Origin of the sequence: Algibacter sp. Ld11 (assembly GCF_045066735.1) — a bacterium.
Classification (GTDB): Bacteria; Bacteroidota; Bacteroidia; order Flavobacteriales; family Flavobacteriaceae; genus Algibacter.
The window spans coordinates 1-358,500 of the sequence record NZ_JBISHH010000022.1 but is presented as its reverse complement, the minus strand read 5'-3'; the positions used below and the strand labels follow the sequence as shown (position 1 = coordinate 358,500).

256 protein-coding genes, 1 rRNA gene, 1 other RNA gene and 1 riboswitch are annotated in these 358,500 nt (G+C 32.9%); of the genes, 117 read left to right on the top strand and 141 right to left on the bottom strand.

The genetic code is table 11. The features are described 5' to 3' along the window. Positions 1-205: 205 nt before the first annotated feature. Positions 206-640 carry a hypothetical protein gene (locus tag ACJJV4_RS09435; protein ID WP_405293758.1) on the top strand — a complete coding sequence of 145 codons (435 nt, stop codon included), beginning with the start codon at positions 206-208 and terminating at the stop codon, positions 638-640. Between the two features lie 16 nt (positions 641-656). Here ACJJV4_RS09435 and ACJJV4_RS09430 read toward each other — a convergent pair whose 3' ends face one another. From ACJJV4_RS09430 to ACJJV4_RS09405, 6 genes are all read right to left on the bottom strand, one after another. Then, positions 657-1,358: a WG repeat-containing protein gene (locus ACJJV4_RS09430; protein WP_405293756.1), complete on the bottom strand. Its 702-nt coding sequence runs from the start codon at positions 1,356-1,358 to the stop codon at positions 657-659. Further along, positions 1,358-2,323: a methyltransferase gene (locus ACJJV4_RS09425; RefSeq protein WP_405293754.1), complete on the bottom strand. Its 966-nt coding sequence runs from the start codon at positions 2,321-2,323 to the stop codon at positions 1,358-1,360. The genes ACJJV4_RS09430 and ACJJV4_RS09425 overlap by 1 nt, the downstream gene beginning before the upstream one ends. Further along, on the bottom strand, positions 2,316-3,737 hold the full coding sequence (locus ACJJV4_RS09420) for a tyrosine-protein phosphatase (RefSeq protein ID WP_405293752.1): 1,422 nt from the start codon (positions 3,735-3,737) through the stop codon (positions 2,316-2,318). The genes ACJJV4_RS09425 and ACJJV4_RS09420 overlap by 8 nt, the downstream gene beginning before the upstream one ends. Then, entirely contained in the window at positions 3,737-6,037 is a 2,301-nt protein-coding gene (locus tag ACJJV4_RS09415) for a glycosyltransferase (RefSeq protein WP_405293750.1), read from the bottom strand. Before ACJJV4_RS09415 ends, ACJJV4_RS09420 begins: the two co-directional genes overlap by 1 nt. Positions 6,038-6,139: 102 nt before the next feature. Then, positions 6,140-6,430: a hypothetical protein gene (locus ACJJV4_RS09410; RefSeq protein ID WP_405293748.1), complete on the bottom strand. Its 291-nt coding sequence runs from the start codon at positions 6,428-6,430 to the stop codon at positions 6,140-6,142. Between the two features lie 59 nt (positions 6,431-6,489). Further along, positions 6,490-6,633 (bottom strand): hypothetical protein, encoded by a 144-nt coding sequence (locus tag ACJJV4_RS09405; RefSeq protein WP_405293746.1) that lies wholly within the window; start codon positions 6,631-6,633, stop codon positions 6,490-6,492. 105 nt (positions 6,634-6,738) lie between these two features. On the opposite strand from ACJJV4_RS09405, the gene ACJJV4_RS09400 reads away from it, so the two are divergent. Then, entirely contained in the window at positions 6,739-7,698 is a 960-nt protein-coding gene (locus ACJJV4_RS09400; protein ID WP_405293744.1) for a sigma 54-interacting transcriptional regulator, read from the top strand. Positions 7,699-7,704: 6 nt separating this feature from the next. Here the strand turns inward: ACJJV4_RS09400 and ACJJV4_RS09395 are convergent, their stop codons facing one another. The 15 genes from ACJJV4_RS09395 to ACJJV4_RS09325 all read right to left on the bottom strand — a co-directional run bounded on the left by ACJJV4_RS09395 (position 7,705) and on the right by ACJJV4_RS09325 (position 27,147). Beyond that, the gene (locus ACJJV4_RS09395) at positions 7,705-8,949 is read right to left on the bottom strand and encodes an McrC family protein (RefSeq protein ID WP_405293742.1); all 1,245 of its coding nucleotides are present in this window, start codon (positions 8,947-8,949) and stop codon (positions 7,705-7,707) included. A gap of 4 nt (positions 8,950-8,953) precedes the next feature. Continuing rightward, positions 8,954-11,578 (bottom strand): AAA family ATPase, encoded by a 2,625-nt coding sequence (locus tag ACJJV4_RS09390; protein ID WP_405293740.1) that lies wholly within the window; start codon positions 11,576-11,578, stop codon positions 8,954-8,956. A 2-nt stretch (positions 11,579-11,580) separates the two neighbouring features. Then, positions 11,581-14,010, bottom strand: coding sequence for a UvrD-helicase domain-containing protein (locus tag ACJJV4_RS09385; RefSeq protein ID WP_405293738.1), 2,430 nt, complete (start codon positions 14,008-14,010; stop codon positions 11,581-11,583). A gap of 115 nt (positions 14,011-14,125) precedes the next feature. Continuing rightward, positions 14,126-15,103, bottom strand: a complete 978-nt coding sequence (locus ACJJV4_RS09380; RefSeq protein ID WP_405293736.1) for a phospholipase D family protein — start codon at positions 15,101-15,103, stop codon at positions 14,126-14,128. Between the two features lie 37 nt (positions 15,104-15,140). Next, positions 15,141-18,011, bottom strand: a complete 2,871-nt coding sequence (locus ACJJV4_RS09375; protein WP_405293734.1) for a type I restriction endonuclease subunit R — start codon at positions 18,009-18,011, stop codon at positions 15,141-15,143. An 11-nt stretch (positions 18,012-18,022) separates the two neighbouring features. Beyond that, the gene (locus tag ACJJV4_RS09370) at positions 18,023-19,258 is read right to left on the bottom strand and encodes a PD-(D/E)XK nuclease family protein (protein WP_405293732.1); all 1,236 of its coding nucleotides are present in this window, start codon (positions 19,256-19,258) and stop codon (positions 18,023-18,025) included. Between the two features lie 209 nt (positions 19,259-19,467). After that, positions 19,468-20,661, bottom strand: a complete 1,194-nt coding sequence (locus ACJJV4_RS09365) for a restriction endonuclease subunit S (RefSeq protein ID WP_405293730.1) — start codon at positions 20,659-20,661, stop codon at positions 19,468-19,470. Continuing rightward, entirely contained in the window at positions 20,661-22,232 is a 1,572-nt protein-coding gene (locus ACJJV4_RS09360; RefSeq protein WP_405293728.1) for a type I restriction-modification system subunit M, read from the bottom strand. The genes ACJJV4_RS09365 and ACJJV4_RS09360 overlap by 1 nt, the downstream gene beginning before the upstream one ends. A 457-nt stretch (positions 22,233-22,689) precedes the next feature. Next, positions 22,690-23,067 carry a PH domain-containing protein gene (locus tag ACJJV4_RS09355; RefSeq protein WP_405293726.1) on the bottom strand — a complete coding sequence of 126 codons (378 nt, stop codon included), beginning with the start codon at positions 23,065-23,067 and terminating at the stop codon, positions 22,690-22,692. A gap of 10 nt (positions 23,068-23,077) precedes the next feature. Beyond that, complete coding sequence (locus tag ACJJV4_RS09350) at positions 23,078-23,443, bottom strand: hypothetical protein (RefSeq protein WP_405293724.1); 366 nt, start codon at positions 23,441-23,443, stop codon at positions 23,078-23,080. 15 nt (positions 23,444-23,458) lie between these two features. Next, positions 23,459-23,986, bottom strand: a complete 528-nt coding sequence (locus ACJJV4_RS09345) for a thermonuclease family protein (RefSeq protein WP_405293722.1) — start codon at positions 23,984-23,986, stop codon at positions 23,459-23,461. Positions 23,987-24,040: 54 nt separating this feature from the next. Next, positions 24,041-24,946: a hypothetical protein gene (locus ACJJV4_RS09340; RefSeq protein WP_405293720.1), complete on the bottom strand. Its 906-nt coding sequence runs from the start codon at positions 24,944-24,946 to the stop codon at positions 24,041-24,043. 4 nt (positions 24,947-24,950) lie between these two features. Beyond that, a complete protein-coding gene (locus tag ACJJV4_RS09335) occupies positions 24,951-26,213 on the bottom strand; it encodes an ABC transporter permease (protein WP_405293718.1) in 1,263 nt (420 codons plus the stop codon). A 3-nt stretch (positions 26,214-26,216) separates the two neighbouring features. Further along, positions 26,217-26,609 carry a hypothetical protein gene (locus tag ACJJV4_RS09330; protein WP_405293716.1) on the bottom strand — a complete coding sequence of 131 codons (393 nt, stop codon included), beginning with the start codon at positions 26,607-26,609 and terminating at the stop codon, positions 26,217-26,219. A gap of 373 nt (positions 26,610-26,982) precedes the next feature. Beyond that, on the bottom strand, positions 26,983-27,147 hold the full coding sequence (locus ACJJV4_RS09325; protein WP_405293714.1) for a hypothetical protein: 165 nt from the start codon (positions 27,145-27,147) through the stop codon (positions 26,983-26,985). Positions 27,148-27,508: 361 nt separating this feature from the next. Between ACJJV4_RS09325 and ACJJV4_RS09320 the strand changes: the two genes are divergently transcribed. Then, positions 27,509-28,228 carry a hypothetical protein gene (locus tag ACJJV4_RS09320; RefSeq protein ID WP_405293712.1) on the top strand — a complete coding sequence of 240 codons (720 nt, stop codon included), beginning with the start codon at positions 27,509-27,511 and terminating at the stop codon, positions 28,226-28,228. A 260-nt stretch (positions 28,229-28,488) separates the two neighbouring features. Here ACJJV4_RS09320 and ACJJV4_RS09315 read toward each other — a convergent pair whose 3' ends face one another. Both ACJJV4_RS09315 and ACJJV4_RS09310 read right to left on the bottom strand, forming a co-directional pair. Continuing rightward, positions 28,489-29,241, bottom strand: coding sequence for a hypothetical protein (locus tag ACJJV4_RS09315; protein ID WP_405293710.1), 753 nt, complete (start codon positions 29,239-29,241; stop codon positions 28,489-28,491). A gap of 225 nt (positions 29,242-29,466) precedes the next feature. Next, on the bottom strand, positions 29,467-30,192 hold the full coding sequence (locus ACJJV4_RS09310) for a hypothetical protein (protein WP_405293708.1): 726 nt from the start codon (positions 30,190-30,192) through the stop codon (positions 29,467-29,469). A gap of 1,277 nt (positions 30,193-31,469) precedes the next feature. On the opposite strand from ACJJV4_RS09310, the gene ACJJV4_RS09305 reads away from it, so the two are divergent. The 13 genes from ACJJV4_RS09305 (at position 31,470) to ACJJV4_RS09245 (ending at position 58,742) form a co-directional block, all read left to right on the top strand. Further along, entirely contained in the window at positions 31,470-35,627 is a 4,158-nt protein-coding gene (locus tag ACJJV4_RS09305; protein WP_405293706.1) for an ATP-binding protein, read from the top strand. 440 nt (positions 35,628-36,067) lie between these two features. Beyond that, positions 36,068-37,402: a T9SS type A sorting domain-containing protein gene (locus ACJJV4_RS09300; protein WP_405293704.1), complete on the top strand. Its 1,335-nt coding sequence runs from the start codon at positions 36,068-36,070 to the stop codon at positions 37,400-37,402. Positions 37,403-37,620: 218 nt separating this feature from the next. Continuing rightward, positions 37,621-40,449: a hypothetical protein gene (locus tag ACJJV4_RS09295; RefSeq protein WP_405293702.1), complete on the top strand. Its 2,829-nt coding sequence runs from the start codon at positions 37,621-37,623 to the stop codon at positions 40,447-40,449. A gap of 17 nt (positions 40,450-40,466) precedes the next feature. Continuing rightward, positions 40,467-41,930 (top strand): sulfatase, encoded by a 1,464-nt coding sequence (locus tag ACJJV4_RS09290; RefSeq protein ID WP_405293700.1) that lies wholly within the window; start codon positions 40,467-40,469, stop codon positions 41,928-41,930. Positions 41,931-42,062: 132 nt separating this feature from the next. Further along, positions 42,063-43,889: a right-handed parallel beta-helix repeat-containing protein gene (locus ACJJV4_RS09285; RefSeq protein ID WP_405293698.1), complete on the top strand. Its 1,827-nt coding sequence runs from the start codon at positions 42,063-42,065 to the stop codon at positions 43,887-43,889. Between the two features lie 11 nt (positions 43,890-43,900). Beyond that, positions 43,901-46,435 (top strand): T9SS type A sorting domain-containing protein, encoded by a 2,535-nt coding sequence (locus ACJJV4_RS09280; RefSeq protein ID WP_405293696.1) that lies wholly within the window; start codon positions 43,901-43,903, stop codon positions 46,433-46,435. Positions 46,436-46,513: 78 nt separating this feature from the next. Beyond that, the gene (locus ACJJV4_RS09275) at positions 46,514-47,896 is read left to right on the top strand and encodes a sialate O-acetylesterase (protein WP_405293694.1); all 1,383 of its coding nucleotides are present in this window, start codon (positions 46,514-46,516) and stop codon (positions 47,894-47,896) included. Between the two features lie 10 nt (positions 47,897-47,906). Continuing rightward, a complete protein-coding gene (locus tag ACJJV4_RS09270) occupies positions 47,907-48,782 on the top strand; it encodes a sialate O-acetylesterase (RefSeq protein ID WP_405293692.1) in 876 nt (291 codons plus the stop codon). A gap of 34 nt (positions 48,783-48,816) precedes the next feature. Then, positions 48,817-50,310 carry a sulfatase gene (locus ACJJV4_RS09265; RefSeq protein ID WP_405293690.1) on the top strand — a complete coding sequence of 498 codons (1,494 nt, stop codon included), beginning with the start codon at positions 48,817-48,819 and terminating at the stop codon, positions 50,308-50,310. A gap of 168 nt (positions 50,311-50,478) precedes the next feature. After that, on the top strand, positions 50,479-51,900 hold the full coding sequence (locus ACJJV4_RS09260) for a sulfatase (protein WP_405293688.1): 1,422 nt from the start codon (positions 50,479-50,481) through the stop codon (positions 51,898-51,900). 179 nt (positions 51,901-52,079) lie between these two features. After that, the gene (locus tag ACJJV4_RS09255; RefSeq protein ID WP_405293686.1) at positions 52,080-54,356 is read left to right on the top strand and encodes an alpha-amylase family protein; all 2,277 of its coding nucleotides are present in this window, start codon (positions 52,080-52,082) and stop codon (positions 54,354-54,356) included. A gap of 163 nt (positions 54,357-54,519) precedes the next feature. Next, on the top strand, positions 54,520-56,046 hold the full coding sequence (locus tag ACJJV4_RS09250) for a sulfatase (protein ID WP_405293684.1): 1,527 nt from the start codon (positions 54,520-54,522) through the stop codon (positions 56,044-56,046). A 53-nt stretch (positions 56,047-56,099) separates the two neighbouring features. Further along, positions 56,100-58,742 carry a hypothetical protein gene (locus ACJJV4_RS09245; protein ID WP_405293682.1) on the top strand — a complete coding sequence of 881 codons (2,643 nt, stop codon included), beginning with the start codon at positions 56,100-56,102 and terminating at the stop codon, positions 58,740-58,742. An 88-nt stretch (positions 58,743-58,830) separates the two neighbouring features. Here the strand turns inward: ACJJV4_RS09245 and ACJJV4_RS09240 are convergent, their stop codons facing one another. Both ACJJV4_RS09240 and ACJJV4_RS09235 read right to left on the bottom strand, forming a co-directional pair. Continuing rightward, positions 58,831-61,560: an outer membrane beta-barrel protein gene (locus ACJJV4_RS09240; protein ID WP_405293680.1), complete on the bottom strand. Its 2,730-nt coding sequence runs from the start codon at positions 61,558-61,560 to the stop codon at positions 58,831-58,833. Between the two features lie 297 nt (positions 61,561-61,857). After that, a complete protein-coding gene (locus ACJJV4_RS09235; protein ID WP_405293678.1) occupies positions 61,858-62,067 on the bottom strand; it encodes a hypothetical protein in 210 nt (69 codons plus the stop codon). A 389-nt stretch (positions 62,068-62,456) separates the two neighbouring features. Here ACJJV4_RS09235 and ACJJV4_RS09230 point away from each other — a divergent pair, with 389 nt between their 5' ends. From ACJJV4_RS09230 to ACJJV4_RS09165, 14 genes are all read left to right on the top strand, one after another. Continuing rightward, positions 62,457-65,702: a glycoside hydrolase family 2 TIM barrel-domain containing protein gene (locus tag ACJJV4_RS09230; protein ID WP_405293676.1), complete on the top strand. Its 3,246-nt coding sequence runs from the start codon at positions 62,457-62,459 to the stop codon at positions 65,700-65,702. A gap of 9 nt (positions 65,703-65,711) precedes the next feature. Continuing rightward, on the top strand, positions 65,712-67,817 hold the full coding sequence (locus tag ACJJV4_RS09225) for a glycoside hydrolase family 127 protein (protein ID WP_405293674.1): 2,106 nt from the start codon (positions 65,712-65,714) through the stop codon (positions 67,815-67,817). Positions 67,818-67,912: 95 nt separating this feature from the next. After that, positions 67,913-69,526, top strand: coding sequence for a T9SS type A sorting domain-containing protein (locus ACJJV4_RS09220; RefSeq protein WP_405293672.1), 1,614 nt, complete (start codon positions 67,913-67,915; stop codon positions 69,524-69,526). Between the two features lie 7 nt (positions 69,527-69,533). Continuing rightward, on the top strand, positions 69,534-70,937 hold the full coding sequence (locus tag ACJJV4_RS09215) for a sulfatase (RefSeq protein ID WP_405293670.1): 1,404 nt from the start codon (positions 69,534-69,536) through the stop codon (positions 70,935-70,937). Positions 70,938-71,231: 294 nt separating this feature from the next. Beyond that, a complete protein-coding gene (locus ACJJV4_RS09210) occupies positions 71,232-72,605 on the top strand; it encodes a sulfatase (protein ID WP_304404388.1) in 1,374 nt (457 codons plus the stop codon). 14 nt (positions 72,606-72,619) lie between these two features. After that, a complete protein-coding gene (locus ACJJV4_RS09205; RefSeq protein WP_405293667.1) occupies positions 72,620-74,044 on the top strand; it encodes an arylsulfatase in 1,425 nt (474 codons plus the stop codon). A gap of 9 nt (positions 74,045-74,053) precedes the next feature. Beyond that, on the top strand, positions 74,054-75,568 hold the full coding sequence (locus ACJJV4_RS09200; RefSeq protein ID WP_405293665.1) for a sulfatase: 1,515 nt from the start codon (positions 74,054-74,056) through the stop codon (positions 75,566-75,568). 1 nt (position 75,569) lies between these two features. After that, a complete protein-coding gene (locus ACJJV4_RS09195; RefSeq protein WP_405293663.1) occupies positions 75,570-77,906 on the top strand; it encodes a glycoside hydrolase family 2 TIM barrel-domain containing protein in 2,337 nt (778 codons plus the stop codon). 149 nt (positions 77,907-78,055) lie between these two features. Next, a complete protein-coding gene (locus ACJJV4_RS09190; protein WP_405293661.1) occupies positions 78,056-79,978 on the top strand; it encodes a right-handed parallel beta-helix repeat-containing protein in 1,923 nt (640 codons plus the stop codon). A 16-nt stretch (positions 79,979-79,994) separates the two neighbouring features. Further along, positions 79,995-83,105 carry a SusC/RagA family TonB-linked outer membrane protein gene (locus ACJJV4_RS09185; protein ID WP_405293659.1) on the top strand — a complete coding sequence of 1,037 codons (3,111 nt, stop codon included), beginning with the start codon at positions 79,995-79,997 and terminating at the stop codon, positions 83,103-83,105. A gap of 17 nt (positions 83,106-83,122) precedes the next feature. Further along, positions 83,123-84,868, top strand: a complete 1,746-nt coding sequence (locus ACJJV4_RS09180; RefSeq protein WP_405293654.1) for a RagB/SusD family nutrient uptake outer membrane protein — start codon at positions 83,123-83,125, stop codon at positions 84,866-84,868. 16 nt (positions 84,869-84,884) lie between these two features. Further along, positions 84,885-86,546, top strand: coding sequence for a hypothetical protein (locus ACJJV4_RS09175; RefSeq protein ID WP_405293652.1), 1,662 nt, complete (start codon positions 84,885-84,887; stop codon positions 86,544-86,546). A gap of 105 nt (positions 86,547-86,651) precedes the next feature. After that, a complete protein-coding gene (locus ACJJV4_RS09170; protein WP_405293650.1) occupies positions 86,652-88,217 on the top strand; it encodes an arylsulfatase in 1,566 nt (521 codons plus the stop codon). Between the two features lie 28 nt (positions 88,218-88,245). Then, a complete protein-coding gene (locus ACJJV4_RS09165; RefSeq protein WP_304404376.1) occupies positions 88,246-89,697 on the top strand; it encodes an arylsulfatase in 1,452 nt (483 codons plus the stop codon). A 336-nt stretch (positions 89,698-90,033) separates the two neighbouring features. Here ACJJV4_RS09165 and ACJJV4_RS09160 read toward each other — a convergent pair whose 3' ends face one another. The 12 genes from ACJJV4_RS09160 to ACJJV4_RS09105 form a co-directional block, all read right to left on the bottom strand. Next, a complete protein-coding gene (locus ACJJV4_RS09160; protein ID WP_405293648.1) occupies positions 90,034-93,012 on the bottom strand; it encodes a sulfatase-like hydrolase/transferase in 2,979 nt (992 codons plus the stop codon). Between the two features lie 192 nt (positions 93,013-93,204). Then, positions 93,205-94,683 (bottom strand): sulfatase-like hydrolase/transferase, encoded by a 1,479-nt coding sequence (locus ACJJV4_RS09155; protein WP_405293646.1) that lies wholly within the window; start codon positions 94,681-94,683, stop codon positions 93,205-93,207. A gap of 133 nt (positions 94,684-94,816) precedes the next feature. Continuing rightward, positions 94,817-95,974 (bottom strand): T9SS type A sorting domain-containing protein, encoded by a 1,158-nt coding sequence (locus ACJJV4_RS09150; RefSeq protein WP_304404372.1) that lies wholly within the window; start codon positions 95,972-95,974, stop codon positions 94,817-94,819. Between the two features lie 157 nt (positions 95,975-96,131). Further along, positions 96,132-97,268 carry a hypothetical protein gene (locus tag ACJJV4_RS09145; RefSeq protein ID WP_405293643.1) on the bottom strand — a complete coding sequence of 379 codons (1,137 nt, stop codon included), beginning with the start codon at positions 97,266-97,268 and terminating at the stop codon, positions 96,132-96,134. Positions 97,269-97,270: 2 nt separating this feature from the next. Next, entirely contained in the window at positions 97,271-99,193 is a 1,923-nt protein-coding gene (locus tag ACJJV4_RS09140) for an FAD-dependent oxidoreductase (protein WP_405293641.1), read from the bottom strand. 37 nt (positions 99,194-99,230) lie between these two features. Continuing rightward, positions 99,231-100,871: a sulfatase gene (locus ACJJV4_RS09135; RefSeq protein ID WP_405293639.1), complete on the bottom strand. Its 1,641-nt coding sequence runs from the start codon at positions 100,869-100,871 to the stop codon at positions 99,231-99,233. 63 nt (positions 100,872-100,934) lie between these two features. After that, the gene (locus ACJJV4_RS09130) at positions 100,935-103,298 is read right to left on the bottom strand and encodes a hypothetical protein (RefSeq protein WP_405293637.1); all 2,364 of its coding nucleotides are present in this window, start codon (positions 103,296-103,298) and stop codon (positions 100,935-100,937) included. Positions 103,299-103,373: 75 nt separating this feature from the next. After that, positions 103,374-104,801 (bottom strand): hypothetical protein, encoded by a 1,428-nt coding sequence (locus ACJJV4_RS09125; protein ID WP_405293635.1) that lies wholly within the window; start codon positions 104,799-104,801, stop codon positions 103,374-103,376. A gap of 52 nt (positions 104,802-104,853) precedes the next feature. After that, positions 104,854-106,470 carry a sulfatase gene (locus tag ACJJV4_RS09120; protein ID WP_405293633.1) on the bottom strand — a complete coding sequence of 539 codons (1,617 nt, stop codon included), beginning with the start codon at positions 106,468-106,470 and terminating at the stop codon, positions 104,854-104,856. A 289-nt stretch (positions 106,471-106,759) separates the two neighbouring features. After that, complete coding sequence (locus ACJJV4_RS09115) at positions 106,760-108,559, bottom strand: arylsulfatase (protein WP_405293631.1); 1,800 nt, start codon at positions 108,557-108,559, stop codon at positions 106,760-106,762. Between the two features lie 23 nt (positions 108,560-108,582). Next, positions 108,583-109,743 carry a mandelate racemase/muconate lactonizing enzyme family protein gene (locus ACJJV4_RS09110; protein WP_405293629.1) on the bottom strand — a complete coding sequence of 387 codons (1,161 nt, stop codon included), beginning with the start codon at positions 109,741-109,743 and terminating at the stop codon, positions 108,583-108,585. A gap of 10 nt (positions 109,744-109,753) precedes the next feature. Then, a complete protein-coding gene (locus ACJJV4_RS09105; RefSeq protein WP_405293627.1) occupies positions 109,754-111,085 on the bottom strand; it encodes an MFS transporter in 1,332 nt (443 codons plus the stop codon). A gap of 345 nt (positions 111,086-111,430) precedes the next feature. Between ACJJV4_RS09105 and ACJJV4_RS09100 the strand changes: the two genes are divergently transcribed. Continuing rightward, positions 111,431-112,393, top strand: a complete 963-nt coding sequence (locus tag ACJJV4_RS09100; protein ID WP_405293625.1) for an SMP-30/gluconolactonase/LRE family protein — start codon at positions 111,431-111,433, stop codon at positions 112,391-112,393. 66 nt (positions 112,394-112,459) lie between these two features. On the opposite strand, the gene ACJJV4_RS09095 is transcribed toward ACJJV4_RS09100, so the two are convergent. The 18 genes from ACJJV4_RS09095 to ACJJV4_RS09010 all read right to left on the bottom strand — a co-directional run bounded on the left by ACJJV4_RS09095 (position 112,460) and on the right by ACJJV4_RS09010 (position 140,393). Then, positions 112,460-114,751, bottom strand: a complete 2,292-nt coding sequence (locus ACJJV4_RS09095) for a beta-galactosidase (RefSeq protein ID WP_405293623.1) — start codon at positions 114,749-114,751, stop codon at positions 112,460-112,462. Positions 114,752-115,132: 381 nt separating this feature from the next. Further along, positions 115,133-115,879: an HpcH/HpaI aldolase/citrate lyase family protein gene (locus ACJJV4_RS09090; protein WP_405293621.1), complete on the bottom strand. Its 747-nt coding sequence runs from the start codon at positions 115,877-115,879 to the stop codon at positions 115,133-115,135. Between the two features lie 86 nt (positions 115,880-115,965). After that, complete coding sequence (locus tag ACJJV4_RS09085; protein ID WP_405293619.1) at positions 115,966-117,957, bottom strand: glycoside hydrolase family 127 protein; 1,992 nt, start codon at positions 117,955-117,957, stop codon at positions 115,966-115,968. Between the two features lie 56 nt (positions 117,958-118,013). Then, positions 118,014-119,498: a family 16 glycosylhydrolase gene (locus tag ACJJV4_RS09080; protein ID WP_405293617.1), complete on the bottom strand. Its 1,485-nt coding sequence runs from the start codon at positions 119,496-119,498 to the stop codon at positions 118,014-118,016. Between the two features lie 26 nt (positions 119,499-119,524). Further along, complete coding sequence (locus tag ACJJV4_RS09075; protein WP_405293615.1) at positions 119,525-121,090, bottom strand: MFS transporter; 1,566 nt, start codon at positions 121,088-121,090, stop codon at positions 119,525-119,527. Positions 121,091-121,204: 114 nt separating this feature from the next. Beyond that, positions 121,205-123,094: a CRTAC1 family protein gene (locus ACJJV4_RS09070; RefSeq protein WP_405293613.1), complete on the bottom strand. Its 1,890-nt coding sequence runs from the start codon at positions 123,092-123,094 to the stop codon at positions 121,205-121,207. A 14-nt stretch (positions 123,095-123,108) separates the two neighbouring features. Continuing rightward, positions 123,109-124,944: an alkaline phosphatase D family protein gene (locus ACJJV4_RS09065; RefSeq protein ID WP_405293611.1), complete on the bottom strand. Its 1,836-nt coding sequence runs from the start codon at positions 124,942-124,944 to the stop codon at positions 123,109-123,111. A gap of 100 nt (positions 124,945-125,044) precedes the next feature. Further along, a complete protein-coding gene (locus tag ACJJV4_RS09060; protein WP_405293609.1) occupies positions 125,045-126,499 on the bottom strand; it encodes an aldehyde dehydrogenase family protein in 1,455 nt (484 codons plus the stop codon). 5 nt (positions 126,500-126,504) lie between these two features. Next, the gene (locus ACJJV4_RS09055; protein WP_405293607.1) at positions 126,505-127,677 is read right to left on the bottom strand and encodes a mandelate racemase/muconate lactonizing enzyme family protein; all 1,173 of its coding nucleotides are present in this window, start codon (positions 127,675-127,677) and stop codon (positions 126,505-126,507) included. A 300-nt stretch (positions 127,678-127,977) separates the two neighbouring features. Next, entirely contained in the window at positions 127,978-129,732 is a 1,755-nt protein-coding gene (locus tag ACJJV4_RS09050; RefSeq protein ID WP_405293605.1) for a RagB/SusD family nutrient uptake outer membrane protein, read from the bottom strand. A 36-nt stretch (positions 129,733-129,768) separates the two neighbouring features. Beyond that, a complete protein-coding gene (locus ACJJV4_RS09045; protein ID WP_405293603.1) occupies positions 129,769-132,921 on the bottom strand; it encodes a SusC/RagA family TonB-linked outer membrane protein in 3,153 nt (1,050 codons plus the stop codon). Between the two features lie 570 nt (positions 132,922-133,491). Next, positions 133,492-133,842 carry a hypothetical protein gene (locus ACJJV4_RS09040; RefSeq protein ID WP_405293601.1) on the bottom strand — a complete coding sequence of 117 codons (351 nt, stop codon included), beginning with the start codon at positions 133,840-133,842 and terminating at the stop codon, positions 133,492-133,494. A 65-nt stretch (positions 133,843-133,907) separates the two neighbouring features. Beyond that, complete coding sequence (locus tag ACJJV4_RS09035; protein ID WP_405293599.1) at positions 133,908-134,915, bottom strand: family 16 glycosylhydrolase; 1,008 nt, start codon at positions 134,913-134,915, stop codon at positions 133,908-133,910. 28 nt (positions 134,916-134,943) lie between these two features. Then, positions 134,944-135,969 (bottom strand): family 16 glycosylhydrolase, encoded by a 1,026-nt coding sequence (locus tag ACJJV4_RS09030; protein WP_405293597.1) that lies wholly within the window; start codon positions 135,967-135,969, stop codon positions 134,944-134,946. Positions 135,970-135,983: 14 nt separating this feature from the next. Beyond that, positions 135,984-137,072, bottom strand: a complete 1,089-nt coding sequence (locus ACJJV4_RS09025; RefSeq protein WP_405293595.1) for a sugar kinase — start codon at positions 137,070-137,072, stop codon at positions 135,984-135,986. Positions 137,073-137,077: 5 nt separating this feature from the next. Further along, entirely contained in the window at positions 137,078-137,755 is a 678-nt protein-coding gene (locus ACJJV4_RS09020; protein WP_304404335.1) for a bifunctional 4-hydroxy-2-oxoglutarate aldolase/2-dehydro-3-deoxy-phosphogluconate aldolase, read from the bottom strand. A gap of 208 nt (positions 137,756-137,963) precedes the next feature. Next, positions 137,964-139,361: a sulfatase-like hydrolase/transferase gene (locus ACJJV4_RS09015; protein WP_405293592.1), complete on the bottom strand. Its 1,398-nt coding sequence runs from the start codon at positions 139,359-139,361 to the stop codon at positions 137,964-137,966. 174 nt (positions 139,362-139,535) lie between these two features. Beyond that, positions 139,536-140,393, bottom strand: coding sequence for an AraC family transcriptional regulator (locus tag ACJJV4_RS09010; RefSeq protein ID WP_405293590.1), 858 nt, complete (start codon positions 140,391-140,393; stop codon positions 139,536-139,538). 411 nt (positions 140,394-140,804) lie between these two features. Here ACJJV4_RS09010 and ACJJV4_RS09005 point away from each other — a divergent pair, with 411 nt between their 5' ends. Next, on the top strand, positions 140,805-141,824 hold the full coding sequence (locus tag ACJJV4_RS09005) for a T9SS type A sorting domain-containing protein (RefSeq protein WP_405293588.1): 1,020 nt from the start codon (positions 140,805-140,807) through the stop codon (positions 141,822-141,824). Between the two features lie 552 nt (positions 141,825-142,376). Here the strand turns inward: ACJJV4_RS09005 and ACJJV4_RS09000 are convergent. The 6 genes from ACJJV4_RS09000 to ACJJV4_RS08975 all read right to left on the bottom strand — a co-directional run bounded on the left by ACJJV4_RS09000 (position 142,377) and on the right by ACJJV4_RS08975 (position 154,288). Next, positions 142,377-142,787 (bottom strand): hypothetical protein, encoded by a 411-nt coding sequence (locus ACJJV4_RS09000; protein ID WP_405293586.1) that lies wholly within the window; start codon positions 142,785-142,787, stop codon positions 142,377-142,379. Positions 142,788-142,857: 70 nt separating this feature from the next. Beyond that, on the bottom strand, positions 142,858-144,585 hold the full coding sequence (locus tag ACJJV4_RS08995; RefSeq protein ID WP_405293584.1) for a hypothetical protein: 1,728 nt from the start codon (positions 144,583-144,585) through the stop codon (positions 142,858-142,860). 12 nt (positions 144,586-144,597) lie between these two features. Further along, positions 144,598-146,373 (bottom strand): RagB/SusD family nutrient uptake outer membrane protein, encoded by a 1,776-nt coding sequence (locus tag ACJJV4_RS08990; RefSeq protein ID WP_405293582.1) that lies wholly within the window; start codon positions 146,371-146,373, stop codon positions 144,598-144,600. A gap of 11 nt (positions 146,374-146,384) precedes the next feature. Then, a complete protein-coding gene (locus ACJJV4_RS08985) occupies positions 146,385-149,480 on the bottom strand; it encodes a SusC/RagA family TonB-linked outer membrane protein (RefSeq protein WP_405293580.1) in 3,096 nt (1,031 codons plus the stop codon). A 395-nt stretch (positions 149,481-149,875) separates the two neighbouring features. Beyond that, entirely contained in the window at positions 149,876-150,976 is a 1,101-nt protein-coding gene (locus ACJJV4_RS08980; RefSeq protein ID WP_405293762.1) for a tyrosine-type recombinase/integrase, read from the bottom strand. A gap of 294 nt (positions 150,977-151,270) precedes the next feature. Then, positions 151,271-154,288: a T9SS type A sorting domain-containing protein gene (locus ACJJV4_RS08975; protein ID WP_405293578.1), complete on the bottom strand. Its 3,018-nt coding sequence runs from the start codon at positions 154,286-154,288 to the stop codon at positions 151,271-151,273. 227 nt (positions 154,289-154,515) lie between these two features. On the opposite strand from ACJJV4_RS08975, the gene ACJJV4_RS08970 reads away from it, so the two are divergent. The 3 genes from ACJJV4_RS08970 (at position 154,516) to ACJJV4_RS08960 (ending at position 160,478) form a co-directional block, all read left to right on the top strand. Further along, on the top strand, positions 154,516-156,126 hold the full coding sequence (locus ACJJV4_RS08970; protein ID WP_405293576.1) for a tetratricopeptide repeat protein: 1,611 nt from the start codon (positions 154,516-154,518) through the stop codon (positions 156,124-156,126). Between the two features lie 593 nt (positions 156,127-156,719). After that, positions 156,720-157,958: an HYR domain-containing protein gene (locus ACJJV4_RS08965; RefSeq protein WP_405293574.1), complete on the top strand. Its 1,239-nt coding sequence runs from the start codon at positions 156,720-156,722 to the stop codon at positions 157,956-157,958. Positions 157,959-158,009: 51 nt separating this feature from the next. After that, positions 158,010-160,478, top strand: coding sequence for a glycoside hydrolase family 2 TIM barrel-domain containing protein (locus ACJJV4_RS08960; RefSeq protein WP_405293572.1), 2,469 nt, complete (start codon positions 158,010-158,012; stop codon positions 160,476-160,478). 66 nt (positions 160,479-160,544) lie between these two features. Here the strand turns inward: ACJJV4_RS08960 and ACJJV4_RS08955 are convergent, their stop codons facing one another. From ACJJV4_RS08955 to ACJJV4_RS08925, 7 genes are all read right to left on the bottom strand, one after another. After that, positions 160,545-160,817: a transposase gene (locus tag ACJJV4_RS08955; RefSeq protein WP_405293570.1), complete on the bottom strand. Its 273-nt coding sequence runs from the start codon at positions 160,815-160,817 to the stop codon at positions 160,545-160,547. Positions 160,818-161,136: 319 nt separating this feature from the next. Further along, a complete protein-coding gene (locus tag ACJJV4_RS08950; RefSeq protein ID WP_405293569.1) occupies positions 161,137-163,863 on the bottom strand; it encodes a right-handed parallel beta-helix repeat-containing protein in 2,727 nt (908 codons plus the stop codon). A gap of 114 nt (positions 163,864-163,977) precedes the next feature. Further along, positions 163,978-164,682 carry a fibronectin type III domain-containing protein gene (locus ACJJV4_RS08945; RefSeq protein WP_405293567.1) on the bottom strand — a complete coding sequence of 235 codons (705 nt, stop codon included), beginning with the start codon at positions 164,680-164,682 and terminating at the stop codon, positions 163,978-163,980. A gap of 449 nt (positions 164,683-165,131) precedes the next feature. After that, positions 165,132-165,434, bottom strand: coding sequence for a hypothetical protein (locus ACJJV4_RS08940; protein WP_405293565.1), 303 nt, complete (start codon positions 165,432-165,434; stop codon positions 165,132-165,134). 305 nt (positions 165,435-165,739) lie between these two features. Beyond that, complete coding sequence (locus ACJJV4_RS08935) at positions 165,740-166,960, bottom strand: right-handed parallel beta-helix repeat-containing protein (RefSeq protein ID WP_405293563.1); 1,221 nt, start codon at positions 166,958-166,960, stop codon at positions 165,740-165,742. 377 nt (positions 166,961-167,337) lie between these two features. After that, entirely contained in the window at positions 167,338-168,900 is a 1,563-nt protein-coding gene (locus ACJJV4_RS08930; RefSeq protein WP_405293561.1) for an alpha-L-fucosidase, read from the bottom strand. A 16-nt stretch (positions 168,901-168,916) separates the two neighbouring features. Then, entirely contained in the window at positions 168,917-170,200 is a 1,284-nt protein-coding gene (locus tag ACJJV4_RS08925) for a glycoside hydrolase family 117 protein (RefSeq protein WP_405293559.1), read from the bottom strand. Between the two features lie 403 nt (positions 170,201-170,603). Between ACJJV4_RS08925 and ACJJV4_RS08920 the strand changes: the two genes are divergently transcribed. From ACJJV4_RS08920 to ACJJV4_RS08890, 7 genes are all read left to right on the top strand, one after another. Beyond that, entirely contained in the window at positions 170,604-173,861 is a 3,258-nt protein-coding gene (locus ACJJV4_RS08920; RefSeq protein WP_405293557.1) for a glycoside hydrolase family 2 TIM barrel-domain containing protein, read from the top strand. 20 nt (positions 173,862-173,881) lie between these two features. Further along, the gene (locus ACJJV4_RS08915; protein ID WP_405293555.1) at positions 173,882-175,510 is read left to right on the top strand and encodes a glycoside hydrolase family 43 protein; all 1,629 of its coding nucleotides are present in this window, start codon (positions 173,882-173,884) and stop codon (positions 175,508-175,510) included. A gap of 30 nt (positions 175,511-175,540) precedes the next feature. Next, the gene (locus ACJJV4_RS08910; protein WP_405293553.1) at positions 175,541-178,144 is read left to right on the top strand and encodes a glycoside hydrolase family 3 C-terminal domain-containing protein; all 2,604 of its coding nucleotides are present in this window, start codon (positions 175,541-175,543) and stop codon (positions 178,142-178,144) included. Positions 178,145-178,251: 107 nt separating this feature from the next. Next, positions 178,252-180,348, top strand: coding sequence for a glycoside hydrolase family 97 protein (locus tag ACJJV4_RS08905; protein WP_405293551.1), 2,097 nt, complete (start codon positions 178,252-178,254; stop codon positions 180,346-180,348). Between the two features lie 127 nt (positions 180,349-180,475). After that, positions 180,476-180,838: a hypothetical protein gene (locus ACJJV4_RS08900; protein WP_405293549.1), complete on the top strand. Its 363-nt coding sequence runs from the start codon at positions 180,476-180,478 to the stop codon at positions 180,836-180,838. Between the two features lie 84 nt (positions 180,839-180,922). Further along, positions 180,923-181,816: a DUF1080 domain-containing protein gene (locus ACJJV4_RS08895; protein ID WP_405293547.1), complete on the top strand. Its 894-nt coding sequence runs from the start codon at positions 180,923-180,925 to the stop codon at positions 181,814-181,816. Positions 181,817-181,900: 84 nt separating this feature from the next. Next, complete coding sequence (locus tag ACJJV4_RS08890; RefSeq protein WP_405293545.1) at positions 181,901-182,440, top strand: VOC family protein; 540 nt, start codon at positions 181,901-181,903, stop codon at positions 182,438-182,440. Between the two features lie 408 nt (positions 182,441-182,848). On the opposite strand, the gene ACJJV4_RS08885 is transcribed toward ACJJV4_RS08890, so the two are convergent. The 7 genes from ACJJV4_RS08885 to ACJJV4_RS08855 form a co-directional block, all read right to left on the bottom strand. After that, the gene (locus ACJJV4_RS08885; RefSeq protein WP_405293543.1) at positions 182,849-183,973 is read right to left on the bottom strand and encodes a permease; all 1,125 of its coding nucleotides are present in this window, start codon (positions 183,971-183,973) and stop codon (positions 182,849-182,851) included. A gap of 3 nt (positions 183,974-183,976) precedes the next feature. Continuing rightward, positions 183,977-185,170 carry a pyridoxal phosphate-dependent aminotransferase gene (locus ACJJV4_RS08880; protein WP_405293541.1) on the bottom strand — a complete coding sequence of 398 codons (1,194 nt, stop codon included), beginning with the start codon at positions 185,168-185,170 and terminating at the stop codon, positions 183,977-183,979. Positions 185,171-185,640: 470 nt separating this feature from the next. Beyond that, complete coding sequence (locus tag ACJJV4_RS08875) at positions 185,641-185,787, bottom strand: hypothetical protein (RefSeq protein WP_405293539.1); 147 nt, start codon at positions 185,785-185,787, stop codon at positions 185,641-185,643. A gap of 331 nt (positions 185,788-186,118) precedes the next feature. After that, the gene (locus tag ACJJV4_RS08870; protein WP_405293537.1) at positions 186,119-186,997 is read right to left on the bottom strand and encodes an alpha/beta hydrolase; all 879 of its coding nucleotides are present in this window, start codon (positions 186,995-186,997) and stop codon (positions 186,119-186,121) included. Positions 186,998-187,281: 284 nt separating this feature from the next. After that, positions 187,282-188,610 carry an L-fucose:H+ symporter permease gene (gene fucP / locus ACJJV4_RS08865; RefSeq protein WP_405293535.1) on the bottom strand — a complete coding sequence of 443 codons (1,329 nt, stop codon included), beginning with the start codon at positions 188,608-188,610 and terminating at the stop codon, positions 187,282-187,284. 43 nt (positions 188,611-188,653) lie between these two features. Continuing rightward, positions 188,654-189,997 (bottom strand): DUF1552 domain-containing protein, encoded by a 1,344-nt coding sequence (locus ACJJV4_RS08860; RefSeq protein WP_405293533.1) that lies wholly within the window; start codon positions 189,995-189,997, stop codon positions 188,654-188,656. Beyond that, a complete protein-coding gene (locus tag ACJJV4_RS08855) occupies positions 189,994-193,629 on the bottom strand; it encodes a DUF1592 domain-containing protein (RefSeq protein ID WP_405293531.1) in 3,636 nt (1,211 codons plus the stop codon). The genes ACJJV4_RS08860 and ACJJV4_RS08855 overlap by 4 nt, the downstream gene beginning before the upstream one ends. A gap of 412 nt (positions 193,630-194,041) precedes the next feature. Between ACJJV4_RS08855 and ACJJV4_RS08850 the strand changes: the two genes are divergently transcribed. The 4 genes from ACJJV4_RS08850 to ACJJV4_RS08835 all read left to right on the top strand — a co-directional run bounded on the left by ACJJV4_RS08850 (position 194,042) and on the right by ACJJV4_RS08835 (position 197,889). After that, on the top strand, positions 194,042-194,503 hold the full coding sequence (locus ACJJV4_RS08850; RefSeq protein WP_405293529.1) for a hypothetical protein: 462 nt from the start codon (positions 194,042-194,044) through the stop codon (positions 194,501-194,503). 150 nt (positions 194,504-194,653) lie between these two features. Next, entirely contained in the window at positions 194,654-195,715 is a 1,062-nt protein-coding gene (locus tag ACJJV4_RS08845; protein ID WP_405293527.1) for a pyridoxal-phosphate dependent enzyme, read from the top strand. A gap of 42 nt (positions 195,716-195,757) precedes the next feature. After that, complete coding sequence (locus ACJJV4_RS08840; RefSeq protein WP_405293525.1) at positions 195,758-196,828, top strand: DUF1611 domain-containing protein; 1,071 nt, start codon at positions 195,758-195,760, stop codon at positions 196,826-196,828. Then, complete coding sequence (locus tag ACJJV4_RS08835; RefSeq protein WP_405293523.1) at positions 196,828-197,889, top strand: mandelate racemase/muconate lactonizing enzyme family protein; 1,062 nt, start codon at positions 196,828-196,830, stop codon at positions 197,887-197,889. The genes ACJJV4_RS08840 and ACJJV4_RS08835 overlap by 1 nt, the downstream gene beginning before the upstream one ends. Positions 197,890-197,953: 64 nt before the next feature. Here the strand turns inward: ACJJV4_RS08835 and ACJJV4_RS08830 are convergent, their stop codons facing one another. The 5 genes from ACJJV4_RS08830 to ACJJV4_RS08810 all read right to left on the bottom strand — a co-directional run bounded on the left by ACJJV4_RS08830 (position 197,954) and on the right by ACJJV4_RS08810 (position 206,458). Continuing rightward, positions 197,954-200,503 (bottom strand): adenosylcobalamin-dependent ribonucleoside-diphosphate reductase, encoded by a 2,550-nt coding sequence (locus tag ACJJV4_RS08830; protein ID WP_405293521.1) that lies wholly within the window; start codon positions 200,501-200,503, stop codon positions 197,954-197,956. Between the two features lie 207 nt (positions 200,504-200,710). Continuing rightward, complete coding sequence (locus tag ACJJV4_RS08825; RefSeq protein ID WP_405293519.1) at positions 200,711-202,963, bottom strand: tetratricopeptide repeat protein; 2,253 nt, start codon at positions 202,961-202,963, stop codon at positions 200,711-200,713. Positions 202,964-203,220: 257 nt separating this feature from the next. After that, positions 203,221-203,883, bottom strand: a complete 663-nt coding sequence (locus tag ACJJV4_RS08820) for a response regulator (RefSeq protein WP_405293517.1) — start codon at positions 203,881-203,883, stop codon at positions 203,221-203,223. 1 nt (position 203,884) lies between these two features. Further along, positions 203,885-205,513: a tetratricopeptide repeat protein gene (locus ACJJV4_RS08815; RefSeq protein ID WP_405293515.1), complete on the bottom strand. Its 1,629-nt coding sequence runs from the start codon at positions 205,511-205,513 to the stop codon at positions 203,885-203,887. A gap of 117 nt (positions 205,514-205,630) precedes the next feature. Next, on the bottom strand, positions 205,631-206,458 hold the full coding sequence (locus ACJJV4_RS08810) for a universal stress protein (RefSeq protein WP_405293513.1): 828 nt from the start codon (positions 206,456-206,458) through the stop codon (positions 205,631-205,633). Between the two features lie 579 nt (positions 206,459-207,037). Here ACJJV4_RS08810 and ACJJV4_RS08805 point away from each other — a divergent pair. From ACJJV4_RS08805 to trxA (ACJJV4_RS08785), 5 genes are all read left to right on the top strand, one after another. After that, on the top strand, positions 207,038-207,904 hold the full coding sequence (locus ACJJV4_RS08805) for a universal stress protein (RefSeq protein ID WP_405293511.1): 867 nt from the start codon (positions 207,038-207,040) through the stop codon (positions 207,902-207,904). Between the two features lie 316 nt (positions 207,905-208,220). Continuing rightward, on the top strand, positions 208,221-208,562 hold the full coding sequence (locus ACJJV4_RS08800) for a rhodanese-like domain-containing protein (protein ID WP_405293509.1): 342 nt from the start codon (positions 208,221-208,223) through the stop codon (positions 208,560-208,562). Positions 208,563-208,572: 10 nt separating this feature from the next. Further along, positions 208,573-208,842: a heavy-metal-associated domain-containing protein gene (locus ACJJV4_RS08795; protein ID WP_405293507.1), complete on the top strand. Its 270-nt coding sequence runs from the start codon at positions 208,573-208,575 to the stop codon at positions 208,840-208,842. A gap of 10 nt (positions 208,843-208,852) precedes the next feature. Continuing rightward, a complete protein-coding gene (locus tag ACJJV4_RS08790) occupies positions 208,853-209,875 on the top strand; it encodes a DUF3365 domain-containing protein (RefSeq protein ID WP_405293505.1) in 1,023 nt (340 codons plus the stop codon). Positions 209,876-209,888: 13 nt separating this feature from the next. Beyond that, complete coding sequence (gene trxA / locus ACJJV4_RS08785; RefSeq protein ID WP_405293503.1) at positions 209,889-210,185, top strand: thioredoxin; 297 nt, start codon at positions 209,889-209,891, stop codon at positions 210,183-210,185. A gap of 183 nt (positions 210,186-210,368) precedes the next feature. On the opposite strand, the gene ACJJV4_RS08780 is transcribed toward trxA (ACJJV4_RS08785), so the two are convergent. From ACJJV4_RS08780 to ACJJV4_RS08770, 3 genes are read right to left on the bottom strand one after another with little or no spacing between them, the layout of a single operon-like run. Continuing rightward, positions 210,369-210,929 (bottom strand): fused DSP-PTPase phosphatase/NAD kinase-like protein, encoded by a 561-nt coding sequence (locus ACJJV4_RS08780; RefSeq protein ID WP_405293501.1) that lies wholly within the window; start codon positions 210,927-210,929, stop codon positions 210,369-210,371. A 58-nt stretch (positions 210,930-210,987) separates the two neighbouring features. Beyond that, the gene (locus tag ACJJV4_RS08775) at positions 210,988-213,090 is read right to left on the bottom strand and encodes a TonB-dependent receptor domain-containing protein (RefSeq protein WP_405293499.1); all 2,103 of its coding nucleotides are present in this window, start codon (positions 213,088-213,090) and stop codon (positions 210,988-210,990) included. 45 nt (positions 213,091-213,135) lie between these two features. Continuing rightward, positions 213,136-213,534 carry a hypothetical protein gene (locus ACJJV4_RS08770; protein ID WP_405293497.1) on the bottom strand — a complete coding sequence of 133 codons (399 nt, stop codon included), beginning with the start codon at positions 213,532-213,534 and terminating at the stop codon, positions 213,136-213,138. 195 nt (positions 213,535-213,729) lie between these two features. Between ACJJV4_RS08770 and ACJJV4_RS08765 the strand changes: the two genes are divergently transcribed. The 7 genes from ACJJV4_RS08765 (at position 213,730) to ACJJV4_RS08735 (ending at position 218,613) form a co-directional block, all read left to right on the top strand. Further along, positions 213,730-214,455: a peroxiredoxin gene (locus ACJJV4_RS08765; protein WP_405293495.1), complete on the top strand. Its 726-nt coding sequence runs from the start codon at positions 213,730-213,732 to the stop codon at positions 214,453-214,455. Positions 214,456-214,631: 176 nt separating this feature from the next. Then, entirely contained in the window at positions 214,632-215,978 is a 1,347-nt protein-coding gene (locus tag ACJJV4_RS08760) for a rhodanese-like domain-containing protein (RefSeq protein WP_405293493.1), read from the top strand. Positions 215,979-215,983: 5 nt separating this feature from the next. Then, positions 215,984-216,439, top strand: coding sequence for a methyltransferase family protein (locus tag ACJJV4_RS08755; protein WP_405293491.1), 456 nt, complete (start codon positions 215,984-215,986; stop codon positions 216,437-216,439). Positions 216,440-216,448: 9 nt separating this feature from the next. Then, positions 216,449-217,054, top strand: a complete 606-nt coding sequence (locus ACJJV4_RS08750) for a class I SAM-dependent methyltransferase (protein WP_405293489.1) — start codon at positions 216,449-216,451, stop codon at positions 217,052-217,054. Between the two features lie 140 nt (positions 217,055-217,194). Beyond that, on the top strand, positions 217,195-217,491 hold the full coding sequence (locus ACJJV4_RS08745; RefSeq protein WP_405293487.1) for a hypothetical protein: 297 nt from the start codon (positions 217,195-217,197) through the stop codon (positions 217,489-217,491). 232 nt (positions 217,492-217,723) lie between these two features. Continuing rightward, complete coding sequence (gene trxA, locus ACJJV4_RS08740) at positions 217,724-218,020, top strand: thioredoxin (protein ID WP_405293485.1); 297 nt, start codon at positions 217,724-217,726, stop codon at positions 218,018-218,020. After that, complete coding sequence (locus tag ACJJV4_RS08735; RefSeq protein WP_405293483.1) at positions 218,020-218,613, top strand: methyltransferase domain-containing protein; 594 nt, start codon at positions 218,020-218,022, stop codon at positions 218,611-218,613. Before trxA (ACJJV4_RS08740) ends, ACJJV4_RS08735 begins: the two co-directional genes overlap by 1 nt. On the opposite strand, the gene pncA is transcribed toward ACJJV4_RS08735, so the two are convergent. After that, positions 218,606-219,211 carry a bifunctional nicotinamidase/pyrazinamidase gene (pncA, locus tag ACJJV4_RS08730; protein WP_405293481.1) on the bottom strand — a complete coding sequence of 202 codons (606 nt, stop codon included), beginning with the start codon at positions 219,209-219,211 and terminating at the stop codon, positions 218,606-218,608. The genes ACJJV4_RS08735 and pncA overlap by 8 nt on opposite strands. Before the next feature lie 4 nt (positions 219,212-219,215). Then, entirely contained in the window at positions 219,216-220,613 is a 1,398-nt protein-coding gene (locus tag ACJJV4_RS08725) for a nicotinate phosphoribosyltransferase (RefSeq protein ID WP_405293479.1), read from the bottom strand. Between the two features lie 296 nt (positions 220,614-220,909). Here ACJJV4_RS08725 and ACJJV4_RS08720 point away from each other — a divergent pair, with 296 nt between their 5' ends. After that, positions 220,910-222,367 carry an NAD(P)/FAD-dependent oxidoreductase gene (locus ACJJV4_RS08720; protein WP_405293477.1) on the top strand — a complete coding sequence of 486 codons (1,458 nt, stop codon included), beginning with the start codon at positions 220,910-220,912 and terminating at the stop codon, positions 222,365-222,367. Positions 222,368-222,680: 313 nt separating this feature from the next. Here ACJJV4_RS08720 and ACJJV4_RS08715 read toward each other — a convergent pair whose 3' ends face one another. Then, positions 222,681-223,679 carry a metal-dependent hydrolase gene (locus ACJJV4_RS08715; RefSeq protein ID WP_405293475.1) on the bottom strand — a complete coding sequence of 333 codons (999 nt, stop codon included), beginning with the start codon at positions 223,677-223,679 and terminating at the stop codon, positions 222,681-222,683. Positions 223,680-223,813: 134 nt separating this feature from the next. Between ACJJV4_RS08715 and ACJJV4_RS08710 the strand changes: the two genes are divergently transcribed. The 5 genes from ACJJV4_RS08710 (at position 223,814) to ACJJV4_RS08690 (ending at position 230,062) form a co-directional block, all read left to right on the top strand. Next, a complete protein-coding gene (locus ACJJV4_RS08710; RefSeq protein WP_405293473.1) occupies positions 223,814-225,121 on the top strand; it encodes a TolC family protein in 1,308 nt (435 codons plus the stop codon). Positions 225,122-225,129: 8 nt separating this feature from the next. Beyond that, entirely contained in the window at positions 225,130-226,206 is a 1,077-nt protein-coding gene (locus ACJJV4_RS08705; RefSeq protein ID WP_405293471.1) for an efflux RND transporter periplasmic adaptor subunit, read from the top strand. A gap of 110 nt (positions 226,207-226,316) precedes the next feature. Then, a complete protein-coding gene (locus ACJJV4_RS08700) occupies positions 226,317-229,511 on the top strand; it encodes an efflux RND transporter permease subunit (protein ID WP_405293469.1) in 3,195 nt (1,064 codons plus the stop codon). Between the two features lie 11 nt (positions 229,512-229,522). Beyond that, positions 229,523-229,828 carry a hypothetical protein gene (locus ACJJV4_RS08695; protein WP_405293467.1) on the top strand — a complete coding sequence of 102 codons (306 nt, stop codon included), beginning with the start codon at positions 229,523-229,525 and terminating at the stop codon, positions 229,826-229,828. Between the two features lie 18 nt (positions 229,829-229,846). Beyond that, positions 229,847-230,062, top strand: a complete 216-nt coding sequence (locus ACJJV4_RS08690; RefSeq protein ID WP_405293465.1) for a DUF2892 domain-containing protein — start codon at positions 229,847-229,849, stop codon at positions 230,060-230,062. Positions 230,063-230,215: 153 nt separating this feature from the next. On the opposite strand, the gene ACJJV4_RS08685 is transcribed toward ACJJV4_RS08690, so the two are convergent. Continuing rightward, positions 230,216-231,067 (bottom strand): DUF2911 domain-containing protein, encoded by an 852-nt coding sequence (locus ACJJV4_RS08685; RefSeq protein ID WP_405293463.1) that lies wholly within the window; start codon positions 231,065-231,067, stop codon positions 230,216-230,218. 325 nt (positions 231,068-231,392) lie between these two features. On the opposite strand from ACJJV4_RS08685, the gene ACJJV4_RS08680 reads away from it, so the two are divergent. Then, entirely contained in the window at positions 231,393-231,608 is a 216-nt protein-coding gene (locus tag ACJJV4_RS08680; RefSeq protein ID WP_042498369.1) for a hypothetical protein, read from the top strand. 123 nt (positions 231,609-231,731) lie between these two features. Here the strand turns inward: ACJJV4_RS08680 and ACJJV4_RS08675 are convergent, their stop codons facing one another. The 3 genes from ACJJV4_RS08675 to ACJJV4_RS08665 form a co-directional block, all read right to left on the bottom strand. Then, positions 231,732-232,733, bottom strand: coding sequence for a hypothetical protein (locus tag ACJJV4_RS08675; RefSeq protein ID WP_405293461.1), 1,002 nt, complete (start codon positions 232,731-232,733; stop codon positions 231,732-231,734). A 142-nt stretch (positions 232,734-232,875) separates the two neighbouring features. Then, positions 232,876-236,064, bottom strand: coding sequence for a cytochrome c biogenesis protein CcsA (gene ccsA / locus ACJJV4_RS08670; protein WP_405293459.1), 3,189 nt, complete (start codon positions 236,062-236,064; stop codon positions 232,876-232,878). 164 nt (positions 236,065-236,228) lie between these two features. Continuing rightward, positions 236,229-236,615 carry a group III truncated hemoglobin gene (locus tag ACJJV4_RS08665; protein ID WP_405293457.1) on the bottom strand — a complete coding sequence of 129 codons (387 nt, stop codon included), beginning with the start codon at positions 236,613-236,615 and terminating at the stop codon, positions 236,229-236,231. Positions 236,616-236,915: 300 nt separating this feature from the next. Here ACJJV4_RS08665 and ACJJV4_RS08660 point away from each other — a divergent pair, with 300 nt between their 5' ends. The 9 genes from ACJJV4_RS08660 to ACJJV4_RS08620 all read left to right on the top strand — a co-directional run bounded on the left by ACJJV4_RS08660 (position 236,916) and on the right by ACJJV4_RS08620 (position 247,042). Further along, the gene (locus ACJJV4_RS08660; protein ID WP_405293455.1) at positions 236,916-237,686 is read left to right on the top strand and encodes a Rossmann-like and DUF2520 domain-containing protein; all 771 of its coding nucleotides are present in this window, start codon (positions 236,916-236,918) and stop codon (positions 237,684-237,686) included. Further along, complete coding sequence (locus ACJJV4_RS08655; RefSeq protein WP_405293453.1) at positions 237,667-238,197, top strand: KdsC family phosphatase; 531 nt, start codon at positions 237,667-237,669, stop codon at positions 238,195-238,197. Before ACJJV4_RS08660 ends, ACJJV4_RS08655 begins: the two co-directional genes overlap by 20 nt. 65 nt (positions 238,198-238,262) lie before the next feature. Beyond that, the gene (locus ACJJV4_RS08650) at positions 238,263-239,180 is read left to right on the top strand and encodes a geranylgeranylglycerol-phosphate geranylgeranyltransferase (protein ID WP_405293451.1); all 918 of its coding nucleotides are present in this window, start codon (positions 238,263-238,265) and stop codon (positions 239,178-239,180) included. Positions 239,181-239,283: 103 nt separating this feature from the next. Further along, positions 239,284-239,880 carry a Maf-like protein gene (locus ACJJV4_RS08645; protein WP_405293449.1) on the top strand — a complete coding sequence of 199 codons (597 nt, stop codon included), beginning with the start codon at positions 239,284-239,286 and terminating at the stop codon, positions 239,878-239,880. A 68-nt stretch (positions 239,881-239,948) separates the two neighbouring features. Continuing rightward, the gene (locus tag ACJJV4_RS08640) at positions 239,949-240,494 is read left to right on the top strand and encodes a mechanosensitive ion channel domain-containing protein (RefSeq protein WP_405293447.1); all 546 of its coding nucleotides are present in this window, start codon (positions 239,949-239,951) and stop codon (positions 240,492-240,494) included. A 32-nt stretch (positions 240,495-240,526) separates the two neighbouring features. After that, on the top strand, positions 240,527-241,594 hold the full coding sequence (corA, locus tag ACJJV4_RS08635) for a magnesium/cobalt transporter CorA (protein ID WP_405293445.1): 1,068 nt from the start codon (positions 240,527-240,529) through the stop codon (positions 241,592-241,594). 129 nt (positions 241,595-241,723) lie between these two features. Beyond that, complete coding sequence (locus ACJJV4_RS08630) at positions 241,724-244,249, top strand: PIG-L family deacetylase (protein ID WP_405293443.1); 2,526 nt, start codon at positions 241,724-241,726, stop codon at positions 244,247-244,249. A gap of 116 nt (positions 244,250-244,365) precedes the next feature. Next, entirely contained in the window at positions 244,366-246,078 is a 1,713-nt protein-coding gene (locus ACJJV4_RS08625; RefSeq protein ID WP_405293441.1) for a sodium:solute symporter family transporter, read from the top strand. Continuing rightward, positions 246,056-247,042, top strand: a complete 987-nt coding sequence (locus ACJJV4_RS08620; RefSeq protein WP_405293439.1) for a Gfo/Idh/MocA family protein — start codon at positions 246,056-246,058, stop codon at positions 247,040-247,042. Before ACJJV4_RS08625 ends, ACJJV4_RS08620 begins: the two co-directional genes overlap by 23 nt. Before the next feature lie 95 nt (positions 247,043-247,137). Here the strand turns inward: ACJJV4_RS08620 and ACJJV4_RS08615 are convergent, their stop codons facing one another. The 3 genes from ACJJV4_RS08615 to pdxH all read right to left on the bottom strand — a co-directional run bounded on the left by ACJJV4_RS08615 (position 247,138) and on the right by pdxH (position 250,167). Continuing rightward, positions 247,138-248,367, bottom strand: coding sequence for a glycoside hydrolase family 88 protein (locus tag ACJJV4_RS08615; protein ID WP_405293437.1), 1,230 nt, complete (start codon positions 248,365-248,367; stop codon positions 247,138-247,140). A gap of 483 nt (positions 248,368-248,850) precedes the next feature. Then, positions 248,851-249,345: a CAP domain-containing protein gene (locus ACJJV4_RS08610; protein ID WP_405293435.1), complete on the bottom strand. Its 495-nt coding sequence runs from the start codon at positions 249,343-249,345 to the stop codon at positions 248,851-248,853. A 174-nt stretch (positions 249,346-249,519) separates the two neighbouring features. Continuing rightward, positions 249,520-250,167, bottom strand: a complete 648-nt coding sequence (gene pdxH / locus ACJJV4_RS08605; protein ID WP_405293433.1) for a pyridoxamine 5'-phosphate oxidase — start codon at positions 250,165-250,167, stop codon at positions 249,520-249,522. Between the two features lie 86 nt (positions 250,168-250,253). On the opposite strand from pdxH, the gene ACJJV4_RS08600 reads away from it, so the two are divergent. Beyond that, entirely contained in the window at positions 250,254-250,670 is a 417-nt protein-coding gene (locus tag ACJJV4_RS08600) for a hypothetical protein (protein WP_405293431.1), read from the top strand. Positions 250,671-250,688: 18 nt separating this feature from the next. Here the strand turns inward: ACJJV4_RS08600 and ACJJV4_RS08595 are convergent, their stop codons facing one another. From ACJJV4_RS08595 to ACJJV4_RS08565, 7 genes are all read right to left on the bottom strand, one after another. Continuing rightward, positions 250,689-251,597, bottom strand: coding sequence for a ribonuclease Z (locus ACJJV4_RS08595; protein ID WP_405293429.1), 909 nt, complete (start codon positions 251,595-251,597; stop codon positions 250,689-250,691). Between the two features lie 5 nt (positions 251,598-251,602). Next, entirely contained in the window at positions 251,603-252,073 is a 471-nt protein-coding gene (locus tag ACJJV4_RS08590) for a DUF3291 domain-containing protein (RefSeq protein WP_405293427.1), read from the bottom strand. Positions 252,074-252,075: 2 nt separating this feature from the next. Continuing rightward, entirely contained in the window at positions 252,076-252,408 is a 333-nt protein-coding gene (locus ACJJV4_RS08585) for a ribonuclease Z (protein ID WP_405293425.1), read from the bottom strand. Between the two features lie 2 nt (positions 252,409-252,410). Then, positions 252,411-253,340, bottom strand: a complete 930-nt coding sequence (locus ACJJV4_RS08580; protein ID WP_159021004.1) for an aspartate carbamoyltransferase catalytic subunit — start codon at positions 253,338-253,340, stop codon at positions 252,411-252,413. An 80-nt stretch (positions 253,341-253,420) separates the two neighbouring features. Next, the gene (gene pyrR / locus ACJJV4_RS08575) at positions 253,421-253,960 is read right to left on the bottom strand and encodes a bifunctional pyr operon transcriptional regulator/uracil phosphoribosyltransferase PyrR (protein ID WP_405293423.1); all 540 of its coding nucleotides are present in this window, start codon (positions 253,958-253,960) and stop codon (positions 253,421-253,423) included. Between the two features lie 242 nt (positions 253,961-254,202). After that, entirely contained in the window at positions 254,203-254,739 is a 537-nt protein-coding gene (locus ACJJV4_RS08570; protein WP_405293421.1) for a hypothetical protein, read from the bottom strand. A 156-nt stretch (positions 254,740-254,895) separates the two neighbouring features. Further along, positions 254,896-255,780, bottom strand: coding sequence for a chromosome partitioning protein ParA (locus ACJJV4_RS08565; RefSeq protein WP_405293419.1), 885 nt, complete (start codon positions 255,778-255,780; stop codon positions 254,896-254,898). Positions 255,781-255,935: 155 nt separating this feature from the next. On the opposite strand from ACJJV4_RS08565, the gene ACJJV4_RS08560 reads away from it, so the two are divergent. After that, the gene (locus tag ACJJV4_RS08560) at positions 255,936-256,400 is read left to right on the top strand and encodes a GNAT family N-acetyltransferase (RefSeq protein WP_405293417.1); all 465 of its coding nucleotides are present in this window, start codon (positions 255,936-255,938) and stop codon (positions 256,398-256,400) included. 54 nt (positions 256,401-256,454) lie between these two features. Further along, complete coding sequence (locus ACJJV4_RS08555) at positions 256,455-256,979, top strand: thioredoxin fold domain-containing protein (RefSeq protein WP_405293415.1); 525 nt, start codon at positions 256,455-256,457, stop codon at positions 256,977-256,979. Positions 256,980-257,061: 82 nt separating this feature from the next. Here ACJJV4_RS08555 and ACJJV4_RS08550 read toward each other — a convergent pair whose 3' ends face one another. Both ACJJV4_RS08550 and ACJJV4_RS08545 read right to left on the bottom strand, forming a co-directional pair. Continuing rightward, positions 257,062-257,439, bottom strand: coding sequence for a hypothetical protein (locus tag ACJJV4_RS08550; RefSeq protein WP_405293413.1), 378 nt, complete (start codon positions 257,437-257,439; stop codon positions 257,062-257,064). A gap of 335 nt (positions 257,440-257,774) precedes the next feature. After that, positions 257,775-259,670, bottom strand: a complete 1,896-nt coding sequence (locus ACJJV4_RS08545) for a peptidase M61 (protein ID WP_405293411.1) — start codon at positions 259,668-259,670, stop codon at positions 257,775-257,777. A 193-nt stretch (positions 259,671-259,863) separates the two neighbouring features. Between ACJJV4_RS08545 and ACJJV4_RS08540 the strand changes: the two genes are divergently transcribed. The 6 genes from ACJJV4_RS08540 to ACJJV4_RS08515 all read left to right on the top strand — a co-directional run bounded on the left by ACJJV4_RS08540 (position 259,864) and on the right by ACJJV4_RS08515 (position 266,111). Further along, positions 259,864-260,871 carry a glycosyltransferase gene (locus tag ACJJV4_RS08540; RefSeq protein WP_405293409.1) on the top strand — a complete coding sequence of 336 codons (1,008 nt, stop codon included), beginning with the start codon at positions 259,864-259,866 and terminating at the stop codon, positions 260,869-260,871. 91 nt (positions 260,872-260,962) lie between these two features. Next, on the top strand, positions 260,963-262,888 hold the full coding sequence (locus ACJJV4_RS08535) for a BatA domain-containing protein (protein ID WP_405293407.1): 1,926 nt from the start codon (positions 260,963-260,965) through the stop codon (positions 262,886-262,888). Then, positions 262,885-264,141: a dihydroorotase gene (locus ACJJV4_RS08530; RefSeq protein WP_405293405.1), complete on the top strand. Its 1,257-nt coding sequence runs from the start codon at positions 262,885-262,887 to the stop codon at positions 264,139-264,141. Before ACJJV4_RS08535 ends, ACJJV4_RS08530 begins: the two co-directional genes overlap by 4 nt. A gap of 5 nt (positions 264,142-264,146) precedes the next feature. Beyond that, positions 264,147-264,479, top strand: a complete 333-nt coding sequence (locus ACJJV4_RS08525; RefSeq protein WP_405293403.1) for a hypothetical protein — start codon at positions 264,147-264,149, stop codon at positions 264,477-264,479. A 38-nt stretch (positions 264,480-264,517) separates the two neighbouring features. Then, positions 264,518-265,171 carry an alpha/beta hydrolase gene (locus tag ACJJV4_RS08520; RefSeq protein ID WP_405293401.1) on the top strand — a complete coding sequence of 218 codons (654 nt, stop codon included), beginning with the start codon at positions 264,518-264,520 and terminating at the stop codon, positions 265,169-265,171. Between the two features lie 289 nt (positions 265,172-265,460). Beyond that, the gene (locus ACJJV4_RS08515; RefSeq protein WP_405293399.1) at positions 265,461-266,111 is read left to right on the top strand and encodes a hypothetical protein; all 651 of its coding nucleotides are present in this window, start codon (positions 265,461-265,463) and stop codon (positions 266,109-266,111) included. A 573-nt stretch (positions 266,112-266,684) separates the two neighbouring features. On the opposite strand, the gene ACJJV4_RS08510 is transcribed toward ACJJV4_RS08515, so the two are convergent. From ACJJV4_RS08510 to ACJJV4_RS08450, 13 genes are all read right to left on the bottom strand, one after another. After that, positions 266,685-267,389, bottom strand: coding sequence for a response regulator transcription factor (locus ACJJV4_RS08510; RefSeq protein WP_405293397.1), 705 nt, complete (start codon positions 267,387-267,389; stop codon positions 266,685-266,687). Between the two features lie 3 nt (positions 267,390-267,392). Beyond that, positions 267,393-268,958, bottom strand: coding sequence for a sensor histidine kinase (locus ACJJV4_RS08505; protein ID WP_405293395.1), 1,566 nt, complete (start codon positions 268,956-268,958; stop codon positions 267,393-267,395). Between the two features lie 70 nt (positions 268,959-269,028). Next, entirely contained in the window at positions 269,029-269,622 is a 594-nt protein-coding gene (gene coaE / locus ACJJV4_RS08500; RefSeq protein ID WP_405293393.1) for a dephospho-CoA kinase, read from the bottom strand. Further along, positions 269,619-270,575 carry a YbbR-like domain-containing protein gene (locus ACJJV4_RS08495; RefSeq protein WP_405293391.1) on the bottom strand — a complete coding sequence of 319 codons (957 nt, stop codon included), beginning with the start codon at positions 270,573-270,575 and terminating at the stop codon, positions 269,619-269,621. Before ACJJV4_RS08495 ends, coaE begins: the two co-directional genes overlap by 4 nt. Continuing rightward, positions 270,572-271,579, bottom strand: coding sequence for a glycosyltransferase (locus tag ACJJV4_RS08490; RefSeq protein WP_405293389.1), 1,008 nt, complete (start codon positions 271,577-271,579; stop codon positions 270,572-270,574). The genes ACJJV4_RS08495 and ACJJV4_RS08490 overlap by 4 nt, the downstream gene beginning before the upstream one ends. Positions 271,580-271,644: 65 nt before the next feature. Beyond that, positions 271,645-272,466, bottom strand: coding sequence for an enoyl-ACP reductase (locus ACJJV4_RS08485; RefSeq protein WP_405293387.1), 822 nt, complete (start codon positions 272,464-272,466; stop codon positions 271,645-271,647). A 168-nt stretch (positions 272,467-272,634) separates the two neighbouring features. After that, positions 272,635-274,287: a DNA repair protein RecN gene (gene recN / locus ACJJV4_RS08480; protein ID WP_405293385.1), complete on the bottom strand. Its 1,653-nt coding sequence runs from the start codon at positions 274,285-274,287 to the stop codon at positions 272,635-272,637. A 57-nt stretch (positions 274,288-274,344) separates the two neighbouring features. After that, positions 274,345-275,232 carry a DUF4835 family protein gene (locus tag ACJJV4_RS08475; RefSeq protein WP_405293383.1) on the bottom strand — a complete coding sequence of 296 codons (888 nt, stop codon included), beginning with the start codon at positions 275,230-275,232 and terminating at the stop codon, positions 274,345-274,347. Further along, on the bottom strand, positions 275,225-276,436 hold the full coding sequence (gene coaBC / locus ACJJV4_RS08470; protein WP_405293381.1) for a bifunctional phosphopantothenoylcysteine decarboxylase/phosphopantothenate--cysteine ligase CoaBC: 1,212 nt from the start codon (positions 276,434-276,436) through the stop codon (positions 275,225-275,227). Before coaBC ends, ACJJV4_RS08475 begins: the two co-directional genes overlap by 8 nt. Positions 276,437-276,541: 105 nt before the next feature. Further along, entirely contained in the window at positions 276,542-276,871 is a 330-nt protein-coding gene (locus tag ACJJV4_RS08465; RefSeq protein ID WP_042498299.1) for a DNA-directed RNA polymerase subunit omega, read from the bottom strand. 14 nt (positions 276,872-276,885) lie between these two features. Next, positions 276,886-277,686 carry an outer membrane protein assembly factor BamD gene (locus tag ACJJV4_RS08460; RefSeq protein WP_405293379.1) on the bottom strand — a complete coding sequence of 267 codons (801 nt, stop codon included), beginning with the start codon at positions 277,684-277,686 and terminating at the stop codon, positions 276,886-276,888. Between the two features lie 137 nt (positions 277,687-277,823). Beyond that, a complete protein-coding gene (gene dapA / locus ACJJV4_RS08455) occupies positions 277,824-278,702 on the bottom strand; it encodes a 4-hydroxy-tetrahydrodipicolinate synthase (protein WP_405293377.1) in 879 nt (292 codons plus the stop codon). Next, a complete protein-coding gene (locus ACJJV4_RS08450; RefSeq protein ID WP_405293375.1) occupies positions 278,695-279,222 on the bottom strand; it encodes a DUF6913 domain-containing protein in 528 nt (175 codons plus the stop codon). The genes dapA and ACJJV4_RS08450 overlap by 8 nt, the downstream gene beginning before the upstream one ends. Positions 279,223-279,280: 58 nt before the next feature. Here ACJJV4_RS08450 and ACJJV4_RS08445 point away from each other — a divergent pair, with 58 nt between their 5' ends. Genes ACJJV4_RS08445 through ACJJV4_RS08435 form a run of 3 tightly spaced genes read left to right on the top strand, consistent with a single transcriptional unit; the run spans position 279,281 to position 281,754 of the window. Then, complete coding sequence (locus ACJJV4_RS08445) at positions 279,281-280,039, top strand: 5'-nucleotidase C-terminal domain-containing protein (RefSeq protein ID WP_405293373.1); 759 nt, start codon at positions 279,281-279,283, stop codon at positions 280,037-280,039. Between the two features lies 1 nt (position 280,040). After that, positions 280,041-280,958: a bifunctional metallophosphatase/5'-nucleotidase gene (locus ACJJV4_RS08440; protein ID WP_405293371.1), complete on the top strand. Its 918-nt coding sequence runs from the start codon at positions 280,041-280,043 to the stop codon at positions 280,956-280,958. A 52-nt stretch (positions 280,959-281,010) separates the two neighbouring features. Next, the gene (locus ACJJV4_RS08435; protein ID WP_405293369.1) at positions 281,011-281,754 is read left to right on the top strand and encodes a YoaK family protein; all 744 of its coding nucleotides are present in this window, start codon (positions 281,011-281,013) and stop codon (positions 281,752-281,754) included. Here the strand turns inward: ACJJV4_RS08435 and ACJJV4_RS08430 are convergent. The 4 genes from ACJJV4_RS08430 to ACJJV4_RS08415 all read right to left on the bottom strand — a co-directional run bounded on the left by ACJJV4_RS08430 (position 281,747) and on the right by ACJJV4_RS08415 (position 286,117). After that, positions 281,747-282,487: a hypothetical protein gene (locus ACJJV4_RS08430; protein ID WP_405293367.1), complete on the bottom strand. Its 741-nt coding sequence runs from the start codon at positions 282,485-282,487 to the stop codon at positions 281,747-281,749. The genes ACJJV4_RS08435 and ACJJV4_RS08430 overlap by 8 nt on opposite strands. Before the next feature lie 77 nt (positions 282,488-282,564). Then, complete coding sequence (ligA, locus tag ACJJV4_RS08425) at positions 282,565-284,568, bottom strand: NAD-dependent DNA ligase LigA (RefSeq protein ID WP_405293365.1); 2,004 nt, start codon at positions 284,566-284,568, stop codon at positions 282,565-282,567. A gap of 124 nt (positions 284,569-284,692) precedes the next feature. Continuing rightward, positions 284,693-285,562 carry a peptide chain release factor N(5)-glutamine methyltransferase gene (prmC, locus tag ACJJV4_RS08420; RefSeq protein ID WP_405293363.1) on the bottom strand — a complete coding sequence of 290 codons (870 nt, stop codon included), beginning with the start codon at positions 285,560-285,562 and terminating at the stop codon, positions 284,693-284,695. A 63-nt stretch (positions 285,563-285,625) separates the two neighbouring features. Then, the gene (locus ACJJV4_RS08415) at positions 285,626-286,117 is read right to left on the bottom strand and encodes a GNAT family N-acetyltransferase (RefSeq protein ID WP_405293361.1); all 492 of its coding nucleotides are present in this window, start codon (positions 286,115-286,117) and stop codon (positions 285,626-285,628) included. Positions 286,118-286,171: 54 nt separating this feature from the next. On the opposite strand from ACJJV4_RS08415, the gene ACJJV4_RS08410 reads away from it, so the two are divergent. From ACJJV4_RS08410 to ACJJV4_RS08395, 4 genes are read left to right on the top strand one after another with little or no spacing between them, the layout of a single operon-like run. Further along, positions 286,172-286,627, top strand: a complete 456-nt coding sequence (locus ACJJV4_RS08410; RefSeq protein WP_405293359.1) for a hypothetical protein — start codon at positions 286,172-286,174, stop codon at positions 286,625-286,627. A gap of 2 nt (positions 286,628-286,629) precedes the next feature. Next, complete coding sequence (gene ribD, locus ACJJV4_RS08405) at positions 286,630-287,661, top strand: bifunctional diaminohydroxyphosphoribosylaminopyrimidine deaminase/5-amino-6-(5-phosphoribosylamino)uracil reductase RibD (protein ID WP_405293357.1); 1,032 nt, start codon at positions 286,630-286,632, stop codon at positions 287,659-287,661. Next, the gene (locus tag ACJJV4_RS08400) at positions 287,654-288,265 is read left to right on the top strand and encodes an HAD family hydrolase (RefSeq protein ID WP_405293355.1); all 612 of its coding nucleotides are present in this window, start codon (positions 287,654-287,656) and stop codon (positions 288,263-288,265) included. The genes ribD and ACJJV4_RS08400 overlap by 8 nt, the downstream gene beginning before the upstream one ends. 1 nt (position 288,266) lies before the next feature. Beyond that, complete coding sequence (locus ACJJV4_RS08395; protein WP_405293353.1) at positions 288,267-288,875, top strand: IMPACT family protein; 609 nt, start codon at positions 288,267-288,269, stop codon at positions 288,873-288,875. A 28-nt stretch (positions 288,876-288,903) separates the two neighbouring features. Here ACJJV4_RS08395 and ACJJV4_RS08390 read toward each other — a convergent pair whose 3' ends face one another. Next, positions 288,904-289,308, bottom strand: coding sequence for an acyl-CoA thioesterase (locus ACJJV4_RS08390; protein ID WP_405293351.1), 405 nt, complete (start codon positions 289,306-289,308; stop codon positions 288,904-288,906). A 181-nt stretch (positions 289,309-289,489) separates the two neighbouring features. On the opposite strand from ACJJV4_RS08390, the gene dnaA reads away from it, so the two are divergent. Genes dnaA through ACJJV4_RS08375 form a run of 3 tightly spaced genes read left to right on the top strand, consistent with a single transcriptional unit; the run spans position 289,490 to position 292,103 of the window. Continuing rightward, the gene (dnaA, locus tag ACJJV4_RS08385) at positions 289,490-290,917 is read left to right on the top strand and encodes a chromosomal replication initiator protein DnaA (RefSeq protein WP_159017702.1); all 1,428 of its coding nucleotides are present in this window, start codon (positions 289,490-289,492) and stop codon (positions 290,915-290,917) included. 12 nt (positions 290,918-290,929) lie between these two features. Beyond that, on the top strand, positions 290,930-291,385 hold the full coding sequence (locus tag ACJJV4_RS08380; RefSeq protein WP_405293349.1) for a low molecular weight protein-tyrosine-phosphatase: 456 nt from the start codon (positions 290,930-290,932) through the stop codon (positions 291,383-291,385). A gap of 1 nt (position 291,386) precedes the next feature. Beyond that, on the top strand, positions 291,387-292,103 hold the full coding sequence (locus ACJJV4_RS08375) for an SAM-dependent methyltransferase (RefSeq protein ID WP_405293347.1): 717 nt from the start codon (positions 291,387-291,389) through the stop codon (positions 292,101-292,103). A 14-nt stretch (positions 292,104-292,117) separates the two neighbouring features. Here the strand turns inward: ACJJV4_RS08375 and ACJJV4_RS08370 are convergent, their stop codons facing one another. The 5 genes from ACJJV4_RS08370 to dapF all read right to left on the bottom strand — a co-directional run bounded on the left by ACJJV4_RS08370 (position 292,118) and on the right by dapF (position 296,140). Further along, entirely contained in the window at positions 292,118-292,780 is a 663-nt protein-coding gene (locus ACJJV4_RS08370; protein WP_405293345.1) for a peptidoglycan-binding protein LysM, read from the bottom strand. Positions 292,781-292,890: 110 nt separating this feature from the next. Continuing rightward, positions 292,891-293,802, bottom strand: coding sequence for a DUF2279 domain-containing protein (locus ACJJV4_RS08365; protein WP_405293343.1), 912 nt, complete (start codon positions 293,800-293,802; stop codon positions 292,891-292,893). Continuing rightward, positions 293,802-294,845, bottom strand: coding sequence for an endolytic transglycosylase MltG (gene mltG / locus ACJJV4_RS08360; RefSeq protein ID WP_405293341.1), 1,044 nt, complete (start codon positions 294,843-294,845; stop codon positions 293,802-293,804). The genes ACJJV4_RS08365 and mltG overlap by 1 nt, the downstream gene beginning before the upstream one ends. Next, positions 294,846-295,370 carry a GNAT family N-acetyltransferase gene (locus ACJJV4_RS08355; RefSeq protein ID WP_405293339.1) on the bottom strand — a complete coding sequence of 175 codons (525 nt, stop codon included), beginning with the start codon at positions 295,368-295,370 and terminating at the stop codon, positions 294,846-294,848. It lies immediately after the preceding gene. After that, a complete protein-coding gene (dapF, locus tag ACJJV4_RS08350) occupies positions 295,367-296,140 on the bottom strand; it encodes a diaminopimelate epimerase (protein WP_405293337.1) in 774 nt (257 codons plus the stop codon). The genes ACJJV4_RS08355 and dapF overlap by 4 nt, the downstream gene beginning before the upstream one ends. Before the next feature lie 322 nt (positions 296,141-296,462). Here dapF and ACJJV4_RS08345 point away from each other — a divergent pair, with 322 nt between their 5' ends. From ACJJV4_RS08345 to ACJJV4_RS08310, 8 genes are all read left to right on the top strand, one after another. Further along, complete coding sequence (locus tag ACJJV4_RS08345; protein WP_405293335.1) at positions 296,463-297,872, top strand: trypsin-like peptidase domain-containing protein; 1,410 nt, start codon at positions 296,463-296,465, stop codon at positions 297,870-297,872. A 206-nt stretch (positions 297,873-298,078) separates the two neighbouring features. Further along, on the top strand, positions 298,079-299,527 hold the full coding sequence (locus tag ACJJV4_RS08340) for a glyceraldehyde-3-phosphate dehydrogenase (protein WP_405293333.1): 1,449 nt from the start codon (positions 298,079-298,081) through the stop codon (positions 299,525-299,527). 133 nt (positions 299,528-299,660) lie between these two features. Continuing rightward, positions 299,661-300,275 carry a tRNA (guanine-N1)-methyltransferase gene (locus ACJJV4_RS08335; RefSeq protein WP_405293331.1) on the top strand — a complete coding sequence of 205 codons (615 nt, stop codon included), beginning with the start codon at positions 299,661-299,663 and terminating at the stop codon, positions 300,273-300,275. Positions 300,276-300,412: 137 nt separating this feature from the next. Continuing rightward, positions 300,413-301,090: a tRNA (guanosine(37)-N1)-methyltransferase TrmD gene (gene trmD, locus ACJJV4_RS08330; RefSeq protein WP_405293329.1), complete on the top strand. Its 678-nt coding sequence runs from the start codon at positions 300,413-300,415 to the stop codon at positions 301,088-301,090. A 41-nt stretch (positions 301,091-301,131) separates the two neighbouring features. Next, entirely contained in the window at positions 301,132-301,551 is a 420-nt protein-coding gene (locus ACJJV4_RS08325; RefSeq protein WP_405293327.1) for an RDD family protein, read from the top strand. 107 nt (positions 301,552-301,658) lie between these two features. After that, positions 301,659-304,085, top strand: a complete 2,427-nt coding sequence (gene pheT / locus ACJJV4_RS08320; protein WP_405293325.1) for a phenylalanine--tRNA ligase subunit beta — start codon at positions 301,659-301,661, stop codon at positions 304,083-304,085. Positions 304,086-304,182: 97 nt separating this feature from the next. Continuing rightward, positions 304,183-304,419 carry a putative signal transducing protein gene (locus ACJJV4_RS08315; RefSeq protein WP_405293323.1) on the top strand — a complete coding sequence of 79 codons (237 nt, stop codon included), beginning with the start codon at positions 304,183-304,185 and terminating at the stop codon, positions 304,417-304,419. A gap of 112 nt (positions 304,420-304,531) precedes the next feature. Continuing rightward, positions 304,532-304,816: a DUF2007 domain-containing protein gene (locus ACJJV4_RS08310; protein ID WP_405293321.1), complete on the top strand. Its 285-nt coding sequence runs from the start codon at positions 304,532-304,534 to the stop codon at positions 304,814-304,816. Positions 304,817-305,090: 274 nt separating this feature from the next. Here ACJJV4_RS08310 and ACJJV4_RS08305 read toward each other — a convergent pair whose 3' ends face one another. Next, positions 305,091-306,716, bottom strand: a complete 1,626-nt coding sequence (locus tag ACJJV4_RS08305) for an ABC-F family ATP-binding cassette domain-containing protein (RefSeq protein WP_405293319.1) — start codon at positions 306,714-306,716, stop codon at positions 305,091-305,093. A gap of 193 nt (positions 306,717-306,909) precedes the next feature. On the opposite strand from ACJJV4_RS08305, the gene ACJJV4_RS08300 reads away from it, so the two are divergent. Beyond that, entirely contained in the window at positions 306,910-308,334 is a 1,425-nt protein-coding gene (locus tag ACJJV4_RS08300; RefSeq protein WP_405293317.1) for a TlpA family protein disulfide reductase, read from the top strand. A 4-nt stretch (positions 308,335-308,338) separates the two neighbouring features. On the opposite strand, the gene ACJJV4_RS08295 is transcribed toward ACJJV4_RS08300, so the two are convergent. Together ACJJV4_RS08295 and ffs are read right to left on the bottom strand one after the other, a co-directional pair. Continuing rightward, entirely contained in the window at positions 308,339-309,142 is an 804-nt protein-coding gene (locus ACJJV4_RS08295; RefSeq protein ID WP_405293315.1) for an SDR family oxidoreductase, read from the bottom strand. Between the two features lie 149 nt (positions 309,143-309,291). Then, positions 309,292-309,390, bottom strand: an RNA gene (gene ffs / locus ACJJV4_RS08290) — signal recognition particle sRNA small type. Positions 309,391-309,478: 88 nt separating this feature from the next. On the opposite strand from ffs, the gene ACJJV4_RS08285 reads away from it, so the two are divergent. Beyond that, the gene (locus ACJJV4_RS08285) at positions 309,479-310,513 is read left to right on the top strand and encodes a glutaminyl-peptide cyclotransferase (protein ID WP_405293313.1); all 1,035 of its coding nucleotides are present in this window, start codon (positions 309,479-309,481) and stop codon (positions 310,511-310,513) included. Between the two features lie 7 nt (positions 310,514-310,520). Here the strand turns inward: ACJJV4_RS08285 and ACJJV4_RS08280 are convergent, their stop codons facing one another. The 6 genes from ACJJV4_RS08280 to ACJJV4_RS08255 form a co-directional block, all read right to left on the bottom strand. Next, positions 310,521-311,666: an MFS transporter gene (locus tag ACJJV4_RS08280; RefSeq protein ID WP_405293311.1), complete on the bottom strand. Its 1,146-nt coding sequence runs from the start codon at positions 311,664-311,666 to the stop codon at positions 310,521-310,523. A 71-nt stretch (positions 311,667-311,737) separates the two neighbouring features. Further along, positions 311,738-312,712, bottom strand: coding sequence for a type IX secretion system membrane protein PorP/SprF (locus tag ACJJV4_RS08275; RefSeq protein WP_405293309.1), 975 nt, complete (start codon positions 312,710-312,712; stop codon positions 311,738-311,740). A 41-nt stretch (positions 312,713-312,753) separates the two neighbouring features. Then, positions 312,754-326,547, bottom strand: a complete 13,794-nt coding sequence (locus ACJJV4_RS08270) for a T9SS type B sorting domain-containing protein (RefSeq protein ID WP_405293307.1) — start codon at positions 326,545-326,547, stop codon at positions 312,754-312,756. A 69-nt stretch (positions 326,548-326,616) separates the two neighbouring features. After that, entirely contained in the window at positions 326,617-329,466 is a 2,850-nt protein-coding gene (locus ACJJV4_RS08265) for a PorP/SprF family type IX secretion system membrane protein (protein WP_405293305.1), read from the bottom strand. Continuing rightward, a complete protein-coding gene (locus tag ACJJV4_RS08260; protein WP_405293303.1) occupies positions 329,466-330,908 on the bottom strand; it encodes a gliding motility-associated C-terminal domain-containing protein in 1,443 nt (480 codons plus the stop codon). The genes ACJJV4_RS08265 and ACJJV4_RS08260 overlap by 1 nt, the downstream gene beginning before the upstream one ends. 153 nt (positions 330,909-331,061) lie before the next feature. Further along, positions 331,062-332,375 (bottom strand): hypothetical protein, encoded by a 1,314-nt coding sequence (locus tag ACJJV4_RS08255; RefSeq protein ID WP_405293301.1) that lies wholly within the window; start codon positions 332,373-332,375, stop codon positions 331,062-331,064. A 402-nt stretch (positions 332,376-332,777) separates the two neighbouring features. Between ACJJV4_RS08255 and ACJJV4_RS08250 the strand changes: the two genes are divergently transcribed. The 11 genes from ACJJV4_RS08250 to ACJJV4_RS08200 all read left to right on the top strand — a co-directional run bounded on the left by ACJJV4_RS08250 (position 332,778) and on the right by ACJJV4_RS08200 (position 345,643). Beyond that, on the top strand, positions 332,778-334,946 hold the full coding sequence (locus ACJJV4_RS08250; protein ID WP_405293299.1) for an endonuclease MutS2: 2,169 nt from the start codon (positions 332,778-332,780) through the stop codon (positions 334,944-334,946). Between the two features lie 497 nt (positions 334,947-335,443). Beyond that, positions 335,444-335,546: riboswitch (TPP riboswitch) on the top strand. Positions 335,547-335,632: 86 nt separating this feature from the next. Continuing rightward, positions 335,633-335,836, top strand: coding sequence for a sulfur carrier protein ThiS (gene thiS / locus ACJJV4_RS08245; RefSeq protein ID WP_405293297.1), 204 nt, complete (start codon positions 335,633-335,635; stop codon positions 335,834-335,836). Between the two features lie 77 nt (positions 335,837-335,913). Beyond that, a complete protein-coding gene (gene thiC / locus ACJJV4_RS08240; RefSeq protein ID WP_405293295.1) occupies positions 335,914-337,773 on the top strand; it encodes a phosphomethylpyrimidine synthase ThiC in 1,860 nt (619 codons plus the stop codon). Positions 337,774-337,888: 115 nt separating this feature from the next. Next, complete coding sequence (locus tag ACJJV4_RS08235) at positions 337,889-338,488, top strand: thiamine phosphate synthase (RefSeq protein WP_405293293.1); 600 nt, start codon at positions 337,889-337,891, stop codon at positions 338,486-338,488. Then, positions 338,485-339,228, top strand: a complete 744-nt coding sequence (locus tag ACJJV4_RS08230; RefSeq protein WP_405293291.1) for a hydroxymethylpyrimidine/phosphomethylpyrimidine kinase — start codon at positions 338,485-338,487, stop codon at positions 339,226-339,228. Before ACJJV4_RS08235 ends, ACJJV4_RS08230 begins: the two co-directional genes overlap by 4 nt. Positions 339,229-339,238: 10 nt before the next feature. Continuing rightward, positions 339,239-339,892 carry a thiamine phosphate synthase gene (thiE, locus tag ACJJV4_RS08225; RefSeq protein WP_405293289.1) on the top strand — a complete coding sequence of 218 codons (654 nt, stop codon included), beginning with the start codon at positions 339,239-339,241 and terminating at the stop codon, positions 339,890-339,892. A gap of 28 nt (positions 339,893-339,920) precedes the next feature. Further along, on the top strand, positions 339,921-340,694 hold the full coding sequence (locus tag ACJJV4_RS08220) for a thiazole synthase (RefSeq protein WP_405293287.1): 774 nt from the start codon (positions 339,921-339,923) through the stop codon (positions 340,692-340,694). Between the two features lie 6 nt (positions 340,695-340,700). Next, entirely contained in the window at positions 340,701-341,813 is a 1,113-nt protein-coding gene (thiH, locus tag ACJJV4_RS08215) for a 2-iminoacetate synthase ThiH (protein WP_405293285.1), read from the top strand. A 61-nt stretch (positions 341,814-341,874) separates the two neighbouring features. Beyond that, positions 341,875-342,294, top strand: a complete 420-nt coding sequence (locus ACJJV4_RS08210) for a thiol-disulfide oxidoreductase DCC family protein (RefSeq protein ID WP_405293283.1) — start codon at positions 341,875-341,877, stop codon at positions 342,292-342,294. A 305-nt stretch (positions 342,295-342,599) separates the two neighbouring features. Continuing rightward, a complete protein-coding gene (locus ACJJV4_RS08205) occupies positions 342,600-345,059 on the top strand; it encodes a helix-turn-helix domain-containing protein (protein WP_405293281.1) in 2,460 nt (819 codons plus the stop codon). A gap of 92 nt (positions 345,060-345,151) precedes the next feature. Further along, positions 345,152-345,643 (top strand): hypothetical protein, encoded by a 492-nt coding sequence (locus ACJJV4_RS08200; RefSeq protein WP_405293279.1) that lies wholly within the window; start codon positions 345,152-345,154, stop codon positions 345,641-345,643. 25 nt (positions 345,644-345,668) lie between these two features. Here the strand turns inward: ACJJV4_RS08200 and ACJJV4_RS08195 are convergent, their stop codons facing one another. The 5 genes from ACJJV4_RS08195 to ACJJV4_RS08175 all read right to left on the bottom strand — a co-directional run bounded on the left by ACJJV4_RS08195 (position 345,669) and on the right by ACJJV4_RS08175 (position 351,412). Next, the gene (locus tag ACJJV4_RS08195) at positions 345,669-345,902 is read right to left on the bottom strand and encodes a DUF6095 family protein (RefSeq protein WP_405293277.1); all 234 of its coding nucleotides are present in this window, start codon (positions 345,900-345,902) and stop codon (positions 345,669-345,671) included. Beyond that, positions 345,889-346,707, bottom strand: coding sequence for an N-acetylmuramic acid 6-phosphate etherase (gene murQ, locus ACJJV4_RS08190; protein ID WP_405293760.1), 819 nt, complete (start codon positions 346,705-346,707; stop codon positions 345,889-345,891). Before murQ ends, ACJJV4_RS08195 begins: the two co-directional genes overlap by 14 nt. 182 nt (positions 346,708-346,889) lie before the next feature. Next, positions 346,890-347,705 carry a DUF4249 domain-containing protein gene (locus tag ACJJV4_RS08185; RefSeq protein ID WP_405293275.1) on the bottom strand — a complete coding sequence of 272 codons (816 nt, stop codon included), beginning with the start codon at positions 347,703-347,705 and terminating at the stop codon, positions 346,890-346,892. A gap of 4 nt (positions 347,706-347,709) precedes the next feature. After that, positions 347,710-350,085, bottom strand: coding sequence for a TonB-dependent receptor (locus ACJJV4_RS08180; protein ID WP_405293273.1), 2,376 nt, complete (start codon positions 350,083-350,085; stop codon positions 347,710-347,712). Between the two features lie 58 nt (positions 350,086-350,143). Further along, a complete protein-coding gene (locus ACJJV4_RS08175; protein WP_405293271.1) occupies positions 350,144-351,412 on the bottom strand; it encodes a polysaccharide biosynthesis C-terminal domain-containing protein in 1,269 nt (422 codons plus the stop codon). A gap of 80 nt (positions 351,413-351,492) precedes the next feature. On the opposite strand from ACJJV4_RS08175, the gene ACJJV4_RS08170 reads away from it, so the two are divergent. Together ACJJV4_RS08170 and ACJJV4_RS08165 are read left to right on the top strand one after the other, a co-directional pair. Continuing rightward, positions 351,493-352,482 carry a helix-turn-helix transcriptional regulator gene (locus ACJJV4_RS08170; protein ID WP_405293269.1) on the top strand — a complete coding sequence of 330 codons (990 nt, stop codon included), beginning with the start codon at positions 351,493-351,495 and terminating at the stop codon, positions 352,480-352,482. Positions 352,483-352,584: 102 nt separating this feature from the next. Beyond that, on the top strand, positions 352,585-353,073 hold the full coding sequence (locus tag ACJJV4_RS08165; protein WP_405293267.1) for a hypothetical protein: 489 nt from the start codon (positions 352,585-352,587) through the stop codon (positions 353,071-353,073). A gap of 80 nt (positions 353,074-353,153) precedes the next feature. Here the strand turns inward: ACJJV4_RS08165 and ACJJV4_RS08160 are convergent, their stop codons facing one another. Then, complete coding sequence (locus ACJJV4_RS08160) at positions 353,154-355,364, bottom strand: NADP-dependent isocitrate dehydrogenase (protein ID WP_405293265.1); 2,211 nt, start codon at positions 355,362-355,364, stop codon at positions 353,154-353,156. A 692-nt stretch (positions 355,365-356,056) separates the two neighbouring features. Between ACJJV4_RS08160 and ACJJV4_RS08155 the strand changes: the two genes are divergently transcribed. Continuing rightward, the gene (locus ACJJV4_RS08155; RefSeq protein WP_405293263.1) at positions 356,057-357,652 is read left to right on the top strand and encodes a T9SS type A sorting domain-containing protein; all 1,596 of its coding nucleotides are present in this window, start codon (positions 356,057-356,059) and stop codon (positions 357,650-357,652) included. A gap of 758 nt (positions 357,653-358,410) precedes the next feature. On the opposite strand, the gene rrf is transcribed toward ACJJV4_RS08155, so the two are convergent. Continuing rightward, positions 358,411-358,500, bottom strand: a 5S ribosomal RNA gene (gene rrf / locus ACJJV4_RS08150); the annotation flags it as partial.

The following is a 358,500-nucleotide window of genomic DNA, read 5'->3' as shown; positions in this document are numbered from 1 at the left end:
TCTACCTGTTAGACAAAAAACTAAACCTACAAAAAAGCGAAAGCTAATAATTGATGATGATGAGATTGACAGGTTTTTATTAAGCTCGGTTTTTAGTGTTGATCTTTAACTTTATAAAATATTTGACTACAAAATTGGTCTAAAAATCACAAAAAACATTAATTTAGCGTCAAACGAACGTTCGTTTGACGCTAAATTAAGAAAAATGGAATTTTACACTTGTGAGTATTGCTATAAAGAATTTGACCCCAAACGTCGTCGTGTTCAAAAATATTGTAGCAATTCTTGTCGTTCGAAAGCACATCATGCACGAAATAAACCAGATAATAAACTTACTACAATCCCTGATACTAAAACTAAAATTGACGTTCTAACTGTTCCAACTCCTCCTGTAAAAAACAAAGTAGATTCTATGAGTTTAGCTGGAGCAGGAAATGCAGCTGCGGGTAGTTTGTTAGCAGATGGTTTAAAATCTATGCTGACTCCTATAGAAAATAAACCCGCTACTAAAGGTGATTTGGAAAACCTAAAAAAACAGCTTCTTAATCGTTATTATAAAATCAATAATTTAGCTCCTAGGCATGATGGTGCTCTACCCTATTTTGATATGGATACTGGTGATGTTGTTTATTTGTTTTAGTGTTGCAGCACTATATTTAGACTTCCAAAACAACTACACCCTTTTCATTAATAATTTGTTTTGTATTTATTAGAGTATCTACAACAGCAAATCCATTATAAAAAGGCTCAACCATATTATAGCGCTCACTATAAAGCTCATTACCTTCTTTATCGATATGAAACCACCCTCTTTTATCTTTTGCAGTTGCATAATTCTTATGGAAAACCCCTAAATCTAAAAACTCTTTATCGTTTAGAAAATTCCCATGCTTATCAATATGCTTATAAAAACCACTTAATTGCTTCACGCACGCATATCCATCTTTAAAATCTCCGACAAATTTATATTTTGCTTCATAGACAGTAACTCCATGTAAATCGATATGAAAATACTCTCCTTTAAAATTCCTAACTGAACACATACTTTCCTGATAATTACCTGTCCAAGCATAGTTATCATTATACAAAGGCTCTCCCCTTTCATCAATATGAAACCAAGAATTAGCTTGTACTACACTTGCTCGATTAAAATAAAAACCGAAAGTTCGATCATAACGAGCTTTGTACAATTCAAAACCTTTTACATCAATATGATACCAACCTGATTCATCTTTAACAGGTGCAATTCCTGGACTATGAAATTTTAAAACCTCATCATATTCTTTTTTGAAAAGTATTTCATCTTTATAAATAAATGAATTAGCCTTTTCAGAAACTTTTATATCCTTCCAGTCCATTATTTCTTGAATATTAGTATGGTTTGTAATTCATTTAGTTTTTTAGCTTCCATAAACCTAAATTTAGATTGATTTGCTAAAGCAATATACTCATAAGATGATCGCTCATAACTCTCACACATACATAGCATATTTAGAGATAATAGAGATAAATCTACATCTATCTTATCGGAACAATTTTCAATAATATATAAAGATCCATTTTCTGGAAGCGCTAGGTAAACATTATTTATTATTAGATCCGCTTTTTCATCATTCCAATCATGTAAAACCCTAGATAATATTATAGCCTCTGCTAGTTGTGGTATTTCCATAAAAAAATCACCTTTAACAGGTTTAACGTTATTCTCTAATTGACATTTATTTATAACCTTTTCGAGATCAAACAAGAAACACTCTAAATCGGGTAGCTCCTTTTTTATATTAGAAATTGCAGCCCCATAACCACCTCCAACATCCATTACACTTTTGTGGATATTAAAGTTAATTACTTCAGTTATATTTAGGTAATCATCTTTAGCATAAGCAAACATAGCCTTATGATAATCATCTAATTTTTCTTCATCTTGATTTAAATAATCAAAATACCCCATATCATATTTATTCTCAAAAGCACTTTTACTTGTTTTAACAGAAATATCTAAGTTTTTCCAAGCTTCTAAATGATCTCCTGACCAATTTAAACAAGCATACTTTAACGAATCAGGGTATTTTTCCGTTAGAAGAATAGATCTTTCATTTAATTTAAAGTGCCTTTCTACCTCATCTAAAAAGTTAATACTTGTTAAACCGTTAAGTAACAATTCCATATTTTCTTCTGGAATATCTAATAGCTTTGATATCTCTTTTTTTGTTTTTCCTGTTTCATCTAAAACATCGAACAAATTTAATTTACAAGCAGCATTTACTGTCATGTATTTCCAATGTTCTGTGAAGAAAGATTTTAAAAACGCTCTATTACTCATCTAACAACTTTCTTTTTAACGCCTCTATTTGCTTCTCTGTTAAACCGCAAGACATTAAATATTTCACAATATCACCTTCATTTTCTACAACATCAAGTGCTATTTTCAATTTATCTAATGACACATCCATTTCACTCGTTAAATAATCTGTATTTAAATTATCTAATGGTGAACCTAAGAGAAGATGTAATAAAGAAAAAATAATACCTGTTCTATCTTTACCTGCATGACAATGAATAGCAATAGCGCCTGTTTCTTCTTCCAAAATAGTTTCAAATATTTTCTTTATGGAGTCTTTACAACCCATAGCAAAAAAACGATATGCAATCTCATGATTAGAACCTTCGTTATGCTTTTCTTTAAACCATTTTGGTTGATCCCAAGGATCAAACTGCGCTTTAACATATTTGACTTGACCTAAGACTTCATCTGAATATGAAATTGTTTCAATTTCTCTATCCGCTCTTAAATCAATTATTGTCTTTATGTTGTTGTCACGTAGCAATACATTCAATTCTTCTGTGTTTTGAAATAAAGCTAATGCTGATGTTCTATAAACTAATTGATTTTTCATTTTAGTATTGAAAGCATTTGCATCTCTAAAATTCCAAAAGAAGTCACGCTCGTAAACCCATTCGCAAAACGCTTTTAGCTCATTATATTTATTAGTTGGAACTAGTTGTTCTATTGCGCTGTAAAAGAAATCTAATAAGGCTCTTTTTCTTTTATTCCCTTCTGGAAGAAAAGTTGCACCATTTAATTTAGAAAAACTAGCTTGAGCTTCTGCCGAAAGTTCACTTGTCATAAAGTTTTTTGGAAGAAAGTAATAAGCTGTTTTCCCTTTAGCTAAATAGTTTAATTGAATTGCAATATGAAAAGCGATATTATAAAAATAATAAAACTGATACCCATCACTCCTACTGTGCTTAGAAGAACAGCTCTCAAACTCATATAAAAACTTATCTATTAAGTTATTTATATCTGAAGTATTAATATCTTTTTTAGAGGCTATAAGTTGTTTTAAATATGATTCTATTTGGGTATGTGCTTTATCTTTTTCATACAATATTATATCCTTTAGGTCTATTATTTCTGACCCTAAAAAATCTCGATTAATAGCTTCTATACTATAACACAAACCAAATTCTAACTTTGGGAGTTCCTTGAAATAAATAACAACTTTATTTCTAAGTTTAATGTAGTGTACCTTTTTTATTGTTTCATCTAATTCATTTTTTATAATCGCTATAAAGTTCTGAATGTCAAAACTATCGTCAACAATAAGCTTTATATCTAAATCTGAATTACCTAAAGCTTCTTTCCTAGCATAAGAACCATATAGCAGTGCAACCTCTACATTTTCTATTTTAGGCAAAATAACCTTTATCTTTTCTATAGTATTTATATGTTTCATTAAGCTACAGGTTTACGCATGACACAAGTTTTACAAACATTTTTTGTTTTATAGTTACTCACCAAATCTTTATAAAGAGTACTATTAAAAACGTCCTGAATAGATTCTGTATTTATATTCCCAAAGTCACCTAAAGACTGTCTTAAATTATCTGGCGCACAACAAGGTGATATTTTACCAGTTGCAGATATCCATAGTTCTTGCTCTAAAAATGGGCATTCATAATCTTCTCGAACCTCTTTAGTGGCATGATCTTCTATTGGAATAATGTTTTCTAATAACACTTTTTCTCCATTTGGTTTTCTATAAGTATCAGCTGCAGCATGAGCTTGTTTTACATAAATATTCCATCGCTTTACACTTTCTGGAGTTGCTTTCATAGACAATGCTTTAATTTCATCAAAATGATCCCAAAGCTGATGTCCTTTAACTCTATCTACGCCTAGTTCAGCAGCTAGTTTGATAATATCCACCAATTCATGCATATTATTTTGCATAAATGTTAATTGTAATGTTACACGACAGAAATAACCATTTGTTTTAAAATACTCATCTCTATAAGCCACAAACTCTTCTACATTCGAAATTGCTTTTTCAAAATCTAAACCTTGCATCACTTCTTTTGAAGTTTCTGCCGTAGCACCGTTCCAGCTTATTTTAACATCTGTAGTGTTAGGCACAATTAACTTAGCCCAATCCAAAACACTCTTTTTAGGAAATGTACCGTTAGTGGTCAAATTAATTTTTATGTCATGTTGTTTCGCTAAGTCAAAAATCTTATCGAATTGCTTATACAATAATGGTTCTCCCATTGTAGAAGGTATAATCTCTTTTACTCCTAACACCGATGCTTGTTCGAAAATCTGTTGCACGGTTTTAAAATCCATACGTCTGCGCTTAACACCCGTTTCTTTATAAAGCGTATCTATAAAGTTACTATACGGACTATGCTCTTCGCACATGATACATTTCAAATTACAATCTTCTGGATTTGTATCGATTGTAACTCTCCAAAATTTACTAGTATGAGTATACTGCTTATATATATTTACTAATTCATTACAATGCTCAACGATATCGGGCACCCCTCCATCTTGCGAAAACAGATACCCTTTACTTCCATACGTTTTCATTTTGTCTGGATTAGATACTGCAAAATTTAGTTGTTCTGCTAAGGCATCCACATCTCTATGTTTAAATAATAGCCCATTTACTTGATGTTGCACATATTCTTTCATGCCTCCAAAATCGGCAGTAATCACAGGGATTTTACAAGCTTGTGCTTCATGAATAACTAAAGGTGAATTTTCTCCCCAAATAGAAGGCACCACAATACAATCTACGTGTGCAAAAACATCATTAGCCAAATTATGGTTTATGTATTCCCCCATAAACTCCACTTTATTTTCTGAAGTTTCTGCTAACGCTTTTAAAGCTGCTGTACTTTGCCCACTTTCTCTACCATAAATTTTTAAAACAGCATGTGTTTTTACATGTTTAAAAGCCTGTATTAATTGATCGATACCTTTTGCTGGAATATGGGTTCCTATATAACCAAACGTAAAGCATTCTTTTTCCTTAGCTTTTTCTGTTTGCGTTAAATAATGCGTTGGAAAACCATAATCTAAATAAGTAATTTTGGCTTTTGGTATATTAAAATCTGAAACAAATCGGTCTTCAAGATACTTAGAAGGCGCTATAAACAAATCTACTTTATCCATTATCGCTTTGGTTTCCTGCATTCGTCGGTTAACCCAATTGCTCCAATTATCAATATCTGTTTGTTCTTCTTCTTTCTTTCCACTAAAATAGACTTGATAACAGCTTGTAGCGCACTTTTTATCCTCTTGTCCAGAACAAAGCATCGTATTATTCTCGTTACCAATACTACGGGTTAGAAATTGTCCTCTTGGACACATTAACCAAAAATCATGTAATGTAAAAACAATAGGGATTTCTAATGCATTTAAAACATCTATTAAACCTGTAGACAAATGATTTAAGTGTCCAACATGGGCTATATCTGGTTTTAATTCTTCTACTAAAATTTTAAAATTGTTATCTATGGTTTGATGTATATAACCATCTTTACCGTTAGGGTTATTAACAAAATAAAGATTTAAACTTGAGCTTACTTGTTCGTGACGAATTTTAAAATCTGGAGCATAAGGGTTTTGCTCTCTTGTAAAAACGGAAACTTTGTTGTCTTTTGATAATTGATTACATATGGATTGACTATAGACTTCCGATCCTGCATTATAATGTGGTGGATAGCCATGAATTATTTTTAATATGTGCATTTACTTTGTATTCTTTTTAAAAGTTGAAAAATAGTATTATTTGTAGTTTTTTTTATGTAAAAACGAAATAAGTCATGTTCATTTTACTTATTTACAATTGTTCTAATTTGTGATACCTGTATCCCCAAATTTTGTAAAAACAGTTATTAATATATCTCCTTTAGCAACCACAGTAAAACTTGTTACCCAAAGAATATCTTTAGCTAACATATAACCTTGATCTATAGCCTGCATAATACCTTCTTTAGAAAGCGTGTATTCAACTTTAGATCTTCCCATAGGTTTCATAGCTCCTTTAACAAGGCACATAGAAACTAAAAAAGGATCTATTTGTCTCTGCATTAATCTTTCTTCAAAATGTTGCGTTAGCTTGTAATTCAGGATGTTTTTCATTTTATGAAGTTTTAAATTATAATCTCGCCTTTAACTAAAAGGCGAGATTTAATTAATAATTACTTTTTAAAGTTTTTCGCTACTGCACTTTGTGCTTTTGCAGCAAAACTTCCTTTTGCTACATTTCCTGAATTTGATGTTTTTGCAGTACTACTTTGAATTCTTGCTGCTGCTGTTCTTGTCATTGGTTTTGATTTACTCATAATTTTTATATTTTTTATTAATTATGATACAAATAACTTTAAAATAACAAATCGAATTTCATATACGCAATTAAAACAGTAAATTACGCAAATAAATACAATTTAATGAGTATAGAGAACTTAATTAAAAAGGAAAATACTAAAAGAAAGCCTTCTATCAAGAAGTTAAACTCCTACTTAACTAATCCTGGACGATTTTCAATTTTAGTTATAGGTCAAAGAGGTACAGGAAAAGCACACTGGTTAACGCAAATACAAATAAAGCATCAATCAGCTTCTAAAAACTTAGAAAACATCAACTTTGTTAATGCAAAAAAATCTAATGATTTTACAGATATACAATGGGAAAACACATTTAAAAAATCTAACAATGGGTTACTAGTTATTACGGATATTGAAGAACTAAATAAAGAAGCTCAAGCCTCTCTATTTGAAGGTATCTCTACTGGAAAAGGCGGAAAATTTGGGTTTAGAGAAAAAGTATTTGATATAAGAATAGCATTTACTACTACAAAAAGTATATCCTCACTTCGAGATAGCGAAACCTACTTAACTCATAAATTTTTTGATCGTATTTGTCAATTTGCCGTTAAGTTTCCCTCTTATCAACGTGGAGACCGAAATACGTGGAAAGATTTCAAAAAAACCTGGCATAAAATGTGTTTTGAAGAACATAATACGCTACCAGGAGAAGAATTAAAAGAATGGCTTGAAAACGGAAACATTATACTACACGGAAACTTTAGAGACCTTGACAAACTCGCTATAAACTGGCATAATTACAGACTTCAAGATGATATTCAAGAAGAAAATATATTAGAATTAGTTAAATCTGATTTTAACGATTTTTATAGATTCCCAGAACATAACGATAATTTAAAAAGGGAATTTGAAATCTCAGATGATATAACTTGGAACGACAACTTAGATAATTTTAAAGAAGCCTATACTAGATTTATAAAAGAAAAATATGGTTCATTAAAACAAGGAGCAAAAAAAGCAGGAATAAGTTACAGAACTATGGAACGATGGGCAAATGGAAAAGGCAAAAAAAAGGAAGAGTAGTTCGTTTTAATTATTCATCAATTTCAAAATAGCAGCACCAATCAACTCATCCAACTCCCCTTCCGCATCCAAAACAGAAACAAACCCCATTTTACATTGATGATTCATCTCATTATGAGTATTCTCCTGATCTAATGAATAGTCATCGGTTTCAAATTTTTTAAATCGATTTTCAGAATAATCACCAGGATATAAAAGCATGGCTTTTTCTGCATCCCAAAAACGACAATAGGTATACATCTGTCGCAAATCACCTACTGAAGCCGAACTTCTATTAGGTCGTTTCCATTTAGTATCTATAATTAGTGTCTTTTCTCCTTGTCGCAATACAATATCTGGACGCAAACTATTACTACCCCAAAAAGATTTCGATTCTTGCCCTGAAACTTTAATATCAATTCCTACACAAACCTTTTGCAATTGCTTTAAAATATAAGTTTCCCATAAGTCATTCATATCAAATAATAGGGATATCATTTTCTCTTTTCCACTAGAAATATCAGGCGAATAATTTAAAATAATTAATCGCGCCAACTCTAAGGCATACTTATAACCATTAGATTTACGATTTAATTCAATATTATTTAATTGCTTTGCTGTTATCGGTTTTACATCGACCTCAGGGAAATTTATTTGCACCCGATTACATAAATCTTGTAACCTAGAGCCACTTGTAAACTGACTAACAATGGATATAGCTTTTTGTATAACTTGATGTAAGAAATGGTTAACATCATACATTTGATGTTTGGTAAAGAACCGTTCTTTGTGGACCAAATTTTGCCGAATATGTCCAGTAAACTCCAACTTCCCTTTTAAGGCTTTAGTATTACTGGTTTGTTTGCGATATTGCTTTATTAACCCTTTCCTTACTAAACGTTCTACTTCCAATAAATAAAGCTCAAAGTACACTTCTAGTAAATTAAGATGTTTACGTTTTACATGTGCTGCTCCTGATGATTCTGCTTTAAGTTTACCACAAGCTTGCAGCATTTTAAGCAACACGCCTTTCCATTTATTATCATCGTCGTCTTTATCGGCTTTTGGGTTAATTTCAATGGTTAAACCATCTACTTGAATTACACCGACATATTGATTAAACTTTACACCTTTTGCTATGGGCTCGAAATAATTACCATCGTGATATTCATTAAGTTTTAAAAGTGCTTCTAAGTGATATTGCTTAAATCCCTGTTGTCCAAGACATAAACGTTGATGCTCGAAAACTGATATGGTATTACGTACAATCAAAAAATTAATTATTTTTAGTTTCTAACAATTGTTCTACTGCATTTATAATAGAACTTTTATCAATAGTTAATATTTTGTATGTTGGTGTAATAAATTGCTCTTTATCTTCGTATTCGAAGCTTGAAAACTTTATTTTCTTATTCTTTTTACGTTCTACAAAACCATTACCAAGCACCAAACCAATTTTACCATAATCACCAAAGAAGTACTCTTGTAGCAATGGTACTATCTTATTATAAAAAGCATTGGTTAATTTGTCTTCTGTATCTACACCTACAAAATATGAATGTCCAATGGTATGATCTCTATCGATTAACAGTTCTATACGTTTGTTTATGGTTTTTAATACTTCAGACAGTTTAGTGTTACCAACTTCTTCATTTTCTATCACAGTATAATCTGGCATCATTTCTTTAAACTCAAAACGACGACGTAAGGCAGTGTCTAACGCTTCTACAGAACGGTCTGCCGTATTCATCGTGCCATAAATATCTAAATTAGAAGGCACACTAAATTCTTTTTTTGAATATGGTAATGTAATAGTTAATTCATTTTTTGCTCCTTTGCGTTTATCCGTTTCAATAAGCGTGATTAATTCTCCAAAAATAGCTGACACATTACCTCTATTTATTTCATCTATAAAAATAGCATAACGGTTAGATGGATCTTTCTTCGCCTTTAAACATAGCTTTTTAAAAAGCCCGTCTTCAATAGCAAAGCCTAAATCTTTTGTTTCCTCACCTTCTTCTGGTAAAATTGGTTTTATACCTTCTATAAAATCTTCATAAGCGAAGGATTGATGAAAGGTTACAAATTCGTAGTTTTTAATTTCTTTTTCAGGACTTATCTTAAAGTCATTTACATCCTTTAAAACATCATATATATCAGGAATTTGCTCTTTTACCTCATCAGTTAATAACTTCCACAATTTATCTTTTGTCTTATCGAATATTAAAGGGTTTTGGCGTTGCTTATAAGCTACTGTTTCCGACTCCGCTATAGTATGCATTTGTAAAGTTCCCCAAATGGTAGCTCTAACATTTTTAGATTCTGATAATGCTGCTTTTTTTGATACCCATCTATTTTCTAAAATATCGTTTACTTTAGAAGTGCCTATCTCTATAAGCGCTAAGGTAATGACATGCCACCAAGTTAAATTCGCAACTGTTTCCTCAAAATACTTTTCTTTGGTGATTGCATTTTCTCTTAGTGTATATTTATCAAACAATTGGTCTTTTAAATAATACGTTTTCCCTGTTCCTGGAGGGCCGTATAATATTTGATTTATTGGCATTTTCTCAAGCATAATATATTGTACTTCTTCCTCTTCAACAGTTTTTGTTATTCGCTCTAATAAATTTGGATGTCTGTCGATAAATAATAAAAAATCTTGAGTTAACCAGTTTAAATCTAATTGCGATAATTCTGATTTATGCAATTCTTTACTAATAAATTCAGCAATCTCGTCATCCTCTAATAAAACATTGCATATTTCTTGCATTGGATTTTGCATTCCAATTACAAAATGAATAGTACTAGGCTTTAATTTTATTGAAAGTAAGTCCTTAATAATATTTGAAAAAGAGGTTCTGCTTGCTGGAAAAATCGAATTAGGGACTAAAACAGACATCCAACAAGACAAAATAGGAAAGCTCATATTACGATTAGAATAATCTATATTTTTTAGTTCTATACCATTATAAAAGTCTCTGAAAATTTTAATATCTTCAATTCCAATATATTTACTTAATCTTTCTCTAGCGCCTTGTTTAATAAATTGTACGCCTTTAGCATCAGTATAATTCTCATTCTGAGAAGCCAAACATAGTTCTAAAATTTCTTCATCTGTTTGTTCTTCAAAATTGACTCTTGTTGTTAACCAATTTGCCCATTCAAACTTGTACAGCTCAACATATAACCAATTATCATTTAATAAAGCACTTTTATATTTTTCTATTAAGCCATTTAGTTTTGTATTGCTACTATGTTTTTTTTTATCAATTAAATTCATTGTTCTCTCATATTCTTCAAGCGTAGTACCATCATTTAGTTTCCATTCATGCTTCCCATTGGCTGCTCTATTAAGTGCTATTACCGCTGCTGGCGATGGTTTATTGAAGGTTATACTCTTTTTAAGAACTACGTACTTGTCAAAGTTAGAATCTTCAAAATAATTCTCTTGTTCGTATTTAACTCTCATTTTATAATAAGAGTGAATTAAAAAACTTTTTTTCGGTTCCTTATAAATATAAGATCCTTTTAATAATTGATAACCACCTTTTACAATTTGCATTTTTGCATTTAGAAAATTACCACCCCAATCCTGATCAATTTTAGATATTTGAATTTGAAATATAGGGTTAGCTAGTTCCTTTTTTATAACAGCAAATCCATTTCGTTCAAAAGCTTTAAAACAATATGTATTTAAACCTCCTTTAAAGTATTTTTCAATCTCCTTGCCCTCTGCATGATAATTAGCATAAGCCATTATTGCTTTTGGCGGATAGGTTTTTCCGTTATAAACAACATCATAAGTAGATGAAGGCCCAAAACCTTCTGGATACCCTTTCTCTTCAAAATCTCGTATTCCTTGTAAAATATGGTCTTTTGTTACTTGATAAAACAGCATTATTATTTCTTGTTTTTTTCTAAATTCAACTCTATCAACCTCGATTTAATACCACCTAAACTTCTACCAAACAAAACACATAGATCGCTGTTACTAAATTGATCAAAACAATCACACAACAATTTATCTTCCGCAATGCTCCACGGCTCATAAGCTCTAGTATTTTTTAACCTAGCCTTAGTAACAATTTCATCTTTACCGTCAGGATATTTTAGAGGCAATGCTTTCACCTTTCGCCTAATCACATCAAACAACTTATCTTCCTCGTAGATTATAGGCTCTTTAACACTTATAGCACTTCCACACTCTGCACAAAACTTAAAATGATCTTCTACTTTAGAATTGCATTTCTTACATACTGTTAATTCAAATTCGGCAACAGAAGATTCATCTTCATTAATAAGCATCAGTTCATTCGGGATGTCCTTTATAAACTCAGACACATTACCCTTTTGTGACATTAAATAAAGATGTGTTTTAGCCCGAGTAAGCGCCACATAAAACAACCTCCTTTCTTCTTCTAGTAGGGTATTGTACTCTGTCTTTTTTATAACTTGATAAATTTTATCTTTCATCCACGGATCAGGAAAACCTCCACGAGCTGAGTTTAAACCTAAAACAAATACAACCTCTGCTTCTAGGCCTTTTGCTCCATGTATAGTTTTAAATTGCACATATACTCCGCTTTTTTTCAGCTTCTCCTCTACATTGGCTTTCATTGCAGTACGCCTGTATAGAATTAGTATTTTATCTGGACTAATACCTTCTGCTATATGTTGTTGAATTTTTCCATAAATAAAATTCTCAGTCTCCCCATCTACCTCAGCATAATTAACCTCTATTTTAGCACCTCCTTTTTTTACTGCTGAAATATCTTTTGCTATTTGAAACTTATTCTTTTTTATAATTTCGTTCGAAGCCTTAACAATACGGTCTGTACTTCTATAATTTAAGTTCAGTTTAATGAGTTCTGAATTATCAAAATGATCTTTAAAGTTTACAATATAATCTACTACTGAACCTCTAAAACCATAAATACTTTGCCAATCATCACCAACACAAAAAAGTTGAGAATTATCGTTTATTAAATATTTCAAAAACTCTACTTGTTTGTTATTTACATCTTGAAACTCATCAACCAAAATGTATTTATATTTCTTTTGATATCTATCTCTTGTTTTTGGGTGTTCTTTAAACAATTTTAAAGAGTATTCAACCAATCCATCAAAGCCTAAATAAGATCGGTTTGTACAATACATATCATAGTCTCTTATAATAGGCAACGCTACTTTATAAAAAAGGCGTACACGCTCATGTTCACTCTTTTTGGCTTCTAAACCAACGGTTTCAATAGTTTTATTTGCATTTTCAATAGCGCCTTTTACATCAAATACAGATCTATAAAACTTTTTAAGCTCTTTTTTAAATCCCGAAAACTCTTCATGGTAATGCAATACTGAAGCTGAATCTAAACTATCAGTCAATCGCCCTTTTATAACTGTATCTAAAACCTTATTAAATACTGCCGAGTTTTGCGTTGCCTTATCATAGGTTTTTATACAAGTTACACCCCCTTGCTTAAGTTCCATTTCTTTCCAAAATGTAGGATGACTTAAATTGCTAACATGCTCTAAATACACATTTGCGGATGGAATAAAAAAATCGGGATGAAAAGCCGTTTTAGAAATGCGCTCTTTACGTTCGTATTTGTAATCTACATTATTCCGAAAAAACCAATCGGCGATAAATTGCTCCGATTTAGATCGTACTTTTTCACCCTTTAGTGTTGTAAATAATTTGCCTTCGGGTCTAAACTCTGCACCACCTTCGTCTTCCCGAATATAATCTACATAATAATCAATAATATAGCGTTTTAAAGCAATTAAATAATTCTTATTTTCTGATAACTTTATAGCTACTTTTTGTATTATTTCCTGTTCCGTTTCAGTAGCACTTAATCCTCTAAATTCCGAAGAATCATCTATATATTTAGGCACCAATTTAAATTGATTATCAAATACATCCACACCATCTTCGCGCATAATTTGATAACATAAACTATGAAACGTTTTAATGGTAATCCTATTTAACCACGGGTGTTTTTCAAGCATATTTTTACGCTCAATCGCCAAATCTTTTTGGGTAACCCCTTTGGTTTCCATTACTTTTTTGTAAAAACCTGTTTTATCTGCCGATAAAATCATGCGATCTACCATTTCATTGGCAGCATTTTTGGTAAACGTTATCGCTAGAATACTATCAGAATCTGCTTGCTCATCGTTTATTAGATAGTCTATTTTATTAAGTAATGTTTTAGTTTTTCCTGAGCCAGCACCTGCTAGTACTAATATGCGTTTTTCAGCTGATAATACAGCTTTGCGCTGCTGATTGTTTAAACTGCTTAAATCTGTTCTTGTAGGTATTGTTTTCATTAGGGTTGGTTTAATATAAAAATTGTTTATAAATATTTGGGTAAATAAATTAAGCTTAACAGTGATAAACTCATAGTTGTTTAAGTACTTTTTTAAATAATACTCGTTAGTAACACTACCAAGCACTATTTTTCCCCCACTTATGCTCTAATATAGGGTTAGCCATACTAGTATCTCCATTAGATGGACGTCCTGTTTTATGACAAAAATTTTCTGGGTAATGATAGTTTTCATAAATAGCCCAAGTTTGATACGCACTGTAGCTATAAGGTTGATTAGGATTATAAGGAATTTCTTCCCCTGTTCGAATGCAATATCCTGTTTGATGATAACTTTTTTTACTTTTATAAGCCCATTTTTCTTTTTTTACTTCTGTTTTAATCTTTGGTTTGATTTCAGTTTTGATTTCAGTTTTATGCTCACGGACAGGTTTCTTATATTCATTTGAGTTTAAATCAATTTCTTCTGGAAAATCGCTAAGCCTTTTAACTGTTGATTTCTTATTTAAACTAAAACTATAAAAACGCTGAGTCTCATCTAACAAAATCTCTGATTTCACGTATGTTTTGTTCAATGTTACTATAAATTTATTACTCGTAAAAATTGGTCGTTTAATAAAAACAGGTGTATTTTCGTTTGCTATTTCCATACACGTATGAAAAGCATCATTTTCAATATTATTACTTCCCCTAAAATTAAATATATCAGATTTGGAGTGCTCGGTTAAAACCCCAAATTCAATATTTTCATTTGTAAAAGAGTAGTCATAAAGGTTTATTGAAGTAATTACACCTTTGTTTTCATTAGCATAATATTTAGCATGTAATTTTGGTGCATGAATTATACTAATATTGGAAAATTGTTTAAAAAACTCAAAATCTTGCTTACTTAAACTTTTACTTACTTTATTTTCATTCTTCCCAAATATTACAATTATTTTAAGAAAATCAAATCGCTTAGGGTTACTAAATAATTTTTTAAAATGTTCATCTAATTTAATGAATGGGGAAACTATCAAAAGAGTCTCTTTAGCCTCCCATATTATATCATCAATCTCACTTTCTAGGGTTTTTCCCGTTAAAAATGTACTCATAGTAGGTTAATATTTTATTTTATTCTAATTATCTTTTTTAGCCTGTCATTCCTTCAACAAACACCTGCACAAACGTTTTCATTTTATCTAAGATCCTCGCTCCTATTTCTCGTGCTTTTAAAATACTTGGTCTATTATCTAGACATTTAAAAATGTCATCACGCAATGGTTCTCTACCATAGTCTGTGTAGCTTTCTATTAAGGCTTTAAACTGTTTTTGGTCTAAGTGTTCTTCTTCACACATTTTGGCTAAAGCTAGTATCTTTTCTTCATGCCAAAAGCGTTCAAATTCATCTTGAATCGCATCTACATCACTAATATGTGGTAAGTTTTCTTCAATAAATTTTTCTATTAACTCGCGTTTACTACGCAACTCTACGTCTCCAGATAGCATATCTATAATGGCTTTTTTCTGTGCTTTTGCATCTGCAGATTTAGCGTCTTTTAATTTGGCTAAGAGTTGTAAAATGTAAGCGACATTAATTTGATCACGATGGATTAACTCTAATTCAAAATCGATATCATCAAGAATAGATGTTTTATGCTTTTGGCTATCGTTTTTAACCTTATCGTGTAAATCTAAATACTTGCTTTTATAATCTTCAAATGTTTGCTCGTCAATACCCAAATCGTCCCAAGCAAAATCTGTGTAAGATTCTAATACATTTTTTGCACGCAATAGACGCCTAAAAGCTTCAATAAATTGTAACTCTTCTATTTCACTTGGTAATGTGTCTACACTTTGAAATGTTGGCACAATCTCTAATAGATTTTTTAAAGCGTCATCAAATTTTTCTGCAATCGCTTCATAAGGTGGTAAAATAATGTCTTCAATAGCCTCTTTGTTTGAAAACAAGGTAATTGCTTCATCTGTTGCTTTTTTTAGGTTTCTAAAGCATAAAATATTTCCTTGCGATTTCTGCTCTCCTAAAATCCTGTTGGTTCTAGAATATGCCTGTATTAAACCATGATACTTTAAATTTTTATCTACGTATAATGTGTTTACTTTTTTAGCATCAAAACCTGTAAGCATCATATTTACTACAATAACAATATCTAAACGGTCTTTATCTTGAAAGGTTGTTTTTTCGCGTTCTTTTAAACGCTTACTTATGTCTTTAAAATAGTTTTCGAACTGCTGACTATCTTTAGTTGAAAAACTAGTATTATACATTTGGTTGTAATCGGCAATATATTTGTCTAGCTTTTCTCTGGTATGACTTGTTTTGTATTGTGCTTGTGGCTCAGCTGCTTGCTGTAATTGGTCTCCAGGAATATAATCCTGTGCATCTTCATCATCCTCATTGGTTCCGTAAGAAAATATAGTTGCAATACGTAAATCGTGTTCGCCTGCTTCTTTTTTTCGTTTGAAGATATCGTAATACTTAATTAAGGTTTCAATATTATTTACAGCAAATAAAGCCGAGTAATCCTTATTAAACGTTTTCTGATTATGATACGCAATCATATAATCTGCAATTTTCTCAAGGCGTTTTTCATCCGCAAAAACCTCAGCAGTATCTATTGCTTCTACCTCAATATCAATTAAAGTATTTCCTTTTTGTTTGTATTTACCAACATATTCAATACCAAAACGTAAAACATTTTGATCCTTAATAGCATCTGTAATAACGTATTTGTGTAAGCATTTACCAAACAAATCTTTAGTGGTACGTTTTCCTAAATCATTTTTAGACGCATTATCTTTAAAAATAGGTGTGCCTGTAAAACCAAACAGCTGACTACTTTTAAAGTATTCGGTAATTTTTTTGTGCGTATCTCCAAACTGACTGCGATGACACTCGTCAAAAATAAAGACCACTTTTTTATCTTGTAAATGCGTTAAGCTTTTCTCGTAATTAGCTTTAGAAATGGCATTGTTTAGTTTTTGTATGGTAGTTAACACCAATTTAGAGTCGTCTGTTAATTGTTTTACCAAAGACTGAGTATTATCTGTAACATCTACACTGTCTTTTTTAAAGCTATTAAACTCTAACATGGTTTGGTAATCTAAATCTTTACGGTCTACCACAAACACCACTTTGTGTACGTTTGGCAAGTCCATAATAATCTGACTCGCTTTAAAAGACGTCAACGTTTTACCAGAACCTGTAGTATGCCAAATGTAACCGTTGTCGTTACTTGTAGCAACTTGATTTACCAGTTTCTCTGTTGCATAAAACTGATAAGGACGTAACACCATTAATATTTTATGCGTTTCGTTATGCACCACATATTGCGCTATCATTTTACCCAAATGGTTTGGGTTTAAAAACGAACTCGCAAAGGCTGTTAAATCGGTAATGTTTTTATTATTTACATCTGCCCAAAAGAAGGTTTGTTTAACAGACTGCAACTTATTATTAGCTAAATATTTAGTGTTCACACCATTGCTAATTACAAATAATTGTACATACTGAAACAATCCATGATTAGACCAAAACGTATGACGCTGGTAACGATTTATTTGGTTAAACGCCTCCTTAATTTCTAGACCACGACGTTTTAACTCTATTTGTACTAATGGTAAACCGTTGACTAATAACGTAACATCGTAACGGTTTTTGTAAGTCCCTTCTTGGGTTATTTGGTTTGTGACTTGAAATAAATTACTTGTCCAGTCTTCGCTATTAAAAAAGCGTACATAAAAACTGTCTCCATTATCTCTGGTAATATTAAAACGATCTCGTAACGTTTTTGCTTTTTCAAACACATTACCTTTTGCCAAATGGTTTAAAATAGCATCGAACTCTTTAGTAGAAAATAAGGTGTTATTAAAAGCTTCAAGTTGTACTTTTAAATTAAACACCAAAGCATCACCATCTGTAATAGTTACTTTTTGGTAGCCTAAACCTACTAATTGTTTAATTAGGTTGTTTTCTAGTTGTAGTTCCGATTGTTTAGCCACGATATAATTTATTATGTTGTTTCTATTTGTTGGAAATTTCTAAGTGGCTGGTCGCAAAGTCTACAAAGCTCAATGATTCTCGTAGCAACCTGTTCTACTAGTTTTAACCGTTTTTCATCATTAAACAAATTAGCCCGTACTTCTATATCTCCAAAATTCATATCACTATTCCTATTATAGCAAACCCAATATTCATTGCTGTTCCATTCTCCCACAGCAAACTCTGTTTCGTTTAATGCGTCATAAATCGACTTTCTATTAAAACATTTCTTTTCAGCTATAAGTCCATATTGATTTTGAGAACTATGTATTTTACTATTACCTTGTAATTGCACTCTAATACCATTTGTCCACATTTTATTATAAATATTTAAGCCAGTCCAAGATGTAGTTAAGTTGTCAGCGACTTTAAAAGTCCATATCGATTCTGTTTTGTTTAATTTATTGATTACCATTTCCCCAATTTCGTCTAAATATAAACTTGCATGCTCTACTTCTACTTCCTCAATATTATCTGAAATTGTTTTAGCCGACTTATAGTTAGACTTGATAATATCTTTAATTTCTTTTTCCATTTTATCGTCTGAAAGCTGATTGGTTAGTTTTTTTAATAGAATAATATATTGTTTAATGCTCTCTCTTAATATAGGTTGATCTGCAGCTTCTTTTAAACATAGCTCTAACCATTCTATTATTGTTTTTCGGTATGAGATACAGTGATAATCTTCATTTATAGCTAAATCATCTTTACTCCAATCTGATGGTTCTTCTCCTGTTAAAGTAAGATAGTAAACTGTGTTATTTTCCTTATTATGGTTAGAATACCTTTTTATCTGAAGGTTCTGGTCTGTAGCATAAATTTTATTTTCTATACAAATGGTTTTATTTGTGGCATCTTTTATATAAATATCCACACGTCCACCAGTTTTAGCATCGTCGTTAATAAAACCTAATGAGTACTCTAATACTACTTCGGCAGAATTTAAATCTAATTCCTCATAGCCAAGTTGTTGCAAAAACAACCCAAGAAAAACAGTTTTAAAATTATGTGAGCCTTTAGGATTTAGCAACTCACCTAAAAACGCAGAGTGTGTTCCATTTTCTTTACTCTCCATTTTTAAAATAGAAAACACATTAAAATTCTCACCTTTAAGATTTTTAATCTCTTCTTGATTTTTTAATGTACGTTTTACATCTCTCAATAAATTTTTAGAGGTGTATAATATGTCTTCCTTTTGTTTAATCATTATTTATCTATTTTAAGATATGCTCGTTTTCCGAAACTAAAATATGACACTTATTATTTACTAATTTTTCAACCTCATCACGTAATACCGTTCTAAAAGCCGTTCTTATTTATTCTGTATATCTCTCAAAGTAAACATTGGTACGCTGAAATGCTCCACCAAAGGTGAATATCTAAATTTTGTTATTTAAAAAAGTATCTTTCATAATCTTAAACAAACATCTTCTGCAACAACCCTTTTTTAAACGCTTGCGTTTGCGTGATTTGCGTTTGTACAGCTTCTATTTTTTTATCTATAGCACTTAAATAATTGGCTATTTTTTGTTGTTCTTCGAAACAAGGTAAGTTTAACTTTAAAGACTTCAATTGTCCTCCTGTTATTAGTGGTTGACCAGAACCAAAAACAAGACGATTCAAATTATAAAAATCTAAAAAGAAATATGTAAATTTAATATCTGCATCATCATTACAGATTACTACTAAAGTATTATCCGAAACACCGAACTTATCATTTACAACATTTATTGTTCCTGCGTTTGCACCAACTCTAGCTATAAGAATAAAAAAACCATCATGTGAATAATCTTCACAATTCCCAATCACACCTGTAGAACCATAAAGAGGATAAGTTCCTCCTTCATTTGATTTACTTTTACCTGATTTAATACTCTCACAAACCTCTCCCAATCGCTTCTCTTCCCAATCTGGGAATTGCGATTCAATTGGTGAGATTGCTTCGTCCTGCGTACTCGCAATGACGGTTTCATTGGTGACGTCTGGTTTAAAACGCAATTGTTGGCTAAACAGTTGTTGCATAACGCCTTTTTTGTATTGGGCTAATGTTTCTTTTTTTGTGGTTAGTTGCTGTAGTTTGGTATCTACTGCTGTTAGAAAATTAGCTATTTTTTGTTGTTCTGGGAGGTTGGGAATTGAAACCTTTATTTTCTCAATTGTACTTTTTGATAAACTAGGAACACCAGATGCTTCATTATATAGTTTCCAATTAATCCTTTCAAATATTCCAAAAACAAATTTCGGTAATGACTTTTTGAAAGAATGAGTATAAAACAAAGTATCAACAGTCCAGAATTTTTCATTTAAATAAACAGGCTTATCAATAGTTCCTTTTCTACCAATACAAACACTTTCTCCTTCATATAAATATTTATCCACATAAGTCATTAATCCTCCTGTTCCATAAACAGGAATTTTACCTTCCTCTAAATGTTTATAGTCTTTTCCACTTCCTATTTTTAAAACCTCTCCTATTTTTATTTCTTCCCATTCACCTTCAAACTCTTTAAAGCGTAGTTTGGGTATAAGAGAAACAGATTGCTTCGTCGTTCCTCCTCGCAATGACGGTTGCGAAGTAATGACGTTTCCTTTGTTGTTTTGTGTTGCCATTAAAAAGGAGTATCAATATTTAACTGTTTACAAAAGTCGGCAATAGTCGCATCGGTTTTTGCTATGTCTTTATCTAATGCTTTTAAGTCTTTGGCTACTGTTGTTAAGTCTATGGGTTCTTCTTCTTCAAAGGTATCTACATAACGTGGTATGTTTAGGTTGTAATCGTTGTCTTTAACTTCGGCTAAAGTGGCAACGTAACTGTATTTGTCTTTAGTTTCTCGGTTTCTGTAGGTATCAACAATAGCTTCAATATGTGTGTCTTGTAATACGTTTTGGGTTTTTACTTTCTCAAAATGTTGGCTAGCGTCTATAAATAGAATGGTGTCTGCATCTGTACGCTTCTTTTTTAGTACTAAAATACAGGTTGGTATGCTTGTTCCATAAAAAATGTTGGCGGGCAAACCTATTACTGCGTCTAGGTAATTTTTATCTTCTATTAAAAACTTACGTATGTGTCCTTCAGCTGCGCCTCTAAATAAAACACCATGTGGTAATACACAAGCCATCGTACCATTATCGTCTAATTGGTGCACCATGTGTTGCACAAATGCAAAATCTGCTTTAGATTTTGGTGCTAATTTACCATATGCAGAGAACCTATCGTCAGACATAAACAAAGGACTTGCACTCCAGTTTGCCGAAAATGGTGGATTGGCAACTATGGCTTCAAAACGTTTGTCTATATGGTTTGGGCTTGGGTTTACTAAGGTGTCTTCGTTATAAATATCAAAACGTTTGTAGTGTACGTCGTGCATAATCATGTTCATTCTGCACAAGTTATAGGTGGTTGGGTTGCTTTCTTGTCCAAAAAACTCGCCTACGTCGTTTACTTCTTTTGCGACACGTAATAATAAGGATCCAGAGCCACAGGTTGGATCGTACACGCTTTTTAGTTTGGTTTTGCCTGTAGTTACCAATTGGGCTAGTATTTTAGAGACTTGCTGTGGTGTGTAAAACTCGCCTGCTTTTTTTCCTGCGCCACTTGCAAATTGCCCAATTAAATACTCGTAAGCATCACCAAGGATATCGCTATCTGAGTTTTCTAGGTCAAAATCTATAGTTTCTAAATGGGTTAGTACTTTTACAATGAGTTCGTTTTTTGCATCTTCAGTTTTTCCTAGTTTACTACTTGTTAAATCTAAGTCTTCAAATAGGTTGCCAAAATCGTCTTCGCTTTCGCTCCCCATAGTGCTTTGCTCTATGCTGGTTAGCACGTTTGCTAAATCGCCTAGAATAAAGTTGTTTTTACCTGCAGAGTTTCCGCGTTTTGCTAGCTCACTAAACAGTTCACTAGGTTTAAGAAAATAGCCTAGTTTGTCTAAAGCTTCAAATTTAATGGCTTCTAATAATGCTTCTGCTTCTTCGTGAGCTTCTACGGTTTCGTAATCTAAACCGTCTGGTTTTAAAATAACATTAGCGTAGAGTTCCATTTTTCGGCTTAAATATTTGTAAAAAATAAAGCCTAATATATAATCTCTAAAATCGTCTGCATCCATATTACCACGTAAGTCGTTGGCAATATTCCACAAGGTTTGTTTTAGTATTTGTTGTTTTTGTTCTTCGGACATTAAGTATTTATTAAGTAAAATATTACTTTGTGTTTTTAAACATTTTATGGTTCGTTTTGCTATTAACCGAATCTGTGAGGGAGGCTTTAAATATAGCTACTTTCTTACTAATACAGACACTATATGAGCAAAAAATAATTGTTTTTTATACGCTTAAATTACTTCTGCTGTTGGATAAAAAAACAATACACTAATTGTTAAAGGGTTAACTGAATATGGGGTGATTAAGATAGTCTTTGCAAAAATACCACCCAACACCTATCTATAAGATAATCTCTCATGAAAATGCCCTCCAAAAGAGAGAGATAACGTAGAAAATTTTGCAGTAATACTTTCTATCTTTTTATCCTTAACAGCCAATAACTTATAAAGTACTTCAAGCTCCTCCTTCGATAGTTTCTTTAAAAATGTATTAAGGTTTTTCATGATTATTCGTTTAGACTGCAATCAGCTTAATTTACATGACTTTATCAGCTAAATATTTTTGTACTTCGTACACATTAATACTTTTATTAAACTTTTTACTAACGGAAGGTATGTTTTCGCTTGAAATCCAAATTTTCAATTCCGCATCTAAATCAAAGGTTCCTGAAGTTTCTAAAGAAAATCTAGAAATATTCTTGTACGGTAAAGATTTGTATTCTACTTTACTTCCTGTAATACCTTGTACATCTATCAAAATTAGTCGTTTATCTGTAAACATAAACACATCTCTAAACAACTTAAAACCGAGTTCAATTTGTTCGGTATTTGTTAACAATCGCCCATATTTCTCGGTTAATTTTTCTACGGAAACCTCGCTTGCGTTTCCTAATATTTTATTCAATAATCCCATAATTATTTATTTAATGCTGGTAGCACCTACCATTAGAGTTTTTAGTAGTTCGTTTGCAACGTTTACCTGCCTGTGTTTTACCAGTGCATTGCTTTGCTGTAGTAGATCGTGACGAGGTGCTGGGTTTGTTGTTGTTGGTAAATCCGTTAGCGTTTGTTACCGCTGTATTACTCTTAGTTGGCTTACAAACCGAACACGCCGTAAAACCTAATTGCACTGCTTTGACTAATGTATATTCTTTTTTAGAATATTTCAAATATTTGCAACTCGATTTATGATATTTTTCACCCGTTTTGGTGGTGTAAACTGTTTGACTAAAAGTACTACTTACAAAAGTAAAAGTTAAACACAGTAAAAGAACTTTTAGAAGTTTCATCTATTCTTAATATTATTATTGGTTCTTCTCTTTGCTTAGTTTTTTAAGCCTAAAGGCTTCCTTTTTATTGGCTCTCCATTCCCAAGGTGCGATAGAGGTTGGGTCTTGCCAAAGACCTATTTTATTTTTTTTAGCAATATCTTCTAAACCTTGTAAATTATTATCGTTAGAATACTTCACATAATGCCATGCTAAACCATGCTTAACAAGCTCTTCACTTAGGTTCAAGGAATCGGCGTAAATTACATTCGCTATATAACGACCGTATCTATCGTTTTTTAAAACATATATATTTATAATGTCTCCAAAGATAGCCTCGGAAACAAATTGTTTGGCTTTTGCTGAAAATGGTTGTTTTCGCTCTGGGCAATCTACGTTCGCAAGTCTAACCCTAATTAAAATAGAGTCTTTGGTTAAAAGCTTAAATGTATCTCCATCTGTTATGGCGGTAACTTTGCCATTGATTACTTTGTTCCCTTTTGGTTTTTGAGCGTTTGCAGCTACACCTAAAACTAAAAACAGGCTTATAACTAATCTAATCATATTAAAAAATTAAACTTTTATTTTCGTAGGTGAATATAACAATTACTAATCATTTCAATTTAATATAAACTCCTTAACAATGTTGTCTAAATTAGAAGGCAAACCTGTTGTTTTTATTTGGTACCTACCTACTTTCATTGTGTCAAACCAATCGCTCCAATACTTAATAATAACTTCTTCTTCGTAAGGGTTTTTATTGTCTGGATTAATACCTAAAACAAGAACTTCTAATTTTGAAAGGTCAGTTGTTGCTGGTATAAAACCAAATTGCTCTTTATCCATTCTATCCTTCCAATCCTTATTATTTAATTTAAAACTTCTTATAACTTGAGGAGTAAGATATGTTGTTAAATTAGCTTCCTTAATTTTTGTATCCTTATGATAAATATAACCATCAGTCAAAACAATTAAAATATTTCTATGATCTTGCTCAATACAGTAATCTTTAACTTTCGTTTTAAAAAACCTCCAAGTATCAGAACCAACATATTTATTATCTGAAATTGCTAAATCATATATTTCGAGAGGATTTAAGGAATAACTCGATTTTAATTGATCGAGAGTTTCTAACGTCACGTTATGTCTATTTATATCATACCTCAGTTCCGTAGATATTTTATTTATGTTTTGGTTTTTAGGTTCGGGATCAAAATATAACTGAATCTTATCATCCATATATCTGACTTTTTTAGTAGCCATATGAGTAATAAAAGCCTCTGAAACTGTTTTTATATAGGCAACATCTCTGAGATAATATTCCATTGCTTCATTTGGATATTTTTTAGGATCTATTCTATCTGATAAATCTAAGAGAAAACTAATATTCAAATTTTCATTAGCACTTTCTCTTTTAGCCTGTTTGAGGTTCTCTGCAGCTTTTACTTCTTTCTTTTCTGAATTATTTTTACATGATAAAAAAACCAAAAGTAAAATCGTAATTATATATATCTTATTTTTCATAATTTTAATTTTTAGCAAATACTAAATGTTGAAAATCCATACCTTCTAAATTCAGTTCTTTTAAGTGACTTAAAGAAACTTCTTCACATCGATTTCTTAATTCATCCTTTGTTTTAGTAGGAAGAGCTAATACCTCATTTATGGATTGATACCATCCCTCTTTATATTGATAGTGGTAATGAAGGTATTCTTTTACTGGAAAAACAAATCCATCTATTTTTGCTTGAAGCTCTGATATTTTCCCGTTTATAGAAGTTACTTCGTGTTTTAAATCGTCTATTTTCAATAGTAAACTTGCTTTTTTACTTTGTAGATTTTTAATTTCCTCTTTCTTATTACTAATGAATCCCTTTATCTTATCAACATTTTCATGCTCTTTCATAACAAAATCAAACACTAAACCCCAAATAAGATAAACAACAAAACCAGCAAAAATGATTCCCCAAAAATTAACGCTTTCTAATGCAATTTCAGGAGAAAAACTTTCACCTAAAACTCTATCAAAGTCAAAAATCTTTTTTTCAATCAAGTAAGCTAATATCACATCAAACATAAATGTTAATATAAATAATGCCGCTAATTTCACATAAGAAAGAATATTCTTGGCTTTTTGAAACATGTGAACTAGATACCCTAATCCCATGAAAACAAATGGAATTGTACCAATGAAAATAGCTTCTAACAAACCGTCTGACAAAGCTTTACTTAAGGCGTTTGCATCAAAAATAGCAGCTGTTAAACTACCTGTTTCGAAATCTTTAAAAAACGCAGAATAGGATGCAGAAATATAGAAAACAAACAAGTAAATTGTAATAGGCAACAGTAACAATAACCCTATGTAAAACTGCGCTTTAGGGCTTTTATCCACATCTATACCATAAGTTTCTGGATTTTGTTTGACATCTATCATTTCAAACTTACGATCATCAATGTTTTTCATCAAATCATTTCTCTGTTCTTCGTAAATTGATAATGCAGTTTCTCTTTTTTTAAGTTCTGTTCTTTGTTTTTCCTGTTCCTCCTTATAAGGTTGTTTTAATCTTTCTTGCTCATTTAATTGTTTTCGACAAAGATCCTCAAAGCTATTATATAAATTTTTCAGTCCTACACCAAACGTAACTTCATTGCCCGATGCTCTAGTAGAAGCACCATATCCACTTTGGTAATATGTTATTCTAATTTGTTCTCGCGCTTCTTCTGTATTATCATATTTAGGACTAGAAACTTCACTATTTTTAAGTTTGAATATTTTTTTAATCGCTCCCATATTTTATGATTTTATATCTCTAATAATATCTTCCTTTTTCACACCTTTCTTAGCACAATCAAGCAAGTAATCTGATAATTCTGTTATATTTTCTTCCAAAAAATCAAACTTCTTACAATACTTTTTTAAAGTTATATATTCATCATCCGTCACTTTTTCGTCAGCCCAAATCATTACAGCCAAATCATACAAATATTCCACTCTCAATTCTAAAGATTCAGGAATTGATGAGTCATGCGAAGGATTTAATAAAAGATCATTTAGTTGGTCTTTAGATACCCCTCTTTCTTCTGCAAATTTATAGAGCATCTGCATCTCAAGTACATCAAAACTATCATCAGCAAAAGCCATTTGATATAATCTCAAGAAATGGCTTTTTAATTCGGTTGTTATCATATTTATTAATTTTAAGAATGTTAATTTTATTTGATGATTTAATAATGCTAAACTTTTAAAACCTTAATATTTTAAAGGCATCTTAATTCTTACATCCATTTTTATCAGAAGTGATTTGACCAATTGCATCAACCAATAATCTTTATGAATATATTATCTGTGCCGAAACCTGTGCTTAATTCCTTTTCTCCTTTATGGACTATTTCCGTTGGTTTGTGTTTTACTGCCGTTTTTAAAATTTTAAACTCTTCAAACTTAAAACTATTAATAAACAAACCTTTACGGGTTTCCGTAAAGGCTGTTAAAAATATCTTCCTACATTTACTCAAAATCAATATTTATAGAGATTTATAATAGAAAAATGAAATAATAATTAGTCCTCTGTTGGAGGTGGTGGTGGAATTGGGCTGTCGTCTCCGCAGCACTCTTCCTCATCTATTGAAACAGGAATGGAATCAGGAGTATTTGTTTGTGGAGTACAAGAAAAGATTGAGATACCTAAAACAGCTGTTAATAATATTATATTAATATTTTTCATTTTATAATTCTTTAAGATTGGACAATAGTTATGCTATCCGATATTTATCGGACTTTAGCAGGTTTAGCTAAAAAGCTATAATGAAGAGACGTCTCTCTATTTTGGGAAGTATGGAAGACTGAATTAGAGAAATAAAATTACTTCCCAGATGTTTTTACATCTCTAAATAGTCACTCCGTTTTAGAATCTAATCACAGTATTATAAATACTTGATTTGGATTGATTCTGAAGCAAATCACGGAATATTTGAAAGAATGTTTAGGAAATTTAACGGAAGGATTCAGGAAGCTATTAGGAAACATTTTTCCTGTCAATTTCCCAAAAATTAATTATTTTTATCGGACTCGTTATCAAAGATTAAATGCATAAAACACTAATTTTAAAAGCCTTCAATAAAGCTGAAGCTGAAAGAATACTATTAGGAGATAAAAAACCTTCCTTAACGAATAAAGCTGAAGACATAGCGGATTATGTCTCTCAAGAAACAGGTTTGGTTCTTGGAGAAAGAAGTTATCGAGATTATAGGAAAGATGCTGAAGCTTTAAAAATATCAGATGGAGATATTAATATAAAACAGCATAAAGTAGTTTGTGGACTATTGAAATATTTAGAATTTGATAATTATGAAGAGTTTAAGAAAGTAAATGAAGCTACAATTAATAACAATCCTAATTTAAAAGTTAAAAAGAAAACATCGTCTAAATTTGATGTAAAATATAAAATTACACTAGGGATTTTATGTTCTTTAATTATTATATTTTTATCATTTAAATACTTAAATACCCAGCGTTGGATGAGTTGGGATGGAAAGCAATACATAGAAACCAGCTTTGACGAAAAAAAACTTGAGAGAGGTGTATTAAGACTTTATAACCACGATAGACTTATTGGTTTTAAAAAAATAACACCAAACTGCAACACTAAATTTTACACAGAATCTGGAAACGCTAATTTATGGTATGGTAAAAATGAAAATGGAGTTTTAGAGTATTTTACAGCTATAGGCAAACATCCAAAAACTGGAAAAACATTAAAGGAAATTACTGATTATATGATAAAAAAGCATGTTTGTATAGATTAATAATCTATACAAACATGCTTTTTTTACTAGATATTCGATTGCTAAAAAACTAACCAAATACGTAGGGGATATACTTTGTTTTGATATATAATTTAATCGACATAGCAAAAAGCTAATTTTAAAATTTACTTATAAAAAATCTACTAAAGATTTTGGAGAAACAATCCATTTTGTACCTTTTACGCTATTTTATCAAATAGATCTCCTAAATACTGCACTTTACAAAGTATTTGAGTGTTTCTTTAGCTACAAATTAAATTTTAATTTTTATCCCAACTGCAAGTTATTCCATCTGATGTTGCATATGTAAATGTATTATTATGTTTGTTAAATGTCAAAGTATAATCTGAATTGTTTTTTCTAGTAAACGTTGTTTCAGATGAACGTAACCAGATAAACTGTTTTCCATTAGTTGTTTGTAATAAGTAATCTCCATCTTCTTCTGAATTTCCTGAATTGATGTTTATTTTCAGGTTACCACAACTTGAAATATAATCTCCATTTAACATTTTTGAACTGATCTTAAGATCAAACTCATCTATAGATTTTATACTTTTCAAATAAGTATTTGTAATTAATGGTTTGACACCCGATTTCACTTTAAAAGTAGTTTCTTGAGAAGACACATCTCCTTGCTTTAGTTCAAAAAGTAACGTATTACTAGTTGTAATTAAATCAGTTGCGTCTCCGATTAACGATTGCCCATCTCCGAATAAACCTGTTGAATTTCTTACTTTTATTTTTGTAAATGCTTTTTCTTCTGGAATTATTGGTAATGATAATTGCCCTTCGCTATCCTTCGTTAATTGAACTTCATAATATAAATCTTGATCACTTACGTTTTCATAATTAACAATTAAAATATATTTATCTTTCTTTTTACTTTCTTCTTCTAATATAATTTGATAAGATACATTAACACCATCTTTACTCGCAATTTGCTTTTCATCTTGACTAGAGACTTTCATAATTAGTAATAGACTCAGGATAATAGTTGTAGTGATTTTCTTCATTTTTTTTTAAAATTCAGGGTTTGTTAAAATTTATAAATATTTTCAATGTTAATAATAAACTTCTCTAACGATTTAAAAACAAAAACGGTTAGAATACCTTTTAGCTTAAAATTATCTGAAGGAAAACTAGATAAATTATATCTGTTATCAAAGGCAATTGCAAACAAATAAAATGTTACATTTTATGTAATATGTCATAGCCTTGATAATCAACATTATTAAAATTTAATTTTCATCGAAAAAGTATTCATGAATATCAATAACATCTCCTCTACCCATTTGAACAAGATCTTTAGTTTCTTTTAAAAACACACCTAATGAACGCTCATTATAAACTAACTTCATTTCAGAAGAATAATCGGTTACTACATACATATCACCTCCTAGTTTGAAAAATGGCACTACGAGTTTACTTTTCACTTTTATCCCTTTATTTACAACTTTACCAGAAACTAGAGTTTCTCTAAGTGAAGCTTCATTTTTTTCTTCCGATGACACTTTTACATAGGCAATCATCATTCGCATCCATTCATCTGCATCTATAAGATACCATTTCACTTTTTCAAAATCTATACCACCCTGATTAATCCATCCATGGCTTGTGAAACCAAAGAGGACTTGCTTTTTACCATCTAAAACAGGATCCATCGCTGGTTTAAACTCTTGTATTTTATAAGTAATAACAGATGTTGCAGACATATCTTTCATTTTCTTTCCGTTAAAAGAAAGAGTTTTTAAAGAAAAACTTTCGAACTCTGGGTTATTAGATAATAACCATTGAGTAGCATTTAACTCAGCTTGCTCTTTCATTTGTTCTACAGCTGCAATACCAGCTCCAATAGCAAGTAAACCTCCCGCAACGGCAGCAACTGCTGCTCCATCTTTTTGAGCGTTTACTTGTTTTGGAATTAGAAATGTAACAACAATGCTTAGTAATAATAGTTTTTTCATAATAAATTTGATTTCGCTAGAGAAAGTGATTGACAAAACTTAATCACATTCCTGATTTAACAATTTCTCAAACTTATAATTTTTGCTGAAAGAAACTTTACGGGAAACCGTAAAACAGGGAATAATTAGAAAATTTTGATAAAAAGCCGATCGTCACATTAACAAGAGGGAATAGCCTGCCTCAAAGATCTGGCAAATTTTAAACTGAATAAAAACACAAAAAACCTTGTCTATTTCAATCATAAAATATAATTTTATAATTCAAAATTATTACTAATAATAGTGAACACAAAACTGAACACGTTTTGGAACACGATTTAAAATATGGTAGTTTTTAAATAATTGATTATCAATTATTTAAAATTTTATGATTTTTTGTACGAAAATTCATAACTCGGAGGTCATGGGATCGTGCCCCATTCTCGCTACAAGTAAACAAAGGGAAAGCCAAGAATTTTATTCTTGGCTTTTTTTATTTTGCTAAAACATTTCGCATTGTTATACTCAAAAAGCATATAAAACATGCGCAAATCATAATAAATTTAATGAACTAATTAATAATAAAAAAGGTAGAGAATTTTTCTACATTCATTAATTAGGTTGTTATAGTTGAGCTAAGTTCCCAAAGAAATTATATAAATTTAATTACTATATTCATAGCGTTTTCCGCTTTTGTTTTTTTTAAACTTTTGATCCGCTTTCTTTTTATTGTTTTGTAAGATTTCATAAAATTCATTTTAGATTTACTTCCCATAGAGCCTCCGCTGTTACCTTCTTTTTGTTACTTAGTTTTTCGATATTGACCTTTGTTCAAGCATAGAAAAAGCGTAAGTTTCGGACCAGGTTGTGATGTGATTTAAAACTGAATGTTGCTATTTTACTGTCGAAAAAAAGGTATAGCAGTTGTATCTCAGGATGTGAATCTAAATTAGTTGTGAAATATTAAATCATAGAAAGTAGTACAAAATACAAATGCATCTATCTAGTTTAGCAGACTTGATTCTCTCTTTTTACTTAAAAATGAAGTATTTCTTTGCAGCGGGGCTGAAAGTATTAACGCAATAAAAAGTCTAAAATGAGGATTATATCCAAGACTTTTGAATGAGGCGCATTTCTCGAAATGGAGTTTTTACAGAATGTAAAAGAATGTACTGACTACCTAAAGAAATTATAAATTATTAAATAAAAAATGTATGTTAAATTGATTTACGTTTTTAGTAACAAACCCTATCTTTAAATACTATTTTTGTATTATATTCACACACTAATTCTTAAATTTGACTAAAAACCAATACATAGTATTATTAATAGTTTCTTCTTTTTGCAGCTTATTTGCTCAAGAAAAACAACTTGAATACTCTAAACATCTTTCTATTTACGAAGGATTGGCCCATAATGGAGTAACTTCTATTCTTGAGGATTCTAAAGGCTATATATGGTTTGGAACTTACGATGGCCTTAATAAGTATGATGGATACACATTAAAAACATTAAAAAATACCATCGATAAAAACATATTAGTAAGTAATAGAGTTCGATCTATTGCCGAAGATTTTGAAGGTAATCTATGGATTGGCACAGATGAAGGGATATCTATATATAATTACGAGACGGAACAGTTCAAAAATATATATTCTAATGGCTTTATAAAAAAAGAGGATACTGGGCCAATTATAAGAAAGATAATACCCGACAGTGAAAACGGCATCGTTATTTGCGCTTCAGAAGGTAATGGACTTTTACTTTTTAATAAAGATTATTCGTTCATTAAGAAATATTACCCAGATCCAAACTTAAAAGACATAACTATTTATAACGGAACTAAACTAGATAAAAATCACTACATTTTTTCGTCGTCTTCTGGCTTATTTATATTTAATCTTTTAACAAAAAAGTTCAAAAGCGTATTAGATAATCAATTTTTATTAAGTGAACCATCAAGTAGTATTATCCCAATTAAAAATAACAAATTACTCGTTACATTAAATTCTGGAATTGCCGTTATTGATTACAAAACTATTGGTGAAACCATAGAAGTTACTTTAAATGAAATAAAATTACCAAACCAAAGTTTTGAAACTTTAGCCGTAGACAATAATAATAGCTTGTGGTTGGGTTCTATTACTTCTGGAGTAATTAAAATAAATAGCCTCGACGCCTTTTTAAACAACAAGGTCTTTGAAAAGGAAATATTTCATCTTGAGTCTGGACTAACAAGAACAAGTTTTATAGTACCTTCCACATATGGTAGCTGCTGGGTAGCTACTTTTAATGAAGGGGTATTTCAATTTAATATTGATGAAAACCCATTTAAAAGCATTAATGCACAAATGCATATGCCTTACGGCATTAGCGCAAACCATGTAACTAGTATTTCTCCTTATATAAAAGACAAAGTGTTCGTTAGCGCTAACAATAGCGGTATTTCTCTTTTTAATTCTAAAACAGAAACATTTGAAACATTACCATTCAAAATCCCGTCACAACAATTAAAAAGAAGTACAAGTGTTTTTGTTGACTCTAAAAAAAATATATGGTTTAAAATAAATGGTTATGGGTTTTGTAGAGTAAAAGCTGGCCAAACTAATTATAATAAAATCGTTAAGATTGGAGACAATACATTCGATAATATGGTTCCGCGTTCATATACCGAAGATAAAAATGGAAATATCTGGATTGGCTGTGCCGATGATGTTTACAAAATTTCCATAGACAACAATGATAATGTAGTCAATATTGAATCTTTAAACGAAAAGCACCCTTTATTCCAAAACAATAAATTAAAATTAGCTAGAAAAGTTTATGCCGACCCCTTACATAATTATATTTGGTTAGGAGCAGATGCTAATGGGTTATTTAGAATTAAAATTGAGGAGCCTAATGAAGCCATTCAAAATTTAAAAATTGATCAATATTTACACGACAACAATAATGAAGAAAGTATTACCAGTAACTTTGTAACCTCAATGGTTAGGATGCCTAACGATGAGTTTTGGGTAGGCACAGAAGGTGGTGGCTTATGTAAAGTTTTAAACAGTAATTTAAAACCCTCTTTTATACCCCTTTCAGAAAAAAACGGTCTTTCTAATAACGTTATTAAAAATATTCTTTTCGATAAAGAACATAATTTATGGGTTACCACAAATATTGGATTAAATAAGATAGACACAAAAGATTTAAGCATAAGAAAATTTACTAAAGAAAATGGTTTGCCATATGAAGATTTTTGGTTTGCTGGAGATATTTTAGATAATAATGCCATAGTAATATCATCGTTGGATGGCTTTTGCTATTTCAACCCAGAAATGATATCGAATAAAGAATCTTTACCTAAGTTAGAATTTGAAGATTTAAAAGTTTTTAACAAATTTGTTTTACCTGGTGATACCATTTCAAATAGAGTTCTGCTTGATAAACGCTTAGCAGAAATGAATGAAATTACCTTAAAACATAATGAAAATATATTTTCTATTGGTATAACATCACTGCATTTTTCTAATCCAGACAACCATGGTTTAAGGTATAAATTATTACCTATCAATAACGAATGGATTGAAGTTCCTTCAAGCCAACATATCATTTCATATAATGGCCTTCAACCTGGGAATTACACATTAAGTGTTATGGCCTCTAACTCATTAAACAAATGGACAGCGCCCAAAAACTTAAAAATTAACATAACTCCACCTTTCTGGAAAACAACACAAGCCTATTTACTTTACTTTTTATTAGCTTCTCTTATAGCTTTTGTAATCGTAAAAATAATTTTACGCATACAAACTTTAAATCATAATTTAGAAATAGAGCATTTAGAAAAAGATAATGAGAAAAGGATAAATGATGAGAAACTTCGTTTTTTCTCAAATATATCCCATGAAATAAAAACTCCTTTAACATTAATCTCAGGCCCAATTTCTATTTTATTAGATCGTTTTAAAAACAATCAAGATGTTAAACAAAAACTAGATTTAGTAGAGCGCCAATCAAAAAAAATATCACGATTGGTAGACCAAGTGCATGACTTTCAAAAAGCAGAAGCAAAGGTTTTAGAAATGAATTACTCTCGTTTTTATTTTAACACTTTTATAAACGAACTAGTTGATGATTTTTACTTTTTTGCTCAAAATGAAAATAAAAATATTGAAATTAAGAATTGTAGCGAGAACATTATTGTATCCGCAGATAAAGATAAATTAGAAAAAGTTTTTAATAATATAATTAATAACGCTTTTAAATATACTGAGCCTAACGATTCAATAAAAATAGAGTTCTCTAGCAATGACAAAGATTTAACCATATCAATAAGTGATACAGGAAAAGGTATTGATGAAAAAGATTTATCGCATATTTTTGAACGTTTTTATCAATCTCACAAATACGAAAACATACACACTAGTGGTTCTGGTATTGGTTTAGCTTTTTCCAAATTGTTGGTTGAAATGCATTATGGATATATTAATGCCGAAAGTGAATTAGGTAAGGGATCTGTCTTTAATATTAAATTACCAATTGTAAAAAAACACACATCGGACGAGCAAAAAGAAATAGAACAAACTATTCTATCTGCCGAAAAAGATTTTGAAATTAGTACACAGCTAGCGGCAAAAAATAACCCTCATAATATTACGGTTGATAGTGACCTCGCTGAAACCCTGATTTTTTATGCCGAAGACAATTTAGACATGCGTATGTATGTAACCGATGCGCTTTCTAAGTTCTTCAGAATTAAATCTTTTAAAAATGGGCAAGAATGCTTGAATGCCATGGAAGACGAATGGCCAGACATTGTAATTAGCGATGTGCAAATGCCAGAATTAAACGGCTTAGACTTATGTAGAACCATTAAGGCAGATATTAAAACAAGCCATATCCCAATAATTTTATTAACCGCTCTTACCAATATTGAAGATACTATACGAGGTATTAGAGATGGAGCAGATGCCTATATAAATAAACCATTTAATGTACAGCATTTAATTACCAGAACAGAGTCCCTCCTAAACAACAGAAAACAACTACGCGAACGTTTTCAAATAGGGATACCCTTAACCAAAGAAAATAATTTAAATAATAGAAATGATAATGCGTTTTTAGAAAAACTATACAGCTTAATGGCCGATAATTTAGATAATTCCGAACTAGATCTCAATCTCTTTGCAAAAGAACTATATCTAAACAGAACACACTTTTACCAAAAAGTAAAAGCACTAACAGACCAATCGCCTTTTGAACTATTAAAATCGTATAGATTAAAAAAAGCGGCAGAGTATTTAAGTGTCAACAAATTAACTGTTAATGAAGTCTTTAGCATGACGGGCTTTAAGAGTCGTACGCACTTTAGCAAAAGTTTTAAAGAAAAGTACAATGTAACTCCTGGAAAATATGCGGCTCATAAAATCAAGAAATACTCCGAAGATAAAAATCAATTAGATTAAACTTTTAGAATATCAAAACCTATTTGTTGCATATGCCCCTTTTCCATGGTCAACCATAAACTGAATGATTTAGTAATCAAAAAACTAGCACCACTAATCTTAATATATTTTGCAACGCATTACTAAACAATAAAGTATCTTAAAAACTAACTCAAATCTTTACTCTAAAAAATCTTAGAGTCATTCAGAATTCCGCATTAAGATTATTTATTCGCCAAAAACAAGTGGTAATTACTTTATGTATTACCTTGAATTAAATCCAAAAACAGCTCTAAAATAGCCCACTATTTTTAGACGCTATTTTTGGATTTTTTTACGCTAAGGCACATTGTTTTTATTGTGAAGTACATAAAAATATAAGCACGACTCTAAATTGCATGCACTTAATCATGCTTAATATTTCTATTATCAGAAATTCACAAACAACTAAAACTAAAATTATGAAAACACGATTACACCAAAAATTTTTTACATTAATTGTTCTTATTACCTTAGGTAGCATGCAACTATCTGCACAAGTTGTAAATAACATCGAAACTTTTACTGGAGGCCTAAACGGTTGGGATGTAAGTTTTGGAACTAATGGCACAGTAACTCATGCAGCGACTGAAGGTTTAACAGGAGATGGCGCTTTACAGCTTAGCAGAGGCACTAACAATGCTAACTTCGGAATAAAACCGGTTACAGGAATTGATGCGAGCACAAAAAAAGCGATTAGAATTCGATATAAAAACGGAACTAATGGTGCACAGTTAAGAATTGGAGGAACAAATGGTGATGGGGTTGCTATTAAAAACAACACAGGTGGCAACCTTGATATAAGCAACTTTTTTACAACTGAATCAGACGAATATATTACTGCATATATAGATCTTAGTAGCTACACATTGTGGACTGGTACTTTAACCAACTTTTGGTTAATGGTTAGGCAAGGTGTTCCCGATACCAATGACTTTTTCTTTGATGAAATAGAATTTTTAGATGTAGTACCACCAACAACATATAGCGAATTTATACAAAACCCTAGTTTTGATGGACCAAGTGGAATTGCACATCTAACTGGTGCATCTACAGATGCTACAAGAGCCATAACATCTACAGAGTCTCATGATGGTACACAAAGTTTTAAATATAATTATACTGCGGATGCAACTGCACAATTTTGGGCATTTTCATCATACGAAAAAGTTTACCCTAGTATATATACTGCTGGTTCTATTGTACAGATTAAAATGTGGGTTAAAACAAACCGAACAACTCCAATAACTATGCAAACAAGGCTAAAATTAACCAATGGAGGAGTTGAAAACACAATCAAACCAATTGCCAATGTTACAACAACAAACGTAGCCATGGGTTGGGAAGAATTAACTTTTGACCTAGTAGCCCCAGAAGACTTTGATGGCGTTACACTTTGGTTTAATATATTTTATGCGGACGAAACTGAAGGCGCCGTTCCAGAAAATTTAAATGCAAGCGACATAGTATATGTAGATCAAATGTCTGCCACTATTACTCTAGGAACTTTAGGCCTAAAGAAGAACACGTTACAAGGCGTTGCTGTATATCCAAACCCTGTAAACGAAACTTTAAGCATTAATAGTCCTGCTGGCAGTAATATTCAAATATATAATGTTCTAGGTGCCACTATTAAAACTATTAACAAAGCGAATAAACTACAAACTGTATCTTTATCAGGTTTAAAAAGCGGATTGTATTTTATTAAGGTAACTAATGATGGAAAGGTATTTCAAGATAAAGTTATTAAAAGATAATATTTTAATTAAAAAACAAATATCAAAAAAGGGTTTCGTGATTTTAATCTCGGAACCTTTTTTTATTTTTAGTACTTTCATTAGTTAGGTAAATGCTAATAGTTTAACCATTCCCTCTGTTTATGTACCATTAGCTACACAAAATTAATGCACAAAGACAGCCATAATCGAAACTAGTTGTTATTTTATCGTATAAATAAAATTAAACACTTTTTTAAATGAAAAAATTAAAAGCAGTAATACTATTTTTTGTGTTGATAACATTCTACAATTGTAAAAGCTTTGCACAGTCGAATTCAACCAATCATAAAGGAATCACTAGTATAGATACAGGATTAACCATACATAAAGTTAGAACTGCTTTAAACAAAGGTAAATCATACATTATAGGAAGTAGTTTTGAAGGCACTATTCTTGCCGTTTCATACAAAGGTGATATACTTTGGAAAAACAAATTATCTGGTTTTATGAATCATGATGTTTGGTGTAGAGATATTAATAACGATGGCAAAGACGAAATATTAGTTGCCAATGCAAATGGCACAATTTATTGTTTAGATAGTAAAGGAAATCTATTATGGAATTTTAAAAAGAACGATGCGCCAATGTATGCGGTTACAGCAATAAAAAAAGGAAATGATGTAAATATTGTAGCTGGTGGGTTTGATAAAAGCATATATTATCTTTCATCAAAAGGAGAACTGGTTAAAGAAATAAAATCATCAACCTTTTCCATCGAAAAACCTTGGAGTAAATTTAAAACTGAAATACCAGACAGCAATGTATCTACTTCAAATTTTATTCGACCAGTTAAAAAAGCCGATGGTACCGAGATTTTAGTTGTTTTAGGAACCAACAATCACATGAATGTTGCTGGCACCCTATATTTTTTCCATACTTTAGAAGATCTCCCTTTTAAAAAAGTTAAGATTCAGGCGAATAAAGACCTTAAAAAGAAAATCAGAATAAGACCGTTAGGCGATTTTAAAACTGCAGATTTAAATAACGATGGTAATCAAGAAATCATTCTTGGTTCATCTTCACATGCCAATGATATTTTAGTATCCACATACGATTTTGCAAACGACAAATTCAGTTATAATAGAATTACTAAAGTAAAATTTGGTTACGACATAGCACATAATGTGATAATAAATGATAACAATAAAACCAAATATCTAACTCGTGTTGGTAGCCAAATATATTTATTCTCTCCACCAAATTCAAATGATAAAAATACTGAGCGATTATTGAGTAAATACGCTTATAACGATATGTGCAAAGATCCTGCTACAAACAACGTGATTTTAGCAAGTTCGCAAAGTGGAGGCAGTTGCATTCACATTATTGACACCGATAACAAAAACTGGAAAAATGCATTTAAAAAATTACAACCCACTGGTAAAATTGCTCAAATTATAGAAAACACCAAAAACATAAAAAATAATTTAGATAAGTTTAATAAACCATCTATTCAAAGTAAATCACAGCCTGTTTACTTAATGACAGAAAAGATTCCTGGTAATTTAGAAGGTTTAAAAAACGATATTTCTAACAACTATCAAACTCCAATATTTTTAAATTCAGGAAATATCGACAAAGAAAAATGGAACAGATCTTCAATTAAAAATGATAAATACCGAGAAAAAAGAGATGGACGCATGAAATATAGTCTAACTCAAAATCAAATTCTTGATAAAATTAAAAGTAAATACGAAAATCAAAAAGGATATGCCTATTGGGCAGGTCATGGTAACGACCCATACATGTACCAATTAGAAACCACAAAAAAAATATTAGATTTAGCTGATGGAAAAAAAACAGTATTGATTTATCCAGAACTAGAAGATCATTCTAAAGATTTAGAATATGTTTTAGACGATTTAATTTATCCTTTAGCCAAATACTCACAAAGCAAAAATGCTAATATCTTTTTACGCTCTAAAAATATATTTTGGTTGGGTTCTAACTATTTAAAACCTTGGTCTCGCTTAATGTCCGGTGAATTTGCAGATGTATTTGTACCCTCTATGGAAGAAACCACAGATAAATCTATGGAGTTAAGTTTAGCTGGCAGAATGGGTATTTGGGCAAGTGGCGCTGTAAACAGCTGGGGAACAAGAGCTGTACCAGACAATGCCTCTTTTGACAGATCTAGACAAATAGGTTACCAAAGATTACCAAATCATTTTTTACGTATGTTAGTATTCCACACAGCTAACGGAGCACAGTTTATCAATAACTTCTCAATAGATCAAGAGTATATGAGTGTGTATTGGGAGTTAATCGCTAAAGGTGCTTTGTACGTACCAAAACGTAACGAAATTTTAAGTATTTCCCCTGTACATGTAAGTATGAAAGATCCAGATCACCATTTCCTAAATGATGGATCCAATGTAAAATGGACTACCTTTTATGATGAAGCTTTCGAAAAGAATAATCCATTTGTAATGAGTAGATTAAATGGAACATGGCCTGGAGCTCCAGTAACCCTTTGGGACTTTTCTCGATATGCGGCAGGTGTAAAAGAAAGACGACTAAATTTTTTAGCACCCTATCCAAACGGAATGGTATTAATAACGCCTCCTCAAAAAGGTGTGTTTGCTCAAAAAAATGTGATAAGAAAGCGTTTAAAGGATAACTTACATCCCATTTATAAAAACATCATGAAAGAGTACATTACAGATGGACATAATTACTATTCGGCAGATGGTACTCAAACTTTTAGAGCAGATGAGTATTATCAAAAAATTGAAAAAGATCTTAGAGATAGTGCAAAAAAATTACCGATAACCGTTTCTGGCGATGTGGCTTGGGTTGTAGTTCAAACCTCTCCCACTCACCTACGCTTAACACTTATTGACAATGGCTACATCAATCCAAATAATAGAAAAGCTATAGTAACTTTTAATACCATTACCCCTATAAGTATCAAAGATATTTTGGATGGAACAATTTTTAAAACATCGAACACAAAATCGATTGAAGTAAATATACCATGTGGAGCTTTCCGATTTATAGATGTTGAATTATCGGAAAAATTATAATTTAAGAAATTAAAAAAATGAAAATAAATCTTTTCAGAACCATACTTGTTTTAGTAACGATAGTTTTTAGCTCTTGTACAGAAAAAATAAAAGAAGTCAGAAATAATAAAGTAGACAAACCAAACATCATCCTATTCGTTGCAGACGATCATGGTTTAGATGCTTTAGGTGCTTATGGAAATACCGTCATAAAAACGCCTAACTTAGATAAACTAGCGAAAGAAGGTGTTAAATTCACAAACGCCTATTGTACAAGTGCGAGCTGTGCTGCAAGTAGATCCGTAATTCTTTCGGGACAGTTTGGCCATGCTACAGGATCTTATGGACATGTACACGATTACCATCATTTTAGTACCTACGATAGTGTAAAATCACTACCTGTTTTATTAGAAAAAGCTGGTTATGAAACTGCACGAATTGGTAAATACCATGTTGCACCAGAAAAAGTATATCATTTTAATACTATTTTAGAAGCAGATCCTAGAAATACAGTAGAAATGGCAGAACAATGTGCCAATGTTTTAAAGTCTGATAAACCATTCTTCTTATATTTCTGTACAGACGATCCTCATAGAGGTCAACCTTTTACACCAGACCCTTGGGATGCTCCAAATACTTTTGGAAATAAAAAAGAAGGTTACAAAAATGTTAATGCTATTAACTACAACCCAGACGATGTTTTAGTTCCTGAGTTTTTGCCAGACACCAAACAAAGCCGCGAAGAAATTGCAGAATACTATCAAAGTATATCTCGTATTGATCAAGGTTTTGGAAAACTTATGAAAATGCTTCAAGATACAGGTAAAGCAAATAATACTATTGTGTTCTATATCTCTGATAATGGCATGGCATTTCCTGGCGCTAAAACAACTGTTCACGAGCCAGGAATTAAACTACCATGCATTATTAAAGACCCCAGAAATAAAACAAAAGGAACTACCAATAATGCAATGATTTCTTGGGTAGACCTCACTCCTACTATTTTGGATATGACTAAAGTAGATTATAAAGAAGAAGCATTTCATGGTAAATCGTTTAATACTATTATTGAAGAAGAAAACCCAAAAGGTTGGAACGAAATTTATGCCTCTCATACCTTTCACGAAATCACAATGTACTATCCAATGCGAGTTGTTAGACACGGAAATTATAAACTAATCTGGAACATTGCTTATCAATTAGAATATCCTTTTGCATCAGACCTATGGGCCTCTTCAACATGGCAAAGTGTGTATAGAAATCACGAAGAATATTATGGTCCCAAAAAAGTATCAGACTATTTATACAGACCCGAATTTGAACTTTACAATTTGTCTAAAGACCCAAACGAAATAAACAATTTAGCCGCCAATAACAACTTTGTTGAAATATTGAAAAACTTAAAAAATAAACTGAAAAATTTTCAAACTAAAACCCAAGACCCATGGATGATTATGTGGAGTCATGATGCATCACTGCAAGGCTCGGGAGTTAATTTGTAATTTCATTTTGGGTGATATTATTGCTTACTCCGCATGTATTTTACCCATAGGTACATCACATTAATTCACAAATACAAAACTCTTAGAGAATTTACCGAATTTCACTTTGAAATATAAAACACATTATTAATAATGATAAACAAATCACAAATCTTAAGTCTAATTGCTGTTTTAATATTGTTCTGTTCATGCAGTTCTACGGCTCAAGAAACTATAAACTTTAAACAAACAGATGGTGATTTCACATGGGAGGTTAGAAAAGCTATTGAAGGTGCCAAAACAAAAGATATAAAGTTAGTTTTTGAAAAAGGAACCTATACTTTTCATACAGATTATGCCATTGGTAAATATCTATATATTACCAATCATGGTAATGGTTTCAAAAAAATAATATTTGATTTTGAAGGCTTTAATTCAGTTGAAATAGAAGGAAACGATTCAGAGTTTATTTTTCGTGGTCAAGCCGCTCCTATGGTATTTGAAGGCTGTAATAAAATTGATGTTAAAAACCTAACCTTAGATTGGGATATTCCTTTTTCTTTCCAAGGTGATGTCATGGCTGTAAATAAAGAAGAACATTATTACGATTTAAAACCCTACACAAAAGGGTTCTCTTGGAACCTGAAAAGAGGTCAAATAGAATTTCCTGGCATCAATCATTTCAACTTCTCGTCTTTAGGGAGTTCTCTTTCTCATAATAAAGAAACTAAAGCCGTTGATTATGGCGCTATGGATCAAACATTAAAGCCAAACTACGTTGAAAAATTAAACAATGGAAATTTACGTTTTCATGATAAAAACATGAAAAACTTCCCAAGAGTAGGTTCTGTTTTACAATCAAAAGGTGATAAAAAAAATAATAGATATGCCCCTGCTTTTTTAGTTAGAAATTCACAAAACATTGTTTTTAATAACGTATTAATCCATCACGCTTTAGGAATGGGGTTCCTATTTGAACGCTCAGAAGATATTGACATTTTAAATAGTGGAATTTATATTCGCGAAGGATCTGACAGAGTCATTTCTATAATTGCAGATGCTACCCATTTCGCCAATTGCAAAGGTGATATTTTAATAGAAAACTGTCGCTTTGAAGGCATGTATGATGATGGAACAAATGTACATGGCACCTATGTTGAAGTCGACAAAATTTTAGACAGTAAAACCATTCGTTTTACTTTAAAGCACGATCAACAAATGGGCTTTGAGTTTGCAGGAGTTGGTGATGATGTTTGGTTTATAAAAAACCCAAATCCGCAACGTGCAGGTGAAAACCAAGTTACTTCCGTTAAAGTAATTAACGATTATTTCACAGAGTTAACTTTTAAAAATAACTTACCAAAAGATTTAAAAGCAGGTGATATTTTAGAGAATAAAACATGGAATCCCAATTTTACTATGCGGGGAAATACAATCCGAGATCACCGAGCTCGAAATATTATAATAAAAACACCTAAAAAAATTATTATAGAAGATAATGACCTATCATCAATGATGTCTTCAATAATGCTAAGAGGAGAATCATTGTATTGGTTTGAATCTGGAAATGTAGAAGATGTAATAATTCGCAACAACCGTTTTGAGTATTGCAATTATGGAGGAGCAACAGACCATGCTATCTTAAAAGTTTCCCCAAGGTTAGGAGAATCCTTCGATCAAACAATTTTCTATGACAGAAATATAATTTTTGAAAATAACAGCATAAAAACCTTTGATAATGGTATTGTTTGGGCAGACCGAGTTGATGGTTTAGTTATAAAGAATAATATCATTATTCAAACCGATAAAGAAAAGCCGCAATTTCCTCACAGAGCTACTTTTGAGCTATTTAAATGTACAAATGTAGAATTAATTGGTAATACATATAAAGGGACCGTTACAAACAATTTAAAAGCAGATGAAACATCGTTAAAAAACATGGTAATTAAAGAAAATAAGGGATTTAAAAACTTAAAATAATTTACACAATCATGATGTCTAGGTTTACTTTAATTGTATTCTTTCTATTGATTGGCATTTTTAGTAATGCTCAAACTTTAGAGCGACAAGCACGTACTAAAATTACAGAATTAAACACCTTAATTTCAAAAGCTGAAAATGAAGACATTAGTGTTATAAAAGAAAAAATGACGGTTAGAACCGCCGAAATATTTTTAGACTTCGCTAATTGGGACGAAGCCAACATGACAATGAATACAGATTTATTTGCACTTGTAAATAAGTATAAAAGCAATGCTTCAGAAATGGCTAACTTATTACCAGATTTCGAAAGAAATGATGTTATTAAAATGTTAGACGAAGCCATTCTATATACCACACTACTCATTCAAAAAGAAGTATTTAGAAAACCCGCACCTGTAGTTAATTGGGAAGAAGTTACTCATCAAAATGACCAACTTACTTTTAATGGAAAACCTGTTTTTTTATCGGATTACACATGGAAACCTAAAACATCATTTCTAACAGAATATCATGGCAATTTAGATGGTTTTTTTCTTACTCCTAGCATCGTTACCGACAAAAACGGCTCTATAAAAGCCAATACACTTAATGATTTAAACTCCAAACCAAACGCTTCAATGGGATTTATTTTTTTAAATCATAAAAATGTACCTAATTGGTCCTTAACTGAGTATGGAACTGATTTTGAAATGAGAACCGACACGTTTACTGGTTACGATATAGATCATCCTGGGGCAAGAGAATTATGGAGCTATTTATTTGCTGGTGTTGTGCCGAAAATGGCTGGTAAAAAATATTCTCAGTTGGGTTATATGCTTTGTAATGAGCCACATTTTTTCACACAAACAAATGGCAACAATTTGCCCTGGGCGTCTGGTTCTGTTTCAAATTTTACTATAGAAAAATTTAAAACATGGTTAGCAAATAAACACATAACGATTAGCAGATTGAATAGTTTATGGGGAACCAATTTTACAAGTTTTAATAACGTCACAATTTCTATTCCTATTGATATCAATAAAAAAGGAAATGCCATTTGGTATGATTGGGCCTTGTTTAATATGTATCGCGTAACAGAATGGTATAAGTTTTTAAAATCTGAAATAAAAACACATGATGCCAACGCAAAAGTTCACTTAAAAATAATGCCACACCTTTGGTCTGACAATGAAAAAATACATGGAATTGACTTAGAGGCTCTTACTGAAATAAGTGAAATTGTTGGTAATGATGCTAAAGCAGAAAACAACCATATGTGGGGCCCTGAAGAAGAATGGGAAGCTCATTATTCCTTTAAATGGAGAGAGTTATGTATGGGGTATGATTTTATGAAATCGGTTAGCCCAAATAAAATCAATTTTAATTCAGAAACTCATTTCTTAACTACGGCTAAAAGTCGCGATTTGTATTTAAATCCAGCTTATGCAAGAGCAACTTATTGGTTAGCTCACACTTATGGAATGACAGCAAATCAAACTTGGTTTTGGGCAAGAACAGAAGATGGATCGCCAAGAAACGGAATTAATGTAGGTAATGGATATGCAGGTTCAAATAATCATCAACCTAGAGTTATTAATGAGCTACAATCCACAATTTTAGATTTAAATTCATTTTCAGATGATATTATGGCCATGCAGCGTCAAAAAAAACCAATCCGTATTTTTTATTCAAAAACATCTGCAATAAATAAAGAAACACATTTAGATGATATTTTTGATTTGTATGAAACACTTCATTTTGAAGGAATTCCATTAGGCTTTGCCACAAAAAACATCATAAAAAAACAAGACAATAATTTATGGGATGTTATAGTTTTATACAAAACCCCCTTCATTACTCAAGAAGAATTTACTGCTTTACAAAGCTATTTGGATCAAGGTGGAACTGTAATAATAGATTCAGAAAGTGTTAAGAAAAATGAATATGGAGAATCACTTTCATCGTTAAATGCTAGTAATGGTAGTTTGATGCGTATTTCAACGCTTTCCTCAATAAAAACTAATGCACTAAGTATTGTTGATACTAAAAACCATTCACCAGAAATAGCGATTACAGAAACTAATGGAATTGGAGTAAAAGGTTGTGTCTGGAAAAATGTAAAAAACGAAAAAGGGAACAATGTTTTATCTGTAGTGAATTTAGGTAAAACAGATGCTACTTTAACAGTCAATTTAAAACAAGCCATAGGAAATACGATTACTACAGATTTATTAAAAGGGATTGAAGTAAGTAATACACCTACTTTAAAACCCTACGAACTCTATTTTGTAGAAGTAACAGATTCGAATAATTTATCTGTAGATGAGATTAAAGATGAAACGTTTAAATTATATCCAAACCCAACTAATTCATTTCTAAATATTCAATCTCCTATTGGAAGTGAGATTGTTGTGTATTCTATCACTGGCGCTGTTTTACAAGTTCTGAAAAGCGAAGAATTAATTACTAAAATTTCAACTCAAGGCTATGCAACTGGCGTCTATTTAGTAAAAATAAAATATGATAAAAAAACAAAAACAAAAAAAGTAATCGTTTCTAAATAATAGACTTATATTTTTTTATAGCTGTTAAGCTATAAAATACAGGGATGTAAAACTCTTAAAATTAATGAATTAAAAATCATGAAAAAATTAATAATAGTTTTTATCATTCTAGTATGTAATACAATAAGCGCCGAGGTAACTCCAAACTCATTATTTCAAAATAATATGGTGTTACAGCGCAATAAACCCATAGCTATTTTTGGTCATGCCACTTCTGAAGAAACAATTTCTGTTATTTTTAAAACTAAAACATATATAACAAAAGTAAAAAATGGTAAGTGGAGCGTTTTTTTAGATAAATCTGAAGCTGGCGGACCTTACACGCTAATTATACAAGGTGAAAACAAAGTCGTTTTGTCAAACATCTTGGTTGGTGAAGTTTGGTTGTGCTCTGGTCAATCAAACATGGAAATGCCTGTACATGGAAATAAAGGGCAACCCATAAACGGAAGTAATTTAGCAATTCTAAATAGTGAGAATTCACAAATCAGATTGTTTAAAGTTGGAAAAAAAATGGCTTCAGAACCGTTGAATTCTTGCGAAGGAGAATGGACTTTAGCAAAGCCCGAAACTGTTAAAGGTTTTAGTGCTACTGCTTATTTCTTCGGAAAAATGCTTCAAGAAACTTTAAATATTCCTATAGGTTTAATTAATAGTAGTTGGGGAGGAACTCCTGCAGAGGCTTGGACTCCAAAAGACATTATAGATTCTCAATTTAATGATTTTACCGGCTGGAATAAAGATGAATCAAAACCTCAAAAAAATCCATCAGTATTGTATAACGGAATGATTCATCCTTTAAAGCCGTATACCATTAAAGGTGCAATTTGGTATCAAGGAGAAGCCAATAAAAACTACTATCAAAATTACACGCACTTGTTTTCTTCTATGATTAAAAGTTGGAGAACAAATTGGAATCAAGGTGAATTTCCGTTCTATTTCGTACAAATTGCACCTCTTGGTTGGGGAGGCGATAATCAAGCTTTTTTAAGAGAGGCTCAATTAAAAACAATGCTAGCAGTTTCAAATACTGGAATGGCTGTAACCTTGGATATTGGCGAAAAAGAAAACATTCATCCTGCAGAAAAACAAAAAGTTGGAGAACGACTTGCGCTTTGGGCATTGGCAAAAGATTACGGATATAAGAATATACAATATAGTGGTCCCGTTTATAAGTCAATGTCTGTAACGGAAAACAAAGTTACTATTGAGTTTGACTACGCTACAAATGGGTTAGCAACTTTTGGTAAAGCTTTGGGTGATTTTAAAGTGGCAGGTAAAGACAAAATTTTTCACGTAGCGGACGCCATACTTCTAAAAGGGAAATTAATAATTTGGAGTGATAAAGTAGAACACCCCATTGCGGTTAGATATGGTTGGGAAGATTGGGTGGATGGTTGCTTATTTAACACAGCCGGATTACCTGCTTCTTCTTTTAGAACCGATAATTGGCAACATTAATTTAACTTAAATGAAAAACAAATTAACATACCTTGTCTTAATAGTATTCGCAGCTAATCTTATGGGCTGTTCAATACCTTCTAATGAGGTTCAGGTGATTTTATTAGCGGGTCAATCTAATATGGCTGGGGCAGGAAATTATGATGAATTAGATGACTCTATTAAAGCTCGAATTAAAAAAGTATCAAACAGAGTTTGGGTTAGTCAATCTAACACAGAACAAAAACCACTCAGTTATTATAACAATAAACCAAGTGAAAAATACAATTTCACTAAGCGTTTTGGTCCAGAATTATTTATAGGATTAACCTTAGCCGAAAAATATCCGAATCAAGAATTTCTATTGATTAAAGAAGCCAAAGGCGGAACGTCGCTCTATGGTGCTTGGAACCCTGAATGGTCTCTTGAAAAAGCTAAAGAAATTGAAAAAGGAGAAGCCAAACAAAGCTGGAACCTTTGTGAAATCCATATTGAAAGTATTAAAAAGAATTTAGCTCTTTTATCTGAAAAAGGAAAAAGTTATAAAATAATCGGAATGACTTGGATGCAAGGTGAAAATGATGCCATTTTAGAAAATTCGTCAAGAAATTATGCTCAAAATCTTAAAAAATTAATAACTAAATATCGTACTGAATTTGAAGTAAAAAATATGCCTTTTATAGAAGGTCAAATAAATTCTCATTACGGAATTAAAGGTGGTTCTGATTTGGTTAGAAAAGCATGTATAGATGTTGCAAAATCAGATCCATTTGTAAAGGTTATTGAAACGGTAAAAGATAGTCCTTATAACGATTATCCAAAACATTCAGACAACGTTCATTATAATACAGAAGGTCAAACACGTTTAGGAACAGCTTTTGCAAAACACCTTATAACCTTCCTTTAAAATTAAAAAACAACCAGTTATAACTATCAAACTTATGAAAACAAAATATCCCATTTTAATAGCAATCTCCTTTCTCTTTTTACAATCAAGCTGCAAAGTTCAAAAAGAAGAACAAAAAGAAGTTGTAAATAAAACAGAAAATGGAAAGAATAAGCCAAACCTAATCATCATTCATACCGATGAGCATAACTTCAGAACCTTAAGTTGTTATCAAAATTTATTATCGGAAGATCAGGCTTTTATCTGGGGAAAAGGTAATAATGTAAACACCCCAAACATCGATAAAATAGCAAATGAAGGCGCTATTTGCACCAGTTATTATGCTGCCTCCCCTGTTTGTACGCCTTCTCGAGCTTCATTAGTTTCTGGCTTATATCCGCAAGCTACTGGTGCTCCCAAAAACGGATTGCACATTAGTGAAGATATTCCAACATTTGCTACCATTTTGAGAGATCAAGGATATTCAACTTCTTATGTTGGTAAATGGCATTTAGCTGGCCATGAAAAATATACTTTCGGAATTAAATATAAAGCTGGATTTGCTGATAATAGATATATGATGCGCGGTGGTCATGCTCCCTATTTTCATATAAAAGACGGTAAAGTTCTTGATGGACTTGGAGATAAAGCGGCCGCTAAATTACCAAAAGAAGAAATAATTACCCAAACAGATTATTTTACAGATAAAACTCTTGAAATTTTAGAACGCGATAAAAACAAACCATTTGCTTTAATGTTGTCTATTCCAGATCCGCACACGCCAGATTATGCATGTCCTCCATACAGAACAATGTATGATGACATGGATCTTCAAGCTCCTAAAACCATGGTAGCAAAATATACAGCTATTAAACCATTGTGGGCAAAAGGAGGTCCAAAAGATAAAAATGAAGGGAAAGGATTTGATAAAGTAGCTTTAAAACAATACTTCGGACAGGTAAAACATATTGATGACAGCGTTGGACGTATTTTAACTTTTTTAGATGATAATAATTTAACCGATAATACAATTATAATCTTCACTTCAGATCATGGTGATATGTTTTTTGAACATAACAGAAGAAATAAAGGCGTACCTTATGAAGCCTCTTCAAGAATACCATTTGTAATTCGTTATCCTAATAAAATAAAGCAAGGTAAAATTATCAATACAGCTTACACCAATGTTGATTTTGCTCCAACTATTTTAACAATGATGGGAATGAAAAATGATGCTAAATTCCATGGATTAGATACGTCTAAGGATTTCTTGAATGATGAAAAAGAAATCACTAGTGACAGAATCACTTATTTTGCCAAATCTGGTGGATGGTGGGTTTCCGCAGTAAATAACAGATACAAATTAATTATTGACAAAAAAGAAAAACCATACTTATTCGACCTTGAAAAAGATCCGGATGAGTTAATTAATTTCTACAATGTCCCTGCATACAAAGAAATTGCTACTAAAATGCAAACCGAATTGTTTAAACAATTGGAAAAGTATGATGAACCTGGACTAAAAAATCAACCATATATTACAAAATAATGATGAAGCAAACATTCACATCAACCATTGTAATATTCTTATTAAGTATAATAGTTTTGTAAGCATTAGAAACAAAAAGCCTAGTTTAAAACTAAAATCTTTCTAATAGTTTATGGTAAATTGAAAAAGAAAATATTTATGTGGCAAAGAAAAAACAAAATAGCTTTGATGAAAAAAAATATTCTAATCATAATTTTATTATTTAGTACAATAATTGGTTCTAGTCAAGAAAAACCAAACATTGTATTTTTATTGGTCGATGATTTGGGTTATGGAGATTTTGGTTGTTATGATGCAGAATTTAATGAAACACCAAATATTAATAAATTAGCCAACGAAGGCATGCTATTCAATAATGCGTATGCAGCTGCTACCGTTTGCTCTCCTTCTAGAGGTGCTATTTTAACAGGGCAATATCCAGCGAGAACACATCTTACAGATTGGATTACAGGACATGAATTTCCTCACGCCAAATTATCTGTTCCAGATTGGAACACACGAATTGAGCATAAATTAACCACGTTACCAGAAGCTTTAAAAGAAGGAGGTTACGCAACAGCTTTTTTTGGAAAATGGCATTTAATGCCTTCTGGACAAAACGATTTTGAAGACCACTACCCTACCAATCATGGATTTGATATTAATGTTGGAGGAAGAGAATGGGGACAACCAAAAGGAAGTGGGAAATATTTTTCACCTTTTGAAATGCCAAATTTAGATGATGGAAAACCTGGCGATTTTTTAACAGATAAATTAACTGATGCTGCGCTTCAATTTATAGATAGCACAAATAAAAAGAAACCATTCCTACTATATTTCTCTTACTATACAGTTCATGGTCCTATTATGTGTCCGCCTAAGTTAGAAGAAAAATACAAGGAAAAAGCTAAGAATTTCACTAATACCAAAAATGAATATATCAATCCCAAAAGAGCAGGGATGGTTGAGGCACTAGATAATAGTGTTGGAAGAATCGTTGAAAAATTAGAAGAATTAGGGATTTCAGACAACACAATTATTGTACTAACAGGAGATAATGGAGGTAATTTTGATGAAACTACTGGAGGATTAAAAGGTTATAAAGGTTTTTCACATGAAGGTGGCGTTAGAGAACCTTTAATTGTAAAATGGCCAGAAAAAACAAAAGCAGGTTCTGTAAGTGATGAAGTTGTTATTGGGACAGATTTTTATCCAACATTCTTAGAAGTAGCGGGTTTACCGTTGCAACCAAACAATCATAAAGATGGAATTAGCATGGTTCCACTACTCAATGGAAGTTCAAATACATTAGATAGAAACTCCTTTTTTTGGCATTACCCGCATTATCATAGAACCAAACCTTATGGAGCCATTCGTAAAGAAAATTATAAATTGATTGAATTTTTTGAAGATAGAAATTTGGAGTTGTATGATTTATCAATTGATCCAAATGAAACTAATAATATTGCTTTAATTCAACCTAAAAAAGCAAAAGAATTGCTTGATAATCTAAAAGCATGGAGAGTTTCCGTAGGCGCACAAATGATGACTAAAAACCCTAATTATGATGCTAAAAAATCAGCACTTAAAAGAAAAAAGAAACGCATGTAATTCCAATAAATATACTCACAAAGACATAAGATATACTCTGAAAGATATTTTTAAATACATAAAACTTCATTTTTACATATTCAATTTTATAAAACCTAAAAAATGCAATGTAGATTTTTTTTAAACAAGATTAAAAGAAGCTATAGCAAAAGACCTTCTAACTTAATAATTACAAACAAATGAAATATATACTTTTTACCTTAATTCTAACCTTTAGTTTGTTTGTTAACGCACAATCATTAGAGCATGAAGCGAATCAAAAAATTGAAATCCTTGAAAAATTAATCAAGAAAGCCCAGAAAAAAGACATTGATGTTTTAAAAGAAAAAACAACCATTAGAACTGCAGAAGTATTTTTAAAATTCGCGAATTGGGATGAAAATAATGTAGAGGCAAATACAAAAGCATTTAAGTTAGTTCAGTCTTATAAAAAGGAAGCCCTGAAAATGGCCGAAGAGTTAGCAGATTTTGAAAGAAAGGATGTTAATTTAATGCTAGATGAATCTATAGAACATTTAAAATCACTTATTTCAAATAAAGCATTCAGAAAACCCAGTCCAAAAGTTGATTGGACCAAAGTAACAGTAGAGAACGACCAACTTACATTTAATAATCGTCCTGTTTTTTTAACAGATTATACATGGAAGCCAAAAATTAAAGAGTTAACAGAATTCCACGGCAATCAAGATGGTTTCTTTTTAACGCCAACATATGTTACCAAAGAAGATGGAACAATTAATAAACAAAAAATAGAAGATTTAAATTCTAAACCTGATGGCTCATTTGGGTTTATTTTTATGAACCATAAAAGTGTGCCAAAATGGTCTGAAGAAAAATTTGGACCAAATTTTAGTATGAGGGAAGACACCTATACTGCTTACGATATTGATAATCCAGGAGCAAGAATAATTCAAGAGAAATTAATAGGTGCTGTTGTACCTAAAATGGCAGGCAAAAAATATAGCCAGTTAGGATATATGCTGTGTAACGAGCCACATTTCTTTACATACACAGACTCTAAAAAGAAAAAATTACCTTGGGCTTCTGGAGGTGTTTCTCAATTTACCATAGAAAAGTTTAAAGTTTGGCTAGAAGACAAGCATAAATCAATTGAAAGCTTAAATAGCATATGGGAAACTAATTTTACTAGTTTTGATAATGTACAAATTGAAATACCTATTGATATCAGTTTAAAAGGAACACCTATTTGGTTTGATTGGACATCATTCAACATGGATAGAGTTACTGAATGGTATACCTTCTTAAAATCTGAAGTGACTAAATATGATCCCAAAGCAAAAGTACATCTAAAAATTATGCCGAATTTATGGACTGAAAATAAACGTGTACATGGTATAGATTTAGAAGCATTAACAGATTTAAGCGGAATTATTGGAAACGACTCTGGAGCAGACCACACCTATATTTGGGGAAAACCGCATGAGTGGCAAAAACACTATGCATTTGATTGGAGAGAATTGTGCATGGGATATGACTTCATGAAATCTGTAAGTCCTGATAAAATCAATTTTAATTCAGAGCTACATTATTTATCAACTGTTCGATCAAGAAATTTATATTTAGATCCAAACTATGCTAGAGCAACGTTTTGGTTGGCCCATTTATATGGAATGACTGCGAGCCAAATATGGTATTGGCCAAGAAATGCAGATGGTTCCATTTCTAAAAAAGCTCAAAATGATAAAGGGTATGCAGGTTCTAACAATCAGCAACCAAGAGTTACCAATGAAGTAGCTACAACACTAATCGATTTAAATTCGTTTTCAGAAGAAATTATGTCTATGCAAAGACAAAGAAAACCTTTAAGGCTGTTCTATTCCAAAACCTCTGCTATCAACAAAAAGGAACATATGGATAACCTTTTTGAGTTGTATGAATCCCTAACTTTTGAAGGTACTCCATTAGGGTTTGTAACCGAAAATATTATAAGTACAAAAGACAACAACAACTGGGATGTTGTATTAGTTTATGATACACCTTTTGTAACAATCGGTGAGCTTAATGCGCTTCAAAGCTATATAGATAAAGGAGGAATTGTAATTGTAGATAATAAAAGTTTACTGAATAATGAATATGGCCAATCTATTTCAAGTTTAAAAGAATCTAAAGGAACTATTATAAAGTTGAATTCTGTTTCTGAAATAAAGGAAAAAGCATTATCTATTTTAAAAGATAAAAACCTTTTATCTGAAGTTGTTGTTACCGAAACAAATTTAAATGGCACTAAGGGATGCATTTGGAAAGTGGTTAAAAATGAAGCTCAAAACTATGTGCTTTCTATTGTAAACGTTGGGAAGTCTGATGCTACAATAAAAATAACACTTAACGGAAACTCAAACATTATTTGTAAAGACCTAATAGATGGTATTTCTGTTAGCTCCTCTCCTATTTTAAAACCTCACGAAGTTTACTTTGTAGAAATCACAAAAAATTAATAACTTTTATAATTAATAATAAGGGTTGAAGTTTAAAACTTCAACCCTTATTACTTCATCAAAATTTCAATAATAACTATCGAATACATCCTTTTTACCATTAACTACAAAAAACTACACAATCAAGTTAACTTTGTTATAGTTATATAACTCATACCAAACTATGAAAACCTTTGTACCTAAGCTTATAATTTTAACTTTTATTTGTTGTGCCTTTTATTCCTGTGAAACAACATCTCAAGAAAAAAAACCCAACATACTTTGGATAGTAGCAGAAGATTTATCGCCTTTTATGGGCTGCTACGGAGATACTATAAACCAAGGACATACTCCTGTTATCGATAAATTAGCTTCCGATGGTGTATTATTTACAAGAGCTTATGCAACAGCTCCTGTTTGTTCTGCAAGTCGATCTGCTCTTATATCCGGAATTATGCAAACAACAACTGGAACTCACAATCATAGATCGAGTAGATTTACAAATGGTGAAGTTGTTCCAAAAGAATTACAAATTAGATTTCCTGAAGGTGTTAAAACTATTCCTCAATTAATGAAAGAAGCAGGATATTTCACATTCAATAGTGGAAAAGATGATTATAATTTTCATTACAACCGAAGAGCCATTTACGATGTAGGCACAGAAGAAAACTATAAAGCAGGGATGAATGGATGGCAAGGTAATTTTGCTGAAGACTACATGTCGGTAACCAACCATGTTTGGAGTTCTCGTCCAGACAAAAATCAACCTTGGTTTGGACAAGTACAAATTATGGGCGGAAAAAAAGATTCTAAATATGTTCGTGAAGAAGAAAAATTAAAAGAAAATGAAGTTCCATTACCCCCTTATTTTCCAAATATCTCATCACAACGTAAAGCTTGGACCGACCATTATAACGCCAATCGAGGATCTGATGTTACTTTAGAAAAAGTATTAAAACAATTAGAAGCCGATGGTGAATTAGAAAACACAATTATCTTTTTCTTTTCAGATCACGGGAGCAATACCTCGTTGCGCCATAAACAATTTTGTTATGAAGGCGGTATGTTAGTCCCTTTAATGATTAAAGGAAATCATCCTGCTTTAAAATCAGGAACTATTAGAAACGATTTAGTATCATTATTAGATGTTTCAGCCACAACATTAGCTTTAGGAAATGCAGTTTTACCTGATTATTTAGATGGTCAAGATTTATTCGGAACCAATTATAAAGAACCAAAATACGTAGTCGGAGCACGAGACAGATGTGATTATACCATTGATAGAATTAGAACCGTTGTTTCTGAAGATTTTAGATACATTCGTAACTTTTTTCCAGACAGACCAATGCTTCAAGCAGGTTACAGAGATAATAAACCAATTGTAAAAGATTTCAAAACACTTCATGAAGAAGGTAAACTAACGCCCTATCAAGAAGAACATTGGTTTGGAGTGCGTCCTAATGAAGAGTTATATGATTTAAAAGCAGATCCGCATCAGATGAACAATTTGGCATCAAACCCAGAATTTTATTTGATTCTTAAGGAACATAGAGATCATTTAGAAAAATGGATAAAAGATACAGACGATAAAGGTCAATACCCTGAAGATGCCGAGCAACTTAAAGCTACGTACAACATGTGGAAGGATCGCCCAATATTTAGAGATGCTAAAAAAAATCCAGAATACGATCAGTTTATAACTAAAGAATAGAAAACCCAATATTGGAATACTATTACAATTTATCATTTAAACGAAAACAACACATGATTAAATATTTTAGTTTCATACTTATTGCTTTAGTTTCATTTACTACCAAAGCACAAAATTTCTCTACAGTTGGAAATGGCATTAGAAACAGTATTACTGCAAATGTAAAAGGTAAAACGATTCTTTATTTATCTGAATTAGATGGAAGCGTTTCTGCCTATACAATGGATGGTGAAAAATTATGGAGAAATGAATCTATAACTAAAGCTGTCATGTTTGAAATAAATGCTGTAGATATAAATGGTGATAAAGATGATGATTTAATAGCAGCAAGTGCGGATGGAAATATTTATTGTTGGGATAGTTCAGGCAAATTATTATGGAAATTTAATCCAGATCATAAAGTTCGTTTTTCTGAAATTGCTATTGTGAACAATGGTAAAATTCAAATTTTTGCTGGTGGAAATGATTATAAATTATACGAGTTAAATGCTGAAGGACAATTAGTTTCAGAAACTGCCATTAAAGGAGTTGTTAGAAAAATTGAAGCTGGCAATTTTATTGATACTGATAAAGAATCACTCTTTTTAATGACGTATAACCATGATAAATTCCGTTGGGAGTTTATGGGTTTTCTAGATGCTGATAGCAAACAAGCAATTAAGGATGTGTCTATTAATGATAAAAGACTAAAAGAGTTAAGAAAAGCCATGGTTACTGATATTACTATTTCTGATATCAACAACGATAAAAAAGACGATATTTTATTTTTTGCTGATATTTCGTTTACGCCATTTATGACTGCTTTGGATTCCGACTTCAATGTATTAGCAAAATTTAAAGCGACAAAAAAAGAAGCACAACGCTATGGCCATTCACAAGGCTCCTATTTACCAAATAGAAATGAAATTATGTTGCAGCATGGTGGAATTTTATTTGTGTTAAATTCAGAAGGGAAATTGATTAATAAATCTGGAGAAAAATATGGAGACATGATTCATAGTGATTTTGTCTTTGATTCAAAATCCAATGAATTAATTGCAGCTGGTGAAGTCGATGGTGGAAACGCTATATATTTTTACGATGTTAGCAAAAACAATTGGTGGCAAACAACTCATAAAAAGCAAGGTAGAATGGTTGAAGTAGAGCAAAACCTGAATACACTTTATGAGCAGACCCTAAAATACACGCCACCTACATATCAAAAAAAATCCGATAATGATTGGGTTATGATTACCTCTAAAGTCATAGATTCAAAGGTTGAAAAATTAAATGAACAAAACATTAATTTCGTTATTCAAAAATCGCCAAAGGAAAGTACAGACCGCTCACATTTAGTTAAAATAATTGGAAAATCTGCTTTAAAGAAGGATAGACGTGGAAAATATCAAGACTCTAGAGAAAGTATAATTCAAATGGCTAAAGATTACGAAGCGCAAAGTCAACCCTTTACGTTTTGGGCGGGTCATGGTAACGATCCTTTTTACATTCAAATAGAAACTTTAGAACAAATATTAGAAGTGGCACCAAACACTTGTTACGGCTTTGTTTATGCCGAAATGGATAATATTGAAGATCCTAGGGTACAACATTTTGTTAAAGCATATTTACCACGATTAGCGAAAGCTATCAGGAAAAATAATAAAGCCAAATTATATTTTAGATATAAAAACATGTTTTGGGCGGCAACTTCTCATTTACCATTATGGAAAGAGATGTTTTTCTCTGGAAAATATAGTGATATTTTAGTTCCAGCGTCAGAAGATACAAGTAACCGAATTCAGGATTTAAATCTAGCAGGCCGAGTAGGAATGCAATCTGGTGGTTATGTAGATGATTTCGCCATGCGTTTAATTGATGATAATCCGACAAGTTGGAGACCTTTATCTCCCGGAGGACAAAATTCAATATCGCCTTATTTAAGACAAGGTGTAATTATGGCTGCTTATGGAGCGCGGTATGGAATTATTATTGATAATAATTTTACTAAAGGTCACGGACTTAACGCGTTGTTCGCTTTAATGAAATCAGGAGTTTTACCTATTGTAAAACCAAAAGATATTCAGTCGATTGGTTCATGGCATTTAATAGAAGATGTTGACGAACATTTAATTCATTCAGTTGATAACCATCATGATTTAAAGCAGTATAACAAGGATGATGACAATGCTGTATTTTCTGTAGGACAAATGCATTGGGCAGGAACTGATGTTCCTGAATACGACTATTCGAGTACCGCATTGGGTGTAAAATATCGTTGGTTAAACTACTTACCCGAAATGCCACACGGCATGGTTCCTATTGCTCCAATTGAATCAAAATCTATGGTTGAAAAGCAAGACAAACCATATTTTGTTTCTAACGCAAAATCAGGGATTAAAAACGGAGAGAAAACACAAGCTAATCAATTCGCTCAAACCATAAAAAATGCGGTTAACCAAGGTGAAAAAAAATTACCAATTGTAGTTAAAGGTGCGTCTTGGAGTGTTATTAAATTAGATGATAATCACTCAAGAATTATTTTGTTAGATCAAGGCTATTTAGATCCACAAAAAAGAGAAGCAACTATTCTTTTTCAGAACAAACAACCCAAATGGGCTAAAGATATTTTAAGCAACGAAGAACTTAAAATTATGGGGAAATCAATAAAATTATTAGTTCCAGCAGGTTCATTACGTTTTATAGATGTAGCTTACTAATTCTATTAAAAAATTTAAATCTATTTTAGATTATTAGTTACTATGGTACTAAAACAAAAAAGAAATACTCACGTACAACAGCATGTTGTTATGCTTTTTTCTTAGCACTATTCAATCTATAAGTGTAGCTTAAAATAGCATATCGCCCTAAGCTTTCAGAGATTGTTTCCTCAAAATAGTTAGCTGTACTTCGTTTATAAATATCAATGTTTTTATCAAGTAAATCAATGAACACCAATTTAACAATGTTGTTTTTTCGTTTGGAAAATGAATACGAAATGGCAACATTCCATAAAGGTAGTTTTTGATCAGATTCAAATTTATTATCAGTAAAAATAATATAATCAAACTGTGTATTGAAATTCAACTTATTAGACATATCATAATCAAAATTAGAAAAATACTGCTGTCTTATATATTCTCTATCTAGATCTTGTTCTATTGAGAACGAGGTGTTATTAAGTCCACAACTAGCCCCAACCTTTATATCAAACACATTTTTATTATAGTTTTCTACATCAAATTTCAAAAAATAATCTCTAGAAACAACCTCATTTACAAGTAGATTTATAATTGAATTAGAGGTCTTATAGTCATTCCTGTTCTTTATAGAATATCGCAAACCAAGACCTTTTATCTTTTTACTAAAGCTTAAAATAGAACTAAAACGCATTCTATTTCCACTGTTTTGAAAACTTCTTGTTTTAATATAATCCTCATCAATATCTATACTCTCTATAATAGCATCTTTAGCGCGTTCATATTGAATTTTTGAATAAATACTTACAGACGAGGCATAATTATAAATATTAGTATTTAAGGAAAGTATATCTAGTTTTTCTGTTTTTAAATCGGGATTACCTTTTCTAATAAAGTAAGGATTTAAATCATTAATAACTGTTGAACTTTGAGAAGAACTAGGACTTCTAATTGTTTTTTTATAGCTAAATCTATATTTACTTCCTTTTTTAGGTTTGTATAATATAGTCGATATTGGGTTTAAATAGGCTTGTCCTTTTACTAATGCAATCTCATCGACCACACCAAACGTTCTATTGAGATCTTGCAGCTCTAAACCATTATAAATATTAAACTTTTGGTTGCTAAAACTATGTCCAAATCGGGTTTGGTAACTGCGTTCTATATTTTTATAATTAAAGGCTAACAATTCCTCTTCATTATCATTTGTAATTGTCGTTTTTAACTGATGAATATCTTCTTTTCCTGTTTTATTATTTAGATAAGCATCTAATCTGAAATAATGACTTCCGCCTAATGGTTCTGTATATCTAAAGTTAAAATTTAGTTGAGCGTTATTAAACGTTTCATCTCTTAAAGTAAAAATTTCTCTGCTTGAAATTTTCCCTGAAATAAATCCTCTTGTTATAATTGTATTTTGTTCATTTTCTCGGGACGTACTAGAAAGATTCGTTTTTAAACCAGCATTAAAGCTTCTTCCTTCCTTTTGTAATTTATGATAATAATTAATATTAAAATTACCAGACTGCTTATCATTGGTGTTACTGTAAACTTGATTATTGGTTGTTGCAAGTTCGCCCATATCGTTTACATAACTTGCATCACGATCTGAATTGGACATTCTATTATCAGCAATTAACTGCCCTCTAATTCTAAGACTATAATTTTTATTAGAGAGATTCTCGTAATTAATATTTAAATTATGATTTTTTGTAGTGTTCGAATAGGTGTTTTCCGCTTCATAATCATAATTATTATTGTTAGAAAAACTAACTCTTTGAGATTTTGAAATACCATCATTATCCGATAAGTTATAAAAATAATCAGCATTAAGCGATTCCTTTTTTTTAAACTCATGACCTACATTTACTCCGCCAACTCCTGTTTTTAAATAGCCGCTTAAACTTTTTGTTTGTTTATTAGAAGAATCGTCATCATCAGACTCATCAGCTAAACCATCTGCATTTTCTAGAAACCCTTGAATATTAGATCCTGTAACATTAATGTTGTTAACCTTACCAATAACGGACAACTGCGTTTTAGACGAAAACTTGTTGTAATTTACATTAGAAAAATAACGACTATCCAAACCCATTCCACCAGAAAGTTTACCAAATCCATTATTCTTTTTTGTTTTCTTTAGTGTAAAATTTATAACAACCTCCTTATTGCCATCATCAACACCTGTTAACGCTGCTTCATCACTTTTTTTGTCTATCACTTCAATTTTAGAAATAGCATCAGCCGATAAGTTTTTTAATACTATAGATGGGTCGCCTCCAAAAAACTCTTTTCCATCAACAAAAATCTTTGTTACCTCATTACCTTGAGCGACAACTTTTCCATCCGAATCAACCTCCACTCCAGGCAATTTTTTCAATAATCCTTCTATATTATCATCTGGCTTAACTTTAAAAGAGCTTGCATTAAAGGCTATAGTATCTTTTTTTATTTGGATGGGGACCGCTACAGAAATTGTAACTTCATCTAGAGATGTAATATCCTCTTCTAAAACAATTGTTCTTAAGTCTATTGGCTGTTTTTTATAAGCTATATTTTTAAAATACGGTAAATAACCTACAGAAGACAACTGGACAATTAATGAATCTTTGCTGCCTTCAAATATTTTAAAATCACCCTTGATATCGGTAATACTATAATTTACAAAGGTTGAATCTTTTGGATTTAACAATGTTACCGAAACAAATTCTAAAGGTTCTTTTTGGAAGTTTACTACTTTCCCAATAATGGGCTCAATGTTTTGTCCAATTATTACATTGGAAAATAAAGAGCAAAAAACAGAAAGAATATTGAGGTAGTAGAAACGGTTAATTGTCATTTAAATTCTATAATTTCATTACATTAATTCTATCCAAATAAACGATTTAATGCAAATTGACGTGTATGTAAAGATAAATAGATTGTATGTCACAATCCAAAACATGAATAAAATAATAAAAAACCAAGGCATATTATTTACCTTGGTATACGCATATATAATGTTAAAACAGAAAATATTTTACTTATTCCTGACCTTTCCTCTTACCTTTTCCAATATTTTTTGGTTTAGCGAAAAACTCTAACACAGTTAATTTCTTATCTTCGTCAACTTCTTTACGCTTAAATATTTTTTCGATCATATCTCAAGTAAAAGACTTTCCTGCTTTAGTTTTTCACCTTTGAATTTAGTATTCATTTCGTCTAAATTAATAAAACCACCATTGTCTAAATCTGCTTTAGCTAATTGTTTTTTCTGTTTTACTTTGTCTACTTTGGTTTCTTGACCAAAAGAAAACGAAGCCGTTAATAAACCTAATGCTAAAACTGGTAATTTTATTGCTTTCAAATAAATGTGTTTAAAAATTTATAAGGCAAAGTGCTATATAAATAACACTCCTTTGTACCCGTGCTCTTATCTATTGTACACCTAGGTTTATTTTAAAAAAACTATATATTTTATTCTAAGAAACAAATGTTAAACCAATAAAGACAAGCTATTGGCTGTGTTTTGTAGCTTTAAAAGTAGAAATAATAAAGAGGCCTATGAAAAGGCAATGTAATGGATAAAAATGAATTAAAACAAGGTAAGTTTTTTATTATTACTAAAAAAAACCGAATTATCTTTATTTGTCTTCTAAGCAAGAAAGTTATTAAAACGAGTTTTTTATTCTTATTTTTAAAAACCTCATTTATAGATTATTACAAAAAAAAACTACAACTACAAAAACATAAACAATGACTTTAAAACAAATAGTTCCAGTTTTACTTTTCTTTATTAGTGTTCAATTTTGCTTTTCTCAAAATGATTGGGAAAATGAATTGATGTTCGAAAAAAACAAAATGGATGCCAGAGTACCTAGTTACTCATTTACTAATCATTCTGATGCCCTTAATGGAAACAGAGAAAACGCCAGAATAAAATCGCTTAATGGTATTTGGAAATTTAATTATGTTGAAAAATCTAGCGAAAGACCATCAAATTTTATTACAGAAACCTTTGAAGGAGGTAGCGATTGGCATAACATAGAAGTGCCTTCTAACTGGGAACTGCAAGGTTTTGGGCAACCTATATACTCTAATATAATTTATCCATTTACTCCAGATATTTTAACTGGTGGAACTAGAAACTTCAATTATATGGGCCCTCAGCCCCCACAATATCCCTTTATAGAAAAATACCGAGATAACCCTGTTGGTAGTTATTACAGGGATTTTGAAGTGCCAAAAAATTGGGGAAACCAATCTATTATTTTACATTTTGGAGGTGTATCTTCTGCTTTTTATGTATGGGTGAATGGAGAAAAAATTGGATATAGTCAAGGCAGTCGTTTAGCAGCCGAATTTGATATTACGGATTATGTTACAATAGGAAAAAACAGAGTTGCGGTACAAGTGTTTCGCTGGAGTGACGGAAGCTATTTAGAAGATCAAGACATGTGGCGCTTAAGCGGAATGCATAGAGAAGTTTTATTATTAGCACAACCAAAAATTGCTTTAAATGATTTCTTTATAAGAACAAAATTTGACAAAAATTTAAACGATGCTAAACTTGAAGTACGACCTAAACTTTGGGTAAAAGAAAAACAAGACAATCTTAAAGGTTGGGAAATAAAAGCGCAATTATATGATGCCGATAATAACAAAGTCTTAACCGAAAGCATGTCGGCTTCTATAGAAGATATTTTTTATGAACGTTGGCCGCAACGCGATATTACAAAATTTGCGTTTCTAGAAGCCACTATTAAAAGCCCGATAAAATGGTCGGCAGAACATCCTTATTTATATACATTAGTTTTGGATGTTACCAACCCAGAAGGAAAAACAATGGAGTCTAGAAGTCAAAAAATAGGCTTTAGAAACATTGAATTTAGCAAAGAGAACGAGTTACTAATTAATGGTAAATCGATTAAAATCAAGGGTGTTAACCGTCACGACCACAGCCCTACAAAAGGCAAAGCATTAACACGAGAAGACATGCGTAAGGATGTTGAATTACTAAAGCAATTCAATTTTAATGCCGTTAGAACCTCACACTATCCAAACGACCCTTATTTTTATGACTTATGTAACGAATATGGGTTGTACGTTATGGGTGAAGCAAATATTGAAACGCATCATTTAGGAAGCTACGCGCCTCAACAATCAAATTTAGCGATTCCAATCCTTCGAAGAATTACAAGAATGGTTGAGCGCGATAAAAATCATCCATCAATTATTTCATGGTCTATGGGCAACGAAGCCGGAACAGGACCTGCATTTGCAGCCGCCGCAGGATGGATAAAAGATTTCGACCCATCACGTTTTATACATTATGAAGGTGCACAAGGTGACCCAACAGACCCTAATTATAAAGAAGGAAAAGAAGGACAAGAAGTGTTTAGAGGCTCTGCACATGCCAACCCAGACGATCCAAATTATGTAGATGTAATAAGCAGAATGTATCCTGAAATTTACCAGTTAAAACATATGCTTAAAAGTGAACATATTAATAGACCAATAATTATGTGTGAGTACGCGCATGCTATGGGAAATTCTATTGGAAGTTTAAATGATTATTGGAAACTTATAAGAGAAAATAAAAATTTTATAGGTGGTTTTATTTGGGACATGATTGATCAAGGTTTAGAAAAAACTAACGATAACGGCGAAACTTTCTATGCCTACGGCGGTGATTTTGGCGATATACCAAACGATCAAAATTTCTGTATAAATGGTGTGTTTTCTCCAGATAGAAAACCAAATCCACATGCTTGGGAGTGTAAGTACATTTTTCAACCTTTTGCCTTTGAAGATGCCGATATTAAAAAAGGAGAAGTAAAAGTGACCAACCGTTTCAGCTTTTCAGACTTAAGCGATTATGATGTTAGATGGACTCTTTCTAAAAATGGAAAAGCGCTACAGTCTGGAACATTAAAACCTCAATCTATTCCAGCCGGAACTATAGGCACAATTAATATTCCTTATAAAAGCACAACCTTTAAAGAAGATTCCGAATACTGGTTACGTATAAGTGTGCATGAAAAAACAAATCGTTTATGGACTACAAAAGGCTACGAAGTAGCTAAAGATCAAATTCTTTTAAAACCAAGAAAGGTAACAAACAGTTATACTTCAACGTCTAAAGACGCTATACATATTGAAGACAAAGGTGATAACATACTCGTTAAATCAAATACTTTTTCTGCAACAATATCTAAAACAAATGGTGAACTTTTCTCTTATGTAATAAAAAACACAGAACAACTTTACTCTCCTTTACGTCCAAATTTTTATCGTCCACCAATTGATAACGATGTTAGAGGCACAAGTAGTAAATTGTTTAAAGCTTCAAAAAAAGTTTGGCAAAACATGCCTAATAAATTAGCCAAAAACACGGTGATTCAACATGCAATAAAAAACAACACTGCTAAAATTACTGTCAATCAAAAAGACAACAATCAAGTTTTACTAGAAACCATTTACATTTTTTTTAGTGATGGAACCATAGCGGTAAAAATTAATTTAGACGCAGACGAATCCCTACCTAATCTTATTCGTTTTGGAGTTACTCTAGGAGTTAATGATGAATTCAAAAACACTTCATTTTACGGCAGAGGTCCATGGGGAAATTACCTGGACAGAAAACTTGGAGCTGAAGTTGATGAATATGTTATGAAAACGGATGACCTATTTCACAACTACATCCAGCCACAAGAAAACGGAAATCATTGCGATGTAAGGTGGCTACAACTTACGTGTAATAACAATTCAGGAATACAAATATCTGGAAAGCCAGAATTTGGATTTTCAATTTGGCCGTATTCAGCAGAAAACATAGAGCAAGCACGACATCCATACGAACTAAAACCTCAAGGGTTTTACACATTGAACCTAGATTTAATACAAATGGGAATTGGTGGAACATTATCAGAAATGTTACCTCATTATCTAATTAACTCTGGGAAATACAATTTTGAATTTAAAATAAGTCCTTTAAAATAAAAGAACATAATGAAAAAAATATTTTTACTTATCACATTAGCAATTTTTGCTTTAGTTTCTTGTAAACAAAAAAACAAAGACCTTACTAAACCTGAGGTTTTAACAGCGAAACTAGAATTCGTTTCCAATGATATACTTCCAAAAAGTATTAATAATTTAAAAAATAAAGGTACTGGAAGTGTAGATTATTCTAATAGTAAACATGTAAAGTTTAAAAATATAAATATCGGCGATTGTGTATGGACCGATGGTTTTTGGGCAGATAAGTTTGAATTAGCTGAAAAAGTAATGATACCTAATATGGGGAAGATATTAACTGGTGATACAGGTTTTGCATTAAACAATTTTAAAATTGCAGCTGGTTTAAAAAAAGGAAAACACGAAGGCATGTTTTGGCACGATGGCGATTTTTACAAATGGATGGAAGCTTCATTATACATCTATGCTATAAATAAAGACGAAAAAATATTAAAAGAAATTGATAACTATATCGACATTATTGGGAAAGCACAATTAGAAAATGGGTATTTACAAACTCAAATAACAATTCCCGAAAAGCAACCTTTTTCTGAAGTAAAATACCACGAAATGTATAACAGTGGTCATTTATACATAAGCGCTTTAACGCATTATAGACTTACTGGCAAACGCAACTTTTTAGATATTGCAATAAAACATGCCAACAATTTGTATGATGTGTTTCAGCCTCAACCAAAAAAGCTTGCCCGATTTGGTTTTAATCAAGTACAAATTATGGGTTTAGTAGAACTGTATCGAACCACTAAAGACAACAGATATTTAGAACTTGCAGAAATTTTTATAAATATGCGTGGCAAATCTAAAGTACGCGTAGACCCTACAGTGAGCTATAGAAATATAGGTGATATGACGCAAGAAAGAATTCCGTTAAGAAAATCTAAAGAAGCCGTTGGTCATGCCGTTTTAGCCTTGTATTATTATGCTGGAGCAGCAGATGTATATGCTGAAACAGGAGAACAAGCGCTAATTGAAGCTTTAGATCGCATATGGGGGAATATTGTAAATCAGAAAATGTTTATAACTGGAGCTTGCGGACAAAAACACGATGGTGGCTCGTCTCATAGGGATTTTGTGCACGAAGCTTTTACAATAGATTACGAGATGCACAATGCAAATGCCTATAATGAAACATGTGCCAACCTATGCAACGCGATGTTTAACTATAGAATGATGAGCGTAAAAGGAGAATCTAAATATGCCGATGTTATCGAAACCGTTATGTACAACAGTGCTCTGGCTGGGATCGACCTTGGTGGTACTAACTTTTTCTATACAAATCCCTTAAGAAGAAGTTTTGATCATAAAATGGGAGGCACCGATTATCCAACAAGAGTCTCTTATATCCCATGTTTTTGTTGCCCTCCAAATTTAGTTAGAACCATTGCAAAACTATCAACATGGGCTTATAGCTTAACGAATAATGGGCTCGCTGTAAACCTATATGGAGGAAATAAACTGGAAACGCATTTATTAGATGGTTCGAAAATAAAATTGAAACAAAAAACAGATTATCCATGGGATGGAGCCGTTAGCTTTACAATTGAAGGATGTAAAAACGATGCTTTCGATATTTTATTAAGAATTCCAAAATGGGCTCAAAATAGTTCAATTTCAATAAACGGTAAAAAAGAAAACATTGAACTTAAAGGAGGTGAATACACTACTATTAATAGAAAATGGAGAGCCGGTGATATAATTTCTTTAAACATGCCTATGAAATATGAATTGGTTGTAGGACATAGAAAAATTGAAGAAATTAGAAATCAAGCCGCAATTAAAAGAGGGCCAGTTGTGTATTGTGTGGAAACTCCAGATTTACCAAAAAACACAAATGTATTGGATGTATACCTCCCTTCGGACATCACATTAACTTCACAAAAACTAGTCGGATTTTTAGGAGGACTTACAACTCTAAAAGGAAATGTTTTATTAACATCTGATAAAGACAACGACATGTATAGAACATTAAAAAAACAAACTTGGAAACCATTTGAAGCCACCTTTATACCCTACTACGCCTGGAGTAACAGAGGTGTTAGTGAAATGACTGTATTTATGCCAATTATATGGAAATAGACCATCTATTTACTATCAGAAACATTTATTAAACCTAAAAAGACAATTACCAAGTAATTGTCTTTTTAATTTGTAATACTCTGAAAATCCTTAATATGAAAACTAAATACGCTATATTAATATTTTTTATTTTAGGTTTAGTTTTACCTATTCAATCTCAAACACCTCCAGATAATTCGTTTTATAATCCCTCCATAGGTGCAGGAACGCAAACTATTAATCCATCTTTAGGAACCGGTGACGACTCTCAAATGTTTATAGATGCAATAAATGCTTTAAGCGCTTCTGGAGGCACATTAACTGTGCAAGCAGGAACGTATAAAATCCTTGAAGTTCCTTTAAAATCTAACGTGCATATAGAAGTGAATTCTGGAGTAACCATCATGCCATATAACCCTATTCAAGGTGTAAACAATGCCATATTTAATGCTGATAATAACACTGGAGTTACCAATTTTAGTATTATTGGTACAGGTGGAAAATTTAATTTCGACTTAACAGGTTTAGCATCAACACTTCGAGTTAGAGTTATAAATTTTAAATATTGTAGTAATTTTAAAATAGCTAATTTTCATATTACAGATAGCTATACCGAGTTTTCTTCTTTAGCTTTTGGAACTAATTATACAACTTCAAACAGTGTAATTAATTCGGTTAGAGGTGTGCCACAAAATGGTATCATTGAAAATGGTTCCATGGTTAATGGCCATTATGGTTATGGATTAGTACAAACACAAGCTGGAAAAAATATACTGTTTAGAGATTTATCTTGTGTTGGTGGTGTTGCTTTAAGGTTAGAAACTGGTTTTAACTTAATTCAATACACCCCTGAAGCTCTTTTTGAAGACCTTAAACTAGATAATATTTATGGACGAAATCTTGAGTGTACTAATGGTCAAAGTGCCTTACAACTTTCCCCACATACTTTAGACCAAGGATTTTTTGATATGAGAAATATTACAGCAACGAGCTGCGAAGGTGGTGTTGTCTGGTCAGCTGGCTTTGCAACAGACGATCAAGAAGCCGATGGATTAACGCCTGGCTCTTTTAATAGCGCTTCAATAGTTAGAAACGTAACTGCCAACTTTGGTCAAGATGCACAATTACATCCATCTAAAAGATTAAGATACATACCATGTCAATTACGTGTAAAACGCTCTAATGGTATTGGAATTTCTACAACTTTAAATATAGATGGCGAAAGTAGAAATGGACCAGCAATTGGTGCTGTTTTGTCAGAGCAAGACAAACCAGGGCATTACAATATCGATTTTCCAATCTCTGAAGTAACAGCAAACGGTTATAACATTGACACTTATTATATGCCAGCTAATGCCTTTTTTATAAATAGCTATGATGATTATGAGGCTTGTAACGAAACCATCGATGGTGTCAACTTTTGGGTTCCTGCCGATTATAGAAACACTCCAAACCCCAGAAATCCATTAGAAAATGGATCGCTATCCATTAAAGATTATAGTTTCAATAAAATTCTTATGTACCCTAATCCTACTCAGGGAGAACTAACACTTCTAACAAATAAAGAAATTGAAACGATTTCAATTTTTAACCTTTTTGGAAAAAAAGTTTTTAAAACAAAACTAAACACTTTAAATTCAATACACACAATCCAATTACATCAATTAAAAAAAGGTGTTTACTTTGTTAATTTCGAAAATCAATCTGTAAAAAAATTAATAATTAATTAAACCTATTATGTTCAAGACCAATTTACTTTTCCTTTGTTTATCATTTAGTACCGTGCTTAGTTTTTCTCAAGACAAACCTAACGTAATTTTAATTATGGTAGACGACATGAATGATTGGGTTGGTGCCTTTGGTGGAAACCGACAAGCCATTACTCCAAACATGGATGCCTTTGCAAAAAAAAGTATGGTTTTTAAAAATGCTTATTGCTCTGCCCCATTATGCAATCCATCAAGAACAAGTATATTAACTGGATACAACCCATCTACAACTGGTGTTTACGGAAACACGGAACATTTTAGAGATAAAAAAGGACTTGAAAACACCATTACACTACCACAATATTTTAACCAAAATGGTTATACCACCGCTGCCGCAGGTAAAATTTTTCATAGCCCTAGAGGACCTTCAAAAAAACCAAGACCAAAAAGTGACCCTGGTTCTTTTGAAATGGAACATAAAGGAGGTTTGGGCTCAACATATCCTAAAGATGAAGAGCGTTTCCAACACGGTTTAGATTTTAGTTTTTACAAAGACGGAAGCCATATGAAAAGATCCTTCGACTGGAAAGGCGTTGAAGTAGAAAATGAGGAAACGAGCGATTGGAAATCTGCCGATTATTGTGTTAAGTTTTTAGAAGAAGACCATAACAAACCTTTCTTTTTAGCTTGTGGAATTTTTAGACCACATTTACCTTGGTATGCACCGCAAAAATACTTTGATTTATATAATGTTGATAATATTACTCTTCCAGAAGTAATCGCTAATGATTTGGATGATGTTGGAAGCATCGCTAGCAATAGTGTACAGAAAAAACTCCATAAACAACTAGTCGAAAAGAAAAAATGGAAAGAAGCCGTTAGAGCTTATTTAGCTAACCTATCATATGCAGATGCTTGCGTAGGTCATTTAATTGATGCTTTTGAAAATAGTAAATATAAGCAAAACACCATTGTTGTACTCATGGGAGATCATGGTTGGCATTTGGGTGAAAAAGAACATTGGACAAAACAAACACTTTGGGAAGAAGCTGCTAAAACGCCCTTATTAATTTATAATCCCAATACAAGCGCTAAAGGTATAAGTACAAAAATTGTATCGTTAATTGATGTGTATCCAACCTTGTTAGATTTATGCGATTTACCTCAAAAAGAAGATTTAGATGGTAAAAGCATTGCCCAATTATTAGCAAATCCCGATACTAATTGGGATGAAATAGCTTTAACTTCTAAAGGAAATGGAACACATTCATTGAGAGACCAAAATTACAGATATACAATTTACCCTAACGGATTCGAAGAACTATACGACCATAGAATAGACCCAATGGAATGGAACAACATCGCTAATAGTATATCTCAAAAAGAAGTGCTAATAAAGTTTAGAAAAGAGCTTCAGCATATTCTGAAGTAGTTTCCAAACAGCCAAAATGCTATAAAATTTACTACAACAGACATTTTGTAAACTTGTGAGAACAAAAAAACAAAGTAATCACATGATATTTACAAGTAAATAAATCATAATAAAAAAGCACGTTCCAAAATCTGTTTAATTATCCAGATACAACTATAATATCTTTCTTGTTTTACAGCCACAGTTTGTTCAACAACTAAAGATAGAGTACCTAAATCCTGAAAAGGAATTATTTACAATTCAGGAAACCGTAAATTGTAATTACAAAATACAAATAGATATAACACTTATATAATGAGATTAAAAGGATTAAGATTAGTAGCAATTTGTTTTGCAATTTCATTTACATCTTGCAAAGGACAACCAAATAAAGAAACAAACAAACAGGTAAAATCTAAAAAACCAAACATCGTTTTATTGTTTGTAGACGATTGGGGTTGGGCAGATGTTGGTTTCAGAAATTCTCTTTTTGAGACACCAAACATAGATCAATTAAAAAAAGAAAGTCTAAACTTTAATAGAGCTTACATCCCTACTCCTACGTGTAGCCCAAGTAGAGCATCAATTTTAACAGGTAAAGAAGCCGTTCGAATGGAAATGGTTCGTCATATTTCTGGAAATCCAGATGAAGAAAAATATAGCTTATGGCCAAAAGATCCAGCACAAATGCCTTCTATTAACTATCTACCAGTCGAAGAGGTTACTTATGCCGAAAGATTAAAAGAATATGGATATTACAATGCATTTATAGGAAAATGGCATTTGGGTCACCCAAACAATTATCCTGACAAACAGGGTTTTGATGAAATGTATGGAACAACAAATGCGGGGCATCCAAAAAATTACTATTTCCCTTTCTTTAAGCAAGAAGAAGACCCAAAAGGATTTTTAAAATCGGGTTTAAAAAAAGGAGATTATTTAACCGAAGTTCTAACCAATCGCGCCACAAGCTTTATTGAAAATTACGACAAAAAAAAACCCTTTATGTTGTCCTTTTGGTACTACACGGTGCACGGTCCTTCTATTGGTAGAGAAGATTTAATAAAAAAATACGAAGCCAAAGGAATGAAAGGCAAATACGCACAGCACGGGGCTATGGTTGAAGTGTTAGACAATTCTATAGGACAGGTAAGAAAAGCTTTAAAAGACAAAGGAATTGCAGACAATACTATTATTATTTTAATTTCTGATCAGGGAGGTGCTTACTCAAATACACCTTTAAGTGGTGGTAAAAAAGGCGGAAACACTTTAGGTGAAGGCGGGTCTAGAGTTTTATTAACAATAGATTACCCTGGCATTACAAAACCCGGAACAGAAACATCCATACCTGTGCAATCGATAGATTTATATCCAACGCTACTTGAAATTGCTTCTGGAGAAACATGTAAAGACGACTGGATTCAAGGAAAAAGTTTAATGCCTATTATTAAAAATGAGAAATTTCAAGACCGTAAACTATTTTTCTTCCGAAGCTACGAAGATCAATATGCTGCAGTTATCGATGACGATTGGAAACTAGTAAAATACCATAGTGGCAAATTTCAATTGTTCAATGTTACAAATGATATTTCAGAACAAAACGATTTAATCAATAAGAACCTTGAAAAAGCAGAAGCTTTAAAAAAAGCAATTGCTGAATGGGAAAAAGAAGCCGTACCTCAATATTAAAAACCTTAAAATAGATGAAAACGTTTAAAATATTAACCCTTTCAATATTTACAGTCTTTATAATTATTGCATGTAAAAATGATACAAGCGAAATTATAAAAAATGAAACGCCTAAACCCATCAACCAAAACACAAAACCAAATATTGTTTTTCTATTAGCTGATGATATGGGATACGGCGAACTAGGTGCGTATGGTCAAAAAATAATAAAAACTCCTTTTTTAGATGATTTAGCTTCTAAAGGTATGCGTTTTACCGATTTTTATGCAGGAACCGCTGTTTGCTCACCATCGCGAGCAGTATTAATGACAGGAATGCATACAGGACATGTGAGCATTAGAGGAAATAAAGGTCAGTATGAAAATAAATATGATAGAGTTCCATTAAAAAAATCTGAAATTATTATTCCTGAGATGCTAAAAGAAGCAGGGTACCAATCCGCCATGATTGGCAAATGGCATCTTGGAGTTCCCGAAGATGTCTCGACATGGGCTAAAGGTAGAGGTTTTGATTATGCTGTACAAGAACAATGGGGCGAAGATAAAAATGGAATTGACATAGATGAACGTGTACATTGGGTAAATAACAATCAAGATTCCATATTCTATAATTACAATGATTACAGCTGTTTAGACGAATTCAGAACAAATTTTGCTATCGACTATTTAGATAAAAAAGAAAATAATAAACCCTTCTTTTTATACATGTCTTACAGAACACCACATGCACACGAGTACTTCTTAAGTAAAACAGATTTATACAGCGACAAGCAAGAAGAGTGGCCAGAAATTGAAAGGCGCCATGCTGCACGTATTACTATGTTAGATAGCCAAATTAAAAGGCTATTTGATAAACTAGAAGCAAGTGGCGAATTAGAAAACACCTTAATCATATTCTCAAGTGATAATGGCTCTACTACTGAAAATCATCACAATTATAAATTTTTTAATAGTTCTGGCAACTTAAAAGGCCACAAAAGAGACTTATATGAAGGTGGTATTCGTGAGCCCATGATAGCTTATTGGAAAGGAAAAATAAAGGCAGGACAAACAACAAATCATCCATCCACATTTTATGATGTTATGCCGACAATTGCTGAGTTAGCTGGTATTGAAGCGCCAAAACAGACAGATGGTATTTCATTTTTGCCAGAATTATTAAACAAGGAACAAAATAAGCACGACCATTTATATTGGGAAATTCAAGAAGGTGCTTCTGTAAAAGGCTTTAAACAAGCTGCTAGAATGGGACAATGGAAAGCGGTTAGAATTGCAAACTCTTATAAAACTGAATTATACAATTTAGAAAAAGATGTCAATGAAACTAATGATATTTCTGAGCAACATCCTGAGATCTTAGAGAAAATGAATAACATTCTAAAAAATGAAAGCCAAGTCATTGAACATTACCCATTTTCTGGTGGTGTATTTAAGAAATAATCTATAATTATGATAAAAACCATTTTTAAAATAACGTTCTCAGTACTCATAATTTCTAGCGTACTCGCTTGTAATTCTGAAAAGAAACAGGAAGTAAAAAAAGACATTAAACAACCAAATATCATCTGGATTATGGCAGAAGATATGAGTTTGGATTTAGAATGCTACGGCATGCCAGCAGTTAAAACACCTCATCTTAATAAAATGGCAAACGAGGGTATTCGTTTTGATAATGCTTTTGTTACAAACCCAATTTGTTCACCAAGTCGTTCTGCAATGATGATTGGTACACATCAAGTTAAAACAAATACTCACAACCATAGGAGCAATAGAAATGTACCATTAAACGAACAATTTAAACCATTTACATCATTACTTCGAGATGCAGGTTATACAACGATTTTAGGACATCATGGCGTGATGAAAAAGGGACGGAAAATTGATGTCAACTTTAAGCATGAGCCTCTAGGAGAATGGAACGGAAAAACCAAATTTGGACTATTTGATAAATACGATACGTTTGAAAAAGCAGATGAACCATTTTTTGCTCAAATTCAATTAGCAGCATCACATCGTGGTGATTGGTGGAACGAGGTTCGAGAACAATCAGAACATCCTGTAAATCCAGCCGATGTTGTATTACCAGAATATTATGCAAACCATCCTGCCATTCGTTTAGATTGGGCAAAATACCTCGATCAAATTGAGTATTTAGACAATGAAGTTGGTATGATATTCAAAGAACTAGAAAACAAAAATATGGTAGACAATACTGTTGTTATTTTTATTGGAGACAATGGTCGTTGTAACATTCGTGGTAAAGGCTATTTACACGATCCCGGTTTAAGAATCCCATTTATTATTTATTATCCTAAAGACCTAAAAGGTGGACAAATAAGAAAAGAGGTTGTTAGCGCAACAGATATTACCGCGTCTATTTTAGAATTTGCCAAAATAGAAATTCCAAAATACATGACGGGAAAACCCATTTTCAATAAAGACTTTAATCGTGATTATGTATATGCAGCTCGTGATTTATGGGATGAAATAGAAGAGAAGTCCAGAGCAATTACATCCGAAGAATGGAAATACATTAGAAATGACAAACCAGAAATTCCTTTTGATGCGCATCAAGCCTATTTAGAATTTTACAGACCTGCCGTTCATGTTATGAGAACACTTAACGAACAAGGGAAATTGAATGATGCACAGAAATTCTTCTTTGCAAATTCTAAACCAAAAGAAGAATTGTATAATTTAAAAAGCGATCCTCAAGAGTTAAATAACCTCTCTAACAACCCAGATTATGCATCAAAATTAACAGAAATGCGAAATAAAACTTTGGTTTTAGACGACACCATGAAACCCGTGAGTAATATTTATAACCCAACACACGCAGGAGCTGTTGATGTTTTTAAATATGTAAAAGCAGAAAAACCAGAGCTATACAAACAAATGCAAGACGGCGTAGAAATTGGATTTAAGAAAATGACCGATGAGTATAAAAAATCTAAAAAGAATTAAAATGAACTTTAAGACCATAATAGGATTAACTTTAATTGTATGTTTCAGTTTTTACTCTTGTAAAGAAGGAAATACTGGAAATATTAATATAAATCAAGACTGGAAATTCAAATTACTTGACGACACCAATGACTCGGAAGATAATTATCATTCCGAAGATTTCAATGATACCGATTGGGAGCCTACAAGTTTACCTCATACAGCTAATTTAGAACCACTAGTTGTAAATAATCAATGGCAAGGCATTTGTTGGTACAGAAAGAATTTTACAGTTCCATCAGAAGATTTAGATAAAAAAATAATTTTAGAATTAGAGGCAGCCATGAACCATTCCAAAATATGGATTAATGGTATTGAAGTTACTACGCATATTGGTGGTTATTTACCTGTTGTAGCCGATATTTCTAAATATATAAAATCAGGAAACAACACTGTTGCTATTCGTTTAAACAATAACGACAACCCCATTACAGGCCCAAAACCTTTAAAGATTTTAGACTTTAACACCTATGGTGGATTATACAGAAACGCATGGTTAAAAGTAAAAAACAAGGTACATATTTCGCATCCTGTTTTAGCCAATAAAGTTGCCGGTGGAGGGGTTTTTATTACTACCCCAAAAGTATCTAAAAAAGAATCGGAAGTACAAGTTAAAACACATATTATTAATGAGGAAAAAGATGCACAAGAAGTAAAAATTGTACACTCAATTTTTTATAATAAAGAATTGATTGAAGAACAATCTACCGAAGTGGTATTTATTGAAGCTGGAAAAGATTTAGAGTTTGTAGAAAAAATTTCAATTGAAAACTCAAAATTATGGTCACCAAAACATCCTAATCTATATCAATTAGAAACAACTGTTTATGTAGACGAAAAAGCTGTAGACACAAATTCTGAAAGATTTGGGATTAGAGAATTTACTTTCGATGAAAACCACCAATTATACATCAACGGAGAAAAAACCTTCTTACGTGGAGTAAATCGCCATCAAGAATATCCATTTGTTGGATATGCGCTTTCAGATAATGCACAATATAGAGATGCAAAAAAAATAAAGGAAGCCGGTTTTAATTATATTAGATTATCGCATTATCCGCAATCACCTGCTTTTATGGATGCCTGTGATGAATTAGGTTTAGTCGTTGTAGATGCCGTTTTGGGCTGGCAATATTATTTAGATAGCGATCAGTTTAGGGAGCAGATTTACAAATCTGCCAAAGAACTTATTTATAGAGACAGAAATCATGCTTCTGTTTTGGCTTGGGAAGTTTCACTCAACGAAACAAAAATGCCAGTTTTCTTTATGCAAGAACTGAATAAAATTGTGCATGAGCAATATCCTGGCGAACATGTATATTCTTGTGGTTGGATGGACGATGTTTACGATATCTATTTTCAAGCGCGTCAACACAGACTTTTACATCCACACGAACTAAAAAACAAGCCATACTCCGTTTCAGAATATGGCGATTGGGAATATTATTCAAATAATGCTGGTTTAAACCAAGATAAACTTTCAAAAACTAAGCGTTACGAAACGAGTAGCCGACAAAGACGAGAATATGGAGAAGCACGTTTATTGCAACAGGCTTTCAATCTACAAGAATCGCATAACGACAACATGAATACCTCGGCATATTCAGATAGCTATTGGGTGATGTATGACTACAACCGTGGATATCACCCCGATATTGAATTTTCTGGTATAATGGATATTTTTAGAATTCCAAAATTTGGATATTATTTCTATAAAAGTCAACGTGATACCGATGAAGAAAACGTATTAAAAATTGCTACATATTGGAATGAAGACTCACCATTAGATATCCATGTTTTCGGAAATTGCGATGAAGTGGCCTTGTATCTAAATAACGAATTAATTTCTAAACAAAAGCCAGATCAAAATGAAATATCTACAAATTTAAAACATCCACCATTTACTTTTAATATGAAATTATTTAAAAAAGGAACACTGAAAGCAGTTGGTTTCATTAGTGGAAAACAAGTGTCTGAAGATATTGTAAAATCACCAGAACAATCTGTGAGTTTAAAAATGTGGGTCGACGAAAGTAGTGTTGCACCCCAATCTGGAGTTAACGATTTGCTTTTTTTATATATCGCTGCAGTTGATAAAAACGGAACTATTCTACCAACTTTTTCAGATGAAATTAAACTTAAAATAGATGGAGATATTAAAGTTATGAATGTTGGTAATATAGAAGCCGAGGCAGGAATAGCAACAGCTTTAATTAAAGTTGGTAAAACAAAAGGTTTAACTAACATAAGCTCGACATCTGCTAACTTAAAAGGATATTTAGAATTAGAAATTAAATAAACCAAAATCAACGAGAAGTCACGCCATATAGAGATTTTCCCGTTATGCAAATTCCGCTTCTAAGTGTTAATTTACTGTTAAGTACATCTTATTTACCAATATGCACATATTAACTCTAGAATTATTCAAATTTTATAAAGCGAAATAAGATGCTCAATTCCATGGATATATTTTTTAAAAACAAAACTAGATTAACTAATTTTTTTACGACATTATTACTTCTTACAGCCATCTCGGTTTTAAGCTATAATAATCCTGAAAAAAAAGGTGAACAAGTTTTGTTTAAGACTGACATTGCTAAAGATGCTACGCCAACAGTTGTAGCAAGACTTCTTAATGCCAACGCAAACCCTATTTCAGAGATTAAATTTGAAAAAGGAACTTATCATTTTTATCCAGATAAAGGATTCGAAAAATACTGCTATATATCTAACCACGGCGATTTAATGGTCAAAACCCCCTTCCCTATTTTTAACATGAAGGATTTAACCATCGACGGACAAGGCTCTACCTTTATTTTTCATGGTATTATAATTCCATTTCTTGTTGATGAAAGTAAAAATATAACCGTAAAAAATCTTTCAATAGATTGGCATGAGCCATTCCATAGTGAAGGTTTAATTGTAGCAATTGATGAAAAGAACAAAACCTTTGATATGCAAATATCAGATGAGTATCCTTATGAAATTCGGAACAATCAAATCTATTTTATAAAAGAATATTACGAACATAACTTAGGCCAATCCATTCTGTTCGACCCCGTAAGAAAAGCCGTAACCTATAATACCCAAGCTTATACTAGTATATCTACCATGGAGCGTAATTCTATAAAAAATAACTTAGATAAAATTAAATATAAATATGAGCATGATAATCGTGCGCCTGAATTTAAAAATATAGGAACGGAAAACAGATTGATTATAGAGCAAGTAAAGCCAGGGCTAGTTCGTGTTTATAATCATAAAAAAGAAATGCCGCCTGTAGGAATGATTTTAACCATGAAAGGAGAACAAGGAATTAATAGAGTATCCCCTGCGTTTAGAGTAACCCATACCAATGGATTTAATGCTACAAATGTAAATATACACCACGCTGGTGGCATGGGGATAATTGCTGAAAATTCAGCCGATTTAATTTTAGATAATTTTAATATTACACCATCTCACGGACGTATGGTTTCAACCACTGCCGATGCTACTCATTTTGTAGGATGCAGAGGGAAAGTAGTATTAAAAAATTGCACGTTTAACAATCAATTAGACGATGCCATGAACGTACATGGTACCTACCAAAAAATCGTAGATATTTTAGACGATTACAGCATTGGCGTGCGCATGATGCATCATCAACAATTGGGATTTGTTATAGGACATGAAAATGATAACATCGGTTTTGTAAGATTACACAATTCATTTTTTCCTTACAATAAAGCAACTATTAAAAAAACAGAGTACTTAAACAATAGATATCAAATTATCACATTCAACGAAAAATTACCTACAGATTTAAAAACAGGCGATTTAATTGAAAATCTTGATGGCTACCCCGATTTATTGGTTCAAAACTGCAATATAGGCAATAATAGAGCTAGAGGTTTATTAATTTCGAATCCTTTAAATACAGTTATAGAAAATAATGTTTTTAATACAGAAATGGAAGCTATTCTTGTTCCTGTTGAAAGCGGATATTGGTTCGAATCTGGAAATGCCGCTAACTTAATTATTAGAAATAATGAGTTTAAAGATTGTCAATATGGAGGCCATGACAGAGGTGTTATTCGATTTGTAACCGACGATGACAATGAAAACATAGCTTTTAAAAACATAGAGATTTCAAATAACATCTTCAACCAATTTGATAATCTTATTCTTGAAATATCAAATACAGATGGTTTAAAGTTTACAGGAAATACCATTACAAATTCAGGAACATTTCCCATGCTACATCCCATAAACCCTGCATTAAAAATAAAACATTCTAAAAATATTCTATTTAAAAACAACACCTATAAAGGTAAAGCCAATACCGTTCTTGAAACTAAAGAAGGTATGAAAAAATTAAACTTTAATTAACTAAACTATTTAACAAATGAAACTAAACAAATCAAAGACTAAAAAAAAGTCGCGAAGTCGTTACGTACTAGCGCTGTTTTTTGCCATCTTTTGTATTACAATCACAATGCATGCACAAGACAACCAAGTTATCGGGGTTGTAACTGGTGCGGATGATGGTATGCCTATTCCTGGCGCAACAGTTTTAAAGGTAGGAACTAAGACCGGGGCTGTTACAAATTTTGACGGTGAATATTCTATTAATGCAAAAGTGGGAGACATTCTTACTTTTGGCTATTTAGGCATGGTAGCTCAAACAATAACGGTTACTCAAAGCGAATTAAATATCAAATTACAATCAGATCTTCAAGATTTAGATGAGGTTGTTGTCGTTGGATATGGTACTGTTAAGAAAAAAGAAATCACCGGAGCTGTAGCACAACTAAAAAACGACGATATAGAGCAGTTTATTACACCAGATTTGGCTTCTGCCATGCAAGGCCAAATTGCTGGTGTAAGTGTATCTGCAAGTTCCGGAGAACCTGGAGAGGCTTCAGATATTCAAATTAGAGGCATAACGTCCTTAAGTGGTTCAAACACACCTCTTTTTGTAGTTAATGGTATTCCTCAAATTGGTGATCCTCGTATAAGTTCTAATGAAATTAAAACTATTGATGTTTTAAAAGATGCCGCTTCTACTGCAGTTTATGGAGCACGAGGAGCTGCTGGTGTTATTTTGATAACTACAAAGCAAGGTAGTGCAGGCCAAATGAAAGTCGATTTTAATTACACTTACGGGCTCCAAACTTTAGGAGAAGGAACACCTTTAATGAATACTAGAGATAATTTATTTTATGAAACTAACAGAAATGAACATTCTAATGTATCCTTCACTCCTCTTCTGGAAAGATACCCAGAATGGATTAATAATGATAACACTTTTGATGATTACGTATTAAATAGAAATGCAGAAGCAAAAACATATAATTTAATTGTTTCGGGAGGCGCAGATAAACTTACATATAGTATTGTAGCCGGATTATTTGACCAGGACGGCTCCATAATTAATTCAAACTTTAAAAGATATAACGGTAGAGCTTCTACGACCTATAAAACAAATAATTGGAACATTGAAGGTAGTTTAGCTTTTACTCTAGAAAACAGAAAAAGATCTAGTCAAGGACTTATTGTTTTGGCTAGCAGGTACAAACCTTATTTTCCGCTAATCGATCCAAATGCCTCTCAAAGTGATATAATTGATAATGGAGCGGTAAGAACACCTTCTGTTGCATTGAATGAAGCCCTTAGAAGGCAAGATAACAGCAACAGCGATAGAATAAATGCAAGTTTGAAGTTAGACAGAAAATTATCAGAATCTTTAAACTTTGTAACTAGAGTAGGAACTTCAATTTCTAATGATCTTCGAAAATTATTCAGACCCGCTTTTGTGCTTTATGATGTAGAACAAGATATAACTGAAATTGATAACACAAAAAATGGTGTTGCTAATATAGCATCTAGAACTACCAAATTTAGTTGGGATGCCAGCTTAAATTTCAAAAAACAATTTGGAAATCATAATTTAGCAGCTACAGGTATTATTGCCTTAGAAGAGGACAGTTACGAAGCCTTTGATGCTTCTATCCAAGGTGTTACAAATAATAATATTTTTGTTTTAGATATTGGGTCAGTAAACCCAGCAGTTAACAGTGGATACAACCCAGAACTCCCATCTTACACTGATAACTACAATAAAAAAACAGTTGGTACATTAGCTAGACTACAATATAATTACAAAGGGAGGTATTTACTTTCAGGATTAGTTAGGTATGATGGATCTTCGAGGTTTGGTAGTGATTATCGTTGGGGAACGTTTCCTTCTTTGTCAGCTGCTTGGAATATTTCTGACGAGCCTTTCTGGAAACCATTAAAATCTACTGTAAACAACTTTAAATTAAGACTTAGCCATGGTACAGTGGGTAACGATAGTTTTAGTGATTATGAATTTTCTAGTACTATCTCTAATCAGTATAGTAATTATCTTTTTGACGAAAGTGATACCGCAGAATCTTTTGGAGCTGCAATAATATCTTATGCTAATAGCAATGTAAAATGGGAAACTTCTGTTTCAAACAACATAGGTGTAGATCTTTCTTTCTTAAAAAACAAATTTAGAGTTACTGCTGATTATTATATAACTAAAAAAAGAGATATGCTATTCCCTATAACATTACCAGGATCTGCAGGTGCCATTTATGATAATAATTTGACCCTAAATGTAGGAGATATGGAAAACAAGGGAGTTGAACTTGCTGTTAATTATCGTGCCAATATTGGTAAAAGCAAACTTAGTGTTGGTACTACGTTTACAACAAATGAGAATAAAATTACCAGAATACAAGACGGTGTAGGCTTTATTCCTAATCAAGGTAGATTGGTAAATGGTGATAATTATGTTACAGCCCTTGTGCAAGGTTACGAAGCTGGTGCTTTTTGGTTGTATGAAACCAATGGAGTTGTACAAACAGATGAACAATTGGCAGCATACACTGCACTAGAAAATAGAGAAACCGCACAAAAAGGAGACTTAATATATGTTGATACCAATGCTGATGGTAAAATTACAGACGCAGATAGAATTTATAAAGGCAGTGGTTTACCTGATTTTGAATATGGTTTAAATCTAAACTGGAATTTAGGAAGTTTCGATTTATCCATGAATTGGTTCGGTTCTGTCGGATCAGAAATTTTAAATGGAAATAAAGCAGACACTTATAATTACGAACGTCATCAAGATTTGGTTAATATGTGGACTCCTAATAATTCAACTTCACAAACCCCTTTATTTAGAGGTGCTGGAAACGATCATCCTAACTACTCAGGTACCACCGATTTTTGGTTGGAAAATGGGGACTACTTACGTCTAAAACAAATTACACTAGGTTATTCTTTACCAAAAGATACCATGGGTAAATTGGGTGTAAATAACTTTAGATTATTTCTATCTGCACAAAATGCCTTAACCTTTACTAAGTATTCTGGATACGATCCAGAAATTGGAGGGGGCAATGTTGCAAGACGAGGTATAGACTCTTCTCGATACCCTGTTGCTGCATTATATAGTTTAGGATTTAAAATCGATTTTTAAAATAAAACAAAATGGATATGAAAAAATATTTAATATTAACAACAGTATGCTTTGTAATGTTTGGAACATTACTCTCCTGCGACGATTATTTGGAGGAAACAAACCCCAACCAAATATCATCAGATATATATTGGTCAACCCTAGATGAATCTAACGCTAATCTAACCTCAGTCTACAATGGTATGCTTAATGAGTTTTTAATTAATGCTAGAGTAGAATCTTGGAGGTCTGACGAAGGCTATCCTGGGCAGCGCATAGGTAACGCAGGTATTCCAAACATAGAAACAGGAGCTTTAAATTGGTACAGCTTAAGAATTGATGAAAACACATTAGAAGTTGGCAAAAGATGGGATGCCTTGTACAATGTTATTTTTAGAGCAAATCAGGTTATAGAAGGATTAAACGGAATGACAGATGATTTAAAAAACCAAGAAAAATGGACAGAACAAATGGGACAAGCTCGATTTTTCAGAGGCTTAGCGCACTTTTATCTACATTCAACTTATAATCAAGGAAGAATTATAATTCGAGACAAAAACCCTGTTGCTGCCTCTGATTTTGCTAAAGCCGTTTCAGAGTCTGAAGATGTTATAGAATTCTTCAGAGCAGATTTAGAATATGCATACACTAACTTACCAGGCCAATTAGAACCAAAAACAAGAGTAGATGCAGGTACAGCCGGAACGATATTAGGAATGAGTTACCTTTACGAAAATGATTTCCAAACAGCAAAAACATATTTTAATGATATCATTTACAACGTAAATAAAGATTATGGATATCAACTAGAACAAGATGCAAGTATTATGTTTACCCAAGCTGGCGATTATAATTCCGAATCTATCTTCGAAATTAATTATAGCCTCCTAATACCTCAAAACAGCAACTGGTATGAATATGATTATATAACAAGAAGCGCAAGGTATTCTGCTCCAGGTTCAGCAGGAGGTTCTAGTACTTTAGAAGCCTTTACTCCCGCTACATGGTTAGTTCATGCCTATTCTACAGATGAATTGGACGAAACAGACCCAAGAAATACAGTTACAAATCACGTTGGAGTCCAAAGATTAAGAAAAGTTTCATTAAGAGCATCAGCAATGGTAGCAGTAGTAAACGATGAAGACACTCCATACTACGGAGCAATATCGGCACCAATATTACATAATTTCAATAATTTAGCACTGTATGGGTATTTCAAAAAATACACAAATCATGATATTACCAATAGTGAAGCTGCTATAGGCACAAGTAATTGGCAATCTCCGAAAAACGTGATAATAAACAGATTATCTGGCGTGTATTTAATGATGGCCGAATGCTTAAATGAAACTGGAGATGCCGAAGGTGCATTATTCCATATTAATAAAGTTCGTGATAGATGGGCATTAAAGGATTTATCAGCTACAGAATATGATTCTAAAGAAAAAATAAGAGAACGTTTACAGTTTTTTGAATACCCTATGGAATTATCTGTTGAGGGATTTTCAACACGAAATATAGATTTACGTAGATGGGGTATAGCCAAACAACGCTATACAGATTTGAGTACATCAGAATATTATGCTACAGATTATGATTTTACTGACGAAGAAGGTAACTCAGCAACAAGACCAGATTGCTTAGTACGAGCAGGTGTAAGCCCTAACCCTAGTGAAGACGTTCAAATAACTCCAGAGTTCTCTAGTGCTGCCCAAAACTATAAAGATGGATACTTACCAATACCGGTGAGCGAAGTCATTAATAACCCATTGGTATCCAATTAATTTTAAAAGAAAAAAGATGAAAAAAATATTAATACTAACAGGTATATTACTTACTTCTTTATTTAGTTGTAATCAAGATGATTATGAAGCTCCATATGGAGATTATTCTAGCTTTAATTGGTTAACAACAGAAAACTCTGAAGAAACTGATTATGTAATTTCAATTAATGATTTTATCGGTTTTTATAATCTTTCTAATAACCCACTAACTAGCTCATGGAACATACCAGAAGGCACTAGTTTTTTAAACAACGAATTTACAGATGGTAATGATGAATATTCAGAATTTGTAACAGCAAACGGCCCTACTAACTCAAACCAAAGTCAAGCTAATATTCTATTTACTACACCTGGAATTAAAGAGATTTCACTAAACAGTACCTTTAAAGATTCGGTTACAGATGGAGTCTTTTTAGATGATGTTTGGAAGGTTGAAAAAAAGTTTACAGTAGATGTTTTTGCAGATATAAATCCCGTTTTTAAAGTTTTAAAAGGAGATGTGGAAATTATTAGCATAACAGAAAATGATATGCCTTTAGATGCAAATTCTGCCTCTTGGACAACCATTTCTATTGAAGCAGGAGAAGAACTTACTTTTGTAGATTTAACAACTATTGGTCGTCCCGATAATAGAACATGGACGTTTAATGGAGGTAATATTGAAAGTACAAACTCAGAAACCGCTGTAGTAAGTTACTTTGCATTAGGAACATTTAAAGCAGGTAGCATAACAGCAAAAAGAAATAATTCGGAAACACAACCAGCAGGAGAAACGATAAAACTTATTCCTCTCAATATTCAAGTCGTTCCATCATCCCAACCATTTGTGCAAGTTGGTAAAATAAACGAAGATGTATCAGAAGTTATTTCTTTTAAAGTAAGTGGTCAAATAGAAACACTCACTGGTGAAGAAGGAAATTTTGTTGTTCACGTCACTAATACAGCTTCAGGGTTTGATAAAAACATTGATGTGAATTCAGCAACCATCAATAGTTCAGATTTAACACAAATAGATCTAACTTTGTCCGAGCCTATTTTTAATTCAGATATTGTTACTGTAGAATACATTAAAGGTAACATTGTTTCTGTAGATACAAGAGTACTAGAGAGCTTTGGCCCAATAAATGTAATCATGAATTTTGAAGGCGCTATGAATGTAGAGGGGTTTACCGGATATGAAGCCGAATGGAGCGGATCTGGAAATCAATTTAAAAAAGCCAATACAGAAGGATATTTTGCCCAGCATAATGCAAATAAAGAAGCAGGTCCATTATATTACTGGAGAGATACAGCCTTTAAAAAAGAAGGAAACAGTTCAATGAAATTTGAAACAACAGATGCAGGTATCCCTTCGCTTGCCAGATTACAAGGTGGTAGTTTTGGTTCATTGAGTCCTGTAAGTGCAGGATCTTATGTCCCAGCTGTTTGGGTATATTTAGACAGTGGAAATACAATGACTTCTTTTCAATTCAATTTTACCACAGATACAGCTTTTGTATTCGATATTTCAACCACACCAAGAAATGAGTGGGTAAGATTAAAACTTACCGAAGTAACACTGCCAGATATTAATACTGGAAGGCTTGACTTGAATATTAGTGATAGTGGTCAGGCTGATGCCATTGTTCAAAAACTTTGGTTAGATAGTTTTGATTTATTAATCGTTGAAAAAAGATGAGAATAGAATCAATATTTTAAAAATAAAAATGCTTCCCTTTCTGATTGAAATGGGAGCTTTTTTATTCAATACATGATCATAAAAAAAATTAACACGAAGCTCAACATGAAAACATTAAAACATTTATTTCTTATCACATTAATTTTATGTGCTGGTATAAGCTGTAAAGACAAACAAAAAGAAGAAACAACCCAAATTAAAACTATATCAAAAAAACCAAACATTATAGTAATATATCTAGATGATTTGGGCTACGGCGATTTAAGTTCTTATGGTGCGACTGAATTGCAGACTCCAAATATAGATGCTTTGGCAGATGGTGGAATTAAATTCACAAATGGATATGCCTCTTCTGCAACCTGCACACCAAGTCGTTATGCACTGCTTACAGGTATGTACCCTTGGAGAAATAAAAACGCAAAAATCCTTCCCGGAACTGCACCATTACTAATTAGTACAGACCAACAAACACTACCTAAAATGCTAAAAAAACAAGGTTATCAAACAGCCATTGTTGGTAAATGGCATTTAGGCTTAGGAACCGGTATTGTAGATTGGAATAAACGTGTATCACCAGGCCCAAACGAAGTAGGTTTTGATGAAGCCTATATACTCGCTGCTACACAAGATCGTGTTCCAACAGTTTATATTGATAATGGAAATGTTGTTGGTTTAGATCCAAACGATCCAATTTCTGTAGATTACAAAAATAATTTTGAAGGAGAACCTACTGCTATTAGCAATCCTGAATTAGTTAAAATGAAGTGGCACCATGGACATAATAATAGTATTGTAAATGGTATACCTAGAATTGGTTACATGAAAGGTGGAGAAAAAGCAAAGTGGACAGATACAGAAATGGCAGATCATTTCTTGATAAAAGCCCAAGATTACGTAAAAACACATAAAGAAGAACCATTCTTTTTATACTACGCCATGCAACAACCGCACGTACCAAGAACACCACATCCACGTTTTGCAGGTAAATCTGGTTTAGGCCCAAGAGGTGATGTAATTTTAGAAGCAGACTGGTGTATTGGTGAATTCATGAAAACTCTTGAAGAAGAAGGTATTCTAGAAAACACGTTAGTTGTATTCTCTAGTGATAATGGCCCGGTTTTAAATGATGGGTATTATGATGATGCAGTGGAAAAACTAGGTAATCATAAACCTACAGGTCCTTTAAGAGGTGGAAAATACAGCATATTTGAAGCCGGAACACGAGTACCATTTATAACGTATTGGAAAGGTAAAATTCAACCTAGTACTTCTGATGCCTTGGTATGCCAAATGGATCTAATGGCCTCTATAGCTAATTTATTAGGTACAGAAGAATCGTCTACCGATAGTCAAGAACTAATAGATGTATTATTAGGTAAAAGTGACAAAGGACGTGACAATCTCGTTTTAGAAGCTACTTCCAGAACCGCTTTACGAAGTGGAGATTGGTTAATGATTCCAGCATATAAAGGTGTTAATTTTAGAGAGAAAGTAGGTATTGAAGTCGGGAGTTTCCCGGAATTTCAGTTATATAATTTAAAAAATGATATTGGACAACAAAATAATTTAGCCAAATCTAATCCTGATAAACTTGCCGAAATGGTTGAAGAATTTGAAAATTTAAGAGGTAAAGATTATAGTCTGAATGTAAAAGACGTTAAATTTAGATAAGTTTAGAATCTTTTAAGTATTTGTAAATATGAAGATTAAGTTAATTATTCCAACTGTATTGCTTTCAATAGTATTGTCTGCATGTGGGCAAGAAAAAAAAGAATTTATATCAATAGAACAATCACCACCTAATATCATTTATATTTTAGCAGATGATATGGGCATTGGCGATTTAGGTGCCTATGGGCAGAAAATAATACAAACACCAAATCTGGATAAACTAGCGGCAAGAGGAATAAAGTTTACACAGCATTATAGTGGTTCTGCTGTGTGTGCTCCTTCTCGTTCTACTTTAATGACAGGTCAACATACAGGACATACTCCTATTAGAGGCAATAAAGAGGCAGGTCTTGGATTAGAAGGTCAAGTACCTATTCCTGATAATACATTAACCTTAGCTGAAATATTAAAAGAACGTGGTTATGCAACAGGTATGTTTGGAAAATGGGGACTTGGGTTTGGAACTGGCGACCCAAATAATCAAGGTTTTGATGAATTCTATGGTTATAATTGTCAAAAATTAGCGCATCGATATTATCCACCATACCTAAATCATAATCAAATTAGAGATTCGCTCGATGGTAACGATTGGACAAAAAAAGTAACTTATGCTCCTGATAAAATTCAGGAGCACAGACTTCAATTTTTAGAGAATAATAAGAATAAACCTTTCTTCGCTTATATACCTTTAGTATTACCACATGCAGAAATAATATCGCCAAACGATTCTATTTTTAAATTATATGATGGTAAGTTTAAGGAAACACCATATACTGAAGGTAATAATTACACTTCAGATTATGGTCCTAATATCGTACCTCATGAGTATGCTTCAGTCGAAAAGCCACTTGCTACATATGCATCAATGATTACTAGAATTGATACGTATGTAGGTCAAATTATCGATAAAGTAAACGAACTAGGACTTTCGGAAAACACCATTATTATGTTCTCAAGTGATAATGGTCCTTCCCCAGAAGGAGGAACAAACCCAGACTTTTTTGATAGTAATACAGAATTTAAAGGTTATAAGAGAGATTTATATGAAGGCGGCATTAGAGCTCCTTTCATTGTTGTTTGGCCAAATAAAGTAAAAGAAGGAACTGTTACAAATCATATTTCAACATTTTGGGATGTTTTACCAACTTTAACCGAAATAACTGGCGCTAAAACACCAGAAAATATTGATGGTATTTCATTTTTGCCTACATTATTAAACAAAAAAGATCAAAAACAACACGATCATTTATACTGGGAGTTTAATATTAGAGGAGGAAGAAAAGCTATTAGAAAAGGAGATTGGAAAGGTGTTTGGTATAATATGAATTCAAAAAAACAAGGCGATTTTGAACTTTACAACCTAGCTACAGATGTTTCCGAAACCAATAACGTTGCAAAAAATAAGCCTAAAATTGTTAAAGAATTAAAACAACTTTTGCTATATTCAAGCACAGCGTCTGATTTATTCCCTTTTGATTAAACAAAATAAATATGACTACGAATAGACTATTAAAATCTGTTTATGACTAACATCCTCAATATTTTGGTCAAATAAACAGCTAATATTTACCGCTAGCAATCCGAAAATTAGACTAAATAACTTTGGTGAAGAAAGCCCATAAGCCTGGTTCACAGACTCAAAGCATGCCAAATGAAATCTTAAAGCAGAATACGACCTGCGAATTAATTCGTGAATTCGTATCTATTAGTTTTTACTAAACTTAACTCCAATAAAAAAAGCCGTTTCAATGAGTTTTGAAACGGCTTCTATTATTTAATATAATAAATGTTTAAAGTTAATTTGTCGTGTTTAAAATTATATTTTAAGTACTTTTTCAACAGATACTTGGTTATCTGCTTTAACTCTTAAAATATACATGCCTTGAGCCAAATCAGCCACATTTATTTTTGGTTTATTAGTATTTGTACCTTGTACACTTTTTAAAATTATACCAGATAAAGACAACACTTCAATCTCTAATTTATTTATTGGTTTATTAAAATTGAAATTGAAATAGTCTGTTGTAGGATTTGGAAAAACACTTAACTCAGATTTCAAAATATCTCCAATACTTAAAGTGCCTACCGAACCAATATTTCCTAAAACATTAGCTATTGATTCATTGAAAGGCCATAAATTGTAATTATCATCTTCCGACGTTGCCCAATTGGCTCCATCATTAATATTTGCTCTTAATTGAGATAGCCCTCCATCTATCGGTCCTACGTATACACCATTATCTTGATCTTGATTAATTCCTCCATTAGTTGCGTCAATAGTAAAACCAACCAAAGCAGTAGGAATAGCAGAGAATGAATTTCCTCCACCTATACCCCAACCGGTAGCATTGGTATTTAAACCGGTGATCCAGCCTGAATCTGTTCCAGAAGTAAGTTCTCCAAAAGGATTGGGTGCTTGATATATTAAAACGGTATCCCCTGCTGGCGATAGGTCAAAATCAGTATCGTCATCCGTGCCACCATCATCTTTTCCCAAAACATTATGAATTGTTGAACCTACAATGACTTCATTGTCTCCTATTGCTCTTTTTACCTGTCCATCTGTGTCCAAATATAAAATAGTCCCGCTCAAAAGTGCCTCACCTGCAGTCCATGTCCAAACATCATCAATACTATAATTTCCAGTCCATCCATCTTGAGATCCCATCCAAGACCTATTAGAGAACGATATTTTAGTGGTAGCACTTATATCTTTCAACAGCATAAAAGCCACTGCTCCCTTGTTACCAGATTCAGCCTTAAAACCTAAAATAGCAATATCACCAGCCGTTAATATAGTAGAAACAATTTCATCAAAAATATTAATTTCTGCTGGCGTTTGATTAACAGATCCAAAATCTGCAGACTCCAATGTAATAATTACCGTCTCGCTTGTCTCTACCGAGGAATCAGTTGCGGCATCAATAATAATATCCGCCTTATTTGTGCCTTCATAAATAACAACTGACCCAGACAAGGCTGCAAAATCAAAACCTTCCGTGGCTTCTCCTCCAATTGTATAACTAACAGTTATGTTTTGGTCTGCCAAAACACCTTCAGGCAAACTTACCGTAAAAACCCCGTTAGTATCACCTTCTGTAGCATCAGTAATTCCAGTAATGCTAATTTCACTTAATTCACTATCCAATTTTAATTGCGGGCTTTCAAAAAGTCTGTCATAACCAGGTAGTGTACCATCATCCCACAAGAAACTATGCGGATGCCCTGCCCCACCGTTATCATTATCATACCAAGCAGGCTTCACATCTTTAAAATCACTCACCAATGCAACTGCCTGATTTAGTATGTCTTGAATAATTTGTTCTGCATTAGGTTCTGAGTCTCTTAAATCGGTAGTTTCTCCGGGGTCAGTCAAAACATTATATAAACGCCATTTACCATTTCCTGTTTTTACAATTTTCCATTGCCCCATTGCTAGCCCTCCATTATGGAAACCATTATAAGGCCTCATAACCAATAAAAACTCATCTTCTCTAGGATCTTGCCCTGCTATTAAATCGTCCATAATATCAACACCATCAACTAGTTTTCCATTAGGGATAATTCCTCCTGCAAGATTAACCAAAGTAGGATATAAATCTAGAGCGCTAACCTGATAATTATAAGTACTACTAGACGTAATTTTATTTGGCCAATGCACAAACATCGGTACTTTATGACCTCCATCGTTTACGCTACCTTTTAATGCTGTAAGCGGATAATTTACAGCGCCTTTACTGTAAGTATAACCACCGTTATCACTCAAAAAGATAATAACGGTGTTATTAAACACATTAATATCCTTCTTTAGTTCTGCAACAAGTCTTCCTATATTTGTATCCATATTGGTCACCATCGTGGCGTAAGTAACACGATCTTCAACAAATCCTTCAATAACCGCAGCTTGCTCTTCTTCCGGGTATTTGGTTACTTGCCTAGCTTCAGTTATGTATGCACTATTCCTAACTAAATCTTCGAAATTAGGATGCGCCGCTTTAAAGGCTGCAATTTCATCTGAAGGAGCTTGCAAAGGCGTATGCGGTGCATTATAAGACATGTAAATAAAAAATGGATCTGGTTTATAAGCATTTGCATTTATATATGTTATTGCATCATCAGTTAGAATATCTGTTAAATAATCTTCATCTTCGGCATTACTATATTCTGCTCTATCTACATAGCTTCTATTTCTCCATAATGGATCTTGATATTCGTTGGTAACAGGATTACCGTTTGCAATTCTATTGTAATACGAGTTTTCATAACCGCTTTCAAAATAACCTTTTCCACCTCCTAAAAGACCAAAAAAATAATCGAAACCTCTGTCTAATGGTTGGTGTTCTCCTTCAACAAAGCCCAAATGCCATTTACCAAAAGCAGCTGTATTATAGTCATTATCCTTAAGTATTTTAGGAAAAAATGTTTCTGTAAGAGGAAGCCCCAATATTGTAGTATTATCGTTAGGTAAGTTGTATTGTGCTCCTAATCTGTGTGGGTATACACCAGACATAATAGCTGCTCTACTTGGCCCACAAAACGGATGTGCTACATGCGCATTTTTTAAAATAACACCGCTGTTAGCTAAGGCATCTATGTTTGGGGTTGGTATAATTCCTAATTCTTCAGGAAAGCTCGAATCGCGATTAAACCCAACATCTCCATATCCTAAATCATCGGCTAAAATGATTATAATATTAGGCTTTGTACCTTGTGTTTGTGCCCATGTAAAAGACGCAAATAATAAACATGCAACGAGTAGATAATAAGACTTGTAATTGAGTAAAAATTTCATCATTAATTTAATTTAGTTTTAAGTTATTCTATAAAATTAAATGGAAATAAGGATTATTACTTCTTAAATATTACCTGTTACTTCCTATATCTTACCCTGTATAAGAGGCTGATTTACAGACGCATTAAAACATTTCAAAACAACAAAAAAGCCAACCATAATAATGGTTGGCCCTTTTTCAAATAATAATTAAATTTAATTAGAAATTTTAAAAGTATTTTTAAATTCTCCCATATCTTCTTCTTGCCACACTTTCTTTAAACTTTGTGGGTCAAACCATCTTGGTTCGGTGTGGGTTTTACTCCAAGCTTCAGCTTTTAATACCATGTCTTGAAGTAATTTAGGATATTTTGAACTCAAATCTTTTTCTTCACTTATATCATTATCGACATTATAGAGTTTCCAACTACCATTATAGGCTTTAGTTGCTTTCCACTCATCTTGCCTAACGCCTACATCCGAAAACCCAGAACGATGGCGCATTGCAAATATAGGTTCTCTAGAGTATGGTGCTTTTTTGTTAGATAAATCATTCCAAATATTTTTACCATCAAGTTCTTTTTCTTTTGATATTTCGGCATTAGCCAAGCTAGCAAAAGTGGGATAAAAATCGAGTGCAGAAACAGGATAATCAAAATGAACTCCAGCTGCTACTTTATTTGGCCAATGAAAGAACATAGGCACTCTAAAACCGCCTTCGTAAGTATCACCTTTTACTCCCCTGAGTGGTGTGTTATTTGCACCTTTATCTGTTCGGCCTCCATTATCACTTAAAAAAACGATTAAGGTATTTTCAAATTGATTTATTTCTTTAAGGGTCTTTACTATTTGCCCTACGCCTCTATCTACAGCATAAACCATTCCTGCATAAGTACGTCTATCTTTATCCTTTATACCATCGAAAACCTTCATATCTTCCTCCTTAGCTTGTAAAGGTGTGTGTGGAGCGTTGTATGCTAAATATAAAAAAAATGGTTTTTCTTTTTTTGATGCGTCTTTTACAAAACGAACCGCTTCTCTAGATAAAGCATCCGTAATATATTCGGTTTCATGGACCTCAACGCCATTATGGTCAAGAGGTTTTAAGTAATCCCATATATTATTGTTTCCAGCTGCAACTTGTTGATTATATTTTGCTTTATATATACTTGGGAAGTATTCATGTCCACCGCCAAGAAAACCATAAAAATCATCAAAGCCTCTTTTATTAGGATGAAATTCTTCCGATTCCCCTAAATGCCATTTTCCAATAGCGCCTGTATAATATCCAGAACTCTGCAATACTTTACTTATAAAAGTTTCATTTAAAGGGATACCCGAAACAGCACTTACATCACTATTTGCTGGAATATTAAATTGCGAACCATATGCATGAGGATAACGTCCCGTCATGATTCCAGCTCTACTTGGGCCGCAAAAAGGATGAGCTACATAGGCTGATGTAAATACAGTACCGTTACTTGCTAACTTATCCATTTCGGGAGTAATAATGTCTTTAGAACCATTAAATCCCACATCAGCATAACCTAGATCATCGCACAAAACGAAAAGAATATTTGGTTTAGAGTTACTAGTGGTATTCGTTTTTATTGATTGACTTTTTATACCTGTACACGACGCAAGTATCAATAGTAATGAAAACATTAAGCTATTGTGAATACTTTTATTTATCATAACTTTTTAATTAATTGTTGAATTATATTACCTAAATATTTCTAGAAACGAAATTAATTATTAATTGTATTTTTTATGATTCTATTCTTATCTTAAACTGAATAAAAATTACCTTTAAAACACATTTAACATTTTAGTTTATTAATATCTTTTTTGTTTTTATACTCTCACCTATTCTTACAGCTATAAAATAGAATCCAGGTGATAAATTAGAAACTTGCAAAACAAAAGGTTCTGATGTTTTATTAATTTTAAGCATCTCTACTCCCGAAATATTAAATAATGAAATTTCACTTGCATTGGGAGCAGATATTTTTAAATTATCTATTTTACTTCTATCGAATGGGGTTGGATATATTTTAAATGAGTGATCAACTTTGGAAAAATTAGTAATGCCAAGAGTCTCACTCTGCCATATTCTTATATACTCAATTTCATAATTAGCAGGTAAATCCTCAGCTTCTGGTAAGCCTAACCATGGAAAGGTTTCAGAATCGAACCATAATCTATATGGCACATCAGTCACCCAGCGATTATTATCTGTTCCATTATTAGTGATTTCTGATTTTAGTATAGAACCATTTGGGTGCAATACGCCATCAATATAAACCTTAATATAGTTTGGTGTCCATTCAAACCCATAAACATGAAACGCATCTGCCGTATTAAAGTTTGCTTGTATATTTCGGGTGTGTGCTGGTCCATTTCCATCAGGTAAATAATAAGGATTATTCGGGTTCCAACTAATCATATTAAACTTTAATCTTTTTGCCCAATTTGCATTGGCTTCTCCTGGTTGTGGATCTCCAAACATTTCAAACATATCTAACTCCGATTGATTACCTGTAGTCCAAAAAGAGCTTGTGATTTCTGCTTTAGCAGCTTTACTCATTATTTCCATATAGCCATACTGAAAAAGTGTTTTACTAATTACAGCTGCTGTGGTTATATTTTGGTAAACTTCACCATTAGCATTTGTCGTTGGGCTAAAATTATAATTGGGTTCCCAGCGTGTTTCTATTTTAAGTTTACCATTTTCTTGTTTGGCATTATCTGTTGAAAATTGTGAAGGTGCTCGCCCTCTAAAATTAGATTGATAAACCCCATTTCTACCTTGAATAAGCCACTTGTTTTCGTTGATAGTAGACGTTTCAAACTCATCACTAACATCTGGATTCAGCACCCAATTACCTGTATTTGTCGGATCTGAAAGCGGATAATTTTGAGCACCCATATATTGAGACATCACAACTAATGATAAACAACTAATTGAAAGTAAAATTTTATTCATAAAACACATTTTAGTAATGAGGTAAATTTAATTACTCTTTCACTGCCAGAGTTTTAGTTTTTTATCTACTAATAATTAAATATTACCCTTTAAGAAAAGTTTTACTAAAATTGAGAACTTGTTCACATTGCAAGTCTGGAATAGACAAATAATTAAGTTATAGCTGTTCTTTATGGTTTTTAGCAAAATAATTTACAATTTTTTGTTGAGTTTCGTTTAGTTGTTGGTGTTCCAAAAACCAATAAACCCGCCGTGCAATTACAATATTTTCATCAAGTAGGGGTAAAATATAGTTTGTGATTTTTAATGAATCTGGATTCTTTTCTAACATTAATTCTAAATAATAAGAAAGTACTTGAAACGATTCTATTTGTAATTTACTTTCAGAAAAACAATCTAAATAATCCCTAGAAATTGGGCTTTCTAAATTTTGAAGCGATTTAATGGCTGCTGTTTTTTGAGCAACTTCACCATAAATAAATAATTCTTTTATGCATTTAAAATAAACTTCTGAAGGTGCTGTTTCAAAATAATCTACCGTTGGTCTTATCAATTTATTTTCATTTTTAACACGGTTATGTATAATATCTAAGAACAACCTATCATATAAACCTCGATCTATTAAAGCCTCTAACCCCATAAAATAATACGTTAGATTTTCTTCTTCTAAAAATTCTAAAATTTGAGCATTGGAAGCTGATAGTGTTGATATTTTTTTTATTTGATTAATAATATCTTTATTATTTGCCCAATGCCATAATGTAAAACAAGTTAATGCTGCTCCAGGCACAGTATCTTTATCATCCAACACCAAGGCCGTTGCACCAGAAACAGCATCAACATTATCACTATTACTAGCATTAACAACAGTTAAAACGTCATTAAGCCGAACTTCACTATAAGGTGAATTGCTATTAGAAAGAATAGTTTGTAATTTTAAATAATCTTGTGGCTCAAATAAATCTGCTTCGTACTTCTCTAAAGTCTCCCTTGCTTTAAGTTCGTATTTTTTGTAAGCTCCAATATTATTCCAAAAAAGCCTAACAGGAATAACCTTGCAAACTGCTTCCAAGCATATTACTGATTCAACGTCCATATAGTATTGAATAGGAAGATTTTCTTCATTTTTAACTTCTACCAAGATTGCAGGAACAAGCCCCTTTTCTCCGGGATGATTTATAAAAACTTTATGTTCTATAATAATGAGATTTTCAGAAATAGAATAACCACCATTATGAAAAAACAGCCAAAATGGTAGAGTTAGAATAAAATATACTTGCGCTTTTAATAACATACTTATGCGTAACAACGCACTTCAAATAATTTAACATTTTTAGCTCCGTAAGTTTCTTTTAACTTAAGGCGTATTGCCGTAACTTTATTTTGTTTAAAATTGAGTTTAATTAACCGTGTTCTATTATTGGACAGATCACCTAAGTCTATCCAAATTCCATTAACACGACCTTCGACACTAATAGATTTCAACATTTCAGGAGGGATAGCATTGCCATAAAGGTCGTCATTTCTGCTATCTTTCCGCATCATAATGTTACGTTTTAAATTGGTATCGCATTTAATTTCTACTTTAGAAATTAATTGAGGTGCGTCCCATTCTAATTGGATTTCAGCAACTACCCCATCAGATTGCCAATGGTTAATGGCTCCATCTATATCTCTAGAGATTCCGTTTGTTAGATTTTTAGCATCACCGGAAGATGTGGTTGAACCAAAAATAACACTGGCTTTTTTAGCTAAATCATTCGGGGCGTTAGCTGGTCTTTTAGGAATAAAAGCATCATCGCGTAGAAGCATTTCTTGTAACTCATTTATATGTGTTTGTGCTACTTCTCGAGGTAATATTTTTTTCTTATTACAAATTGTTGCCGCTGTACCAACCGCTTGCCCCATTAAAGCGCAAGTTGCCATAATTCTTGAAGAAGACAATGCTATATGAGTTTGACTTACATTTCGGCCTGCAAACATTAAATTTGATACATTTTTCGAGTACAAAGCTCTAAAAGGAAACTGATAAATATTCTTAAAATGATAATGAAAATAACTAGGTGGCTCCGAAATGTTTTCGATACCTCCCGGGTTATGCTCATCTAAAGACCAACCACCGAACGCCACAGTATCTGCAAAGTTTTTATGCTCAGTCATATCTTTTTCGGAAACAAAATAATCACCAATAAAACGACGAGATTCTCGCCTGCACGGCAATGAGCCTACCCAATCTAAAGCCAAGTTTTCGGCCTCGGGAAAATTTCCTGAGTTTTTAATATAATCCCAAACACCATGTAAATACCCCATGAGCTTATGCCTATTCACTTCAAAATCGGCAATAATATCTCCATCACTGCCAACTTCTATCCACCAAATACCTTCATGATATCCAGCAAATTTCCGTCTTGGGTTTGCTCCTTCATGTGTGTATTTTATGGCGTAAGATGGTGGTGAATATTTCATTGGACGACCCATATCTTTAGAAGACATTAAAAGGGTTGCTCCCATTTGCCATCCATCTGGTTGATCTGGCGCATAAGTTTCGTTATACTCTGCCTTGCCTTCTCTACCTGTCCTATATTCAGCTCCCGCCGTTGCCGCCAAAAGTCCGTCTCCAGAGCAATCTATAAAAATTTCAGCATTAATAGTATAAAGGATTTCTGTAGTTGATTGCCAACACAAAGCCGATTTAATTTTACTGCCCTCCATTTCTGCTTCTACGGCTTGTGTATTCAGCATCAATGTTAAATTAGGTTCTCTAACCACAAAATCGTACATAACATGGTCGAAAATTGGAAATGATTCTTGCTCATTTTCAAATCGATTATGCAAAAGTATTTCTTCGATAATACCTGTTTCGCGCTCAGCATTCCCGCCAATATTATTAACTCCATTTAAGTGTACACGCATTTCGCTAGATGCATTACCTCCTAAAACTGGTCTATCTTGGATGAGTACTGTTTTAGATCCATTTCTAGCAGCAGCAACCGCAGCGCATATACCTGCAGCACCACCGCCAATAACGGCTACATCATAAACTCTCGTTTTTTTTCTGGATGGCATTCCTGTTTTGCCTGTACCTAAGTGATACCATTTATCTAGTTTTCTATTGTAAATTATATCTTGAGTTCCTGCACAGGAACTGGAAATTATTGGAATTACTCCGGCTGCGATGACAGCTTTTGTACCTTTTTTAAAAAAATCTCGTCTTTCCATATTTCAGATTGTTATATCGATATTAGTCTATTTCTTATTAATTTCCAGAAAGATTCCCCCTCCACCCCTTGTTGAATTGTATCATTAATTTAGCAACTAAATCTGGATTATGTTTAGCAATATTAACTGTTTCATGCGGGTCATTTCTATGGTCGTATAACTCGATATCGATGGCTTCTTTTTCAAGATGTGCCCTATCTTTCCATACTATAAAACGGTATTGTTCAGTGCGCATGGCATATCCCATTAATGTGTTTTCGAATAAATCTCTATTCCATTTATTTCCTTGTTGAGCAATTATTCGATCTTCAACCTCTTCAATTAATGGCCTAAAATAGGTTTCTCGCATTGCCGAACGCAGTGGAAACCCACCCCATTCTCGTAATGCAGGTGAAGGGAATTGGCTAAAAGCTGCATTTTTCCATGTTTGCTCTGGATTTTCGAGTAATAGTTTAAAGCTAGTACCTTCAACATGTCTTGGGATTTCAATACCTACCAAATCACTTAAAGTTGGATATATGTCTACCAATTCTACCAAGGCATCGGTTGTTTGTCCCCGGCTTGCTTTTGGCATATTAGGTGTCCAAATCATTAAAGGAACACGTGTTGCTATTTCGTAATTTGTGGCTTTTCCCCAAATACCCATATCACCTAAATGCCAGCCATGGTCGCTCCAAACAATTATTATAGTATTATCTCTAACCCCAGCATCTTCCAAAGCGTTGATCATTTTACCTATTTGTGCATCTACATAACTTACACATGCTAAGTACGCATGTTTCAGCGTTGCTGCTAACTCATCGTCAATAGGTCCTTTTTTAGGAATGCCACTTCGCACACGCAACTCAAAAGAAGGATGTAAACCCATAGTTACAGCATCATTCGGAGCTTCCGTTTTTGTGGCTAACTTAATATCTTCACGATTATATAGATCCCAATATTTTTTTGGTGCTACCCAATTAAGATGCGGTTTGTTAAAACCTAATCCTAAAAAGAAAGGTTTATCATTTTTTGCCAACATATCCTTCATTGTAGCAATAGCTAAGTCTGTATTATAACCATCTGAATAGGTGTTATCAGGCACATCTGCGGACTCGTAAGCAACGCCAGAAGCCAAACCGTATTTCGCTACATCGCCATATTTAGCAACCATTTCTTTTCGGGTTGCTGTACGTTCTTTGTTGTTTTTTTCTAAAGCAAAACCAACAGGTTTTTTCATACCTTTTGCTTCCAAACTATCTATAGAAGGCATTCTACTCCAAGACTTTTTATCATCCAAATCGCCATGATGGAAAATTTTTCCAGTGTACACCGTTTCATAACCATTTTGCATAAAATGTTGAGGCAAAGTCACTACATCTGGATTGACCTCTCTAAATTTTATATAATTATGAAAAACACCACTAGTTTCAGGACGAATACCTGTTAATACACTAGCTCTAGATGGACCACAAATAGCTTGTTGACAATAAGCATTATTAAACAACAATCCTTGACCTGCCAACTTATCTAAATTTGGACTAACTGCTATATAAGAGCCATAACACCCCAATTCTGGTCTTAAATCGTCAATAGCTATAAATAGAATATTCTTTTTTTTATCAGTTGATATAACTCTATTTTTTTCCTTGCACCCAAAAAGAATCAATAACAGACATATTAAATTAGCTAGTTTCATAATAATCTTGATATTAAGTTATTTGATCTCAAAAAAAGCTTGTATTTTATATTTACTTAGATATTAATTAGTGATTTCTAATAGTAGCACTTCTTCTGATGCTAAATCAAATTCAGAATCAACAGAATTGGATGTTATCAAATTTTTGATTGTCATTGAAACTCCTGATTTTAAAGACAATTTAATCTTTGCCTTATCATGACCTACATTAAGTAAATTAACCAAGTAAGAACCATTGTCTTGTTTCACAACTCTTGAAATAATAGTTTTAAATTCTTTACCATTATCCGATTCAACAATAACTTCTGGCATGTGGTCTTCAATTTCCGTTAACGCTATTTTTTTAATATTGGAAATATCTGTATTATTTAAAGCTATTAGGCTTCCATTACTTGAGGTTAATTGCTTATTTCGTTTTTGTCCATGTTCATTCATTGACAAACTTTCAGAAGAATCCAGAATTACGGTACCACCGTTATCCAAATAAAACTGCAGCGCGTTAAATTCAGCATCGGTAACATATTTTGTATTATAAACAACAACTGTATTCCAAGTACTGTTATCTTGTTTCTTAATAATATTTTCAGTAACGAAACCTAACGGCAATCCTTCAAAAAATAAAGATTTGTATAACTTTCCATTTTTCGTCATGTAGTTAGACATATTAATGGCAGACGTTTCCGAATAAAATAATCGTAATGGACGAGGTTGCTTGCGAAGTTCAATAATTTCTTCGGAAAAGGTATTTAAATCATACATTACCTGAGTTACTTCGTTAGCAATATGTGGTTGCATGTTGTTAGAACCTGCGTAAGCACCTCCTAATCCTGGGTCAAAGAAGTTAAGTTCTCCTTCTAACCTATCTTCAGGTGAACCATCAGGATCTCTTGCCCAAAACCATCCCATATTGGCGTCCATACCCATTAAGGTTGACAACCAATATACATTACGAACGTAGCTAGTACGCGCTTCCAGATCTCTCCACATACCAGAGGAAAGAAAATGAGATTCTGAATTTACATTTATTTTATTTGGACCAACAGACTCGAGAAAATCATGTAAAATAGCCATGCCGTCCCATTTATAGGCGTATTGCTCATTCCAATCTGAATTAATATGTGGTCTAATACTCGGGCTTCCTAAAGCCTTGGCATCATGACCAATCATGGTTGTTAATTCGGTTAGTGCTTCAAAATCCATTCCATGTGAACGTGAATCCTCGTAAAATGTTCTTGGAAATAATTTTATGTGCGTATCCGCTTCGGGGTTAACAGCATGTAAATTATCTTGGTTAAATTTGAACCATTCCGTTACTCTATCCATATTATATCGATTCCAATCAAACCATATTGGTTCCCCTTGTAATTTGGAATCTATTGGGATTTCTATATTCACATTATTAAAATTAGCAAACGACGATTTCCAATTTGAATTAAGAGCTTTGATATTACCATTGTACTTACTGTTTAACCAAGACCTAAAATTATTAAGCGTATATGATGATATTCCATTCATCTCTTTATAGTTATACGTCCAATGTTCTTTCTCTGAAAACCAGTGTGGTTCGTTAGCAAATATATAGCCTAGCTCCGTAACCTTTTTACCTTTAGTAAGCTCACCTGTTCGTCGTATAATTTTAGCCCATAAATCTCTAGCTACGGGGTTATCTATATCAAACCCTGTAAATAAAGAACGTCCTTTTCTAATTTCTGGTTCTTTTTCTTCAACCCATTCAGGAATCCCCATAGACCAATAAATTAAGAAGCCAATGTTTGTATCTGGAATGCTTGTTAATTCTTTCATTAATTCTTCATCAAAAGAACCATTTTCTTTTAGTAGAAAAGAATTAATTGCTCTATCGTGATCTACCGGGTATAGGTTTTCTCCTCCATGAAAAATAGCTCCGAGGTGATCATTGTAAACATCGGTATTGGTTAATGGTTGCCCAACTGTTTTTGAAAAATAATCATAAGGAAAAGATGGCTTACCGTTGCTCACAAACATATTATTTGCAGCTTTTGTATTTTGCCAATCTACTTTGTTTACAGGACGACGTTTAATCTCTCCCTGAAGTTCTTTTTTTAAGTCGTCTATACCTTTATTTAAAATCTGAATAACCTTTTTACGTTCAAAATCTGGTAAGTCCTCTGCCATTTGTTTTTTATTATCAGCATAATAACGTTCGTATCCAAATAACTTTTCAGTAGCCTCTTTATTAGATTCATCCCAATTAGCAAATTTTAAAAACTCTTTTGAAAACCAAAGTATTGTTTCTTCTCTTGTAACATCAATTGATTTGTTCTTAGCATCTTCCATTAAAGATTCTAGCGCGTTAACTTTGTCTAAAGCTTCAAGTTCTAGCGGATTTTTATCCTCACAAGATGTAAAAAATATGATGGTTATTATTAATAATGCCTTAAATTTCATGAATATTACGTTTTTATTTATTAGAATTATTTAGTTGGTCTATTTTAGACTTTCAATGTTTTACGGCTATTTTGCCTATTGTTTTATACAGTTATCGAGGTGGTGTATTTTACCGCTTTTGTCTTTAATTATAAGCTCTATTTTATTAATGTTTAAATCCCATTTAAATGGTATTTGAAAGGACAACGCTTTTAAGGGTGACACCTGTTCAATACTTATTTCTTTAATTAATTTGTCGGATGTATCTTTTAAATGAATTAAAACTTCTCCTTCAATAAAAACACCATATTCACCGCTTAACATCTTATTTTCTTCATCAAAAGAAATATTCTTAGTGATAACCCCAGTTTTATTGACTTCAAGAATTGGTAACGCCTTTATTTTTGCAGCAGCTTGTATTTCAAAATAATCGAAATGCTCATTTGGTTTTAGATGATAAATAGGTGTTTTAATTTCAGTTTCTAAATACCCTGTTTCCATACCACTATTATAGATTTCCGCGTTAACACCATATTCATAGTTTAAGTTTTTATTATAAGGTTCAAAAATCTTAACAAAAACAGCATTCTCAAGCTTGTTTACATAACAAATCCATGATTTTGAAGCTATCATCTGAAAGCCTGCCATTAAATTATAATCGTAATGCATTTCGAAAACACCCGGAGCCACCTCTCCTTTCCAATTGGTGCCCGTATTAAAATATTTTTTTAAATGTTCCTGGTTATTCTTGTCAATAGGAAATCTATTTTTATTAATAAAATTCCAGCGATTTTGTGGACTTGTTGTAATTTCAAACTGTTTACCATTAGGAAGTTTTAGGTTTTCAGAAAAAGGTAAATAAGCTAAAAAATTTTCACCGTCTTCTAAATTGAGATTGCTTCTCGTTGGATGCTGACTTGTGATTTTTAATCCACGTTCTACAGAGTAACTACCTTTATTTTTTAATGTATGCTTAATGTAAACCACGCTTTTATCTTCTTCGATATAAAGACTGCGATTATACTGCAATTGTTCCTCTATTATTTCTGGGTTATTAAATGTTTTTAACGAATAATTGTAAATCGGAACGGGCAAATTTTGAATACCCGAACTCACATGGATACTTTGTTGCCCTTTAGTATTTGTTGAAATATCGACAGCGTAAGGACTATCTCCAATAATTGCTGGAGGAGGCCAACGCCTAGTTTTTTCGCCGCTACTATTGATAGCGCAATCATCAACAGGAATAGGAACTAAACGATAACCTCCAAAATTACGCCATTCCTCTTTTTTAACATCGTCACTAGGCTCAAAAACTTTACCAAATAGCTTAGGGTTTACCCATAGCGCAGGAACATGAGCTAAATTAAATTCTAAAATACGACCTGCAGCATCGGGTACTACAGCTACACTTATAAATTTATTTTTAACAACGTGCACATTATTCCAACCCCAATTATTATAATTATTAATTATGGACACGTTTGGGTTTGATTGCGCACTTAAAAAACCTGGTATTAACATAGCTAAACCCAGTTTTTTTATTCTAAACTTTATCGAGTAAATCAAAACAATTTTAAATTTTAGCGAGATTACCTTTCCATCCTTTGTTAAATTGTATCATCAATTCTTTGACAACCTGAGGGTTTTGACCAGCAATGTTTTTAGTTTCAGCAGGATCATTTTCATGATCATATAATTCAATAAACAGTGGTTCCTTTTCTGAGGTTTTGTAATCTTTCCAAATAATCACTCGGTATTTATCTGTACGCATGGCATAGCCCATTACATTATTTTCAAACAAATCTCTATCCCATTTATCGCCTTGTTGTTTTATTATACGCGCTTCAACCTCTTCGATTAAAGGGCCAAAATAGGTTTCGCGCATCCCTTTTGATAACGGATTTGCTGCCCATTCTCTAAGTGCGGGATTAGGAAATTGACTAAATGCTGCCGATTTCCATTCTTTGTTTGGATTACTTAAAAGTGGCATAAAACTTTGCCCTTCTAAATGACTTGGTTTTTCAATCCCTGCCAATTCACACAGCGTAGGATATATATCAACCAATTCTACCAAAGCTTCCGTTTTTTTACCTCTTATTTTTTCTTCCATATCTGGTGTCCATATTATTAAAGGTACCCGTGTTGCTATTTCATAATTGGTAGCTTTACCCCAAATACCCATATCGCCCAAATGCCAGCCGTGATCACTCCAAACTACAATAATTGTATTATCTCTAACACCAGCTTCATCCAAAGCATCAATCATTTTACCAATTTGTGCATCTACATAACTCACACAAGCTAAATAAGCATGTTTTAACGTTCTAGCCATGTCATCATCAATAGGCCCTTTTTTAGGAATTCCATATCTAGCACGTAATTCAAAAGACGGATGTAACCCCATTGCAGCACCATCAACTGGACCTTCGGTATGTGCAGCTAATTCTATTTGTGAAGGGTCATACAAATCCCAATATTTTGATGGTGCTAGCCAGTCTAAATGTGGTTTTTTCATACCCATTCCTAAAAAGAAAGGTTTATCAGGATTCTTTTCAAGCATATCTTTTAATGTTGCAATGGCTAATTCTGCATTGTATCCATCCTCGTAAAAATAATCTGGTACATCTGCTTTTTCATAAGCAGGGCCTTTTCCTAAACCATTTCGTGGGGCATCTTCTCCGTACTTGGCAATCATGTCTGCCATGTTTTTCTTAAACATTTCTTGGTTTTCTGAAAGTGCAAACCCTCCTGGAGTTTGCCCTTTCTCCACAACCATTTTATCAAAAGCCGGTTTTCTACTCCATGATAGTTTTGCATCTCCAAATTTTTCATTGTGATAAATTTTTCCTGTACTTGCCGTTTCATAACCGTTAGCCCAAAAAAGTTGCGGTAAAGTTGAAATATCTGGATTAAGATCTCTGAAATATGTAAAATTCTCAATAACATTTATTGTTTCTGGCCGTGCTCCCGTCATTAAACTAGCTCTTGATGGACTGCATATAGGTTCTTGACAATAAGCATTATTAAATAGCAAGCCTTTACCAGCTAGTTTATCTAGGTTTGGTGTAATTGCAATTTTAGAACCGTAAGCACCAATTTCAGGTCGTAAATCGTCGATAGCAAGAAATAAAATGTTTGGTTTTTTCTTTGGTTCTTCCTTTTGTTCTGTTTTTGATTTACAGCTGACCATGAATGCCAGTAAAAAAATAATTTTTAATAATCTCATTTTTTCATGTATTAAATAGTTTAATTCGCTTGCTTTTAAGATTACAAAAAAACAAGACTTTTTGATTTTTACATACTCCCAAAGAAATGATAAAAAACAAACTCAATATATCCCATATTTATCCTAAAGCATAACTATATTAACCTATTTGAAATTCTAATTAAAAATGATAGCTACTGAGCTACTATAATTAACTTTGCAGAAAAACGCCAAATCACATCGATAGATAAATCAATATTAGCTTGATCAAATATTAATTAATTTTTACAACATCCACAAACAGTGGTCCAGCAGGCAATCTGTTTGTTTTGAAATAAGCATGAAAATTCCCGGTTCCAGATGGTATTTCAACTTTTTCAAAAATAACTTGCTTTTGATTTTTTTTAATTGGCATTGTTACATGGACATTATTATATTTTATATGTGCTACTCCATCCGATTCGATTTCAGGTAGATCTAAAGCAATTTGATAAAGGCCCTTTTGAGTCTTTACTTGCCAATACCCTAATTGATTATCTTCTACAACCAAAGGACCTCCATAATCAAAACGTGAAATTACACGTGGACCACCCCAATCAAAACGCGATAAAACAACATGAGATTGAGACTTAGAACCTAAATAAATACGTTGAATTCCTTTAGCACTGCGTTCTTCCGTTACTTCATCAAACCAATCTTCATATCGTCCTAACATGCTCTCAACAATTTCAGGGTTATCTTTAGCAATATTTATACGCTCGCTCGGATCGTTTTCAACATCATAAAGCTCCAAGTTTTTCAAAACATTTAATAACTCAAAATCTGTAGGTTGGTGCACAATACCATGTGGAAAATTATGTGGACTGACCAATTTATATTTAGGAGTTCTTAAAGTGAAGTGCATGTATTTAAATGGTGTTGGTCCATAATGCATTTGAATAAAGAAATCTCTATTTTTTAAACTATCAGATTCATTTTTTATCCAAAGAGGTAATAACGATTGTCCGTCAATATGAATATTTTTTGGCGGATTTATATTGGCAACATCTAATAAGGTTGGAAACAAATCAATGATGGCTCCCATATTAAATAATTCTTTCTGTTCCTTTATTTTACTTGGCCATTTAACATAAAAAGGTACTCGAATACCGGCATCATAAACACTTGTTTTTGTACCTCTTAAATTCGCTACCCACCTTCCTGGATAACTATCATTTTTTGTTCTTCGATGTCTTGGTCCATTATCTGACAAAAATATAACTAAGGTATTGTCTTCTATACCTAAAGCCTTTAACTTATCCAATACGCGTCCTACATTATAATCAATATTATCAATCATACCGTAAGTAAGGGCATTGTCTTCATGTAAACCCATTGTTCTGAAAGGCTCCGCTCTACTCTCCGGAACTTGAAGTGGAAAATGAGGTAAATTGGTCGCTAAATAGGTGAAAAACGGTTTTCCATCTCTTTTACTTATAAAATCTAAGGCCGCTTCAGTAAAAATATCATCGCAATAACCATCATACTTTTGAGAAACATTATTATGTTCTAAAACGGGATTAAAATAGGTGTTTCCTGCAGGACCGGCCGCCTGACCTATACCGCCACCTCTATGAACCAAAGCTTCTTGAAATCCCTGGTCTGTTGGACGCATTGGTATATTATCTCCCAAATGCCATTTTCCAAATATTCCTGTACGATATCCATTATCGCCCAAAATTTCGGCAATTGTAGTTTCATCTGTGTTCATAAAATGGTCTACTTGTGTTACTGCCGTTACTCCTGTTCTATAGGGATATCTACCTGTGAGTAATGCCGCTCTAGAGGCTGAGCAATTTGGATATGTAAAAAATTGCGTCATCTCAATGCCTTGCTCTCCAATAGATTCCATGTGAGGTGTTTTCAAATATGGGTTTCCATGAGCTCCAATATCTCCATAACCCTGATCATCAGTCATCATGATAATAATATTTGGTTTATTGTCCTGAGCGTTTATATGTTCAAATAATAACAGATGAACAGAAATAACTATAATGAGTTTTAATGGAAATCTTGAATAATTTTTTGAAAACATATTTATATTTTTTTATCTGAATATTACCAATTTGTGTAGGCCCCGTCATTACGTTTTAACCTTGGAGCTTCTACCATTTTAAAGCCTTCTTTTAATGCTAGTTCCTCGTTGAAATCTACTCCTAAACCGGGTTTATCTGTTAATTTATAACGTGTGCTGTCAATTTTTGGTTGAATGGGATAATAATTCCAATCATCTAAACCCGGGTTTTCAACATGGGTATTCATTTCTTCCAACCAACTAAAATTAGGACTTGCCGCCGCAACATGCAAAGTAGCTGCCGTGCAAATTGGTCCTAAAGGGTTATGAGGCATCAAATCTATATAATGAGCTTCTGCCATAGCAGCCACTTTCATGGCTTCTGTAATACCTCCCACATTACACACATCTATTCTTGCAAATTGCGTAATTCCGCGTTCTATATACGGTAAAAACTGCCATTTACTAGCAAACTCCTCGCCTATAGCGAATGGAACATTGGTCATTTTTCGCAATGTTTCATAAGCTTCGGGAGTTTCGTCTCGAATAGGCTCTTCAATAAAATCAATAGTTCCGACTGGCATACGCTGCAAAAACGAAATAGTTTCTGGTACGGTAAGCCTGTGATGATAATCAATGCCTATAACTGGAGTTGATCCAACTTCGATGCGCAAATCGGTTAGCCATTCAGCAATTATAGCTATAGATTCTCTAGGTTCGAAAACTGAAGCATATTTTTCTTCTTCGTATTCGGCTGGAGCCAAACGCAGCATTTTCCAACCTTTTTCGATTAAAATTTTTGCTCTCGAAATTAATTCTTCTTTACTACTAAATCTTAATGAAGCAAAACACTCCACATAATCACGCTGTTTACCTCCTAAAAGTTCATAGACCGGAACACCCAAGGCTTTGCCCTTAATGTCATACAATGCAATATCAATCGCAGAAATAGCCGCTGTTAAAACCCGTCCGCCTTCAAAATATTGACCTCGATATAAATCTTGCCAAATCGAACCTATTTGCCTAGGATTTTTCCCTATTAAAAGCGGTCTAAAATGATTTATAGCGCCAATCACAGCCATTTCACGTCCTGTTAAACCAGACGCTCCCCAACCATAAATACCCGCATTGGTTTCCACTTTAATGTTTAACTGGCTTCGTCCCGCAATGTTTACTGGAAATGTTTTAATAGCTGTAATTTTCATAAGTTCAGTTTTAATTATCGTTATTTTCTAAATCTATTTTTTCAAGGTTATTTGGTTTGTCCAGCTCAATTCTTTCAACTTTACCTACAACTAATAAAAAAGATAGAAAACCAATAGATGTAAGAATTCCTATGAAATAAAGTGCCGGGCTAAAATCACCTCCTTCAACTAAAATTCCAATTACAGAAGGCACTATGACTGCGGAAAGCCCACCAATTAAATTAAAAACACCGCCTACTAAACCAATAATACGTTTAGGTGCAATTAAAGACACAAACACCCACGTTATGGATGCTAATCCGTTGCCAAAAAAAGCAATGGTTAAAAACAGAATTATAAAAAATACGCTATCTGTAAAATTAGCACCAATTATAAATGTTGATAATAATAAACCAATAAGTACTGGTGTTTTTCTTGCAAATTCTGCTGTACGCCCTATTTTAATTAAATAATCTGAAGTAAACCCTGCTAAAAGCACACCTATAAAAGCTGCTAAAAACGGTATAGAAGCTAAAAAGCCAGACTTTATAAAATCGAGTCCACGATACTCTACTAAATACGTTGGAAACCAGGTTAAAAAGAAAATGGAAACAGAACCTAAACAAAATTGCCCCAAATAAATCCCCCAAAGTTTTCTGTGTTTGAATGCTTCATAAAAATCATTCCAATTAAATTTTACTTTTTTCCTTATTACTGTAGATTTATTAACAAAACCACCACCGTCTCTAATAAGTGTAAGTTCTTGCTCACTTACTGTTTTATGCTGGTCTGGATCACGATAAAAAGCATACCATACCACGGCCCATATAATACCAATAACTCCTGAAATAATAAGCAAACCTCTCCAACCTACTTTATCCTGAATTAAGGTTAAAACTGGAAACAAAAAAGCCAATCCAATAAACTGTCCTGAGGTATATATGGCTATAGCCGAAGCACGTTCGGTTTCAGGAAACCACTTAGTAACTATGGCATTGTTCGCAGGGTATGATGGAGCCTCGAACACACCAATACTTGCGCGTAAACCTAATAGGATTTTAAAAGAATTTACAAAACCTTGAAATAGGGTCGCCACAGACCATAAAAAAAGCATAAAAGCATATAAAAACCTTAATCGTACTTTGTCTACAATAATTCCACCAGGTATTTGTAATGCCGCGTAGGCAACACCAAATGATGAAAAAATAAGTCCCATTTGCACGGTACTTAACTCTAATGATTCTCTTATTGCCGAAGCAGCTACAGAAATATTTGTTCTATCCAGATAGTTGATAACAACTGTTCCAAAAATTAGAGCAAGTATGTTGTAGCGTTTTTTTGTTTTAGTCGTTGCTAATGCCAAGTTAGTTTAGTTATTAATTAGATAATTTACCCTATATAGAGATTTATTTATCAAAGTACCTGAATTTGTTACTTAAAGTATTATTGCATCTTACCCGAGCGTAATTGAATTTTACCCAAAACCACTGCTAAGTGCTATTTAAAATTTGTTTGAACCGTTTTTTAATAAAAATAATATGGTAAAACGCGACAAGTATGGGATAAAACTCAAAATATTAACATTAGTCTATTTTGTTAATTTGTAAAAAAGTTGCGTTTGAAGAATTCTTTAGCTGAAAAAATTTAAAAAAGATAAGAAGCAAACTCCTAAAATGATAATCTATAAAGCATAAAAACCAACGAACACATGGCATTTAAAAAACTAATAATCAACACCGTAATAACAACAATTATTTATCAAACTTCTTGTTTTTCATTCCAAATTAAAGATTCAACTCACTCCAAACAGGAAAATAATTATCCCGATAACATTATTTTTGAAGCACCAGGACAAAACCCAGAAGGCATTACATTTAATGCTATATCAAATATTTTTTACTTAAGTGCTATTAATCAAAACCCATCAATTATTACTGTAGATATTGATGGCAACACAACTACCTTTTCTAATGATAAAGAAGCAACCTCGAGATCTAGTTTTGGCTTAAAAGCGGATACAAAAAACAACCGCTTAATAGCTTGTACAAATGGCCCTAAAATTGGAAACATTAACATTTACAATCTTAACAACGGTATTTTAGAGCAGGTTGTCAATTTAGCATCTCTACTTCCAAAAAAAGAACACTATCAAATAAATGATTTAATTGTTGATAGCAATAACGTTATTTATATCACGGGCAGAATGGAAGATGCTATATATAAAATTGACACTAATTTAAATGCAAGTGTGTTTTTCCAAAAAGATGGGTACACTAAACCAAATGGAATTGTTTATCATCCGGATGGATTTTTATTAGTATCGTACAGCCATCAAAATTCTACTTTATTAAAAATCCCTATTAATAACCCTGAAGCTGCAGAAGCAGTGCTTATTAATAATTACGGTTTTAAAGGTTTTGATGGAATGCTTTTAAATGAAGTAGGGCGCCTTGTTGGTGTTACATTTGCCCCAGATGCCAATGGAAATCATGCCGTAATAGAATTAAAAAGTGATGATAATTGGAAAACTGCCAACATTACAAACTCAAAAAAAATAAAACAAAGCACCACAATTACACAAGTAAAACCCAATATTTATTATGTTATAAATCAGGACTGGAAAAATAGAAATGCAAAAAAATGGACTTTAGAAAAGGTTACGTTTAATTAATGTACATATCAAATTAAAAAAGCTATTTGAAATTTCAAGTAGCTTTTTAATAATTATGGATATTTATTAGTGTTTTTTTACTTCAATAAATAAAACGTCATAAGGTTTTAATGTAGGCTGAGAACTTATAGCTACGCCGTTTAGCAAATCAAAATAAACGGGGTTGTTTTTCGAGTTTTTAAGTTGAATATTTAAAGTGGCCTTTGTTTTTCCTAAATTAATAATAGAAAGCACGTTGTTCCCTTTTTCATTCTTAATACATTTCCATGTACAGCCTTTTATATCGGTTCCATTTTCTTCAATAATAGTAACTTCGGGACCATTATTTTTTTGTTCAACAATTTGTAAAGCTTTCGACGTCATGTTTTCTAATGAATCTACAACTATTAAAGTGCCTTTGCTGGTTTTTAAACTGGGTAATAACGCTCCATATTCATTAAATTTCAGACTCACTTTATCTACTATTATAATACCTCCTTTGTCCAAATATGTCTGAAGTTGTTCTAATTCACTTTGTGTTACGTGTTCCGTTTTTTGAACTAAAACTACATCCCAATTTAAAGGATCTTGCTTAGCAATAATATTTTTTGTTGCAAAGCCTAAAGGAATCCCTTCAAAATTTAAAGACTCATAAAGCTTAAATAAATCGTTCATATATTCACCTTTATTATGCGCTGAAGTTTTTGAATAATAAATTCGAATAGGTTTAGATTGATGTTGCATTGCGGTAACCTCTTCACTATATGAGTTTAAATCCATTATTGTTGAATGAAGTTCATTAGTAACTCTTGGCTGTTGATTATTTGACCCTGCATAGGCGTGTGTTAAATTTGATTTTAAAGAACCGTCAGCCTTACGAGGCCAATACCAAGTTTGCGAAGCATTCATACCTAAAGTGGTTGCTGCCCAATAAACAGCTCTTACATATTTTGGATTCATGTATAAATCTCGGGTGTGACTTGTACTTAACAAATGACTTTCGGAATTAAAGTTGATTTGATTGGGTTTCACAGATTTTAAGAAATCGTAGCCCAAAAACAATTCTCTCCAGCCGAAAGCATATTTATCTTCCCAACCCATTTTGCCTTTACGCGTATAGTTATAATGTGCTGCAATATCGTTTCCATTTATTTCACTCAACTCAGTAAGTGCTTCCAAATCAATACCTGTAGAAGCTGGATCATTATCTGTAAAAAAGGAAGGCATAATTTTTAATTGCGCTTTTGCCTTGGGATCGTATTTTCTTATTTCACTTTTCATCCAAGTAAACCACTCCAGTACACGCACATCATTAAATGTACTCCAATCATACCATTGTGGCATTCCTTGCAAAGAAACGTCTATAGGATTATCAATAGCTACTTCACTAAACGAAGCATAATCTGTATTCCAAATTTTATTTAAATTGGCTATTGAAACATGTTTTTCTTTTAACCAACGTTTAAATTTTTCAATGGTAAAACTGCTTACTTCACTATTATACCAAACCTTATTTTTACCATTTTTATAATTAACCCATCGTGGTTCATTACAAAGCATATACCCAAAATCTGTGTATTTATTTCCTGTCATTTTTGGAACGGTTTCTTTTAACAAAAAAGACATCATTTCCTTCGCTCTAGGATTATCAATATCATAATCAAAAAAAGGAGGCCCATTAAATTTGGTAAAGCCATCGCCATATTTATCGGTAGCCCATTTTGGAACACCTTTATTATTGATAAAAACAAAACCTGGAGTGACACTTGGTTTATTCTTAAGTTTATTCAAAACATTTCTATTTACTTTCCCTTCTGCATTTAAAATTTGTGCGGGAGAAATATAAAACCCATCTAAACTTCCGTAAAATTCTTCTAATCTTTTTGTTTCGGGTTTCCATGTATAATCGGCTAAAAATACCGGACGATTATTGAATGTAATTTGTCCTTTCTCTACATTAACTTTTTTCCAATCAACATTAGGGATTTCTTTTCTATTTACTTTGCCATCTTTTAAAAGTGTGATGTATTCAATGGCTTCATCTAACATATTAATGACATCAGTCCGCTCAAAATTGGGGAGTTCTATTGCTGTTTCAGCAGCTTTATCTTTATAATTACTAACTCGTTTAAATAACTCAGTATTCATTGAAACGTTTTTCTCATCCCAATTAGCGAACTCTAAAAAAACTTCGGCTGTGCGAACCGTCATTTTCTCTTTTAAAACATCTTTACCTTCTTTCTCGACTTTTGATATAAGTTTATTCAGGGTTTTTATTTTAGCTAAAGCCAATTTTTCTTGTGTTTGCGCATTAACAAAACCTACAAATAATAACGAAATCAGTATTAAAATACTTTTTGAATTTAAGCGTGTATTCATATGCTTTATTTTTTTAATAAGAATTTTATATTGCAAATTTATTAGCCTCATGTACGAAAATAGCATATGTTCCCTTTGACAAATTTGAATTTAAATCCCAAGCAAACATTTTTGAATAAAGTCTAGCAAAGTTAATTTGAGACGACTATTAGCTTCATCGCTAGGCTTACTTAAATAATATTTATTTGGCAGGTATCAAACTATATTGAATAGAAAATGAGTAGAGGTTTTAAAAAAGTTTAGTCCATAATATTTACACCTAGAATTCTAAGCATAAATATTATGATTTTATAACTTTCAATTTATCTAATTAAAAGTATAAGCTGTTATCAAAATTTATTGATTTTTATAAAAAAATAATACTATTAAAAATTTTAAACATTATGCATTCACTCTTTCTACAATCCCCTTGCAAGCATCATAAAAAATTCCAACATCTACTGCATAAGAAATATATTTAACACCAAGGTCTATCCATTGTTTAGCAGATTCGGGACTTTCAACAAATGTTCCGACTACTTTCCCTAGACGCGACGCCTTCTCTACTATTTCTTTCATCTGCGCAATCACTTTAGGATGATTAACCTGCCCTGGTACACCACATGATTGAGACATATCATAGGGCCCAATGAATATTATATCAATACCATCAACTTCTAAAATTTCGTTAATGTTTTTAAAGGCTATATTACCTTCAATATGAATAATTACACCTGTACTTTTGTTTGCACCTCCAAAATAATTCTCTTTTGGCATTGAGGCATAATCCGCAGCTCTTACATATCTACAAACACCTCTAGAACCTTCAGGGAAAAACTTAGCAGCTTTAACTACACGTTTTGCATCTGCTGCAGTTTCAATTTGAGGTACTTGAACGTAAGTCGCTCCTATATCTAATGCTTTAGAAATCATGTTTTCATTAATTTCTGGAACTCTAACTATTGGAACTATATTTTTAGCCTGCGCAGCCCTAATATGATTTTGAATAGTTTGTATAGAATTGGGGCCATGCTCTAAATCTATAATCACAAAATCGAAACCCGCAAATGCAGCCACTTCAACTAAAGCCGGATCACTTATTTTTATAAATGGTCCTACTACATATTTTTTATTATCGAATAAACCCATCTGGTTTTATTTTTTGCTAATTTAATAAGCACGTTAATTTCTTTAATGACATTGAATACATTTTTTTAAGAAGAATATTTTGTGATTTAAATTTCCCAAATTACTGGAATAAATACCGTCATTTCTGCTTGACCTCTATTACTCCATGCAAAATAAGGGACTAACTGCGTTTTAAAAGGTTCAAAATTTGGTTTAGTAACCGTTTGGTACATGTCTCCGTTTTTATCTTTTCTTAATAAGAGCTCCACATTAACAGTTGTAACACCTCCTAAAAATTCTGGTTTATGCAAAACTTCTAAAGGCGTATTTCCATTTAAATAGACATCTAAAATACTTGTGCCTTTTGGTAAATCTGGTGTTTCAATACAATATACTATAGGCCCTCTTTTAACCGCTACTTGATTGCGTACTTCTTCAATTCTGTTATGACCTTCAATTAAAGTGGCTTCCATGGGCATATCTAAAACAATCGTGTCACCGGCTTTCCAAATTCTATTGATTGTAGCAAAAGTCCCTGGCATCAAGTCAACTCCGGTAGCTTCGCCATTTACCTTTAAGGTACTTCCTACTGCCCATTTTGGAATTCTAACTTTAATGTCAAACGCTGAATCTTTACATGCATCAACCGTTATTTTTACCAAACCTTTCCAAGGATATTCTGTGTCTTGTGATAATTTTAATGTTGAACCATCTAACATGGTTGTATCTAAATTATTGGCACCAAATAATACTACCGCAACACCGTTTTCAGATAGATTATAAGCCCATCCTGAACTTTTACAAATAGTTCTAACTAAGTTTGGAGGACAACAAAAACACTCTAAATATGGTTGTCTTACCGGACTTTCAGTAACATCTGCATGAGAATCATAATTTCTAGAATTGTTTACCATTCTTAATGGGTTTGAATAGAAGTAATCTTCTCCATCAATGCCAATCCCTGATAATCCACTATTATACAGCACTAATTCAATAATGTCTGCATATCGAGACTCGGCATGAATCGACATCATTCTACTACTAAACATGGCATTACATAAGTTTGCACATGTTTCATTATAAGCCGTCATATTTGGCATCATATAAGCATCGATAAACCCTTCCTCTATCATATCTAAGCTAGTGGAAGCCCCATAATGCGCTTGTCCTACAGCTCCTGTAACATACATTTTTTTTCCTGTTACGTTCTCCCATAATTTATCTAAGGCATCAATTAATGCTTTTTCACCAGTTTCAGCATAAACATCGGCCGCACCAGCATAATAATACAAGGCTAAAACGGCATGACCTACGGCTTCTTCAGATTCTCTAAGAGGCGTTCTTTCTTGCACCATATCTCCGATAGGATAACCTATGGTTGTAGAATCGTGTTTTATTTCAAATGTTCCTCTTCTATTAATAAATTTCTCAGCAAGCTTTAAATACTTTTTATCACTTGTTGTTCTATATAGTTCAACCAGCCCCATTATTTGGGTTTGATTAAAACCAAAACGCTGATAATGTTTGGTGTCTGGCATAAAATACGCATGCAGTAAATTAGCCATTTTAACAGCAATATCTAAAAAATTACGCTGTCCTGTAATTCTAAAATGAACCGATGCTGAAATAAACAAATGCCCAAAATTGTACATTTCGTGATATTTTCTATTCTCAAATCTGTCAACACCGTCTGTTATTTGAACATGTGTATGGATATATCCATCTTCTTCTTGTGCCCTCCCAATAACAGCAATATATTCATCCAATTCTTTTAATAAAGACTCATTTTTAGTAAGCCCATAAATATACATTTTAGCTTCCATAAATTTATAGAAGTCACCATCATGCCAGTAAAACCCTTTATGCTCACCTTCTTTTTCTCCTGCGGCAATTTTAAAATTGTTTAATCCGTGACCAATATCGCCACACAACAAATCTCCCATATACGGAAGCATTTTATCTCCTGCAGATTTCACTTTTTCTGCCCAGAACCCTTTTGTCCATGAACAATCTCCAAAATTGATACTTTTCAATTTCACAAATGGACTTTGCGAATTATTGGTGATGGCGTTGCTATGCATGTTTGAAGTACTACTCATTAGATTTAATTTTTATTTAAGAAACGTACTGAGAGAATCTCGGTTCTTATTATGTTTTATTTTATTTTTTTAATTACAATATCGTCTATAAATAATTTTGCAGCCTTGGTATCAGGTAAATCCTCTTTACGAATTTCTAAAATTATACCATCATCTTTAGCTGATGCCTCTATTCTTGAAACAATAGATTCAATGGTTACCCATTCTTTTCTAGGAAGCTTTTTTAACCCTGAAAAAATTATATCTGTTTTAGGGTTCGTTAATGTCACATGAATAGAATCTGTAATTCTACCTTGATCTAACCAAACTTTCATAGACAAGTTGAAATCTCCATCTGGTAGGTTTAAAGCCCCTTCCGGGCTTATTGCCTGAACTTTTTCTACTTCAAGTTTTTCATTTTTTCCATATCCAAAAAACTGAAGCGCTTCAACGCCGCTTGCGTAATGCCCTTCGGTAATTTTTAAATATTTCGAAGAACCTTCATTAAATAACCAAAATTTTTGATAGTCGTTTGCATTAGAATCTTCAGGAACCATAGTCAAAGGTCTCGGGTTTTCTTCAAATAGTATTGGACCTTCAAACCCGAAAAAAGCCCTGTCTTTGACTAATAAATTATCTGATGCTTTTTGCCAAACACGCATGTATTCCACTTCAAAAGTTGCAGGTAACTCCTCTTTATGAGGAACACCTAACCACTTAAAAATCTCTGAATCTAACCATATCTCCATGGGATTATTTAGCACCCAATCAGTCCCTAATTCATCTTGATAAAATGATTTCACAAACTTACCATCTCTATAAATTTTTAAATAATCCTCGCCCCATTCTACACCATAAACATGAAAATCATCTGAAGTTGTAAAAGGCAACATATCATCGTAACCAAATGCTTTTGTTGGCCTTACAGCTGGTGGACTCCAATCATGCACAACCGTTCTTGTAGTATTATGTTTTATGGTTCCTTCAATCTTTGGCACAGCTAACTGCTCGTACATATCCAATTCTTGCTCATAACCAATAGCCCAAAATGCGGCAGTCATTGCTGCTTTTGGCGCTTTAGATTTGACCTCCATATAGCCATTTAAAAAACGCTTTTTCCCTACTATACCGGCGGTTGTTACAGGCATAGGGTTTCCTTCATGCAAACCGTAAGCATCTTTATTACTTCCATCGGCATAACTTTCACTAGCAAATTTAAAATTGGGTTCCCATTGTGTTTTAAGTTTCAAAATTCCATTTTCAACAATAACGTTATGTGGGACAAACTGCGATGGCGCTCTTCCTTTCCATATGTAATAATCGCCATTTTGGCCTTCTACAAACCATTTAGTTGTATCAATAGTAGTACCATCAAATTCGTCGCTAACCTCTTCATTTAATATCCATTCTCCCTTATTGGTTGGATCTGAAAAAGGGAGAACCATTGATTTATTAATTATTTTCTCAGCAATTTCCTCAGCCTTTTTATCTTTTTGGCAACTCACATTAAAAAATACAATTGCACTTATTACTGTGAAAATAAAAAATTTAATAGGTTTCATTTTAGATATATATATTGAGGTTAACACTATTTTTTCTCGAGTTTTAATTGAATTTCCTCTATGGTCAAATTTTTAGTTTCTGGCAGGTATTTATAAAGAATTATTAAACCTACAAAAACAATACCTCCGTAAAATAAAAATATAGTGCTCGCCCCCATGTTTGCAAGTTGCCATGGAAACAAAAACTGTGTTAAAGCGCTTATTGTACTAGAGAGAAGTGCAAAGAAAGGAATAGCAATACCTCTTACCGAAATTGGAAAAATCTCTGAAAGTAAGACCCACATAATTGGTCCGACAGAAAAATGAAAGGCTGCAATAAAACTTAAAATACCTATTAAAATTAAGGTTGCATTAAGCACTGCCGATTTTTGCAGAAATATACTAGAATTGTCTCTGGCAGAAATATCTCCCATAACACCTTTTATGGCTGCCTTAAATTCTATATCTGTAGCAAATGAGACTCCCACCAACGACGATAATTTATTTACATCTGGAATGTGTTGCATTTCTGCAATAGCTTTATCTGTAACTTCATATTTTGCAGAACCAAAACCATAAGCACAAATACCAAGACTTAAAATCACCCAAATTAATCCGGAAATCATCATAGGGCGCCTTCCTGCTTTATCTATCATAACCAACGATATTATGGTAAAAACAATACTTACCAAACCAATCCAAATAGCTTGTTGAAATGCTGCTTGTTCTCCTAAACCCAACTGCTCCATTACTGTTGGTGCATACGTTATAACAGCGTTGATACCCGTAGATTGTTGCACTATAGCCATTGTAAACGCTACAATTGTAACGATAGTCATCTTTTTACTAAAGATTTCTTTCATCTGACTTCCTACTGATCTATCTTGATTACTTTCTTCAACACTAAGTTTCATTTCTGCTACATGCACATCAATTTCATTTTCTGGAACAACTTTGGATAATGTGCTTTTAGCTTCGTCATAATTACCTTGATATATCAACCAAGCTGGACTACGAGGAACCAGATAGAGTAATCCAAACCAAATAAAAGCTGGCACAATTTCAATACCTAGCATCCATCTCCAAGTATATTGCTTTAATCCAATGGCGGTTACCCATTCCGCATTAGAGTTTGTATTTTGAAGTATCCAATAATTGATAAAATATGCTGCTGTAAGACCAATAACGATGTTAATTTGAGTCATAGACACTAACTTGCCTCGAAACTCGGCAGGTGCTATTTCTCCAATATACATGGCTGCTAAAGTAATTGAACTAAATGCTAAACCACCAAGAAGACGCGCCGCGAATAATGTAACAAAAGAAGGTGCAAAAGCTGAGCCTAACGCCGATATTAAATACAGCGCAGCAATAACTTTTAAAGTTGCTTTCCGTCCGTATTTATTACTGGCCCACGCTGCTAATGGCAAGGCTATTAAAACCCCTATTCCTGGTCCAAACCCTAGAGCACCAACTTGCCACTCATTTAAATTGAACTCTGCTGTAATGAATTTGAACGCTCCAGAAATTAAAGCAGCATCAAGCCCAAAAACAAAACCACCCATTGCCACAATGGTAGAGTATTTATAGGCGTTTTTTTTGAATGAACTCATAAGGTTGTTTATTTATTAGTTTGTTTGTTAGCATATCTTCTGATAGAATTAATTTTCTATTTAGCTATATTATTTTATCGCGAATGTACTTTACATGGTTCGTTAAAATGAAACTTACTTTCCAATTAAAACTTTTGAATTAAGTCTAGCAACTACTTTTTCAAGAGTTTCTCCATTGGTATAAGTTACTTTTACTTTAACGGCTTCCGTACATTTTCCTAATCCGAAATTCATAAAATTGTTAAACCCTTGTGAATATTGAGCTCCTGTAGAACCTACCCTTTGTATTTGTATATTATTACACGATTTCACTTCGACTTTAGCTCCTAAAGCCGTTACCTTTCCTGAATTAGTATTTCCTACTTCAATGGTAATAAAGTTATTATCTTTAGCTTCTTGTAATTCATTTTTAAATAAGTGCCACAGCCCTCTTTCGTTACCTAAAACCACATCTGTTTTACCATCTTGATTATAATCGATAGTTTCGACAGCCATTCCTATAGCTCCTAATTCTGTAGAAATAATTTGATGGTTACTTAGTTTTTCAAAACCAGACTTTCCTTTATTCAGAAAAATAACAGATTCATTCGTATGAATTAAATCTCCTCTTTTTGTAATTAAAATATCTGGAAAGCCATTATTGTCAAAATCTGCTATAGTGACACCTTCATTATTTGATGCCTCAAAAACATTTTTTTCTTTCGTAACATCGACAAGTTTTCGACCTTTATTTTCTAATAAAACATCGTTTAATGCTTCTGGATGAGTATACTTTGGATAGTTTTCTACGCCATGAACAATACCAGTTCCTGGTGCCCAAAGATATCCAGAAATTCTCCATTTTTTATTTCCTATATAACCAATGTACCAACCCGTTTTATCCTTGAAGTTAGTATTATCTGGAAATCCAAGTGCATTGCTATTAACCAAACTAATATTTTTACCAGAATGTGTTTCACCTTCTAACTTATAATCATAAGATGCCTCTCCGATGTAAAAAGTATCATTATTTGGCCATTGCGATTGAAAATTTTCTAATTGTAAAACATCTCCTATTGGCATTTCAAAATTAAATTCACCACGTTTTGTAAAAAAACCAAAGGTCTTTGTTTCTTTATCAAAAAATGCTTCTCCAATTTCAAAGGCATTTCCTCTTGTAAAATATAAATCTAAATCGCCATCGTTATCAAAATCAATTTCAGCTATTCCTGTTACATTTTTAATATCATAAGGAAGTACTTCTTTTGAAACGTCGGTAAAAGTTAAATCTCCATTACCTTTGAAAGCTTTTACGTTTCCAACGCCGTACATTACCAGATCGAAAATAGCGTCGTTATTAAAATCTGTAACTAATGTTTTTTGCCCATTTGATTTTATTACAGGTAGTGTAGAGTGAAGAATAAGTTCTCCATTACCATCATTTTTGTATACATAGTTTTCACTTGCACCTTTCTTTTCTGCCCCCGGAAACGCAAAATTTAGTAAATCTAAATCGCCATCATTATCACCATCAAAAAACTGTAAGGTTCTGCCTCTCATTAACTCTAATGGCACATTAAAATCAGGCAAAGCAATAAACTCTCTTTTTTTTGTCACTCTAAATGTTTTCGAGTTTCGTGCATTGCTACCAGAACCTCCTCCTCGAGACATTATAACTTCCAAGTTTCCATCAAAATCAAAATCACCAATAGAAACACCATGTAAATCTCCCATTATAAGGTCATATGGTTTTTCGAATTTACCGTTATTGTTCCAACATACTTGAACACCATAACCATGATCATTTATTAAGAGGTCTTGATATCCATCTTGATCTAAATCTGCAATCACGGGTGCGTCCCATTTTCTTAAATTCTTCTCTTGTCTTGGGAATTCTTCAAAAACTTCCGCAAATGCATTATTCGAAGGTGTAGTTTGTGCATTAATTGAAGTGCCAAAAAAAGTGCATGATACTAATACTGCTAATTTACAACAAGTGATATTTATTTTTTTTAATTGTTTCATTTTTATGATTTAGTCTAAAGCTTAACCTTCAGTTTTTTACGATTCGTTTTTTCTGCTTGTATATCAAAATATGTAATTGGTGTATCTCCTTCTCCAATTTCTATGGAATAAGAGCCAAGCTCCAATACTTTGGGTTGGTATGTTTTACCATTAATTCTTACTGAAAAAACAACTTCTTTTGTTGCACTATGTTTTACTGTAACGACTTGATCTTCTTTAGATAATTCTAATGTTGGTAATTGAAAAGATATTTTCGGATTAAAATTATCGAATTGTGAAATGGTTATAGGCCAACCTGAGTACTGTTCTTGGTTAGGATCCATAATATCCACATTTCTTGGCCAGCATTCAAAAGTGATAGTTCTATCTGGCTTATCATATCTTATAACACCAAACCCAGCAACTCTTGTAGATAATTTTCCGCCTTCTTCTTTTTGCGCTTCCGTTGGGTTTCCCACAGCCTCTACAGTAATTTTATTCTGATAGCCATCTAAAAATTCACCAGTATAATACGGTGCATCTTTAGCTTTATTCTTGCCTGGTTCTTTTGGATCCCACCAACGCATCCAATAATTAGCAATTGCAGGTGTTACAAAAGAGTAACCAGCATCTCCCCAATCATCAATACCATGTTTTACAAAAGTTGCTAGATGTTGGTCTCCGGCAATCATAGGCGAAAAACTTTTTCTAATAACAGCTAAAGCTTTATTTCGACCGGTTTGCGGCCAACCATTGGTATCAAAATCAGCAATAATTTCACGATCGTGTTTTCCTGTATAATTGTTTACCATAGCAAATACGGTTTGCGATAAAACCGTTTTTATTTCGGCATTTTCCCAATCGGTTGTCCAATCTTCTAAAAATTTTAATTGACGATCGCCTAGTAATTTTGCTCCAGGAATATCAAGTTTTCTAGTGTCAACATTAGGATCAAAAAGAGCATCTCTTGTGCCATCAGGAAAAATGTCTGGGGCGTATTTAGGTAAATCTAATAAACCTGATTTAAATTTTCTGTCCTCTAAAATAGCAAAACTAATCCCTCCCCATTTTAAATCGGTATAATATACACCTATGCCTTGTTCAATAGGGGTTGGGTCGTATGCATCTGGTAAATGACTCGTTTGCGCTCTTTCTACTTCTTTCACATACTCTACTGGCATATAGTAACCACCAGAAACACCGCTTCTCGTTTCTGTTTTTTTACCGCTAGCTCCCCAAATATTTCCTTGTCCAACATCATGATCGTCGGTGATACAAATTGTAGGTGTATTTCTTAACAACTCTTTAAAGTCCGTTCCAAATTTTAACCAGTATATGTAATGCTGACTGTGATCGTATACTTGATCGCCTGAGAAAAATATTAAATCGGGCTGTAATTTGGTTAAATTACTAACAATATCGTCTCTAGAAATATCGCCTCCATGTTGTGGATAAACAGAATTACAGGTTAGCGCGGCTAACGTAAAAGTATCTTTATGAATCGGATTTTTACGAATTATACCCTCATAAAAAGCTTTATTGTTATGTACAACCCTATAGTTAATCTCTTTGGTATCATCCCAGTTTTCTAACCTAAAAAGTGACGTATATCCGGGGTACCTAATAGGTGCCGTTGCTTTTTTAACCCATTTACCATTTTCCTCTATTTCTAAAGAAGCTTCAAAAGGCTCAAAATTAATAATAGGATAAAATTGTGCAGTAAGCTTTAAAGTATTTTCGTGAACTGTGTAAAGCGTAAATGCAATTCTATCTTCTTTTTTTATGTTTGTTGGTATAGAAATAAATTCCTGCCCTACTATTATAGTTGTAAAAAAAAACAACATTATAACAGCTGAAATTTGTTTATTCATAATTGCAATTTTTTAAATATTCAAATTGTTGAATATCTAATTTATGAGGTTAGTTTTTCAAAATCAATTTTACAACCTCATTCTAAACAGTTTTTAATAGTTAAAGTGCTATAGAAACTCGTTTTTTAACTAAATAATCTTCTAATGCTAAGTGAGAACAATCGTGCCCAATACCGCTATTCTTAAAGCCTCCATGAGGTAAATATATAGCATATTTAACACCGTTTATTTGAATTTCACCAAACTCTAAATCTTCAGTAAATCTTTCAATTCGATTATGGTTATTAGTAAAAATATAAGATGCTAAACCAAATTCTGTATCGTTTGCTAATTCTAAAACCTCATCATCCGTTTCAAAAGACATGATACCTGCTACTGGCCCAAAAGTTTCTTCTCTAAACAATTTCATATCTGTTGTAATACCAGAAACTACTGTTGGTTGCATCCAATAGCCACCTTTTGGTAAATCTTCAGGGATTTTAGCACCATATTCTAATGTTGCTCCTTTACTAACAGCATCTTCAACTAATTCGAACATTCTGTCTCTAGCCTGGCTACTTGCCAAAGGCCCCATGAAAACACCTTTATTTTCTTTAATACCAAAACCTATTTCTAATTCTGAAGCTCTTTTTACGTAGGCTTCTAAAAATTTATCGTATATATTTTTATGTACAAATATTCTATTGGCAGCCACACAAATTTGACCTGTATTATGAAATCTCAATATAATTGCTAAATTTAAAGCAGTTTCAAAATCTGCGTCTTCAAAAACAATAAAAGGAGCATTACCACCTAATTCCATTCCTAATTTTTTGATTGACGTTGTGCTATCTGCTATTACTTTTTGACCTGTTTGTGTAGATCCAATCATAGTTATTACTGCCGGAATTTTACTTGTTGTCATTGGTGTAGCGACCTCTCTACTAGAACCAGCTAAAATATTAACAACTCCTGCAGGGAAATTAATACTGTGTAAAATTTCGCCAACCATATAGCTAGATAATGGAGATAATGAAGATGGTTTAATAATTAGCGAACAACCAGAGGCCAACGCAGGTCCTATTTTGTATCCTACATTTAATAAAGGAAAGTTCCATGCTAAATAAGCAATAGCAACTCCCGCTGGTTTAGAAATCATTTTATGAGTATGTGTTCCCTCATAATCTGGAATTTGTTCTTCTCTTAAATTTTTCATGGCATTAGGATACCACTCTAACGCTTCGGTAAGTCTATCAATATCCTCTTGCGATCCTGCATAGGTTTTACCCATTTCATGCACCATTGCTGTTTTTAATTCATGCTCTTTTTCTAAAATAGCGGCACGTAATTTTAGCATCCAAGTTGTTCTTTCTTCTAAAGATAATTTAGACCAATATTTAAAACCTTTTTGAGATGATAATAATGCTTTTTCTGCATCTACTTTTCCAGCTTTAGCTACCTGAGCTATTACTTCTCCCGTTGCAGGACAAATAATATCTTCTCTTTCTCCACTTGCCGAATCAATTAATTGACCATCAATGTAAAGCTTTTTGTAACCAAAATTTTGAGTTTTCATTTTGTTTATTTTTTTAATATTTTTTCAATTATAGTTTTATCTGTAGAATTATTTGCACAATATTTACGTAGCACTTCTTCGTCAATATCAATACCTAATCCGGGTCTATTTGGTACTTCTAGCATACCGTCTTTCATTTCCAACTTTGGAAAAGATAAATTATCTCTAAGTCCATTTTCTGTTTGATCAAATTCTATTAAAAAATCTGGTTGATACATTCTACCCGGAATAGACTCGATATTAGAAATAAAATGTAATGCGACATGTAATCCTATAGATGTTCCCCATGTATGAGGAATTAAATCGATACCATTTGTACTTGCTAAAGCGGCTATTCTTTTCGCTTCTGTAAGCCCACCACTAGCACAAATATCTGGTTGAAGAATATCTACAGATTTGTTTTTTATTAATTCATTAAAACCAAATCTCAAATATTCACACTCACCTCCAGATATCGGTATGGTTGTTTTTTGTCTCAACTCGTTATATTGCCCGTAAAACTCAGGCGAAATTGGTTCTTCAAACCAACTAATATCATATTTCTCAATTTTTTTAGCAAGCTCGGTAGCTTCTCTTAACGTATACGCATGATTAGAATCCACCATTAACTGGATATCTGGCCCAATTATTTCTCGCATCATTTTTACATTCTTTACATCGGCTTTTATACCCAAGCCAACTTTCATTTTCATAGATTTAAAACCCTGAGAAATATATAACCTAGCTTCTGCTTCGAAATCTTTAGTTGGATTATCATGGTCGGTAAAATACAAACCTGTAGCGTAAGGTCTTATTTTCGTTCTGTGAGCACCACCTAATAAGGTAGAGATTGGCAATCCAAGTATTTTACCTTTTAGATCCCAAATAGCAATATCAATTGCACTAATAGAAGCCATTAAAACTCCTCTTCTGGCAAAATCTAGAGTTTTTCGATACATTTTATTCCAAATAACCTCGTTTTGCAACGGATCTTCACCCAAAACAATAGGTTCTAACAACTTAATTCCTGATTCTATTAATGTTGCTGGTCCATAACCTTCTCCCCATCCATAAGTCCCATCTGAAGCCGTAACTTTTACAACACAAATGCATCGTTCTGAATACTCCCATTGAGAAAAGAAGAAACTATTTGACAGTTTATCTTTTAATACAAATGCCTCTATTTTTTCAATTACCATGTCTTATAATTTATATTAAATCTTTTGGCTAATTAACAATAGTACATTTAGTTAATAATAAAAAAACGTACCATTAAATTTTATACTAAAATAAATCATCCATAGTTCTCGATACCCTTGCAATTTATCCCTTAGATAATCAATATTACCTTATTGTGTAATTTAGGAAACCATTAAAAATAATACATATTAACAAGTTTTGCATTATTTACATTGTATAAAATATTCGTATAAAGCAAAATACCGAAGGCATAACCTTCGGTATTTTAAAAATGACTAACTACTATATGTTAAAACAAATTAGTTGGTATAACCATCATTCTGAATTAAAGTAGGTACTATTTCTGAATCGCCTTCTGGTATAGGAAGATAGTATTGTCTATCAAACCATAATCTGCCTTGAGTGGAATCTTCGAAAAGTGAATACTCTTCAAAAGTTAGATCTCCATTGGTTTCTTTCGTCCATCTTAATCCTTTAATATCAAACCCTAAATGATCTTCATTTAACCAGCGTCTCTCATCAAAAAAGTTATGCCCTTCAAAACAAAGTTCAACACGTCTTTCTCTTTTTATAGCAGCTTTAAGAGCATCACCAGTTAAATTAATAGTTGGTTGTTTTCCTCGAACTGATACTCTACTAAGGTATGTGCTTGCCAAACCATCTTTACCCTGTTCAGCCAAAGCTTCTGCATAATTTAAATACATTTCAGCTACTCGATATAAGATATATGGCCGATTAGCAGAGATGCCATTAGTAGCACTTAAAGATTCATCTTGAAACTTTCTAATATTATAACCGGTTTTTGAAGAATGTAATACATTACCAAGTCCATTTGGAGAATCTAAACCATCAGGCGTCGAGGCATTAGGAGTTACAGCTAATGCATAATCCACAGGGCGCCCTCTAAATTCAGCACCTTGAAAATTAAGGTTGGCATAATATCTCATTTCTCTGTTATCGTTTGGACTAGCTGGCGTAATACCTCCTGTAGAAGTACCATCATCATAATTAAACTCAAGAGCAAAATTATGCGTTGGAGAACATAATCCCCAACCACCATAACCACTAGGAGATTGTGCTTGATCTGGAAGTGAGTTTGCAGCATTGAACCCACCTGTCCCGACTTCATAAAGACCAGCAGCATAAGGTCTTGCGAATATAATATTTTCATTTGGAGATAAGAACAGCTCTTGATATTCTTTAGCATCTGCTACTTGAATTAATGCATCTTCCCCTACTATATCAATTACGGCTTTTGCAGCATTTTCCGCATCTTCCCATTTACTTGTAACTGGGTAAGAATAAAGCTCTGTATTAGTTGTTTGCGGTAAAAGGTTAGGGTCATGTAAATCACTAGCTGCATATAATAATGTACGTGATTTTACTGCCAAAGCTGCTGTTTTTGTAGCTCTTCCAAATTCTGCCGCTGAACGTGTTGTTGGTAACACTGCTGCTGCTGCATCTAACTCCTCTACAATAAATTTAACACAGTCTTCGTAACTGTTTCTAGTATATTCAAAATTATCTGTAATTTTCGCTGGCTCTGTTATTATTGGCACACCTCCAAAGAATTTAATTAATTTAGTATACAAATTAGCTCTTAAAAATCGAACTTCAGCCTTTAAAACTTCTCCTTTTTCAGGATCTAAGGCCATAGCAGGACTCTCATCTATTTTGCTCAAAAACTCATTAGTTGATTGTACGTAAGACCAATAATTTTGCCATTTTCCAGCAAATGATCCTCCAACGTTAGATTTAGACCATCCACCAGCTCTTAATTGGTATATACTATTTAAATCTCTAAAATTAAATTTAGCTTCGAAAGAAGCACCTTCAATATTAATCCTTTGTCCCCAAAAGTCATTTCTTCTTATAGCCCAACCTTCTGTACTATTATACATTGGGTAAACTAAGGCTTCTACTTGCTCAATATCGGCGTAAACAGCTACTTCTGTAACCCTATCTTGAGGCTCTACATCTATTACATCTTCACAACCAAAGATTGTAAAAAAAGCAATTAGAAAAGTTATTGATGCAATTTTTATATTTTTCATTTGTTGTCTTTTTAAATTATCTACTATCATAACTAATTAAAAATTTATATTTAATCCGAGAGTATAACTCTTTAATGACGGGTATGTACTATTTCTAAAGTTGTTATAACCTGTTGCTTCTGGATCTAAACCTAAATCATATATATCAGAGAACATGGTAAGTACGTTAAACCCTCTTAGTGATATTTTAATATCAGCAAATTTTGTAACATCTTTTGTAAGTGTATAACCAATTTCAATTTCTTTCAACCTTAAAAAAGAAGCATCTTTTAAATACAAATCTGCACCTTCAAAACCACTATTAACCGCCGAAGCTGCTATTTGGTTTTGCACAGCACTATAGGTATCTCCTTGAGCAAATGCTCTTGGGTATGATGCATCACGGTTATTAGGTGTCCATCTATCATTAAACACAAAATCTGGTTTAGCTCCCGATTGATCAAAAAACACTAACACATCTGCTTTTGCCTGACCTTGAAAAAGAAAATTAAAATTCCAATTGCTATAATTTATCCCCCCATAAATACCATATTGTATTTCTGGAATAGCCGACGTATCAACTCTTATTCTATCATCAGCACTTATCACACCATCTTCGTTAGTATCAAGATAAATAGGCTCTCCTTCTACGGTACCATCTTTTTTTACTGCCGTAGCATCTACTTGCGCTTGATCTCTAAAAATACCAGCTGTAGGGAAAACTATATAAGAGTTTACAGATTTACCTTCTCTTTTTCTATAATCAGGAACATTATCTGATTCTCCAAGAGTTACTACCTCATTTTGAGCATTAGTAAAATTAAAACCAAGATTGTAATCTACTTCTCCTATTTGATCTCTCCAACCTAATTCAAATTCCCATCCAAAATTATTCACTTCACCTATATTTTCATCTGGTAAAGCACTTCCTGTTAACCCCGAAATATCTGGAACACCGCTACTTCCTACTAATATATCTGTTCTCTTTTGGTAGAAATAATTAAAATCTCCTGATAACCTGCTATCAAATAAAGAAAAACTCAATCCAACATTCATCATGTCTGCTGTTTCCCAAGTCACTTGTTCATTAGGAACTACACTTCTACCAAAACCACCTAAAGCTACTCCAGGCGTACCAAATACATAGCCATTAGGTTGATACCATCCATTACCCTGAGCATTTGTAGGATAACCTAGAGCATAACTATTTAAATATTGAAATTGGTCAATTCTATCATTACCCATTCTTGAAAAGGATGATCTTATTTTTAGAGCATTAATCCAGTCTACATTTTCCATGAATGATTCTTTATCTATTGCCCATGATAGTGCTACACCAGGGAAAGTACCAAATTTGTTTCCAGGAGCAAACCTACTAGAACCATCACGACGTACTGTTAAATCAATAAAATACTTTTTCTGAAAATCGTAGGATAATGAACCAAAATAACTAACAAATCCGAAATCTTGAGAAGTTCCCCCATTTGTTTGATTATCACCAGACCCAAGATCTAACTCTGCAATTGATTCTAAATTAAAACCAGTTCTTTGAGCAAAAAATGAACGGTTTTTAGTTGAAGAATTTTCATATCCAACAAAGGCGCTTAAATTATGATCTTCACCTAAGGTTTTTGAGTAATGAATAGTAGTGTTCAATAACGTTTGGTTACTTTTATTAAAAGTATCTTGTAGCACTCTATCTGGACTAACTTGATATCCTTGAGATTCTTCATATTCACCATTAACCAGTTGATAATATGACCATGGCTTATCCCAAGATCTATTTTCATAACTAACTTGACCAAGACCAGCAAAACCTCTTATACTTAATCCTTCAACATATTGATCTAATTTCCAATTATAAGAAATTCTAGCTCTATAATTATGAGTAATTCTATTAGTAAATCCAGATGCATTACTAGCCATTAGGTATGGGTTTTGTCCGTTTTCACCACCAAAACCAGGTAATCCATTAGGATATATTCCAACCTGTGTTGGTAAATTTGTATATATATGTTTATATATGTTTGCTCTATCAACACCAGGCTCATTTGTCTCACCTATTCTACCCGTTAAGTCAACACCTAATTTAAATCCTTCAAACAAATTAATATCTATATTAGAACGTAATTGGTATTGTTTAAAGTTTAAATCGCCAGATCTATAAATACCTTTTTGATTAAGTGCATCTCCACTTACAAAATAACTTACGTTTTCACTTCCTCCAGATATAGATAATGAATTTCTTGTTTCTGGCGAAGTACTAGCAAATGTTAAATCTGCCCAATCCGTATTAGGAAAATTTATAGGATCACTACCATTAGCAAATGTTTCAATATCTGTTTGTGAAAAAGGCAATGCTGATCCATTTCTATCTGCTATTTCGTTTTCATAAATGGCATACTGCTCTGATGACATTTGTGATGGAAAATTAGAAAATTGAGAAACTGAATATTGGGTTGAGAAATTAAATTTAGGCTTACCAGATTTACCTCTTTTAGTAGTAATTAAAATAACTCCATTTGCAGCCCTAGTACCATAAATAGCAGCGGCGCCATCTTTTAAAACAGATAAAGACTCAATATCTTGCGGTGCCAATTGTTGAAAAGAACCTGAAGGAATACCGTCTATTAATATTAACGGAGAATTGTTTCCTAATGTTGAAACACCACGAATTAGCAAGGTTAAATCTTCACTACTTGTAGAACCGGGATAACCACCTCTATCTGCAACAATAAGACCTGAAACTTTACCGGATAAAGATTTAGCAACATCCTTATTTGCTGAATTTTGAATCTCAGCGGCATTCACGGTACTTACAGAGCCTGTAATATCGCCTCTCTTTCTTGTTGTATAACCAACAACAACAATCTCATCCAGCTTTGCGGTATCTTGCTCCAGGACTATATTGATATTTTTATCACTCCCAACTTTAACTTCTTGAGTAACATATCCAATATAAGAAAATACAAGTACTGAATTTGTGTTTTCAATGGATACAGTAAATTGTCCGTCAAAATCTGTTTGAGATCCTACCGTAGTTCCTTTTACTATAATATTAACTCCGGGTAATGGTCCGTTAGCATCGGAAACCGTACCTGTTACCGTTATTTTTTGAGTAGATTCAATTTCTGGAGTTTCTATTTCTGTAAAAGTAGTTGCATTCATTTGAAAAAGAGAGCATAGCATAATACAAATTGAAAGTCTCATCTTTAAATCAAACTTTAATGAATAAAGGGAGCTCCCCTTTAAATTAAGGTGATTTTTCATATTTTTGTTTTGAGTTTAATGGTTTAATTTAGTTTTAATCATTTTAGCTAATCGGTAAATGTTCTAGCATTTGCCGATTCTTTTTTCTTTAAATGATTTTTGTTTAGTTAATTTTCCAGTTAAGTCTATGTCATATACATCTGTTTTTATACGTTAATTATAATTTGATAAAACCTTAATTAATAAGCAACATAATTTGCTCATCTAAATTAGTATATTCATATATGACACACCTATCAAAAATTACCCAAAACTATAGATTAATTACCTCATATATTGTTTATTAATAATTAAGCCCTGTTTTTATTAAGAAAAAAAATCCTCAAGAATTATTTCTTGAGGATTTCTTAAACTTTCGGTTTTTATTTTATTAAAGATTTTTTAATTCTTCGCGCATTCTTTTTAAAAATGGTTTTAATTATTTATCGGTATTTCCTGTAGTTTTAGTTAAAAACCAATTAAAAACCGGATATATAGTAACTACATACCCGGTTTATTTATAAAAATCAATTATTTTTTAAGTGCCTCTCGCATTTTATCTAAAAAAGGCTTTAGTTCTTTATAAGATTTACCAGTTAATTTTACCATAGTACTGTTAAAAGCTTTACTAGAATTACCTGTGATTTCATTTTTCTCTTCTTTAGTTATTTTTCCATCTTTAAAGTCTTTGTTAGAACTAATATAAGTTTTAACCATATCCATCCTAGATTCACGAAGTGTTTCTTGTTGATCTTCATCTAAATTATATTCAGTTGTTGCAGCTGCGACAAACTTATCGTTTTGACCTACATGCCACTTATTCTGTCCAAAAGTTGCAGAAACCGTCATAACTAATACTAGTACTAAAAGAATTTTTTTCATTATAATAAATTTAATGTTAATAATTAATGTTTGTATTTAATCTAATTATTCAATAATAGAACCATTTATTGTTTTTTCTGCCAAATGCGCACATATTCAATTTCAAAATCTACAACGCCATCATTTTTTTTACCTTCAGGGCTATTTAATTCTAAATCTTCCTTGCTATCTGGAACACCGTGCCATGGAAATGTTTCTTGGTCCAACCATATATGAATTGGACCATCCATAACCCACCCGTTATGTAAGTTTTTTTCTTTAGCATAAGCATCTACTTGCTCTTTAGTGGCTTGTGTAAATAGTTTGCCATCAACATAAAGTTTTAATCCATTTTCATCCCATTCTATACCATATACATGAAAATCATCAGCGACTCTAAAACCATAATCTAAACGCTCTGTATAAACTGTTTTACCTTTTCCTTCTGCACTCCAATCATGAATAGACCACCATAGTTCTCTGTCTTTCCATTCTTTTCCTTTTTGACGATGATCTCCAAACTGTTCAAATATATCAAGTTCTGTTTGACTTCCTGTTGCCCAAAACGCACTTGTAATTTCTGCATCAGCAGCTTTACTTTTTATTTCCATGTAGCCGTATTTAAAATTTTTACGACCAATGAAGCATGCTGTCGTTAAGTTTTCAAATTTTTCAACTTTTTTATCTGGGCCCCAAGTTTGTTTATTATCATCAGCGAAAGGAAAATCAGGTTCCCAACGAGTTTCAAGAATTAATTTTCCGTTTTCTAATCTGTAATTTCTTCCTGAAAACTGAGAAGGTGCACGCCCTTTCCAAACTCTTTTATTAGGGTAATCTGGATCTTTATAAACAGGTTTTCCGTTTTCAAATTTTCCAACAATATACCATCGATCTTCATCAATTGTTGAGGCTTCAAATTCATCACTAGCTTCTGTATTTAGCATCCAATTACCCGCATTACTCTGGTCTGAGAATGGATATACCTCGGAAACACTTTTATTATATTTTACAGTTTTTGATTGACCTCCACAACTTATAAACATTATGAAAATGAAAAGAAACCCTATTCTGAACATCGTTTTTATTTGTATCATTATTGATTGTATTAAAATTAAATAAGATTTAGCTCTTTTGCCAAACTCTAAGGTACTCAATCTCGAAATCCACAATACCATCGCTTTTTTTACTATCCGGACTATTTAATTCTAAATCTTCCTTACTGTTTGGTACGCCATGCCATGGAAATGTTTCCTGATCAAACCAAAGTTTTATAGGCTTAGTAACCACATAATTTTCGTTTACTCCATTACCACCGTTTTCATTAGCAACATCATTATAAGCGTTAATAGTTGCTTTAGGAACGTCTTTAAACAATACTCCATCTAAATAAATTTTGATTCCATCTGCACTCCACTCATAACCATAAACATGAAATGCTTCGGCTACTCTAAAGTCGAGTTGGTGATGCTCGGTATAGGTAGTTTTTCCTCGTCCTGCCGCTGACCAATCGTGGATAGACCACCACAACTCTTTATCCTTAATGAGTTTAGTAGCTTGTCTGTGATCCCCAAACATTTCAAAAAAATCCAGTTCTGTATTATTACCTGTTCCCCAAAAAGAACTTGTTATTTCTGCATCGGCAGCTTTACACTTAACTTCTAAATACCCGTAAACAAACTCTTGTTTTGTAATTACTGCCGCTGTTGTTACGTTTTCATATTTTGTACCATCGCTTGCAACGGTTGGAGAAAAATTATAGTCTGGTTTCCACCTCGTTTCTAATTTTAACTTACCATCCTCTAGACGTACATTATTTGTTGAAAATTGTGATGGCGCTCTACCTTTAAAGTTTGACTGAAACTCTCCATTTCTGCCTTGAATGAGCCATTTACTTTCATCTAATGTAACACCATCAAATTCATCACTTACTTCAGTATTTAAAATCCATAGTCCGACGTTAGATTGATCTGACAAAGGATAAGCACTATTCGGCTCATTATCAACAGGAGGAATTATCACTACCACCTCGTCCTCCTCTTCAGTCACCTCATCGGTTTCTAAATCACTACTAGAACAGCTAAATTGTAGAGTTAATAGAGCGATAAACCCTAAAACGAATATTCTATTGGGTTTTATTTCTAAAATCATGAACATATTAAATATTATCGTACAACCCTACCTGAACCAGAACCTCCCATAAGAGCCTCTACCTCCGAACGTGTAGAAAAGTTAAAATCGCCTTTTATTGAATGTTTTAAACAAGATGCTGCTACTGCATACTTAACAGCTGTTTGTGGCTCAGATAACTCTGGCGTTGTTAAAGCATATACTAAACCTCCTGCAAATGAATCTCCACCACCGACTCTATCAACAATGTTTTTAATTTGGTAAGATTGATAATTCCCCTCGATATCCAAAGGTGCAAAAACAGGGGTATCTGATTTAGCATCATAAAGCATGGCTCCCCAGTTATTATGAGATGCAGAATAGCTTTCACGTAATGTTATAGCCACTTTACTTACATTAGGAAATTGTTTAACTACTTGGCGAGCTACATCTGGATAGCGCGATGTATCTAATTTTCCGGCGTGCACATCTGTATCTCCTGCTTTAATACCTAAAACATCATGACAATCTTCTTCATTACCAACCACCACATCTACAAAAGGTAAAATTTTGCGCATGGTTTCTTGTGCTAATTCACGAGCAGATTTTGATTCATCCCAATTCCAAAGTTTTCCTCTAAAATTTAAATCAATAGAAACAGATGCTCCTGCAGCTTTAGCTTTTTGTGCAGCAACCAATGTGGCATTTGCTGCGTTTGCTGAAAGTGCCGGAGTAATTCCGCTTAAATGTAACCAACTAGCACCTTTAAAAATAGCATCCCAATCATATTGATCTGCAGGTGTAATTGCTATAGCAGAATCTGCCCTATCGTAAATAACATTACTTGGACGTTGATTTGCTCCTGTTTCAAGAAAATAAAGACCTAAACGTCCTTCGTTCGTTCTTAAAACATATTGCGTATCTACTCCTACTGCTCTTACTGCATCCATGGTTGCCTCTGCCAATGAATGTTTGGGTAACGCCGTAACATAACGTGCTTTACCTCCAAAATTACAAATTGAAGCAGCAACACTGCCTTCTGCCCCTGCATAGGTTACATCAAATTGACGAGTTTGTCTTAAGCGCAAATTATCTGGCGCTGCTATTCTTGCCATTATTTCCCCAAATGTTACTACTATATTCATACTTTTTATTTTTTAGATCTTATGTTTTTTATTAAATCTGTTATTTCTTGTGCATTATTAGTTATTGCCTCCCAATTTTCAGCATGAATGAGGTTACTTTTTGCAATCCAAGAACCTCCTATTGCAGTAATTAATGGCGACTCCAAATATGTTCGAGCATTATTAATATTTAAACCTCCTAATGGAATAAATTTTAATCCTAAATATTGATAAGGTGCTACCATATTTTTAAGGTTATCCATTCCGCCTGAAGTTTCTGCTGGAAAATATTTTAGAACACGGCATCCTTCTTCAATGGCCATTTCTATATCCGTAGGCGTCATAATTCCAGGAGCAAATGGTAGACCTAATTTAATGGCTTCGGCTATAACTTTAGGGTTGCACCCTGGAGCAACAGCAAAGTCTGCTCCTAGGTCTACAACAGCCTTAACTTGATCGGTAGTAAGCACTGTTCCAAAACCTAAAGTTATTTCAGGAACTTCATTTTTTATTAATTTTGCAGCATCGAGTGCTACAGGAGTTCGAAGGGTTAACTCTATAGAGTCTACACCGCCTTTTAATAATGCTTTGGCTAATGGGACAGCATGTTTTAACTCGTCTATAACCAAGACTGCTATAACTCCAGAGTCGTCAATTTTTTCAATAATTTCTGGCGTCATTGCCTTTTGAGTGATTGGTTGCATAACTACTTCTGTATTAAATTTTAGAATTATTTAAAGAATGAATTATAACTGTCTTTTTCAGACAAATTCATCTATACAAAAGAAGTAGAAATTATTTGTAAAAATTGAGCAGAACTTACCCCGTACTTAAAGTATTTTACCTTAAAATAAATATAATGAATATATCTCTATAATACTATTGTATTACTTTGCTTTCGAATAGGTTAAACTATTTAGATTTAAGCTTCCAATACTTGTCCATTCTATCGATATCGTATTTTTCATATTCTCTTTTCAATAACCATAATGGTCTTTCTAGAGTAAGCTCCCAATCAAATAGGTCTTTATACATTTTTTCTAATCGTTCAGGATATTTGTTAGCAAGATTATACTCTTCAGCAGTATCCGTAGCGATATCAAAAAGCATTGCAGGTCTATCAGGAAAACGAATTAACTTCCAATCTCCATCTCTATAAGCTGCTCTATTTTCTTTTTTCCAAAATAATGCTTGATGTGGTCTGTTTTCATTTTGACCTTGTATAAACGGTAATAAATTTACACCATCTACATCTTTTAAAACATCTGTGTTGCCACCTGCTGCTGCATAAAAAGTTGGTAATAAATCAAATGTACTAACGGGGTAATTATAGTTTGAATTTTTCTTTATATGTTTTGGCCAACTCATTACAAAAGGCACGCGTATTCCACCTTCCAAATAATTAGATTTTGTACCACTTAACGGCTTATTGATTGAAGCATTTTTATCAGAAGGTCCGCCGTTATCATTTGTAAATACGATAATGGTATTTTCATACAAATCCAATTCTTTTAATCTATCTATTACATTGCCACAAGCTCTATCCAAAGCTAGTGTCATGGCTGCTAATTCTTTTCTTTTCCCATTGATGTTGGGGAATTTATCTAGATCATCTTGCCTTGACTCTAAAGGGGTATGTACTGCATTAAATGACAACATTATGAAAAAAGGGTTTTCTGTATTTCTTTCTATAAAGTCAATAGCTTTATCAGCAAAAACATCTGTAGCATAAGCATTTGGCTCTTCAAAATTACCAAAGCCGTTTTCCATCATTTTATCTTTGTGATTCTCTGATAGCTTATCCTTATACGCATAGTAACTACGATCTCCACCTCTAAAACCATAAAACTCATCAAAGCCCCTTTTTAATGGGTGATATCGATCGGCGTCTCCTTGGTGCCATTTACCATACAAAGCCGTTTTATAACCTTGTTGTTTTAAATAATCTGCTATGGTAACTTGGTCTAATGGTAACCCCATATCTTCACCTTTTAAACCTGAGTTTTCACTCATAAAACCAACTACATTAATTTCCTCATAACCAAATCTTTGTTGGTACTTCCCGGTTAAAAGCCCTGCACGAGAAGGGCCACAAACGGCATCAGTAACGTAGCCTTGTTTAAATATTATCCCACTTTTTGCTAACTGATCTAAATTTGGAGTTCTTAAATCCTTACTGCCTTGAAATCCAAAATCTCCATATCCTGCATCATCGGAAAACAATAAAACAATATTTGGCTTTTTTTGAGCATTTACCTGCCATTGAATGGCTATAAAAAATAGAATAACATATTTAATTACTTGTATCATGTTTATTGATATTAATTAGAACTCAACGGATTTAACTCCAATATCCTGAAGCCACGATATCCAATTAAGTTGTATAACAAAAAAACAAGAATACAATTACATAGAAGTACTAAAAGTTACCCATTAAATACTATTTTTTACCCTAAACATACAGTTAGATTACAAAATGAATATTTACAAAGAATATCGATATTCTTTTGGAGTACAGTTTATTATAAGCTTAAATTGCTTGTTAAAATTAGGAATTGATTTATAACCTACGGCATAGCAAATTTCTGAAATAGGAAGGTTCTCTTGAACAAGCAACCGTGAAGCATTTCTAATTCTAACTTCATTTAAAAATTCTGTGAACGATTTATTTGTCATTTTTTTAAAGAATCTACAGAAAGAATTAGTCGTCATGCATGCAATATCAGCAATTTCAGTTAATGAAATCTCTCTGGCATAATTGTCTGATATATATCTAATAACATTATCTAATCGATCAGGCTTATCTAAGGTATATTGACGCATATCTGACGTAGATAAAAGCGTTTTATCTTCAACCTTTGCGAGTCTATATAAAACATCTAACAGTTTTATAGATTGCTCACCTGGAGATAAATGAGGTATTTCCATCAATTCATTGTGGAGTTTCTTACTAACGCTTCTACCAAAAGACACTCCAAATTTTGATATATCAAGCAAGTCGTTAATTTCTGAAAACGCAGAATTTTTAAAAGTATCTTCACCTATAAAGTTTTTTAAAAACTTTATAACTATAGTTTTCACTCTAAGCTCATTATTATCTTTATAATACTCGGGGTCATTACGCCAAAGGTGCGGTAAATAACCTCCAACCAAAACTAACTCGCCGGGATAAAAGGGTGCAACACTATCGCCAACAAAGCGGATCCCCGTGCTTTTTGTTACATACAATAATTCGAACTGGGAGTGGTAATGCCATGCAACATCCAAACAAGGAATGTCACGCTCGTCCGCGGTTAACCTCTTATTTATATAAGAATTTGAATCTTTTAAAACTAGTTTCATATCTATAATCTTACTTTTTATGCGTCGCCAATCACATTTATAATTATAATCACCAACTAAAGGCTTGTAGTTAGCAAATTACTGATGCGCAGAACGTGTTGTTTAGTTTAGTTGATTTTGTATGTAAGATAACAAATATCTACAAAACCACAATAAATTAAGTTGTTTTTAACCCCTAATGCGGTATTACAAAGATATATAGATAAGATTAGCGTAAATACATAGCCGCTATTACCTTTTAAAAAGCACTACTATATAAAATTTACACAACACTTTTCAAACTAAACAAATATTACAACAAGGTCGTTAAAAAAAACAAGGTAATTTTTATTAAGTGCATGGTAAAATCTATAAAATATAAAAGACTAATAAACAATAAATTGCAAGAACAATTACTAAATATAAAAAATAATGAAAAAAATTTACTCTACTATTTTATTTGTTTTTGCTTACGTTTCTATAACAAATGCACAAACTACTATTTATGACTCCGCTTTTGATGAGGCCAGCTATGACGATGCAGGCGTACAAGCAGACTTAAATACTCATCCTGATTGGGTAGCGGGACACTTTAATAATAACAGTACTTGGGGTGCCAACACTAACGACCAGCTACAAACAGGCTCTAATTTTGCTTATGCTATATTAGGCACACCAATTACGGGTTCTAATGGTGATGTTATTACGGTTACATCCATAATCATGCTTGGTTTTGATAATCAAGCTTTTGATGCCAATGATACTAATATGACATTGGTTGGACTTTCTCCCGAAGCTGCACCTAATGCATCATCTGTGCTTGGACAACAAAGAGAAGGTTTAGTCGTTCAGGCGCAAGCAAGTACTTCTAGCGTAGATATTAATAATGCTGGTGGCACAGGAAACCTTGCACCCTCTAATCCATCAATTAGCCAAGCTAATAAATCTGCTTATGAAATTATCATGGAATTTAGCATTGGTGTAGACGCGGCATCTTCTAGCAAAAAAGTAAGAATTAAAAATGTAGGCACTTCTCAAGAAACGTCTATAACAGCTACTGCTGGAGGAATAAGACAAGAAATATACAATGCTATTACTGGTTCGGGTGCTTATTATTTTAATTGGTCTTTAGGTTTTTTTCAGGGTGGTGATGAAATTAACAGAATTGTCCAAAATAGACTTATAATTACAAAAAACACACCTTTATTATCTACGAACACAGACAGTAATTTTAAATTTGATATGTACCCCAACCCTGTTAAAAATATATTACACATTAATACTATAGAAAAAGTTAATAAAGTTGAAGTATTTGATTTGTTAGGCAAAGCGGTTTTAACAGTAAATAATGCTAAAGAGAGCATTGATGTTTCTAGTTTAAATAATTCTCTATACGTTATTAAATTAACTTCTGAAAAAGGAGCATCAACAAGAAAATTTGTAAAAAAATAGTTTAGTTAGTTTAGTTAGTTTTAGTTAAAAACGTCTCTTCCATAAAGGGGCGTTTTTTTATGCAATAAACCGTTTAACTCTACGGCTATTAGGTTTAGTATTTCAAGCAACTTAATATTTTCACTAATTATAGCCTTTATAAAAATGAAAGATCTCCAAAGTAAGAATAACAACTATGTATTACCGACTCCCTTTTTTTGAACGTTAAATTATTAACCCTCCGGCTATTCGATTACAGACTTGATTTAAGCCTTTCAATAATAAATCTATTACATGCAAAGGCTTAAAATTTCATTTTTATGATTACTTTAAAACATCGATTATTTAAGTAGTAATTCTTATAAGTCATTGATATCGCACTTTAGAAAAGTATTCAAAGCCATAAAAAATAATTAATTTGTTTTTTTGTTGAAAAGAGACAATGATATAAAACAAAAGATAAATATTACCGAATTTTATAACTAGAAGTTTGCTATTATCAAGCAAAAAAAAAGGATAAAACATATACAATGCTTTATCCCTTTTTACTACTAACTAAACGTCACTTCGAAACTAATTATATACTTCTTTTTCAGAAATTTTAATTTGATATTCAATCTGTGTATCGGTTACAACGGTTAATGTACCTTCTCCTGTTGTTTTATCTGCTGAAATCCAATATCCTACAATATCATCACCTATTAACTTTGCTACAGAAATCTCATAACTGGTATCTGTAGATGTATCGGCATAACTGGCCGATGTAAAACTTGTAACATTTACATTGGTGGAATATTCAATAATTAAGTCTTTTTCTCTGTAAATATTTATTGCAAATGGGGCATTTACCCCAATAATATCCGTTAAAGCATACACAGGTGTTAACTCCACATTTGGTTCTATAAACGGTGACTCCTCATCGCAACTAAAAAATGTCACTAAGACTACCGATAATAGCCCTAATAATTTTATTATATTTTTCATATTATATTTTTTGATTTAAAATTCTCCTTGGGTTTTAACTATGAGAATTATTATTCTTATTTAAAAATACTTAAGGTCTTACTTCTACTTCTTTTAATGAAAAATCGTCTAAAAACATAGTTTGTCGTGTTGATCCAGCATTTGGATTATCAGCAGGGTTTATGTTTAAAGTAATTTTAAGTTTTGTCGTAATAGCGGGCACTGTAATTATATTTTGAACTTTAACCCATTCGCCTTTAATAGTATCCCCTCCTGAGTCTACAGGGAAGTTCCAAACTTGTGCAAATTCAGGAACAATATCTCCAAATGTTCTAAACATATCTAAATTATTGTCTGGCTCTAAATACACCATATAAGAAACCGCATAAGTTCCTGCAGGTATATTATCAATATTTCCTAATCCGTAAGAAAAAATTTGAAAAGGTTTGGATAAACCATCAACAGAAAATTTTAAACTAGAATCTCCATCGAAGGCTCTTTCATTACTCCACGACCAATTGGGGTCATCGACCGTGCCATTAGCACCAACCCAGTATAACCCATTAGGTGTTAAAAAAGCTCTATTTAAAGACCCTCCGCCTTGTGCGTAAGTGGCCCAACCTCCAGACTTTAATATGTTGTTTCCAATGTGCATAACTACCGGCTTTGCATCAAATGCTGCAAGCGCTCTTTCATCGGTAGACATAATTCCTCCACCTCCGCTGTAGGATACTGTTATAACATCAGAATTATATATTGGTTGAGATAAGTTCAATTCTATAAAAGTACCGTTATCACTTTTTACATGTGCATTTTGCACTGGAATAACTTGATCAAAACCAGTAGCCGCATTAGTTACATGTACTGTAAATTTATCTTCTTCTCCCGAAAAAGGATCTACTTCTCCGGTTACCCTAAACGATATTTTTTCACTTTCATCTTCTGTTAAAAGACCATCAAACACAAATGGTAAAGACGATTGAATTACTTTAATTTTTAATGGTACTAATTTAGTTTCAGAATCTGTTGGCAAAGGAGCAACACGCATGGATCTAAAACTTCCTGTGTAGGTGCCTAATCTAAAAAATTTAATGAAAGCCTCTTCCTGGTTTGTTTGACTTGGTACACCGTCGGCAAACAGCCATTGTCTACTATTAGGTCTATCATCTGTTGTTAAATCTACAAAAGTTAGTCCTGCTGCTGCCTCAACTTCAATCTCCGGCCACGTAGACATATCATCAATAGATGGCATATCTTCTTCAGTAATACTAAGTATTTCTACACCATCTTGCAATACTTTAAAAGCAGGTTTTAATTTGCCATATACATCAAATATAAATTTTGTATCGACAACATAGAGGCCATTTTCTTCGTATAAATTAGCTTCTATATTATCACTATTTAAATAATCTTCAGAAAAATTAAGCTTTACAGGATTTTCAAACTTATTTAATAAAGTTACTGTATTTAACCCTTTATTTCTAAAAAACACATGGGCCTTTTTCTCTGTAATTGACGCCCCTACATTTGTATTAATAAAAAGCGGTAAAGAGTCTGTACTCTTATAACCTTCCTTTAAATAATTATTTCCATCTTCAATTATCCACTCATGGCTCACTTCTCCGATAGACAAATCGAAAAATGACATAAACGTATCTATATTTACATTGTATGGATCATCTGCATTTTTACTTAGACTTAGAATCCATGATGCATCGGACAACTCATCTTGCGGCGTAAAGGGAGCGAATTCATTTTCTTCGCAACTTGCAATAAAAAGCGAACTAAAAAGAAGCATTATTATTCCTATTTTTTTCATAATATTTTTTTTTTAATTAAGGCCAGTATTCGTATTAATCTCCGACTGCGGTATTAGATAATACTCGTTCTTAGTTTCATCATAATTCTCTGCAGAAATATCAAATTCATAATCAATCACTTTAAAAAGTCCTGATGTTGGTTCCTCTGTTTCAATAGAAGGAAAATTAAATTTCCATTTAAGAGCACCTTCTGAATCGAGATATTGAAAATGAACGGCATAAAATGTTGTATTTGATAATTCGGTTAATCTTTCTTTTAGTCCATAACCTTCTGATTTTTTCCATCTTAAAAGATCTAAAAAACGAATATTATTTCCTTCTATAGATGTTTCAAGAGGTTTTTCAACGCGCATTAAATGTTGCATTAACGATTGTGCAGTATAAACCTCATCATCATAACTATGACCAAGATCTGAACCTGCTGAGCCTAATAATACAAGCCCCCATCGTTTTCTAATGTCATTTATTAAATCTAAAGCATCATCAACCTGTCCTGTTTTTATTTTACATTCAGCTTGCATTAAAATCACATCTGCTAATCTATTTATTGTAATATTTTTGCTCGAAAATGCTGTTCCATCAGGTAATAATGATTCTGAAGCATATATATCATGATTTGTATGATGTTTCCAATATCCAAAACCCCATGCGGTTCCATGAAATTTATTATATATGGTGGTTGGTTCTTCATAATATAATGTTTGATAATCATCTACAATAGCAATCATTGCAGAAGCTCTTAAAGGCACGTTTCTAAGTGCTTGAACACCTGTAATTGGATGTGGATAATAATTTCTTGAATCTAAAGGATCCATGGGCTCATTTTTATAAGCACTCACAGCCCAAGCAGGAGCAAACGCAGCGCCTTTGACACTATTGCTGGTAAGTTGATTTAACCAATTGGTTCCAGAAGCACCATCCCACGGAGCAAGAGATACATCAATATTATCAGATGTGAAATTTATTTCAAAAATAGATTCATTATTAAATTCTCCTGCTGTAGTGAAAAGTTTAGACATATCATATTCCAACTCATAACCATGATTATTAATAACATCGTCAAAATAGGTCATCGCTTTTGAGTAATTTAACTCTTGAAGGTAGCTAGACCCTAAAATTGTTCCAGCAGCACCAGACGTAACACGGCTTAAATCGCCATCTGGGTATTCACCTTTTTTATACAAATTGGCATAAGCATATTCTAAATCTTCTCTTACAAAAGCTAAAACATCTGCAGCTGGCGATAAACCTTTGGCAAATTCGTCTTTTGTTACAGGTACTTTATCGCGTAAAATTATACTACCGCCATTATACGTTGTGTATAAAAAATAATGAAATAAACCTCTAAAAAAACGAGCTTGTGCCATTTGCGATTTCCATTCTGCCTCATCATCTACTGTTCCCTCTAAATTTAATAAAGCTTTAATAACTTGATTTGCTCTAAAAATACCTAAATAATTAGTTCTCCATTTATCTGAAGTTTCATCTGAACTCTGTGTATAGGTATGAAGATGAAAATTTTCAACTCTATTTGGTATTGGTCGTCCATAACCAGGATATCCCATATCTGACCTCAAAATTTCTTGATTTTTAAGAAGGAGCGTATGGCCATGTAATGTTTTGTATGTAGCATTTAAGCCTGCGCCGGTATCTGATAAATCTTTCCAGAAATTGGCTTTTGATATTTCATTAGGGTTAATTTCTTGCAAAAATTGATTGTCATCGCAAGAGGTCATTAAACCTACTACAAAAATCAAAATGTAATATTTTAAATTTATTATTTTCATGACTACAATGTTTAAAAATTAAAATTCATTCCAAATAAATATTGAGCTGAAGTAGGACCAGTTCCTTTATCTAGTCCACGACCAGCAATACCTCCTCCTACTTCTGGGTTATATCCAGAGTACTTAGTTAAAGTTAAAGCGTTTTGAGCACTCACATATAGTCTTAATCTATTTATGCCTAACTTATCGCTAACCTTTTTAGGAAGACTATACCCTACTTGCACTTGTCTTAAACGTAAATACGAACCATCCTCTAACCATAAATCACTATACCCAATAAAGTTTCTATGATTTCTAATATCTTGACGATAAGTTGGTATTGGTGTCACAGGGTTTGCTTCAGACCATTGATATAACAAATCTTTATGTCTACCAAAACCATAAGACCAAGCATTAAAACCGTTCATAATTTCTTGCCCTAAAGCAGCATACCAGTTCATTGAAAAATCGAAACTTTTGTAATTTGCACTAAACGTATATCCTATTTCATATTTGGGTAATCCACTACCACTATATACACGATCGTTATCATCTAAAACACCATCAGGGTTATTATCATTGAACATAACATCTCCCATTCTAGCATTAGAATCTAATAATTGATAATTGGCTAGCTTTTCTTCAGTATCTGCAATTCCATTTGTTGTCCATAGATAAAATGCACCAGCCTCACGTCCTACAGCAAGGGCTGTAACTCTAGATTGATCTGAAGCACGACCAACCAAACCAAAATCGTTTGTAAATAAAAAGTCTGTATCTCCATCAATTTTTGTTATTTCGTTTTCATTTGTAGAAAACGTACCATTCATTCTCCAGTTTAACTTACCTGTTTTGCCACGGTATCCAACGGTTAGTTCTGCTCCTTTATTAGTCATATTACCAACATTTAGAGTTACTGATGCATTATCAGGTCCACCGGCAGAAAGTGGTAAAAAAACAGGAAATAACATATCTTTTTTATCTGCGTAATAATACTCTGCAGCCACAGTTAATTTATTTTTGAAGAATCCTAAATCTATACCAACGTTTGATGTTGTTGTAGTTTCCCATTTTAATAGTTCATTAGCAAAATTCACTTGAGAACTGCCTAAATTTAACGATTCGTTAGTACCATTAAATCCTACGTAATTAATATCTTGCTCTATACCAGGTGAAAAGGAATAAGATCTTATTCTATCATTACCAACAGATCCATTAGAAAGTCTTAATCTAAAATTATTTACAGTTTTCTTTAAAGATTTCCAAAATGGTTCATCTGAAATATTCCAAGCTGCAGATACAGATGGGAATGTTCCCCATTGATTATCTGCCCCAAACTTAGAAGATCCATCTCTACGAATACTTGAACTTAACAAATAGCGTCCTTTATAATTATATTGTACTCTACCAATAGTACCAATTCTAGTATCAGTATAATCAAAGCCCGAAGTTACACTCTCTGTACCTGTTGCCAAATCAAAAACATATCCTTCCGGATTTGTTACTCCCAATTTTTCTGCGGCAAAGGCCTCATTTTTATACCTTTCTGTAGTAGCAAACAATGTAAAGGTAAGCCCATGGTCATCAATTTGTTTTTGATAAGTTAAACCAGCATCTACACTCAACGAGGTTCTAAAAGCACTATTTCGTCTAATATAGCTTGAGTTTGGATTGTTTTGAGGATTTCCAGTTGAAGTAAATCTAGCTTGGAAAGGTTTAAAACCACTACCATATGTATTAGTAGAAGTAAGACCAGAATTAACAGACAATTTTAAATCATCTAATATATCGTAATCAATTCTAACTGATGCATTCGCTCTAACTGCTTTACTATCTTGTTTTATCTGTAAGCTTTCCACTACCCACCCTAAAGTGTTAACCTCAGGACCATTACCGGCATCCAAATCATCAAAATTATCAGCATCAAGACCATTTTGAGTTGGTTTATAAACAATAGCCTGTGACAGCAAATTACCTACAGGAATATCTCTTTTATCTATAGATAAGCCAAGACTAGTTTGAATTCTTAATTTATCTTTTTCATATACTGTATTGGCACGCGTGTTAAAACGCTCGTAAGCAGAATTTCGTTGAAGTCCCTCTTGATTAAAAAATCCAAAATTTACATTGTAAGTAATATCATTTGATCCTCCTGAAACGTTTAGGTTGTAATTTTCAGTTGGAGCATTATTATTAAAAACAAGTTCATTTAAATCTGTTTCATTTTGAAAGTTATAAGGCTGTAATGTTAAAGGTAAAGATGCACCAGCATCTTCATCAAAAGCGCCTTGAGTATTTCTAAGCGTAACAATATCAAAGTATGTTTGTTCAACCGAATTCATTAAAGGAACTGCAGCTCTTCTATTTTGAATGGCATAACTTGCATTTAATCTTACTTGTAAAGTACCTGGTTTACCTTGTTTTGTTGTAATAAGAATAACTCCAGTTGCTCCACGAGAACCATAAATAGCCGTTGAAGCGGCATCTTTTAATATATTAATACTTTCTACATCTGAAGGAGCAATTCTAGGATCTCCTTCTTGAATAATTCCATCTACTACATAAAGCGGTGTGTTATCTTCTAAGGTAGTAATTCCACGAATTAGAATTTCAGAATCGCCCCCTGGTGTAGAAGACGTAACCACATTTACACCTGCTGCCTGACCTTGTAATGCAGATGCTAAATCTGAAGTTACAATTTTTTCTAAATCTTCAGATTTCACACTAACTACAGCTCCTGTTAGTTCCTTTTTCTTAACGGAACCATATCCAATTACAACAACCTCGTTTAACTGGCTTAGTTCTTCTGATAAAGTAACATTTAATTGAGTGCTTGTAACAGTAACTGTTTTTGAAGCCATCCCTACATAACTAAATACAAGCTGATCTCCAATGGCAGCTTCAACAGCGTAGTTTCCATCAAAATCTGAAACAGCTCCAACTGGTTTACCTTCTTTTAATACAAGAACAGCAGCACCTGGTATAGGCATACCATCATCACCAGTAATAATACCTTTTACAGTTATACTGTCCGTTTGAGCGAACAGTCCAGAATGTAATACTAAAAACATTATGAGCAAATAACGACTCAACAAGTTTTTAGAATTAAATAAGTTTTTTAATTTCATTTGTTTTAGTTTAAAGTTTTAGTTCAATTTTATTTAAATAAACTATTTGGTGATAATTCAGGATGTGAATTAAAAAAATAAATATTTATAAAAATTATAAGATTTGGTAAATTTAATTCTAAACTACACATTGGAAATATCAATATTTACCTTTCCCATATTCAATTTTACCTTAAATTATAAATTATAACTTTTTGACATGTTTGAATAATGCTTAAGGCAATTTTATTAGAATTTGGCTAACAATGACTGAAGAAATAATTAATTATAAAATTTGAAGATATAGCGATTTGGTGCTTGATTTTAAAACTAGTATCTACTAAATTAAGGATAAGTAAGAGAATTTATAAATGTTAAAACTAATCAGTAAAACTTTTATAAAACATTATTATAGTTTAAAAGTCAATAACCATGTCAAGTGCCTTATCAGCATCTTTTCTCATAAAATTAGCTTGATAAAGCATAGTTGTAGTAACCGAAGAATGTCGATATAGTTTTTGAAGCATTTGAATAGGGATTTTATCACCCGAAATATTACCAAAACTATGGCGAGCAATATGCATCGACATTTTTTTATCTATACCTGCTTGCTCGGTAACAAGCTCTAACCTCCTGTTAAAGTTTCTTGTAGTTGTTTTTATTCTTGTTCTTACGCGCTTCTTATCATTTAAATTAACGCCTTCTAACTCTCTAAACAAATAAACAGAATCTTCTTCTCTTTCTAATTTACCGAGGATTTTAGTAACTTTATCAGGGATTTTTAAAGACACTAATTTGTTGTTCTTAGCCATACGATAATGTAAACGCTCGTCATAAAAATCTGCCCACTTTAATTGTAATACATCACTTATCCGAATTCCTGCAAAATAAAAACTAATTAACCATCCATTTAAAGCATACTCTTGAGCTTGAGTTAAACCTTTTAAATTCTCTAAAGTCTTTATTTCTTCTCTATTTAATCCTATCTTTTTTGTTTCGGGAAACTTAATTTGAAATTTCCCTTTTCCAAAAGGGTAAGACTCTTTCTTTATGATGCTTTTACTTATTCCCAAATTATAAATAGTCCGAAGCGTAATCATATAATTAGCCACAGTACGTGCAACCAAATTTCTTTTACTTAACAGAAAATGTTCAAATTGTTTTAGGAGTTCAATATTCAGGTCTTTAAAATCAAGTTGATCATTTTTTAGAAATTCTTTAAACACAGTTATACGACCAATTTCAATATCCAATTGATGAAACTGCTTTCGGTTTCTTATGTTTACCAAGTAACTCTCGGCTACTTTAAAAAAATCGTTATCATATTTCGATACAATCTGATTTTTTATCTTTTTTGAAGATAAATCCTGCGCTTCAATCTCTTCATTAATCAAACTTTTGTTGGCTAAAGATAGTTTTGAAAGTATAAGCTGATTAATTTCTAAATGATCTGGGTGCGATTTTTTTACCCTTCTATTTTTGGCATCCCACTGCTTCAATTTAAAGGACTGTCCAATATAAATATATCATGGCTTCCGATCCTTTATTATTCTTATAGTTATTGGATGTAGATTTTTTGAATTTGGTCGTTTAACTAAAAAATATCAAAAATGCGCAAATCGCAATAAATTTAATAAACTAATTAAGCATCAATCGCTTTGAGATTATTGTATGGTTGATTAGTTACAAACTAAAAACAGTATCTCACTCTTAGTAAAAGATGGGCATTGCCATGTATTATTCAAAAAAACCGAGCCAGTGATTTCTCACTTTGACTCGGTTTTTCCATAAGATCGATTATTACTTCTGTTCTATCGAATTATTATTTTTCGTTGGGTAGAAAAATTTTCGTTTTCAACACTAAGTACGTAAATACCAGGCGATATATTCGAGACATCCATTGTTACATGTTCAGACTGCGCATCTACTGTTGCGATAAGCTGACCGGTTATAGCGATAATGCTGATCTTTGAATTTACAAACCCAGGGCAGCTAATATTCAGAATATCTTCAGCTGGTGATGGGTATACATTAAAAGCATTATATTGTGGCTTATCAACACTTAAACTGCCATCGACTATATTAAACTTGTACACCTTTTTAGCGATATTGGTTTGCCAGTTACCGTTAACAGGGCGAATAGATAAAATAGCGCTATAACCATTAGCGACCTCTAAAGGAACTGCCAATTTTACCACTATCGTTGTTTCACCTTCACCCGCAGGCACTGTTATCTTTGCATTGGTAATGTATAATGGTTGAAGGTCTTTGAGCTCAATGTTAAGGTCCCGCTCCTGTGTTGCAGAATAACTGACCTTAAAGGATAATTCTAATAAATCCTTTGGAATTTCTACTGGGGCATCAATAAAATCAACTAAATCTTCATTAGGCAATAAAGGGCCATCAACCACATCAAACAAATGCTCCTTAGTCATAATACTTGCCTCTATGCCCTCACTTACAGGACAAAGCGCTGAAATCACCTTGTAGCCATCAGCAACAGCAAGAGCGGATGCCAAAGTAAAAATTACATTCGTTGACGACACTCCTCTTTCAACAGGTATTGTTTTGCTATCTATAGTCGTTCCATTAGGGTTTTGAAGATCTACTTTAAGATCTCTTTGCTCATTAGCTCCATAGCTTACGGTTATTGGAATCTCCAACGCAGCGTTTGATACTTTATCCGCAGGATTTACGAAACCCACTTTTTCTGTAATGTCAAAATCATTCTTGTCTACACACACCTCCAAAGCATACCATCGGCCACGAGCAGTAGCGGTACTGGTACCTTCTGGTACTTTTCCGTTTGTTACCTGATTCGAAGTCACTCTAATGATATCGCCTGGCTTGATTGGAGCCTTAGTGTCTATAATCAATTCCTCAATTTCATTTCTTAATTTCTCATCCTCTATGTCGTGTGTAGCTTCATAAGAAGAAGAAATCTGCTGTTCTCCTACTTTCGTCCCGTTCACATAAACGGCATAAGTGCATTCGCCATCGGGCTCTTGCATAGCATGTACCTTATATCGGGCATTACCTTGTGCAGTGCCATTATAAACCACCTCTGCAGCAATAGGACGATTAACACCATTGGTGCCGTTACATTTTATGACTTCTTTGGCAGCTCCTTCCCAGGTTTTACTAACTCTCCACTCTATTGTTGCTGGGTCATAGCCCTCAAGATCCAGATCTGTGAAGTCTTTAGCCACTATCGTTTCGCAGCCTTCTACAACAAGGTTTTCACAATTAGGATCAACGGTTCCTGTCTCCGACCAATACTTATTAGCTTGTGCCTCTGTTTTATTAGAAAAGTCTCCCAACTTAGCTGCAGTACTAGTGGCCATTACAATTTTGTCGATTTGATAGCCATGTGAGCGACCACAAATCTCCATGGTATAAGTTCCTGCTTGTTCTACTTTTATATTTACCCAGTTGTGTGCGTGGTTTTTTTCGCCAATACCGTGCAACCAAAAACCTGGATCACTACGTCCATAAAACTTAAACCAAGATGTTGTCTGTTCAGTACCCCAATAAGCAATACCATCAGAAAATTTCAACCATGCATCATTACTTAAATCAGTACCTTGTTGACCTTCTACTTTTCCTCGTTCTTCTTCATTTTGACGACCAAACCATTTTACGGTATATGTACCAGGTGTGTTTATCGTAAAACTATAAGATAAGATGTTATTAGCATTCTGATTTTGGTAATTGTTAGGTCCATCGTAATAGATGTATTTGCCTCCTGAAGCATATTCTTCATCTGTCCCAAGTTTCCAGTCTCCTTTTAGCGCTATTCTTTCAGCTTCAAATACGAGTAAACCACCTGTTTCATAAACATCAATCGCAGGACAGTAGCCTTCAGCTTCAGGAATGTTACCAGGTTTTACACCATTAATAAATTTAGTCTTTAATTTGCTCGGGTTGCCATATTCGTCGTTATTCAAAAGAAACCATACGATACCAGCGTCAGAAATATCAGGTTTGCTTTTCGAATCAATATTTAATCGATCCCATAGATACTTACAACTAGGATCAAAATGATCTCTCAAGAAATAGTAAGGCGTCCAATTCTTCACACCATCTACTGCAGACGAACTCCAACCATTATTCAAATTTGCAGACTGGTTTTGATCTATAATGCGTTTAAAGTTTGTCCCCTCAATTACTGGAAAATCCGTTAATATATGCTCTACTCTATGATGCTCTGCTCTACGTATATGATTATCATTATAATTGCTATGGGATATTATGTAAAGGTGATTTATAGCATCCTCTTTGCCATCAGCTTTTACTTTCACTAAGGCTTGGTATAAAAATTCGCTAGGTCCCATTTGTACAAAATACAAAGGATCACTTGCTGTTGATATCTTAATCTGCTCAGCCAAATGATTAATAGCTGCTGTATTATTAGCCGAAACATCGAAGAAAACAGAGGCATCAAACTCCGTAAAGAATTCTAAGGCGCCTTCCACACCTTCTTTCATAACATTCGTTTCGCTTGTATGTGCTGGTGATCCTATAAAGTTATTATACGAATAATGCACCAATTTAGCCTCTAGATTGGCATTGGCCAACATGGCTAAAGCGGCAGGTGTTGCACTCCAATCGTCCTCGTCTCCACGTTGCCAGGCCGAGTTATAGGTGAAAGTTTTGCCGGCATCAGCAGCAGGTGCATTTGCAGTCACTGAGCCACCCCAAGTGTTTGGGTCGGGCTGATTATTTCCGTCCGCAGAAATGGCTATACGTTGGTTGCTGTAGCCCCAGCCTTGTGAGAAAACCTGTGTTGCTAAAAAAAGCATGGTAATAAGTAATCCTATTCTTTTCATGGTAATAATAGTTTAGTTAATAGTTTAGTTTTAAGAAATGCACTATTGTGTGTTGGGTTATTATTTTGGTCAATACATGTTTTGATAGCTCCAAAAGTATCTGCAATACACCTAAAAACATAAAAAATTATATTTGTTTTATATTTACAATCGTTACAATTAATCTGTATATTATATTTACAATAAAATAATTTGTAGTTTTTTAAACATTGAAAACCAGTAATTTAATGAGAACAACTTATATATTTATATTAGTATATGCCTTAAGCTCCATATTAACTTTGAGTAATGCTTATGGTATGGATAGCATTACAGAGCATAACCATAATGATGTTTATCATGAGGCTAATAGGTTGTTAGATATTAATGCAGATAGTGCCTTGGTTTTATATAATAAACTAATTACTTATTATACTAAAAGTGTAAATACTGAAAAACTAATTCAATGTTATATTGGCTTGTCAGATGCTTACAAAACTAATGGACAATACAGCAAGGCTTACGAACACTTGTGGGATGCCCTTCTTTTGGGCGAAAAGGAAAATAATCCGCTTATAATAATTGATATTAATATAGACTTATCTGCGCTATACAGCATTTATCAACGTTATGACAAATGCCAACAGTACTTGAAAACTGCATTACAACTTTCAAAAGATAATAGCATAGAAAAAGGTTATCGTCAAGCTAATATTTACTATGGTTTGGCTATCGTAGAACGCAAATTGAAGAATTATGACAAAGCATTGGACTATCTCGACACTTGCCTAATGATTAGAAAGAAGGAACAACAAGGGCAATCCGAATTTAGTTATCTCGACTCGGAACGTGGCAACATATATTTGGAGATGGGCCAACTTGACAATGCTGAAAAATACCTACTTAGATCGCACAAGTATTTTATAAAAAACAACTTAAATTTTGCTATTAAATCTAGTCTAAGTCTGGGTGATCTTTATGCTAAAAAGAAGAATTGGTATCGAGCAAATGAGTATTACAAGGAAAGTCTATCACAATTGCAAAAGGTGCGTTCACATACTGATGTTCTTAGTGAATTACTTGCTAAACTAGCACAAACCAACAGAATTCTAGGTAATACTAGTATCGCTTATGATTTCTTGGAGGAAGCCAATGTGTTAAAAGATAGCTTGTTTAATGCTAGAACTTCAGTTAACAATGAATTGTTTCAAATAAAAAATAAACACGAAGAGACCATTCGTAAAAAAGATGAAGAAATTAAAACACACCTTTCAGAAATAGAGCGTAACAAATTAATCCAATCAAGGTTAAAACTATTAATTGTCTTTATACTGTTTGCACTAGTAGTTATTACTGTAGTGATACGGATGCGTTTGAAGCTTAGAAAGTCGGATATTGAAAAAGAAGCGATTGAATTACAAGCAAAGTTTGACCATGATAAAGCTGAAGCAATCATGGAAATGAAAAATAGAGAGCTTACTTCTAGCACCTTGCAGATGATTGAAAAAGATACGCTTATTGACAAGATGTTAGAAAAACTAAAAAGTGCAACCTTGACAGAGTATAAAAGCATGAAGCGGCTTATTGCACAAAGAAATAACGGAATGTGGGAGCAATTTAATAAACGCTTTACAGAAGTTAATCACGAATTTTATGAACGCTTAAGAAAGCAACACCCTGATTTAACACCTACGGAGCTTAAACACTGTGCGCTTATCAAACTGAATTTTAGCAGTAAAGAAATGTCTCGTTTGCTGAGTATCTCACTAAACAGCGTTAATATTTCAAGACACCGTATTCGAAAAAAGATGTCCCTAAAACGTGATGATAATTTAAGTAGTTATATTGCTGCGATATAATATTGAGCAGAAAGCGGCCGTACATATGCAAATAAAGAAATCAGAACTAAAGAGGGAAAGCCATTTACAAAAATGTATTCGTGCAATACATTTGTGAGACACTACTATATTTACATCCACGACAAGGAGTTGGAACTGTGCTACTTCAAAACATCTGGCTATTTGCCTTTTGTATGCGAGTTCTAAATGAACGCCCGTAACTATCTTAAACGGCAATTTGATATTTACGATGCTGATTATTCGATTCAAGACAATTCGTTTGTATAGGTTTCAGATACCACATTATTATAAAATTGTGTCATTAAAAAAAAACCACGGAAAAACTTCATAACTTAGCAAATAACCCACAACATTCTGATATTTTATACACATTATGAAATCAATAAAAAATTGAAATAGCCCAAGCAGGAGGCACTGGGAAACCTGAAGTTTACCACTACACCAATAACGCTTTCCCTAATGCTAAAAATTGAATATATTTATTTAAGTTCATTCAAGAAAGAAAGTAAAAAAACATACGTTCTAAACTTCAAATCATCTGTTTTACTAACGGTATTCTATTCATAATAAATTTGATGAAAATTAAAATTGTTATGATAAAAACATTTAAGCTTATTCCCCTTTTTCTATTTATTACCATTTTCGCTTGTAGTTGTTCTGGAGATAATGAACCAGCAGACACCATTAAACCTACAATTACTTGTCCAGCAGATATAAATGTTGCTATTTCTTCTACAGAATCTGAGGTAGAAGTTACCTATACTTTACCAACCGTTTCAGATAATATAGGAGCAACAATAATACAGATTGATGGTATTGCTTCTGGAGAAATGTTTCCAATAGGGACCACAACAAACACTTTTCAGGCAAAAGATGCAGCTGGTAATACTGCAAATTGTAGTTTTAACATAACAGTAACCAGTGATGAACCTTCTAGTAGTTTACCATACTTTATTGGTAATAATCCTACACCATCGAATAAAAAATGGGTAAAAGTTGCTGGGTTATCTGATGAGTTTAATGATAGTAAATTTGACACGAACAAATGGAACCCTACACCAGAATTCCTTTGGAATGGTAACGACAGAGGCTGGTACGGATCAAGTCGATCTCTTTTTGAAGCAGATAATGTAAGTACAGGAGATGGTTTTTTAAGAATAGAGGGCGAAAAATTTGATAGCCCAAGATATTCTCCTAAAGATAATACAAACAATCCAGCGGTGCGTAATTACGGCGGTGCTTATATTTATGGTAAAACTTTAGCAGAACCAGGATATTACATAGAAGCCAGAATGAAAGCAAGTGGTACAGCTATGTCTGCAGCATTTTGGTTAAAATCTGAAACCAAACCGTGCGCAAGCAACTTTAATAATGGCGAAGATTTTGAGATAGACATACAAGAGTGTGTTGGTGTTTTTACTGGCGAATTAGGTGATGCTTGGACTAATGATGATTGGGCAGTAAATTCTAAATGGGACAGGATATTTCATTACAACACCCATAGACATAACACTCCATGTAGCAATATAGGCAATAGACAAACTAGAGGAGGTAAAACAAATTTTGACAAAAAAAACTCCGAAGAGTTTCATGTTTACGCAGCTCATTGGTATGCTGATGGTAGTAAAGTAGATTTTTACATTGATGGAAAACTAGAAGAATCGGTTACTCCTGCAATCCCTTTCACAGGAGCTTTACGCTTAATAATGTCTAGTAATTTTTATGATTGGATTGAAGAAACTACTGCAGAAGAAATGGGTTTCAACAAACCTTTAGAAGATAGATACACAAAATTTGATTGGGTAAGAGTTTGGAAGCTTGAAGACTTATAAACCTTGCCATTAATCAAGCATAGTTTGTTTAATAAAAAACACAATAAGTTAATGAAAGCTATAAAACCAATATTAATTTTCTTCATAATTCTAACATTTCTATCATGCGATTCTCCAAAACCAATACCATTGGATGACCAAAATTTTAACAAAGATTGGCTATTTCAAAAAGGAGAAATAAAAAATGGCGAATCATTTGTTTTAAACGATTCTGAATGGAGACGATTAAATCTTCCTCATGATTGGGCAATAGAAGGTCCTTTTGATAAAAAACATAATGCTAGAACAGGCGGGTTACCAGTTCATGGCGAAGCTTGGTACAGAAAACATTTTACAATATCGAAAGATAACATTCACAAAACAATTTCTGTTGAGTTTGATGGCGCAATGAATAATGCAAAGGTTTGGTTAAATGGTACGTATATTGGCGAAAGACCTTATGGCTATATTGGTTTTGAGTTTGATTTGACCAAGCATATCAAATTTGGGGAAGACAATGTAATAGCTGTTCAGTTAGCGCCTCAAGATTTATCTGCCCGTTGGTACCCCGGAGCTGGAATTTACAGAAATGTAAGGCTAAAAATTAATGAACCAATCCATATACCACAATATGGAACATTTGTAACTACTCCAGAAGTTTCAAAAGAAAAGGCATTAGTTAATGTTGAAACTAAAATTGCAAATTTAAGTGGAACAGCTTTAGAAGTTGTTTTAAAAACTTCAATCAAAAATAATAAAGGAAAAGTTGTAGCAGAAGACACTTCAACTTTTAATTTGGATAAAGAAACTAAAGAAAATATTCAGATAACTATTAATAATCCTGATTTATGGGATATTACTAATCCTGTTCTATATTCAGCAACAAGTAGTGTGTTAGTCGGAGATATTCTTTTAGACGAATACAATACGGATTTTGGTATTAGAACTATTGATTTTGATAGAAATAAAGGATTTTTATTAAACGGAAATCAAGTAGAATTAAATGGTGTTTGTATGCATCATGACCAAGGCCCTTTAGGTACTGCAATTAATTACAGAGCAAAAGAACGGCAGATGCAAATTATGCAAAGTATGGGTGTTAATGCATTACGCACAAGTCATAACCCTCCCTCTCCAGAAATATTAAAGGTTTGTGATAAGTTAGGTATAGTTGTTATAGTTGAAGCTTTTGACGAATGGAAAATTGGAAAAGTTGAAAACGGATATAATAAATATTTCGACAAATGGCATGAATTAGATTTAAGAGATATGATTAAAAGAGACCGTAATCATCCTTCTGTAATTATGTGGAGTATTGGAAATGAAATATTAGAGCAAAGTCAAAAAGATGGTTGGAAAGTTGCAAAACTGCTGAATGATATTTGCCATGACGAAGACAATACAAGACCAACTACAGTTGGGTTTAATTATTTTCCAGCCCCTTTCGTGAACAAACTAGCGGATTATGTAGATGTCATTGGAATGAACTATTGGCCTGAAAATTATAATGAAATTTTAGAGAAAAACCCTAACTATATTGTTTATGGGTCTGAAACGTCTTCACAAACAAGTAGTCGAGGTGTTTATCATTTACCAATAGAGTTTAACGAAAAACATGAAACAAACCATGTGTCTAGTTATGACGTTATAGTTGGGCCGCCTTGGGCATATGCTCCAGATATTGAGTTCGATGCACAGGTAAAAGCTCCTAGGTCATTAGGTGAATTTATGTGGACAGGTTTCGATTATATTGGAGAACCAACTCCTTATGGAGGAAGCGACAACTCCACTCATGGTTATTGGAACTTAGATTGGCCTTCGCGCTCGTCTTATTTTGCACCTGTGGATTTGGCTGGCTTTCCAAAAGATAGATATTATTTATATCAAAGCCAATGGACAGAAGAACCAATGGTTCATGTATTGCCACATTGGAACTGGGAAGAAAAAGAAGGAGAAAGTATTCCCGTTTTCGCCTATACGAACGCTGAAGAAGTTGAATTGTTTGTAAACGGAAAATCGTTTGGTAAAAAAGTAAAAGGAAAAGACATTACTGAAATTCCATCAGAATATCATTTTTTCAAAAAAGGCATGTATAAATCAAAATATAGATTGTCTTGGAATGTCCCTTACCAAGCAGGAAGCATCAAAGTTGTAGCTTATAACGATGGGAAAGAAGTAGCAACTAAAGGAATAAAAACGGCTGATAAACCCCATAAAATTAACTTGGTGGCAGATAGAACAGAAATAACTTCAGATGGAACTGATTTGTCATTCATTACTGTAAAAATTGAAGATAAAGATGGAAATATTTGTCCTATGGCAGATAATATAGTCAAATTTAAAATTGAAGGAGAAGCCACTTTAGCAGCAGTTGGCAATGGAGACCCAACATCTTTAACATCATTTCAAGCTAACAATAAGGAAGCATTTAATGGATTGTGTTTGTTAGTTGTTAAATCCACTGAAAAAAGTGGTGAGATAAAAATCACAGCTACTTCTGACGGATTAGAGCCGCAGACTATTATATTAAATTCTATGTAAGTATAAAATTTCAGGGTTAAGCTATTTATAGCTTAATCCTGTTTTCAAATTTAACTAAAAAATGATTTAGTATATCCATCCAAACAATAAAGAAGGTGGCTTCCACAGGTCTTTCCTTAAAGCAATAACATCTCCAGTAATCTTATCTATAATCCTTGATATAATAGATGTAGAGATTTTAAAATCGTAGAGTTCTCGCATTTGTTCTTCAATATCGCTGTTACTCATCCCCTTGGTATAAAGGGATATAATAATGTTTTCTATATCTTCTGTGGTACTTTCTCTTTTCTTTACAATTAAAGGATTAAAAGAGCTGTTGCGGTCTCTTGATGCTTGCATTTCTGTCTCGCCTAAAGTTGACTTTAACTTCTTTATTGAATAGTTGCTCCAAAAAGGAGGTTAATTCTAATCCGGTCTTGAATTGCTTTAAAAAGTCTTCGTGCAATAAATCTTCTAGTTTCATAAATGTGTAAAATTTAAATTTGATAAATAAAAAATCTCAGATTAAAATTTAACCTGAGATTTTAAAACTTAAAAAGTTTATACGATAATGCAAAAAACTAGAGAAGTCTTTTCTGGAGTATTACCATTATCATCACCTCCATCACTACCTCCAAAAAAGGAAACAGCACAAACTATTCCTTAAATTTTAATTATATCATCGCTTAATTATTTTAGATTGGAAATTAACATTATTTGCAGTAACATTTACAAAGTACATACCAGAAGTAAGGGATTGAGCATCTACATCTAACTTTACACCAGGGTTAAATACATTTTTTTGAAACACCACCTGTCCAGTAATAGATATGATTTGATAATTTACTACTTGTTTTTGAGTATTTGGAAAAGCAATAGTAAATTTATTATCAACTAAAGTTGGACTAATCACTACCTGATCATAAACCACAATACTTTCCTTATACTGTCCTTGGCAATCTTTATTAGTAGTAACTTTTAAATTATTTTCACCAGAGTTTAAATCAAGGGTAACACTGCTTTGATCGGTAATTGTTAACACATCATTTAGCTCAACTCTATATAAAGAACTTCCCTGCAAATTAAGAGTAACACTTTGTTTTGTGTTATCTACTTTAGAAAATACAGATAAATCTTCAGGTTCCGTAATTGTTACATTAAAGCATTGTTTATAGTCTGCATCTGCTGTAGTTGTAATACAGATTGTATAATTATCTGCAGGTAAATTGTCAAATACAGTATTTGACGTAAATGTTTTTTCAGTACTTGCTTCTTCTATTTTTGCTATAAAAGTATAAGCAGTTTCTTTTGAAGTAATTGATACAGAACCATTATTGCTACTTGCGCATGTTTCACCAGTACTTAATACGGAGAAATTATCTGCGGCTAAAGAAAAGAATGGACAACCATCAGCATTAACAGAGGTACCAATTGGAGTATCTGGGCATAAGTCAAAGTCATCAGCTACACCATCTAAATCTTGATCATCTGCTGGTAAATTAACACATTCTTCTCCAGGTAAACCGTAGCATCCTAATAAGGCTGGTCCATAAAGTGGTTCCCAAGTTATTCCTGCAACCCAATTATCTCCACCATTTTCGTATGCACCAACATCAGGAGCATTACCAAAAAATCCATCTGTAATGTTAGAGATTTCTTTTCCTTGATTAATAGGACTTGAACCTGTTTTTAGATTAAAATTACCGTTAGCTTCATCCACAAATACACTAGCATCAACAACTAGATTATTCTGTTTATCAGATTGTGGTTCCCACTCCCCTTTACTACCTAGGTTATTCCAAACTTTAACATTGGTAAAAGATGTACCCTCTTTATGCCACGCTCCCATTTCTCTTTCACCATTCCATAACGTATTATTATATATTTCTATGTCTGTTCCATTCCAGTTTATCTGAATATTAGACCATTCGGTATTCCAAACCACGTTATGGTGAACTTTAAAACTAGCTGCATCATTATCTAGGTAAATTCCTGCTGCTTTTTTTAGACTTCCTCTAGACTCTGCATCGTGAAACCAGTTATGATGGATCTCTGTATTTTCCTGCCTTCCAACAGTGTAAAAAAGACCACAATCGTCTGCTATTAAGTTACTTCTGGAGACATCATTGTATGCCAGCTCATTATTTTTTCCACTAAAGTTTATAGCGTCTCGACCTCCTTTTCTAACCGTATTATTAATGAATTTAGAGTTGTTCATCCCCCTTAAAACCACAGGAGCATCGTAAGATCCTAAGGTGTTAAAATCATGAATTAAATTGTCTTTTATCATATGATTTTCTCCTCTCGCATTAATTCCTGTTGCGGATCCAAAAGCGATTTCACATTTTTCTATGGTGTTATTAGAACCTTGTAGTTTAATTGCAGCAGCTCCAGCACTAAAGCTAGTTGTAATACCCTGAGTATATGAACCGTAAAATGAAGAAATACCATATAAAACATTATTAGTGGTATTGCTATTTGTTTGCCATGTAGTAGAATCTTCTAAATTTATACCACCACCAAAAACAGCTAAATTTCTAACTTCAATATATTTTTTGTTTTTTAAATTAATAGTTTCTTTTCTTCTTCTCATTTTAACCGAACCATCTGCAGGGGCTGCTCCACCTGGTAATTGCACGAAAAGCTCTTGAGTAGCTGAATTATAATACCATTCATTTTGATAATCTAAAGCTCCTTTTACACCTTCTAAATAAAAATCACCAAGATCTGCCGGCGCATGAAAAGTACGAATCCATTCTGGGTCTTTATTTAAGTCAAAATTCACTCTTCCTGCAGAACTACTTGTAATTTGTGATTTCCAAGCAATCCAACCAGAACCAGACTTATCACCGTAAAACCATACCGCACCTCCGGTCCAATCAATACCTGGTATAGAGGTTTCTGTTAAAAAAGCCCCTGTACTTACATCAGAACTGCTACCGCCAGTATTTCTAATAGAGCCAAGAGCAAATGGGTCTTCTTCAGTTTTATTTGGCCACCTTGCTAAATCTAAAGCAGTTTCATTATACATAACAAAGTTTTCTTGGCCCAAAGAAGCGAAAGGCACGGTTATTTTATATATGGCACCACTATCTTGGGTCCAACCAGATAAAGCTTCCATTGCAGTTATTATTACGCGTTCTCCTGGATAAGATTGAAATATTATTGGACTACCTGCTGTACCAGAATTTAAAGGCGCTAGGGTTTCTTCGTAAGTTCCTTCTCTTATATATACAGTATCACCTGCAACTGCTACTTCGGCTGCCTTTGTAATTGTTAGATAAGGATTTTCTATAGTGCCATCATTTGAATCGTCTCCTTCTTTCGATACATATATATCTGTAGCGAAAGAGTTTAAGACTAATAGTAAAAATGGTAGTAAAATGATTTTTTTAGATAATTTCATAGCATATGCTTTTTTTAGCTTTTCTGGGTGTTTTTGAAGCCATATTATTAATTTCAAATTATTCTGAACTTAAATCGTATAATTGAAATGATTGCTATCCGCTTCATAATAGTATTATTGCGTTCTAAACTCGAAAACAGGAGATTCAGAGTTGTTTCCATGTGTGTCTGTAGTAACCACTTTCCAATAGTAAACAGTATTTGCCGTTAGCCCACTTGCGCTACTACTTGTACTTGATATTGATTCTAGCAAAGTAGTAGGTGAATTACTGGTACCTAAGTACACATCGTAACTCTCAATATCATTATCGATGTCACTACCATTCCATTCTAAAGTAGTAGTGGTACTGGTTAATCCTCCCATGTTAGGAGCTACAAGTTCAGCAGGGAATGGGGCATAGTTCTCAACACCCAATCCTGCATTGTAAAATTTCCAAGTATCACTTGTTGCTGTAGTGGTATTTGAATTGGATTTAGAGATAACGCTCCACGAGTAAGGAACTCCTCTTAAGAGATTTTCTGACTGACTTGTATTAGTAGTATTAATATTTCTAGTCGTATTATCAACAAGATTTTTTAGCACTATTGTATATTTATTTGTATTCGCTGAAGCGTTCCATTCAAAAGTTACTTTAGTTTGTGTCTCAGAGATAATATCCCCTTCATTACATTCAGAATTATTTAATGGAAAAACAAGAGTAGCCTTTTCAGGAGCTTTACCACCATCATCGTCACCTCCACCGTCACCTCCGCTACATCCGTAAAAGGAAACCGTACAAACTATTATTAAAATTTTAATTATGAATTTAACTTTTATCATTGTTTAATTATTTTAGATTGGAAATTAACATTAATTGTAGTAATAAATTATAGACAGATTCTGTAATCGTTAAACATATTATTCCCTTATGATATTTAACTTGAACAAAATTAATTGAAGACTAACTTGGTTGATTGAACATATGTTTAAAATTGTGTAACGAATGTGTTTTCTTGTGTATTTAATTTTTAAAAGATATATATTACAACCATGTTGCTGGTATAGCAAAATTGTATATTCTATCAAACCTCATTTATTTAATCACATGTTTCTTTATAAACTTTAAAAGTGAAGATGTAGGCTTCCAAAAGAAGGGAAGCCTAAATGCTCTGCGTATTTACCGCATAATAATAAAAATTTTGAGAGTTGGATTGTTGAAGATGTTATTGAAAATATTGATAACGAGAGTAAAGAATCTGATTTATTTATTTATTTATTTATTTATTTATTTATTTATTTATTTCAGGATTATCTATGGGAGGATATGGCGCCTTAAGAATAGAAGTAAAACAACCAAATTGAGCTATTTTTTTGATACCACAGCACCAGCTTTTTTTACTAAAAGTAACATTGCCAACCACAGTATCTTTCTCCATTTTTTCACCTATAACATGAAGAAAACCATCGCTTATCGATACCTGTGATGGCATAAATAAACCTCGCGGTCTACCTTTCGAAGTTGGATGATGGTCTAGCCATTTCGATTTATCTAATTCCGTACCATTAAATTCATCTGAAAAATCAGGATTCATAACCCAACATTTACCCATTAGAAGTTCAGGTGGTCTAGACTGTGCGCTAAACGCACATCCCAATTAAAAAAATCAATACTACTGCCAACAATTTTTTTACCAACATATTTTAAATTTAAATTAGCATGAGTTCAATTAAGAATTGTTTGGTCCTTCCCCTTTGGGTCGGGATTTCCATTCCAAGTCCTCGCACCTCTTTCGTCGAGCTGTGGTCTTTACGATACAATCCCTAACAAGGGTGTATCTGCCATCATTAGTACTTCAAAAAAAACTAAAGTTCCAATACGCAAAAATGCTATTTATTTCTAGTTCACTAAACGAAATCCACCACCTTCAATCTTTTCAATTTTCGGCTTCACATAAGCATTATCCTTAATAATAGACGATTCGTTTCCACCACGATCACTAACACCTTCTTTACTCGAACTGTGATACATAGCATTACTTGAAATCACACTACCCTTAAGATTTTTGGCAATAATCCCATAAAACGGATAAGGAAATTCAAACTTATGCTCTTTACGATTGTACCAACCCCAAATACTATTGCCTGTTACAGATACACCATTTACATTCTCCAACCAAATCTGTGAACAAGCATCATCTTGAGAGTCTACACCGTTACTTCTAAATAAATTACCAGAAATAGTATGAGCGGTTCCGTTGGTGATTTTTATACCGGGACCAAAATTATGATCAACAGCACATCCCGTAATTTGCATTGAGTTAGATTTGTTTAAATAAATACCTCCTTTTTTATTCCACTCAATACGGTTAGCCGTTACCATGACTGATGCCCCTCCAAAAAACTTCAAATCCTTTATTTCTTCGTCCGTTTTATCCGGATGCGGTTCGCCTCTTGCAAAAAGCCCAAAGCCTCCATTAGCCGTAAACTGATTATCAATCATCCAACCATCATAACCTCCAGTTACATCCACACCATGTTCTTGATTGAACATTAGTAAGCAACGACGAACTCCAAAAACCCATGAGCGTTCTAAACGAATACCTGAACCACTAAAATGCTGTATCCTACAATCTTCTATGTTATTATTTTGTTCACAGCCCGAATGTCGTGCATAAATACCATGCATACGTTTTCCCAGTTTCTTCCCATCTAGCGTTAATCCTATAATTCGTATACCACGATTATTATCCAAATCCAGTAAGGCACGACCATTACCAGAATTTGCCGTTAAAATGGTTTTTCCAATATAATCTTTATCGGCTTTATCTTTATTTGCATAAGCCCAAGCTGAATAACCTAACAATGTAATGTGGCTTGGCACTTTAACGGGATGAATTAAATAATTTCCATGTGGAAAATATACTGTTCCTTCAGTTTGGGTTGCCGCTTCCATAGCTTTTAAAAGTGCCGGAGTATCATCCGTTTTACCATCACCCTTCGCTCCAAATGATTTAATATTGAGAAATGTATTATCTGGATTTTGAGAATATATAGATGTATTAACCAATACCACAACAAATATTATGAGCACATTGACCAAGTTCTTTTTTGAATTCATGATTTACATTTATTAAGTCTTTATAAATTAGTTTGAATCACATATATAAAATGAATTGATGGATTTAAATTATACATCAATACACGAAGTATTTTTCTTCACCAACTTCAATAGCATAATCACCCTGTCATAATCGCGCCACGTATTGGTCTTCTAAGTGGACTTACATCAAAGTCCGTAAAGCCAACTGACATTTTATAAAACGAATCAATATTTGGTGTTTTAAGCCGCGAGGTTCCGTTAAAACCCAAATCACCCATGCCTTGATCATCAGCTAAAATTAAAAAAAGACATTAGGTGGTTTTTGATTTTTTTCTTGTGAATAGCAGGTTGTTATTAATTGCCTTTGTCCAATAATTGTTTTGATTGCGATTATTTTAATCTACATGTGCATCAACTCCTCCACCAATATTATTTTCAGTGTACCCTTCTAAAACTATTCTATAAGCATGAGCATAATCAGTTGGAAATGTTTGCGGTGTTTGAATAACAAGTCCTCTTTCATTTCTCTCCCATTTCGTGTCCTCTTTACTTCCTAGAAGTTCAATCTTTAATATTTTAGAATTTAAAACCCCGAGTTGTGTACTTAAAGATTTAATAATAATCTCATTTTCTGGTGTATCCATTACAATAGCAAAGAATTCTTTATCTGATTTTTTAGTAAATCTGATATCTGTATTCTTATATTCTATCTTTATTTTTTCTTCAACTTTATGTCCGCCCTCTGGTAATCGCGTTGGGCCTTCACCAAAAATTGTCCAAGGTCTAGTACCATAAATAGCATCACCATTAACCTCTAACCATGCCCCCATATCAATTAACAAATCGGCCATAACTTTTGGTATTGAGCCATCAGGATTTGGTGGAACATTCAATAACATCACACCATTTTTTGCTACAATATCAATTAAAACATCAATTAGCTCATTAGGTGTTTTAAACACTGCTCCAGGTCGATAAAACCAAGCACCAGGAGACGTATCGGTTAACCAAATATTTTCCTTAGGTTGATTTGGACGACCACGTTCGTAATCTTTTATTGCAGTTGCTTCTGTAAATGTTGCTTCTTTATAACATACAGCCACCTCTTTGTTCCATTCTAAACCCTTATTGTAGTAATATGATAAGAATTCTAAACGAGACTCTTCAGTCATATTCTCAAGCCACCAATCAAACCAAATTAAATCTGGTTGATAGACATCAATAAATTCTTTTAATTTAGCCCACCAATCTTCATAAAATTGTGCATCTGGCACATCTGAATCTAATGTATGTGGGTTTGTATATAAATCGTAATCCTTTGGATCAATTCCACCATGTGCATGTGCAGGTGCAAAATATTTCCAAGTAAAAGCATGATGAAAAGACCCCATAAACTTCATACCTTTAGCTTCAATTTCTTTTTTAAGAGCTGCGGATGGATCAATCCCTCCATAATTCATGGAATTCCATCGCGTTGTTTTACTGTCCCACATAGCAAAATTATCATGATGCATAGCCACAGGACCTGCAAATTTTGCTCCTGACTTCGCGAACAAATCAGCCCATTCTTTAGCATTGAAACCAGAAGCATCAAACTGCTCTATAATATAATTGTATCCGTACTTTTTAGGATTTCCATACTTTTTTTTATGGTGAATATAATTGTTGGAAGGCTTTCCGTTTTTGGTTTTAACCTTTTTACCATCTTCATACATTTTCATGCCATGCCAACCGGCATACCAAGTATCAGGGTCACTCCCTTCAAATGCAGAAGAAACCGGTCCCCAATGTGCATAAATACCCAGTTTAGCATCTTTAAACCAACCTGGTGCGGGATTTACTTTTTCAATAGATTTCCAGTCTTCTTTATAAGTTTCTTTACTCTGACTATTAATGTTATTTACAATACAAAACACAAGAGTGAATAAGAGAAAAGAGGATAATTTAATCGTTCTCATTTGTTTGGTTTAAAGTTTATTTATTTAACTTTTTATTTTCAGCAGCTATTCTTTCTTTTTGTGTTTTACTTAAACCTTGTTTATAATAATGTTCAGGTCCATAATAAATATGATTTCTCTTCATTTCAGAGTCATTCACATCCTGACTTAAATCACAATCAAAACGTGCTAATACAGCATGGTTCGTTGTCCATCCATTTACTGCTGTAAAGTGTGAAATTCCCCAAGTAATACCTCTACCATCTTTTGTGTCTGTAAAAGCATCTGGAATAAATGGTCCACCTGCATTTGGTAACAAGTTACTAATTGCAGCTATTTCAAAATTGACACCATCTTCTGCAAATTGTATGGTATTGTGTTCATTTCCATCACGAATAACTAAAGCAGCTATTCCGTTTTTAAATGGAAACATGGTGGTTTCATGACCAGAATTCATTATTGGGTTTAAAGGATGCTTTGTAAAAGGTCCTAGAGGATTATCAGCTGTTGCTAAACCTTGCATTCTTATTAAGTTTGGTTGCCCGTTAAAATCAGACTTATAGTATAAATAAATTTTCCCTTTATAAACTAGAGGATATGGATCATGGATTGAAAACTGATCCCAATCTCCTTCACCTCCATTAGGAATTACAATTTTATTGTAAGGCGTCCATGGTCCATCAGGTGAATCAGCATAAGAAACAGCTACCGGACAATCATCTCCTCGCAACCCACTTACTTCCATAAAGCCTTGGTAGTATAAATAATATTTTCCTTTCCATTCTAAAATATCAGTAGTTGTTACAGAACGCCACCCAACATTAGGTTTTGGTGGTCTTGGCACAGCAACACCTTGCTCTTCCCACGTAAATCCATCTTCTGAAGTGGCGTACCAAATTTCAGATAAATCCCAATCTGCAGAAGGAATTTCATCTGTAGCCTTAGCTGCATTTTTTAATCCTAATGGAGCTGTTTTTGTATTCCTATATGTGTACCATACGTAATATTTACCTTTATAAAAAATCACTTTTGAAGGATCTCTTCTGGAAATTGTACCGTCATGATTGTTATAATCAAACCCTTTTAACTCGGTATATTTAAACTGCGAATATAGTTCGTTATCTTGTGGTGTTGGGCCCATGTAAGCATCATAATTTCTTTCTAATGCTTTACTTAAAGGCATGTTAGGTTTTGTTTCTGGTAGTTTAAATGGAAAGGCCTGATGTTGTTGCGTTTCATTTACAACTTCAACTTCCTTTTTACATGATGTAAGTAATAAGCCATTTAATAGCAATAAAAATAATAATTTTTTAAAATTCATTTTTAGTAGTTTAATTACGGTGTTATTTATCTAATAAAGAGATATAAAACTACTTTAAAAACTATTCCTTAAGAGACAATTATGGTTTTAAATCAATAACAAATCGTTATTTTATAATCTATAATACAGTAAGCATTTAGTTTATAAAGATTTATTTTTTTTATCAATTATTTTATTATACCAGTTTATAAAATTTTTCTTTAAACAAAACATATGTTTTATATAAACGTCCATTTGTTTTAAGGTTTATAATACAAAAGTTTCACATTTGTATGCATTAAAAATCTTATTCTGAAAAAAATCATCTTTTTTCTATAGAAACATAAAATCCACAAGTGAAACCTCTTTTTATGGCTCAAGAGGAGAAAAAGGAGTCATTAAAATAACTACAAATTAAAAAATTATGAAATTTATTTTTTCTCTCCTCTTAACATGTTTAACAATTGCTGCAACAGCCCAACAAAAAAACGATTGGGAAAATCCTAATGTCAATCAAATTAACAGGCTACCAGCTACGGCTACTTTTTATAATTTTGAAAATGAAGCTCAGGCTATATCAGGAGAAAGGGAAGCTTCAAAATTTTACAAATCACTAAATGGCGATTGGAAATTTAATTGGGTAGCAAAACCAGCTGAGGCCTCTAAAACGCTTCAAGAAGCTAGTTTTGACACTTCAGGTTGGGACACTATAGATGTTCCTTCAAATTGGGAAATGAGAGGATATGGAACACCAATTTATACAAATGCTACCTATCCGTTTTTTAGCGATTTCCCTAATATAAATCATCACGATAATCCAGTTGGACATTATATTAAATCTTTTGAAGTTGATGCTTCTTGGAGTGATAAAGATGTAATTCTTCATTTTGGAGGAGTTTCTTCAGCCTATTACGTTTGGGTTAATGGTAAATTTGTTGGTTATAGCGAGGATACGCGCTTACCTGCGGAGTTTGATATTACAAAACATTTAGTTAACGGAGAAAACAAAGTTGCTGTAAAAGTATACCGATGGAGCGATGGTAGTTATTTAGAAGCGCAAGACCATTGGAGATTAAGTGGTATTGAAAGAGAAGTGTACTTAAAGGCAGTTCCTAAAGTTAGATTGTCTAACTTTTTTGTAAGAACAGATTTTGATGATAATTATGAGAATGCAAAACTTCAAATTAGACCAGAATTTATTGCAAATATTGCGAATAAGTATGTTGAAAAAGTGGGGCATTTTGGAACAGCACCTTTAAAAACTACAGTAGATAATTGGACATTAACATCTAAACTTGTTGATGCTAATGGAAGCGTTGTCGGTGAAAAAAATATAATGAAATTAGGTAAGTATTTTGGTGAAATATATCCTCAAAGAGACAATGTCTATTTCGGAATGATTGAAACTGAAGTAAAAACTCCAAAACAATGGTCTTCAGACGATCCTTATTTATACACACTTTTACTTGAAGTGAAAGATGATAAAGGAAATCCAGTGCAGTTTTCAAGTACAAAAGTTGGTTTTAGAGAAGTTAAAATTGATGATAGAGGTCGCTTTTTAGTAAATGGAAACCCAGTTAAAATGATTGGTGTGAATCGTCACGATCATCATATGACTAACGGTAAATCACTATCAAGAGCAGATATGGAAGAAGACGTTAAATTAATGAAACAATTTAATTTTAACGCAGTTAGAACTTCTCATTATCCAAACGATCCTTATTTCTACGATTTATGTGATACATATGGAATTTATGTAATGGATGAAGCAAATTTAGAGTCGCACGGTGTTCGTGGGCAATTGTCTAATGTTTCAGAATGGAGTAACACCTATTTAGAGCGTGCAGTTAGAATGGTTGAGCGCGATAAAAATCACCCAAGTATTGTTATGTGGAGTTTAGGAAACGAGTCTGGAATGGGACCAAATCACGCGGCAATGGCAACGTGGATTAAAGTTTTTGACCCTACAAGATATGTGCATTATGAAGGTGCGCAAGGAGTACCAACACATCCAGATTACAAACAAAAGTTTTATACGCAAGATCACGGAAATCCAACGGATCCGTTTTGGGTAGATATGTTGAGTAGAATGTATCCTCAACCTTGGGAATTACAAGATTTAATAGACGATACAAGTGCGATTGATAATAGACCAGTTGTAATGTGTGAGTACGCACATTCAATGGGGAATTCAACAGGGAATATGAAAAAATATTGGGATGTTATTTATAAAAACGACAGAGCTTTAGGTGGTTATATTTGGGATTGGATTGATCAAGGAATATTGAAAAAAGACAAGAACGGAAAAGAATATTTAGCATATGGTGGAGATTTTGGAGATACTCCAAACGATGGAACATTTTGTATTAACGGAGTTATAGCATCAGATAGAACGCCAAAACCAGCAACGTATGAATGTAAAAAAGTAAATCAGCCAGTTGTAATTTCAGCAGTAAATGCATTAAATGGTGAATTTGAGATTTTGAATCGTCATCACGCTGCAGATTTATCTAGGTACAATTTGTATTGGAATATTACTGAAAACGGAAAAATTATTCAACAAGGAAATATATTACCATTAAACACAAAACCTTTTGAAACGAGTACGTTAAAAATAACGTTTAAAAAACCTAAATTAAAAGCCGAGGCAGAATACTTTATAAATATTCAAGGAAAACTAAAAGAAAATGAGCTTTGGGAAAATAAGGGCTATATAGTTTTTGAAGAACAATTTAAATTAAATTATTCAGTAAAAAAAGCGGCAAATTTAAAAAGTAACTCAAGTTTAACGGTAATTGAAAACACAAAAGAAGTTATCGTAAAAAACAAAACTGTTGTATTAAAGGTTAATAAAAATTCAGGTTATGTAACGTCATACAAATCCAAAGGAATTAACGTAGTTTCTTCACCTTTAAAACTGAATTTCTGGAGAGCCGAAACTGAAAATGATAAAGCATATAGAAGGGCCTTAAAAAAACAAAATGAACTTGATTGGATGAATGCTGGAGATAATTTTAAAGCAACAAATGTTTCTGTAAATGCTGAAGAAAACGGGAAAGTTGTTGTTAATGTTGCTGGTGAAATTTCAAACCCAAGTACAAAGGTAAATTTAGTGTATACCATTTTAGGAAGTGGAGAAGTAAAAGTAGATTATAAGGTAGAAATAGCAAAAGATGCTCCAAATGCACCAAGAGTTGGAATGCAGTTTGATGTTGCAGACACATATGGAAAGCTAACGTATTTAGGTAAAGGTCCACATCCAAATTATGTTGATAGAAATTATGGTTCGCATATAGGTTTGTATTCAGGAAATGTAAAAACCATGAGTTATGAATATGTATATCCTGAAGAATTTGGAAATCATACTGAAACTAGCTGGTTTAAATTGGAAAATTTAAAAGACAGTGGAGTTTTAGTAAAAGGTGAAGATAAATTAAGTTTTAGCGTTGTGCCTTATAGTACTAAAAATTTACAAGAAGCGAATCATACAAACGAGTTAATAGCTAGAGATGTTTTAACTGTAAATGTAGATTTAAAACAAACAGGAGTTGGTGGAGATGATACTTGGTCGCCTAGTGCAGAACCACATAAAGCGTATTTAATTACACCAGGAACGTATAACTATTCATTTTATATAGTGCCCATTATCTCTAATGTGAACGAAGAAATAATTAAATTTTAATTGATTTGAAAATGAAATTAATGATAATTAAGTTTTTCTTTTTTGCATTTATTTGTTTTAATGTTTCAGGACAAAAAGCTCCAGACAATTTTAAAAATCCAATCTTGTCTGGTTTTTATCCAGATCCATCTATTTGTCGTGTAGGAGATACATACTATATGGTAAATTCTAGCTTCGAGTGGTTTCCAGGACTGCCAATTCATAAAAGTAAAGATTTAGTTAATTGGAAATTAATTGGATATGGATTATCTAAATCAACACAGATTAATTATCCTGATGGATTAGGTAATTCTCAAGGTATCTTCGCTCCTACCATTCGACATCACAATGGAACATTTTATATTATCTGCACAATGGTTGGAGGCAATGGGAATTTTATAATCACAACAAAAGACCCTTACAGTTCTTGGTCAGACCCAATATGGATAGAAGATGCTCCTGGAATAGACCCTTCTCTGTTTTGGGATGATAATGGTAAATGTTATTATACTGGAGCTGGAATTGTTGACAACTCACAAAACAAATGGCCAGGAAAAAATGGTGTTTGGATGCAAGAAATAAATCCAGATAAAGGCGAGCTAATTGGTGAGAAAAAACAACTTACCTATGGACATGCATCTAATGCACGTTGGGCAGAAGGACCGCATATATATAAAATCAATGGAGAATATCTATTACTTATAGGAGAAGGTGGGACTGGAGAGTATCATGCTGTAACTGCGTTTAATAGTAATAATATTTGGGGACCTTACATTCCTAATCATGCGAATCCAGTAATGACGCATCGTCATTTGGGAAAAGAATATCCTATACAACAAACAGGACATGCAGATTTAGTACAAACTCAAAATGGAGACTGGTGGAGTGTAATGCTTGCCAAAAGACAAGTAGATGGATTTATCACATTAGCTCGTGAAACATTTTTAGCAAAAGTTGAAATGACGAATCAGGAATCTGGTGTAACTCCTATTTTTAATCCGAGAAAGGGTTTATTACAATTTGAACAAAAACGACCCGAATTACCTTGGAGCCCAGTACATAAAACCAACGATTTGGATGAGTTTGAAGGTGAAGTATTGGGGCTTGAATGGAACTTCTTACGATCGCCCAAAGAAACTTGGTACGAGCAAAAAGGCGGACAAATACAGATTCAGTTACGACCAGAATCGGTTGCTGAATTTGTTAACCCATCCTTTATTGCCCAACGTACCCGACACCTAAATTATGAAGCCAGCACATCGCTTTCGTTTAAAACTAAAAAAGAAAATGAAAAAGCTGGGTTGGTGATTTATCGTCGTCACGGGAATCACTATCAACTGTTGAAAACGAAGAACAAACTTGTACTTTTAAAAACATTGCAAAAAGGAAATAAGGGTGAGTTTAAACCGCAAGTCATAGTAAGTATTCCTTATAAAAAAGAAAGTGTTGTTTTTAGTGTAGCAGTTGATGGCATTAATGCTCAATTCTATTATGGTGAAAATAAGTTTGAACTGAAACCCATAGGCACAGCACAAGATTATACGATTGTTTCTGACGAGGTTGCACAAAAATTTAATGGTGTATACGTGGGCATGTATGTTACGTCATCAGGAAAAGAAAGTAAGAAAATAGCATTTTTTGATTGGTTTAAGTATCAAGGTGCAGAATAAGTTTTAATTAAAAGAAAATCAACAGAAATTATGAAAGTAGTAAAAAACATTTCACTATTCCTTTTACTCTTATGCGTTTGGGGAGTGAAAGCCCAAACTTGGAAAGAACCTGACGCACCCATTGAAGAGCGCGTTGAAGATTTGCTGTCGAAAATGACACTAGAAGAAAAAATTAGTTATTGTGGATCAAGAATTCCAGCAATTGAACGATTAGATATTCCTAGTTATGAATGGTATGGAGAAGCTCTTCATGGGTTAAAAGCCTGGAATTGCACTCAGTTTCCTCAAAACATAGCTATGGGAGCAACTTGGAATCCAGACCTAATGTTTGATGTAGCAACCGCTATTTCTAATGAAGCTAGAGCACTTAAAAATACAGGTCAAAAGGAAGTAATGATGTTTGCTCCAACCGTAAATATGGCACGTGACCCACGTTGGGGACGCAATGAAGAATGCTACAGCGAAGATCCACATTTAATGTCCGAGATAGCGCGTATGTATGTTCGTGGAATGCAAGGGAATGATTCAAAACACCTTAAAACTGTAACAACAGTAAAGCATTATGTAGCCAACAATGTTGACTTTCGTAGAGAATTCAGCCATTCACTAGTAAGGCAAGAGGACTTATATGAATATTACTTTCCGGCCTATAAAACCTGTATAATAGATGAGGAAGCCACCGGAATCATGACTGGTCTCAATGGTGTAAACGGTACACCATGTTCTGCTCACGATTGGTTGGTAAACGGCGTGTTACGCAACGAATGGGGCTTTAAAGGCTATGTAATTGCCGATTGGGCTGCAGTTCAAGGTCTAGAAAAACGCATGCGCTATGCAAAAACTCAGGAAGAAGCTGCTGCAATGGCCATTAAAGCGGGTGTTGATCAAGAGTGTTTCAGACACAAAACTAAATCAGCGCCTTTTGTACAAGCGCTAAAATCAGCTATTGAACAAGGTTTATTAACAGAAGAGGAACTAAATGTTTCGGTAAGAAGATTATTGAGACTGAGATTTATGACGGGTGATTTCGACGATCAGTCACTGAATCCATATTCAAAGATACCTAAAAGTGTACTTGAATGCGAAACGCACAAGCAACTAGCATTAAAAGCTGCTGAGCAATCGATTGTACTTCTTAAAAACGATAATATATTACCACTTAAAGATAATGATGATAAGGTAGCTGTAATAGGACCGTTCGCTGATTACTGTTGGTTGGGAATATACTCAGGTAATCCAAAGAGTAAGATATCAAATCTCGAAGGAATACAAAAAAGAGCAAAAGGAGAAGTGAGTTTTGCCGAAGGGTGTTCAGTTACAGGGGCAGACGATGATCAGCAAAAAATAGACGAAGCAGTAGCACTAGCCAAAAATGTTGAAACGGTAATCCTAATTGTTGGTAACGACGAATCAACAGCGACTGAAACCTTGGATAGACTTTCATTAAATCTACCAGGGAATCAGCATAAGCTTATTAAAGCCGTTCAGGCAGTTAATAAAAACATTGTTTTAGTTCTTGTGCCAAGTGGATCGACGTCTGTAGGTTGGGAACAAGAAAACATTCCGGGTATTGTATGTGCATGGCCCAACGGTCAGGAACAAGGAACGGCATTGGCAAAAATGCTATTTGGGGATATAAATCCAGGAGGTAAGTTAAGTACAAGTTGGGTTAAATCAGAAAAAGACCTTCCCCATTTTCACGATTACAATGTTAAAACATGGAAAGATGATTATGGTCCTGTAGTAAGTCGCACATACATGTACGCTGAGCCAGAGCCATTGTATCCTTTTGGTTTCGGACTAAGCTATACTCAGTTTGATATTAAAGACCTTAAACTCGATAAAAAAGGTTTAAAATCGATGGAAGATTTAGTCGTATCAGTTAGTGTAGCCAATGTAGGCAGTATGGATGGTGATGAAATCGTACAAGTGTATGTGCGCGATGTTGAAACAAATCGTGTTGTTCCGATTAAAGCCTTAAAAGGTTTTGAACGCGTTCATGTTCCAGCAGGTAAAAGCAAAACAGTTTCGATCAAGCTACCTTACGAAGCATTTTCTCACTACAACTTAACGGCGAACGAATTTCAGGTTGAAGAAGGTGAGTTTGAAATTATGATTGGCCAGTCGAGTGACAAAATGGTAGCCTCAAAAATCATTAAGGTAGCTGGAGGGTCAATCCCAAAAATCAGTGTGGGACAAAAAAGTGGCTACTTTGATGCCAACGATGAGAACCGCACAAAGAAATGGGATTATTTGTATGAAGATGGTGTGCTGGACTCTAACAACACCAAAAAGAACGATGAAGATAAGTTTGATTGGGTGGAATACGAAATTGTATTTATTGACCCAGGCGTTTATGTTAGTACCTGGGATGCAGAATTGAACTTTTCAGATGCGAGCAAAGAGGCAATAGTTGTTGCTTCTATGGAAGGCGTAGATATTGGTTCGTATACCCTTTTAAATAATCAGCGTAAGGTTCAAATCAAAATTCCAATTCCACCGGAATACGGAAAACCGGTTCGTCTAAGAATAAAAACCGTTAATGGTGAAGTTAAGCACGAATCAATTAAAATTATGCCTCCTGGGGATAAAGAGCCTTTTGTTATTTCAAAAATTGTTTCGAGCTCTAAATAATTTTACAAGTCTATTTTCCAACAGGCAAGGAAGTCTAATAATAAGCATTGCCTGTTATTACGACCTTTAAAATCTTACACCATTAATTACTATTAAAATTTGAAACAATGAAACATATTTTACTACTTCTATTGCCATTCTTTATGGCAAGTTGTGACCAAAATAATATTGTTAAGGAAGTTGCCTCTCCTGATTCAAAGAATAAAATTGTTTTTGAATTGAATGATGTGGGACAATTATTTTATAGTATAAGCTCTAATAACTTAGAGTTCTTACAACTTTCAGCTTTAGGTTTTGAATTAAAAAATCAATCTTTAAAAAATGGTTTTGAAATTATTTCTTCTGAAGAAACTACTGAAAACTCTCAATGGAAAACAGTTTGGGGACAACGAGAAGAAATTACCAATAATTTTAATGAGTTAACACTTCATTTAAAACAAAAAGAATCTGATGTTTTAATTGATGTTGTTGCACGTTCTTATAACGATGGTGTTGCATTTAGATATGTTTTTCCAATGCAAGAAAATTTGAAAGATTTTGTAATTACCGATGAATTAACAGAGTTTAATTTTAATGGAGATTACAAAGCTTGGTGGAATTTTGCCGATTATGATAATTACGAAAAAATATATTACAATTCACCCATTAGTAAAATAGGAGATTCTATAAATTTTGCACGAAGACAAGGTAAAGAAGAGCGTGCAAATATGGCAAATACACCAACAACTATTGAGGTTAATGATAATTTGGTGGTAAGTATTCACGAAGCAGATTTAACAGATTATGCAGGCATGAATTTGCTAAACACCTTAGATGGTTCAAAACTAAAAGCCCATTTAACACCTTGGTTAAATGGAGATTTGGTGAGAGCTTCAACACCATTTCAATCGCCTTGGAGAACTATTCAAATTGGTGAAACAGCTGGAGATTTAGTAGAGTCTGATTTAATCTTGAATTTAAATCCACCTTGCGCATATGAAGATACAAGTTGGATTGAAACCTATAAATACATCGGTATTTGGTGGGAATTACATATTGGAAAATCAGCTTGGGCAGAAAAAACTCAATTTGGAAAACCTATAACTAGACCACACGGTGCAAATACAAAAAACGCAAAATATCATATAGATTTTGCCGCAAAACACGGTATTCCTGATGTGTTAATTGAAGGCTGGGATAAAGGTTGGGATGATATGGAAGGTTCTTGGACTGGTTACAATATTTTCGACTGGAAAACTTCAACCGATGATTTTGATATTAAAGAAGTTTGCAGATACGGAAAAGAAAAAGGTGTTAGAATGATGATGTATCACGAAACAATTTCAGATATAGATCATTATGAGCCAGCAATGGATGAATTGTATAAGATGTGTGCCGATTTAGGTATAAAAACGGTGAAGGTTGGTTATACCGGTGATGTAAATTATGATTACGATAAAAAAACATATCGTCAACATCATCACGGTCAATATATGGTTCGCCATTATAAAAAAATGGTACAAGCGGCTGCAAAACATAAATTATTAATTGTAAACCATGAACCTATAAAATTTACGGGCGAACAACGTACATATCCTAATTTAATGGCTCGTGAAGGAGCTCGCGGACAAGAATACAATGCTTGGAGTGAAGGAAATTCGCCAGAACACGGTGTTGTATTGCCATTTACAAGAATTTTAGGCGGCCCAATAGATTACACACCTGGTATTTTTGATGTGTTTTTACCAGATAAACCTTGGAGAAAAGAAAGTTTTAGAGTTCGCTCAACAATTTGTAAACAATTGGCTTATTATTTAACTATGTACAGTCCCATACAAATGGCTGCTGATTTACCAGAAAATTATGAAGGAAATGCGGCATTTCAATTTATAAAAGATGTTCCAACCAATTGGTCTGACAGTAAAGTGTTAAATAGTAAAATTGGCGATTTTTATACAATTGCTAGAAAAGAAAGAGGGACAGAAAATTGGTATTTAGGAAGTATTACTGACGAAAATTCAAGAAGTTTTAAAATAGATTTATCTTTCCTTTCTAAAGGAAAAAATTACGAAGCAACTATTTATGCAGATTCAAAAGATGCAGATTGGGAAACAAATCCAGAAGCATTTGAGATTTCTAAAAGAGAAGTTTCTTCTATAGATGTATTAGAAATTATTTTAGCTTCTGGCGGTGGACAGGCTATAGAATTTAAAGTAGTTGAATAATTTTTTGTTAATGATAACATAAACACTAGACATTCTTCCTATGGTTAATAATTATTGATTTAAAAATCATATAAGATAGTTTTTTACCTATTCATTGCTTTCTAACTTTAATTACTTAAATACTTTTATGACCGGGAAATGGCACGCCATGGGAAAAAATATTAAAGAGATTTTTGACCAAACCGGGAGCATACAGCCCGGGCAATTAAAAACATACAATTCACCAGCTGGTCATATTACCGATATTACTGCAAACGAAGCTATTAATTTGATTAAAAACTATAACAACGAAAAACCATTTTTTGCCGATGTTTCCTTTAATGCACCTCATGTACAAACAAAAACTACTAAAAATCATTACGATTTATATCCTGGAAAAAATATAATATTACCCACAAGTGCTTTAGACAATGGTGCTGTTTTTCAACCCTTGTTATATGCAATAATGCAGAAATTTAACCGAAAAAACAGAAATATTATTTACAAGTAATAGGCTTAAAACCATTTCTTCTTCAAAATTTTAGTTTTGGATTTAAGAGCTATCTTTAAAATATTTAAATAAAAATTAATAAATATGCGCATTAGCCTTTTTCTGTTAATATCGACACTGATACTTTCATGTTCAAATGATATTCATAAGTACGCTTCAAGCCAAGAACACAATCCTTGGGAAGAATTAATAGATTTTAATCTATCCAAATGGGATTCTTACTTAAGTTTCAAACATAAAAACGCGTACAACGGCAAACCACCAATAGATGAAAAAAAAGAACTCATAAAACCAATTGGGTTAAATAATGATCCGTACAATGTATTCTCAATTTTTCAGGAAGCAGACGATACCATAGTAAGGATTAGTGGAGAATACTATGGTTGTTTAATAACAAAAAACGACTATCAAAATTACCATTTACAATTAAAATATAAATGGGGAAACATAAAATGGCAACCCAGAAAAGACAAGCTCATGGATTCGGGTATTCTGTACCATTCGATTGGACCATTGGGAGCTGAATTCTTTCGTTCGTGGATGCTGTCGCAGGAATTCCAAATAATGGAAGGTTATACTGGTGATTACTGGAGCCAAGCAACATCGGGAATTGACATTAAGGCTTATAAACCTGAATCAAACCTCAACCCTTTAGCTCATGAATCCCAAGATTATTTACCTATAAGCATGAAAAGTAAATACAAAAATTATTGTATGCGTAAAAGTAATCATGAAAATTCTAAGGGTGAATGGAATACTTTAGATTTATACTGTTTTGAAGGCAAAAGCCTTCATGTTGTAAACGGAGAGGTTGTTATGATTCTTAAAAACTCGAGATATACAGATGAAAACGGAAATATAGTACCATTGACAAAAGGAAAAATTCAAATTCAAAGTGAAGCAGCTGAGGTTTTCTTTAAAGATATAAGGATTAGAAGTATATCAACTCTAAGCAAAGAACAGTTAAATCTTTTCTAGATTAATATACTTACAAAACAGCAAAGGTCAATGAGAAGTACTATAAATATAAACATGTAACAGTAAAAACACAAAATGATTATTATGAATACAAATTTCAAAATTAGTAACAATGAAGCGTATTTAAAATCGCGTAAAACAATATCTTTCTTAACAGTTTTTATTTTTCTAGGTATAATTTCCTTATCAGCGCAGACAACACAGGAAAAAGTAAAAAATACAGAAGTAAAGTCAGAAGCAAGGGTAATAGGATTAAAAAACATTTGTGTACATGTTCTTGAATTAGAAAAAACATTAAAGCTGTACCGTGAAATTCTTGGCTTTGAATTATCCGGCTCAGAGGTATATAAGGGCGCAGGAATTGAGGGTATGTTGGTAATGAAGCTAAAGGCCGATGATTTAGAAATACACCTATCTCTTACTGCTCCTGAATATAAGCACACCATTGGCCCTGTTGGGAATACTAACCACAATCACTTTATGCTAAGGGTAAATGATATAAAAACAATAGGTGATAAACTAATAGAAGCAGGCTATGAACTAGAAAATGAAAATTATGCTAAAGATAAGTATACGTTCTTTACAGGCCCGAATGGGGAGATTATAGGTCTTTCTGTATGGTAGATAGCAAAGATTAATTATTGAATGATTGATTTTAATAAATAGAGACTTCTTTGAATACTGCATGCTATTGAAGGCTCATTAATATGCGAGGTTAGCCGTTTACTCGACTACCTTGCGTTTTTATCCTCACTCAAGTTATAAATTTTATTTTCAATATATTCGGCAATAAGGAAATTGCTGGTAACAGTTAATATGAGGCTAATGTCGCTAATTTCACAAGTTGCGTTATATTATAGTTCGTTCTAAAATTACTTGAATTGCACGAATATAGAACGTGCTGTTTTAAATTCACAAATACCGAATGTGGTAGATTAATAAACATTTATTATTGATGGATTCCGATCCTTTATAATTCTTATAGTTATTAGATGTAGATTTTTTGAATTTGGTCGTTTAACTAAAAAGGTATTACTGATTTGCATTTTGCCCTAAAACCCCTTCCTTCTCAAGGTTAAACGAACTTTTTCTAAGCTTTAAAATAACAGGATAAATTATACCCATAAAAAATAAAACTAAACTTAGCAATAATAAGTTAGGTGCCGAAACAAACACTGTATTAGCAGTAAGAATTCCTAAAATAAGTAAAACAGATATAGGCAAGGACAAGGCCAGTATCGATATTGCAAAATTAGTATTGAAAGTTTTATCCTGGTCTGCACGATTTTTTTCTTTAAAATCTATACCAGAAATATGAGCGTAAGGCCAAAAACTACAAGCACTTAAAGAAAATGCAATGAGAACGAGTATATCGTTTTTAACAACTAAATTAAAAGCATAAACGAAAGCAGAAATAAGTAAAAGTGTAAATGCTGCTCTAAGAATAAGTAATGAGAATATTTCGAAAAATTGCTTCTTTTTAAATTTCACTGCTAAACCAATAAAAATTAAAACTAACGGCGTCATTATCGCGCTTAATCGAGATAATGTACTACCCAAAAAGTTAGGAAGACTATCTAATGAGACATTAAATGAAACTAAAATAAGAGCCGCAACAATAAAGAGATTAACGGGCTCGTAAAGTAATGTGAGTAAAAGCGATTTTAACCTCGATTTTAAAGGCATTTTTTGTGTGTCTGCCTTTTTGTAATGCCATTTAACAGCCAATAAATATAAAAGAAAAAGAACAAAGAATTTGTTACCTAAATCAGCCATGGCTGCATTTGCTAAAGCCCCATCACCCAAAAATTCTAAAATGAACGGAAAACAAGATAGTCCTGGAGCCAAAGAAGGAATTAAAAGTTTAGCACTTCTGCCAGATGGCGAGTTTTCATCTATGCCAATAATAATTAGTAATAATGGAGATATAGCTAAAAGCAATAAATTTAGTCCAAGAGCTAATGCCGGAAAAAGAATAAGGTTACTATCTATATTAATCTTTAAAAGCGCAATAAATATAGTTGCAGGTAAAACTATGGAAAGAATTAAACTTTTCAATCCATTGGTTTCATCGCCTGCCGATATTTTCTTTCTTAAAAGCAGCCCTATAACTACAAAAAGAAGAAACGAAATAGGTTTATCTAAAAAATTCTCCATGTATTAGGCAAAAACTTCAGTAATAGCATTAGTAAAAGCTTTCATTTCATCTAAAGTTCCAATACTTACTCTACACCAATTTTTATCCCAAAATTTAAACGCTCTAACAGCAACCTTTTTACTATACATTTGTTCTAAGAATTTTTCACCATCCATAGAGATTTCAAAAATGATAAAGTTAGTTTCAGAAGGTAGATACGAGAAGTTCTTTGATTTTAAATACGCCATGGTATAATCTCTAGCTTCCGTAATTTTTGCTTTACAATCTATTAGAAAGGCATCATTATCAAGACTTTTAGAAGCAGCTGCAATAGTTGGCCCTGTAATTCCCATTCCTCCACGAGTAATTTCACTAATGCGCTCTAATGTTTCTTTTTTACCTATTACATAACCGATACGTAAACCTGCCATACCATGGATTTTAGAAAATGTACGAGCAACAATAACGTTTTCACCTTCTGCAACCAAGGAATTCATAGAATCTTTTATCCCATTTTTCGAAAGTTCTATATAAGCTTCATCAACAAAAACAGGCACTTTTTTTGAGACTCTACGGCAAAATTCTTTTAATTTTTTTGCATCGGTAATTGAACCCGTTGGGTTATTGGGATTACAGATATAAACCAGTTTTGTATTCTCATCTACTCCTGCTTCCATAGCATCTAAATCATGTTGAGAATCTTCTAATAATTTGTATGACTTCCATTCGCCTCCAACAGATTTTGCGACTACAATAAGCGACATGTAACTAGGATCGGCACTAACCACATTACCACCTTCGCTAAAAAATACCATGGCCACTTTTTCTAATAAATCTGAAGAACCAGGTCCCATTAAAATTTGATCTGGAGTTACGCCTTCATTCTTTACAATTTTAGCTTCAAGCTCTTTTAAGCTTTTCCAGGCATATCTATTTCCATTAAATACTTCTTCCTGAAATGCCTTAGCTGCTTCTGGAGGCGGGCCATAAGGATTTTCGTTTGCTCTTAAAATCACTAAAGAATCTTCAACTTCATTTAGTATTGGTGGCGTAAATTCATTAAAAGTATTCTTAGAACTATATAAAAAAGGACTGTTGCTTTTTTGAGCTTCGATAACATTAGCACTCCAAATATCATTTGGCATTAATGCTAAAGTAAGTAAAGAAAGTCCTCCTTTTTTTAACAAATCTCTTCTACTAAATTCCGTTGATTTCATGGTTTTATTTTATAATTAGATGAATCCAAAAGTTAAGAAACTTTAATAAAATAATTAGAGTAGAAAATATAAAAAGTAATACCCTAAATTTTTTATAATAAAAAAATAGAGTTGTTTTTTTATGGCTTTAATAAAAAAGTAGGTTTTGGATAAAAAATGAAGATTTGAAATAAGTTGAAAAACTATCAACCCTTTATATAATTCGAAAAGGCATAAATATGCTTTTCAATATTATGCCCACCAAAAAAAAATGATGAGTATCAATAACTCTCCCTTTTGAAAAATGTATAAAATAAAGATTTTGCACAAAACTGCCGTTACAAAAGCAACATACCTGCTTTGTAGGTTTAATTGAAGAAAAATTATACTGATTTACTAAAGGTATAGTCCATCTCAAAAAGACAGAAATGGAAGCATATAATAGCTAGCCGAATGCTCAGCCCTTTTGCATAATTGAATAAGGTTATTATTTAGATAAACATAAACAAATCGTCCTCATCTCTAATTGCTTTATTAATTAGAGCTAACGTTTTAGTGTTTTTAACCTCTTGATTGTTTTGAGGTTGTCCCAATCTAATTTTTCTAAGTCTGTTTTTTAATTGTTTTAATAGTTTCATAGCTCATAATTTTTTCTTTATTCTAAATATACGATGAGTATACCATATTTGGCTTACGAGAAATGTAAAAAAAACATTAAAAATAAAAAATTAGCACTGTATTAACAATTAGGTATAATTAAATTAATTTTAGAATAATTTAAGCCAAAACAAGTAGTTTTTGAAGTAAAAAAATATGTTACAAAACAGATGGCCATATAATCACTTAACACCTCAAAATAAAAAAATTATCAGTTTATTAAAGCCATAAAAAATAATCAAAAAAACTCCAATCCCTTTATAGCTTAACTAAGTAAACTTTTATGTTGCAATGCATTATACCGTAATACTGCTAATTAACCAGTTTTACTATGGTTGGCCTTCCTGCAATGTATCCTAATTTTTCTAAAAACACATCAGAATCATACATGGTTAGGTTAAAATATTGATCGTCACTTCCTTTTCTAAAAAAACTTCCGTTAAAAAAACCATGACCAACACCATTTATTGCAACCAGATTACAATCATTTCCAGCAGCGTTCATTAAGCTATTAAATCGTTCCGCATTTTCAAAAGGGACCGTTGTATCTTCTTTTCCATGAAAAAACAACATTGGAGGTAGTCCTTTTTTAACATGATGACAAGGTGATATTTCCGTTTCTCTATTCTCTACTTTTTTGGCCCCGTAGCCTTTATTTGTGGTATCTAATACAGGGTTGTATGCCAATACAGCATTTGGCACCGAACTAATTGAGGCATTTTCATTTGGGTTGTCCAATCCTTCTATCAAAGCGGTACACAATGCAATATGTCCTCCAGCAGAACCACCTGCAGCAACTATTTTATCCGGATCGATGTTTAATTCTTTTGCATGCTCTCGTACCCAGCGAATTGCAGATTTACCATCTTCAACACAATCAAAAGGTGTTGTGCCATGTATGTTTTTAATTCTATACTCAGCAGATATAGCAACTATACCTCTAGAAGCAAAATACGCGCTTTGCTGATAAAACTGTTTAGGATCCCCAACTGTCCAACCACCTCCAAAAAAGAAAACAATTACAGCTGCTGGTTTGTTTATATAAGCTGGCTCGAAAATATGAAGACAAAGACTATCTCCCTCTATTTCCTTATAGGCAACTGTTTTATTTGGAGAAATATTTTGAGATTCCATTGCAAAACCTGAACCTATTAAAATTAATAATGTACATGCTACTTTTTTTAATTTCATTACTGTTCTATTATTTAAATATTACTTCTTTTAATTAATCTTAAATATTATCTAAAGCCTACAAAAACAAATATTTTCTTGATTTGATTCTGAAATTATGATGACTTGAAAAATTCACATATTAAATTTATTATAATTAAATATAATTTAGATTTTAATATCTATGATGAAATAAATAAGACACTAATATGCTTTATTTAAAAGCAATTCTAGAGATATACAAATTGGCCTAGTCTCAATATAAATTAATGAAATATAAGTGTTTTTTAATATTCAAATTCATATTACGAATTCCTTACCAATGTTTTTATACTAGAATAACCGTAATAACCTACAAATGCTAATGACAGTGCAGGTAAAATGAATGATAAATTAACCTCTGGTATATAACCTAAAAAATTAATATCAGCCAAACCATCACCACCTAAGTCTAAAATAGCCGCTTGAACGATAGGCATAAGCGCACCACCAACAATAGCCATAACCAATCCAGCAGAGCCTATTTTAGCCTCGTCTCCCATATCTTTTAAAGCAATACCATAAATAGTTGGAAACATAATAGACATAAAAATAGAAATAGCAACTAAAGAAATTAATCCAATTATTCCAGGTAATAAAATAGCACCAACACTTGCCAAAGCACCACCAATACCAAATAACATGAGTACTTTTGGCGGGTTTACTTTTTTCATTAATGCTGTACCAATCCATCTACCTGATAAAAATAAAATCATGGCAGCCACATTGTAATTAGTTGCCGTAATATTACTTCCAGTAGTTTCATTTAGATTATCAACATAATGAAAAATATAAGTCCAACACATTATTTGCGAACCAACACATGCTGCCTGAGCCAAAACACCTTTTAAATAAGTTTTGTTAGCTTTTAATTTTCTTAATGAATCCGATAGACTCATTTTATCTTCTACGGCTGTTTTAGGGATTTTTGTAAACACAATAACCGCCATAATAATCAACACTAAAACGCCTAAACTTAAATACGGAATACTAATAACACTTAAATCGTTTTCACGAATAGCAGCCAATTCTGTTGATGCTAAGGTATTGTAAGCTTCCGCTGAATAATCATCAGAACGCAAAGCTTGGAGTACGAAAACTTGAGCGATAATCATTCCGGTAAGCGACCCCACAGGATTAAAAGCTTGCGCTAAGTTTAAACGCTGTGTCGCTGTTCTTTTATCACCCAAAGCAAGAATTAAAGGATTTGCAGTGGTTTCCAAAAAAGCCAATCCGCAGGTAATGACCCATAATGAAATTAAAAAATAATTGTATTCTTCATACTTTGCTGCTGGATAAAACAAAAATGCACCAATAGCATAAAGCGTTAATCCTAAAAGAATTCCCGATTTATAACTAAAACGTCTGATAAATAAAGCCGCCGGAAATGCCATAAAGAAATACCCAAAGTAAAATGCAAATTGCACTAAAGAGGCTTGAATATTAGATAATTCTGGCATCACTTTTTTAAAAGCAGATACCATTGGGTTGGTTAAATCGTTCGCAATTCCCCATAAAGCAAACAAAGATGTTATAATAATAAAAGGAAATAATAATTCTTTGCTAACAACAGGAATGCGCTCTTTTTTACTCATCTATTTAATTTAGTTTGTTATTAAAATTTAGTGTGGTATTTTTTTAAAGAATTGAAGGTAACGGCCCCGTACTATCAGAAAAACTCTCGGTGCGTACATCTACTTTATTAAGCATGCTTACAAACAGATTAGAAAGGCGTACTTCTTTTTCATTGAATTTAGTATAAGCGCCATGCTCAACACCAAGATTAGCACCACCAGCTAAAATAAGTGGGCAATTTCTTGCATTGTGTGTAGAACTACAAGCACTTCCGTAAAGAATAAGCGAATTGTCTAATAAAGAACCATGCGCATCTTCTGTGGTTTTCATTTTATTAATAAAATAAGCAAAATGCTTAGCGTACCATTGATCTAAGCGTCCCCAATCTTCCCAATGACCTGTTGTTTTATTGTGAGAAATACTATGATGCCCTTTTAACCCTAAAGCTATTTTAGGAAAATTATCGCCAAAGCCCATACCATCCTCACGCGCCATCATATACGTTATAACACGTGTTGAATCCGTTTGAAAACCAAGTACCATTAAATCCATCATGGAGCGCACATAATCATCTGGAGCCGAAACGGGATCTACATCTAAATTAATTAAGCTCGCATCAAAATCGTCCATGGGCACATCTAGCCATTTTTCATTTCTTTTTACTTGCTGCTCTACTTGATTAAGTGATGTTAAATATTCATCTAACTTCGCCTTATCATTAGCACCTAAACGCTTTTCTAGGTTTTTACTATCTTCTAAAACTAAATCGACAATCTTCTTGCCTTGGTTTAAACTTTTACGCCTTTCTGTAGTTGAAGCACCTCCACTTGGAGAAAAATAACGTTCAAAAATTTCACGTTGTCTGTGCTCTGACGGTAACGGTTTTCCTGAAGAATTAAAAGACAGCGTTGATGTTCTAGATTTATAACCAACACCACCATCAGTCGATAATGCTAATGATGGAAAACGCGTAAATTTACTGAGTTTCCCTGCGGCATATTGATCTACAGAAATACTGTTTTTATATTCACCACGTAAATCACCACCAGTTAACCATGAATCTCCTGCCATATGTCCTAAAACATTACGACTGTATGGATGACTTAAGCCGCCCATAATAGATATATCATCACGATAAGCCACTAAAGGAGATAAGGTTTTGGTTAACTTATAATCGCGTCCTTCATTAACAGGAAACCAGCTCCAGTGTTTGTGCTGCGCACTTTCTTTTGGTGGAATTCCAACACCATTTGGAAAATATAGAAAACCTAAACGTTTCGGTATTTCTGGCTCTATAAATTTTGAAAAACTACTCATAGCCATACCCTCAAAATACGGAAGCATACAGGCTACTCCCAATCCTTTAATAAACGTACGACGATCTAAATGCCAAGGTTTTTTGCTCATGATCCAAATATTTTGTTAAACCAACTTTGTTCCTTTTTATAGAAAGACGGACTTAAAACCACTTGTTCAATAACCGTTTTAAAACGATAATCATCTTCTATAACTTTTTCTACTATTCTATCTATTTCTTTTTGATCTGCGAAACTAACATCTCGCCCTAAAGCGTAAGCATAAATATTTTCTACTAATGCCCGAGTGAAATCGTCTTGCTTCATCCTTAAAATATAATCTTTAATACCTTGCACCCCTTCAATTTCGGTACCATCAGGTAATTTAGATTTTACATCAATTGACTTTCCTTTGGCTATGGTTTGAAATCTTCCAACGGCATCATAATTCTCAAAAACAACTCCAAACGGATCAATTTTATGATGACAATCTAAACAAGAGGTTTTATTTCTATGTAAAAACAACTGCTCTTTTAGAGTCATTTTCTCAAAGCCAGGTGTATCGGTTGCCAACTCGGGTACATTTGGTGGTGGCGGTGGTGGCGAATCGCCTAATATTTTTTCTTTCACCCAAACAGCCCTTTTTATCGGATGCGCTTGCACCCCATCGGAATGTCCATTTAAAAATGAACCTTGAGATAGTAAACCACCTCGATGCGCTTCTTTTGGCAAAGTCACTGGTCTGAACTCATTTCCTTTTACACCATCAATACCATAAAATTCGGCTAAGTTTTGATTCAGCATAGCGAAATCTGAATCAATAAAATTCATAATACTTAAGTCGTTTTTTAATATATGCTGAATAAACTCATAGGTTTCTTTAAACATATCTTCTTTCACAAAACGCGTATAATCTCTATACATACCCACATCGGTATCCATACTTTTATGACGATCTAAACGAAGCCACTCATAAGAAAACGAATGAATCATTCTTGTAATTCTTTCATCACCTACCATACGCTCAATTTGCTCTGGTAACTCATCATATAAATCTCCTGTAGATGCCAAATTATTCAGTTTTTCATCTGGTGGTGAATTCCATAAAAAATACGACAATTGCGAAGCTAAATAAAATTCATCTGTAGATTTTTTAGATTTATCGTCTTCAGGAATCTCAGGTTCAAATAAATATATAAAATTAGGTGAACAAAGCACAGCAACCATAACTTCCTTAACGCCATCTTCATAACGCTCGAAATCATCTTTAACACTACGCCAAAAATCCATATATCTATTTAACTCACCATTATTAAGCGCACGTCTAAAAGCACGTTCCATAAAACTAGTTAGCACTTCTGCTGTATAAACTTCTGCGTTTGCTTTATTCGGTGATTCGAAAAATAATTGAGTATGGCTATTGGGTGGCCAAACTGGGTTATAAGGGGCTTCAAACTCTACTGATTTCACTAATAATGGCGGACCATTAAAACTACCATCTTTAACCAAATGATTGTTCCAAAGACCGACGGTGAGTATGTTAGCCAAATCGCCACTAACTTGCGCGCTTCCAAGCGGAATTGGAAGATTTTCTAATCTACCTTTAAATTCAAAGGTTTGATATTCGCCCATTGCTGCTGTGACTTCTACAGAATTATCAAAGGTTTTGTAATCCATACCATCATCGGTTCTTGCACCTGCAAAAACTTGAATAGATGGATTAACATCGGCATACTTTAAATTATTTCTTTCAGCTTCTTCTGCTAGTATCTTTGGTAATGGATCGTCTTCCGGTATCGGCGTGAGTACAATATCGCTAAAACCTACAAAAAACTTACCGCCAATATAGGCTTTGTGTTCCCCTTCAGATAAATATACTAAAGTTACGGGTGTAATAATTTCATCTGCATTTACAAGACTTTTATCCATATATAAACGCTCACCAACGCGCCCCTCTTTATTATTGCCTAAAAGACTTAATTGATAGGATGGCATAGCATCTTCTGACACATACGGATGTATTAAATCTACCTGATAAATACCCGATTTTGGCACATGATACTTAAACTGAGTTTTTACATTGGTAGCCACATTTTCTGCAACTAACCAACGGTTATCTTTCAAAACAAATCCTTTTGCTTTTTTAATATCCTTAGCAGAAATACGCACTGCTTTTGGAGTTTTTCTAGCCGGCTCAACTTTTCTTAAATCAATTAAACGTTCTACAGATTCCGAAAGATACCCTTTGGAAGCTTCTACACGGAAAACAAAATCGCCCGTTCTTGGAAAATCTTCTTTTACTAATAATTTTAAATTTGGTGAAGGCCCTTGCCAAGATTTTGGTGTAACTTCTCTTGCTGGTAAAGCGGAATTTAACAACATGCCTTCTGCAACAACACTATAACGGTTACTCGCTGAACCACGCATACCAATGCCTATTTTGTTTTTTAGGCGTTTTATGGTGTCTTTTTGTTTAGTTGAAGTATTTTCTATTGGATTTCCTTCATTATTTAAAATATCTACTCGTAAATCCTTATTACTTATAGCAGCTGTTTGGTAACCACCATATTCAGCACCTGTTTTGCCATCTCCAATATTTTTTCCTAAGGTTACTTTGTAACGTTTAGCTTCTGGTTTTTCTCCAAAAACGATTGCCTTATCTAATGCTTCACGTGCAATTTTTTGATAATAATCGATATGCAGTGCCGATGTTTGAAGAATGCTTCCGTTATTACTATAACCCATTTCAGACTTTCCATCATCTGGTAACACATCTCCAAAATTAACGTTTACACCAAGCAATTCATTAAGCGTATTGGTGTATTGCTTTTTGGTTAACCTGCGCATAACTCCTTTATTGGCATTGTTTTTTGCAATGGCAGCTTTCTCTAAATTCTGCGTCATCCAATCTACAACAGCGCGACGCTCTTCATCACTTAATTGTGGTTCATCTTTTGGAGGCATTTCGCCAGAATTTATCATATCTAAGGCAGAGTGCCAGCCTTCTGCATCGTGACCATTTATCATATCCCAATGCAAAACATCTAAGCGCACATCACCTTTTTGCTTATCAGCGCCATGACATTCAAAACAATAGGTTTCCATCACAGGTTGAACTTTCGTTTTAAAATCTACAGCTTCTTGTGAAGTCGAATCACTTTCTATATTAAGCGCAATGTAGTCGTCTTCGCTTCCATCGACACCTAAAACGGCTTTTAAACCAGATGGCATGTGTTTGGTTAAGTACGTCGATCCGTGCGTTAAAGAACCTCCATAATGCCCTGTTAAAGACAATAGAACAACATTTATAAATAAAAATATTTTATAAGATTTGGATACTTTCTTTTCCTTTTTATTAACAGAATTTTGTCTTACAACAAGCAACCAAACAGCTATAAGCGCCGTAAACCAACCTAACCATTTATGAAAACCTAGTACGTCTTCATTATAATGACCCGAAGACGCTAAAAGAAAACCTAAAATAAGTGTTGGAATAATACTAAAAACCGAAAACCAAAGTAAAAGTTTACATGCTGAATCTAGATTTAATTCTGGGCGGAAACTGTTAATAATTTCCATGAAAAACAGCACAATTAAAGCACCTATTGGAAGATGAAGAATTATAGGGTGAAATCTACCGAGAAAGAATACGAAAGTATTTTCTACTTCACCGTTTAGTGGTATTAAAAAAAGACCTAAAAGGATTAAGGTGAAAACAATTGCTATTAACAAAGTGCGTTTCATAAAAATTAGAAGTTGGCTGTGGTTATGAAAACAATTTTACAATTAATAAATGCACAAATCTTCCAAAATATCAACCAATCATAATACTATTTTTGCATATCTGCATAAAAAGACATAATAAAATATAAAATCAATAAAAAAACAACACATTATATAAACAAAAGTTATTTTTTTAACTGCTTTTAATACTAATGTTTTTTGAAGAACTACGTACCTAAAAGTTTTTTTAATGATGAACTAAGCTTGAAGAATATAATACCGATCCTTTAAATTTAATTCTCATAAAATCAAGAAATCTTAGTTAATATAATACTTTTATAAAAATACATTCAGAAATTTTAGAGTATCTTAGTAGAACATTACTTACATGTGTTAATCTAAAAAGAGTTCACTTTAAATATCCTCATCAAAAATGAAAAACAATGCTACAACTACCAATCGTGTTTTCAAAAAATTATCATATTTAATATTAATTTCATTGATTTCAATGTCTTGTAATTCCCGAACTAATGAGAAAAAAATTGAAACTATGGAAGGCGTTTGGGAACTGAGCGAATTCTATCATCTTGCTAATGGAGATACGCTCTTAATAGATACTACAAAAGTGCAACATAAAATATACCTAGACGGCCATGTAATATGGAATACAGATCCTGCCCAAGATGCTTCCGAATGGCATGGATATGGTACTTACACTTTCCAGAACGACACTATTATTGAGCAACTCATCTCCATGTCTAAATCCATGAAAAGTGACATTAACACTTACATTATTCCAATAGAACGTATTAATAACTCTTACAAACAAGTAAATACGTACACCAACAATGATACTGTTTATCATAACATTGAAATATTTAAAAAGATAAATTAGAATTCCATAGTTCTAAAAACATCGACAAATAAACCCTTTTATTACAAACAATTACACTCAAAAAAATTAATAAAAATTTATTTAAAAAAAAGCCTTTGTTATTTTATTTGTATCTAAATTAGATAAGCAATTAATAAATATATAAATGCTATGTTACTAAGGGATGGCGTAAAAAATGCAGAGATAAAAGTCGCTTCGGAAACCCGAAAATTGAGTGATTTTGTTAAAGATAAAAACAAATCGCTTATAGACCGCTTAGAGCATTTCGAGGATATAATAAATATTGAAGTTGGAGATACTGGATTAAATAGAGCCAAAGCCTTAGAGCGTGAGTTCGATATTCGCCAACTATACATTAAATACGAAGGTGATAATCCCACAGGCACACAAAAAGATCGTATTGCATTTGCACAAGTCTATGATGCTTTACGTCGAGATTACGATACTATTTCCCTAGCAACTTGCGGTAATTATGGCGTAGCCGTAGCATTAGCGGCAAGTTTAGCAGGCTTAAAGTGTAAAGTGTTTATTCCTGAAACTTACCATACCGAGCGAATTACGGAAATGGAAATGCTTAATGCGGAAATTATAAAACTAGAAGGTAGTTATGAAGATGTTGTAAAATCTAGCACAGATTATGCTTTTGAGTATGGTTGGTACGATGCCAACCCCGGAGGAGCCAATACACCTTTGCAGATTACAGCTTATGCACAAATAGCTTACGAAATTGTAGAGGACTTAGGTGACGCCCCTAAATATTGCGCTGCACCGGTTTCTAACGGGACCTTGTTTGCAGGAATATATAGAGGTTTTGTTACGCTTTATAAACGTGGCAAAACATCGCGTATTCCAAAAATGATAGCAGCCTCATCCTCACATAAAAACCCCATTGTGAGTTCTTTTAAAAAAGGATTAAGCAACTGCGAAGATTTAGACCCCAAATCCATAAAGGAAACTATTTATAATGAACCACTGATAAATTGGCATAGTTTTGACGGCGAAGAAGCTTTATTTGCATTAAAAGAATCTAAAGGATACGCTTTTAACGTAAGTGACAAGAAAATGAAAGAGATGGCTAATTTTTTATTAAAAAAAGAAGGCCTAAAAATACTTCCAGCCTCAACAGCAGGACTAATCGGGTTGCTAGAACTCGATGAAGAATTAAATTTTGAACCAGACCGCTTTGTAGCTGTCTTAACAGCAAAAAACTAATAAATACGCTTAATTAAGCATATTTTAAAAACTAAATTAAAGATGAAAAAGAAAATAGACGGACGCGCACTTGTATATTGTGAAGGCGCATTTAATACACCTAATGGCAAAACGGCTCATGGCTTAGTACGTTTTACCGAACGCTATGAAGTTGTTGGCGTTATTGATAGCAAATATGAAGGCCAAGATGCTGGAAAAACATTAGACGGAAAAAAGAATGGTATTATAATTTTTAAAGATTTAACTTCTGCTATTAAAGAATTAAAAAACTCTGGTGCTTTACCTAAAACCTTGGTTATAGGCCTAGCTCCCGATGGAGGAAGATTACCGCAAGAAGCTAAAGCTACCATAAAACAAGCACTTACCTTAGGCTGGAACGTAGATAGTGGTTTACACGATTTTTTAACAAACGATGAAGAGCTTGTAAAAATAGCTGAAGAAAAAGGTAGCCGTATTCGTGATGTACGCAAAACGCCAGATCGTGATACTCTGCATTTTTTCTCCGGAGACATTGAAAAAGTAGACTGCTTAAAACTTGCTGTTTTAGGTACAGATTCTGCTATTGGCAAACGTACCACAGCATGGCTAATTGTTCAAGGTTTACGTAAAGCAAGCCGCAGTGCAGAAATGATTGGTACGGGACAAACCGCTTGGATGCAAGGCGCAAAATACAGCATGATTATGGATAGCTGTATTAACGATTTTGTTTCTGGTGAAATAGAACACGCCGTTGTTAGCGCTTACAAAAATGAAAAACCAGATGTTATTGTTATTGAAGGTCAAGGCAGTTTAATGAACCCTGCTTATCCTGGTGGTTTCGAAATTCTGGCTGCTGGACGTCCAGATTATGTTATCTTACAACATGCACCTACTCGCAAGGAATACGATGGTTTCCCTGGCTATAAACTGCATACATTAAAAAAACAAATTCAAGCTATCGAAACTATTTCTGGTGTAAAAGTATTGGCAATAACTGTAAACCATGAAGGTATGACGGCTGAAGAAATTACACCTGCATGCCAAGCAATTACTAAACAAACGGGCTTACCTGCTTTTGATGTTTTAGCACATGGTACCGATGAATTGGTAGAATTATTAGATTCTAAATTATAATGAAAATAACCAATGTGTCATACGAGCGTCTAGACTTAAAACTCTCAGAACCGTACACAATCGCTTACGAAACCATTTCAAAAGCGGTAAATTTCATTCTTAAAATTGAAACAGATACACTTGCTATTGGTTATGGTTGTGCGGCACCAGATGCTGTAGTTACAGGAGAATCTCCTCAAGAAGTTGAGCAAGACATTAAAGATATTATCATTCCTTTTTTAAAAGGAAAAAATAGCTTTATGAGTACCGAGATTCTGCATGATTTAAAACCACTTCTAAAACGAAAATCATCAGCTTTAGCTATGGTAGATATGGCTTTATTAGATTTGGTTGCAAGAAGGCTAGATACACCCCTATATCAATTTTTAGGAGGTTATCGCCATAGCATCCCAACGAGTATCACATTAGGTATTTTACCTATTGAAGACACGTTGCGCATTGCCAGAGATTATGTAAAAGAAGGTTTTTTTATTCTAAAAATTAAAGGCGGACTTTCCGTGGAAGAAGATATAGAGAAAATGATACGTTTACGCGACTTATTTCCAAGCACGCAATTGCGTTTCGACGGAAATCAAGGTTATACAGTAAAAGAAGCTATCGCTTTTTTTGAAGGCACGAAAAAAGTAGGTATTGAAATTTTTGAACAACCAACCAAAGAAGGGATGGATGAGCTTTTGGGACAAGTCACTAAACACACAGGTATTCCTGTTATGGCAGACGAAAGTATTAAAACCTTAAAAGACACCTTTCGCTTAGCTCAAAATGAACGTGTAGATATGGTGAATATAAAACTAATGAAAGTTGGTGGTATCCGAGAGGCTATGCACATTAACTCGGTTTCGCAATCTGCTGGCTTAGAAGCTATGGTTGGCTGTATAGACGAGTGCAGACTTGGTATTTCGGCAGGATTACACTTTGCGCTTTCTAGACAAAATATAAAATTTGCAGATCTAGATGGGCATTTAGATATGATTGCAGATCCTTTTAAGGGCTTATTTAAACTAGACAAAGGTATTTTATATCCTAGTACGGCAGCTGGATTAGGATTGATTAAAAGTTAAAGTAAAAAAAGTGATAACGAAGAAAAGCAACCACCTTCGTTATCCCTTTTTTCTTGTGTTAAACTTAACCGCATTTAGATGCACCACAATCCTGACAAATTAAACAACCCTCTTGGTAAATTAATTCATTAGAACTGCAATTATCGCATGTTTGCCCTTTCGCTATTGTACCATCTTCAACATAGCGCTTTAAGGCGCGCTGCACACCATTTTTCCAAGTATTAATAAACTCCGAATCTAGCTGTAAGCTTTGTATTAACTCAACAATTTTATCAATAGGCATACCATGGCGTAACGTTCCCGAAATAAGTTTAGCGTAGTTCCAAAACTCTGGATTAAATTTATGAGACAAGCCTTCTATGGTTGTTTTGTAGCCTCGTTTATTTTTGTATTGAAAATCATAACGTGAAGATCCATCGTCATTTCTATTTTTAATTATAACCCCTTTCTCTACCCAACGCGGAATTAAAATACCATCTTCATCATCGGTTAAACCCGTAAAAATCTCGTATGGCTTGCCATCTACCAAACCAACAAAAGCAATCCATTTTTCTTTTTGATTTTGAAAACGAACAACATCAGCTTCCAAAATCTGTGGTCTTTTTTTTGAAAAATTATCGCTGGTAGTTTTTTCCGTTTTTTTGGTATCTGCAGCAATTAAAACTCCAGCGCGCGAACCATCACGATAAACCGTTACACCTTTACAACCAACTTCCCAAGCTTTTAAATACAATTCGCCTACTAACGCCTCGCTCGCCGTATTTGGTAAATTTACAGTAACACTTATGGAATGATCTACCCATTTCTGAATAGCACCTTGCATATCAACTTTGCTTTTCCAATCAATATCATTAGATGTTGCTTTGTAGTATGGTGATTGCTTTACCAACTCATCAAGTTCTTGCTGTGTAAAATTTTTCGAAGAATCGATATCATTTACCTCCATCCATTGTTTAAAACGATGATGAAAAACAATATATTCTTCCCAAGAATCGCCCACCTCATCCACAAAGTCCACACGAACATCTTTATCGTTCGGGTTTACTTTTTTTCTGCGCTTATATACAGGCATAAAAACGGGCTCAATACCAGACGATGTTTGCGTCATTAAACTCGTTGTTCCTGTAGGCGCAATGGTTAGTAAAGCAATATTGCGACGCCCATGCTCTAACATGTTATAATACAACTTGCTGTCTGAGGCTTTTAAACGTAAAATAAACGGATTCTCTTTTTCGCGGTCTGCATCAAAAATAGAAAAGGCGCCTCTTTCTTTTGCCAAGTTTACCGAAGCTCGGTAAGTTTCAATACATAATATTTTATGTACTTCCGTAGAAAAATTATTGCCAGATTCACTTCCATATCGAATACCTAAAGCGGCCAGCATGTCTCCTTCTGCCGTGATACCAATACCCGTTCTTCGTCCTTTAAACGCTTTTTGCTTAATATTTAGCCATAAGTTTCTTTCAGTAGCTTTTACCTCATCACTCTCCGGGTCTGCATCTATTTTCGCTAAAATAGCATCAATTTTTTCTAACTCTAAATCAATGATATCATCCATCATTCTTTGAGCAATTGTAATATGTTTTTTAAATAATTTAAAGTTGAATTCGGCCTGTTTTGTAAATGGGTTTTCTACATAGGAAAACAAGTTTATCGCTAGCAACCTACATGAATCGTATGGACATAAAGGTATTTCGCCGCACGGATTTGTAGATACCGTCTTATACCCTAAATCTGCATAACAATCTGGCACAGATTCATTAATAATAGTATCCCAAAATAAAATACCTGGTTCTGCAGATTTCCATGCATTGTGCACAATTTTTTTCCAAATCTGAACTGCTTCTACCGATTTAGAATATAGTGGCTTTTCACTATTTATTGGGTATTTTTGAATGTATGAGCTTCTATGCTTTACGGCTTCCATAAAGGCATTGTCTATTCTTACCGAGACATTAGCTCCAGTTACTTTGCCTTGTTCTAGCTTGGCATCAATAAAAGCTTCCGCATCTGGATGATTGATTGAAACAGACAACATTAATGCCCCTCGTCTACCATCTTGAGCGACTTCTCTAGTCGAATTAGAATAACGTTCCATAAACGGAACAATACCTGTAGAGGTTAATGCTGAATTTTTTACAGGCGAACCCTTTGGACGAATATGAGACAGATCGTGACCAACACCTCCTCTGCGCTTCATTAATTGCACTTGTTCCTGGTCTATTTTCATGATGCCTCCATAAGAATCGGATGTACCATCATTTCCAATAACAAAACAATTTGATAATGAAGCTATTTGAAACGGATTTCCAATACCTGCCATGGGACTTCCTTGAGGTACGATATATTTAAAATTTTTAATAACTTCAAATATTTCTGCTTGCTTCAATGGATTTGGATATTTTGTTTCAATTCTCGCTATTTCCGAAGCAATTCTTTGATGCATTTGATCTGGAGTGCTTTCATAAATATTATTAGCAGAATCTTTTAAGGCATATTTATTTAACCACACACTCGCGGCCAATTCATCACCTTTAAAATAGTTACGCGCAGCCTTTAAAGCCTCGTTTCTAGAATATGTTTTTTGAGGCTTCTGTAATGTTTGAGAATTCATACTTTTTTAGGAAGATTTTATAAATTAAGAAAGACTAAATGTCTTCAAAAACTAAAATCTAAAAGATGACAAATATCATAAAGTTTTCAATATTTTTTTTCAAAAACCTTATTTTTAAGTTTTTACAAAAAACAAATTAAACTAAAGTTCTCAATAATTTCAACATTATAAAACAAGAAAATTACTTTAACTTCAAAAAAAAGCAATTTAGTTTACAGTATTTAGCTGGTTATAAAAACCTGCATATTGTGCGTTATCTGGGAATAACTGCACTAATTTAGCTGCTACATTTCTAGCTTTATTTTTTTGATTTCCTTTATTATAAATATAGGCTAGTACATATAGTAAACTCTCATTGTTAGAATCCAATTTTAAACCTTTAGCCGCTATATTCTCGGCTTGTTTTAAGTTATTCTCTTTATCATAAAGCAAACTTAGGTTATAATAAAATCTAATGTTTTCTGGCCCGTGTTTTATAGCTAAATGCATTTGTTTTATAGCCTCATCTACTCTATTTAATTCGGCCAATAAGAGTCCGTAAGAATAATAGGTTATAGAATAATCGGGTTCTAATTCTATAATTTTTTTATAAGTGTCTTCTGCTTTTATAAAATTTTTATTTCTATAATATAAGTTAGCCAAATTAGTTCTCACAATATTATTAATATCATCAATTTCCAAAGCACTTTCATAACCACGAATAGCCGCTTGCAAGTCTCCTTTTTTTAAATTATAATCGGCTCTTTTTATTCTACCTCCAACAAAATCTGCCGTACTCTTTAAATTAATATCAAACTCTTTTTTAACTTTCTTGTAAACGGCATTATATTCATCAGGAATTTGAATTTCATCTAAAAACCCTAAGGTATAAAAGGCTTTAACTCTTACAGTGCGTTTTTCATCGTTTAGCATCGGTAATAAATAATTTACATAGTCTTTAGCATCTACCGTGCCCAAAACATCTAAAGTTGCACCTCTAACTAGTGCTGAATTATCGTCCAAAAAACTAATTAAATTATTTATAGTATTAGTATCAAAATAATTACCCATACCACTAACAGCTGAAGCTCTTGCTATATCAGGATATAGAGTATCTTTTGCCAATTCTTGCAATGCACCTAAACCCTGTTCTTCGCCAACCAAACCGGGCGCTAAAAGTTCTGAGAAATGTTTATAATCGGGCTCGCCATATTGTTTTTTAAACTCCTGCCAAGCCCAAGCATTATCTTTATCGGCATGGCATTGTACGCAGGCATTAGGTGTTCCGTATTTTAAGCTTAAATCTGGTCTTGGAATTCTAAAACTATGATCTCTTCTAAAATCATTTCCCATATAATATTTGCCCGTCATGTGGCAATTAATACACTTTGCACCTTCCGAGCTATTAGAATGAAAATGATGACTAGGTGTATCGTAAGTATCGGGAACGTGACATTGTGCACATAAATTATTACCTTCAAATTTAAGCTCTAATGAGTGTGCATCATGACAATTAATACAGGTTACACCGCTATGATACATTTTGCTTTGTATAAATGAACCATACACATAATCTTCATCCATAATTTGTCCGTCGGGATGATAGGTTCTAGTATTAATTAATTCAGGAAAATAATGATCGAGCATTGTGCCTTCAAAATTAAAATGCTCAGAAACTTGCTCTCTTCTCATGTGACATCGCGCACATTGATCTACCAAATCTTTTGGAGCAGTTCCAACCGTCATTTTTAAATCTCCAGAAAACGTATAATCCTTTCCTTGCAATGTGGCACGCTCAACATGGGTTTTACCAGGACCGTGGCAGGCTTCGCAACTAACATTAATTAAGGCATATTTGGTATCATAACTATGAGATTCAAAGTCATAATTTTTACGAACATTTGTGGAGTGGCAATCGGAACACATATTATTCCAATTTAAACCACCTCTAGACCAATGTAACCACTCGGAATGTACCACCTTAAAATCTGGGTATAAATCGAACCATTTTCCTTTTTCGGTATCCCAAGCCGTTCTAAGACATTGATAATGTCCGTTTGGAAACTGCACGATGTACTGCTGCAAAGGCTTTATACCAAAGGTATAAACAATTTTATAATCTTGATATGTACCTTCAGGGCCTTCTGTATTTACAAAAAAATCGGTTCCTTTTTTATAAAAATAAGAGGTAATCCCTTGACTTTTAAATTTTACATTGTTAAAGTTCCCTAAAATGCTAGAGTCTGAAACCTCTTGCATAGCTTTGTCGTGATGTGAGCCTTGCCATAAATTAAATTGATTAGCATGACACTCTTTACAAGTTTGATCTCCTAAAAAATGATTGTCTGGAATTTTAGCCGTTGAAGCAAAAACATTTTCGGTTTCGCTAGAGGCAGCCACATATTTAGCTTCTTTTTCTTTACAAGAAAAAAAAATACTCGTAATACATAAGGCAGCGACTGTTGTATTTATAAATTTCAATACTATTTAATTTTAAAATCTAAAATTAATTGATTTTTAAAGAGAAAAACCTAAATAATATCATGTTTTATAATAAGATAATTTGTTATCCTAAACTTTTAGTTAACCCATTAAATAAAACAAAACCATAAAAAAAACTCTGTGCCATTACAACACAGAGTTTAAAAGCTCCCTACAGCTTTATTAATAGCTATTTCAAAAATACTACTACTGCAGAGTTAATTCTTACGGGTTTCCGTAAAACCCTGTTTTTTTTTTCAAATTAAGCCTAAATCTTTCGCTACGGCTATTAAATGTATTGTGTTTTTGGAGTTCAATTGAATTTTGAGTTTGTTTAATCGCTTTTCAATAGAACTTAAACCCGATGGCGATAACCCTTTTGTTTTAAAAATAGCACTTATTTCCTCTTGAGACTTACCAATGGAAATATTACGAAGTAACTCAACATCATAAATATCAATTTCTAAATTGGATTTATTATTTAATGCCTTGGCTATTTTTGGAGAAAAATAACGCTTACCTTCATAAACAGATTTTACACTTTTGGATAGTTCACTTACACCATTTCGACCTTTACAAACGTATGCGTTAACCCCTATATTTACAAGACGTCTCACTTGTTGCAATCTATCGTCTACGGAATAGGCAATGATGTTTACTTCTGGGTGTTCTTTTTTTATAGCAGTTATTAAATCTTCTCCAGACTTTAGCATTTGCTCTCTATGATCGGTTTGAAAAGACAAGTCTGTAATAAGCAAATCGAATGGCTCATTATCTATTATCGCTTTCTTAAATTTAACATAAGCATCGTCACAATATTGAACTTTAGAAATATTTTCTATGTTCAACTTTTTTAAAATTGTAGACACACCTTGGTTTATACTCTCTAAATCATCAGCAATTAAAACTTTTTTAAACATATCATATTCTTGCTTTAACTTTAAAACCATTACCTATTTTGGTGCTAAAGATAACTGTTCCTTTTAATGCATGAATACGGGTTTCCACATTCTCAAGACCTCCAAGTCGATTTAATTCTGCTCCGACCCCATTATCCATATAATTTATGTCTAAAAAATTTTTATTTTTTTGAAATGAAATGGATACTAATGTCGCTTCACTATGCTTTTTCATATTAGTCATGAGCTCTTGTAGCACGCGGTATATAGTTGTTTTTTTTAATTCAGAAACGGTATCCCAATTAACATCTTTTAGGCCTCTGGTAATAATTACCAAATCGTCGGTTTCATAAACCAACAATAAATCGTTTAAAACAAAACTAAAATCGCTTTCTAAATCAATAGAGCCGCTTTCTCTTGAGATATCACGAGTTTTATTATAAATATGCTCGAGCTCATCTAGGAGCTCTTCTTTTTGACTATTTTCTTCGTATTGAAGCCTCGTCATGACTTGATAAACATCGTTAGCGACTTCATCATGTACTTTTTTAGAAATACGTTTTTCGGTATCATAAACCTCACGAACACGATCTTCTCTGTGTCGTATTCTTAAAGTGAAAAAAATTAAGGTGGATAATAAAATTACTAAAATCCAAAGCGTTAAATACAGCCACTTATAGGTTTCCTCCTTTTCTTTCTCAAATTCACTTACTAAAAGTTTGGTTTCATTTTCTTCTAATAATTGTTCATTTCGAATTAAATTATACTTTATAGCAGCAAACTTATTCTCCCGTAGCTGTTTTTCACTTATTAATTGTTTATTTAAATCAATATATCTACCAAAATCAGGATTGTTTTCAAACTCTAACTTTAAAGCTAAGGCTTCTAATTGGTAAGCTGGTGTTTGTATTCTATTGGAAACAGATGTTGCTTTATTTGCAAAATATCGTGCTTTTGTTTTGTTTCCTTTTTGATAATAAAACAAAGCTAGATGGCGGTAACTAGAAAAAAGCCCTGACAGGCCTCCTAATTCCAACCTCATCTCTAGGGCTGCTTCCATCTCTTTTAATGCTCTGCTATTGTTTATTTTTAAGTTGAAATATCCAAAATTATCAAAATAAGTTGCTTTAATTTTGGAAGTTTTTAAAGCCACAGCATCATCATAAAACGAGACTAATATATCCGCAGCTTTTTGGAAATTGTTTTGGTCTGCATATGTATTGCCAATATTTGTAATTATAGCAATTCTACCTTCGGTTTCCTTATTTAAGTCTAATGCTTGGTTGTAGTAGCGCCTAGCGTTTTCAAAGTCTTCCAACCTACGGTAAACCATACCTAATTGATTCGATAATCGCCCTTTAGCATCATTATTTCTCGATGGATTTGTAACAAGATCTAATAGCTTTAAGGCCTTAACACTAGCGACCTCACTCTCGTAAGGAAACCCCATTTTAAACTGCCCCAACGCTATTAATTCAAGATAATAAGCAGACTTAACAGTATCACCAACTAACAACCTCTGTTCTGCCTTTTTATTAAAAAACTCAAAAGATTTACCAATGTAATTAACATCCTTAAGCTCAGTAATAGCTTTATAATAAAACAATGTGCTGTCTATTTTATTTTGCGAAACCAAATTATGGTTAGCCATACAAAAGAGATTGATGACTATAAACCAAAAAAAAAGAAATGAAATTTTATTGACTTTCATTCCTCAAAAATAGAAACTTATTTTTAGTTACACCATAAAACTACACTAATTATAACCTTATTCAGGAATAACTAAAAACGGAATTTTAGCATGAAACCCAAGTTCTTTTATAACAGGCTCGTTAACAATTTTTTCTATTAAACTATGTCTATACTTTACCATGGCCAAAATATCTATTTCGTGCTTTTCGGTAAAATCATTAATTCGTTTAGCTTTTTCATTATATTTTGGTATACTATGGAGAGTATAATTGTGAGTATTAAAATATATTTTTAACATTTTTAAATTGAAAGCTTGGGTATCACTTAACGCTGTTTCTTCGTCTATATGAACAATTTTAATTTTAGAATGATATAAATTTATTAAATACTTTAAAGGTTTTATCTCTCTGATATGATAAAAACGACTAAAATCTGTTGCAAAAGCAATTTGTTTAGGCGTTACAAAATTAAATGCTTCTGGTATTAATAATACTGGGCATTTGCTAATGGCCATAATTACATTTACTGTTTTGCTTCCAAAGAAAAACTCTTTTGCACCCGTTGCACCTTTAGTACCCATTACCACCAAATCCATTTTGTGTGTTTCGCATGTGTGTTCTATAGCTTTATATAAATCTTGAGTGCTTAAAATAGTTTCAAATTTGTGTTTTGAGTTTGGCTCACAAAGTTCTGCGCGCTGCTTAAAATCTAGCAACTGTTTACTAGCAATTGCAGATATTTCTTTAATAATTTTATCTGGAAGATTAGAAAGTCCATTTCTTGGTAAAGCTATCGAATTTAGAAAATAAAACGTACAGATTTCTTGTTCAAAAAACTTTAACGCATAAAGTGACGCGCTCCATGCATTATCAGAAAAATCGGTAGGTAGCAAAATTCTTCTCATAAGTTTAAATGTAAGATTTAAATTTAAGTATTCAAAGACTTAAAACTTATGATAATTATCAGTTTATTATTTCAATATTTTAAAAACAAAAAAAGGGAACGCTTTGTATAAACACTCCCTTTTTTACACATTACTGAGATAATGCGAACTAACCAACTATAACTTTATAAAGAAACAGGAAGTAAAAACTTCCAATTTCAATTTTTATGAACTGCTTGATACTATTTATTAACCTTTAAATAAAACCTAATACACCATGTTGAACGTTATATTAAATAATAAGAAAACAAAACTTATCTAGCAATCCAAAGTAGTCCAAATACGTTATAAAATTAAGACTACCGATTTTTAAAGAACGTACAATTATACCACAAATTTAAAGTCTTAACCTCTAGCAAAACATGACAAATATCAGGTTTGAAAAAAAATTATCTTTTTTATTTTTTTTCAACTTTTAAGTACTTGAAAAAAAACAAAAAACCCACAAATATACAATCCTTATACTGCTAGATTCTATGACATATATCATATTCTAACCCAATGTAAATCAATAACTTTAATGAGTTAAAAACCAAGATTATGAAAACTATTCTATATGCCACAGACTGTACAAAAAATGATGCTTCCGCATTAAAATATGCTTATCGCTTTAGTTATATCATGAAAGCTGATTTGCACGTTTTACATGTTTATCAATTTCCTCCTATTCATCTTTCTGTAATTCAACCTTTAGATAAATTACAATTACGAATGAAGGAAGAAAAAAAAGATGTTGTTAAAAAATTCTGTGAAACACATCTAAAAAATGAATTTCGCGAAGCTCCGATAAAAATTCATGCTGTTGAGGATACATCGGTAGAGGATGCTATTATTGATACCTCTAAAAAATTATCTCCAGACCTTATTATATTAGGTATGAAAGATGACCATAGCCATCGTGGATTTTTCTCGAGTAATATTGCAAATGAATTATTAGATAGGATTAATTTTCCGATTATGATGATTCCAAATGGCTTGGACTATACAAGTATTTCTACCATTATTTATGCAACCGATTTTGAACAACAAGATATTATACCAATTAAAAAACTAATTGAAATTGTACGTCCGTTTGAAGCGCTAATAGAAATAATACATATTTATCATACAGATACTACAACAGCTAAAGAACGTATGGAACAATTTAAAATCATGCTTTTAGAACAAGTCTCTTATGATGATATTACCTTTAAAACCATTGCATCAACCAAAATAAAATCGGGCATTTTAAGTGTTATTGATAATGAAAAAGCTAGCATGCTTGCTATGTTAGAGCGTAAACATGAGTTTAGATTAGATAATCCTTTCCGTAAAGACCTGGTAAAAGAAATAAAAACCACAGTAGATATACCTGTTCTTGCTTTTAGCAAACGCAATTCTAAAACTAAAGAAGCTTTACCCGTTTAAATAGTGATTCTGCCTGAATAATAATTTATGGCTTTAATTAAAATTAATTTCCTTTTTTCAAAAACCCTTTTTTTAATTTCAAAGACCTATGTTTCACAAACTTGTGCAACATGGGTCTTATTATACAACTACTTTTTCTAAATTGAGAAGTAATTTTATCTGGATTTTTATTGAAAACACAATAAACATAAGTTAAACTAGCTTATAAATTAAATATTCTAGAGATATCTTTAATGTAACAAAGGTTACCAACTAAACTTGCCTAATAGCTTAATTTTACTCTATTGTATTGTCTAAAAATAAAAACAATAAAATTATGTCAATATTTTCAACATTATTTAACTCTAAATCTACAAAAGATAACATTATTAAGGTTTTAGATATTTTGGAATTTAAAGCACAAACTCAGAGCAAAAAAGTACAATTGGTAGATGTAAGAACAGAAAGTGAATTTAACACTGGGCACATACAAAACGCCATCAATATTGACTTATCATCAGATGATTTCAATCTAGAATTTAGTAAATTAGATAAAAACCAAGCTGTTTATGTGTATTGCAAAAGCGGAGTTAGAAGCAGGAGATGTTCTAATAAATTAGCCGGAATGGGTTTTATGGAAATTTACGATTTAAAAGGAGGTATATTAAATTATAAATAATAAAATAAAAATGAAAACTTCAATAATAGTACAAAACTTAAAATGTGGTGGTTGCGCGCATACCATTACTGTAAAATTAGCAGAAATTGAGAACATAACAAATATTAATGTTTACACAGATGAAAGCAAAGTATCTTTTAACTATATCAACGAAAAAGATGCACTTGCTGTAAAAGATAAGCTTAAATCTCTAGGTTATCCATCTATAGAAGATCATAATAATTTGGCTGCAAAGGCGAAATCTTTTGTTAGTTGTGCAACAGGAAAATTTTCACAATAAATTGATTAAAATGAGACGTTTATTAGCACTTACTTTTTTTTCTATACTGCTTTTTAGTTGCAACAATTCTAAAAACAAAACATATTCGGCTTTCGATAAGGCCATGGAAGCCAATAATCATCCAGGTAAAAAGCTAATGGAAATTAATTGCTATACCTGCCACAGCCCCTCTGCTACGGAAGAAAATAGAATTGGACCACCTATGATTGCCATAAAAAAGCATTACATAGATAACCAGACTTCTAAAGCAGAATTTATAGACAATATGCAAGCATGGATTAAAAACCCAAATGCAAAAGATGCAAAAATGTTTGGAGCAGTAAAACGTTTTGGAGTAATGCCAAAGCAATCTTTTCCGGAGGCAACTATTGAGAAAATTGCAGACTATATGTTTGATTTTGATATTGAGCAACCAGAATGGTTTGACGATCATTATAACAATGAACACGGCAAAGGAAAGGGACAAGGAAAGGGACAAGGAAAGGGACAAGGCATGGGAAATGGTATAAAAAAGAACATGCAACAACCTCAAACCAATATTGAAGATTTACCATATGCTGAACGTGGATTAAAATATGCCTTAGCTACAAAGGCTGTTTTGGGTAAAAATTTAATGGGAACTATTCAGAAAAAAGGAACCTTAGAAGCTTTGGCTTTTTGTAATATAAAAGCTTACCCGCTAACGGATAGTATGTCTGTAGTACAAAATGCCGTAATTAAGCGTGTTTCAGATAAACCAAGAAACCAAAATAATCAAGCAAATGCTAAAGAATTGGGTTATATAAATACTTTTAAAAATAGTATAGCAAATAATGAAGAAGCAAGCCCTATTGTAAAAGAATTAGAAAGTTCGGTAAAGGTTTATTATCCAATTACAACAAACACCATGTGTTTACAATGCCATGGAAAACCAAACGAAACTATAGAAAATTCGACATTAACAAAAATTAAAAGTTTGTACCCTAACGATAAAGCCATTGGCTATAACACGAATGAAGTTAGAGGTATTTGGAGTGTAACTTTCGAAAAATAAATTCAAGTCAGGTATGAGTAAATTTTCAGAAATTATAAATCAAGACAAACCCGTTTTAGTTGATTTTTTTGCTAGTTGGTGTGGGCCTTGTAAAGTATTGGGCCCTATTTTAAAAGAAGTAAAAGATGAAATGGGAGAAGATGTTACTATTGTTAAAATTGATGTAGACAAAAACCAAGCTCTCGCATCAAAATATCAAGTAAGAGGAGTTCCTACAATGCTTTTATTTAAAAAAGGAAGGCAAGTTTGGAGACAATCGGGTGTACTTCAAAAAAATGATATAATTAATGTGATAAAAACGTCTAATTAATTTATTTCCACATCTAATATCTCTTATGTGATAAGTAAAAAAATAGCGGGTAGTTAGTATTTAACTGCCCGTTTTTTTTTGTGATATATAATTAATACACATTTTGCCAAATTATATATTACAGCGCTCGTAAAAAATAGATTAATTTAAACAAGTTTAAGTCGATTATTTTGCTGCTAATCCTTATCTAATATGTACTTGGTTTCTAATATTTTCAACATCAAGATTTTTTAGTAATGCTAATAGATTGGGATATTTATTTTTATGATAACCAAATTCAGGAACCATAAATTCCTCTACGGCATCTTCTTTCGTCCAATTTTCAATAACTATTCTATAAGCTGCAACCATTACCCCTGTTCTATCCGAACCATGCCAGCAATGAATTAAAACTGGTTTTTCGGCATTTTTTACAAGCTTTAAAACCTTTATAATATCATGTTCTGTGATGTGCTTGGTTGCCAAGGGTATGTGCTCTAATTTCAGGTTGGTATCTTTAGCCTTTTTATTATCATCGCGCAGCCTTCTTAAATTGATAATTGTTTTAAATTTAGCTTTTTCTAATTCTTTAAATCCTTTTTTACTAGGCTGTTCTGATCGATAAATGGAATCGCTAATACTATATAAGTTATTGAAATATTTTGATTCAATTTCAATATAGCCCCTCTCTCCTTCTGTATCGCTTTTGTCTTGTGCAAAACCCCAATAGACAAAAAACACACTTAATAATACTAATCTGCTCATTCCTTAAATATTTAGGTGGTATAGCGTCAAAAACTATACCACCGTAATTTAGATTGTTTTAAAAAGTATACTGTAAAAAGGCTGATAAATTTCGGCCAGGTTCGGTAATTGGTGTTCTACCAAAATCTGCTTGGTTTGTAAAAGAGAAGTTTAAATGATTATTATATGCTTCGTCGAAGGCGTTAATTACCGCAACACCTAAAGTGATATTGTTAGTTGGTTTTATACCTAAACGAACATCTAGGGTTTGGTAACCTTCTGTTTCTGTTTCACCAAAGCTTTTTGAAATATTATTTTGTTTAGACACTAGGTTGTACTTAATATTTGCCCAATAGTTGGTTTTATTCATTCCAATAGAAAAACCCGTTGTTAATGGTGGCGTAAGCGGAAGCGACTCTCCTAAATCTTTGTTTTTAGCATACACATAAGATAATTCGGTTTTGAAATAATAATTATCTAAAAAATCAATTTGCGCCGTCGCTTCAAACCCCGTTTTATAAGCTTCATCCAAATTTCTAAACACTTTTGGACTTATAGGGTCTAGCGTTGGGTTAAACTTTCTTGTTAACGATTCGTTTACAACACCAACAATATAGTTTTCAAAAAACGAATAATAAAAAGAGGTTTCATATTTAAATTTATTAAAACCATTTTTAAGAGGTTTGCTACCTTTGAAACCAATTTCAAATTGATTATTAACTTCTGCTTTCAAATCTGGATTACCTACGTATTCATAAGGGTCTTGACCTACAGTAAAATGATTAATAAAACGCTCTATCATATTAGCAGAGCGCACTCCTCTACCGTAAGCTGCTTCTAAAGTAAAATTATCAGAAACTCTCTTTTTAACAGAAACAGTTCCGCTAACATTATGTTCTGTTCGTTTTTTAAGATCATACATAGCAGCAAAATCGGCTTCAGGATCTTGTATATCGGAAACTACATTATCATAACGTAATCCTGCGGTAAGAATAGTAGTAGAACTTAGGTTATATTTCGCCTCGGTAAATATCCCTAAATCTGTAATATAAGAATCTTGCCATACCTTATCATTAAACTCAACAGGTGTCGGTAAAGGATTCCCATTCATAACTTTTACTAATCTTGTTCTATTTCCGTCTCTTGCTATGTGCATGGCATCTATACCAGAAAACATATTTAATTTTTCTAATGGCTTCCAGCTCAACTCTAATTTACCTCCAACTGTAGTTGCATCAACCGCAGAAGCAGCTTCCATCATCATGAAAGAGGGTCTTCTGTCATTGGTCATTAAATGATCAACATAACTAAAATATGTTTTTGCTGTTATTGATTTTATTATTTTCCCAATATCATCTAGTCGATAATCTAAAGAAATAATACTGCTGTTATCATATTCAGTATCCATTGGTAAAGCTGCGTGTAACACATCACGTCCAAAAGATTGTCTCCAATGCGCTTGTAAACGTTGGCTATCAGAAAAATTATAGCCAAGCTTAAGACCATAATCTATACTTCTAAAAGCCGATGGAATTTCCGTACCATTTCCATCTTCATAGTTTCCAAAATCACGATAACCAGCATTAGCAACAACATCAAATTTATCTTTTATATATTGCAACTGCACTAAGTTTACCAATGAGTTGCCATTGCTTTCATAACCACCAGAAACTTTTCCGTGCACTCCATAATCTTCATAGTCAGGTTTTTGAGTTACCAAATTAACAATGCCTCCAAAAGTAGCTCCGTAACGCACAGTATATGGTCCTTTTATAATTTCGATTTTAGAAATTTCTTCAGGAATTATATGTGTTGTAATTGGATCCATTCGGTTAGGACATGCATGCATAGCTTTAGTGCCTCCATCGTATTGAATATTAAGTTGCTCATATTGCGCTCCTCTAAATGATGGATCGATGGCGTAATTACCTCTTTTAATTACCGAAAATCCATTAATATCATTAAATAAATCTGCAACATTTTTAGGTTGCACAATTTTCTCATCGTATTTATTGGCCACAATAGTAAGTACTGGGTCTGTTTTAAGATTTCCCGTAACAATAACGGCATCTAGTTTTGTTATTTTCTGTTTTGTAGTATCTTGTTTGGTTTCTATTTTTTCTTGACCATAAGATACAGTTGTAAGTAATATGCATAATAGCATACTATATAATGTTTTCATGTATAGTGTAATTGTATTTAACCTAAATAAATTTGGTAGAAATTTCTACGAATAAAGTAAGTAAAAGGGCTCTTTGGGAGGATGAAAACAGTGTTTTATATTTTGAAAAGAATATAAATTTTGGTAAGCTATTTGAAGCTGTTTTGTTGCATGCACACTCAAAGGTAATTCAAAACATAAAACAGGGTTGGTGTAAAAAACAAGTTCTTTAAAATTGACTATACCTGTTGGTGTATTTTGTTTTTTATCTTGAGATTCTGCAACTTTTTTTAAATGGCACTTTCCATTACACTGCAACTCCGGCTTATCTGTGTTTTCACAAAAGTTTTCTATAAACCCAATTGTATCCATTTCGAAGTAAGCATACGTCACTGTTGCCTGTGTACTATTAAATAATATTAATAGTACAAACAATTGCGATATCATGTAAATGCCTGTTTTCATTTTGGGCAAATTAGAGTAATTAAATATTTTAAATACTGACTTTTATCATTATAAATTGCATTTATAATGAGTTAAACGCTTTAGTAATAATAACCAAAGTTCTATATAAAATAGACCTGAAAGCGTAACTTTAGTTACATAGTTAAATTCTATAATGATTTACCTTTGCTATAAATTAAACAAATACATAAAATTATGAATAATACAGAAACAGTAAAAGAAGAACAATTATTTGCAATGCCTAGAATTGGAGATAAAGCACCCGAATTTAAAGCAGTAACAACGCAAGGAGACATTAACTATCCATCGGATTACAAAGGAAAATGGTCTATTTTATTTAGTCATCCGGCAGATTTTACGCCAGTTTGTACATCAGAATTTATGACGTTTGCACATTTAGAAGAAAAATTTGAAAAAGCAAACTGTAGCCTAATTGGTTTATCTATCGATGGTTTGTACAGCCATATTGCATGGTTGCGAACTATTAAGGATAAAATTGAATTTAATGGCATGAAAAACATAGAAGTTAAGTTCCCTTTAATTGAGGACATATCGATGGAAGTTGCCAAGAAATACGGGATGATTCAACCAGGAGAAAGTAAAACTCAAGCAGTAAGAGCCGTGTTTTTTGTTGATCCAAACGAAACCGTAAGAGCAATTATTTATTACCCGTTAAGTTTAGGTCGTAATTTCGATGAGCTATACAGGGCTTTAATTGCTATGCAAACCTCTGATAAATTTAACGTAGCAACTCCAGCAGATTGGAATCCAGGTGACGATGTTATTGTTTCTCCTGCCGGATCTTGTGGTGCGGCAGAAGAGCGTATGGCTTCTACAGAAGATTTAGATTGTAAAGACTGGTTCTTCTGTACTAAAAAGTTAGATAAAGATTTAGTTTTAGATTCAATCTTAAAAAAGTAAAATGCTTTCAATTAAAAAAAGAGCTTCATATTGAGGCTCTTTTTTTAATTTAAGTTATTATAAATTGTTAATTCTTGCCTAAAATTGATAAATATTAGAAGGCTTCAAATTTTTAGTTTTAAATTTATAAGAGTATTCATTCGTTTATCATAAAGTTCAATATTAAAAGAGAAATTATGAAAGTTATACAATTTGAAGACAAACCATTAGCTCATTATTCATACGCTATTATTAGTGGTAATGAAATGGTTTTAGTAGACCCTGCCAGAGATCCTAAACCTTATTATTTATTAGCAGAAAAACATAATACTAAAATAAAAGCCGTTTTTGAAACCCATCCACATGCCGATTTTGTGAGCAGTCATTTACAAATTCATAAAGAAACTGGTGCAACAATTTATGTGAGTAAATTAGTGGGAGCCAACTATCCACACCAAGGTTTTGATGATGGCAACTCTATAACAATAGGGGAAATTAAATTTTCTGCCATCAATTCACCTGGTCATTCACCAGATAGTATAACAGTAATTGCAGTAGATGATGAAAAAAATCATGCCATGTTCTCTGGAGATACTTTATTTATTGGTGATGTTGGAAGACCAGATTTAAGAGAAAAAGCAGGTAACATGAAAGCAAAAAGAGAAGAATTAGCTCAAAGTATGTATCATACAATGCAGCATAAATTCAATCATTTACCAAACGAAACTATAGTCTATCCCGCTCACGGTGCAGGTTCATTATGTGGTAAAAATATAAGTACAGATTCTCAAAGTACTTTAGGAAGAGAGAGAAAAGAAAATTGGGCGTTTAAAAAACTTACTGAAGAGCAGTTTGTAAGTCATATTTTAAAAGATCAACCATTCATTCCTTCATATTTTGGATTCAATGTGGATATAAATAAAAAAGGAGCTGACAATCTCAAAAATAGTATTGCAAAATCTACGTTCCATTTTAAGCTAGATCATTCTAACTTAAAAAACATTTTAATTGTTGATACAAGAAACAAAGAGGATTTTAATAAAAATCACCTACCACATAGCATTAATATAATGGCTCAGACTGAAGACGACAAGTTTGAAACTTGGTTAGGTTCTATTGTAAAACCAGGAGAATTATTTTACATAGTGGTAAATTCGATTAATGAGCGAGACAATATGCTCAATCGGGTGGCTAAAATAGGTTACGAAAAGCAACTTAAAGGCGTAATAACCTTAAGTGATGTTAATTACATAGAATCAGAATCACTTAAATTAGAAGAATTTAAAGACCGTCTAGATAATTTTACTATAATTGATATCAGAAATAAAAGTGAAGTTGAACAAGGCAAGGTGTTTGAATCTGCAATTTCAATTCCTTTAAATAAATTAAGAGATAGTAAGGATTCTATTCCAATAGATAAGCCAATTGTAGTACATTGTGCAGGAGGTTATAGAAGTGCCGCAGGCCGAAGTATAATTAGTAATTTAGTTGAAAATATTTCTGTTTACGATTTAGGTGAAGAGGTTAATAAATTTAAAAAATAAGCCAATTGAAGCAGTATGTAAAGCCAGCTATAAAAGATTATACATTTGTAGGCCTCCAGTTTTTGCTATTTTTAGCCTATGTTTTACCCATTAAAATAATAGTTCTAAAATTTGCGGTATGGCTTAATTATATCGGTTTAGGTTTAGCCATTGTAGGAGTAATTTTAGGATTAATAGCGCTATTACAAATTAACACCAATATTTCACCGTTCCCTACACCTGTAGCAAAAAGCCAGTTAATAACTCATGGTACGTTTTCAATGGCCAGACATCCTATTTACACAAGTATTCTAACTATAAGTTTAGGGTATGCATTATATGATGCTTCACTTTATAAATTTTTAATTTTCTTAGTACTATGGATACTTTTCTATTTTAAATCTAAATACGAAGAGCAATTGTTAACCGAGAAGTTCCCGCAATATGCCACTTATAAACTAAAAACAAGACGATTTATTTAATAATAAAATATGAAGAACAATCCTGCAGATTTTTGGAACGACCGCTTTGGTCAAGAAGAATTCGTTTATGGTATAGAACCTAATGTGTTTTTTAAAGAACAATTACAAAAACTACCTTTTAGAACGCTCCTTTTACCTGCGGAAGGCGAAGGTCGAAATGCCGTTTATGCAGCTACTCAAGGTTGGAAAACCACTGCTTTCGACATTAGTGAACAAGGAAAACAAAAGGCGCTACTTCTAGCTACTCAAAGTAACGTTAATATAAATTATAAAACAACTAGTGTACTAGATTACACAAGCTCAAAACAATTTGATGTAATTGCATTTTGTTATACCCATTTCCCCATAAATATTCGAAAAAATGCCAATCAAAAAATGCTACAACTACTAAAAAAAGGAGGAACAATTATTTTTGAAGCTTTTGCTAAATCCCAATTAAAAAATGATTCTGGCGGACCAAAAAATGAAGCAATGCTGTTTTCTATCGAAGAAATTAAAGAAGAATTCAAAGGTTTAGATTTTAAAATTTTAGAAGAAAAATCGATTGAACTTTCAGAAGGAAATTATCATAAAGGTAAGGCACAAGTGGTACGCTTTATTGGCGTAAAAATATAATGAATATTTGCACATATAAATTGATAACTGTAACTAATGTAACGTTCCAAAGCTTTGAAAAACGATATCTTTAAACCTTCAAAACAAGGCGATTGGAAACACCTTGAATAAGCTGAAAAGTAATAATAAATGATAAAGTTATGACGGGTACTTTAATTTCTTTAATTAGTATTTTTATAGGAATAATTGCCGCAAATATGTTTGGGTATTTTAAAAAGAAATATTCATTCGGCTTTACAGGAAATACTTTAATTGGTGTATTTGGAAGCATATTTTTTATTAAGTCGTTTGGAAGACTAGGCTTTAATCCTTGGTCTATTATGGCAAATGGGAACTTTCATAGCACACCATTTATTATAAATTGTTTGGTTTCAATCTTTGGAGGTATTATTGGTTTAATTGTTATAAAAAACATCTATAACAAATTGAATAAATAAAAAAGACCTATCAGTAAGCTTGTGTTTCTTATGTTTTACTACAACCTATTTCTTTAATAGAAAGTATGGCTATAGTAAAAACTATTAAATTTACAACGTAGTTAATAGAAGCCAAATAATCACCAAAATAAAAAAGAATTAACGTATATTCATACCTTTAAAACGATGTGCATATTATGTAGATACATCAAAAAAAAGTATATTTCTTGTTATAAATAAAACCAACTAAACCATGAGTAAATTTTCAGAATTAATAAACCAAGAAAATCCAGTATTGGTAGATTTTTATGCAGAATGGTGTGGCCCTTGTAAGATGATGAGTCCCATTCTAAAAGATGTCAAAGACAATTTAAAAAACAGAGTTTCTATTATTAAAATCGATGTTGATAAAAATCAAGCTATAGCAGCAAAATATCAAGTCAGAGGTGTACCAACCATGCTTTTATTTAAAAAAGGAAAACAAGTTTGGAGACAGTCTGGTGTACTTGATAAAAACGAACTTATCAATGTTATTACGGCATCTTATTAATGGATTTAAGTGAAAACTTTTGGGATAATAAATATAAGCTTAACGATACCAGATGGGATTTAGGCATAATATCACCACCCATAAAGGCATACATCGATCAGCTAACTAACAAAAATTTAAAAATTTTAATTCCTGGTGGCGGGAATTCTCATGAAGCCGAGTATTTACACAATAACGGTTTTACGAATGTTTATGTTATAGATTTATCAGAAACGGCTTTGATACATCTAAAATCAAGAGTACCATCTTTTCCAAGAGAACACATTATTCATGGTGATTTCTTTAATATTGATATGGTATTCGATTTAATTATAGAACAAACATTTTTCTGTGCCATAAATCCAAATTTAAGAAACGCTTACGCGGAAAAAGCCTTCGAAATTTTATGTAAACACGGAAAAATAGTGGGCTTACTGTTCAATGTTCCTTTATATGATACGCAACCACCTTTTGGTGGTTCTAAAGAAGAATATTTAGAATACTTTACACCCTATTTTAATATTAAGGTACTAGATGCATGCTATAATTCTCACCAAACACGCCATGGCAGAGAGTTATTTATTAAATTCGAAAAGCATCACACTTCTATATAGAATCTGAATTTATAATTTTAACGCCCAAAGCAAGCATTTTATTTTTAATTTCGGTAAATCCGCCATGGTCAAGAGCTTTAGAAGCATCTTCAATAAAAACACAATCAAATCCTGCTTTAACGGCATCATAAATAGAAAAATAAACACAAATATCTGAAGCCAAACCACATACAAAAAGTTGCTTAATTTCCTTTTCCTTTAGATAGCCCGATAAACCAGTCGATTTTAAATGGCCATTATCATAAAAAGCACTATAACTATCAATCCCTATATCTGTTCCTTTTCTAAAAATGGCCTCAAATTTTTTAGTAACTAAATCGGGATGAAAATCAGCACCCAATGTTCCTTGCACGCAGTGCACTGGCCATAAAGTTTGTGGCTTTCCATGAACTTCAATTTCATCAAAGTTAGATTTTCCAACATGATTTGCTGCAAAACTAATATGATGTTCTGGATGCCAATCTTGCGTAGCCACCACCATATCAAAATGCTCTTGGATGGCATTAATTACAGGTACAATGTGATTTCCTTCGGGCACAGCTAGTGATCCTCCCGGAATAAAATCGTTCTGTACATCAACTATTAATAGCGCTTTCATATCTTTATCTTTTATGTTCTTGAATTAACACATCGCGCTCCTTCTTCAGCTCACTGCTTAAACCTATTTTATAAATATGTGGGTTTTGAAAACGCTTATACTCATTTGGTAGTTTTTCTAATCTAGATTGCGAATATTTTGAAATTTCGTCAACAGAACGAGACGGCAACACTCTTTTACCTGCTTCCATAACCAATTCTAACAGAGGCTCATGTTTAAATAGGCTAAGATTTAATTTTTTAGTAATATCAAAAGGGTGCTCCATTTGGGATATTTCATCTTCATTAAAAAGGCCTACAGCATCTGCACCGTAGAACATGTCGTTAGCATCTACCATCCTATAAACCTGCTTTTTAAAAGGAAGTGAAACTTTTATAATATTTTCAGAAAGTTTTATTCTTGGCGTTCCATTGTACTCCGATAATTTATAAACGCCATCTAGAGCAGCATCAGGTTTTCCTGTAACTAAATTAGTACCGACTCCATAAATATCAATTGGAGCACCTTGTTCTTTCAAACTTTTAATTACGTATTCGTCCAACTGATTAGACGCTACAATTTTTACATACTGCAAGTTAGCTTCATCTAAAACTATTCTTACTTTTTTAGACAAATAGGCTAAATCGCCACTATCCAAACGCACTCCCAAAAGCTTATCACCTCTTTCTTCCATTTCTTTTGCAACTTTAATCGCATTTGGAAGTCCAATTTTAAGCGTGTTGTATGTATCTATTAAAAGCACACAATGTTCTGGTCGTACTTTTGCGAAATCACGAAAAGCCTCTAATTCGTCCTCATAGCTTTGTATAAAGGAGTGTGCCATAGTACCCGACGATGGAATATTATAATCTTCGGCAGCTTTAACATTACTTGTACTATCAAAACCTCCAATTGCGGCAGCTCTAGAAGCATAATAACCTCCTGTGGCGTGAGCACGACGCAAGCCCATATCTAATAAAACTTCATCTTTAGCACTCCGCCGTATTCTACTCGCCTTTGTGGCTATTAATGTTTGAAAATTAAGAATATTAAGTAAAACTGTTTCTATTATTTGAGCTTCAATAATATTCGCTTCTACCTGTAATATGGGACGATTAGGAAAAACCACATCGCCTTCTTTACTAGAGCGAATATTACCTCTAAAGCGAAAATTCTTTAAATACTCCAAAAACTCGTTTTCAAAGCCTTTTTCCTTTAAATAAGAAATATCAGACGATGAAAATTTTATAGTTTCTAGAATGTCTAATACATCCTCCAGCCCAGCAAAAATGGAATACCCACTATTGAATGGATTGTTTCTATAATAATAATCGAACACCGCCCGGCCATTAGGTTTGGTTTCAAAATAGACTTGAGCCATTGTAATTTGATAGAGATCGGTATATGCAGCGGTAATATTCATATAATTCTAAATTTTAAACCACAAGGTATTTAAATTATAAAAGATTTCTTATATCAAAAGCAAAAGAAATTAACTGAAAAAAAAATAATGCATTCATTTCTTATAATTTCATTCATGAATTATACATACAATCTCTTAAAGGCATCAAAAAACATGTAAAAAAAACACAGCCTTACTATTTCATTTTAAAACACTTAACGATTATAATTAAAATTAAACGAATCAATTTACTTATGTAACAATTGTAGCGGGACAATATTTAAGTTGCCTATATCTTTACATAAAAAACCACCACCATGTCCAAAATAGTGATTTTAGGAGCCGGAATTTCCGGCCATGTAGCAGCAACACATTTACGTAGAAAACTATCAAAAAAGCACGAGGTTGTTGTTGTATCACCTAACAGTAATTACCAATGGATTCCTTCTAACATTTGGGTAGGAATAGGTAGAATGAAATCTGAAAAAATATTATTTCCTTTAGCCCCTTTATATAAAAGGAAAGGTATTCAATATAAACAAGCCAAAGCTGTTTCTTTTTTTCCAGAGGGAGACAAAATAGAAGAAAAGCCATATGTTTTATCGGAATATGTAGCTGGTAATAATAAAGGAAAACAAGAAAAAGTAACTTACGATTATTTAATTAATGCTACAGGGCCTAAATTAAATTTTGAAGCTACAGATGGTCTTATACCTGGAAAAAACAAAACATTTTCTGTTTGTACCTACACACATGCCGATCATGCTTGGGAAGGCTTAAATGAAGTAATTAAGCAAATGAAAGCTGGTAAAAAAGCTAAAATTTTAATTGGTACGGGTCATGCAAAATCAACTTGCCAAGGTGCCGCTTTTGAGTATATATTAAATGTAGAACAAGAATTACACAAACATAACGTGCGTGATATGGCTGAAGTTACCTGGATTTCTAATGAATACCAGCTGGGAGATTTTGGCATGGATGGCATGTTATTAAGCTATGGAAGTATGACTATGAAATCTCATGAAATGGTTGAAATGATTTTTGAAGATAGAGACATTAAATGGATTCTTGGAGCAGGTGTTAATAAAATTGAAGATGGTTTAGCATATTACGAAAACCTAGAAGGTGAGCATAAAACAGAAAGTTACGATTTTGCCATGCTAATCCCTTCATTTTCTGGTCATGGTTTTAAAGCTTATGATAGAAATGAAAATGATATCACCGAAAAACTTTTTAAAGGTTTTATGATTGTTGATGCCGATTATACCCCTAAACCATACGAACAATGGTCTGTTAAAGATTGGCCAGAAACCTATCAAAACCCAAGTTACAAAAACATATTTGCTCCAGGAATTGCATTTGCCCCACCGCACGCCATTTCTAAACCAAGAACAAGTAAAAACGGAACAGTTATCTCTCCTGCCCCACCAAGAACTGGAATGCCTTCTGGTATAACCGCAAAATTAGTAGCAGATAACATTATAGATTCTATAAAAAATGGCAAAGAATCGCTTAATCATAAAGGAAGTTTGGGAAATATGGGAGCAGCATGTATTGCTTCTGCTGGTTATGGATTTACCAAAGGTAGTGGTGTTAGCATTACAACTTTCCCTATAGTTCCGGATTATGAGAAGTACCCAAAAACACAAGGACGAAAATTAGGTAAAACTTTTGGAGAAATTGGGTTAGCTGGGCATTGGTTAAAATTAGCGTTGCACTATGCTTTTATTTACAAAGCTAAAATGAAACCATTTTGGTGGTTAATTCCTGAATAAATACAGAAACTTTTTTGGATCTAAACCGCTTATCATTTAAGCCCCAATAATTTTAAAGACTTTATAAAAATTTTACAAGAATTTAATAACTATTATAATGACACAAAGAATATCAAAATATCAAAGATTTAAAATGATGAATCCTATCATTCAGTTCTTCAAATTCATTTATTTAAGTATAAAAATAATGGTTGTAGTAGCTGGAGGACATGGAGGCACTAGAAAAGTTGACTGATGTGATTATCGGTTTTTTGGTTGGTTAGTAAAAGGGCACTTATAATAATTATAAGTGTCTTTTATTTTTGAAAAAAAGCTAATTTCCTTTTACCCGTTTCCATAATTCTACTAATAGTTTTTTACCATCACGATTATCTTTAGGCTCTTCGGTAAATACAACATGTCCTGAAGTATCCACATCCATTCTATACTTAAAAACGAAATTTTCTGCCTTCGGAGTTAAACTCATTAGTCCAAATCGTAAATCATTAAAATAAAGTATATCATCTTTTTTATTAATGGTGTACCAGCCTTCGGAAATAGCAATCATACGTTTTACACTTTCATCTTCTGCAAGTTCACCTAGTAATTCATGATTTTTAGAATAGCTTTCAAAGGTTATATCTTGCTTATCAAAAAATGAATAATTACCTAATAAATAAGCGCTTTCTACATCTATATTGGCACTCCAAAGTATGGTGTTTAATGGTGAAGGCCTAGTGTCAATTTCTTTATAGTCTATATTTTGTGTGTTTAGCGCTAATTCAAATTGATTAAATGCCATCCATTTCAAAAAAAAAGTTAACACTAGGTAAGACGAACTTAGTACCAGCCCAATACTATTATAACTTTGGCGCTTTTTGGTAGTCCGCTTTTGTAGCATCGCTAAAATTAAAAACACCAAAAAAGGCAATGTATAAAGCGGATCGATTACAAAAATAGTCTTAAACGCCAAACGGAGATCAAAAGGCCAAAATAATTGAGTTCCCCAAGTGGTATGTGCATCTAAAACAGGATGCGTTATAAATGCCCAAAAGAATAACCAAGACCATCCCTTAAAATTTTTATATTTTTCATAACGAGAAACAAGCCACCCAAAAATAGGCGCAAATAAAATAGAAAATACAATAGAGTGTGTAAATCCAAGATGTACAGCGAGTGCTGTAACGGTATCTGTAAAATAAGATGCAAATACATCCAAATCGGGTATTGTACCAGCAATAGCTCCATAAAACATAGCTTTATTGCCAACTTTTTTTCCTAAAACAGCTTCTCCTACAGCTGCTCCCAATACTATTTGTGTTAATGAATCCATATGTTTTACAAAAGTAAGTTAAGTATAGCTAAACACATAGTAATCTCTAATATTCCCAATTTCTCCGCTAGGTAACTAATGTTACTTCCACCAGAGTTGATCCACTGTACCTTTGTACTATAAATTAATAATTAATGAAAAAGCACTTTTATATACCTCTATTATTTTTTGCTTTCGGCTTTGGCATGAATGCTCAAGAAATACTACCAATTACAAAATCTGATGTTTTGTTTAAAGTTTCAGAAAACAATACAAGCATTAAGATTTCGGAAGAAGAATTTAAGCAGGCACGAGCAGATTATCGCCAAACCAATGCGGTTTTTTTACCAAATATTACAGCTAGCCATTCTGCAATTGCTACCACTAACCCATTAATGGCTTTTGGTTCCAAATTAAATCAGGAAATTTTAACTTCAGATGATTTTAATCCGGCCTTGTTGAATGATCCTTCACAAATTCAAAATTTTGCAACTAAATTAGAAATTCAGCAACCATTAATCAACTTAGATGGTATGTTCCAACGTAAAGCAGCTAAATCTAAAATGGAAGCAATGTCTTTAAAAACAGAGCGTACCCAAGATTATTTAGCCTTTGAGGTAGATAAAGCTTACATGCAATTACAATTGGCCTATAAAGCGGTTGATGTTTTGGAAAAAGCATTAGAAGCAGCAAATGCCAATAAAAAATTAGCTGATGATAGTTTTAAACAAGGTTATTTGCAACGTGCAGATGTATTGAATGTTGAAGTGCGAGTTACAGAAGTACAAAACCAATTGCAAATGGCAAAAAGTAATGTACAAAACGCATCAAATTATTTATCCTTTTTAATGAATGATGAAAGTTATGTAGTTTACTCACCAACTGATGAATTAATGGTTTCAAATTTAACTTTGGGAGATAAATCCATATCAGAAAATCGTTCAGACATTAAAGCCATGCAATTAGCATCAAACGCTTTTAAAGCTATGAATAAAGCCGACAAAATGGCTTTTTTACCAAGATTGAATGCTTTTGGTAGTTACGAGCTATATGACGACCAAATATTTCAAGGTGATGCTAATGGGTATTTATTCGGTGCTCAATTAAGTTGGGATATATTTCAAGGCTCTAAACGTTTTGGAAAAGCGCAAAAAAGTAAATCCGAATTCGAAAAGTCTAAATTAGAATACACACAATATGTGTCTCAATCTAATTTAGAATTAAACAAAGCAAAACGTGCCTTTTTAGATGCTGAAAATAAACTAAAGTTAACCACTTTAGCCTTAGAACAATCGGAAGAATCGTTAAGAATAAGAACCAATAGATTTAAAGAAGGTTTAGAAAAAACATCAGATTTATTAATTGCAGAAACCCAATACGCACAAAAGCAATTAGAATATTATCAAACCATTTTCGAATACAATTACACGCAAGCCTACGTACAATTTTTAACTAAAGAATAATTTTTAAAATGAAAAAACTATATACAACCCTAACACTTTCTGTAGCACTATTTGTAGCAAGTTGTGGTAGCGAAGACAAAAAAGCAGTAGCGGATAACTCGCCAGTAATTGCTGTTAAAGTAAATCAAATAGAAGCGAATGGAAACAGTCCGTTTTTATCGGTTAGCGGAAAAATTCAAGCCACAAATAGTGCAGATTTAAGTACCAGAATGATGGGTTACGTCAATAAAGTACATGTAAATGTTGGTGATAAAGTACGTAAAGGACAATTATTAATATCTATTAACAACACCGATTTACAAGCCCAAAAAGCACAAGTAAATGCTGGTATAACAGAAGCTACTGCTGCTTTTACTAACGCACAAAAAGATTACAACCGTTTTAAAAATTTATTTGCTGATAATAGCGCGTCTCAAAAAGAGATGGATGATATGACTGCCAATTTTGAAATGGCTAAAGCGCGTTTAGAAGCTGCAAATCAAATGAAAAACGGAATTAATGCACAATTTGCTTACAGTAACATTAGTGCACCTTTTAGTGGCATTGTAACAAGTAAAAATGTAGAAGCCGGTAATATGGCAAACCCTGGAGTCCCTTTAATTAGCATTGAAACACCTGGTAATTTTGAAGTCATGGCCATGGTGCCAGAAACTGAAATTTCGGATATTAAATCAGGAAGCACAGTGGATGTTGTAGTAAAATCCATTAATAAAACGTTGAAAGGAAAAGTAAAAGAAGTAAGTACATCTGCCAAAAATACTGGAGGACAATATCTAGTAAAAATAGATTTAGATAAAACGGATGCCAATATTTTATCAGGTATGTTTACTACAGTCCAATTTCCCGTAGAAAGAAAGGCCAAGACATCAATGGTGTTAATTCCAAATGAGGCTATTGTAACAAACGGACAACTATCCGGAGTATATACAGTAAGCTCAAGTAACACAGCCATGTTACGTTGGTTACGCTTAGGTAGAACATTTGGTGATCAGGTAGAAGTATTATCTGGTTTAAATACAGATGAAGCTTACATAGTTTCTGCGGAAGGCAAACTATTTAATGGAGCAAAAATTTCAATTCAATAACTAAAAAGTTGCGTTAAGGATAGAAGTGGAAATCCTTTTTTTGCTACCATATATGGCAAAAAAAGATTGTAACGGATAGCCTGTTAAAACGCCCAAATAAATATACAATAATGAAAGAAGGAATCGCAGGTAAAATTGCCAAAGTCTTTATGCAATCAAAGCTTACAGTGCTTTTAATGATTGTTTTTATGGTAGTTGGTGTGTACAGTTCGTTTTTAATTCCGCGTGAAGAAGAGCCGCAAATTGATGTGCCTATGGCAGATATTTTTGTGGGCTATCCTGGTGCAAGCCCTACTGAAGTAGAATCGCGAGTGATTAAGCCTTTAGAACAATTAATTTCGAATATTAAAGGTGTGGAGTACGTCTATTCTACTTCTATGAAAGAGCAAGGTATGGTTATCGTGCAATTTTATGTTGGAGAAGATATTGAACGCTCGTTCGTGAAATTATATAACGAAATTAACAAACATATGGACCAAATGCCAGCTGGTGTAACGTTTCCGTTGGTAAAAACTAGAGCGATTGATGATGTACCGATGCTAGGTCTAACACTGTGGAGTGAAAACTACAACGATTACCAATTAAGCCAAATGGCTTTGGAATTGGAGGCTGAAATTAAGAAAGTAAATGATGTATCTACAACGCATAAAATTGGAGGAAGAAACCGCCAATTACGTGTAGTTCTAGATAAGGACAAATTAGCCGCAAGTGGACTAGATTTTCTATCCGTGTCGGAAATGATAAAGGCGAATAATAGCCAATTGAATTCAGGAAGTTTTGATAAAAACGATACTGAATTCTTAATAAATACAGGGAAATTTTTAGCATCGGTTACAGATGTGGAAAACTTAGTGGTTGGTGTACAACAAAATCAACCTATCTATTTAAAACAGATTGCTAAAATTATTGATGGACCTGAAATACCGCAAAATTATGTGAGTTTAGGCTTTGGAAAAGGAAGTGAAAAAGTATCGGATTATAAATCGGAATATCCAGCGGTTACCCTTTCTGTAGCAAAAAGAAAAGGTGCCGATGCTATGAAACTTTCTGAGATTATTATAGACAAAGTAAATCATTTACGTAGCACTTTAATACCTGATGATGTTCATGTTGAAATTACCAGAAATTATGGTGAAACAGCATCACATAAAGTATCGGAGTTACTATGGCACCTTATAGGGTCTATCTTTGCCGTAACTATTGTAGTAATGCTAGCCATGGGTTGGAGAGGCGGATTGGTTGTGTTTTTGTCGGTGCCAATTACCTTTGCTTTAACGTTATTGAGTTACTACATGATGGATTACACTCTAAACCGTATTACCTTATTCGCTTTAGTATTTGTTACCGGAATTGTAGTCGACGACTCGATTATTATTGCCGAAAACATGCATAGGCATTTTAAAATGAAGCGCTTACCTTTTAAGCAAGCTGCTTTATACGCTATTAACGAAGTTGGAAACCCAACCATTTTAGCAACATTTACAGTAATAGCGTCTGTTTTACCAATGGCTTTTGTATCAGGATTAATGGGGCCATATATGGCGCCAATGCCAATTGGAGCTTCTATTGCGATGATTTTATCTCTATTCGTAGCTTTAACAATAACACCATATTTAGGATATATTTTTCTAAAAGAAAAAGATAAAAAAGGAGCTGAAGAGAAAGTAGAAAAACCAGTTGAAGAGACCCTTATATATAGAGTTTACAACAAATTTGAACACCCTTTGTTGGAAAGTAAAGGAAAACGTTGGATGTTTTTAGGATTAACTTTTTTAGTGCTAATGGGAACCATGGTGTTGTTTTTCACCAAGTCGGTTGCTGTTAAAATGTTGCCTTTTGATAACAAAAATGAATTTCAAGTGGTTATTGATATGCCTGAAGGTACAACGTTAGAACGCACTGGTGTTGTAGCACAAGAGATATCACAGTATTTATCTACACGACCAGAAGTGGTAAATTACCAAAACTATGTTGGTACCTCTGCCCCAATAACATTTAATGGTTTGGTACGTCATTATGATTTACGTGGTGGAAGTAACATGGCAGATATTCAAGTGAATTTATTAGATAAAGAAGAACGTTCTGCTCAAAGTCATGATATCGCTAAATTATTACGTCCAGATATTCAAAAAATAGCTTCAAAATATAATGCCAATGTAAAACTAGTTGAAGTGCCACCAGGACCTCCTGTTCTATCTACTATTGTTGCAGAAGTTTATGGACCAGATTACAATGAGCAAATTAAAATAGCCAATAGTGTTCAAAACATCTTAAAAAACACGGATGATGTAGTAGATATAGATTGGATGGTTGAAGCTGACCAAACAGAATATCAATTTGATATCAACAAAGAAAAAGCAATGCTTTATGGTGTTGCACCGCAGCAAATAGCGTACACCATGAATATGGCATTGTCTAACAGAGCCATTACAAATTTATATGATGAAGATGCTGTTAACCAAATTGGACTAGTATTGTCTTTAGATGAAAAAGAAAAATCTACTATTACAGATATTTCGCAATTACAAGTAAAATCTAAACAAGGGAATTTAGTTCCAATCGCCGATTTAGTGACTATTACAGAGAATACAGCTGCAAAAAGTATTTATCGTAAAAACCAAAAACGAGTGGTTTATGTTATGGCAGATATGGCTGGAGATTTAGAAAGTCCAGCGTATGCAATTCTTGGTATGGAAGAAAAATTAAAAGAAATATCATTACCAAAAGGTTACGAGCTAAACGAAATGTATTTAGGCCAGCCAGATTTTGAAGACAATTACACTGTAAAATGGGATGGAGAATGGCAAATTACTTTAGAAGTTTTTAGAGATTTAGGAATAGCCTTTTTAGGTGCTATCATTCTAATTTACATTTTAATTGTAGGATGGTTCCAGAACTTTAAAGCACCAATTGTCATGATGGTAGCTATACCATTATCTTTAATAGGAATTATTCTTGGTCATTGGATTATGGGAGCCTTTTTTACAGCAACTTCTTTTATAGGTATGATTGCCTTAGCGGGAATTATGGTACGAAATTCGGTGTTATTGATTGATTTTATCAACTTAAGAACTGAGGAAGGTGTGTCGCTTAAACAAGCTTGTATAGAGGCTGGAGCAGTGCGTACAACACCAATTTTATTAACAGCAGGAACGGTTGTTATCGGCGCATTTGTGATACTATTCGATCCAATTTTTCAAGGATTAGCCATCTCATTAATGGGCGGAACTATAGTATCTACAGTGTTGACTTTATTGGTAGTGCCGTTAGTGTATTATATGATAGAAAAAAAGAATTATAAATAAAAGCAAACAAGATGAAATTAGTAATAGTTACAGCAGTTGAGCAATTTCAGAAAGATGTTTTGAAATTATTTAAGCAAGCAAATATTGAAAACTTGAGCAGTTCAGACATTGATGGATATAAAAACAATTCGTCTTTACTGATGGGGTCTAGCTGGTTTTCAGGAGAAAAAGGAGGAAATGAATCGAGCTTATTTTTCTCTTTCGCTGAAGATGAAAATATTGAAAACCTGTTTAAATTTATAAAAGAATTCAATACAAATTTAGAAACTAATAACCCGCTAAAAGCGGTTGTAGTTCCAATAGAAAAATTTATATAAACTAAAAAAAAGAATAAAATGTTAAATACATATTTTAGAGTTATAGTTGGTTTTATGGTGCTTTTAAGCGTTGTATTAACTGTTTTTGTTAGTCCGAATTGGATGTGGTTTACCGTATTTATTGGTGTAAACATGATTCAATCAGCATTCACAAAATGGTGCTTATTAGAAACTATTTTAATGAAACTAGGAGTGAAAAAAGAAGGAGAGATGAACTGTACTATTAAAAACTAATTGGCGTTGCAATTTTTCATTTATAATCTAGTATGGACTTAAACTATGATGTCCGTTTTAAAGAAACACATCTTTAATAAAAAAAGCTCAACGTTAGAACGTTGAGCTTTTTACTTAAAAGTTAATAGCTTAATTTAAAAGTAATTAAGCGTATTACATCGCTCCCCATTCTTTTAGAGATGCTGTATTCATTTTTACGTAGCCATCATTCCCTGCTTCTTTTGCATAAGTTAAAGATTGTTTAGCCGCTTTTATAGCCCCTGCTTTATCTCCATTTGCCGCATGAATTAGTGCTTGTCTGCGTAAATACCAAAAACGAGGTTTATCCTTTGTCATATCAACCGCTTTGTCGATCCATTCTGTAGCTTTCTTCATATCTTTACCTTCAGATAAGTAATATGCTGCCGCAGCGTAATAATCAGCTTCACCGGGGCCATTCATAATTTTATTAATACCTGCTAAAACCGTTTTTTCTGTAGGAACAGTAAACGGTAAAACAGCATAAGAACTATCCCAGATTAGCTCTAAATTAGCACCATTGTTAGATATATTATTAATATCAATAGTTAATGTTTCCACAACAAAAGGAATAGCCTCAACAGCTACTTTTGCAGATGCGGCAACTTTACTATCATCCCAATTTTGAGGTGTTCCCCAATTACTAGTATCGGTATAAAACATAAACTCCCACTCTGTTGCAGAAATCAATTTTGTAAATAACGCATAAGAACCAGCTTTCAATGTTTGTCCGGCAACCATAACATCGTCACTAAACGTAATTTTTGTATTCTCATTAGCTCCAGTTCTCCAGATAGTTCCAAAACTTTCTAAATCACCAAAAATTTTACGCCCTTTTACTCCTGGTCTAGAATACTCGATAGTAACATCGGTTAATCCCACTTTTTGCTCAAACTTAGCTTTTGGGCTTGGTTGTGGTGTTTCAATCTGTGCGTTTACGCTGTAAGACGCTGCAAATGCCAATAAAATTAATAGTAGTTTTTTCATTTTAGTTATAATTATTTTTTAAGCTATAAAATTACACATCCAAAGACCGATAAATGTTAACAAAAACTTAAAAAGTAAGTTAAGTTAAAACACGTTAAATAATACCTAAATACACCTTTTAAAATAAAGAAATAGCATTGTATTTTTTTCAAAATAACTCCAGAAACGACTTAAAAAGACATCGATAACCCTCTCAATCATTAAAATTTAGCTAAAAATCTGCTTTAAAATCAAGAAATTTATAATATTTTATTATATTGTCGAATTGTGAATAACACACAACGTGTTTTATTCAAAAAAAATACTAGAAAAACGATTATTATATATGGAACTAATTGAAAAAGCGGTTGAATTTGAACAACGCAAACATACTTTTAAAACTACCAGTGAACGCATAGAGGCTTCGAGAGAGGTAAAAGATCTTATTTTAAGCCTAAACGATGTATATAAAGTAGACAAGGACCAAGAAATTATGGACTTAATGAAGCGATTGACTGCGGTAAAGCAAAAAATTGAAAAAAGATTAAAAGGTAGACCTTAATAACGAAGTCTTGTTAGCATTTTAACATGTGAACAATAAATAAGTATTAATTTACTTTATAAAAAAAACAGTATTTCATAAATTTATGAAATACTGTTTTTTTTATTTCAATAAAATTTCACATTACGCATTCGACGTAGTTTTTTTTCTTTTATCATAACGCCCATATAAGAAAGTTATAAAAGGAAGTATTATTGAGCCCAAAGCCCATTTTGGTTCTTTCAAAAACAACTCCTTTACATCACTAACAAAACTAAACGGATCAACAATAATTTTAAAATTATATTTTCTAGAAAACACATCATCTAATTCTCCATTAGGCTTAAAAATTTTAACTTTCAAAATTAATTGCTGATTTTCCTTAGAACTCATTGGCCTAATTTGCCAATGCCACCCCTCCATCTTACTAGAAACAAACTGCTTATCCTGTTCATGTACTTTCTCTATATCAAAATCTTGATTTAGTACTTCATCAAAACTTAATTCGATTATATTGTAATACTTAATTTCTTTAATTAAAAAATCATCATTATTCAGGCTATCTTCGCTCAGACCTCCATTGATTTCTTTTACATTATCAATGAGCATTTCTCTTACTTTGTTATCAGAAATGACATCAGCAATTAAACCATAAGCATTGTATATTTTTTTATGTGTTAATGTTTTAGGGCAATAAAAAGCAATTTTACCATAAGATATGCTATAATTGGAAGTTTTAAAATTATCAACAATATCTTGTAGAGAATCTTGTTTTATTTCATCTTGTCGCTCTTGAGATTCGTGATAATCATTAGTAGAGAAATAAGCTACAGGAAGACCCGAGACGTCTTCTACAGTTCCGTAAGTTACTGGAGCAACTTCTAACACAGGATATTTTGGGGCTACCCCAACGTAATGCGATTCCGTATTTTCAACTTTCAAAAGTTGTTCTTGTAATCTTAAGTTCCTACTTTTTAAAAAGCTATTTTGTTCATTTAAACGACTAATATATAATTGCTTTTCTGAAGCACTTTCATTACAGTTTTTATACAAATAACTAATTTCTGCTAATGCCTTTTTACTTCTACAACTTTGAAAATTAAGAACTACAATAGTTGTTAAAACTAAGGTCAATATTTTTTTCAATCTAAACATAATATATAGTGCTTAAACAAGTTAAATATATTGTCCTGAAAAAAACCAGAACAACCACTATTATAAAAGTTTAGAGAATGTCTAAATATAATAAAAAAACTTTAATCAATTGATTTTTAACGCGTTGAATTAATTACTTTTTATAATACTTCACGTGGCCACGATAAGCGAAAGCACCTAAAACAGCAACAATAACACAAGCAATAACAATAAACTTAACACTTACTATTTGATCACCACTTGCATAACTATGCAATCCTGCGAGGTAGAAGTTTACCCCAAAATACGTCATTAATATACTAGCAAAAGCTATTATAGACCAAAGGTTGAAGAACCAACGCCCTCTTAATCCTGGCACCAAGCGCATGTGTATAACAAAGGCATAAATCATGATACTAATAAGTGCCCAAGTTTCTTTTGGATCCCAACCCCAGTAACGCCCCCAACTTTCGTTAGCCCACATACCTCCTAAAAAATTTCCTATGGTAAGCATAACCAAACCTACGGTTAAAGCCATTTCGTTTATTACGGTTAGCTCCTTAATATTAAGCAGCATTTTATCTTTATTTTCTTTATTTGTAAAAATCATCAGGAATAATGACACAACACCTAAAATCATTCCTAATGTAAATGGTCCATAACTTGCAACTATTACTGCCACGTGTATCATTAACCAATAACTATTTAAAACAGGCTGTAAATTTGCTATAGCTGGATCCATCCAATTCCAATGTGCAATCATTAAAATCATTGCTGTTACAAATGCAGTAGATGCCATGGTTAAATCACTCTTTCGCCCAAAAAGCAACCCAAATAACATAGTAGCCCAAGCCACATAAATCATAGACTCATAAGCATCACTCCAAGGTGCATGACCTGATAAATACCAACGAACAATTAAACCTGCCGTATGTAATACAAATAAACCTATCACTATAAATTTGAATACTTTAATAGAGGTATTTAAACCTTTGCTATGCGACTTAAATATTTGAAAAATTAACAACACAAACATTAAAGTACCAGCATACATATACCAGCTGAATAACTTTTTGAAAATATCGTATTTATTATAAAGCACTTCGGTTTTTACTTTTTGATCGCTAAGCATTACCGATCCACCATACCTGTGTTGCGTATCTTTAAATGCTCTTAAAAGTTTTGAAGCCTCAGAAAAATCACCTGATTTTTTAGCAGAATTTAAGGTATATAGGTATGCTAAAAATCCGCTTTTTACAAAATTATTATAAAGTGAATCTTTTATAACCGTAGGGTTTTCCTTGAATTCAAAATTAGAAATCCATTTGTTGTTATCATCATTAGGAATTGGGAAAATTTTTAATGAACGTCCTTCAACAGTATTAAACAATAAATTAACGCGCTGATCGGCTTCTTTAAATTCCTTTTGAAAACCATTTGGCACTTGCGCTTTATAAGCTTCATCTAAATAAGGCGCTAAAATATATTCTCCTCTTTCTGTGAAGAAATCGGCTAGTGTGGCATATTGTTCATCTAAATCCACACCAATCATATGGCGAATAGAATCAGCCTTTTTAGTTTTTAAGTAAATTATAGGCACATTGTACCATAATTGCGGACTTTCTTGAATAGATAGAAATACTTGGTTCGCATCAAAATCGCCATAAGTATCACTTTTACTAAGCTTTCTTAACATTTCGGAAGCATACGTATTCACAGGCATCATACGGCCACTTAAATCCTGAATGACCAAATTACCAAATTCTCCTGCATGTTCTTTTGGAGTAATATTTGCTTTTAAAACAGAATCTATTTGAGCTTTAGTTGGCTTATTACTGTGGTTATGCCCATCGTTTGCAGAATGCTCTTGAGCAAAACCTTGCAATCCAAAACATAAGATAATAACAGCTAAAGTCTTAGATTTTTTAGCTTTTAATTTTTCTAACTGTTTTTTTAAGTCTCCAAAACGAGAATGTTTAGAAAACAAAATAGCCATCATACCGAAATAAAGCATAAAGTACCCTATGTAGGTTATTAAAGACCCCCAATAATCATGATTAACAGAAAGTATGGTTCCCTTTTCATCTGGGTCGAAACCTGATTGAAAAAAGCGATAACCGCCATGATCTAAAATATTATTCATAAATATTTTATAATCATAATCACCTTCTTGCTCATCTAAAACCGTTACTTCACTAGAGTATGCAGAGTAACCTCTTTCGGTTCCTGGGTAACGCTCTGCTTCAAAATCATTCAATTTAATTGAAAATGGAAGTTCTAATTGTTTAGATCCATATTTAAAAGCAAAATCTAACCCTCCAACTTCTATTTGTTTAAAACTACTGCTTGTCCCCTTGCCCCCAAGTAAACCAACACTTTTTGTTTCTCCGTTGGCTGTTACTTTTAACACCAAACCATCTTCATCATTTTTAAGAAAAGTTGCTTTTTTAACTACATCAAAAACACCTTTGATAACGGGCTTCGGAAATACAAGTTGCATGTTACCAATAACATAACGTGAACGTAAAATTAAAGGTTGTATACTATCTTTTACTAACAAGCCTTGTGCACGGGTTGCCATAGTCATGTATTCACCTTCAAATGGTGAATTAATGGTAAGCTCGTCGTTTTCAAATGTAATATTTATAGCGCCGTCGGTTGGTTTATTTAATGCAAATAACACATTATGCACACTAGATACTTGACCCACTTTTAAGAAATGATTGTGCGGACCACTAGCCCCAGCTTCTACTATTTTTAAATAAGATTCGCCATTTTCGTCAGGAATAATATCCTCTTCTGCCCCTACAATAAATTTATCTAACTCAATACTTATAGGTGAATTATTGTATTCACTATTAATACTAAAATGGTTATCAAGACGTCCAGAAAAATCAACTTCGTTTTCTAAAACACGACGTTGGGCTACACCATCAATTTCAAAATCCCCATCAACATAAGTTGTTACGTATGTTTTTTGAGAAAGAAAAGAATTTTGTGTTTCTCCTTCTCTTATAGCCATCATCCCTTCAAAACTAGCATAACGAGTAATAAAAGCTCCTAAAAGAATAAATATAAACGCTAAATGCAGAATAAAAGTCGCCCATTTTTCTTTTTTGTATAATCTAAAACGGAAAATATTACCTACAAAGTTAATTACGAAAAACACCATAATACCCTCGAACCACCAAGTATTGTAAATTAAATTACGCGTGTATGGCGTTGGAGACATATCTTGTCCGGCATCTAAGAATGTACCGGTTGCCATAGCCGCAGCAAAAGCAAGAAATAGAAATGACGTTAAACGCGTTGAAAAAAGAATATTGGCTAGTTTTTTTTGCATGGTAAAGGCCTTTTTAAGGTCGTGCAAATTTAAGGATTTAAGTTTATTCGGAAGTGTTAAAAGTGTTATAAAATATTGTATTGAAGTTGATAAAATCTACTTTAATTTTTATACTACACTTTATAATTATTGAAATAAAAACTAAAGGTAAAAAACACAAAGCACTACCCCATTCTGGCTTCAAATATTTTTAAATATAAAAATGAGCCCATTTTACGGGCCTTAAATTTTGCGTTTTGCGCAAAATCACCTTCAAAAAGTTCGTCGATAGTTTCTAACCATAGGTTCAACCAAAGCCCAAAATGTTGCTCGGTTATGGTGTTTTTATTATCAGTATCAACTTTTATATGTGTTTCTAGTGGATTTCCTGTGTATTTTGTTTTTAAAAATAAACTGGCCTCCCAAAAGGTTGTTAAACGTTCGAGGTGTGCGTCCCAATCTTTTATAACGTCGTTAAAAAAAGGCGCTAAAACTTCATCTTTTCTTACTTTTTTGTAAAATGATGATACCAGTAAATATACATCGTCCCGATTTTCTAAGTCTTTTTTCATAGCTCAAATTTAAGGCTTATTTTAATATTAACTTGGTGCTGATTAGGTTATTCGGTTGGCCTGATTCATTTTTTTTCAACTTGAAAAATCCAGCCAAAACCATGTTAATGAAACAAATAGATAAACCTCTGTTTTGTATTAGCCAAAAACTTAAGGGATATAGGCGTGAGGGATTGAACGGCATGTTTGAGCTCCCCGACCTTAGGAGGGAGCAAGTAGTGAAAGCCCGACCCTTGGGGCACGCGCAAATTATTTTGATTTATTAATTTGAAATTGGTAATTGCTTAGTATTTTTGTAAAATGATTTCAGTAGTAATTTTAGGGGCTGGCAATGTAGCTAGCCATTTGTATAGAGGTTTTCGTGAGGCAGAGAATGTAACTGTTTCTCAATGGTATAATAGGAGTTTAGATTCGATTTCGGAACATGCTCATGAGGTTGATATTACGGACGACTTAGAGAATTTGAAGCTCGCTGATGTATATATTTTAGCGGTTAGTGATGATGCTATTGCAGGTTTATCTGAACAACTTCCGTTTGAAGATCGTGTGGTTGTGCATACTTCTGGTGGTGTTGGCGTTTATGATTTAGATAAAAAACACAGACGCGGCGTTCTCTACCCGCTACAGAGTTTTACAAAAGGTGCCGAACTAGATTTTGCAAATGTACCAATGTGTATTGAAACTATTTATAAAGATAGTTTTCCGATGTTAAAGGAATTAGCCTTAAGTTTAGGTGGCCCGATACAAAAGGTAAACAGCGACCAAAGACGTGTACTGCATTTAGCGGCTGTTTTTGTTAATAATTTTACGAATCAGTTATATCGAATTGGTCATGAAATTACAGAAAGTGAAGGTGCTGAATTTGATATTTTAAAACCTTTAATTTTAGAAACAGCGAAAAAAATAGAGCATTTATCGCCATTTAGAGCGCAAACAGGCCCTGCAAAACGCCACGATAAAAAAACGATTAAAAAACATTTAAAGATATTGGATAACAATATTGAACATAAAAAGATTTACGAACTGCTAACCGCATCAATACAGAAAACACATGGAAGAAAAAAGCTATAAAGAGTATTTGGAACACATTACAACTTTTGTTTTTGATGTAGATGGTGTGCTTACTGATGGTACGGTTTCGGTTTTAACAAATGGTGAAATGTTACGCACCATGAATGTAAAAGATGGGTATGCTATTAGAGCTGCTGTTGATAAAGGGTACAATATGTGCATTATTTCTGGTGGAAAAAATGAAGGTGTACGCATACGTTTAGAAGGTTTAGGGATTGAGCATATCTATTTGGGAGCGAAGAATAAAATTGAACAATTGGATGATTATTTGTCAGAGAATGACATTAAATCTGAAAATGTACTTTTTATGGGAGACGATATTCCAGATTACCCAGTAATGAAGGGAATTGGCTTGCCTTGTTGTCCTCAGGACGCTGTTCCGGAAATTAAAAGTATTTCTAAGTATATTTCGCATAAAAAAGGTGGTAAAGGTGCCGTTAGAGATGTTATTGAACAAGTTCTTAAAGTACAAGGAAAATGGAGCGGTTTTTATAGCGCGCAGTTTGACTAGTTTCGAGCATTGCTTACTATAATTTTGGTTTTTACTTTTTTCTTATTTTATATTCTATTTGATAAATGCTTAACGTTTTAAATATTATTCGATGGAAGAATTTAGTAATGATTGTCTTGACGCAATTATTGGTTAAATATGCCCTTCTGGAGCCTTTTGGAGTTGCTATAAGTTTAGATGGTGCTGGCATTTCGCTCTTAATTTTTGCTACCATTTGCATTGCTGCTGCCGGAAATGTTATTAATGATATTTATGATGTTGAAACGGATTTTGTAAACAAACCCGACAAACTTATTGTTGGTGAAAGTATCTCGGAGAAAACTGCTTACAACCTCTTCATTATTTTAAATTTTGTAGGCGTTGGTGTTGGTTTCTATATATCACATCGAGTTGGTAAAAGTGCTTTTTTTTCGCTTTTTGTTATTATATCGGCTTTGCTTTATGTGTATGCAACCTACTTAAAACGAACCCTCTTAATTGGTAATATTGTTATTTCTATACTTGTTGCTCTAAGTATTTTAATTGTTGGTGTTTTTGAATTACTACCCGCACTTACTCTAGAAAACAGAGCGATACAACTTACCTTTTTTAAAATTATTTTTGATTATGCCATTTTTGCTTTTCTGCTAAATTTAATACGAGAAATCGCAAAAGATATAGAAGATATTGATGGAGATTACAAAGCAGGGATGAACACTCTACCTATTGCTATTGGTAGAGATAGAACCAATTATATCCTGTTTGTTTTATCACTAATTCCGGTTTTAGCTATTATATACTATATTGTAAATTCGCTCTATAAAGATATCCTTGCTGTTGGTTATTTTACTTTTTTTATCGTAGGTCCGCTTATATTTATTAACATTAAAGTGTTTAACGCTAAATCCAAAAAGGATTATCATTTTATCAGTAATTTGATAAAATTGGTTATGCTTTTTGGAGTGTTTTCTTTGTTAATTTACTATTTTAACTTAAAAAACTGAGTTATTCCGCATAGTTCTCGGAAAGCGCTAGCACAATAGCAAATAAATACAATCTATTAAAGCCAATACACCTCAGTAGACCTTGATGTAACATTTTAAACATATGCTTAAAGAAAAACTAAAAAACCATAATATTATTCTTGCTTCGGGATCGCCGCGTAGACAGCAATTTTTTAGAGACTTAGGTTTAGATTTTGAAATTAGACTAAAGCCTGTAAAAGAAGAATACCCTAATAGATTAACTCATTTTGAAATAAGCGATTATTTGGCACAACTAAAAGCCATTCCTTTTAAAGATGAATTACTAAAAAATGATATTTTAATAACTAGCGACACCATAGTTTGGCATAATAATACTGCTTTAGGCAAGCCAACAGATGAAGCAGATGCTTTTAATATTTTAAAATCTTTAAGTAATAATACACACGAGGTAATTACATCGGTTTGTTTTACAACAAAAACATTAGAAAAAACGCTACACTCTATTACAAAAGTAAGTTTTAAAGCCTTTACAGACGAAGAGATTCTTTATTATATAAAAACGGCAAAACCCTTTGATAAAGCTGGCGCATATGGCATTCAAGAATGGATTGGACAAATTGGTGTTACCAAACTAGAAGGCTCATACTTTAATGTTATGGGCTTACCAACACATTTGGTTTATCAAACTTTAAATAGCCTTGCCGATAGGCCTATTTAAAAATAAACAAAAGCAATCATTACTTTCCTTTCTAGAGTATATTTGCTGCAAATTAAAAACCATAAAGCATGCAGTTTTTTGAAACTTTTAAAAATGAATTAATTTCAACAGCTGTTGTAGTTGTTGTTCTGTTAATTATTAGGTATTTAATACATTTTGCAATTACCAAAATTGGGCATACAAGCGGGATAAACGATGCTAGAATTCGATTAATTAGACGCTATATTACCGTAACTATAGTTTTACTAGCCGTTCTAATAGAATCCTTTATATTCGGAGCTCAAGTACATGATTTAGCGGTTGTTTTTTCTTCCGTTTTTGCTGTTATCGGTATTGCACTATTTGCTATTTGGTCTATTTTAAGCAACATTACTTCCGGAATTATTATGTTTTTCAACTTCCCTTATAAAGTGGGTGATAAAATTGAAATCCATGATAAAGATTTTCCTATTATGGCTATTATTGAAGATATTAGAGCTTTTCAAATACATTTAAGATTAGATAACGGAAACTTAGTAACTTACCCTAATAACCTAATGCTACAAAAAGCCGTTACTCTAATACAAAAAGATGCCATTGACGAGCCCATTGATGACGGCGTTGACGCTATTTAAATTATTTATATCTTTATCTAATACTATTCCAAATGGCTAAAGCGAGAAAACATAATTATAAGAAAAAGGCAGGACAAGTACCTGGAACAGCCATTTATACAGGTTCCAAATCTTCAGAAAAACTCTTTATTGAAGTCTTTGATTATAACGAAAAGGGATTTACAGAAAACCACTTAACCGATGTTTCGGAAACCTTTAAATTTAAAGGAAGTGACTCCATTACTTGGATAAACTTAAATGGGCTAAACCATGTTAAAGAAATTGAGAAACTAGCAGCACATTTCGATTTTCACCCTCTAGTTTTAGAAGATATTGTAAATATTTCTCAACGCCCGAAAATTGATGAATATGACGATTATTTGTTTGTTGTTTTAAAAATGCTGTATTACGATAAGGATGAAAAAATAATATCGGAACAAGTAAGTTTTATTTTAGGTAAAAACCATGTGCTATCTTTCCAAGAATCTGAAGGTGATGTTTTTGACGCCGTAAGAGAACGTATTAGAACTGCAAAAGGACGAGTTAGAACCATGGATTCTGATTATTTACTCTATGTTTTAATAGATGCGGTTGTAGATTATTACTTTAATATTATTGAAATTTTAGGTGATAAAATTGAAGATTTTGAAACCGACATTTTTAACGGAAACGCCACTGATGATGTTAGCCAGAGTATTCAAAATTTAAAACGTGAAATTTTAAAAGTACGCCGTGCTATTTTCCCGCTGCGCGATGTAATAAATAGAATTGAAAAAAGTGATAATGCCCTTATTTCTAAAAACACATTAAACTATTATCGCGATGTTTACGACCACTTAATTCAAGTTTCTGAAAACATTGACATTTACCGCGAAATGATTTGGAGTTTAATGGATATGTACATGACCACCATTAGTAATAAAATGAACGAGGTCATGAAAGTGCTCACCATTATGGCTTCCATTTTTATACCACTAACTTTCATAGCAGGAATTTATGGTATGAATTTCGATAATATACCAGAATTACACTACCAACATTCCTATTTTATTCTTTGGGGTGTAATGATTGCGATTTTTATAGGCATGCTAATCTATTTCAAAAGAAAAAAGTGGTTATAATGTTAAATAACGTGTTTAAAAACTATGCGCTGTTTCTAATAAAAAAACATAAAGTTAAAGAAACATTAAAACCACCCTATACCCTTTCAATCTTTGTTATATTTGGAGCTTAGCTAACTACCTTTTTTTATGCAAAGCACTAAGTATTATTTTATATTACTAGTTTTTACTGTTTCATTTTTACAAGCACAAAAGCCAAAAACACCTGCATCTACAGAGATTTACGAATCTATAGAAAAACTTAATTTTTTGGGGTCAGTATTGTATGTTGCAGCTCATCCTGATGATGAAAACACACGATTAATCTCATACCTTTCTAACGAGGTAAAAGCACGTACAGCCTACCTTTCTTTAACTAGAGGCGACGGCGGACAAAACCTAATTGGTCCAGAAATAAGAGAATTATTAGGAGTTATTAGAACCCAAGAATTACTTGCCGCTAGAGGCGTTGATGGCGGAGAACAGCGTTTTTCTAGAGCCAACGATTTTGGTTATTCAAAAGATCCTGAAGAAACTTTACACATTTGGAATGAGGACCAGGTTTTAAGTGATGTTGTGTTAGCAATACGCCAGTATAAACCAGATGTTATTATTAATAGGTTCGACCATAGAACACCGGGTACCACGCATGGCCACCATACGAGTTCTGCTATTTTAAGCTTAGAAGCTTTTGACTTAGCAAATAAAAGTACAGCTTATCCAAATCAATTAAACCAAACCGATTTATGGCAACCCAAACGTATTTTTTACAATACAAGCTGGTGGGCATACGGTAGTGAAGAAAAGTTTAACAAAGTCGATAAAAGTAACATGCTAACTTTCGATATTGGTGTTTATTACCCATTAAAAGGGTTGTCTAATAACGAAGTTGCAGCACAAGCAAGAAGTCAGCATTTATGCCAAGGTTTTGGGCGCACATTAGAGCGTGGATCTCAAACAGAGTATATTGAGTTTTTAAAAGGCGATCCCTTGGGAGAAAACAAAAATATTTTTGAAGGTATCGATACCTCATGGAATCGTATAAAAGGCGGTAAAGCTATTGGAGATATTTTATATGAAGTTGAAAAGAATTTCAACTTTAAAACACCTTCGCAACACATTCCGCAACTTGTTGAAGCCTATAAATTGCTTCAAAACATAGAAAATGAGCATTGGAAAATTAAAAAAACTGAAGAATTAAAATCGGTTATAGAAATGTGTGCTGGCTTATACCTAGAAGCTTCGGCAGAAACGCCTTGGGCCACTCAAAACGAAACAGTAACCTTAAATCTTGAAGTTTTAAACCGGAGCAATCAAAATATTACGTTAGAAAGCCTTAAAAACGCAAATCTTATAACTATTGCTAAGCGTATTGAACTAAAAGAAAACACCAAATTCAACTTCAAAGAAACCTTCAAAGTAGGTAGCCATCAAAACCCGACTACACCTTATTGGCTTACTAAAAAAGGAACTTTGGGTATGTATCAAGTAGACGATAAAAACTTGATAGGTTTACCAGAAACACCTCGAACCTATAAAGTAGATTTCAATCTTCTAATAAATAATACGCCTATTACATTTACTAAAAATGTAGTGTATCGCTATTCTAAACCAGACAAAGGTGAATTATATCGTCCGTTTGAAATTATTCCGGAAGTATCAGCAAAAATAACAGAAAAGGTAATTATTCTAAATTCTGATGCACAGCACGATATTACAGTTATTGTTAAAGCTGGACGAGATAACTTAGAGGGTTCTGTAGAAGTTTGCCATCCAAAAGATTGGAGTATCTTTCCTAAAAACCAAAAAATTTCAATTAAAAACAAAGGTGAAGAGCAAACCTTAGTCTTTACTGTAATTCCTCCAAAAAATCAAAGTGAGGGCATTATTAGCCCTATAGTGCATATTGGTGATAAAGATTATACTAAAGAGCTAATTGAAATTGATTACGATCATATTCCGTTTCAAACCGTTTTATTGCCTAGCGAAAGTAAAATTGTACGTTTAGATATAAAAAAGAAAGGAGAAAACATAGCCTACATTCAAGGTGCTGGAGATGTAGTTCCCGAAAGTTTGCAACAAATTGGATACCATGTTCGTATTTTAAACCCAGACGAAATTAATGCGGCAATATTAAATAATTTTGATGCTGTAGTTGTTGGAATTAGAGCCTATAATACGGTTGAAACATTAAAATTTAAACAAGAATTACTTTTCGATTTTGTCGCTCAAGGCGGAAATATGATTGTGCAATACAACACCAACCATCGCTTAAAAGTTGATAATTTAGCGCCCTTTGATATCACACTTTCTCGTGATAGAGTTACCGATGAAACAGCCGAAGTTACATTTTTAAACCCTGAACATCCCGTATTAAATTACCCAAACAAAATTACACAACACGACTTTGAAGGCTGGACGCAAGAACGTGGGTTATATTTCCCAAGTAATTGGGCACCTGCCTTTACTCCTATTTTATCTATGCATGATAAAGGTGAAACCGATAAAAAAGGAAGTTTACTTGTTGCAAAACACGGTAATGGCTACTTTATTTATACAGGTTTAAGCTTTTTTAGAGAATTCCCTGCTGGTGTTTCTGGTGCTTATAGATTGTTTGCAAACATGCTTTCTATTGGTAAAGAAGATTTAAAACAAGAAGCAAAACTAAACGATTAATTATGGAAGAAAAACAACCGAAAAAGCAAGTTTGGCTAAAATTATATTCTGTGGTTTTAATTGCAAATGCTATTTATTTTATTCTGTTTTATTTAATTACAAAAGCCTTTTAATTTATGGATACTTTAAATTGGGTGGATTGGGCCGTACTTTGCTTTACACTAATTGCCATAGTAGCCTACGGAACATACCAAACACGAGGCAGCCGCAATGTACAAGATTATTTAAAAGGCGGAAACACCTCTAAATGGTGGACTATTGGCTTATCAGTAATGGCTACACAAGCAAGTGCCATCACCTTTCTATCAACACCTGGGCAAGCTTTTAACGATGGCATGGGCTTTGTTCAATTTTACTTTGGCTTACCAATAGCCATGGTAGTTATTTGTATGGTTTTCATACCATTATACCATAGATTAAAAGTATATACAGCATACGAATTTCTAGAAAATAGATTCGATTTAAAAACAAGAACCTTAACAGCTATTCTATTTTTAATTCAGCGTGGTTTAGCAGCAGGAATTACCATTTTTGCTCCAGCCATTATACTCTCTGTTGTTCTTAAATGGGATTTACTCACCCTAAATATTGTTATTGGTTTACTCGTTATTATCTACACTGTTTCTGGTGGTACACGCGCGGTAAACGTCACGCAAAAACATCAAATGGTTATTATTTTTATTGGTATGTTGGTGGCTTTCTTTTTAATTGTAAGCAAACTGCCGCAAGACATTACCTTTAGCAAAGCGCTTGATATTGCCGGAGCTAGTGGAAAAATGGAAGTTTTAGATTTTTCATTCAATTTAAATAATCGTTATACATTTTGGAGTGGTATTATTGGTGGTACATTTTTAATGTTATCTTATTTTGGTACCGATCAAAGCCAAGTACAGCGCTACCTTTCGGGGAAATCGGTTAAAGAAATGCAATTGGGCTTAATTTTTAACGGACTTTTAAAAATACCGATGCAGTTCTTTATTTTATTTGTGGGTATTATGGTTTTCGTGTTTTATCAATTTAATGAAGCACCTGTAAACTTTAACCCAACTGCTACGGAGGTTGTGTTACAATCTAAATATGCCGATGAATACAAAACGCTTCAGGCAGAACAAACAGCTATTTTTAACGACAAGCAAAATATTATTAAATCGTTCTTAAATTCTGATAATCCCGATGCTTCAAAATACATTGCTTTAGCAAATGAAGCCAATGATGACCTAAGAAAAGAAGCTAGAGATTTAATTGATAAAGCTTCGGAAAGTGAAAACATAAAAATAGAAAGCAATGATAAAGATTATGTATTTATCCATTTTATTCTAAACAATTTACCTCGTGGATTAATCGGTTTACTATTAGCTGTAATTTTAAGTGCAGCCATGTCTAGTACCGCGAGTGAATTAAATGCTTTAGGCTCTACAACAACCATAGATTTATACAAACGAAATACCAGTGAAAAAACAGAAGAAGAGATGGTAAAAGCATCTCGATGGTTTACTTTTGCTTGGGGAATAATAGCTATAGGCGTAGCTTGTGTTGCTAATTTGGCTGAAAATTTAATTCAGTTAGTAAACATTATTGGTTCTATATTTTATGGTAATGTTCTCGGTGTTTTTCTTCTAGCATTTTTCTTTAAATTTGTAAAAGGTAACGCCGTATTTATCGGTGCATTATTAACACAAGTTATTGTAATTGCACTATATCTATTAGATTTAAACGAAGTGATTAATCTACCATTTCTATGGTTAAATTTTGTGGGTTGCGCTATTGTAATTTCAATTTCATGTATCATCCAAATACTTATTCCAAATGACAAATCAATCAGAAGTTAAAACTATAAACTGGGGCATTATTGGCTTAGGAAATATTGCGAATAAATTTGCATCAGATCTATTAACCATTCCAAATACCAAACTTTACGCTGTAGCTTCGCGTTCACAGGAAAAAGCAGATGTTTTTGCAGATAAATATCAGGCTACACATGCTTATGACAGCTATGAAGCTTTAGTAAAAGACAAAAATATAGATGCAGTATACATAGCAACTCCACATGCTTTGCACAAAGAAAACACCCTACTATGCCTAGAACATGGAATAGCTGTTTTATGTGAAAAACCTTTTGCTATGAATGCAAAAGAGGTAAATAACATGATTGAGAAAGCTAAAGAAAAGAACGTGTTGTTGATGGAGGCACTTTGGACTTACTTTTTACCGCATTATCAATTTGTTTTAAAGGAATTAAAAAATGAAACCTACGGTAAACTGCTTAAGATGGAAGCCGATTTTGGTTTTCATCGCGATTTTGATACGTCATCTAGATTATTCAATAAATCTTTAGGTGGCGGAAGTTTATTAGATATTGGTATTTACCCGATTTTTGCAGCATTGTCTACTCTAGAACTTCCTGAGGCTGTGGAAGCCGATGCCACTTTTTTTGAAAACGGAGCGGATTCTGAGTGCAGGATGACTTTCACTTACACGAATGGTGAAACTGCGAAACTAAAAAGTACACTTTTGGAAGCTACACCAACCGAAGCTATTTTCTATTGTGAAAAAGGGACTATAAAGATCAACACCATGTTTCATATGCCTACAACGGTTACCGTAAGTGCTAATGGCGAAGAAAAAACTTTAGATTTTGGTTATAAAACTATTGGCTATAATTACGAGGCTATTCATTTTAATGAATTAATTCGTGCAGGAAAAACTGAAAGTGATATTATGAATTTCGAATTTAGTGAGAAGCTTATAAATACTTTAGATACTGTTAGAAACCTAATTAAGCTAGATTATTAGCCATAGCTTAACAAGAAGAGTTTTGATAAAATATCTCAAAAGATAAAGAGGCCATCACTTCTAGTGAAGCAATAACCTCTTGTAGTATTTTTCAATTAATGCAACGCTGCCAAAACAGGAATGCCTTCATTTATTTTTTTAAGTCTTAACAAAGCTTCTACATAATAGTAATCGGCATAAACAATAGAGTAATCTATTTCTGATCCAGCTGGTGCATGCCCTGTTGAATGTAATAAACAAGCCGTATTTTTATCTTTACTTTGGTAGTTTTTAGAAAGCTCTATTAACATATCCTCTCCTCTTTCTTTATATTCTTTAGCTAATGTTTTATCGTTAGTAAGTGTAGATAGTTCTAGCAAAGCAGATGCTACCACAGCAGCAGCTGAGGCATCTCTAGTGGTGTTAGGAATATCTGGAGCATCGAAGTCCCAGTATGGTATTAAATCTTCTGGTAAACGATCTAAATACACCTGAGTTACTTTTTGCGCAAAATCTAAATATTTTGGATCTTTGGTTTCTCTATAGACCATAGTGTATCCATAAATAGCCCACGATTGCCCTCGTGCCCACATACTACTATCACTATACCCTTGATGTGTTACTCCTTTAATTTTTTCTCCCGTATCCTTATCATAAACTACAACATGATATGAGGTGTAATCAGGTCTAAAATGATTTTCCATGGTAACATCGGCATGACTGACAGCCATATCATACAACGTTTTATTACCGCCATTTTTTGAAGCCCAAAATAAAAGCTCTAAATTAATCATGTTATCCATAATGGTATTGTGCTGCGGCCATTCCATATTTGGCACATCGCGTGGCCACGATAAAATAGTACCAACATTTGGATTAAACAATGTAGCCAAAGTATCGGCTGTTTTTAAAATAACCTCTTTATAATCCGGATTTCGTGTTAATCGATAACCGTTTCCAAAACTATTATAAACCTGAAAACCTAAATCGTGATCCAAAGCAGGCGTTACAGATAATGGTTTTAGGTATTCCGTAAATTTATCGGCAGATACTTCCCAGGCCTTCTCATTATTAAACTCGTATAGATACCAAAGTTCACCTGGCCAAAATCCGCTAGTCCAATCTTTATAATCCACATAGCGCCAATCTTTACTATCTGGAGCTATATTTCTAGGAATATCTCCCTCGCCCGGAACTAACTTTAAAGCATGAGACGCTTGCTCAACACAATATGCTAATTGCGCATCAACATCAAAACTTGTTTCTGCGGCAACATCACTTTTCTTCTTGCCACAATTTACCATTAGAAGTGTTACAAAAAATGCGCCTAAAATTTGTAATTTCATATTCCTCATATTTAATATCTATAATCTTTTCTTACTGTATTATTTAAGCTTTAATGATTAAATTATTGTAATTAATTTACAATTAAGAATCACTTACTTATTCAATTCAATATTAATAAGAAATAATATTTAACATCATAAATTATAGCGCAATTAGTATAAATTATAGTCATATTTAGGCGGAAAGCACTGCCAATACTACAATTATTAAAATACCTACGCTAAAAACTACTTTTTAAAATGACTTGATAAGGAAATTTTTTTTATATAAAAACAACTATGCTGTACAACATTTTATAGCTATTAAATGAAAGCAGTTTAGCCAGGAAACTAAACACAAAAAAATCCTCTAATTTTACTTAGAGGATTCTTTATACTTTAAACTAAATAACAACACTTCAAATTGTTATTAATTACCTGTTTAATTTATTATGGCTATTAATTAGTAAAATAAATAGGTATTATTTAAGTAACATTATTACTTTATTTTTTTATAAATATGTTTGTGTAGTACCATCTACCTTCAGCATTTTGTTCTGCCGAAATATCAAAGTTTGTAAAATCACCTTCAATATTCTTACGGTGTCCATCACTTGCCAACCATGCTTTTACTAGAGTTTTAGCAGAACTGTAACCATAGGCTACATTTTCTGAAACTCTCGCCGCTCCCGTATTAGACTTTAAATATTCGCTTCTTTTAAAAAAGTTATCATGAGATATCTCATTGTTTTCTAACATATAATCGGTGTGACTATAGGCTACAGACTTTACAATGTTCATATCACCTAAAGCATTTAAACCTTGAGATAATCTATAATCATTAATTAGCTCTAAAGCTTCTAGTTCAATTGATTTAGCTTCAATAGTCACTTGATTAATTTCGATTTGTTCAGCGCTTTCATCCATACTTTCAGTAGAACAAGAAAAAGAAAACATAGCTATTAAAGCTATTAGCGGAAGTTTTAGAAGTGATTTCATAAGTAGGTTTTTTTTGAATTATTACTTTGGGTTTAACAAAGATATTCGCCTACTTGTAAGAAAATGTTAAGGAAATGTTAAAATCGACGAAAGACGTGTATTTCATCGATTTTAAATGCTTTTTATCGTTGAAATACACGTTTTAAAACTACAAAAGTGTATTTCAGCGTTATTTTATGACGATAATCGGTTAATCAACCAGTTATAATCTTCTTGAAGTTGATATCTAATTCTATCGTGTAATCTATTCGGGCGACCTTGCCAAAATTCTATTTCAACAGGTTTTACAATATATCCTCCCCAGTACTTAGGTCTTAAAATTGGTTTACCTTGGTACTCCTTTTCTAATTGAGAGAGTTTACCCTCAAGATAAGCCCGATCTGGAATAACTTCGCTTTGGTTAGATACTAACGCTCCTAACTGACTCCCAATAGGTCGAGATTCAAAATAACCATCGCTCATATTCTCAGCGATTTTTTCTGCGCTTCCTTTTATAATTATTTGTCGCTCTGCTCCATGCCAAAAAAAGGATAGGCACACATTTGGGTTGGCCGCTATAGCTTTACCTTTTTCGCTTTCATAATTTGTATAAAAAATAAATCCTTCGTAGGTGTAACGCTTTAAGAGCACTACTCTATTTTTTGGATAACCATCTAATCCTAAAGTTGAAACTGTCATGGCATTTGTTTCATCCTCAGCAAAATGTAAATCAACCTCGTGAAACCATTTTTGAAACAGTTCCATTGGGTTTTCTGGTACTTCTTCTAAAAGCAATTCGCCCTTATCATAAGATTTTCTATAACTACTTAAATCCTTTTCCATAAATACAAATTAACAAAAAAAAATGATTCTATAAATTTTTATTAAGTGAGAATTTTCATATATTTAAATAGTAAAAACAGCAACAAATGCAATTTAAAGATTCCAAATACTTTAGTAGCTTGAGTCATAAGGAAATAGACCTTCCATTCGGGAAATACTATTTTTGCACCAAAATTGTAATTTCAGAATTAAATGAAGGTGTACATTTTGATTGGGAAAAATGCCATATGATAATTGGTAAAATTTTAGAATTCTATGGAGAAAATGCACAAATTGGTTTTATATCAAATAGAATTAACAATTACTCTGTAGATCCAAATAATTGGGTGCGCGCTCATACGGAATATGATTTCATGATAGCTAGTGCTATTGTAACCTACCAAAACTCGAGTTATAAAGTAGCTACGCTCGAAAAGTACTTTTCTCAAAAAAAGTTAAAACGCTGCTTTTCTATAAACGAAGCTATTGAATGGTTAACAAAACAAAAAAAATTACAAGAATAATGGTTTACAAGGCTATAATTAACTAAAATCGAAAACCTTACCGTCTCCACTAAGTTCTACATTATCGAAAACTTCTTTAGCTTCGGTTTTAAAATCTTCTAAGCCACCGTAGCGGGTAGAAAAATGCCCGAGCACCAAAGTGCCAACATCAGCTTGTTTAGCAATTCTGGCTGCCTCTTTAGCTGTTGAGTGTTTTGTTTTTGGACCTAAATGCGCATGTTTCTCCAAAAATGTCGATTCGTGATACAATACATCTACATTTTTAATAATAGGTACAATATCTTCCTTATACACCGTATCACTGCAAAACGCATAACTTTTAGGCTTGTCGGCATCACTAGTAACGCTTTCGTTTCTAATTAAAACACCATCTTCATTTTCAACATCAAAACCTTGTTTTAATTTTCTGTAGTAAGCTACATTTATATTAGCTTCCTCAGCTAAGTGAACATCCAATTTACGTTCCCCTACCTTTTCCTTAAATAAATAGCCATTAGTATATATACGATGCTCTAACGGAATGGTGTGTACCTCAACCACATCATCTTCATAGATTAACTCTGATTCTTTTGACGTTAACTCATGAAAATACAGGTTATAATTAGTCCAAGAATCGGCCAATTTCATTTGTAGTGTTACAATTTCTTTGATACCTTTTGGACCATAAACATGTAGATCGGCTTCTCTTTTCAACAATCTAAAGGTTGAAATTAAACCTACCAATCCAAAAAAGTGATCGCCATGTAAATGCGAAATAAACACATGCTTAATTCTATTGAATTTAATTTTATGCTTACGTAAATGTACTTGTGTGCCCTCACCACAATCTATTAGAAACATATGATTGTTAATTTCTAAAACCTGTGATGTTGTATTTGTTAAAGCTCTTGGAGTTGCGCTGTAACAGCCTAATATGGTGAGCTTCATAAATTTTAATTTAGTGTTTTATATTGCAAAGCATCGGCTGCCGTAAATTTACTTTTAAATGAAAAAGCATAGGGTGTCTCGCCGTGTGCGTTTAAATAATCTAATCTATCTTTAGCATCCTGAAACGTTGGCACATAGCCTTTGGGCACATACCAAAAAGCAAGATGCATCATTTTAATTTTGCTAAACCACTCTTTTTTACGCTTAAAAACCTCAATATGATTGGAGTTGTAAGTGTAATTAAAAAGCGTTTCTCGACTTTCCCAAACCGATATATTTATAATTAGTGAATCATCTTTAAAAACAAGTACAGCTTTATCCTTATCCTCATCTTTTAAACGCCACACAAAGCCCTCACTTCTATCAGCAATGGCATTCATTTTATCCACATTATTTATAAAACCTTGCATAATGGGGTCGTTAAGTGGCGCTAAGCATTTAGCTATATTAACTTGAGCTAAAGAATATTCACCCATAATTAAAAACCTAAATCTCGTTCCATAACCTCCATTTCAATAAGGTCGTGAGCTTCTTGTAAGGTTGGTACAATGGCAAGTACCTCTGGTGCTTTGTCAATATCTATTTTGCTAGAAACAATAACGAATGAGTGCTTAGCGGCGCGATGTGTTTTAGAAATCTGTAAAAACTCCACAACCTCTTCTGTACTTATAGTATCTAAAGATGTTAAAGCTACAATAATATTATTGTTTTTAAATTTAGGATATAAAGCTTGTATTTTTTTTACCAATTCAACACTCGTTGCTTTTTGCTGAGTAATAATCGATGTATTTTCTTTTTGATCAATAATCATAACTATTGTTTTATTTTAGATGCCAATAAATAAATTACAGCCATACGCACGGCAACACCGTTTTGAACCTGATCTAGAATTATAGCCTGATCAGAATCGGCAACATCGCTCGTAATCTCTACGCCACGGTTTATTGGTCCGGGATGCATAATGGTAATTTCTTTATCTAGCGAATTTAGCAAATCTTTAGTAACCCCAAATTGTTGCGTATATTCTCTTGTTGACGGAAAATAACTAATATCCATACGTTCGTTTTGTACACGTAGCATATTAGCTACATCGCACCAATTTAAAGCTTTTCTTAAATCGGTTTCTACCTTCACCCCTAATTTATCAATATATTTTGGTAATAAGGTTTTTGGTCCGCAAACCATAACCTCGGCACCTTGTAATTGCAATGCAAATATGTTAGACAGCGCTACTCTACTATGCAAAATATCGCCAACAATAACAACTTTCTTACCTTTTACACCACCCAGTTTCTCTCGTATAGAATACGAATCTAGCAAAGCTTGTGTAGGGTGTTCATGTGCTCCATCGCCTGCATTAATAATACTTGCTTTTACGTGCTTAGATAAAAATACACCTGCTCCTGGGTTAGGGTGGCGCATAACTACCATATCCACTTTCATCGATAGTATATTGTTTACCGTATCAATTAAAGTCTCTCCTTTTTTAACAGACGACTGTGCCGAAGAAAAATTTAAAACATCGGCCGATAAACGTTTTTCTGCCAACTCGAACGATAATTTTGTTCGGGTAGAGTTTTCGAAAAATAAATTAGCAATGGTAATATCACGTAACGAAGGCACTTTTTTAATCGGTCGGTTTATCACTTCCTTAAAGTGGTCTGCCGTTTCAAAAATAAGTTGAATATCCTGTTTGTTCAGGTATTTAATACCTAATAAGTGATTTACACTTAATTCGCTCATGATTATAATATTCAGTTGGCCCCAATAGTTGCCAGTTGTTCAAATTGTATTTTATCTAGCTTCTTTTAACACTAAAAAAACTATTTTTCAATTAAATAAACCGCATCTTCACCATCTTGCTCCGTCCAGTTTACTTTCACTTTTTCGTTATTAATAACATCTACTTGCCTACCACGATAATCCGGTTGTATTGGTAAATGTCTACTAAAACGTCTATCTATAAGTGCTAAAAGTTCAATCTCTTTTGGTCGGCCAAACGACTGTATAGCTGTTAAAGCCGAACGAATACTTCGCCCTGTGTATAAAACATCGTCCACAAAAACTACATTTTTATCTTCAACCAAAAAATTAATTTTAGTAGCATTGGCCTCTAGCGGTTTATCACTACGTCTAAAATCGTCGCGGTAAAAAGTAATATCCAATTGGCCCAATTTAATATCTTTAATTTTATAATCTTCGGTTAAAATTTTAGCCAATCGGCTCGCTAAAAACACACCTCGTGGTTGCAAACCAATTAAAACGGTATTCGAAAAATCGTGATGTCGTTCAATAAGTTGGCAAGCCAATCTGTGAAGAATGATGTTAATGGCTTTAGCGTTAAGTAAAACTTTTTGACTCATATGGTGTTCCAAACGTATTTGGTAAACAAAGGTAATGCAAAAAAAGATAAGTAGAAACCCTAGTGAATAACTTTATTTTGGGCGCAACCCCAAAGGGTCGGGCTATACGTTACAAGTCCTCTTAAACCCGATTCACATCGGGATTACTGTGGGCTTTACACTGCTATCCCTTGCGCATAGCTCGCAGCGCCAATTCTTTTAAGCAAAGTACTTTGTATACTGCTAAAACTTGTTACTGTAAACTATAATCCGAATATTTTTGCATCTACAAAAAATGTAGAGTTAACATCAATATTATGGTTTTCAGAAATTAACTCATCTATTACTGCTTCTACTCTTAGCGTATAAGTATCGCTTTTAATGTAAACCTTTAAATCTTCACTTGTGGTATCTAGCAGTAAACTATTGTCTGTTGTTTCAGGAACCTCATCTATCCATGCAATTAAAATTTCTTCTTCATCTTCTGCAGAAATATAAATATTAATAGAATTCAAAAAATTAAAATTGCCTTCCTCTGGTGAGGTCAACTCCAATTCCATATCGGTAAGATTAATAGCTTCTATTAAATCTTTTTTGGTGTTGTTATTCTCAAAAGTAGACTCAGAATTAGTTGTTACCTCAGGAGTTTCCATAACAAATGGAATATCGACTAACGTAGTCGATTGTATTACAACAGACTCCGTATAATTAATTTCAAATTTAGTTAATTCATCTAGCGCATCACAGCTTACAATAAAGGTTAACAGTAACGCACTTGCAATTAGTTTAATGGTTTTCATTGATTATTTTTTGGGGTTTACTATTTATTTCAGTTTTCAAATATAAGACAAAACGACAAATAAATCGGTTTAAATGCAATAACAGTTCTATGTAAAGCAAAAAAAACTCAAGTTTAAAAAACTTGAGTTTCAGCTATTAAGTGTTAATTAATGAGTCTATTTAAGCCTAAACTCAGAGCTTGATACTAAATCTTTATCGTTATAAACATTAACTACGTAACGTCCTTTTTCAAATTTTTCTTTGCCTTCCGATGCTACAAACTCGCAAACGTTTAGGCTAGTATTTTCGTAATTAAATTTACTAATCATACTATAGTTTAAGATAGTTTCACCAAACTGTACTTGCTCATTCAAACCTAATGTACGGTTTAAAGGATCTATAACTTGCACATACAATTCTTGATCTCCACTTTGTACTAGAGCATTTTTAGCAACCGTAAAACACACTCTAATTTTATCGGTACGGCTAGCACGTTCTGTAGGGATTAATTTTCCTGAGGCACGCTCTATAACACCAAACCCTTTTAAACCTACAGCTCCCAAAACAGATGCATTATTAACCACTTCGGCCAATGCTGTATTTTGTATCAATAAAGAATCTGTAAAAATAGTACGCTCTTCTAATCGCACTCTTGTGCTATCTAAAGATGTTGCTAAATATGAGTTTTGCACACGTAAAGAATCGTTTTGTGCTAATAAAACATCCATTTCCTTTTGTAACGACGCATATTTTTGTTTGTATCTCCACAAACTTTTAACGTTAGTTTCCGAAATTTGTAATGAATCTATTAAGCCTTGAATTCTACCTCGAGCATCAATTAAATTTTTGTTCGAAATTTGATTTTCACTTATCGCTTCATCATATTGTTTAGCCATAGTGTTAAGGTCGTTCATTACTAAACGTTTTTGTTCGGTTAGCTCCTGCTCTACCTCATTACTTTTCTTATTTAGGTTCATAGCGTAAAAGCCAGTTGCCAAAAATAAAACCAACGCAATTCCCAAAGCAACTTTAAGCCCAGTACTATTATTAGTATTTTCCATATGTTTTTAAAATTTAAGTTTAATTGTAATGCTAATGTGCTGTCGACATTTGTTCTATATACGCAACACTTATTATTTTGGATGTAATGCAATTGTTAAAAAAAATATAACGTAAATTAGTTTGCTCTATTTTATTTAAAGACTAATAAATAATTATGACGGTAGAATTAATTCCTTTTGAACAAAAATACGCAACAGATTTTTATAGCCTAAATATTGAGTGGCTTAAATCACTTTTTTATGTTGAACCTTATGATGAGATGGTACTAAAGAACTGCCAAGCATATATTATTGACCAAGGCGGACATATATTTTTTGCAAAGCTTAATAATACTATCGTGGGTACTGTGGCTTTAATGAAAATGAAAGGTTCGAATAATTTTGAATTAACAAAAATGGCTGTATCACCAGTACATCGTGGGTTTAAAATTGGGCAAAAGCTTATGCATCATGTTATTGACTTTGCTAAGACCAAGCAAATACCTAAACTTATTATTTACTCTAACCGCAAACTAGAAAATGCCATTTACGTTTATAAAAAATATGGCTTTATTGAAATCCCCTTGGAAGAAACTAACCATTACGAACGCGCGGATATTAAAATGGAATTAGCATTTTAATAGAGTTAACTATAAATTATTTTTTACATTTGATAACACCTTAAAAACTTACTCATGAAAATTAAAACCTTATTCCTTTTTGTTACCGGTTTACTTGCTTTTAACACCTCTATTTCTGCTCAAGAAAGCACCTCTAGCTTATTGAATAAAGCCCAGATTGAGGCAACAAAAGAAGGAAAAACTATATTTATAAAGTTTGAAGCTTCTTGGTGCGGCTGGTGTAAAAAAATGACGAAAGACATGAAAGCCATCGGAACTAAAGATTTTTTTGATGCCAATTATGTTACCGTTCCGGTTGTTGTAAAAGAATCTAAAGGGAAAGAACATTTAGAAAACCCCGGATCTACCGAGTTATTAAAAAAATATAACGGCGAAAAAGCAGGTTTACCATTTTGGGTTATTCTAGATGCTGATTTAAATGTAATTACAGATTCTTACAATGCTAAAGGCCAGAATTTAGGCGCTCCAGGAACTAAAGAAGAAACAGATATTTTTATTGAAAAAATAAAGAAATCGGCTAAAAAAGTAACAGAAAATGATGTTGCGAGTATTAAAAACCAGTTTGTACTAAAAAGTTAGATTACATATTACAAAACAAAAAAACTCAAGATTTAAATCTTGAGCTTTTTTGTTTTGTATAAACTAGTAAACACCACAGTGCTTATGATTCTAATGGTAAGTCTGGTAATTTATTTTTAAAACTTGGCGCATTCTCTCTGTACGATACCTTTTTCTTTTTAGAAACAACAAGTAATAAGTCTTCTTCTAAAGTAAATAACGTTCCGCCTCTAAAGGAATTTGTTAGTAATTCTTCTATTTCGGCAATAGCTTCAGGTAAAGAAAATTGCTTGTATAACTCCTCTTCTGTATGGCGGTATTTAAATTGAAAGACTGTTTTTCCATCAACTACAAACAAACGCACATATACATTTACTAAGCCTTCGCTTTTTCTTAAAGGTCTGCTTAAGGTTAGTTTTACAAACTCATCATCGATTACGCTTTGTTGTAATCTTTCAAAAAAATCTTTAAATTCACTCATGCTGCAAAGATAGAAAATGCCTTTATAAAGTAATTGTTTTTAGCCTATTTCTATTTATGTTTTTAGATTATCTTAAAATGAAATAAGTACTTAATAGTATGGCCTGCCTAAGCGTTAGGGATTGATGCGGCATCCTTTTTACAAAAATAAATAAAACAACCAATTGTCTAAAACCTAACACTGAGTAAGCAACCCTACTAAATAGAATAAGAAGTTGCCATTTAAAAAGATATAGCGGAAAGCCCGACCCTTTTCGGGTAACGCCTAAAAAAAAAATCGATTGACAAACTTTAAAGTTTATCAATCGATTATAACAGTTTTATATGGTTATGTTTTTATCCTTTTAACCAAGCTTCACGTAATACTTTTTGAGCTTCGGTAGCATCTGTTTTTTCGAAGATACCACTACCCATTGTGTAAGATTTTGTTGTTTTTGTATTGATTTCTATATCTTTCCCTTGGCGTTGTAAGGTGATACTAATATCGGTGCCTGGTACCCAGGCAAACATTTTTTGTAATAAATCGTTTGCGTTTTGCATAGTAAATAGTTCGCCATCCACTGCTTTTAAAACATCGTTTGGTTGCACACCTTGTTCGTTCCAGAAACTATTTTTAGCAACTTCTTCTGTAAAGAAAATTTCTCCTTTTTGCGGGTTTGCGCCAAATAGCAACGTTCCAGCATTATGCACATAGCTAGTTTCTATTTTGCCTTCGGTAATTTCTAAACCTACTTTGCTTAAAAATTGGTTGTAGTTAATTGGAATATCTCCAATAACGTGGTTGTCGAAAAAGTCGCGTAACGATGGGTAAGTCATGCTTACAATTTCGTCTATAAGTTTATCATCTTCAAACGGTTTATTTTTTCCGTACTTGTTGGATAGTTCTTTCATTAAAGATAAAATACCACGTTGACCGTTGCTTTCTTCACGTAACATAATATCTATGCACATACCTATTAGTGCTCCTTTTTGATACACATTTGCATATTGATCTTTGTAAGGTTCTTTTAGTACATTTTCACTCATTATGGTAAAGCTCATCGCATCATTCATGTCTTGAGAAGCTTGTACTTTATACATTATTTTATTAAAAAACTCATCTTCCGATACTAAATCTTCACTAACTTGAAATAAAGTTGCAAAATATTCGGTTACACCTTCATACATCCATAAATGTTTAGAAAACGTAGGGTTGTTGTAATCGAAATAGTGTACATCTTCTGAGTGCACGCTCAATGGTGTTACAATATGGAAAAACTCGTGCGATACAACATCTGTCATGCTGCTAGCTAAGGTTGCTTCGTCCATATCTTCTTGTAACACTACAACCGTAGATGTGTGGTGCTCTAATGCTCCAAAACCTTTTGGCGAATCGTCTGCACCATCAGATAAATACAAATAAATATCGTAACGTGGTGTTGAGTTAATATCACCTAAAAATACTTTTTGTGCTTGCATCATTTTAAAAATAGTCTCTTTTAATGAAGCTGCGGTATGTACCTTATTTGGAGAATATACGCTTAATACAATTTTAATATCGCCAACCATAAACTCTTCAACATCTAGCTTACCGTACATCATTGGGTTATCGGTAATATCGAAATAACGTGGTGCAAAATAGCTAGTGGTTATACTTTTACCATCTTCGCTAGTCTTAGAATCTACAGTTTGTAATGCCGACGTACGAACAAAATCTGCCGGGCCTGTAACATCGACCTTGTATTGGTTATTTTTTAAAGTATCAAAATACCCAATAAAACCGTGTAAATTAAGCACATAATTTTCTGGCTCTATATTGGTTCCAGATGGTGAAAATGGCTCTTCGCCACCTATACCGCCTTCGGTTTCAATATCGAAAGTATCGTTTACCAAATATGTTATTTTATCTAGTTGTTTTGCATTAGCAATAGTCCAAGTATTAACATCGACCTTAACTACTGGCATGCTTTCTCCTTTATAGTTAATGGCTTTAAAATCGTCTACATATTTACCAAAATCGCTTACCGAATAAGTACCTTGTACAACTCGTGGTAATCTATAAGTGACGCTAGATACAGTAAAACGCCCCGGATTAATAACTATAGGAGCTTTGTCGTTAGCGACATTATTTAGATTAATAGAAGTTTCTATTGGTGTACTTACGGCTAAATCGTTTTTTAAGTTTTTTGTTGAACTACAACTTGCTAATAAAAGCCCCATCATAACAGATGCGGAAAGGAACTTGGTATTCATATTTTACTTTTAATTTAATTAATGGCTGTGCATGAATTTGGTCTGGCACAACCTCGTTATATAATTACTCTATTTTAAAGAAACGCATAGAACTTTTAGCAGATTCTTACAGCCTACTTAAGGATAAATAATTGACATCGAAATTACCATTATGTTGCATATTATTCTCCTAAGGTTTTGTTAAATTCGCAACATGCAAAAACCATTAGTCAGTATTCTAATTCCATTTAAAAACACCGGAACGTATTTAAAACCGTGCCTAACATCTATTATAAACCAGAGTTATACCAATTGGGAATTGCTCATTATAGACGATGGCTCTACGGATAATAGTTTTGAAATTGTAAATTCTTTTGCGCTTAAAGATGCAAGGATACAACTTTATAAGAATATAGGAAACGGAATTATTAATGCATTGCAATTGGCTTTTTCTAAAAGTACCGGAGAACTTATAACCCGCATGGACAGCGATGATATTATGCAACCAAATAAAATAGAAGTTTTGGCTAACAACTTAATGGCTTACGGCAAACAACATGTAGCTCTTGGATTGGTTAATTATTTTGCTGAAGACGGCATAAAAGACGGTTATAAAAGTTATGAATTGTGGTTGAATGGCTTAACTAAAACAGGTGCTAATTTTACCGAAATTTATAAAGAGTGTGTAATTCCATCACCTTGTTGGATGGTTTACCGAAGCGATTTTATTGCCTGTGATGCCTTTAACCCTAACTTATATCCTGAAGATTACGATTTAGCTTTTAGGTTTTACAAGCACGAGTTTAAATGTATACCGTGTAATGAAGTTTTGCATAATTGGCGGGATTATAACACCCGAACTTCCCGTACACACGTGCATTATGCCGAAAATCATTTTATAGATATTAAGCTGAAGTATTTTTTAGAACTCGATTACAACCCTGAAAAAATCTTAGTAATTTGGGGTGCTGGAAAAAAAGGAAAAAACATTGCTAAAAAACTGATTGAAAAAAACATGGCGTTTGAGTGGATTTGCGATAACCCTAATAAAATTGGTCGCGACATCTATGGAGTAATCCTTAAACCATTTAATTATTTATCTGAAGTTGCCCAAGCACAAAGCATTATTACCGTTGCAAACAAAACAGAACAAAAAGAGATTTTAGAGTATATGAATGGCTTAAACTTAAAACCAATTACAGATTACGTTTTTTTCTGTTAAAAGCATTTTTAGTATCTAATTCGATAAAAAATATTGTGAATTCGCGACATTTTTTTTTTCATTCTCTATATTTGTATAATTATAAAAAAACATGCAGTTTAAACACCCCGAACTTCTTTACGCCTTATTTTTACTGCTTATCCCTGTAATTGTTCACTTATTTCAATTACGTAAATTTGAAAAAGTAAATTTTACGAACGTTGCTTTTTTAAAAGAAGCCAAGCTGCAAGCACGAAAAAGTGCGCAAATTAAAAAATGGCTTATTCTCTGTACGCGATTATTACTTTTAGCCTGCATTGTATTAGCTTTTGCGCAACCTTTTACGGCAAAAACAAATGCTTTTAAATCGAAAAAAGAAACAGTAATATATTTAGACAATTCGTTCAGTATGCAAGCCAAAGGTAGTCAAGGTGAGCTTTTAAAACGTGCCGTACAAGATGTTATAGAACATGTTCCTGAAAACGAAAATATAACGCTTTTAACCAACAATTTAGTTTTCAAAGACGTTAACATTAAAAGCATAAAAAACGATTTACTACAACTTGGTTATGCCGCTACGCCCCTAACTTCACAAGCCGCCTTATTAAAGAGTAACACCTTTTTTAGTAAACAAAAAAACAGTTTAAAAAATTTAATCTATATATCAGATTTCCAAGATAGTAACAACAGTTTTTCAATTAAAAAAGACTCTTTGAAAACCAATTATTTTGTTCAACTTAAACCAGTTAACAATGAGAACATTGCTATTGATAGTGCTTTTATTTCGAATAAAACAGCATCGGAAATTGAATTAAGTGTTCTTCTAAAAAACACCGGAAAATCTTTAGACAACCTACCTGTTTCAATTTTTAATAACGATACGCTAATAGCAAAAACATCAGTAAGCATCGATAAAGAAGCGAGCACAATGTTTACTCTACCAACAAATAAAATAATAAATGGTAAAATAACTATCGATGATGCGAGCTTGCAGTTTGATAATAGTTTGTTTTTTAATATTAATAATACAGAAAAAGTTAATGTTTTAACTATTAACGAAGCTGACGATGATTTTTTAAAACGTATTTATACATCTGGTGAATTTAACTATACAGCATATGCTTTAAACCAATTGAACTACAACACCTTAGAGTCGCAAAACTTAGTCGTTTTAAACGAACTTAATACTATACCAAATGCATTAATTGCTGTATTAAAACAATTTACTAGCCAAGGTGGAACACTTGTTATTATTCCTTCGAGCAATATTACTATAGACTCTTACAACGATTTACTTCAAGGTGTTCAATCTACTTTTAAAGAGTTTAATAAGATAGAAAAACGCATCACGACTATCAATTACGCGCATCCTTTATTTAACAATGGGGTATTTGAGAAGCAGGTTAATAATTTTCAATATCCAAAAGTTAAGGGATTTTATAATATAAATTCTGCAAGCCTATCTTCCGTTCTAAAATATGAAGATGGCACTCCGTTTTTATTTCAAAACAAAAGCACTTTTGTATTTACTGCTGCTCTAAATAAGGAACATTCTAACTTTAAAAATTCACCGTTAATTGTACCAACACTTTACAATATTGGTAAGTTTAGTTTCAAAATTCCTGAACTCTATTACAACGTCGGAAAAAACAATAGTTTTGAAGTAAACACACAATTACAACAGGATGCCGTACTATCGCTTGCCAGTGACACCGAACATATAATTCCTGAGCAACAACTTTTTAACAATAAAGTACTCATAAAAACCTCCGAGACACCGAATAGAGCTAGTATTTACAACATAAAAAACAAAACAGATATTATTAAAAACGTAAGTTATAATTACGATAGATCGGAAAGTAACCTAGTTTACGCTAACTTATCTACCGTAGAAAATATAAACCTGAGCAACTCGGTTGCTAAAGTTTTCGACACTATAAAAAGTGACTCAAAAGTTAATGCGCTATGGAAATGGTTTGTTATTTTTGCACTAGCGTTTTTACTTACTGAAATGTGCATATTAAAATATTTTAAATGAACATACTTATCAAATCGGCCACGATAATAGATTCTAAAAGCGAGTTTCATAACAGTACTCAGGATATATTAATTGAAAATGGCCTGATTACTTCCATTTCAAAATCCATTAAAAACACGAACAACTATCAAGAAATTCAGCTTGATAATTTACATATTTCTCAAGGTTGGTTTGATAGTAGTGTGAGTTTTGGCGAGCCTGGTTTTGAAGAACGTGATACCATAGAAAATGGATTAAAAACAGCCGCTGCATCTGGTTTTACTGCAGTAGCTATGAATGCGAATAGCAACCCGGTAATAGACTCTAACTCTAATATTACATTTGTAAATGCTAAAGCGCAAAACCATGCCGTAAGTTTATTACCAATTGGAGCATTAACTGTTGGAAGTAAAGGTGAAGATTTAGCAGAATTATTTGACATGAAATCTGCTGGAGCCGTTGCCTTTTACGATTATAAAAAGCCAATCTCTAACCCTAATTTAATGAAAATTGCTCTACAATACGCAAGTAATTTTGATGGATTAATTTGTGCTTTTCCGCAAGAAAATAAAATTGCGGGACACGGTGTAATGAACGAAAATATTACAAGTACCACGCTTGGACTAAAAGGTATACCAGCTATTGCAGAAGAACTACAAATAGCTCGCGATATATTTTTATTAGAGTACGCAGGCGGAAAATTACATATACCAACCATTTCAACTGCAAAATCGGTAGCTTTAATAAGAGAAGCTAAACAAAAAAAATTAAATATTACCTGTAGCGTAGCTATTCACAATTTATATTTTACAGATAATATATTAAACGACTTCAATACACATTATAAAGTTTTACCTCCACTACGCATGCAAAGTGATGTTGATGCTTTAATTGAAGGCATTAAAGACGGTACAATCGATATGGTAACTAGTGACCACAACCCCATAGATGTGGAACATAAAAAAATTGAATTCGACCATGCTAAATACGGCACTATTGGTTTAGAATCTGCTTTTGGAGGACTTCAAACTCTATTCACCTTAAAAAAATCTATTGATATTTTAACCAAAGGAAAAAGTAGGTTTGGCATAGAAAACACACCTATAAATGTTGGTAATAAAGCCGATTTATCATTGTTTAATCCAGATACTAAATACACCTTTTCTAAAAACAACATGATATCAAAATCTAAAAACGCCATTTTTGAAGGTGAAGCCTTAAAAGGTAAAGTTTATGGTATTATTGCTAACAATAAAGTTTCTATAAACTCATAATTTAAATGACAGCACAAGATATTGAAATAGGGCGCAAAAACGCTATAATTAGCTATTTAACCATATTTGGAACCATAATCGCATTCTATTTAAACAACGAAAATAGAAGTAACTTCGCTAGCTTTCATATTAGGCAATCTTTAGGGCTGTGGCTTACCTTTTTTGCTTTGGGTTACATTGTTGGTAGTTTTGATAGTTGGTTGGTTTCTATGGGCTTCTACATCTTTTTTGCCGTACTTTTCGTTTTTGGATTTGGAAATGCCATTGGTAAAAAAGCACAACCTATACCATTGGTTGGAGCCTTGTATCAAAAAATGTTTGCTAATCTTGGTAAATAATAAAACTGAACTCCCAAAGGACTAACATCTCAACAATCATGAATACATCACTCGCTTTAGAACATATTACGCGTAAATCAACATTAGCAGAAAATGCGCCTTTACTTATTTTACTCCATGGTTATGGCAGTGATGAAAACGATTTGTTCTCATTCGCCAATGAATTACCAGAAGAGCTTTTTATTATTTCAGTTAAAGCGCCTTATCCTATGCAACCTCATGGAAACGCCTGGTATGCCATTAATTTTGATGCTGAAAAAGGAAAATGGAGTGATAACGAACAAGCGATTTTATCACGCGACTTGATTGCAAAGTTTATAGATGAAGCTATTGAAGCTTACCCAGTAAATAAAGACAATGTATCCCTTTTAGGATTTAGCCAAGGCTGTATTTTAAGCTATGCTGTTGCGCTTACTTATCCTGAAAAAATTAAAAATATTGTGGCACTTAGTGGCTATGTAAATCCTGATATCTTTCCAAAACCAATTCAAAAAGAAGATTATGCCCATTTAGACTTTTACTGTTCTCATGGTAGTGTAGACCAAGTAATACCTGTAGATTGGGCAAGACAAAACGCACCTTATTTAAGTAAATTAAATATAAAACATAAGTATTCTGAATTTCCTGTTGGGCACGGCGTTGCTCCTCAAAATTTTTACGAATTAAAAGAATGGTTATCTGCCAGAATATAACATTGAATCTATAACCTATTTCAAATAAAATATTTAACATCCAAAAACTCTTCATAATGAAGAGTTTTTTTTGTTCCAAAATCGATAACTTAATTGTTAATTTTTAATTATATCCATAGATTAAAATAAAAATATTTAGAGCATTTGTAAAAACGGGCTTCACCATTCTTTTTGAAAGAAAAAACAACTTTTTAGAATAAAAATTTTAGTCATTTAAATGTACATTTGTGCATAAGGTTTTGCAAAAAAAACTTTAATTGATGAAATAACCAACCATAGCATAATTATTATGAAACTTACATTATCACTCCTTAAAAGCACATTATTCATTACTTTACTCGCCTGTATAACATTTACGTCTTGTGAAGATGATGATACATCGGATGACTGTTTTAAACCAAACTTCACTACAGAACACATCTCAGGAACCACTTATGAATTTTATCCAGAATTCGACATCTTAGATGGCACCGAAATTAAAGAAGGTTATGTTTTAAAGTTTTATGTTGATGGTGAATTCAAATATGAAGCCTTAGGTGATGCATGGGACGAAGGTACCTTTGTAACCACATTGAATCCTGGTAGCCACGAAGTTTGTTTTGAACTAACAACTAACGACTGCTCCGAAACGAGAAGCAGTTGTGAAACTGTGGAGGTTGAAGATTGCTTTAACCCAGATTTTACCATTTCGCTATTTTCTGAGGGTTATTACCAAGTAAAACCCGATTTTGAGTTATTAAACGGTACAAGCATCAAAGATGGTTATATTTTAAAATATTATTTAGATAACGAATACAAAGCTACAGCTTGGGGTGAAGCTTGGGATCAAGGAAACTTTTTCGTTTCACTAGAGCCAGGAACTTACGAAGTGTGCTATGGTCTAATTACAGATGCTTGTCCAGAAGAACAGTTTAGTTGCCAAACTGTAACAGTACCCTAATTAAAGTAATAACACATATAAGCCTTTATAAAAACTGATAATAAAAGCCAAACTAAAACATTTTAGTCTGGCTTTTTTGTTGAAATTAAATAGATGTATTCGGTATTATTTACTATTTATTTATGAATATTTGTAACTTTACACATGATACATTTCTGATAAAAATAAAATCTTTCAAAAGGCTAACACCCCTTGATTAAGTTACAAACTAAGTATTATTGCTATAAATTATAGCTCCATATACTAGTTTTTAAATCGATATTAAGGGAGGTACCCCTAATGTATGCCGGATTATTTTTTGAAAGTAACATTATGAAAAAACTATCTTTTACGTCAACTTTAGAAATAATTTTTCTTTCAAAAATATATTTTGATCAATAGAATTCTATTCCTAGATTAATTCATCTCAATCAAAAGCAAACGTTAAAGCTGACATCTAAAGTACTAATAAAGTCTGGAAACTTTTTTCATATTTACGTTTATCTAAGTGTACCATTATTCTCTAAACAACAATAACCTGTCTAGCTTCAAAAAACTAGACAGGTTATTGTTTGTTATATATTAATTGCTTTATTAACTGTTCACTACTAATCTAAAGCCTTCCCCATGTATGTTTAGTATTTCTACTTTTGGATCTAGTTTTAAATATTTACGCAGTTTCGCGATATAAACATCCATACTTCTAGACGTAAAATAATTATCGTCTCTCCATATTTTTGTAAGTGCCAATTCACGCGGCATTAAATCATTTTCATGCAATGCTAATAAACGTAACAATTCATTTTCTTTAGGTGATAACTTAACAGGTTCTGCTCCGTTATAACTTAAAAAACGAAGTTTAGAATTCAAATCGAAACCACCAATTTTAAACTCAAATTGTTTACTATCAGAAACTGTTTCGGTCGCTTTTCTTTGAATTATAGCTTTAATTTTCATTAGTAGTACTTCACTATCAAACGGCTTGTTTAAATAGTCGTCTGCTCCTACCTTATAACCTTTAAGCACATCTTCCTTCATAGTTTTAGCCGTAAGGAAAACAATAGGCACATCGGTATTTTTTTCGCGTATTTCTTTAGCTAAAGTAAAGCCATCTTTATACGGCATCATAACGTCTAAAATACATAAATCGAAATCATCCTTTTTAAATTTTTCAAAACCTTCCATACCATTTTTGGCATGGGTTACGTCATAATCATTCATCATTAAATAATCCTTGAGTACGGTTCCAAAATTTGGATCATCTTCTACTAATAAAATTCTTTTTTTATGCTCTTCCATAATTTACGATATTAACGGAAGCCTTACTGTAAAGGTACTTCCTTTGTCTTTTTCACTTTCTACTGTTATATAACCTTGATGGTCATCTACTATGCGTTTCACGTATGCTAATCCCAATCCATGGCCTTTAACATTATGTATATTTCCAGTATGTTCTCTATAAAATTTCTCGAACACACGCTTTACAGCAGCTTTACTCATTCCGCTACCTTGATCTTTTATTTTCAATATAATATTGGTACCAACAGTTTCCGTATACACATCTATTCTTGGGGCTTCTGGCGAATACTTAATGGCGTTATCCAAAATATTTACCACCACATTTGTAAAGTGTGTTTCATTTGCTAAAACCGATGTGCTTTCGGCATCAAGGTGGGTATGTATGTAACCTTGCCTATCTTCCACTATAAGTTCTACATGCGTTATAGCATCTTCTATTAACTCATGAAAATCTACACGTTCTTTACTAATATTAAGCTCATTTTTCTCAAGCTTAGAAATACGCAACACATTTTCTACTTGTGCATGCATACGTTTATTCTCTTCTTTAATCATATTTAGGTAACGAATTACCTTCTCTTGATCACCAATAATTTTAGGATTCTTAATAGAATCTAAAGCTAAATTTATAGTCGCAATAGGCGTTTTAAACTCATGCGTCATATTATTTATAAAATCGGTTTTTATTTCCGAAATTTTACGCTGTTTCATTAACTGATAAAGAGCTCCTGTATACGCCATAATAATGATTAACGTAAATACAATAGACAGCAAAATCATGCCAATAATAGTCGATAAAATAAACTTACCATCTTCCGGAAAGTTTACTAATAGTTTGTACGGACTTCCCGTATTCATATTAGAGAAAATTGGAACAGCATACGTTGAAGCCTTATCATACTCAAAAGATTCACTCTGTATTTTTGTTGCCAAATCGTTACTATAAATAGCAAATTCAAAATTAATGTTAATTGAATCTTCCTCCAGCTTTCGAGCAAGCATTTCTTTTATAGTTTCTCTAGAAACTCTTTGATGAATTGGTCGCCTTTGGGCAATGTCTTTATAAAGATCTTCAAATAAAATTTTATCGGTTGTAGACATTTTTTCTAAAACCAATAATTTATCATTCGAACTTATATCAAAATCCGACTCTTTATTACTATACACTCTTGTTTGGCGCTCATTATAAATGCGTTTTACATTTATAGTGTCTAAACCCATATCAAAAAGTGGTGAACTCAACTTATAATTTTCTTCTAAAATACCACTGCTATAAACCACAATTTCTTTAGAATCGGAGTCTTCCTGAATAATATTTAAGTTTCGAATTGCTGCCGTATCTACCGATACCCCTTGTAAAACTAAATTCTGAAGTTTGTAAACATACTCTGCCTCTTCCTTCGTTTCAATAGTGTTAGAAACATAATAAAGAGCCGTTTTTACACTACTTCTAAAACGCTCCTTTTCGTTCTTAACCGAGTTGTTAATATAGTAAGCCTGAATGGAGATTATCCCTATTAAAGATAAACTCATTAACAGAATTAAAACAAAAATTATGCGTTTGCTCATTATTCAAAATTAACATTTTAACATTTACTAAAATAGCTTTTAACCTTACATTAACAAAAATGTTAAAATTCTATGATTTCTGTATTTTTTTAAGAATTTGAGCGTGTACAGAAGCTACCTGTTTTTTAGTTTTATCTAGGTCTACATTTTCTATAATATAATGAGAGCGCTTAACCTTTTCGGAATCGCTCCATTGGTTATCCATAATAGCTTTAACCTTCTCTTTGGTTGTGTTGTCTCGATGTAAAACGCGTTCTATTCTAGTAGCTTCAGGAGCGGTTACAGCAATAACATAATCACATAGTTTATCTCCACCATTTTCAAACAAAATAGCCACTTCTTTTATAACATACGGCGCATTTTGCTTTACTATCCATTTTTCAAAATGCCTAGCTACTCTGGGGTGTATAATGCCGTTCATTTGGTTTAGCATATTTTTATCGTTAAAAATAATACTAGCAATAAATGGCTTATTTAAATCGTTACCAAAATAAGCTTCTTCACCAAATAGTGAAATGAGTTTACGTTTAATAATTTTAGATTTACGCATCAGTTTTTTAGCCTCCAAATCTGCAATGTATACGGGTACATCTAAAGCTGAAAACATTTTTGCAACGGTTGTTTTCCCACTACCAATACCGCCTGTAAGTCCAACTACAATCATTTTGTTATAATAAATTCTATTAATTGTTGATTTATTCTTGCGTTCTTAACCTGCTTTGGTATTTTAACCAACTCTGGTGTTAAGGTCGAGCCTTTGGTCACTTTACTATAATCGCAAACCACTTTAAAATCCTTTACAGTAACACTATTAAAGTTTTTTAAACTCACGTAATAAGATACATTAATTTCTTTAGGGAAATATTTTATTCTTAAAGAATCTGGTATATTAATGACATGAACAGGAACTTTTAACTTCCCTTCCGTAAACTTTTCAACGGTTGCTTTTAAAGTAGATGTTTTCGTTAGAAATTTTAAATCTGCCACATTAGGAAGGTCTAATTCTAAACTTTTAGTAATATCGGTTTTTATATCTATTAGGTTTACGGGTTTTGTTTCAATAAATTTAAGTTTTGAAACTATAACATCAGGCCCAATTACAGTTACCGAATCTGGTTGCATTTCATAATCTCCTGAAACGTCGTAACCTAAAGAAAAACTCACGTTCGATTTTAACTTAATAGGCACCTTTTTAACCAAGTTTACCCCATACTTAAAATAAAGCGTATCTGGTGATATGTTTAACAACTCTACTTGATTTTCAAATTGTGTATTTGCTAGATATTTAATGGATTTATGCCAAACATAAGCCGAATCTTTTCTGTACACATCTTTAGCAAAATCAATTTTAACTTTAGGTGTACTCATGTAATAATTCAACCATTTAAAACCATGCGTTTTTAAAGTAATTGCCAAAACATTATTACTATCGTTTAGTATTACATGTTCTAAAGGCACATGTTCTTTATCTATACTAAACACCAAAGTATTTGTATACTCTTTAGATAATTTATTAAATATCAAGATAATAAAAGCCGACACCAGAAAGAGTATAAAAATATTTATTTTTTTACTTTTAATAGAAGATAATAAATGAGACTTTAATTTTTTTATCATTTCGATTTAAAAAATAATTTAGGAAAGTGATTTTCAGGATCCTTATTTAAAACTGATACAGCTATTGTCGATTTCAAAAACCCATAACCATAACCGAAAAATTGAATAATTATTGCTGGTATTGCCAAAATAGAAACCACGATATTTTTGGTAGAAATTAAAGCTAATAAAAAGGCAACTCCAAAATATAATGAATAAGCCATTAAGCCAAAATTAATATTAAAAAGCAGTAATAAAACAGCAAACAAAAAGCCTAAACAAAACAACGTAGGAAACCAATATGTTATTTTTTTAGTTGAAGGATGCCAGTTATTTAAAATAGGCCTTACCGTACCAAACTTATTAACTTGTTTATAAAAGTTACTCCAAGAAATACGTCGTTTATGATAAACAAAAGCCTCGGGAATTAAAGCTGTTTTAAACCCTAAATTCCATAAACGAATAGACAGATCAGGGTCTTCACCAGGATGTATACGCCCAAAACCAGAAGAGGCTTGGAACGCTATTTTAGAAAGCCCCATATTAAAACTTCTTGGCTGAAAGGTATCTACACTGTTTTTATTCCCTCTTATACCTCCTGTGGTAATAAAAGACGTCATTGAGAAATTAATTGCTTTCTGTAAATTAGTAAATGATTGGTGTGCGGCATCTGGCCCACCAAAACAATCCACATAATTAAAATCCAAGCCTTTTTCAACTTCAGATAAATATTGCTGAGGTAAAATACAATCGGAATCTAAAATAATGAAGTAATTACCTTTTGCCCGCTGCATACCGTAGTTACGAGAATCACCTGGCCCCGAATTTTCTTTATAATAATAAGAAATATCTAACTTATTTTTAAAAGCATCTACTATAAATTTGGATGATAAAGTTGAACCGTCTTCAACAATAACAATTTCAAAATTAGTATCGGTTTTTAACCCCACAAAACTCTCTAAAAGTTCTTGGGTTTCGTCTGGTCGATTAAAAACCGGGATTATGAATGAAAACTCTAACTGCATAACACAAAAGTAATAAAAAAGCCACCCTTTTATAGGTGGCTTTCATAATATAAAATCTTTATTTTCTATTTTTCTTGAGCATCTACAAAAGCACTCATAACTTCGTCACTAACCCCCATGTTACTAAAACCTCCATCATGGAATAAATTCTGTAATGTTACACGCTTAGTTAAATCACTAAACATAGATACGGTATAGTTTGCACAATCTAAAGCTGTAGCATTACCAAGTGGCGACATTTTATCGGCATAAGCAATAAAACCATCAAAACCTTTTACACCGCTACCTGCAGTAGTTGGTGTTGGCGATTGAGAAATAGTGTTTACACGTACTTTTTTATCTCTTCCAAAGAAATAACCAAAACTACGAGCTACACTTTCTAAATACGCTTTATTATCAGCCATATCGTTATAATCAGGAAACACACGTTGCGCAGCCATATAAGTTAAAGCCACAATTGAGCCCCACTCATTCATAGCATCTGCTTTGTAAAGTGTTTGCATAACTTTATGGAAGGACATTGCAGAAACATCAGTTCCTTTTTGAGTCCAAGCATAATTTTGATCGGTGTAGTGCTTTCCTTTACGCACGTTAATAGACATACCAATAGAGTGTAAAACAAAATCAATTTTACCTCCAAGAATTTCCATAGATTGCTCCACTAAATTCTGTAAATCTTCTTCCGAAGTTGCATCTGCAGGAATAATTTGAGAACCAGTTTTTTCAGCCAATTCATTAATTTGTCCCATTCTCATGGCAACTGGTGCGTTTGTTAAAACAAAAGTTCCGCCTTCTTCATGAACACGTTCAGCTGTTTTCCAAGCAATTGAGTTTTCATCTAATGCTCCAAAAATAATTCCTCTTTTTCCTTTTAGTAAATTGTACATATTAATTGGTTTATTTCCCTAATGCAACAAAAACAATCGTTCTATTTTGTTTTGTTGTTATTGCCCCTTAAAGAGCCATAATACGGGACGTATTTTTAATTTATTGATTAATTTAACGCCGCAAAAATACTAAACTTTAAACTTTAAAACTTAAAAGCTTACGTTTTTTTAATTTAGTAACTCCTTAGCATGTGCAATGGCTGAGGACGACATTTCTATTCCTCCTAACATTTGCGCAATTTCTACAATACGCTCGTCGTGGTTTAACTTTACTAAATTAGTTCTAGTAACATCGTTCACGTCTTCCTTATAAACTTTGAAGTGAGAATGCCCTTTGGCTGCAACTTGCGGTAAATGCGTAATAGAAAACACCTGCATGGTTTTACTCATGCCTTGCATAATATCTCCCATTTTATTCGAAATTTCACCAGAAACACCAGTATCAATTTCATCGAACATAATAGTTGGTAATTGAATATAATTTGATAAAACAGACTTTATAGCCAGCATAATACGTGATAACTCACCACCAGATGCCGCTTTTTTAAGTTCATTAAATTGTCCGCCTTTATTCGCTGAAAATAAAAACGTTAGTTCGTCTTGCCCATTTACAAAAAAGGCATCTTTCAATGTCGCTTCAATTTTAAATTGAGCATTTGGCATCCCTAAGCTCGCTAAAATAGTTTCTAATTCCTTTTTTAACTGCGGAATTACAGCAACACGTGTTTTATTTATTTCTTTAGAAATTTTATTTATTTGTTTCGTTTTAGATAAAATTTCATTTTCTTTTTTCTGAATATTTTCGTCTAAATTCTCGGTTGCAGAAACCTTTTCTTCTAATATATTTTTAATTTTAATAAGCTCTGCTACATCTTCTGCAACGTGCTTTTGCATTAAGTTATGAATGGCTTTAAGCTTAGCGTCTACAACTTCTAATCTAGCCGGATCCGCATCTAATGCTTCTTGTAAAGCGTCTACTTCGCCAAAAACATCGTCCATTTCTATAAGACTGCTGTTAACGCGGTTAAACAAATCCTCGTACTTGGAAGATATGCTAGATAACTTCTGAAATACATTTTTTAAGTTTGTTAAACTCCCGAGAACGCCAATTTCTTCCTCTGAAAGTAATTGATGTGCTTCCGATAGTTTTTCTTGTATACCTTCAATATTATTTAAAGTTTCGTACTCCTCTTCCAATATTTCTACCTCACCATCGACTAAATTGGCTTCTACCAATTCACTCAATAAAAATGAGTTATAATCATGCTCTTTTATAGCTTCCGCTTGAAAAATTAAAAGTTCTTTTAATTCTTTCTGAAGTTTTTTATAGGTTTTTAATTCCGTTTTATAGTCTTGTAAAATAGCATCATTATTCGCCAAAGCATCAATAATTTGAAACTGAAAACCATTATCAGTGAGCTGCATGGTTTGGTGCTGAGAATGAATATCTATTAATCGTTCACCTAAAATTTGTAAGCTTTTTAAATTTACGGGAGAATCATTTACGAAAGCCCTTGATTTACCTGAAGGTAAAATTTCTCGACGTATAATGGTTTGCTCTTCATAATCAAAATCTTCAGCTTCGAAAAGGGCTTTCAATTTATAGTTTGAAACATTAAAAACAGCTTCAATAATACACTTTTTTGAAGTATCTTTTAAATTACTTAAATCGGCGCGTTTTCCTAAAATTAAAGATAAACCACCAAGAAGAATGGATTTTCCTGCTCCAGTTTCACCAGTAATTATAGAAAAACCATCGTTAAAATTAACCTGTAAATGATCGATTAATGCGTAATTTTTTATGGAAAGTGATGTTAGCATTTTTTGTAGTCTTTAGTTTTAGACTTTAATATTTTGATATTGGTATAAGGCGATATTCTAAAACTTAATATTATTCCATTTCGTGCTGTGCATAGGTGCAATACGCTGCAATGTTTCTTTTAAACTCGCAATGTTTACATTAGGGCCATCGCTAAAAATTTGTTCTAACTCATCAGCTTTAGCATCAAAAAAAGTTCTTAATAAAAAAGAATTAGGCCTACGACTGTTCATGTCCTTAAAGGTAGCTAGAGCCGATGCTATCTTCTCTTTTCCTTGTTTGTTATTTTCCGACATTACATCCATACCTTCTCTGTGGTAAGTATACATCACTTCACGGAACTCTTTAAATGTAGGCGACATGATATTATCGATAAGCGCAAAACGACTTTGTAACCCATCTTCTAACTTCCAACCCGATGAATTGCTTTGTTGAGAATAATTTGTTATTATTTGAGCTTGCTTAAAGTGCGGATCTCCACCTTGTCCTGCAAACGAATCGGCATCCAAACCAAGTACCATATAAACATGAAACGCTAAAACAGAAACTAAATTAGATTCATATTGTGTAGGATTATAAATTAGGTTTTGAAACTCTAAATATCTAAAATTAAAATCTTTATCATTAAAATTATAAATTGGCGAACTGTAAGATGATCCGTAAGTTGGCCGAGAAGATTGCACTTGTAAAGTGGCACTAAAAGATTCTCCACTATATTCAACAATATTTATAAACATACTGCAGTCTATTCGCTCTTGTGGTGCAAACTTTTGGTTTGTCCATTTTGTTTTATTTACAAACTCGGTAAGTTGTTTTTCTAAAGTTTTAAAAATAGGAAAATTTTCATTTCCGGTTTGTTGAGCATTAACAATGACTTTACAGTTTAACTCTTGCGAAATACCCGTAAAACTTAATACTAAGAATAAAACAATTAATATGTTACGCATGTATATTTTCAATAATTTTATTTAACAAATCTACCGCTACTTCGGCTTTTGATTTTAGGCTATTTTCAGTAATATTACCAGCTGCATCAATAAAAGTAACTTTATTCGTGTCGCCTTTAAAGCCAGCGCCTTTATCATTTAACGAATTTAAAACAATTAAATTTAAATTCTTTCTTTTTAATTTTCCTTTTGCATTTTCCAGCTCGTTATTCGTTTCTAACGCAAAACCAACTAAGTACTGGCTTGTTTTAACATCGCCTAAAGACGCTAAAATATCTTTTGTACGCCCTAACTCTAACGTTAACGTATCACTCTTCTTTTTTATTTTCTGATTAGAGACTTCTTTGGGTGTAAAATCTGCAACTGCTGCAGAAAGTACAGCAACATCCACCGTTTTAAAATGATTGTGAACTGCAAGATACATATCAGCAGCGCTAACCACAGGTATCACACTAATTAAGCTATGCGATACGCTTTGATGTGTTGGTCCGGTAATTAAAACCACTTCAGCTCCAAGATTAGCAGATGCTTTAGCTATTTCAAACCCCATTTTTCCACTAGAATGATTCCCTATAAAACGCACAGGATCTATGGCCTCATAAGTTGGCCCAGCGGTAATCAATATTTTTTTTCCTCGTAACGGTAATTTATCTAGAATATCCTGCTCTATAAACAATACAATATCTTCGGGTTCAGCCATACGTCCCTCTCCTACTAGCCCACTAGCTAATTCTCCACTTCCTGCAGGAATCATAATATTTCCAAATGACTGAAGTTTATCAAAAGACTCTACGGATGCCGGATGCTTATACATATCTAAATCCATCGCTGGGGCAAAATACACTGGGCATTTTGCAGATAAATATGTTGCTAGCAACAAATTATCGCTAGCTCCATTCATCATTTTTGATAAAGTATTTGCCGTTGCAGGAGCTATTATAAAAACATCGGCCCAAAGCCCTAAATCGACGTGATTGTTCCAAATAGCATTATCATCCTCTTCATTTGTAAATGAAGAATGGACCGGATTTTTAGAAAGTGTAGATAAAGTTAGCGGTGTAATAAAGTCTTTAGCAGCCGGCGTCATTACTACCTTCACATTTGATCCAGCTTTTACGAAAAGTCTAACTAACGAAGCTGTTTTATAAGCTGCAATACCACCTGTTACACCTAATAGTACATTTTTACCATTTAAAATACTCATAGAATAAATGCGTCTGTTTTTAATAATTACCTAATAACCAAAGAAACTCCAAGCCTATTATAATAATTGGTTTGGAGTTTAAATATTGTAAAGAAAGTTAAGAATTTACTCTTGAGTATCTTCTTCTGTATTTCTAAAATAAATCTTGTCAGTTAACCATTCTTGAACAGCCAACGAATGAGGCTTTGGTAATTTTTCGTAAAACTTAGACACCTCAATTTGCTCCTTATTTTCAAAGATTTCTTCAAGACTATCGTTATAAGTAGCAAATTCTTCTAACTTATCGATTAATTCTTTTTTGATCTCCGTATTAATTTGCTCTGCACGTCTTGATATAATTGAAATTGACTCGTAGATGTTCTCTGTTGGCTCATCTATTTGATTTCTATCATACGTAATCGTATTAACGGGAGCATTGGTTTTCTTTAAATCCATTTTGGTCTTGTTATTTAACTTTTTGTGCTATAATTTTCTAAAGCGCCGTTTAATTCTACAGCCATATCATCAACTTGTGAGATATATTCAGAATTTACATAAGCCTTTTTAAAGGTTTCGTAAAAATCTTTAGCTTGTTTTAGTCGTGCTTCTTTTTTTCGCTCTACACTATTCATTGCTAATTTATATGCAGAATCTAATCTGTAAAACAAAGCTTTTTCTCGTAAAGAAGATCCTGGAAAATCAAAGATAAAATTATTAAATGATTTTATCGATGCCTCAAAATCTGATATTTGATTATATTGCTTTGCTATACTGTATGCTTTATTTTCTAATTTATAATCTAATTCTTGAACTAAAGTGTTTGCATCTGCAACGTATTTAGATTCCGGAAACAAATTAATAAACTCTTGTAATTTCTCTATAGCTTCAACCGTTTGTTTTTGATCTTTAGAATAAATAGGAGAAAGCATTGAATAACTTTTGGCACTTAAAAAAGAAGCTTCTTCTTGTTTTTCACTATTTGGATAACTAGATGCAAAACGTTCAAACTGGTATCCTGCTACATAATAATCTCCCATTTCATAGAAAGAATTAGAATATAAATACATCAATTTTTCGGCTTGTGGCTTCCCTCTATAATTAGGTACAATTTGAGCAAACAACCTATTGGCCTTTGCAAACTTACCTTCTTTATATAACTCTTCACCCATCTTAAATTTAGCAGCAATATCTTCAGCTTTTAAAACCTTTTGATATTCGCTACAACTACTTAAAACTGTGAATACTAATAAAATGTAAAAAAAATTTTTCATAAATATAAAAGAGGATGCAAAATTAGGTTAATAATATGGATATTAAAAATATTATTTTCAATCTAAACTTTTGCTAAAATAGAGGCTTAAACCCAGCAATCATAAGGTTTAAGTAATATTTAACACTGAAAAAACAATTAATAAGCTTCTACAAAATCTTTTATTTTTTGCTTTAAAGCATCTGTTGCAGGCACTAATGGCAACCTCACAGTATCATCACATAAATTTAAAGCTTGAAAAACGGCTTTAATTCCAGATGGGTTATTTTCCTCAAAGATATAATCAATAACATTCATTAATTTAAAATGAAGTTTATATGCTGCTTTATTATCTCCTTTTAAACCTAAGCGAATCATTTCAGAGAAATCTTTTGGAAAAGCTTGCCCAATCACAGAAATAACTCCTGCTCCACCAGCTAAAACAATAGACAAAGCTAAATCGTCGTCTCCAGAAATCACTAAAAAGTCTTCTGGTTTATGCTTTAATAATTGTAAATATTGAGCAACGTTATTTCCTGCTTCTTTTACACCAACAACATTTTTAAAATCGTTTGCTAGTCTTAATGTAGTACTAACATCCATATTTTTTGAAGTTCTACCTGGCACATTATAAAGAATGATATCTACTGGCGAAGCCTTTGATATTGCTTTAAAATGTTGATAAATGCCTTCTTGTGTTGGTTTACTGTAATAAGGTGTTACCGACAGAATAGCATCAATATCACTAAAATCTGTTGCCTTTATCTCTTCTATAACTTGCATAGTATTATTTCCACCAATACCCAAAACTAATGGCACACGACCATTGTTAGCTTTAGAAATAGTTTCAATAATAGCCTTCTTTTCATCTTTAGTAATTGTTACACTCTCAGCAGTTGTACCGCTAATTACCAAATATTCTGTACCATTATCAATATTGAAGTTCACAATATTGGTTAATGCCTCATGATTTACTGTTAAATCATTATTAAAAGGCGTTACCAATGCTACTCCAGTCCCAAGAAACTTACTATTCATTCTTAATTTTATTTAATATTTTTAAGTATTTAAAAGTTTCGGTTTTAAATAAATCGAACTCTTTTAAGTTTGTTTTTATAATCAAATCGTTAATCCGCTCATCACTTTGCAAGATTCCAATCTTAAATTTCGCCTTAGATTTTGCCGTAATTAACTTCAATTCCAAAATATCTGTCTCGTAATAACTTACTAAAACATCAAATTTAGTATTTAAAAACGTTTCTAATTCTGGGTTTTTAATAGCACCTCTCCAACCAAAATCTTTGGGATTATAACAATCATCCCAAGTCTTTAAATCTTCTTTTTTACTTTGAGAAAAAGCTATGATTTTCAATTTATTAGACTTCACTTTTAAGATGTCTGCCAATGAATCAAACATTTCAAAATTATCAATTTCATCCAAATTTAGAACAACGCCTAAACTCATAACATCACTATCGGTAACCTCCAATTGACGTTCCAACAACAATTTGTTTAAGTATTTTTTATTAGATTTTTCTTTAAAACCCTTTAAAATCATTTACCTTTATCCTTTGCGCAAAGGTAGCAAAAGTACATTCAAAAAATTAGTTTAATATATGAGGATTACATATTTATTTATTTTGTTAAATATTTTTGTTTTTTCAGGATGTAAAGATCAAAAATTACATCTCACAAAAATTGAAGGCAAACAAATTACCATTACTGATTCCTTGGGAGGAAACAGCGAAATCGAAGCCTATATAAAACCCTTTAAAGATAGAATTGAAAAAGATCTAGATAGTGTTTTAGCATATGCGGCAGATACCTACACGAAAAATGATGGTGAATATAATACTGCCATTGGTAATTTTATGGCCGATGCCGTTTACAGTGAATCTAACCCTATTTTTAAAAACAGAACAGGCAAAGAAATCGATATGGTTTTACTTAATCACGGCGGTATTCGTTCTATTTTATCTAAAGGATATGTTTCTAAACGAACAGCTTTTGGTTTAATGCCTTTTGAAAATAGCATTGTTGTAGTCGCTTTAAAAGGAGAACAGGTAGATAGTATTATGCACTATTTATCTCGAGGAAAACGAGCGCATCCAGTTTCTGGAATTAAACTTAAATTAGATAAAAACGATAATATTATTGAAGCTAAAGTTAACGGTAAAAACATTGAAAAGGATAAAACCTATTATGTTGCGACCAACGACTATTTGTATAATGGAGGTGATAACATGTCTTTCTTTAAAACAAACGACAGCCTTTATGTTTTAGACTATAAAATAAGAAATGCTTTAATTGACAAGTTTATTAAACTGGATACTATTAATCCATCTATAGACGATAGATTCACTCAAATTAAATAATATGAAACGTAGAGACTTTATACAACAAGCTACAGCTGGTACTGCATTAGTTACACTTGGCAGCATGGGACTTCAATCGTTTACTACGCTTGATAAAACATCTAAAATAACAATTCTACATACTAACGATGTACATAGCCATATTGATGCTTTTGGACCAGAAGATGGTCGAAATGCGAACAAAGGTGGTGTTGCGCGTAGAGCTAGTTTGGTAGATTCCATAAGAAAGGAAAACCCTAATACTTTACTCTTAGACGCAGGTGACATTTTCCAGGGTACACCTTATTTTAATTATTATGGTGGAGAATTGGAATTTAAACTAATGAGTAAATTAAAATATGATGCTGCTACTATTGGTAATCACGATTTTGATAATAGCATAGATGGGTTGTATGCACAATTACCGCATGCTGAGTTTCCGTTTATTACAGCAAACTACGATTTCTCTAACACCATAATGGATACACATACCAAACCTTATAAAACATTTATAAAAGATGGTATTAAAATAGGTGTTTTTGGTTTAGGCATAGAGCTTAATGGCTTGGTAGACAAAAGCATGTTTAAAGAAACAAAGTATTTAGACCCTATTGAAACGAGTCAAGAAATGACTCGTATTTTAAAAGAAGACGAACACTGCGATTTAATTATTTGTCTATCTCACCTTGGGTATCATTACAAAAACAACCCAAATAAAATAGACGACTTAAAACTAGCCGCAGCAACAAAAAATATAGATTTAATTATTGGTGGGCACACACATACTTTTCTGAAGAAACCAACTGTTGTTAAAAATATTGAAGATAAAAACACACTAGTTAACCAAGTAGGCTGCTATGGCATTAACCTTGGAAAAATTGACTTTTACTTCGATTCTGATAAAAATAAATCGGCAAACGGTACTTCTATTATTGTATAATTTTATATTTATTATGAACTGATATTAAAAATGCGCTTTAAAATAGTATAACATGTTTAGACATCAAGGCAAAAGCAGAACTTTGAAGCACAACCTGCAAATTGCCACTGTTTTGTCCCTAGCTGCTGGAATAATAAATGTTACTGGTTATTTATCGTTTAAACAACTAACTACAAATGTAACAGGGCATTTTGCTCTATTTATATATGATGTTGCTAATTTTGAATTTTGGAAAGGCACTATCTATTTTCTATATATTTTTTCATTCCTCTTCGGATCTTTTACTTCAAGTTTTTTAATTGAAAAATATAGAGCTAATAAGCAACTCAATGTTTTTGTTGTCCCAACTATAATTGAATGTGCAATTTTAATTTCAATAGGGATAACAAGTAACTTTATAGTAATGAAACATCCTAATTTCTTAGTATGCTCGCTACTTTTTGCGATGGGGCTCCAAAACTCCTTTGTAACCAAAATTTCGAATGCTGTAGTAAGAACGACGCACCTTACAGGGTTGTTTACAGATCTAGGTATCGATTTATCTCATTTATTATTTCCTAAAATTTACCCTAACCAAGCAAAATTAAAAGAGGATATTAAATTGCGTATATATATTATCTCCTCTTTTTTTTCTGGTGGTTTAATAGGTGGTTTTTTTTACTCCGAACTTCATTTAAAATTAAACACATTGCTACTAGGGGCAGTAATTTTATTACTTAGCTTATTTTATGACGATTTTAAATATCAATGTATAAAAACAAAAAGAAAGTATAATCAACGAAGAAACATTAATTAAAATGCGGGTAGTTTTTATCCTCACGAGGACTTGCATTAGATAACTTTGATTGCTCGTAGAAAAAATAAAAAGCCCCCAAAACCAATGTTGTAGCCAAAAAGTTTAGTAAACTACTCTGTGAAATATAAATATTAGCTACATCTATTACTTCGGAAAAAACAAGGCATAATACACCAAAAAACAAGAAAAGTGATTTTTCATTATCACGATAAAAATAGTTTAGCAATGCTAAAGACAAAACAAACAAAATAATAATATTATAAATATTTTCTAAAAAATAAACACTATTATCGTCAATATTAGGCTCTTCAATAAAATGTAAAACATACATTAAATAGGCATCCAAAATAATTAGAACTATTAAATGAATTTTAAGGTTTTTAAAAACATATTTAAAATTTATAGAAAAACAAATCTTTAAGAATAGCATTAAATAAGCTAGAACATACAAACTATTTCCTAAATAATAACCATATTCATAATAACTAGAGTCTACTTCGGGAAAAATCACCCTGTCAAAAATCCCTAATAAATCTGAGAATGCAAAAAGCAGAAAAAACATTAAAAATAATTTGTTTTTTGGCCTAATAAAAATAACATAACGAGCAACTACAAGCGGTATAATAAGAGATTCGAAATAAAATGCTACGTCTGGGTTTCCGTTAAATTCGAAAACAACAAAAAACACATAAACGGCTGCAATTAATATTATAAATATTTTTGACTTGTACATATTTGCTTCTAAAACAGAAGCAAATATAAACAAATAGCTCAATTTGACAGAGTTAAATTGCTTTTAATCGATTTTAGTTATTCAAAATCCAGCTTTTGCAAGAATTCAGCCTCGCTAATTAATTCAATATTTAGCTTTTCTGCCTTCTCTTTTTTGCTAGGCCCCATTTTATCACCAGCCACTATAAAACTTGTTTTAGATGAAATAGAACTACTAACTTTCCCTCCATTATCTTCAATAAGTTTTTTTAAATCATTCCTAGAAATAGTTTCAAAAACACCAGTAACAACAATAGATTGGCCAGTAAGTAGACTTGTTTTCCCAACTAACTCCTCTGCAGACATTTCTAACTGAACACCAAATAATTTTAATCGGTTTATAATATTATTATTTTCTTCGGAAGCAAAAAACAAACACACGCTCTCTGCTATCTTTATGCCAATCTCATCGACATTGACAAGTGCCTCTTGTGACGCCTCCCTTACTGCATCGATACTTTTATAATGCCTAGCTAACTTTTTTGCTACTGTTTCTCCAACATAGCGAATTCCTAAAGCAAAAAGAACACGTTCGAAAGGAATATTTTTAGATTGCTCGATACCTTGAATTAATTTTTCTGCACTTTTTTCCGCCATACGCTCCAAAGGAATAACTTGTTCCTTAGTCAATTCATATAAATCGGAATAATTAGTAATTAAACCTTGATTCACTAAAAGCGCTACCGTTTCGCCGCCTAAGCCATCGATATCCATAGCTTTTCGAGAAATATAATGCTGAATTCTTCCAATAATTTGCGGATTACAACCATTATAATTTGAGCAATAATGTTGTGCCTCTCCAAGCTTGCGTTCTAAAGGCGTATCACACTCCGGACAATGTGTTATATAAATAGTAGGCTCAGAATTTGCTGGTCTTTTATCCAAATCTACTCCTAAAATTTTAGGAATTATCTCCCCCCCTTTTTCAACATAAACCATATCGTTAACTCGAATATCAAGTTTTTCTATTTGATCGGCATTATGCAATGAGGCGCGCTTTACCGTAGTCCCTGCAAGCTCTACGGGTTCTAGGTTAGCAACAGGCGTTATAGCTCCCGTTCTACCAACTTGATAAGAAATACTATTTAATCGAGTAGAAACCTGCTCAGCTTTAAACTTATAAGCCATTGCCCAACGCGGTGCTTTAGATGTAAAACCAAGCTCTTCTTGCTGCTGCAAACTATTTACTTTTACAACAACGCCATCGGTTTCAAAAGGAAGGTCGTGACGATGTACATCCCAATAATTTATAAACTCCAAAACATCGTCTATAGAATGTGCTAATTTTGCCACTTCAGGAACTTTAAACCCCCAATTGCGCGCTTTCTCTAGGCTTTCAAACTGATTAGAAACACCTAAATTACCACCTGTTAAATTATATAATAAACACTCTAGAGGTCGCTTAGCAACTTCAGCACTATCTTGAAGTTTCAAACTACCAGAAGCCGTATTTCTCGGATTTCTATAAGGCTCTTCTCCTATTTCAATCCGGTCTTCATTCATTTTATTAAAACCATCAAAAGGCAAAACAATTTCTCCCCGAATATCAAATATTGAAGGAAAATCACCTTTTAATTTTAAGGGTACAGACTTTATTGTTTTTACATTGGCCGTAACATTATCTCCTTGAAAACCATCACCACGGGTTACCGCCTTTTCTAATACTCCATTAACGTAAGTTAAACTTATAGACGCACCATCGTATTTTAATTCGCAGGTATATTGAACATCACCATCGACTAATTTCTTAATTCGAGTTTCCCAATCTAGCAAATCTTCTTTAGAATAAGAATTCTCTAAAGAATACATACGTTGCGCATGCTTTATCGTTTCAAAATTTTTAGTAACAGCACCGCCAACACGTTGCGTTGGTGAATTAGCATCTGTAAACTCAGGGTATTTAGCTTCTAATTCTTGAAGTTGTTTTAATTTTATATCGAAATCGTAATCGGAAATTGTGGCATTATCCAGCACATAATAATTATGATTGTGCATACGTAATTCATCACTTAAATCCTGAATTTGCTTTTTAATGTTGCTCATTTATATGGGTATACTTGGCTTAAATTTATGTTCAATGGAAATAATTCAGCACGCTTTAATTTTATGTTTCAAATTTAGCAAATACTATCTGAATAGAAAACTGCTAAAAACGTTCCTTATCTCATTAAGAGATTATTTTTTGAGTAAAAACACCATTTATCATCCTATCTTTCCTAAACATATCTTGTTTTAAATATATATCCTTAAAATGATTTTGTTTTAATAATTGAATCATTTCATTTCCAAGATATTCATTTATTTCAAAAAATAGTCTTCCGTTTTCATTAAGGTTGTGCGTGGAAAACTCGGTAATGGCTTTATAAAACTGTAAAGGATTTTCATCGTCTACAAATAAGGCCAAATGCGGTTCGTTTTCTAAAACATTGGTATGCATTAACTTTTTCTCCAAATGCCTTACATAAGGCGGATTGGAAACAATAATATCAAACTTTATATCTTTTAATAATTTAGAGTCTTCAATTAACAAAATATCCTGATTTATAAACGAAACAACAACTTCATTTAATTCAGCATTCTCAATTGCTACTTTCAAAGCTGCATTACTAATATCTAAAGAAAACACATTGGCCTTTGGTAAGTTTTTTGCAATCGAAATTGCTATACAACCACTGCCTGTACCTATATCTAAAACATTTACAGTTTCATCTTCTGGAATCGATTTTAAAACCCAACTTACCAACTCTTCAGTTTCTGGTCTTGGTATTAAAGTATTTTCATTCACCTTAAACGTTAACCCATAAAACTCGGTTTCTCCTAAAATATACTGAATTGGTTTTTGTTGCTCCAATAAATCCAACGCCTCCAAAATAACTGTCTCATTTTGTATTCCTAACTCGCGATCCATTGCTAGTTGCAATCGGGTTATCTTGTAATAAGCTTCTATTAAAATATAAAAGAAACTATCCACCTCTTCTAATTGAAAAAACGGATCTAGCTTGTCGTGAAATAATTTTTGAATGTCTTTTAACTTCATTTTTTCAATAATTAGAAATACTTAGTGCTTTTTCTACTTTTAACTTTGATTCAAACTAAAAAACTATAAATCTTTTAGCATCCAAACCCCACAAGAAAAATGCCCAGTATTGCCCAAAGCCTTATCTAGATGTTTAAAACCATGTGTTTCATAAATATGTATAGCCGCTTTTAATTGTGTCGACGATTCAATATAACATTGTTTATAACCCAAAGATTTGGCAGCTTCTAGGCATTTAGAAAATAAAAGCTTTCCATAACCATTACCTCTAATTTTAGCTGAAAAATACATTTTCTGAATTTCACAAACCGTAGTTTCAAAACCGCTTAATGGCTTTAAACCACCACCTCCTAAAATTTCATCATCTGCCTCAACAACAAAGTAAACATCATTTGTGTTTTGATAAGCCTGAAAAATTTGTTTAGTTTCCGGATCGGTATAAGCCGTACCCTCTAAAGGAATATTAAACTCATGAAAACATGCTCTAATAACTTGCTCTATTCCTGCGTTATCATTAGGCCTAATTTCTCGAATAACTATATTATCTTTGCTCACTATAAAACTTTGCTTTTTGTCTGGTGAAGATACAGTAAATCCGAAAAAAACGTAATGAAGAAACTCATAATTTTATCAACACTACTTATCACTTTTCTAAGTTGTACTGTAACCGAGAAACCAACTTTTATTGGTGTACAAAACATTGAAATTCTTGAATCTACCTCTAAAAACGTAACGTTTACAGCCGATGCTCTGTTTTTAAACCCTAACGATATTGGAGGCGAATTGCAAACCGATGCCATTAAAATATTTGTAAATGATAACGAGATGGGACATATATCGGCAGAACATTTTGATGTTCCTGCAAAAAAGGAATTTACAATTCCGTTAAAAGCTCAAATTCCAACAGATAGTATTTTTAGTAATAAAAACCTAAGTGGATTATTAGGAAGCTTATTTAGCAAAAAGGTTAAAATTCAATACACAGGAGAAATCAATTATAAAACCTTTGGATTTTCGCATAGTTATGCTGTTGATGAAACCCAAAATGTTAAAATAAAATTTTAATATTGAATACACACGAAATTTATATAAAACGCTGTTTAGAAATTGGAGTAAACGGATTAGGAAGCACACGTCCAAACCCTATGGTGGGTAGCGTAATTGTTTACAATAACAAAATTATTGGAGAAGGTTACACTAGTGAATACGGTGGAAATCACGCCGAAGTAAACGCCATAAATTCTGTAAAAGACAAAATGCTTTTAAAACAAGCCACTATTTATGTTACGCTAGAACCTTGTGCGCATTATGGAAAAACACCACCTTGTAGCGACTTAATTATAGAAAACCAAATCCCAAATGTGGTTATTGGCTGTGTTGACGATTTTGAAAAAGTAGCAGGCTTAGGTATAAAACGATTAAAAGCAGCCGGATGCAACGTAATTGTTGGTGTTTTAGAAAAAGAATGCAGAGCGCACCACAAACGTTTTTTTACATTTCATAATAAAAAAAGACCTTATATTATTTTAAAGTGGGCAGAAACTAGCGATGGTTTTATTGCTCCAATAAGTAAGGATGAACAAAAACCAGTTTGGATTACCAACACCTACTCTAGGCAATTGGTGCACAAATGGCGCGCGGAAGAACAAGCTATTTTAGTTGGCACACAAACAGTATTGGCTGATAATCCATCTTTAACAACCCGTGATTTTTATGGCAACAATCCTATTAGAATTGTTTTAGACAAAACAGAACGACTCCCTGATAATTTAGCTATTTTTAATGATACCGCCCAAACTATTCGGATCACAGAAAAGAACATCAATAAAAATTCCGAAACCATAGATTGGAATTTAACAACCAACATAGCAAAACAAATAAGCACCATACTTTACAACAATAACATAAATTCTGTAATTATTGAGGGCGGCGCGCAAACACTAAAAACGTTTATAGATGAAAATCTTTGGGACGAAGTTCGAGTTTTTATTGGACAAACAACATTTAACACTGGTGTGAAAGCTCCACATATTTCAGCACAATTAGTTCATGAAGAGCACATACTTACAGATCTTTTAAAAATATATAAAAATGATTAGAACATTAATTTTCGATTTCGGAAACGTATTTATAAACCTAGATATCGAAGGCGCTGCTAAATATGCATTTGAAACTTTAGAAATTGATTCTTTTTCTGAAGAAATTACCGCTTTTAATAGTTTTTACGAACAAGGCTTAATTTCTACAGCAGAATTTTTAGATTTTTACTTAGAAAACTTTCCTAAACTCTCGGAAGAAGATTTGATTTATACATGGAACTATATGCTAAAACATTTCCCTAAACAAAGGTTAGAATTTATAAAAAGCCTTAAAGCCTCTGGGGAGTTTAAACTTATATTATTGAGTAACACCAATGAGCTTCATATAGATTCTATTAAAGAAAGTATTTCTTTTTACGACGAATTTAAAAACTGTTTCGATGCTTTTTACTTGTCTCACGAAATAAATTTAAGAAAACCAAATACAGATATCTTTGAATTTGTTTTAAATGAAAATAAATTAAATGCCGACGAATGCTTATTTATTGATGACAACCAAGATAACATTGAAACTGCAAAGACATTAAATTTTGCAACTTGGCATTTAAACCCAGAGACCGAAGACGTTTGTACTTTATTTGAAACCAAAAGCCACTTATTTTAATTTGACTGAAAAAGACACTTATAAAACTATTACCAAAGCCATAGAACCTGTTTTATTTAAAGATAAAAACAGCAAATTCTTTGGCTATACCTTTCCTGTTTTAAATGAAGATGATGTAAAACTTCATATAGAAAAATTAAAAAAAGAGCATCATTCTGCTAGACACTGGTGTTACGCCTATCAACTAGGTACAGAAACCATAAGTTACCGCGCAAATGATGATGGTGAACCAAATAATAGTGCTGGTATGCCTATTTATGGACAAATTCAATCTTTTGATGTTACAAACATCTTAATTGTAGTTGTTCGCTATTTTGGAGGCATTAAACTAGGCGTTGGTGGTTTAATAAATGCATATAAAACCACCGCGCAACTTGCGTTAGAAGCATCTAAAATTATAGAAAAAACTATAAACATAGATTACCTCATTACTTTCGATTATAAAAACATGAATAAAGTAATGCGTGTTATTAAAGAGCGTAACTTAAATATCACGAATCAAAAATTAGAATTAGACTGTCAGATTACAATTTCCGTTAGAAAAAAAGAATCTGACAGCATTTTTGAAAAATTTAATCATCTTTTCGAAATAGAAATCAAGCAAATTTAATTTCAGCCAAAAAAAAAATAAAAAAATTTTATCTCTCAAGAATATCCAAAATATATTGAGGTGCTTTAGTTGGTCGCTTCGTTTTCATGTCTACAAACACCAAAATTGTACTTGCTGTAGATAAAAGCTCTCCCTTCTCATTTGTAATTTCGTACTCAAATTCTATTTTGGCAGTGGGTGTTTTTTTGAGTTGTGTTTTTACATTAATTAGGTCGTCGTAACCTGCTGGTTTTTTATAATTTACATGTAAAGAAACCACTGGCAACATAATTCCATTTTCTTCCATTGTTTTATAAGAAATCCCTAATTTTCGCAACCACTCAATACGGCCCATCTCTAAATATAATGCATAATTTCCGTGATACACAACACCCATTTGGTCGGTTTCACCGTATCTCACTCTTATTTGTATTTCATCGGATTTCACGAGCATATTTCAATATTTTTTTGTAGTTTCGACATGTGCTTAAACTTGAGGAAAAAATTCCAATTATTCAATAGTATTTCATTTTTTTTTTAAGAATTTTGTTCACATCTTTGCCAAACACAAAATGGAGGGATATGGAAAATTCGTTTTTCATCCATAAAATTAACAAACAACAAGAGTATTAAAAATGAGTATAACTGCGCAAACGGTATGGAATAATTGTCTAGAATTCATAAAGGATAATATTCAGCCGCAAGCTTATAAAACCTGGTTTGAACCAATAATAGCAGTTAAACTAACTGATAATGCTTTAAGCATACAGGTACCTAGTAAATTCTTTTATGAATGGCTAGAAGAGCACTATGTTAAGATTTTAAAAGTATCCTTAACAAAAGAATTAGGAGAAAAGGCCAAGCTAGTTTACATTATTAAAATGGAAAACACTTATGGTAACAAACAACCTTTTACAGAAAGAATTCCGAGTTCAAACAGAAGTGGTTTAAAATCACAAGATGTTGATATCCCTTTAAATAATAAAAACCCAGAATTACGTAATCCATTTGTTATTCCAGGTATTAGAAATGTAAAAATTGAATCGCAATTAAACCCTAATTACAGTTTTGAAAACTTTTTAGAAGGTGATTCTAACCGTTTAGCTAGAAGTGCAGGATTAGCTGTAGCGGCTAAGCCTGGTGGCACATCTTTTAATCCATTATTAATTTTTGGTGGTGTTGGTTTAGGTAAAACACATTTAGCGCACGCTATTGGTGTTGATATTAAAGATAAATATCCTGAAAAAACGGTTTTATATATTTCTGCTGAAAAATTCACGCAACAATATATCGATTCTGTTAAGAAAAATAATAGAAACGATTTTATTCATTTCTATCAAATTATAGATGTTTTAATTATTGATGATGTGCAATTCCTAACAGGAAAAACGGGAACACAAGATGTTTTCTTTCACATTTTTAATCATTTACATCAAAATGGAAAACAAGTGATATTAACAAGTGATAAAGCACCTGTTGATATGCAAGATATTGAACAACGTTTATTATCTCGTTTTAAATGGGGACTTTCAGCAGAGTTACAACATCCTGATTTTGAAACACGTGTTTCTATCCTAAAGAATAAACTATATCGTGATGGTGTTGAAATGCCTGATGACATTATAGACTATGTTGCAAAAAACATAAAAACTAATGTTCGTGAATTAGAAGGCGCTATAATTTCTTTAATAGCACAATCATCTTTCAACAAAAAAGAAATCACTATTGATTTAGCGAGAACTATTGTTGAGAAGTTTGTAAAAAACACAAAACGCGAAGTTTCTATAGATTATATTCAAAAAGTAGTATCGGATTATTTCCAAATGGATATCGATACGCTACAATCTAAAACTAGAAAACGTCATATTGTACAAGCCAGACAATTAGCTATGTTCTTTGCTAAGAAATTAACAAAAGCATCGTTAGCAAGTATTGGTTCTCAAATAGGCAAACGCGATCACGCAACGGTTTTACACGCATGTAAAACTGTAGACAACTTATCTTCAACAGATAAACAATTTAAAAAATACGTTGAAGATATTTCTAAAAAACTTTCTGTTTAAAACTGTTTAAAAATGAATAAAATTCTGATGGTATGCTTGGGAAACATTTGTCGTTCTCCACTTGCCGAAGGTATTTTAAGGTCAAAATTGCCCAAAACTTTCATTGTTGATTCAGCAGGAACCGCAAACTACCATACCGGTAATGCGCCAGATCCTCGCTCTATTGCTGTCGCTAAAAAGTACGGCATAAATATTTCGAACTTAAGAGGAAGGCAGTTTTCTGTTTCTGATTTTGATAGCTTCGATATTATTTTCGTTATGGACGACTCTAACTACAACAACGTTATAAAATTGGCGAGAAACAATGAAGATATCTCTAAAGTAAACTTTATTTTAAACGAAATTTACCCAGCTCAAGATTTTAATGTACCAGATCCTTATTACGGAGGTCCTAATGGGTTTGAAAACATCTATAACATGCTAAATGAGGCATGTATAACTATTGCCCATAATTTAACTTCGGAATAAAATGACATCTGCTATTGGACAACTTTTTTTAATACCAACCACTTTAGGAGACAACAATCCGCTTGATGTTTTACCTATAACTGTAAAAAACACTATAGATAAAATTGATGTTTTTATTGTTGAAAATGAAAAAACAGCACGTCGATTTATAAAAAAAATATGTCCAGAAAAATCGCAACCGTCGTTAAAACTGTTTCTGTTAAACAAACGTACTGAAATTAGCGAGCTACCCGCATTTCTTAACCCATGTTTAACAGGTATTAATGTTGGACTTTTATCAGAGGCTGGTTGTCCTGGTGTTGCAGACCCAGGAGCCGATGTTGTAAAAATAGCACACGAAAAAAATATAAAAGTGGTCCCTCTTGTTGGTCCATCATCTATTTTAATGGCCATGATGAGTTCAGGAATGAACGGACAAAGCTTTGCCTTTAATGGCTACTTGCCTATCGATAAAGCAGAGCGAAAGTCTGAAATTAAGCGCCTTGAGCGCTTATCTTTCGAGCACAATCAATCTCAGTTATTTATTGAAACTCCGTATAGAAATAACAAAATGCTAGAAGATTTAAGTAGTATTTTGGAAAACAACACAGATATCTGTGTCGCTTGTGATATTACTTTAGATACCGAATTTATCAAAACTAAAAGCGCCATAGCATGGCAAAAAAATAGCGTTGATCTTCATAAAAGACCAACGCTGTTTATTATACATAAAAGCTAAATTTAAAACCCCTTTTAGATTGCTTTTGCTCTTCTATCTGGTTTAACAAACGATGTGTCGTAACCAGAAAACCGCTTCATGTAATACTGCACAGTAGTTCCAAAACCATCAGCAAAGTTATCTAAACCATAACTTCTTAAATACGTTTTCACACTACCAGGACCCGCTAAATGTGCAGCTGCCAAAATACCAGATTCTGTTACTAACACGCCATTAATGCGTCGTCCTACAAAGTTTTTAATGTCACGTCGCAAAATCCATTTGTTTCTTGCAGCGTTAGCAATAAATGCTTTTTCTTGTAATTTAGGGCTTTTTAAAAATTGCTCTGGGTTATTAATCCCAATCATCTTTAAAGTTTCAGTCCCAAATTGATATTTGCCTAAATAACCAAAAGTATTTACTGTTGTGTAATTACCTCTAGATTCTTTAAAGCCTATCGCTTCTTTAAATCCTACAAATGATTTTCCCAAAAATGGAGAAAACTCATTGTCCTCGTCGTTTGACAGTAAAACATCATTCTTGATGTCTTCGTCGAGGCTTACAGTATAATCTAACTCTAAACCTGCTGTTGAATATTTACTTAAATCTACAATCGAATCATTAGATGAAAACGACACACTTAACACAATTACTGTAAAAAGTACTAAGACTAAGTAACTTGCAATATTCTTTGTCATAATGTCTAAATTCTTCAGTGAAATTACAATTTAAAATCACCTGAAATTTTGAGCGTGCAAAGATACGCAATTTTATAAAACTAACAAAATTAATCGTTTAACTACACGATTCAAATGTATAATAGATGAAATACACACCCTTTTTTACCAAATTCGAGCGTTGGAAATGGAATTTTTATCATATTAAAAACACTAAAAATCGTTTTTAGAAAGGCTGAATTTGTTTTTATATGCTCTAAATCAACATCTAGACTTAAGAAGACTTGTCTATACCGTGAATCACTGATTAACAATTCGTTACTGCTATGTTTTGTACCCGATAACATCGCCTCACCACCATAACCTACAGCTATATTAAGCCATTTTGGTATTTTACTTTCCTTAAAGAATGCATGTAGATTAGCACTCAACCAATATGTTTGACCATTATAGTCCTTTAAAACCTCCTCAAGAAGTCCATTTCCGAGTTTATCAGGGTTTTGTTTAGCGTATTTTGTTTGATGAAAACTATATTTAAGTGCAATTCTTTGTTCTTTCCACAATAATTGTTGCCCAATATACAAACTTGTTCCCGATGCATTTGCTAATATATCACCCCAAGAAAAACCCCATTCTTGAGAGTATCCATCTAAAATTTCAACAGCAGAAAGAAATCCAAATCCTAATGTAGCTCCATAAAGCGATTGGTCTTTTTCACTTACGCCACTCCAGTTTAAAAGCTGAGCACCATGTTTCCCTATTTGATAGGCTGAAAAGGCATGGCCAAACTTATCTAGTTGCAACCATTCAGCATTATCGTTTATAGTATGAAACTTTGAGCGCTTGTAATCTGCATACCACAATTGATTTAAACCAATTAAAGCAATGCTACTAATCGCAACTTCACTGTAAACCACAACATTCCTACGAGCTGTATGCAAAGAATCACTAGGGATAAAAAAAGAATTAAACTCTGTTTGAGAAAATCCAAAAGCCGAAATTATAAGCAGGAATAGCGAGAACTTCGCTTTAGAAGCAACCACTACCTGTTAATTCCTTGAGCAGATAAATAACGTTGATACTCTCTGGCATTTACATTGTGCTGAGATAATGTTTTCGCGAATTTATGAAATCCGAACTTTTTAGCATTTGCTGCAAAGTATAGATATTGATGCTTTTGGAAATTTAAAACCGCATCTATAGCCGAGATATCAGGCATGGCAATTAAGCCAGGAGGTAATCCACGATTTTTGTATGTATTATAAGGAGATTCAATGTCTTTGTGCACATTTAAAACACGTTTAATTATCGTGTTTTTGTATTTAGGAAGTTGATATGCCGCAAATTTTAAAGTAGGATCGGCTTGCAGTGGCATGCCAATTCTTAACCTATTCATGTACACACCTGCAATGGTTGGTTGCTCACTAGCTTGTTTAGATTCCTCGTAAACAATAGAGGCCAATGCAATTACTTCATTAGGTTCTAAACCAATAGCTTCAGCTTTTTTTGTTCTAGTAGCATTCCAAAAACGCTTATATTCTTTTAGCATTCTATTTCTAAAACCTTCTGCATCAGTATTCCAGAAAAATTCGTAGCTATTAGGCAAGTACATCCCTAGAGCTGTTGCCTCATTAAACTTATTTTCAGCCAGAAACGTTTTATCCTTCATGGCTTTCAACAAAGACAAACTATCAGCTTCAATTTCATTAGAAATACGGCCTGCAAGTTTTTCTAAAGTAGATTGGTTATTAAAAGATACTTTTATAGCTATATTACCACTTCTTATAGAATTGATAATATCATTATTTGTCATTCCTTTTTTTATAGCAAACTTCCCTGCCCTAATATTAGAAGTGTATTTTTTTTGCTCAGCCAAATCATCAAACGACTCAATATCATCAAGTAGAGGTTCTAATTGACTTCTAACCTCGCTATAATTTGCATTACTAGATATATAAACATAAGCCATTTCATTATTAAAAGCTGTATTTGGCCTTAGCATTGCCTTGTAAACAAAGTTTGCAAAAAATGCACCCACGAGAAGTCCAATAATAGCAAGAGCAATAAGTATTTTTTTTATATACATTTAATTTTTTATAAGCTGAAATAAATATTCATTTTTATAAGAACCATTGACATAGTTCCAATCTTTTTTTAATCCAATTTGTTCAAACCCCTGATTGGTAAACAATTTGATACTCGTAGTGTTCTCTTCAGAAATATTACAATATAACTGATGAAGATCTAAATGTGTGAAACTATAGTTTATTAACAAAGCCAAAGCTTCCTTACCAGCACCTTTACTCCTATTAACTTCATCTTTAATTAAAATTCCAATACCAGCACGACCGTTTTTAAAATCGAAATCGAATAAATCGATCAGACCAATTGCTTTATTTTCATTTGTTGAAATCACTAAACGAAGTTGTTTTACATCATAAATATCACGGTGAGCTTCCTCTAAATATTGCTTAATTAAAAATTTAGAATATGGCGTTTGCGTATTACTAATTTCCCAAACAGCCTCATCGTTTTCAACAGCATGAATAAATTCTAAATCTTCAGGCTCTAAAGCGCGCAAATAAACATGTTCGCCTTTTAGAGTTATCATATCTCGCCTTTAAATACAAATTTTGCAGGACCAATAAGCCAAACATTTTTGTAAACACCATTCTCAACATCGAAGCTTACTTTCAATTTTCCGCCTTGAACGTTTAATTTAATCAAGGTTTCCGTAGTTTCCTTTATCGCATGCATGGCAATAGCAACGGCTGTTACACCTGTTCCACAAGATAAAGTTTCATCTTCAACACCACGCTCGTAAGTACGTACTCTAAAAACTTCATCATTTACCTTTTTTACAAAATTCACGTTTGTACCTTCAGTAAAATAAGGCTCACCATTTCTAATTTTAGAACCTTTCTCCTTAATATCAAAATACTCGATAGCATCCTCAAATTGTACATGGTGTGGTGATCCTGTGTTTAAAAACACATGATTATCAAACTTTTCTACAACATCAACATCCAACATTTGTAACTTCACAATATCACCTTCAATTTCAGCATGATGCAAACCATCAATAGCTTCAAAAACAGCTTTATCTTCAATTACACCCAATTGTTTCGCAAAAGCAACCAAACAGCGTCCGCCATTTCCACACATGGTACTTTCATTTCCATCGGCATTATAATACACCATTTTAAAATCTAGCGTATCATGATTTTCCAGAAGAATAAGTCCGTCTGCTCCTATTCCAAAACGTCTATCGCATAAAAAAGCAATATTTTTGGTGTCTCTTTTATTGAACGCTTGCTCACGGTTATCAACCATAACAAAATCGTTACCTGTTCCTTGATATTTATAAAAAGTCTGTTGCATAATATGTCAACAAATATATGAATAAAGAATGTAATTTTCTGCCCACTAATTCGGTAAATAATACAGAAAAACATAAAATTAACACTATAAAACCTATTAGGTTTTATTAGCTTTTTAAGCCACAAACACAGACAATAAACATTAATTATCACAACTTTAATAGGGTGTAAAAATTAAAAAGGCTATTCTCTTTCTGTGTTAAATAGGCGTTAAAGTGCAAGTTAAAAATCGTTAAAAATTAATTTTGTGTGTGGTAAATAATTAATTTTAATCTGTTCAAATAAATAGAACACAATTTTAAACACTAAAAATTATAGATCATATGAAGAAGATTTTAACCTTAGTAATGGTATCCGTATTAGGTGGTGTTATAACCCTTGGTGCATACAAAGTTTTTTTAGAAAAAGAAAACAAAGTGGTGGTTGCAGCAAATAACGAGCAACCCACCTTTTTACCAACAAATAATTTAAACATGGCGCTTAGCGCTGCCGAAAACACCGATTTTACAAATGCTGCAGATAATACGGTACATGCTGTAGTACACGTAAAAAACGTTACGATAAGTTCTGGACAAATGACACTGCAAGATTTCTTTTCAGGAAGAAGCCCTCAACGTGCACAAATGGGCACAGGCTCTGGTGTCATTATTAATGCCGACGGATACATTGTTACTAATAACCACGTTATTAAAAACGCTAGCGAACTTTCGGTAACCCTAAATAATAATAAAACGTATACTGCTGAAGTTGTTGGAACCGATCCAAAAACCGATATCGCTTTATTAAAAATTGATGCCGATGAAGATTTACCTTATGTTACTTTTGGAGATTCTGATGGTGTGCAAATTGGTGAATGGGTTTTAGCTGTTGGAAACCCGTTTAACCTAACCTCTACTGTAACGGCAGGAATAATAAGTGCAAAATCTAGAGATTTAACAGGGCAAAGCTCTCAGTCTTTTTTACAAACCGATGCCGCTGTTAACCCAGGAAACTCAGGTGGTGCACTAGTAAATACCAATGGAGAATTAATTGGTATTAACACTGCAATTTCATCTCAAACCGGTTCTTATGTCGGGTACTCTTTTGCTGTACCGAGTAATATTGCCCGTAAAGTTATTGAAGATATAATGGAATTTGGAAACGTGCAGAATGGCGTATTAGGCATACAAGGCGGAACTTTTAATAGCGCTGTAGCGGAAGAAATGGGTGTTAATTATGCTGAAGGCGTTTATGTGGCGGAAGTAATAAAAAACTCTGGAGCCGAAAAAGCAGGTATAAAAAAAGGAGATGTTATTAAGAAATTAGACAATATTGAAATCTCTAAATTTGAAGATTTAAGCGGGTACATTAAAACAAAACGTCCTAATGATGTAGTTAATGTTGAACTTTATAGAAAGGACGATTTAAAATCAGTTTCGGTAACCTTAACAAAAACTGAAATGTTTACCGTTAATTTCATGAAAATGGATTTACAAGATTTATCAGACTCTTTTAAGGAGAAATACCAAATAGATTACGGTGTAATTATTAAGAATACAGAAAACAAATGGTTGTATTCTAACTTGGGTATTACTGAAGGTTATATCATTACTGGAATTAACGATACTAAAATTGAGAGCATCGAGGATATTTCAAAATTAAAAGAAAAATATGGTGAAGATATTTTAGATAACATAAAAAAACTAGAATACATTAATACAAGAAAAGAGAAAAAAGAAGTTCTTTTTAAATAAAAATTGTTTGAATTTGTGTTAGTGAAACCTCTTTAAAGCGTAAAGTTTTAAAGAGGTTTCTTTTTTACTATGGCTTATATATTTTAACATAAAAACAAAGGAAATAATTAGATATTTTAAGCGTAAAAAAACTTTAAAAAACACGCTACGAAAACGTTTGAAATATAGTATTTTTGCAAAAAACTATAACTAAAACTATCTAAACTATGTCCTTTAACAAAACTTACGAAAAGGAATTAGCATTTCAGGCCGACAGACGTCGAGCAACTGTAGAATTTATTAAAATTATTAGTGATCTCTGGTACGATAAATCTATAGAACTCGTACTTTTTAGAAACCAGCTTATAGACCGTAATGTTAGCCAAATTTTAAATCTTCACGAATATGCTGGTAAATTTGTACAAAAACCAATTTCTATTTTCGATTCGGTAGAAATTGCACAAGCCATTAAAATGCTTAATGTTCCGCCTGCTAAACTCGACATCGGAAAATTAACTTTTGAGTTTCAAGGAGAAGACAATAAACATAACAATGCTACGGCATTTGTTTCTTCAAAATTAAAAGAAGCCCATAAAAATGGTGGTATCGATCCAAAAAACGTTGTGCTTTACGGATTTGGTAGAATTGGCCGTTTAGTAGCTCGAGAACTTATGGCCAAAACAGGTCAAGGTAGCCAAATGAGATTAAGAGCTATTGTAACTCGCGGAACCATTGATGAGCAAATTTTAGAAAAACGTGCTGCGCTTTTACGTAACGATTCTGTACATGGTGATTTTTCTGGAACCGTTTCTATCGATGTTGAAAACCAAGCTTTAATTATTAATGGCACCACTGTAAAAATTATTTCCGCCAATAATCCAGAAGATATTGATTATACTCAATTTGGTATAGATAATGCCTTGGTTATTGATAATACCGGTGCTTTTAGAGATAAAAAAGCTCTAGGTAGACATTTAAAATCTAAAGGTATTAATAAAGTTTTACTTACTGCGCCAGGGAAAGGCATACCTAACATTGTTTATGGTGTAAATCATAAAGAAAATAATCCAGATAACCATAATATTTTCTCTGCGGCATCATGCACCACCAACGCTATTACTCCTATTTTAAAAGTTATTGAAGATTCTTTCGGTATCATCAGTGGTCATTTAGAAACTATTCACGCTTATACTAACGACCAAAATTTAGTTGATAATTTTCACGGAAAATATCGCCGTGGCCGTGCTGCTGCATTAAATATGGTAATTACCGAAACTGGTGCAGGTGTCGCGGTATCTAAAGCGTTACCAAGCTTAGAAGGAAAATTAACCTCTAATGCCATTCGTGTACCTGTACCTAATGGTTCTTTGGCTATTCTAAATTTAGAGCTTCATAATAAAACATCGCTTTCGGGTATAAATACTATTTTAAAAAAATATGCTTTAGAAGGTGATTTGGTCGAACAAATAAAATATGAATTAAGCGACGAATTAGTCTCTAGCGATATTGTAGGATGCTCTGCCCCTTCTATATATGATAGCAAGGCCACCATTGTTAGAAAAGATGGTAAAAACATCATACTATATATATGGTATGATAATGAGTACGGCTATAGCCATCAAGTTATTAGGTTGGCCAAATATATTTCTAAAGTACGTAGGTTTACATATTATTAATTTCAAACATCTAAAATAAAATGTTACCCGTATATAAATTAGCCTCATTTTAATGAGGCTTTTTAACTAATTATAATCATATTTTCATAACTTCGTAAACCGATTTCAACCTATAAAAAAATTATTCTTAGAAATGAATTTTACTAAACAACTCTTCTTTATAACTTGCGCATTTTTATTAACGCTTTCGTCTTTTTCTCAAACAGATGCTACTCAAGAAGAAGACAAACTATCTTTAAACAGTGGCTCTATAGATAACCAATTCGAGTTTGTTATCCGTCGTTCTAACAGTTGGCAAGATTATAAAACCGTAAAGAAAACATGGTTATATACCCTTAAAGCACATACTTTAGATTCTTTAAAAGCGGTGCATAAAGATTTAGCCGATACGCAAGTGGTGGTTGAAACTCAAGCAAAAGAAATCTCAGATTTAAAATTAAATCTTTCTAACACAAAAATAGACTTAGAAAAAACGAATACAGAAAAAGATAACATGGCTTTATTTGGTTTGCAAATGAGTAAATCGAGCTATAATGTTCTTATGTGGTCTATTATTGGAGGCCTATTAGCTTTTCTATTATTCTTTATATATAAGTTCAATAATAGTAACTCCATTACACGTGCAGCAAAGAAAAGCTTAGCCGAAACGGAGGAAGAGTTTGAAGAACACCGAAAAACCGCACTCGAACGTGAACAAAAAGTACGTCGCCAATTGCAAGATGAAATAAATAAGCAGAAAAAAGCTTAAAAGTACAATCTATATCACTTAAACTCCGCAATTTTTATTGCGGAGTTTTTTTATACTATACTTTAAAAGTTATCGAGTAAAACTTAATTAAAAATACCAAACAATTAATTTATCTTTGCGGCAGATAAAAACAAATCATGCGTATAGATATTATTACCGTTTTACCAGAATTATTAAAAAGCCCGTTTGAAGCATCTATTTTAAAACGAGCTATTGAAGCCGGTTTGGTAGAAGTACATTTTCATAATTTACGAGATTATACTACCGATAATTACAAATCTATAGACGACACACAATTTGGTGGAGGTGCAGGCATGGTTATGATGGTAGAACCTATTGATAAGTGTATTTCTGCATTAAAAGTTCAACGTGAATACAACGAAGTTATTTACATGACGCCCGATGGCGAAACCTTGAAACAAGGTATTGCCAACCAATTATCAATGCACGAAAATATTATAATTTTATGCGGTCACTATAAAGGTGTAGACCAACGTGTACGCGATCAATTTATTACACGCGAAATTTCCATTGGAGACTATGTACTTTCTGGTGGCGAATTGGGTGCCGCTGTGCTTTGCGATGCCATTATTAGATTAATACCTGGTGTTTTGGGTAATGAAACCTCTGCCCTAACCGATTCTTTTCAAGACAATCTATTAGCGCCGCCAATTTACACAAAACCAAGAGAATATAAAGGCTGGAAAGTCCCTGAATTATTGTTTAGTGGTAATTTTCCTGAAATTGAAAAATGGAGAGAAGAACAAGCTTATGAGCGTACCAAAAAACTTCGACCAGATTTATTGGATGAATAAATAATGATTCTTTAGAAATTAAACAAACTGATACGTGTTAGATGAAAACCGAATACACAGCAATAACTACTAGAATTAAAGCTGTAATAATTGGCACCATTGCTATTATTGTTTTAATGTACGTTACTGCTGAAATTTTTAATGTTTTTGAAAATATCCCTAACTACATTAGAATATCAGTTTTTGTTAGCTTATTTATACTTTATGAACCTGTTTTAGTATCTCTATTTGGCGCTACTTTAGGGCATTTTTTTAATGATATTGTTGTAAAACAAGAAGCCAATGAAAATAAAAACCTTAGTTTTCCTTTTGCTCTCATTCGTTTTATTACAAAATCGTTACTAGGTTGGATCTCATTACTAACCATTAACGGCAACCTCAAAAAGAAAGCCATTCACGATTATGTGGCACAATCTGTTGTCCGTCCTTATAAACCAAATAAAAAAGCACCTCTTCAATAATTTTTCATCTTAAAAGTTTTCACATTTTCCCCAAACAATTCACAACCCTTTGTTTGAAAGCTAAGCTCAAATATTTTATCTTTGCTCGCTTAATACGAAAATGATTTATGAAGATTTCATACAACTGGTTAAAGCAATTTTTAAAAACAGATTGGACTCCAGAACAAACTAGCGAATTACTTACCGATTTAGGACTAGAGGTTGAAGGAATAGAAACCTATCAATCTGTAAAAGGCGGATTAGAAGGCGTTGTAGTTGGAGAAGTTTTAACTTGTATAAAACACCCAAACGCAGACAAACTAAACATTACTACAGTAGATATTGGTTTAGATGGACCGGTACAAATTGTATGTGGTGCACCAAATGTTGCCGCAGGACAAAAAGTACCTGTTGCCACTATTGGAACCACCTTATACTCGGAAGAAGGTGAAGCATGGACTATTAAAAAAGGAAAAATTAGAGGTGAGGAAAGCTTCGGGATGATTTGTGCTGAAGACGAGCTTGGTTTAGGGAAATCTCACGATGGTATTTTAGTGTTAGATGAAAATTTAAAAGTAGGTACACCTGTAGCCGATATTTTCGATATAGAAAATGATCAGGTTTTTGAAATTGGATTAACTCCAAACCGCGCAGACGCCATGAGCCATTACGGAACTGCTCGCGATTTAAAAGCTGGATTAATACAAAAAGACATAAACTTAGAACTCATTACGCCATCGGTAAGTGCTTTTCACGTAGAAAATCGCACACTTAAAATGGATATTGATGTACAAGATAAAGAATTAGCACCTCGATATTGTGGTATTACGCTCTCTGGTATAAAGGTCGAAGAATCTCCGGCGTGGTTACAACACCGTTTAAAAGCTATTGGTTTAAGCCCTATAAATAATATTGTAGATGCCACTAATTACGTTTTACACGAATTAGGACAGCCACTACATGCTTTTGATGCTGCAAAAATTACAGGCAACAAAGTTGAAGTTAAAACCTTAGCAGCAGGAACAAAATTTACAACACTTGATGGTGTAGAACGTGAATTGCACGAAGATGATTTAATGATTTGTGATGCTGAAAAACCCATGTGTATTGCTGGTGTTTTTGGTGGATTAAATTCTGGAGTTTCAGAGCACACTACAAGTATATTTTTAGAAAGCGCCTATTTTAACCCAGTAAGTGTGCGTAAAACGGCAAAAAGACACGCGTTAAATACCGATGCTTCTTTTAGATTCGAGCGAGGAATAGATCCTAATATTACAGGTTATGCATTAAAACGTGCCGCCCTATTAATCCAAGAATTAGCTGGAGGAGAAATTACTAGCGATATTATAGATTTTTACCCAAAGAAAATTCAAGATTTCGAAGTGCGTTTAAGCTTTGAAAATGCAGAGAAATTAATTGGAGAAGAAATACCAAAGGAAACCATAAAACGTATTCTTTCTTCTTTAGACATAAAAGTTAACAATGTTACCGAAACCGGATTAGGATTAACTGTACCAGCATACCGAAATGATGTGCAACGTGAAGCAGATATTATAGAAGAAATTTTACGTGTTTACGGTTACAACAATGTAAAAACTACCGAAAAACTAAATGCTTCTATTTCTACAACATCCCGTTTTGAGGATTATAAAATTCAGAATATTGTAGGAAATCAATTAGCAGCGCAAGGCTTTTTTGAAATACTATCAAACTCTTTAACAACTCCTAAATACGCCGCTCTAAGCGAGCAATTACAAGAAGAACACAACATTACCATGCTAAATCCATTGAGTAATGATTTATCTGTTATGAGACAATCCTTATTATTTTCTGGTTTAGAGGCTGTATCATTCAACATCAACAGAAAACGTGGAGATTTAAAACTTTTCGAATTCGGAAAAACCTATCATGGTTTTCAAGATAAACGTGAAGAATTTAAGCACTTAGCTATATTTTCAACAGGAAATCAATCTCAAGATAATTGGATTTCGGCTAACCAAAAGAGTGATTTCTTTTTTATGAAAGGAAGTATTATTTCTATTTTAGAACGTTTAGGAATTTCTAGATTTAGTGAAGCCCCAACAAAAAACGATTTAATAAGTGAAGGTATTAGCTTAGGTTTAGGAAAAACAACTTTAGTAGATTTTGGTTTAGTTAAAAAGCAAGTTTTAAAACATTTTGATATTAGCCAAGATGTTCTTTTTGCCGATTTTAATTGGGACGCCATTTTAGACGTTGTTAAACGCAATAAAATAACTTTTAAAGCCATTACCAAATACCCAGAAGTAAAGCGCGATTTCGCCCTGCTATTGGATGATAACGTAACATTTGATTCTATTTACAAACTAGCGAAACAAAGTGAAAAGCAATTACTAAAATCTGTAAACCTTTTTGATGTTTACCAAGGTAAAAACTTACCTTCAGGAAAAAAGAGTTATGCGGTAAGTTTTACACTTCAAGATGAAAATAAAACGCTAACCGATAAACAAATTGATAAAATAATGAATAAGCTGCAATCTAGTTTTGAAAGACAGCTGGGTGCAGAATTAAGGTAGTTAAACACCTGTTAAAAATAAAAAGTCGGCTATGGCCGGCTTTTTTTGTGTTTAAAAATGTTGTATATTTAGTAATAACATTAAACTAAATTTTATCATGACAAATTCAAACTATATAAAAGTATTTAGCGGAGATTTTATTGTTGTAAAACGTATCATTTCCGATTTAGAAAATGAAGATATTACTGCAGTAGTAAAAGATGAAACTGAATCCGGAAGATTGGCTGGTTTTGGACCATCTGTATATGGACTTCAAGAAATTTTTGTTCATAAAGATGAACTTCAACGAGCCACTTCTATAATTGAAAATACAAATTTGGAAATAGAGCCATAGTTTAACTGTTGGCGCCCACGATTAAAGTTAACTGATTTTTAACGCTTTATAACTTTTATTGCATTCTATTATTTACTATCTTGTAGGAAGAAACTTTTTAAAACAAACTAAAATGAAAAACTACACTAAAGTATTTACAGGAAATCTCAATGATGTACAGCGGGTTTATAATGATTTAGCCGAATTAAATATTTGCGCTATCATTAGAGCCAAATCGAAATTTGAACGTATTAATTATCCGGGTGATATAAACCAGACCATACAAGATATATTAGTGCATCAAGACGAAATTGAACGAGCAACACAAGTTATTGATAATTTAATGGGTAAAAATGCTTCTGCATTATCAAGAGGCAATTCTAAAGGTAAAGTAAGTCGCAATCAACATTATGCGTAATCCATAATACTTTTGGTTTTTCATCCTATTATATTTCTCTCAACTAGACACTAAAAAATATTTGGTTTTAAAGACAACATATAAAAACCATATAATTTACCACACCACAAAGGACCTTTTTTAAGGTCCTTTTTTTATGCTTTAGAGCATCCAGAAGAGGCGACTAAATTAAGTTTAAAGCAAAAAAAAAGTTTATTGAAAATGAGTTTCCAATAAACTTTTATCTCTAATTATTTAAATGAGCTAACTATATATAGAAAGCTCCTTAATACTTTTAAGCTTTTACAGTGTACATTTTATCACGTAATTCTTTAATGTTTTTATCCTGCATATACTCATCGAACGTTGTATAACGATCTATAACACCATTAGGAGTTAGTTCTACTACTCTATTGGCAACTGTTTGTGCAAACTCATGATCGTGAGTAGTAAATAAAATAGTGCCCTTAAAGTTTGTAAGTGAGTTGTTAAATGCGGTAATACTTTCTAAATCTAAATGGTTTGTAGGCTCATCTAATTGTAAAACATTAGCTCTCATCATCATCATTCTAGATAGCATACATCTTACTTTTTCACCTCCAGATAATACAGACGATTTTTTAAATGCTTCCTCACCACTAAAAATCATTTTACCAAGGAAACCACGAATATTTACTTCTTCGCGTTCTTCCTCTGTAGTTGCGTATTGACGTAACCAATCGATTAAAGTAAGTTCATTATTAAAAAAGGCATCATTATCTAATGGTAAATAAGATTGTGTTGTGGTTACACCCCACATAAATTTACCTGAATCTGCCTTTTCATTATTATTTAAAATTTCATAAAATGCTGTTGTCGCTCTAGAATCTCTAGAGAACACTACCACTTTATCGCCTTTAGCTAAATTTAGGTCAATATCTTTAAAAAGTAATTCACCTTCTAACGATGCAGTTAAACCTTCAATATTTAAAATTTGATCTCCAGCTTCTCTTTCACGTTCAAAAATAATAGCAGGATAACGACGACTAGTACGTCTAATATCTCCAATATTTAATTTCTCAATCATCTTCTTTCTACTAGTTGCTTGTTTACTTTTTGCAACGTTGGCAGAAAAACGACGAATAAATTCTTCTAATTCTTTTTTCTTCTCTTCAGCTTTCTTGTTTTGCTGTGCGTGTTGGCGTGCTGCTAATTGAGACGACTCGTACCAGAACGTATAGTTACCTGAGTAATGGTTTATTTTTCCAAAGTCAATATCAGAAATATGTGTACAAACCGCATCCAAAAAGTGTCTATCGTGCGATACAACAATCACACAATTATCATAATTAGCTAAAAAGTTTTCTAACCAAGAAATCGTTTCGTAATCCAAATCATTGGTAGGCTCATCCATAATTAGCACATCTGGACTACCAAATAAAGCTTGTGCTAGCAACACACGTACTTTTTGCTTACCATCCAAATCTGCCATTAATGTATAATGAAACTCTTCTTTTATGCCTAAATTCGAAAGCATAGAAGCGGCATTACTATCTGCATTCCAACCATCCATTTCTTCAAACTGAACCTGAAGTTCGCCAATTTTTTCAGCATTTTCATCTGTGTAATCAGCGTAAAGGGCATCAATTTGAGTTTTAATATCAAACAATGGTTTATTCCCCATTAAAATAGTTTCTAATACCGTGCTCTCGTCATACAAGTTGTGGTTTTGTTCTAAAACCGACATACGCTTACCGGCCTCTAAAGAAACATGCCCAGAGGTTGGCTCCATTTTACCCGAAATAATCTTTAAAAAAGTAGATTTTCCAGATCCGTTTGCACCAATAATACCGTAGCAATTGCCGTTATTGAATGTTGTGCTCACTTCATCAAATAGAATGCGTTTTCCGAATTGAACAGAAAGATTTGAAACTGATAACATAAAGTTGTTTATTTTTTTGCAAAAGTAGAAAAATTCATTGGTAAGAAGAAACTTCGACGCTCTATTTTTTATCCCGGTCACTTGTTTAATCTATTCTAAGTCTAAATAACTTTTAACAACGCATTAACAGCAGATTATAAAAACAAGGCATACTTTTGTTATAGAATTACTATACCTAATTAAGGATTTTTAAATGAGAGTATTATTTTCAATATTATCAATTGCACTTCTAATATCAAGCTGTAAAACCGACACTCAAAGCGGGAGTGATGATTTTGCTTATATTGGAGGCGAAATTATAAATCCGATTGAAAGCACCATTATTTTAGAAAGTAAGAATAAAACTATTGACACCATTAAACTTGATGGCCGTAATAGATTCTTTTACAAAATTGACAACTTCTACCCGGGCATTTATACCTTTAGGCATGGTAGCGAGTATCAAATGATTATGCTAGAACCTAATGACAGCTTACTATTTAGATTAAACACATTTGATTTTGATGAATCGCTAGTTTACACTGGTCGTGGTGCAAAACAAAATAATTTTTTGCTTAATGAGTTTTTGCAAAATGATAAAACAGAACGTGCTGTTCGTAGATTCAGGTCACTTAACCCACAACAATTTACCTCTAAACTCGATTCTATAAAAACATCTCAACTTGCTCAATTCAAAAAATTCAAAAAGAAAAATGATGTTAGCGATGCTTTCGAAAATCTAATTTTACAACATATTAATTATTCCTATTACGCTAGCAAAGAAACCTACCCGTTTAGAAGCGATAGAAATCAAATTGAAAAAATTTTTAAAACACTTCCTAAAGATTTTTATGCCTACAGAAAGGATATTGACTATAATAACTCTAAACTCAAAGATTTTATTGCCTATAAATGGTTCTTAAAGTCCAACGTTAGCAATCTTGCTCTAAATGAACATATGGACCATTGCAGCAAAGATGATTTTAAAAAGGGTCGTTCACTTTGTTTTAATTTAGATCGACTTAAACAAATAGATAGTTTAATATCTGATAAAAGTTTAAAAGAAGAATTGCTCTATCATTATACAGTTAAGTTTTTATCATTAAGTGATGATACTGAAGAAACCAATACTATTCTTAAAAATTATTTAGCGAAAACTGAAAATGATAAAGGCAAAAAAATGATTATCAATTTTGCGGAAGCTATTAGTAAGTTAAATACGGGTAACAGTTTACCAAACCTTGGTATTGTGGATTATAAAAATAACTCTAAAGATTTAAGTGATTTAGTTAATGGCACAACGGTAATTACGTTTTGGTCTAACACCTATTACGATCATTTTAAAAGTAGCCATCACAAATTAAACAGACTAAAATTAAAATACCCAGAAGTTACATTTGTAAGCATTAATATTGATAATTATAATGTAAACAAAGCTAAACGTGCATTGCAATCTAATGGTTTTGTAAGCGGAAATGAATACTTCTTTAAATCGCCCAAAGAAGCTTCAGAAACATTGGCAATACACCCTATGACAAAAACCTTTATTATAGGTAAAAACAAAAAGATTGTTAATGGTAACACGAATATTTTTTATGGCAAGTTTGAAGAACAACTTGTTGGATTGTTAAAAAAATAAGATATTACAATTTATAGTGGTTCATTAGCATTTTTTCGTAAACCTTATCTGGAAGAACGCGTTTTAATACGATTGAAAATTTCTGCATAAAAGCACCAACTTTATAATGTATTTTAGGGTCTTTATTATTGATAATATCAAAAACAGCCTGAGCCATTTCATTCGGGTCACTTCCGCCTTCCACATGAGAATCCATTAAACTTAAGGTATCACCATAAGGCTTTTTGTATGGTGAATTTTCTAATAATGGTGCATGATACCTGCCTGCCGCAATATTAGTTGCAAAATCTCCAGGAGCCACATTGGTCATTTTAATATTAAAATCCTTTAACTCCATCCTGAAAGCTTCAGTAATCAATTCTAAAGCGCCCTTACTCGCACTATAAACGCCACGATATGGTAACCCCATATAACCAGCAATAGAAGTTACATTAATTATTAAACCCGAATTCTGCTTTCGCATTTGTGGTAAAACAGCCTTTATAACATTTATAGGGCCAAAGAAATTAGTATCAAAATTATTTTTAATTTCTGCATCTGGAATTTCTTCAATTGGTCCAGTAATACCAGCACCTGCATTGTTAACAACAACATCTAGCCTGCTCTCTTTCTCAATAATTGTAGAAACGGTTTCTAAAATAGTTTGATTGTTTTTTACATCTAAAGCCAAAATAGGGAATTTACTCTCCTTATACTTTTCTGGACTTCTACTGGTTCCGTAAACAATAAATCCTCTTGTTTTTAAAAACTCACCAATAGATTTACCTATTCCCGAAGAACCTCCTGTAATTAACACAACTTTAGACATATTTTTTTGAATAATATTAACACTACAAAATTAACAATGAATTTTAATATACCGCTAAATTTATAAGATAGTTTTAAATTGAAGATAGGCTCTAAAACTAAAAAATCTCGATAAGCCTAAGCTTTCAAGATTTAAGTTTATTGTATAAAAAAAGGCAAGCTACCTACATCACACTGCTACAACCATTTACCTTTGCTGCGTTCCCGCCCTGGAGGATTCAACAGGAGCTAGTTGTGTAGGACTTGCCGGGTGCAAATATACAACCTTTTAAAAAATTCACAATATTTTTTTACTCTGATTTTAAATAAATATCTTGCCTAAAATTTATAGCTCAAAATGAAAACATACAAACACTTAGCAATCATATTTTTAAGCACACTTTCTGTTGCTTGTGGATCTAATAACGGACTCAAAAAAAATGATTTTGGCGTCGTAACAAACGCCGAAAAAGGCAATATTTCAGTAAATGAGACTTTAAAACTAAGTTTAGAAAACAAAAAAAGTCATAAAATAGACTCCGTTTCTTATACCTTAGATGGTAAAAAAATAGAAGAAAACACTTCCTTAAGTAATTTTAAACTTGGCAAGCAAACTATAGAAGCTATTGTTTATTTTAATGGTGAAAAACAAAATATAAATACCTCGGTTACTATTTTGAATAATGAATCACCAAAAATTTTCACCTATAAAATTATAAATGAATATCCACACGATATTACATCTTACACGCAAGGTTTAGAATTTTACAAGGACACCTTGTATGAAAGTACTGGTCAAAACAAAGAATCTAAACTTAGAAAAGTAGACTATAAAACAGGCGAAGTATTTAAAAATATTAATTTAGCCGATGAGTTTTTTGGTGAAGGCTTAACGGTACTCAATGATAAAGTATATCAATTAACATGGCAAAAAGGAACAGGTTTTGTTTACGATGTAAATACATTTGAAAAACTAAACAGCTTTAAATACGCAAATAGTAAAGAAGGTTGGGGATTAACACACAACGATACATCGATTTATAAAAGTGATGGTACCGAAAAAATATGGTTATTAAATCCTGAAACTTTAGTTGAAGAAGAATATATACAAGTATTTACCAATAAAGGAAAAATTATTGGCATCAACGAAATGGAATGGATTGATGGTAAAATTTTTGCAAACCGTTATCAAAAAGATGGTGTAGCTATTATTAACCCTAAAAACGGTGCAGTAATAGGTGTAATAGATTTTTCTCCATTAAAGAAACTTGTTACACAACACGATGGTTTAGATGTTTTAAATGGCATTGCTTACAACCCTAAAACTAAAACCATATTTGTTACTGGTAAACGTTGGGATAAATTATTTGAAATAGAAATTGTAGAAAAATAATAGCTTATTAGGATTCTACTTTTTCTTCAAATCGAAATAAAGCAAAAGCTACAGGAATAAATAACAAACCAACCACTATAAATAGCCCAAAGGCATTTTTTAAGCCAAAAGCATGGGCCAAATAACCAATTAATGGTGGACCGATAAGCATTCCCGCGATAGCGTAAGTTGTTATTATTGAAATCGCCATACCTGGTGAATATTTTTTAGAACTTCCTGCTAAAGACATGGTAAGCGGAAAAAACGCAGCTGTACCAAAACCAACTAAAAAGAAACCAAATAAAGCAGACCAGAACTTAGGTAATAATACCGCCATAGAAATGCCTATTACAATTAAAGTACTGCTAAAAACATACGTTTTTAAAACACCTATTCGGGTTACCAACCTATCTGAGAAGAAACGAGACAACGCCATGGTAGTCATAAACATTAAATACCCATAAGTAAAAACATCTTCCTTTAAAACTTCTTTAAAATATACACCACTCCAATCGAACATACCTCCTTCGCAAATGGCTGCAAAAAAGACAATAATCCCTAGGCACATAATGTAAGGATCGGGTTTACTCATTATTAATTTATTTCCAGAAGGTGCTTTATCATTTTTTAAAGTGAATTTATACGTTGCCAAAGCCACAACTATTGTAAAAATAGCTATACTCAATAAGTGCGTTCCAATAGGCACTTCAAACTTCACCATTAAAGTCGAAAATAAAACCCCAAATAGACCCCCTGTACTCCAAAGTCCGTGAAAAGCTCCTACTACCCGCTTTTCAAATTTTTTCTGTAACGTAATAGACTGAGTATTTATAGAAATATTTAAAATCCGCAAGCAAAAAGCAAAACTAGAGATAGCTAAAACCAAACCAATTGTTGTGGTTGCAAACCCTATCATAGCCAATGATATCGAAAAAAATATAAATGCGAATATTAAAGGTACTCTGCTATCAAATTTAGAAACCAGCCAACCAGAAATAGGCAAACCAATTAATGAACTTATAGGCATAGCAATAAGTATAGTACCAAGTTCAGCTTCGTTTAAATTAAAAAACGTTTTTATAGTAGGTATTCGCGACGCCCAAGAGGCAAAACAAATTCCTGATAAAAAAAAGTAAACACTTAAAGCAATACGTTGTTTTGCTCGTAATTCCATTCTCAAAATATTACATTTTTGAAGCTACAAAAGTAGTATAACATTTTAAGATATTTACAACATTTAAACCATTACTTATGCACAGCACTTTGCGTACAAGGGCAATTGCTTATACCTTGTAGAAAATCTAAACCTATGGTTATTACATGTGTCCCTGAGTTATAAGAAGATAACCCATTCATGGTAACTTGATAAGAATATCCAAAATAGAATATATTCTTTTTAAAACCTGCCATTGGCCCTATATTTAAAGGCTTCATTAATTGATCGTTAAGAAAACGGTACGAAATACCAGCCCAATAATAATCTTCATTTCTACTAAATTTCCGCATTTTGAAGTTTATATCGGTCGCAGAACGTTTATCACTTGCGAACATTTGATAAAAAATTGAAGGCTCGAATTCAATGCCACTTTTCTTTGGACCTTCAAAGGTATATCCTGAATATATTTGATAGTTTAAAAGTAAATTTGGTTCTAATGCTCTAAAATCTTCAATTTGCTTTCCTAAAACGTTATTTGCATTAAAACTTAAAAAGAAGCCATGATTACGATACAAAGCGCCAACATCGAAATTTTGATTTGATGTTTTTCTGTTATCAGTAACAAAAGGATCTATTACTGGGTTTTCGTAAGTGGTATTGAACTGATCGATATCAATTCGGAAATTATTGATATTAAAAGAAATACCAAAAGATAAATATTGCTTAGAATAATAATCTAAAATAAGATGGTGAGCAAAGGAGAATTTAGCACCCGTTTGAATGGTGTATCCGTTTCTATCATTATATAAAGACACACCAACACCCGAACGATCGGCAATTCTAAAATCTGCGTAAAGCGATTGATTATCGGGAGCATCTTTTATCCCAACCCATTGTGTTAAACCGTTAGCCCTAATTCTTAAATTATCTCCAATTCCAGCATAGGTTGGCGATATTACAAAATCGTTTTCAGCTAAATGTTGTGTAAAAACTGGCAAATTAAGTTCCTGACTATATGCGTTTGCTATAATTGTAAGGAATAGATATATAAATATTTTTTTCATTTGAATTTCTTTTGAGCTAAACTTAAATAGATTTTTATTCATTATCTATAAAGTGTAAAATGTCCAACAAACTCACGATTATTTCTACTATCATTAAGCTTTACCACATACCAGTAATCTCCAGAAGGTAGTTCTTTGCCATGATATTTTCCGTTCCATTTTTGTCCAGCTTTTAATGTAGCCACCACACGTCCGTAACGATCGAATATATCGAAAGTTAAATCGTTATAAATGGATGTACAACCTGGCCCCCACATATCTAAAACACCATCGCCATTTGGCGTGAAGTAATTGGTGATACAAACATCAACAAATTCAAAATACAATGTTGCTGTTGCCGTACAACCATTTCTATCGGTTACGGTTACCGTATAATCTCCAGATTCGTAATAAATAAAAGTGTTTGTATTTCCGAAAGATTCCCCGTTTAAAGTAAACTCATAAGGCGCTTCTCCCCCTGTTGCCGTAGCCACAATTTCATTTAAACCTCCTGTTTCTATACTTAATTGTAAAGGTGCGATATTTGCAATATCGAAAAGTGCTGTACGTTGAATACAACCATTAGTATGCCTTACATCTACATAATGATCCAAACCTGCTGGTACGTTAATAAAGATATTACTCGCTTGGTATGTCCCTCCGTTTAAAGAATAATCTAGATCACTTAAATCTGTTATGCTTTCATCTACAAAAATAGTTACCGTATTAGTAGAAGCATTGTTAGTACATCCATAGACAACCTCAGCTTCTGGATTAATTAATACAGCTTCTGGAAAGGTAATATTCCACTCAGTTTCGCAACCTAAATTATCACGAACATAAACAACATGATCGCCACCGCTTAAGTTAGTAAAATCGAACTGTGTTTGAGTTGCTCCTCCTAAAGTATATCCATCATCAATATTATCTAATACAACACTATATGGCATTTCGCCACCAACAAGATCTACACTAAACTCGCCATCCATATCACCATCACAAACTTCAGGAAATAAAGAATTTGGTACAATACTTAATATAAGCGGTGTAGCGTCTTCTACTTCAAAATCTATAATAACATAGCAACCTAATTCATCTTGAACAACAGCTTGGTAAATTCCTGGTGCTAAATTATCGAAAACAGGATCAGATTCAAACTTAAGTAATAGCGGTGAAATAGCATATTTAATAATACCCGTTCCTCCGGTAGCAGTGATATCGAGCACACCATTATTTATTCCTGGGCAGGTTACATTAGAAACCACATAACTTACATTTAAAGGATTTATAGGTCCTGTAATTGCAACTGGGATACTAGTTTCTAAACAGTCACCACTTTCAACTTCTATTAAATAATTACCTTCAGGAAGATCTGTAAATACTCCTGGACTATTTTGAACTGGAGCTGGAGCAATATCTGTTCCAGAACCATCTTGTAAAGTATAAATATAATTCCCTAAACCTCCTGATGCCAAAGCTTTAATAACACCCGTAGTATCTCCTGTACAATTTATAGTTGCGTTTGTAGTATCTAAATTAACTTGTAATGCAGGTAATGCATCTACAGTAATTTCGTTTGATGCATTTGCTGTACAGCCGTTTGCGTCTCTAACATAATAAGTATAAACTCCAGGTGCAGCATCAAAAGTAACACTAGATACAAATGTACCTATCACTGCTGAAAAATCACTAGTTTCACTATACTCATAAGGACTAGTTCCTCCTGATGCACTTAATGTTAACTCAGCACTATCAATACAAGTTGGCGATGTTGATTTTGCTAATACTGCTTCTACTGCTGTAGGTGCAGCAATTATTACATCTGTTGATGTTGCACTACAATTATAACCATCGGTGACCGTTACATTATAAGTTCCTACACCTAATCCTGAGAACGATGTTCCTGTTTGTGGACCAGATGAAGTTACCGTTGGTGAAACCATATTAAGTGTATATGTGTAGTTGCTTCCTTGTCCGCCTGAAGTACTCGTAACCGTAATAGTTGCATCACTGTCTCCAAAACAATTTAATAAAGTAACATCTGCAAAAGCTGTTAAGCTAATTGGTGTTGGGTTTACTAATAATATATCTACCGAATCCTCACAACCTGAGCTATCTTTAACAGTAACTGTATAATTTCCGGCAACTAAACCTGTGAAATTACTTTCAGCACCAAACGGTACTATAATAGATCCGCCTGTGTTTGATAACTGGTATTCATAAGCACCTGGCCAACCACCTGTAGCACTTGCCGAAATAGAACCATCGTTATTACCCGTTACACACGTAATAGCTGTATGTGTTTCTGATATAGCTAAAGCTGCTGTTGGTGCAGTAATTGTAAAGTTTTTATTTACTGTACAAAAAGGAGCATTTGATAAAGTAGCTGTAATACTATATGTTCCAGATAAAAGTCCTGAGATATTAACTGGTCCAGCGTTTATTGCTGTTCCGGTTGTAACCGAATTACCTAAATAATCGAATACCTCATAGTTAAATGCTCCTGCATTATCTACTGGAGTAGGTGTTCTATCAATAAATGTAACATCAACACTACCATCGTTAGCACTAAAACAAGTGACATTAACCACATTATCTACTGTAAGATCGAATGTATCAGGATTGCCCACATAGTGTACATCTTGTACCATACAACCCGTATCCAAATTAACAACTGTAGCTAAATAATTACCAATTGCTAAACCTGTAAAGTTTCCTGTTGTATTCACTTGGCTATAAACTCCGCCGTTTACACTACCAACAACATCTTCTAAAGTGAATTGTAAGTTTGTTGGTGTACCACCTGATGTTGTTACAGAAATTGTAACATCTTCATCATTTGTACATGTAATAGCATTATCAATAGTAATTGTTAAATCATCTAAAGAAATAAATGGATTAACCGAAGCCGAAGTAGAACCTAAACACCCTTTATCGTCATATACATTTATTGTGAATGTTCCTCCTAAAGTATTCGTTACTGTGTAAACATTACTAGAATTAGATTGAACAACAACACCATCGGCATCTCTAATAAATTCATAAGTAATAAAATTACCAGAACCACCAGACACACCTGCTACCGTTATTGTAGCGTAGTTTGATGTATTTGTATTTGCTACACAAGCAAACTCTTCAACTGTTGGTGTTGGAGCCACAATAGCAGTTGGCGTACCTACTGATACAATTTCTGTTTCGGTACAACCTCTTCCTGAAGTTACCTCAACTGTATAGTTTCCTGTTGGTAAACCTGTAAATACATTTGAGCTTTGCGCAGTTACCGTTATTGGTCCCGTAATAATAGCGTAAGTGTATAAAGGATTATCATTAGATGCATCTAAATCTACAGTAATAACACCATCGCTATCACCAAGACACGTAACACCTATTGCTGTTGCTGTAAAGCTAACCGGAGTTGCTTGATCTAAATTAACATCAACTGTATTTGTACAGTTTGTTACTGTATCTGTAATAGTTACAGTATAGTTCGTTAAGGCAGCAAGACCTGAAAATGTATTTCCTGTTTGTGTTATTCCTGCTGAAGGATTAATACTGAATGCATAAGAACCAGAACCTCCAGTACCCGATACTGTAATCTCTCCATCGTTTACGTTACAACTTGGTAATGCTTCGATAGTAGATGTAACATCTATAACATCGTAGACAGTTATTGGTGTTGCATTTGTAAATGTACAACCGTTACCATCTTTAATAGTTACAAAGTACGTTCCTGGATTGTTAACAGAGAATGTTGTACCTGCTTGAAAGCCTTCCCCTATAGAATACTCAAACGGCACAACACCTGTTGGATTGGTTACTGTAAATGAGTAAACATCCCCTGTTAAATTACATTGATTTGATGCAAAAGTTGGAACATCTACCGTTGGTAAAGCATCGGTAGTGATCACGACATCTATAGAATCTGTACAACCATTGCTATCCATAACCCAAACATCCCAATTGGTGTTTGTTGCTGGGTCTAAAGTAGCGCTTGCACTATTTGTATAATCTCCTGTACTTGGTACCACACCGTCTTCAACAAAAGCATATTGATATGGTGCTGTACCATTGGTTGCCGTTACACTTACTTGTGCACCAACATTACAATTTGCATTAATATTAGTTGCTTCTACAAGTGTTAATAAAGCAGGCTCGCTAACATTAATAGTTGCCGTACTTGTACAGTTTGTAGCCTCATCGGTAACTATTATAGTTTGGTTACCAACAGACAATCCTGTTAAATTTATAGTCGAACTTGTTTGTCCTGTTACTGCTGTACCTCCATTTATAGTATAACTATAAGTGCTTGCAAAGTTAGCTACTGTAAAATCTACAGCGCCATCGTTTCCAGATGTACAACTTACATCGTCTACTAATAATCCTGATACTGTAATATTAATAACTGGGTTTATAGTATAAGACTCTGTATAATAACATCCACTAGCATCGGTAACAGTAAATACATAATCACCAACTGCTAATCCTGGGAAAACACCAGTTCCGTTTGATGCAACACTTGCTGTAGGAGATATAATTTCAAAAGTAAATGGAGCAATACCATTTGTTACTGTTAAAGTTACCTCGCTTGTTGTAACATCGCAAGTAATAGCTGTTGCAGCAAAATCTAAATCGGTTGGAGCATCTGTTGGAGGCACCACCACATCTATTGAAGTTGCACTAATACAACCATTGGCATCTTTTACAAAAGCTGAAACTGTTCCAGAATTGTAAGTATTAAATGTATTTGTAGATGTATAATTTGCACCACCATCAAAACTGTAAGTATAAGGTGATGTACCACCGCTACCTGTAACAGTTACAATAGCTTGCTGTGTTGCGTTTCCTGCTCCACATGTTAACTCTTGTGTTAAAACTCCAGAACCTGTAACAATTGTAGGTTCTGTAATAGCAACTGAAACCGGAAGAGACTCACAATTTTTGCTATCTCTAACAACAATATCGTAAGATCCTTGGCTTAAATTACTAAATACATTTGAAGCCTGAAAAGCACCACCATCGATACTATATTCAAACGGAGCTACGCCTGCTGTTGCTGTAACAGTAATACTTCCGTCTGCACCTAGATTACAAGTTACGTTCGTTTCAACTGTAGTTAATGTTGGAATTATTGCATCTTCAACAACAATTACTCCAGATTCCGCGATACAATTTTGTGTATCCGTAACTCTAAATTGATATGCTCCACTTGTAGCTGCCGTGTAAGGCGAACCAGCTATGGCAACATAACCACCACTATTATAATCAACTTCATAAGTATAAGTTCCTGTTCCTCCAGAAGGTGTTAAATCGATAGTAGCACCGGGTGTTACTGTACAATCTATTTCTTTTGAAAGATTAGCGTCTAATAAAATTGGTGCGTTTACAACATAAGTACTTGTTGCAATACAACCATTTCCATCTTGGACACTTAAAGTATAAGTTCCCGCAGTCGTAATACTAAAATTAGGACTAGATTGGTATGCACCACCAATACTATAAGTTAAAGGTGTAATAGCTGTACTAGTACCTTCAACTAAAGTTATATTAATAGCTGTTCCATCAAAACATTGTGGAGCCACTGTATTTAATGTTGGTTCCGGATCTTTAATAATAGTTTCCTGTTCAAACTTAACACAACCGTAAGCATCTCGGACATACACATCGTAAACTCCTGCTGCTAATTTAAAGGTATTAGAAGTTCCCCAAGCTGTATCGTCTACGCTACCTCCAGTTAAAACAGTCTGATATTCGTAAGGCGATGTTCCGTCTTTAGCTATAGCTGAAATAATACCCAACTCATTACAAGTTTCGTTTTTTGTAGATGAAGCAGATATGCTTAATTCAATAGCAGATTCTGTAATGTTAAATGAATCTGTAACTACACTACAACCTGCGTTAACTCCAACAGTTTCTTCAATAACTATAATATAATTACCAAAATCTAATAGACCTAAATCTGTAACTGTTAAAGTACCATTGGCAGGTACAGTTCCTGTTCCAGATACACCTGTTGTTGTAACAGATTGAGAATTATAAATTTCATAATTAACTACGGTATCAATACCGTAAACACTGTTAATATCAAAAGAAACTGAACCATCTGCACTACCTTCACAAGTAATATTATTAGCAACGACTGCTGTTGTCGTTAATGTTGAACTTGTTGGTACTGCTGTATTCGATGTTTCATAATAATAACAACCCGTCAACTCATCAAAAACAATAAATGTATAAGTCGCACCAGGAATTAAACCTGTAAATGTTGTTTTTTCACTACCTGATGCATCTTCATCTTGCCATGGAGACGTTGTTGGTGATGTATAAGTCATTCCTGCTCCTTCGTAGATAGCAAAATGATAAGGACCATTACCTGTTAAGAGTGATCCTATTGATACCTCAGCAGTTCCTCCTGTTAAACAATCTGTGGTAGTGTTTATATTAATGTCTAAATTATCTGGAGGAGATGCTACCAGTATATTTTGTTCAATTACAGAACACCCGTTGGTATCGGTAATTATAATTTCATATAAACCAAAATCTACAACTTCAAAAACCTGACTTGTTCCTGGTTGATTAGCTATTTCTACATCATACCCATTTACACCGGTAACATGGTAAGAATAATTAGGTGTACCACCACTAACTGAATTTATAATAATTTGACCTAATGAAACACCACCTGCTGCACAAGTAATTGGATCTACATCAAAATCTAAAATAATTGGTGTTGGCTGTGCTATATTAATAGCTTCAGTATCCGTACAACCTTTAGCATCGGTTACTGTTATTAGATAATCTCCTGCTGCTAAACCTGAAGTTTGCGTTCCATAATCTGTACCTGTAGTTGTATTAGTTACATTTATTTCAAATGGTGCTAAACCAACAGATGAATCTATAGAAATATCTATTGCTGCAGTTTCTTCCGAAGCACAAGCAATATTTTGAGTTTGGTTAACATTAAGTATTACAGGGTTTGTAGCAGCTGTAACCGTAACGCTATTTGTTACAATATCACAACTGTTAGCATCTGTTATTCTAAATTGATACGTACCTGCTGTAGTTGTTGTATAAGGTGAACCTGAAATGGTAGAGTAACTACCACCACCATCATCACTTACCTCGTAAGTGTAAGTTGCATTTCCTCCTGATACCGAAATATCAATAGATGCTTCAACTGGTAAAGAACATGTAAGATCTTCTGTTAATAACACACTTGCACTAAGCGGTGCATAAACATCTGTTGTTGTTGCACTTGTTGCTATACATCCATTACCATCTTTAATTGTGATCGTGTAATTCCCTGGAGTATTTACTGTAAATGTAGGACTTGTTTGAAAAGAAGCTCCGCCATTTATACTATAAGATAATGGAGAGATTCCTGTACCAGACACCGTAAACATAAACCCTGAAGCTGCCGTACATTGGTTAGATACTGCTGGCGCCGTAACCGTTGGGCTAGTTTCTGCTATAATGGTAACTGTTGTGAATTCAGTACAACCATTAGCGTCTTTAACATACACATCCCAAATTAAATTGGCTGCCGTACTTGTATTTACTGTAATAACGTTACCACTATTATAATCTGCTGCTGCAGGTATTGCTCCTGTTAGAACTGCTGCATACGTATAACTTGGTGTTCCGTTATTTGCTGTAACCGTTATTTGCGAATTATAATTATTACAATGTACATTAGTTACAACTGCAGATAAAGATAAAGGTGTTGCTGGCTCCGTAATGTTAATAGTTTCGGTAGCAGTACAACCCGTAGCTTCATCAGTTACAACAACAGCTTGATTTCCAGCAGGTAAGCCTGTTAGTGTTATTGTAGCATTTGTTTGCGCTGTAAAGGCTGTACCTCCATTAATAGTGTAAGCATAAGTTGAAGCAAATTCCGCTACTGAAAACTGAACACTTCCAGTATTATCGCCACTACAAAGTACATCGCTTAATTTTAGACCTGTAACGGTAATATTTGTAACAGGATCGATAGTATAAGATTCTGTGTAGTAACATCCATTAGCATCTGTTACTCTAAACACATAAGTTCCTGCAGTTAGATTATTAAAAACATTAGATGTTTGTTGTGCTACAATAATTGGTGAAGGCGAAATAGTTTCATACTGTAAAACTCCTACTCCATTGGTAGCCGTAATAGTTGCTGTAGCCTCTGTTACTAAACATGTAATATCGGTCACTGAAACCGATAAATCTGTTGGAGGATTTAAAGGCTCTATAGAAATATTTTGAGCTGTTGTTAAACAGCCATTAGCATCCTTAACAACATAAGAAAATGTTTGCGTTGTTCCATTATCATTAACTGCTATTGAATTATTAGATGTAAATGTTGTACCACCATTAAAACTATACTGATAAGGAGATGTTCCTGTTGTTGGAACAGTAATAGTAATTGTAGCATCCTCTTTTGTATTAGTTGCACTACAACTAAACTCCGTTGCGCTTGCTGTCGCTATTAAAGTGGTTGGCTCTGTAATAGTAACACTTACCGTATTTGTACAGTCTTTACTATCTTTTACGTAAAAGCTATAAGTACCAGCAGCTAAACCTGTAAAGGTATTTGTTGCTGAAAACGTTACATTATCATCACTATAAGTATAACCACCAGATCCTCCAGAACCTGTTAATTGAACAGATCCGTCTGAATTACTGTTACAAGTAACATTAACTTGAGAAGCTGAAACTGTTGGAGTGGATATCGCATTTAGGTTAATAACATTAGATGCTACAACACAACCTTCAGAATCGGTTACTTCAAATTGATAATTACCAGCTGTTGCTGTACTTAAGCTGAATGTGTTTCCGGTTAAAGATACCGTTCCTGTACCTTGTAATAAAGTAACTGTATATGGAGCATAACCTTGAGAAATAGTTCCTGATATTGAAGCTTCAGGAGAGGTTGTACAATCTAATTCTTTTGTTAACTCTACTGCTACTGCTACTTGAGGCGCTATAGTTTCAGCAGGTAAAACAACTGTACATCCGTTAGCATCACGAACTGTAATCGTATAGTTACCTGGTGCTAAATCGTTAAAAGTATTACTATCTTGATAAACTCCAGAAGTAATACTATATTCATAAGGAGTCTGTCCGCCTGCAGCATCTACTACTAAAGACCCTCCACTTGTTGGGTTATAGCAAAAATTAGAACTTGTGCTTAAAGTTGCCGTTGGCGTCGTTACTCCAGATAAATTGAGCGTAGTTGTCGCTACACAATCGTTAGCATCAGTAGCTCGTATAGTATAATCTCCTGCTGAAATATTTGTTAAAATACCATTACTTGGGAAATTAGCGACTAAATTTAATGTTCCTGTTTCTAACAATTCATAAGTATAACCTGCTGTTCCACCAGTTGCTATTGTCGTTATTGTAGAACCTGTAATACAAGTTATTGGTGTTCCAGAAGCCGTAACTTCTAAAAGTGTTGGTGCTGTAATAGTTCGAGAAAAAGGAAAACTACAGGTTTCAAAACGAATTAATACATCATAAGTATCTGCCGCCAAACCTGTAATTGTGTAAGGCGAAGTCATTTGAGTGGTCCAAGTGATACCATTATCTTTTGAATACTCAAAACCTGTAGTAGCATCGAAATTTTGAGCAGCAATGCTAATACTTCCGTCTGCAGCATCATTACAACTCACGTTTTCCGATCCTGTAACACTAGCTGAAAAGGCTTTTCCTGATTCAACTACAATAGGAAATTCTACTTCAGTAATACAACTTTTTGGTAGTTGATAAACCTCTATATCATCTACAGCAAAATCAATTCCATTTTCTTGAGAAACTTCTAACCTCAAAACAAAATCTAAAGTTGTGTTATTCCCTGGATCAATCGTTCTATCAAATCTAACCCATCCATTAGTTTTTGGTATTCCACCTATTGAACTAGAAGACAATGATGTTCCTGAACTATTTTGTAATTCTACCGTTAATGAAGCATCTGGTTGTGTATTTCCTACTTTCAATAAATTGGTAGCATAAAATGTAACTAAAATAGGCTGATTAGGGATAATATCACTAATTGTTTTTCTGTAAAGAACTGCATTATTAGGTATTACACTTCCCGCATCAACAGCCATATATCTACCTGTTGAACTTCCGCTTGTATGGTCTATTGGATTATGCCATCCAGAATAAGGATTATTTTCTAAATGTTGAGTAATAGTATATTCTCCATTATTAAGTCTTCCATTATTATCACATGATGCAAAATCTTGTTTCTCCCAACAAAAAGCAGAATTAATACCCGGCGAAGATACGTCTGGTCCAGATCCAAAATCTTCCCTTAATAAGTTACTAAAGGTAGGAACATCATCTAAAGCATATTCTACAGTTACGGTATGCGATCCTTCTGATACATTTAAAAATGTTTTGAGATCGGCTGTATTTGTATTTGCTGCACCATCTAATAAATACGAATAAGTAAATGTACTAGAATCCTCATTTGTTATAGTTACTGTTGCATCGGCTGTTCCATCACAATTAAAATTTGGATCAGAAACTCCTATCGTTGGAGCTACAGGTTCTGGGTCTAAAGTGATTTCTGGCATTGCAAAAATACAATCACTAGCATCCTTTATATACAAGGTATAAGTTCCCGGAGACACATAAGCCTCATTTAAAGTTATCCAACTTGCCTGGTTATCAAAACTGTATTCATAAGGAGGTGTTCCTCCTTGTGGGTTTGTAATACGCACTTTTCCTTCTCCTGAAGGTCCGCACCCCGCTAATTCCGAAACACCAGACGATGCCGTTAAAGCGGTATCTGGTTGGTTTATTGTTATAATTTCTGGAGTTGTAAAACATTCCGATCCATCGAGTGTATATTTCAATATGGCTTCATAATCACCACCTGTTAGGTTTGAAAAAACAGGATTTGCCACATAAGTAACACCATTATCTATACTATATTCTAAGGCGTAGCCATTAGCATTAGTAACATCAAATTCAATTTCTCCAACATTATCTCCATAACATAAAATATCATTTTGGCTTGTTGTAAAAATTGGAGCGGGATTACTGTCTACTGTAATAGATGTTGTTGCTTCACAGTTGTTAGAATCAACAACTCTAATATTGAAAGTACCTGCTGCGGTAACATCTATAGTTGGAATTGTTTCAAAATCTGTCGAGCCATTAATAAAATAGAAATATGGAGCAGTTCCGCCTTCTGGGTAAACTGTAATTTCTCCATCTGTACAAGTTAAAGGGCTTGTTAATGCTGAGGTTGCTGTTAGCAATTCTGGATTAATAATTTCTATAATTTCAGAGTGTGCACAACCATCTTCCGTAGAAATATTAACGGTATAAAAACCTGGATTTAGATTCTCAAACTCATGACTACTATCATTTATTGGTCCAACACCATCAATAATGGTGACTCCACTATAAATTGAAAAATTATATTGAGCTCTTACATCGTTAGCAGCAAGAATTACGTTCCCTTTTTCACCATTACATAACGGTTGCTCTATTATAATTGAAGTTGTAAAATCGCGTTCTCGTATTTGCACATCTGGCACAGTAAATATACATGGGTTTGGCGATACATCAACCTGCTTAACATAAACGTTATAAATATCTGCTGTCCCAACCGAAAACACATTACTGTCTTGATAGTTTGTGCCATCAATACTATATTCATAACCACTCGGTACACCTCCTACAACTATTTCACCAAGCGTATCACAATATATGTCGCGAGAGGTTACTGTGGGCACCAATACGTTTTCGTAAACATTGAAGTAAAACTGACTGAAACAACCTCCGGCATAATTTAATGTTAATCGGTACTGCCCTGCTGTATCAGCATCAAAATTTGGCCCCGTTTGAACTTGATTCCACGTACAAGAATCGCTTTCGTTAGCACAATCTTGGTTAATAACCGCATCACAACTAGCTTCATTCAACTTTTCCCAAATCATTGACGATGTATCGGAAATTCCTGTTTGAATTAAAGTAGAATCGTTTGCTCCACATAAAAAGATATTTGGCAATTCTTTTCCATCATTAGGACAAATAACAACCTCATCCGCAAAAGGAATTACAGGGTTTGTAACTGTAGTACCAAAATTCACAACTCTAAAAACCTGAGTGATAGATTGACAAGGCGCTACAGCCTCGTTATAAACATAATACGTTCCTGTTTCCGAAACGGTTATAGATTGCGTATTTCCTAAAACAGGTGTTAGGGATTCGTTAGTAGACCAGGTGTAATTATTGTAACCACCTGCAGCTACAAGCTCTGTTGTAGATCCACATAAAATAACTTCTTCTTCAAAAACACAATCGTTTATGTCTGCTAAAAAGTTAGTTGCCCCTGGGTTTAATAAACATCCTGTATTCTGAGAAAAACTAGGATCGTCAGAAATTGTAAAACTCGGATTTAATGTTCCTTTATAAGTTGCAAAAGCCTGGTTATCTATTAAATTAGAACATGCATCACTTAATAAACTACACGTTGATACAACGGTTACAGCAAATCTAATTTCTTGTACCGGATCATTTTCTTTAACCACAGATTCATCTACTCTAAATACCAACTCTCTAGTTGTTGCATTATAGCTTTCAACAGAAACTCCTGATGGCAAAGAAGCAATATCACTAGGATAATCAAAAACTACATTGGTAGGTAATACATCTCTAATAAAAAGTTCGGTAGCATTATCATTACCCGTATTTTGAAAGCCTATTACATAATTTAATTGATCGCCAAGTTCTACTATTTCACCTCCAATATTAGTTCCGGTATTATCTTCAACAATTTTGGTAAGTACTATTTTAGGCTCAATAATTTCAACGGCCAATGCGAAAAAATATTGAAAATAAGTATCCTGACTACTTTCTAAACGGATAGTAGCATCGGTAGCATTATTAGCAATAACATTGTTACTTGGATTTGGTACCACCATAACTCCCGTATCAAACCCTAACGTATTTGTACTATTTGGATTTCTATTATTAACAGGTGTTGCACTTAATTGCGTTACTGTACTATTGAAAAAATTTCTTCTGTCTCTATCGGCAGCAGATAAACTGAAACCATTTAATCTTAATCTATCATTTTGAATAGCTCTATCTCCTTCTAAAGCTGCGAAAGCGAAATTAGCACGTACCGGAGCTGGGGCTGGAATAGTTCTAAAGCCAGATATAGGAATATCAACATTTACGGATGAACTAATAGCACTAAAACCATCGAAACTCGTAATAGATTTACCTGGCAGAGTTGGGTCTTCATAAACTACAAATAATGACCAACCAGCAGAATAACCTGTGCCGTTTCTTGGAGTAAACGTATTGGTTTGGCCTTCAGCGCTCGATACATTAGCGACAGTGTAAGTACCTAAATCGCCTCCTAAAGAGGTTACTATATCAGTAACATCAGCATAACAAGAATATGGTAAACTGTTACTTGCAACTAAACTTGTTGCATTAAAAATAACTGTTCCTGTAACATCTACATAACCACCTGTTGGCCCTTTAAATTTAACATCTGTAATAGACTCTGCTCCTGCCGTAACACCTCCCCAATATAAACCTGCATAAATTATTTTATAGCAATTAGGATTAGGAATAGCCAAATCGGCACTAGAAGAACTAAACGTGGAAGAATCGGTATCTATATCAATATAACGCATATCTACCGCATCGTTAGTGATAGATGTATTTGTAAAGGCATTATTATCAGGACCTAAAATATTATTACCAATTAAAACAATATCTCCTTTTAGGTCTTGATCAAATCTAGGTGTAAAAGGTTCAAAATTTTGAGCATAACTTTGCATACCTAAAAGGAATAGCAGTGCTATAAAAATTTTGTTTAGATAAGTAGTTTTTTTCATAGGGGGTTGGTTGTAGTTAATTATCTTTTTCTATAGTAAACTAATGAAACTATATATTATACTTCTTCATTAATTTTCTATTTTAACCATAGACATTTTACTGTTGTATGGTGCGTTATCTTTATTATTTAATACTCTGGATGCATATTCTATATTATCAAATTTTTGATAATAAATAAAATACTTACTACTGTTAACATCATAAAAGAAATCGATATTAGTTTGTCCTGCTGCTATCGCTTTTTCTAAGAAAGCATCTCTTTGAGCTTCATTGGCATGCACTGCAATCACCATGTAATATCCGCTTTCGGCATTTTTTACATTTTTAACAATTTGAATGTTGCTTTGAATGTCTCCAAAATCAAAATCAGCTTCCGTTAAAGGTTCTACGCTTGGGCTTGTAAATTGTTTTAGGCTTTTTAAAGTTGCCCTGTCTTTTATGTATCGATCTTGTTCGTTATCATAATTCGCCTTTTTAATTCTCCTTTTTCTTTCAATATCTGTCGCTATTTTAATAGTCTCCAACGTTGAAACTAAACTTTCTTTTGCACGTTTTGCTTCTTGCTGCTCTTTATATAAAAGTTCAATAGCGTCTAAGTAAATAACATTAACGGGGTCATTTTTACTTTTTACCTTTTTACGTCTTTCATTGTATAAATTTTCAATTTCCTTAATTTTTTCACCTCTTGTATTAATAACGGCTTCTACCTCTATTTTCAAAGATTCTAAAGCGGCATTTTCCGCAGTTACACTTTTAAATGGCTTTGGCGCGCTAACAATACCTTGATCTCTCAAATCGTTTTCTTTCTTTAATTCATTTAGATCTTTTTGTTTACTAGCCATTTTCTCATTTAATCGACGTAGTAAATCTTCTTGAATAATTTTAGATTGATCGGTTAATTTTGTTAAATCAATCATAGACTTGGTTGCTGCATCCATGGGTGCATTACCTATAGCTTCCGCAATTTCTCTCGCTCTCGATGGGCTTTCTGTTTGATTTCTATTTAATTCTGCTACTTTAGCTTCTGCTTCTTCTTTTGCTTTTGCTACTTCTACCGCTTTAGCTTCTGCTTCAGCCTCTTGTTTTGCTTTTACTACTTCTACTGCTTTAGCTTGTGCTTCAGCCTCTTGTTTTGCTTTTGCTACTTCTGCTGCTTTAGCTTGTGCTTCAGCCTCTTGTTTTGCTTTTGCTAGTTCTGCGTCTTTAGCTTGTGCTTCGGCCTCTTGTTTTGCTTTTGCTAGTTCTGCTACTTTAACTTGTGCTTCGGCCTCTTGTTTCGCTTTTGCTACTTCTACCGCTTTAGCTTGTGCTTCAGCCTCTTGTTTTGCTTTTGCTACTTCTACTGCTTTAGCTTGTGCTTCAGCCTCTTGTTTTGCTCTTGCTACTTCTGCTGCTTTAGCTTGTGCTTCAGCCTCTTGTTTTGCTTTTGCTATTTCTGCTGCCTTAGCCTGTGTTTCAGCCTCTTGTTTTGCTTTTGCTACTTCTGCTGCTTTAGCTTGTGCTTCAGCCTCTTGTTTTGCTTTTGCTACTTCTACTGCTTTAGCTTGTGCTTCAGCCTCTTGTTTTGCTTTTGCTACTTCTACTGCTTTAGCTTGTGCTTCAGCCTCTTGTTTTGCTTTTGCTACTTCTGCTGTTTTGGCTTGTGCTTCAGCTTCTTGTTTTGCTTTTGCTACTTCTGCTGCTTTGGCTTGTGCTTCAGCTTCTTGTTTTGCTTTTGCTATTTCTATCGCTTTGGCTTGTCGTTCTGTTTCATTTGTACCAGTAACATCCGCTATTGGAGCATTGACTTCCGTCAATTGTTTAGTTTCTTCTTTAGCTTTAGCGTCCGCTTCAAACTGAGCTTGTCTTTCTGCTTTCGCTTTAGCACTAGCAACTCTATTCGCTCTAAATCTTTCATTATCGCTTTCCGAAGTTTTTGTATTTGATTTTCTTCTAGAAATAGATTTTCTTCTTTTATTGGATGAAGAAAAAAGAGAACTTTCATCTTCGTCATCACTATAGTTATATCGATACTTCTTTTTAAATTTATAAGCTAGTGTTATTTCATGCGAATTTCCAAACTCCGATAATTCACCCATAGATTGTTCATAATTGTACTCAACAGCTATTTGGTTACTAATATTTAAACCTATTCCAGCCGAAACGCCATATAACGTATTATATCCAGCTTGCCCCCAAATACCTTTTGGTACAGCAAGCATCATAACACCCGAAATTACAGTTTGGTCTTTTTTAAATTCTGATCTTAATAAACTTGAAAATTTACTGTTATCAAAAAAACCACGGCTTTGCATAAAACCTGTGTACATAATATGACCTTGAATACTTTGCTCGGGATTTTCTTCGATGAGCTCGGAAGTGTTTATGTTGTATGAAACCAAATTATTGATAGCCACACCAAAATCGAAAAACATAGTACCATAATTTAAACCTGGATTTATAGTAACAACAGAACTTTTTTCGATATTATTTAAGGCTGAATCCGGAAAATTAGAAACAATTTTACCTTGGTCTATTCCACTTTGATAAAATGCTATATTTGTTCCAAAAGTTAAATTACTATCTCTATTAAAAACGGCATTGTAAGCAAAATTTAAAATGCCACCAAAGTTAGTAAACACGCCGTTACTTTGCTGAAACAGACCTACACCAGCTCCGATATTTTCGTTAAAACGCCCAGAATAGCTTACTAAATAATTTTCGGGTGCATTTTCGAACTGAGCCCATTGTCTTTTATTTGTAATACTAATATATTTGTTTTGTTCTCTAACAAAACTAAACGTTGGATTTACTACGTATTTATTAAATTTTAATGAATTTCTAACGGGTAGTGTAAACGCAACAACACCATTCTCTTGGGAATGGAGTTGTGTAATTAAACATAAAAAAACGATGATATGTAGGATGCTCTTTTTCACTATTTTATAACCGTTATTGATCCCTTTCGCTTTTCGCTAGTAGATGTTGTAATGATGTAATAATACACAGGATTTACACTTGTAAAGTTTAATTGATCTTGTGGCCAATTGTTTTGATAATCATCAGTTTTAAAAACAACCTTGCCTTGTGCGTTAAATATTACTACTTCTGTATTTGTGCCGCTCACATAATCTGTTGGAATAATCCAAGTATCATTTTCTCCATCATTGTTTGGGCTAATAATATTTGGAATTAATGCTACGTCTGGAAATAAATCGATAGCCTTATCAACTTCAAACAAAAAGGTTTTAGTTGAAACACAGCCAGATGTTTGGATCACCTCAACCTTATAATTTCCAGATTGGGTAGCTTCATAATTATCATTACCAGCCCCAACTATAAGCGCTTCATTTAGATACCATTTAAATTCCGGATCTAAGGCTGTTGTGGTTACCGTAACAAGTAAAGTTTCTTCTGGTTCAATACTATTGAACTCCGGCACATCAATACTTGCCGTAAAGTTTGTATTTATAATATCTATGGAAGCACTTGTTGAGCAATTTCCTAAATCTACATTTACAGAATATGTACCTTCTACGTTAGTAGTATACATTTGGCTCGTTGCTCCCATAATTTCCGTTCCATCTAAATACCACTGGTAAGCATTACCGTTAATGGCACTTAAAGTCGTTGGGCCATCCGTAGCGCAATATGGAATATCTATACTTGAATTTATTTCGAATGTAGCGTTGTTAGACATAATTTCGCCAACAGTAACGCGATTTGAAAATGAATTTGAAGTACAAGTACCGTAATTAGTTTCCACAAAATAAATACCTGCCGTATCTACAGCTAAAGTACTTCCAGAAGCAACAAATACGGATGTTGTTGGACTAGTTTCTCTATACCAATTGTAAGTAAGCGATGGGTATTTTAAAGGTGAATCGTTTGAGGAATCTCCAGGATTATCAATAGTTAACAAATAACTTCCGCCTGAACAATACGATCCTGTTTCAATTAAATTATTGATTGAAAATGGAGAATCTTGAATTTTATAATATGCAGCAAACGTATTAGAAGCTGTGCTTGAAGCAACTGGAGAGGTACTTTTAATTTTAATTTTATAACCTTCACCCGAAGTTGTAGTAGGCAAAGAAAACTCTAGTGTTGCGGGCGATGTGATTACACTTCCGGCATCTGAAATATAAATATTAGATGCATTTGTAAAATCGCCATTCTCATCAGAAAGTTCTATAATAAACTGGTTTGAAGCATCTATACCATTTTCAGGAGAAAACGTAAATGTAGCATGGTAGCTATTAAATGAAGGGCTTGCACAAGCTTGAGAAAAACCTAAGTTTGGTTTACTTATAACAATTTGAGCACGTACTATAGTGGTAACACTCAAAACAAAAAACACAAAAACACTTAAATTTTTCATTTTATATTACTTGTTATTATTCTTTACTACAAGAATCTTAAAAAATTAACAATTTCACATCATATTCAATCTCTCTTAATTTACTATAGCTTTAAACCTAAAATAAAAACCGACTATTTTATTAGTTCAATTTTTTATTTAGTTTGCTATATATTAGTCAGTACCAACATCATGCGATGCTATAATTTTATTAATTTGTAATCGGTAATCAGGTCTGCGTTCGTTTCTTATATCAATAAAAGTTTCGGCATTATGACTTTTAGAATAAACATTGTAAAAAGCTGAATTTCCGTACCAGTTTTCTAAATCTTCATTATTAGAATTATGCTCAACAAAAATATTTCCGTTACAATTATTGAAATACATATTGCTAAATTTAATTTTATCTAAATTTTCTTGATTAATATTAATCTTATCTTGTAAAATTACTGCTGGATTAAAACCAGAAATAACACCCTTCTCCATATTTAACGAAGCACTTTGTCCAACATATACGGCTTCACTGACTAAACCTTTTTGAATATCATTTTCTAAATTCTCACTATCATTAAGCATAGTAATATTTTGAGCGCTTACAAATGTTCCTGGTTTAGAAAAATCTACCTCAGAAATATCATCAAAACCTAATACTTGAAAACACCTAGACCCTTCACTACTAGAAATATATGGAGACCTGATGGCTAATGAATTAGACAGTTTACATTGTGCACCATAATTAAATTTAAAATCGTTACTACTCGTTCTGTATGATACTATTTTATCTAAAGCAACATTACCTCCCCATACTTCAACAGCATCACCAGCAGAATAACTTAGCATAATATTATCAAAAACCGTTTGACTACCTACACCTGCTAATAGAAGCCCATTTAAATATCCAGCTCCTTTAATACGTTTACCGGCATACTCAATACGCACAAATCTTAAAACACCAGAACAACTTTCAGTATCATCACCTCCAAAGTTTGTAAAAGCATAATCACTTTGATTTAGGTCTGAATAAAAAGTAGCTACAGAACCGTTACCAAATTTATTACTTGGCGCATCACCAAGAATGGTAATACCACCCCAGTCTCCAGCACGTTTTACACTTCTATTTGATGTAAAAACTATAGGGTCTGTTTCTAAGCCATCGGCCATGATTACAGCACCTTTAGTAATGGTAAGAGATGCTTTAGAATCGTAGTCACCAATAATTACCGTTCCTGGCTCAATAGTAAGAACTGCTTTATTGGTAACAAAAACACTCCCAACCAATAAATACGTATCTCTTTTATTTAGCGTTGTATTTTCGCTAATGTTTCCTGTTAATATTTTGTTTGGCTCTCTATAATCTGTTTGGTTTGGTTTAAACTCCGTCCAATTATCTAACCAATTATTAACACCTATAATACCTTTTTCTTGCTGCGCAAAGGCGCTTCCCATTAAAAACAAAAATAAAAGTAGTTCTAAAGTAAATTTTTTCATAATAATTAAATTTTAAGCGTGAAACAGCAAACAATGCTTCTAAACTTTCATCAAAAATACAACAATTAAACCATGAAAAGATACATTTTATCGATGAAATGCATTTTTTTACACTTTATTGACCCTGTTTTATCGACGAAATGCATCTTTAAACGCTAAAAGCCCTGATAATCAATAAATACGAAAAATTCAAAATACGCTCATATCATGTGTATTTTCATCTACTTTTTCTAAAAAAGAAATATCTACTAGCTAATTTACGAAATTCAACAAGAATTTTACTACAAATATTACAGTTTAACCTATTAATTTTATACCCATATATAGTAGGAGCACAATTCTCAATTAGAATATGTAAATTAGCACTCATATTATTAGCTAAAACACCCCATTATACTTCGAATGATACACATTCACGAAAAAACATTACAAGATTTAGAGTTTCAAACGGTTTTACAGCAAGTAAGCGAACTTTGTGTAACGCCATTAGGTAACCAAAAAGCACTAGAAATTACACCTTACAGAACGAAGGAAGATCTTCAAAATGCCTTACTACTAACAAACGAATACTTATCATCTTTCCATAATGATAATCGCATACCCAATCATGGTTTCGATACTATTATGAAAGAATTGAAATTATTACGCATAGAAAACACCTATTTAGAAGTACACGGATTAAAGAAAATTGTTTCCATGTCTATTTCTGTAAACGCGATAGTTGTTTTTTTAAAAAAGTTTCAGGAATACTATATACATTTAAACACTTTTGCATCGCATATTGAAGTTACTAAAGTATTAATTGATAAAGTCGACGCTATTGTAGACCGTTTTGGAGATATAAAAGATAATGCATCTAGCACATTACTTGGTCTGCGCCAATCTATTAACCAAATAAAAGGAAAAATAAATGCAAGCTTTAGCTCTGCACTAAATACCTATCATGGTTTAGAATATTTAGACGATATTCGAGAATCTGTAGTCGATAATAAACGTGTACTAGCAGTAAAAGCCATGTATCGCCGAAAAGTAAAAGGTGCTATTATGGGCGGCAGCAAAACAGGAAGTATAGTATATATTGAACCAGAAACCACACTGCAATACTCAAGAGAACTCAATAACTTAGAATACGAAGAACACGAAGAAGTAATTCGTATATTAAAAGAAGTTACCGATTTTATACGTCCGTTTTTACCACTTTTAGAAGATTATCAATCCTTTCTAATTGATATTGATGTCATTTCGGCCAAAGCGAAATACGCGAATTCAATGAATGCCATACTTCCAGAATTTACCGAAGACCGCAGTATGAATTTACGAGACGCATACCACCCTCTACTCTATTTAAACAACTTGGCGAAGAACGAAAAAACGTTTCCCCAAAGTATATCTTTAGAAAAAGAAAGCAGAATTATCGTTATTTCAGGCCCAAACGCCGGGGGTAAAAGTATTACTCTAAAAACGGTAGGCTTACTACAAGTAATGCTTCAAAGTGGTATGCTTATTCCTGTACACGAGAGAAGTACAGTAACATTATTTGATAGAATTTTAAGTGACATTGGAGATAACCAATCTATAGAAAACCATTTAAGCACCTACAGTTATCGCTTAAAACAAATGAATTATTTCCTGAAGAAGTGCAACAAAAACACGCTTTTTTTAATAGATGAATTTGGAACCGGAAGTGATCCAGAGCTTGGTGGCGCTCTAGCAGAAACCTTTTTAGAAGAATTTTATCATCGTGAAGCTTTTGGAATAATCACTACACACTATTCCAATTTAAAAATTTTAGCAAACGAAATGCCGCACATGTTAAACGCAAACATGTTGTTTGATGAGCGCACACTCGAACCACTTTATAAACTTGTAATCGGACAAGCAGGAAGTAGTTTTACTTTTGAAGTCGCACAGAAAAACGGTATTCCATATAGTTTAATAAATCGTGCAAAAAAGAAAATTGAGCGCAGTAAAGTCCGTTTCGATGCTACTATCGCGAAACTCCAAAAAGAACGTTCTAAACTCGAAAAAACAGGACAATCTCTAAAAGAGAATGAAAAGAAAAAGGGTGAAGAAGCCGATAAACTAGAAGAAATAAACACCAAAATACAGAAAAAGCTAGAAAGTTATCAAGAACTTTACGATAGCAACCAGCGCCTTATATACTTAGGACAAAAAGTAAACGATATTGCTGAAAAATTCTTTAACAACAAGCAGAAAAAAGAATTGATGGGCGAATTGTTTAAAGTAGTTCAAATAGAAAATTCTAAACGCAAACGCGTAACTGTTAAAGAGAAAAAGAAAGTAAAGGCGAAAGAAATTCAAGTAAAAAAAGAAGTTGAAAAGAAGGTTGAAGTGATTCGCGAGAAGAAAAAAGAAGCGAAACAAAAAGCTGTTGAAGTTCCAAAACCAAAAGCTATTATCCGTTTAGGAGATCGTGTACGTATGGAAGATGGCCGAGCTGTTGGAACTGTAGATAAAATCGAAAAAAATAAAGCCGTTGTTAATTATGGCATTTTTACAACTAATGTGAGTATTGATCAATTGGAATTAGTAGAACATATTAAGAAGTGATAATCTGTATAAAAAAGATGAACACTTATATTTTAAAGGATAAATTTTTATCACCATTATTAATAACGCTATTTTATACTTTTTTTTACATTGGCAAAAGTAAAGATTTGGTATTCTTTAGTATCTTTTTTTTAATCATTCTTACTGTAGTTTTCATTGTGCATTACTTCAAAACGGATCTTTATATTCAAAATTTTTCAATAATAAACAACACCGTAGAAATCAAATATCAAAGGAATTTCTCTAACAATAATATAAAATCGTTCTTATCAAATTCTAAAATAATTAAATCCATCTCCTTTAATTCCAAATCATTTTTAGACGTATCGCATACTATTTCCATTAAATATATAGATAAAAATGGATTACACTTAAAAAAGGTTTTTAAAACAAATAATGATAATACATTTACTCGTATTATATCTAACTTACAAAATGAAATAAAACAATCTCAATCTTTGTAGTATAATCTGTCATTGTTTTACATATATTTGTAGAGTAGACTTTAGGAGTAATTAATTATTTTAATAATTAGTTTGAGAAATATCCTTAGAACCTGATTTGGTTAATACCAACGGAGGGAAAAGTTAACAGTGTCCGCACTGCCTTTTTTCAAATTCCAATAACTTTTATTGTTTACAAAAATGGTTGACTAAACTTAATTAGTCCACACAAACTATTTTTATATGATAAGCATAAAAGTAAACAGCACACCACATCAATTTCATAAAGAGGATGCTCTCGAGCATATTCTAAAAAAGTTAGAAATCCCCACTAACGGCATTGCGCTTGCCGTAAACCAAAACATTATTTCTAAAACCGATTGGCATACTACAACGCTCAATGATGGCGACCAAGTACTAATTATAAAAGCCACTCAAGGCGGTTAGAACCAACCTCTACAGATATATTTACACGGAATTAAAACATAATTTATTAACAGTTGCAAGCTATCAAATAAATAATCATGAAGAAAAAAGACACGGCACCAAAACAAAACGGAATTACAAGACATCCATTCCCTAATTCAAAGAAAATTTACGTAAAAGGAAAAATTCATCCGCAAATTAAAGTAGCCATGCGTGAGATTTCTTTAAGCGACACTACAGATTCGATGACTAAAAATAAAACACCAAACGAACCTGTAACCGTTTACGATACCTCTGGCCCATACACCGATCCAAATAAAACTATCGATGTTCACAGTGGTATAGAACGTATTCGTGAAAATTGGATTCTAGAACGTGGTGATGTAGAGCAACTCGATGGTTTTTCTTCAAAATATTGTAATGAACGTTTAAACGATAAAAGCTTAGATCACATGAGATTTTCGCTTCTAAAAAAACCGTTACGTGCCAAAAATGGACAAAACGTAACGCAACTTCATTATGCTAAAAAAGGCATTATCACTCCAGAAATGGAATACATCGCCATTCGTGAAAACCAGCGAATCGATGAAATGACCGAGATAAGAAAACAACATAAAGGCGAGCATTTTGGAGCGTCAATTCCAGATAAAATCACTCCAGAATTTGTACGTTCTGAAGTTGCAAGAGGTCGTGCAGTAATCCCTTCTAACATTAATCATCCAGAAGCCGAACCTATGATTTTAGGTAGAAACTTCTTAGTAAAAATTAATGCCAATATTGGTAACTCTGCCACAACCTCATCTATTGAAGAAGAAGTAGAAAAAGCTGTTTGGGCTTGCCGTTGGGGAGCCGATAATATTATGGATTTATCCACAGGGCAGAACATTCATGAAACCCGCGAATGGATAGTGCGTAACTCACCAGTTCCCGTTGGTACCGTGCCAATTTATCAAGCCTTAGAAAAAGTAAATGGCGTTGCCGAAGATCTAACTTGGGAAATTTTCCGTGATACTTTAATAGAACAAGCCGAACAAGGTGTCGATTATTTCACTATACATGCTGGCGTTTTATTGCGTTACGTACCTATGACGGCAAAACGTGTTACCGGTATTGTATCTCGTGGTGGTTCCATTATGGCAAAATGGTGTTTAGCACACCATAAAGAAAGTTTCCTTTACACGCATTTCGAAGATATTTGCGAAATTTTAAAACAATACGATGTTGCCTTTTCACTTGGTGATGGTCTGCGTCCAGGCTCGGTTGCCGATGCTAACGACGAGGCGCAGTTTGCAGAATTAGAAACTCTGGGTGAGTTAACGCAAATAGCTCGCAAGCACGAAGTGCAATGTTTTATAGAAGGTCCTGGTCACGTGCCCATGCACATGATTAAAGAAAATATGGAGAAACAAATTGAAGTCTGCGACGAGGCGCCTTTCTATACTTTAGGCCCTTTAACAACAGATATTGCTCCTGGTTACGACCACATTACCTCAGGTATTGGTGCCGCTATGATTGGATGGTTCGGTTGCGCGATGCTCTGCTACGTTACACCAAAAGAACACTTAGGCCTACCAAACAAAGAAGATGTTCGCGTTGGTGTAGTAACCTATAAGTTAGCGGCGCATGCAGCCGATTTAGCAAAAGGTCATCCGGGCTCACAACACCGAGACAATGCTTTGAGCATGGCACGTTTCGAGTTTAGATGGGAAGATCAATTTAATCTAGGCCTAGATCCAGAGCGTGCTCGAGAATATCACGACGAAACGCTCCCTGCCGAAGGTGCTAAAATTGCACACTTTTGTTCGATGTGTGGTCCAAAATTTTGTTCCATGAAAATTTCACAAGAAGTTCGTGATTTTGCCGCCGAAAACGACATTGTAAATAACGAAGTTATTGCCAAAGGGTTCGAAGAAAAATCGAAAGAATTCATAGAAAAAGGATCCGAAGTGTATCTTTAACAAATAATTTGGGAGTTCCCGTGCTTTTTCGCAAAAGCACGGTCGGGCTTTCCGTTACAATCTTTTGTAAAAAAGCAAAAGGATTTTCACTGCAATCCCTAACTCGAAACAACTAATGATCGTTTTAATAGCACCAGAACAAGACATTCCAAACGAAATAAATATACTAAACCAGTTATTTAAAAATGGCTTAGAATATTATCATTTTAGAAAACCCGATAAAAACTACAAAGAACATATTACCTATTTAAACCAAATAGATACGCAATATCACAACCGTATTGTAGTCCATTATCATCATGAGTTAATTAACGAATTCAATTTAAAAGGCATTCATTTTCAAGAACAAAAGCGAATAGATCATATCGATAATCCTGGGCAATATTTTAAGAGTCTAAACATGTATGGAAAAACCATTAGTTCTTCTTTTCACGATCCAAAAACATTACAAGATTGTAATTTCGAATTCGATTATCACCTTTTAAGCCCCGTATTTACTTCTATTTCAAAAGTAGGATACGAAGGCAAAGGTTTCGACGTTAATCATATCGATAAATTTATTGTTGGTATGGGAGGCATTAATCCAGATACTGTAGCCCAAACTTTTAAACTTGGCTTTAAAGGTATAGGTGTTTTAGGCGGTGTTTGGAACTCAAAAACTCCAGTAGAAAGCTTCATAGAATTAACAACAACCTATAATACTATTATTCGATGAAAAACAGACCATATTTACTAACTATCGCGGGTTTCGACCCCTCTAGTGGTGCTGGATTAACTTCGGATATTAAAACCTTTGAGGCTTTAAAATGTTATGGATTATCGGTTTGCACGGCAAATACCATACAAAACGATATAGAGTTTACAGCCTGTCATTGGACAGCCATAGATGTAATGCTAAATCAAATCAATTTATTATTTAACCGTTTCGAAATTGATTATGTAAAAATTGGAATTGTAAAAAACTGGGAAACATTGTCCGTTTTAATAGATAGACTAATAGCACTAAACCCCGAAATTAAAATAGTTTTAGACCCTATTTTAAAATCGAGTTCCGAGTTTTGTTTTCATTCAAATAATTCGGAAAAACTAGATGTTTTACTGTCAAAAATCTATCTAATAACGCCAAATTATAACGAAATTCAATCTCTCTATCCTGAAAAAAACGTATCAGATACCATTGATCACATGGCATCTAAAACAAATGTATTTTTAAAAGGTGGCCACCGTGCGGATCACGTTGGACAAGATGTATTGTATTCTTCCAACAAAAAACAGGTTGTTTTAAACCCTAGAAGTAGTAAATGTTCAGAAAAACATGGCAGCGGTTGTGTTTTATCCTCTGCAATAACAAGCTATTTAACATTAGGGTTTTCTTTAGAAAAAGCATGTAAAAAAGCAAAACGATACACCGAAAATTTTTTAAGTTCTAACGAGTCATTGTTAGGATTTCATTAAAAAAAATAATATGATAACGAACTTACATTACATATCACAAGGCAAAACGCCACAAGAACATCTAAACAATATACATAGTGCTTGTGCTGCTGGAGCTGAATTGGTGCAATTGCGATTAAAATCAATGGATACCAAAACAGTCCTAGAAACCGCAAAAAAAGCTAGAGAAATAACCTCTCATTTTCAAACGCGCTTAATCATAAACGATTATTATAAAGTAGCAGCCGAGGTTAAAGCCGATGGTGTTCATTTAGGAAAATCGGACACATCGCCTACCATTGCTCGAAAAGCATTAGCCTCCTGGCAAATTATTGGAGGAACGGCAAATACGTTGGAAGACTGCAAAAAACTAATTGATAACAAAGTAGACTATATAGGTTTAGGCCCTTTTCGTTTTACGGAAACAAAAGGAAATTTAAGTCCTGTTTTAGGTGAAAAAGGATATGCCACGATTATTTCGGAGCTAAAAACTAAAACTCCAATTATAGCTATTGGTGGCATAACATTAAACGATGTTTTGGATATTATGATAACAGGTGTTTATGGTCTTGCAGTTTCGGGAGATATCTCTCGCGATTTTAATAAAATAGGCAAGTTTAAAGAACTTATAAACGGAAGTAAACCTCAAGAACAACGTTGGGAACCAGAAACACCAAAAAACTAAAAAACACTTTTTTAATAGCTACTTTACTATGATTGATACATTAAAAATAGCCGATAAAACATTTAACTCCAGACTGTTTACCGGCACCGGAAAATTTAGTGACTCCAAATTAATGAAGTCTGCTTTATTAGCTTCAGAGAGTGAATTGATAACCGTAGCGCTAAAACGCGTTGATGTTCACGATAAAGAAGATGATATTTTAGCACATCTCCACCACCCTAGAATTAACTTATTGCCTAATACATCTGGTGTTCGTGATGCAAAAGAAGCCGTGTTTGCTGCACAATTATCTCGAGAAGCTTTAGAAACCAATTGGATTAAATTAGAAATTCATCCTGATCCAAAATATTTATTACCAGACCCAATTGAAACCCTAAAAGCAGCCGAAGAATTAGTGAAATTAGGTTTTGTTGTGATGCCATATATACACGCAGACCCTGTACTATGTAAACGTCTCGAAGAAGTTGGTACGCAATGCGTAATGCCTTTAGGCGCGCCAATTGGCAGTAATAAAGGTTTAAAAACTCAAGATTTTCTAGAAATTATTATAGACCAAAGTAATGTACCCGTAATTGTAGATGCTGGTATTGGTGCACCATCACATGCCGCTTACGCCATGGAATTAGGAGCCGATGCTGTTTTGGTAAATACCGCTATTGCCGTTTCACAAAACCCAACAGCAATGGCTATCGCATTTAAACTAGCTGTTGAAGCAGGACGCATGGCTTATAATGCAAAACTTGCTCCTATCATCCACAAAAAGGCAGAAGCGAGTAGTCCGCTAACCAGTTTTTTAAACTAAAAATCTATGAGCAGTTTCAAAAACATATTTGATACTTACAATTGGGAGGATACCTTACAAAGCATATTTTCTAAAACAGAAAGCGATGTGCTGCGTGCTTTAGGTCATTCTAAACGAGATTTAGAAGATTTTAAAGCGTTGATTTCTCCTGCTGCAAAGCCATATTTAGAAGAAATGGCACAACTAAGCAAACAGCTAACTAAAAAACGCTTTGGCAATACCATGCAAATGTATGCGCCTATGTATTTAAGTAACGAGTGTCAAAATATTTGTACCTACTGCGGATTTAGTATGACGAATAAAATTCCGCGTAGAACTTTAACAGATAAAGAAATACTAAAGGAAGTTACTTATTTAAAATCTAAAGGATACGACCATATACTTTTGGTAACTGGAGAAGCTAACAAAACTGTTGGTGTAGATTATATTGAAAATGCTTTAAAATTAATACGTTCTCATTTTTCGAATATCACTATTGAAGTACAGCCCTTATACCAAAATGAATACGAGAAATTAATAGATAATGGTCTTTTTGCTGTACTAGTTTATCAAGAAACTTACCACCGAGAAGAATATAAAAAACATCATCCTAAAGGTAAAAAATCGAATTTTGATTTTAGATTAGACACTCCTGATCGATTAGGCAAAGCAGGCATTCATAAAATTGGTTTAGGTGCTTTATTTGGTTTGGAAGATTGGCGAGCTGATAGTTTTTTTACAGCCTTACATTTAAAATATTTACAAAAAAACTATTGGAAAACTAAGTATTCCATCTCGTTTCCAAGACTTAGGCCACATTCGGGAGGTTTAGACCCTAAAGTCGAAATGACCGATCCGGATTTGGTGCAGTTAATTTGCGCTTTTAGATTACTAGATGAAGATGTAGAATTGTCTATGTCTACCCGAGAAAGTGAAGTATTTAGGAATAATATTGTTAATCTTGGAATTACATCTATAAGCGCTGAATCTAAAACAAACCCAGGTGGTTATGCTGTGGCTCCAGAATCTTTAGAACAATTTGAAATTTCGGACGAGCGTTCTACCGAAGATGTCACCGTAATGCTTAAAAACCAAGGCTTGGAAGTAGTTTGGAAAGATTGGAGTAACAATTGGCAATAAAAAAGTTGCTTACCATTTTTAATCCCTTTGAAAGCGATTTATAAAATAGTATTTTTGCAACATGTATTTTGGAGTCCCTAAACATAAAAAACTTATTCTATTTGATGGTGTTTGCAACCTTTGCAATAGCAGCGTACAATACGTGATAAAACGTGATAGAAAGGAACAGTTTTTATTTACAGCGTTACAAAGTGAGGTCGGAAAACAAATACTTAAAGCATATAACATTGACACGACTAAAATAGATTCCATTTTACTTTACACCCCAGAACAAGGGATTGATTATAAATCTACGGCAGCCTTAAAAGTTGGTGCTTCTCTTAGTTTTCCTGAAAAATTAATGGCAGTATTTTTTATAGTTCCTGCTTTTGTTCGAAATTGGGTTTACGATTTTATTGCTAAAAATAGATATAAATGGTATGGCAAAAAAGAATCGTGTATGATACCTACTCCTGAATTAAGACGTCGGTTTTTAGATTAGATATTTGTAAAAAAACTAAACAAGAACTTAGGCATTTTTAACAGACAAACCTGGATGCTAAAATATAGCCGATCACTTTGCAGATTGTTGCGGGAGCGATAGTAGTGGCATCCTTTTTGTGAAGCTTAAAAAGACTTTAACTTCAATCTTGAAGAGTTTTTAATGAATTGAAAAAGTAATCGGGCTTGTACTCATCTGCTTTGCAAAAAGATACAGCGGATAGCGCGGTTTTTATTTTTCTTAAAAACCCGCCCATAAAAATATTGAAATTATGTATCTTCCTTTCCGATTTTGAACAGTGATTAATGGCAGATAATAAAGAATTAGAATTGGCTTGGGAATTTGTAAACAACACAAACCGGTCAATTTTTTTAACGGGAAAAGCAGGAACAGGAAAAACGACGTTTTTACACCGACTAAAAATGGATTGCTTGAAGCGTTTAGTGGTGGTAGCACCAACGGGCGTGGCGGCAATAAATGCAAAGGGCGTGACGATACATTCGTTTTTTCAGATGCCTTTTGGCCCTATTTTACCGGACACCGATTTGAATGCATCTAAGAGTTTTAATCGGAAATTTAATAAAACTAAAATTGATATTATTAGGTCTATGGACCTTTTGGTTATTGACGAAATTAGTATGGTTCGCGCCGATTTATTGGATGGTATTGATAAAACTTTACGCCGATTTAAAGATAGAAATAAAGTGTTTGGTGGTGTACAAGTACTTATGATTGGGGATTTACAGCAACTTTCGCCAGTGATTAAGGAGAGTGAATGGCATGTATTGAAACCTTATTACAAAAATGGATTCTTTTTTAGTAGCCAAGCCTATCAAGCTTGCCAAGCCGTTACTATTGAATTAAAACATATTTATCGCCAAGATAACCCGACGTTTATTAATATTTTAAATGAAATTAGAAACAACGTACTTTCGGAAGCATCGGCAGCAGAATTAAACAAACGTTTTATTCCTGATTTTACTCCAGAGCCCGATGCTGGGTATATTTCACTTACCACACATAATAACAAAGCAGAAGCCACAAATATTACAGAATTAAATAAAATTGATGGCAGAAATAGGTTTTATAAAGCCAAGGTGGAAGGGAAATTTCCCGAATATGCCTATCCAAACAACGAAGCTTTAGAGCTAAAAGTTGGTGCGCAGGTCATGTTTGTTAAAAATGATAGCAGCCCAGAGAAACGTTATTTTAATGGAAAAATTGGAAAAGTTATTCATTTAGATCAGGACGAAGTTGTAGTGCATTGTCCAGATGATGAGTTTAGTATTGTTACAAAACCTGAAGTTTGGGAAAACATAAATTACACTGTAGATGCTGATACCAAAGCTATTTCGGAGAATAAAATTGGTTCTTACACTCAAATGCCTTTGCGATTGGCATGGTCTATTACCATACACAAAAGCCAAGGTTTAACCTTTGAAAAAGCGATAATTGATGCTCAAGGTGCTTTTGCACATGGGCAAACGTATGTGGCGTTAAGCCGATGTAAATCGTTAGAAGGCTTGGTTTTAAAAAGCAAAATACACTCTAGCCAAATTATTAGTGATGCAAACGTTATTACCTTCAATAAAAATGCGGAAGAAAACGAACCCGATCAAGCCGTTTTAGAGTTGTCTCAGAAAAATTTTCAGTTAGATTTAATTGTTGAAATTTTCGATTTCTATCCGTTTTTATATCCTGCCAACAGAATTTTAGATATTTATTATAAAAATCGAGGTAGTATTGAAGGCCAGGTTGAAGCTCCCCTACTCACCATAAAAACAGCAATTACCAACTTTTTAAAAGTAAGTACAGGTTTTAATGCCCAGTTAAAAGATTTATCTAAAACGGAGCCTTTACCGGATACAAGTAATGTAATACAAGAACGCTTTAAAAAGGCAGTAGCTTATTTTAAGACTCAAATTAACCAGCATTTTGTAGAAGCATTAAAAACCTTTAGTTACACCACAGATAATAAAACCATTAATAGCGATTTAACTAAAGCAGTTGATTTATTGGAAGAATTACTGGCTGCGAAACTTTTATTTTTTAACGGTTTAACAGATGGGTTTTCGTCTAAAACCTTTTTAGAATTACGAGCGAAATCTAAATTTTTAGCCAAAGACAAACCTAAAAAAGCAAGAAAGACCGTTATTGATGGCACCGCAAATGTTGAATTATTTGAACTCTTACGCGTGCTTAGAAATGAAATTGCAGAAAAAAACGATTTAATTCATTATCAAGTTTTTAACCAGAAAACACTTTACGAAATGTGTGAAACCTTGCCTTTAAGTAAAGCTGAATTACTTGAAATAAACGGTATGGGGAAAACACGTGTGGAGAAATACGGTACCGATATTTTAAAGGTTATTAAAGGCTATTGTGATGAAAACGATATTGATACCACAGCAGATAAAATAGATTTTGCAGAAGAAAAAGTAACAGGAAAACCTAAGACACCTAAGACACCTAAGATTGATACTAAAAAAGTATCGTTAGATTTATTTAAAGCTGGCAAGTCTATAGATGAAATTGAAGATGAACGTGAACTTACGAGAACGACAATTCTTAGACACTTATCTCATTATATTGATTCGGGTGAAATAAAAATTAGCGATTTAATACCGACCGAACATTACAATGAATTAAAAAAGATAATTCCGAAGAAAAAATTTGAAAGCTTAACAGAATTGAAACAACAAGTAGACGATAAGTATAGCTACGAAGAATTACGTTTGGTATTAAGAGCTTTAAATGAGGCGTAATTAATAGCTCATTTTTAATTTTTTGTAAGGAATACGATGTTTAAAGACTAAAAACCACTCATTTCATTCTTAAAGTATTATTTTTAGTGTTTATGGATATAATTATTGCATCAAGTTTAAAGACTTTACAAAAGGCAAATTTACTACTAAATAAACTAGGCGATGCCAATTTGTGCAATGCATCGGTTGCTCCATACTACTCGAGTATTGGCTCTCATATCCGTCATATTTTAGACTTCTATAATTGTATTTTTAATATGAATGAAAGTCTTCAAGTTGATTTAACCGCGCGATGCAGAAATACAGATGTAGAAAACCAATGCCATGCGGCTAGTAACTATTTGGATACAACTGTAAAAAAATTAAAATCTTTAGATATTGATTTAGCCTCTAACATAACAGTTATTGATGATTTGGGTTTAGGTAAAACAAGCATAGCCTATACTTTTGGAGCCCTGTTATCTCAAGCAAACAGCCATACCATCCATCACTACGCTATAATAAGCTATATTATGAATGGTTTGAAAATTGAACTAGACGATTGTGAGTTTGGATACAACCCAACGACTCCAAAAGCGGTTTGAAAAAAATGTTAATTAGTTAGTCTTGTTACTTTTTAAACATGCTATTCATAATTAACCTGATGCCTTTAAAAATTAAAAACACAGCGAAAGCACATATTAAAATACCAACAGCTAGAAGCGGAATATAGAGCTTATTTTCTGGCTGACTCAAGGCCATACTCAAAATTATTGGTCCCATGAAGAGTGTTAATACTGCAAAAATCATGGTTTTTATACCTTTATAAAGTAATACTTTGTCTGTTCTATTATCGTCCATCATTATAGTTTTGAATTGCTAATCTTACGTTTTTGTATGTTTTAAGTAATGTTTCGGCTTCGGTTCTTGGAATATGAAGTTCGGCCATAATCATTTTTGTACCACGATCAAAAAGCTTATTATTACTTAATTGCATGTCGACCATTTTATTACCTTTTATATGCCCCAACTGAATCATGGTTGATGTGGTTATCATATTCAATACTAATTTCTGAGCAGTTCCTGCTTTCATTCTAGAACTACCTGTAACAAACTCTGGGCCTACTATAGGCTCTATAGGAAACTGAGCCGTTAGAGACAGTGGGCTGTTTTTATTACAAGAAATACAACCTGTAATAATATTGTTCTTATTGCACTCCTCCAATGCAGCAATAACATAAGGTGTTGTGCCCGACGCTGCAATACCAACAACCACATCTTTATCAGTAATATTATGTAGTTTTAAATCTTCCCAACCTTGGGTAAGAGAATCTTCAGCAAATTCTACAGCATGCCTAATAGCATGATCGCCACCGGCAATAAGACCGATAACTAAATCTGGAGACACTCCAAATGTAGGAGGACATTCCGAGGCATCTAAAATACCTAAACGTCCACTAGTACCAGCTCCCATATAAAATAAGCGTCCGCCTTGTTTTAATTTAGAAACAATTTGTTCGACTAACTTTTCTATTTGTGGCAGCGCTTTTTCAACCGCCAATGGTACACTTTTATCTTCCTTGTTTATACTGTTTAATAATTCAGACAGATTCATCTTTTCGAGATGATTGTAATTAGAATCCTGTTCTGTAGTTTTTGTGAATTTCATCATATTTCAAAAATATGAATTATTGAGGTCTTAATAGTAAAGAACATCCCCAACTTCCATCTTTTTATCATTTATAAAATAGTAGCGCGTAAGTTGTCTTAATATGTTATAATATTTCCAGAAATTTTCAAAAGAATTTAAATAAATACTCTTTTAATTTTTAATTAATTAAATAGAAAAAATTATTGTACAGTATAATTAAAAACAGAAACCTCTGATGCTCTAAAATACCCAAAAGGATAATTCTCAGGGTTGGTTTCGTTTACGCAATTACCGCGCACAGTTGCAGGCTGTGTTTCAAACGGATCACCTCCTTCATCATCTGTTTGCTGTAATAACACCACCATATATTCGTAGTAACGCTCAGAAATTCCGTTATTGTAAACGGATATTTCTGTTCCCGTTTCTATATCTTCATCTGTATAAAAGGCAAAAATTTCATTTCCGTCTGTAAATTCATCATCATAAACTTCTAAGCTTACACTATTTGTTTCTAGCATATCAAATTCGAATAAATAATAATTACCAAAACCTGCAGGATCGTTATAAAATGCTTTTAACTCGATTTCATCTCTAGAAAAACCACCATCGTTTTTTTGTTCTACCCTGTCAATTTCCGCAACCTCCATTAATTGCTCTGTACCTCTATAAATTTCATTTTTATAATTAATGGTTAGCGTGTAAACACCATTAATTTCAGGTATAAAAACGCTATTTCTATAGATACCAGTATCACCCTCTTCAATAAAACTAAAGGTATTATTATTTGTATCTGTGACGGTAACAATTGCTCCATTTGCAGGAGGTACTTCTAGATTATAAAAAGGCGCACTTAACGACAATTTTATAAATTGATCTTTACCATCGGTACCCTTAAACCAATTAAGTGACGCATCAATAACCAAACGGGGTTCGGCAGAGTTCAATTCTAAATCGATAACATCTTCACAAGCTGTAAAGCTTAAACTTAAAAGTATGATATATATAATTTTTTTCATGATACTAAAATTTGAAATTGTAAGAAATTGAAGGAATAATACCAAAAATAGCCAATCTACTTGCTTCATTAGCACCTGTTTCTTGATTAGAACCAAATGAAATAGAGGCTGCATTTTTTCTGTTATAAACATTATAAACTCCAAAAACCCAATAGCTTTGTAAACCAGATTTTTTTTGTGGTTTAGAGGTATAAGTAGCCGATATATCTAATCGATTGTAAACCGGAAGCCTATCGGCATTTCTATTACTGTAACTTGGTACAGTAACTCCATTATATTGATATTGCCCATTTGGGAATGTTGCCGGTTGGCCAGTTTGAAATAAAAAGTTACCGTTTAATTTCCATTTTTCATTTAAATCGTAACTTCCAGTAAGGGAAATATCATGAGTTTTATCATAAGGTGTATTGTACCAATTAGCATTATTAATTCCTATTTCATCAGCTGTTCTTCCTTTTGTTTGCTGCTCCGATTTAGACAAGGTGTAGGCTAGCCAACCTTTAAATCGCCCTTCATTTTTTTTAAATAAAACTTCCAAACCATAAGCTCTTGCTTTACCATTTAAAACCACTTGCTCAATAGCATTATTGGCTACCAAATCTGCTCCATCAATATAATCGATTCTATTTTTTATGGTTTTATAAAAACTTTCAACTTCTAAAGAATATTTACTTTCACTAAATTCTTTAAAATACCCTATCGCAAACTGATCTAGTAATTGCGGCTTAATATATTTCCCACTCGGTGTCCAAACATCTAATGGTGTTGGGGAATTTGTATTTGAAAGTAAATGCAAATACTGAGTCATTCTATTATAACTTGCCTTTACAGACGATATGGAATTGAGTTGGTAAGACACTGAGGTACGAGGTTCCAAATTAATAAAACGCTCTATAACATCGCTCCTATCAAACGTTTCAGTAGCGACAGCTTTTGCCTTTTCGTAAATTTGAAAATCTTGATTAAAAACAACTGGTTGGTCGTTTTCATAAACATTTAATTCATCTTGCCCCAAACGATGAAACGTGCTTAAACGCAATCCATAAGACAATGATAATTTATCGGAAACCTTATGTTCAGCATCTAAGTAAATAGCGTTTTCAAAAGCATATTTTTGAGTTAATCTGAATGGATTAATACCAGAACTTTCTACTGTTGGCTTGATATCTCCTGGGTTAAAAGCATAATAAATACTATTTAAACCGTATTGTAATTTAATTTTATTGGTTAAATAATGTTTGAAATCGTATTTTAAGTTGAAGTTTTGAATACCTGAATTCCAATCGAACTCAACAAAATTAAGCTTTAGTCCATAATAATAATCAGAATAAATTAACGATAGATTTGAAAATATTTTATCTGAAAATAAGTGATTCCATCTAAAGTTTAAAACTGTATTTCCGTAAGTATTTTCAAAAGTATCAGCAATGCTAAAAACATCCCGCCCAAAATATCCAGAGAAGTACACATTATTATAATCATTTAATTTATAACTTAATTTAGTGTTTAAATCGTAGAAATATGCTTTGTTATCTAAATCGAAAAGGGGTAAAAACAAATGCGCATAACTAGATCTCCCTCCTAATAAAAACGAACCCCTATCTTTTTCCAAAGGACCTTCGAGCAATAACCTACTAGATACAATACCAATACCACCATTAGCATGAAACTCTTTACTATTTCCTTCCTTTTGATAAATATCTAAAACCGACGAAACCCGCCCACCATATCTGGCAGGAATCCCTCCTTTATATAGTTTTAAATCTTTAATTGCATCAGGATTAAATACTGAGAAAAAACCAAATAAATGCGATGAGTTATAAATGGTAGCTTCATCTAAAAGAATTAAATTCTGATCGGCAGCACCGCCACGAACATTAAATCCAGAAGCTGCCTCTCCGGCAGTTGTAACACCAGGTAACAATGTAATGGCCTTAATAATATCGGCCTCACCCAAAACAACAGGTATTTCTTTTATAGTAGTAGAGCTCAATTTATTTACACTCATTTGTGGCGCCTTAATATTGAGTTTTTCTATATTTTCGGTAATTACAACTTCATCCAAGCTTTCTAAAGTATCAGTTAAACTGAAGTTTTTAACCACATCTCCAGTAAGTTCAACCGTTTCAACAATGGTATTAAAACCTAAATAACTTACCGCTAATTTATACGTACCTTCGGGTAGCGTAATAGAATAAAAACCATATTCATTAGTTGTAGTTCCTGATTGAATTTCGGGAAAAATAATATTGACGCCAATTAAGGTTTCATTACTACTTGCTTCAGAAATGGTTCCACTTATTGTAAATTTACTTTGTGCATTTAGGGAAATACTAAAAAAAGAACAAGCTATAATTAGCCATAAGAAAAGGTTTTTCATTAAGGGAATTTTTTATAAAAATAAATAAAAGCATCTAACTTCTAAGCATTTCGAACTATTATTTCGCTTTATTCAATAAAAGCAACCACATATCTTGTCTATAAGATTTATACAAAAAAACAAACACAATATTAGTAACAAAATGACTTAACAAAAGAGCAAAAGCCGCTCCAACAAGATGATATTTTGGAATTAATAAAAAGCACAACAAAGCGTTTACAGCACAACCTAAAATAAAACGATAAACGTTCCTAATTAATTTATTTTGATTTACCAAGTGCTTCTCAAAAAGCATACCTACAAAAACAAAAAGGGGTGCCCAAGCAAAAACCATCAATGGGGTTTTAGCCGTTTCAAAGCTTTTATCATATTGAGTCGATACTATATAATTTCCAAAAAAAGTATAAAACAGCCCGATAGCTATACCGAAAAACACAACTACTTTCAGCATAAATTTCAACCTCTTAACGTATAAATTTTTATCTACTAAATAGCATTCGGCTAAAGCTGGATACAGGCCATAAATAAAAGCTGCACCAATATTCCAGGTAATAAAAATTACCAAAAAATTAACCACAGAAAACACTCCATTGGCTTCATTTCCTAAATAAGTATTGATAAAAAAATCGTCTATCGCTAAGTAAAAAACTATTACAAAATTGGTGAGTAATAAAGGGAAAGCTGAAACCATTAGGTTTTTAGCTAATTTGAGAGACCAAGATAATTTGGCCAGATTTAATTCTTTAAAATACGTTATAATACCAAAATAAATAAAGGTTTGCATAGCGAATTCAAAAATTAAAACTCCTGCAAAATAAAACGCGCCAAAGTGCCGTTCCACACCATAATATTGAACTCCTAAAACAAGTATTAAGGTTATAATTTTACATATAAAAACATATTTATATTGCTTGAACGCTACAAAATAATACTCGATAACATCACTAATTCTAAACAAATAACTAAACGCAATAATTAAAACAATAGAAGTAATTTCGCTTGTATTCGTAAAATAAGTATAGCCTAACAAACAAAGTGAAAGCAAGAGAAAACTGCAAAATCTTAACACTAAAGTGGTTCCAACTATATAGTGCTTCATTTTTGGCTTAAACACTAATTCCCGAATGCAAATAGCCGATAAACCTAGGAAAAAAAATGGAGCTAATACTCCAACAATGGCTTTGGATATTTCTAACTCTCCAGAGTTATAAGCACCTAAACTATTAAAAATTTTTGGCGTGATATAAATACCCACAACCAACTGAAATATTTTTTCTAGAATATACCACTTGGTATTTGTAAAATCTTTTTTACTGAATAAACGCAACTATATTTTTTGTGCTAAATTAGAACTATATATAACAATTTCAAGAAATTTTATTAATTTAGAATTCTCAAATTCTCCCAATGACCCCAGATTTTATACGAAAATTTCATATTTATGAAATACTATCAACGACTTCCATTAATAATTGTAAGTCTAGACAAGAGATAATCAATACATTAGAAAAATTATACCTAGATTATCATTTTGGTGATAGGCTCTACCAAGGTTTATTGGTTAGTAATGAAAAAACAATAAGTCGGGATGTAAAAGATATAGAGTCCTTTTTTGGGGTAGAAATTGAACACATTAGGCATAAGGGCCATTATATGGTCAATCAATCGGTAATCAATAAAACGCATCGTACGGTTTTCGATAAAATGGAATTATTTTTAGCGAGTCACAAAGAGCGTCAGTGGTCTCCTTATATCACCACAGAAGAATCGTCTTTAAACACCGAAATCAATATTTTAGGTTTAGTTAGAGCTATAGAACGTAAAGTTTATATTAAAATTAACTATGAAGGTTGGTATGATGATGATCGTTTTACTGAAATTGAACAAGCCAAAGTGCAACCTTTACATATAAAAGAAGCTAATAAGGCATGGTATCTATTAGTTTATAATGAAACTATTGGTGTAAAAGTACTATGCTTAGATAAACGGGTTTCTAACCTAACTATTACTGACGAATTAGTCCAAAATTCTTATTCGTTCGATGAATCTTTTTATTTCAAAGATGCCTTTGGTATTTTAAATAATGATATCAAAACAGAAACCGTTAGATTAAAAGTAGCAAATCACCACTTTAAATATTTAGAATCTAAACCACTCCACCATTCCCAAATTATTTTAAGCCGTCCAGTAAAAATAAATACCGACGTTTTAGACTATACAGATCAGGATATCTTTGGTGAAATTTCGGTAACGCTAAAACCCAATTACGAGTTCCTTATTGAGCTATTTAAATTTAATATGTGGGTAAAAGTTATAGAGCCAAAGTGGTTAATAGAAACCATTGTAGAGCAACACGATTTTATTTTACAGCACTATTACCCCGATTTTATTCGTTAAACTACTTCATTTAAGTCCTCTTTATTAAATGCGTCTTTAACCGGACACGTTTTGTCCAGTTGGTGTTTTTATTTGTACATCTAACAATTAAAAATTATAGCTATGAAGAAGTTGTATAAAATTATAGCGTCATGCATTATGCTTTTTTTACTCTGTAATTGTGGTTCAAGATTTTCTGAACAAGACCAGCTTAAGGTCTACAATTACTATGTGAAAAAAGCAAATCAATACAATGCTCAAGAAGATTATAGAGCAGCCGTTAAGTATAGTGATAAAGCTATTGACATAACAGATACCCTAGCTATAGCTTATAGAATGAAAGGTATTGCTCTCTATCATTTAAATGTTATAGATGATGCTCTGTTTAATTTCAATGAAGTTATTAACTTAGAAGGAAAAACATCAGATGCTTTTAAAAATCGTGCTATCATTTATTTAAAAAATGACAAGGCCTATTTTTTAAGCGACATTCAAACCTATCTCAAACATCACCCAAACGACAATGAAGCCTTAAACATGAGAGCGACGTATTATCAAGATGCTTACAACTACGCTAATGAAATAGCCTTTAGAACTATTAAATATAATTAGAACACACACATTTTATAAAACAAAAAAAGCACCCATTTGGGTGCTTTTTTAATTATAACTTGAAAACAATTTAAATGCTCCTAGTTTAAAATAGCATTAAATGTTTTACTCGGTCTCATTGCGTTATTAATTAAATCTTCGTTAGGCTCATAATAACCACCTAAATCAACAGAAGAACCCTGAATATCAATAAGTTCTTTAACAATAACCGCTTCGTTATCTACTAATTGCTTAGCAATTGAAGTAAACTCAGCTTTTAAATCAGCGTCTTCACTTTGCCTTGCTAATTCTTGTGCCCAATACATAGCTAAATAAAAGTGACTACCTCTATTGTCCAACTCACCAACCTTTCTAGAAGGGCCTTTTCTGTTTTCTAATAATTTATCAGTCGCATTGTCAAGAGCCTCTCCTAAAACTTTAGCTTTAGGATTGTTGTTTGCTAAACTAAAATGCTCCAGCGAAACTGCTAGCGCTAAAAACTCTCCTAACGAATCCCAACGTAAGTGATTTTCTTCTAATAATTGCTGTACGTGCTTTGGTGCAGATCCACCAGCTCCAGTCTCAAACAATCCTCCACCATTCATTAATGGTACAATGGACAACATTTTAGCACTGGTTCCTACTTCTAAAATTGGGAATAAATCGGTTAAATAATCACGTAATACATTTCCTGAAACAGAAATAGTATCTTTACCATCTTTTAAACGTTCGCAAGTAAAAAGCGTAGCGTCTATTGGCGATAATATTCGTAAATCTAAACCAGTTGTATCATGATCTTTTAGGTATGTATTAACTTTTTTAATAAGTTCAGCATCATGCGCCCTATTTTCGTCTAACCAAAATACGGCAGGAGTTTCTGATGCTCTCGCACGAGTTACAGCCAATTTAACCCAGTCTTGTATTGGTGCATCTTTAGCTTGGCACATTCTCCAAATATCTCCAGCTTCAACCGTATGCTCTAATAGAGTGGCTCCAGATGCATCAATTACTTTTACAATTCCACTTGATGGTATTTCAAAAGTTTTATCGTGAGAACCATATTCTTCAGCTTTTTGAGCCATTAATCCTACATTAGGAACAGTTCCCATTGTAGTCGGATCAAAAGCACCGTGTTTTTTACAAAAATCAATAGTTGCAGTATAAATACCAGCATAACTACTATCAGGAATAACTGCTTTAGTATCCTGTAACTCTCCTGATGCATTCCACATTTGTCCAGACGTACGAATCATTGCTGGCATAGAAGCATCAATAATAACATCACTTGGTACATGTAAGTTTGTAATACCTTTATCACTATTTACCATAGCTAAATCTGCACCACTCTCAAAAGCAGCATCAATAGCAGCCTTAATTTCGGTTTGTTTTGCTTCTGGTAATTGTTGTAAACTTTCAACTAAATTTCCATATCCATTATTTACGTCAACTCCAATTTCATCAAAAGTGGCTCCGTATTTTTCAAATACATCTTTTAAATATACACGAACAGCATGCCCAAATATAATAGGGTCACTTACCTTCATCATGGTAGCTTTCATGTGTAAGGATAACAACACGCCATTCGCTTTTGCATCAGCAAATTCTGTTTCAAAAAATTTAATTAATGCTTTCTTACTTAAAACAGTAGCATCGATAATTTCACCTTTCAACAAGCCTAAATTATCTTTTAAAACGCTAACATTACCGTTAACATCAGTAAGCTCTATTTTTATGCTTGTAGCCTCTGGAAGTGTAACAGATTTCTCATTATGACAAAAATCACCAGATTCCATTGTGGCAACATGCGTTTTAGAATCACTAGACCATGCTCCCATAGAATGCGGGTTATTCTTTGCGTAATTTTTCACCGCTTTTGGTGCACGACGATCACTATTCCCTTCACGCAATACCGGATTTACAGCACTACCCTTAATTTTATCGTAACGAGATTTGGTTTCCTTCTCTACATCGGTTTTAGGTTCATCTGGATAACTTGGAATCGCGAAACCTTGGCTTTGCAATTCTGAAATAGCAGCCTTTAACTGCGGTATTGAAGCACTAATATTTGGTAATTTAATAATATTAGCCTCAGGTTGCTTTGCCAAATCTCCTAGAAAAGCTAAATCATCCGAAACTTTTTGATCTTCATTTAAGAAATCAGGAAAAATGGCTAAAATTCTTGCAGCTAACGAAATATCCTTCGTTTCAATTTTAATTCCCGCAGATTTTACAAAAGTTTGAACAATAGGTAAAAAAGAGCGCGTTGCTAAAGCCGGAGCTTCGTCCGTTTTCGTGTAAATAATTTTAGACATTCGAGTGATGTTTTGTGAGTTATTATATCAAAAAAATGGATAGTAATAAAAAGATGCCATTTTTTGCGTTGCGAATATACAAAAATTGAGTTTTAAAATAGGCCGTTTTTGATACGAAAGGAGAGAAAGTATAACAGATTTGTAACAAATTCCTCAAAATCACATATTATTCATAAATTAAAAATTATCTAAAAGAATTTTACTAATTCGATAATAAATCAATATTAAAAGTGCAAGTTTTTAAGAAAAATTAAAAACCGTTCTATCCACTGTATCCTTTTGAGCTTTTAACTGTAAACGTAAGTATTCACTCTAGTTAACTCTAATACAATTAGTAACAAACAAAATTAGTTAATCCTTCTGCTAAAAAAAATGCCGCTACTATCGCTCTTGCGAGCACCAACTTAAACCATTTTTTAATCCATAACTAGCAACTCCTTTCAATGTAAATATTACGTTATTATGTAAAAATTAAGACCATAATTTTACTTTCGAAAATTATACAAATATCTAGCTAAAATTAGTAAACCTAATCAATTCAATAAAGTACATCTTTTAAAAAAAAATATATAAATCCTAAATATTACCATACAAAAACACAAAAAAATCACTTCATCGTATTTTTATTGCGTTTTATGGATTTTTCACAAATTATTAATGTAAATTTGATGCTTACCTCAAAAATATATTTTATGAAGAAATTTTACACCTACCTATTTATCTACTTATCTACATTTTTTGTATTATCAGCCCAAACACCAGGAATTCCACAATTTGACACCAGTGGAAAAGAATACATAGAATATATACCTGGTAATTTACCTATTATTATATCTGCTCCACACGGCGGTGTAAAATTAACCGGCGGGACGGTAAACGGAGTTAGTTATCCCGACAATAGTACCACAAACTCATCATCATCTCCATATTATTTACCAACTCGATCATGTGGTACTAATGAAAGAGACGACAATACAGATGTTTTAATAAGACAAATTCAAGACGAAATATTTGCACAAACCGGTGGGTATGCACATATTATAATTAATAATTTGAACAGAAAAAAATTAGACCCTAATCGAGAAATTAATGAAGCCGCCTGTGGTAATACTAATGCCGAGTTTTTCTGGAATGCATGGCATAGTTTTATAGATCAAGCCAGTGCATCGGTAGAAGCCAATTTTGGAAAAGGAATTTATATAGATTTACACGGTCAAAGTCACAGTGTACCTAGAATTGAAGTTGGATACAATATTTCGGCAACAGAATTAAACACTTCAGATTTAAATACAAGCTCAATAATAAATGCTTCAACAATAAAAAATCTAGAATCCGACAATTTAAATAATTACAATCATGAAGAATTAGTTAGAGGTGAATTTAGCTTAGGTCAATTATTTCAGAATGCACCTGGCACATTTTACGCAAGTAATAACTATCCTGGATGCACTCGCAACGGTGAAAACGGTTATAGAGCTGTACCTAGTAATTCCGTTTACTCCACAACTAATAGCGCTTGTGATGACACTAGACCCTACAACAATTCATATTTTGATGGAGACTATTACAATAACAGAAGACACGGCTCTGGAACTGGAACTAACGATGGTGCTGGTGGTGGTGGTACTGTTGATGGTATAATGACCGAAGTAAACAGACGCGTTAGAGATCTTGGAGCGCCTTACGACAATCGCCCAAACACACTTAGCCCCTTTGCCATAGATTATGCGAATGTCCTTTTAGAGTTCATTAATGTTCACTACAACAATTTTACAGCATTCAACTATTCGTCAAATACTTACGATTTAACGGATTCAAATCCTAGCCCAACGTTAACCGGGGGTGTAACGGGAGGCCAATATACAAGCTCTTCCTCAGGATTAGTAATTAACTCTGCAACAGGAGAAATAGATTTATCAACTTCACAAATTGGAGATTACGTTATAACCTATTCTATCGGACCAATTAAATCTGGAGATACAAATAGATATTACAACACCATCTTCAACATAGAACTCACAGATTCAACGTTGTCAAACAGTAATTTAGAAACTTTTCCTTTTTCAATATATCCCAACCCAACTAATAATATTATCAATTTCAAATCTTCCAAACAAATTTCAGAAATCAAAGTATATAATACATTAGGAAAATTAGTTAAATCTTTTGATACTAAAACCAATGAAGGAAGCATAGATTTATCTCAGTTTTCAACAGGTATGTATATGACCGTATTTTATGATGAAAACCAACAAAAAGCTATAGTTAAACAAGTTATGAAAAATTAGACATAACAAGTATATACAACTCTTATTAAAACATGTTTCTAATAAGTTTAAGCCAATTATATAACTATAACGCACTGTTTTTTTTGCTAAAGAACAGTGCGTTCTCATAACTACAATAAAGTGATATAAACTTTAACCTGAAGTCCAAATTTTAAAATAACGATATTAAGATAACTATGACTCTCTCGGTAATAAATAAGATAAATTAAACTATACAAGTAATTCTGAAGACCATAATAAACTAAATTTACGATTAATTAACTTACTCTCTTTAAAACATATAACTTACAGTCACCTATTCCAGAAAGTCTAGCCACATAATAGCTAATCTCTAAATATTTACAACGCTAACTACAAGTAAGAATAAACTAAATAGTCCCTATGGCAAAGTTAGTAACCATTTTTATAAATTAGATGAATGAGTAACAAAACAAAATTGATACTTGGAAACCATGACTGTTCAATTGATTTAATAAAAATATGTCAATGTCACTTAAACAGAGATTAATAGTCTCTCAACCATTAAAACCAGTAATCACAGAACTAGACTGTCTTACGTACTTCTTCTATTAAATCACTTAAAACGAATTATTTTACGGCTCTATTCTAATACCCCCATATAAGGAATCACCTTTAATCTGACCAGCGTCATACTGCATGTCCAATGCTCAACTATTTAGCGCCGTTTAAGTATTATGGTGTGCTTTCAAAAAGTATTAAACAAAAAAAATCCTCAACAATTTCTTGTTGAGGATTAAAAAAGGCAACGACCTACTCTCCCACAAATGCAGTACCATCGGCGCTAATGGGCTTAACTTCTCTGTTCGGAATGGTAAGAGGTGAGCCCC

Coding starts and splice junctions, on each gene's coding strand:
- ACJJV4_RS09435 (WP_405293758.1), top strand. CDS start 206: ATGGAATTTTACACTTGTGAGTATTGCTATAAAGAATTTGACCCCAAA.
- ACJJV4_RS09430 (WP_405293756.1), bottom strand. CDS start 1,358: ATGGACTGGAAGGATATAAAAGTTTCTGAAAAGGCTAATTCATTTATT.
- ACJJV4_RS09425 (WP_405293754.1), bottom strand. CDS start 2,323: ATGAGTAATAGAGCGTTTTTAAAATCTTTCTTCACAGAACATTGGAAA.
- ACJJV4_RS09420 (WP_405293752.1), bottom strand. CDS start 3,737: ATGAAACATATAAATACTATAGAAAAGATAAAGGTTATTTTGCCTAAA.
- ACJJV4_RS09415 (WP_405293750.1), bottom strand. CDS start 6,037: ATGCACATATTAAAAATAATTCATGGCTATCCACCACATTATAATGCA.
- ACJJV4_RS09410 (WP_405293748.1), bottom strand. CDS start 6,430: ATGAAAAACATCCTGAATTACAAGCTAACGCAACATTTTGAAGAAAGA.
- ACJJV4_RS09405 (WP_405293746.1), bottom strand. CDS start 6,633: ATGAGTAAATCAAAACCAATGACAAGAACAGCAGCAGCAAGAATTCAA.
- ACJJV4_RS09400 (WP_405293744.1), top strand. CDS start 6,739: ATGAGTATAGAGAACTTAATTAAAAAGGAAAATACTAAAAGAAAGCCT.
- ACJJV4_RS09390 (WP_405293740.1), bottom strand. CDS start 11,578: ATGCTGTTTTATCAAGTAACAAAAGACCATATTTTACAAGGAATACGA.
- ACJJV4_RS09385 (WP_405293738.1), bottom strand. CDS start 14,010: ATGAAAACAATACCTACAAGAACAGATTTAAGCAGTTTAAACAATCAG.
- ACJJV4_RS09380 (WP_405293736.1), bottom strand. CDS start 15,103: ATGAGTACATTTTTAACGGGAAAAACCCTAGAAAGTGAGATTGATGAT.
- ACJJV4_RS09370 (WP_405293732.1), bottom strand. CDS start 19,258: ATGATTAAACAAAAGGAAGACATATTATACACCTCTAAAAATTTATTG.
- ACJJV4_RS09365 (WP_405293730.1), bottom strand. CDS start 20,661: ATGGCAACACAAAACAACAAAGGAAACGTCATTACTTCGCAACCGTCA.
- ACJJV4_RS09360 (WP_405293728.1), bottom strand. CDS start 22,232: ATGTCCGAAGAACAAAAACAACAAATACTAAAACAAACCTTGTGGAAT.
- ACJJV4_RS09355 (WP_405293726.1), bottom strand. CDS start 23,067: ATGGGATTATTGAATAAAATATTAGGAAACGCAAGCGAGGTTTCCGTA.
- ACJJV4_RS09350 (WP_405293724.1), bottom strand. CDS start 23,443: ATGAAACTTCTAAAAGTTCTTTTACTGTGTTTAACTTTTACTTTTGTA.
- ACJJV4_RS09345 (WP_405293722.1), bottom strand. CDS start 23,986: ATGATTAGATTAGTTATAAGCCTGTTTTTAGTTTTAGGTGTAGCTGCA.
- ACJJV4_RS09340 (WP_405293720.1), bottom strand. CDS start 24,946: ATGAAAAATAAGATATATATAATTACGATTTTACTTTTGGTTTTTTTA.
- ACJJV4_RS09335 (WP_405293718.1), bottom strand. CDS start 26,213: ATGGGAGCGATTAAAAAAATATTCAAACTTAAAAATAGTGAAGTTTCT.
- ACJJV4_RS09330 (WP_405293716.1), bottom strand. CDS start 26,609: ATGATAACAACCGAATTAAAAAGCCATTTCTTGAGATTATATCAAATG.
- ACJJV4_RS09325 (WP_405293714.1), bottom strand. CDS start 27,147: ATGAAAAATATTAATATAATATTATTAACAGCTGTTTTAGGTATCTCA.
- ACJJV4_RS09320 (WP_405293712.1), top strand. CDS start 27,509: ATGCATAAAACACTAATTTTAAAAGCCTTCAATAAAGCTGAAGCTGAA.
- ACJJV4_RS09315 (WP_405293710.1), bottom strand. CDS start 29,241: ATGAAGAAAATCACTACAACTATTATCCTGAGTCTATTACTAATTATG.
- ACJJV4_RS09310 (WP_405293708.1), bottom strand. CDS start 30,192: ATGAAAAAACTATTATTACTAAGCATTGTTGTTACATTTCTAATTCCA.
- ACJJV4_RS09300 (WP_405293704.1), top strand. CDS start 36,068: ATGAAAACACGATTACACCAAAAATTTTTTACATTAATTGTTCTTATT.
- ACJJV4_RS09295 (WP_405293702.1), top strand. CDS start 37,621: ATGAAAAAATTAAAAGCAGTAATACTATTTTTTGTGTTGATAACATTC.
- ACJJV4_RS09290 (WP_405293700.1), top strand. CDS start 40,467: ATGAAAATAAATCTTTTCAGAACCATACTTGTTTTAGTAACGATAGTT.
- ACJJV4_RS09285 (WP_405293698.1), top strand. CDS start 42,063: ATGATAAACAAATCACAAATCTTAAGTCTAATTGCTGTTTTAATATTG.
- ACJJV4_RS09280 (WP_405293696.1), top strand. CDS start 43,901: ATGATGTCTAGGTTTACTTTAATTGTATTCTTTCTATTGATTGGCATT.
- ACJJV4_RS09275 (WP_405293694.1), top strand. CDS start 46,514: ATGAAAAAATTAATAATAGTTTTTATCATTCTAGTATGTAATACAATA.
- ACJJV4_RS09270 (WP_405293692.1), top strand. CDS start 47,907: ATGAAAAACAAATTAACATACCTTGTCTTAATAGTATTCGCAGCTAAT.
- ACJJV4_RS09265 (WP_405293690.1), top strand. CDS start 48,817: ATGAAAACAAAATATCCCATTTTAATAGCAATCTCCTTTCTCTTTTTA.
- ACJJV4_RS09260 (WP_405293688.1), top strand. CDS start 50,479: ATGAAAAAAAATATTCTAATCATAATTTTATTATTTAGTACAATAATT.
- ACJJV4_RS09255 (WP_405293686.1), top strand. CDS start 52,080: ATGAAATATATACTTTTTACCTTAATTCTAACCTTTAGTTTGTTTGTT.
- ACJJV4_RS09250 (WP_405293684.1), top strand. CDS start 54,520: ATGAAAACCTTTGTACCTAAGCTTATAATTTTAACTTTTATTTGTTGT.
- ACJJV4_RS09245 (WP_405293682.1), top strand. CDS start 56,100: ATGATTAAATATTTTAGTTTCATACTTATTGCTTTAGTTTCATTTACT.
- ACJJV4_RS09240 (WP_405293680.1), bottom strand. CDS start 61,560: ATGACAATTAACCGTTTCTACTACCTCAATATTCTTTCTGTTTTTTGC.
- ACJJV4_RS09230 (WP_405293676.1), top strand. CDS start 62,457: ATGACTTTAAAACAAATAGTTCCAGTTTTACTTTTCTTTATTAGTGTT.
- ACJJV4_RS09225 (WP_405293674.1), top strand. CDS start 65,712: ATGAAAAAAATATTTTTACTTATCACATTAGCAATTTTTGCTTTAGTT.
- ACJJV4_RS09220 (WP_405293672.1), top strand. CDS start 67,913: ATGAAAACTAAATACGCTATATTAATATTTTTTATTTTAGGTTTAGTT.
- ACJJV4_RS09215 (WP_405293670.1), top strand. CDS start 69,534: ATGTTCAAGACCAATTTACTTTTCCTTTGTTTATCATTTAGTACCGTG.
- ACJJV4_RS09210 (WP_304404388.1), top strand. CDS start 71,232: ATGAGATTAAAAGGATTAAGATTAGTAGCAATTTGTTTTGCAATTTCA.
- ACJJV4_RS09205 (WP_405293667.1), top strand. CDS start 72,620: ATGAAAACGTTTAAAATATTAACCCTTTCAATATTTACAGTCTTTATA.
- ACJJV4_RS09200 (WP_405293665.1), top strand. CDS start 74,054: ATGATAAAAACCATTTTTAAAATAACGTTCTCAGTACTCATAATTTCT.
- ACJJV4_RS09195 (WP_405293663.1), top strand. CDS start 75,570: ATGAACTTTAAGACCATAATAGGATTAACTTTAATTGTATGTTTCAGT.
- ACJJV4_RS09190 (WP_405293661.1), top strand. CDS start 78,056: ATGCTCAATTCCATGGATATATTTTTTAAAAACAAAACTAGATTAACT.
- ACJJV4_RS09185 (WP_405293659.1), top strand. CDS start 79,995: ATGAAACTAAACAAATCAAAGACTAAAAAAAAGTCGCGAAGTCGTTAC.
- ACJJV4_RS09180 (WP_405293654.1), top strand. CDS start 83,123: ATGAAAAAATATTTAATATTAACAACAGTATGCTTTGTAATGTTTGGA.
- ACJJV4_RS09175 (WP_405293652.1), top strand. CDS start 84,885: ATGAAAAAAATATTAATACTAACAGGTATATTACTTACTTCTTTATTT.
- ACJJV4_RS09170 (WP_405293650.1), top strand. CDS start 86,652: ATGAAAACATTAAAACATTTATTTCTTATCACATTAATTTTATGTGCT.
- ACJJV4_RS09165 (WP_304404376.1), top strand. CDS start 88,246: ATGAAGATTAAGTTAATTATTCCAACTGTATTGCTTTCAATAGTATTG.
- ACJJV4_RS09160 (WP_405293648.1), bottom strand. CDS start 93,012: ATGATGAAATTTTTACTCAATTACAAGTCTTATTATCTACTCGTTGCA.
- ACJJV4_RS09155 (WP_405293646.1), bottom strand. CDS start 94,683: ATGATAAATAAAAGTATTCACAATAGCTTAATGTTTTCATTACTATTG.
- ACJJV4_RS09150 (WP_304404372.1), bottom strand. CDS start 95,974: ATGAATAAAATTTTACTTTCAATTAGTTGTTTATCATTAGTTGTGATG.
- ACJJV4_RS09145 (WP_405293643.1), bottom strand. CDS start 97,268: ATGTTATTAAAAGCGCAAGTATATTTTATTCTAACTCTACCATTTTGG.
- ACJJV4_RS09140 (WP_405293641.1), bottom strand. CDS start 99,193: ATGGAAAGACGAGATTTTTTTAAAAAAGGTACAAAAGCTGTCATCGCA.
- ACJJV4_RS09135 (WP_405293639.1), bottom strand. CDS start 100,871: ATGAAACTAGCTAATTTAATATGTCTGTTATTGATTCTTTTTGGGTGC.
- ACJJV4_RS09130 (WP_405293637.1), bottom strand. CDS start 103,298: ATGAAATTTAAGGCATTATTAATAATAACCATCATATTTTTTACATCT.
- ACJJV4_RS09125 (WP_405293635.1), bottom strand. CDS start 104,801: ATGTTAATACCAGGTTTTTTAAGTGCGCAATCAAACCCAAACGTGTCC.
- ACJJV4_RS09120 (WP_405293633.1), bottom strand. CDS start 106,470: ATGGTCAGCTGTAAATCAAAAACAGAACAAAAGGAAGAACCAAAGAAA.
- ACJJV4_RS09115 (WP_405293631.1), bottom strand. CDS start 108,559: ATGTTTTCAAAAAATTATTCAAGATTTCCATTAAAACTCATTATAGTT.
- ACJJV4_RS09110 (WP_405293629.1), bottom strand. CDS start 109,743: ATGAAAATTACAGCTATTAAAACATTTCCAGTAAACATTGCGGGACGA.
- ACJJV4_RS09100 (WP_405293625.1), top strand. CDS start 111,431: ATGGCATTTAAAAAACTAATAATCAACACCGTAATAACAACAATTATT.
- ACJJV4_RS09095 (WP_405293623.1), bottom strand. CDS start 114,751: ATGAATACACGCTTAAATTCAAAAAGTATTTTAATACTGATTTCGTTA.
- ACJJV4_RS09090 (WP_405293621.1), bottom strand. CDS start 115,879: ATGGGTTTATTCGATAATAAAAAATATGTAGTAGGACCATTTATAAAA.
- ACJJV4_RS09085 (WP_405293619.1), bottom strand. CDS start 117,957: ATGAGTAGTACTTCAAACATGCATAGCAACGCCATCACCAATAATTCG.
- ACJJV4_RS09080 (WP_405293617.1), bottom strand. CDS start 119,498: ATGAAACCTATTAAATTTTTTATTTTCACAGTAATAAGTGCAATTGTA.
- ACJJV4_RS09075 (WP_405293615.1), bottom strand. CDS start 121,090: ATGAGTTCATTCAAAAAAAACGCCTATAAATACTCTACCATTGTGGCA.
- ACJJV4_RS09070 (WP_405293613.1), bottom strand. CDS start 123,094: ATGAAACAATTAAAAAAAATAAATATCACTTGTTGTAAATTAGCAGTA.
- ACJJV4_RS09065 (WP_405293611.1), bottom strand. CDS start 124,944: ATGAATAAACAAATTTCAGCTGTTATAATGTTGTTTTTTTTTACAACT.
- ACJJV4_RS09060 (WP_405293609.1), bottom strand. CDS start 126,499: ATGAAAACTCAAAATTTTGGTTACAAAAAGCTTTACATTGATGGTCAA.
- ACJJV4_RS09055 (WP_405293607.1), bottom strand. CDS start 127,677: ATGGTAATTGAAAAAATAGAGGCATTTGTATTAAAAGATAAACTGTCA.
- ACJJV4_RS09050 (WP_405293605.1), bottom strand. CDS start 129,732: ATGAAAAATATAAAAATTGCATCAATAACTTTTCTAATTGCTTTTTTT.
- ACJJV4_RS09045 (WP_405293603.1), bottom strand. CDS start 132,921: ATGAGACTTTCAATTTGTATTATGCTATGCTCTCTTTTTCAAATGAAT.
- ACJJV4_RS09040 (WP_405293601.1), bottom strand. CDS start 133,842: ATGAAAAAAATTCTTTTAGTACTAGTATTAGTTATGACGGTTTCTGCA.
- ACJJV4_RS09035 (WP_405293599.1), bottom strand. CDS start 134,915: ATGATACAAATAAAAACGATGTTCAGAATAGGGTTTCTTTTCATTTTC.
- ACJJV4_RS09030 (WP_405293597.1), bottom strand. CDS start 135,969: ATGATTTTAGAAATAAAACCCAATAGAATATTCGTTTTAGGGTTTATC.
- ACJJV4_RS09025 (WP_405293595.1), bottom strand. CDS start 137,072: ATGAATATAGTAGTAACATTTGGGGAAATAATGGCAAGAATAGCAGCG.
- ACJJV4_RS09020 (WP_304404335.1), bottom strand. CDS start 137,755: ATGCAACCAATCACTCAAAAGGCAATGACGCCAGAAATTATTGAAAAA.
- ACJJV4_RS09015 (WP_405293592.1), bottom strand. CDS start 139,361: ATGATACAAGTAATTAAATATGTTATTCTATTTTTTATAGCCATTCAA.
- ACJJV4_RS09010 (WP_405293590.1), bottom strand. CDS start 140,393: ATGAAACTAGTTTTAAAAGATTCAAATTCTTATATAAATAAGAGGTTA.
- ACJJV4_RS09005 (WP_405293588.1), top strand. CDS start 140,805: ATGAAAAAAATTTACTCTACTATTTTATTTGTTTTTGCTTACGTTTCT.
- ACJJV4_RS09000 (WP_405293586.1), bottom strand. CDS start 142,787: ATGAAAAATATAATAAAATTATTAGGGCTATTATCGGTAGTCTTAGTG.
- ACJJV4_RS08995 (WP_405293584.1), bottom strand. CDS start 144,585: ATGAAAAAAATAGGAATAATAATGCTTCTTTTTAGTTCGCTTTTTATT.
- ACJJV4_RS08990 (WP_405293582.1), bottom strand. CDS start 146,373: ATGAAAATAATAAATTTAAAATATTACATTTTGATTTTTGTAGTAGGT.
- ACJJV4_RS08985 (WP_405293580.1), bottom strand. CDS start 149,480: ATGAAATTAAAAAACTTATTTAATTCTAAAAACTTGTTGAGTCGTTAT.
- ACJJV4_RS08975 (WP_405293578.1), bottom strand. CDS start 154,288: ATGAAAAGAATAGGATTACTTATTACCATGCTTTTTTTAGCAACACAG.
- ACJJV4_RS08970 (WP_405293576.1), top strand. CDS start 154,516: ATGAGAACAACTTATATATTTATATTAGTATATGCCTTAAGCTCCATA.
- ACJJV4_RS08965 (WP_405293574.1), top strand. CDS start 156,720: ATGATAAAAACATTTAAGCTTATTCCCCTTTTTCTATTTATTACCATT.
- ACJJV4_RS08960 (WP_405293572.1), top strand. CDS start 158,010: ATGAAAGCTATAAAACCAATATTAATTTTCTTCATAATTCTAACATTT.
- ACJJV4_RS08955 (WP_405293570.1), bottom strand. CDS start 160,817: ATGCAAGCATCAAGAGACCGCAACAGCTCTTTTAATCCTTTAATTGTA.
- ACJJV4_RS08950 (WP_405293569.1), bottom strand. CDS start 163,863: ATGAAATTATCTAAAAAAATCATTTTACTACCATTTTTACTATTAGTC.
- ACJJV4_RS08945 (WP_405293567.1), bottom strand. CDS start 164,682: ATGATAAAAGTTAAATTCATAATTAAAATTTTAATAATAGTTTGTACG.
- ACJJV4_RS08940 (WP_405293565.1), bottom strand. CDS start 165,434: ATGAATCCTGATTTTTCAGATGAATTTAATGGTACGGAATTAGATAAA.
- ACJJV4_RS08935 (WP_405293563.1), bottom strand. CDS start 166,960: ATGAATTCAAAAAAGAACTTGGTCAATGTGCTCATAATATTTGTTGTG.
- ACJJV4_RS08930 (WP_405293561.1), bottom strand. CDS start 168,900: ATGAGAACGATTAAATTATCCTCTTTTCTCTTATTCACTCTTGTGTTT.
- ACJJV4_RS08925 (WP_405293559.1), bottom strand. CDS start 170,200: ATGAATTTTAAAAAATTATTATTTTTATTGCTATTAAATGGCTTATTA.
- ACJJV4_RS08920 (WP_405293557.1), top strand. CDS start 170,604: ATGAAATTTATTTTTTCTCTCCTCTTAACATGTTTAACAATTGCTGCA.
- ACJJV4_RS08915 (WP_405293555.1), top strand. CDS start 173,882: ATGATAATTAAGTTTTTCTTTTTTGCATTTATTTGTTTTAATGTTTCA.
- ACJJV4_RS08910 (WP_405293553.1), top strand. CDS start 175,541: ATGAAAGTAGTAAAAAACATTTCACTATTCCTTTTACTCTTATGCGTT.
- ACJJV4_RS08905 (WP_405293551.1), top strand. CDS start 178,252: ATGAAACATATTTTACTACTTCTATTGCCATTCTTTATGGCAAGTTGT.
- ACJJV4_RS08900 (WP_405293549.1), top strand. CDS start 180,476: ATGACCGGGAAATGGCACGCCATGGGAAAAAATATTAAAGAGATTTTT.
- ACJJV4_RS08895 (WP_405293547.1), top strand. CDS start 180,923: ATGCGCATTAGCCTTTTTCTGTTAATATCGACACTGATACTTTCATGT.
- ACJJV4_RS08890 (WP_405293545.1), top strand. CDS start 181,901: ATGAATACAAATTTCAAAATTAGTAACAATGAAGCGTATTTAAAATCG.
- ACJJV4_RS08885 (WP_405293543.1), bottom strand. CDS start 183,973: ATGGAGAATTTTTTAGATAAACCTATTTCGTTTCTTCTTTTTGTAGTT.
- ACJJV4_RS08880 (WP_405293541.1), bottom strand. CDS start 185,170: ATGAAATCAACGGAATTTAGTAGAAGAGATTTGTTAAAAAAAGGAGGA.
- ACJJV4_RS08875 (WP_405293539.1), bottom strand. CDS start 185,787: ATGAAACTATTAAAACAATTAAAAAACAGACTTAGAAAAATTAGATTG.
- ACJJV4_RS08870 (WP_405293537.1), bottom strand. CDS start 186,997: ATGAAATTAAAAAAAGTAGCATGTACATTATTAATTTTAATAGGTTCA.
- fucP (WP_405293535.1), bottom strand. CDS start 188,610: ATGAGTAAAAAAGAGCGCATTCCTGTTGTTAGCAAAGAATTATTATTT.
- ACJJV4_RS08860 (WP_405293533.1), bottom strand. CDS start 189,997: ATGAGCAAAAAACCTTGGCATTTAGATCGTCGTACGTTTATTAAAGGA.
- ACJJV4_RS08855 (WP_405293531.1), bottom strand. CDS start 193,629: ATGAAACGCACTTTGTTAATAGCAATTGTTTTCACCTTAATCCTTTTA.
- ACJJV4_RS08850 (WP_405293529.1), top strand. CDS start 194,042: ATGAAAAACAATGCTACAACTACCAATCGTGTTTTCAAAAAATTATCA.
- ACJJV4_RS08845 (WP_405293527.1), top strand. CDS start 194,654: ATGTTACTAAGGGATGGCGTAAAAAATGCAGAGATAAAAGTCGCTTCG.
- ACJJV4_RS08840 (WP_405293525.1), top strand. CDS start 195,758: ATGAAAAAGAAAATAGACGGACGCGCACTTGTATATTGTGAAGGCGCA.
- ACJJV4_RS08835 (WP_405293523.1), top strand. CDS start 196,828: ATGAAAATAACCAATGTGTCATACGAGCGTCTAGACTTAAAACTCTCA.
- ACJJV4_RS08830 (WP_405293521.1), bottom strand. CDS start 200,503: ATGAATTCTCAAACATTACAGAAGCCTCAAAAAACATATTCTAGAAAC.
- ACJJV4_RS08820 (WP_405293517.1), bottom strand. CDS start 203,883: ATGTTTAAAAAAGTTTTAATTGCTGATGATTTAGAGAGTATAAACCAA.
- ACJJV4_RS08815 (WP_405293515.1), bottom strand. CDS start 205,513: ATGGCTAACCATAATTTGGTTTCGCAAAATAAAATAGACAGCACATTG.
- ACJJV4_RS08810 (WP_405293513.1), bottom strand. CDS start 206,458: ATGAGAAGAATTTTGCTACCTACCGATTTTTCTGATAATGCATGGAGC.
- ACJJV4_RS08805 (WP_405293511.1), top strand. CDS start 207,038: ATGAAAACTATTCTATATGCCACAGACTGTACAAAAAATGATGCTTCC.
- ACJJV4_RS08800 (WP_405293509.1), top strand. CDS start 208,221: ATGTCAATATTTTCAACATTATTTAACTCTAAATCTACAAAAGATAAC.
- ACJJV4_RS08795 (WP_405293507.1), top strand. CDS start 208,573: ATGAAAACTTCAATAATAGTACAAAACTTAAAATGTGGTGGTTGCGCG.
- ACJJV4_RS08790 (WP_405293505.1), top strand. CDS start 208,853: ATGAGACGTTTATTAGCACTTACTTTTTTTTCTATACTGCTTTTTAGT.
- trxA (WP_405293503.1), top strand. CDS start 209,889: ATGAGTAAATTTTCAGAAATTATAAATCAAGACAAACCCGTTTTAGTT.
- ACJJV4_RS08780 (WP_405293501.1), bottom strand. CDS start 210,929: ATGAGCAGATTAGTATTATTAAGTGTGTTTTTTGTCTATTGGGGTTTT.
- ACJJV4_RS08775 (WP_405293499.1), bottom strand. CDS start 213,090: ATGAAAACATTATATAGTATGCTATTATGCATATTACTTACAACTGTA.
- ACJJV4_RS08770 (WP_405293497.1), bottom strand. CDS start 213,534: ATGAAAACAGGCATTTACATGATATCGCAATTGTTTGTACTATTAATA.
- ACJJV4_RS08765 (WP_405293495.1), top strand. CDS start 213,730: ATGAATAATACAGAAACAGTAAAAGAAGAACAATTATTTGCAATGCCT.
- ACJJV4_RS08760 (WP_405293493.1), top strand. CDS start 214,632: ATGAAAGTTATACAATTTGAAGACAAACCATTAGCTCATTATTCATAC.
- ACJJV4_RS08750 (WP_405293489.1), top strand. CDS start 216,449: ATGAAGAACAATCCTGCAGATTTTTGGAACGACCGCTTTGGTCAAGAA.
- ACJJV4_RS08745 (WP_405293487.1), top strand. CDS start 217,195: ATGACGGGTACTTTAATTTCTTTAATTAGTATTTTTATAGGAATAATT.
- trxA (WP_405293485.1), top strand. CDS start 217,724: ATGAGTAAATTTTCAGAATTAATAAACCAAGAAAATCCAGTATTGGTA.
- ACJJV4_RS08735 (WP_405293483.1), top strand. CDS start 218,020: ATGGATTTAAGTGAAAACTTTTGGGATAATAAATATAAGCTTAACGAT.
- pncA (WP_405293481.1), bottom strand. CDS start 219,211: ATGAAAGCGCTATTAATAGTTGATGTACAGAACGATTTTATTCCGGGA.
- ACJJV4_RS08725 (WP_405293479.1), bottom strand. CDS start 220,613: ATGAATATTACCGCTGCATATACCGATCTCTATCAAATTACAATGGCT.
- ACJJV4_RS08720 (WP_405293477.1), top strand. CDS start 220,910: ATGTCCAAAATAGTGATTTTAGGAGCCGGAATTTCCGGCCATGTAGCA.
- ACJJV4_RS08715 (WP_405293475.1), bottom strand. CDS start 223,679: ATGGATTCATTAACACAAATAGTATTGGGAGCAGCTGTAGGAGAAGCT.
- ACJJV4_RS08710 (WP_405293473.1), top strand. CDS start 223,814: ATGAAAAAGCACTTTTATATACCTCTATTATTTTTTGCTTTCGGCTTT.
- ACJJV4_RS08705 (WP_405293471.1), top strand. CDS start 225,130: ATGAAAAAACTATATACAACCCTAACACTTTCTGTAGCACTATTTGTA.
- ACJJV4_RS08700 (WP_405293469.1), top strand. CDS start 226,317: ATGAAAGAAGGAATCGCAGGTAAAATTGCCAAAGTCTTTATGCAATCA.
- ACJJV4_RS08695 (WP_405293467.1), top strand. CDS start 229,523: ATGAAATTAGTAATAGTTACAGCAGTTGAGCAATTTCAGAAAGATGTT.
- ACJJV4_RS08690 (WP_405293465.1), top strand. CDS start 229,847: ATGTTAAATACATATTTTAGAGTTATAGTTGGTTTTATGGTGCTTTTA.
- ACJJV4_RS08685 (WP_405293463.1), bottom strand. CDS start 231,067: ATGAAAAAACTACTATTAATTTTATTGGCATTTGCAGCGTCTTACAGC.
- ACJJV4_RS08680 (WP_042498369.1), top strand. CDS start 231,393: ATGGAACTAATTGAAAAAGCGGTTGAATTTGAACAACGCAAACATACT.
- ccsA (WP_405293459.1), bottom strand. CDS start 236,064: ATGCAAAAAAAACTAGCCAATATTCTTTTTTCAACGCGTTTAACGTCA.
- ACJJV4_RS08665 (WP_405293457.1), bottom strand. CDS start 236,615: ATGAAAAAAGACTTAGAAAATCGGGACGATGTATATTTACTGGTATCA.
- ACJJV4_RS08660 (WP_405293455.1), top strand. CDS start 236,916: ATGATTTCAGTAGTAATTTTAGGGGCTGGCAATGTAGCTAGCCATTTG.
- ACJJV4_RS08655 (WP_405293453.1), top strand. CDS start 237,667: ATGGAAGAAAAAAGCTATAAAGAGTATTTGGAACACATTACAACTTTT.
- ACJJV4_RS08650 (WP_405293451.1), top strand. CDS start 238,263: ATGCTTAACGTTTTAAATATTATTCGATGGAAGAATTTAGTAATGATT.
- ACJJV4_RS08645 (WP_405293449.1), top strand. CDS start 239,284: ATGCTTAAAGAAAAACTAAAAAACCATAATATTATTCTTGCTTCGGGA.
- ACJJV4_RS08640 (WP_405293447.1), top strand. CDS start 239,949: ATGCAGTTTTTTGAAACTTTTAAAAATGAATTAATTTCAACAGCTGTT.
- corA (WP_405293445.1), top strand. CDS start 240,527: ATGGCTAAAGCGAGAAAACATAATTATAAGAAAAAGGCAGGACAAGTA.
- ACJJV4_RS08630 (WP_405293443.1), top strand. CDS start 241,724: ATGCAAAGCACTAAGTATTATTTTATATTACTAGTTTTTACTGTTTCA.
- ACJJV4_RS08625 (WP_405293441.1), top strand. CDS start 244,366: ATGGATACTTTAAATTGGGTGGATTGGGCCGTACTTTGCTTTACACTA.
- ACJJV4_RS08620 (WP_405293439.1), top strand. CDS start 246,056: ATGACAAATCAATCAGAAGTTAAAACTATAAACTGGGGCATTATTGGC.
- ACJJV4_RS08615 (WP_405293437.1), bottom strand. CDS start 248,367: ATGAAATTACAAATTTTAGGCGCATTTTTTGTAACACTTCTAATGGTA.
- ACJJV4_RS08610 (WP_405293435.1), bottom strand. CDS start 249,345: ATGAAATCACTTCTAAAACTTCCGCTAATAGCTTTAATAGCTATGTTT.
- pdxH (WP_405293433.1), bottom strand. CDS start 250,167: ATGGAAAAGGATTTAAGTAGTTATAGAAAATCTTATGATAAGGGCGAA.
- ACJJV4_RS08600 (WP_405293431.1), top strand. CDS start 250,254: ATGCAATTTAAAGATTCCAAATACTTTAGTAGCTTGAGTCATAAGGAA.
- ACJJV4_RS08595 (WP_405293429.1), bottom strand. CDS start 251,597: ATGAAGCTCACCATATTAGGCTGTTACAGCGCAACTCCAAGAGCTTTA.
- ACJJV4_RS08590 (WP_405293427.1), bottom strand. CDS start 252,073: ATGGGTGAATATTCTTTAGCTCAAGTTAATATAGCTAAATGCTTAGCG.
- ACJJV4_RS08585 (WP_405293425.1), bottom strand. CDS start 252,408: ATGATTATTGATCAAAAAGAAAATACATCGATTATTACTCAGCAAAAA.
- ACJJV4_RS08580 (WP_159021004.1), bottom strand. CDS start 253,340: ATGAGCGAATTAAGTGTAAATCACTTATTAGGTATTAAATACCTGAAC.
- pyrR (WP_405293423.1), bottom strand. CDS start 253,960: ATGAGTCAAAAAGTTTTACTTAACGCTAAAGCCATTAACATCATTCTT.
- ACJJV4_RS08570 (WP_405293421.1), bottom strand. CDS start 254,739: ATGAAAACCATTAAACTAATTGCAAGTGCGTTACTGTTAACCTTTATT.
- ACJJV4_RS08565 (WP_405293419.1), bottom strand. CDS start 255,780: ATGGAAAATACTAATAATAGTACTGGGCTTAAAGTTGCTTTGGGAATT.
- ACJJV4_RS08560 (WP_405293417.1), top strand. CDS start 255,936: ATGACGGTAGAATTAATTCCTTTTGAACAAAAATACGCAACAGATTTT.
- ACJJV4_RS08555 (WP_405293415.1), top strand. CDS start 256,455: ATGAAAATTAAAACCTTATTCCTTTTTGTTACCGGTTTACTTGCTTTT.
- ACJJV4_RS08550 (WP_405293413.1), bottom strand. CDS start 257,439: ATGAGTGAATTTAAAGATTTTTTTGAAAGATTACAACAAAGCGTAATC.
- ACJJV4_RS08545 (WP_405293411.1), bottom strand. CDS start 259,670: ATGAATACCAAGTTCCTTTCCGCATCTGTTATGATGGGGCTTTTATTA.
- ACJJV4_RS08540 (WP_405293409.1), top strand. CDS start 259,864: ATGCAAAAACCATTAGTCAGTATTCTAATTCCATTTAAAAACACCGGA.
- ACJJV4_RS08535 (WP_405293407.1), top strand. CDS start 260,963: ATGCAGTTTAAACACCCCGAACTTCTTTACGCCTTATTTTTACTGCTT.
- ACJJV4_RS08530 (WP_405293405.1), top strand. CDS start 262,885: ATGAACATACTTATCAAATCGGCCACGATAATAGATTCTAAAAGCGAG.
- ACJJV4_RS08525 (WP_405293403.1), top strand. CDS start 264,147: ATGACAGCACAAGATATTGAAATAGGGCGCAAAAACGCTATAATTAGC.
- ACJJV4_RS08520 (WP_405293401.1), top strand. CDS start 264,518: ATGAATACATCACTCGCTTTAGAACATATTACGCGTAAATCAACATTA.
- ACJJV4_RS08515 (WP_405293399.1), top strand. CDS start 265,461: ATGAAACTTACATTATCACTCCTTAAAAGCACATTATTCATTACTTTA.
- ACJJV4_RS08510 (WP_405293397.1), bottom strand. CDS start 267,389: ATGGAAGAGCATAAAAAAAGAATTTTATTAGTAGAAGATGATCCAAAT.
- ACJJV4_RS08505 (WP_405293395.1), bottom strand. CDS start 268,958: ATGAGCAAACGCATAATTTTTGTTTTAATTCTGTTAATGAGTTTATCT.
- coaE (WP_405293393.1), bottom strand. CDS start 269,622: ATGATTGTAGTTGGACTTACAGGCGGTATTGGTAGTGGGAAAACAACC.
- ACJJV4_RS08495 (WP_405293391.1), bottom strand. CDS start 270,575: ATGATAAAAAAATTAAAGTCTCATTTATTATCTTCTATTAAAAGTAAA.
- ACJJV4_RS08490 (WP_405293389.1), bottom strand. CDS start 271,579: ATGCAGTTAGAGTTTTCATTCATAATCCCGGTTTTTAATCGACCAGAC.
- ACJJV4_RS08485 (WP_405293387.1), bottom strand. CDS start 272,466: ATGTACAATTTACTAAAAGGAAAAAGAGGAATTATTTTTGGAGCATTA.
- recN (WP_405293385.1), bottom strand. CDS start 274,287: ATGCTAACATCACTTTCCATAAAAAATTACGCATTAATCGATCATTTA.
- ACJJV4_RS08475 (WP_405293383.1), bottom strand. CDS start 275,232: ATGCGTAACATATTAATTGTTTTATTCTTAGTATTAAGTTTTACGGGT.
- coaBC (WP_405293381.1), bottom strand. CDS start 276,436: ATGAGTATTTTAAATGGTAAAAATGTACTATTAGGTGTAACAGGTGGT.
- ACJJV4_RS08465 (WP_042498299.1), bottom strand. CDS start 276,871: ATGGATTTAAAGAAAACCAATGCTCCCGTTAATACGATTACGTATGAT.
- ACJJV4_RS08460 (WP_405293379.1), bottom strand. CDS start 277,686: ATGAAAAATTTTTTTTACATTTTATTAGTATTCACAGTTTTAAGTAGT.
- dapA (WP_405293377.1), bottom strand. CDS start 278,702: ATGAATAGTAAGTTTCTTGGGACTGGAGTAGCATTGGTAACGCCTTTT.
- ACJJV4_RS08450 (WP_405293375.1), bottom strand. CDS start 279,222: ATGATTTTAAAGGGTTTTAAAGAAAAATCTAATAAAAAATACTTAAAC.
- ACJJV4_RS08445 (WP_405293373.1), top strand. CDS start 279,281: ATGAGGATTACATATTTATTTATTTTGTTAAATATTTTTGTTTTTTCA.
- ACJJV4_RS08440 (WP_405293371.1), top strand. CDS start 280,041: ATGAAACGTAGAGACTTTATACAACAAGCTACAGCTGGTACTGCATTA.
- ACJJV4_RS08435 (WP_405293369.1), top strand. CDS start 281,011: ATGTTTAGACATCAAGGCAAAAGCAGAACTTTGAAGCACAACCTGCAA.
- ACJJV4_RS08430 (WP_405293367.1), bottom strand. CDS start 282,487: ATGTACAAGTCAAAAATATTTATAATATTAATTGCAGCCGTTTATGTG.
- ligA (WP_405293365.1), bottom strand. CDS start 284,568: ATGAGCAACATTAAAAAGCAAATTCAGGATTTAAGTGATGAATTACGT.
- prmC (WP_405293363.1), bottom strand. CDS start 285,562: ATGAAGTTAAAAGACATTCAAAAATTATTTCACGACAAGCTAGATCCG.
- ACJJV4_RS08410 (WP_405293359.1), top strand. CDS start 286,172: ATGAAGAAACTCATAATTTTATCAACACTACTTATCACTTTTCTAAGT.
- ACJJV4_RS08400 (WP_405293355.1), top strand. CDS start 287,654: ATGATTAGAACATTAATTTTCGATTTCGGAAACGTATTTATAAACCTA.
- ACJJV4_RS08390 (WP_405293351.1), bottom strand. CDS start 289,308: ATGCTCGTGAAATCCGATGAAATACAAATAAGAGTGAGATACGGTGAA.
- dnaA (WP_159017702.1), top strand. CDS start 289,490: ATGAGTATAACTGCGCAAACGGTATGGAATAATTGTCTAGAATTCATA.
- ACJJV4_RS08380 (WP_405293349.1), top strand. CDS start 290,930: ATGAATAAAATTCTGATGGTATGCTTGGGAAACATTTGTCGTTCTCCA.
- ACJJV4_RS08375 (WP_405293347.1), top strand. CDS start 291,387: ATGACATCTGCTATTGGACAACTTTTTTTAATACCAACCACTTTAGGA.
- ACJJV4_RS08370 (WP_405293345.1), bottom strand. CDS start 292,780: ATGACAAAGAATATTGCAAGTTACTTAGTCTTAGTACTTTTTACAGTA.
- mltG (WP_405293341.1), bottom strand. CDS start 294,845: ATGTATATAAAAAAAATACTTATTGCTCTTGCTATTATTGGACTTCTC.
- ACJJV4_RS08355 (WP_405293339.1), bottom strand. CDS start 295,370: ATGATAACTCTAAAAGGCGAACATGTTTATTTGCGCGCTTTAGAGCCT.
- dapF (WP_405293337.1), bottom strand. CDS start 296,140: ATGCAACAGACTTTTTATAAATATCAAGGAACAGGTAACGATTTTGTT.
- ACJJV4_RS08345 (WP_405293335.1), top strand. CDS start 296,463: ATGAAGAAGATTTTAACCTTAGTAATGGTATCCGTATTAGGTGGTGTT.
- ACJJV4_RS08340 (WP_405293333.1), top strand. CDS start 298,079: ATGTCCTTTAACAAAACTTACGAAAAGGAATTAGCATTTCAGGCCGAC.
- ACJJV4_RS08335 (WP_405293331.1), top strand. CDS start 299,661: ATGAATTTTACTAAACAACTCTTCTTTATAACTTGCGCATTTTTATTA.
- trmD (WP_405293329.1), top strand. CDS start 300,413: ATGCGTATAGATATTATTACCGTTTTACCAGAATTATTAAAAAGCCCG.
- ACJJV4_RS08325 (WP_405293327.1), top strand. CDS start 301,132: ATGAAAACCGAATACACAGCAATAACTACTAGAATTAAAGCTGTAATA.
- pheT (WP_405293325.1), top strand. CDS start 301,659: ATGAAGATTTCATACAACTGGTTAAAGCAATTTTTAAAAACAGATTGG.
- ACJJV4_RS08315 (WP_405293323.1), top strand. CDS start 304,183: ATGACAAATTCAAACTATATAAAAGTATTTAGCGGAGATTTTATTGTT.
- ACJJV4_RS08310 (WP_405293321.1), top strand. CDS start 304,532: ATGAAAAACTACACTAAAGTATTTACAGGAAATCTCAATGATGTACAG.
- ACJJV4_RS08305 (WP_405293319.1), bottom strand. CDS start 306,716: ATGTTATCAGTTTCAAATCTTTCTGTTCAATTCGGAAAACGCATTCTA.
- ACJJV4_RS08300 (WP_405293317.1), top strand. CDS start 306,910: ATGAGAGTATTATTTTCAATATTATCAATTGCACTTCTAATATCAAGC.
- ACJJV4_RS08295 (WP_405293315.1), bottom strand. CDS start 309,142: ATGTCTAAAGTTGTGTTAATTACAGGAGGTTCTTCGGGAATAGGTAAA.
- ACJJV4_RS08285 (WP_405293313.1), top strand. CDS start 309,479: ATGAAAACATACAAACACTTAGCAATCATATTTTTAAGCACACTTTCT.
- ACJJV4_RS08280 (WP_405293311.1), bottom strand. CDS start 311,666: ATGGAATTACGAGCAAAACAACGTATTGCTTTAAGTGTTTACTTTTTT.
- ACJJV4_RS08275 (WP_405293309.1), bottom strand. CDS start 312,712: ATGAAAAAAATATTTATATATCTATTCCTTACAATTATAGCAAACGCA.
- ACJJV4_RS08270 (WP_405293307.1), bottom strand. CDS start 326,547: ATGAAAAAAACTACTTATCTAAACAAAATTTTTATAGCACTGCTATTC.
- ACJJV4_RS08260 (WP_405293303.1), bottom strand. CDS start 330,908: ATGAAAAATTTAAGTGTTTTTGTGTTTTTTGTTTTGAGTGTTACCACT.
- ACJJV4_RS08255 (WP_405293301.1), bottom strand. CDS start 332,375: ATGAAAAAATTTACTTTAGAACTACTTTTATTTTTGTTTTTAATGGGA.
- ACJJV4_RS08250 (WP_405293299.1), top strand. CDS start 332,778: ATGATACACATTCACGAAAAAACATTACAAGATTTAGAGTTTCAAACG.
- thiS (WP_405293297.1), top strand. CDS start 335,633: ATGATAAGCATAAAAGTAAACAGCACACCACATCAATTTCATAAAGAG.
- thiC (WP_405293295.1), top strand. CDS start 335,914: ATGAAGAAAAAAGACACGGCACCAAAACAAAACGGAATTACAAGACAT.
- ACJJV4_RS08235 (WP_405293293.1), top strand. CDS start 337,889: ATGATCGTTTTAATAGCACCAGAACAAGACATTCCAAACGAAATAAAT.
- ACJJV4_RS08230 (WP_405293291.1), top strand. CDS start 338,485: ATGAAAAACAGACCATATTTACTAACTATCGCGGGTTTCGACCCCTCT.
- thiE (WP_405293289.1), top strand. CDS start 339,239: ATGATAACGAACTTACATTACATATCACAAGGCAAAACGCCACAAGAA.
- ACJJV4_RS08220 (WP_405293287.1), top strand. CDS start 339,921: ATGATTGATACATTAAAAATAGCCGATAAAACATTTAACTCCAGACTG.
- thiH (WP_405293285.1), top strand. CDS start 340,701: ATGAGCAGTTTCAAAAACATATTTGATACTTACAATTGGGAGGATACC.
- ACJJV4_RS08210 (WP_405293283.1), top strand. CDS start 341,875: ATGTATTTTGGAGTCCCTAAACATAAAAAACTTATTCTATTTGATGGT.
- ACJJV4_RS08205 (WP_405293281.1), top strand. CDS start 342,600: ATGGCAGATAATAAAGAATTAGAATTGGCTTGGGAATTTGTAAACAAC.
- ACJJV4_RS08200 (WP_405293279.1), top strand. CDS start 345,152: ATGGATATAATTATTGCATCAAGTTTAAAGACTTTACAAAAGGCAAAT.
- ACJJV4_RS08195 (WP_405293277.1), bottom strand. CDS start 345,902: ATGATGGACGATAATAGAACAGACAAAGTATTACTTTATAAAGGTATA.
- murQ (WP_405293760.1), bottom strand. CDS start 346,707: ATGAAATTCACAAAAACTACAGAACAGGATTCTAATTACAATCATCTC.
- ACJJV4_RS08185 (WP_405293275.1), bottom strand. CDS start 347,705: ATGAAAAAAATTATATATATCATACTTTTAAGTTTAAGCTTTACAGCT.
- ACJJV4_RS08180 (WP_405293273.1), bottom strand. CDS start 350,085: ATGAAAAACCTTTTCTTATGGCTAATTATAGCTTGTTCTTTTTTTAGT.
- ACJJV4_RS08170 (WP_405293269.1), top strand. CDS start 351,493: ATGACCCCAGATTTTATACGAAAATTTCATATTTATGAAATACTATCA.
- ACJJV4_RS08165 (WP_405293267.1), top strand. CDS start 352,585: ATGAAGAAGTTGTATAAAATTATAGCGTCATGCATTATGCTTTTTTTA.
- ACJJV4_RS08160 (WP_405293265.1), bottom strand. CDS start 355,364: ATGTCTAAAATTATTTACACGAAAACGGACGAAGCTCCGGCTTTAGCA.
- ACJJV4_RS08155 (WP_405293263.1), top strand. CDS start 356,057: ATGAAGAAATTTTACACCTACCTATTTATCTACTTATCTACATTTTTT.